The organism is Streptomyces sp. NPDC050564, assembly GCF_044457265.1.
GTDB lineage: Bacteria > Actinomycetota > Actinomycetes > Streptomycetales > Streptomycetaceae > Streptomyces.
The window spans coordinates 113,805-512,063 of record NZ_JBITGS010000002.1 but is presented as its reverse complement, the minus strand read 5'-3'; the positions used below and the strand labels follow the sequence as shown (position 1 = coordinate 512,063).

Sequence of the window (398,259 nt, the reverse complement as noted above, 5' to 3'; positions counted from 1 at the left end):
CCCCGTCTTATTTGCTCACCCCCCCGCCCGTCCTTTGTTGGGACCAACCCCCTTCTCACCCCCACCACCCCCCGGGGCGGCCCCCACCACACACCACCCCCCCCCCCCACGGCGCTGTTGAGTGAGGTCGCGCTCAGCCGCGGTCGTCGCGCTCCGCCGCTTGCTCCTCGGCCTCCTTGGCCTGGACCTCGGGGTCCAGGTCGGACCGGCCGGTGCCGTCGACCGACCTCAGGCGATCACTCGCCGGAACCTCGGTCGCGGCGGGCGGCTCGACCAGCCAGTCGGGATTGGCCTGCTTGTCCCACCACTTCCAGGCGGCGAAGGCGCCGGCCGCCAGAACTCCCGCGATGGCCAGTCCCTTGGCGATACGGCCGACCCTCGCCCGCCGTTCGTGCTTCCGAACCAGCTTCTGGATCTCCTTCGGCGAGACCTGACCGCGCAGCGCGGCCAGCGCCGCCACACCGCGCGGCGCGGCCTCCTCCCGAACGGGCTGGGCCGCGGCCACCGCCTGCTCGATCCGCGGCTTGGAATAGTCGGCGGCCTGACGAGCTGCCTTGCGCGTACGGGTGGCGGCCTCATGGGCGGCCTGGTCCACCTTCGGCGGCACATGGGTACGGGCCTGCTCAAGGCGCGGCGCGAGATGGGCGTCGTACTGCACTCGGGCCTGTTCGGCGGCCTGCGACACCTTCGGTGCGAGCCGTACACGTGCCTCTTGCGCATAGTGCGAGGCCCTGTCCTTGGCCGTGTCGGCGTAAGGCGCCACCACTTCCGCGGCGTGCAGCACGCTGTCCTTCGCCGAGCCGGTCGCGGCGCGCACGCTGTCGATGCGGGTCACGGGTTTTCCTCCTCCTCGGTGGCGTACGTCGGGGGTTCGGGTACCCCCAATGACACACAGTTCACCTTTCCACCCTTAACGGGATCATGCCCGCCCACGAGGTCCGGAGCATGTGAGGACGGGCATCCGGGTCACCCGTACTGACTACGGGTGACTCCTGAACGGGACCCGGTCGGGTGTCGATCACGTGCAATAGCGGATTAATACGGGGCAACGGGAGCTTGTCGTCGACAATGCCATGGATCGACACGATGCGCCCCCGCCCCGACGGGACTCGCCTGGTTTTGTGTAACCGCGACGCACGGATAGACGCCCAGAGGTGGTGGTCGGGCGACGCGTGGCCCGGTCCGTGCGAGGATCGGGAAGTCAAAGAAGGCAACGGAAGGCAGATCGTGGCTGAGCAGCTCTACGCCACCCTGAAGACCAACCAAGGCGACATCGAAGTCCGGCTTCTGCCGAACCACGCGCCCAAGACGGTCCGGAACTTCGTCGAACTCGCCAAGGGCGAGCGTGAGTGGATCAACCCGCAGACGGGTGTGAAGTCCGCGGACAAGCTCTACGACGGCACGGTCTTCCACCGGGTGATCAGCGGCTTCATGATTCAGGGCGGTGACCCGCTGGGCAACGGTACCGGCGGTCCCGGTTACCAGTTCGAGGACGAGTTCCACCCGGACCTCGCCTTCGACAGGCCGTACCTGCTGGCCATGGCCAACGCCGGCCCGGGCACCAACGGCTCGCAGTTCTTCATCACCGTCTCCCCGACGGCCTGGCTGACCCGCAAGCACACCATCTTCGGCGAGGTCATCAACCCGGCCAGCCAGAAGGTCGTGGACGCCATCGCCGGCACCCAGACCAACCCGCGCACCGACCGCCCCGTCAACGACGTCGTCATCGAGTCGGTCGTTGTCGAGACCCGCGAGGGCTGAGCCCCGACGGCACGCCGGGGCTCGGCACCGCCGAGTCCGAAGGCTCCCGCAGGGAACCAAACGCCCCGTTCATCCGTAAGGATGGACGGGGCGGTGCGTTGCGCACACGGACCCGGCGTCCGCGCGCGAGCCGTCGTACGGAGATTGAGGGGACCCCATGGACCAGGCGCCAGGCAGCCCGCAGGACCCGCGGGATCAGGGACCGCAGGACGCCCGGAGCCTGCCCACTTGCTACCGGCACCCGGACCGCGAGACCGGCATCCGCTGCACCCGCTGCGAGCGCCCGATCTGCCCCGAGTGCATGGTCAGCGCCTCCGTCGGCTTCCAGTGCCCCGACTGCGTGCGCAGCGGCTCCGGCACCGGCCACTCCCCGGCGGCCACTCAGCCCCGCACCCTCGCGGGCGGCACCGTCACCGCGGACCCCCGGCTCGTCACCAAGATCCTGATCGGCATCAACCTCGCCGTCTACCTGGTCCAAATGTCGGTCGGCGACGCCTTCACCGACCGCTTCGACCTGTTCGGACGCGCGTTGCTCTCCGGGCAGCTCCAGGGCGTCGCCGAGGGCCAGTGGTACCGGATGCTGACGTCGATGTTCCTGCACGGCAGCTACGTCCACATCCTGTTCAACATGCTCAGCCTGTGGTGGATCGGTGGTCCCCTGGAGGCCGCCCTCGGCCGCGCGCGCTACCTCACCCTCTACTTCGTCTCGGGCCTCGCGGGCAGCGCGCTCAGCTACCTCCTTGCCGCGCCCAACCAGCCGTCGCTCGGCGCCTCCGGCGCGATCTTCGGCCTCTTCGGCGCGACCGCCGTCCTCATGCGCCGACTGAACTACGACATGCGCCCGGTCATCGCGCTGCTGGCGATCAACCTGATCTTCACCTTCAGCCCGGGATTCAACATCGCCTGGCAAGCCCACATCGGCGGCCTCATCGGAGGCGTGCTCGTCGGCTACGCGATGGTCCACGCGCCGCGCGAGCGCCGGAACCTCACTCAGTACGGGGTGAGCGCCCTGATCCTGGTCGCCGTGGTGGTCGCGACGCTGGTCAGGACCGCTCAGCTCACCTGAGGAAACCCACAGCTCACGTGAGAGTGGGCCCGGCTCACCTGAGGAACCGTTGTTGTCCACAGATCGTGGCGGATCTTGTGCACGCTGTGCGGGAACAGCTGTGCCCCCTGTCGCTGACCCGAGTTTTCCCAGGTCGGACAGGGGGCGAACAGGTTTGCGGATCCCGGTAGGTCAGTCACACCGGTGTCAACCTCGGATGAGTTATCCACAGATCGTCGTTCTTTTTCCACCTGTGGACAACTGCTGTGGATAACTCAGTGGATATCCCTGGGCAGAGCTACTTACCGAACGCTTCCAGGACTCTTCCCGAGCCTCTCCGAGGCGCTACTTCCACTGAGTGGAGACGCCGAACCCCGCCGCGATGAAGCCGAAGCCGACCACGATGTTCCAGTTGTCGAGGGCGTCGATCGGCAGGGATCCGTCCGTCACGTAGAAGACGACGATCCAGGCGAGGCCGATCAGGAACATGGCCAGCATGACCGGTGCGACCCAGCCGCGGCTGGTCAGCTTGATGTTGGTCGCCTGCTTCGCCGGGGGCGGCGTGTAGTCGGCCTTCTTGCGGATACGTGACTTCGGCACGAGGGTCTCTCCTGTCGATGCGCTGCGTGGCCGCGCAGGGAACTGGGGCGGGCTCCGGGGCAGCGTACAAGGGGACACTGAGCGCTCCCCCGGGCGTCCGTTAGCGTAGTGCTTCCGCGGCGCCGAAGGAGATAAGGGTACGTTGAGCAATTCTGCCGACACCCCAGGGACGGGTTCCAGCCCTGCCGGTACGCGTCGTTTCCGTCCCGTACGGGTGCTTACCGCGGCCGTGTTCGCTCTCGCCGGCCTCATTTTCTTCACCAGCTTCAATACGGCCAAGGGCACCAATATCCGCACGGACACGTCCTTGCTGAAGCTCTCCGACCTGATCCAGGAGCGCAGCCACAAGAACGCGTCGCTGGACGAGTCCAACGGCACCCTGCGCGACGACGTCGACGCCCTCGCCGGGCGGGAGGACGGCAGCAGCAAGGCCGAGGACGCCAAGCTCGCCGCCCTGGAGGAGAACGCCGGCACCCAGAAGCTCAACGGCAAGGCCGTCACGGTCACGCTCAACGACGCCCCGCCGAACGCCACGGCCAAGCTGCCCGGCTACCCCGAGCCGCAGCCGGACTACCTGGTCATCCACCAGCAGGACCTGCAGGCAGTGGTGAACGCCCTGTGGCAGGGCGGTGCGAAGGGCATCAAGGTGATGGACCAGCGGCTGATCTCCACGAGCGCCGTGCGCTGTGTCGGCAACACCCTGATCCTCCAGGGCCGGGTCTACTCGCCCCCGTACAAGATCACCGCCGTGGGTGACCCGCAGAAGCTCCAGGACGCGCTCGCCGCCTCCAAAGCGATCCAGAACTACATGGTGTACGTCAACGTCTACGGGCTCGGCTGGAAAGTCGAGGAGGACGGGACGGTGACTCTTCCCGGCTACTCGGGCACAGTGGATCTCCACTACGCGAAGCCTGTGGAGTAGCTGAAGCAGTGCCGCTGGGGGGACCTTGTGTCGGTGCGAGTGGTCGTCAGGACGATCAGCGAACTGTGCATCACCGTCGGCACACTGATCGTGCTCTTCGTGGTCTACGTGCTGTTCTGGACGGGCGTGAAGGCCGACAGCGCGATGGACCACCAGATCGATGTGCTGCAGAAGCAGTGGTCGAAGGGGTCGGTCGGTCAGGAGTCGAAGGCGCCCGCAGAGGGCACAGGTGCCACCGAGAGCCCCAACGCGCCCGGCCCTTACAAGTACGGTGGGCCCTTCGCGGTGATGTACATCCCGCGGCTTGGTTTCACGTGGAACAAGCCCGTGCTGGAAGGCACCGCCACGGGCGTCCTGAAGAAGGGGCTCGGCCACTACAGGGGCACGGCCCAGCTGGGGCAGACGGGGAACTTCTCGGTGGCCGGCCATCGGCGCACGTACGGCGATCCCTTCAAGGACTTTCCGAAGCTGCGCCGGGGCGACGCGGTGGTGCTGACCGATGGGACGACCTGGTTCACGTACCGGATCGACAAAGGTCCTTACAAAACCGTGCCCTCGGACATTGAGGTGATCGACCCTGTGCCACGTAAGTCCGGGTACACGCGGCCGGGCCGCTATCTCACGCTGACCACGTGCGACCCGGAGTGGGGACACAGCCACCGGCTGATCGTCTGGGCACACCTTGATTCCACGCAGCCGGTGGAGGCAGGGAAACCCGGGGCTCTACGCCGTTAGTCTGGTGCAGTACGGCATGAGTCCGGTGGTGTGGGATGTGACTCCGGTGCCGTGGTGCGACGGAAGGGACGGCATGTACGGCTGGATCTGGCGGCATCTGCCGGGGAGTGTGTGGGTGAGGGCGTTGATCTCACTCGTACTGGTCCTCGCGGTGGTCTACGTGCTCTTCCAGTACGTCTTCCCGTGGGCCGAACCACTGCTTCCCTTCAACGACGTGACGGTGGACAACCAGTGAGCGCGCGCATCCTCGTCGTGGACAACTACGACAGCTTCGTCTTCAACCTGGTCCAGTACCTGTACCAGTTGGGCGCCGAGTGCGAGGTGCTGCGCAACGACGAGGTGTCGACGGCGCACGCCCAGGACGGCTTCGACGGGGTGCTTCTGTCACCGGGTCCGGGCGCTCCCGAACAGGCTGGGGTCTGCATCGAGATGGTCCGGCACTGCGCCGCGACCGGCGTCCCCGTCTTCGGTGTCTGCCTCGGCATGCAGTCGATGCAGGTGGCGTACGGCGGTGTGGTGGACCGGGCGCCCGAGCTGCTGCACGGCAAGACCTCGCTCGTGGAGCACCAGGGCAAGGGAGTTTTCGAGGGGCTGCCGTCGCCCTTCACGGCCACGCGCTATCACTCGCTGGCGGCCGAGCCGGAGACCGTGCCGGACGAGCTGGAGGTCACGGCCCGCACCCACGACGGCATCATCATGGGCCTCAGACATCGCGAACTCCCCGTCGAGGGCGTGCAGTTCCACCCCGAGTCGGTGCTGACCGAGCACGGACACCGGATGCTCGCCAACTGGCTGATGGAGTGCGGCGACAAGGTGGCCGTGGCGAGGTCGGCGGGGCTCGCCCCGGTGGTGGGCAGGGCCACGGCGTGACCGCGCTGCGCCCCGAGCGCGACAGCTCCCCCTACGGCGGCGAGGCCGCGTACGGGGGCGCCGACGTGTTCGAGGGCGCGGGCGCCGGTGCGTTCGAGGCGGCGGTCGAGCGGCTCGCGGACCCGCTGACGGATCCGCTGCCCGGGCAGCGGCCGACGGCTCGGCAGGAGGAGTGGTACGACCCGGAGGGGTACGCGCGCGACTGGTACGCGGGGCAGGACCCTGCCCAGCCGCAGCCGCAGCCGCTGCAGCAAACGTCGCCGTCGTACGAGGAGACGTACTCCCCGCCGTACGAGGAACCGGTGGCGATCCCCTACGAGAAACCGGTCGTCGTTCCCCACGAGGAACCCGTCGTCGCGCCCTTGCCGTTGGACGACGAGACGGTGGCGCTGCGTATCCCGGAGACGCCCCGAATAGTGGGAAGCAGCGCGGGCGTGGCGGGGAGCGGGTCCCTGCCCGCGCCAGGAGGCCGTGCGGCCCGGCGCAAGGCGGCACGGCGCCATGGGCGGCGCGGGGGCTCTCAGGAGCCCCAGGAGTCGCAGGAGCCCCAGGAGTCGGCGGAGAAGGCCGCTGAGGCGCCTCTCAGCCGTATGGAGGCCCGGCGGGCGGCCCGGGCGCGGAAGCCGAGTGCCGGCGTCATCGTGAGCCGGGTGCTCGGAGAGGTGTTCATCACCACCGGCGTGGTGATGCTGCTGTTCGTGACCTACCAGCTGTGGTGGTCGAACGTGCGGGCGCACCAACAGGCGGGCAGCGCCGCGCACCACCTCCAGCAGGACTGGGCGAACGGCAAGCGGAACCCGGGGACCTTCGCGCCCGGGCAGGGGTTCGCCATTCTGCACATCCCGAAGCTGGACGTGGTCGCGCCGATCGCGGAGGGCACGAACAAGACGAAGGTGCTCGACCGCGGGATGGTGGGCCATTACGGCGAGGGCGCGACCAAGACCGCGATGCCGGACGCCAAGACGGGCAACTTCGGGCTCGCGGGGCATCGCAACACGCACGGCGAGCCGTTCCGGTACATCAACCGGCTCAAGCCGGGCGACGAGATCGTGGTCGAGACGCAGGATGACTACTACGTCTACGAGATGACGTCGATTCTGCCGGTGACGAGTCCGAGCAACACGAGCGTGCTCGATCCGATACCCAAGGGGTCGACTTTCACCAAGCCGGGCCGCTACATCACACTGACCACCTGCACGCCGGAATTCACCAGCAAGTACCGGATGATCGTCTGGGGCAAGATGGTCGAGGACCGGCCGCGCAGCAAGGGCAAGCCGGACGCGCTCGTCAACTGAGCGCACGGCAGCACGTCGTCGGCCGAGAGCACGACGGCACGTGAGACAACCTGAGACAGACCAGACGGGGCAGATGCACAGTGGCAGCGAGGACCGACCACGACGAGCGTGCCGAATCCGCGGCCGGGGCCGGATCGGCCGCGCCCGCACCGCGACGCCGCGGCTCCGGCCGCGTCGCGATGGCGGTCAGCGTCTTCGGCGAACTCCTCATCACCGCGGGTCTGGTGCTCGGCCTGTTCGTCGCCTACTCGCTCTGGTGGACGAACGTCGTGGCGGACCGCGAGGCGCACAAGCAGGGTGACAAGGTCCGCGACAACTGGGCGCAGGACAAGGGCGGCCCGGGGGCGCTGGACACCAAGGCCGGCATCGGCTTCCTGCACGTCCCGGCGATGAAGAACGGCGAGGTCCTCGTGGAGAAGGGCACGTCGACCAATGTTCTCAACAACGGCGTCGCCGGCTACTACACCGACCCCGTCAAGGCGTCCCTGCCGATGAACGGCAAGAACGGCAACTTCACCCTCGCCGCCCACCGCGACGGCCACGGCGCCAAGTTCCACAACATCGACAAGATCGAAAAGGGCGACCCGATCGTCTTCGAGACCAGGGACAAGTGGTACGTCTACAAGGTCTACGACATTCTCCCGGAGACCTCGAAGTACAACGTCAAGGTCCTTCAGCAGGTCCCGAAGCAGTCCGGCAAGAAGAAGCCCGGCCACTACATCACGCTGACGACCTGCACGCCGGTGTTCACGTCCCGGTACCGCTATGTGGTGTGGGGCGAACTGGAGCGCGTGGACAAGGTGGACAGCGACCGGACGCCGCCGAAGGAACTCAGTTAGCGTGACGTGTTGTCACGCCTAACATGAGCTGGGCCCGAAGTCGCAACTTGCCTTTGCGACTTCGGGCCCTCTTCGTTCGTTCCCTGTGTGCCCTAGCGCAGGGCCTTGAGACGCACCCCGGCGCTCCACGCCTCCAGCTCGTCGCGGTTTACGGTGATGATCCCGCTCAGATCAGCGATCGCTTGCGCTTCGCTGCTGAAGTTGGAGGTGGCGACGAACAGGGCCACATCCACGGGGCTGATGGTCCGTGCGGCGCCGGCGAACTTCTGCATGTCGGCGCTTGGAACGGACGAGCGGCCCTCGCGGTTCTTGCACTGGACAGCCACGGTACGTCCGTCGGGCATGCACGCCGTGACGTCGATACCCCGGTCACTGCGGGCCTGCCGTACGACGACCTCTGTGCAGCCGTCGCGACGCAACAGGTCGGCGACATGACGCTCGAACGCCTGCCAGGTCATGGCTTTGATGGACGCCCTGACGGCATCCACAGGGGCTTCTCCTTCCAGGCCACTGATCCGTCGGTGATGCCAGCACAGCTTGCGCTCGACGTTCTCGATGTCGTCTCGGAGCGCGATGAGTTCGCGACGGTGTTCGCCCGAGGTCTCGATGAGGGCGTTGAACATCGGGACGACGGTTTTGCCGAGTACGTGGGCGATGCGTTCGTCGATGTGGTCGTCGAGGGAGACTCTGTCCGCGCGAGCAGAGTTGTCCACAGGCTGCGTACGCGCTAGGTACTCCATGTCGAGGAGGTACTCACGCACCTGACGTGCGACCTCGCTGTCTCGGAGCAGCATGGCGGCGTTGAGGACCGCGCGGCGCGACCAGAGAGCCAGGCTGGAGCGCCGCTGTGGATAACCTCCGGAAGAAAAACTCAAGTTGAGTTCCTGAAATTCCCGCAGGTCAGAGCCACGAAGTACGCGCAGTCCGTTGGAGGCGAGCTCTTGCCGATGGCGGCTGAGCAAGTTATTGATCACTGTCTCTGCGACTTCGAAGTACGTCGCGACCATAGCCGTGGTCACATGCATACCGTCCGGCAGCAGCGACAGCGCCTTCACTCTGTCGAGCGCTTCCGTGCGCTCCAGGGTGCTGTCCCGCAGGGTCTTCGATTCCAGGAGAGCCGCTTCGTTGATCACGTTCTGCCCCGTCTACTTGTGTCGTGGCCGTGTGGCCAGGGCGGAGCTCTGTTTCCCCACCCCAACCCTTTAACGAAGGGGCATGTGTGAAGATGTGGCCGGGCTTCGCATGAGTGGTCGATCAACTGTTGCGCGGAGCCAGAGCCTGGCGCGATGAGGACGCCGTCAGCTTCCCCGAGACGGGTGGGCTGTCTGATCGCAGGACGTCGCGACGGCCACGGCGCGAAGTTCCACAACATCGACAAGCTCGAAAAGGGCGACCCGATCGTCTTCGAGACCAGGGACAAGTGGTACGTCTACAAGGTCTACGACATTCTCCCGGAGACCTCGAAGTACAACGTCAAGGTCCTTCAGCAGGTCCCGAAGCAGTCCGGCAAGAAGAAGCCCGGCCACTACATCACGCTGACGACCTGCACGCCGGTGTTCACATCCCGGTACCGCTACGTGGTGTGGGGCGAACTGGAGCGCGTGGACAAGGTGGACAGCGACCGGACGCCGCCGAAGGAACTGCGCTGAACGACAGCCCTCCTGCGAGGAGGCAGTCATCCCTACGATGACGAAGGCCCGAAGCCGCAATTCCCCTTGCGGCTTCGGGCCCGGTGGCTAACGCGCTTTATTCGAGTTGTTCAGTCGTATCGCGCGGATCAGCTGATGACGTTGTACTTGAATCCGCTGAACTTGTCTCCGCTCTTGATGAGCGAAACCCGCACCCCGACCTTGATGTTCTCGGGAACCTTGCTCGGGAAGCACTGGTAGGTGTGGGAACCGCCACCCTGAGTGGTGTGGAGCTCGGCAAGAGTCTCGTAGGTGCTCATGCGGAAAACGTGGATCTCGACGTTGTAACCGTCCTTCTGGTTGTCGTAAACCGTCAGGCAGTCGCCGTCGTGACCGAAGGCTCCCTGGCCACCGGGATCCCAGTCGGTCGTGTAGACCCAGCCGCTGTTGGTTCCCGCGGAAGCTGTTCCCGACGCGAGGAATGCCAGAGAGCACGCGGCGCCGAGTACGGTCAGAATTCGCTTTTTGATTTTTCTACCCCCGGATCTGGTCGGGCGGAGACTTTCCCGCCCGACCCAGACATTATCAATGGGCGAGAAGTTGATCAACTTTTTTCCGAGGGCTTACTCGCGTGTGGGACACCGGGCATGCGGGACGCCGGACATGAGAAAGGCCCCGGCACTCTTCAAGAGTGCCGGGGCCTTTCTATCGGCTGCCCGAGACCAGTCCTTGGTGCGGGCCTATCCGGTGGTGCCGCCGAAGATGTTCGTACCGCCGTTGTCGTTGCCACCGTTGTTCTGACCCGTAGTGGACAGATTGATCACGGTGCCGACGGCAACCGGCTGGTTGGCGCCGGGGTCCGAGGCGATCACGAAGGCGTTGTCGTCCTGGGAGCCGTTGATATTGCCGACCGTCAGACCCAAGTCTTCCAGGGCCTTCCTGGCGTCCTTGAGGCGCTGGCCGGTCAGGTTCGGCACCGTGACCTGTTGCTGCTGCGCCGCCTTGCCGATCTGGATTTGCACCTTGGAGCCGGGGTCGGCCTTGTTGTTGGCCGCCGGGGTCGTCTGGATGACCTTGTCGACCAGGTTGGGGTCGTTGGTCTCGACCTCGGTGCATTCGCCGACGAGGTTGTTCTGCGTCATCTGCTGCGTCGCCTGGTCACAGGTCTTGCCGGTGACGTCGGGGACCGTGACTTGCTTCTTCGCCTTGGCGACGGTGAGGGTGATCGTCGACCCCTTCTGCACCTCGTCACCGAGATTCGGGTCCTGCTGCAGGACGGTGTCCGGGTCCTCCGTGGACTCCTGGTACGTCGTCTCGACGTTGAACTGGTACTTGTCGCCCTCGAGGATCTGCTTGGCCTTGTCCAGCTTCTTGCCGAGAACGCTCGGCACCGCCACCTTCGGCGCCCCCGTCGACACCACCAGATTGATCGTGTCGCCCTTCTTCACCTGCGTCCCCGGGACCGGGTCCTGGGAGCAGACGTTGCCCTTGGGTTCCTTCTCGCAGGGCTTCTTGGTGGTCGACAGCGTCAGATCGCGGTTCTCCGCCATCTTCTTGGCGTCGGTCAACGTCTGGCTGACGAAGTTGGGCGCATCGAACGAGTCGTTGCTCGTGCCCCCGCCCCCGAACGCCCACTTCCCGATCAGGATCGCGCCGACGAGGACCAGGATGCCCGCCACGACCAGCAGGATCGTGGAGGTGTTGTTCTTCTTCTGGCGGCGGCGGTCGGGGCGGTCGTCGTAGCCGTAGCCGCTGTCGTCCGGGTTCATCGGGGGGAGCATGGACGTGGCGCCCGCGTCCGTGGAGCGCAGGGCCGTGGTCGGCTGGTCGTCGGGGTAGCCGCCGTAGCCGACCGAGCCCATGGCGGCGGTGGCCGCGACGGGCTGGCCGTCGAGGCAGGCCTCGATGTCGGCGCGCATCTCGTCGGCGGACTGGTACCGGTAGTCCGGGTCCTTGACCAGGGCCTTCAGGACGATCGCGTCCATCTCGGGCGTGATCTCGGGGTCGAAGACGGAGGGCGGCTGGGCCTCCTCCCGTACATGCTGGTACGCGACCGCGACCGGGGAGTCACCGATGAAGGGGGGCCGGACCGTCAGCAGCTCGTACAGCAGGCAGCCGGTCGAGTAGAGGTCCGAGCGGGCGTCGACCTGCTCGCCCTTCGCCTGCTCCGGCGAGAGGTACTGGGCCGTGCCGATGACCGCGGCTGTCTGCGTCATCGTCATGCCGGCGTCGCCCATGGCGCGGGCGATGCCGAAGTCCATCACCTTGACCTGGCCGTTGCGCGTCAGCATGACGTTCGCCGGCTTGATGTCGCGGTGGACGATGCCGTTGCGGTGCGAGTACTCGAGCGCCTGGAGGATGCCAATGGTCATCTCCATGGCGCGTTCGGGCAGCAGCTTGCGGCCCGAGTGCAGCAGCTCTCGCAGCGTGGACCCGTCGACGTACTCCATCACGATGTACGGAATGGAGGTCCCGTCGATGTAGTCCTCACCCGTGTCGTACACGGCGACGATCGCGGGATGGTTGAGCGAGGCGGCCGACTGGGCCTCCCGGCGGAACCGGGCCTGGAACGACGGGTCGCGTGCGAGGTCCGCCCGCAGCGTCTTCACCGCCACGGTGCGGCCGAGCCGGGTGTCATGCGCGAGGTAGACCTCCGCCATGCCACCACGGCCGAGCACCTGGCCCAGCTCGTACCGGCCGCCGAGGCGACGCGGCTCTTCCATAGCTACCTACCAGCCCTCTCCGTCGGTCCCGACCGCACCTTTGTGTGGTCCGGCGGTGTGCTGTCCGGGCATACCGTACCCGGCTCCGCTTCTGTGACCTGGCCAGAACCGTCACCCGATACAGGACCGGTATCGCAACGTGCACCGATGTGAAGGGGACGTGAGCGGGGTCACTTCTTGCTGTCGATGACTGCCTTCATCACGTCCCTTGCGATGGGGGCGGCGAGGCCGCCACCGGAGATGTCGTCACGGTTGGCGCTGCCGTCCTCGACGACCACGGCCACGGCGACCGGCGAGCTGCCGTCGCTGAGCTTGGCGTACGAGATGAACCAGGCGTACGGCTTCTCGCTGTTGTCGATGCCGTGCTGGGCGGTGCCCGTCTTGCCACCGACGGTGACGCCCTGCTCGTTGATCTGGGCGTTTTGGCCGGTGCCCGACTTGACCACCGTCTCCATCATCGACTGCAGGACCTGTGCGTTCTTCTGGGAGAGCGGCTGGCTCAGCTTCTGCGGGTCGGTGTGCTCGATGACGTCCAGGTTGTGGGTGCTCAGCTCGCTGACCATGTACGGCTTCATCAGCGTGCCGTCGTTGGCGACCGCGGAGGCCACCATCGCCATCTGCAGCGGGGTCGCGGCGGTGTTGTACTGGCCGATCGAGGACAGCGCGGTCTGCGACTTGTTCATGCCGTCGGAGAAGACCGAGGCGTTGGAGCGGACGGGCGTGAACTGCTCGGAGCCGAAACCGAACTTCTTGGCCTCTTCCAGCATCTTGTCGTTGCCGAGGTCCGAGCCGACCTTGCCGAAGACGCTGTTGCAGGAGACTCGGAGCGCGACCCGCAGGGTGGCGTTCTTGCAGGGAAGGTTGCCCTCGTTGGGCAGCACGGTCGTGGTGCCGGGCATGGTCCACGGGTCCGGCGAGTCCGTCTTGGTGTCCGCGTCGGGGACCAGCCCGTTCTCCAGGGCAGCGGCGGCCGTGACGACCTTGAAGGTGGAGCCCGGCGGGTAGGTCTCGCGCAGCGCCCGGTTGAGCATCGGGTCGTCGGGGTTGTTCTTCTTCTGGAGCCTGTTCCAGGCCTTCGTGTCCGTGTCGGTGCTGTTGCCGGAGAACGTCGACGGGTCGTACGACGGAGTGGACGCCAGCGCCAGGATCGCGCCGGTCTTCGGGTCGATCGCGGCGACGGCGCCCTTCTTGTTGCCCAGCCCCTGGTAGGCGGCCTTCTGCGCCGCGTCGTTGAGGGTGGTGACGACGTTGCCGCCCTGCTTCTTCTTGCCCGTGATCATGTCGAGGGTGTTGCGGAAGAAGAGCCGGTCGTCGTTGCCGGTGAGGATGCCGTTCTCGAGGTTCTCCAGCTGGCTGGTGCCGAAGGCCTGCGACGCGTAGCCGGTCACGGGCGCCCACATCGGGCCATCCTTGTACGTCCGCTTGTACTCGAAGTCACTGCCCGAGGTCTTCGTGGACCCGGTGATCGACTTGCCGTCCACGATGATGTCGCCGAGTGGCTGGGCGTATCGCTCGATGGCGACGCGGCGGTTGTGCACGTTGCTCTGCAGGTCGTCGGCCTGCACGTATTGGAGCCAGTTGTCGCGGATGAGGAGGGCGAGGACGAGCAGCCCGCAGAAGATCGCGATCCGGCGCAGGGGCTTGTTCACGGGCGGACCACCTGGGTCATCTCGGCGTCGGGGTTGGGGGCGGGGGCAGGCGCGGGGCGGCGTGCCGTGTCGCTGATGCGGATGAGGATGCCGATTAGGGCCCAGTTGGCGATCACGGAGGAGCCGCCGTACGCGACGAACGGCATCGTCATGCCGCTCAGCGGGATGAGGCCCATGACGCCGCCCGCGACCACGAAGATCTGGATGGCGAAGGCGCTGGAGAGGCCTACGGCGAGCAGCTTGCCGAAGGGGTCGCGGGCCGCGAGCGCCGTGCGGACTCCGCGCTCCACGACCAGCCCGTAGATCAGCAGGACCGCCATGACACCGGCCAGCCCGAGTTCTTCGCCGAAGGTGGCGAAGATGAAGTCGGAGTTGGCCGCGAATCCGATCAGGTCGGAGTTGCCCTGGCCGAGGCCGGTGCCGAGGACGCCGCCTGAGCCGAAGGACATGAGCGACTGCGCGATCTGGTCGCTCTGCGCCATCACCGACTTGGAGAAGGGGTGAAGCCAGGCGTCGACACGCTGCTGGACGTGCGGCTCGAAGCTGGCGACGCCGACGGCGCCGGCCGCCGACATCAGCAGACCGAAGACGATCCAGCTGGTGCGCTCGGTGGCGACGTACAGGACGACGACGAACATGCCGAAGAAAAGCAGCGATGTACCGAGGTCGGTTTCGAAGACGAGGATGAGCAGGCTGATCGCCCACACGGTGATGATCGGTCCGAGGTCACGGCCGCGCGGCAGGTACAGGCCCATGAACCGGCGGCTGGCGAGTGCGAGTGCGTCTCTCTTCACCATGAGGTAGCCGGAGAAGAAGATCGCGATGATGATCTTCGCAAACTCACCGGGCTGGATCGTGAATCCGCCGATGCTGATCCAGATCTTGGCGCCGTTGACCGCGGGGAAGAACACCGGTGCGACCAGCAGTACAAGCGCCACGACCATGGAGATGTATGTGTAGCGCTGCAGGATCCGGTGGTCCTTGAGGAACGCGATGATCAAGGCGAAGAACGCGATGCCGAGTGCCGAGTACATCAGCTGTTTGGGGGCGTCCGGGCTGAATCCGCCGAACAGGGTCTTGGCGCGTTGCTGCAGCCGGGGCGACTGGTCCAGACGCCAGATGATCACCAGGCCGAGCCCGTTCAGCAGCGTCGCCAGCGGCAGCAGCAGCGGGTCGGCGTACGGCGCGAACTTGCGTACGACGAGGTGGCCTACTCCCGCGAGCAGGCCGAGGCCGAGGCCGTAACCCAGCAGACCCGACGGCACGGAGCCGTTCATCGCCAGGCCCACATTGGCATAGGCGAACACCGGGATGACGACGGCGAACACCAGGAGTGCCAGCTCGGTGTTGCGTCGACTCGGTGTGCCGATCGAGCCGATCGTGGACGTGTGGTGCGTCGGCGTGTTCGTGCTACTGCTCATCGTGTGACAGGGCCCCTCACGGCTGCTTACTGCTTACCGCACAGCGAGACCAGCTTCTGCTCTTCGTCGGAGAGGCTGGGGCCGGGTGTGGGAGTGGGTGCGGTCGTGGACTTGGAGGACGACGGTGCCGAGTTCGTCGGAGTCGGCGTCGGGCTGGACGTGGCCTTGGACGTCAGGGAGGTCTTTGTGGTTCCCGTGGTCCCGCCGGCCTGGCCTTCACCGGTCTTGGAGTTGTTCTCGCTCTCGGCGGCGCGGCGCTCGGCGTCCTTCTTGCACGCGGATGCCTGTACGGCGAGCTCGTCGACCTTCGACTGCGCGTCGCTCAGGCCGCCTTCGGCGATGGTCGCCTTGACCTGCTTCTGCTGGTACGGCGGCAGGTACTTGAGTTCGATCTCGGGGTGGTCCTTCTCCACCTTCGAGAGCGAGACCCAGGCCAGGTCCTGGCTGATGCCCCGGTACAGCGCGACGTGCTCGTCCTTGGTGCCGACGTAGTACTGCGTCTGCGTCCAACGGTAGCCGCCGTACAGGCCGCCGCCGATGACGGCGAGCGCGAGCGTGATGTAGAGGGATCTCTTCAGCCACTTGCGTCCGGCGCGCGGTTTGACGAAGTCCTCGTCGGAGTAGTCGCCGAAGCCACCCGTGGGCACATAGCCGGTGGTGTCGCCGCTGCCGGGCGGGCCGAACTCGCCGCCGCCACCCTGTCCGGGCACCGGACGGCCGAGGCTGGAGGCGCGGCCCGCGGGTGTCTGCATGGCGCCGTTGTCGTGCAGCTGGTGCTGGTTCTCGGCGACCGCACCGACCACGACCGGAGTGTCGGAGAGCTGCCCGGCGAGGGTGTCCCCGGAGTCGATGTCGAGGACGTCGGCCACGATGACCGTGATGTTGTCGGGGCCGCCGCCGCGCAGCGCGAGCTGGATGAGCTCCTGCACGGTCTCCTGCGGGCCCTGGTAGCTGGCGAGTGTGTCCTCCATCGTCTGATGGGAGACGACCCCGGACAGTCCGTCGGAGCAGATCAGGTACCGGTCACCGGCGCGGACCTCACGGATGGAGAGGTCGGGCTCGACGTGGTCGCCACTGCCCAGCGCGCGCATGAGCAGCGACCGCTGCGGGTGTGTGGTGGCCTCTTCCTCGGTGATGCGTCCCTCGTCGACGAGGCGCTGCACCCAGGTGTGGTCCTGCGTGATCTGCGTCAGTACGCCGTCCCGCAGCAGGTACGCACGCGAGTCGCCGACGTGTACGAGACCGAGCCGCTGGCCCGTCCACAGGAGCGCGGTGAGGGTCGTCCCCATGCCTTCGAGCTGGGGGTCCTCCTCGACCATCATCCTGAGCTGGTCGTTGGCACGCTGTACGGCGGTGCCGAGCGAGGTGAGGATGTCGGATCCGGGCACGTCGTCGTCGAGCGCGACGATCGTGGAGATCACCTCGGAGCTGGCGACCTCGCCGGCGGCCTGGCCGCCCATCCCGTCGGCGATCGCGAGCAGGCGGGGACCGGCGTAGCCCGAGTCCTCGTTGCCCTCGCGGATCATGCCTTTGTGCGATCCGGCGGCGAAGCGCAGTGACAGACTCATGCGCACCTCGCCCGTCGGCTCCGGGTACATCCGCACGGTGCCCACCCTCCGGTCGGGAGCGCGCCGGGGCCCGTCGTGTGGACCGCCGTTGCGTGCTCGCTCCGCTCGCTCATTGTCGTACTACTTCCGCAGCTCGATGACGGTCTTGCCGATGCGGATCGGCGCGCCCAGCGGTACGGGCGTGGGAGTCGTCAGCCGGCTCCGGTCGAGATACGTGCCGTTGGTGGAGCCGAGGTCTTCGACGATCCACTGGCCGTCCCGGTCCGGGTAGATCCTGGCATGCCTGCTGGACGCGTAGTCGTCGTCCAGCACGATGGTGCTGTCGTGCGCGCGGCCCAGCGTGATGGTCTGCCCCTGCAGGGCCACCGTGGTACCCGTCAGGGTGCCCTCGGAGACGACCAGCTTGGTGGGGGCGCCGCGGCGCTGTCGGCCGCCGCCGCTCGGTGCCGCCTGCTGGCGCTGCTGCGGCGGCGCAGCGGGCTGGCGCGCGGCCTGCTGCGGCCTGTTGGCGTCCCGGCGCGAGCCGCGCTGTGTGACGCGCGTTCCGAACAGGTCGCTGCGGATGACCTGCACGGCCACGATCACGAACAGCCACAGTACGGCCAGGAAACCCAGCCGCATGACCGTGAGGGTCAGCTCTGACATTGCCCCCGCTTCACCCTTCGGCTTGCCGGTAAATGATGGTGGTGCTGCCCACGACGATCCGCGAGCCGTCGCGGAGCGTAGCGCGGGTGGTGTGCTGCCCGTCCACCACGATGCCGTTGGTGGACCCGAGATCCTGGATCGTCGAGGGCGTTCCGGTCCGGATCTCACAATGCCGGCGCGAGACGCCGGGGTCGTCGATCCGCACGTCGGCTTCGGTGCTGCGGCCCAGCACCAGCGTCGGGCGGGAGATCTGATGGCGGGTGCCGTTGATCTCGATCCAGTGCCGCATACGGGCGCCCGACTGCGGGCCGGCCGGGGGGCGTGCGCCCATCGGCTGTCCCATCGCGGCCGGGCCCGGCCGGCCACCGGGCGGCGGCGCGGACGGCATGGGGGGCGCGGCCGCGGGCGGATAGCCGTAGCCACCCTGGCCGCGCGGAGCCGCCGGAGCGGGGCCCGCGGGGGCGCGCTCGGGAGCCTGCTGGTTGCTGGAGGAGGCGAGCGTACGGCTGCGTACCCGGTACAGACCGGTGTCGAGGTCGTCCGCCTTCTCCAGGTGGACCTTGATGGTGCCCATGAAGGTGTAGCGCTGCTGCTTGGCGTAGTCGCGCACCATGCCGGCGAGCTCGTCGCCGAGCTGGCCGGAGTAGGGGCTCAGGCGTTCGAAGTCCGGCGCGCTCAGCTCCACGATGAAGTCATTGGGGACGACGGTCCGGTCCCGGTTCCAGATGGTCGCGTTGTTGTCGCACTCCCGCTGGAGCGCTCCCGCGATCTCCACGGGCTGGACCTCGGACTTGAACACCTTGGCGAAGGTGCCGTTGACCAGACCTTCGAGACGCTGCTCGAACTTCTTCAGGACTCCCATGGGGCACCTCCTCCTTCGTAGCCGTCCTGGTACAGCTTGCTGTTGGCTTCGTGGTCCTGCGGGTCTTGCCGACCCCGCTGGTCCTGCGGGTCTTGCTCGTACTGCTTACTGATCGTATCCACGCGTCGGGAAATCGGCTGGTTCCCCCTGTCGGCCCGGTCGACGGGTTGTCGACGCCTTCCGAAGTCCCCTCCCGAGGTTCCCTCCGGGACACCTCTTCGAACTCCTCCCGGCAGTACTCCTGCCAAGGATCGTAGAGGCGCCCCACAACCAGTGTCCCGCACCTGACCGTGCGTCCCGTCCGGCTCCTGGGGAGATGCCCGGGACCGGTACGAGGTTGATACGTGAACCGGTTCTGGCTGAGACGTACGACGTGCGCCGACGTCGGTACGGGGGACGTGGCCTGCGTGGGAGCCCTGCCGGGCGCGGCCGCGGGGCCGCCGGAAAGGGATGTGATTCCACCCCTGGCAGCGTGCTAATCTTCTCGATGTCGGCAGGCGCTCGCACCAGTTGGTGGGAGACGGACGACACACCCAATGCGCGGGTGGCGGAATAGGCAGACGCGCTGGATTCAGGTTCCAGTGCCCGCAAGGGCGTGGGGGTTCAACTCCCCCCTCGCGCACAGCTGGAAGCCCCGCAGGTCTTCGGACCTGCGGGGCTTTTGCGTTGTCCGCGGGGCGGCGGGTGCGCCGTGTGATCATCCGGGGTGAGGACAATCACACGGCGCGGGTGGGGTGGTGCCGGACCCCCGCCGGACAGGCGAGGGGTTACGCGGCGAGGCGCTCCGCGAGCTCCTTGGCCTTGGCGGCCGCGTCGTCGAGGGCCTTGCTGCGGGAGGCCTCGAAGAGGGGGACCAGCTCGGACATCGCCGGGTTGTGCGGCGCCATCGTGAGCTCCGGGACGATGAAGTCGACGTCCAGGGCGAGCATGTCGCGCAGGAGGGCCTCCAGGTAGTTCTGCACGTACTCGTAGCCCTCGCGCGGGGTGCCCGGTGCGTAGGAGCCGCCACGGCTGGCGACCACGGTGACCGGGGTGCCCTTCACCTTCGACTCCTCCGCCATGGCGGTGCGGCCCATGAGGACCACGTTGTCCAGCCATGCCTTGAGGGTCGACGGGATCGCGAAGTTGTACATGGGCGCGCCGATCAGGATCGCGTCCGCCTGCTCCAGCTCCTCGATGAGCCGCACGCGGTCGGCGAATGCGGCCGCCTGCTCGGGGGTGTGGGTGTCCGGTGCGGCGAAACCGGCGGTGTGGGCGTCGGCGGTGATGTGCGGCACGGGGTTCGCGGCGAGGTCGCGGTAGATCACCGTGCCGTCGGGGTGCTGCTCCTCCCATGCCTTGCGAAAGGCGTCCGTCACCGCGCGGGAGGCGGAAGCGGAGCCCGGGAACACGGACGAGTCGATGTGAAGGAGGGTGGCCATGGGGTTCTCCGAACAAGCGGGTGTGAGTGGGTCGTGGAACCGGGGCCCGGGGTGGGCTTCCGTTTCGTACTCGACTAGAGATAACACAGCTACTTACTTTTTTTCATCCCCCTACGAGGACGCAGTACTCTGAACCCATGGCGGAACTGGGAAGCCACGAAGCGGGGCCTTGTCAGAAGGTCGACGACGGCATGACGCGCGTCTTCCAGCTGCTCGGAAAACGCTGGACGGGCCTGGTCGTGGCCGTTCTGCTGCAACGGCCTGTCCACTTCGCCGAGCTGCGCAGGGCGATCCCCGGCATCAGCGAACGGATGCTCTCGGACCGGCTCACCGAGCTCGGCGCGGCCGGACTGGTCGTGCGCGAGGTCGACGAAGGGCCTCCGCTGCGGGTCTCGTACCGGTTGACGGAGGCGGGAGCGGCACTGGAACCCGCGCTCAAGGAGCTCGGGTCCTGGGCGGAGAGGTACCTGCCGGAGAGCGGGCCGTGCCCGGGGGAGCTCCGGAAGCATGCCGGTGCTTCTGTGGCTGAGTAGCCCCGGTGCTCCCGTGGTTGAGCAGTCCGGCACTCTTTCTCGCTGAGTAGTCCGGATCTCTGTGGCTGCGGAGTTGTCCACAGGGTCTGACGCGTTTCGGCGACCGGCTGTACGGTCAGCACGAGTTGATGTTCGTGCACGGGGGAGGCGGTCGGAATGACCGAGCTCGGGACAGCGGTTCCGGCGCAGAACGCGCCCAGGGCTTTCGGGGTACGGGAGTTCGCGGTGCGCGGATTTGCCGCACGGCCAGTGCAGGGCTCGCCCAAAGAAGAGGGGAAGGCCCTGCGTGGGCAGGTGCCGCGCGGCGCGCACGCCGAGCTGACGGTGGACGCCGGCCGGCCGGACGCCGTGACCGCGGTCGAGGAGTCCAACCGCGGCCGGATTCCCGCGCTCACGCCGATCCGGGTCGGCAGGATGGCAGCCACCCCCTTCGCTTTCCTGCGCGGTTCGGCGGGCCTCATGGCGTACGACCTCGCGCGCACCTCCGTGACCGGCATCGGCGCCCAGATATGCGGTGACGCGCACGCGGCGAACTTCGGTCTGTACGGGGACGCGCGCGGCGGCCTCGTCATAGACCTGAACGACTTCGACGAGACGGTGCACGGCCCCTGGGAGTGGGACCTCAAGCGGCTCGCCACCTCGCTCGTGCTCGCGGGCCGGGAGGCCGGGGCGGACGAGGCCACCTGCCGGGCCGCCGCGCACGACACCGTGGGCGCGTACCGCCGCACCATGCGCCTGCTGGCCAAGCTGCCGGTGCTGGACGCGTGGAACGCGATCGCCGACGAGGAGCTCGTCTCGCACACCGACGCCCACGATCTGCTCGGCACGCTGGAGCGGGTCTCGGAGAAGGCGCGGGCCAACACCAGCGGCAGGTTCGCCGCGAAGTCGACGGAGCCGGTGGAGGGCGGCGGCCGGCGTTTCGTGGACGCGTCGCCGGTGCTGCGCCGGATACCCGACGCGGAGGCGGCCGCGGTCGCCGCTTCCCTGGAGCACTACCTGACGACGCTCTCGGAGGACCGCCTCCCGCTCCTCGCCCGGTACGCGGTGCACGACGTCGCCTTCCGTGTCGTCGGCACCGGCAGCGTGGGCACCCGCTCGTACGTCGTGTTGCTCCTGGACCACCGCGGCGAAGCCCTCGTGCTCCAGGTGAAGGAGGCCCGTGCCTCGGCGCTGCTCCCGCACCTGGCGACCGCCGGGCACCCGATACCCGACGTGTCGCACGAAGGCCGCCGTGTGGTCCTCGGCCAGAAGCGCATGCAGGTCGTCAGCGACATCCTGCTCGGCTGGACCACGGTCGAAGGCCGCCCCTTCCAGGTACGCCAGTTCCGCAACCGCAAGGGCAGCGTCGACCCCGCGGCCCTCGCCGCCGACCAGGTGGACGACTACGCCCGCATGACCGGTGCCCTCCTCGCCCGCGCCCACGCCCACAGCGCCGACCCACGCCTCATCGCCGGGTACTGCGGCAAGAACGAGGAGCTCGACGAGGCCGTCGCGTCCTTCGCCGTGACGTACGCGGACCGGACGGAGGCGGACCACGCGGAGCTGGTGGCGGCGGTGCGGGACGGGCGGGTCGCGGCTGAGCTGGGGGTTTGAGCTCGGCGCTGAAGGATCCCCTGCGGGACGCGGTCGTCGGGGCGGGATGGACATGGCGCGGAGTGGTGTCCGGCAGGTGGTGATCGGCCGGTGGGGCGCGGGCCTTGGCGTCGGTGGCGCGTAGGGGCTTGGGCTTGACGCCGGAGTGGCAGGGAGCTCTGCGCCCGCGGGGCACGCGGGCGTGGCACCCGCGGGGCATGCGGGTGTGGCACCCGCGGGGCATGCGGGTGTGGCGTCGGCGCGGCATGCGGGTGCGGCGTGGGCGGGGTACGCGGGCGTGGCGTCGGCAGAGCAGGGGCTTGGTGAAGGACTCCGCGGCCACCGCACGACTCCGCGGCCACCGCCTCCCGCCCGTGGCCTACGCTGGTCGCGTGACGACGCCGGAAGCCGAGCAGAGCCAGTCCGAGCCCACCGATGAAGGGGGACGGGAGCAGTCCGGTGCCCTGAAGGGCGGTGCGGACGAGTCCGCCCGGTCCGATGCGACGGGGTCGTCGCAGGAGGCTCCCGAGGGCGAGACGTTCCCGGAGGCGGAGGCGGCGCCGGAGGACGAGACGCCCCAGCCCGCGGACACCGAGGGTGCCGCGCGGCCCGAGGAACGGTTGGAGCGGGCCGTGCGGGCGGCCGAGCAGGCGTTGATCGAGTTCGAGATCGCCGTGGAGACCTTCCGGGTCGAGGTCGAGAACTTCTCGCGGCTGCACCACCAGAAGCTCGGACCCATGTACTCCCGGCTCGACGAGCTGGATGCCCAGATCGCCGAGGCGCGGGCCGCGCGCACCGGCGATCCGGAGGACATACGCAAGGCGCACGAGGCGCGGGCCCGGGTCATGCCCATGCCCGGCGTCGAGGAGCTGTTGCACGGCTGGATGGACTCGGAGGGCCTGTTCCCGGAGGCCGTGGCGATGCTCACCGACCAGGCCGTGCGGCCCCCGCAGCGCGTGCGCCCCAGTGAGGAGGCCCGCAAGCTCTTCCGCGAGCTGGTCCGAAAGGCCCACCCGGACCTGGCACAGGACGAGGACGAGCGCAAGCGGCGCGACGAGTTCATCGCCCGGGTGAACGCGGCGTACGGCCGGGGCGACGAGGCGCTGCTGCGGGAGCTCTCCGAGGAGTGGGCCGCGGGTCCCACTCCCGAGGAGTGGAAGCCGAGCCGCAGCGAGGAGCTCTATGCCCGCCTCGAATGGCTCGCCCAGCGCAAGGAAATGCTCACCTTCGTCGCCCACGAACTGGAGGAGAGCGCCATCGGTGCGATGCTCAAGCTGGCCCCGGACGACCCGGACCGCCTCCTGGAGGAGATCGCCGAACAGCTGTTGACCCAGGTCGACGAGCGCGAGGCGGAGCTGGCCCAGCTGATCGCCCAGGCTCCCTGAGGACTCCGACGTTCTTGAAGGGCAGCGGGCTGTCGACAGGGCACCGGGCCGCCGGCGCGGTCAGGTAGCGTCGGAGGCATGAGTTTCGGAGCTGGTGTGCCCACGGTCGAGGTCGGGAATCTCACGGACGGTGACTTCCTGCTGGATGTCCGGGAGGACGACGAGTGGGAGGCAGGTCATGCCGAGGGTGCGCTGCACATCCCCATCAGTGAGTTCGTCGCCCGCTACGGCGAGCTGACCGAGGCGGCCCCGCAGGACGGCCGGGTCCATGTGATCTGCCGCTCCGGTGGCCGTTCGGCCCAGGTCACGCAGTACCTGGTTCAGCAGGGCATCGACGCCGTGAATGTCGACGGCGGCATGCAGGTCTGGGCAGCCGTCGGCCGCCCGGTCGTGGACGACAAGGGTCAGCCGGGCTTCGTGCTGTAGGCCCCGGTGACCGGGGGTGCCGGCCACCCGCGGCGGCGAAGGTGAGCCCGCGCGGTGGCGCCTGCCCGGCGCCGCCGGCCGGGCGATCAGGCCGGCCAGTGCGGTGCCTGACAACTGTGCCGCCCGGCCGGTGCGCTGTGGCGTGGCGGGATCAGCCCGGCGGATGCGCCGTTGCCCCGCCCTCACCCCAGCGGATGTGCTGCCAGCAGATCCCCCAGCGTCTCCTCGTGCGCCGCCGCCGGGCCGAGCCAGAGTTCCAGCTGCTTGGCCCAGGCGTGGTACCGGTGCAGCGGATAGTCGGTGTCGGCGCCGAATCCCCCGTGCAGGTGCTGGGCGGTCTGGACGACTCGCCGTACCCCTTCCGAAGCCCAGACCTTGGCGACGGCCACGTCCCCGGAGGCCGGCAGCGCACCCCCGGCCCCCGTACTGATCCGCCAGGCAGCCTGCCACAGTGTGGCCTCCATGGCACGCAGGTCGATATAGCGGTCGGCGGCCTGCACGGCGACCGCCTGGAACGTGGCGACCGGGAACCCGAACTGCTCGCGCTTGCTGGTGTACTCACTGGTCATTCCGAGGACGCCCTCCCCGAGCCCGAGTGCCAGCGCACATGTCCCGGTGGCCAGCAGTTCGCGCAGCCCCTCCCACGCCCCCTCCGCGTCGATGACGTCCCGGCCGGCGATCCGCGCGGACTCAAGACGCACTTCGCCGAGCCGCTCACCGGTGGTGGAGATCTGCTCGGCGAGCACGACCCCTTCGTGGACGCGGGGGACGAGGGCGAGGACCGTCCGGTCGGCATCCGTGTGCGCGGGTACGACGATGTAGTCGGCGTTGTGCGCCCAGGCAACCGCCGTCTGCACTCCGTCCAGCACCCACACGTCACCGTCCCGGCCGTCGTGCCGCGCGGTCACGGCGAGCTCGGCCGGATCGTGGCCGGTGCGGCCATGGGCGGCGACGGTCAGCACGAGCTCGCCCCGGCCCGCCCGGGCCAGCAGTTCCGCCTTCAACTCCGCACCGCCGTACGTCTGCACGGCCGCCGTCGCCGCACAGCTCTCCAGCAGCGGCACTCGCGCCAGTACCCTCGCCGACTCGCGCAGCACCAGGCACAGTGCGACCACGTCAAGGCCCGCCCCGCCGTACTCCGCGTCGAGCAGCAGGCTCAGCAGGTCCGCGGCGGCGAGCCTTGTCCACAGCGGCCGGTCGAAGTCCTCGGCGACGGCGCCCGCGGTGAGCGCGGGGCTGGGCACCCCGTCCGGCGCGACCCCGCCGAACACCGCCTTCGCCGCCTCGACCGCCGCCTGCTGCTCCTCGGTGAAGGTGAAGTCCACGGTCCTGTCCTCCCACGCGCCGGCCAACCGACCGGAGTTCCGGATCTCCGGGCTCCTGATCTGACGGACCGTCAAGATAGAACAGGTTCTATGAGAAGGGAACGGTCGGCCGCGACTCACCGACGGTCACGCAGAGCCGCCGACTGTACAGAGCCGTCGGCAGGCACAGAGCCGTCGGCCGGAGCGAGCCGCCGACCGGCACCGATCCGGCCGGTCTCGTCCTACCGGTCGAAGTCCAACTCCACCTTCTCCGTGGCCGGATGCGACTGACAGGCCAGTACGTACCCCGCCTCCGTCTCCTCCGGCTCCAGCGCGAAGTTGCGGTCCATCCGCACCTCGCCCGAGACCAGGAAGGCGCGGCAGGTCCCGCATACCCCCCCTTTGCAGGCGTAGGGCGCGTCCGGCCGGTTGCGCAGGACCGCCTCCAGGAGCGACTCGCCGTCGTGGACGGGCCACGTCCCGCCGCGGCCGTCGAGCCGGGCGGTCACCGTGCTGTGCGCGGGGGCCGACACACGGGGAGCCGTCGCGGCCCCCTCGTCCACATGGAATATCTCCTCGTGGACGCGCGTCCGCGCCACGCCCAGTCCGCGCAGCGCACGCTCCGCCCCCTGCACCAGACCGAACGGCCCGCACAGGAACCATCCGGCGACCCGGTCCACGGGCAGCAGCGCCGGAAGCAGCCCGGTGAGCCGCTCCTGGTCGAGCCGCCCGGACGGCAGTCCCGCCTGCTGCTCCTCCCGGGAGAGCACCGTCACCAGCTGGAACCGCTCGGGAAAGCGGTCCTTGAGGTCGGCGACCTCCTCCAGGAACATCGTCGACGCCGACGTCCGGTCGCTGCGTATGAGGCAGAACCTCGCCTCGGGCTCGCGCGCCAGCAGCGTCGAGGCGATCGACAGCACCGGGGTGATCCCGCTGCCGCCCACCACGGCGGCGTACAGCCCTGCCGCGGGTTCGAGCGTGAAGCGTCCCGCCGGCGTCATCACCTCCACCTCGTCGCCGACGGCGATCTCCTTGAGCGCGTACGTCGAGAACGCCCCGCCGTCGATCAGGCGCACCCCGACCCGCAGTGTTCGCGGGCCCTCGTCTGCGGCGGCGGGCGCCGGTGAGCAGATCGAGTACGTACGGCGGACCTCCGTGCCGTCGACCGTGCGGCGCAGCGCGAGGTGCTGGCCGGGCGCGTGCCGGTAGTCCTCACGCAGGGCGGGCGGTACCGCGAAGGTGAGGGCTACCGAGTCGTCCGTGAGCCGGTCGACCGCGGCCACCGGGAGCGGGTGGAACCGGGCCATCACAACTCCTTGAAGTGGTCGAACGGTTCGCGGCAGGACAGGCAGCGGCGCAGTGCCTTGCACGCGGTGGACGAGAAGCGGCTGAGCAGCTCGGTGTCGGCGGATCCGCAGTGCGGACAGCGCACCGGCTCCAGCTCCGGCTCGGCGGTCACCGTCCGAGTGGGCCCCAGTGCGACGGTCACCGGCTCCATCGGGCGTCCGCCGCGCGGCGGTGCTATCCCGAACTCCCGCAGTTTGCGGCGGCCTTCGTCCGAGATGTCGTCCGTCGACCAGGCCGGGCTGAGCACCGTACGGACCGACACCTCCCGTACACCGTGCTCGTGCAGCACCCGCTCGATGTCCACGGACATCGCCTCGATGGCCGGACAGCCGGTGTACGTCGGGGTCAGCTCGACCTCGACCGAGTCCGCGCCCCGGACATGCACGGCGCGCAGTACACCGAGCTCCTCCAGGGTCAGCACGGGCAGCTCGGGGTCGGCAACCGAACCGGCCAGTCTGCGCAGTTCCTCCTCGAGGGCGGTGGTCGTCACCATGACGCCCCCGGATGACTGCGGTGCAGATGCTGCATCTCGGCGAGCATCCGCCCGAAGGGTTCGGTGTGCAGACCCTGGCGACCCGCGCCGGCCGTCCACGCCCCGGACTGCGGTCCCTCGGGGAGGGAGAGGGTGGCGCGGCGCAGGATGCTCCCCACGGAGTCCAGCCAGGCGACCCGCATGCCGTCCCAGTCGATGTCCACGCCCTCGATCGGCTGGAACATCTCGCCCGTGAACCGCCACAGCGCCTCGCATGCCCGTCGCATCCGCTCATGGCTGACGTCGGTGCCGTCGCCGAGCCGCAGCGTCCACTGCTCGGCATGGTCCTGGTGGTAGGCGACCTCTTTGACCGCCTTCGCGGCGAGCGGCGCGAAGTCGCCCTCCCCGGATGCCAGTTGCGCGTACAGGAGCCGCTGGTAGGTGGAGAAGTACAACTGGCGGGCGATCGTGTGGGCGAAGTCGCCGTTCGGCTGCTCGACGAGCTGGAGGTTGCGGAAGGCGCGCTCCTCGCGCAGATAGGCCAGCTCGTCCTCGTCACCGGCCATGGACAGCAGCACCCGGGCCTGGCCCAGCAGGTCCAGGGCGATGTTGGCCAGGGCGACTTCCTCTTCGAGGACGGGAGCGTGGCCGGCCCACTCCCCCAGACGGTGCGAGAGCACCAGGGCATCGTCGCCGAGGGCCAGGGCGGCTGCGGTGTTCACGGTGGTCGTCACAGGTGCTTCACCCCTTCCGGGATCTCATAGAACGTCGGGTGCCGGTAGGGCTTGTCCGCGGCCGGTTCGAAGAACGGGTCCTTCTCATCGGGCGAGGAAGCCGTGATGGCGGCGGACGGGACGACCCAGATCGAGACGCCTTCTCCGCGGCGCGTGTACAGATCGCGTGCGTTGCGCAGGGCCAGCTCGGCGTCCGGCGCGTGCAGGCTGCCGGCGTGGGTGTGCGAGAGGCCACGGCGCGAGCGCACGAAGACCTCCCACAGGGGCCAGTCGTTGGTCGTCATGCTCGCGCCTTCCCGTTCTCGCCGGCCGTGCCGCCGCTGTGTTCGTCCCCGTGCCCGGAGGCGGGCTCCGCCTGGTCGGCCTGCTTGTCCGCGTACGCCGCGGCGGCCTCCCGGACCCACGCGCCCTCGTCGTGTGCGCGCTTGCGCTGCGTGATGCGCTGTTCGTTGCAGGGGCCGTTCCCCTTGAGGACCTCCCAGAACTCCGTCCAGTCGATCGCGCCGAAGTCGTGCTGCCCCCGCTCCTCGTTCCACACCAGGTCCGGGTCCGGCAGGGTCAGGCCCAGTGATTCGGCCTGGGGGACGCAGATGTCCACGAAGCGCTGGCGCAGCTCGTCGTTCGAATGGCGCTTGATCTTCCACGCCATCGACTGCGCCGAGTGCGAGGACTCGTCGTCGGGCGGGCCGAACATCATCAGGGAGGGCCACCACCAGCGGTTCACCGCGTCCTGCGCCATCTCGTGCTGCTCGGGGGTGCCGCGGCTCAGGGCCAGCAGCAGCTCGTACCCCTGGCGCTGGTGGAAGGACTCCTCCTTGCAGATGCGGACCATCGCGCGCGCGTACGGCCCGTACGAGCAGCGGCACAGGGGGACCTGGTTGGTGATCGCGGCGCCGTCCACCAGCCAGCCGATGGCGCCGACGTCCGCCCAGGTCAGCGTCGGGTAGTTGAAGATCGACGAGTACTTCTGGCGGCCGGTGTGCAGCTTGTCCAGGAGCTCGTCGCGGCCGGTGCCGAGAGTCTCGGCCGCGCTGTACAGATACAGCCCGTGTCCGGCCTCGTCCTGGACCTTCGCCATCAGGATCGCCTTGCGGCGCAGGGAGGGCGCGCGCGTGATCCAGTTGGCTTCCGGCTGCATGCCGATGATCTCGGAGTGGGCGTGCTGCGCGATCTGCCGGACCAGGGTGGAGCGATAGGCGTCGGGCATCCAGTCGCGGGGCTCGATGCGCTCCTCGGCCGCCACCGCGGCGTCGAAGACGGCCTCGTACGCCGCGGTGCGCGCCGCTTCGGCCGCCGGTCCGTCCGCTTGTACGCGGGCCGTGTGGTGCGCTGCTGCTGTCGCCATGCGGTCCCCCTCGACCTCTCACTCCCGACCGACCGATCGTTCGGTCCGCTCGAATCCATGGTCGGCCGAGCGCCGTAAGGTGTCAACCGCTGTGGATAACCTCATGGGCACTGGTGTGGCCGCTGTGTCTCATGGGGCTGTGCCGGATGGCACGGTCTGAGTACGGTGCCGGTGCGAACGTCGCGGCGCGGTACGCGGTGACGGTACGGTGCCCGCGGCCCGGCGGCCGGCATCGGATTCGGGATCGTGAATCGGGGCGGAATGGACGCGTACGACGAGAGCGCGAGGACCGGGCCAGGGCCGGACGGTGCCACGCCGGACGCTTCCCTGCCCGACGGGTCTGTGCGGGACGGGTCTGTGCGGGACGGGTCTGCGCGTGACCAGGCCGGGCATGACAGTTCGGTGCCTGAGAGCTGCGTGACCGAGCCCCGCACATCGGAACGCCCCACATCCGAGGCCGCCACATCCCGGCCTCCCGCTTCCCCCGGGCCTCCCGCCTTCCCCGGGCCTCCTGCGCCCCCCGCGTCCCCCAGGCTCCCCGCGTTCGAGGCACCAGCGTCCGAGGCACCAGCGTCCGAGGCACCAGCGTCCGAGGCACCTGCCCGCCAACAGACGGAGCCCGTCGTCGAACCCTCCGCGCCCACCGGCATCGCCGCCCTCCCCCTTCGCTCCCAGATCGCCGCCGCCCTCGCCCTCGCGGTCGTCGCGGTCGTCGCCTGTGTGCACCTCGGCATGGTGTTCCTGCACGTCGCGCCCTCGAACACGGTCACCAAGCAGCACGGCCGGGCGATCGACGAATGGATCTATCCCGAGTTCGAGCAGAACTGGAAACTCTTCGCCCCCAACCCGCTGCAGCAGAACATCGCGATCCAGGTCCGCGCCCTGGTCCGCGCTTCGGACGGCACCAGCCGCGAGACCGGCTGGTACGACCTGTCCGCGCTCGATGGCCAGGCCATCGACGGCAATCTGCTGCCGAGCCACACCCAGCAGAACGAACTCCGCCGCGCCTGGGACTTCTACGCCAGTACGCACGACGGCCAGAACCGCCCCGCGGGCCTGCGCGGCGACCTCTCCGAACGCTATCTGCGCCGGATCGCCGTACTGCGCCTCGACCGCGAGCACGCGGGGGGCCCGGGCGCCGTCGTCGAACGCGTCCAGGTCCGCTCCCGCACCACCAATGTTCCGCCCCCCAAGTGGAGCGAGGAGAAGGTGTCCGACAAGCCCATCGTCCGCGAGCTGCCCTGGTGGTCCGTCCCCGAGAGCGACCGCAGGGACGGGCTGATGGAGGCGAGCGCCCGATGAGCCGATTCGCCCTGTCGGTCTCGCGCGGCATCACCCGAGTCACCGAGAGCGCCCTCGGCCCCTACCAGAGCGCCGTGATCCGCATCGGCTTCGCCGCCACCTGGCTGCTGTTCCTGCTGCGCGAGTACCCGCATCGTCAGGAGATGTACGGGCCCGACGGACCGTGGAACTGGGACCTCGCCCAGCAGCTCATAGCGACCAATCACTCGTTCACGGCCCTGATGTGGTCCGACAGCCAGGTCTGGTTCGAGATCGTCTACGCCCTTGCCGTCCTCTCCAGCGGCCTGCTGCTCGTGGGCTGGCGGACCCGCACGATGTCCGTGCTCTTCATGGTGGGCGTGCTCTCTCTGCAGAACCGCAGCATCTTCATGGGGGACGGCGGCGACAACGTCATCCACCTGATGGCGATCTACCTGGTGTTCACACGCTGCGGCCAGGTGTGGTCGCTGGACGCGCGGAGGGCACGGCTCGCGCGGGAGGCATGCGCGCGTGGCGAGCGGACCGGACCCGACCGCGTCGGGCCGGCCCTGTGGGCGGTGCTCGGTCTGGCGCTGGCCGGGGTGACGCTCACCGGCCGGGTCGGCCCGGACTGGCTGGTGCTCTTCTGGGTACTGTGGGCGGCGCAGGCCCTGTGGTGGGTCGTCGGCCGCCGCGCCCGCACCGCGGAGCCACGGGTCCTGCTGGACGTCTTCGCCAACCTCGTGCACAACGGGGCGCTGCTCGTGATCATGGCCGAGGCGTGTCTGATCTACGCGACCGCCGGCTGGTACAAGATCCAGGGCTCGCGCTGGCAGGACGGCACCGCCGTCTACTACCCCCTCCACCTGGACTACTTTTCGCCCTGGCCCGCGCTGTCCGACCTGATGTCCGCGCACGGCACGATCGTGATGGTGGTGACGTACGGGACGGTCGCCGCGCAGGTGGCCTTCCCCTTCACCCTGTTCAACCGACGGGTCAAGAACGTCCTCCTGGCGGCCATGATGACCGAGCATGCCGTGATCGCCGTGGTCCTCGGACTGCCGTTCTTCTCGCTCGCGATGATCGCCGCCGACGCGGTGTTCCTGCCGACGCCCTTCCTGCGGGGCCTCGGCGGATGGGCGGCACGCGCGCGTGGAGGGCTGTTCGCGGTCCGTGGCCGTACGGTGCCGGGGCCGCGCGATCAGCAGGAGCGCATCCCGGAGCATGCCGAGGACACCCACGTAGGCTTCACGGCATGAACGAGACGGACGCCCGTACGCCGGACGAGGAGATCGGCGCCGGTACGCCGGACGAGGAGATCGGCGCCGGGGCGCCGGGCGACGAGCGCGCTGCCGGTACTCCGGACGTCTCGGGCGGTGCGCATGCCGTACGCGCCTGGCGACGGCTCGCCGACGGGTCCGTCCTGCTCGACGGTTTCCACGCGCTCAAGCACGCGGTGCGCTTTCAGGCGCGTATCCCCGTGGCCGTCACGACCGACCGGCGGGCAGCGCTCGCGCTGGCCGACGAACTGGCCCCTGACGTACGCGAGGCCGTCGACGCGCTGCTGGTGGAGGTCTCGGAGGCGACGTTCGCGTCTGTCGTGGCGCGCCCGCACCCCACCGCGATGGCGGCTCTGGCCGTACGTCCGTCCAGGGCGGCCAACCTGGAGACGCTGGCCCGCACGTCCCGCAGCACGCCCGTCGTCGTCCTCGACAACCCCCGCAACCTGGGCAATGCCGGTGCCGTGATCCGGCTCGCGGCCGGCTTCGGCGCGACCGGTGTGGTCACCACGGGCACGCTCGACCCCTGGCATCCCACCGTCGTGCGCGGCGGGGCCGGCCTGCACTTCGCGACCGCCGTGGAGCGGCTGCGGGTGGACGAGCTGCCGCCGGGCCCGATGTTCGCCCTCGATCCGGAAGGTGAGGACATCCGGGGGCTGAAGCTTCCCGACGACGCCGTGCTCGCCTTCGGCTCCGAGCGCAGCGGCCTTTCCCCCGAACTCCGCGCACGAGCCGACCACTTGGTGTCGCTGCCGATGCGCCCCCAGGTCTCCAGCTACAACCTCGCGACCAGTGTGGCCATGACGCTGTTCCACTGGAGTGCGACGGGGAGCGCATCGGCGTAGCCACGGCACGGCGCCGGTGTAGGCGCCGCCCGGCACAAACGCTTACGCCTCCCGGCGCACCTCGACCACCCGGAAGCGGTTGGCGACGAAAGCCCCGTCGCACAGCGCGGCGTTGGCGGCCGGGTTGCCGCCCGAGCCGTGGAAGTCCGAGAAGGCCGCCGTCTGGTTGACGTACACCCCGCCCGTGAGGTTCAGGGAGAGCTGGGCGCACTCCTCCAGGCAGGCCTCCTGCACGGCCTGCTCGACCTCCTCGTCGGTGGTGTACGCGCCGACCGTCATCGCGCCCTTGTCCCTGATGGTGCGGCGCAGCAGCTCCACGGCGTCCGCGGCCGAGTCGACCGCGACGGCGAAGGAGACGGGTCCGAAGCACTCGCTCATGTAGGCCGATTCGTCGTCCGGCTTGGCGCCGTCGAGCTTCACGATCAGCGGCGTACGGACGACCGCGTTCGGGAACTCCGGGTTGCTGATCTCCCGTGAGGGGAGGGCGACTTCGCCGAGACCCGTGGCGGCCTCCAGGCGGGCCTTCACGTCCGGGTTCACGATGGCGCCGAGCAGCGCGTTGGCCCGGGCGTCGTCGCCGAGGAGTCCGCCGACCGAATTCGCGAGGTCGGCGACCACCTCGTCGTAGGACTTGGGGCCCTCCTCCGTGCGGATGCCGTCTCGGGGGATCAGCAGGTTCTGCGGGGTCGTGCACATCTGGCCGCTGTACAGGGACAGGGAGAAGGCCAGGTTGGACAGCATCCCCTTGTAGTCGCCGGTCGACTCCACGAGCACCGTGTTGACGCCGGCCTTCTCCGTGTAGACCTGCGCCTGGCGGGCGTTGGTCTCCAGCCAGTCGCCGAACGCCGTCGAGCCCGTGTAGTCGATGATGCGGATCTCGGGCCGTACCGCCACGGTCTTGGCGATGCCCTCTCCGGGGCGCTCGGCGGCCAGGGCCACCAGGTTCGGGTCGAAGCCCGCTTCGGCGAGCACCTCTCGCGCGACCTGGACGGTGAGCGCGAGCGGCAGCACCGCGCGCGGGTGGGGCTTCACCAGCACCGCGTTGCCCGTGGCGAGGGAGGCGAACAGGCCCGGATAGCCGTTCCACGTCGGGAAGGTGTTGCAGCCGATCACCAGCGCGATGCCGCGCGGGACGGGCGTGAACTGCTTGGTCAGCGCGAGCGGGTCGCGCTTGCCCTGGGGCTTGGTCCACTCGGCGTTGTCCGGGGTGCGGGCCTGCTCCACGTACGCGTACGCCACCGCCTCCAGACCGCGGTCCTGCGCGTGCGGGCCGCCCGCCTGGAACGCCATCATGAAGGCCTGGCCGCTGGTGTGCATGACCGCGTGCGCGAACTCGTGCGTGCGGTCGCTGATGCGCTTGATGATCTCCAGACACACCACGGCGCGGATCTCCGCGCCCGCGTCGCGCCACGCGCGCTGGCCCGCGCGCATGGCGGGCAGCAGCACGTCGAGGTCCGCGTGCGGGTACGTGACACCCAGATCGATTCCGTACGGCGACTTCTCTTCGCCCACCCAGTCGTCCGTGCCGGGCTGGCCGAGGTCGAGGCGGGTGCCCAGGAGGGCGTCGAAGGCGGCCTTGCCTTCCGCCATGCCCAGGCTGCCGCTCTCGCCGTACGCCTTGGGGTGCTCGGGGTGCGGGGACCAGTACGCGCGTGTGCGGATCGCTTCCAGCGCCTGGTCGAGAGTGGGCCGGTGCTGGGCGATCAGCTGGTGCGCGGACAGTTCGGCGGCCATGCGGGACCAACTCCTCGTCTCAAGAGCTCTTCGTTGAACTCATGACCTGGGCAGAAACAGCCGGACAGAGTTAGAGTAACCGAACGATCGGTCGGGACAAGGGGGTCCGCCGCATCTGTGGAAAACCCCGTGCGGGAGGATCGCGCACATGACAGCACTCGACCTCAGCAGCCCCGTGGCCGTCGTCGGCACCGGCACCATGGGCCAGGGCATCGCCCAGGTCGCGCTGGTAGCGGGCCACCCCGTGCGGCTGTACGACGCCGTTCCCGGGCGTGCCGACGCGGCGGCCGAAGCGATCGGCGCGCGCCTCGACCGGCTCGTCGAGAAGGACCGGCTCACCGGCGCCGACCGGGACGCCGCCCGTGCCCGGCTCCAGCCTGCCGGGAGCCTCACCGACCTCGCGGACTGCGTGCTCGTCGTCGAGGCGGTACTCGAACAACTCGACGTGAAACAGCAGCTGTTCCGCGATCTCGAGGACATCGTCGAGGACGACTGCCTGCTCGCCACCAACACCTCCTCGCTGTCCGTCACGGCCATCGGCGGCGCCCTGCGCAACCCCGGCCGTCTGGTAGGACTGCACTTCTTCAACCCCGCGCCCCTGCTGCCCCTCGTGGAGGTCGTCTCCGGGTACGCGAGCGACTTCTCGTCGGCCACGCGCGCGTACGAGACGGCCCGCGCCTGGGGGAAGACCCCGGTCGCCTGCGCCGACACCCCCGGCTTCATCGTCAACCGCATCGCGCGGCCCTTCTACGCCGAGGCCTTCGCGGTGTACGAGGCCCAGGCCGCCGACCCGGCCACGATCGACGCGATCCTGCGGGAATCCGGCGGCTTCAGGATGGGCGCCTTCGAGCTCACCGACCTGATCGGCCAGGACGTCAACGAGTCCGTCACGCACTCCGTGTGGCAGTCCTTCTTCCAGGACGTGCGCTTCACTCCCTCGCTGGCCCAGCGGCGCCTCGTCGAGTCCGGCCGGCTGGGCCGCAAGACGGGACATGGCTGGTACGACTACGCGGACGACGCCGAGCGCTCCGAACCGCACACCGCGGAGAAGGCACAGGCACCCGCGTACGTCGTCGCCGAGGGCGATCTTGGGCCGGCATCCGAGCTGCTCGCCCTGATCCGCGAGGCGGGCATCCAGGTCCGCGAGGACGAGGAGGACCACGGAACCCGCCTGGTGCTGCCCAGCGGCGGCCAACTGGTCCTCGCCGACGGCCAGACCTCGGTGGAGTTCCGCGACGTCGTCTACTTCGATCTGGCGCTCGACTACCGCAAGGCGACCCGGATCGCCCTGTCGGCCTCCCAGGACACCGCTCCCCGGACACTCTCCGAGGCCGTCGGACTCTTCCAGGCGCTCGGCAAGGACGTCAGCGTCATCGGGGACGTCCCCGGCATGATCGTCGCCCGGACGGTGGCCCGGATCGTCGATCTGGCGCACGACGCCGTCGCCAAGGGAGTGGCCACCGAGGAGGACATCGACACCGCGATGCGGCTCGGCGTCAACTATCCCCTGGGTCCCTTCGAATGGAGCCGCAGGCTTGGCAGGAGCTGGGCGTGCTCCGTCCTGGACGATCTGCATCAGCGCGACCCCTCCGGGCGCTACGCGCCGTCCCTCGCGCTCTACCGCCACGCGTACGCCTCCGAGAAGCGGGAGGGCACCTCATGACCACCGCCAAGCGCGACACCTACACCCCGGAGACCCTGCTCTCCGTCGCTGTCCGGGTCTTCAACGAGCGCGGGTACGACGGCACCTCCATGGAGCACCTCTCCAAGGCGGCCGGCATCTCCAAGTCGTCCATATATCACCACGTCGCGGGCAAGGAGGAGCTGCTGCGCCGGGCCGTCAGCAGGGCCCTCGACGGCCTCTTCGGAATCCTCGACGAGGAGCACGCGCGCGTGGGGCGCGCCGTGGAGCGCCTGAAGTACGTCGTGCGGCGCATGGTCGAGGTGCTCACCGCCGAACTTCCGTATGTGACGCTGCTGCTGCGGGTGCGCGGCAACACGGACACCGAGCGCTGGGCCCTGGAGCGGCGCCGCGAGTTCGACCACCAGGTGGCCGAGCTCCTGAAGGCCGCGGCCGCCGACGGGGACCTCCGCGGCGACGTGGAGGTCCGGCTCGCGACCCGGCTGGTATTCGGGATGATCAACTCGATCGTGGAGTGGTACCGGCCGGACGGGCGGGGCATGGGCGAGCGGGAAGTGGCCGACGCGGTGGTGCAGTTGGTCTTCGCGGGACTGCGCAGCGAGCGCTGAGACTCAGCCCTCCGGTTCCAGGTCCTCCTCCTCGAAGACCAGCAGTGTGCGCGTGCTGAGCACCTCCGGAATGGCCTGGAGGCGGGTGAGCACCAGCTCGCGGAGTGCTTTGTTGTCCGGCGTGTGTACCAGGAGCAGTACGTCGAAGTCGCCGCCCACCAGGGCGATGTGGGAGGCCCCCGGGAGCGCCCTCAGCTGCTCGCGCACCGTGCGCCAGGAGTTCTGCACGATCTTGAGGGTGATGTACGCCGAGGTTCCCTGTCCGGCGCGCTCGTGGTTGACGCGGGCCCCGAAGCCACGGATCACGCCGTCCTCGATGAGACGGTTGATCCGCGCGTAGGCGTTGGCCCGAGACACATGGACGCGTTCGGCCACGGAGCGTATCGAGGCGCGACCGTCCGCCTGGAGCATCTGCAGGATGTCTTGATCGATGGCGTCGAGCGGGCGGGCGGGCGGAAGCACGGGGCCGGCCTCCGGTGGCTCGGCCATTTGTTCAGGTGCCATGTCCCCCCGCCTCCCTACCATGGACGTACTGCGTCCATCTCAGGCTGTGCAGAACCGTTTGTCCACAGCCTGGCGGTGCCTGTAGCCAAAATGTGCCGACGACCGAACAATCGGTAGGTGAGGCGCCTCACACCCGTGATGCGCCTGAAGCCGCTCCCACGAGGAGGTGCCGTCATGACGGTCATGGAGCAGCGAGGCGCTTACCGGCCAACGCCGCCGCCCGCCTGGCAGCCCCGCACCGACCCCGCGCCGCTGTTGCCCGACGCGCTGCCGTACCGCGTCCTCGGCACCGAGGCAGCCGCGCAGGTCGACCCGGGGCTGCTGCGCCGGCTGTACGCGGAACTGGTGCGTGGCCGCCGTTACAACACGCAGGCCACGGCCCTCACCAAGCAGGGTCGCCTCGCCGTCTACCCCTCCAGCACCGGCCAGGAGGCCTGCGAGGTCGCCGCCGCGCTGGTCCTGGAAGACCGTGACTGGCTCTTCCCCAGCTACCGGGACACCCTTGCCGCCGTCGCCCGCGGCCTCGACCCCGTCCAGGCGCTCACCCTCCTGCGCGGCGACTGGCACACCGGGTACGACCCCCGCGAGCACCGCGTCGCACCCCTGTGCACCCCCCTCGCGACCCAGCTCCCGCACGCCGTGGGCCTCGCGCACGCCGCCCGCCTCAAGGGCGACGACGTGGTCGCGCTCGCCCTGGTCGGCGACGGCGGCACCAGCGAGGGCGACTTCCACGAGGCACTGAACTTCGCCGCCGTCTGGCAGGCCCCGGTCGTCTTCCTCGTCCAGAACAACGGCTTCGCCATCTCCGTTCCGCTCGCCAAGCAGACCGCCGCCCCGTCGCTGGCCCACAAGGCCGTCGGCTACGGGATGCCGGGCCGGCTGGTGGACGGCAACGACGCGGCGGCGGTGCACGAGGTGCTCGGCGAGGCCATCGCCCACGCGCGCGCGGGAGGCGGTCCGACGCTCGTCGAAGCCGTCACGTACCGCATCGACGCCCACACCAACGCCGACGACGCGACCCGCTACCGCGGCGACGCCGAGGTGGAGACCTGGCGTGCGCACGACCCGATCGCGCTCCTGGAGCACGAGTTGACCGAGCGCGGGCTGCTCGACGACGAAGGCATCCGGGCCGCGCGCGAGGACGCCGAGACGATGGCCGCGGATCTGCGCGAGCGCATGAACCAGGACCCGGTGCTGGACCCCATGGATCTGTTCGCCCATGTGTATGCCCAGCCCACCACTCAACTGCTCGAGCAGGAGACCCAGTTGAGGGCCGAGCTCGACGCCGAGGCGGACGGTCCGCATCACCACGGGCCGGAAGGAGCCGGGCGATGACCACCGTTGCCCTCAAACCGGCGACCATGGCGCAGGCCCTCGGGCGGGCTCTGCGCGACTCCATGGCCGCCGACCCGACGGTCCACGTCATGGGCGAGGATGTCGGCACCCTCGGCGGTGTCTTCCGGGTCACCGACGGGCTCGCCAAGGAGTTCGGCGAGGACCGTTGTACGGACACCCCGCTGGCCGAGGCGGGCATCCTCGGGACGGCCGTCGGCATGGCCATGTACGGCCTGAGGCCGGTCGTGGAGATGCAGTTCGACGCGTTCGCCTACCCCGCGTTCGAGCAGTTGATCAGCCATGTCGCGCGGATGCGCAACCGCACGCGGGGCGCCATGCCACTCCCCATCACGATCCGCGTTCCTTACGGCGGCGGCATCGGCGGCGTCGAGCACCACAGCGACTCCTCCGAGGCGTACTACATGGCGACTCCGGGGCTCCATGTCGTCACGCCTGCGACGGTCGCCGACGCCTACGGGCTGCTGCGTGCCGCCATCGCCTCCGACGACCCGGTCGTCTTCCTGGAGCCCAAGCGGCTGTACTGGTCGAAGGATTCGTGGAACCCGGACGAGCCGCCGGCCGTTGAACCGATAGGCCGCGCGGTGGTGCGGCGCTCCGGCCGGAGCGCCACGCTCATCACGTACGGGCCGTCCGTGCCCGTCTGCCTCGAAGCCGCCGAGGCGGCACGGGCCGAGGGCTGGGACCTCGAAGTCGTCGATCTGCGCTCGCTGGTGCCGTTCGACGACGAGACGGTGTCGGCCTCGGTGCGGCGGACCGGGCGCGCGGTCGTCGTGCACGAGTCGGGCGGGTTCGGCGGCCCGGGCGGGGAGATCGCGGCCCGCGTGACCGAGCGCTGCTTCCACCACCTGGAGGCGCCGGTGCTGCGCGTGGCCGGGTTTGACATTCCGTATCCGCCGCCGATGCTGGAGCGGCACCATCTGCCCGGCGTCGACCGGATCCTGGACGCCGTGGGGCGTCTGCAGTGGGAGGCGGACAGCTGATGGCGCAGGTGTTGGAGTTCAAGCTCCCCGACCTCGGGGAGGGGCTCACCGAGGCGGAGATCGTCCGCTGGCTGGTGGAGGTCGGAGACGTCGTCGCCATCGACCAGCCGGTCGTCGAGGTCGAGACCGCCAAGGCGATGGTCGAGGTCCCCTGCCCCTATGGCGGTGTGGTCACCGCCCGCTTCGGCGAGGAGGGCACGGAACTGCCCGTGGGCGCGCCGCTGCTGACCGTCGCCGTGGGCGCTCCGGCATCCTCCGTCGACGGTGACACGGGCGACGAGGGATCCGGCAATGTGCTGGTGGGGTACGGCACGGGGGCGCCTCCGGCGCGGCGCAGGAGGGTGCGGCCGTCCGCCGGGGCGGTTCCGGTGCGCCCGTCGGCGGGTCCGCCCGCGGGCGAGGACCGCCGCACGGCCACCGCTCCCGTGCGCCGCGAGCCGGGGCAGACAGGGCAGCGCGGCGGCGGTCACCACAACGCCGCGCGCCTGCACGCCGACGGTCCCGTCCCCGTCATCTCACCGCTCGTGCGCCGGCTTGCTCGGGAGAACGGAGTGGATCTGCGGGAGTTGGAGGGCTCCGGGCCCGACGGCCTGATCCTGCGGGCGGATGTGGAGTACGCGTTGCGTGCGGCGGCCGGTCAGGTGCGGAGGCCCGCGCCTGTGCCTGCCCCCGTGTCGGCGCCGACTCCTGCTTCCGCGGAGTTTTTGCAGACCCCGCCCGCCACGCGCGGCATGGGAGCGCCCGCCTCACCCGGGCTCACCGGGGCGTCGTCTCCAGCGCACGGCATCCGGGTGCCTCTCCGGGGCGTCCGTGGCGCCGTCGCCGACAAGCTCTCCCGCAGCCGTCGCGAGATACCCGACGCGACCTGCTGGGTGGACGCCGACGCGACGGAACTCATGCACGCGCGCGTGGCGATGAATTCCGCGGGTGGTCCGAAGATCTCCCTGCTGGCGCTGCTGGCCCGCATCTGTACCGCCGCGCTGGCGCGCTTCCCCGAGCTCAACTCGACCGTCGACATGGAGGCCCGCGAGGTCGTCCAGCTCGACCAGGTGCACCTCGGCTTCGCGGCGCAGACCGAGCGGGGGCTCGTCGTACCCGTCGTACGGGACGCGCATGCGCGCGACGCGGAGGGGCTGAGCGCGGAGTTCGCCCGGCTGACCGAGGCGGCGCGGACCGGGACGCTGACGCCCGCGGAACTCACGGGCGGCACGTTCACGTTGAACAACTACGGGGTGTTCGGCGTCGACGGCTCCACGCCGATCATCAACCACCCCGAGGCAGCCATGCTCGGCGTCGGCCGCATCGTCCCCAAGCCCTGGGTGCACGAGGGCGAGCTGGCGGTGCGGCAGGTCGTCCAGCTCTCGCTCACCTTCGACCACCGGGTGTGCGACGGTGGCACGGCGGGCGGCTTCCTGCGGTATGTGGCGGACTGTGTGGAACATCCGGCGGTGCTGCTGCGGACGCTGTAGCCCCGCCGCGGCCATCCCCGTCCACATGCTGTGCACGGGGGTGGCAATGATCCTTCGGACGCCCATACTCGGGGGATGACCGCGTACGAGCCACCGGCTACGCCCGGGCCGTCGGACAGCCCCGTGCCACGGGGCACCCCCGGCGCCGATGTCCCGTACGACGCCGTCGTGCTCGCGGGCGGAGCCGCGCGACGGCTGGGCGGCGCGGACAAGCCCGGCGTGCGCGTGGGCGGCCGGGCGCTGCTCGACCGGGTGCTGGCCGCCTGCGCCGATGCCGTCACCACGGTGGTCGTGGCCGAGCCCAGGGCGACCGCACGCCCTGTGGAGTGGGCCCGCGAGGACCCACCCGGCGGAGGACCACTGGCCGCGCTCGACGCCGGGCTTCGGCACACCGGCGCGGAGTACGTCGTCGTGCTCTCAGCCGATCTGCCGTTCCTGGACGAGAGAACGGTACGGCGCCTGCTGACCCCCCTTCTGGAGAGCCGTTCCCCGCAGCGGCCGGCGAAACCGGACGGTGTGCTGCTCACCGACCCCGACGGCCGGGATCAGCCCCTCGTGGCCGCGTACCGCGCGCAGGCCCTGCGCCGCGAGCTGGCCGCGCTCGCCGCCACCCACGGCGCCCTCACCGGGCTGCCGCTGCGGCGGCTCACCGCCGCGCTCGACCTCACCCGCATCTCCGACCCCGTCGCGTCCTTCGACTGCGACACCTGGGACGACATCGCCGCCGCCCGGGCACGTATCAGGGAGCATGGGCACGTGTTGGATGAATGGATTTCCGCAGTCAAGGACGAGCTGGGCCTCGACCTGGACGTCGACACCGGCGTCCTGCTCGACCTGGCACGCGACGCCGCGCACGGGGTGGCCCGGCCTGCCGCACCGCTGACCACGTTCCTCGTGGGGTACGCGGCCGCGCGGGCCGGCGGAGGCCCGGAAGCCGTGGCGGAGGCCGCCCGCAAGGCCGCGGCGCTGGCGCTCCGCTGGGCCGACGAGGACGCCTCGGCCGCCAAGCCGGGCACCGCAGACACCTCGGCCGCCAAGCCGGGCACCGCAGATGCCTCGGCCGCCAAGCCGGGCACCGGAAGCACCCCTCAGGCCGAGACGGACGCAGGATGACGCCCGCCCACTCGACCCGGGACAGCCAGGACGCCGACGACCTCGACGTCGAGGAGGCGCTCGCCTTGGTCAAGGAAGACGGCGCATCCGACCCCGAGGGCCGTTCGGTGCCCGCGCCCGTCCCCGGAGCCGAGCAGCCCGGACGACGGTCCGGGCACGCCCATCACAAGGCCACCCCCTGGCCCGAGGCCCGCCTCGTCGCAGAGCGGGCCGCCCGGTCCGTGCCCCGTCGCGCCCCCGTCTCCGTACCCCTCGACGCCTCCCTCGGCCTCGTCCTCGCCGCCCCCCTCACCGCGCTCACGGACCTCCCCTCCTTCGACACCTCCGCGATGGACGGTTGGGCGGTCGCGGGACCCGGGCCCTGGGAGGTCCGGGAGAACGGCGTGCTCGCCGGGCATGCGGAGCCGGAGCCGCTCACCGACGGCGAGGCGGTGCGTATCGCCACCGGGGCGAGAATCCCGTCGGACGTCACGGCCGTACTGCGCAGTGAGCACGGGCGGATCGACGACAAGGGGCGGCTGCACGCGACCCGGGATGTCGTCCACGGGCAGGACATCCGCCCGCGCGGCCAGGAGTGCCGCAGCGGCGATCAGCTGTTGCCGGTCGGTGTGCTGGTCACGCCCGCCGTGCTGGGCCTCGCCGCGGCCGCCGGGTACGACACGCTCGCAGCCGTACCCCGTCCGTGGGTCGAAGTCCTCGTGCTCGGCAACGAGTTGCTCACCGAGGGACTGCCCCAGGCGGGGCTCATCCGGGACGCGCTCGGCCCGATGCTGCCGCCGTGGCTGCGCGGGCTCGGCGCCGAGGTCGTCGCGGTGCGCAGGCTCGGCGACGACGCCAAGGCGCTGCACAAGGCCATCACCGGCTCCAACGCCGATCTGATCGTCACCACCGGCGGTACCGCGGCGGGCCCCGTCGACCATGTCCACCCGACCCTGCGCCGCATCGGCGCCGAATTCCTCGTGGACGGCGTCAAGGTGCGTCCCGGGCATCCGATGCTCCTCGCCCGCACCAAGGAGAACCAGCACCTCGTCGGTCTGCCCGGCAACCCGCTGGCCGCCGTTTCCGGCCTGCTCACGCTCGCCGAGCCCCTGCTGCGCACCCTCGCCGGACGCACGGCCCCGGAGCCGTACACGCTGCCCCTCCAGGACGCCGTGCACGGGCACCCGCACGACACCCGACTCGTTCCCGTTGCGCTGCGCGCCGACCGGGCCGTGCCGCTGCACTACAACGGTCCGGCGATGCTGCGGGGCATCGCGGCGTCCGACGCCCTCGTGGTCGTACCGCCGGGCGGCGCGCGGGCCGGTCAGGAGCTGGAACTTCTCGACCTGCCCTGGGCCACTGTCGGGATCGACGCGTGCTTCACCTGAGCGAGGACAGGCCGCGATTCACATGAATCCACATGGGGGGGCGCGGTTCACATGAATCCGAACGGGGTGCGGTTCAGATGAATCCGAACGGGGTGTGTTTCACGTGAAACTTCCGGGCCATGACGCGATCGCCCGCCAAGCGGACGAACATCTCGTGACCCATCGGGTGAGACTCCCGAGGAGAGTCGTGGAACGCCCGATCCGCCAGGTCCTCAAGCGGCTGGCGATGGCTCTGCTGGTGCTCGTCGCCACCGCGTTCATCGTCTGGGCGGACAGCGATGGCTACAACGACAACTCGGACGGCGCGGTCGACCTGCTCGACTCCTTCTACTACGCGACCGTCACCCTCTCCACCACCGGCTACGGCGACATCACCCCGGTCAGCGACGCCGCCCGGCTCACCAACATCTTCGTCATCACGCCGCTGCGTGTGCTGTTTCTGATCATCCTGGTCGGCACGACGCTCGAGGTCCTCACGGAACGCACCCGGGACGAGTGGCGGCTGAACCGCTGGAGGGCGGCCTTGAGGGATCACACCGTCGTTGTCGGCTTCGGGACCAAGGGCCGGTCGGCCATCGAGACCGTCTGCGCGACCGGGCTGAAGAAGGAGCAGGTCGTGGTCGTCGACCCCAGCTCCAAAGTGGTCGACGCCGCAACGGCCGAGGGGTATGCGGGGGTCGTCGGGGACGCGACGCGCAGCGATGTGCTGGTACGGGCGGAGGTCCGCAAGGCCCGGCAGATCATCATCGCCACGCAGCGGGACGACACCGCCGTGCTGGTCACGTTGACCGCCCGCCAGCTCAACCGTGCGGCGAAGATCGTCGCCGCCGTACGGGAGGAGGAGAACGCGCCGCTTCTCAAGCAGTCCGGCGCCGACGCCGTCATCACCAGCGCCAGTGCCGCCGGCCGACTGCTCGGACTCTCCGTGCTCAGCCCCGCCGCAGGCATGGTCATGGAGGACCTCATCCAGCAGGGCACCGGTCTCGACATCGTCGAACGGCCGGTCATAAAGTCCGAGGTCGGCAAGGGCGTACGCGAGACGGACGACCTGGTGGTCAGTGTCGTACGAGGACACCGGGTCCTCGGCTACGACGATTCGGCCGTCGGGACACTCCAGTTGACGGACCGCCTCATCACGATCGTGCGGGCGACACCGGGCACACAGGTGGCGCCCCACATGCGACCGCTTCCTCAGGACTAGGACCTGTCGGACACCATCCGCGCGCCAAGTCCCCCGACATCCCGGCCTCGGCCGAGGAGTAGCGTCCCCCTCATGTACGCGATCACGATTCCAGAACCTGGTGGGCCCGAGGCGCTGGTGTGGGACGAGGTCCCGGATCCGGTGCCCGCCGAGGGCGAAGTACTGGTCGAGGTGGTGGCCAGCGCCGTCAACCGCGCCGACCTGCTGCAGCGTCAGGGCCTCTACAGCCCGCCGCCCGGCGCGTCCCCGTACCCCGGGCTCGAATGTTCGGGACGCATTGTCGAAATCGGTCCCGGTGTGTCGGGCTGGGCGGTCGGTGACGAGGTGTGTGCGCTGCTCGCGGGCGGTGGATATGCCGAGAAGGTCGTCGTTCCGGCCGGGCAGCTGCTGCCCGTGCCGGCGGGCCTGGACGCCAAGCAGGCGGCCGCGCTGCCCGAGGTGACCTGCACCGTCTGGTCCAACGTCTTCATGGTGTCCCACCTGCGCCCGGGCGAGACCTTGCTCGTGCACGGCGGCTCCAGCGGTATCGGCACCATGGCGATCCAGCTGGCGAAGGCCGTCGGCGCGAAGGTCGCGGTCACGGCGGGCAGCAAGGAGAAGCTCGCCTTCTGCGCCGAGTTGGGCGCGGACATCCTGATCAACTACCGCGAGCAGGACTTCGTCGAGGAGATCAAGCGGGCGACGGACGGCGCCGGCGCCGATGTCATCCTCGACAACATGGGCGCCAAGTACCTGGATCCGAATGTGCGCGCCCTCGCCGTCAACGGACGGCTCGCGATCATCGGAATGCAGGGCGGAATCAAGGCCGAACTGAACATCGCCGCTCTCCTCAACAAGCGTGCCGCCATCAGTGCGACCTCGCTGCGCGCCCGCCCGCTCGGCGAGAAGGCGGCGATCGTGGCGGCCGTACGCGAGCACGTGTGGCCGCTGATCGACTCCGGCCATGTACGCCCGATCATCGACCGCGAGCTGGCGATGAGCGACGCGGCGACGGCGCACCGGGTCCTGGAGGAGAGCAGCCACATCGGCAAGGTGCTGCTCGTCGCACCCTAGCGAGCGCACTGCCTGGCGAGCGCACCCCCTGGCAAGCGCGCTCCTGGCAAGCGCGCTCCTGGCAAGCGCGCTCCTGGCGAGCGCCGCTGAAGGCGTGCGGCGCCGTACGCCTTCAGCGGCGCCGTACGCGCAGGCCGACGAAGGCCAGCCCCAGGCCCAGCCCGATCAGGATCAGTCCGCTTCCGAGGGGCAGGATCTGGAGGACCGGTTCGGGGGTGGGCGCCGGGCCGACCCCGTTCTGCTGGACGGGGATCACCGCGTTCCCGGACGGCTCGGTGGCGGCGCTCGCCTCCGGGCGGCCGGGGACTGCGGGATCGAGGCCGGCGTCCGTCGGCTCCCCGTCCCCGGTGTCGGGGTCGTCAGGGCTGTCCGGCTCCATTGGCTCCGCGCGCCCGGGCCGGGCGCGCCCCTCACCCGCGACGCTCCCCGCGCGGGAGGCGTCGGCCGAGGGGGAGGCGTCGGCCGAGGGGGAGGGATCGGCGGCGTACGACAGGGGTACGGCGCCCGTCATGAGGACGAGCAGCAGTCCTGTCACGCGCAGCGTGCGAAGCCATGGAGTCATACCGGTGACCCCCTCCTGGTGAGGAGTCCCGAGATCAACGGGACAAGCCTCACACGCTCCTTTTGCCCCGGCATCCCAGCTGCCGCCCATTGAGGGACATACACGGTGGATCACCCCGCAGTGGGGGCACCACAGAGATGTGGTCTACGGGTGCGAGAGAATGGCGGCATGGAGATGCCGAGGAACGAAAGGTCGCCGGAGAACCCTCAGATCCTGGTCGTAGGCCAGGACGGAATGGCTCTCGGTGGCACCGGAGACGAGGACTCCCGCGAGGTCCCGGTGACTGAGATGGTGGAACAGCCCGCCAAGGTGATGCGCATCGGCAGCATGATCAAGCAGCTGCTGGAGGAAGTGCGAGCCGCACCTCTCGACGAGGCGAGCCGTGTCCGGCTCAAGGAGATCCACGCGAGCTCCGTGAAGGAGCTGGAGGACGGCCTGGCCCCCGAGCTCGTCGAGGAACTGGAGCGGCTCTCCCTGCCCTTCGCCGACGAGGCGACGCCCAGCGACTCGGAACTGCGGATCGCGCAGGCCCAATTGGTGGGCTGGCTCGAGGGACTGTTCCACGGGATCCAGACGACCCTGTTCGCCCAGCAGATGGCGGCCAGGGCCCAGCTGGAGCAGATGCGCCGCGCCCTCCCGCCGGGCATGGGAGGCGCCGACGGCGACGAGGACCCCCGCGCGGGCGGCCGCTCGGGCGGACCGTACCTGTAGCCGGGGAGCGGGACCCCCTACGAAACCAGGGAGCGACACCCCTACGAAAGGGCCCGGCACGAAAGTGCCGGGCCCTTCGCTTGTCAGAGGCGCATCAGTCCGCGCCGCACGTGGATCAGGACGGGTTGCCCGTCGAGATCTTGAGCTCGATCTCGGGCATGTCCTTCGGGTCGACGTCCGTCCCGGCGGAGGGGAACTGGTCCATGACCGTGCCCTCGCCGTACGTGTTCTCGTCGACCTTCGTCTCCTTCATCTGCCAGCCCGCGGCCTGGAAGCAGGACTTGACCGACTTGATGTACTTGTAGGTGAAGTCGGGGACCTGGATCTTGTTCGGGTCGTCGTACGACTCCTGCGGCTCCGTGCACTTGGCCGTCTCGATCGTCTTCGTCGTGTCCGGCCCCTTGTGCCCCGCCACCACGGAGGGCGACTTGCTGGCGTCGCTGCCGCCCTTGTCGTCGTCGCTGCCGCCGTTCAGCGTGAGCGCCGTGATCAGGCCGCCGATCGCGACGAGCGCGACAACGATCGACCCGACGACGACGCCCTTGTTGCTCTTCTTGCTCCCCGAACCGCCCGAGACGGGGGTCGTGGGCTGAGGCGAGAGGTTGTACGGCGGCGGAGTGGACGTCCCCTGCTGCGGGGAGTACGCCGCGGTCTGCGGCGGAGTCTGGTAACCGCCCTGCTGTGGATAGCCGTACGCCGGGGAAGGGGCAGGGGACGGCGCCGGAGTCGGCGTGCCGTACGGGCCCGGCTGGTACGGCGTCTGTACCGGGCCCGGCGCCGGGGTGCCCTGCTCGACCGGCGGGAAGACGGCGGAGCCGACGCCCGCGCCGCTCGACGTCTGGGCGCCCGGCACGATGCTCGGAGCGGCGGCCTGGAACGACTGGGCCACGCGCAGGCATTCGTCGCGCATGGTCTCGGCGCTCGGGAAACGCTCGTTCGGGTTCTTCTTCAGTGCGCGGGCGACCAGCGCGTCCACGGCAGGCGGGAGCGAGCGGTTGATCGAGGAGGGCGCGACCGGCTCCTCCTGAACATGCGCGTAAGCGATGGCCAGCGGGGAGTCCGCCTCGAACGGCAGCCGCCCGGTGACCAGTTGGAACAGCATGATGCCGACCGAGTACAGGTCGGATCTGGCGTCCACGCCTCTGCCGAGGGCCTGTTCCGGGGAGAGGTACTGCGGGGTGCCGACGACCATGCCGGTCTGCGTCATCGAGGTGACACCGGACTGCATGGCGCGGGCGATGCCGAAGTCCATCACCTTGACGACGCCGCGCTTGGTCATCATCACGTTGCCCGGCTTGATGTCCCGGTGGACCAGGCCCATCTCGTGGCTGATCTCCAGCGCCGCGAGCACGTCCGCGGTGATCTTCAGGGCCTTGTCGGCGGGCATGGCGCCGTACTGCGCGATGTCCTGGTCGAGCACGGAGCCGAGCGGGCGGCCCTCGACGTACTCCATGACGATGTACGGAGTCGTCATGCCGTCGAGGTCGTCCTCGCCGGTGTCGAAGACCGAGACGATGTTCGTGTGCGTGAGCTTCGCCACCGACTGGGCTTCGCGGCGGAAGCGCTCGCGGAAGGCCTGCTCGCGGCCCAGCTCGGTGTGCAGGGTCTTGATCGCCACCTGGCGGTCGAGCACCGAGTCGTACGCGAGATGCACCGACGCCATGCCGCCCTCGCCGAGCAGATCGCGCAGCTGGTAGCGGCCGCCGGCGACCGCACGCCCCGCGTACCGGCCCTGTGCGCCGTCCTGGCTCATGTTCTGCGTCCCCCATCGGCGCGGCGGCAGCGGCTGGTTGCTCCCGCGGTCCGTGATCTGTTGTGTGGCGCGCAACTGTGCGGTGCGCGGCCGGTCTTCGGTGATCGATTGGCTTATTCCCGGCCAAGTCTGCCCCAGGGCCCTGACACGTCAAGCTCGGTGCCCGTTCCGTGACCGTCTGCGAAAGAAGCGTCGCGGAAGCGTTACAGGTGCCGTACGGCCGGTACACAGAATTTGCATGCGGGCCCCTGTGACGGGTTTGATGGCCGGTCCATCTCACGTCCATCTCGGCTCGGCGCCTTGCGTCGAGCCTGTAGCGTGGCCCGACGGAGACCGTAACAACCACCGCGCAGACCGCGGGCAGAAACGACGGCGAGGACTGATGGCACAGCAGCAGCGCGCTCAGGGCCCGTCCGACCCCGAGGCGACTGGCGGCGGTATGTCAGATGCGCCGGAGATGTGGGGTAACGGCGGGCTGGTCGGCGACGGCCGATATCGGCTGACCCGCAGACTCGGCCGGGGCGGCATGGCCGAGGTGTTCGCGGCCGAGGACGTGCGCCTCGGACGGACCGTCGCGGTCAAGCTGCTCCGTTCCGATCTGGCCGAGGACCCGGTGTCCAAGGCCCGCTTCACCCGCGAGGCACAGTCGGTCGCCGGGCTCAACCACCACGCGGTCGTCGCCGTGTACGACTCCGGCGAGGACGTGGTCGGCCACGGCGTCGTCCCGTACATCGTGATGGAGATCGTCGAGGGCCGCACGATCCGCGATCTGCTGATCAATGCCGAGGCCCCCGGGCCCGAGCAGGCGCTGATCATCGTCTCGGGTGTCCTCGAGGCGCTCGCCTACTCGCACCAGCACGGCATCGTGCACCGCGACATCAAGCCGGCGAACGTGATCATCACGGACACCGGTGCGGTCAAGGTCATGGACTTCGGCATCGCACGCGCCCTGCACGGCGCGCAGTCGACGATGACGCAGACCGGCATGGTCATGGGCACGCCGCAGTACCTCTCCCCGGAGCAGGCGCTCGGCAAGGCCGTCGACCACCGCTCCGACCTGTACGCGACCGGCTGCCTGCTCTACGAACTCCTCGCGCTGCGGCCTCCGTTCACCGGTGAAACGCCGCTGTCGGTTGTCTACCAGCACGTCCAGGACACTCCGGTACCGCCTTCCGAGGTCTCGGACGCGGCGCCGCCGGAGCTCGACGGGCTCGTCATGCGCGCGCTCGCGAAGGAGCCTGACGACCGGTTCCAGACCGCCGAGGAGATGCGCGGGCTCGTCCAGTACGGGCTGCAGATGCTGTACGACCAGGGCAGCCACACGGGCACCTGGAACACCGGCCCGGTCACCGTGCACGAGGGCCTGCACACTCCGGCGGCGGGTTTCGCGGGCACGACGGCGCTGCCGCACCCCACCGACTCGGGCACCACGCAGATTCCGCAGCCGATCCTGCCCGCCGGGTACGGCGGCGGGGACGACGGCGGTTTCGAGGGGCACGGCAACCGGGGCGGCGGCCGCGGCAAGCTGTGGATCCTCGCGGTGCTCGCGGTGATCGCGATCGCGGCGGGTGTCGCGCTCGCGCTCCACAACACGGGCGGCGGCAACGGCGGGGACACGGGCACGACGCACTCGCCGGCCACCACGCACGCCAGCACCGAAGACCGGTCCACCGAGACGCCGAGCGACGAGGCGACCGACGAGGCCACGGACACCTCCACGGACGACTCCACCAGCACCGGCGGCAGCTCGGACTACACCCCGTCGTACACGCCGTCCGCCAGCGACACCAGCCGGCCGACGGATCAGCCGACCGACGAGCCGACCAAGACGACGCCGACCACCGAGGAGCCGACGGACGACCCGACGACGCCGACGGACGACCCGACGACGGCGGATCCGACGGACGGCGGCGCCGACATCGGTGGCACGACAGCCGACGGCGGCGTGGGTCCCTGAACCGCACTGTCCCGTGGACCCGTTGAGCGAAAGCACCCTTCACGCGCGCGTGCGGCCCGAATCGGGCTCCACGCGCGCGTGGCGTTCGACCAGGCTGCCCGGAATGTGAGGATCACCTCACGAACGCCTCGCACACCGACTCGTACTCCCGGGTCCACCACACCGCCAGCGCCGAGGCCGCCGGGAACTGGGGATCGGCGCGGGTGTCCCCGCGCTCGTAGTGCCAGCGCAGTATCCAGAAGTCGTTGAGGCGCTCCCACCACACGCGGTGCACGGCGGCCGTGAGTTCGCCGGGTGTGGCCCCCGCGGCCCGCCGGTACGCGCGCGCGTAGGCCCGCACCTTCGTGAGGTCGAGTGTGCCGACGGGGCGTACGAAGAAGATCACCGCGGCACGGACCGCCTCCTCGGCGCGGGGGTGGACGCCCAGCCGGTCCCAGTCGACGATCGCGGCCGGCTCGCCGTCGCGGTACAGCAGGTTGAACGGGTGGAAGTCGCCGTGCACCCAGCCCACCGAGCCGCCCTGCGGGGGCCGTCGGTCGGCGTGCCGCTCCAGGAGGGCGCGCCGTTCCAGGAGCCGGTGCCGGGCCAGCTCGTCGAAGGCGTCGGGGGGACGGTGCCGGCGCACGGGGGCGAGCAGGCGGTCGATCAGGGCGAAGGTGTCGGCGGGGTCGGCGCCCCGGGCGGGATCGACGCTTTCCGTGGTCCCGGCGCCCTTGGTGGACTCGCCGTCGGCCGGTCTCGCCGCCGCACGCCACTGCGCCGGCATCACCCGCTCCAGACTCGCGTGTACGACGCCCAGGAGCGCCCCCAGGCGCGCGCACTGCTCCGTGGTGAGCTGGTCGCCGTGCCGGTGCCGCCCGTCGATCCACGGGTGCAGCGCGTATGCGTGGCCCCCGACGACGGCGACCGTGCGCCCGTCGGTGCCGGTCAGCGGTGGGGCGACGGGGACGCCCAGGTCCGCGAGGCGCTGGGTCGCCCGGTGCTGGCGGGCGATGGCGGCGGGGTCGGCGGTCTCGGGGTCGAAGTGGTGTTTGAGGAAGTACCGGCCGCGGGTGGTGCACAGCCGGTAGCCGCGGTTGAGCAGCCCCTGGTCGACGGGATCGCAGGTGAGCGCGGACCCGGCGGCGTACTGGCGGAGGAGGGCGCCCAGAGGGGGCGCGTGAGACACAGGGGGTGGTACAGATGAACGCGGCACGCGCCAGATGCTAGGGCACGAGTCGGGGCCCTGACCTCGACGTTGTCACAGACAGTCGTCTTCGATCAGGGGAGAGTCACAGGATGTGCTGGAACTGCCCTTCCAGGCCACCGTCCGTGGAGTGCACGGTGGCGAACTGCGGGTCGATGCCCAGATAGACCGGTTCGAAGGGCTCGCCGTCGACGAGACGCGGAGCGGGACCGAAGAGCTCCCGTTCGGCCTCGGTCGGCGCGATGGGCTCGCAATGGCCCACGACCTGCACGGACCACAGACTCTCGCCCGGTCGCGCGGAGCTCAGGTTGTCGGTGCCGTACGCGACGACGCTGCCCGCGCAGGCGTGGTGATAGCCGCAGTTGCGGGGCATCCGCAGCAGCACGCGGCCGTCGACCACGATGTGGCGGGCGAACGCGAGGAAGGGCAGTGCGCGCATGCTGGTGGCCACCCGGCCGTAATCGGTGCGGCCGATCAGCTCCACGGCGAGCTTTTCGTCGGCGGACCGATCGTCGGCGGACCGTTCGTCGGTGGGCATGCCTCCCAATCTCCGGCAGCTCGGGGCGCCGGAAAAGGGGCACCCGCCCCTCTGTGGGGGGGCCGAAAGTCCCGAATCAATCGGCGGCGTGCACGAAATGCGGGCTCAGCGGTTCTGCTTCTCCGCCTGTACCCGCGCCACATACGCCGCCGCCTGGGACCGCCGTTCCATTCCCAGCTTGGACAGCAGGCTCGACACGTAATTCTTGATCGTTTTCTCGGCGAGGTGCAGCCGTTCCCCGATCGCGCGATTGGTGAGGCCCTCGCCGATCAGGTCGAGGATCTTGCGCTCCTGCTCGGTGAGGTGCGCGAGTTTGTCGTCGCTCTTGGCGCCGCCGCCGTCGCGCAGCCGTTCCAGGACGCGGGCGGTGGCCACCGGGTCGAGCAGGGACTTTCCGGCGGCGACGTCCCGTACGGCCGAGAGCAGTTCACTGCCGCGGATGGCCTTGAGGACATAGCCCGAGGCCCCCGCCATGATCGCGTCGAAGAGGGCCTCGTCGTCGGCGAACGAGGTCAGCATCAGGCACTTGATGTCCTCGTTGCGGGACCGGATCTCGCGGCAGACCTCCACGCCGCTGCCGTCCGGGAGCCGTACGTCCAGGACGGCCACGTCCGGTCGGGTGGCGGGAATCCGCACCAGTGCGTCGGCCGCCGTGCCGGCCTCGCCGACCACCTCGACGTCGTCCTCCACCGAGAGCAGCTCATGAACTCCTCGGCGCACCACCTCATGGTCGTCGAGAAGAAATACGGTGATTTTTCCGTCTTCGCGCACAAAGTCAGTGTCACACACAGCCATCGGCCCTGCCGGAAGTGAACTCTTCCCGAGTCCGGGGTGGCCGGGATAACGTGCCGGTGTTCCGGCCTCCTGCAAGGCTGTGACCAGTGCTGTGACCAGCGACTGTTCCCGACGGACGCGAATTACTTGGAAATCCGACTAAAAAGTACTTGGAAATCCAAGCAAAAACGCAGGTCAGGAGGGGTTTCACAGAATTGTGAAGCACTGGGTAACGTGACTGTTGCAGGGCGCTCGCCGGGGCACCTGTCACGCCTGTTCCCGGCCGAGTGCACCCACCCCGTGCACGGGTACTGGAACAGGCGAGCCGCACTGGCCACCCGGCAACCCCGGGGGCCGGACCGACGGAGGAGCACACGTGACCGTGGAGAGCACTGCCGCGCGCAAGCCGCGACGCAGCGCCGGTACGAAGAGCGCCGCGAGCGCCGGTGCCAAGCGCACCAGCCCGGCCGCCAAGAAATCGCCGGAGACGACGGGCGCCGAGCCCGAGCTCGTTCAGCTGCTGACCCCGGAAGGCAAGCGGGTCAAGGACGCGACGTACGACCCGTACGTCGCCGACATCACCCCCGAAGAGCTGCGCGGCCTGTACCGGGACATGGTGCTGACCCGTCGCTTCGACGCCGAGGCCACCTCCCTGCAGCGCCAGGGCGAGTTGGGCCTGTGGGCCTCGCTGCTCGGCCAGGAGGCCGCCCAGATCGGCTCCGGCCGGGCCACCCGCGAGGACGACTACGTCTTCCCGACCTACCGCGAGCACGGCGTCGCCTGGTGCCGCGGGGTCGACCCGACCAACCTGCTCGGCATGTTCCGCGGCGTGAACAACGGCGGCTGGGACCCGAACAGCAACAACTTCCACCTCTACACGATCGTCATCGGCTCGCAGACGCTGCACGCCACCGGCTACGCCATGGGCGTCGCCAAGGACGGCGCCGACTCGGCCGTGATCGCGTACTTCGGAGACGGCGCCTCCAGCCAGGGCGACGTCGCCGAATCGTTCACCTTCTCCGCGGTCTACAACGCCCCCGTCGTGTTCTTCTGCCAGAACAACCAGTGGGCGATCTCCGAACCGACCGAGAAGCAGACCCGCGTCCCGCTCTACCAGCGCGCGCAGGGCTTCGGCTTCCCGGGCGTCCGCGTCGACGGCAATGACGTCCTCGCCTGCCTGGCCGTCACCAAGTGGGCGCTGGAGCGGGCCCGCCGCGGCGAGGGCCCCACCCTGGTGGAGGCGTACACCTACCGCATGGGCGCGCACACCACCTCCGACGACCCGACCAAGTACCGGGCCGACGAGGAGCGCGAGTCCTGGGAGGCGAAGGACCCGATCCTGCGTCTGCGTACGTACCTCGAAGCCTCGAACCACGCGGACGAGGGATTCTTCGCGGAACTCGAGGCCGAGAGCGAAGCGTTGGGCAAACGAGTACGCGAAGTCGTTCGGGCCATGCCGGACCCGGACCACTTCGCCATCTTCGAGAACGTGTACGCGGACGGGCACGCGCTCGTCGACGAGGAGCGGGCCCAGTTCGCCGCCTACCAGGCGTCGTTCGCGGATGCTGGGGAGGGCAAGTAGCGATGGCTGCAGAGAAGATGGCGCTGGCCAAGGCGATCAACGAGTCGCTGCGCACGGCCCTCGACGCCGACCCCAAAGTCCTCATCATGGGTGAGGACGTCGGCAAGCTCGGCGGTGTCTTCCGGGTCACCGACGGCCTGCAGAAGGACTTCGGCGAGGACCGGGTGATCGACACCCCGCTCGCCGAGTCGGGCATCGTCGGCACGGCGATCGGCCTCGCGCTGCGCGGCTACCGCCCGGTGGTGGAGATCCAGTTCGACGGTTTCGTCTTCCCGGCGTACGACCAGATCGTCACGCAGCTCGCGAAGATGCACGCGAGGGCGCTCGGCAAGATCAAGCTCCCCGTCGTGATCCGCATTCCCTACGGCGGTGGCATCGGCGCCGTCGAGCACCACTCCGAGTCCCCCGAGGCGCTGTTCGCCCACGTGGCGGGGCTGAAGGTGGTCTCTCCGTCGAACGCGTCCGACGCGTACTGGATGATGCAGCAGGCCATCCAGAGCGACGACCCGGTGATCTTCTTCGAGCCCAAGCGCCGCTACTGGGACAAGTCCGAGGTCAACAAGGACGCGATCCCCTCGCCCCTGCACAAGGCGCGCGTGGTGCGCGAGGGTGCCGATCTGACGCTCGCCGCGTACGGCCCGATGGTGAAGGTCTGCCTGGAGGCCGCCGCGGCCGCCCAGGAGGAGGGCAAGTCGGTCGAGGTCCTGGACCTGCGCTCGATGTCCCCCATCGACTTCGACTCCGTCCAGGCCTCGGTCGAGAAGACCCGCCGCCTGGTCGTGGTGCACGAGGCCCCGGTGTTCCTCGGTACGGGCGCGGAGATCGCCGCCCGCATCACGGAGCGGTGCTTCTACCACCTGGAGGCACCCGTCCTGCGGGTCGGCGGCTATCACGCCCCGTATCCGCCGGCGCGCCTGGAGGAGGAGTACCTTCCGGGCCTGGACCGGGTGCTCGACGCCGTCGACCGCTCGCTGGCGTACTGAGGAGAGGGTCGTGACGACGATGACTGAGAACGCGTCGGGGCTCCGCGAGTTCAAGATGCCCGACGTGGGCGAGGGACTCACCGAGGCGGAGATCCTCAAGTGGTACGTCCAGCCCGGAGACCAGGTCACGGACGGCCAGGTCGTCTGCGAGGTCGAGACCGCCAAGGCCGCCGTGGAACTGCCCATCCCCTACGACGGTGTGGTGCGCGAACTCCGCTTCCCCGAGGGGACGACGGTGGACGTGGGCCAGGTGATCATCGCGGTGGACGTGGCCGGTGGGGCCCCCGCCGAGCAGGTCCCGGCCCAGGAGACCGTCACCGAGGAGCCGGCTCCCGCCGAGGAGCCGGCTCCCGCCGAGGAGCCGAAGCCCGAGGGCCGCACGCCGGTCCTCGTCGGGTACGGCGTCGCCGAGTCCTCCACCAAGCGCCGCCCCCGCAAGGGCGTCGAGGTCCCGGCCCAGCAGCCCGAGCCGTTCCTGGCGGCCACGGCGATCCAGGGCGAGCTCAACGGCCACGGACACACCCAGCAGCGTCCCCTCGCCAAGCCCCCGGTCCGCAAGCTCGCCAAGGACCTCGGCGTCGACCTGGCGACGGTCACACCGTCGGGCGCGGACGGCATCATCACGCGCGAGGACGTGCACGCGGCGGTCGCCCCGGCACCCGCCCCGGCCCCGGTCGTGGCGGAGGTCCCGGCTCCGGTTCGGGCCCAGGCGCCCGCCCCGGCCGTCACGTACGACGCGGTGCGTGAGACCCGTATCCCGGTCAAGGGCGTCCGCAAGGCGACCGCTCAGGCCATGATCGGCTCGGCATTCACCGCGCCGCATGTCACCGAGTTCGTGACGGTCGACGTGACGCGCACGATGAAGCTCGTCGAGGAGCTGAAGCAGGACAAGGAGATGCAGGGGCTGCGGGTGAACCCGCTGCTGCTCATCGCCAAGGCCCTGCTGGTCGCGATCAAGCGCAACCCCGAGGTCAACGCATCCTGGGACGAGGCCAACCAGGAGATCGTCCAGAAGCACTATGTGAACCTGGGCATCGCCGCGGCCACGCCCCGTGGCCTGATCGTGCCGAACATCAAGGACGCCCACGCCAAGACCCTGCCCCAACTGGCCGAGTCGCTCAGCGAGTTGGTGGCCACGGCCCGTGAGGGCAAGACCTCGCCCGCCGCGATGCAGGGCGGCACGGTCACCATCACGAACGTCGGCGTCTTCGGCGTAGACACGGGCACGCCGATCCTCAACCCCGGCGAGTCCGCGATCCTCGCGATCGGCGCGATCAAGCTCCAGCCCTGGGTCCACAAGGGCAAGGTCAAGCCCCGTCAGGTCACCACGCTGGCCCTCTCCTTCGACCATCGCCTGGTCGACGGCGAGCTGGGCTCCAAGGTCCTCGGCGACGTGGCGGCGATCCTGGAGCAGCCGAAGCGGCTGATCACCTGGGCGTAAAGCCCGCAGTCCGTCACAGGGCGCCCCTTCTCGTTCGAGAAGGGGCGCCCTGTGCATGGGATCCCGAGTGTTCCGAGCGAATGGAACCAGCCAAGTTTCGAATTACCCGCTTTCCTTGATCTTTGCCTGCCTAAGATCACCACCGTCGGGTGGTTCGACCAGCCATTCGGCAGCTGGCGGGGGGAAAAGCGCTCGAGCCCGCCGACTCGGAAGTGGTTCGGCGGGCCCATTTTTTCGGACGTGGGCCCTACTCGAAAGGAAATCCCTTGACGGTTGGAAAGTCCCTGACGATGGGCAAGTCTCTCGCCACGTTCGCCCTCGTGGGCGGCGCGCTCGCCGGCGGTATCGCGTTCGCCTCTCCGGCGGCCGCGGTCAGCTCGTGCTCGGATGCGTTCGCGCACCAGTTCAACATTGTTTTCCCGGGCCAGAAGCCCGAGACGACGTACTACATAGAGAACTGTGCCGACGTGACCTCGGGGAAGATGACCGCGTCGAGCAACGTCACCTGGAATATCGTCGACGACCAGGTGATCGACAACAGCAAGAGATTCACCTCGTTCAAGATCACCACGCGGGTCGAGTCGCGTACGGACTCGGGCGGCAGCGACACGATCGTGGCCTCGAAGACGTGCGACTGGACGGCCCTGTTCAACAACGACTACTCGGGCCCCGGTGAGCCCGGTCCCGCGAGCACCTGCACCGTGCCGTCGGTGACGTACAACAAGGACCTGTACTGGTCCTCGGACTCGACGGTCGTGTACGACATCGAGGGTGACGGCAAGGGCGCGATCACCAAGGAGCTGTACGGCTCGCCGCTCATGCACGGCTGATCCCGTAGAGACGAAGAGGGCCTGCCGCGCGGCTCGCGGCAGGCCCTCTTCGTCGTGTGCGCGGGCCTCCTGGGTGAAGGTCCGTGTGCCTCGGCTACTTGGCGAAGCCGTAGGTCAGCAGCTTCTTCGCGTCCGCCGTGCGGGCGTCGATGGACGTGGAGGCGAGGACCGTGCCGATGACCGTCTTGCCGTCGCGGGTGGCGGCGAAGACGAGGCAGTACTTGGCCTCGGGACCGGAACCGGTCTTGACGCCGATCGTGCCGGTGTAGCCGGTCAGCAGTGGCTTGTTGGTGTTCTCCCAGGTGTAGTAGCGGTAGCCGCCGCTCTGGGTGGTGACCTTCTGCTTCGTGGTCACCGTCTTCACGATCGACTTGAAGGTGGTGTTCTTCATCGCGCTGCTGGCGATCTTCGTCAGGTCGCGCGGCGTCGAGTAGTTCGAGCCGTGGCCGATGCCGTCGAACGAGTCGAAGTGCGTATTCGTCAGGTGGAGGTTCTGCGCGGCGGTGTTCATCTTGCCGATGAACGACTTCACGCGCGCGGCGCGGGTCGTGCCGCTGCCGAACTTGTCGGCGAGTGCGTAGGCGGCGTCACAGCCGGACGGCAGCATCAGCCCGTACAGGAGCTGACGGACCGTCACCTTGTCGCCGACGATCAGGTGCGCCTGGGAGGCGTTGTTGGCGACGACATAGTCGCTGTACGCCTTCTGGATGGTGACCTTGGCGTCCAGGTTGAGGTTCGACTGGGCCAGCACCACCTTGGCGGTCATGATCTTGGTGGTGGAGCCGGTGGAACGGCGGGTGTCCGCGGCCTTGGTGTAGAGGGTCGTGCCCGTGCCGTTGTTCATCACGTAGCCGCCCGCGGCGGCGATCGTGGGCGTGGTCACGGCGCCCGCGGGCGCTGCGCCGAAGGCGCCGGCGGCCAGCACGGCGCCGGTCGTGAGAGTCACAGCGGCGGCCCTGCGGAAACGCGTGCCCTTAATGCCGGTAATCAAAATGAACGCTCCGAATGCCCGAAATGCCCCTGGGAGAACGACACATGGCAGTGCCGTCTCACGTACGGACCAGTGAGGCGCGGAAAGGGATGTACGGCGAAGGGGTGAGAATTTTGTGACGCGGGTTACATCGGGAGCGTCGCGTGATCCATGGGCATCTCCCGTGGTCCGCATGCTGGAATGCTCGCGGCCATGGGTACGTGTTGTATCTATGATGTGCGCATGCCCTCAGCCCCATCCGTGCCCGCGAACCAGTCGCTGAAGCAGTCCATGAAGCAACCCCCCGCCGCCGACCGTGTCTACGCGCACGTCAAGCAGGGTGTGCTGGAACGCCGTTACGAGGGTGGGACGCTGCTCACCGAGGGCGAGCTCGCCGAGGCCGTGGGGGTCTCGCGCACGCCGGTGCGCGAGGCGCTGCTCCGGCTGGAGGTCGAGGGGCTGATCAAGCTCTACCCGAAGAAGGGCGCGCTCGTCCTGCCCGTCTCCGCACAGGAGATCGCGGATGTGGTCGAGACCCGGCAGCTCGTCGAGGAGCATGCCGCGCGCAAGGCCGTGCCGGCTTCTCCCCAGCTCATCGCACGGCTGGAGGAGTTGCTGGCGCAGCAGAGGGAGCAGGCCGCCGCCGGGGATCTGGCGGGAGCCGCGATCACCGACCGCTGCTTCCACGCGGAGATCGTCCGCAGCGGCGGCAACGAGATCCTCTCCCGGCTCTACGACCAGCTCCGCGACCGGCAGTTGAGGATGGGAGTCGCCGTCATGCACGCGCACCCCGACCGGATCACCAAGACGCTCGCCGAGCACCAGCAGATCCTCGAAGCGCTGCGCTCCGGCGACGCGGAAGTGGTCGTCGGCATCATTCACCGGCACGTCTCCTGGTTCTCCAACCTGGCGCGGGGCGAGGTCCGATGAGCTCCAGCTCCGCCCTGTCGCTGCCCGGAGACCCGCCCGGCGGCCGGCGCGCGATCGCCGTCTGGGGCATCGGTGTCTCCGTCTACTTCGTCGCCGTCATCTTCCGTACGTCGCTGGGGGTGGCCGGCCTCGACGCCGCCGACCGCTTCCAGGTGGGCGCCTCCGCGCTGTCCACCTTCTCGATCCTCCAACTCCTCGTCTACGCGGGCATGCAGATACCCGTCGGCCTGCTGGTCGACCGGCTCGGCACGAAGAAGGTGCTGACCATCGGCGTCCTGCTGTTCACGACCGGGCAGTTGGGCTTCGCGTTCTCCTCCTCGTACGGCATGGCGCTGGCCTCGCGCGCGCTGCTGGGCTGCGGTGACGCGATGACGTTCATCAGCGTGCTGCGGCTCGGCACCCGCTGGTTCCCGGCCCGGCGCGGTCCGATGGTGGCGCAGCTCGCCGGTCTGGTCGGCATGGCGGGCAACCTGGTCTCGACCCTCGTCATCGCGAGGCTGCTGCACGGGGTGGGCTGGACAGCGGCGTTCGCGGGCAGCGCCCTCGCCGGCGTCGTGGTCCTCGTACTCCTGCTGTTGTTCCTGAAGGACCACCCCGACGGACACGAGCCGGAGCCGTTCCCGCACCAGGGGGCCGCATACGTCCGTCGCCAGATCGCCGCGTCCTGGCGGGAGCCCGGCACGCGGCTCGGCCTGTGGGTGCACTTCACGACGCAGTTCCCGGCGATGGTGTTCCTGCTGCTGTGGGGCCTGCCGTTCCTGGTCGAGGCGCAGGGGCTGAGCCGGGCGACGGCCGGTGAGCTGCTGACGCTCGTCGTCCTCTCCAACATGGTGGTCGGCCTGATCTACGGGCAGATCGTCGCCCGGCATCACGCGGCGCGGCTTCCGCTGGCGCTCGGCACGGTGACGGCGACGGCGATCGTCTGGGCGGCGGCGTTGGCCTATCCCGCCGAGCACGACCCGATGTGGTTGTTGATCGTGCTGTGCGTCGTGCTGGGGGCCTGCGGGCCGGCCTCGATGATCGGCTTCGACTTCGCCCGGCCCGCCAACCCACCCGAGCGTCAGGGCACCGCCTCCGGTATCACCAACATGGGCGGTTTCGTCGCCTCCATGACGACCTTGCTGGCCATCGGCGTGCTCCTCGACGCGACCGGCGACAACTACCGCGTCGCCTTCGCCGCCGTGTTCGTCCTCCAGACGGTCGGCCTGAGCCAGATCTTCCGGTTGCGGAAGCAGGCGGCTCGCAGGGAGCGGGAGCGGTTGGTCGCGAGCCGGGTGGAGACGGTGCACGTGCCTGCGTAGCGGTGCGTACGGCCCAGCGATGCGTCAGTAGGCCCAGTGGGCCGCGGTGCGTCAATGCGCAGTGCTACGTCAGGTCGTGGGGACCAGCGTGAGGTAGGCCAGGCCCAGGACGCCGCGGTAGCCCATCCACGCGCGGCGGTGGCGGTCCAGACGTTCCCGGGTCTCGGCCGCGAGGGGGTGGTCGGGGTGGCCGGCGAGCCACACCTCCGCGTCCGCCTGGTAGCCCGACTCGAACTCCTCCCACTCCTCCGGGGAGGCCGTCTCGATCCACTCGGGCCGGAAACCGGCCGCGACGGCGAGATCGACGAGTGCCGGGAGTTCGTACTGCTCGTCCGCCGAGGCGCCCGGCCACATCCCGGACAGCTCGGCGGGTGTGGGCGTGCGCTGCCAGAACCCCTCGCCGAGCAGTACGCGGCCGTCGTCGCTGACGAGGCGGCGCAGCTCGCGAAGAGCTTCGACGGTGTGCCCGGGGGGTTCGGCCTCGCTGAGGGCGTGGCCGGCACCGAGACAAAGGACGACGTCGGCGGGGCCGTGAGCCGTGCCGAGCGCGGACTCCTCGACGAACTCGACCCTGTTCGCCAGCCCTCGCTGCACCGCGTTGCGTCGGCCGCGGTCCAGGTCATCGGCGTTCAGGTCGATGCCGATGCCCTTCGCGCCGGGGGCGGCGGCCAGGAGACGGAGCATCAGCTCGGCCCAGCCACAGCCGATGTCGAGCACGGTGGTGGGGTTTATTCGGGTCAAGCGCTGCACCAGGCGCGTTGCTCGTGCCTCGGAGAGGGGGCCGTGAAAGGTGAGGCGGGTGAGGCGGGGTGGGGCCGCGGGATCGGTCATGGGGGGAAGGGTAGGTTCGCGGGGGCGGCGGCAGTAGTTCTTTTCGCCCCCCCCGCCCCTGCCCGTCCCGTATCTGGAGGGCTGCCGCGCCCCCAGACCCCCCGCTTCGGCCTTGACGGCCTCGCCCTCGAACGCCGGACGGGCCGAGAATGTCCTACTGCGTGATGGCCAGTGACCTGAGGATCGCTGCCGTCAGGTCCGGGTCACCCTCTGCCTTGATGCGGTCCGCGACGGCGTCGGCGTGGACGCGGCCGCAGGTCAGGCGGACGAAGGTTTCCCAGTCGAGGGCGAGGGAGGCGGCCGGGCCGAGAGAGGGGGCGCCGTCTATGGAGCCGCGTCCGTCGGCGTCGACGCGGACCGTGCGGAGGAACTCGACCGGCCCGTGGACGTCGAAGACGACCGCCGAGTTCGCCGGGGCGCCGGCGTCCTTGGCGACCACCTTCGGGAGCGCGGCGAGGAGTTCGTCGCGGACGATCTGCGCGCCCGGGGAGTCGAGGTTGCCCGGCCGGCCGAGGGTGGCGCGGAGGTCCTGCTCGTGCACCCAGACGTCGAACGCGCGGTTGCGCATGGCCTGTTCGAGGGTGATCTCGGTGCCGAGGGGGCCGCGCACCTTGGTGTCGGGCTGCCGGGACTCGTTCCGCAGCTGACGGTTGCGGCGGATGATCGTGTACTCCAGCTCGGAGGTCATCTCCGGCGCGGTGTGGTGGCGGCGTACGTCGACCTGCATCTCCATGTACCGCTGGTGCTCGTTCGTCACGTGGTACAGGTCGCGGGGGAGCGTGTGGATCGGCCGCGGGTCGCCGAGCATTTCGCAGTCCATCCCGATGACGTGCGAGACGAGGTCGCGGACGGACCAGCCGGGGCACGGGGTCCGCCGGTTCCACTCGCCTTCCACAAGGGGCTGCACCAGCTCTGATATCGCTTCGATCGAGTGGGTCCAGGCGTCGGCGTAGGACTGAAGGCTGGGATGCAGACTCACGGAACGGGACCCCTCGGGCGGTTGGGCGCGGGCAGTGCACAGGCAGCGGGTGTCTTGGGACGCTAAGTTACGCTGCTGTGAGGCACCCCGGCAGTGCTTTCGTGTGACGATCGTAGGCCCGTATGGACGGCTCGAATGCCAGGACGGTGGTAGTGTGCGCGCCTCTCTCCTCCAGATCGACGTAAACGAGGCGGAATCGGTCGATGCGCGTCGGCAGCGTGTGGCGGCTCTCGTACGAGAACAAGCCGGTGCCGATCTCGTGGTGCTGCCCGAGCTGTGGACGACCGGGGCGTTCGCGTACGAGGGGTTCGGGGCGGAGGCCGAGCCGCTGGAGGGGCCCACGTACGAGGTGATGGCCAAGGCGGCGAGCGACGCGGGAGTGTGGCTGCACGCGGGCTCGATTCCCGAGCGGACGGCATCGGACAGCGGCTCCGCCGCGGGCGAGGGGCCCCTGTACAACACCTCTCTCGTCTTCTCGCCCTCCGGTGAACTCGCCGCGGCCTACCGGAAGATCCATCGGTTCGGCTTCGACAAGGGCGAGGCCGTGCTGATGGGGGCGGGGGCCGAGCTGGTGACGGTGCGGCTGCCGCAGACGGTGGTCGGGGTTGCCACGTGCTACGACCTGCGGTTCCCGGAGCTCTTCCGCGGACTTGTCGACGCGGGCGCCGAGACATTTGTCATCCCCGCGGGATGGCCCGAGCGGAGGCGCTCGCACTGGACGCTGCTTGCGCAGGCGCGGGCCGTGGAGAATCAGGCGTTCGTGCTGGCCTGCGGGACTGCGGGCACGCATGCGGGAGTTCCGCAGGCGGGGCACTCGATCGTGGTCGACCCGTGGGGGGAGGTTCTCGCCGAGGCGGGGGCCGGGGAGGAGGTCCTCACCGTGGACTTCGACCCCGCGAAGGTCGCGACCACGCGGGAGCAGTTCCCTGCGCTGAAGGACCGGTTGCTGGGGCTTGCCGCTCCTCGCCGCTGATTGCTTCGGCATCCGGCGTCGGCGCCGAGCTCGGGGTGGGTTGCGCAGCCCGGCGCTGTACGGGGTGCCGCTCCAGCGGCACGACTGCCCGCAGCTGTGACGGATGGGTGGGGCGCCGTCCCTCGCCGCACGCCTGTTCGCAGCCGAGCCGGCGTCAGTCCTCCGACCGTTCCTTCTCCGCCAAGTGGATGACGCATACCGCCACCGCGATCAGCAAGGCGGGGTCGGTGTCGTCGCGTACGACGTCGACGCCGTACGTCTCGCGGATGTGGAGCCAGCGGCGGGAGATCTGGGCGAGGAGTTCGTTGTCGTAGTCGATGGCGAACTCGCGGTCGAGGATCTTGCCGCTGACGTCGAGTTCGGTGCCGTCGACGAGGGACACACGGTAGTGGTTGCGGAGCAGGGACAGGCGTTTGCGCTTGATGGTCGCCAGGGGATCGCCGTCCCGCTCGATGATCATCGTGTCGCGCAGCGCGAGCATCTTCTGGTGGATGTCGATCAGGACCCGCCCGCGGGTGTCCTTCAGCTCGAAGGTGTCCCGCAGCCGCATGGCCTTGCCGTCGACGAGGAAGACCTTGTTGCCGCGGTCGTCCTCGATCCAGTAGTCCTCACCGAAGCCGAGGAGCCGGTCGCGTACGAGGTATCTCATGCCCTCACCGGTTCCCCGGTGGGCGGTCCGAAACGCCGTCGGTAGGCCGACGGGCTGAGTCCGGTCGCCTGGCGCAGTCGCGCCCGCAGGTTCGCGGCGGTCCCCAGACCGCTGCGTTCCGCCACCACGTCCAGTCGTTCCTCGCCGCGCTCGATGAGTCGGCAGGCGAGCGCGACCCGCTCGCCGGTGAGCCACGCGAGGGGGGTCGTCCCCAGCTGGGCGCGGAAGCGCCGGTGCAGCGTCGCCGGGCTGAGCGCCGCCCGCGTCGCCAGGTCCGCGACCGTCAGCGGTTCGCCGAGCCGCTCCTGCGCCCAGGCCAGCAGGGGTGCGAGGGACTCGTCCGGTACGTCGGGCACCGGCCGCTCGACGAACTGGCGCTGACCGCCGTCGCGATGGGCGGCGAAGACCAGCCGGCGGGAGACCGCGTTGGCGATCTCCGCGCCGTGGTCGCGCCGTACGACGTGCAGCCCGAGATCCAGCGCGGACGCGCTGCCGGAGGCGGTGAGGATGTCCCCGTCGTCGACGAAGAGGACGTCCGGCTCCAGGCGTACCCGCGGAAACCGCGTCCGGAAGGACTCCGCCCACATCCAGTGGCAGGCCGCCCGCCGCCCGTCCAGCAGTCCGGCCTCCGCGATCGTGAACGCGCCGGAGCAGAAACCGATGAGCCGGGCGCCCCGCTCGTGCGCCCGGCGTGCGGCGTCCAGCACCTCGGGGGAGCGCGGGGCGTCGGTGTCGGGCCGGTTCGGCACGATCAGCGTGTCCGCGCTCTCGGCGGCGTCGAGCCCGGCGACATCGGTGAGCGTGAAGAACCCGTCCCGCATCCGGGTGCGTGGCTCGGCGGCGCACAGCCGGAAGTCGTACAGCTCCCGCCCGAGTTCGGGCCTGCGCAGCCCGAAGATCTCGATGGCGCAGCTCATCTCGAAGGGATTCGAGTTCTCGTCGACCACGAGGACGACGCGGTGGGCGGCCCCGCGGTGAGGCACGCCACGGGGCGGCGCCTGAGAGGATCCTTGCGGCATATGCGATTTCTAGCACTCGCGGCGAGGCGCGGCCACCGCCGAGGATCCCCCTATGAGCAGCGAACCCGAGCCGATCAGCGAATCCGCCCCGCGCAGCGCACCCGCCCTGCGCGGCGAACCCGTCTCCCTCTCCGCCGCCCTGGCCTCCTTCACCGACCTGTGGAGCCCCCGCATCGTCACCGCCGTCAATGACTACGACGTACGCATCGCCAAGGTCGAGGGCGACCACGTCTGGCACGTCCACGACCACACGGACGAGTTCTTCCTGGTCCTGGAGGGCGAGCTGACCATCGCGCTGCGGGACCCGGACGGCGAGCGCGCCGTCGTCCTCCCCAAGGGCTCGGTCTTCACCGTCCCGCGTGGCACCGAGCACAAGCCGTACGCCCCGGCCGGCGCCGCGATCCTGATGTTCGAACCCACGGGCACCCTCACGGTCGGCGACCGCCACGACGAGGTGCCGGACCACGTGGACGCGACGACGGGGCGCGCGCTGGCCTGAGCGCGGACGTGGTCGAGTCCCCCGCTGCCATTGCGGCGGGGGACTCGACGCGTGCTGCGGCGCGGCTGCTAGAAGCCGTCCCGACGCATGTCGTCCTCGTCCTCGACGGGGTGGTCGTCGCGGATGGCGCGCTCACGCATGTCGGAGTCACGCATGTCCGACTCGCGCCCGTGGTCGTCCCGTATGCCGGAGCCCGGCCCGCGGTGCTCCGTCCGGTCGTCGTCCCGCATCCGCTTGCCGCCGCGGTCCCGCACGGCGGCGGCGCTCGTGCCGGACTCGCGCATCTGGGAATCGGGCGTGCCGGATTCGTGCATACCGGGGTTCTTGGGCTTGCGTCCCATGGAAACTGCTCCTTCGCAGTGGCCCCCCTGCGTGACTAGAGCATCTCTCCGTCCCGGGCCGTGCGCATCCGGTGGCCGAACGGGCACACTCGGTGACCGTCGTGCCAGTGCTCCGCGGCGGGAGACGAAATACGGGAGATGCCCAGGACACCCCCGCCGACCTGCGAGGACGTATCGGCATCCTCGATGCCGGGCGAGTGCCGTAAGCAATCTGTGGCCTCCCCCTGGCTTGAGGGCGGAGGCAGGGAATGACTCATCCCGCCTGGAGAGGTCACCCGAGTCGTACGGGCGTGATCCGGCGTTCATGGGCGAATGGCAAGCTTGAACCATGAACGACTCCGTCCCGGCGCCCACCCCCGCGCCCAAGCCCCGCCGTGTCCGTGTCCGTGCCCCCGAGCTGACCGGCAAGGGCGGCTGGCTGAACACCGGAGGCAAGGAACTCACGCTCGCCGACCTGCGAGGACGCATCGTCGTCCTCGATTTCTGGACGTTCTGCTGCATCAACTGCTTGCACGTCCTGGACGAGCTGCGGGAGCTGGAGGAGAAGCACCGGGACACGGTGGTGATCATCGGAGTGCACTCGCCGAAGTTCGTGCACGAGGCCGAGCATCAGGCGGTCGTCGACGCGGTCGAGCGGTACGGGGTGGAACACCCGGTCCTCGACGACCCCGAGCTCGCGACCTGGAAGCAGTACGCCGTACGCGCCTGGCCGACGCTCGTCGTGATCGACCCCGAGGGGTACGTCGTCGCACAGCACGCCGGCGAGGGGCATGCTCACGCGATCGCCCGGCTGGTGGAGGAACTGGAGGCCGAGCACGCGACGAAGGGCACCCTACGGCGCGGCGACGGACCGTACGTGGCGCCGGAGCCCGAGCCCACGACGCTCCGGTTCCCCGGCAAGGCGCTCGCCCTGCCGAGCGGGAACCTGCTGGTCAGCGACACGACCCGGCATCAGCTGGTGGAGCTGGAGGCCGACGGCGAGACCGTCGTACGGCGTATCGGATCCGGGGTACGGGGCTTGGTGGACGGCGCGGCCGAGGCGGCCGGGTTCAGCGAGCCGCAGGGGCTGGCGCTGCTGGACGACGGGGCCGTGGTCGTCGCCGATACCGTGAACCACGCTCTGCGTCGCCTCGATCTCGCGACCGGCGAGGTCACGACGCTCGCGGGGACGGGCCGCCAGTGGTGGCAGGGCTCGCCGACGTCCGGGCCCGCGCGGTCGGTCGACCTGTCCTCGCCGTGGGACGTGGCCGTGTTCGGCGGGCGCGTGTGGATCGCCATGGCCGGTGTGCACCAGCTCTGGGCGTACGACCCGGCCGACAAGACCGTCGGGGCCGCCGCCGGTACGACCAACGAGGGGCTCGTCGACGGGCCGGGGGCCGAGGCCTGGTTCGCGCAGCCGTCGGGGCTCGCCGCCACCGCCGACCGGCTCTGGCTGGCCGACTCCGAGACGTCCGCGCTGCGCTGGGTCGACCTCGACGGTGTCGTGCACACCGCCGTCGGCACCGGACTCTTCGACTTCGGGCATCGCGACGGAGCGGCCGAACAGGCGTTGCTCCAGCACCCGTTGGGCGTCACCGCGCTCCCGGACGGCTCGGTGGCGGTGAGCGACACGTACAACCACGCGCTGCGCCGCTTCGACCCGGCGACCGGTGAAGTGACCACGCTGGCCACGGACTTGCGGGAGCCGAGCGACGCGGTGCTCGTCGGCGACGACATCGTGGTCGTCGAGTCCGCCCGCCACCGGCTGACCCGGCTGCGGCTCCCCGAGGAGGCCGTGCGGGTCGAGTCGGTCGCCCACCGCACACAGCGCGCGGCCACCGAAGTCGCCCCGGGCGGCATCCGGTTGGACGTCATCTTCCAGGCGCCGGCCGGCCAGAAGCTGGACACCCGCTACGGGCCGTCCACCCGGCTGCTGGTCTCCTCGACCCCGCCCGAGCTGCTGATCGAGGGCGAGGGCGCGGGAACCGATCTCTTCCGCGCCCTGGAGCTGAACCCGGCTGTCACCGAAGGGGTTCTGCACGTCTCCGCGATGGCGGCGTCCTGCGACGACGACCCCGCCAACGAGTACCCGGCCTGCCATGTCCACCAGCAGGACTGGGGCGTACCGGTCCGCCTCACCGAGGGCGGTGCGGACCGGCTGCCGCTCGTCCTCGCGGGCATGGACGACTGACGTACGGCCGGACTCGAGCGCTTACACGCCGTATCCGTCGTTGTAGCCGCCCCGGTGGTGTCGTTCCTCCTCGACCACCGGGGTGGCCGGCGGCACGACCACCCGCCTGCGCCGGGCGATGCTGCTGAACGTCGCCACGCCGATCAGCCCGACGATCATGAAGATGACCCCGACCAGGTCGAGGTTGACTCCCTGCATGTTCCAGTCGGTCGCGAACGTGAGGATCGCGCCCGCGGCGATCAGGATGATGCATCCGCCCAGGCCCATAAGTCTCGCCTCCCTGCCCGGTCCAGGTGTTCCGGGCGGGAGCCGAGTACCCGCGACCCCACGGGCCATGCGGAATCGCCGTGGGGGAACGACGCAGGACTATCCCTCCAAGAACGCCACCAGCGCGTTGGCCAGCAGGAACGGGTCGTCGGCGCCGCAGAGTTCGCGGGCGCTGTGCATGGAGAGGATGGCCACGCCGATGTCGACGGTCTTGATGCCGTGCCGGGCCGCGGTGATGGGGCCGATGGTGGTGCCGCAGGGCATCGCGTTGTTGGAGACGAAGGACTGGAAGGGCACTCCGGCCTTCTCGCAGGTGGCGGCGAAGATCGCGCGGCCCGAACCGTCCGTGGCGTAGCGGTTGTTGACGTTCACCTTGAGGATGGGGCCGCCGTTGGCACGCGGGTGATGCGTGGGGTCGTGCCGCTCGGCGTAGTTGGGGTGGACGGCGTGGCCGGTGTCGGAGGACAGACAGACCGTGCCCGCGAAGGCGCGCGCCCGGTCCTCGTACGATCCGCCGCGCGCGAACACCGAGCGCTCCAGCACGCTGCCGAGCAGCGGCCCGTCGGCACCGGTGTCGCTCTGCGAGCCGTTCTCCTCGTGGTCGAAGCCCGCGAGTACGGGGATGTACGGGAGCCCGGAGTCGCCCGCCGCCGCCGTGACCAGCGCCGCCGTACCCGCGTGCAGGGAGAGCAGGTTGTCCATGCGCGGGCCCGCCACCAGCTCCTTGTCACGGCCGAGGTAGGAGGGCCGCTCGATGGAGTGGGTCATCAGGTCCCAGCCGGTGACCTCGCCCGTGGCGAGCCCCAGCTCCTCCTCCAGGAAGGCGATCAGGTCGCCCTCGCGGGGGTCACCGAGGCCCCAGATGGGCTGCAGATGACGCTGCTTGTCGAGCTTGAGCCCGTCGGTGCTGACGGAACGGTCGAGGTGGACGGCGAGTTGGGGCACGCGCAGCAGGGCGCGGTCGATGTTCACCAGGCGGGTCGAGCCGTCCCGTAGCGACAGGCGTCCCGCGAGGCCGAGGTCGCGGTCCAGCCAGGAGTTCAGCAGCGGTCCGCCGTAGATCTCCACGGCCACCTGCCGCCAGCCGTGCGCGCCGCTGTCCGGCAGCGGCTTGACCCGCAGGTTCGGGGAGTCGGTGTGTGCGCCCACGATCCGGAACGGGGTGTGCGGCGCGGCGCCCTCCGGCACGTACCAGGCCACGATCGCGCCGCCGCGCAGCACGTACTTCCCGCCGCTCGTGCCCTCCCATGCGTCGGTCTCGGCGACCTGACGGAATCCGGCCTTCTCCAGCCGCTCGGCGGCGTTCGCCACCGCGTGGTACGGCGTCGGGCTCGCCGCCAGGAAGGACATGAGGTCGTCGGTATGGCCGCGATCGAAGCGGGAGGGTGCACTCATGGGTTCACCTTAACGACGCACAAAGGCCCACTCCCCAAGGATGGGAGCGGGCCCTCGTAAGGGGGATGTGGAGGGTGGGGCGACTGACTGGACGGACAGGGTCCGGTCAGTCGCCCCACCCGGTCCCGGGTGGGGTGATCGCGCCGGGCGCGCAGATCACCGTCCTGGCTACGGGCAGGTGTGCCGCGAGGGGCGGCACCCGTCCCGAAGAGAGCGGCACCCTGCCCGGCGCCGGTGAGCGCACCCATCCGACGGCAACCCCGACGCCGCGCACCGGGCAAGGTCGGCGTGCGCGCCCGCAGCTGTGCGGGTGGGTGGGCTGTCGCCCCAGCGGCACGACTGCCTGCGGCCAGGACCGGCGGGCGGTCGCCCCTCGCGGTGCGACGGCCCGCAGCCACGGCGGGTGATTTCTTAGAACGCCGCCTCGTCCAGCTCCATCAGGTCCAGCTCCACGCCCTCGGCGAGCTTGCGGGCGCCGGTGACGCCCGGCAGGACGTTCGCGGCGAAGAACTTCGCGGCCGCGATCTTGCCGGTGTAGAAGGGCTTGTCCTTGGCGGAGGCCGTCTCCAGCTTCTCGGCGGCCACGGCAGCGCCGCGCAGCAGCAGGTAGCCGACGACCACGTCGCCGGAGGCCATCAGCAGGCGAGTCGTGTTCAGGCCCACCTTGTAGATGTTCTTGACGTCCTGCTCGGTGGCCGCGAGGTCGGTGAGCATCAGGCCGACGATGGCCTCCAGCTCGACGGCCGCCTTGGCGAGCTGCTCACGGGCGGTGGAGAGATCCTCGCCGCCGGTGCCGAGCGCCAGGAACTTCTTGATGTCCTCGGCGAGGGAGTTCAGCGCCGTGCCCTGGTTGCGGACGATCTTCCGGAAGAAGAAGTCCTGGCCCTGGATCGCCGTCGTGCCCTCGTACAGGGTGTCGATCTTGGCGTCGCGGATGTACTGCTCGATCGGGTACTCCTGCAGGAAGCCGGAGCCGCCGAAGGTCTGCAGCGACTGGGCGAGCTGCTCGTAGCCCTTCTCGGAGCCGTAGCCCTTGACGATCGGCAGAAGCAGGTCGTTGAGGGCCTCGAGGGCGGCGGTGTCCTCGCCGGCGGCCTCCTTGACCTGGATCTCGTCCTGGATCGCGGCGGTGTGCAGCACCAGAGCGCGCATGCCCTCCGCGTACGCCTTCTGCGTCATCAGCGAGCGGCGCACGTCCGGGTGGTGCGTGATGGTGACCTTGGGTGCGGTCTTGTCCATGAACTGCGCCAGGTCGGGGCCCTGGACGCGCTCCTTGGCGTACTCGAGGGCGTTCAGGTAGCCCGTCGACAGCGTGGAGATCGCCTTCGTGCCGACCATCATGCGGGCGAACTCGATGATGCGGAACATCTGGCGGATGCCGTCGTGCTTGTCGCCGATCAGCCAGCCCTTGGCCGGATGGCGGTCGCCGAAGGTCATCTCGCAGGTGTTGGAGGCCTTCAGGCCCATCTTGTGCTCGACGTTCGTCGCGTAGGCGCCGTTGCGCTCGCCCAGCTCGCCGGTCTCGAAGTCGAAGAGGTACTTCGGGACGAGGAAGAGGGACAGGCCCTTGGTACCGGGGCCGGCGCCCTCGGGGCGGGCGAGGACGTAGTGGAGGATGTTCTCCTCCATGTCGTGCTCACCGGAGGTGATGAAGCGCTTCACGCCCTCGATGTGCCAGGAGCCGTCCTCCTGCTGGACCGCCTTGGTGCGGCCCGCGCCCACGTCCGAGCCGGCGTCCGGCTCGGTGAGCACCATGGTGGAGCCCCACTGCTTCTCGACGGCGATCTTCGCGATGTGCTTCTGGACCTCGTTGCCCTCCTCGTAGAGGATGCCCGCGAAGGCCGGGCCGGAGGAGTACATCCAGACCGCCGGGTTGGCGCCGAGCACGAGCTCCGCGTACGCCCAGATCAGGGAGCGGGGCGAGGTGGTGCCGCCGATCTCCTCGGGCAGGCCGAGGCGCCAGTACTCGGATTCCATGAAGGCCTTGTAGCTCTTCTTGAAGGACTCGGGTACGGGCGCCGTGTTGGTCTCCGGGTCGAAGACCGGCGGGTTGCGGTCGGCGTCCGCGAAGGACTCGGCCAGCTCGTTCTCCGAGAGGCGCGTCAGCTCCTCGAGGATGCTCTTGGCGGTGTCCGTGTCCATCTCCGCGAACGGGCCGGTGCCGTACAGCTTGTCGCGCCCGAGCACCTCGAAGAGGTTGAACTCGATGTCGCGGAGATTCGACTTGTAGTGCCCCATGGCGACGGCTCCGTTAAGGGATCGGCGAGGCACTGACTCCTCGCACCTAGTTCACGTACCAACAAGTAGCTACGATGATGCTACCCGTCAGTAATAAGAATCAACCCCTGATGGTCCATATGTGGCCCACTACTCTTTGACGCATGTACGGCTACGACCAGAGCGCAGGCGCCCAGCAGGGGTACGTCCCGCCGCAGCAGCAGATGCCGGGCGGGCAGATGCCCGGCGGCTACGGCCAGCAGCCCCCGCTGTACCCGGAGCCGTCCCCACCGTCCCTCGCGGACGGGGTCCGCGCGTTCACCACGGGGTCGATGTCCGCCGAGGACTTCCAGCAGGTCTTCGCGACGTCGAAGGTGTACTGCCCGCGCGGCGACAACCCCGGATTCCTCGCGCTGCACAACACCCAGCAGCCGGTGATTCCGATGTTCACCTCGCTCAAGGAGCTGCGCCGGTACGCCGGCAAGGAGTCCAAGTACTTCGTGATCACCGGTGCCGAGGTGATCGACCTACTGCCGACCGGCTACGGTTTCGTGCTCGACATGGAGGGCGAGCACCGGATGGTCTTCGATGCCAAGGCCGTCGAGCAGATGGTCGACTTCGCGATGCGCCGTATGTACGGATAGGTCGCAGGGGTCACAGGTCCCGCTCTCGTACGACATCCCGGACGCCCGGAGGGAATGCCCTCCGGGCGTTCGTCGTTACGGGTAGCAGAAAGTTCAATGCTCAACTAAACTCCGAGCACAAGGAGGTACCGACATGCCTGCAGTGACCGTCGAGAACCCGCTGACCCTGCCCCGTGTGGTCGCGCCGGCCGACGCGGTGGCCCGACCCGTGCTCGCCGTGACGACCGCGCCCAGCGGCTTCGAGGGCGAGGGTTTCCCGGTCCGCCGGGCGTTCGCCGGGATCAATTACCAGCACCTGGACCCGTTCATCATGATGGACCAGATGGGCGAGGTGGAGTACGCGCCCGGAGAGCCGAAGGGCACCCCCTGGCACCCCCACCGCGGTTTCGAGACCGTGACGTACATCATCGACGGCATCTTCGACCACCAGGACTCCAACGGTGGCGGCGGCACCATCACCAACGGTGACACCCAGTGGATGACCGCGGGCTCGGGCCTTCTGCACATCGAGGCGCCGCCGGAGTCGCTCGTCATGTCCGGCGGCCTCTTCCACGGCCTCCAGCTGTGGGTGAACCTCCCGGCCAAGGACAAGATGATGGCCCCGAGGTACCAGGACATCCGCGGTGGCACGGTCCAGTTGCTGAGCACCGCGGACGGCGGCGCGCTGCTGCGTGTCATCGCCGGTGAGCTCGACGGTCACCAGGGCCCCGGCATCACGCACACGCCGATCACCATGGTCCACGCGACCCTGGCGCCCGGCGCCGAGATCACGCTCCCGTGGCGCGAGGACTTCAACGGTCTCGCCTACGTCCTCGCCGGGCGCGGCAGCGTCGGTACGGACCGCCGCCCGGTCCACACCGGCCAGACCGCCGTGTTCGGCAAGGGTGGCTCGCTGACCGTGCGCGCGGACGAGAAGCAGGACTCCCACACCCCGGACCTGGAGGTCGTCCTCCTCGGCGGACAGCCCATCCGCGAGCCCATGGCCCACTACGGCCCCTTCGTGATGAACACCCGCGATGAGCTCCAGCAGGCCTTCGAGGACTTCCAGAAGGGCCGGCTCGGGACCATCCCCGCCGTGCACGGGATGTCCGAGAGCGGGCTGTAGGCCTCCGCCGGACGAGTCACGGGAAAGCCCCGTCCGTTTCACCGGACGGGGCTTTCCCGTGCGCGCGTGCTGTTCGGCATGCCCGCTCGGTGCTCGGCGGGTAGCTTGTCGGGCAGACGTGTCGGCGGGGTCATCGCATCCCGGCTCTTCTCCTCCGGGCCACCGCAACTCACCTGCTAGGAGCGCTCCATGCTCACCTCGACAGACGTTCCGGGCGGGCCCAACTGGCTCGACCTGGGGACACCGGACATCGACGCGGCCGCCGCCTTCTACGAGGGCACGTTCGGCTGGCAGTTCCAGTCCGCGGGACCCGAGGCCGGGGGGTACGGCTTCCTGCAGAAGGACGGCAAGACCCTGGCCGCGGTCGGCCCGCTGACCGAGGAGGGGGCGTCGTCCGCCTGGACGGTCTACTTCCGCACGCTGGACGCCGACGCCACCGCGAAAGCGGTGGAACAGGCCGGCGGCACGGTCCGCTTCCCGCCCACCGACGTCTTCACCGAGGGGCGGATGGCCGGCTTCACGGACCCCACGGGCGCCGAGTTCGCCGTATGGGAAGCCCGGGACATGGACGGCCTGGAGGTCGTCAATGAGCCCCGCACCCTCAGCTGGATCGAGCTCTACACCACCGATGCCGCGGCGGCGAAGGACTTCTACCGCACGGTCCTGTCGTGGGAGATGCGCGACATGCCCATGGGTCCGGACGTCGTCTACACCATCGCCGGTCCCGCGGGCGGCGGGGAGACGACCATGCACGGCGGCATCATGCAGCTCCCGGCGGAGCACATGCAGCGCGGTTCGTCCTCCGAATGGCACCCGTACTTCGAGGTCGAGAACTGCGACACCGTGGTGGCCAGGGCCCAGGAGCTGGGGGCGACGGTCATCATCCCCGCCGTCGACGCAGAGGGTGTCGGACGCCTCGCCATGCTGCTCGACCCGTTCGGAGCGCCCTTCGCCGTGATCACCAGCGCCACGGCCTGACCGTACCGCGTGGCGCCGGTCGCTGACGCTGTGTCACCCGGGCGGGCCCTCACCGGAGGACGGCGCGCCCGGCGCGTGTTCGGGTGGAAGCGTGCAGCTACTCCCCGAAGGCGCCCGGCGGCTGGCCGCGTGGTGCGTCGTGCTCCTGCTCGTCGCCGGTGTGGCGTGGGTCGGGATCCGGCTGTGCGGGGAGTTCCGTACGGCGGTGGTGCCGGTGCTGCTCGCCCTGCTCGGGACCGCGCTGCTCAGGCCGCTGTACCGGCAGTTGGTGAAGGTACGGGTCAACCGGTCGCTCGCTGCCGGGCTCACCTGTGTCGGCGTGGTCGTGGTCGTCGGTGGCGCCGTCTACATCGTCGTCGCCGCGCTCATCGACACCGGGGACCAGATCGTCGCCTCGCTCAAACAGGCGGCGAAGTCCGTCGCGGAGCACTTCGGGGCGGCGGGCACCTCCCTCGACGACCTCGCCTCAAACTCCAAGGATCTGCTGACCAAGTTCGGCGGCACGGCCGCGTCCAATGTCATCAGCGGAGTGAGCGTCGTGGGCGAGTCCATCGCCGTGGCCGTACTGGCGTTGCTGCTGGTCTTCTTCTTCCTGCGGGACTCGCACCGGGCGGCCGACGCGCTTCGATCGCTGGCGCCGCGCGGCACCTCCGACACGGTCGAGGCCATGGCCCGGCGCGCCTTCCAGGCCGTCGAGGGCTTCATGCGCGGGACGACGATCATCGCGCTCATCGACGCCCTCTGCATCACCATCGGGCTGCTGATCCTGCGCGTCCCGGGCGCGGTGGGGCTGGGTGCGCTCGTCTTCGTGACCGCGTACATCCCGTATCTCGGCGCGTTCCTCTCCGGCTCGGTGGCCGTGCTGGTCGCGCTCGCGGACCGGGGGTTCGTCATCGCGCTGTGGGCGCTCGGGGTGGTCCTCGCCGTGCAGGTCCTGGAGGGGCATGTGCTGCAGCCGATGATCCAGAGCCGGACCGTGCAGATGCATCCGGCGGTGGTGATGCTCACGATCACGGGGGGCGCGTCCGTCGCCGGAATCCTGGGCATGCTGCTCGCCGTCCCGCTGACCGCGGCCGCGTTCGGGGTCGTCTCGGAACTGCGGACGCGCTATGCCTCGCCGGACGGCTCGGCGGGCTCGTAGAACTCGAACCAGATGCTCTTCCCCTCGCCCCGTGGGTCCACGCCCCACGATTCCGCGAGAAGTTCCATGAGCACCAATCCCCGCCCCGAGGACGCCAGTTCCCCGGGATGGCGCCGGTGCGGCAGGTCGTCGCTGGCGTCGGTGACCTCGACGCGTATTCGCCGCTTGCCCGGGTCGCCCGCCACCTCGGCGATGAGCAGCGCGTCGGCGTCGGTGTGCACGAGGACGTTGGTGACCATCTCCGAGACGAGCAGGACCGCGGAGTCGCGCTGGTCCTCGCAGGCCCAGTCGTGGAGGAGTTCCCGCACCTGCTGGCGGGCCCCGGCGATCCGCTCGGGCTCGGCCTGAGCCACGGTCAGCATCGTGCGCCGCATCGGCGGCCGCACGGCCGTGACCGTGTCGCCGCAGCCGCAGCCGGGGCCCACCCGGCACAGCAGCAGTACGGCGATGTCGTCCTCGCGCCGGTCGGCCAGCGGCCCGGTGGTGTGGTGAGAGGAGGGCCCGTGCACGGCCTGGACCAGGGCTTCGGCGAGGGACTCCATGTCGCCGTCGTGGGCTTCGAGGGTCCGGCGGATGCGCCGCCAGCCGGTGTCGAGGTCGTGGCCCCCGGTCTCGATCAGGCCGTCGGTGCAGACCAGCATGGTTTCCCCGGGCTCCAGGACGAGCCGGGTCGTCGGGTAGTCGGCGTCCGGATCGATGCCGAGCGGCAGCCCGCCCGCGGTCGGCCGCATCAGCACGGTTCCGTCGGCCATGCGTATCGCTGGGTCCGGGTGCCCGGCGCGGGCGATGTCGAGCGTCCCGGTCGCCGGGTCGACCTCGACGTACAGGCAGGTCGCGAAGCGCAGGTCAGCGCCGTCGCCCCCGTCGGGCCCGCCGCCCGCGCCCTCGTTCGTACCACCGTCGCTCGACCCGTACGTCACCGAGTCAGTGACCCCGTACAGGAAACGCGAGGCCCGGGACAGCACCGCGTCCGGGCGGTGGCCCTCGGAGGCGTACGCGCGCAGGGCGATGCGGAGCTGGCCCATCAGGCCGGCCGCGCGGACGTCGTGGCCCTGGACGTCGCCGATGACCAGGGCGAAGCGGCCGGTGGGGAGCGGGATCATGTCGTACCAGTCGCCGCCGACCTGGAGGCCGCCACCGGTGGGCACATAGCGGGCGGCGACGGTCATGCCCGGGATCTCGGGGCCCAGCGTGGGCAGCATCGAGCGCTGGAGGCCGTCGGTCAGCTCCCGCTCGGTCTCGGCGGCTCCGGCGCGCGAGAGGGCCTGCGCGAGCATGCGGGCGACGGTCGTCAGAACCGAGCGCTCGTCGGGCGTGAAGCTGACGGGATACGCGAAGGCCGCCATCCACGCGCCCATGGTGCGCCCCGCGACGGTGAGCGGCAGGAAGGCCCAGGACTGCCGGCCGAAGGTCTGAGCCAGCGGCCAGGAGACGGGGTAGCGCTCTTTGTAGTCCTCGGGGGAGGAGAGATAGACGGCACGGCCGGTGCGGACGACCTCGGCGGCCGGATAGTCCGTGGTCAGGGACATGTGCGAGAACGGTTCCTCGGCCCCCGGCAGATGCCCGTGATGACCGATGATCGTCAGCCGGTCGCCCTTCGCGCCGAAGACGGCGAGCCCGTCCGGCGAGAACCCGGGCATCGACAGGCCGGCCGCGACCCGCAGCACCTCCGCCGTGGACCGCGCCTCGGCGAGCGCGCGTCCCGCGTCCAGCAGGAACGCCTCCCGAGAGCGGCGCCAGTCGCCGGTGACGGGGGTGCGCGCGGCGGCTCCCGGCGGCTGCTCGCTGACCTCCTGGAGGGTGCCGATCAGCTCGTACTCCCCGGTCTGCGGGTCGATGATCGGCTTGGAGCGGCTGCGGACGGTCCGGATCACCCGGCCGTGCTCGTCCATGATCCGCATCCGGGCCTCGGCGAGGGTGCCCTCGGCGACGGCGAGCTGCACGACTCCGTCGATCTCGTTCCAGTCGACGGGATGGAAATGGGCGCGTGTGCCCGCCTCGGTGAGTGTCGTGGGCTTCGGGGGCAGCCCGATGAGCCGGGCGGCTTCGGCATCGAAGGTGACCAGCCCCGCGGCGTTGTCCCAGCGCCACAGGCCGGTCGCGAGGGCGGCCAAGACGTCCCCCACGCCGGGCAGGGGCTCACCAGTGCGCATTGCCCCACTGTATGAAGAGGTAATCGATGCCTGCCACCGAGAGTATTGGGAGTGGCGATCTTGGGGTGGCCGGTACCCTTGGGAGGTCCGGGCTTCGGCCCCGACGTTTCACGTGAAACAGACCCGGATGAGCAGATCCGGATCATCAGCCCCCAATCCGCGAAGACTGGATGAACGACGATGCATCGGTACAGGTCCCACACCTGCGGCGAGCTCCGCGCCTCTGACGTCGAAAGCGACGTCCGGCTGAGCGGCTGGCTGCACAATCGCCGAGACCTGGGTGGCATCCTCTTCATCGATCTGCGCGATCACTACGGCATCACGCAGCTGGTCGCCCGCCCCGGCACGCCCGCCTACGAGGCCCTCGACAAGCTCTCCAAGGAATCGACGGTCCGTGTCGACGGCAAGGTCGTCTCGCGCGGCGGCGAGAACGTGAACACGGACCTGCCCACCGGCGAGATCGAGGTCGAGGTGAGCGAGGTCGAGCTGCTCGGCGCGGCCGCCCCGCTCCCGTTCACGATCAACGCGGAGGACGGGGTCAACGAGGAGCGGCGCCTGGAGTACCGCTTCCTGGACCTGCGCCGCGAGCGCATGCACCGCAACATCCTGCTGCGTACGGCCGTGATCTCGGCGATCCGTCACAAGATGACCGCGCTGGGCTTCAACGAGATGGCGACGCCGATCCTGAGCGCGACCTCCCCCGAGGGCGCCCGGGACTTCGTCGTGCCCTCCCGGCTGAACCCGGGCAAGTTCTACGCCCTCCCCCAGGCTCCGCAGCAGTTCAAGCAGCTGCTGATGATCTCCGGCTTCGACCGCTACTTCCAGATCGCGCCGTGCTTCCGCGACGAGGACGCGCGCGCGGACCGCTCGCCGGGCGAGTTCTACCAGCTCGACGTGGAGATGAGCTTCGTAGAGCAGGAAGACGTCTTCCAGCCCATCGAGACGCTCATGACGGAACTCTTCGAGGAGTTCGGGAACGGCCGTCATGTGACGTCCCCCTTCCCGCGCATCGCGTTCCGTGAGGCGATGCTGAAGTACGGCTCCGACAAGCCGGACCTGCGGGCCCAGCTGGAGCTCGTCGACATCACCGACATCTTCGAGGGCTCCGAGTTCAAGGCCTTCGCGGGCCGGCACGTACGCGCCCTGCCGGTGCCGGACGTGTCGTCGCAGCCCCGGAAGTTCTTCGACCAGCTCGGTGACTTCGCGGTCTCGCAGGGCGCGAAGGGCCTGGCCTGGGTCCGTGTCGCCGAAGACGGCTCGCTGACGGGCCCGATCGCGAAGTTCCTGACGGAGGAGAACGTCGCGGAGCTGACGAAGCGCCTGTCGCTCTCCGCCGGCCACGCGGTCTTCTTCGGAGCGGGCGAGTTCGACGAGGTCTCGAAGATCATGGGCGCGGTGCGGGTGGAAGCCGCCAAGCGCGCCGGTCACTTCGAGGAGAACGTCTTCCGGTTCTGCTGGATCGTCGACTTCCCGATGTACGAGAAGGACGAGGACGGGAAGATCGACTTCTCGCACAACCCCTTCTCGATGCCGCAGGGCGGCCTGGAGGCCCTGGAGACCCAGGACCCGCTGGACATCCTCGGCTGGCAGTACGACATCGTCTGCAACGGCGTCGAGCTGTCCTCCGGTGCGATCCGGAACCACGAGCCCGAGATCATGCTCAAGGCCTTCGAGATCGCGGGCTACGCCCGTGAGACCGTCGAGGAGCAGTTCGCCGGCATGCTCCGCGCCTTCCGCTTCGGCGCCCCGCCGCACGGCGGCATCGCCCCGGGCGTCGACCGCATCGTCATGCTGCTCGCGGACGAGCCGAACATTCGCGAGACGATCGCGTTCCCGCTCAACGGCAACGCGCAGGACCTGATGATGGGCGCGCCGACGGAGCTGGACGAGGCCCGTCTGCGGGAGCTGCACCTCTCCGTACGGAAGCCGCAGCCGAAGTAGTTCTTCGTGTGAGGGTGGCTCGGAACCGACACCGGTTCCGAGCCACTTTTGCGTGAACACGCGAAACCACAGTTCTTACCCACGTCATTGACAGGTTCCGTCCCTAGCGTCCGGCGCATGACTGAGACCCAAGGACCGGCGCACAAACGGAACATGACGCGACGCAAGGTCGTCGTCGCAGGTGGAGCGGCTGTCGCGGCCGTGGGCGTGGGCGGCGGCATCGCCGTGAACGCGTTCGCGGGCGAGACGAGCGGCGACGCCTCGTCATCGTCGTCGAGCGCCGAGACGTGTTACAAGCTCACCACGGAGACGACCGAGGGCCCGTACTACATCGACGCGGACAAGATCCGCCAGGACATCACCGAGGACCAGGAGGGCATCCCCATGACCCTCGAGCTCAAGGTGATCGACGCGGAGACCTGCAAGCCCGTCAAGAACGCGGCCGTCGACATCTGGCACTGCACGGCACTCGGCGTGTACTCCGGCTACGAGGTGATGGGCAGCGGCGGAGCGGGTGGCGGTGGCACCCAGCCGTCCGGTGCTCCCTCCGACGCCCCCTCGGGGACACCCACGGGCGAGCCCCCGTCCGGCGCACCCTCGGGCGGCACCGGCGGCGGCCACTCCGAGCCCACCGACGACGAGCGGTACCTGCGCGGCACCTGGAAGACCGACAAGCGCGGTTACGTCACCTTCAAGACGATCTTCCCGGGCTGGTACCAGGGCCGCTGTGTGCACATCCATGTGAAGGTCCACGTGGACGGCGAGTGGACGTCCGCCGGTTATGAGGGTGGCCACACCTGCCACACCGGCCAGCTCTTCTTCGACGAGAAGGCGGTCCTGGCATCGGCGGAGGTGTCGCCGTACTCCACGAACACCACCACCCGCACGACCCTCGACGAGGACACGATCTACCCGGACAACGGCCACGAAGGCGGCCTCCTGTACCTCAAGTACAACGAGAAGAACATCGCCAAGGGCGTCCACGCCCACCTGACGATGGGCGTCGCCCCGGACGAGACCCACGACAGCACGGACACCCAGCCGAGCGCGGCGGCGAGCAGTAGCTGACGTACGTCCCTTCCGCGAGAGAGGGCTCGGAGCCAATTTCCGGACTCCGGGCCCTCTTGCCCCGCTGACTGAGTTCCTTCACTTCTAGCGGGCCACGAGGGTCGAGATCCGGCCGACGGGATGGGTTCACTCTTTCTGGGAGGGAAGGAACGTTCACGCCGTCGCGGCCAGTTCGCACCAGATGTACTTGCCGGTGCCGACGATGTTCTTGGTGTCCCGTTGGGGGACCCATCCCCAGGTGTCGGCGCAGGTGCGGATCAGTGCCAGGCCGCGGCCTGTTTCGGCGTCCGGGGTGGTGCGGCGGGGCGGGTGCGGTGGTGTGGGGTCCGCGCCCCAGACGCCGATGCGCAGGGCGCCGTTTTCCGCGCGGAGTTTTATGGCTGCGGGGCCCTTCGTGTGCTGCACGGCGTTGGTGACCAGCTCGGTCGCCAGCAGTTCGGCGGCTTCCGTGAAGTGGAGCAGGCCGTGGGCCGCGAGGATCAGGCGGAGGGTGCGGCGGCAGATCATGACGGCGCGGGGGTCGTTGGGGACGTAGAGCGTGTACTCCCACGGTTGGTCGTCGGTGGGTACTCCGTTTTTGGGCATGCGGGACTCCTGGTCAGGGAGGGGGAGTTGGAGGTTGCTGTGGTGTTCGGGCGGTGGCATGCCGCCCCGCCATGGCATGGCGGGGCGGTGCGCTTCCGGTGACTCCGGGTTTCGCAGCGTGTGTGTTACGTCACTGACGGTAGGGCATTAATTTCTGCCACCGCAAGCCGCTCGCGTAATCTGACCCCCGGACGAAGGAGACCAACCAGTCCTCGCGGAGGGCCTGTTGAGAGGAAGAGGCGCGCATGCCACCGAGGAGCCAGCCGACCGCTCGCCAGGCCCGCCTCGGCACTGAGCTGCGACGACTGCGGGACGCCGCCGGCCTGACCGCCCGGGAGGTGGCCGTGTTTCTGGGATCGACCTCGGCGCAGATGAGTCAGATGGAAGCCGGGATCGCAGGAGTCAGCGAGGAGCGTCTGCGCAGGCTCGCGGCTCACTACGCTTGTGCGGACCAGGCGTTGGTCGACGCGCTGGTCACGATGGCGACGGATCGTACGCGCGGGTGGTGGAAGGAGTACGCGGACGTACTGCCGCCCGTCTTCCGAGATCTGGCGGAGCTGGAGCATCACGCCCGCTTCATGCAGGTGATTGCCACCGCGCACGTGCCCGGTCTGCTTCAGACGGAGGATTACGCCCGAGCTGTCCTCGCGTATCGGGTTCCCGAGCTCCCGGAAGGCGAGATGGAGGCCAGGCTGGCGCACCGTATGCGCCGCAAGGCGGTCCTCTCCCAAAAGGGGGCTGCGCCGTACGACGCAGTGGTGCACGAGTCGGTGCTGCGCACCCGTGTCGCGGACCGGCGAGTGGCCCGTGCTCAACTCGACGAGCTGCTGCGGGAGTCGGAACGCCCGAACGTCTCGGTGCGCGTGATTCCGTTCGACGTCGACGGATTCGCCGGAGCCAGCTCGATGATGTTGTACGTCGGTGGTCAGGTGACGGCGCTGGACACCGTCCAGCGGGACGCCCCGTATGGCTCGGCCTTCCTGGATGCCTCGGCCCAACTCCTAGCCATGCGAACACTCGTCCGTAAGGTGGAGTCGGTATCCCTTGAGCCCGCCAAGTCGCGGGACTTCATGCACCATCTGGCGAAGGAACTGTAAGTCGTGATCCAGTGGCAGAAGTCCTCGTTTTCCGGTCCAGGAGACGGCAACGAGTGCGTGGAACTCGCTCACGGTAATGGCCTGTTGCTTCTCCGTGAAAGCGACGAGCCCGCCCGAATACTCCCCCTCTCTCGAGACGGGCTCGCCGGCCTGCTCCAGCAGATCCGCGCGGACCGTACGTGAGTGACGACGAGTTCGCCCGCGTCCTCGAAACCGTCCTTCGGGACCTCCGCGCGCAGTGCTCCGTACAACCGGACGTACGCGAGCCCGAGGACGACTACCCCGGCCTCATGCTCCACGCACCCGACGGCTCGGGCCAAGGCGTGTACTGGGGGCCGGACGACCGGCCCGGTGTGCGGCTCGCCGAGGTCGCGGATCAGGTGCAGGAGTGGGCAGTCGAAGCGCTGTGGACGGAGGGCGAGTCGGCGGTGTGGCCGCGCTGCCCGGCCCATCCGGCCTCGCATCCGGCGGCCGCGACCGTCGTCGAGGGCGTGGCGGTGTGGGTCTGCCCGAAGACCGGGGTGAGCGTGAGCCGCATTGGCGAACTTCCCCCACTGGGGGACACCGTCCGCACCCCGTGACGGCCTCGTCCCGGCTCTGTGACACCAGGCGTTCCAGTGCTGCGGTGGGACGACGCCGTTGCTACGGTCCCGCTCCGGGGTGCGGCCGATGGGGCCGCTTGTGACCAGGGGGACGTCCCAGATGAATGCCAACCGCCTCAGACCCGCCGTGCTCGCGCTCACCGCCGTCGCGCTGACCGCCGTGCTCACCGGGTGCCAGAAGGACGGCTCTGCCACCGCCGCCGGCGGGGTGCCGAGCGCGGGTGCCACGGCCGCACCATCGCCCAGCACGACGGCCGGGGCGCCCGACAGAGCGTCGAGCGGGGGAGCCACGGCCACCTCGTCGTCCGGTGCGGCCGACAGCGGCACGCCGGCCGCAAAGCCCGCCGTCCAGCACACCGGATCAGCATCGACCGGCGCGCCGGCCGCCAAGTGTGTCGACGAGCCGCCGAGCCCGGACCACGTCGACCCCGACGAGATCGCCGTCTACCGCGTCGAGGAACTCGACGGCAGCACCGGGAAGCTGAACCTCGTCATCCAGCACGGGGCCTGGGGATGCCCGGGGAAGGACACGGACGGCGCGCCCTTCGTCGTCACGGGCGAGGACAGCCGCTGGGCTCTCGACCAGGCCGCGTATGTCACCGCCACCAACCCCGTCACCGACAGCAGTGAGAACCAGCGGATCGGCGTGCAGGAGCTGATCGACTGGATCGATGCGCACCCCGACTCCGGTTTGGTGTTCAGGTACGAGACCGGCGAGGACGGTGCCATCCACCGCCTGGAACAGGTCTTCACGCCGTAGCGGCGCGACCCTCAACGGGTACGCGCCCCTCTACACCATCAACTCCCGGGCCAAGGCCCAGGTGGTCGCGGAGGACAACTACTGGAAGGTGCCGACCGGCGGCAAGGTCGCGAAGCTGCTGAGCGGCGACGGCACGGGTTCGGTCGCGGGCAGCGGCAATCTCGTCAACGGCACGGCGACCGACCTCGTCGCCGCGTACAACGCCGCCAACTCCAAGAAGCTGAAGACGACGGTGAACTGGACGCCGACGCTCACCGCCGGACTCCAGAGCTCCGCGAAGGACCTCCCGACCGCGCTGGCGACCACGACCTGTGCCGGGGTTCTGACCTCGTGACCTCGTAGGAGAGCAGCCGTGATGGCCCGGGGTGGTTCATCCGTCCCGGGCCCTTTCGGATCGGCCCTGGCGACACCGTCGGGGCGAGGTCCGTGCCGCACGGTGGCGGGGTGTCGCTCAGGTGTCGTACGTGCCGTCCCACGGCTCGCCGAAGCCCAGGCGGTCCGGGTAGAGCTCGGCCCAGGGCTCGCCCTCGTCCTCTCCCGTCACCAGGCCGAACAGCACGCCGTCGACGGTGAGTTGGAAGGGACGGATCGCGATGTCCGTGTAGGAGCGGCGCGGGAGGCTGCGCAGGAGCTTCGCCAGGTGGACCCGGGCGCGGGAGAGGACCGAGTCGTCGCCGTGCGGGTTGCGCTGCTGTTCGGCCCAGGTGCCCGCGCACCAGATCTCCGAGTCGCGGTAGCGGCCTGCGGAGTCGAAGGTGTGGAGCACCACGTAGAGGCGCTTGTGCTCTTCCCAGCCGTCGTCGGGACGGAACCCTTCGGGGAAGGCGTACGTGATCGACGCCAGGAACTGACCGTCCGCGTACCGTCCGATGGTCTCGGTACGGTGCTTCGGCTCATAGGCGATCGGAATGACCTCGGGGACTGGGACTGCCATGGCGGAAACCATACGGGTGGGCGAGGACATGTCAGCGCTGGGGGCCACCCCCGAACCGGCCGTGAGGGCCCGGGAACCGTTCGTTGCCGACGTCGGCTTCGGCGTCGTGGTCCCCCGCACGACGACGAGGGCGCCCGGGACGTGAAGTCCCGGGCGCCCTACGGCATGTGAGGTCCCTAGGGAGAGGGACTTGTATCCGCCCCAGCCGGTCGCGACCGTCGTACGCGCGCAGGGGTGGGAGAGCAGTGACCAGGAGATCTACCGCGCCACGAACTGCGTGAGGGTCGCCTGGACTTCGTAGATGTCCACGCCCTTGGTGAAGGCAGGCGCGCGAAGTCCTGCTGTGCCGAGGCCGGGTCGACGGTGCTCGCGTTGCCGAACAGTGCCATGGATGAACCCCCCACTCAGTGGATTCACATGTCCACTCATGTCCCAGTAAGCCAATGGCTTCACATGATCTTCGCAATGTATACAGCGCGGGAGAGGGCATGCGCAGAGGAGCAGGGGGTTCCGCTTGGTGCCGCTGTCGCGTTCCGACGCCCTGACGCCGAGGGCCCGGGAACTGTTCGTTCCCGGGCCCTCGGTCGCGTGGCTGCTGCTACTCCGGTGCGCCGCCGAAGCGCTCCTTGTACGTCTCCAGGTCCTCGTCCGTGATCTTGGCGAAGAGGACCGGGGGGACCGTGAAGGGGGTGCCGGCCGGGACCGAGTCCAGGGACTTGGCCTCGTCGGTCGTGACCCAGGCGGCCGTGTCGTCCGTGAGGGCGAAGGCCGAGCGCATCGCGCGGGAGGACGCGGGGATGAAGGGTTCCGAGACCACCGCGTAGAGGTGGATCAGGTTCATCGCCGTGCGCAGGGTCAGCGCCGCGCCCTCGGGGTTGGTCTTGATCTCCAGCCAGGGGGCCTTCTCCTCCAGGTAGGAGTTGCCCGCCGACCACAGGGCGCGCAGTGCTGCCGCCGCCTTGCGGAACTGGAGGGCCTCCATCTGGGTCTCGTACTCGGCCAGGAGACTCGCGATCTCCTCGCCCAGCTTCGCCTCCGCCTCGCCCGCCTCCGCGCCCGCCGGGACCTCCTCGCCGAAGCGCTTCTTGGAGAAGGACAGGACGCGGTTGACGAAGTTGCCGAGGGTGTCGGCCAGGTCCTTGTTGACCGTGGCCGTGAAGTGCTCCCAGGTGAAGGACGAGTCGTCGGACTCGGGGGCGTTGGCGATCAGGAAGTAGCGCCAGTAGTCGGCGGGGAGGATGTCCAGCGCGTGGTCGGTGAAGACACCGCGCTTCTGCGACGTGGAGAACTTTCCGCCGTAGTACGTCAGCCAGTTGAAGGCCTTGACGTAGTCGACCTTCTTCCAGGGCTCACGGACACCGAGCTCCGTGGCCGGGAACATCACCGTGTGGAACGGGACGTTGTCCTTCGCCATGAACTCCGTGTAGCGGACCGTGTCGTCCGCCTCGTACCACCAGGACTTCCAGTCGCGGTTCTCCGGGTCCTGGTCCGCCCACTCCTTCGTCGCGCCGATGTACTCGATCGGGGCGTCGAACCAGACGTAGAAGACCTTGCCCTCCGCCGCCAGCTCGGGCCATGTGTCGGCCGGAACCGGGACACCCCAGTCCAGGTCACGGGTGATCGCGCGGTCGTGCAGGCCCTCCGTCAGCCACTTGCGGGCGATGGAGGAGGCGAGCTGCGGCCACTCGTGCTCGTGGCGCGCCACCCACTCCGAGACCTCGCTCTGAAGCTTCGACTGGAGCAGGAAGAGGTGCTTCGTCTCGCGGACCTCCAGGTCCGTCGAGCCGGAGATCGCCGAGCGCGGGTTGATCAGATCCGTCGGGTCGAGGACGCGCGTGCAGTTCTCGCACTGGTCGCCGCGCGCCTTGTCGTAGCCGCAGTGCGGGCAGGTGCCTTCCACATAGCGGTCCGGGAGGAAGCGGCCGTCAGCCGGCGAGTACACCTGGCGGATCGAGCGCTCCTCGATGAAGCCGTTCTCGTTCAGGCGGCGCGCGAAGTGCTGGGTGATCTCGCGGTTCTCCGGGCTGGAGCTGCGGCCGAAGTAGTCGAAGGCCAGCTCGAAGCCGTCGTACACGGCCTTCTGCGCGTCGTGCGCCTGCGCGCAGAACTCGTCGACCGGCAGGCCCTGCTCCTTGGCTGCCAGCTCGGCCGGGGTGCCGTGCTCGTCCGTCGCGCAGATGTAGAGAACGTCGTGACCGCGCTGGCGGAGGTACCGGGAGTACACGTCCGCCGGGAGCATGGACCCCACCATGTTGCCCAGGTGCTTGATCCCGTTGATGTACGGAAGGGCGCTGGTGATGAGGTGTCGAGCCATCGCGGGCTGCTCCCAAGTCGCTACGTGGGGTGACGATCGTCGGTTCAGGTCGTGTCGTCGGTCGTCTTACGAACCTTGAAATCGTAGCCGACATGGGTGGGCCGCCCGCTTCCCGTTTTAAGGGATGGGAAGGGGGCGGCCCGGTTCGTCGTGGCGGGGGCGGCTACGGGCGCCAGTTCTCCAGTACGCCGTCGTAGATCTCCGCGTCCGTCAGCTCGCGCGGGGTCGGGCCCGCGTGGAAGAAGGCCGTGTTGTCGGTCTTCAGCTTGCGGAGGTAGTCGAAGGCCTTGTTGTCGTGCTCGCCGAAGGCGACGAACGAGAAGAAGACGGTGGGGTGGTCCTTCGCCGCGTCCGTGAGGGACTGGGTGGCGGGCGTCTTCGCGTCCGGGGCACCGTCCGTCTGGAAGATCACGAGGGCCCGCTCCGCGTCGGGGTGGTGCTTCTCGTGGTGGGTGAGCACTTCCTGTACGGCGGCGTGGTAGCTGGTGCGGCCCATGCGGCCGAGCCCTGCGTGCAGGTCGTCGATCTTGTTCTCGTACTCGGTGAGGGTGAGCTCGCCGGTGCCGTCCAGCTCCGTGGAGAAGAAGACGACGTGGACGGTGGACTCCGGGTCCAGGTGGGCGGCGAGGGCGAGGGCCTGTTCGCCGAGGGCCTGGGCGGAGCCGTCCTTGTAGTACGGGCGCATGCTCGCGGAGCGGTCGAGGACGAGGTAGAGGTGGGCTCGGGAGCCGGTGAGGTCCCGCTTCTTCAGCGCGGTCCCCGCTTCCCTGTACGCCGTGACCAGGCTCGGGGCGTGGGTCTTGACGTGGGTGAGGGGGGTCGCGGGCTTGCCGGGCGCCTCGGCTTCGCCTTCGGCCTCCACCTCGGCTTCGCCTTCGGCCTCCACCTCGGCTTCGCCTTCGGCCGTGGGCTCTTCGGTGGCTACCGGCTCCGGGTCCGTGGACTCCTCGGCCGTCGGTTCGGGCTCGGCCTCGGCTTCGCCTTCGGCCGTGTCGTTCCGGCCCGCACCACCCGTGCTGCTCTCGTCGTCGGCTGCGGGTGGCCCCTGTGGGGCCTGATCGCCGTCGGCGGCCGCCGGCTCGTCCGCCTGTGCGGCAGCCGGCTCGACCACGTGCGCCGATGCGGGCTCGTCCGCCTGTGCGGGGGTCGGTTCGTCCACGTGCGCCGATGCGGGCTCGTCCGCCTGTGCGGCGACGGGAGCGGGCTCCTCGGCGACGACAGGGTCCGGCTCCGCGGCAGCCACCTCGCCCACGGGCTCCGGCTCTGCCGCCGGGACCTCTTCCGCTACGGGCTCGGGGGCGGCCTCGGCCTCGGGCTCGGCCTCGGTCCTGGACTCGACCTGGGGCGCGGGCTCCGGCTCGGCCTCGGCGACGGGTTCAGCCTCAGTCGCGGGCTCCGGCTCGGCCTCAGCGACGGCCTCAGCGACGGGCTCAGCCTCGGGCTCAGCCTCGGGCTCGGCCTCAGCCGCAGCCTCGGGCGTCACCTCCGCCACCGTGGGCTCCGCCGCCTTCGGCGTCTCCCCCAGCGTCTCCGCCTGGGGCGCCGAGGCCGGCTTCGGGACCGTTACGTTGTCGAATGCCGCCGACACCAGCTCGTCCACCACGGACGGCTCGGCCTCCGGCGTCGGCTCCGGCTCGGGTGAAGGAGACGGAATCTTCGGCTCGGCGGCGGACTCCTGTGCGGGAACCCGTTCGGCCTCCTCGGAGGAGGGAACCGGTTCGGCGGCGGGGGCCGGAACCGTCGGAGCCGAGGCCTCTCGCGAGGTCTCCGCGTCGGCGTCACGACCCTTGCGTGAGCGGCCGAACGCGTTCCGCAGGAGAGTGAGAATGCCCATGTGCGCAACCCTTCGCGTGAGTTGATGCCCGTTAATCCCTGGCCAGGACGGACACGTAAGGTTAGCGGCCGCCGCCGGTGATCTTGGGCAGGGGCGGGGGGCCGTAATGCCGCCGTGTCAATACCCCCTCGGCTCCCACAGGTTCACTCTTCGTTCATCGGAGTGCAGCGTTCCTGCACGCACGCCCCCCTAGCGTCACGCTGACACCAAGGGCTCGTATGGGGAGAGTAAAGTGCGCAGACTGCTGCCGTTGATCGGAACGCCGGGGACATCAGGAACGCATCCCGGTGGGCGCTCCGCCATGACCTGTCGGTTCCGCTGTGGTGACGCCTGCTTCCACGAGGTGCCCAACACCAGCGACAACGCGTACGTCGGTGACGTCATCGCCGGCGCGCTCAGCCGTCGTTCGATGATGCGGGCCGCGGCCGTCGTCACGGTGGCCACGGCGACGGGCGCGGCGGTCGTCGGCACGGGCGCCCCGCAGGCCCGAGCCGCGACCGAGTCGGTGTACAAGGGCGAAAAGGGGGCGCGTGGGCTTCGCTTCACGCCCGTCGCTCCAAACACCACCGACGCCGTCGTGATCCCCGACGGATATCGCCAGAACGTCGTCATCCGGTGGGGCGAGCCCATCCTCCGCGGCGCCCCCGCCTTCGACCCGGAGAACCAGACCGCCGCGGCCCAGGCGGGCCAGTTCGGTTACAACAACGACTTCCTCGCTCTCCTCCCGCTGCCCGCGGAGCACGGCCGTCAGGTCCTCGTCGCCAACCACGAGTACACCGACGAGATCCTGATGTTCCGGGGGTACGACGCCGAGAACCCCACCCGTGAGCAGGTCGAGGTCGCCTGGGCCGCGCACGGCCTGTCCGCCGTCGTCGTGCAGAACGACCACCGCACCGGCAAGCTCACCGCCGTCTCCCGCCACCCCCTCAACCGCCGCGTCACCGCCACCACCGAGTTCCGGCTCACCGGCCCGGCCGCCGGATCGGATCTGCTGAAGACCTCCGCCGACCCGACCGGCCGCAAGGTCCTCGGCACGCTGAACAACTGCTCCGGCGGTACGACCCCCTGGGGGACCACCCTCCACGGCGAGGAGAACTTCAACCAGTACTTCGCCCACAGCAGCCGTGCCACGGACAAGCGGTACGGCATCGGCACGGGCCCCACAGAGCGCAAGTGGGAGCGTTTCGACAAGCGGTTCGACGTCGCCCAGGAGCCGAACGAGGTGCACCGTTTCGGGTACGTCGTCGAGTTCGACCCGTACGACCCGACGTCCACGCCCCGAAAGCACACCGCCCTCGGCCGCTTCAAGCACGAGGCCGCGACCGTGCGTCTGACGGAGGACGGCCGGCCCGTCGTCTACACCGGTGACGACGAGCGCTTCGACTACTTCTACAAGTTCGTCGGCAGCAAGCGGATGAAGAAGGGGTCGAGCAGGGCCGTACGCGAGCACAACCTCTCCCTGCTCGACGAGGGCACGCTGTACGTCGCCAAGCTCACCGGCGACTCCCCGGCCACCGACATCGACGGCAGCGGGAAGCTGCCGGCCGACGGCGAGTTCGACGGGAGCGGGGAGTGGATCCCGCTGGCCACCGCGACCGACGACGGCGCCGTCTCGCACGTCGACGGGATGACGGCCGAGGAGGTCTTCGTCTTCACACGGCTCGCCGGTGACAAGGTCGGCGCGACCAAGATGGACCGGCCCGAGGACATCCAGCCCTCGCCGCACACCGGCAAGGTGTACGTCGTCCTCACCAACAACACCAACCGCGGCAAGACCGGGTTCGCCGCCGCCGACGAGGCCAATCCCCGCAACGCCAACAAGCACGGCCACATCCTGGAGCTCACCGAGCGCCGCAACCGCGCCGAGAGCACCACCTTCGCCTGGTCGCTGTTCCTCGTCGCGGGCGACCCGGCCGACCCGGCCACCTACTTCGCGGGCTTCCCGAAGGACAAGGTCAGCCCGATCTCCTGCCCCGACAACGTGGCCTTCGACTCGTACGGCAACCTGTGGATCTCCACCGACGGCAACCAACTCGGCTCGCACGACGGCCTGTTCGGCGTCGCGACCAAGGGTGAGCGGCGCGGTGAGCTGAAGCAGTTCCTGACCATGCCCACCGGCGCGGAGACCTGCGGCCCGCTCGTCCAGGACCGGCGGGTGCTCGTCGCCGTGCAGCACCCGGGCGAGATCGACGGCGCGTCCGTCGAGAAGCCGGCGAGTGTCTGGCCCGACGGCCCCGGGAAGATCGTCCGTCCGGCCGTGGTCGCGGTGTGGCGCACGGACGGCTGCGACGTAGGGGTCCAGCGGTAGCTGGGCATACGGGGAGGGGGGCGCTCTTCGACTGGAAGAGCGCCCCCCTCCCCGTACCGGATCACCTGGAGACCGCGGCTCGTGACGGCACCGCCGATGCGTACAGCGGACTTCGGTCCCTCGGTGCAGCGGGGCGGACGTCCTCTGCAGCGATGGGGCGAAGGTCCCGTCAGTGCGGTGAGGCGATCGACCGCGCCGCCGCGACCTCCTGGCGGAGCGGTTCGAGCACGGAGCCCGAGGGCCCGGTGAGATCCGTACGGACGGCGACGAGCACGTCGGTCTCGCGCAGCCCCTCGGACAACTCCCGCAGCTGGAGGACGACGTGGGCGACCTCGGCGGCGGACGGCTCGGGCGCGCCCTCTTTGACACGGACCCGGGCCGCGGTCGTGGCGTCCACCATCCGTTCGACGGCGACGACGAGTGGCGACCAGGCGGCGGCGCGGGGCCCGATCGGTGGCGGTTCGGTCAGGGCGCGCTGGAACTCCGCACGGATGGCGGAGAGGTCGCGGTAGAGCCGTCGTCGTGCGCGGGCGCGGGAGGCGGGATCGATGCCGGCCCCGAACGCCAGCTCCACGTAGCCGGCCGTGTCCGCGACCGCGTCCGCGAGCCGCTCGCCGACCCGGGTGTGCCAGCTCTCCGGCCACAGCAGGTACCCGGCGACGAGCGCGATCGCGCACCCCATCAGGGAGTCGACCAGGCGGGGGACGAGGAGAGCCGTGCCCTGGTGGTTGAGGATGTCGGAGAGGAGGAGGATCACCGGGGTGATGGCGGCGGTCTGGTAGCCGTAGCCGCGCGGGGTGAACGCCGGGATGAGCGGCCCGAGGACGAGCAGGACGGGCACGTCCCACCAGCCGCGCGGTACGACGGTGAGGACCGCGGCCGCGACGACGAGCCCGGCCACCGTGCCCAGCGCGCGCAGCAGCGCCCGGGAGAACACCGAACCGAAGTCGGGCTTCATCACGAAGGTGATGGTGAGCGTGACCCAGTACGAGCGCGGCACCGGGATGATCGAGACCAGCACCTGGGCGAGGCCGATGCACAGCGCGAGGCGCAGCCCGTAGCGCCAGGAGGCGCCGGACAGCAGGACGTTGCGGGCGGCGCGCACCGCGCGGACGCGGAGGGCGGCGGGCCGGCCGAGACGGTCGTCGACGGGTTGGGCGTCCGGCGACCGGGCGGTCACGACGTCGGCGGCGTGGCGCAAGGCGTGGTCGACGGCGCGCGCGGTCTCGTTGGACGGGGTGGGCAGCCGGAGTCCTATCGGTCCGGTGTAGCCGGTCTCCACGGCCTCGGCGAGATGGCGTACGGCGGCCGGGATCTCGGCGGGCAGCGGCTTGCCGTACTGGTGGGCGGCGGGGGCGGCCTCGACGACGGGCGTGACGGCGTTCAACTGCGCCAGCAGCCGGACGAAGTCGGGGCTGCGGCCGTGGCGGAAGGCGCGCCGGGCGAGGACGACGTCGTACGACTGGTTGAGGGACTGGGTGACGGTGACGCGGAGGTCGTCGTAGGCGTCGGTCCCGCTCGCGGCGAGCAGGTCCGCGACCGTGCGGTACGTGCTCGCGACGGCGGCCCGCTCCGGCACCCCCGACCGCAACGGCCAGGCGAGCAGCGCCAGAGCGAGGACGAGGAGCCCGCCGCCGGACATCAGCAGCGGTGCCAGCCACCACTCGCCCGGCAGCGGAAGTCCGGCGCCGATCGAACAGTTCAGGAGCAGCAGCAGTCCGGACACGGACGCCACGGCGCCGATCGACGAGATCATCCCGGAGACCAGCGCGACCCCGGTGACGGCGGCGACGGCGACCCAGCCGTGCCCGAACACGAGCGAGCCGATCGTGACGCCGACCGCGCCGAAGAGCTGGGGCACGGCGATGTTGAGGATCCGCAGACGGTAGGCGTCCGCGGTGTCGCCGATGACCCCGGACAGGGCGCCCATGGAGGCGAGGGCGCCGTAGGCCGGCTGTCCCGCGGCGAGTCCGATGGCGAGCGGGAGGGCCAGGGCGATCGCGGCGCGGGCGACGGCGGCCCAGTTGACGGACGCCTGCTCCGGTTGGAGGTTCCTGACCAGCCAGTCGGGAGGGGTGAGGCCGATGGGGAACTCTCGGGACATGGACCAAGTATGACGGCCGTGCCGGGCCGCCCCACGGGGTCATCGGCGCTGGTGGAGGGTGAGATCGACGACGAGCGCGCGGTGGTCGGTACCGGTGATGCGCGGGAACGTCGCCTTGTTCGCCGAGAAGTCCTCGGAGACGAGCACATGGTCGATCTGCGCGCCGAGCGTCGGGGTGGTCCTCGCGGGCCAGCTCGGGGTGCGGGGGTCTCCGGCGAGCCGGGCGCTGTCGCGCAGGCCGGTGTCGAGGACGCGGCGGAACGCGGCGTGGTCCTGGGAGGCGTTGAAGTCCCCGGCCATGATGGTCGGACCGCTGCCGTGGGCCGCGTAGTCGCGCAGCTCGCCGAGCTCGCGCCGCCAGACGCCGAGCTGGCCGGGGAGCGGGGGCATGGGGTGCGCGAGCTGCAGCCGTACGTCGTGCCCGCGCACGTCGGCGACGGCTCCGGGCATGCCCATGGTCCCGCGCACGCCGTCGGCCCCGGTGAGCGGGAACCGGCTCATGATGACGGACCCGTCGGATCCGGCCCCCTCGACGGCCTCCCGGTAGGGATAGACCCCGTCGGTCCCCCCGAAGGCGTCCCGCAACGCTCGCGAACACCCGTACTCGCACTCCTCCACGAACAGGATGTCGGGCTTCTCCCGCCGCACCACCGGAATCAGTGCGCCGGTCCCTCGCCCGAACTCGACGTTCGAGGTCATCACCCGCAGTTCGGCGAGCGGAGCCCCACCGGGTTCGCTGGTCTTCCCGTACGGCTCGATGAACCATGCGACGATCCCCAGCAACAGCACCGCCCACACCATCCCGACCCGCCACCGCGCGAGCAGCGCGAGCAGCAGCGCGAGCCCGGTGGGGGCCAGCAGCCACGGCAGAAACGCCAGCAACTGCGGCACGGGCGTGATCCCGTCACTGTCGGCCGCCCGGCAGCCGATGACCACGCTCACCCCGGCCAGCAACAACCCCGCCGCCCAGGCCCCGGCCACCCGCCCGGCCCGGCGCTCGCCGACCGGTCTCTCCGAGCCCGTCCACTCGGCCGCCGCAGTGTCCAAGTCCCGGCCTTCCGCTCGTCCGTGGGGGGTGCCCGAATCCTCCCTCAAAGACGGGGCGTTGCGGTGGAGGGTTGCCCTTTGGAGGTCACCCGGGTCGGCTCCCGGCCGCGACGGTTCGTTTGCGAAGCTGCGACGGGCTCGGATTCGAAGCTGCTGCGGGTGGGTTTCCGAGCCGCTGCGGGGTCGGTTTTCGAGCAGTGACGCGGCTCAGTTCTCGATCCGTGCCAGGAAGGCCGCCAGCACCTCGTTGAACTCCGCTGCCCGTTCCAGGTTCGGCATGTGCGCCGCCGAATCGATCACGTGGAGCGTGGAGTCGGGGAGCGCCGCGTGCATCGCCTGCGCGTCGGAGACCGGGGTGTACTCGTCGTCGGCGCCCACGACGACCAGGGCCGGGACGGTGACCTGGGTCAGCAGTTCGCGGTAGTCGGGGCGTTCGGCCCGGCCCCGCAGGGCGGCCGCCGCTCCCTCGGGGGGCGTCGAGGTCATCATGCGCTGCACATGGCCCGCGACCCGCGCGTCCGCGTACGGCGCGACCATCTTGTGCAGCACCTCGTCGGCGTACCCGCGCATTCCCTCGCGCAGGAGTCGGTCCGCCATGTCGTTCCGTGTCTTCTTGCCCTCGGGTGTCTCAGCGGCCGGGAAGGTGTCGGCGAGGACCAGTCCGCGGATCCGTTCCGGGAACTGCCGGTAGCACTCCATGGCGATCTGGCCGCCCATGGAGAGCCCGGCCAGAACGAACTCCGCCACCCCCAGCTCGTCGAGCAGCGCGGCGATGTCCTCGGCGAAGGTGGAGAGCGGAGTGAGCCCGGGGATCACGGGGGACGCGCCGTAACCGCGCAGGTCCGGGGCGATCACGCGGCGCGCCGCCGAGAACGCGGCGATCTGCGGAGCCCACATGGTGTGGTCGAAGGGGTGGCCGTGGATCAGGACGAGGGGCAGCGCCGTCGGGTCGGCGCCCCCCTGGTCCTCGTACGCGAGGAAGGGTGCCATGGCCACGACCCTAGGCACGCCCAACTCCTCGGTGCAATAAGATCTTTGCCCTCGGTGCAATCCTGTTCCGGGGCGCGGAACAGGGGGCTCACATGGTGGAGGACTACCGGCGGATCGCCGACCGGATCGCCGACGACATCGCCGCCGGGCGGCTCAAGCCCGGTGAACGGCTGCCTCCGCAGCGGGCGTTCGCACGGCGGCGCGGGATCGCCGGATCGACGGCCGGGCGGGTGTACGCCGAGCTGGTGCGGCGCGGACTGGTCGTCGGCGAGGTCGGGCGTGGCACGTTCGTCCGGGCCGCGCCGCCCGCCTCGGGCCACGCGCTCGCCGAACCGGCGACCACGTCGCCGATCAATCTGGAGCTCAACTACCCCTCCGTGCCTGACCAGTCGGAGCTTCTCGCCCCCGCCCTCGCGCCGCTGCTGCGCCCCGATGTCCTCACGGAGTCCCTGCGCACCGCTCCCGCCACCGGCACGGCCGCCGCCCGCGAGGCTGCCGCCGCCCTCCTCGCCACCCCGGGCTGGCACCCCGCCCCGTCCCGGCTGGTCTTCGCGGGCAACGCTCGCCAGGCGATCGCGGCCGCGCTCGCCTCCCTCGTCCGGCCCGGCGGCCGCGTCGGCATCGAGGCCCTGACGTATCCCCTGGTCAAGGAGATCGCGACGCGCCTGGGCATCACCCTCGTCCCGCTGCCCATGGACGAGGAGGGGCTCCGCCCGGAGGCGGTCGCGGCCGCCCACCGCTCGGCACCGCTCTCCGCCGTGTACGTCCAGCCGACCCTGCACAATCCGACGTCGGTGACGACGAGTGAGCGGCGCAGGCGCCAACTGGGCGCAGTGGTCACGGACTTGGGTCTTCCTGTCGTCGAGGACCGCATCTGGTCCTTCCTCCACGAGGGGCACCTCGACCCGCTCGGCGCGTACGCCCCCGAGCGCACGTATGTCGTCGACGGCCTCTCCAAGCGCGTCGCACCGGGCCTGACGGTGGGTTTCCTCGTCGCCCCCGAGGGGCGGGTGGAGCAGGTGGCGGCGGCCCTGCGCTCGGGTGCGTGGACCGCGAGCCGGTTCGCGCTGGAGGCGGCGGTGCGCTGGATCGCCGACGGCACGGTGGACCACCTGGTCCGCGCCAAGCGGGCGGATGCGGCGCGTCGGCAGGCGCTCGTCGCCGAACACCTCACCGGCTTCTCCGTACGGGCCGACGCTCGCGCGTATTACGCCTGGTGGGAGCTGCCGTACGCCTGGCGGGCCGACGCCTTCGCGGCAGCGGCGGCGGACCGGGGGATAGCGATCACTCCGGGTTCCGCTTTCGCCGTTGGGGGTGCTTACCGGCGCTTTCAGCGTGCCGCGCTCTCGGGGACGGGGGCTGCCCCTGGCGGCACGCCCGCCCAGAGCCACGAGGGCCTCCTGGACAGCCGTGCCCAGGACTGCGTCAGGCTCGGACTCGCGTCGACTCCTCCGCAGGAACTTGCCGGCGCGCTGCGGACGCTCGCCGGTATCGCGCGTACGCGCTCGTGAGCAGGGCGCCCAGGGCCACGGCGAGGCCCAGCGCCAGCAGCCCCCAGGAGACGAGCCGCAGCGTGTCCGTGAGCGCGTCGTACACCGCGCCCGCGGCCGTGGGCGACACGTCGGGCGGCAGATCGGCGAGGGTGAGCCGGCGCCCCAGGGCGATCCCGGCGCCGAGCAGCGCGGCGCCCAATGCGGTGCCGAGCCCGGTCGCGAACACCGCCCGGCGACGGCCCACCGCCAGAAGGATGCCCGCGAGGGCGAACACCACCGCCGCGACCGGCAGCCAGACTGCGGCGACTTCGAGCACGTGGAACCCCTTTTGGAGCTGGGCCAGATCCTCGGCTTCGAGCACGGTGATCTCGGTGTGCTCGACGGGGATCCGGTCCGCCAACGGCATGTGGTCATCGGCGAGTTGACGCTTCACCAGCTCGGTGACCGGCGCGAGGTCGACGGTCACCGCCCCGTCGCGGTCCTCGCGCAGCGCCCGCATCACGGCGTCGTGCGCGGCCATGTTCGCGGCCTGCCATGCCGTGCGGTACGCCTCGGTCTCGGTGAACGAACGCACCGCGTCCCGCACGAAGTGGTTCACCGGCCCCTGCAGCCGCGGCCGTACGTGGACTTCGCGCAGGATCCCGTCCGTCACGCCGGCCGCGATCGCGTCGCGTACATCGGCGTCCGCGGCGAGCGGCGCCATCGTGGCCTCGTACCGCACGGGGTCGCCGAGCCCGTACATCGCCCAGGTCGACAGCGCGCCGAGCGGCGCGAGCAGGCAGGCGAGCACGATCAGCACGGCCGACAGAGCGCTCCGGAGACCTTGGGACACTCCACCAGGCAAGGCGTCAGGGCCGTCTCGCGCGAGTGGTTCGGCTGCAAATGGGCGCATACGACAAGCCGAACGGGGCCCGCGGGTCACTCACCCGGGCCCGGCCGCAGTTCGGCCGTCGCGGGGCCCGACACCCCGGTCATCAAGGGCCGTGAGGCTCTCCGGTGGAGCCTTCACCCGAACGGGTGTTTCCTTGTTCTGGGAGAAGGAGGCCGATGAGGCACCACTTCGACCGTGCGGACCCTGGCCACGGTCCCGTCGGCAGGCTCCGACCGGGCAGCCGCGAGAGGGGAACCACTCGGGGTGGAACGACAACTCCAACAGGAACGACTCCGGCTGGAGCGACGACTCCGACCGGAACGACTCGTCCGGGTACGGCGACCTCTGTGACGACCCCGGCCGGAGTTCCCCCGGCTCGGGAACCTGGAGCATCAGCGTCTTCGGCTCGTTCGGCCGGGGCCTGAACGGCTCCGCCTCGGACTCCTGGGACTGGGTCCCAGGTGGCAGTAGGTGAGTGAGGGAGACGCACGAGGCCCCGGCAGCCTGCCGGGGCCTCGTGCGCCGTGTGCCGCTCAGCGCGGATCGGGGTGCCCCTCGGCGTCCTCGTGCGTGTAGTAGCGGTAGAAGGTCACCGCGAACACGCCCGCCGCGACGCCCAGTGCCATGAACGTGGACCGCAGGACGGTCTCGCCGGTCTGGCTGTACAGGAACCCGAACGTGATGCCCGCGAACGCGGTCCACAGCACCGCGTGCAGTTCGCGCTTCAGCAGCGGTGCCAACATGCGGACGCCGATGTAGAGAGCCGCGAACGCGATGGCGCACACGAAGCCGAACAGGATGTTCCAGCCGGTGATCGGGCCGCCGCTGCGGTTGATGGCCGCGGCCCAGAAGCCGTAGAGCAGCCCGCCGACGACGGGGATCGCCCACCTGGCGATGGTGTGGCTGCGCTCGTCGAAGACATCGGGTGTGCTGGGTGTCGGTATCCGAGGTGTCTTCGGGGCGGATGACGCCGGTGCCGCATGAGCCATGGGAGCACTCCTCTCTCCTCGCCCCCGGCTTCCAGGGCACACCCCGCCAGGGCGCCTGGCAAGTCGGGATGCGGCAGCTTTTCCCCCGTGTTTCGCTGAGACCCATGAAGCTCGTTCTCTTCGGCGCCACCGGCATGGTCGGGACCCGTATCGCCACGGAGGCGTCGGCGCGCGGACACCAGGTCATCGCGGTGAGCCGGTCCGGGCAGTCCCCCATCCCCGGGGTCACGGCTGCGGCGGCGGACGCCTCCGACCCGGCGAAGGTGGCCGCGCTGGCGTCGGGCGCGGACGCGGTGGCCTCGGCGTGTGTGCCGCCGAGAGACGGTTCGGAGCCGCGCGAGCCCTTCCTCACCCTCAACAAGGCGCTGGTCGAGGGCGTACGGCAGGCCGGAATTCGGCGGCTCATGATCGTCGGCGGTGCGGGCAGCCTGGAGATCGCGCCCGGCCAGGCGCTGGCCGACCAGCCCGGCTTTCCCGAGGCCTATCTCCAGGAGGCTCTCGCGCACCGCGACGTCCTCGCCTTCTTCCGCACCCTCGACGACGAGGACCTCGACTGGACCTACGTCTCGCCCGCCGCGGAGATCCGCCCCGGTGAACGTACGGGCACGTTCCGTGTCGGCGGCGACCGGATGCTCACCGACGACCATGGCAACAGCCGGATCAGCGCCGAGGACTACGCGATCGCCTTCGTCGACGAACTGGAGAAGGACGCCCACCCGCGCGCCCGGATGTCGGTCGCGTACTGATGCCGGCCGCGGCGACGCGCGTCGCGGGCTGACGAGGACGAGGTGGTACGGCGAGGTGGGCGGCCGGAGATCCGTACACGACCGACGGCCGCATGTGCGGCGGGCGGACGCCGCCCAGCGGCAGAAACCGCTGAGGGTGCGCGGCCGCAGTGTCGCGTGGCTGCCACCGCTGCTGCTGCTCGTAGCCATCGCGGTGCTCGACTGGAACACCTCGGGCGAGTTCCGGATCATCTCCTGGATCGTGCTGGTGCCCGGTATCGCGGCGGCGATCTGCGGGGTGTGGGGCACGGCGGTGCTCGCGGTGCTCTCGCTCGCTGCCTACTTCATCGTGGACGCGTCCTGGCCGCACCAGTACCAGACGGGTCTTCCCGACTTCATCCTCGTCGCCCTCGGCGGCATCCTCGCCGTCCTCGCCTGCGCCGTCCGGGTCCGCGGCGAGCAGCGCATGCTGCACATGCGGGACGTCGCCGAGACCACCCGGCGCACCGTGCTGCGCCCGCTGGCGCCGGGCTGGGGCGATCTGGACCACGGGGCGGTGTACCTCTCCGCCGACAGCGAGGCCCGCGTCGGCGGGGACTTCTACGACATCCAGCCGGGCCTGCACGGCACACGCGTCCTGCTCGGCGACGTCCAGGGCAAGGGGCTCGCGGCGGTGGAGGCGGCGGCCGCGCTGCTCGGCACGTTCCGTGAGGCGGCGTACCACGAACCCCTCCTGCACACGGTCGCCGACCGCCTGGAGATCCGGATGCTGCGGCACGTCCGCTACTCCACCGCGCTCGGCCGGAGCGACAGCGACCGCTTCGCCACCGGGATCCTGATCGGCTTTCCGAAGGCGACCCCGGACGCCCCGGACACCATCGAGGTCGTCAACTTCGGCCACGAGCCACCGCTCGTGGTCGCCCCCCACGGCGTACGGTCGCTGCCCCCCGGCGACGGACTGCCGCTCGGGCTCAGCGAGTTGACGCACGGCCCGCCGCCCGTTCTCAGCGTCGCGCTGGCCCGCGGCGAGACGCTGCTGCTGGTCACCGACGGCGTGACAGAGGCCCGTGACGTGGGCGGCGCCTTCTTCCCGCTCCGCGACACCCTCGCCGAGGCCCTGGCGCAGGACCCGCGCACCGCCGACCCGCAGCTGCTCGTGCGCTTCGTCCGCGACGGCACGCTGCGGCACAGCGGGGGCCACTTGGCGGACGACACGACGATTTTCGCCGTACGACGCCGGTAGCGCCCGGCGCAGCGGGACGTCGGCGGTCGTTCGCACTCCGGCCCGGCGAACGTTTGCACTCCTGCCGTCCCCCCTTTGCAGGCGCAGCGGTTACGGTGTGCTGCCGTACGTGATCGATGGGGGAGGGAACCTATGCCCGGAACCGTGCTGCTCCTCGCGGCCTCACCGATGGGCAAGGGGTGTCTGGTGGACGCGGCGTCCGTGCTCCCCGTGCTGGCGGCGGTGTCGCCCGCGGTGCTGTCGGGCACCGACACCGCCAACGTCGTGGAACTGGCCGACCCGCTGGAGCCGCAGGCGGTCCTCACCCGGCTGCGTGCGGCGGCGACGGCTCCCGGCCCGCTGACGGTGTTCGTGACCGGGCAGCTCCAACTGGACCGCCGCCAGCACCTGCCCCACCTGGCCCTCGCCCGGACCACCCCGGCGACGGTCCGTTACACCGCCTTCCCGTGGCACTGGATCACCGAGGAGCTCCGCCTGCGCCCACCGGGCACGACCACCCTCTTCGCCGACCTGCACGCCGACGCGGAGACCTGGGACCACCTCGTCGCCCGCCCGCTCACCGCGGGCCCGTCCGCCGCGCTGTACGGCCGGGTCGCGCCGCCCCCGCCGCGCCGCACGGTGGCGTCACCCATGTACATGCGAGCCGTCGCCACGATTCTCCGCAGCGGTTACCGTCCGCCGTTGTCGCACCTGCACCAGCAGGCGCTGACACGCGTGTGGGGCGAGGGCGCGCGTACGGACCTGGTGCTGGCGCCGGGTGCGCCCCCGATGGCGGCCCTGCTGGTGGCCTCCCCGTCGGTCGCCGCCCCGCCGGTGGCCAACCCGCCAGTGTCCGTCCCGTTGGTGGTGGGACCGCCGGTAGTGGCACCGCCGGTGGTGGCGTCGCCGCCACATCCGGCGCAGCCGCCCGCGGCCCCCGTGGACCCCGCGGACCCGCACGAGACCATCTCCGCCGCCGTCCAGGCGGGCCGGCACGGTGAGGCCGACGCGCTGGCCGGGCAGCGGGAGCAGGAGGCGCTGCGGAGGTACGGACCCGCCTCCGAGACGGTGCTGCACTGGATGGAGGTCCGGGCGGACCTGGCGATGTTCGCGGGGGACGCCGAGCGCAGTTGCCGTACCTGGCTGGCGATCGCGGGCGCTCGCCTGAACGCGGGGCAGGCCCCCGACTCCCCGGCCGTGGAGTCGGCCGTGGACCGGGCCCACCACCAGTGGGGCCGTCTCGACGACGCGGCGCGCGCCCGTGAACTGGGGCCCGCGCTGGCCGACTTGAGGCTGCGCGTGCCCGGGCGCAGGCAGGGCGCGCTGGACCACGTCCAGCAGCAGCTGCGCCGACTGCAGCCCCAGGCGCAGGCCTGAGGGTCACCCCGGCGACAGCGAGGCGAGCGCTCCCGACACCAGGGTCCGTACGCCCGGCGCGACCGTCGACAGGTCGGGGGCGAAGTGCGGGCTGTGGTTGCTGGGCACGGCCGCGAGCTTCTCCATGATGTCGCCGCCACCGGGAGCCGCGTTCCACACATCCGCCGGAGTGCTCGTCACGAACCAGTAGGAGTACGGCAGTCCACCCTCCGCGAGCCGGGGGAAGTCCTCGCTGCCCATCGCCGGACCGGGGTCGAGGATGGTCCCGGCGCCGAAGACCTCGCCGTGCACGGCGGCGATGCGGCGGTCGGTGTCGGGGTCGTTGACGGTCATCGGGAAGCTGCTGCCGACGGTGACGTCGGGCTCGCGCGGGCAACCGGCCGCCAGGCACTCGCCGGCCGCGATGCGCCGGATCGCCGCGATCATCCGCTGCCCCACGTCCTCCGACTGCGTACGGAGGTTGAGGGCGAGGTGGGCCTCGGACGGAATGATGTTGTGCCGGGTGCCCGCCTCGATCCTGCCCACGGTCAGCACCGCCGACTCGCGCGCCGCGATCTCCCGGCTGACGACCGTCTGCAGCCGGGTCACGAGGTAGGCCGCCGTCACCACGGGGTCGACGGTCGCCTCGGGCCGCGAACCGTGCCCGCCCCGCCCGTGCACGACGATGTCGATGTCGGTGGAGGCGGACATGATCAGGCCGGGCGAGTGGGCGTACAGTCCCGCCGGGCCGGGCGCCGCGTGCTGGGCGAGCAGCACGTCGGGGCGCGGGAAGCGCTCGTACAGCCCGTCCGCGAGCATCCGTGCCGCGCCTTCCCCCGTCTCCTCGGCGGGCTGCCCGACCACGACCAGCGTGCCGGACCAGGTGTCGCGCCCCGCCGCGAGCGCGTCAGCGGCGCCGGTGAGCCAGGTGACGTGCAGGTCGTGACCGCAGGCGTGCATGACTCCGGCGGTCTCGGAGGCGTACGACAGCCCGGTCTCCTCGGTGACGGGCAGCGCGTCCATGTCGGCGCGCAGGAGCACGGTGGGCCCGTCCCCGTTCCGCAGGACCCCCACGACGCCCGTACCGCCCACGCCGTCGACGGTCTCGTACCCCGCCTTCCGCAGCCGCTCCGCGAACGCGGCCGCCGTGCGGTGTTCCCGCAGCGACAGCTCGGGATGCCGGTGCAGATCCCGGTAGAAGTCCTCCAGAGCGGGGACCGCGAGGTCGGCGGTGAGGTCCAGCGCGGTGCGGGCGGCGGCAGAGGTCACGGGGTCAGGGTATGCGGGGAGAGCCGGAAGCGGCCGCCGGCGGAGGGGGGATTCTGCCGACGGCCGCCGACGGCGAGATCAAGGCGTGGCGGCTCCCGGCTGCGGGGCACCTCGGTGAACGCCACCGCGCGGGGAAGCCACTGACCCCGACCGTCGGACTCGGGCCCGGTACGAGGGGCGGATCAGCGGGTGGCCGTGGATCCGCCGATGTACTGGGCCTGCGGGGCGGGGTGCTGCTCCGCCGCCCTCGCCGGGCCCGCGTTCGCCGCCGTGACCAGCGCTGCCACGGCGATCACGGCCGCACTGAACCCTCTGAAGTAGCGCGCGTAAATACGTCGGAGCACAGCGACCTCGCAACAACAGCGGCGTATTAAGCATGCTTAACCTGTCGCTTAACGTAGGGGCTTCCGGCATCAAAGGGCAAGAGGTACAAGGAGAGTTGGATATTGTTCAGGAGTCGACTGAATGTAAGTCGACTTAATGGCATGCTTAATCCATGGCGGAGCGTGACGGCCCGGAGATCATCGGGCGCAGGGTGCAACAGCTGCGTACGGAACGTGGGTTGACGCAGAAGCAGTTGGCGGAGCCCGCGTATACGCCCGCGTACATCTCCACGCTGGAGGCGGGGCGGGTGCGGGCCTCCGAACCCGCGCTGCGGCACATCGCCGAGCGGCTCGGGGTCGCCTACGACGAGCTCGCCACCGGGCGGCCCGCCCATCTCGCCACCGACCTGCGGCTGCGGCTGACCGACGCGCAGCGCACGCTCGCCACCGGGGAGGCCGAGGTCGCGGCGGAGCAGTACACCGGGCTGCTCGCGGAGGCGGACGCGCACGGGCTGCTCGCCGAACAGGCCGCCGCGCTGCTGGGGCTCGGCGAATGCGCCCTGGAGACCGGCGACCTGGCCACGGCGCGTGAGCGCTTCGAGGAGTCCGAGCGCAGGATGGGGGACACGCCGCTGCCGCAACGCGTGCCCGCCGTGCGTGGACGCGCCGTCTCCCACTATCTCGCCGGTGAACTCCGTTACGCTTGCTACCTGTTCGAGTCCACGCTGGACGAGCTCAACCGGACGGGACTGCACGACCCGGACGCGCTGCTGCTGCTCTACACCGGGGTCATCGCGCCCTACATGGACATGGGCGCGCACGCCCGGGCCGCCCAGGCGGCCGAGTTCGCGCTGGCCCTCGCACCGCAGGTCGGCGACCCCGCGCTGGTGGCCCGGATGCACCGTTCGGTGGCCCGGACGATGATCGCCGAAGGGCGGATCGCCGAGGCCGACGTGTCCCTGGCCAAGGCCGCCGAACTCTACCGCCAGCTCCAGATCCGTACGGAACTCGCCAACTGCCACTGGATGCGGGGCTACTTGTACGTTCAGAGCGGTGAACTGGAACGTGCCGAGGCGGAGTTGCGCGAGGCGCAGGCCATGCTCTCCGCCAAGCGCGCCGCCCTCTACACCAGCCAGGTCGCCGTGGAGCTTGCGGATGTGCTGCACCGGCGCGGGAAGTCCGACGAAGCCGCCTCGTTGCTGCACGAGGTGCTCGGGGACCTCAGCCCCGAGCGCGGGGCCGTGCACTCGGCCGGGGCGCACCGCCTCCTCGGGATCATCGCGGAGGATGCCCGGGACACCGAGGCGGCCGAGGAGCACTACGTGCGCGCGATGAGCCTGCTGGAGCGGGCCGGAGCGGCCGGGGACCTGGCCGACCTGTGCCGGCTGCTCGGGGATCTGCTGCGGCGTACCGGCCGGGTCGAGGCGGCGCTCGACGCCTACCGCACCGGACTCGGACACCGCACCGCGCCCGGCACCACGACCCTCGGCCCGGCTCCGGCACAGCCTCCGCTCTAGGTCCCGTCGTCGAACTCCCGTCGTCCGCCCGGAGAGCGGGCTCCGCGGCGTCTGGCGCGTGCTCTCGGCGTGCCGGGTGGCCCGTGCAGCCCGGGCTCGTCGCGGACCTCGAAGAGGGCCACTACTTCAACGGCTCGAAGAGCTGAACCCCGGCTCACGGCCGAGGAAGGCAACGAGGCGGTCCATGGCGGGGGCGTTCTCGTCGACGGGGACGATCTCGCCGAACGGCATGTTCTCGCCCCGGTACTGCGGGGGCAGGGTGGCCTTCGCCCGGTTCAGGGTCTGGGCCGCCTCCTCCTCGGTGAAGGGGACCGCCCTGCCGGTGGCGACCGCCAGGTCCCAGCCGTGGGTCAGGTACTCCATGAGCGTCATGTCGAACACCGTCTCGGCGGGCAGCTTGCGGCTGCCGGTCACGGCGACCTCGCGGTCGAAGCCGTAGCTCTCCCAGCCGGCGACGAGACCGGCCGCCGCGGCGCGGAACTCGGCGGCGGGGTCGGCCCCGCACTTGTACTGCCCGGGATCACCGTCGTACGACCGGCCGTGGCAGCCGGACTCGAACAGCAGGAGCCAGCCGACGAGGTGGTCGACCAGGGTCTGGACGTCGTAGTCGTGGCAGGGCGTCGGGAGGCTCAGCCGGTCCGCGCCGACGCCCTCGACGAGGTCGCCGGTCTTGGCCAGGACGCCCGCGAGAAGACCGACTCTGTCCACGGGTGGATCGACGGGGGAATCGTCTCTTTCCATGGCCGAAGTGTAGGAACGCGCGCGGCCGCGGTCTTGAAGAAACCCGACACTTCGCTCTCGCCGCCTCGGTGCCCTCGCTATCTTGGTTGCGTGACTCGGCCGGCCGAACAGGACACCCGGGGCATCGTCGACCCCCGAGCCGGGTTCGAGCGCTTCACGCTGACCCGGCACGAGCCCTCGGCCGACCTGGCCTGGGCCGTGGACCGCTACTGGGTGGTCCGCTGGGAGCTGCGCGACGGGGACACCTACGAGCAGCGCGTGATCCCGCACCCCGCCACGCACCTGGTGTTCGAGGCGGGCGCCGCGACCGTCGAGGCGATTTCGCCGCATGAATTCGTACGGCGGCTGGAGGGCCGCGGCCAGGTCCTCGGCGTCAAGTTCCGGCCCGCCGGCTTCCGGCCGTTTCTGCGGGGCGCGATGGCGGACATCGCGGGGCAGCGGCTCGCGGCGTCGGCCGTGTTCGGTGCCGGGGTGGACGGTGTCGCCCGTGTGCTGGGCGGGGCGGACGACGTGAACGGATGCACGGCCGTCGTGGAGGACTTCCTCCGCTCCTTCGGTACCCGGCCGCTGTCCAGGACCGCCGCCCTGAACGCCGTGGTCGAGCTCGTCGTCGCCGACAAGTCCCTCACCCGGGTCGGTGATCTCGCCGAGCGGCTCGGCATGAACACGCGGACCCTGCAGCGGCTCTTCGCCGAGCATGTCGGGCTCAGCCCCAAGTGGGTCATCAACCGGTCCCGTATCCACGAGGTCGCGGACCTCGCCACCCGGCGGGAGTCCATCGACTGGGCGGCCCTCGCCGTCGAACTCGGCTACAGCGACCAGTCCCATCTGGTCCGCGATTTCACGGCGACGGTGGGCATGCCGCCGGGCCGGTACAGCAAGAGCTCGACCCCGGACGCCTGATGCGGCTCGGGCCAGGGGTTTTTCGCCCCCTCCGTGCTGGACGCCACCTCGGTGAAGAGGGTGAAGCAGCCGGAGAACCCGTACGAGAGGCGTTGGTTCGGGTTACGGCGTGACGACGGGGAAGGCCTTGTCCGGCTCGGAGGCGTACGAGAGCAGGCGGGCCAGGAGCTCTGTGTCGCCGTCCGTCTCGATGCCGGCGAGGCCCTGGCCCGAGAGCAGCCCGAGCAGCTCGGGCCGGGTGAGGATCAGCGTCAGACCCGCGTGCGGCTTGGGTGTGTGGTGGACCGGCATGCTGCGATGGGTGAGCGCCCCGTGGTGGAGATTGACCCGGTGGCGGCGCTGCTCGTCGATGACGACGAAGTCGAGCGTCAGGTGTTCGTTCCAGGCGCGCGGGCCGTCGATGCGGACGGCGAGCGAGTCGAGGAGCATGCTCACGGTCAGCGCGGACGTCATCTCGGAGCCGGAGGTGTCGATCTCGACGGCGGCCGGGCCCTCGCGCAGCTCCAGGGCGGCGGTGAGGTAGAAGTTGCGCCAGGTCCCGTTCTCGGAGCCGTGCCCGAGGCGGTCGTAGACGGTGGCGAGGGCTTCCTTGGCCGCCGTGTTGTCCGGATCGGCGAAGACCAGGTGGTTGAGCAGGGTCGCGGCGAAGCGGAGATCGCCGCCGTCGGCGTACGCGCGGGCCTTGTCGAGTACCTGCTCAGCGCCGCCGCCCAACTCCACGTACCGCCGGGCGAGTTCGACGGGCGGATGCTCCCAGAGGTGGGCGGGATTGCCGTCGTACCAGCCCAGGTACCGCTGGTAGACGGCCTTCACGTTATGACTCAAGGACCCGTAGTACCCCCGCGCATGCCAGGAGTTCTCCAGGGCGGGCGGCAGGCGCAGTTCCTCGGCGATCTCGGGGCCGGTGAGGCCGTTGTTGAGCAGGCGGAGGGTCTGGTCGTGCAGGTAGGCGTACAAGTCCCGCTGCTCGCCCAGGAACCGGACGACGTTCTCGCGACCCCAGGTCGGCCAGTGATGCGACCCGAAGGCGACGTCGTAGGCATCGCCGAAGATGTCCATCGTCTCGTCGAGGTACCGGGCCCAGACACGGGCGTCGCGGACGAGGGCGCCACGCAGGGTGAGCAGGTTGTGCAGGGTGTGGTTGGCGTTCTCGGCCACGCACAGGGCGCGCTGCTCGCGCAGCAGGAAGTTCATCTCGGCGGGCGCCTCGGTGCCCGGCGTCAGCTGGAAGACGAACCGCACCCCGTCGACGGCCTCCTCCTGCCCGGTACGGGTGATGTCCACGTTCGGCGCGACGAGCCCGGTGCTGCCGGTGGAGATCACGGTGCCGAGCCCGGTACCGATCTGACCGCGCGGCCCCTTGGGCAGCCGGGTCCCGTGCATGAAGTCGGCGCGCCGCAGCATCGCGTTCCCGGCGTAGACGTTCTCGCTGACCGCGTGCTCCAGGAACCCTTCGGGCGCGAGTACCGGCACCTCGCCCTCGCGCCCGTGCGGCAGCACCCCGCGCGCACCGCCGAAATGATCGACGTGCGAGTGCGTGTAGATCAGCCCGGTCACGGGCCGCTGCCCCCGGTGCTCCCGGTACAGGGAGAGAGCGGCCGAGGCGCACTCGGCGGAGATCAAGGGGTCGACGACCAGCACGCCCCGCTTGCCCTCGACGACGGTCATGTTCGAGAGATCGAGCCCCCGAACCTGATACACACCCTCGGTGACCTCGTACAACCCTTGCCGCGCACACAACCGCGCCTGCCGCCACAGACTCGGATGCGCACTGTCCGGACAGTCGTCTTCCAGGAACGAGTACGCGTCCCCGTCATAGACGACCTGCCCCTCCGCGTCCCTGACCTCACCTGGCACCAACGCCGCGATGAACCCCCGATCGGCGTTCTCGAAGTCCGTGAGATCGTCGAAGGGAAGGTCATCACGCGCCGGGGCAGTCATGCGTCCAGCCTGTGTCGCGGGCTGGGGGGTGGCTAGCGGTGTGGGCCGTTCGGGGAGTGGGTCAGAGTCGGTCCATCCGGGTGTACGGGCTGAGGACGCGGACCTGGCGGGCGCCGAAGTCGACGAGCATCGCGATGCCCTCTTCGACACCGACGATCGTGCCCAGGCCGTATTGGTCGTGGGAGACGCGGTCTCCGAGGCTGAACTCCTTGGCCACGGGGACGACCGGGGCGGCGAAGGGGCTGGTGGGCAGGTGGCGCCGGGGCGCGGAGGGTTTCGTCATCGTGTAGCCAGTATGGGCCCTATTTTTTTGCGGGGGGTAGGGCCTTATGGTCTCGATCCCGCTCCGACTCGGGCTCCCCGGCCCTCAGCCGGTCCCCCGGGCCCTCGACGTCTGTGCGGGAACGGGGACCGTTCCCCAGGCCGGCGGCGCCAGCCGGTCGCGTACGTCCGCGGTGACGCGGGCGGCGAGATGGGAGGAGCCGGCGGGAAGCTGGGCCGTGCGGGGCGGGTGTTTGCCGTGTGCGGGGTGCTGGGCGAAGAGAGCGACGGTCACGGCGAGTCGCGGGTCGTACGTGGTCTGCCACAGGGTCCGGGTCCCCGCGCCCGCCGTGTACGTGGTCAGGGGGGACGGATCCGTGGCGTGCAGGACCTTGGTGATCGTTCCCGCGCCGAACCGGTCCATCGCCGTTCGGGTGCGAGGGCGGGCCGTGAAGAGGGTGCGGCCCGCCCGGGTGATCTTCTGGACGGTGTAGGGCTGGGCATGGGTTCCCCCGGCCGCCGCCGTGGCGTACGCGGCGGCCATGTCCAGGGGCGTGGGAGCCGTGCGGCGCGGCAGGGCCGTCAGGGGAGCGCCCAGTTTCGCCGCCGTGAAGGGCTCGAGTGCCGTGCCCGCCTCCACCGCTCCGTGCAGCGCGTCGTTGAAGGGCTGCCGCGCGTAGTCCGCGCCGCCGTACAGGACACGGACCGCACCGTCGCCCGGCACCAACGCGACCACTGCCGTGTGGAGCCGGGTGCCCTTCTCGGCCGGCCTGGGCGGATCGACCGGCTCGTCACTCACCAGTTCCGCCGTCGCGTCCTGGGCCGTGAGGTCGAAGGTGGTGCGGACCGTGTAGCCGCCGCGAGCCAGCTCGTCCTGGGTGATGCCCAGCCGGTCGGCGGCCTCCGCCGCGGCCGCGTCGATCAGGTACTGGCGCTGGCCGTCCGTGTCCCCCGGCGGGTAGAAGCGGAACGCCGGGAAGCGGGCCGCGGTGCGCTGGGCGGGTGTGATGGCCCCGCTGTCGGCCATGGCGTCCAGCACCCACTCCCATCGGTCCGTCAGCTTCGTCGTCACCTTCGCGTCCGAGCCCGCCTTCTCGTAGTACGAGGGGATGTTGACGATGGCGGCCAGGGCGGCTCCCTGGCTGACCGTGAGGTCCTTCGCGTCCACGCCGAAGTAGTTGCGGGCTGCGGCCTGGATGCCCGCCGCGCCGCGGCCGAAGTACACCGTGTTCAGGTAGCCCTGCAGGATCTCGTCCTTCGACCGGGTGCGGTCCAGCTTGATCGCGATCAAGGCCTCCCGCGCCTTGCGGGACAGGGACTGCTCCGGGCTGAGCAGCGCGTTCTTCACGTACTGCTGAGTGATCGTGGAACCGCCCTGTCGGCCGCCGCCGCTCACCGTCGACCACGCCGCCCGGGCGATCGCACTCGGTGATATCCCGGTGTCCGTACGGAAGGAGCGGTTCTCCGCGGCGATCACCGCCTCCTGCACATGCCGCGGCACCTGCGAGAGCGGGATCTCCTGGCGGTCGACCGGGCCGCGCCGCCCCAGATAGTCCCCGTGGGTGTCCACGAAGACCGTGCTCTGCATCGCCGTCTCCGGGTGCGGCTCGGGGACCACCGTCAGCTTGTAGGCCACCACGGCCGCGCCGACGAGCGAGAGCAGCAGGACGAGCAGGGCGATCAGCACACGGCGCAGGCGCCTGCCACGGGTGCGGCGGGCCCGGACACGGCGGGCCCGGAGGTAGCGGCCGAGGCGGGCCCGGGCGCGGCGCCGCAAGGTCGGGCGGCCGGCGCCTTGCGTGCCGGCGCTCCTCAGGGCCCTCACGGAGCGAACTCCTGGTTCGCGATCACCCCGCCCGCCGAGTCGTACACGGTGACTCTCTTGGTGACGCCGGTCACGCCGCTCGCGGACGTCACGGAGTCCGGCACCTTCGTCCGCAGGTACCACACGCCCCAGCCGGGCTTGCCCGCGAGCGTGAGCGCGGTGCCGTTGCCCTCGCCCGCGGTGGTCTCGACCTCGACGCGTGCCGGTTCGCCCCTGCCGTGGAAGATGCCCGAGAGGAAGTAACTGCCGTCCTGCCCCGACTCCTGGAGGCTGACGCCGGGCCTGCTCATGTCGAGGTTGCCGTCGGAGACACTGCGGAACTGGGCGCCGGGCGCCCCCGGCTCCAGCCAGTGCTTGCCGTCCTCGGTCAGCCAGATCTTGATGCCGGGCGCGACCTGCACCCGCTCGCCGGGCGTCACGACCCGCACCCTGCCCGCGGGCACCGAGGGTGAGGGGCTCGGGGTGCCGGCGCTCGCGGCGGGCGGCTTCACCCACTCGCCGGGCCCGGCGGCCGTGCCGTCGCCGAGCACCACTACGGCCAGCGGCACCACCAGTACGCCGCAGGCCGCACCCAGCACGGCGGACCCGCGGCGCCGCCTGCGCCGGCGGCCGTCGCGCTCGATGGCGGCCAGCGGCACCGCGGAGGGCGTGACGTCGTACGCGGCCTCGGCGAACACCTCGCGCAGCCGATCGGCCTCGGCCGGGGGGCGCGGGGAACGGAACGGGTGGTTCATGGGCGGGCTCCGGAAACGGGGTGTCGGCCGTCGAACAAGGGGTGGGCGCGCAGGGCCTCCAGGCCGCGCCGGGCATGGGTCTTGACCGTGCCGACCGAGCAGCCGAGCAGCTGGGCTATCTCGGGCTCGCCCAGGTCCTCCCAGTAGCGCAGCACCATCACGGCACGCTGCCGCGCCGAAAGCGAGGCCAGCGCCTGGCCGAGGGCCGCCCGCTGCTCGACGGCCTCCGCGTGCCCGGGCTCGCGCTGGTGCACCCGCTCCGGCAGGAACGGCATCAGCAGATGCGCGACCCGTCTCTTGCGCACCCGGCTGAGGTTGTTGTTGACCAGCGAGCGGCGTACGTAGAAGTCGACGTCGTCGCGCGGGATGCGCCGCCAGCGTGCGTAGACCTTGGCCAGCGTGGTCTGGACGAGGTCCTCGGCCTCGTGGAAGTCGCCGGTGAGCATGTGCGCGGTGCGCACGAGGCGCGGCCAGGCCGCGGTGGCGTACGCCGCGAAGTCACCACTCTCGGCGGCGACCGGGGAGGCGTCAGCGGGAACTTGGCGCGTCTGCGCGGCGATTCGGGAGGCGTCGGTGGGGTTGTGCGGCACGGCCGGCGGTCCCTCGGGTCGGGTACGTGGGGGGTGGGGCGGTGCGGGGGAGCCGAGACATGAACAACCCGACTCCCCCGCCCGCAGGCTCAGTTCAGCTTCAGCTGGGCGTAGACCTTGCCCTGGGTGGTGCGGACGGTGACCTTCTCGAAGTAGCCGAGCCCGCCCTTGTCATCGCTCGACGGCACCTCGGCGGTGGCGTACCAGACGCCCCAGCCGGGCCTGCCCGCCAGCTCCAGCAGCTTGCCGTGCACGGCTGCGGACTTGGTCTCGACGGTGACGCGGGACGCGGTGCCCTTGCCGCCGTAGTAGAGGCCGGAGAGGAAGTAGTGGCCGGCCACGCCCTCCGACTGCATCGACACACCCGGCTGCGTCAGGTCGATGTTCCCGTCGACGACACTGCGGAACTGCGGCTCGGGATCCTCCGGCGTCGTCCAGTACTTGCCCTCCTCGGTGAGCCAGATCTCCGCGCCGCCAGGGACCTTCACGTGTTCGCCGGGGGCGACGATCCGAGCCGTGGGGGCCTTCTTGGCGGCGGCTTCGACGACCGCGGCCTTCGCCTCGGTGACCCGCTGATGTGTGCCGGACGCCGCCTTCCCCTGTGAGGCGGCGTACGACACCGCAGGCGCCCCGACCAGTGCGACGGCGACCGCGGTGGCGGCCACGTACTTCTGTATCCGTGTCATGAACGGACAACTCCTCGCGTTGCAGCGATGTGCGATGTACGAATCGGACTGGAGGGCGCCTCTCCACTCCTCCAAACTCCGGTCACCCGCGCCCCGGATGACACCGGGGCCGAAATTTCTCGCGCGGACCTCACGAGAGCGCGCTTCCTGCCCGCCACTGCTCCCAGCTCAGGTTCCAGTCGCCGTATCCATTGCCCACGGCGACCGTGTCCGTGGAGCCGACGACCGTGACGACGTCGCCCGGGATGACCTCGTCGTAGAAGCTCTTCGCCGTGCCGTCGGTGGCGAGTCCGATGCACCCGTGGGTGACGTTCTGGTGACCCGCGTAGGTGTTGGCCTTCGGGTTCTGGTGGAGGTAGGTGCCCGAAGAGGTGAGGTGCACGGCGTAGTAGTAATAGCCGGCGTACGCGTCGCCGTAGCCGACCGTCCGCGAGTTCATGAAGACCTTGGTCGCCTTGTCGGAGACGACCATCGTGCCGTTCCAGGTGTCCATGCCCGGGGCGCCGGCGGTGATCGGAACGCGGTGCGTCGAACCGGCCTTCTCAACCGTCATGGAGTGTGTACGCACATCGACTTCGGCGACGAGGGAGCGGCCCACCGTGAAATGGCGAGTGATCCCGGCACCGGCCCGGACGGTGACGGCCGTGCCCGGCTTCCAGTACGTGCGCGGCCGGAAGTCGACGCGCTGCCCGTCCAGCAGATTGCGGTCCTTGATCCAGCTCCAGGAGCCCTCGACGTCTGCGGTGACCTTCAACTGCCGTTCCACGTCGGCCCGTTCGGCGGCAGGTATCACGTGGTCGAACGTCACGGATATGGGCATGCCGACGCCCACGGTCTGCCCGTCGGCGATGTTGACGCGGGCTCCCTTCAGGGACTTGAGCGGCGTGGACGTGGGCTTCGGCGTCGGATTGACCGTGGTGGTGACGGCCGGCTTCGCGCCCGTCCCGGCGCCCGTGCCTCCGCTCCCGTCCGCCAGGGCCCGTGCGGAGCAGCCCGCCAGCGCGAACGCGCACACCGCCGCCGCGCCCCAGGCTCGCCCGAGCCGACGCCGCCTGCCTCCCCTGATCCCCCAACTGCCCGTACTCCCCGTGGCGCCCGTGGTCATCGCGCTCCCCCTGTGGTGTGTTTCGATGTGCGACGTACGGGACCTGTACGCACGGCAGGGACGGCCGGGTTGCATCGGGCCGCGGAAATTCCGGAAACTCCGGCGGGGGGCATGACCGAGGAAGAGTTCGACGCGTTCTACGCCGCCGCGTTCCCCCGGCTGACCGGCCAGCTCTACGCCTTCACCGGGGACCACGGCGAGGCACAGGACGTCGTCCAGGAGGCGTTCGTACGCGCCTGGGACCGGCGGCGGGAGTTCCTCGCCGACGGGGCGCCCGAGGCGTGGATACGGACCGTGGCGATGCGGCTCGCGGTGAGCCGCTGGCGCCGTACGCGCCGGTGGCTCGAGCTCGTACGGCGCACTCCGCCGCCCGAGCACACCCCGGGCCCCGACCCCGAGCGCACCGCCCTGGTCGCCGCGCTGCGCACGCTGCCCGAGCCGCAGCGGATGGCGCTGGTCCTGCACCATCTGTGCGACCTGAGTGTCGAGCAGGTAGCCTCCGAAACCGGTGCCCCCGTGGGCACGGTCAAGGCCCGTCTGTCCCGCGGTCGGGCGGCGCTGGCACGGGTGCTGTCCGCGGACTCGGCGGACCCGGCCGGCAAGGGGGAGAGGGAGGACGACCGTGTCCGATGAACTCACCTCGGAACTGCGGGATTTGGCGGCCGAAGGCGAGACGCTCCCGGCGCTGTCGGGTGCGGAGATCCGCGGCCGGGCGCTGCGCCGCCGACGCCGCCGCCGTACGGCGCTGGCCGTGGCCGGCGGCTTTGCCGCGGCGGGGCTGGCCCTCGCGCTGGTCCTGAACCTCGGCGGCGGCACGGATCAGCGTCCGGCCCCGGCCGCGAGCCCCACCGGCACACCCAGCCTTCCGGCGGTACCGGACGCCACGGTCGACCTGTCCCGGCGGGTGATCTCGGTGGCGGGCCGCGAACTGCCGCTCTCCTCCGGCTCCGAGTGGACGCCCACGGGGACGGGCCGGATGACGGTCACCGCCAAGGAGTCCGTCAAAGTGATGCCGGGCAGCGTGGCCGGCATCAAGGGCGACTACCACCTCAAGGTCCCCTGGGTGATCGAATTCAGCGCCTCGGACGGGACGGCGAACTACATCGCCGGCCTCACCTACGACGAGAAGGCCCCCGGCGACTACGACCGCACGACCGGCTGGATCGGCCTGCGCCAGGCCGACGCGAAGTGGCTGTACGGGCAGTTGAGCCCGGGCTCGGTGATCGATGTCGAGGGGACGGCCCCCACGGACACCCCGTCAGCAAGGTCGACTTCCACGCCACCCACCGCTCTGCCGGGTGCGGGTGCGGGATCGGGCACGTCGGGCGGCTAGGGGGCGCGGCGCCGAGGGTGAACGAAGCGCGCTGCCGGGCCTGTTGCGCCGCATCGGTTCCCGCGGCGGCGGGTCCTAGGATCACGGACCATGGAAATAACGGGTCTCTTCGTCCTCGCCGCGCTCATGATCGCGAGCTTCGCGGGGCTGGAAAGCAAGCTGGGCCGCACCGACCGCAGAATCGCGCGTGTCGAGCACAAACTCGACGTGATCCTCGACCACCTCGGCCTCCACCAGGACGACCCGCACCTTCCCCAGGTCGCCGCCCTCCTTCGCGACGGCAAGAAGATCCAGGCCATCAAGGCGTACCGCGAGGCCACGGGTGCCGATCTCAGGGAGGCCAAGGAGGCGGTCGAGCGGATGGGGTGAGCGGGTGCGCCCCAGACCCCCGGAAAGACTGCGCACTCCCCCGCGCCACTGAAAAGGGGCGCGGGGGAACTGCGCGACGAGCCCTCACCCACCCGCAGCCGAGAGGCCGGTAAGGGACGGGCAGGGGCGGAGGGGGCGAAAACTCAGCCCTGTGTGGGCGGGGGCGTCTTTCCCGCCAGGACGTCCTTCAGGCGGGTGGCGCCCGCTTGGGCGGCCTGTTGGGTGGAGGCATCGTCGGCGCCGTTGAGGCCGCCGTTGCTGAAGGACAGGGCGCTGTCGCCGACCCGTACGGCGGCGAAGTCCAGGGTCAAGCTGGAGGGATCACCGTCCAGTTCACCGTTCATGGTGATCTGCAGCCCCTGGCGGGCGTCGCCCACGTTGGGCAGCGACATCGAGATGACCTGGACGGTCTGCTTCCCGCCCTTGTTGTCGACGGCGGTGAACTGGTCGCACTTGTCCGGCAGCGTCTTCAGCCACGACAGCTTCGCGTCCACGTCGGACTGCGTGTACCCGGCGACCAGGTAGTGCATCTGCCCGTCGTTGTCGCTGTCGTCGAACCCGGTGACGGCCTGCCCTCCCTTCGGGTCGCCGAGCAGGTCCTCGGCGTACAGGCCGTCGAGCAGTTTCTGGCAGTCGACGGCGTTCTGCTTGTCCGTGACGAAGGCCTGCGTGTCGACCTTGCTCTTGAGCAGCGTGTCGTGCCAGGTCGCCGTGCCCTGCGTCTCGGTCCACTCGGACCCCAGGTCGGTGTTGGTGATCAGCGCGGCCATGGCCTGCGCCTCGGTGAGCGCGGTGGGGGAGTCTTTGGCCGCGGGGGACGCCGGGACATCCGTACGACCGGAATCACCACTGTCGCCGCTCGAACACGCGGCCGTCGACAGCAGCATGCCGGCGGTCAGGGCGGACGCGAGGAGACAGGACGGACGATTCATGGCGAAGGCCTCCCGAGGACGCGGTGTGTCCTCCCACGCCACCACCAGGCAGGGCCGCCCACCAGCGCACGGGGCCGTCCGGGTGAGCCCGGTTCCACCCCGTCGGCGGACACCCTTGGGGCGCCTTCCGCGGATCTGTCAGAGTGGAGGTGATGCACCTGACCCAGGGAACTTCAGCGAGTGCCACCGAGCGCTTCGAAGACGACGACTACCCCGCGTACACGATGGGCCGCGCCGCCGAGATGATCGGTGCCACCCCCGCGTTCCTGCGCGCCGTCGGCGAGGCGGCCCTGATCACGCCGCTGCGGTCCGGTGGCGGCCACCGCCGCTACTCCCGCAGTCAGCTGCGCGTCGCCGCCCGCGCTCGCGACCTGGTCGACCAGGGCACGCCGGTGGAGGCTGCCTGCCGCATCGTCAGCCTGGAGGACCGCCTCGACGAGGCCCTGCAGCTCAACGCGGAACTGCGCCGGAGGGCGACGCAGGACGCCTGAACCCTGACGCTCACCCGCCTGTGGCACCGTCTCCGGCCGGCCCGGATATCTGTTTCGGCCGATGCAGAAATTGGCTCGGGGCGCCGTCAGATTCTTATATTCCCCGGAGTGGGGTGAGATAGTGCGCCCCCCCTCGGGACCAGTACCGTGCTAGTGTCGATATCAGTTGCAGTTGTGGTTCCCAAAGTTTTTCCGGTGCGTTTTCCGGACGGGGCAATCATCGCGGCGACGCAGGTCCACACAGTGTGGGCCTTCGAGCTTTGCCCCGAAGGAGATATGACATGGCTACTGGCACCGTGAAGTGGTTCAACGCGGAAAAGGGCTTCGGCTTCATCGAGCAGGACGGCGGCGGCGCCGACGTCTTCGCCCACTACTCGAACATCGCCACCCAGGGCTTTCGTGAGCTCCAGGAAGGCCAGAAGGTGACCTTCGACGTCACCCAGGGCCAGAAGGGCCCCCAGGCGGAGAACATCGTCCCCGCCTAGTCCGGGACCCCCGCTGACGCCTGACTCCTGAGTCGGCCGACGCTTACAGGTGGTCGGGACCTGCACCCTGAGGTGCGGGCCCCGGCCACCTGCTTTTTGTTTCCCTCGGGCTTCTTCCCGGCTTCCTGGGGCCGTCTTCCAGGCGTCTTCCCTCAATGAATTTCCGGCGAATTTCCCGGTCCGCCTTACCCATTCTCGGCACCGCGAAACTCACCCAGCACAGGCGCCATGCGTTGCGTGATGGCCCGTTTCCCCTTCGACCTCATCAAGAGCGAGGCCGAACAGTCGATGCGGGGCGTTCCGCCCGAGCCCGTCACGGGTGCGTCGTGGTCGTGGGGCCGCCCGTCCACCCGGTCGAACAGGTCGGGGAGAGCATCACCGGGCAGGACCGCCGCGACTTCACCGAGGCCGAGGTGGCCCGCGCCCTCACCCGCCTGGGCTTCGTCTGCCGCCCGGCCTCCGCCCTGGCCCGCCCGGTCGTCGCCGGCTGGGCCGAGAGCTGGTCCGGACCCGCGTAGCCCGTAGCGCCCGTATGCCGGCCGCGGTATTACACCGCCAGGACCGCGCGGACCGTCTTGCCGCCCAAGCCGGTGTTGACGACCTCCAGGCTGTGAGCGAGGTGCTGGACCATCGCGAGGCCGCGGCCGCTCTCCGAGTCGGCGTCCAGCGGGCCGACGCGGGGCCGCCCGGGGCTGTCGTCGTGGACCTCGACGGTCACCTGTCCGTGCCCCAGCTGCAGGCGCAGCCGACAGCCGGTGCGGCCGTGCCGTATGGCGTTGGCGACGAGTTCCGAGGCGATCAGCGTGGCGTCGTCGACCTGGTCGGCGGTCGGCGCCGGCATCCGCGGCCGTGGCCGGGTGAGGAACGCCGACGTCAACCTGCGGGCCCTGCCCGCCGAGACGGCCGTACGCGGCAGTGTGTACTCCACGCGGGCGGTCGGCCTGACGGCGCGCTGGTGCGCACGCATGACGGACACCTCTCTTCCCCCTGCCAGGACAACCGGCACCCGGCGGCTCCATCCCCGCCGACCGGGGCTCGCGCGAAACGGTGCGCGGCCGGTCCTGCCTTCGGGTGATGCCCGCCCCTGGTGATCGGCAACCAGCGCCTTACGTCATAAAGCCGCGACGGAGCCCTCCGGGCAGGTGCCGGAGCCCGGATCAGAGCCCCGAGTCGAGCAGGCGGAAGTCCTGGTAGTCGAAGCCGGGAGCCACCACGCAACTGACCAGCACCTCCTGATCGGTTGCCGGGCGAGCGGACTGCCACACACCGCCGGGGACGAGGACCTGGGGGCGTTCCCCGGCCTCGATGGCCGGGCCGAGGCGGACGACCGTGGGGGTGGAGTCGGGGGTGCGGCCGTCGCCGCCGAGGAGCAGGTCAAGGGGGCCGCCTCGGTGCCACAGCCACAGTTCGTCGGAGCGCACCGTGTGCCAGGCGGATGTGTCGTGCTGGGTGAGCAGGAAATAGATCGCGGTCGCGGCGGCGCGGGGGCCGGAGTAGCCATCGGGGCGGAAGGCCCGTGGCGCCGTCCACGTCTGGACGAACCAGCCACCCTCGGGGTGCTGTTGCATGCCCAGTTCGGCGGCCAGCGGCGGGACGGCGGAAGGCGTCTCTGGAGAGGTCACCACATGGCTGTACCACGCAGATGAAGGCGGTTCAACCAACTCCCGGTGCGCGCACCGACATGTCTGAAAGGGTGTGGGGATGCCGACCCTTCACAGAAAACTGCTAGGGCTGCTTCCCCGGATGGGGGTGCGGGTTCTGGATCTCGGTTCGGGTACAGCGTTGGTCTACCGGCGTGGTGAGCGCAGACGCGTTCCGCTGGGTCGGGGTGCTGATCTGGTGCTGAGAGGCGGGACCGCGGCCTGGAAGAGCGTGTCTCTCGGGGACACCGGCGCCCGTCTGCTCCTCGACGAGAAGGCGACGGCGGCCGACGAACGCCGGTTCCAGCTGGCGGCCGCGGCCTACCTGTGCGGGCAGCACGTCGCCGCGCTCCTCGACCGGTACGAGGTGAACTGCGTCTTCGACGTGGGGGCCAATGCCGGCCAGTACGGCCGTCAGTTGCGCCGCCTCGGCTACAGCGGCCGGATCGTCTCCTTCGAACCCACGGCGGAGGCCTTCGCCAAGCTCCGGAAGGCCGCCGAGGAGGACCCCGAATGGTGGGTGTACCAGGTCGGGCTGGGCCGCGAGGACGCCACCCGGTCCATCCACGTGGGCTGGAACACCATGAACTCCCTCCTCCCGCCGAGCGATTACGGCAAGGACCGCTACAAGCGGTTCGCGAAGACGCGCACCGAGGACATCGAGATTCGCCGGCTCGACGGTGTGATGGACAAGGCGCTGGCCGGCATCACCGATCCGCGGCCCTATCTGAAGATGGACACCCAGGGGTACGACCTGGAGGTGTTCGCGGGCGCCGGGGACCGCGTCCCCGAGTTCGTCGGGATGCAGTCGGAGGTCGCGACGCTGCGGCTGTACGAGGGCAGCCCCCGGATGGGCGAGGCGATCGCCGTGTACGAGGAGAGCGGGTTCGAGATCACGGGCATGTACCCGGTGTCGCGGGAAGCGGCGACGGGCCGGGTGGTGGAGTTCGACTGCGTGATGGTGCGCGCGGCCGCCGTGCCCGCCTCCGAATGATCCGCCGGACAGGCCCTGGCGCTACGCCGGATACGCGTGCGTCTGCGTGGCCTTCACCGTCGCCCAGACCGGGGCACCCGGGTGCAGGTCCAGTTCCGCCGCGGCGACCGTCGTCAGGTCGGCGGCGAGCGGGAGTTCGCCGGTGAGATCCGCGCGGATCTGGTCGCCGTGGGTCTCCAGTCCGCCGACCCGGCACTGCCACAGATTGCGGGCGCTGGAGCCGGTGGGGCGGTCGCGGTGCAGGGTGACGGCGCCGGGCGGGAAGGCCACGAAGACCGGTCCGTCGAGGTCCTCGGTCGTGGTGATCGCCGGGCCCGAGTCGAGCCGTACGGTGTGGCCCTCGGCCTGCCCCCGGTAGAGGTTGAGGCCGACCAGCTGGGCGATGTAGTCGGTGCGCGGATGCCGGGCGATGTCCGACGGTGTGCCCTCCTGGACGACGCGGCCGTGCTCGATGACGACGAGCCGGTCGGCCAGCACCATCGCGTCCAGCGGGTCGTGCGTCACCAGTACGGCGACGGCCTCGAAGTCGGCCAGGTGGCGCCGGAGCTGGGCGCGCACATCGAGGCGCGTACGGGCATCGAGCGCGGCGAGCGGTTCGTCGAGCAGGAGCAGCCGTGGGTGGGTGGCCAGCGCGCGGGCGAGGGCGACGCGTTGCGCCTGCCCGCCGGAGAGCCGGCGCGGCTTGGCTCCGGCGTGGTCGGTCAGGCCCATGCGGTCCAGCCATTCGGCGGCCTGCGCCCGCGCCTCGGCCTTCCCCGCGCCCTGGCAGCGCGGTCCGAAGGCCACGTTGTCGAGGGCGGTCAGGTGAGGGAAGAGCAGATAGTCCTGGAAGACGACGCCGACGGGGCGGGATTCGGGGGGCGTACGGTCCAGCGCGGCGCCGTCCAGCCGCAGATGCCCGCCGTCGGACAGCGGGGTGAGTCCGGCCAGCGTGCGCAGCGCGGTGGTCTTGCCCGCGCCGTTCGGCCCGAGCAGCGCGACGACGTCGCCGGGGGCGGCGGTCAGCGTGACATCGAGGTGGAAGGCGCCGCGGTGGACGACGAGGCGGGCGTCGAGGCCCTTGTCGGGTCCCTTGCCGGCGAAGCCCCGCTCGGCGGGGGCGGTCGGGTCGGTCATGGCGCCGTCACCGTCTCGTACACGTCCGTCCGTCATGGCGCCACCACTGTCTCGTACCCGTGCGTCATGAGGCCGTCGTCATCCAGCGGTCGCGCAGTCCCGCGAGGACCGCGATCGACACGGCCAGCAGCACCAGGCTCAGCGCGATCGCGGCGGCCGGGTCGTTCTGCAGGGCCAGGTACACGGCCAGCGGCATGGTCTGCGTACGGCCGGGGAAGTTGCCCGCGAAGGTGATCGTCGCGCCGAACTCGCCGAGCGCGCGGGCCCAGGCCAGCACGGAGCCCGCCGCGATCCCGGGCGCGATCAGCGGCAGCGTGACCCGGCGGAACGCGGTGAAGCGGGAGGCGCCCAGGGTCATGGCGGCCTCCTCGTAGCGCGGATCGGCGGCCCGCAGCGTGCCCTCCACGCTGATCACGAGGAACGGCATCGCCACGAACGCCTCGGCCACGACCACCCCGGCCGTGGTGAACGGCAGCGTGATCCCGAAGGCCGAGTCCAGCCACTGCCCGACGACTCCGTTACGACCGAGGGCCAGCAGCAGGGCCACACCGCCCACCACCGGGGGCAGCACGAGCGGCAGCGTCACCAAGGCGCGTACGAAGCCGCGCCCAGGGAACTCGGTGCGCGCGAGCAGCCACGCGAGGGGCACGCCGAGCACCAGGCTCACCGCGGTCGCCGCTGTGGCGGTGAGCAGGGACAGCTGGAGCGCCTGCCAGACCTCCGTGCTGGTCAGCTGGTCCGGCAGGCTGCGCCAGGGAGCCCGTACAAGGAGGGCGAGAAGGGGGAGGAGCAGGAAGGCCAGGCCGACGAGGGCGGGCAGCAGCAGGGGGAGCGGCGCGCCGCGCCGCGTGCCCGTCCGGACGCGTCCGCGCCGCGGCCCACCGGTCAGGGTGTCGGCCGCGGCGTCGGAGGTGTCCAGCCCGGTGGTCACGGCTTGAGGAATCCGGCCGCTGTCAGGACCTTCTGGCCCTCGGCCGACTTCACCAGCTCGATGAACGCCTTTGCCGCGGCCGCGTTGTCCGCGTCCTTGAGCAGGGCGATCGGGTAGTCGTTGATGGCCTTGGCCGACTCGGGGAACTCCACGCCTTCCACCTTGTCACCCGCCGCCTTCACATCGGTCTTGTAGACGACGGCGGCGTCGGCCTCCTTCAGCTCCACCTTCGTCAGGGCGCTCTTGACGTCCTGCTCGTACGAGACCGGGGTGAGCTTGAGGCTGCTGGCGTCCAGCGCCTTCTGCGCGGCGGCGCCGCACGGCACCGTCTTGTCGCACAGGACGACCTTCAGGCCGGACTTGGTGAGGTCCTTCAGGGAGGCGACCTTGTCGGGGTTGCCGGGCAGGGTGGCGATCTCCAGCTGGTTGCGGACGAAGGTGGTCGGGGTGCCGACCGCGTCGTTCTTGTCCGTCACGATCGCCATCGTCTTGGGGCTGGCGGCGGCGAACACATCGGCCGGGGCGCCGCCCGCGATGCTCGCGGCTAGCGAGTCACTGCCACCGAAGCTGAAGGTCACCTTCGTACCGGGGTGAGCCTTCTCGAAATCCTTGCCCAGCGTCGTGAAGCTCTCCTTCAGGGAGGCGGCGGCGAAGACGGTCACCGTGCCGGAGAGCTTCGGGGTGTCCTTGGCGGACGCCGAGGAGTCGGACGAGGAGGAGCAGGCGCTCAGGGCCAGCAGCGCGGCGGCGCCCACGCCTGCCACCTGCAGGGTCCGGCGTGCGGTACGGGTCATCACGGTTCCACTCCCTTTGAAGCCTCAGTCGTGCATACGCCGATCATACTTCCGCAGATGCCACCCAAAAGTCTCCTGTCGCATCGCATGAGCTGGGTGATCGATGCATGGATGTACGCATGTGCGTTTGTACGGTCCGGTGCTGCGGGTACCGTCTTCCGGGAGGTGGTACCCAGTGACCCAGTCCCTTACGGAACCGCCCGTCCGCCCGGCGGCGGAGCTGACCCTGACCGGAGACCTGGCCCGTCCCGCCCGGCTGACCGTGCCCGACCTGCTGGCCTGGCCCCAGCACCGGGTCCGGGTCAGCTTCGAGTGCGCCACCAGCGGCGTACAGCACCACCGCTTCGAGGGACCGCTGCTGCACGACGTCCTGCACGCGGCCGGACCCGTCTTCCACCCGGCCCGCCGCAAGGACCGCCTGCGCTTCCTCATCGCGGTGAGGGGCTCGGACGGCCACCACGCCCTGCTCACCTGGGCCGAGATCGACCCCGACTTCGCGCACTCGCCGGTGCTGCTGGCGGTCGGCATCGACGACACCCCGCTCGACACCGCGGGTCCCCAGCTGGTGCTGCCGCAGGACCGCTGCGGCGCCCGGCACATCAGCGGCATCAACGCGATTCGCGTGGACGGCCGCTACACGTCATGGACGGCCGACGGCGGCTGAGGCCGCCGAACCGCCGCGTCCAGGGCCGGCCACACCCGGTCCCGGGTCAGCGGTAGCTCGGTCAACCGCAGTCCCGTCGCGCAGAGCGTTCGCGAAGGCCGGGGCGACCGGGTTGAAGGGGCTCTCGCTCATCGACTTGGTGCCGAGACCGCGTCGACCGACTCGTACAGCTCCTTCGGCGCCGGCCGGCCGCTTCCTTCAGCGCCGGCCGGCGCTCCCGTACGCCACCGCCTCCTCCACGAGCCGGCAGTCGGCACGGGGACCCGCAGATGGGCGGCGGCGACGTCGAGCGGGGACCGCGGAGGCGCTGCAGGAAAGCGGCCCCTCCCATGACAGGATCGCCCGGCGTCTGCGACGCTGACCCGCCAACGGAGGTGACGCATGCTGCTGCGTCAGCTGGAGTACCTGGTCGCACTCGCCCGGGAGCGGCACTTCGCACGGGCGGCGGCGGCCTGCTTCGTCACGCAGCCGTCGCTGTCGGCGGCGATCCGCCGGCTGGAACACGAGCTGGACGTGCCGATCGTGCGGCGGGGCAGGAAGTACGAGGGGCTCACCCCGGAGGGCGAGGTCGTGCTCGCCTGGGCGCAGCGCATCCTCGCCGAGCGCGACGCCCTGCGCCAGGAGCTGTCGGCGCTGCGCGGCGGCCTGACCGGCACCCTGCGGCTGGGCATCGTCCCCACCGCGCTGCCCGCCGCCTCCCTTCTCACCACCCCGTTCTGCGAGCGCCACCCGCGGGCCCGGGTCGCACTGGCGTCGCTGTCGTCCGCCGAGATCAGACAGGGCCTGGCCGAGTTCGAGCTGGACGCGGCGATGACGTATATCGACGACGACGAGCTGCGTCCCGCACGCCGCTTCCCGCTGTACGAGGAGCGGTATGTGCTCCTCACACCGGCGGACGGCCCGCTGGCCACGGCGCCGACGGCTCGCTGGGCGCAGGCGGCGGCGCTGCCGCTGTGTCTGCTCAGCCCCCGGATGCGCAACCGCCGGATCATCGACGCGTGCTTCGCCGCCGACGGCGCGACGGCCGCCCCGGCGATCGAGTCGGACAGCGTCGCCGGGTTGTACGCGCATCTGCCGGGCGGCCGCTGGTCCAGCGTGATATCGCACGCCTGGCTGCACATGTTCGGTGTGCCCGAGGGGATGCGGGTGGTGCCGCTGGAAGGGCCCGCGCACGGGCCCAGGGTCGGGATCGTGGTGGCCCGGGAGGAGCCTCAGTCCGTGCTGGCGGAGGCGCTGTTGAAGGTGGCGCGGGAGGCGGATGTACGGGACGCCCTCGATGCGCTGCTGAAGGAGCATCTGGGCGGGCGGAGCCGATAGCCGCCGGCTGTCCGGGCATGGCAACGTTCGTTTCGACCGGCGCGATCCACCCCGAGGATGGTGAAAGCACCTTCCGATCAACGGAGTTGAGGAGAGCCGCCTCATGGCCAAGGTGCTCTGCGTGCTGTACGACGAGCGACTGCGACTGCGACTTCGGCGACGACGCCGGCGGAGTCGTGAACCGCACGCCCTCTCACGTGCGGTCGATGTGCACGTTGGTCGACTTCACCCGGGCGGTGGCCTCCATGCCGACCTCCAGGCCCAGCTCCTCGACGGCCTCCCGGGTCAGCAGCGAGACCAGCCGGTGCGGTCCCGCCTGGATCTCCACCTGGGCCGCGACATCGCCGAGTTTGACGGCGGTGACGATGCCCGGGAACGCGTTGCGGACGGACGTGTAGGAGGCGCCCTCCTCACCACCGGCCCCGGCCAGCTCGACGGAGAACGCGGCGAGATCCCGCCCGTCGATGAGCCGCCGGCCGCCCTCGTCCCGATGGGTGGTCACCCGACCGGCGTCCGCCCACCGCCGGGCGGTGTCGGGGCTCACGCCGAGGAGCCGGGCGGCCTGGCCGATTGTGTAGGACTGCATGGGCGTCACGATAGGCCGGAAATCCGGCACAGCGTGCGCGGGCACCGGACGGACCGGACGAAAGCCCGCTGGCCCGGTGACGGTCGGCGGTAATCTTCTCCGATGAACACCAGGGGTGTGGGGGACCCGGCCGACGCGGACCGTCAGGTTCTCGACGCGGATCAGGTGAAGCATCTTGAGTTCCTGCAGGGGGTCGTCTCACGGCTCGCCAACAACTCCTTCCTGGTGAAGGGCTGGGCGCTGACCCTGACCGGTGGCCTCCTCGCCTTCGCGGCGGGCAGCACCAGCTGGCCCATCGTCGCGACGGCGCTGATCGTGCTCGTGGCCTTCTGGTTCCTGGACAGCTACTTCCTGCACCAGGAGCGGCTGTTCCGCACGCTCTACGACGAGGTCAGGCGGCCCAGGAGCACGGTCGAGCCGTTCTCCATGGACCCCCGCCCCTACGCGGACCGGGTGAGATGGCGGCGGTCCGCCTTCTCCCCGACGCTCTCACTGTTCTACGGCGGTCTCTGCGCCGCTCATCTCGCCTTCCTGGCCGTCCTGTTGCTCGGCTGACGGGCGCCCGCGCCCCGCTCTCACGGCCAGCCGCAGCTGCTCGGCCGCCGCGTCCAGCCCGGTGGGTTCCATGGGGGGTGACGGCGGCCAGAAGTTGCCCATCCGGTCACCCTCGTAACGGGCCACGACGTGTACGTGGAGGTGCATGACGCTCTGAGTCGCCGACGCGCCCGCCGAGTTCACGACGTTCAGCCCGGTGGGCCGGAAGGCGGCCCGCACCGCGTGCGCGACCCGCAGCACGCTCCGTGTCAACGCCGTGGCCGTCGCCTCGTCCAGGCCCCACAGATCCCGGATGTGCCGCCGGGGAATGACGAGCGCGTGCCCGCTGGTGACGGGCCTGAGCGGCAGGAAGGCCAGTGTGTCCTGGTCCTCGTGGATGATGCGGGCGAAGGCTGAACCCGCCGCGATCCTGCAGAAGGCGCAGTCGGAGTCCTCGGTGGCGCTGTGGTCCATCAGGCCATGGGCCACTTGGCCGCGGCGGCCCGCACCAGGCGCAGCACCGCCTCCGCCTCGGCCTCGCCCGTCTGGTCGGCCAGGGCATCCCCGACAGCCAGCAGAACAGCAGGCGTGCGGCGCCTGAGTGCGGCCGTGACCAGGGCGACCACCCTTGTCCTGAGCTGACCGCCGTCGCTCAGCAGATGTACCTGCTCGGGGTGGACCAGGGTGCGGACGGAATCCACGTACACGTCCCACCCGTCGCGGGTGCGGGCCACCTCGGAGGCCAGGATCAGCTCGATCAGTTCACGCTTCTCGCCGGGCGTCATCGGCGCGGCGCCGTCGGCACGGGGCGGCTCCTCCTCGGTGGGCGATGCCTGGGGCGCACGTGGCGCGGAGGCCGTGGGCGCCGGGGCGGCGGCGGTCAGCCCGAAGGCCGGAGGGAACCGTTCGGCGGTATCGGCGTCCAGCTCAGGCAGGGGTGCCGTGGCCGCCTGGCCCATGTAGTCGGTCAGTTCGATGACGAACTTCTCGAACTCCTGTGGGTCGCCGCGCATGAGGTCGACCAGGCAGCTGTCCGCGTACGCGGCCCCGAGCTTCGGCATGCGGTACTGCACCGCTGCGACTTCGGGGGGCAGTGCCCGGGCGACCGGTACCCAGAACAGCGGAAGGATGGCGACCGGTTCCTGCGGAGCAGCCAGGCGCAGCCGCTCCGTCATGACCGCCCACTCCCGCCCGCACCACTCGCGGTCGAAGTAGTCGTCGGAGAGGAGCGCGATCAAGAACCGGGTGCGGCCCAGCGCCTGAGAGAGCTTGCGCCGCCACTCGACACCGAGTTCCAGGTTCCCCACGTCGAGGAACCCCTCGTTGGTCGCGGACCGGCCGCGCTTTATCTCCACTTCCTGCTGGAGGCGGTCGTGGAACTGCCTGACGAGCGGGCTGTCCGCGCGTCGTACCGCGTAACTGGTGAAGAAGAACGGCGACCGTGTCATCGGTCCTCCCGGCATCTGTCATGGGGTGCTTATTGTCGCGGATCGCGGGTCCAGGCGGCTTTGGCCTTGTTGACCAAGCGCCGCACCTCGGCGACCCCGGCCTCGTCCTCACCGAGCTCCTCCAAGGCGTCCGCGAGCGCGACCATGACCGTTGAAGTCTCTTGGGACAGCGCGAAGTTGACGGCGGAGACGATACGGGTCCGGGTGTTCCCACTGTCGTTGGAGAGCGTCAGCTTCGTCGGCCTGATCGCATACCGCACGGAGTCCACCCAGGCGTCGTACGCGTCCCGGGTGCGGCCCACCGGCGAGCGCGCCAGTTCCTCGATGAGGGTTCGGCGCTCCTCCGGGCTGAGGGGCCTGCCGGACTGGTCGGCCGCACGTGCGTGAGGAAGGAGGACCATGCCGCCGGGGGGCGTGTCGGGGTCCGTCCGGGGTGCCGGCGTCAGCGCCCTGGCGCACTTCTCGAAGCCGGAGTGGAGCACCTCCTCGGCGACCTCGAGCAGCAGTCCGGGATGGCCCTTGATCAGACTCGCCAGGTGCTCGGCCTGCTTCGAGTCCAGTTGGTCCTCGGCCTGGTCCAGGAGCAGTGCCTCCGCCTGCGCCTGACTGAGGCCACCGAGTTCCAGTCGGTTCTTCCCCCATGTCTCTCCGCCGGAACGGGAGGTGACGAGCCGGTGACCCGTGCCGGGGACGAAGTGCTCGTAGATCCGATCGGGGTTCGGCACGTTGTCGTAGACGAACAGCCAGCGTTTGTCGGGTCTGGGTTCGTGATCCGGCCCGAATTCCTGCGCGCACTTCTCGCGCAGCTGCCGGTACTGGTCGTCGATCAGTCCGCACAGCCGATCGTCGTCGGTCTCACCGTTGCACTCGAACCACCACGCCACGTCGTAACGGCGGTGGTAGCGGCGGCAGTAGGCGAGGGCCATCTGGGTTTTGCCGAAGCCCTGGACCGGCGCGGCGGCGTCGTGCAGCAGGACGTGACCGTACTGCGTGAAGAGTTTCAACAGCGCCGCGATCTGGTCGTCGCGCCCCTGAAAGGGCAGGCCCAGTTCGCGGATGTTCCATATGGGGGGCGGTTCGGTGGCCGAACGGGGTGGGCGCAGGCGGGCAGACGTCACCGGGCGTCTCCTCCGCGCTGGTCCGGGACCTGTGGATCGGGTTCGCGCACCAGGTCGCACAGAAGGCGGGCCTGGCTCTCGTCCGAGCCGGTCAACTGGGTGACCCGCACGCCGCGGCGCACCAGCAGCGGACGGGGCTCGGCGTCGATCTGGACGGGAATGAGCCACTCTTTGCCCGGACCGACGAACGCGTTCTCCCAGTGGAGCGGATCGCCGGAGCCGGCCGCGAAGTAGCTGCGGGAGAAGACGACGACGACCCGCTGGGCCCCCTCGTGTGCCCGTCGCACCGTCTCCGGCAACGACTCGTCCTCGGTCCTCCACCGCACCTGGGACACCTCGGGATGACCGGCCAGTTCCAGGATCTCCTCCATCCAGTCCGCCCAGGGCTGGTCCGCCCCCACGTAGCTGATGGCCACGGATTCGAGGGGGGCGGTGGGGAGGGGGGCATGGTGGTCGAGGTCCCCCAGGCCCGGCCCGGTACGGACCGGCGTGCGGGCGGGGGTGGTCTGGCGGGCGTGGGAGGTACACCCGAACGCGGGCTGTATGTCGCGGAGTTCGGCTGCGTCGGTGATCTCGGCGAGGCCGAGGCGTCTCGCCTCGGTGATGCGTTTGGCCAGTTGCCCTATCAAGGAGTAGTACGCCTCGTCGGCCGCCGAGCCGTCCGAATGCATCAGTCCGTGCAGCCCCGAAGTGACGTACCGCCGGTATCCGTATCCGTCGTCCCACTCCGCGCCGATCGACCACTCCTCCGGGGCGGGCGCCCCGTTGGGAAGCCGCGGGACGGGCTTCCAGACGAGTGGGATCAGGCATTCGGACACGTCACGTTCGGCACGGTCTTCGTCCCGACGTAACCGACGTTGGAAGACGGCCAGTTCCAGACCGCAGTCCCGGTCCTTGAAGTACTCCGGCGAGTAGAGTGCGATCATCACCCCGACCCGGGTGATGGCGCTTTCGAGCACCGGTGGCGAACCGGGCTGTGGCCCAAGAACACCGCCCACCCATAAGCCTTCCTGGGCCCTCAGCCGGTACTCCAGGTCGGCGTGGAAGCGGCTGAGGGACGGCCACCCGTCGCTACGGGTGCAGCTGGTGTAGAAGTAGTTGACGGATCGATCCACGCGCCCCTCGCAGACTGCCGCCGGTAGTCCGGCAGGGCGAAACTCTCACTGGCATGGACATGGGCTTCGCAACGTCGTAGCTCCAGTCGGTCCGGTGGACCCCCGTTGACCGAGGATAGGCTTCCTTGACCGTGCTGGGTACAGTGGTAAGGAGCCTGACGGGCGCGCAAGTCAGGCGTACGGGCACACGTCAGGCGTACGGGGTGATATTCGCCGACGGCTCACGAGTCCCGGACTTTAGCAGGGTCTGTGACCCGTCCGATCGCTTCGGGGGCGGGGACGCGGGGGGAATGGGGGCCTGAGCGTGATGCAGAGCGACACCGGGAGCGGCACCTCCCGAACGCTGGGCGAGTTACACGTGTTGGCGGACCTGGTGTCCGTCGAACGTCTGGAGCGGATGCCGCGTTCCGCGATGGTGGAAGCCCTGCTGAGGCAGCGTGGCCGCGGGGGCGGCACATCGGGGGCGGCGTCGGCGAAGTCATCGGGGAAGACCGCAGCTCCCAGGTGGCACAGTGCGGTGTGAGTCGGCAACAGGCGTGCCCCGTGACTCACCCGCATTCTCGCAGTTCGTCGTCAAGCTCCACAGCAGGTGCAACTTCGCCTGCCCCGACTGCTATGTCTACGGGCTCCGGGACAGCGGCTGGTCGGCCCAGCCCCGGATGATGCCGCTCGCGGTCATGGAGCGGACGACGCGGCGGATCGCGGAGCATGTGCGACGCCACCGGCCCCCTGAGGCACGGGTGATGCTGCACGGTGGTGAACCGCTGCTCGCCGGACCACGCAGGATCGGCCGCTTCGCCGAGGCGCTGCACAGTGCGTGGAGGGGGCTGGACACGGAGCTCGTCCTCGTCGTGCAGACCAACGGCGCGCTGCTGGACCGGCGTTTCCTGGACCTGTTCCGGCAGTGGGGCATCCGTGTCGGGGTCAGCCTGGACGGCACCCGCGAGGCCCACGACCGCCGACGCCGCCATCACTCGGGCAAGGGCACTCATGCGGATGTCGTACGAGCCCTGGAGCTGTTGCGCGACTCCGACTACCGCTCGCTGTACGGCGGTCTGCTGTGCACGGTGGACATCGCCGAAGACCCGGTAGACACCTATGAGGCCCTGCTGGCGCACGAACCTCCCTCGCTGGATCTGCTGATGCCGCTCGGCACCTGGCAGTTCCCGCCGCCGGGTCTGCCCGCGGCGCAGGAGGTTCCGTACGCGCGCTGGTTGGCCACCGCGTTCGACCGCTGGTACGACGCGCCGGTGCGAGAGGTCCCGGTGCGGCTCTTCGATTCGCTCGTCGATCTGCATCTCGGCGGGGCCGGCACCAGCGAGGTGTGGGGGGCGCTCGGCTCGGATGTCGTGGTGGTGCAGCCGGACGGGAGCATCGAGCAGAACGACGTCCTCAAGGCGGTGCACGAGGGCGCCGCCCACACCGGCTACCACATCGATGCGCACGGTTTCGACGAGGCGAGTGCCCATCCCGGTTTCGCCGCAGAGCGAGAGGGAGTCGCCGGACTGTGCGCACAGTGCCGTAGCTGCGCAGTCGTGGACGTCTGCGGCGGAGGTCTGCGTGCGCATCGGTACCGGCCGGAGAACGGCTTCGACAACCCCTCGTGCTACTGCGCGGATCTACGCGCTTTGATCGAGCACGTACGCGACCGTGTCACCGGCACACTCCTCGCTCTTGCAAAGGACTGTCACAAGGCGGTTACAGGGGAAGGGATTCTCCCTATCATGGGGATGCCTGCCGATGTAGAACCGTTGCACTGATCAGAGGAATGATCCGGGGGACCCAGGGGCGGGAACGGGGGGCGAGGCATGGTCCCGTACTTCTTCATCAGCCATGCTGTGAGCGGCAGTGGCCGACAGGACGTTGAGCATTTTCGGGCGGATCTCCAGGCCGAGATCCGCGGCAGGCTGGGACGTGATCCCAGATTCGACGGAGCGCTTGCCGACTACCGGGGACTGGATGTCGGCGTCGGCCCGCCACCCAACACCCCTGCCATGAACTGTCGTTCTCTCATAGTCCTCTACTCGCAGGAGTACTTCCGCTCCCCACCCTGCACCTACGACCTGGCCGTGTTCGACGAACGCATGAGTTGGCGACTGCACCGCACGGGCGAGGCCTCGGTGGCTCCTGTGGGGGTGGTGTGGAACACGATCGGTTTACCGGTGCGGCTGGCCGAGGAGACCGCCCGTCAGTCGGAATCGACGGGCAGCGACTATCCGCGGCGCAGCATCAGCCAGTTGCTTCGCGACCCTGCCGCGCGGGGCGGATACATCAAGGTGCTGCGCAGTGTCGCCGACCGGGTGCTGACCGCCGCGGACCGCTCACCGCCCACGATGACGGCTCGTGATGTCGGCTACCTCACCTCATTCAGGTCTATGTCCCGTACGTCGCTCGCCTCCTGGGATATGCACCTTGCGCCCGTGCCGGTACCGTGGCACAGCAGGCGCACCGGTTCGCCACAGGACACGGCTTCGATCGGAGCCGCGCTTGAACGGCCGGACTCGCCTCCCCGCACCAGATCGTGGTTCTCATCCCCGGGGGAAGGCGAACGCCCCATCCTCCGCGGCCCGCATGGCTGAGTGAACACGTGGAGCAGCATCAATGAGCAGCGTGGAGCCGGAGCCCCCCGGCGCCGAGGCCGCCCATGAACCGGCGACCATCGTCACCTTCTACTCGTACAAGGGCGGAGTGGGCCGCACCATGGCCCTCGCCAATGTGGCCTGGATCCTCGCCGGCCAGGGCTGCAGAGTGCTTGTCGTGGACTGGGACCTGGAGTCCCCGGGCCTGCACCGCTTCCTGCGTCCGTTCCTCAACGACCCGGAACTGGCCCGCACCCCCGGGGTGGTGGACATGGTCCAGGGCTACGGGAGGGGCGTACTGGACCTGGTCGAGGCGGAAGGACTTGACGAGGCGGAGTTCGAGCGCCGGCTCCAGGAACTGCTCCAGCAGCACACCGACGTCCTGCAGCACCGTGACACCCTGCGATGGAGCCACTTCCAGCCGCCGGGGTCCATCGAATTTCTCGGGCCCGGTGTGCAGAACGAGTCGTACAGCACGGATGTGGCCCTCTTCGACTGGGCCTCGTTCTATCAGCAGCACCGGGGCAAGCAGTTCGTTCAGACGCTGCGCGAGCGGCTGCGGCAGGGGCCGTACGACTACGTGCTCATCGACAGCCGTACCGGCCACTCGGACAACGCGAGCATCTGCACGCTCTGGCTGCCCGATGTCGTCGTCGCGGGCTTCAACCTCAGCAACCAGTCGATCGAGGGCACCGCGAGCGTCGCCCGACAGGTCCACCAGCAGGCCCGCGAGACCCAGCGGGACATTCGCATCCTCCCGGTGCCGATGCGCGTCGAACATTTCGACCCGAGCAAGGGAAGGCGGCGCAGGAGTTACATCCAGGGGCGGTTCGCCGGCTTGGTCGGCCCGCTGACCAGGGGATCTCTGGAGGAGTACTGGGGGCAGGTGGAGGTACTGCACAACCCGGCCTTCGCCTACGAGGAAGTGCTCGTCCCCTTCACCCTGCTGCCCGGTTCGGCCTCGCCCCAGCTCACCGCCTACGTTCGTATCGCCGAGGAGATCAGCCGCGGACGGGTGACCGAGGCCCGGCCGGTGAAGGAGAACATCCGTCTCCAGTTCGCCGACCGCTTCGCCGAGGTCAGGACATCCGACCGGCGCACGGCCCGGATCGTCTACGCGCCGCGCGACCGTCAGTGGGCCGACTGGATTCGGTCCGTGCTGGCACGCGTCGGCATCAGCTGCGAGACGGCCGGCGACTGGCGGGTGGAAACGGGCCGGGCGAGCGCGAAGCCGACGTTCACGATCCTCGTGGTCTCTCCGGCACTCCAGTCCGAACCCGCCCTCGACGCCGTCATCGACCAGCATCTGCGCGACGGCGGCCGCCTCGGCTCGGGCGAGCGCACCGGGTCGATCGTGCCCGTACGTGTCGAGGAGGCGTTGGTCAGGCCGCCCATCGCCGACCTGCGGGGACCACGTCTGCAGGAACTGGACGAGGCGGACGCGCAGGCGTTGTTGCTGGCGCACTTCGCCCAGGGAGAGCAGCCGGCGGAGCAGCGGAACCAGCCGAGCGACCGGTCGTCCGGCGGGGCGCGCTTCCCGGGCCGGACCCCCAGGCTCTGGAACAACATCCCGCAGCGCAACGCGATCTTCCAGGGCAGGGAGGCACATATCGGGCTGTTGCGCGACGGGTTCCCGCCCGGTCGTCCGGCGATGCCCGCGGTCCTCACCGGTCCGCTGGGCGTCGGGAAGAGCCAGATCGCCTTGGAGTTCGCGTACCGCTTCGCGGCGGACTACGACGCCATCCGGTGGATCAGGGCCGACAGCGCCGAAAACGTGGCGGTCGAACTGGCCGGGTTCGGCGAGGAGTTGGGAGTGACGAAAGCCACCGCCCCCGGCGCCGTGCAGGACACGCTGCGGGCACTGGCCGGCGGTCACGCCGACTACCACAGGTTCCTGCTCGTCTACGACAACGTACGCCGGCCCTCGGACCTGGAGGGTCTGCTGCCCAGCGGTGGCAGCAGCCATGTGCTGATCACGTCGGAGACCGACGACTGGAGCGTCACGGGACGGCAGCACGAGGTCGGTGTGCCGACCGAGGACGAGGCGCGTGGGCAGCTGCGCCGTCACTTCCCCGGGCTCCGCGACAAGCAGGCCGATGACATCCTCGCCGTGTCGGGCCGTCTTCCGCAGACCGTCGAACAGGCGGCCGCCTGGCTCAAGGCCAGCGGGCTGCCGCGTCGGGAGGCGGTCGACCGCTATCGCGAGGCGATGTGCAACCAGTCCGCGGGTGCCGGGCCCAGGCGTACGGCTCCGGGCCGAGGCGCCGGTTATCCGGCGGCGGCCCATGCCACCTGGTCGGTGTCGATGGAGTCGCTTCGGGTGGCGCGCCCCGTCGCGGAGGGGTTCCTGCGGCTGCTCGCCCACATGGCGCCGAACGGCGTGTCGATCGACGGGAAGACCGACGTACTGCGCTGCCAGGCTGCACTGGAGTGGCTGAGCTCGCTGGGCAGCGACCCGCTCACGGCTACGACGGCGGGGCTGGCGTTCCGCGCGCTGTCGGAGCGCGCGCTGGCCCGCGTCGACTACGGAACCAAACGCGTGGTGGGCGACCCGATGGGTCTGACCTTCCTGAGGAGCGGGCTGTCGGACGCCGAGTTCCAGGAGTCGCGTCGGGCGGCCCAGCGGATTCTGGCCTCTCTCTCGCCGCGCGACACGGAAGTCGACGACCCGACCCATGCCCCTGTCTTCGCCGAACTCGACCAGCACGTCGACCCGTCGGGTGCTGTGCACAGCGATGACGACGGGGTGCGGCGCTGGCTGGTCAACCAGGTGCGATACCGCCGCCTGGCGCGACGCCTCGACTCGGCGCAGAGTCTCGCCGAGCGACTGCGCGACAAGTGGAACCAGCGGCACGGCCCCGTGGAGCGGACCGACGACGTACTCCTGCTTCGGCTGAACGTGGAACTGGGCAACATCCACCGTGACGCGGGCCGCTTCGTCGAGTCCGAGGAGATCAACCGCAGGGCATTGGAGCGGCTGCGCACCACGCTGGGCCTCGACCACCCGTACACCCTGCGCAGCGCGACCGGGCGGGGTGCCGAGCTGCGCGCGCTCGGCCATGTCCAGGAGGCCTTCGCCGAGGACCAGTCGACCGCCGACATCCTCACCGAGGTGTTCGGCCCCGACAACCCGTACACCCTGATGGCGACGGGCAATCTCGCGCTGTCGCTGGCCATGGTGGGTATGACGGCGGAGGCGCTGGACCTGCACCGGGAGACGTACGAGCGCTGCCGTGGGGTGCTCGGTGTGGAGCACGAGATGACATGGAGCGCGGCCACCCAACTCGGCATCCGCTACCGGGAGTCCGGGGACTACGAGACCTCGCTGCTGCTGCTGCGGCAGGCCTTCAACGAGGCGGAGAAGCGCTTCGGGGAGGCCGATCCTGCGACGCTCCGCGCGGCCCGTGGTCTCGCGGCGACTCTGCGGCGCACGGCATGCGATGACCTGGACCAGATCGGCGCGGCGCGCAAGTACGACTCGGACGCGGTGGCGGGCTGGCTGTCCTACGCAGGCCCGGGGCACCACGAGCAGCTGGCCGGGCAGTTGGCGCTCGCGGCGGATCTGCGGCTGCTGGGGGAGTGGCGAGAGGCCTGCCGACTCGCGGAGGACGCCCTGGAACGGTTCGAGAGTTGGGGGGAGGACCATCCCTTCCGACGGATCAGTCAAGTGAACCTGGCCCTCTGCCGACGCTCGGCGGGTCGGGTCGACGGCGCGCTGGAGCTCAGCGAGGCGGGCTGGCGGGGCCTGTGCGAGACGCTCGGATCGGATCATCCGCTGACCCTCATCGCGGCGCTCGACCACGCCAACGCCCTGGTGTTCTCCGGGGAGTCGACGGAGGCCTTGGAGATGGATCGTCGTACGTACGAGCGGCTGAGCGTCCGATGCGGGGCCGAGCACCCGCTGACGGGCTTCGCGGCGACGAATCTCCAGGACAGCGAGGCCCGGGTGCGGGACACCGGGGCAGCCCCGGGAGCGGAGCGCATCGAGATCGACATCGACCTGCCGTACATCTGACCGGCGCCGGACGGGCGACGGACAGTGCGGTGGTCGTGGGGCGTGGCAAGGAGGTCGGCAGTGGTGCGAAGGCCGGAGAGAGAGTTGGGCAGGCCCTGGTCGGCGGCCGTGGTCTCCGCGCGCCCGGGTGAGGGCGCGACGCTGGTCACCGCCGCCGCCGGGGCGCTGATCGACGCCGAGACCGGGCCCAAGGGACAGAACGTGATCCTCATGGACGCGGATGTGCGGACCGCAGGGCTCACCGCGCTGCTCGGTGCCTGGCACGCCGTGGGAACCGGTGATGAGTACGGGATAGGCACGGGCGCCGGTGACGGCGGTGGACTGCCCGGCTTCGCCCTGGACCGGCATGTCGCCCTGCGGGACCGCTCGGTCGAGCAACGGCTGCAGGAACTCCGCTCTCCTGATGGACGCAGCGGCGACATGTCACTGCTCGCGATGCGGGCACCGGGCAGTACGGCTCTGGCGTCGCTGCCGGATCTGCCGGAGATCACGGGCCGGGCGGTGGAGCTGCTGGCGGAACTCGCCGGTTGCCTGCTGGTGGACTGCGGACCGGGCTGGGGGCCGCTGACCCGGAGAATCTGCGAGACCGTCGAGTACGTCTTCGTGGTGGGCCGTGCGGACTCCCGTTCCCACCCGGACACCGTGCGGCTCGTCGAGCGCCTCGATGTCTCGGGCCTGCTGTCCAAGACCATCGGATACGTCGCGAACACACCCGGACAGAGTCCGCAGGCCACTCGGCAGAGTACGCAACTCGCCGGTCAGTGCGCGGAATTCACCCGGCATAGTCCGGAATTCTCTGTTGGAGGAACGCATTCAGAGGGCACACTGGCTTTGAGAACCATCATGGATCTGCCGTACGACCCCAGGGCCGCGCAGACGCTCGCACACGGAAAGCTGTCCGGCCCGCAGAGTCCCTTCGAGTCCGCGCTCTGCCAGGGCATGGAGGCACTCGAACCAGACCTGTTCCGCACCGGCTTCGACTTCGACATCACCTGAGGGGGAGTGATGGACACCGCGGACGACAGCCGCTCCGATGCCCCGGCGGGGAGCGCCTCGGTCATGACTCCCGCACACCACAGAGCCGCTCATGTCACTGCCGACAGCGACGAGTTCATCACCATGTGCGCGCAGACGCTGCGCCCCGACGGGCTGCACCATGTGGCCGCCTACCACCGCGGGGTCTACAACTACTCGGTGGACATCCTGGACGGCCTGCGGCAGGCGGGCTCGCTCCCGGCCGGCACGGACACCAGATCCAGCCGCGAGCTCTACATCCGTGTGGGCCGGCAGCTGAACTTCCTGCTGGGGCGCATGGACCGGGCGCTGCGCCCGGTGGAGAGCGGACGGCTGATCCGGACCGTACTGCGCCTTGGTGAAGCATCCGTCTTCCATTACTACGTCCGGCCGGGCGAGTATCTGACCGGTGTCTCGCTGGGGCGGGACAACGACGAGTCGGGCGACCGGGCCATGGCCGGACTCGCCACCCGGTTCGGCGAGCTGCTGCGGCAACGCGGTCTGAACTACGGCGGGTTCGAGGAGGACACGCAGAAGTCCAAGGAGGGGCCGCGGTCCGGATCCGCGACGGTTCCCGGGCCGTCCACGACCGAGGACGCGCTCCACTTCGAACGGTTCGGTATCCTCGGGCCGAATTCGGCCCGAGTGCGCGAGGCGTGCATCTCGGCGCTGTCCGCCGAGGATCTCCACTACGCGGCCTACGTCGACCCCGCCTGCGGGTTCCTCTCCGCCGACGTCCTCGAACTGACCACGCTGGCACCCTACTTCCGCAACATAAGCCGTCCGGGGCGCCGTGATCGCTACCAGGACATCGCGCGCAGACTGCCCTTCGTCGTGGCTCGGCTGGACCACTCGCTGAAAGCGGTGCTGCCGGGACGGCTGACCCGGACGGTGCTCGACGTGGACGAAGGGGCGCTTTACTATTTCGCCGCGGGGGACGGTCCTTTTCTGCTCGGCGTGACGCTGCACCAGGACCGCGTGTCCCATGCGGATCTTCGCATGAATATGCTGTGCCATTCGGTACGCCACCTCCTCAAAGAAGGTGAGGGCAACCGTAATTGACGGAGTGACTGGTCGCGTGCTCTCTCAATGAGAGGGTTTCTGCTCGCTTTACGGCACAATTACCTGTTCTCGGGTCCCGATGGACGAGAGAACTCTAAAGTCATCGGTGCAGCGGTGATCAAAGTGTCGGACGGGGGTGATTCCCATGGCATCGGGCACGGTCCTCCGGGGCTTTCTCGGCGCCACGAAACACCTCTGGATCCTGTGCGGCATCATCGGGGTCGGCTGGGCGACCGGGGCCGGTGCCGGGACCGGGGACCTCAGCGGTTCCCCGCTCTATCTCTTCTTCACCATGCTGCTCCTGGCCGTCGGGCTGTACGGCAGCACCTCGGGGATCTCGCTGCGTGAGGCGAGCGAGGATCTGAGACTCCTGCTGCTCGCCGTGACCGTCGGAGTGGTGGCCAAGGCCGCGCTGATCGCCCTGGTCCTCTGGTGGGTACTGGACGATCCCGCGTACCTGATCCTCGCCGTCGCGGTCGCACAGATCGACCCCTTGTCCGTCGCCGCTTTGCGTGACTCCTCCCGGATGACCCCGCGCGGGAAGACGGTCCTGTCCGTCTGGGCATCCTTCGACGACCCGGTCACGGTGCTGCTGACCGCCTACACCGCGCCCATCGCCCTGCGCGCCCTGCACGGCTCCCCCGGCGCGGGCGGCATGGCGGCCATGTCGGGCCGCGATCTGCTGGACTACGCCGCGCAGCTGGGGTGGAACGCCGCGCTGGTGGCCGGGGCCGCGGCCGTGTGGCTGGTGCTGCGTGGTGTGCGGCGGCGTACGGGGACCGGGGACCCGTCACTGGGGGTCCGCACGCTGCAGGCGGTGGCCGTACTCGTCCTGCTCGTGGTGGCCGCCGCGTTCACCCTCATGCTCGGCATCGCCGTCGTCGGGCTGTTCTTCCGGCCTCCGGCGCTCCAGCGGCAGATCGACCGGGTCACGCAGGGGGCCTACCTGGCAGCGGCCTTCACGCTGGGGTTGCTCCTGGTCGGGGGCATCGACGTGGCCTACGGCCTGACGCTGGGCGCGGCGGCGTACGGTGCGCAGATCGCGGTGGGTACGGTGCTGGCCCGTAGGTTGGACCGGGTGGACCGTGTCTCGTTGGCCCTGGGCCAGCAGAACGGAGTGACCGCCGTCATTCTTGCCCTGTCGCTCCAACCGATGTTTCCCGAGGCGGTCGCGATCGTCGCTCCCGCCATCGTGACCGTCAACTTCCTCCACTTCGCGGCCAACTCCCTGTGGGGGCGGTTCCAGCCGGACCTTCCCGCACCGCGTCCCACCTCCCTGAGTCGGCCCACTTCCCAGGACGTCGCTCCACCGGCAGCCATCACCGCAGACAAGTGAAGGCGCCTGGTCCTTGCCGACTGACGGGCCGGGCCTGCCTTCCGCATGGCCTGCGCCACAGTCCCCGAAAGCCGCGGCGACTATGGTGTCGCTGCGTGTAGACGCGCATCGAACACCAGGAAAGACCACCAGGACAGCCAGGAACGTCGGCGAGGGGCGCGCAGTGTCGGACGAGGGGCGGCTGGTCGCCGGGCGCTACCGGTTGATCGACCACATCGGCCGCGGTGGCATGGGCACCGTATGGCGGGCCGAGGACGAGGTGCTGAGCCGCCAGGTCGCCCTGAAACGGCTGCACGTCCAGCCGCATCTGACCGACGACGAGCTCGCCACCCTCTACGAGCGCACCCGCCGCGAGGCGCGCAGCGCCGCCCGTATCGCCCACCCCAACGTGGTCGTCGTCCATGACGTCGTGGACGACCAGGGGCTGCCCTGCATCGTCATGGAGTACGTCCCCTCGACCACCCTCGACGCGCTGCTCAAGAGCGGCGAGCTCCTCGCGCCCGCCGAGGCCGCTCGCGTCGGCCTCGGCATGATCGCCGCGCTGCGTGCCGCGCACACGGCCGGGGTGCTGCACCGCGACGTCAAGCCCGGCAACGTACTACTGGGTGCCGACGGCCGCGTCGTGCTCACCGACTTCGGCATCGCCATGACGAGCGGCACCTCGACGCTGACGAAGACCGGCGAGATCGTCGGGTCGATCGACTACATCGCCCCCGAGCGGATGAAGGGCCGGAACTCCGGTCCCGCCGCGGACCTGTGGGCACTGGGTGCGACGCTGTACCAGTCCGTCGAGGGACGGCCCCCGTTCCGCAAGGACACGGCCGTCGAGACGGCGTACGCCATCGTCGTCGACCCGCTCGCCCCCATGAAGCAGGCCGGGGCCCTCGAACCCCTCATCGAGGCCCTGCTGGCCAAGGAGCCGGCGGAGCGGCCGTCGATGGAGGAAACGGAGCGGGCGTTGCGCGTGGTGACGTCGCAGGCGCCGACGCAGCTGCAGACGCAGCCCTTGTCCCAGCCGAGGCCGCGGCCACAGCCGGCACCGACGCGTTCCCTGCCCACGCGGCCGTCGGATCCCGCGCCCGTCGACAACGATGGCAGCGGTCGCCGCAGGAACAAGGACAAGGGCGGCCGTCGCAAGCGCCGCGGGCTCCTCGTGAGCGCGGTCGCCGTGACCGCCGCGGGCGCGGCCGTCGCGGGTGGGCTGTACATAGCGCACCGGGACAGCGGTTCGCGCACGCACGGCACCGAGGCGGCGTCCACGTCCACGCCCGCGTCCACGCCCATAGCCACGCACGTCCCCAAGGGTTTCCACCTCGTCGAGGACAAGACGCTGGGCGCCTCCTATCCCGTCCCGGACGGCTGGAAGCGCACCAATCCGAGCTCCGAGCAGGTCACCTACGTCGACCCGTCCCGTCTGGTGGACCTCACCATCGGCACGGTGGACCCCGCGGGCCCCAACCCCGAGTCGCACTTCAAGAACATCGAGGCGAACACCAAGGTCAACTACTCCACGTACCGGAAGATCCGGATGGAGCGGACCACCTTCCAGGGGAAGGCCGCGGCGGTCTGGGAGTTCACCTTCAACGGGCAGGTACGGACGTTCCGCGCCATCGACCTGGGCTTCGGGCAGGAGGGCGGCAGGGAGTACGACATCTACCTCTCGGCGCCCGAGGCCCGTTGGGACAAGTACCGCCCGGTCTTCGACCAGGTGAAGGCCGGCTTCCGCGCGGACTGAAACGGGCACCGGCCGCACACCGAAGCACACCTTCGGGTGAGCGGAGGGCGGCGTGCGAGTTCAAATCAACTCTCCGGGTACGCAACCCGGAAGAGGACTGGCCCCTCCTAGAGAACAGTCGAACCAACCCGGGTGCTCGGAGAGGACTGTCTGGTGGCCCGTCAGTTGTCCCGCCGCAGGTTCATGGTCTACACGCTGGCGGCGTCCACCCTGACCGTCGCGGCGCCGCTCGGCTGCGACGGATCCTCGGCGGAGGGCGTCGAGCCCACCGCGGCGGGCGTCCGCACCCCGTCCGGCGTCCTGGTGACAGGCACCGACGAGGAGATGCTGGTCCTGGAGGTCACCGCGGCCAACAAGGTGGTCGTCCGGCTGCCGCGCGTCGAGGTCGGCCAGGGCATCACGACCGCGGTCGCCATGATGATCGCCGAGGAGCTCGACGCCCGGCTCGCCGACGTCCAGATCCCGCTCGCCGAGGCCCGGACCAAGGGGAACCAGTACACCGGCGGCTCCAACTCGGTCGGTTCGCTGTACGGCCCCGCCCGCGAGCTGGCCGCCACCGCGCGCGCCAAGCTGGTGACCGCGGCCGCGCGGCGCTGGCATCTGTCGCCGCGGCTGCTGCGTACCCGGGACACGATGGTGATCGCCCCCGACGGGCGTACGGCCACCTTCGGGTCGCTGACCGAGAGCGCCGCCAAGATCCACCGGCCCGCCGTGTCGACCAGGCCCAAGCCGGCGTCCGAGCACCGGGTGATCGGGCGGCCGACGACGCGGATCGACGCGCGGGACATCGTCACCGGCAAGGTGAAGTACGCCGGGGACCTGGCGGTGGCCGGAGCGAAGCCCACCGTGGTGGCGCGGCCGCCGACGCTCGGCGGGAAGGTGGTCTCGGTCGACGACCGGGCGGCCCGTGCCCTGCCGGGCGTCCACGCGGTCGTCAGGATCGCCGGTGGCGTGGCCGTGGTGGCGGAATCCTTCCACCACGCCTTCAAGGCCAGGGACGCCCTGCGGATCACCTGGGCCGCCGGGCCGCTCGCGGCCCTGTCCGACGCGGCCATCCGGTCCCGGCTGCGGGCCGCCGTTCCCGCGCTGGGGACGCCGCTGCTCGGAACGAGGCAGGTGACGGGCGAGTTCGAGTTCGCGTTCGTCAGCCATGCCCCGATGGAGGTGCTCACCGCGGTCGCGGACGTGCGCGCCGACCGTGCCGAGCTCTGGTTCTCCTCTCAGACGCCGATGGACGCGCGCGACAGCATCGCCTCGGCGGTAGGGCTCCCGGCGTCCAAGGTACGGGTCCATGTCACGCGGGGCGGCGGCTCGTTCGGACGGCGGCTCAACTTCGACGCGGCGATCGAGGCGGCCCTGATCTCCAAGGCGGCACACCGGCCGGTGAAACTGATGTGGAGCCGCAACGACGACATCCGGCACGGCAGGATGCGTCCGGCCAGTCACCACCGGATCCGCGCCAGCCACGCGGGCGGCAGGGTGGTGGCCTTCACCCACATGATGGCCTCGGTGAACGAGTCCTACGAGCGGGAGGGACCGGCCGCCCAGGGCGGCGTCACCGGCGCCGTTTCCGGCTCCCGGGCGGCGGACCCGCTGCCCAGCGACAGCGGCCTGTACAACTTCGGGCGCGTCTCCGGGGACTCGGGCGGGGTGGAGCTGGCGATGCCCCTCGGCGCCTGGCGCTCGGTGGACTCCGGGACGATGCGCACCGCGGAGGAGATCGTCGTCGACGAGGTCGCGGGGAGTCTGGGCGAGGACCCGGTCGTGTTCCGGCGTACGACGCTCAGGAGCAAGACGGTCAAGGCCGTGCTCGACAAGGTCGCGAGCGCCGGGGACTGGGGCCGAACCATGCCGGCCGGCCAGGCCCAGGGCGTGGCCGTCCACGAGGAGTACGGCTCCTGCGTGGCCTGTCTGGTCGAGATCGACGCCACCGACCCGAAGAAACCCCGGGTGACCAAGGTGGTGATGGCGGCCGACGTCGGAACGGCCGTCAATCCGCGCGGGCTGGAGGCCCAGCTCATGGGCACCGCCGCCGACGGCATCTCCACCGTGCTGCAAGCGGGCCTGCACATCGACCGGGGCGCCGTCCGCGAGGGCAGCTTCGCCGACTTCCACTACGCCCGCCAGCGGCACGCTCCGCTGCACTTCGAGGCGCACATCATGCCCTCCCGGCGGGACCCCGGCGGGGCGGGCGAACTCGGCGTCCCCGCGGCGGCGGGTGCCGTCGCCAACGCCTACGCCCGCGCGACGGGTACCCGCCCCCGCCGATTCCCGATCAACTTCTGAGACGGTGCCGATGCCCTCCTACTCGTTCCTGCTCAACGGGAAGCCGGTCACCGTCGAGGCGCCGGCCGACATGCCGCTGCTGTGGGTCCTGCGCGACATGCTGGACGTCACGGGGCCCAAGTACGGCTGCGGGGTCGGCGTCTGCCGCGCCTGCACCAGCCACCTCGACGGGGCGGAGGTCCAGCCCTGCGTCGTCCCGGTCGCGGACTGCGCGGGCCGCAAGGTCACCACCATCGAGGGCCTGGCCGACGGCGACACGCTGCACCCGGTCCAACAGGCCTGGCTCGACTGCGATGTCGCCCAGTGCGGCTTCTGCCAGCCCGGGCAGATCATGGCCGCGGCGGCCCTTCTCAAGAAGACGTCCAGCCCGACGGACGCCGACATCGACCGCATCGAGAACGTCTGCCGCTGCGGTACGTACTCCCGGATCCGCGAGGCGATCAAGAAGGCCTCCGCCCAGGGCTGAGCGCCCCGACGCTGCTCGACGACCACGGCGGCCGTGGGCGCGGCCGGCACGCCGGCCGCCTGGAAGGGCCGGCGCGCTCGGCGCGTTCCGGGCTGCGCTGTGGGGCTGGGCCGTGGGGCTGCGCCCCGGATCCCGCTGTGGGTCCGGGCCTCGGATCCTGCCGTGGGGTTCCCCGCATGGACCCCCGGCCGGGGCTGCGCCGACTGCACCGCTGCCTGGTGTTGATTGCCCCCCAGTCTGCGGCTGCGTCGCCACCTCCGCCCGGGGGTGCGCCCTTTGGAACCCGGGCCCCGCCGGGAGCCCGACGAGCGGCATTTCGTGCTAGATACGAGCTATGTCGCACCCGGACGCTCCGATCACGGCGGGCCCTCGCGGCCGGATGTGTCCGGGGCGCCTGCACCCGACCTCTCTTGACCGGTGCCGCCGCCGCCGGTGCCGCCGGTGCTCTGTCGCTGCCGGTGGAGGGAGCTGCTGGTATCCGGCTGCTCCCGGCCCAGGCCCGTACCCTGCCGTTCGCGACCACGGCCACTGGTGCTCCGTCGCTGCCGGTCGAGGGCGGTACGGGTACCGCGCTGCTCCCGATCGAGGGAAGTGTCGATACCGCGCTGCTCCCGATCGAGCGCGGTACCGGTACCGCGCCGCTCCCGGTAGAGGGAGCCACCGCTACCGCGCCGTTCCCCGCCGAGCGCAGCGACACCCCGTCGTTCCCGGTCGGAGGACCCGCCGGTGACCGCCCCCTCCCCCGACCGCCACTCCCCCGAGGCCTATCCCGAACGGTGCCTGCTGGCATCGATCCTCGGCGACCCCGGGCACCTTCCCGAACTGCTCGCTGCCTTCGCCGTCCGTCGGATGGGCCCGGGCGTGCCCGAATCCGTCGCCCGGCTGCGGCGGGACCATCCCGACGCGACCGCCCCGGAACTCCGCGCCCGGGTGATCGCCCGCGGCCGACGGGCCGTCGTGACGGAGGGCGCGTTCGTGGGCGGCCCGTTCCTTGTGTTCATCCCTGTCGCTTTCTGTGCCGCGCTGCTCCGGCAGGCGCGTACGGTACTGGAGTTGGCTGCCTTGGACGGCCGCGACCCCACGGCTCACGCCAGGGCCGCTGAACTCCTGGTCATTCAGGGCGTGTACGAGGACACGCGGCAGGCTCAGAACGCGCTCGCGCGGGTCCCCCGTGCCGCACCCGCCGCGCGCCGGAGGCGATGGACGGCCCTCTGGGACGTCACCCTGCGCATGGCCCGCCTGCTCGGCCTGTTGACGACGGGCGGCGGGGGACAGGGCGAGGTGCGGCGCCTGCGCCGGATCGCGGTCCAGGCCGGGCGCCTGCTGCTCCTGGGGGTGGTCTTCCTGGTGGGGCTGGTCGCCCCGCTCGTCTGGCTCCCGTACATGGCGGTGGCCTACCGGCGCGGCGACGCCCAGCTGGCCGGCCGCGCCCTGGCCCACTACTCCGCCGACATCACGCCGGCCCCGCGCCGCCGGATCACTCGCCTCGAACCGGAAGTACTGGCGGGCGCGCTCCGCGCGCTCCTCTCCGTCCTCCTGCCGCTCGTCCTGACCGTCGTGATCGTCAGGACCGGCCTGAGTATCGCCGACAGTTCCTGGCCGGTTCTCGGCATCGCGTTGGCGACGGCGTCCGCCGCGGTCGGCGGGCTCTGGTACTGGCGGCGCCGTCGCAGGCGCAAGGCCCGACAGGAGGTCCTGGCCGCCCGGGGAGGGCGCACGGGAGACCCGGAGACGTGACCATCCGTTGACCAACGGACAGAACTCGTAAGCGAGTTGCGGCAGAGCTCGTGACCAAGCACCGACTGACCGACGTTCGTCGTCGTCGCCGTATCCCTCGGACCGCGGTGGGGCGCGGAAGGCCGAGCTTCAGCGCCCATCGTGTACTCACCGACCCCCTCGGGCTGGTCCGGTCATGTGGTGGGCAGGGCCGGAACCGCCGACATCACGCCGCCGAGCAGTCCGCCGACCGCGCCGCACCGGCGACAGGAGGTCCGTCACCGTGCCCAGCGCACCCGTCAGGGCCTTGGCCGGATTGCCGACGGTCGACCGGAGCCGGCCCACCGGATCCGAGACCGGATCGGCGAGCGCGACGCCGGCTCGGTCCGTGGCCCGGGAGGCGGCGTGCACCCGGTCCTTCAGCTGCCGCCGGCCGGACGCGTTCGCCGTCTCCAGGGCGCTCGCGTACGCGAGCGCCTCGGCCGGGCCGAGGTGATCGGCGTGCCCTGGCCGCCGCACCCTGACCAGTTCCTCACATGTCTCGTCCAGGCTGTCGATCATGGCTTCATCAACCAGTCGTCCGGTCCCCGTGGGGATGGCGGCCGCAGCCCTGGTCCTGTCCGTGACGCTCGCCGGATGCGCGGGCGCCGGGGCCGCCGAATCGGCCCCTGAAGCCCTCGGCACCCGCGGCACGACACAAGCCATGCCCCGGCAGTCCTCCGCGGCCGACGAAGCGTCCCCCGCGGCCGTCCCCGCGCCGCTGCCGGGCCTGGGCCCCGCGACGCTGGCCGAGATACCCGGGAACGCGCGACAGGTCGTCCTGGTCACCGGCCGGGGCAAGGACTCCCCGAGGTCCCGGGTGGTGCTGTACCGGCGCACCGGCGCCGGCTGGCAGCCGGGAGCCACCTGGCCGGCCCACAACGCCCTCAGGGGCTGGACGGACGATCACCACGCCGGTGATCTCCGCTCGCCCATCGGTGTGTTCGGCCTCACCGACGCAGGCGGACTGCGGCCCGATCCCGGCACCGACCTGCCGTACGACCGGTCGGGGGGCTTCGCCGTCGGCGGCACCGGGTTCGAGGGCGAGCCGCTCGCGGGCTCCTTCGACTACGTCGTCGCGATCGACTACAACCACCGGCCCGGCACCTCCCCCCTCGACTGGACCCGCCCCCTCGGCGCGGGCAAGGGCGGCGGCATCTGGCTGCACGTCGACCACGGCGGCCCCACGCACGGCTGCGTGAGCCTGGCGCGGGAGCACATGAAGGAGCTGCTGCGCGCGCTCGATCCCGGCCGGCACCCGGTGATCGTCATGGGGGACGCCGAGTCCCTCGCCCGCTGACGCCCCGGTCGAGGACGTACGACAGGACCTGTCGAGGACGTACGAGAGGACCAGTCGAGGACGTACGACAGGACCTAGGGGACGGTGACCAGCACCCGGCCGCGGCCGCCGGCGTCGACGCGGTCGTGGGCGCGGGCGATCTCGTCCAGCGGGTAGCGGTCGCCGACGTCGACGGTGAGGGCGCCGACGGCGGCCGCGGCGGTGAGGTCGCGGGCGGCCTGTCGTTTCGCCTCGGCGGGGAAGTCGTCGCTGCCCAGCAGACGCAGGGTCACGTTGTGGAACAGCAGGGGCCAGAAGGGAAGTCGAGGCCGGTCGTCGCGGGTGGCATAGGCGGCGACGACCGCGTCGTTCGCGACGACCGCGGTGTCCAGGTCGGCGTTGTCGGACAGGGCCACCTCGACGACGCGGTGCACCCCGTCGGGCGCGTACGCGCGAATGGCCTCGGCCGGGTCGTCCCGGTCGAGGGCGACGGCGTGGGACACCACGGCGGGGTCGACGCGGTCCAGGTCCTCGCCGCGCCGCACGGTGGCGATCACCGTCGCGCCGCCCCAGCGGGCGAGTTGCGCGGCCAGTGAGCCGACGCCGCCGAGTACGCCGTGCACCAGCACGGTCCTGCCGTCGACCGGGCCGTCACCGAACACCGTGCGGTGCGCGGTGATCCCGGGGATGCCCAGACTCGCGCCGAGTTCGTCGCTCAGCTGGTCGGGCAGCGGCACGGCTTGCGGGGCGGGCACCACGGTGTACTGGGCCGCGGTCCCGAACGGCCGGTAGGACTGGGCTCCGTGCACCCATACCCGCTGCCCGATGCGGTGTGCGTCGATCCCCTCGCCGACGGCGTCGACGACACCGGCCGCGTCGCTGTGCGGGACCACCCGGGGGAAGGGCATCGACGAACCGAGCCAGCCGCGCCGCTTCTTCGTGTCGCCGGGGTTGACGCCCGACACGGTGACGCGGACGCGGACCTCGCCGGGGCCGGGCTCGGGATCGGGCAGCTCGCCGACCTGGAGCACGTCAGCCGCCGGGCCCTGCCGGTCGTACCAGGACGCGAGCATCTGCGGACCTCCGTGGTCTGTCGGCGCGTGTGCCCGTCGAGCGTATGCGGATCACGGCCCCCGCGCGTGGAGTCCGGGTCGGAGCGTGAGCGTGTCGACCGGCCGAAGTGAGCCGCCCGCGCGTCACCGGTCGGGCGAGGCGCGGGCGGGAGGTTCGGCGGTGACGGCTAGTTGGAGAAGTACAGGTACTTCCAGGGCCCGTACGTCGTCGTGTTCACGGTGTCGCCGGACGACTCCGACGGGCCCCGAGCCCCACGCGTGACCAGCGACTTCCTCGGGACCTGGGGGGCAGCGAGCGGGCGAGTCCCGGCCGTGGGAGAAGCGAGGAGTACCGTGAAATGAGGAAGCCCCTGCGGTTTCCCCGGCAGCCACACCGCCGCCGCACGCGAGCTGTGAGCTACCGAAATCCCCGCAGACAGGCCAGCGCGATGTCCCACTCCGACTCTCCACGCGTGACGAAGCTTTTGCCGGACGCCATCCACGAAGCCGTCAAGCCCGGGACGGCCTTTCTGCGGCTGGAGACGACTCACGACCGTCAGGGAATTCTCGATGGTGCGTGGTGGCCCCGTTCCCGCGACATCGGTGCCGAGCTTCCGGGCCTGATTGCCGCGCTGACCGAGCACCTCGGGCCGGTCACGCGCGTCGGTCTGGACTCCAGTGCCTGGGAAGAGATGCCGACGCGCTTGATCATCGACGGCCGCGTCGTGCACATCGACTCCTTCCCGGTCGGCGACGACACCGTCCTCATCACCCGGGGCGATCAGGACCACTTCTCCCTGCTCGTGGTCCCGCCGCACGCGACGCCCGAGGCGGCACGCGCCGCGATGGCCAGAGCCGTCCACGCCGACAACCTCACGCAGGCCGAACAGATCCTCATCGACACGGGTACCGATCGAGCCCGTCCGATCACCACGGAAGACTCTCAGGCGAGCCGGGAGGGTCGGAAAACGCCCTGACACCTGGGTAGTTGCAGGGATCCGAAGGCGGGACGGCACGTCGTCAGAACTCACTTCTCGGTACGACGCCACGGCCGGAACCGCCACAGTCCACTCATCGCGGTACGTGCCGCAGTGGTTCGCCGGGGATCCTTCTCCGGCGGGCGGGACCGGCCGGAAGGCAGGGTCGCGATGCGGTGGTCGTGGCTCGTGGTGAACAGCTGAATCGCGAATGCGCCCAGGGCGATCATCGCCAGGACCATGATGACGGTCGCGAAGGTCTCCATGCCTGTCACATTCCTTGAGCTGGAATCGGTCCGTGGTCGATGACGGCCCCGGCAGGGCCCCGAGAGGGCGTACGACGGGCGTCATGCCCGCCTTCGGAGTCCCAGACCATCTCCCGGGTCGAGTCCCAGTCGGCCTCGGCCGCGATCCGGAAGAACTCGGCCTCCTTGATCAGGCTGCTCGCGGTGAGACTGCGCGACGGATCCGTGGCCGTGGACATTAGCCGGGCGGCCGTGACGGCGCTGGTCTCGGGTGGGATCACCAGCAGGTCCCAGCGGTCCGCGGTGTAGGAGAACAGGAGCAGCTTGTGCGGGTCCTGCTCGGCCTTGAACCAGCCGACCTTCACCACATGGCCCTGGACGGGAACCTTGCAGGGGATGACCGGCCAGAACGTGGGGTTCACGGTGACGTGGGTGATCCGCCCCCGGTGCGGGTCCAAAACCGCGATGAGCGCGGGGAGTTCAGCCATCAGATCGCGCGAGCGGGGCCACCATGCTCCGTCGATCAAGGCAGGGGCAGTGCCGGTCGGCGCCAGCTGGAGCCGAAGGAACGGCGAAGAAGAAGAGAAGGTCCGGTCTTCGACCGCGGGTTCGTGGAACGTGGTTGCGGTCATGACGCGGACCTCGCCCCGGGCCGGTCATGACCGGCCCGGTGTTGTGACTCGCCGAGAGCGACACGGGCGTGAAGGCGGGTGTACGAAGTGGTCTCGGTATTTGCAGGATACTCCTGGCCAGGGTCCGACGAACCGTTACGGTGGCGCGAGTTCAAGGGCGTTCCGGACGCTCGGTCGCCCATTGCCCACCCTCAGCGGAGGGGACGACGGCCGGCACGCCCGGACCATCGGACGGAGGCGATGGCCACATCGGCCGCGAGGAGCACGATGCCGATGATCAGCAGATAGCGCAGGCCCTCGGCTGCCACGCCGACGATTCCCAGGAAAACGGCCACGAGGACGAGCAGAGCAGGAAGAGCACCATCGCCCGAACGCCTCCCTTGGACTCACCTGGACTGGGTGCTGTCGCTCAGCGGCGCGTGACTTGGCGTTCGCCGTTCGCGCCCGGCTGGTAGGTCATGCCGTAATGCTGGAAGACCGCTTCCTCCTGCTCGGTGGTCAGGACGCGTCCGTGCCGATCGAAGGGGATCTTTTCACCAGGCTCTTGGCGTAGGAGACCTTGAGGAAGTCAGGCCCGAGGATTGCCACGGTTGCGCCACTCACGGCTATCGGCTGCCTGGACCACGCCCGCTCCCTTGGCCAACGGCTCCGGCGTGAACACGCCGGAGCCGCCCTTCCGGGCGATTACACGTGAGAGTGAACCGACCCGGAATCAATAATACTGCGGCCTGTGCGGCTCGCGCATGCCACAGACGTTTACCTCCGGTTTCCGCATGTAGAGCATGGGCGATTTTCTTTCGGTATGAAACACGATCGGACATGCCCTCAACGCTGTCGCCGCCAAGGGAGTCGCGCTTTGAATTCCATGGCCATTCTGGCGGTCCGGTACCGGTAAGCAGCTCCATTCGGCCCATTAAGTATTACTTATGCATTTCGCGATCCATTCGTCAGCTCGGCGTAATCACCCGAATGAATCATGCTCAGATCTCTTTCCTGAGTAATATGCCAGCCGCACGGAATCGGGCGATTCTGTGCGGCCGAGAACCGCCAAAATTCGTCACCATCCCCTCACAGGAGCTGGCTCCTCGATGACGCTGAATATTCCTGCCGCGCCTCTACGGCGCACAATGTCAGTCTGGATCGCGGCGGTGATGGCCGTGGTGATCGCCGCTGCTGTCCTCGCGCTGACGCCGACACGTGCAAATGCCGTTGCCAGCCCTGTGCCTCTGGGCACGGCAGCCAGTTTCGGAGTACTGGCTGGTGCGACGGTCACCAACACCGGTCCCACGGTGGTCAACGGTCTGAACGTCGGCGTGAGCCCCGGGACGGCCATCACCGGATTCTTCCCTTCGACCCCGACCGGGCCCGGCACTGTGACCCCGCCCGGGGCTCTGCACTCTGCCGATGACATGGCTGGCCAAGCCAAGGCCGACCTGACCAACGCGTACAACCAGGCCGCCGGACAGGTTTCGCCGACTGCGGAGTACAACGACGATCCCCACGACTTCGGTGAGCAGACGCTGAAGCCGGGTCTCTACAAGGCGGACGTCTCCGCAGGAATCAACGGCACACTCACCCTGGACGCCCTGGGCGACCCCAGTGCCGTCTGGGTGTTCCAGGTCGGTTCGACGCTGACAACGGGATCCGCCAGCCGAGTAGTCCTCACCAATGGCGCCTCGCCGTGCAATGTGTACTGGCAGATCGGCAGCTCGGCCACGCTCGGTACCAACTCCACGTTCGTGGGCAACATCCTGGCCCACACCTCGATCACGGCCACCACGGGGGCGACTATCGACGGCCGGTTGCTGGCCGATGCGGGCGGTACCGGTGACGGCGCCGTGACGCTGGACACCAACACGATCTCCGTGGGGCCGTGCGGGGGCGAGACTACTGGTGGTACTACGACGGCCGGTACCACCGGTGGCACGACGGGTACCACGACGGCCGGTACCACGGGTACTACGACGGCTGGTACCACGGGCGGAACGACGGGTACCACGACTGGTGGCACCACCGGTGGAACGACGGGTACCACGACGGCCGGTACCACGGGTACTACGACGGCTGGTACCACCGGTGGAACGACGGGTACCACGACGGCCGGTACCACCGGTGGAACGACGGGTACCACGACGGCCGGTACCACGGGTACTACGACGGCTGGTACCACGGGCGGAACGACGGGTACCACGACGGCCGGTACCACGGGCGGAACGACGGGTACCACGACGGCCGGTACCACGGGCGGAACGACGGGTACTACGACGGCTGGTACCACGGGCGGAACGACGGGTACCACGACGGCCGGTACCACGGGCGGAACGACGGGTACCACGACGGCCGGTACCACGGGCGGCGTCAACGGGGGCACAACCGGTGGAAACGGCGACCACGACCATGGCGAGAAGCCGGGCAAGGGCGAGGGTCAAGGCGAGAAGCCGGGCAAGGGCGAGGGTCAAGGCGAGAAGCCGGGCAAGGGCGAGGGTCAAGGCGAGAAGCCGGGCAAGGGCGAGGGCCATGGCGAGAAGCCGGGCAAGGGCGAGGGTCAAGGCGAGAAGCCGGGCAAGGGCGAGGGCCACGGCGGCGATCGTGCTTAGCGCGACGGGCAGCGTGGCACGGAGTGATTCCCGTGAGTCCTGCGGGTTCGCGAAGTGGTAGCTGAATCACGCGGTGGGCCCCTCCGGCGGGGTGAGTGCTCGGAGGCAGCCGTCCATGTGCGTGAGTAGGACGGGCGGCGTGCGACGCGGATCGTCATCGGTTCCGTCGCGCGCCGCCGGCGAAAGCTCAGGAGAAGCAGGTGAGGGAAGTCGGGACGGAAAGGCCGGACAAGGCGGTGCGGGGTGGCGTTGTATCAGCGGATGCTGACGAATCGGACCGGCCCGACGCTGGGCCGACCGCACAGAACGGGGGCGGGAGACCTCTTGCGTTCCCAGAGCCTTCAGAGCCGCCCGTCGCCCTGAGGGCCGGAGTGCGAGTCGCCGTGGTCCTGTGTCTGGCGACGGCCCTGGTGCATGTGCTCCTGGTATTCCTGCAGGTGGCACCACCGAATCCCATCTCCTGGCAGTACAGCCGGCAGGTCAACGCCTGGGTCTTCCCGTTGTTCGAGCAGAACTGGCGGCTCTTCGCCCCGGACCCGGAGTCGGTCAACCGGCAGATTTCGGCAAGGACCATGCACTCCGCCCCGGACGGCACCGCCCAGGTCAGCGGCTGGTTCGACCTGACCGCCGTCGACACAGCCGCGGTGAAACACGACCCCTTCCCGAGCCATACAGCGCAGAACATGCTGCGCCGGGCCTGGACTTCCTACCTCGAAACGCACGGCGGCGACGACCATCCGCGCTCGCAACGCGCTCTGATGATCCAGCAATACCTGCGCAACATCGCAGCGAATCGCGTCGCCGCCCATCGCCACGGCGCATTCGAGTCCATCCAACTGCGGGTGATCACCCTGCCCATCGCCGCGCCGACCGCAGCGGGCGGCCCCCGTCCCGGCGCGGCCCCACCAGGGCCCTCCGACACCCGTTACCTGCCCTGGTGGAAGGTGGCCCCCCATGCAACAGGCTGAGCAGACCTCGGTCGCGGCACCCACGCCGTCGCGACGCCGCACCGAGCGGGCGGGGGCACGTAAGCCGCAGCGAGTGCCCGAAAGCATCGGTACGCTCCTCACCCTCCTGCTGGAGCAGCCGGTCTCCCTGTACGCCGCGGCGGTCTTGCGCATCGGATACGGACTTCTCTACCTCGCCTTCCTGCTGCGCGAGTTTCCGCACCGCGACGAGATCTGGGGTCCCGGGTCACCGTGGACGCCCGAGCTGGCGAGGCAATTGTTCGACCAGACGGGGTGGGTCAGCATCCTCACCCTGTCCGACAGCCAGGCGTACTTCGAGGCCTGTTACGTGCTGGCCGTCGTCACGTCCGCACTGTTCATGCTCGGCTGGCGGACCGGAGCAGTGTCCGTACTGTTCGCGATCGTCGTCGCGTCGTTCCACGCCAGAGCGATCTTCATGACCGACGGAGGAGACAACCTCATCCTCCTCATGGCCGTCTACCTCGTCTTCACCGCATGCGGCCGTCGCTGGTCCCTGGACGCGCGCAGAACCCGGCTCCGAGCATGCGCGGGCCCTACGTCGAGCCTGCCGGTGGACCGGGGAGCGGGCGGACTCCGGCATCAATTCCGCTCTTCCCAGCGGACCCTGACGGCCGTGCTGCACAACTGCGGAATGTTCGTCATCGCGGCCCAGGTCTGCTTCCTCTACGGGTCCGCGGGTCTGTACAAGGTGCAGGGCAGCTCCTGGGGCAACGGGACCGCCCTCCACTACGTCCTGAACCTCGGCCTGTTCCGGCCCTGGCCCGAGCTCTCCCTCATCGCGGACGAGCACGACGTACTGATCGCCATCGCCTGCTACCTGACGGTGCTGCTGCAGGTCGCCTTCCCGTTCGTCCTGTTCGGCAGGCTCAAATACCCGGTCCTGACCATGCTGTTGGGCATGCACCTGAGTATCGCGGTACTCATGGGACTGCCGCTCTTCTCCGGTGCGATGATCATCGCGGACGCCGTGTTCCTGCCGGACCGCTTCTACCGGACTCCGGGACGGCTGTGGCGGCGCGCCGGTCTGCGGACGGACGCCAGGGACGCAGGGTCTCCGGTCCACGGAGAATCCCCACTCCTGCCGTCGCAGCCCGCGGCGTCGAGCTTGCGCGCCTAGCCGCTCCCGGCAAGGGACGGCGGGCGTGACCCGCCCCCTCAGCTCCTCCGGTTGCCTGCTCGTGGATCGGCGGAGATGTTCTGACCTGAGGCGGAGTGGCGAGCACCTATATGCGCAGCAGCCGTTGTGTGATCTCGCGGTACTGCCTCAGTGCGTGCCGGAGTTCGCCCGACGGTGCTTCGGGGTCCTGGTCCTGCCGGCCGCGTGGAGGACACGCCGCCGTTCCGCGAGGGTGCTCACGACATGGGCGGTGGCTTCGTCGAATGCACCCTCGGCCTCTTCCAGCGCCTGACGCGGGCTGTCGGGAAAGATGCTGAGGGCGTGTTGGAGGCGCTGGGCGAGCGTGTCCCGTTCGGCCGACGGGAGCAGCCGCTCCGGGCCGGGGTGCGGCGTTCGGCAGGGCCGGGGAGGCGGCCCGTCGCCACGAGGCTGCCGTGACTGTCCCTGATGCGGCCCGGCCTTCACACCACACCGCCCGAGAGGACAGGGACAGGCGGAACAGTCCGGGGCGGCTGGACCGGAGCGGTCGTGGCCGGGGCGTCCCCGAGTGGAGCCGGCAGACGCCCGAACGGCAGGACCTGGAGAAGGAACTGGCAGTCGGTGATGCCGATCGTTCGAACCAACATCGTTGGTGGATAGTGCAGTTGCAGCGACCCCCGATGGCGGTGATGCGCTGTGAGGCGTGGAGGAAGGCCTTGAGGCCGCTGCAGTCGCAGAAGGTGACGGGGGTGAGGTCGACGTCGATGGTGCGGATGCCCTCGCGCAGACACCGTTCCAGTGATGCGCGCACCGGGGGCACTGTCTCCAGGTCGAACTCACCGGCCAGCGTGATCAGTGCCCGTTTCCTTCCGTCGTGACGGAAGATGTTGGGCTGTGGGAGGGGCATGACACCTCGGTTCGGAAGACCATCCGGCAGCGCACCCGGTGGGGCCGGATTCCCGGCCTCTGTCGGCCCACTCCCGGCAGCGGCGTACATTCGGCGGAGGCGGGCGCCGGCCGACTCGACAGCCTGCGCAGCAGGACTGAGGACCACCCGGTTTCCTCCAGGGACGCGCCGGGTGACGGGCGAAGGGGCCCGCTCCCCGTGGCGATCTGTGCTCAGCAACGACATGCCGCCGGGGTCTGGGACGTCTGCACACGAGCCTAGTCCTCGCCCCGTGCGCCGGACCGCCCGGAGCGGCCCATTCCCAGGATGTGGACGCTACCTGGTCCGGGGGCCATGCGGCGGGAGGAGTGGTCACCAGCCCGTCAGCAGCAGGTGATTGAGGAGCAGCGCAAGGATGGCCTGCGCGGTGAGCCAGGCGCGCGGACGGGGGAGGAACGCGCACGCCGGGAGCAGCCACATCGCGAACGGCAGCCAGATGCGCTCCGTCTCCGCCTTGCTCATGCCGGACAGGTCGGCGACGAGGAGGGCGAGCAGGGCGGCGAACACCAGGACCGACAGCCGGGGTTCGGCCGCGGGGACACGGAGCCAGCCGCGGACGTCCTTGCGTACGGGGGCCGCGCCCGCCCGGCGCAGGCCCGCCACCGTCGCCGCGCCCACGATGAGCGCCGTGCACGCGAGGTTCGCCCACACCCAGTAGCCGTACGGGCGGATGCCGCCCGCCCCTTCGTAGTAGCGGGTGACGAGCAGGCGGTAGGCCTCCCACCAGTTGAAGCCGAGCAGCGTGAACACCAGCGGCACGACGGCGAGTCCGGCGACGACGTACGGAAGGGGGTGCAGCCGTCGGCGCCCGAGCAGCAGGACGGCGCAGGCGATCACCGCGAACAGCGTGAGCCCGTACGAGAGATACGCGGTGAGGCCGAAGAGCAGCCCGGAGGCGAGGCCGGTCGCGCGGGGTCGGTGTCCGGTGACCGCGAGGGCGAGGAACGCGACGGCCCAGGCGGCGACCGCCGCGAAGTATCCGTCCGCGGAGGTGCCCATCCACACGGCGGCCGGCGCGAGGACGAGGAACGGGGCGGCACGGCGGGCGAGGGCCTCCCCGGCCAGCGTCCGTACGGTGACGAGGACCGCGGCGCCCGCCGTCGCCCCGACGGTGATGCACCAGACGCCCGCCCAGGCCCCGCCGGCCAGCCCGATCCGGTCGAGCAGAACGAAGGTGAGGGTGGCCGCGGGGGGATGCCCGGCGACGTGCGCGGGCCAGTGGTCGGGGGAGTGGATCAGAATGTGGTGGGTGAAGTCCCGCAGGGCGGCCGGGATGTCGTGGAAGCGGTTGACCGGGCTGATGACCTGCAGATACTCGTACTCGGTCGTCAGCCGTCGGGCGATCCCGCGCTGCCAGCCGTCGACCAGCGCGAGGGAGTACGTCCACGCCATGGCGGTACCCCAGGCGGCGAACAGCAGCGCGCGCCACGGCAGCCGGGCGGCGAGCAGCGGCCCGTAGGCGATGACGGCGACGGCCACCACGATCGCGGCCGGAGTGCCGGGGCCGACATGCGGTTCCCAGTGGGCGTACAGCGGCGGCCAGCTGACGTGCAGTGTGCCGTCGCGGTGCTCGATGGAGTTGCCGATCAGGACGGCCGCCGTGACGAGCAGGGCCGCGGCGAGGGCGGCGGACAGATCGAGGAGAAGACCGCGGGGAAGGCCGCGGGGGTGACGGGGGAGAGCGGCGGGTTCGCGGGGGCGGTCGCGGAGGTCGCGGGGGTCGCGGGGGTCGCGGGGAAGATCGCGGTTCACACCGGCACGCTAGGCCGGAGGCGGTCCGGTGGGGCCGCCGCAGGGGTGGACGTCAGAGTTTCGTCATGGTTTGCGGAGCCGTTCGGGGGGTGTCCCCGGCCTACGGTCGAGGCATGCCACGGTCTCCCTCGTCTCCCGCGTTCTGGCGCAGTCCGCTGCGCGGCCCCTGGTTCACCTCCGTGCTGGGCATCGTGCTGCTCGGCGGGATCACGGTGCTGTTCGTGACGGGTCTCCTGTCGTACGCCGCCTACAACCCGAACCTGTCGCCGGTCAACGACATGACCCCGGACAAGGGGCTGCTCGGCTTCTACCTCTTCTCCTGGCCGACCGATCCGTCCTGGCTGTACCGGCTCACCCAGGGCGTCCACGTCACGCTCGGCATCGTGCTGATCCCCGTACTCCTGGCGAAGCTGTGGTCGGTCGTGCCGAAGCTGTTCACGCTGCCGCCGGCCCGGTCCTTCGCGCACGCCCTGGAGCGGATCTCGCTGCTCCTGCTGGTCGGCGGCGCCCTCTTCGAGTTCACGACGGGCGTGCTCAACGTCCAGCTGGACTACATCTTCCCCGGTTCCTTCTATCCGCTGCACTTCTACGGCGCGTGGGTGTTCTTCGCCGCGTTCGTGGCGCACGCGGTGCTGCGGGTGCCGATGGCGGTGCGCAACCTGCGCCATCTGAAGGACGAGCGTCCCGCGCGTCATCCGGCGGACGAGGGCGATGAGTTGGTGGCGCCGGACCCCGTCCCGCCCACCTTCTCGCGGCGCGGTGCCCTCGGGTTCGTCGGCGGCGGCTCGCTGCTCCTGTTCGTCACGACGGCGGGCCACAGCTTCGACGGGCCGCTGCGGGAGACGGCCGTGCTCGCCCCGCACGGCGGCGCCGAACCGGGCTCCGGCCCCGCCGGGTTCCAGATCAACAAGACGGCCGCCTCGCGCGGGATCAGCGCGAGCGAGACGAGCGAGGAAGCCTGGCGGCTGGTCGTCGAGGGGTCCGGCCGGACGGTCCGGCTGAGCCGGGCCGACCTGCTGCGACTCCCGCTGCACAGCTCCGCGTTGCCCATCGCCTGCGTGGAGGGCTGGTCGACCTCCGACCAGTGGTGGCGGGGCGTGCGGCTGCGGGATCTGGCGGCGCTCGTCGGGTACGAGGTGGGCGCGGCGCCCGACGTGCTGGTGGAGTCGCTCCAGCGGCACGGGGCCTTCCGCCGGGCCGCCCTGCGCTACAACCAGGTACGCGACCCGCGCTCCCTGCTCGCCCTGTTCGTCAACGGCGAGGAGCTGACCCCCGACCACGGCTATCCCGCGCGGATCATCGTTCCCGCGGCGCCCGGTGTGCTCAACACCAAGTGGGTGGCCCGGATGACGTTCGGAGACCTGTGATGAGACGGCCCTTCACCAAGCCCGCGCTGGGCAGTCCGTTCCAGATCCTGCTGTTCGTCTGCTCGTTCGCGCTCGCCGGGTACGCGGGGGTGCGGCTGCTCGGCGACAACTGGTTCGAGGTCGCGCTGTGGTTCGTGGGCCTGGCGGTGCTGCACGACCTGGTGCTGGTGCCGCTGTACTCGGGAGCGGACCGGGCCGTCACGGGAACGCTGGACGGGGTCGGCCGCCGGGAGTGGACGGTCTACGTCCGGGTCCCGGCGGCGCTCTCCGCTCTCCTGCTACTGGTGTGGTTTCCGCTGATCAGCGGGCAGTTGGCGGACCACTACAGGTCCGCGACCGGCCTTTCGGGCGACGACTTCCTGTCCCGCTGGCTGCTGATCACGGCAGTGCTGTTCGGCGGCTCGGCGCTGCTCCTCGTGCGGAGGCTGCGGCGGTTGCGCAGGGCGACGAAGGAGCGGCCGCCGGTCGCCCACTGACCGTCCGGGCGCCAGCCCGCGCGCGTCGCGTGCCGCAGCAGGGCCGGGGTGCCGAGGCGGGCCCAGGGGAAGGCCGGGCCGACGTCACCGGCGCCGTCGTGGGCGCCGGTGACGCGGACGACGTGGACGTCGACACGTTCGTCCACGTCCACGTCCGGGACGGTCTCGGCGATCAACAGTCCGTCAGGGGTCAGGACGTGGCACATCCGGCTCAGCAGGGCGGCCGGGTCGCCGCCGATGCCGACGTTGCCGTCGATGAGGAGAGCGGTGTCCCAGCGGCCCTCGCCCGGGAGCGGCTCGAAGACGGACCGGTGCAGCGCCTGCCCGCCGAGTCGTACGGTGTGCGCGACGGCGGCCTCACTGACATCGATCCCGAGCGCGGGCCGCCCCCGCGCCGCAAGCTCGGCGACCAGCCGCCCCGGCCCGCATCCCACGTCGAGCACGGTCCCTTCGCACCGCCCCAGCACCTCCCGGTCGACCGCGTCGGCCCGCGCACACCAACGCTCGACATCGAGCGGGAGCAGCCAGCCGTCGGGACGGCGAAGGTAGAGGGGACCTCGACCGGTACGGAGCGCGTCGGAGTAAGGGTCCGCGGACCAAGGGGTGCCCACCAGCCCGTCCGGCGTTTGAGGACGAGGCCGCTCAGGCCGACACGGGGGTCTGGGGGCGGAGCCCCCAGGGACGGGAAGGGTAGGGGCGGAGGGGGCGAAAACCCGCTCGGCAGCGGCACGGGGAACGCCGGGTGCCGTACTCACCGGTGGCTCACCGCCCGCACGCGGGCCCACTCCGCGGCGAACCGCCCACCGGGCGCGACCGCGGCGACCGCCTCCGCGTCGGCGGAGGTGTCGACGTCCCGCAGCCGCGGCAGATCCCGCACCAGCAGCCCCGCGGCGACGAGCCGCTCCCGCTGCACGGCCCCCGTCGTCGGCGTGGACATCGGCACGCCCCGCAGCAGTTCGGGATCGGGCTCCGCAAGCCCCAGCGCCCAGAACCCCCCGTCCTCGGCCGGCCCGAAGTAGGCGTCGCAGTCGGCGAAGTCCACGGTGAGCAGCTCGGGCGTCACCTGCGGTGTGTCCATGCCGATGAGCAGAGCGGGTCCGTCGCAGCGGGCGAAGGCCGCGGCCAGCCGCTCGTCCAGAGTTCCCGCGCACTGCGGTACGACGTCGAATCCGGGCGGCAGCCAGGCTCCCGGCTCTCCGTCGAGCACCAGCACGCGACGCCGGGCGGGCGTCGCCGCCACCGTACGCAGGGTGTCCACGAGGGCCGCCTCGGCGAGCAGCGCGGCTTCCCGGGGTGTGAACGGCGGCGTGAGCCGGGTCTTGACCCGTCCTGGCCGCGGTTCCTTGGCGATGACGAGGAGAGTCGTCACTGGATGGTTCCTCCCTGAGAGGGGGCGGGCGTCTCGACGCGCGCCGGCGGTTCCGCGAGGACGCGGCGCATGTCCCGTACCGCCTGCCACGTGCCCCGCCAGGTGCCGGTGACCTTGGAGGTGCCGATGCGCGGCAGATACGGAACGTCGTGCTCGGTGATGTGCCAGCCGGCGTCGGCGGCCCGGACGACCATCTGCAGCGGGTAGCCGCTGCGGCGGTCGGTGAGGCCGAGGTCCAGCAGCGGCTCGCGGCGGGCGGCCCGCAGCGGGCCGAGGTCGTGCAGGCGCAGCCCGGTGCGGCGCCGGAGCATCCGCGCCAGCGCGAGATTGCCCGCCCGGGCGTGCACGGGCCACGCGCTCCGGTCCCGCGGGCGGCGCCGTCCGAGTACGAGGTCGGCCCCACCGTCGCGCACTTCGCGGACGAACGGGACGAGGAGGGCCGGGTCGAGCGAGGCGTCGCAGTCGCAGAAGCACACGATGTCCGCGGTGGCGGCGGTCAGCCCGGCATGGCAGGCGGCACCGAACCCGCGCCGCGCCTCGCGCACCACGGTCGCGCCGAGCCCGTGGGCCAGTTCGGCCGAGCCGTCCGTGGAGCCGTTGTCCACGACCAGCGCGCGCCAGCCCGGCGGGATGCGGGCGAGCACCCAGGGCAGGGCCTCGGCCTCGTTGAGACAGGGGAGGACCACGTCGACTTCCGGGTCCGATGGGGGGCAGGCGGGATGGGCAGTCACGGCCTTCACCCTACGAACGCGAAAGGTAAATATCGGACTTCGGGTCCTTACGAAACAGGGACGTCGGCCTCGTCGCGAACGCGCACGTCGGGACTCCTTACGAATCACGGACGTCCAGGTCGCAGGTCGGCACGGACCTGCGGCCGGTGGGAGGCTGGACGCATGCATCAGCCGTACGAAGCCCCAGGTGCCTCGGCCGTCCCGAGCGGGTACCGGGACGCGACGCGCGTCCTGGTCGTGGACGACGACCCGACCGTCGCCGAGATCGTCTCCGGCTATCTCGACCGCGCGGGCTACGTCGTGGACCGCGCCGCGGACGGACCCGCCGCGCTCGCCCGTGCCGCCGCGACCTGGCCGGACCTGGTGGTCCTGGACCTGATGCTGCCCGGGATGGACGGCCTGGAGGTGTGCCGGCGGATGCGCGGGCACGGGCCCGTCCCGGTCATCATGCTCACCGCCCGCGGTGACGAGGACGACCGGATCCTGGGCCTGGAGGTGGGCGCGGACGACTACGTCACCAAGCCGTTCAGCCCCAGGGAACTGGTCCTGCGCGTGGAGTCCGTCCTGCGCCGGACCCGGCCCTCCGCCTCCGCGCAGCCCCTGCACACGGCCGGTCTCACCGTCGACCCGGCGGCCCGCCGCGCCACCAAGGGCGGCGTCGAACTCGCCCTCACCATCCGGGAGTTCGACCTCCTCGCCTTCTTCCTCCGGCATCCCGGCCACGCCTTCAGCCGCGAGGACCTGATGCGCGAGGTCTGGGGCTGGGACTTCGGGGACCTGTCGACGGTCACGGTGCACGTGCGCCGGCTACGGGGGAAGGTCGAGGACGACCCGGCCAGACCCCGCCTGATCCACACGGTGTGGGGCGTCGGCTACCGCTTCGACGCCGCGCCCGGCGAGGAGGCGGTCTGACGATGTTCGATGCCCTGTCCTGCCCGGAGGCGGTCTGACGATGTTCCGTGCCCTGTCCTGTCGGGAGGCGGTCCGACCATGCGCGACATGATGCTCATCGCCCTCTTCGCCTTCCTCGGTGCCGCCGCGGCCGGGCTGCTCGGCGCGGGTGCGCTCCGGCTGATCCGGCGGCGCTCGCTGACCGCGTCGCTCGCGGTCGTCGCCACGGTGGCCGTCACCGCGATGCTCGCGGGGACACTGGCCGTGGCGTGGGCGATGTTCCTGTCCCCGCACGACCTGACCGTCGTCACCACGGTCGTCGCGATGGCGGCGGTGGTCTCGCTGGCCACCGCGCTGCTGCTGGGGCGCTGGGTGGTGGCCCGCAGCCGGGCGCTCACCCTCGCTGCCCGCTCCTTCGGCGACGGCGGCGACTTCGCGGCCCCCGACGGCCCGACCACGGCCGAACTCACCGCGCTGAGCCGTGAGTTGGAGGCCACCAGTGCGAAGCTCGCCGAGTCCCGCGACCGCGAACGTGCCCTGGAGACCTCGCGCCGTGAACTCGTCGCGTGGATCTCCCACGACCTGCGCACTCCCCTCGCGGGGCTCCGGGCCATGTCCGAGGCTCTCGAAGACGGCGTCGCCGCCGACCCCGACCGCTATCTCCGCCAGATCCGCACCGAGGTCGAGCGCCTCAACGACATGGTCGGCGACCTGTTCGAGCTCTCCCGCATACACGCCGGGACCCTTGCCCTCTCCCCCTCTCGGATCTCCGTGTACGACCTGGTGGGCGATGCCCTCGCGGGAGCGGATCCGCTGGCCCGCGAGCACGGCGTACGGCTGGTCGGCGACCGGATCGAGCCGCTCCCCGTCGAGGTCGACGGGAAGGAAATGAGCCGCGTGCTGGGCAATCTGCTCGTCAACGCGATCCGGCGTACGCCTGCCGACGGTACGGTCGCGGTGGCGGCGGAACGCTCGTCCGAGGGGGTTGTCCTGTCCGTCACCGACGGCTGCGGGGGTATCCCCGAGGAGGACCTTCCGCGCGTCTTCGACACCGGCTGGCGGGGTACGCACGCGCGCACGCCTCCCGCCGGGGCGGGCCTGGGCCTCGCTATCGTCCGCGGCATCGTGGAGGCCCACCAGGGCCAGGCCGCCGTCCACAACGTCCCCGGCGGCTGCCGCTTCGAGGTCACGCTTCCCATGGCCAGGGCCTGAGTTCTTCGCCGCGGTTCCCCGCGCCCCTTCAGGGATGCGGGGAACCGCGCGATCTTTTGGCGGGGGTCTGGGGGCGCAGCCCCAGGGACGGGACGGGTAAGGGCGGAGGGGGCGAAGCAGTCACTCCCCGCTCAGCCGCGCCACCGCGAACTCCCGCATTCCCTCCGCGAATCCGACCTCGGCCTTCCAGCCCAGCTCGGCCCGCAGCCGTGACGAGTCGGCGGTGATGTGCCGTACGTCGCCCAGCCGGTACTCCCCGGTCACGACGGGCTCGGGCCCGCCGTACGCGGCGGCCAGGGCGCGTGCCATCTCGCCGACGGTGTGCGGTTCGCCGCTGCCGGTGTTGTAGGCGGTGAGCGCACCGTCGTGAGAGCTCGCCTCCAGCGCCGCCACGTTGGCCGCCGCCACATCCCCCACGTGCACGAAGTCCCGCCGCTGCCCGCCGTCCTCGAAGACGCGCGGGGCCTCGCCCCGGGCGAGCGCGGACCGGAAGAAGGAGGCGACGCCGGCGTACGGGGTGTCGCGCGGCATCCCGGGCCCGTACACGTTGTGGTAGCGCAGCGACACGGCGCCGCCGCCCGTCGACCGGGCCCACGCCGCCGCCAGATGCTCCTGGGCCAGCTTGGTCGTCGCGTACACGTTCCGGGGGTCGACCGGGGCGTCCTCGCCCACCAGCCCCGGCGTCAGTTCCTCACCGCACCGGGGGCACCGGGGCTCGAAACGCCCCGCGTCCAGATCCTCGACCGCCCGGGGCCCCGGCCGCACCACCCCGTGCCCGGCGCACTCGTACCGCCCCTCCCCGTACACCACCATCGACCCGGCGAGCACGAGCCGCCGTACGCCCGCGTCCGCCATGGCGGCGAGCAGCACCGCCGTACCGAGGTCGTTGCGCGAGACGTACTCGACGGCGTCGCCGAATCCCGTCCCCAGCCCCACCATCGCCGCCTGATGACACACGGCGTCCACCCCCGGCAGCGCGGCCGCGACCGCCCCGGCGTCGCGCACGTCCAGGCCGTCGCGCAGGTCGAACACGACCGGCTCGTGCCCCCGCGCGGTCAGCGCCTGGACGACATGGGACCCGATGAACCCGGCACCGCCGGTGACCAGTACTCGCATGAGCCGAACGCTAGGGCCCCGGGCGCGGCGCACGGCGGAGCGCGCACGTCACGTCATGGGGCCGTAAGGATTGTCCCGTACTGTCCGCCGCTTCGAGGGAGCCCGCCACGGCAGCGTCGCCGTCCGCATCCCCGTCCGCGGATTCCCCGGGTACCGCCACCGACGACCCGTACCGCTTCGACGACTTGCGTGCCCTGTTCATCAACTGCACCCTCAGGCCGTCGCCGCAGCAGAGTCCCACCCGGGGAGCCCCCGCCCGTGCGTGACCTGGATCACAGGGGCGGAGTGCATCGTGAAGGGGCCTCCAGTGTCTTTCCCCTTGTGTAGGGAGCCGGTGCAGGGAGCCGGCGAGAACGGGGACGGTGCGGATGGAGCAGGAACGGGCCGATGGGTTCGACGGGTTCGTGGCGGCCCGTTGGTCCGCCTTGTTCCACCTCGCGCGGCTGCTCGCCGGCGGCGACCGGCACCGCGCCGAGGACCTGCTCCAGGAGGCCCTGGTCAAACTCTGGTTCGTCTGGCCCAAGATCGCCGAGGAGGCACCGGAGGCGTATGTACGCAAGGTCCTGGCCCGAGCGGCGGCACGCTCGGCCCGGCGGCGCTGGTGGGGTGAGCGCCCGGTCGAACAGCTCCCCGACCTGCCGGAGGCGGGCGACGTGTCCGCCGCCGTGGTGGAGCGCTCGCGACTGGAGGCCGCGCTGGCCCAGTTGCCGGCGCGACAGCGGGCCGCGGTGGTGCTGCGCTACTACCAGGACCTGCCCGAGAAGCAGGTCGCGGAGGCGCTGGGGTGCCCGGTGGGCACCGCTCGATCCCATGCCTCACGGGGCGTGGCACGGCTGCGTCGGATCCTGGCCGATGTCATCGAGCCGGTGGGGTGAAGGGGAGTCCATGGATCACTTCGAGCGGGAGTTGGCGCGGTTGATGCGCGACACCCAGGAACACACCCCCTTCGAGCCGAAGCACCGGACGCGTCTGCGGGCGGGCGTACGGGCCCGCCGCCGTGCCCGCGCGGCGCAGAAGGCCGTCGGCTCCGTCCTGGCGGTCGCCGGACTCGGCGTCGGTTTCTTCCTGCTGCCCCACGACCCCGCCAAGGACAGGCCCCAGGCTCCCCTTCCACGGCCCGCGACGAGCCCCTCGTACCCGAGTACGACTCCGACGCCGGACGCGTCCCCGAGCGAGAGCTCCACCTCCTCCCCCACGACCACCGCCGGGACCGGCGACTCGACCTCCGGCCCACCCACCACACCGACCGCGACCGGGAGTTCGGTCACGGTGTCCTCGGACCCGACCGCGTCCGCGACCAAGACGCCGCCGCCCTCGTCCTCGGGGACGCCGAGTGCACCGGCCACGCCGTCGAGCACGCCCTCGACCGTCGAGTCGTCGTCGGTCGCCGACTCCGCCGCCCCCGGGTAGCGGGTGCGGCGCCGCGTCCCCGACCGGCGCTCCGCGACTCGTCACCCCTGACCCCTGACATCTGCCCCCTGATCGCACCCTGCCGTGGGTGACTTCGGCATGCCCTGCGACAGCACACAGACATGGACGCATCGTGACAAATGCAGGGCTGATCGCCTTGACGGACTCTGTGGTGGACGACTTGACGGACCGACTGCCGCTCCGCACACCGGTGCCGGCGCACCACCGGGAGCCCGTCCTGGACGTGGTCGTTCCGGTGTTCAACGAGGAGACGGATCTGGAGCCGAGCGTGCGGCGGCTCCACGCGCACCTGCGCGAGACCTTCCCCTACCCGTTCCGGATCACCGTCGCCGACAACGCGAGCACCGACGAAACTCCGCGGATCGCGGCCCGGCTGGCCGCCGAGCTCCCCGAGACGCAGTGGCTGCGGCTGGCCGAGAAGGGACGGGGCCGGGCGCTGCACGCGGCGTGGTCGGATTCGCGGGCGCCGGTCCTGGCGTACCTGGACGCGGATCTGTCGACCGACCTGAACGCGCTGCTGCCGCTGGTCGCCCCGCTGATCTCCGGGCACTCCGACATCGCCATCGGCACCCGCCTGGCCCGCGGCTCCCGGGTGGTGCGCGGCCCCAAGCGAGAGGTCATCTCCCGCTGCTACAACGCCCTGTTGCGTTCCACGCTCGCCGTGGGCTTCTCCGACGCGCAGTGCGGTTTCAAGGCGGTGCGCCGCGATGTCGCCGAGCGGCTGCTGCCCCTGGTGGAGGACTCGGGGTGGTTCTTCGACACCGAGCTGCTGGTGATCGCCGAGCGGGCCGGGCTGCGAATACACGAAGTCCCGGTCGACTGGGTGGACGACCCCGACAGCCGAGTCGACCTCCTGTCCACGGCGCTGGCCGACCTGCGCGGCATCGCCCGGATCGGCCGGGCACTGGCCCGCGGCACGCTCCCGATGGCCGGGCTGCGCCGGAGCGCCGGCGGCGAGTCGCGGGGCGGCCTGGCCGGCCAGCTGTTGCGCTTCGCCGCCGTAGGAGCGGTGAGCACCGTCGGATACGTGCTGCTGTATGCGGCATTGCGCCCGGCGGCGGGGCCGCAGGCCGCCAACGCGCTGGCACTGCTGGTCTGCGCCGTCGCCAACACGGCCGCGAACCGGCGGCTCACCTTCGGGCTGCGCGGCCGTGGCGGTGCGATACGCCACCAGGCCAAGGGCCTGCTCGTCTTCGTGATCGGTCTGGCACTCACCAGCGGGTCGCTCGCCACCCTGCACCACGTGGCGCCGGGGGCCGCGCGCCCCACCGAAGTCGCCGTGCTCGTCGCCGCCAACCTGGCCGCGACACTCCTGCGCTTTCTGCTCTTCCGGGCCTGGGTCTTCCCCGCCCGCCGCACCCGTCGCCGCGGGACGGGACCGACGGCCTCATGAACCGCCCTACGCCGAACCATCCGACGCTGAACCGCCCGGTGCCGAACCACACGACGCTGAACCACCCGGCGCCGAACCGCACGACGACGATCCCCGCCGCGATGAGCCGAGTGACGATGAGTCAGGCGAAGCCGGCGGCTCGTCCGGACGCCGGCTCTCCCGAGTTCTCCGCCTCGGCCCCCACCAGGCAGGAGCGGTTGCGCCGGGCCGCGCGGCACTACGGCCCCGTCCTCGCGATGTACGGCGCCCTGAAGCTCATCGGCTTCTGCGTCTTCATGTACCTGCTGCACTCCGCCGGGGACTACCGCACCAAGCACCCGCGCTTCGGCGGCGGCGCCCACCCCTGGGACGTACTGGCCACGTGGGACGGCTGGTGGTACCAGCAGATCGCCGCGCACGGATACCATCCCGCGCTCGTCCCGGTCCCCGGCGCGAAGGGCCTGATCACCCTCGAAGGCAACTCGGCGGCGTTCTTCCCGCTCTACCCGGCGGCGATGCGCCTGGTCTCCGAGTGCACCGGCCTCGGTCCGTACGGCGCCGGCCTGCTGGTCTCCGTCGTCGCCTCCTTCGTCGCCGCGCTCGGCATCTACGCCGTCACCGCACGGTTCGGCGGCAGGCGGGCCGGGCTGGCCGCGGCCGGACTGTGGGCGGTCTGGCCCGGCTCCGGCATGGAGTGGTCGGTCTACTCGGAGTCCCTCTACGTCGCCCTCGCCGTCTGGGCCTGCCACGCCGTCATGAGCCACCGCTGGCTCACCGCGGGGGCCCTCACCTTCACCGCCGGCCTCAATCGCCCCACCGCCGTCGCGCTGATCGCCGCCCTGACGGTGGCCGCACTGGCTGCACTCCACCGCCAACGCCGACGGGACGGCATGGCCCGCCCGCTGACCGCGATACTGATCGCCCCGCTCGGCCTGGTCGGCTACCTGCTCTGGGTGGGCCACCAAATGGGCGACTACGGTGGCTACTTCAAGCTCCAGACCGGGGCCTGGGCGCACACTTTCGACTACGGCAGCCACACCCTCGACGTCCTCACCTCCGTCCCGGTGGGCCACTTCGACTACCTCTTCGCGTTCCCCTTCGAAGACCTCATCGGCGTAGCCGTCGTCCTGCTGTGCCTGCTGCTGCTCCCTCTCCTGATCCGTCTGCGTCCCCCGGCCGTCCTGGTGGTCCACACCCTGCTGACCATCGTCCTGGTCCTCGGCAGCCGGCAGATCTTCGGCAACATCTCCCGCTATCTGCTCCCCGCCTTCCCCCTCTTCATCCCGCTCGCCCTGCAGATGCGCAACCTGCGCCTGCCCACCCAGTTCACGCTGCTCGCCATCGCCGCGGTGGCCTCGGGTTCGTACGCGGGCTACGCCCTCTTCGAACTCGGCGTTCCGTAAAGGCCGGGGCATGGCTCTCGCGGTGCGGCCGGCTCACCGGGCGGTCTCGGCTGCCTTGGCCTGGACGTGGGCGACGTAGCGGACGGTGAAGATCATCGGGGCGGCGAAGCCGGCGATCTGGATGAGCGTGGCGGAGGTCGAGTGGGCGTTTCCGGCGTGAGCGACGACGGCGAGCACGAGGGCGGTCAGGGCGAAGGCCACCGTCCATACGGCGGTGATGACGACGTTGGTCCGGATGAACGGCTTGAGCTCCCAGACCTCGCGCGGGGTGGTGCGCTTGGCGATGCCCAGCGTGAACGGCTTGCCGATGGCCAGCGAGCCCCCGGCGATGACGGCGAGGGTGCCGGAGGAGAGGGCCGCTGAGTAGTCGTGCACGGCCGAGTGCGGATCGGCGAAGGCCATGACGGCCAGGGCGGCGAAGAAGACCGCCGAGCCGAGCTCGATGATCAGCGCGTCGAATCCGGTGCCGGTCCGTACCTGCTGGGCGATCACCGCCACCGCGACCACCAGGGCGGCCAGTGCGGCCCACTGCCAGCTCCCCGAGGGCAGCACGGCGAAGATGATCCACGGGAGGAAGGTGCGCAGGTAAGACATGAGGTCTCCGGTTTCGGCGTTTCACTCGTGATTCCGTTCCTGACATGTCAAAATTAGAAGGTGCAGTAGTGACATGTCAAGAGTGGAATGTAGAGTGGGGGCATGAGCCTCCGACACGCACTGCTGGGCCTCCTCTCCGATCGCCCCGCGAGCGGGTATGACCTGCTGAAACTGTTCGAGACGTCGCTGGCCAACGTCTGGCCGGCGACCCAGAGCCAGATCTACACCGAGCTCACCAAGCTGGCGGGCACCGGGCTGATCACGGTGGCGGCCGAGGGCCCGCGGGGCCGCAAGGAGTACGCCATCACCGACGAGGGACTGGCCGAGCTGCGGCACTGGCTGACCGAGACCAGGCCGCAGCGCACCACCCGCAGCGATGTTCTGCTGCGGGTGTTCTTCCTCGGGGTGCTGACGCCGGAGCAGGCGCGGGGCTACCTGGCCGAGCTGATCGAGATGTCCGACCAGGGTGATGAGAACCTGCGCGGGCTGGTGGAGTCGGTCGACTGGGACGACGACGACCTCTCGGTCTACGGCCGGATCGCCCTGGAGTACGGCCTGCGGTTCAACGCCATGCGCCGCGAGTGGGCCGAGTGGGCGGCCGGTCAGATCAAGTAGGCGCCATCCGCGGACGATTCCGGCCTGGATGACGCAGCGGACGGCCACGGGCCGCCGAATTCGTGCTCTCGGCAAGGGAAGTCGCCGGGATCCGGCGGTCCGTCAGATGCCGGCGCCGCTGTCGGACGCGATGCGCCACAGCGGCGCCGCGTACTGCTGCGGACGGCTGCTCAGCAGGAGCGTCCTGAGGTCCTCGCGTTGTTGGCCGCCGAGTCCGAGCGCCTCGGTGATCCTGCGGAACGTCATGTGGGTGATGCCCCGGGCGCGGGCCTCGGCCTCGAACCGGTCGAGGAGACGCAGCGTGCTGTCCGGGTCGAGCGGCTGTTGCGGTCGGTTCCCGAGCCGGCCCGTCCTGTTCCGCTCGTAGTCGATCTCCGAGTAACCGCAGACTTCTCGGCTGGCCTGTTCGGCCTCCTCGAGGCTCTCCGTCTCCAGGAGGGCGCGGGCGAGCTCATTGCGATTGACGGCGTCGTCCAGGTCCGCTTCGTGGACGGTGGGGCCTTCGTCGGTGAGCGGGACCGGCAGGCCGCCGTCCCTGACTTCGCAGAGGCCGCGGGCGCCCCGGGCCGTGGCCGCCAGCATGGCCGCCGCCTCGGAGGGGTGCCATTCCAGTACCGACACGACCGGTTCGACGTGCTCGGCCGTGAGTGTCAGGACCGTCGGGCCCATGCGCTCGCGCAGGTCCTCGGCCGGGAGTTCGCCGTCCAGTCCGGGACCGGCGACCAAGAGCCGTACAGATGCGTTGACTTGGCAGGACGCGGCCAGAGTGAGGGCGTCCGCGAGAGGGCTGCGGAGGGTGGCCTCGTCACCCCTGGCGAGGATGTCGCCGCCGACGTCCAGGAGGTCGATGGACTCGGGGTCCAGGATCTGGATGAGCTCTTCCAGTTGGCGCGTGATGCCCTCGGCGCCGTGCAGCGGATCGAGCAGGGCGAAGGTGTGCGGCAGCTCGGCCGCCAGGCGGGGGAGCGTCGAGCCCGCCGGAGCGATCGGCTTCGCCTCGGCGGGGACGGTCCGCACGCTGCGCGTGAGGGTCCGCAGGCCGGTGAAGCTGTCCGGCCCTCGTGGCCCAGGCACCGGATCGATCAGCTGGCGGTCCCATGCGTAGGTGAGGACGAGCGCCGGACCGCCGCGATGTGCGTAGAGGGCCGCGTAGAGCATTGAGGCGGCGACGGCGTCGCCCCCGCCTCCGGCTGCCACGATCAAGCGCGTCACCCTCGTCAGCGTACGGGCTCGCCCCCTGGCCACTCACCTTATAGTGGCCAGTGGTAATAGCCACTTGCGCAAGGGGCTGCGATGCCGCAGATCGAAGAGACCCGGCCCAAGTACCTGCAGATCGCGCACCACCTTCGCGAGCAGATTCTGCGGGGCGACCTGCGGCCCGGCGACGAGGTTCCCTCGGAACGCCGGCTGGCGGCCGACTGGAGCGTGTCACGGCCGACGGCCGCTCGGTCGCTGGCGGCCTTGAGTCATCAGGGGCTGGTCGAGAAGCGGCAGGGATCGGGTACCTACGTGCGCGCAGTCGCCGCGAACCGGCGTGCTCGGGAGTTCTACGGACGGGCCAGACAGATCGGCAGGGTCCATCCGCCGGGCGAGTACGCGGTGATCACCTCGGCCGGCTGGGTGCCGGCGCCCGACCACGTCGCCGAGGCGCTGAGCCTGGCGCCCGGAGCCAGAGCTGTTCACCGGCGCCGGGTGACGAGGAACGAGTCCGGGCCGGTCGCGATCTCCACGTCCTGGTTCGGCAGCGATGTCGGAAAGCATGCCCCCAGGCTTCGTGAGCTCGACCGGATTCAGGAAGGCACGCTCCTGTACGTCGAGAACATGACGGGACGTCAAGGGAGCTATGCAGAGGACCGGTTGTGCGCACGCCCGGCGACGGAGGGCGAGGCGGTCGACCTCGAACTCGAGCCCGGAGCCGCTGTCCTGATCGTCCATCACGTCGTCCACGATATGCGGGACCGGCCCTTGGAGTTCGCCGAGGCGACGTACCCGCCGGGTCGTTGGGCGTTCGAGCAGGGCTACCCGATCGGCTAGCGGGGCGCGCCCGCCGCGTATCGCGGCGAGCGGCGGCCGTCGCAGGGCGTCAGTAGTCGAGGTTCGGGTACCAGTCGCCGCGGCCCTGCGGGGTCAGGTCGAGAAGGTGCCAGACGGGGGCCAGGAGGTCGATGCCGCGCTGGTCGATGTCGTCGGCCATGCGTGGGTGTGTGGAGTAGAAGTGGCGGACCGTGCCATCGCCGTCGCGGGTGAACACGGAGACGGTGGAGTCCTGTTCGCCGTCCTTGTCCTCGCTGCCCAGGTCGTACTTGAACGTGCTGTCGCCGCAGCTCAGGAGCCGGAGCCGGTGCCAGCCGCGGTTGCGGGCGTGCTGCCGCAGGGCGGGCGGGTCGGCGGCCGCGGCGATGACGAAGTCGGCGTTGCGCTCGAGGTGGTGGGCGATGCCGTTGAAGCCGTCGATCCACAGGGTGCACATCGGGCAGGGGTCGGTCTGCAGTTTGCCGTACATGAGGTGGTAGACGATCAGCGGGCGGTCCGGGGCGGTGAACAGCTCGCTGAGGGTGACCTCATTGACCGGCGCGTCGCCGACGTCGAGGTCGGTGGGGCCCTCGACGAAGGCGTAGTCCTCGACGGGCGACCCCTGCGGGAGCGCCCGTCGCAGGCCCGCGACCTGCTCGCGCCGACGCATGAGCTCGATCTCGGCCAGGCGCAGCTCTTCGCGGGCGGCGAGGTAGTCCGCCGTTTCCCCGGCCAGTCTGGTGTGCCGCACCATCGCGTCCTCCTGGGGTGGCCTTCCCCCGCCTCCGCCCCGGTCCGGGGGCCCGGCTCCCGCGTCCCCGAACCGGTTCTTCAAGCCTAGGGCGGCGGCGTACGGTCCGCAGAGGCGAGCACGACGGGCCGAAGAGGCGTGGCTCGGCCCCGTCAGCCGATGCACACCACGAGCAGGCAGATCTCCGACGGCGACGTCGCCGCGGGCGTGGGGGCGGCCTGCGTTCCCGAGTCCGTGCCGGCGGCGGGAGCGGGCGCGGACGTCTGATGGGCGGCCGTACCGGTGTGGTCGGGGACCGTTGCGCCGGAGGACGGGGAGGCGATCGGCTGCTGGGGGGCCGACGTCGCCGTCGCGCCGGTCGTACGAGGAAGGGCGGTGGCGGTCGGCCGAGCGCTCGGCGGGGCGGTGCGGTGCAGGGCGGCGGTGGACTGCTCGCGCGGGAGGTTGGTCGCGGGAGACTGCGCGGGGGGAGTGGACGAGGAGCGGTGAGTGTCGGGCCGCGTCTCCGCCGGGCGGGTGTACTGCGAGGTCGGTTCCTCCTTGGCGCCCGTGCTCGGGAGCTCCGGTGCCGCGGCCGCCTGGGCCCGGTTGCCGGACTGCCCGTCCATCGCGGCAACCGTCAGACCGCCTCCGACGAGTGCGACGGCGGTCGCGACCACGGCCCGGCGCTGGTTCTTCTTCCAGCGGGCCCGCTGGCGACGCCGTGCCGCCCGCCCTTGCGGCGCGGGCGGTACGTCCTGGAGATCGCCGGACGGGCCGACCTGCGGGGGCTCCTCCGTGCCGGCCCCGATCGCCGTCCCGGCACGAAAACCTGCTGTCCCGCCACGGAGACGGTCGTCGTGCCACGCCTCGGCGGCCGCGAATTCCCACGCGGCCACCGCGTCCGTCGTCGCCTGCGGCGCCCGGGCGGGGACAGGGCGACCGTCGGCTGTGACCGGAGCGATGTCCGGAGCGTACGCACCGCACCCGGGACACACCAGGGCGCCGTTGAGATGCCGACGACACGAGGAGCAGTAGTCCATCTCGGTCTTCCTGAGTTGACGTGCCGTCGCCCGCACCGGGCCGCAGCCTGGTCACGTTCGCACGTGGGATCGAATGGCCAGCAACCTAACGAGTCTTTCGCAAGACTGTGTGCAGCCTGTGTGATGCTCCTGCACGAATCCCCTGGGGACCTCGCGTGTGTGAACGGATCGAAACGGTCGGGCGGCTGCATGGGGTGCGGCAGCCGACCTTCCGGGAACGCCGAGAAGAAGCGGCTCAGCTCGCCGGTCGCGCTGATCACCGCGCGCTGCACCCGCCGCGGTGGGGCGGAGCCGGTGACGTCGATCGTCCGACAGTGCCACGCCCGAGGTGTGGATCAACCCGGGCACCATCGTCGTCGGGCTCGTCCACCTGCTGCTCGGCACCGTCACCGAGCACGTCGCCGCCACCCGTACGAGGGGTGGCGGAGCGGGTGACGAGCACGGCCAGCACACCCGCTGGTGGTGATACCGGCCCCGGCGATCAGCAGCGGCACCCGCGGACCGCGGCTGCCCCGTTGAGGATGGTGGTGTCGAGGCTGACGAGCGGGACGCTCAGACAGCAGACGGCCAGGACCGACCTCCGTCGGCCGCCGCGGGGTCGGTGCACGGGGCGCCTTCCTTCAACGCCGGTTCGTGGCATGGGAGTCGGCGAAGTCCCACAGCGCGGCGAGGAGTTGCTCGGGGGTCTCGAGCTGCGGCATGTGGCCGGTGGCGGGGAGCAGCTCGAACCGGGCCTCGGGGATGGCCGCCGCGTACGCCCGCCCGTACTCGGCGTCGACGACCTCGTCGCTCTCACCCCACGCGACGAGGGCCGGGTGGGTGACCTTGGCCAGGCGCTCGCGGAGCGTGGGGTCCTCCATGACGTACGGCCCCGAATAGACCTGGAGGGCGGCGCGGTGTGCGGCCATCACCGCGCGGGCGGCCTCCGGGAGGGTGGCGGGGTCGACGGCGAACTTCGCGGGGTCGTGGAAGGCGAGCCGCGACAGCTCGGCCGGGGTGAGGGAGAAGGGGTCGGCGACCGGGTGGCCGGGGACCTTGATGCCGGCGGCGTTGACGAGGACGACGCTGCCGACCCGTTCGCTGTCGAGCAGGGCCAGTTCGGCGGTGATCCAGCCGCCGATGGAGTTGCCGACGACGGTCACGTCCGTGAGGCCGAGTTCGTCGAGCAGTCGTACGTAGGCCTGGGCGAGGGTGGCGACGTCGGTCAGCCAGTCGGGCCGGGCCGTGCCGCCGAAGCCGGGGTGCACCGGGGTGATGACCCTGGCCGGCCGCTGTGCCGCGAGCAGCCCGGCGAAGGGTGCGACGGTCTGCGGACCGCCGCCGCCGTGCAGCAGGAGGAAGGGGCGGCCCTGCCCCTGGTCGTCGACGGTGACGTCGAGGTCGCCGGAGGGGAGGTCGAGGGTGTGGACGGTGCTGGTCATGAAGTGTCCTCAAGGGCGTCGGGAGGCGAGGGGAGGGGGCGGTCAGGCGAAGTCGCTGGCGGGAACGGTGGCGTAACGGCTCATCACCTCGACGGTCGCCTCGGCGCTCATCTCCCGGCCGCCGGCGATCATGTCCCGCAGGTCGCGGAAGTACTGCACGTACAGGTCGGGCGTGAAGGTGTTGAGCAGCACCGCCGGCTCGTCGCCGAGGTTGGCGAAGGTGTGCGGGGCGCCGGGCGGGATCATCGCGAGCGTGCCGGCGGGGGCGGCATGGGTGGTCTCCCCGACGGTGAAGTGCACGGTGCCGGAGACGACGTAGAAGCCCTCGTCGTGCTGGGCGTGACGGTGCTGCGGCGGGCCTTGGGTGTGCGGGGCGAGGGTGATCTCACCGATCCCGATCCGGTGCCCGGTGGTGCTGCCGTCCTCGAGGATGCGCATCTGGGTCGGTCCCAGCCGGATGGTCTCGCCGCCGTCCGGGCCGACCACGGAAACCTCGTTCATTGCCGCTCCTTCGTGAGAGTTCGCTCTCATGAGATTAGGGAGGCTGCTCTCGTTGTGCAAGTGAACTCTCATAACGAGAGTCGGCAGTGGTAAAGTGCTTGTGCAGGGGGGTTGGGCGGACCGGCAGAGACTGAGGACGGGGCATACCGATGGCGACGACACCGACGGACACCGGCCGCAGCAACCAGAAGAGGCGCACGCGCACGGCGATCGTCGAGGCCGCCCGCGAACTCATCGGCACGGGCGCCGAGGTGACCATGCCCGCGATCGCCCGCGCGGCCCTGGTCTCGGAAGCCACCGCCTACCGGTACTTCCCCGACCTTCCGTCACTGATCAGCGAGGCCTTGGCGGGCGTCTGGCCCGCACCGGCCGACGCGCTGCGACCGGTCGCGGACTCCCGCGACCCCGTCGAACGCGTCGCCTTCGCCTGCGAGTTCCTGCTCCGCGGCATACTCGCCCGCCAAGGCGCGGTGCGCGCCATGATCGCCGCCACCATCACCCGCCCCGAGACGGTGACCATGCGACCCGGTATCCGCTTCGGCCTCATCGACCACGCGCTCGTCCCCCTCCAGGGCACCTTGGGGGCGACGAATCCGGACGCCTTCGCCCAGCTCAAGCGCGACCTCGCGGTGGTCGTCAGCGCGGAGGCCCTCTTCTCTCTCACCGATCTGTGCGGACTCGACCCGGACGAGGCGGTCACCAGCGCCGTACGGACCGCGACGACCCTGACCGGGGCGGCGGTCCGCGCGGCGGGTGCCCTGAACTGCGGTGATGCCTGAGGCGCGTGGGCCCGGCAAGGTCGGGCGGAGACTGCCCGATGGGCGCTGCTCCTCGGGCGGCCCGCCACCCGGGAGCCGCCGCGACGGCCCAGGTCGCTCTTCGCCCCTCGGTCACCCCCGCTGCTATATAACCGGGGCATGATCTATCACGTCGTACCGCTCGGTGAGTGGAACGCCGGCCCGGGCCGGCCGTACGCGCCCGCTTCCCTCGCGGAGGACGGTTTCGTCCACTGCTCACCCGACGAGGAGACGACGCTCACCGTCGTCAACGCGTTCTACCGCACCGCTCCCAGGCCGCTGCTGGCGCTGCTCCTCGACGAGGACCGGCTCACCGCGAAGTGCGTATGGGAGGCGGCCGTTCCCGCTCCGCCGCCCGGGGTGGCCGCGAGCACCCTGTTCCCGCACGTGTTCGGGCCCATCAACCGTGACGCCGTCGAGCGCGTCCTGGAGGTCCGCTGGGACCGGGAAGGCCGGGCGACAGGGTTGGGGGACGTCGGCTGACGGTGGCCTGGGGCCGCGGGCCGATGTGCGTGGGCCTCCGCCGTCGCCGTGCCGCCATCGGCGAAGGACCTCCTCGATCGCCGTCGGAAGCCGTAGCGGCGGTTGTCGTGGAGGGGGCACCGGACATCCCGGCCCTGGCCCCGAGGGGTACGGTGAAATCGTGACATAGGGCGCAACTCCGAAAGACCCGGAGTGTGATGCCATGCCTCGTCGCCGCACCGACTCCTCCAGCGGCACGGCGGAGCTGCTGGACACGCTTGGTGATCTCACCGGCCGGATACTGGATCGGATCAAGGTCCAGCAGGCCCGCGTGGAACTCGCTGCCGCGCTGCAGCGTCAGGTCCTCGCCGCCGACCTGCCGGTCCTGTCCGGTCTGCACGTGGCGGGACGGTACGCACCCGCGCGGGCCGGGCTGGACATCGGGGGCGACTGGTACGACGGCTTCCTCATGCCGGACGGCTCGGTGGGATTCGTGATCGGAGATGTGCAAGGCCACGATGTCGAGGCCGCTGCTCTCATGGGGCAGGTGCGCACCTGTCTGCGCGCCGTCGCCACCGCCACCACGGACCCGGCGGAGGTGCTCCGGCGCACCAACGACCTGCTCGTCGCCCTGGACTGCGGGCTGTTCGTGACCTGCTCGTTCCTGCGTTTCGACCCGGTCACGAGCGAGCTCGTCGACGCCCGCGCCGGGCATGTCCCCGCCGTCTGGGCCACGGCGGCCGGCCGCTGCGACATCGTTCTGACCGACGGCGGCCTGCCGCTGGGCATCCAGGCCGGCGAGAAATACCGGTCGACCCACCGGCTGCTCGCCGACGTGGGCGCGTTCGTGCTGCTCACCGACGGTGTGGTGGAAGGCCCCGACTACCCGATCGAGGAAGGTCTCGAGCGGGTTGCCGAACTGGTCGTCGGCGCCTGTCGCACCGACCCGGACGAGCTGGCCGCACAGGTGATCAAGGTGGCGGACCTCACCGGCCACAGCGACGACGCCGCCGTCCTCGTCCTTCGCTACGGGGGGCTCTGGGACGAGGGGCGTGGCAGAGGGCGACAGGAGCAGCCGCAGGGCGAAGAATGAGGGCATGCACGGCATGTGCGACCCCGGCGCGGCCTCGCCCGGTGTGACCGCCGACGCGGGCGGGGATGATCGACGTGGCGCGCAGTGAGCGGCTCCGGCGGTACGCCGCCGAGGGCCTGCGGATGGCCGCCGTCGTGGCCGCCTACTACGTCAGCGCCAAGATCGGGCTGCAGCAGCAACTGGTGCGAGGGCAGATCACGCCCTTCTGGCCGCCCACCGGCATCGCTCTCGTCGCCCTGATGCTGTGGGGCCTTCGCATGTGGCCGGCGATCGCTCTCGGGGCGTTCCTTGTGAACGTGGTGCTCGGGCCCTCGATCCTCCCCGTACTCGCCATCGCGGTCGGCAACACGGTCGCCCCGGTCTGCGCGTACCTCCTCCTGCGGCGTGTGGGATTCCGTATCGAACTCGACCGGCTGCAGGACGCGCTGTCGCTGGTCTTCCTCGGGGCCCTGGGCGGGATGCTGATCAGCGCCACGCTCGGCACCGGAGTCCTGGTGGCCTCCGGTGCGCTGACGGCGCAGGATTTCTGGCCGGCCTGGTCGGTGTGGTGGACGGGCGACGCGATGGGAGTCCTGGTCATCACGCCGTTCCTGCTGGCCGCGCGCAACGCCCGATGGCCACGCGGCACACCCGTCCTGCGCTGGGTCGAGGCGCTGGCCCTGCTCGGCGGCACGGCGCTGGTCACCGCCGGGGTCACCCACAGCTCGCTCGACCTTCTCTTTCTCGTCGTTCCCTTCCTGATCTGGGCGGCCTTCCGCTTCCAGCTGGCCGGCGCCGCGCCCTGCGTGCTGATCGCCTCCGTGGTCGCGATCGACGCGGGTGCCGTCGGTTCGGGCCCGTTCTCCGGTCAGGACCTGCTCGCCAAGATGGTCATCCTGCAGGCCTTCAACGGCACCGTGTCACTGACGGCCCTTCTTCTCTCGGCGATCGTCGCCGAGCGGAACCGCACCCTCCGCGAGATCGAAGAGGCTTGCGAACGCCTGACGGAAGCGCTGTCCCGGCTCGCCTCGGACGAGACGCTCGATCAGTGGGCGTCCTCCCGCCCGAAAAGACACGATCATCGCGAGTAGCACCGCCCGTGAGACGAGCGGGCCTGTCGGCAAGGGCGCGGGCGGCTGTCTCGGCTCCCACGTCCGACGACGCCCGCTCGGTACGAGAAGCGAAAGCGGGCGCGTCCGGCAGCTCGCCGGACGCGCCCGCCGGGGCGTAGGGACGACTACTTCGTGGCCGTCACCTGCAGGGGCGCGAGGTTCGGGCTCGGAGCGGACAGGGTGCTGTGGGGCAGCGACTGAGCAGCCGTGCTCTGTGGCGCCACGCCCTTGTAGTACGACGTGTAGTCGTAGTGGGTACCCACGCCGATCGCCGCACCGATCTTGGGAAGGACGGAAGCGTCGACCGATGCCGTGCCGCCGAAGACGGCCACATGGTTCACACTCGACGACATCCGCATCAGGTACCGCTTGGTGTCGTACGGCAGCGAGGTGACGTCGGTCCACAGCAGCGGACCGTAGGTGGTCATCGCCGACGACGCGGAGACGCCGCCGCGCCAACTGCCCACGGAGGCCACCGCGGCGTTCGACGGCAGCGACCACCACAGGTTGGCGAGCTGCATGGCGTTCGACTGCGGAGTGGCGCCGGCGACCCGGTAGTAGCTGTACTTGCTGGGCCAGTGCGGCATCTTGCCGGCCTTGTACGCCTTGGCCAGTGCCGACTCGGCGTCGGTCCCCACCGTGATGATCTTCGTTGTGCTCGGGCTGTACTTGTTGAGGTAGCCGTAGACGGACGCGGTCATGGTCGAGCCGTCGGTCAGCAGCACGACCGCGGACCCTGAACTGCCCATGGAGCCCGCGGCGGAACTGGCCGCGAGGGCGTTGTGGTAGTCGGATCCGGTGGCCAGGAAGACGTACTTCGGCGTGCTGGTGATCGTCTTGGCCACGGCCACCGAGGTGGAGTAGCGCGAAACGTCCGACAGCCGCTTGACCACATACCCGAGCGAGGTCACCTTGGACGCCACCGCGCTGTTGAGGACCTTGGTGCCGCCGATCAGGTAGACGGTCTTACCCTTCGGCAGCATGCGCTTGAGCTCCGTCTGCACCGAGGAGTCCAGGCCGGTGCCGGAGGTCATCAGCACCGGTCCGCGCTTCTTGCCGGCCAGCGAGGTCGCGGTGGTGGCGTACGCCGAGTCCGACTTGCTGATGAGGACGGCCGCGCCCGCGTTCGTCAGGCCGGGCGTGCTCGTGCCGACCGTGTTCCAGGTCCACTTGGACGACGCGATGTTGGTGTCGTAGGTGTCGGAGCCGTAGACCCGGGAGATCGCGTTGTCCCTGATCGGCTGCCAGGCCACGTCGCTGCCGTCGCCCTGGGGGACCTGCGTCTCCGTGCCCGTGCCCAGGTCGTGGATCCACACATGCGGGCCCTGCGGGACGTCCGGGTTGCCGGAGACGTAGATGTCGTACGCGATCCGGTTGCCCTGCGGCGACCAGGCGGGCCGGTTGTGGTCGGTGGCGTCCGTGGTGACCTGGGCCGTCCCGGTGCCGTTGGTCTTGACCGTGAACAGCTGCTTGTGTCCGTCGACCGACCGGGTGAAGGCCACCGACTGGCCGTCCGGGGAGATGCTGGGGTCCTTCGCGTTGTCGGCCACCTTGGTGAACGCCCCGGTACGGCCGTTGTAGACCCACACGGCCGGAGTGCCGGTGGTGGCGCAGCTTGTTCCGGTGCGCACGAAGGCCAGCATGCCGTTGACCGCGCCGCTGGGCTTGGAGTCGCAGCCGTCGACGTCGGTGCCGAACAGGCTCTTCGGCGCCCGGGTGCCGTCGGCCGCGGTCACCCGCAGCCGGCCTGCGGCGGTGAAGACGATGTCGCCGCCGCCGTACCAGAACGTCGGGTCGGCCGGATGCCAGCCGCTGCCGGACGGCATGGTGATGTCGACGCCGGTGTCCGCCGAGTCGGCCCATGCCGTGCGGATGTGGTCGTCGTAGGGGTTCACGAAGGCGACCTGGCTGCCGTCGGCGGACCAGGCGCCCTGGTTCCCAGTCGGGTTGAACGAGGACCATGAGGACCCGTCCGGGTTGACGAAGCCCATCTGACCGCCGACGTCGGTGTACAGCAGCTTCCCGTCGGTGGCGGGCCAGCTGCTGGTGACGGCGGTCGCCGGGCCCGAAACCCCGGCGACGAGACCGGCGGTGAGCGCGGCGACGGTGGTGAGCGCCGCGGATCTGCGACGCGTACGCGTGTTCAAGATGCCCCCACAAGTGAATGAATGGCCGCCATGCCCCTCCCCCGAGGTGAACGGACGGCGTCCGCACGGCAGCGGCGAAACATTAGTGGCAGGCACTGACAGCTGTGAAGACAGGGGTTGCTCGGCGGCGCGGCAGATGCCCTCGCGCGAGGCGCTGCCGCTGTTCGGCCGTGGTGCCCCGGTGCCTGGCGGGCCCGCTGGGGTGCTGCCAGGTCGAGCAGGAGAGGGCGTCGTGGTCGGTGGGCCCGGTGTCCGGAGCGGGCGCTCAAGCGGGACCGGGGCTTCGCAGCAGCCCTGCGTCCCGCGGGCCGGCCGAGGGCGTTCACATGACGACGGCGTCGACCGGAGCGAGGTCGGGTCAGGTCGAGCGAGCAGCTCCCGCGGCCTCGTCGGCGGGTATGCCGAAGTGCCGCAGCAGGCCGTGTACGACCAGGTCCGAGGCGCACGTCGTCACGGTCGGGCTGTGCGTGCGGCAGCGGGCCCAGGGCCGGTTGGGTGCTGACCGTCATCGCCAGGGCGAGATCGCGGTCCTCCACCTCGAACCGCCCGGCGGCCGCCGCGGTACGGATGTCGCGCAGTGCGCGTGGCACCAACCCGCGGTCGGAGCAGGCCACTTCGAGCCCATGCTTCAGCAGGATCCGGCTGCGCTGCGGGTAGCGCCGGTGCAGGCAGCCGGTCATACGGAAGCTCTGGGCGTACGCGACCGCCAGGTTGTCGACGTCGGCGGTGAGCCGGTCCATGAGCCCGCCGAACACCGTGGAACGGAGCGTGCCCGTCGTCCGTGGGTGGCGAAGCGTTGGAGTAGGCGGCCCCGGTCGTGGTTGGCTGCGGAACCACGGGGCCGTGGGGCGCTCGAGTGGTACGTTCCGCCGATCAGGTGTTACCTGGTGTGAGGGGAGAAACCGGAGGGGTGCGGACATCTCGGGGCAAAGGAGACCGAAATATGCACAGGAACCCGGTCATGCGAACCCTGGCCGCCGCCCTCCTCGCGGGCGGCGTCATCGTGGGAGCGGTCGCGAGCCCGGCCTCAGCCGCAGCCACCACGCACGGTGTCGCGTCGCTGTCACCCAACAGCCAGGCCAACGGCGGGTGCCGGTTCGGTGTGGGCTTCAACCGCGGCTTCAACCCGTACTGCGGATTCGGCTACGGCTACCCGTTCGGTACCGCCGGGTTCTTCGGCGGGTACCCCTACAGCAACACCCCCGTAGTGGTCATCGTCCGCTGACGCGCCGACGGCGTAGAAGCGGACAGAAGGAGGGCCGCCGCGTCGCTGCGCGGCGGCCCTCCTTCTTCGAAGTCGTGTGCGCAGGACGGGACTTCGGTGCCGTGCCGACGGGTGAGCGGCAGGACGAGCGCCGGCCGGATGGCCATGTCCAGGTGTCGGCGCGAGGACCACGCCGGACGAGATGGAGGACGGCTGCGCAGCTTTGCAGGTCCCCTCACGCCGAGCCGGCTCGATGGTCTCTGCGGGTGCAGAGCGAGCCTGTGACCGAGCTGCCGGAAGTCGAGTACCGAGACGTCTGGGACCGCTTCCGCGCGGAGTTCGCATTCCGTCCGAGTGTGAACCCGGCCGAGTGGCCTGCCATCAACGAGCCGGCGGACTCCGTCACTGGGAGTCTGGCGTCGCTGGACGAAGTGGGACCGCCGCTACGCCGTGCCGGTCGCAGGCTGCCTGCAACGTGACGCACTTTCCCACCCGTAATGCGTGAGACTCCTCTGGGGTGCCGCTGTCACCCCAGAGGAGTCCCTGGGTCGCGCCGGTGCGACGGCCGCTGAGGTCCGTCCTGATCCGGCTCCGTTCGCCGCTGTTGGTGTCGGCCGGTGAGGTCGGACATCAGCGGTCCTCTTGGCATGCGTGGCCCACGAAGAGACGACCGGCCTGTCGCCTGTTCCCCGTGACCGTCAGCCGACCGGCACGGTCACGGTACGGATCTCGCTGGACGGCGAGTAGTTCCCGGCCGCGTCGTAGGTACGGGCCCGGTACTCGTAGGCGCGCCCGTCGGCGGGCAGCGGGTCGCAGACGGTGGCCGTGGCGGTGGCGAAGCGCGGGTCGTATCCCTGATGCAGGACGACCGACCAGGTGTCCGTCCCCGCCTCGCGGCGCTCGATCTCGAAGCCGGTGAAGTCGCGGATCGGGGCCGGCGTGTTGTCGGTGGCGGTCGCCCGGATGCCGCTCGCGCAGGAGCTGAGGGTCAGGTCGGGGGCGTAGGCGGGGGCGATGCCGTCAGGGATCTCGAGCCAGAGCTCGTTGGTGGCGGTGGCGTCGAGCCGGTCCGGGTTGTAGGTGGTGGTGCCGCCGTCGTTGGTGACGAGGACGCGGTAGTGGCCCCATTCGCCGTCGGCGACGACGGGGTCGGTGGTCCAGGTGTTGCCCTTGGTGGTGCCGAGCGGGACCCAGACCCAGTAGCCGTCGACCTTGTCGTTGCTCAGCACCGTGTAGTGGTCGAAGTGCGGCTCGGTGTTGAGGGGCCACTTCAGGGTGACCTTGCCGGTCGCCTTGTCGTAGGTGCCGGTCAGGGAGGTGACGACGGGCAGGGGACGGACGATGGTGTCCGTGCTGCCCGACGAGGTGTTGCCCGCCTTGTCCTTGGCGCGCACCTCGTAGTAGTAGGGCGTGCGGTCGTCGGGGTTCACGAGGGGGTCGGTGTGGCTGCGGGCGGTGGTCGTGGTGACCTTCGTCCAGGTGCTGGAGCCGACGGGCCGCCGGTAGAGGGAGTAACTCGCCAGGTCCATCTCCTTGTTGGCGGACCAGGAGACGGTCGTCTTGCGGGTCGTGGTGTTGTAGGCGGTCTGCACGCCGGTGGGGGCGAGTGGCTTCGTCTGGTCGTACGTGGACGAAGTCCGGGGCGTGTACGTGTACTTGACCTTCGCGGCGCCGGTCCAGTTCACGTAGTCGACGCGGAGGGTGTGCTTGCCCGAGGGGACGGTGAGGTTGACGCTCTTGGAGCGGGCGGTGTCACCGGTGCCCTTCCACAGGTCGATCTTGCGAACGCCGTCCAGGTAGACGCGGACGCCGTCGGTGGCGGAGGCGGTGAACGTGAAGGGACCGCCGGAGCCGAAGTCGCGGGTCACCGACCAGCGGACACCGAAGTTGTTCGACGGCACGCCGGAGACCGGGCTGCCGGACCAGCTCTGGCTGATGGTGCCGTCGCAGTCGGTCCTCACCGGGGAGCCGGAGAACGAGGTGTTCTTGTAGAACGTCCGCTTGTAGACGTTGGTCGAGCAGGTGACGTCGGCGGCTGCCGCCTGCGGGGCGGCGGCCAGCAGGCTGCCGAGAACGACGGCGCACATGGCACCACCGGTCCCGGCGGCGACGAGATTCTTCTGAGGCACGGGGACCTTTCGCGCTGTGCGGGGGACGTACGGCCGGAAGACTCGTGAGGTGGGAGGAAGGTTGCACAACGCGCCCGGTGACGTGAGGGGGCCCCGAGGCGACGAAGAAGGGCGTCGGATCCGGACGCGAAGGGGCTCGGAAAGCCAGGTCGAGCGTGTCGGCGCCGTGTCGCGACGTGGGCGGGCTGCGGCCGCAAGGCGCCTGCGCCCTCCGCGTGCCCCATCTTTGGGTGCAGGGGCGCGTCAGTACATCGCAGGAATGGCTGCCCATGCAAAAGCCCCAGGTCGCTGACCTGGGGCTTCAAGAAGAGCGGGTGACGAGAATCGAACTCGCGCTCTCAGCTTGGGAAGCTGATGTTCTACCATTAAACTACACCCGCGTAAGACGCCGGTTGAGCCGGTGTCGAATACTCGCTCACTCTACCTCATGCCTGGGTCCCCGGTGCGGAAGCCGTGGGGCCCGGTCGCGTTTCGGAGGGTGGATGTGACTGCGGGGGACCGGAGTTGGGGCGTACCGTAGGGACTCGGGAGAGGGCCCGTGGGGGACCGGAGTGCCGCCTGGAGGGCCATACCTTTCATCCCGTAATGTGGCTTTCGTCGTCGGTCACGCCAGTGCCTGACGAAGGCTCTTGGGGAAGGGACTCTGAGGACTTGATGGAGCGCACCGTCGTCCGTTGTGCCGAGGGGCACGTGTTCAGCACCGCTTCGTTCCCGATGCAGCAGGCCGAGCGGCTCGGTCCCGGTCGGTTGATCCGGTGTCCGCGGTGTGCGCGGCTCCGGAACGTTGTTCCGGTGGAGCTGGAAAAGCATTAGGGGCAGAAAACAGAAGCGTTCACGCCCACGTGGGCAGGCGCGCGGACCGCCACGATTGTGGCCGGTCCGCGCGCCTTGCGTATCCTCGGGACGTGCTTCTCTCAGACAAGGACATCCGGGCCGAGATCGACGCCGGGCGGGTCCGGATCGATCCCTACGACGAATCCATGGTGCAGCCGTCGAGCATCGACGTGCGGCTCGACCGCTACTTCCGGGTGTTCGAGAATCACCGCTACCCGCATATCGACCCCTCCATCGAGCAGGCGGATCTCACGAGACTCGTCGAGCCCGAGGGCGATGAGCCGTTCATCCTGCATCCCGGGGAGTTCGTGCTCGCCTCCACCTACGAGGTCATCTCGCTGCCCGACGACCTCGCCTCGCGGCTCGAGGGGAAGAGCTCGCTCGGGAGACTCGGGCTCGTCACCCACTCCACCGCCGGGTTCATCGACCCCGGCTTCTCCGGGCACGTCACCCTCGAGCTGTCCAACCTCGCGACGCTCCCCATCAAGCTGTGGCCGGGGATGAAGATCGGGCAGCTGTGCATGTTCCGGCTCAGCTCGCCGGCCGAGTTCCCGTACGGCAGTGACCGGTACGGGTCCCGCTACCAGGGGCAGCGCGGGCCGACCGCCTCCCGGTCCTTCCTCAACTTCCACCGGACCCAGGTATGAGGGCGTGAGCATGTCCCAGGTGCGTGAGAATCTCACCTACGAGGGATTCGGAACCGCGGTTCGCGAGCTCGCCCAGACCATCGCCGACGACGGGTACGAGCCCGACATAGTGCTGTCCATCGCCCGCGGCGGTGTCTTCGTCGCCGGCGGGCTCGCCTACGCTCTCGACTGCAAGAACATCCACCTCGTGAACGTCGAGTTCTACACGGGCGTCGGCACCACCCTTCCGATGCCCGTCATGCTGGCGCCCGTTCCCAACGCCATCGACTTCTCGCAGAAGAAGGTCCTGATCACCGACGACGTCGCCGACACCGGCAAGACGCTCAAGCTCGTGCACGACTTCTGCGTCGACTCCGTCGCCGAGGTCCGCACCGCCGTGATCTACGAGAAGTCCCACTCGCTCGTGAAGTGCGAGTACGTGTGGAAGCGGACCGATGAGTGGATCAACTTCCCGTGGAGCGTCTTGCCTCCGGTACGTAAGTCGGGCGAGCCCATCACGCCCTCCCGGGAGGCGCTGTAGCCGCCGAGGCGGATTCCGGCCGTGATCCCCTCGCGGGGCTGCCTCGCGAGTAGCCCTTGAGGGCGGCGAGGCCCGGCGGAGCGAAACGCAGAGAAAGGGGGCTTCCGGCGTTGTGCCGGAAGCCCCCTTTCGTATGTGCGGGAAGTACTAGAAGGTACCCAGCTTGATGATCGACACGATCGCGATCAGCTGGATGGCTGACGCGCCGAGCGCCTTCGGCCAGGGGAGGTCGTGGGACTTGCTGACCATGAGGGTCAGCAGGGCGCCCGCGCCGACCCAGGTGACCCAGCCGAGGAGCTGGACGAAGGACGCGTTGCCGCCGAAGAACATGGCGACGAGCAGGCGTGGGGCGTCCGTGAGCGACATGATCAACATGGAGAGGCCGACCGTGGGCTGCCAGGCCCCGTCGCCGCCGAGCTGGCGGGCCAGGGTGTGGGTGACCACGCCCAGGATGAAGGTGCTGATGACGATGGCGACGGCCGTCGTCAGGACGATGGGGATCGCGTTGGAGAGGGTGGCGTTGATCGCGTCCTCGCGGGCTCCGTCGAAGCCGAAGACCGCGAGCAGGCCGTAGATGAACGTCACGATCAGGGCCGGGGCCCACATCGTGTAGTCGCGCATCTGCAGGAAGGTCTGGTTGGGGGACAGGACGATGCCCCTGAGCAGGTCCTTCCAGTGCAGGCGGGGGCCCACCGGCGGGGCCGCCGCCTGGCCCGCGCGGTAGGTCTCGCCCTGGCTGTAGGGGTCCTCGCCGATCGAGAACGCCTGGGTGTGGCCGGGGCTGTTCGCCGCGTACGGGTCCGGGCCCTGCCGCGGGTGCCCGTTGCCGAAGTACTCCGGCTCGCCCTGGCCGCCGTTGCCGGTCTGGGGCCAGCCGCCCTGCTGACCGCCGTAGGCCTGACCGCCGTACTGCTGTCCCCCGTACTGCGGCTGCGACGGCGCAGCAGGGTAGCCGTACGGCGGCTGCTGGCCTCCCTGCGGTGCCTGCTGCCCGTACGACGGTCGGTGTTGTTGCGGTCGCGCCTGCGGTGCACGGTTGTCCCGGCCGCCGCGTCCGATCCTGAATCCAGCCACGTTATCGAACGTACCTGGTCCCGCAGAGTCGCGTGCCGGGCCCGGGGAACGGGCCCGGCATTGGGGCCGACCTGTGACATCACCTAAGGGATTTCCCAGCGGTCCCCTACGGGCCCTACGGGGAGTTCACCAGACGTGCTTGCCGGAGCCCGCCCCACCGGCGCGCGGGTTCACCCGGAACCAGCCCCAGTCGTCCACGTACGCCCTGACCAGGCGTAAGTCGCGACCGGCCTCGTCGCCGAGTAAGCGGTGGAGAGGCCGAGCGTGCCCGGGCCGAAGCTCGTGGACGCGGTGGTGGAGCAGAGCGAGGTGGCAGCGCCGGGGAGGTACCGGGTGGCGCCCCCGTCGTCGTTCTCCTGGGCGGCGATCGCGGTGAGGTCGGCGCGCCCGTCGTGGTTGACGGCCGAGGCGAGGAGCTGGGAGCCGAAGGTGTCGCCTCCTGCCAGCGCGCCGGGGACGCCGGGGCTGTCCTGGGTGAGGAACACCGCGCCGGTCGTGGTGGCACCCGACGCCGACCCCCGCAGCAGGGTGATCGCGCCCGCACTCGCCTTGTAGTCGCTTTCGTCCGTTGAAGGCGTACGGGAGTTCCGGTGCTTCCAGGGGCGGGGATCCGGCATCGTCCGCCCGGGCGGACTCGTCAGTCCGCGAGCCTCCCCCAGAGGTAGGCGGGGGACGTGGTGCCGAACGAGGTCGCCGTGAGCATCACGGAACCCGTTCCCGTAGGCCCCGACGACGTGCCCGGAGGGTACGTACACCCGGCCCGCCTCGGGCGCCGAGGCGACCAGTTCCGCGCGGCCGTCGCCGTTGAAGTCCCGCAACTGGACCGAGTCGCCGAACCAGCCGCCGTCGTTGTCGGAGAGTTCGCCTTCGATGCCGGAGGTCGAGACGTCGTACCAGCGGGCGTTCGTGCCCGTGACGCCGGAGGAACCGCCGCGCAGGACGGTGATGCCCCCGGCGCGGAAGAGGTTGTCGCCGATCACTTCCCCCGCGACACCGATGGCCAGGTCGGGGTAGCCGTCGCCGTTGGTGTCAGCGGCGGACACGTCGCTGCCGAAGTAGTCGGCGAACTCCGGGGTGCCGGGGACGCCCGACGTGGACTGGCGGATGGTCTTCGCGGGAGTTCAGGAAAGTTGAGGGACATTCAGGATCCCGGGAGCGGGGGAGCCGCGGAGATGAGCGGGGCGCTCGGGACATGCGGAAGGGCACCCCGCGGCGTGCTCGGTCGACGGCCGCGAGATGCCCCTGGGGCTCGGTGTGTCAGCCTGCGAATACGTTGCCGAAGTACGCGAGTCCCGACGGCCCGCCCAGCGTGGTGCTGCCGAAGGACTTGGAGCCGGTGGCGGTGGTGCCGGACGTGGTGGACTTGAAGAGCCAGACCGCGCCGGCGCCGCCGTTCTCGCCGCGGGCACCGACCGCCAGTTCCGCGCGGCCGTCGGCGTTGGCGTCCGTGAGGAAGACCGCGTCGCCGAAGTAGTCCTCGGCCTCGGCGGTGCCGGGAACGTTCGCGGTGTCCTGCGAGTAGGACTTGGAGCCGGTGCCGGTCAGGCCGGAGGCGGAGCCGCGCAGAACCGTGACCTGGCCCGCGTGCCGCACCGAGCCGATGCTCTCGCTGTCGGAGCCGATCACGACGTCGGCGTAGCCGTCGCCGTTGGTGTCGCCCGACGAGAGGCTCCAGCCGAAGCCGTCGTTCTTCTCGCCGGTGCCGGGCACCCCGGCGGTGTCCTGGGTGATCCGGACCGGCGTACGGGTGCTCAGACCCCCCGCCGCTCCGTATGTCACGGTGATCGCGCCGCCGAGTCCGCCGTTCGGCTCGGTCGTCGACTTCTCCATGAAGTTGCCGGTCACGATGTCGCCGTAGCCGTCCTTGTCGACGTCGGCGATGGTGCCCGCGTAGCCGCCCGCGAGCTTCTTGCTGTACTTCGGGCCGGTGGCGGAGCCGAGGTAGAGGGCGCTGCGGGTGCGGTAGTCGCCGGTGCTGGTCTCCTCCTGGCCCATGACCAGGAGGTCCTGCTTGCCGTCGCCGTTGACCTCGCCCGCGACGAGCCCGTCCGGGTAGATGGTGGTCTGGTCGAGCGTGTCGACGCCGATGAGTGAAGCCGCCTTGCCCGTACGGGAGATGGGGCCCCGGAAGATGTTCAGGGCGGGCGTGGAGTTGTTGGCGGCGGCCAGGTCGGTGTGGCCGTCACCGTCGAAGTCACCGGCCGCCACCTGCCAGCCGAGCTCACTGCGGTACTGCGGCAGCGGCGAGGAGATGTCGGTGCCGGACTTCACTCCGCTCGCGCCGCCCCACAGCACCGTGAGCGTGCCGTAGGAGTCGGTGGAGCCGATTCTCTCGCTGTGCACGCCGACGACGATGTCCGTGTAACCGTCGCCGTCCATGTCGCCGGTGGTCAGACGGTCGCCGAAGTAGTCGCTGGACTCGGGGGTGCCGGGGATGCCGGTGGTGTCCTGGCTGATGATCTGCCGCTTGGTGGTGTCGAGGCCGCTCGCCGTGCCGTAGACCACGGCGACGTATCCGGCGCCGGACTTCCCGGCGACCTTGGCGATCGGCGCGGCGATCGCGAGGTCGCGGTAGCCGTCGCCGTTGAAGTCGCCGGACAGGCCGGAGGGCGCGGCGGAGGCGTTGGCCGCGGGCAGGGCGGTGAGCAGCCCGGTCGTCAGGGTCGCGGCCAGCAGGAGGGTGCGCTTGCGCATGGGGATTCCCCGTTCATGAATGCAGGAGGTCTGCGAGTGCGGAAGGTTCACGAAGGATGGAGGTCGGGCGAGCCGTCGCCGTCGAGGCCGCCGGTGGCGAGGTCGCTGCCGAGGTGGGCGTTCGACCCGTTCGCGCCGCTCTTCGGGGTGAGGTCGGTACCGCCCGAGAGGCCGGAGCCGGAGCCCCACACGATGGTGACCGTGCCGCGGTACTCCGTGGTGCCCACGTGCTCCGTGGGGTTGCCGACGACGAGGTCCGCGTAGCCGCCCTTGTTGAGGGTGGCACTCGCGAGCGTCTCGCCGAAGGCGTCGTCCTCCTCACCGGATCCAGGGGTGCCCGTGGCGGAGCCGACGGTGGTGCTCTGGGCACCGATGGCGAGGTCTCGGTGGCCGTCGCCGTTGAAGTCGTACGACTTCGCGGCCGCGGCGCGGGCGGTGCGCAAGGCGGGGGCTCCAGGGGGAGGCCGGGCCCGTGATGGGTCACGGGCCCGGCGCACTCGGAAGGGGGACGGCTCAGTCGGCGAAGAGGGCGCCGAACTGCGGCGTGCCGTCCGTCGAGACGCCCGAGGTGCTCGGCGAGACGGTGCGCGAGCCGCTCGTGGTGATCGTCGTGCCGTTGGAGGGCAGGTAGGTCACCGCGCCGTTGGCGCTGTTCTCGTACGAGCCGACGAGCAGGTCGGCCTTGCCGTCGCCGTTGACGTCGTCGAGCTTCACGTCCGCGCCGAAGAGGTCGCCCTTCTCGTCGTTGCCGGGGACACCCGCCGTGCTCTGGGCCAAGGCCTGCACGCCCGAGGAGACCTTGACGCCGCTCGCGGAGCCGTACATGACGGTGACCATGCCGGTGTTGGTGACGCCGTCGATGTCCTCGTTCGGGGCGCTGACGACGAGGTCCTGGTAGCCGTCGCCGTTGACGTCGCCCATGTCCAGGTCCCAGCCGAAGGCGTCGCCCTTCTCCGAGGTGCCGGGCACGTTGCCGGTGTTCTGGGTGATACCGGAGGTGCTGGCGGGACCCGACGCGGAGCCGTAGGTGATGTTCACCTTGCCGCCGTCGGCGGAGCTCGGGATGGTCGTGCCGTCGTCAGTCTTGCTGTCCCAGCCCGCGCCGCTGACGATGTCGCCGTAGCCGTCGCCGTTGATGTCGCCGATCGCGGTGATGATGCCGGGCTTGAGGGCCTGGGCGGACGAGGCGCTCAAGCCGTTCGCCGAACCGGGCAGGAAGTAGTTGGTGTTCCAGCCGTAGTCGGTCTGGGTCTCGAAGCCGTCGACGATCAGGTCGGTGCAGCCGTCGCCGTTCACGTCGCCGGCGGTGAGGCTCATCGGGCCGAAGGGGTCGTCGTTGGTGCCCGACTGGATCGGCGGCTTGAGCGCGGTACGGCCCTCGATTGCCTCACCGTAGGCGCTGATGCCGCCCCGGAAGATGTAGATCGTGCTGGACGAGTTGCCCACGGCCAGGTCGGCCTTGCCGTCGCCGTCGAAGTCACCGGCGGCCAGGTCCTTGCCCCAGTAGTCGTGGGAGGAGGCAGCCGGGTCGGCTATGGTCACGCCCTTGCCGGTCAGGCCGGACGCCGAGCCCCACAGGACGGCGAGGGTGCCGCCGTCGGTGTCGTCGCCGACCTTCTCCCACGGGGTGGCCACCGCGAGGTCGTCGTACCCGTCGCTGTTGAAGTCGGCGTACGCCGTCTCACCGCCGAAGCCGTCCCCGGCCTCGGCGGTGCCCGGGACGCCGGTGGTGTCCTGGCTGATCGTGGAGCGCTTGGCGGACGATACGCCGGTGGCGGTGCCGTAGAGCGCGACGATCTGGCCGGCGCCCGCGTGGCCGCTGACGTAGGCACCGTGGGCGGAGGCGACGACGTCGCCGATGCCGTCGCCGTTGAAGTCGGCCTTCGCCGTCTTGAAGGAGTCCGCGGCCGTCGCCGTCGCGGCCGAGAAGGTGAGCAGACCGCCCGTCAGCGCGGCAGCGGTGGCCGTCGCGAGGGCGAGTCGCAGGTGGTGCGGGTGACGCTTGTGCATGCGGGGGTCTCCTGCGGCATGCGGGGACGCGTGGCGCGCGTCCGTAGTCGATGAGGTGCCGTCCGCCCGCGTTTGCCCGGAGTTTTCCGGAGCTCCGCCGGGAGTTGGCGATCAGGAGACCGGCGGAGGTGAGGAAGGGTTGTACGGGAGTGCAGAAGATTTCTGAGGTCGGTGAGGCAACTGGGGCGTACGGGACGAAAGGGTTTTCCGTACGCCCCGGCCTCGGGTGATCACTGCACGCCCGGCTTCGGGTGTGGGGCGATCCCTACTTGCCCAGCACCCCGCCGTACGCCGGCGCCCCGTCGAGGCCCAGTTTCGCGGGCGTGAGTGAGACGGCGGGCAGCCGCGGGTGGTCTCCCGCGGAGGGGCGGTACCAGACGCCGCCCGAGGAAACCGTGGTGGAGCCGCTGGTGGACGCGTTCTCGCCGGGGGCGCCGATCACGAGGTCGCCGTACGCGGCTCCGTCGTAGTCGGCCGCCGCCAGCGCCGCGCCGAAGTGGTCGCCCGCCTCCGCCGTGCCCGCGACACCGGTGCTGTTCTGGCTGAAGGACGGGCCGGTGAACACGCCGTCGTAGCCCGCCTCCAGCTCCCAGAACGCCCCCGCCTCCGCGGCGGAGCCGACCGCCTCGTGGCTCGCGCCCGCGAGCAGGTCGTCGCTGCTGCCGTCGAGGTCGGCGACCACGAGCGAGGCGCCGAAGTTGTCCCCGGCCTCCGCCGTGCCGCCCACGTACGGCGAGGACTGGGTCGTGCAGGTCACCTTGCCGCCGAGCGTGGAGCCGGGGGCGCCGTACACCGTGGCGATCGCGCCGCCCAGGCGGTCCTCGCAGTACGTGCCGTCCGCCTCCGGGTCGGGCTGGACCTCGCCGATGGTCAGGTCGGCGCGGCCGTCGCGGTTGAAGTCGCCGGCGGCGAGCGCGGTGCCGGAGTCGGAGGCGTCCCAGGTGGTCCGCCAGCTGCCGGAGGCCAGGGTGCGTACGCGGGTGCCGGAACTCTCCATGCCCTTGTAGGTCACCGCGAAGTCGTCCGTGCCGTCACCGTCGAAGTCGGCGCTGGTCAGGGCGCGGGCGCCACCGAAGTCGTACCCCTCGACGAGGGAGAGGGGCGCCTGCGTGGTGAGCGGGCCCGGGCGCAGCACCGTCGCCCCGCCCTCCTCGCCCTGCACGCTCAGCACCAGGTCCCGGTCGCCGTCACCGTCGTAGTCGCCGGCCGTGACCAGCTTGCCGAGCTGCTGGTCGGCGACGCCCTTGGCCACCGTGAGCCCCGACGTGAGGCCGCGCGCCGAGCCCCACAGGACGTACGCGGCGCCCTGGTGGTCGCCGGCCGAGGAGCCGATCTGCTCGCCGGGGGCGGTTACCGCGAGGTCGGCGTAGCTGTCGCCGTTGAGGTCCGCGGCCTGGACGGCGTAGCCGAACCTGTCGCCCGACTCCGCCGTGCCCGGGATGCCCGAACTCGCCTGACTGATCTTGGAGGAGGAGCCACCGAGGCCGTCCGGCGAGCCCCACAGCACATGGACGAAACCGGCCTTGGCCCGGCCGTCGGCCGTGCCCGCCGGGACGCCGACCGCGAGGTCGGGGAAGCCGTCGCCGTTGAAGTCGCTCTTCACGGCGGGGGCCGCCGTGGCGGCGGGCGCGGCGAGGCCCGCGAGACCGAGGACGACCGCGGCGCACAGGACGGCGGCGGAGAGGGCCTTAGGGGACACGAGGGTTCTCCCATTCTCGTAGGGGGCAATGGTTCAGCGGGCGGGGGCCGGTCGGGGACGACCGGCCGGGGCGGTGGCGCAGGACTGGGTCTGCTGAGCGAGTCCGCTCAGCGCAGGACGGTGCCGAACCGGAGGCCGGCGCCGCCGAGGCCGAAGTCCGCGCCGTTGAAAGAGGTGGCGTACGACGTGGTGGGCCCGGTGGTGGTACCGCGCAGGACCCAGACGGCGCCGGCGTCGGCCGCCGTGCCGATGTCCTCGCCGGTGGCGCTGATCGCGAGGTCGGCGCGGCCGTTCCTGTTGATGTCCTTGAGGCGGACGGCGGAGCCGAAGTGGTCGCCCGTCTCCGGGGCGCCGGGCACGCCCGAGGTGGCCTGGTGCCAGGAGGTGCCGCCGCCGAGGACCCCCGAACCGCCTTTCAGCAGCACTACGTTGCCGACGGCCCCGACCGTCCCCACCGTCTCGCCGGGGGAGCCGGCCGCCACGTCCGCGTAGCCGTCGCCCGTCATGTCGCCGGCCGCGACCGAGGCGCCGAAGCCGTCACCGGCCTCGTCCTCGCCGGGGACGCCGGCACTGGACTGGTCGTACGTCCGCGAGGGCCAGCCGTCCGCGCCGAGCCCGGCCGCGTTGCCGCCCCAGACCACGATCTTTCCGCCGTCACCCGCCTCGGGATCGCCGAGCACCAGGTCGTCGTAGCCGTTCTTGTTCAGGTCGGCGTGGGCGAGCTGTGCCTCGTCGAAGGCGCCGCTCTCGGCGCTCTGGAAGAGGGGTTTGTAGGAGTGGCCGATGTCACCGGGGCCGCCGCGCAGGTAGCCGGCCCAGCCGTGGCCGCTCGCGCCTTTTTTGCCGAACAGGATGTAGTCGCTGCCCTGGGTGTTGGAGAAACGGCCGCCGACGATGCCGTCGAGGGTGACGTCGGCGGGGAGGAAGTCCACCTCGGGGCCGAACGCGGTGCCGGGGACCCCGTCCGTGTACCACCAGAAGCGGTTGGCGGAGACGACGGCCAGGTTGCCGCCGGCGTCGCCGTCGAGGTCGACGAAGGAGGCGCCCTCACCGAAGCGGACGTCCTCGGCGGTGGGTGCGTTGAGGACCATACCGCCGGTCCTGAAGCCGTTCGCCCCGCCCCACACGATCGTCATCGACCCTCCGGCCCTGTCGGTCACCCTCTCGCCGGGGGCGCCGACGATCAGGTCCGCGAAGCCGTCGCCGTTCACGTCCCCGCTGGTCACGTTCTCGCCGAACTCGTCCTCGGCCTCGGTGACCCCGGGCACGCCGGAGGTGTTCTGCGTGACGGTCACGGAGCGGGAGGGGGAGACACCGGACGAGGACCCCCAGGTCACCGTCACGGAGTTGGCCGTGGGCGTGCCGACGACCAGGTCGCGGTAGCCGTCGCCGTTGAAGTCGTCCTTCAGCGCGGACGCGGCGGACGCGGACCCGGCCAGGGGCAGCGTGAGCCCCGCCGCGGCGAGCCCGGCCACGGCAGCCGCTACGGCCAGTTTCTTTGCGCGCACGAGTTCACTCCCAAAGCCTGGGGCACGGGTTTCCTGTGTGTGACCCACGAGGCGTACGAAGAGTTGTGCACGGATGGCCGGAAGGTGAACCCCGGCTACTTCAGCCGCAGCGGTACGCCGATGTCGTCGGGCGTGAACAGCCGCACCGCCTTCGCGTCGAACCCGGTATCCGTCCCCCGCAGCACCAGATACGCGCCCTTCCTCTTCTCGTACAGCGGCGCGAAGACGACCGCGTCGGCGTGGTCGTCGCCGTCGACGTCGAGGAGCGGAGGCCGGTGGCCGAAGGCGTTCCAGTGATACGGGTTCGGGGTGCCGGGCAGCCCCTCGGTCTCCGCGTCGACCACCTGCTCGCCGTCCAGGGACTGGACCCCGTCCGGTCCGCCGGGCAGCAGCGTCACCTTGCCGTCGTGGCGCCGGAAGCCCGGGGTGTTCACCACGACGTCCGGCTTCCCGTCGCCGTCGACGTCCCCGGCGGAGGGCGACGAGCCGAAGTCGATGCGGCGCCGGTCGGCGGTGTCCATGCCGCCGATCACGGTCTCCTTCCGGCCCGTGTTCAGGCCGGACTTCGCCCCGTAGAGGATCGTCAGCGCACCGCCCGCGCCGGGCATCTCCGCGGGGGCCGCGCTGAGCTGGGTGGGCAGCAGCAGGTCGGTGAGGCCGTCGCCGTCCGCGTCGCCCGCCGCAGAGGTGCGGGGGCCGTCCTGGGTCGCCACCGCGGCCGCGATACGGCTCTCCTGGCGGGTGTCCCGGACCAGGCCCTGCTCACCGCCCTCGTAGGAGCCGACGGTGTGCAGGTCCCCGGGCGCGGACTCGTCCTCCTCGGAGTCGAAGGAGTACGTGAACACCACCTCGGCCTTGCCGTCGCCGTCGAAGTCGCCGGTGGTGGCCGTGGTGGGCGTGGCGTAGCCGTGCTGGCCCAGGTCGAGCACGGCCTGGCGCTTCGGTGTACCCGTGCGGTCGAAGGGGCCGTAGAGGAGCAGGCCTTCGCCGCCCGCCCCGGTGGCGTTGGGGTCGCCGGAGCCGCCGTGGCCGCCGTCGAGGAGGTCCACGGAGCCGTCGCCGTCGAAGTCGGCTGCGGCCAGCGGGCGGAAGCCGTCGGGCACGTCGAGCCGCCGGGCGGCGGCCAGCCCGTGCGCGCCGCCGAACAACGCGAAGGAGCCGCTCACGGTCCCGCCCGCGCCACGGCTGCCGACCAGGTCCGTGAAGCCGTCACCGTCGAGGTCGGCGCGCAGGAGCGGCGACATGAACGAGGCGTACGGGCGGCTGCCGGCCGAAGTCCGCTGCGCCGTCGCGGTGTCGAGACCCTCGCGCGAGCCGTAGACGACGACCAGTGTCGCCGCGTACTTCTTCTTGTCCTTGGACGTCGATTCCACGATGTCGGTGAAGTCGTCGAAGCCGTCGCCGTTGAAGTCGCCGGAGTCGGGGTGCGCGGCAGGTTTCCCGGCGGTGGGGCGGGAGGAGTGGCCGGTGTCCGAGGAGTCGTCCCGGGGGTCGTCCTGTGTGCTGCATCCCGTGGTCGCGAGCAGCGCCGGGAGCAGGAGGGCGCAGCCCAGGGCGGTGATCGGTCGGGGTGCGCGCATCGGTGCTCCAGGTGTGGTGGGACGTCTGGCACTGCTTCTGTTTCGGGGGCGACTCGTGAGGTTGGTGAAGGGTTGTGCCGTCACTGAGTTCGGTAGATCTTTGAGTCCGGTGGGGCGCCGGACCGAAGCCCGGCGCCCCACCGGAAAGCCGCTCCCGGAAGGTCAGCCGATGAGGCCGGTACCGAACGCGCCGTAGGTGCGGGACAGGCCGAAAGCGCCGGGGCCGAACGAGCGGGCGCCGGTGGTGGTGACGCCGCCCGACGAGCCGAGCAGCGCGGTGACGGCGCCGACGCCCTCGTCCTCGAAACTCGCACCGATGGTGAAGTCGGCCTTGCCGTCCTTGTTCACGTCGGACAGCAAGTCGTCGGAGCCGAAGTAGTCCATGGACTCGGCCGTGCCAGGGACGCCGGTGGTGGCCTGGGAGAGGGCGCGGCCCCCGGTGCGGGAGACACCCGATGCCGAACCGTTCATCAGCACCGTCGCGCCGGTGTCCTCGGCCGTGCCGATGTCCTCGAAGGGGACGCCGATGGCGAGGTCGCCATAGCCGTCGCCGTTGGTGTCGCCGATGGAGACGGAGCCGCCGAAGCCGTCGCCCTCCTCGTCGGTGCCGGGAACACCTGTGGAGTCCTGGGTGAGTTCGGCCATCGGGACGTCGCCGTTGACCGGGCCGCCTTCGGAACCGCGGATGACGACGACCTTGCCGCCGGGGCTGCCTTCGTGGCCGTCCTCCTTGGAGAAGACGTTGCCGAGGGCGATCTCGTCGTAGCCGTCGCCGTCGATGTCGCCGAGGGCGATGGAAGTGCCGCCGTTCAGCGGGCGCGGCACGGACGTCTCCAGGCCGGAGGTGGTGCCGAGGTAGGCGACGCCCTTGGTCCAGTCGCCTGAGCCGTCGGAGTTGAGGGCGGTGCGGTAGGTGAGGACGAGGTCGGCCTTCTTGTCGCCGTTGGTGTCGCCTGCCGCCATGGCGTCGATGCCATACTTCGCCTTGTCGGGCAGGCCGATCTTCTGGGTGGATCCGGTGGTGCCGGAGGTGGTGAAGCGGCCCCGGACGACGTACGCGTGCGAGGAGCTCGTGCCGACGGCCAGGTCGGCTTTGCCGTCCCCGTTGAAGTCGCCCGCCGCCAGCCCTCGGCCCCACTCGTCGTGCGACGAGGCCGCCGGGTCCTTGACCGTGGTCCCGTTCTTGAGGCCGCCCGACGAGCCCCACAGCGCGGTGACGGAACCGCCGTCGTCGTCCGTGCCGACGTCCTCGCCGGGGGCGCCGACGGCGAGGTCGGTGTAGCCGTCGCCGTTGAGGTCGGCCACGGTGAGCGCCCTGCCGAAGTAGTCCTCGGCCTCCGCGGTGCCGGGCACACCCGTGGTGTTCTGGCTGACCACGGTGCGCTTGGCGGGGTTCAGTCCGGTGGAGCTGCCGTAGACCACGGCCACGTAGCCGGCCATGCCCTTGCCGTCGACCGTCGCGTACGGGGCGGCGAACGCGACGTCGCCGTAGCCGTCGCCGTTGAAGTCCGCCTTGTACTGGCGGACGGAGTCCGCGGCCGTCGCCGTCGCGGCCGAGAAGGTGAGCAGACCGCCCGTCAGCGCGGCTGCCGTGGCCGTCGCGAGGGCGAGTCGCAGGTGGTGCGGGTGTCGCTTGTGCATGCGGGGTTCTCCTGGGCATGCGGGGATGCCTGGCGGGCATCCGCAGTCGGTGGGGTACGACCGTCCCCTGCGCCGGTGCTCGTCAACCAAGGCAGGGGCGTTCGGTGATCAGGAGACCTTCGCCGACAGGCAGGGGTTGTACGTGAGTTCGGTAAATCTTTGAGGTCTCTGCGGCGAGAGAGGCATTTTGGGGCCCTACCGCACCAGGAACTCGGAACTGGAGAACGTGACCGACGGCTCCGCCGCGACCAGCCCCTTCTCGGCCCCCGGATAGACGGCGACCGTGTCCTTGGTCTCGCCCCGGTACGTCTGCACCGCCAGGTCCGCCCGCCCGTCCCCGTCGAAGTCGCCCACCGTCAGCACGCGTGTGGTGCCCCGGGCCGGTGGCTCGACGGTCACCATGCCCTTCGCCGACAGTCCCGTCGTACGCCCCTGGAACACCCGCAACTCCGAGCCGCTGGAGACGAGTTCGCTCAGCCCGTCCCCGTCGAAGTCGGCGGCGTCGAGCATCGATCCGGGGGAGCCGAGGCTGCCGCGCGCGGCGCTGGGGAGGTCGTAGCGCAGTGACGTTCCGCCCATGGAGCCGATCGCGGCGTCCAGCGCCTTGCCCTTGCCGAAGCGGCCGAACGCCACGTCGATGCCGGCCGGCAGGACGACTCCCGTGCGGGCGGGGCCGTTCGGTCCGCCGAGGACCACGGCCGACTTGCCCGCGCCCTGCGCCGTACGGACGAGCAGGTCGTCGTATCCGTCGCGGTTCACGTCGGCGGCCGGACCCGTGGGGACCTCGCCCGGTGACGGGATCGGCGCGCCGGCCTTGCGTGGGGCGCCCTTGCGGCTGAACGGGCCGCGCAGATAGCTGAGTCGGCCCGCCGAGGCGTGCACCACCAGGTCCTCGGTGCCGTCGCCGTCGAAGTCGCCGCACACGGGCTGGTCGGCCCAGTCGTTGCCGAAACGTGCCTGCGCGGGGACGGCGAGCTTGACCGCCCTGCCGGTGAGGCCGTTCGGGGAGCCGAAGAGGATCTGGAGGGGGACCGGCGGCTGCCCCTGTCCGTCGTACGGCGGGTCGGTCGACACGACCAGATCCGTGAAGCCGTCCTTGTCGAGGTCGCAGCTCGCCTCCGCGTCGAAGACGGCGGGGAGTCGGCCCTTGGTGGGGGCGGCCTGCTTCTTCGGGCTGAGCAACTGCCGGGCGCCGGGCGTGAGTCCGCGCGCGCCGCCGTAGACGATGCCGATGCCCGCGTCGTCCGCGTGGCTCTGTTCCTTGACGAGGTCGCCCAGGACCAGGTCGCGGTGCCCGTCACCGTTGAAGTCGTCGGCGACCTTGCTCCCCTTGCCCTGGGGGACGGGGAGTTGGGCCGGGGCGTCCGCGATGTGTGCCGGGGTGCTCTTGGCCGCCCCGGCGTTCGTGCCGGGGCCGCAGGCAGCGAGAAGGCCGCCCCCGAGGGCGCATACCGCCAGGGCTGCCGCCACCCGCGTTCCCGCTCTTCGCCCGCTCACCGCGCACCTCACCCGCCCCGAAGACAACAACGCGGGTCATCATGCACGTATTTCGACCGGTGGGTTAAGGGGTGCGGCGTGCGGGATGGGTCACGCGGGGGTCTGGACCCTGGCCTGCGCCCAGCCCTGCTCGGAAGGCTCGGACGGCCGCTCGGCGACGAATGGGCCGAGGCCGACCTCGGCTCGGTTGAGCCCTTCCGCCTCGAGGTGGGCCAACGCCTTCTGCGCCGTGGAAGCCGCGCTACCGAACTCGGCGGGCAGTTCGACGCCGGACGGCACTCGGGCCCCCGGGATGGACACCGTCGGCGATGCGGGTGCCAATGGCGGCGGCGACCTGCCGCCGGACGGGTCGGGTTCGGTCGAGCCAGTGAACCAGGTGGTGGTCGCTACGACTCTGCGGGCTTCTGGGCGACGAACGAGCCGAGGCCCGGCTCGGTGTACGTCAGCCCGTCCTTGCGTAGCCCCTGGAGCACCTTCTGCGCCGTTGCCGCCGCGATCCCGAACTCGGCCGTGATTTGGATGACCGACGGTACTCGGGTGCGTGGCGGATAGGTTCCGTCTTCGATGCGTCTGCGGAGGACCTCGGCGACTTGGCGCCAGCGGGGGATGTCTGGAACGAACTGCATCACACCATCATGCGTATACCGAGGACACCAGTGCGAGTGATGGTGTACCTAGTACACCTGGATCGCTATCGGTAATGTGGAGTAACGACAGACCCCGGCGACGGATGGAGCCGTCCCGGGGCGTGGCCACCAGCTGATCGGAGCTGATGACGTGACCGACCTTATCCGCCGCCTCGTCACGTGGGTGAGCGTCCTGCTCAACCTGCGCGAGGCACATCCCGCACGCCATACCCACCCCACGCCCGTCCTCCCTACGTGGCCCCGAGTCGTGGTGCTTCCCACAAACCGCAGCCCGTACGGGCTGGACATCCCCCTCGACGGCACCGCCACCGTCGCCGTACGCCCGTATGTCACCGCCCACGAACAGCGCGAGCGGCGCCGCGAACTGGCACTGGCCACGCTGGGGCTGGACACGCCCGGCCCGTACTGGATCCACGGGCTGGAGGTCGCCTGATGGGGGCGGAACTGCCGCAGGTACCGCGCCTGCTGCCCTGGTCCGGTCCCGAGGGCAAGCCCTGCTATCTGGTCAGCGACGACCACGGCGGACCCGTGTCCCGGCTGGCCGATGCCACGGAGTCGATCCAGCTCGGCATGGGCGCGGAACTCCTCGCGCATGCCCACAGCATGCTCCCGGACAGCCCACCGGGCGAACTCCGCTTCCTCGCCGAGCGCCTGACCGAGGCCCTCCTGGTCACCCTTCGCGTCGCCGAGAGCCGCGGCCGAAGGCTGGACCACTTGAACTGACCGGGAACGGCGACGCCCCCTGCCGGTGGGGCAGGGGGCGTCGGTCGTAGCGATCGGGCCGGTTACTTCACCGGCTCCGGCTCCGGCGCGCTCTCCGTCTCCGCCTCGCCCGCCGGGTCGACCGGCGTCTTGACGGAGTCGAGGAGCAGCTGGGCCACGTCCACGACCTGGACGGACTCCTTGGCCTTGCCGTCGTTCTTCTTGCCGTTGACCGAGTCGGTCAGCATGACGAGGCAGAACGGGCAGGCGGTGGAGACGATGTCCGGGTTGAGGCTGAGGGCCTCGTCGACGCGCTCGTTGTTGATGCGCTTGCCGATGCGCTCCTCCATCCACATCCGCGCACCACCGGCGCCACAGCAGAAGCCGCGCTCCTTGTGGCGGTGCATCTCCTGCTGACGCAGGCCCGGGACGGCGGACATGATCTCGCGCGGGGGCGTGTAGATCTTGTTGTGGCGGCCCAGGTAGCACGGGTCGTGGTAGGTGATCAGACCCTCGACCGGGGTGACCGGGAGCAGCTTGCCCTCGTCGATGAGGTGCTGGAGCAGCTGGGTGTGGTGGATGACCTCGTAGTCGCCGCCGAGCTGCGGGTACTCGTTGCCGATGGTGTTGAGGCAGTGCGGGCAGGTGGCGACGATCTTCTTCGCCGACTTCGGCTTCTTGGTCGACTCGTCCTCGTCGTCCTCACCGAACGCCATGTTCAGCGCCGCCACGTTCTCCATGGCGAGTTCCTGGAACAGGGGCTCGTTGCCGAGACGGCGCGGGGAGTCACCGGTGCACTTCTCGTCGCCGCCCATGATCGCGAACTTGACGCCCGCCATGTGCAGCAGCTCGGCGAAGGCCTTCGTGGTCTTCTTGGCGCGGTCCTCCAGGGCGCCGGCGCAGCCGACCCAGTACAGGTACTCGACCTCGGACAGGTCCTCGATGTCACGTCCGACGACCGGGATCTCGAAGTCGACTTCCTTCGTCCACTCCAGGCGCTGCTTCTTGGCCAGGCCCCAGGGGTTGCCCTTCTTCTCCAGGTTCTTGAGCATCGTGCCCGCCTCGGACGGGAACGCGCTCTCGATCATCACCTGGTAGCGGCGCATGTCGACGATGTGGTCGATGTGCTCGATGTCGACCGGGCACTGCTCGACACAGGCGCCGCAGGTGGTGCAGGACCACAGGACGTCCGGGTCGATGACGCCGCCCGCGGCGAAGCCGCTGTCGGATACAGCCTCGACGGTGCCGATCAGCGGGCGCTCGGCCTCGGCGAGGGCGGCGGCGGGGACGTCCTTCAGCTGCTCCTCGGACGCCTTCTCCTCGCCCTCCATGGTCTTGCCGCCACCGGCGAGCAGGTAGGGCGCCTTGGCGTGCGCGTGGTCGCGCAGCGACATGATGAGGAGCTTGGGGGACAGCGGCTTGCCGGTGTTCCAGGCGGGGCACTGCGACTGGCAGCGGCCGCACTCGGTGCAGGTGGAGAAGTCCAGCAGGCCCTTCCAGGAGAACTGCTCGACCTGGCTGACACCGAAGACGTCGTCCTCGCCGGGGTCGGTGAAGTCGATCGGCCTGCCGCCGGAGGTCATGGGCTGGAGCGCGCCGAGCGCGGTCCCACCGGTCGCGTTCCGCTTGAACCAGATGTTCGGAAAGGCGAGGAAGCGGTGCCAGGCCACACCCATGTTGGTGTTCAGCGAGACCACGATCATCCAGATGAACGAGGTGCTGATCTTGATCATCGCGACCAGGTAGACCAGGTTCTGCAGCGTGGCGACGCTCAGGCCCTTGAAGGCGAGGACCAGCGGGTACGAGGCGAAGTACCCGGCCTCGTAGCTCTCCACGTGGTGGATCGTGCCCTCGAGGCCGCGCAGCACGTAGATGGCCAGGCCGATGGTGAGGATGACGTACTCGACGAAGTACGCCTGTCCGGCCTTGGAGCCCGTGAAGCGGGACTTGCGGCCGGCCCGGGAGGGCAGGCTCAGCAGCCGGATCGCCATCAGGACGACGATGCCGAGGACGGTCATCACGCCGATGAACTCGGTGTACATCTCAAGCGGCAGCCAGTCGCCGACGATCGGCAGCGTCCAGTCGGCCTGGAAGAGCTGGCCGAAGGCCTGTGCCAGGGTCGGCGGGAGCGTCAGGAAGCCGACCGCCACGAACCAGTGGGCGAAGCCGACGATGCCCCAGCGGTTCATCCGCGTGTGGCCGAGGAACTCCCTGACCAGGGTCACGCTGCGCTGATAGGGGTTGTCGGTCCGGGCGCCGGCGGGTACGGGCTGGCCGAGCTTGAAATACCGGACGAACTGGCCGATGGCGCGTGCGAGCAGCGCAACGCCGACCACGGTCAGGACCAGCGACACGATGATCGCGGCGAGTTGCATTGGGGGCTCCTCGGGCCTGCGAGGTATTGCTCCGAGAGTGACCTCGAAGGTGATTACTAAGCGGTAACTTATGCAGTCCGTCTGAGACTACCCACTTCTAGCGCCGCACTGTAGCCAGGAGTGCGGTGATCTGCGTCGCTGAGGGTCGCCTGAGCGGGTGTCTCCACGGGGGTCCGGCGGGGGCTCGCGGCCCGACACGTAAACCCGATCGTGTTATTCGCACAATACTGTGACATTCACGCCTAAATTAGCGACGTGTTGTACGGAATCGCCGCCGCCACGGCCGCCCTGTTGCTCACCGCCGCGCTCAGCGCGCAGCTGCGGATGTTCGCCCTACGCCTAGGGGTGGTCGAGCGGCGCCGTGTGCGGCCGGTTCCGCTGCTCGGCGGGGTGGCCGTCGTCGTCGGCACGGCGTTCGTGGCCGGGATCGGGGACTGGACGGACGTCGCCCCGTTGGGTCCGGAGGCCGAACGGGTGCTGATGGCCGGGATCGGGGTCGCCGTGCTGGGTCTGGCCGGCGATCTCTGGGCCGTGCCGTTCGCGGTGCGGGTCGTCGGCGTGGTGGGTGCCGCCGCGCTGACCGTGCCGTACGACGAACTGGGGCTGCCGGCCGGGGTGCTGGCCGTCGCCTGGATCGTCCTCGTCGTGCACGCCTTCGACTCGCTCGATCACGCCGACGGGGTGATGGGGACCGTCGGCGTCATCACCGCCTTCGCGCTCAGCGGGTGTGCCGCCGCCGAACTCATGGACGGACTCGCGGCGCTGCTGAGCATGCTGGCCGCCGCGCTCACCGGGTTCCTGATGCACGGATGGCCGCCGGCCCGGATCGTGCCGGGGCGGTGCGGTGCGCTGTTCGCCGGGTTCGTGCTGGCCTCGGCGGTCGTGCTGGTGCAGGCCGGGCGGGAGGTCGGGCCGGGGCTCGGGGGCGGGTTCGCGCTGACGGCGGTGGCCAGTGCCGATGCCGTGCTGGTGCTCGTGTCGCGGCGGTGCGCCGGGCGGCCGCCGCTGCGATCCGCGCCGGACCATCTTGTGCACCGGCTGCGGCGGGTCGGGCTGACCCGGCAGGGGGCCGTGGTCGTCATCGGGGTCGCCGCGTTCGCCGGGGTGGTGGTGGGGTTGCTCATCGACCTGGGGTGGGTGGGGGCAGGGGTCGCGTGGTGGGTGGCGGGTGCCGTCGCGCTTGTCGCGGTCGTGGGGGCTGTGCGTCCGGTTCCTCGCCCTCGCAGCCGCCCCTACCCGATTCCGTCCCCCGGGGCCCGGCGAGAGGCTACCCATGAATGCGGCGCCCCCAGGCCGCCCTATCGGCCGGAACGGCCTCGTCGGCAAGCGCCGGGCGGGCTGATGGGTGCCGGACGGGGTTGAAATCCTTCAGCCGAGGCGGCAAAGTCGCAGTTCAGACCCCTCTTGCGCGTAAGGAAGAGATAAGAGTTGAGCCCCCTCGACTCAGCTCTGTTGACCGAGAGGCGGGCGTCATGCACACTTGAGTCCGTTCCACTCAAGTCATTGCTGGAGGAATCGAAATGGCACGTGCGGTCGGCATCGACCTGGGCACGACTAACTCCGTCGTCAGCGTTCTGGAGGGCGGCGAGCCCACCGTCATCACCAACGCCGAAGGCGCCAGGACCACGCCGTCCGTCGTCGCCTTCGCCAAGAACGGTGAGGTGCTCGTCGGCGAGGTCGCCAAGCGCCAGGCGGTCACGAACGTGGACCGGACCATCCGCTCGGTGAAGCGTCACATGGGTACGGACTGGAAGATCAACCTGGACGGGAAGGACTTCAACCCCCAGCAGATCTCCGCCTTCATCCTGCAGAAGCTGAAGCGCGACGCCGAGGCCTACCTGGGTGAGAAGGTCACGGACGCGGTCATCACCGTCCCGGCGTACTTCAACGACTCCGAGCGTCAGGCGACGAAGGAGGCGGGTGAGATCGCGGGTCTGAACGTCCTGCGCATCGTCAACGAGCCCACCGCCGCCGCCCTGGCCTACGGTCTCGACAAGGACGACCAGACCATCCTCGTCTTCGACCTCGGTGGCGGCACCTTCGACGTGTCCCTGCTGGAGATCGGCGACGGCGTCGTCGAGGTGAAGGCCACCAATGGTGACAACCACCTCGGTGGTGACGACTGGGACCAGCGTGTCGTCGACTACCTGGTGAAGCAGTTCCAGAGCGGCCACGGCGTGGACCTCTCCAAGGACAAGATGGCCCTCCAGCGCCTCCGCGAGGCCGCTGAGAAGGCCAAGATCGAGCTGTCCTCGTCCACCGAGACCTCGATCAACCTGCCCTACATCACGGCGTCCGCCGAGGGCCCGCTGCACCTGGACGAGAAGCTCACGCGCGCCCAGTTCCAGCAGCTCACCGCCGACCTTCTGGAGCGCTGCAAGACGCCGTTCCACAACGTCATCAAGGACGCGGGCATCAACCTCTCCGAGATCGACCACGTCGTTCTCGTCGGTGGCTCCACCCGTATGCCCGCCGTCGCCGAGCTCGTCAAGGAGCTGACCGGTGGCAACGAGGCCAACAAGGGTGTGAACCCGGACGAGGTCGTCGCCATCGGCGCCGCCCTCCAGGCCGGTGTCCTCAAGGGTGAGGTCAAGGACGTCCTGCTCCTCGACGTGACCCCGCTGTCCCTCGGTATCGAGACCAAGGGCGGCATCATGACGAAGCTCATCGAGCGGAACACGACGATCCCGACCAAGCGGTCCGAGATCTTCACCACCGCCGAGGACAACCAGCCCTCCGTGCAGATCCAGGTCTACCAGGGCGAGCGCGAGATCGCGGCGTACAACAAGAAGCTCGGGATGTTCGAGCTGACCGGTCTGCCGCCGGCCCCGCGCGGTGTCCCGCAGATCGAGGTCGCCTTCGACATCGACGCCAACGGCATCATGCACGTGACCGCGAAGGACCTCGGCACGGGCAAGGAGCAGAAGATGACCGTCACCGGCGGCTCCTCGCTGCCGAAGGACGAGGTCGACCGGATGCGCCAGGAGGCCGAGAAGTACGCGGAGGAGGACCACGCCCGCCGCGAGGCCGCCGAGACCCGCAACCAGGGCGAGCAGCTCGTCTACCAGACGGAGAAGTTCCTCAAGGACAATGAGGACAAGGTCCCCGGCGAGGTCAAGACCGAGGTCGAGGCGTCCGTCGAGGAGCTGAAGGCCGCGCTCAAGGGCGAGGACACCGCCGAGATCCGTACGGCCACCGAGAAGGTCGCCGCCGTCTCGCAGAAGCTGGGCCAGGCGATGTACGCCGACGCCCAGGCCGCGCAGGCCGCCGGTGGCGCCGAGGGCGCGCCGGGTGCCGAGCAGGCCAAGGCCGACGACGACGTCGTCGACGCCGAGATCGTCGACGAGGACCGTAAGGACGGTGCCGCGTGACGGAGGAGACCCCGGGCTTCGAGGAGAAGCCTGACGTCCCCTCCGGCGCCACCTCTGACGACGCCGAGCCGCAGACCGCCACCCCCTCTTCGGAGGGGGCGGCGGCCCCGGACGGGGACGCAGCAGCACAGTTGGTCGGCATGACGGCCCAGCTGGACCAGGCACGCACGGCGCTCAACGAGCGCACGGCGGACCTCCAGCGGCTCCAGGCCGAGTTCCAGAACTACCGCCGACGGGTCGAGCGCGACCGGATCGCGGTCAAGGAGATCGCCATCGCGAACCTCCTGACCGAGCTCCTGCCCGTGCTCGACAACATCGTCCGGGCACGGGATCACGGTGAACTGGTCGGCGGCTTCAAGTCGGTGGCCGAGTCCCTGGAGACCGTCGCGGCGAAGATGGGTCTGCAGCAGTTCGGCAAGGAGGGCGAGCCCTTCGACCCGACGATCCACGAGGCCCTGATGCACTCGTACGCGCCCGACGTCACCGAGACGACGTGCGTGGCGATTCTGCAGCCGGGGTATCGCATCGGCGAGCGCACCATCCGCCCCGCGCGGGTGGCCGTCGCCGAGCCTCAGCCGGGGGCGCAGACCGTCAAGGCCGACGAGGCCGAGGCGGCCGACGACAAGGAGAGCGGTGGCCCGGACGAGGGCTGACGTTGAACGCATAAGAGAGGAGGGACGCTGAGGATGAGCACCAAGGACTTCATCGAGAAGGACTTCTACAAGGTCCTCGGCGTCCCCAAGGACGCCACCGAGGCCGAGATCAAGAAGGCGTACCGGAAGCTCGCCCGCGAGTTCCACCCGGACGCCAACAAGGGCAACGCGAAGGCCGAGGAGCGCTTCAAGGAGATCTCCGAGGCCAACGACGTGCTCGGCGACCCCAAGAAGCGCAAGGAGTACGACGAGGCACGCGCCCTCTTCGGCAACGGCGGCTTCCGTCCGGGTCCCGGCGCCGGGGGCGGCTCCTTCAACTTCGACCTGGGCGACCTCTTCGGAGGCGGCGCCCAGGGACAGGGCGCGGGAGGCGGCTTCGGCGGCGGCATCGGTGATGTCTTCGGGGGCCTGTTCAATCGCGGCGGCGCGACCACCGGCACCCGTACGCAGCCCCGGCGCGGCCAGGACATCGACACCGAGGTGACGCTGAGCTTCACCGAGGCGGTGGACGGCGCGACGGTTCCGCTGCGGATGACGTCGCAGGCGCCCTGCAAGGCCTGTTCGGGCACCGGCGACAAGAACGGCACGCCGCGCGTGTGCCCGACCTGTGTCGGCACCGGCCAGGTCGCGCGGGGTTCGGGCGGCGGTTTCTCGCTCACCGACCCCTGCCCGGACTGCAAGGGCCGCGGCCTGATCGCGGAGCACGCCTGCCTGGTGTGCAACGGATCGGGGCGCGCCAAGTCCTCCCGGACCATGCAGGTCCGTATCCCGGCCGGAGTCAGTGACAGCCAGCGGATCCGGCTGCGCGGCAAGGGAGCTCCCGGCGAACGGGGCGGCCCTGCGGGCGACCTGTACGTCACCGTCCATGTGGGCGCCCACCCGGTCTTCGGCCGCAAGGGCGACAACCTCACCGTCACCGTGCCCGTCACCTTCGCGGAGGCGGCGCTCGGCGGCGAGGTGCGGGTGCCGACCCTCGGCGGACCGCCGGTCACCCTGAAGCTGCCGCCCGGCACGCCCAACGGCCGCACGATGCGGGCCCGCGGCAAGGGTGCGGTCCGCAAGGACGGCTCGCGGGGCGACCTCCTGGTCACCGTCGAGGTCGCGGTCCCCACGGACATGTCGGGCAAGGCTCGTGACGCCCTGGAGGCGTATCGCGAGGCGACCGCGGGTGAGGACCCGCGGGCGGAGCTGTTCCAGGCCGCGAAGGGAGCTTGAGAGGGATGGACGGCCGTCGACGCAACCCGTACGAACTGACCGAGGAAACCCCGGTCTACGTCATCTCGGTGGCGGCCCAGCTCTCCGGCCTGCATCCGCAGACCCTGCGCCAGTACGACCGCCTCGGCCTGGTCTCCCCCGACCGCACCGCCGGGCGGGGCCGGCGCTACTCGGCTCGCGACATCGAACTGCTGCGCACCGTCCAGCAGTTGTCGCAGGACGAGGGCATCAACCTGGCCGGCATCAAGCGCATCATCGAGCTGGAGAACCAGGTCGCCGCGCTCCAGTCCCGCGTGGCGGAACTGCAATCGGCCCTCGACGGTGCGGCAGCCGCCATGCAGCAACGCGAGGCGGCCGTCCATGCCTCGTACCGCCGCGACCTGGTCCCGTACCAGGAGGTCCAGCAGACCAGCGCGCTCGTGGTGTGGCGGCCGAAGCGGCAGCAGCAGTCGGACTGACGCCCGCGCGCACGTGAAAGGGGCCCGGAGGATTTCTCCGGGCCCCTTTTGTCGTGGTCGTCAGCTTCGTCCAGGTCGCTGCCCTGGAGGCGCCGGTAGACCCGGTAGCCGGTGAGGTTGACGGTCTTCTTCACCGTCGACGACACGCTCTTCCAGAGGTCGGCCTTGCGGCTGCCGTCGAGGCGGGACGTCCGGAGGCCGTCCTGGGTCGCGACGGGAGTTGGTTGTGCGACGGTGGATGACAGAAGGTGAAGCCATGGGGATTGCTGGAAGGCAGGGGCGTACCCTCTTCCCATCGTGTTCACTTGGGGAACACGGAACGCTGTTGCCATCTCGTTAAGTGGCTAGTCCTTGACGCTGAGGTGATCGCCGCGTTGGCTTTCAGCCACCTGGGTCGCAATGCTGCAACCTCGCCCGGAAGGCACCTGATGTGAACACTCGTAACACCCGTCTGCGTCGTACCGTCATATCCCTGGCCTCGTCCGCCATGGCCGTCACCCTCGCCGGCTGCGGCGTCGTGGACGGAATCGGCGGCAGCGACACCAAGGCCAGCCCCACGAAGGGCGACGACATCGAGGTGGGCCTGCTCCTCCCGGAGAAGGAGAACACCCGTTACGAGAAGTTCGACTACCCCATCATCAAGGAGCAGGTCGAGAAGCTCACCAGCAACAAGGGCAAGGTCGTCTACGCCAACGCCGAGCAGGACGCGGCCAAGCAGAACACCCAGCTCCAGCAGATGGTGGACGACAAGGTCGACGTCATCCTCGTGGACGCGGTGGACTCCCAGGCCATCGCGAGCGGCGTGCAGAAGGCCAAGGCGGCGGGCATCCCCGTCATCGCCTACGACCGCCTGGCGCAGGGGCCGATCGACGCGTACATCTCCTTCGACAACGAGCTCGTCGGCGAGGTCCAGGGCAAGGAGCTCGTCGGGGCGCTGGGCAGCAACTCGGCCTCGAAGAAGATCATCATGATGAACGGCGCGACCACCGACCCGAACGCCGCGCAGTTCAAGTCGGGCGCCATCTCCGAACTCAAGGACAAGGTCGTCATCGCCAAGTCCTACGACACCAAGGACTGGAACCCGGTCAACGCCAAGGCCAACATGGAGAAGGCGATCGCCGCGGTCGGCCTCAACAACATCGCCGGTGTCTACTCCGCCAACGACGGTCTCGCGGGCGCAGTCATCGACGCCCTGAAGACCGCGGGCGTCAGCACGGTGCCGCCGGTCACCGGCCAGGACGCCGAGCTCGACGCGGTGCAGCGCATCCTCAAGGGCGACCAGTTCATGAGCGTCTACAAGTCGTACCCGCAGGAGGCCACCGCGGCCGCCGAGATGGCCGTGGCAAAGGTCCAGGGCCGCTCGATCGAGTTCGACGCCCTCACCCGCGACAAGGTCGACAGCCCCTCGAACAAGGACATTCCGGCCCAGCTCGTCCCCGTTGTCGCGCTCAAGAAGGACAACATCAAGGACACGGTGCTCCAGGACGGCATCTACACCGTCAAGCAGATCTGCACGGCCGGCTACAAGGCGGCGTGCAGCGCGAACGGCATCAAGTAGGACTCACTTGACCCACTCGGGGTGAGGGCTTGCGCCCTGCCCGAGTGGGCCAATCGGTGAATCCGCCGGTGGTTCAGTCCGCGGCCTCGATGGCGTACAGGAATTCGCTGTCGCTGCCCACGTACACCAGTCCGTCCGCGACGGCGGGCGAGGACCGCACGGGCCGGCCCGTGGGGAACCGCCACCGCTCCAGACCGGTGGCGGTGTCCACGGCGTAGACGTTGCCGTCGTCGCTGCCGAAGTACACGGTCGTGCCCGCCACGATCGGCGTGGACCGGATGGGTCCGTCGGCCGTGAACCGCCATCTCCAGTCTCCGGTCGCGGCGTGGACGGCGAACAGGCGGGCGTCGTCGTTGCCGACAAAGACCGTCCCGTCCGCGACCGCGGGGCTGGACTGGATGGGGCTGCCGAGGGAGCTGAGCCATATCCTGGCTCCGGTCAACGTGTCGAGGGCGTGCAGATCGCCGTGCTTGCTCCCGACGTAGAGGACCCCGTCGGCCAGGGCGGTCGGGCCGGAGACGGGGCCGGCGGGGACGCGGGCGCGCCACTTCCTCTTTCGGGAGAGGCCGTCGATGGCGTACACGTGCCTGCTGTTGTTGCCGATGATCGCCACCTGGCCGGCCAGTACCACCCACCGGTAGCGCGGCAGGCCGTCTCCACCCCGCGCCCAGGCCTCGGTGCCGTCCGCGGCGTGGAGCACCCTCAGCGTATTGAGGCTGCAGATGTACACGCAGTCGGCGGCCGTCCCCACCGTCGCGGTTGCCGGGCCGGACAGGGCCGACTCCCAGTCGATCCGTCCGCTGCGGATATCTATGGCGAACAGCTTCCGGTTCGCGGGGACGTACACGAGATTGCCGTCGACCTTCGGTGCCGACCGGACGGCGCCGACTTGGAGGAAGCGGCTCCATTTCTCGCGTCCGGTGGCGGCGTCGAGGGCGTACACAACGCCGGAGTCGCTGCCGACGTACACAACACCGTCCACGACGGTCGGCACGGACTGCACGCAGCCGCCGGTCGGGAAACTCCACCGTACGGTGCCGGGGGTCCGTGGGGGAGCGGGAGGCACGGCTTCCCCTGCGACAGGTACAGCGGGCGGGGGGACGACCGTGGCGAGGGCGGGCGTTGGCCTTGGCGTGGCGTCCTCGGCGGCAGGGGCAGGCTGGTCCCGGAGGTGGGCGGCGGCTGTGCTGGAGACGCTTCGGCTGTCGTCGTCCGCCAGGCGCCCCAGTTCCTCAGCCGTACGTCGGCGTACGGTCTCGTTGCCGACCCGGTACAGGTGGGCGAGCGACTCCACGGCGCCGAGCCGGTCCGTCGCGATGGGGCTGCGCAGCGCGTTCCGAAGATGGGCGGGCAGGGCCCAGTTGATGTTCCGGGCGATGACGATGCGGCCCTCGACGTTGTCCTGCTTCTTGGGGCGTTGCTGCGGCATCTCGTCGACGACCTTGTCATGGACGTAGGCGTACAGCTCGTCGAGGGTGATGTTGCCGTCGCCGTCGAGGTCGGCGGTGCCCTCGCGCAGGCCCTGCACGAGATGGCGGGTGAAGACCGACTGCGGGGCAGTGCCGTGTACTTGATCGCCCTCGAACGAGTACTGGGTGGCGTCGGAGGCGGTCAGAACGGTGCGGCCGCGCCCCTGGAACCGCTCCAAGGTGTGGACTTCACCGTCGGCCTTGGCGAGCCGGGCGGCGGCCGGGAAGGCACCGCTGTAGCAGCAGTCGAGGATCAGTACCTGGCGTCGTGACATACAGCCGGCCATGGCCCGGTCGATCTGTTCGGCCGGCAGTGAGGTGAACATGAGGTTGTCACGGCGAGTGTTGGCCATGGCGAGGTGCAGCCGGCCCTCGTCGTCCTTGAGGCCGTGGCCGGTGAAGTACAGCAGGGTGAGGTCGTCGTGGCGGCGGTTGTGGAAGTGTTCGCCGAGGGCCTCGCCGACGCGGTGGTGTGGTTCGTTGATGAGAATGTCGACGTCGAACCCGGCGATGTCCGGGTCACGCAGAACCTCGGCGAATGCCTCCGCGTCATGCCCCGGAGCGGTCAGTTGCCGTAGCCCTTCGTCCTGGTATGCGTACGTCGCGATCAACAGGGCGGTTCGGCGGCCCACGGCTATTCTCCCGACCGGTGGCGGCGCACGAACTGGTCGATCAGCTCCCGGCGTTCGTCGGCGGACGCCTGCTCCAGTTCGAGCGTGTCTCCGTCGATGGTCACCGAGATACGGTTCCGGGCGGACTGCCGGCCGAGCCAGTCCCGCAGCGTCTCCACGAGCGAGGTGAGCACCCCGCCCGGAGCGCTCAGGGCGAGCACGACGGCGCCGACGGTGACCGGATCGACCGCCTTGGCGCCGTCGGGTGGGCCGCCGTCGGAGAGGGGGCGCAGCGCTTCGATGTCGAGTTCGCGCAACTCGGCACGGAGCCGGGCGGCCAGTCCCTCGACCTCCTCGGGATCCGCGTCACCGTCCGGCGTCAGACCCAGCAGTACATCCATGGCGTCCCTACCTCCCCGTACGTCCCAGTGTGGTGAACCGGGATGGCTGGCGGGGAGATTTTCCCGGAAGTCGACGTAGCTCGGGGGGACCTCAGGTGGTTCCACGATGCACCGGGTGCCGAGGCGGCGCCACCGTCATCTTGTTGCAAGCGACAGGGCGGAGGTGGGGTCTTTTACCCGCAAATACGGGCGAGATGGAGCGCGCGGGCGGGGGAGCCGTGTTGCGATGCCGGACGGGGCCGCGCATAGTTGCGCTGCGGAAGGCGCCGGAACGCGGGTAGTTGCGCTGAGAAAGACGCCGGAACTCGGGGCTTACGCCAGGGTTGGAGCCAGGGGTGGGAGATGGCCGGGCACGGTACGGACAGGCATCCGCACGGCGCTGACCGACTGTGCGAGGTCGGCGACCGGGTGTACTCCCGGGCCGTGCGGCGCGGCCGCGTGCCCCGCGAGGACGCGGAAACGGTGCCCTGTCTGCTGGAGTTGGCGCTGCTGCACCCCGACCCCGACGACATGGGGTGGCTGGTGCCGACCTCGCCGCAGGAGGTCATGACACGACTGCTGCGGGGGGTGTACGAGGAGGTCAGTGCGAGCCAGGCGCGGGTGGGCGACGCGGTGTCCGCGTTCGAGTGGTACGCGGGACTCGGCGGGCGCGTCCAGGCGCCGGCCGAGGGCGTGGCGATCCGCGTCCTGGACGGACTGCCGCGGATCCGGGCCGCCATGGACAAGGCGACCGAGGAGTGCACGAGCGAGGTCCTGACCGTGCAGCCGGGCGGTATCCGTCGCGAGGACGAACTCTCCGAAGGCCTGCACCGGGCGTTGGAGATGCGCCGCCGCGGCGTGCGCATGCGCGACCTGTACACGCACGTGGCCCGGCACGGCCAGGGCCTGCTCAACTACATGGAGCTGATGGGCGACGCGGCGGAGGCCCGTACCCTCGACGAGGTCGTCGAGCGGCTGATCCTCTTCGACCGCAAGGTCGCCTTCATCCCTGCGAACCCGGACCGCACGATCGCCCTGGAACTGCGCCACCCCGCCGTCGTCGACTACCTGGTCACGGTCTTCGAGCGGCTGTGGCGCCTGGCGATCCCGCTGACGTCCCCGCTCCCGTCGACGGGCATCGAGGGCATCACGCACCGCGAACGCTCCATCGCCGCGCTCCTGGCCGAGGGCCACCAGGACGCGGTGGTCGCGGAACGGCTCGGGATCAGCGTCCGTACCTGCCGGGCGCACATCGCGCGCCTGTCGGAGACCCTGGGCGCGGCCAGCCGCACCCAGTTGGGCGTCCGCATCGCCCAGGCGGGCCTGGACGGACCTCCGCGGACCCCGGAACTCGAGACGATCACCGTTCCTGGGGTTGCTCCCGGGCCCCCTGGTGTTCCTGATCGAGGATCCTCGACTTCCCTATGAGGTAGTCGAGTTGGGCCCGGCTCCCACCGCCGAGAGTGGCGGCGAGTCCGGCGATGTGGACGCGGACGGTGCGGACGTTCATGCCGAGTGGAGGGCGACCGCCGGTGCGACGGGTTCCAGCCAGTACAGGTCCTCGACCTCCGGCTGGAGCAGGCTGAAGTCGATCAGGCAGGGGGCGCCTTCGGCGGCTTCACCCCGCACACGCCCCTCGCGCAGCGCGCGGGCGTACAACTCCAGACCTGCTTCGCACAGTTCGTCGACTCCGTGCCCGTGTCCCCCGGTGGTCACCCGTTCCGTTCCTCCGTCAGCGCTCAGTGATCCTGTTTCAGGATGCCGGACTGCGCTATGAGAAAGCCGAGTTGGGCGCGGCTCCCGCTGCCGAGGGCGGTGGCCAGTTTGGCTATGTGGGCCCGGCAGGTGCGGACGTTCATGCCGAGGCGGCGGGCTATGGCCTCGTCCACGTGGCCTTCCACCAGGAGCTTGGCGATGGAATGCTGGATCTCCGTGATGCCGTCGGGGGCGGTCTCATAGGGGGCGCCGGTGGTCAGCGGGACCGCACGGCCCCACATGAACTCGAAGACCTTGATCAGGTAGCGGACGAGGCCCGGGTGGCGAAGCTCCAGCGCGACCTGCTGGTCGTCACGGGTGGGGATGAAGGCCACGGTCTCGTCGCAGATGATGAGGCGCTCGACCAGTTCGTCGATGGTGCGGTGCTCCACCTTGCCGTTGGAGAGCTGGCTCACGTAGGCCAGCTTCTCCGGGCTGTACCGAGCCGTGTGCTGATAGAGAGTCCGGATCCGCACACCACGTTCGATCAGGGGCCTGTCGCGTTCCAGCCCCTGGATGAGATTGCGCTCGGGGCGAGGACCGCTGGGCTGGACCGTGAGCATCTCGACCTGGCACTGGGCCGTGGCCAGGTCGAGCGCTGCGTTGATCCGGCCGTTGCCCTCCAGCACAGTGATCGAGTGCGTGGTCGCCGTGGCCTGGGCACTGAGCGCCATGAACGGCTCGAAAGCATCGGCCAGTTCGATCGACAAGCGCCGGCGTTCGGTGATCTCGTGCTCTATGGGGTTGAGACGCTGGGCCAGAGCGATGGACGGTGGTACCGGACGCAACCAGTTCGCGTCGTCAGGATCGGGGTGCAGCAGGGCGAACTCCATCAGGCAGGGAGCGGATTCCACGTCCGCGCGAGCGATGCGTCCTGTGCGCAGTGCATTCGCGTAGATGCGGCCCCCTTCCTCGCACAGCTGGGTCACCGCATGGGGATGTGTCCCTCTAGTCCCATTTATTGCCAAAACTCCACCCCCCAGGGTCCTGAACGTGCAGGAACATGATGCATCGATTGTGTGGCCATGACGTGCCCGAATGAGCCATCGTCGTATCCGACGGGGGAAGAGGGGACCTTCAAGTGAGGACGAAGCCGACTATGCGTAACAAAATGCTTCGCTCGGCGCTTGTCGCCGCCTTCTCCGCCGTTATGGCCTTCGGAGCGCTGAGCGGTCTCTCCGATGCGAAGGGCGACGCCAGGGCGGACAGTGTCTGGCCGGCGGCGGCCGCGACCGTCGTGATTGCTGGTGACAGCGTCTGGCCGGTGGCTCCGGCTGGCGAAGACGACAGTGTCTGGGCCTGATATGACCACTCCTCCCGATGACCGCTCGTTCCGCCGAGAAATGGCCACCGCCTACCGCTCCGGCTGGCACTTCATCGACCTGGCCACCGCCATCCCCCACAGCGGTGACTCGCTGATGGTGACCGTGTTCGGGGAACCGGTGGTGGTCACCCGGGACGAAGAGGACGACGTGCGAGCGTACCGGTGTCTGCGACGGCCTCGGGGGGCGCCACAGCCAGTCAGGTGTGCCATCCGTTACGGAATGATCTTTGTGAACCTCGACCAGCGCGACCACCAGCTGGCCGAACCGGAAATCCCGGACGTACAGACCATTGCAGCCACCCCCCGCAGTGCCTGACGCGATTCCCCCGTCGTAGTAGATCGCGCAGGTACTTCCCCCCGCAGCGGCGTCACCGTGACCTGAACACGGTGACGCCGCTGCAGTTTTACGTGAAACCTCCAGGTATCGGCGCATACCGAGAGCGGCTGAAATCAGCCGCGCCCCATCGCCGAGGTCAGTTCGATCTCGATCACCACCCGGGACGGGTTGGGCGACGGCACCCGCCCGTACCGCTCCGCGTACCGTCGCTCCGCCTCCGCGACGCGCGCCGGCTCGACGGATACCGTCGCCCGCCCCTCCAGCGTCGCCCAGCGGCGGCCGTCCACCTGGCAGACCGAGACTCGCGCCCCGTCCGCCCCCGCCGCCAGTACGTGACCCACCTTCGCGCTGGACTTGTTGGTGATCACCCGGGCCAGGCCCGCCTCGGGGTCGTAGGTCACCCCGACCGGCACCACGTGCGGGCTCCCGTCGGGGCGGAGTGTCGAGAGCGTGCACAGGTGCCGCTCGCGCCAGAAGCTGAGGTAGGCGGCGTCGGGCTGCCGCGGGTCCACCGGATACGAAGCCATGAGGCCCGAATCTACGCCCCCGACACGCCCTTGAGTGGAATAGACTCAACTTTGTGTCCGTTGGCACACTCAGCATGAGGGATGCATGCGCGAGGGACGTATGCAGGACCGCTGACGCAAGGAGGAGAACGCGACCGTGGACGCCGAGCTGACCAACAGGAGCCGGGATGCGATCAACGCGGCCACCAACCGGGCCGTGTCCGAGGGGCACCCGGACCTGACCCCTGCGCACCTGCTGCTGGCGCTGCTCGGGGGGCAGGACAACGAGAACATCATTGATCTGCTGGCCGCCGTCGACGCCGACCAGGCCTCCGTCCGCGCCGGGGCCGAACGCGTCCTCGCGGGCCTGCCCAGCGTGACCGGGTCCACCGTCGCGCCCCCGCAGCCCAACCGCGAGCTGCTCGCCGTCATCGCCGACGCCGCAGAGCGCGCCAAGGAGCTCGGCGACGACTACCTCTCCACGGAGCACCTGCTCCTCGGTATCGCCGCGAAGGGCGGCCAGACCGGCGACGTACTCTCCCAGCAGGGTGCCAGTGCGAAAAAGCTGCTTGAGGCGTTCCAGAAGACCAGGGGAGGGCGCCGGGTGACGACCCCGGATCCCGAGGGCCAGTACAAGGCGCTCGAAAAGTTCGGTACCGACTTCACGGCCGCGGCGCGCGAGGGCAAGCTCGACCCCGTCATCGGCCGCGATCAGGAGATCCGGCGGGTGGTGCAGGTGCTGTCCCGCCGGACCAAGAACAACCCCGTCCTCATCGGTGAGCCCGGTGTCGGCAAGACGGCTGTGGTCGAGGGGCTCGCCCAGCGCATCGTGAAGGGCGACGTGCCCGAGTCCCTCAAGGACAAGCGGCTCGTCGCGCTCGACCTCGGCGCGATGGTCGCGGGCGCGAAGTACCGCGGTGAGTTCGAGGAGCGGCTCAAGACCGTCCTTGCCGAGATCAAGGACTCCGACGGGCAGATCATCACCTTCATCGACGAGTTGCACACCGTCGTGGGCGCCGGGGCCGGCGGCGACTCCGCCATGGACGCCGGGAACATGCTCAAGCCCATGCTCGCCCGTGGTGAGCTGCGGATGGTCGGTGCCACGACGCTCGACGAGTACCGCGAGCGGATCGAGAAGGACCCGGCGCTGGAGCGGCGGTTCCAGCAGGTGCTGGTCGCCGAGCCCACCGTCGAGGACACCATCGCGATCCTGCGCGGGCTCAAGGGGCGCTACGAGGCCCACCACAAGGTCCAGATCGCGGACAGCGCGCTCGTCGCGGCCGCGACGCTCTCCGACCGGTACATCACCTCCCGCTTCCTGCCCGACAAGGCCATCGACCTCGTCGACGAGGCCGCGTCCCGGCTGCGTATGGAGATCGACTCGTCTCCCGTCGAGATCGACGAACTCCAGCGCGCCGTCGACCGGCTCAAGATGGAGGAGCTGGCGATCGGCAAGGAGACCGATGCCGCCAGCAAGGAGCGCCTCGAGAAGCTGCGCCGCGACCTCGCCGACAAGGAGGAGGAGCTGCGCGGTCTCACCGCCCGCTGGGAGAAGGAGAAGCAGTCCCTCAACCGCGTCGGCGAGCTGAAGGAGAAGCTCGACGAGCTGCGCGGCCAGGCCGAACGCGCCCAGCGCGACGGCGACTTCGACACCGCCTCCAAGCTGCTGTACGGCGAGATCCCGTCCCTGGAAAGGGACTTGGAGGAGGCCTCCGAGGCGGAGGAGGAAGCCGCCAAGGACACGATGGTGAAGGAAGAGGTCGGGCCCGACGACATCGCCGACGTCGTGGGCTCCTGGACCGGCATTCCCGCCGGGCGGCTCCTGGAGGGCGAGACCCAGAAATTGCTGCGCATGGAGCAGGAGTTGGGCCGTCGGCTCATCGGCCAGACCGAGGCCGTACAGGCCGTGTCGGACGCCGTGCGCCGCACCCGCGCCGGAATCGCCGACCCGGACCGCCCGACCGGCTCCTTCCTCTTCCTCGGCCCCACCGGCGTCGGCAAGACCGAACTGGCCAAGGCACTTGCCGACTTCCTCTTCGATGACGAGCGGGCCATGGTCCGCATCGACATGAGCGAGTACGGCGAGAAGCACACCGTCGCGCGGCTGGTCGGCGCCCCGCCCGGGTACGTCGGTTACGAGGAGGGCGGCCAGCTGACGGAGGCCGTGCGCAGGCGCCCGTACAGCGTCGTCCTGCTGGACGAGGTCGAGAAGGCGCACCCGGAGGTCTTCGACATCCTGCTCCAGGTGCTGGACGACGGGCGGCTGACGGACGGTCAGGGACGGACGGTCGACTTCCGCAACACCATCCTGATCCTCACCTCGAACCTGGGCAGCCAGTTCCTTGTCGAGCCGCTCACCTCCGAGGAGGAGAAGAAGCAGCAGGTCCTTGACATCGTGCGGGCCTCTTTCAAGCCGGAGTTTCTCAACCGCCTCGACGACCTGGTGGTCTTCTCCGCCCTCGACAAGGAGGAGCTGGAGCGCATCGCGGGGCTCCAGATCGGCCGGCTCGCCAAGCGGCTCGCCGAGCGCCGGCTGACCCTGGAGGTCACCGACGCGGCCCTGGCCTGGCTCGCCGACGAGGGCAACGACCCGGCGTACGGCGCACGCCCGCTGCGCCGCCTCGTCCAGACCGCCATCGGCGACCGCCTCGCCAAGGAGATCCTCGCGGGCGAGGTCAAGGACGGCGACACGGTACGGGTGGACGCGTTCGGCGACGGGCTGATCGTGGGCCCGGCGACGGGAAAGACGCTGTAGGGCCGCGCTCACCGGGCCGGGGCGAAGGTCCGGCCCGGTGAGCCGAGGCTGCGGAAGAGCAGCGCCGAGACCCTTCGGATGATCGGTGCCGAGGCTTCGCGGAGGGGCCCCGGGCGGTGCCCGTGACCGGATCTTGCCAGCCCCCGGGCGACAGGCCCTGTCAGGGGTTGCCACTCCCCTCCCCGGATGGGGGAGGATGGCAGAATCCGTACGAAGGGAAATACACGGTGAGCATCGACCCGTCCTCGATTCCGAACTTCGGGGGCCAGCCCGAGCCGCAGCCCGGCGGCCCCGCGGGCCCCGTCGTCCCGGATCAGGACCTCGTGAAGCAGCTCCTTGACCAGATGGAGCTCAAGTACGTCGTCGACGACGAGGGTGACCTCGCGGCGCCGTGGGAGCAGTTCCGTACGTATTTCATGTTCCGTGGCGAGGGTGACCAGCAGGTCTTCTCGGTGCGTACGTTCTACGACCGGCCGCACCAGATCGACGAGAAGCCCTTGCTTCTGGAGTCCATCGACGACTGGAACCGCCGCACGCTGTGGCCCAAGGTCTACAGCCACACGCACGACGACGGCACCGTCCGCCTGATCGGCGAGGCGCAGATGCTGATCGGCACCGGCGTCAGCCTGGAACACTTCGTCTCGTCGACGGTCAGCTGGGTGCGGGCCGCCATCGAGTTCGACAAGTGGCTCGTCGAGCAGCTGGGCCTGGAGCAGGAGATCAACGAGGCGGAGAAGCCCGAAGACGACGAGGAGTAGTCCTCCGGGAACTCACAGCGGCGTGTGGGTGATCACCACCAGATACGCGCCGTATGCGAACGAGAGCCCGGCCAGGGCGCCGACCACCAGGGTCGCGTGCCAGGGCCGGGCTCTCGCCGTTCGCACCAGCGCCCGCGTCAGCGGCAGCAGCAGCGGGAAGGCCGGCAGCAGGAAGCGCGGCTTCGATTCGAAGAAGCCGGAGCCGCCGAGCGCGATCAGCAGCAGTACGCCGCTGTAGACGAGGAGCGGCAAGGGCGTGCGGTCGGCGATCAGCAGCGCGTACAGCAGGACGGCCGCGGTGACGATCAGCAGCGTCACGGGAAACACGAAGCGGTCCCCATGCAGCAGCAGGTGCTTGATGAAGCGCAGCGAGCCCACCCCGAAGTCGAAGCGCGAGCCCCACAGCCGCTGCACCTCGAAGTAGCCGCCGAGCGGATCGCCCTTGCGGTGCCCCACCCACAGCACGTAGCCGCCCCAGCCGAGCGGCGCGAGCGCGGCGCCCGTCCACAGCCTGTGGGGAACTTTTCGGCCGCGCTGCCGCCAGGCCTCCTGCGCGGCCGCCGCGAGGACCGCCGCCGCCACCGCGAACCCGTTCGGCCGGGAAAGACCCGCGAGCGCCGCGAGGGAGCCCGCCCACAGCCAGCGCTCGCTGAGCAGCGCATACAGCGACCAGGCGGCGAAGGCGGTCAGTACGGGCTCGGTGTACGCCATCGACAGCACGACCGAGTGCGGGAGCAGGCCCCAGAGCAGGACGAGAGTGGTGCCGACCGCGCGGCCGTACAGCCGGGCCCCGATCGCGTACACCCCGCAGGCGGCCGCCGCGGCCGCCAGCCAGGACACCAGCAGGCCCGCCGTGCCCGCGTTCAGCGGCGTCAGGGCGGTGGCGGTGCGCACCAGCGCCGGGTACAGCGGGAAGAACGCCAGGTCGCTGTGGACGACGGTGGGCTGGAAGTACGTCGTCCGGCCGTAGCCGTGCGCCGCGATGTGCAGGTACCAGATCGAGTCCCAGGACCGCGCGAGCAGGACGAGCGGGTGTTTGCCGGTGGCCCAGGCGGTCGCGGCGAGCACGAGGATGCCGGTGAGGCGTGCGGCGGCGAACAGCCCCAGCGCGGTCACCGTGGCGTTCGGCAGGTTGCGCGCGGCGCGGGACGACGGGTGGGCGCGGTCCCCGTGCTCCGTGAGGGCGGGGCGAGCGAGGGTACTCGGGTGGGTCACACCCGAACTGTGCTTTCCCTACGGGGAATTCGCTAGATTTGTGCCTCCGTGCGGGTACGGTTCACCTCGCCCCGGCGCGCCGTCCGCGGAGACGGCGCGCGCAGTGCTATCGAAGGCGCCTCCCGTCGAGTTGCCGACGGCGGGCCAGGCGTGAATACCGGCGCGCCGCTGTGCTGCCATGGGGCGTCCCGCACTGCTGCCGACGGCAGTGTCCCGATCGCTGCCGACGGAACTACCACGCCGCCTTGAGCCGTTTCGCCGCCTCCTGGAGCACCTCCGTCTGCTTGCAGAACGCGAACCGCACGAACGGCGCGCCCGCCTCCCGGTGGTCGTAGAAGACGGCATTCGGGATGGCGACGACACCGGCACGCTCCGGCAGGGCGCGGCAGAAGGCGAAGCCGTCGGACTCGCCGAGCGGCCGGATGTCGGTGGTGATGAAGTACGTGCCCTGCGGGCGGAAGACCTCGAACCCGGCGTCCATGAGCCCCGCCGCCAGCACGTCCCGCTTGGCCAGCATGTCGGCGCGGAACGCGTCGAAGTACGCGTCCGGCAGCGCGAGCGCCTCCGCCACGGCGTACTGGAACGGGCCCGCCGACACATACGTCAGGAACTGCTTCGCCGACCGTACAGCGCTGACCAGGGCAGGCGGCGCGGTCACCCAGCCCACCTTCCAGCCGGTGAAGGAGAAGGTCTTCCCCGAGCTCCCGATGGTGACCGTCCGCTCGCGCATCCCCGGGAACGTGGCCGGCGGCAGGTGCTCGGCGTCGTCGAAGACGAGGTGCTCGTAGACCTCGTCCGTGACCACAAGGAGGTCACGCTCCACAGCGAGCCTTGCGATCTCGGTGAGCTCCTCGCGGGTGAGCACGGTGCCGGTCGGGTTGTGCGGGGTATTGATCAGGAGCAGCCGGGTCTTGTCGGTGACGGCGTCGCGCAACTCGTCGAGGTCGAGCCGGAAGCTGCCCTCGTGCGGGCGCAGTGTGACCGGGACCCGGGTGCCCCCCGCCATCGCGATGCAGGCCGCGTACGAGTCGTAGTACGGCTCGAAGGCGATCACTTCGTCGCCGGGCTCCAGCAGGGCGAGCAGGGTGGCGGCGATGGCCTCCGTGGCGCCCGCCGTGACCAGGACCTCGGTGTCGGGGTCGTACGACAGGCCGTACCGGCGCTCCTGGTGCGCGGCGATCGCCGTGCGCAGCTCGGGGATGCCGGGACCCGGCGGGTACTGGTTGCCGCGCCCGTCCCGCAGCGCCCGCACGGCCGCTTCCCGGATCTCCTCGGGACCGTCGGTGTCGGGGAAGCCCTGGCCGAGGTTGATCGAGCCGGTGCTCATCGCGAGGGCCGACATCTCGGCGAAGATCGTCGTTCCGAACTCGGCGAGCCGGCGGTTGAGGAAGGGGCGCGCGCTGGAAGTCATGCCGGTCATCCTGCGCCCAAGCTCTGGACTTCCTCAACATAGCTTCGCGGATGAACACCTTCGGTGGTACCCAACGCGCCATCTCTGATCAGGGGGAAAGCCGTCGCCATCTGTCGTCGTCTGTCATCGTTGGCTGCCCTCGGACGGCCCAGAGACGGCCCCGGAGGGTGGACGGCAGCACGCTGGTGGCGTGCACCAGCATCCGGCAAACCCAACCGGGCCCGGCACGACCAGACACCTGCTGACTCGCACAGCCAACACGCTTTCCAACTGCGGTGGTGCGGCGCTGGGCTGCGTCCGGGAGCATTCACCTGGGTTCATGGGCGGTTGACGAACGCGACGACGACGGTCCTGGGTCTCACTTGAACGGCATTGAACGGCATTGAACGGCGATGAATGAGACGGAAACTGAGACGGCCCGAAGCATCGGGCCTTACTCGATGCTCTCGGAGCGTTCTCGAACCTGGTCGTCCAACTTGCCTTCCTCCAAGTCGCTTAGAGCGGCCGCGTACCCAGCCATGACCGCCTCGCGTACGACGTCGTGGAGGTCCACAGGGATCGTGTCGAAGATGCCGGAGCAGATGTTCGCTGCTGCGTCATACGCGGATCGGTAGTGCGGTTCACGGATGCCGGGCCTGCTGGCCACCGGCCTCGCCGCGGCCGCGACGGCCCTCCTGCTGACCGCGGCCCCCGCCGGTGCCGGCTTCTGGCTGACGGCAGCGGTCCCAGCGACGCTGGTCGCCCTGTTCTTGCTGGCAGGGGTCGCGGTGGCGCACACCTCCGCGCGCACCGGCCCGACCGGCTCGCGCTCGCGAGATGTCCCCGGCCGATCCGCCGGTGGTCCGGGCCGCCCTCTGGGAGGAAGGCGGCCCGGACACGGGGTCACTTCGAGACTGTCACCTTGAGCGGGGCCAGATCCGGGCTCGGAACGGGCTTGCCGGTGCTCGCGGTGCTCGCGGTGCTCGCGGTGCTCGCGGTGCTCGCGGTGCTCGCGGACAACGGCTGGGAGGCCGGGCTCTGCGGGATGTCACCCTTGTAGTACGGGGTGTACGCGTAGGTGCTGTCCACGCCGATGGCCCTGCCGATCAACGGGACCACCTTCGCGTCGACGGAGCCGTTGCCGCCGAACACGGCCACGTGGTTCAGGCTCGCCGACGTGCGCATCATGTACCACTTGGTGTCGTACGTCAGCGAGGTGACGTCGGTCCACAGCAGCGGGCCGAACGTGGTCATCGCCGACGACGCGGAGACGCCGCCGCGCCAACTGCCCACGGAGGCCACCGCGGCGTCCGACGGCGACGACCACCAGAACTCGGCGAGCCTCGCGGCGACCGGCGCCGGACTGCCGCCGAAGCGGTAGTAACTGTACTTGCTGGGCCAGTAGGGCAGCTTGCCGGCGTTGTACGCCTTGGCCAGCGCCGACTCGGCGTCGACCCCCACCGTGATGATCTTCGTCGTGCTCGGGCTGTACTTGTTCAGGTAGCCGTACACGGACGCGGTCATGGTCGAGCCCTCGGTCAGCAGTACGACCGCGGTGCCCGAGGTGCCCATGGCGCCGGCGGCGGAACTGGCCGCGAGGGCGTTGTGGTAGTCCGTGCCGGTCGCCAGGAACACGTACTTCGGGGCGCTGGTGATCGTCTTGGCCACGGCCACCGAGGTGGAGTAGCGCGAGACGTCGGACAGCCGCTTGGCGACGTACCCGAGCGAGGTCACCTTGGACGCCACCGAGCTGCTGAGGATGCTGGTGCCGCCGACCAGGTAGACGGTCTTGCCCTTGGGCAGCATGCGCTTCAGCTCGGTCTGGACGGAGGAGTCCAGGCCCGTGCGGGAGGTCATCAGCACCGGTCCGTGCTTCTTGCCGGCCAGCGAGGTCGCGGTGGTGGCGTACGCGGAGTCCGACTTGCTGATCAGGACGGCCGAGCTCGCGTTCATCAGGCCCGGCACGCTCTTGCCGAGGGTGTTCCACGTCCACTTGGACGACGCGATGTTGGTGTCGTAGGTGTCGGAGCCGTAGACCCGGGAGATCGCGTTCTTCCGGAGCGGCTGCCAGGCCACGTCGGTCCCGTCGGCCATGGGCACATGCGTCTCCGTGCCCGTGCCGAGGTCGTGGATCCATATCTGCGAACCGCTGGGGCCGGTGTCCGGGCTGCCGGTGAAGTAGGTGTCGTACGCGATCCGGTCGCCCTTGGGCGACCAGGCGGGACGGTTGTGGTCGGCGGGGTCCGTGGTGACCTGGGTCAGCCCGGTGCCGTCGACCTTGACCGTGAAGAGCTGTTTGTGTCCGGCGACGGTCCGGGTGAAGACCAGCGACTGCCCGTCGGGGGACATGCTCGGCTCGTCCGCGTTGGCGGCCACCTTGGTGAACGCCTTGGTGGGGCCGTTGTAGACCCAGACGGCCGGAGTGCCGGTGGTGGAGCAGCTCGTGCCGGTGCGTACGAAGGCCAGCATGCCGTTGACGGCGCCGCTGGCCTTGGAGTCACAGCCGTCGACGTCAGTGCCGAACAGTGCCTTGGGAGCGAGGGCGCTGTTGGCCACGGCCACCCGCAGTCGGCCTCCGGCGGTGAAGACGATGTCGCCTCCGCCATACCAGAACGTCGGGTCGGTCGGATGCCAGCCACTGCCCGCCGGCATGACGATGTCGTTGCCCGAGATCGACTCCTGGGCGTACGTCTTCGTGCGGAGACGGCCGTCGGCGGAGCCCACGTAGGCGATCTGGCTGCCGTCGGCGGACCAGGCGGCCTGATTCGCGGTCTCGTAGAACTGGACGCTCTTGGTCCCGTCGGGGTTGATGTAGCGCAGCGAGCCGAGTTCGTTGTACAGCAGCCTGCCGTCCGTGGCCGGCCAGCCGGCGGTGTCGGCGGTCGCCTGGCCCGGGAGCCCGGCGACGAGACCGGCCGCGAGTGCGGCGACGGTCGTGAGCGCCGCGAATCCGCGACGCGCAGAGATGTTCAATGTGCCCCCACAGGTGAATGGATGGCTGCGTTGCCCCTCCCCCGAGGCGAACGGACGGCATCGTGTTCGTCGTCCGTACGGCAGCGGCGAAACTTTAGCGCCGTGCCACGGCATCTGTGGAGGCAGGGGCACCCGGTGCCGACGCGCCCGTGGACAAGTCGCGGGAGATGATGCTGCAGGGCCCCGCGGTTCGCGGCGGGCCCTTCAGCATCATGCCCGTTATTGATAGACCCACTTGAACGACGGTGAAGGTCGCTGAACGAGACGATTGGTGCGGGCCAGATCCGGTGCAACCTTCTGATCCGTAGCTCAATATGGATCGGTCGCTCACGGTCATACCGGTCGCTCCCAAGCCTCTGTGGGGTGTTGCTGGGTTGAGACGTCTGTTGGGGTTGCTGTACTTGGATGCTGTACGCCTGACTGGACTCGAAGGGGCGGCGGCGGATCGGGTCCGGTCCCCGATCCCCCCTGCAGCGAGGGCCTTGGCGGGTGTGAGGACCGAAGCGGCATCCCTGCCTTGATCACCATTTGGTGCATCTGCGGTCCGCCGATGACTACCGCCTTGTAAGGGCGGACGTGGCCGGTAGCGACGGAGCCCAGGTCAGTCAGGTTGTAGCGACGGTCCAGGCGAACGGCGCATCTCGACTGGGGCGACCCGTCGTTGACCGCTATTGACCGCACGATGTGGCGACTGTGGCACATCCAGAACAACAGGCTCTCGGTGCACTGGATCAGTGAACGTCAGCCCAGTTCTCCAGGCTTCGGCATAACCCTTCCAGTGTCGCAGATCAACTCCGCCAGCCCAGGCCAGAGCGGGGTGGGGGCGGTCACCCGTGGGCGTCCTCTGTCAGCTTCGGTCGGCCTCGCACGGCCCAGAGACGGCCCAGAAGACTGCCCGCTCGTCGCCGACATGATCCAGATCGCGTCCGCCCAGGGCCGTCTCCGCGAGAGCGAGGTCGCCGCTAGGGGCGCTGGCACTCAGCGACCGTGTCACCGAACTGCCTCCACCAAGTTCCTGCCGTCGTCACTCGACGCAGGCGGTCGGACACCCCCTTTATTGAGACATCACAGCAAAATGCGCGAATATAGCTGAAGAGGCTGTTTTGGTATGCGCCAGGGAGCCACAGATGGACGCCTTGGACGAACTTCATCGAAGGGCTTGCCCGTCGGCTCTTCTGACGCTGGACGGTGCCGTGCGCCGCCTCAACGCTGCTATGGCTACGGCGCTGGGCAGGCCGGCGGAGCAGTGCCTGGGACGTGACTTCGTGGACCTGTGGCCTGCAAGCCAGCGGATGTCGGCCGAAAGTCTGGTGGCCCACGCCGCCAGGGCGGATGCGGTCGCGATGCGGGAGCTGCACTTTCCCGGGCAGCACGGAATTCCCGTGACCTGTTTGTTTGAGGCGCGACAAGTGAAGGATCCCGCGGGTGACAAGCGGCTGATATGGGTGCGCGTCCTGGATGCACGAAACGACCTGGCCAGCCTGCTGATCCCGTTCCGGCTGGCCACCGCGGCCGCCGGCCTCGGCCTGTGGATGTATTCACCTGAGAGGGACCAGCTGGAGTGGCTCGGTGGCCTACCCAGCCTGGTCGCGCTCGTCCCGGATCCAACTGCGCCGATGTCCAAAATAATCTCGGCGATACACCCCGACGACAGGGAGGCCTTCCAGCAGCTCCTGCGCTCGGCCTCCATCCAGCGGTCCCCCTGGGTGAGGCAGCGTTACCACACCGCGCACGACGGCTGGCACCGACTGGCCGTTCAAGTCAGTCGGCTCCAGCTGGGCTTTGACGGCCCCGAACGGATCTTCGTGGTGGTCCGCGACGACACCAGGCAGGAGAAGCGCAAGCAGAAGGCGCAGGCCGCGCTGACTGCCGAGCGACAGCGCGCCAAGGACACCGCCGACTTCTCCTCCGCTTTGATCACCGCAGCCACGGAGCAGGAACTGCAGCAGGTCGTTCTGACCCGGCTCGCCGCGACCTTCGGCGCCTTCGGCACCGTGCTCGCACTCGTCGACGACAACCGCCTGTGCATCTCCACCGATGCCAGGAGAGACATGCGCGCGGTCGAGGCCCTGCACGGCCTGCGGCTGGACCAGCCGATCCCGCTGTCTGAGGCCATCCGTACCGGCAAGCCGCAGTTCATCACCGACCGGGAGGACTTCACCCGCCGCTGGCCGCACGCCCCACTTCTGCAGTTCATCCAGCTCGGCTCCGACTACGCCGTCTCGATCACCCCCCTCAGCGAGCCCGGCGATCAGGCACTCGGGGCCTGGTCGATGCTCTACCCCCGCGGATACCTGTTGTCCCTGGATGAGCAGACCCTCGTGGGCACGCTGGCTCGCCTGGCCGGCCAGGCACTCAAGCGGATCAGGTTGCAACAGGCACACGTCGAGCTGGCCACGGCGCTGCAGCAGACCATGCTCCCCGCGCTGCCCGAGCATCTCCCGGGCCTGGAGGTCGCCGCCCGCTACCGACCCAGCCGGGACGGGCTGGACATCGGCGGAGACTGGTACGACGCCTTCATGATGCCCGACGGTGCGATCGCACTGGAGATCGGCGACGTCCAGGGGCACGACGTGGACGCCGCCGCCTTCATGGGACAGGTCCGCTTGTCCCTGCGCGCGATCGCCGCCCAGGAACCGGATCCCGGAACCGTGCTGACCCGCACCAACGAGCTACTCGTCACGACCGCCCCCGCACGATTCGCCAGCTGCACTCTGCTGCACATCGACCCGCACGATGGACAGGTCACCGGCACCAGCGCCGGCCATGTGCCGCTGCTGTGCGCACACAGAGACGGCAGCCACGAGGTCCGCGAGCTGCCGGGCGGGCCGGTCCTGGGCGTCCTGCCCGGCACCGAATACCGCGAGGAGACCTTCACCCTGGACGACGACAGCTCGCTGGTCATGGTCACCGACGGCGTGGTCGAAGGACCGGGCCTGACGCTGGAAGCCGGACTGGAACGAGCCGGAACACTAGCCGCCCAAGCCGTCCACGACGGACTGGACGCCGAAGAGACCGCCGACCGCGTCCTCGACGCCGCGGTCGCGGTGGACCATCTCGACGACGTGGCCGTTCTGGTCATCCGACGCACATGACGGCGCCCGCGTCCTCACAGCCAAGGCCGCGGAGGGGCCCTCCTGCCCCAGGCACAACCTAAAGCCCCAGTTTGGAAGATCGCGTAACCGGATGCGGTCTGACCTGGCGAGACGCTGACCTGCGTGTTCGCCGGCGCCCGCCCCTAATTCGTTGGCGCTCGCCACAGTCGAGGGTTTTTGACCTGGAGGTCTAATTGCATGTTAGGGTCGCCCGCATGACAAGACCCAAGCAGTTCGACCCGGACGTCGCCGTGGAACAGGCCATGGAGGTGTTCTGGCGGAAGGGTTATGCGTCCACCACACCCCAGGACCTGGTGGACGCCCTCGGGATCGGAAAAGGCAGCCTCTACAACACCTTCGGCAGCAAACGCGGCCTGTTCGAGCAGGCGCTCCGGCGCTATCGCGAACGGCAGACGAGCGTGCTGCTGCAGGCGCTCGAGGAACCCGGACCGGCGAAGGCGCGCCTGCGCAGGGCTCTTGAGACCCTCGTGCGGACGGATCTGGCTGACCCGGACCGCCGCGGCTGCATGGCAGTGAACACGGCGGCGGTAGTGGCGCGGACCGACGAGGTGGCGACCGATCTCGTCCGCCGCGCCTTCGAGCGCAATGAGAGCGCCTTCCGTGCCGTGATCGAGGAGGGGCAGCGCTCGGGGGAGATCTCGCCCGAACGTGACCCCGCCAGCCTGGCCGCCATGCTGCAGAACACGGTGGTGGGGCTGCGGCTCGCGGTGCGCGTCGCCGATGATGCGGACCGGCCGGCCCGCATCATCGACGCGGTGATCGACTCCCTGTGACCGTCGGCCCCCCACTTTCGGGCTCTGGCCCCTGACGTCACCCACTGACCCCTGGCGTGCCCGCACCTGGGTCCCGTCTGCCCTTGTTTTGTACCTCGAGTTCAAGAACGGTGTTTCCGTGCAACCTTTCCTCAATACCCGTGCCGCCTTCTGGACCGCGGGCGCCGTCGTCGCCCTCGCACTCTGGACCAGCGCGTGCCCCACCATGACCTATCCGCTCTACCAGGCCGACTGGCACGTCTCGACGACCACGGTGACCTGGATCTTCGCCGCGTATCCGATCGCGCTGATCCCCGTTCTGATCGTCTTCAGCGACCTGTCCGACCACATCGGGCGGCGGTCCGCCATGCTGCTCGGCCTGCTGGCCGAACTCGCCGGGGTGCTCCTCTTCGCATTCGCCGACGGCGTCCCCTGGCTCCTGGCCGGGCGGGCGTTCATGGGCCTCGGCGTCGGCCTGTCCCTGAGCCCCGCAAGCGTGGCCATGGTGGAGTTCAGCGCCCCGGGCAAGGAAGGACGCGCCGGATCGGTCGGCACGGCCGTCTCCTCGTCCGGTATCGCCCTGGCCATGCTGGTCGGCGGCGCCCTGACCCAGTACGCCCCCTTCCCGCTGCACCTGAACTTCTTCGTCCTCGCCGCCGTGATCGCGGTCGTCGTCTGCTTCGTTGCAGGCATGCCGCACCACACCGCGAACGAGACGAGCACCCGGTGGCGCATGCGCGCGATCATCATCCCCCGGGGCAACCGCGGGGTCTTCGCCGCCGGCGCGTTCGCGTTCGCGTCGTCCTTCCTCCTCGGCGCCATCGTGCTGCCGCTCGGCGCGAAGATCGCCCACCAGCTGGCGGGTTCGACCAACGCCCTGGTCACCGGCGCGCTGCTGTCGGTGTTCGCGGCGTTCATCGCGGTCAGCGCCCTGCTGGCCCGGCGCCTGAGGCCGTGGACCCTGGTGACGGTCGGCGCAGCCGGGTCGGTCGCCGCGGTGTGGCTCTTCGTCGTCACCAGCGCCACCCACTCGATGGCGGTCTTCCTCCTCGCCTCGGCGTGCGCGGGCGCGGCCTACGCCTTCGACTTCGCCGGCGGACTGACCGTCCTCAACACCTACGCGGCGCCGCACCACCGCGCGAGCATGGTGTCCGGCGGCTACCTCGCCGGCTACCTCGCCCAAGGTGTCGGAGCGCCCGTACTCGGCTGGGTCGTCACCGCGCACGGACTGCCGACGGGCCTGCTCACCGGCGCCGCGTCCTTCAGCGTCTTCTTCGGCGCGGCGCTCCTCATGGGTCTGGTCATGCTGTCGCGCACGCGGCGTCCCGGATTCCGGGTGGCTGACGGCGTCGCGGCCCGTTCAGCCCCCGCCGCGCAGCGCGCCGCGGACGGCGTCCACGAAACCGTTGACCGTAAGTGAGCATTCAGCGCTATCGGAATCGCTCCAGGCTGGCGCCCACGACCCCGGCAAAGTTGACCTTTGATGGGTTTAGCTATTTGTCCGTGGAGAGAGGTGGCAAGTTGCCAGGCGGAGCCGAACGGTACCCGTGTTGCTCAACCCACCACCTTCCCCAGCTCCCATCCCGTCTGCCGTCGGCCCACACACCGTGGAGCGGTCGTGGTTCAGGGCGTCAAGGTGGAGCGCGCCACTGTACGAACGACCTTGACGCCCTGGGCCGCGGCTGCTCGGCTTTGCCTGGGTCGATGGCGGACGGGATGGGAGCTCCCCGCGCACGCCACAACTCGGCCGGCACTCGCGAACGGCGCCCCGTCCATCTCGGAGCCTGAGCGCCCCCGCCGGAGGCATGCTTTGACCGTTGGCCGCGCTATGCGGTGCTCGACTCATGGCCACCGGCCCTATCCATACGTGGGCGCGCGTCGGCGCAGCGTGCGCGGAGCGGGCCGGAGGCAGGAGCGCAGCGCGCAGCGGAGCCGGGAAGCGCGCCCGGCGGAGCGGAGCGCAGCCGGGGCTTGATGAGGTAGAGAAATCTGTAACAGGTCAGCTCACGCCGCAGCGGTCGGCAAGCTCCCGGAGAGTCTCGGGCACGCGTCGGCCCGACAGCTGGATGAGGTCGCGGATGACTTCGCGGGCCAAGTGGTGATCGCGAAATTGCTCCGGTGCGAGGGTCTCGGCCTCCAAGAGTGCAGCGGTCGCCTCTCCAACGTGTCGGCGCTGTGCATGGGCCCGTGCCACGTCGAGCAGGAAGCGTGCTTGACGTTCGGCTGACAGCCCGCCGGCGTCGACTTCCGCCGCGATCTCCAATGCCAGTCCGGCATCTCCTAGCTCTACGGCCGTGCTCACTGAGTGGAGCTTGACGTTTGTGGGGCCGAACTCGGTGTCGAAGTCGTTCCGGTCCTCGCCCAAGCGCGTGGCGATTTCCCCTGCTCGGTTGAGGTGAGCGTGTGTCCCAGGCCGGTTGCCCTCGCGCGCGTTGATCACGGCAAGCACAAGGTTCATGGCGCCGAGAAGCGACAGTTCCTCTGGTGGGCAGGCGGGGTCTTCTGCCCGTGGGTCCAAGACTTCGACTGCCGACTTTGCGGCTTGTTCGGCCTGGTCCATGTGCTGTTGCCGCATGAACGCGTGCGCCATGCGAAAGAGCCCGGCCACCACCTCCAGAGGCTGGCCGGCCATCTCGGCCGCTTGCAAGGCGCGGTCTGCGGCTACCCATGCGGCATCGGCCTGGTCCTGCCGGGTGAAGCTAGCGGCGGCTGCCTGGTAGCTGCGTGCCCTGAGTGAGTGCAGCTCGACGCGATCGGCTGCCGGCGCGTGGCGTACCGCGACTTCGATGTCGGGGAGCAGCTTGGCGAGGTGGTCGCTCAAGGCTGCAAAGCTCGACGCGTGTACGTACTCCCAGGCTTGGTCAACGAGGTGGCGGAACTCGGCAAGCGCGGGCGCAGGGGAACTCGGTCCGCGGTCGAACAGGCTGCCCAAGGCAGGGTGGCCCGTGAGGGCGACGCGCAGGCCGTCTAGATCGTTGCTCTCCGGCGCGGGTGTGTCGTCCACGAGATCCGCCGGGGAGGGAGCAGCGTCAGGCCGAACCTCCCGTACCGAGACGCCCAGTGCATCAGCGAGGCCTTGGAGGATCGCCAGGCGTTCAACGGGCTGCACGCCGCGTTCGACTTGGGACACCCAGCTCTCAGACCGCCCCATGGCGGTGGCAAGGTCGGCTTGCGACATGCCTGCTGCCCGCCGCAGTTCCTTAACCCGCTGCCCGGTTGTGGATGGGAGGGTGCTCACTTCGCAGCCTCGTTCGGGTACTTGCCGGCGTACGGCTCAAGCCAGTCCACGTCAGTCTTTTCGACGTACCGCGTTCGCTCGCTCAGGAATCGCAGCGTGTGCGGCTGGCGCTCGTGCTCGTCAAACGCTGCCCGATCAGCGTAGATCTCGAAGAAAATCCTGCTGACCTCACGCCGACCGAGGAAAGCCCCAGCCTGCGGGTCCGTGGTGGCACGCAGTACACCCGATCCCAGGGCGACTACCTGTGCGGTGGTTGCGGTGCCGAGGACCACGCCAACGGCGACAACGACGTCAAGGCCCTGGTCGAGGACTACACCGACAATCACGGCCCCGCCCACCGAGGTGGCCGTCGATGACCCTCGCCCCCGCGGGCCTGGATGCGGCCACCTTCGGCGACGTGCTGAGGGTGGCCGGATCTGCCGACTTCGACCGCTGGCAAGAACAGATCCGCCGCACCGGAGGATGCTCCGACCCGATCCGCCTGACCGGTGGCACCAAGACCATCGACCCGACCACCAAGACCGTCTTGCGCGCGTACACGACCGAGCACGAGCCGGGCGGCATGCTCCGCATCGCCTGCGGAAACCGGCGCGCCTCCCGCTGCCCGGCCTGCGCCTGGACCTACGCCGGCGACACCTACCACCTGATCAGAGCTGGTCTGACCGGAGACCCCGACAAGGGCACCCCGCACACCGTGCGCGATCACCCCCGCGTCTTCGCCACCCTCACCGCCCCGAGCTACGGCCCCGTCCACAACCGGCCCGGAAAGCGGCCCTGCCGCTGCGGGCAGATCCACGCCGAGGACGCGCCGGAACTCGGCACCCCGCTCGACCCCGACACCTACGACTACGCGGGCGCGGTCCTGTGGAACAACCACGCCTCCGACCTGTGGCGCTACTTCACGATCTACCTCCGCCGCGAGATCGCCAAGCGGGCCGGCCTCACCCAGAAAGCCGCCCGCGAACAGTCCCGCCTGTCCTTCGGCAAGGTCGCCGAGTACCAAAAGCGCGGTGCCGTCCACTTCCACGCGGTGATCCGCTTCGACGGACCTGAGGGACCCGGCACCCCGCCTCCGCACTGGGCCAGCATCGGCCTACTTACCGACGCGATCCATGCCGCCGCCGCCCGCGTCGCGGTCGATGTGCCTCCCGCCGGGGACCAGCCGGCTCGCACCCTGCGCTGGGGCACGCAGCTCGACGTCCAGCAGATCGGCGCCTTCGGCCACGGCGAAGAGATCACGGAACTCGCCGTGGCCTCCTACGTCGCCAAGTACGCCACCAAAGCCGCCGAAACCACGGGCACCGTCGACCGCCGGATCGGCAACAAGGAAGCCCTCGTACTGCTCGACGTGCCCGACCACCCCCGCCGGCTGATCGAAGTCTGCCTCGACCTGCACGCGGTCTACCCGGACCGGAAGCTGCGGGACTGGGCCCACATGCTCGGCTTTCGCGGCCACTTCTCGACCAAGTCTCGCCGCTACTCCACCACCCTCGGCGCCCTGCGTCAGGTGAGAGCCGACTACCGCGCAGCCCAGCAACGCGCCGCACTCGGCCTGCCCGACCCCGACGACAACCCGGAGGCAACCACGCTCACCCTCGCCCACTGGACCTACGCCGGCCACGGCCACACCCCCGGCGAATCCTGGCTCGCCGCCAATATCCGCCGCGACATCCAACTCAACCGCGAAACCGCACGCGATGCCCTGGCCGACCTGCCCGACCCGGACGGCTGGGAGGTGTGCGCATGAGTCTCCCGCTGCCTGATCAGTTCCTGACCCCGGGAGATCTCGTGACGTTGCTGCGCCTGCCCAGTATCGAGACCGTCTACCAGTGGCGCCGTAAGGGCATCGGACCGCGAGGCTTCCGCGTTGGCCGCTACCTCCGCTTCGACCCCGAGGACGTACGGGCCTGGGTTGAGTCCCTGATGGGAGGGGCCGCCTGATGGCCGGACACATCCAAGACCGCTGGTACAGGACCGAGATCGGGCCGACCGGCAAGCCCGTCAAGGTCAAGACTGAGCGCTACGGCACGGGCATGCGCTACCGCGCTCGCTACGTCGGTCCCGATGGCAGCGAGAAGTCCAAGAGCTTCCCCGACGGCAAGAAGCGCATCGCTGAGAAGTGGCTCAGCGCCATCGAGACGGACATGACGCGCGGTCAGTACACCGACCCCAAGTCCATGCAGATCACGTTCCGGCAGTACGCCGAGAAGTGGTTGGACAGCAAGACACCTAGCCCGATCGCCAGGAACGAACTTGGCCGGCGCCTGCGACTGCACGTCTACCCGGTGCTTGGTTCCCGGCCGATCGGGACCTTCCGGCCGGAGCACATCAGGGAGCTTCTCGCCGTGTTGGAAGCGAAGCCCGGCGTTGGCCCTTCCTACACCCGGAACATTTTCGCGGACGTTCAGTCAGTCCTGTCTGCCGCTGTCGATGACTCGCTGCTGTCGCGCAACCCATGCGGTGCGCGGAGCGTCCGGCGGCCAAGCCTGACGCGCATCCGGTAGTTCCGTGGGTGCCAGCCCAGGTGTTCGCCGTTCGAGCGGCTCTTCTGGAGCGATACCAAGCAATGGTCGATGTCGGCGCCGGGTGCGGTTTGCGTCAGGGCGAGGTGTTCGGGCTGGCTGAGGACGCTATCGACGCCGATGGGCGCACGCTCCATGTGGTCCGGCAGATCAAGCACGTGGAAGGGCACCCGGTGTTCGCTCTCCCCAAGGGCGGCAAGAAGCGGGACGTGCCGTTGCCTGACTCCGTGGCGGGAGCCCTCCGGGCGCACATGGGTGCCTGCAAGCCCGTAGAGATCACGTTGCCGTGGGACGTGCCGGAGGGGCCGAAGGTGTCCGCCCGGCTGATCTTCACGGCTGAGCAAGGGGGCATGGTGTGGCGAAGCAACTTCAACGGCAAGGAGTGGAAGCCCGCTCTCGCGGTCGCGGGCCTCATCCCGGAAGCGGACGATGACGGCAAGTACGAGTCGGCACGCGAGCACGGCATGCATGCCCTTCGGCACTTCTACGCCTCCGCGTTGCTGGACGCTGGCGAGAACATCAAAGCTGTCAGCGAGTACATGGGGCATGCCGACCCGGCGCTGACGCTGCGGGTGTACGCCCATCTGATGCCCGACAGCCGCGAGCGTGCCCGTCGTGCCATCGACACCGTGTTGCAGCGTGCCTCCCAGGAAGATCACGGCCCACAGACGGCCCAATGAGCCTCGGACGGCCCCTGATCTGCGCTTCTGTACAGGTCAGGGGCCATCTCTCCGGGGGAACCCTCTGAACTTCCTCAACTCTGCTTTGGGTCGTCAGACGCGAGGGCATCCCCCTCTCACGCAAGAAGCGATACGGGAAGCACGGCCCACGGGGGGCCGCTTCGGGGGAACGAAAGGAGGGTGGCGCCATGGTTATCGGCATCATCCTGGCGGTCGTGTGCATCGTGTTCGTCGTGGCCTTCATGGCCACCGGCCGCAGCCGGTCGAAGGTCACGCTCTCGAAGGGGGGCGGTCGTTCGCGCCGCGGCTCGTCGTCGGACAGCGGCAGCAGCAGCTGGTGGGCCGGCGGCGTCGGCGACAGCGGCTCGTCCGGGCACCACGGGGGCCACTCGTGCGGCGGTCACTCGTCGTGCGGAGGCTCGTCCTGCGGAGGCGGGTCGTCCTGTGGCGGCGGGGGCGGATGCGGCGGAGGCAGCTGACACGGGGCAGCTGAGCTCCCAGTGAGGGAAGCGCATCCGGAGCACACGAAGTGCCCGTCGGGCAACGGCTGCCGACGGGCACTTCCGTGCGCCGGGCGCACGCTGTAGTTGAACAGTTGAGCTGTGGAGCCCTCGGGGGGATGGAAACCCTACGAACTTGGGTAAAAAGGCTGTGGCGGCGCCACAGTTCATGATTCCCTCTAAAACACCAACGCAGCCCCGAGGCCCTGTCGTCATCTTGGCGTCGGGTCGTCCTTCCTGACCAGGCTGACCGGGCCGTTCCCCCGGTGCCGACCGGGTGCGCCGGACCCCCACCTCACTTTGCGTGCTAGCGGAGCCGACCCATGCTCACGACCCTGAAAACCTCCTACACCGACACGCGCGCGGCCGATCTCGCGTGGACCCTGGGCCGCGAACCGCTGCCTGCCCTCGCCACGCTCGACCTCGAACTCGCCGGGTCGAAGCTCCAATTGAGACTCCTGGGCGCGTCCCACCAGGTGCTCCTGGAGGAGGAGCGGGGCAGTTGTTCGGAGACCGTCGCGTGCATTCCCGGCAGTAGCACGCCCCTCCCGCTCGGCGTGGCGAAGCGGGTCGGCGACTGGGAGTACGAGTTCGCGGCCCGCGTCGAAGTGCTGTCCCCCGGCTCCTTCGCGGGCCGCGCCCAGGAGTTGCTGGCCCTGGTCTCCGACCACCCCAATGGTCTGGCGGGCGTCTTCCCCGGCAGCCCCCACGCCTTCACCGCCCTGCTCGCCCAGCGCCACGAGGGTCAGGTCCACTGGCGCACGTGGCACGCGTACCCGCAGGACGGCCAGTTGGTGGCGACGAGGACGAGGGTGGGGGTTCGGGTGGCGGCGGGGGTTGATGGGGCGTGGAGCGGAGACTCGGATACGCCCTCCCCGACCCGGAGTGCCATAAAGCGCCGTGGTTCCACACGTGTGGGTGACGAAGCGTAGCGCCACTGTGACGTAGCGTTCGCTGGGTGATCGAACCGCACGCGCCCGCTCCCCCCGGCGCGCCGCCGCCCTGGGCTGTCCAGGATCAGGCGCGGCTGCCCGTCCGCCCGGGCATCGGGCGGTTCCTCGTCCTCGCCGGCGTGTTCGTCTGCGCGGCGTGCGGACTCGTGTACGAACTCGAACTCGTTGCCCTCGCCTCGTACTTGATCGGCGACTCGGTCACCCAGGCCTCCGTCGTGCTCTCCGTCATGGTCTTCGCCATGGGCATCGGCTCCCTCGCCGCGAAGCGGCTGCGCCCCCGCGCGGCGGCAGGCTTCGGCGCAGTCGAGGCGGCGCTGGCGCTCGTCGGCGGCTGCAGCGCGATGGCGCTGTACGCGGTGTTCGCGTGGACGGGCGACTGGGGTGGCGTCTGGGCGGACGGATGCCGCTATCTGCTGGTGGCCTTCTCCCTCACCATCGGCCTGCTGATCGGCGCCGAAGTCCCCCTCCTCATGGAGCTGATACAGCGCATCCGCCGCCAGGACCCGGGCGGAGCGGTGGCGGACCTGTTCGCGGCGGACTACGTGGGCGCGCTGGTGGGTGGCCTGGCTTTTCCCTTCCTCCTTCTCCCGCTGCTCGGCCAGCTGACGGGCGCGCTGCTCACCGGAACGGTGAACGCGGTGGCGGGCGGGGCCCTCGTACTCGGCCTGTTCCGGGGCGACTTGACCCGCCGGGCGCGCTGGGTCCTCCTGGTCGCCAACCTCGTCGTCCTTGGACTCCTCGCCTCGGCAGCGGTGTTGGTCGACGACTTCGAACGGGCCGCGCGGCACGCGGTGTACGGGACGGACGTGCGGGTCGCCCTCCAGACGGACGTCCAGGAGGTCGTCCTCACCGGCGGCACGCACGGCCGTCCGCTGCGCCTCTTCCTCGACGGTCGCCTCCGGGTCAGCGGCCGCGACGAGGACCGCTACCACGAGGCGCTCGTGCACCCCGCGATGAACGGCCCGCACGCGCGCGTGCTCATCCTCGGCGGCGGCGACGGGCTCGCTGCGCGCGAGGTGCTGCGCTACCCCGGGGTGCGCAGTGTCGATGTCGTCGAACTCGACGCGGGGGTGGTGCGGTTGGCGCGCAACGACCCGGCGCTGTCGGCCCTGAACGGCCACGCGTACGACGACCCGCGCGTGCACGTCATGACCGCGGACGCCTTCCACTGGCTGCGCAGCGCCCCGTCGACGTACGACGTCGTCATCTCGGACCTCCCCGACCCGGGCATCACCGCCAGTACGAAGCTGTACTCGCAGGAGTTCTACGGCCTGGCGCACCGCGTCCTCGCCCCCGACGGGCGCCTGGCGGTCCACGCGGGCCCGGTCGCCTCCCGCCGCCGCGCCTTCTGGACGGTGGACAGGACGATCCGGGCGGCCGGCCTGCGCACCGCCCCCTACCGCGTGGGCGGCCGGGACTCCGGCTTCGCGGCGGGTCCCGACCGTACGGCGGGCGGTACGTCGAAGGTCCCCCGGGACTGGGGCTTCATCCTGGCCTCGGCCTCCCGTACGGGCGTACGCCTGGGCCTCGCCCCGGACGGGCCGAGGCTGCGCACGCTGACCCGGGCGGCCCTGGCGGCGGACGCGCGGGCGGCCTACCGAACGCGCGTCACGGCCGGCCTCCCGCCCTCCACCCTGGTGCATCCGCGGTACGCCGACTGAGGTGGAGGCGGAGGAATCCCGTGATACGCGGGTGCGGTTCGGGCCGTGCTGGGTAGGCTCGGCTGACATGGAGCATGAGGTGTTCGTTCCGGTTCCGGCCGAGCGGTTGAGGGAGGCGCTGGCCGATCCCGTGCGGGTGGCCCGTGCGGTTCCAGGCCTCCAGCAGGACGCGGGGACGCCGCCCGTCTCCGGGCGCCTGAAAGTCCGCGTGGGCGGCCACACGATCACCTACCGCGGGGCGCTCCGGGTCACCGCCCAGGACGACGGCGCCTACGCCGTCGAGGGCGACGCGACCGAGGCCCGCGGCACCGGCTCCGTGAAGCTCGCCCTCGCCGTACACCTGCGCGCCACCGACGGCGGCACCACCCTCACCTTCACGGGCACAGCCTCCGGCGACGGCCGCGTGGCGGAGCTCCCGCCGGACGCGGTGTCCTCGGCGGGGGCGCGGCTGCTGAGCCGGTTCGCGGAGAACTTGGGGGCGGAGGGTGAGCGGGAGCCTCAGCCGGACGCGGCGGTGGAGCCGGAGTCCCGGGCCGAGCCGGAGCCCGAGCCCGGTGCGGTGGCTCTGCCCGAGTTTCGGGACGAGTCCGAGCCGGATGTGGTGGCTGAATCCGAGGCTTCGGCCGAGTCCGAGTCCGAGTCCGTATTCGACGTCGAGGTTCCGCCTCCGTCGCTCGATTCGCTGGAGGACGACGAGCTCGCGGAGGAGGAGTTCGTGGTGGAGGCGGGGGAGCCGGGCGAGGAGGATGCCATGGCCGAGGCGGCGCACGCGCGGCGCACGATGATCGGTCGCAGCGCGGAGGAGGTGGACCACGCTCCGCCTCGCGGCCGCTACGCCCCCGTCCCGCCGCCCGAGGCCACCGCCGCCCGCGACACCCTCCGCTGGGCCGCCCCCGCCGCGGCCCTGGCCCTCGCCTCGGCGATCGCCCTGACCCGCGCCCTCCGTAAACGCCGCTGATTCCCCCCCGTGGGGGCACCGGGAACTGCGCGACCAGCCCCCACTCACCGGCAGCCAAAAAACCACTCGAGGGCCCAGGGGCAGAGCCCGAGGCAGGGTGCAGGGGCCGCAACCCCCTGGCGGGGTCGAAGGGGCGGAGCCCCCTGTGGCGGGAATGGCCAGGGGCGGCGGGGGCGAAATCCCGCAGGCCGGCCCTGTCCCAGTAGGGTCAACTCCGTGAGTAACGAAGACATCACGCTGACCGCGGGTGACGCGGAGGTGACCGTGGCGCCGGCCAACGGCGGACGGGTCGGAAGTCTGCGAGTCGGTGGCGTCGAACTGCTGCGGCAGGGCGCGAAGTTCGGGTGCTTCCCCATGGTCCCGTGGTGCGGCCGGATCCGCGAAGGACGGTTCCTGGACGGCGCCACCGTCCAGCAGATGCCGCTCAACTCCCCACCGCACGCCATCCACGGCACCGCCCGCGACGGCGCCTGGCGCACCGCCCGCACCACGAAGAACGAGGCCGTCATCACCTACGACCTCGTCGCCCCCTGGCCGCACCCCGGCCGCGTCACCCAGGCCTTCACCCTGACCGAGGACGCCTTCACGCTCACGATGTCCGTGGAGACGTACGAATCGTCCTTCCCGGCCCAGATCGGCTGGCACCCGTGGTTCAACAGGAACCTGGGGGGAGACGGCGAGGACGCCCGCGTCGACTTCCGGCCCGGCTGGCAGGAGGAGCGCGGCGACGACCACCTGCCCACCGGGCGGCGGATCGAGCCGAAGCCCAGCCCCTGGGACGACTGCTTCGGCATGCCGGACGGCGTCGACGTGACGCTCACCTGGCCCGGGCAGCTCGAGCTGAAGGTCGCCAGCCGCGAGGAGTGGGTCGTCGTCTACGACGAGCAGGAGGCGGCCGTGTGCGTGGAGCCCCAGACGGGGCCGCCCAACGGGCTGAACACCCATCCCCGCCTGGTCACCCCCATCGAGCCCCTGGAGGCGACCACGACCTGGAGCTGGCGGCGCCTCTAAGCTGGCGGACATGAGTGACGTACGCGGCGCGCTGCTGCAGCAGATCAAGGACAAGGCCGTGGTGCACGGCAAGGTGACCCTTTCGTCGGGTCTTGAGGCGGACTACTACGTCGACCTGCGCCGCATCACCCTGGACGGGGAGGCCGCGCCGCTCGTCGGGCAGGTCCTCCTCGATCTCACGGCCGAGCTGGACTTCGACGCCGTGGGCGGCCTGACGATGGGTGCCGACCCCGTGGCCGCGGCCATGCTGCACGCAGCCGCCGCGCGCGGGAAGCGTCTCGACGCCTTCGTCGTGCGCAAGGCCGCCAAGGCGCACGGTCTGCAGCGGCGCGTGGAAGGGCCGGAGATCAAGGGCCGGCGTGTGCTCGTCGTCGAGGACACGTCCACCACCGGTGGCTCCCCGCTCACCGCTGTCGAGGCGGTCCGCGAGGCCGGCGCGGAGGTCGTCGGCGTCGCGACGATCGTCGACCGTGCCACCGGCGCCGCCGAGAAGATCGAGGCGGGCGCCGGGGTGCCTTACCTCTTCGCCTACGCGAAGGACGAGCTGGGGCTGGACTGACACGCGGACCCCTGGGACCGGTGCTCCCAGGGGTTACCGACGGGTGTCGGACGCCGTGGCCGGAGCACAGGGTCAAGTCTGGAAAGATGGGGCCGACGATGACGTCGCCCCCTAGGTCAGGGCCGTAAGCAGCAGTCCAGGCGTACAGCAGTACGCAGACCCGCACATACAAGGAGCGGACAGATGCCCATCGCAACCCCCGAGGTCTACAACGAGATGCTCGACCGGGCGAAGGCAGGCAAGTTCGCCTACCCGGCCATCAACGTGACCTCGTCCCAGACCCTGCACGCTGCGCTGCGCGGCTTCGCGGAGGCCGAGAGCGACGGCATCATCCAGATCTCCACCGGTGGTGCGGAGTTCCTGGGCGGCCAGTACAACAAGGACATGGTGACCGGCGCCGTCGCGCTCGCCGAGTTCGCCCACATCGTCGCCGCGAAGTACGACATCACCGTCGCGCTGCACACGGACCACTGCCCCAAGGACAAGCTGGACGGCTACGTACGTCCGCTGCTCGACATCTCCGCCGAGCGCGTCGCCAAGGGCGAGAACCCGCTGTTCCAGTCCCACATGTGGGACGGCTCCGCCGAGACCCTCGCCGACAACCTGGCCATCGGCCAGGAACTGCTCGCGAAGGCCGTCGCCGCGAAGATCATCCTCGAGGTCGAGATCACCCCGACCGGTGGCGAGGAGGACGGCGTCAGCCACGAGATCAACGACGAGCTGTACACGACCGTCGACGACGCGCTGCGCACCGCCGAGGCCCTGGGCCTGGGCGACAAGGGCCGCTACCTGCTCGCCGCGTCCTTCGGCAACGTGCACGGCGTCTACAAGCCGGGCAACGTCGTCCTGCGTCCCGAGCTCCTCAAGGACCTCCAGGCGGGCGTCGCCGCCAAGTACGGCAAGGCGAACCCGTTCGACTTCGTCTTCCACGGCGGCTCCGGCTCCACAGCCGAGGAGATCGCCACGGCGCTGGAGAACGGCGTCGTGAAGATGAACCTCGACACCGACACGCAGTACGCCTTCACGCGCCCCGTCGCGGACCACATGTTCCGCAACTACGACGGTGTCCTGAAGGTCGACGGCGAGGTCGGCTCCAAGAAGACCTACGACCCGCGCACCTGGGGCAAGCTCGCCGAGGCCGGCATGGCCAAGCGCGTGACCGAGGCCTGCGCCGCGCTGCGTTCCACGGGCACCAAGCTCAAGTAGCGATCACCTTCGGTTCGGGCTCGGCACCCCCGCGGTGCCGGGCCCTTCCGTATGCTCCGAGGTATGGCTGCCCCTCTGCAGGAGAGACCGGAAGAGAAACCGGCCGTACGGATCTCCACCCCCAAGGGCAAATGGATCCTGCTGACCACCGTGCTCGGCTCCAGCATGGCCATGCTGGATTCGACGGTCGTCAACGTCGCGCTGCCGACCATCGGCCGTGACCTGAACGCGAGCCTCGCGGCCCTCCAGTGGACCGTCAACGCGTACATGCTGACGCTGGCCGGGCTGATCCTGCTGGGCGGATCGCTCGGGGACCGTTTCGGGCGGCGCAAGGTGTTCGTCCTGGGTGTGGTGTGGTTCGCGGCCGCCTCGCTGCTGTGCGGTCTCGCGCCGAACGTCGGCGTGCTGATCGCCGCCCGTGCCCTGCAGGGGATCGGGGGCGCCCTGCTCACCCCCGGTTCGCTCGCGCTCATCCAGGCCTCTTTCCATCCGGACGACCGGGCCCGGGCCGTCGGCCTGTGGTCGGGCTTCGGAGGCGTCGGCGCGGCGGTCGGGCCGTTCCTGGGCGGCTGGCTGGTGGACGGCCCCGGCTGGCGCTGGGTCTTCCTGCTGAACATCCCGGTGGCACTGGTGTGTGCCCCGATCGCGCTGCGCCACGTCCCCGAGTCGTCCGACGAGCGCACGCACCACGGCTTCGACGTCCTCGGCGCCGCGCTGGGCGCACTCGCGCTCGCTCTGGTGACGTACGCCCTGATCGAGGCCCGCAGCGGCTCGGTGGTCGTCGTGGTGACGGCGGTCGCGGGCGTGGCCGCGGGGGTGGCCTTCGTGTACGTCGAGCGGCGCCGGGCCGATCCGATGATGCCGCTCGACATCTTCGCCTCGCGCCAGTTCACGGCCGTCAATCTCGTCACTCTGTGCGTCTACGCGGCCTTCGGCGGCTTCTTCTTCCTGACCGCGCTCCAGCTCCAGGTCGTGGCGGGCTACTCGGCGCTCCAGGCCGGTATGGCGCTGCTGCCGACGACCGTCCTGATGCTGCTGTTCTCGGCGCGCTCGGGGGAACTCGCGCAGCGCATCGGTCCCCGCATCCCGCTCACCGTGGGTCCGCTGCTGTGCGCGGCGGCCATGCTGCTGATGCTGCGCGTCGGCAAGGACGCCTCGTACGTCGTCGATGTGCTGCCCGCGCTGCTGGTGATGGGTCTGGGCATGGTCGTCCTGGTCGCGCCGCTGACCGCCGCCGTCCTCGCCTCCGTGGACACCTCGCGGGCGGGCCTGGCCAGCGGCATCAACAATGCGGCGGCCCGAGCGGCCGGGCTCCTCGCCGTGGCCGCGCTGCCGCTGCTCGCCGGGATGGGCCCGGAGGCGTACCGCTCGGCGGACGCCTTCAATGCGGCCTTCCGGCGGGCGATGCCGTTGTGCGCGGGTGTCCTGGTGGTCGGGGCGGCGCTGGCCTTCGCGACCGTACGCCGCCCGCCGCCCGACTGCCGGCGCCCCCAGTGCCGTATGCACGGGTGTGTGACGGCACCTCCGCTGGAGCCGGCGCGCGCCGCCGCGCCTCCGGACTCGGTATCCGCCAAGGCTTCCAGCGCTGGTCCGGCTTCGTGACGGTGCCGCTGGTGTCGATCTTGTAGGCGAAGATCATCCGGCTGGCACTCGCGGCGGCTGCCTTGGCGAGGAAGGTGTGGAGGTCGATCGGCGTGTTCACATCGGTGTCGTGGAACGGGTGGTTCACGTAGATCTTCGCCGTCGTGGTGTGTGCGCGGAACCGTTCGCTCCAGAAGGACCGTGGGCAGCCGTTACCGATCAAGGACAATGGAGCAGACTGGAACCCATGACGATTCACGAGAACCTCCTCGGGGGACCGCCCCCGACCCACCTCCCCGACGACCCGGAGCCGCGTGAGCTCCTCGCGAACGGCACGGCGCCCGCCGATGTCGCCGCCAAGTACCCCACCTCCTCGCTCGCCTGGGCGCAGCTCGCCGACGACGCGTACGAGCAGGGCAGCGTCGTCGAGTCGTACGCCTACGCCCGTACGGGCTACCACCGCGGCCTGGACGCCCTGCGCCGCAACGGCTGGAAGGGCCACGGCCCGGTGCCCTGGGAGCACGAGCCGAACCGCGGCTTCCTGCGCGCCCTGCACGCCCTCGCCCGCGCCGCGCAGACGATCGGCGAGCAGGAGGAGTACGAGCGCTGCAGCCAGTTCCTGAAGGACTCCTCGCCGACGGCTGCGCAGACGCTGGGCTAGGTCATGGGGCTGGGTCCGGGGTCCCGTTTCCGGGGGCTCTGATGCGGGTCCGCCTGGTGTGACCGGGCGGACCTTGCGGTTTCGGGGGACGATTGTGGAGGATGCGCGGTGGGGACCGGGGCCCCCGTGTCGGTAACGGCAGGGGCGGACCGCTACCCGGAGTACGCATCAGGAGACAGCGATGTCGTCCCATCCGGCTCAGCCCGCAGAGGCTCAGGAGCCCGAGACCCCGCATCTCGACTTCCAGGGCACGACCCCGTACGAGGACTACGTACAGGCGGATGTGCTCACCCACCTCCAGCACACCCTCTCCGACGACCCCGGAGAGATGGTCTTCCTGGTGACCACCCAGGTCATGGAGCTGTGGTTCACGGTCATCGTCCACGAGTGGGAGACGGCGGCGGACGCGCTCCGCTCCGACGACGTCCCGACCGCGGTGGCCGCGCTGAAGCGGTCCGTACGGGAGCTGGAGGCGCTGAACGCGTCCTGGCGGCCGCTCTCGCAGCTCACCCCCGCCCAGTTCAACTCCTACCGCTCCGCCCTCGGCGAGGGCTCCGGCTTCCAGTCGGCCATGTACCGCCGGATGGAGTTCCTGCTCGGCGAGAAGTCCGCCTCCATGCTGGTCCCGCACCGGGGTGCGCCGCGCGTGCACGCCGAGCTGGAGAAGGCGCTGCACGAGCCGAGCCTGTACGACGAGGTGCTGCGGCTGCTGGCGCGCCACGGGCACGCGATTCCCGCCTCCGTGCTGGAGCGGGATGTGTCGCTGCGGTACGAGCCCTCGGGAGAGGTCGAGGCGGTGTGGACATCCCTGTACTCGGGCCCTGGGGACGACGAACTCGCCCGCCTCGGCGAGGCGTTGACGGACGTCGCCGAGCTGGTGTGGCGCTGGCGCAACGACCATCTCGTCGCCACCCGGCGTGCGATGGGCGCGAAGGCGGGTACGGGTGGCTCCGCCGGGGTGGCCTGGCTGGAGAAGCGGGCGCAGAAGAACGTCTTCCCGGAGCTGTGGACGGCGAGGTCTCATGTCTGAGCTGATCCTCAAGGCGGAGAAGCTGGACTCGGCCGACGAACTGGCGGGACTGCGGGCGCGGTTCGTGCTGGACGACGGGGTGTACCTGGACGGGAACTCGCTCGGCGCGCTGCCGGTGGGGGTGCCCGGGCGGGTCGACGACGTCGTGCGCCGGCAGTGGGGTGAGCTGCGTATCCGCTCCTGGGAGGAGAGCGGTTGGTGGACCGCGCCCGAGCGGATCGGTGACCGGATCGCTCCGCTGGTCGGGGCGGCGGCCGGGCAGATCGTGGTCGGTGACTCCACGAGTGTGAACGTCTTCAAGGCGCTGGTGGGGGCGGTGCGGCTGGCGGGGGACGGTCGCGATGAGATCGTCGTCGACGCGACGACGTTTCCGACGGACGGGTACATCGCGGCGTCCGCGGCGCGGCTGACGGGGTGCGAGCTGCGGCCGCTCGACCCGGCGGAGGTCCCGGGGGCGGTGGGCCCTCGTACGGCGGCGGTGCTGCTGAACCACGTCGACTACCGCACGGGCAGGTTGCACGACCTCCCCTCCCTGACCGCCGCGATCCATGACGCGGGCGCGCTGGCGGTCTGGGACCTGTGCCACAGCGCGGGCGCGCTGCCGGTCGGTCTGGACGCGCACGGCGTCGACCTGGCGGTCGGCTGTACGTACAAGTACCTGAACGGCGGTCCTGGTTCACCGGCGTACTTGTACGTCCGCAGCGACTTGCAGTCCCGCTTCGACTCCCCGCTGCCCGGCTGGAACTCCCACGCGGACCCCTTCGGCATGAGCCCGTCGTACGCTCCGGCTCCGGGTGCGCTGCGCGGTCGGGTCGGCACGCCGGACATCCTGTCGATGCTGGCCCTGGAAGCGGCGCTGGAGGTGTGGGACGGCATCTCGATCGACTCCGTCCGCGCCAAGTCCCTCGCGCTCACGGACTTCTTCCTGGAGTGCGTCTCGGCGTACGTCCCCGAGGGCCGGGTGGAGTCCCTGACCCCGCCCGCCCACGCGGAACGCGGCAGCCAGGTCGCCCTGCGCTGCGCGGAAGCGGGCACCGTGATGAAGAGCCTGATCGAGCAGGGCGTGGTCGGCGACTTCCGCCATCCCGACGTCCTGCGCTTCGGCTTCACGCCGTTGTACGTGGGGTTCGGGGATGTGGAGAGGGCGGCGCGGGTGCTGGGGGAGGTGCTGGGGTAGCTCTGGGGTAGCTCTGGCGGCGTGCGCTGCTCCCCGCGTCCCGCCGGTGGGTGGTTCCGCCTGCGGCCGGCGGGTGGGGCGGGGCCGTGCCGGTACATCCGCCCCGTCGCCGGTGGCAGATCGCTTGGGCTTCACAGCTCGGCCTGTCGGCAACCACGTAAGCGACGGGGCATGTGATGTACCGGCACGGCCCCTTCCGCGCGTGGGCGGGTGCGGGTGCGTGGGGGTGCGCATCCGCAGCTGCGGGTGGGTGCGTGGGGAGTGCGGCCTCTTGCGGCCGGGGGCGTGCGTCGGCGACTGCGGGTGAGTGGGGGCGGGCGTCGCCACTGCGGGCGGCACGCCTCGACCTACTCACCTCCCCCTGCCCCGTCCCCACCCACCCCGCCCGCTCCCTTCCCCCCCCGGTCGGGGCCTGATCTTTCAGCCCGTCCGGCGTTTGAGGACGAGGCCGTTCAGGCCGAAGCGGGGGTCTGGGGGCGACAGCCCCAGGTACGGGACGGGTAGGGGCGGAGGGGGCGAAAACCCTGCTCGCCCGCACCACCGCGTGGGGTCACCCGCCGACGACGTACACCCCGGCCGCGGCAGCGGCAACCGCGGCCTCGGCGGCCCGCTCGGCGGCGGCGGAGTCGGGAGCCACCCCGGTGGTGAGCAAGGCGTAGTAGAGCGGGGCCGAAACCGCCCGCACAACCAGCGCGGCATCGGTGCCCGCGGGCAACTCCCCCCGAGCGACCCCTTGCTCCACGCACGGCGCCCACTCGGCGACCCGCACGTCGTAGAACCTCCGCAACGCCTCCGCCGTACGCACGTCGCACGCCCCCGCAGCGATGACCGCCCGAAACAGCGCCCCCTGCCGAGGATCCGCCAGCGTCCGCCGCACCAGCGCGGCATTGGCCCGCAGATCCCCGAGTACGCTCCCCGTCTCCGTACGGGGAACCGACTGCTCGGCCATATCGCTGAGCAAGTCGGCGACCAGCCCCGTCACCGACCCCCACCGCCGATACACCGTCGTCTTGCCCACCTCGGCCCGCCGAGCCACATCGGCCAGATCGAGATGTGCGAACCCGTGCTCGGCGAGCACATCCCCCGCGGCCCGCAACACGGCCGTACGGACACGGGCGGTACGCCCCCCGGGACGTACGGTGCCGGGCTCGGCGGACATGACGACCTCCTTCTGCGGGCATGCGGACGCTACCCGCCAGCGTAACGAAACAGTAGAACCGTTTAACCCTCACCGAGCGTGACAACCCCGTGTCGACGCACGTCACGCGCCTGATACCGTCCCCGCCAACGGCCGAATTCTCCCCTGGTCCGCCAAATCCGTTTCACCGCTGAGAGGTTGGAGCATGCAGGACGACGACGCCGCAGCCCAGGACGACGCCGCCGACGGAGCCGCCGCACAGCGCGCCGCCGCCGAGCGCGAGGCGGCCCTGCAGCGCGACGCCGCGCAAGAGGCGTCGGCCTTCTCGCACCCGCCCGTGGACCCCGACATCACCGCGTCGTACGGCGACCACCCGGACCAGGTGATCGACTTCTACGCCCCGCGCGAGCCGGACCCCGCGGTCCCCGCCCCCCTCGTGGTCGTCCTGCACGGCGGCGCCTGGCGTGCCCCGTACGACCGCCGGCACATCACCCCGTTCGCGGACTTCCTGGCCCGCCGCGGCTTCGCCGTGGCGAATGTCGAGTACCGCCGGGGCGCCGCGGCCCCCGAGCCGCACAGCGTCCCGATCCCGGCTCAGGGTCAGGGCGCCACGGGGCCGATCGCGGGGCGGTGGCCGGACACCTTCGACGACATCGCGGCCGCGCTGGACGCGCTGCCCGCCCTCGTACGCGAAAAGCTCCCGCAGGCCGACCCCCGGCGCACGGTGGTCACGGGTCACTCGGCGGGTGGCCACCTGGCCCTGTGGGCCGCCGCCCGCCACCTCCTGCCCGCCGACGCCCCCTGGCGCACCGACCGGCCCGCCGCCCTGCGCGGCGTCGTCGCCTTCGCTCCGATCGCGGATTTCCAGGTCGCGGAGAAGCTCGACGTGTGCGCCGGTGCGGCCCGCCAACTGCTGGGTGGAGAGGGGAAGTTCGCCGAGCGACTGCCCTACGCCGACCCGGTGCTCCTCCTGCCCACCGGCATCGCCACCACCCTCGTACAGGGCCGCACCGACATCGTCGTCCCGCAGGCGGTCGCCGAGTCGTACGCCGATGCCGCCGCCAAAGCGGGAGAGGTGGTCGGCCTGACGCTCCTGGAGGAGGTCGGTCACTTCCCCCTGATCGACCCGGCGGCGGATGCGTGCGCCGTGGTGGCCGAGGAGATCGCCCAGCTGGCTTGGTGACACCCAACTGGCCTGGTGGCAAGGGGGACTTGCTGCTCCTTCGAGTCACCCCGGTCATACCCGTAGTACCTGAGAGCTACGTCTCAGGTGAGCTCCCCAGCGGGACGCCGACGACAGGTCACGGTCCGTAACTTCCCCTCCAGAGACGCCCGATGAGCGGGCGCGCTGGAGGCGAAGGACAGGACACGATGGGATTCCGGGCGAAGCCGAGCGCGAGGGGAAGAGCGGACCGGTCCGCGGACTCGACGCCGCCCACGACGGAGCGGCTGGGGCGGGAGCACACGGGTCCGGACGGGCCGGGGTCGGAGCGGGCGGAGGCGTCGGGCGCGGGGGAGCCGACGGCTGCGGGAGTGGAAGCGGCGGGGCGAGGGTCCGGCCGAGGCGGGGGCCGATTCGTCCGGCGTCTGCGTCGTACGCTGCTCGCCGCGCTCGTCATGGCCGCCGTCGTCGTCCCCGTGTCCGCCGCCGCGCGGCCCCGGATCCCCGCCCCGGCGCCCGCGGTCCTCGCTCCGGTGACGGCGTCGACGCTGGACAAGGCGTATGCGGCCAACCGCGCCAACGCCGCGGAGGCGGCCCGCATGGCTGCGGACCACGGCGACCGCACCCGCGCCGCCGCCGACCGCGCCATGGCCACCCCGTCCCGCCGCTTCCTCTCCTTCGACGGCCGCGGCTCAGGCCGGGCCGTCGAGGTCGTCGGGGACCTCGCCCACGCCGACCGCGTGGCCGTCCTGGTCCCCGGCTCCGACACCACCCTGGAGACGTACGGCCGCTTCCGCGCCGGCGCCCTCGCCCTGCACGACCGCCTCGGCCCGCGCACAGCCGTCGTCGCCTGGCTCGGCTATGAGACTCCGGGCACCGTGAGCACCACGGTCATGACGACGGGCCGCGCGGAGGACGCGGCCCCGCGCTTGAAGGGGTTCATACGCGAACTGCGTGGCGTCGTCGGCCGGTCGGCGCACCTGTCCCTGCTGTGCCACTCGTACGGCACGGTGGTCTGCGGCCGTGCGGCGCAGGGCCTGGACGTGGAGGACATCGCCCTCCTCGGCAGCCCGGGCACCGGCGTGGACTCCGCGGCGGCGCTGCACACGTCCGCCCGCGTCTGGGCGACCCGGGGCGCCGACGACTGGGTGGCGAACGTCCCGCACGCGAGGGCCGACCTCTTCGGCACCACGATCGGCTTCGGCACCGACCCCGTGTCCCCCGCCTTCGGCGCCCATGTCTTCGCGGCGGGCGACGGCGGCCACAGCGATTACTTCACACCGGGCTCGGTGTCCCTGGACAACCTCGCCCGCATCGTCCTCGGCGACACCTCGGAGGTGACCCGTGCGTGAGTTGAGTCTGCGTGAGCCCCGCCGTCGGGAAGGTGCCCGGGCCGCCGCTTCCGGCACTCGGCCGGGTGCGCCTCGCATACGGGCGGGAGTCCGCGGCCGTATGCGTGCGGCGGTGCACGGCCTGCGGGACGGAGCCCGCCGGATCGAGGAGGTCACCCCGGCGGAGCGCGACCGCGCCGTGGACGCGCTGCGCGCCCTCGCCATCCTCGGCGTCGTCCTCGGCCACTGGCTGGTGACGGCCCTGGTCGCGGACGGCGGCGCGCTGCACACGGCGAGCCCGTTGCAGCACATGCCCTGGCTGGCCCCGATCTCCTGGGTCTTCCAGACGCTCGCCGTGTTCTTCCTGGTGGGCGGTCATGTGGCGACGAAGAGCTACGCGTCGGCGCGGGCGCGCGGGACGACGTACGGGAGGTGGCTGCGCGCCCGCCTGAGCCGTCTCTTCAAGCCGGTGGCGGCGGTGCTGACCCTATGGACGGTCGCCACGGCCTGCCTGCTCGTGTCGGGCGCGGACTTCGCGACCGTCCACACACAGGTGAAGCTGGCCCTGTCCCCGCTCTGGTTCCTCGTGGTCTTCGCGGTACTGACCGCGGTGACGCCCCTGGTGACGCATATCAACCCGCTGTGGCCGCTGGCCGTCGTTCTCCATGTGGACCTCATTCGCTTCGGTCTCGGCGGCCCGTCCTGGCTCGGCTGGGTGAACGTCGCGGCGGGCTGGCTGGTGCCGTACACCCTGGGCGCGGCCTGGACGCGCGGTGAACTGGACCGACGGCGCGCGGGCTGGGTGCTGTTGACCGGCGGCGCGGCCGCGACGGCGGCACTGGTGGCGTGGGCCGACTATCCGGCCTCGATGGTCGGCGTGCCCGGCGCGCCGGTCTCCAACCTGAACCCACCGACGCTGGCCGCGGTCTCCTTCGGCCTGGCCCAGTGCGGCCTCGCCCTGCTGCTGCGCGAGCCGCTGCGCCGGGTGATGCGGCGTCCGCTGGTCTGGGCGGGGACAGCTTTCGCCAATCTCTCCGCGATGACGATATTCCTGTGGCACCAGACCTCGATGATGGCCGTCACCGCACTCGCTCTCCTCACGGGCCGTCTCCCCGGCCTGCACACCGTCCCGGACGGGCTGGGCTGGGTGGCGGCCCGGCTGGCCTGGCTCCCCGTCTTCGCCCTGGCCCTCGCCGTCTGCTGGTCCGCCTTTCGCACCTACGAACAGGGTCCCCGCCGCCGCACCGGCCGCCCGTCCCGAGTCGTCCGTGTCCATCGCCGCTCTGGCCCGGCTGGAGCGAAGGCGACCCCTCGTGCCTAGGGTTGACCACGTGATCAGCGAGGAGCACCGGGACCCGAACAGCGAACCCCCCATGCCTCCCATGTCCCCCCGCCCTGAGGCCGATCCGCAGGACGCCACCCACAATCCCGAGCCGCGGGGCGCACCGCGCAAGTCCCCCCGTCAGGAAGCCGAGCCCAAGCCCACCCCTCAGAAGGCAGCGCGCGGGTCCGCCGCTCAGGAAGTGACGGGCAAGCGCAACCGCCAGGAGGACTCCGGCAACCCCGCACCCCCCGAGGCCCGTCCCACCACCCCTCCCGGTCTTCCCACCCCTCCCACCCGCGCACAGGGCGTCGGTGCTCTGGTGGGTGCGGTCCTGAGCGATCTCGCGTCCCCGTCGGCCGCGCCACTGCCTCCGCTGACCCGGCCGCGGTGGCTGCGCCGTCTGCCGCATGTCGTGGTGTGCTGGATCGCCCTCGGCATCGCGCTCGCCGGCGTGGACGATCTGAACAGCAACTACCACCTGGGCTTTGGACTGGGCACGGTGGCCGGGCTCGCGCAGGGCGTGGCGATGGCCCTGGCGCTGTGGCGGCCCGTTCCCGCCTGGTGGCTCTCGCTGGGCGCGACCGTCGTGGCCGCCGTGGCCGCGCGTTCGCACATGGCGGTGGGCGTCGCGCCCCCGGGCGGCCTCGACTGGCCGTGGAGCCCGCCCGCGATCATCGCGCACGCCTTCGTGCTCTTCTTCCTCGCGCTGCGGGTACCCACGCGCGTGGCCGTCGGCGCGCTGTCCCTGACGGCTCTGGCCACGTACTTCGTGCAGGGCGTGGTCGGCGGGCAGGTCTACCGCCCCACGGGACTGCTGGCGGTCGTCGTCTTCGCCGCCGTGGTCCTTCTCGGCACCGCGCTCCGAGGCCGTCGGGAGGCCCGTACGCAGTTGGTCGAGCAGGCCTCGCTGACCGAGGAGGAGCGGGCCCGCCGCACGCTCTTGGAGGAGCGCAGCCGTATCGCGCGCGAGCTGCACGACGTGGTCGCCCACCACATGTCGGTGATTTCCATCCAGGCCCAGGTCGCCCCGCACCTGGTCGAGAACCCCACCGAGGAGCTGAAGGAGAACCTGGAAGGCATCCGGCAGAACGCGCTGGAGGCGCTGACCGAGCTGCGCCGCGTCCTCGGTGTACTGCGCTCGGAGAACCTCGACGACCCGTACGGCCTCGGTGCGGGCACGGGCGCCGCCCCGGACTCCCCGCAGCCCACGCTCGATCGCCTCGACGCCCTCGTCGAGAACACCCGGGCCGCCGGGCTGGACGTGACCACGGAGATCTCCGGCGAGCAGCTTCCCCTCGCACCCGGCGTGGAGCTGTCGGCGTACCGGATCATCCAGGAGGCGCTGAGCAACGCCCTGCGGCACGCGCCCGGTTCCGCGGTCCGTGTCGAGCTCTGGCACTTCCCGCGCGGTCTTCAGGTGCGGGTCGTCAACTCCAGACCCGAGCGGCCCGGCCCGCCGTCCCCGGGCGCGGGGCACGGTCTGCTCGGCATGCGCGAGCGGGCGGCGATGCTCGGTGGCACCCTCGTGACCTCGGAGACGTCGTGCGGCGGCTTCGCGGTAGCGGCTTTTCTGCCCCGAAACGGCGTCGCTCCCGCCGACGACAACTCCACCGACGACAACTCCACAGGCCGGACAGGAGAAGAGACCCCATGACGAGCGCGAGCGGCACCATTCGCGTACTGATCGCCGACGACCAGCAGATGGTCCGGCAGGGCTTCACCGTGCTGCTCAACACCCAGCCCGACATCGAGGTGGTCGGCCAGGCGGTCGACGGTTTGGACGCGATCGCCAAGGTCGCCGAACTCGCCCCGGACGTCGTCCTGATGGACATCCGTATGCCCGAACTCGGCGGCATCGAGGCCACCCGCCGCATCACCGACGAGACGCCCCGGATCAGGGTGCTGGTGCTCACCACCTTCGACCTCGACGAGTACGTGTACGACGCCCTGCGCGCCGGCGCCTCCGGGTTTCTGCTCAAGGACGCGTCCGCCGACCAACTCGCCGAGGCGGTACGGGTGGTCGCTGCGGGCGACGCGCTGCTCGCGCCCGGCATCACCCGCCGCCTCATCGCCGAGTTCTCCCGCCTCGACTCCACACCCCGCGCCCCCCTCAAACAGCGCGTGGGCGAGCTGACCGAACGCGAGACGGAGGTCCTCGCACACATCGCCCAGGGCTTGTCGAACGCGGAGATCGCCGAACGCCTGGTCGTCGCCGAACAGACCGTGAAGACCCACGTAGGCCGCATCCTCGTAAAACTCGGCCTACGCGACCGCACCCAGGCAGCGGTCTTCGCCTACGAGTCCGGCCTGGTCCGCCCCGCAGGCTACTGACCCCGCGAGCCGAGCCCCGACCACCCGACTCCCCCGCAACCTGGTCACCGCCCCCAACCTCCACACCCCCCGACCACCGATGCCCGCCCCAACGCCCCCACCCACAGCCACGGCGCACACCTCGCCCCACCCGCCCGCGCCTGACACACCCACCGCGGTCGCGCCGCACGCCTCCACCGACCCCCACCTGCCGGGGGCGACGCACCCACCGCGGTCGCGCCGCACGCTCCCACCCCCACGCCCGCCCCCACTCGCGCTTGACGCACCCCCTCGCAGTGGCGACGCACGCCCCCACGCACCCGCGGCCGCCGACGCACGGAAGGGGCCGTGCCGGTACATCACATGCCCCGTCGCTTGCGTGGTTGCCAACAGGCAGAGCCCTGAAAGCCAAGCGATCTGCCACCGGCGACGGGGCGGATGTACCGGCACGGCCCCGCCCCACCCACCGGCGGAACGCGGGACGGCCAGGCGCCGACGGGCAGCCGCTCACAGAGGCGGGCGCCGACGAGCAGCCGCGCACAGAGGCGGGCGCCGACGGGCAGCCGCGCACAGAGGCAGGCGCCCACGGGCAGCCCCGCACAGGCAGGCGCCCACGGCGAGGCGCCCACCGTCGGCCGACCACCCCGCCGAAGGACCTCCGCCCTACCCGTAGTACCTGAGACGGACCCACAAGGACCCTCCTCGCAGGTGACGACCGCGACCCCCACCACGGCCTACCGTTTTGAACGTGACCGAGACGACCCAGACGCAGATGACGCCGCCGGGCGGGGCCAAGCCACGCAGCCCGGAGTTCCGGCTGGCCGCGGACGCCCTGCGCGGGCTGCGGCAGGACTTGTTCCACGACGCCTTCGCCTACCGCCCGCTGCCGCGCATGCGCGTGGACGGCCCGCTCACCAGACGCCTGCCCGAGGGGATACGGGAGTACGCGGCGTGGACCCCGCACGCCGCGGTCGCGGCAGCCGGACTGCTGGCGATGGCCATCGCCACGGCTGACGGCGACGGTGAGGGCCACGCCAGTGTCAGGACGCTGCTGTGCGCTCTCCTCGCGCTGATCCCGGTCCTGCTGACGCTGATCCGGCCGATCGGCGCCTTCTGGTTCTCCCTCGCCGCGACACCGGTCGTCGCCGTGTTCGGCTCCAGTTGGAGCGACTGGCCGTGGCTGCCCGGCACCTTCGCCGCCCACCTGACGGTGCTGACTGTCGTGGCGCTCAGGACGAGGCCGCGCACGGCCGCCTGGATGTGGCTGCTGACCGCGGTGTACGGGATGGGCGCCGAGACCGTCTTCGGATCGGGCCACTACTACGGGACCGACACGGTCCCGTTGCTGTTCGTCTCCGCCCTGGCTCTCCTGGTCGTCACCGTCCTGCACATACGCCGTGAGGCTGCGCAGGAGGTCACCGCCCAGCAGTCGGAGACGGCGCAGGAGCGTTCCAAGCGCACGCTCCTCGAAGAGCGCACGACGATCGCCCGCGAGCTGCACGATGTGGTCGCCCACCACATGTCGGTGGTCGCCATTCAGGCGGAGGCCGCCCCGTACCGGGTGGAGAACCCGCCGCCGGAGCTGGAGCAGGCCTTCGTCACGATCCGGGAGAACGCGGTCGCGGCGTTGACCGAGCTGCGCCGCGTGCTCGGTGTCGTGAGGGCCGAGGACTACGAGGCCCCGGACGCCCCCCAGCCCACCCTCGCCGACCTGGACGCGCTGCTCGCCAATGTGCGGGACGCGGGCCTGACCGTGGAGAAGGCGGTCACCGGCGCAGTACGCGAACTCCCGCAGGGCGTCGAGCTGTCGGCGTACCGGATAGTCCAGGAGGCCCTCAGCAACACCCTTCGGCACGCCCCGGGCGCGCCGGCCCGTGTCGAGATCGGCTACGTCCTCGGCGGGCTCGGCCTGCGCATAGTCAACGGTCCCGCGCCGGCGACGAGTCTGAAGAAGTCCGCCCACGGCGCGGGGCACGGCATCACGGGCATGCGCGAGCGGGTCACCATGCTGGACGGCGAGATGACGTCGGGCGAGACGGACGACGGGGGCTATGAGGTGACGGTGTTCCTGCCCGTACCCCCCGCCGAGGAGCCCGCATGACGGAGGGCACCAACGCCACGAGTGGTTCCAACGCCACGAGTGGCTTCAGCGGCCCCAGCGGCCCCGGCGGCGGCATCCGCGTCCTGATAGCCGACGACCAGGTGATGGTCCGAGAGGGCTTCTCCGTCCTGCTCGGCGCGATGCCGGACATCGAGGTGGTCGGCGAGGCGGTCAACGGCCGGGACGCGGTCGAGCGGGTCCGCGAGCTCGCCCCGGACGTCGTGCTGATGGACATCCGGATGCCGGAGATGAACGGGATCGAGGCGACCCGGGAGATCGTCGCCGCGGACGGCGCCGCGAAGGTGCTGGTCCTGACGACGTTCGACCTCGACGAGTACGTGTACCAGGCGTTGCGCGCGGGAGCCTCCGGCTTCCTGCTCAAGGATGCCTCGGCGCGCCAACTCGCCGATGGGGTGCGGGTGGTGGCGGCAGGGGAGGCGTTGCTGGCGCCCTCGGTCACCAAGCGGCTGATCACCGAGTTCTCCAAGCTGGCGGACGCGCCCCGGCTCTCGGCCACGGCGCAGGCGGCGTACGGGGATCTGACCGAGCGGGAGACGGAGGTGCTGATCCTCATCGCCCAGGGCCTGTCGAACGCGGAGATCGCCGAGCGTCTCGTCGTGGCCGAGTCGACGATCAAGACCCATGTGAGCCGCATCCTGGTCAAGCTGGGCCTGCGGGACCGTACGCAGGCGGCGGTGTTCGCGTACGAGGCGCGGTTGGTCACGCCCAGGTGATCAGGGGCGTGGTCGGCGGGCCGGGCGGGGGCCGCTCGTCGAGATGCCCTGTTCAGACGAGACACCCCTGTTCAGAGGGGGGTGCGCCGGGCTAGCGTCCGTCCATGGCAGCTTTGGAGACTCCGCAGGCCTTCGACCCGTGGGACCCGGCGTTCGTGGCGGACCCGTACCCGGCGTACGAGGAGCTGCGTGCGCGGGGCCGGGTGCACTACTACGAGCCCACCAACCAGTGGCTGGTGCCGCATCACGCGGATGTGTCGGCGCTGCTGCGGGACCGACGCCTGGGGAGGACGTACCAGCACCGGTTCACGCACGAGGACTTCGGGCGGACGGCGCCGCCGGCCGAGCACGAGCCGTTCCATGTGCTCAATGATCACGGGATGCTGGACCTGGAGCCCCCGGACCACACGCGTATCCGGCGGCTGGTGTCGAAGGCGTTCACACCGCGCACGGTGGAGCAGTTGAAGCCGTATGTCGACCGGCTGGCGGGTGAGCTGGTCGCCGGGCTGGTGGAGGCGGGCGGCGGTGATCTGCTGACCGACGTCGCGGAGCCGCTGCCGGTGGCGGTGATCGCCGAGATGCTGGGTATTCCGGAGTCGGACCGGGCGCCGTTGCGACCGTGGTCGGCGGACATCTGCGGGATGTACGAGCTGAACCCGTCGCAGGAGACGGCGGCGAAGGCGGTCCGGGCGTCGGTCGAGTTCACCGAGTATCTGCGGGAGCTGATCGAGGTCCGGCGCAAGGAGCCCGGGGACGACCTGGTCTCGGGGCTCATCGCGGCGTACGACGAGGGCGACCGTCTCAGCGAGCAGGAGATGATCTCCACGTGCGTGCTGCTGCTGAACGCGGGACACGAGGCGACGGTCAACTCCACGGTGAACGGCTGGTGGGCGTTGTTCCGCCACCCCGAGCAGCTGGCCGCCCTCCGCGCGGACCACTCCTTGATCCCCACGGCGGTGGAGGAGCTGATGCGTTACGACACGCCGCTTCAGCTCTTCGAGCGCTGGGTGCTCGACGAGATCGAGATCGACGGTACGACCATCCCCCGCGGTGCGGAGATCGCCATGCTCTTCGGCTCCGCCAACCATGACCCCGCGGTCTTCGACACCCCGGAAAAGCTGGACCTCGCGCGTGCGGACAACCCCCATATCTCCTTCAGCGCGGGCATCCACTACTGCATCGGCGCGCCACTGGCCCGCATCGAACTGGCCTCTTCCATGAACGCGTTGCTGACCCACGCCCCGACGCTCACGCTCTCCGAGGAGCCGACCCGAAAGCCGAACTTCGTGATCAGGGGCCTGGAGGGCTTGCGGGTGACGCTCTGACGAACACGGCGAGCGCAGGCGGATCTCGCCCCCTCCGCCCCCGGCCGATGGACGACCCGGACCTAGGAGCCGCGCCCCTTGAGGGGCGCGGGGAACTGCGCGACCTGCCCTCACCCACTCGCAGCCGAAAGCCGCTACGGGACGGGTAAGGGGGGAGGGCGAAAACCCACCCCACCTCCACCCCGCCCCTGTCCCCCTCACGTACTCAGATCCCGCCGCCGCAACGCCGCCAACCCCGCCGCAGTCAGGACCGCCGCGATCCCTGTGAGGAAGAGCACCGGCGTCCAGGTCATGTCGCCGCCGGGCAGCTTCGGGAGGTGGCCGAAGGGGGAGAGGTTCATGACGGTGCGGGGGACGTTCAGGGCGGGGCCGATCCAGCCGAGGAGGAGGGCGAGGCCTGCTGCGGCCCAGGCTCCCGGCGCCCACTGGGCGGAGAGGCCGTGCAGGAGGACGGCCAGGGCGCCCAGGGTCCAGATGGCGGGGACCTGGACGAGGCAGGCGGCGAGGATGGGCCCGAGTTCGGCGCCGTAGCCGAGGCCCAGGCCGAGCCCGCCGAGCAGCATGATGAGGACCGCGCCGCCGAAGGCGATGACGAGATGGCCGCAGGCCCAGCGCAGCCGCCCCACCGCGTTCGCCAGCACCGGCTCGGCCCGCTGCGAGGTCTCCTCGCCGTGCAGCCGCAGCACGGAGGACACCACGAACAGTGCGGCGACCATGCCCAGCATCCCCACCATCGTCGCGAGGAACGCGTCCGTGATGCCGGTCTGCCCACCCATCCGCTCGATGATCTCCCGGGTCTTGTCGTTGTTCCCGACCAGATCCGAGGCGCCCTTCGTCATCCCGCCGAACGCGGCCCCGGCGGCCAGGAACCCGAGGCTCCAGCCGAGCACGGCGCCCCGCTGCAACCGCCAGGCCAGCGCCCCGGCCGTACCGAGGCGCCCGGATGCGGGACCCGGCCGCGTCGGCAGGAAGCTCATGCCGACGTCGCGCCGCCCGGCGAGTTCGTAGGCGACCGCGCCCTGCACGGCGACCGCCGCGACGAACAGCGGCAGTACCCACCAGCGTTCGTCCGCGAAGGACCTCAACTCCTCCAGCCAGCCGACCGGGGAGATCCAGGTCAGGGGCGAGGAGCCGTCGTTCGTCGCCGAGTCGCCCGCCGCCTTCAGGACGAAGGCCGCGCCGAGCAGCCCGCCCGTCAGCCCCTTCGCGAGCCGCGCGCTCTCCGTCAGCTGGGCGACGATCGCCGCCATCGTGGCGAAGACCATCCCGACCCCGGCGACGGCGAGTCCCAGCGCCAGTGCCCCGGCGCCGCCCTGCCCCGCGAGCCCGCCCGCGATGAGCAGCGCGAGGACGCCGTTCGCGACGAGCGCCGCCAGCAGCGCGGCGGTCAGCGGCGCCCGGCGCCCGACCATCGCCGAGGAGATGAGTTCCTGGCGCCCGCTCTCCTCCTCGTCGCGGGTGTGCCGGACGACGATGAGCAGGCTCATGATTCCGGCGAACACCCCGGCGTAGCCGCCGATGCGCCAGGCGGTGAGTCCGCCGAGGGAGTCGCTGAACACCGGCCCGTAGGTGGCGCGCAGGGAGCTGTTGGTGAGCATCTGACGTGCCACGTCGGCGCGTTCGGCCGGGGTGCCGTAGATGGTCTTCAGCGAGTTCGGCATGGAGAGGACCAACAGGCCGATCACGCCGACCCAGAGCGGCATCATCAGCCGGTCGCGGCGCAGCGCGAACCTCAGGAGCGTGCCGGTTCCGGCCAGTTGACGGGACTTGCCGGCCCCTACCGCATACGTCGCGGCAGTCGTGGCGGTCATCGCGCCATCGCGTCCGTGCGGACATCCTCCTGGTAGTGCCGCAGGAAGAGCTCCTCCAGCGTCGGTGGCGTCGACGTCAGCGACCGTACGCCGGAGTCGGTCAGCGAGCGCAGTACGGCGTCCAGCTTGTCCGTGTCGACCTGGAGCTTCACCCGCTTTCCCTGTATGTCGAGGTCGTGGACGCCGGGCAGGTGCGCCAAACCGTTGGGGGTGCCCGCGAGTTCGGCGGTGACGCTCGTGCGGGTGAGGTGGCGCAGGTCGGCGAGCGAGCCGCTCTCGACGGTCCGGCCCTTGCGGATGATGCTGACCCGGTCGCAGAGCTCCTCCACCTCGCTGAGGATGTGACTCGACAACAGGATCGTGCGGCCGCGGTCCCGTTCCTCCTCGACGCAGCGCTGGAAGACCTCCTCCATCAGCGGGTCGAGGCCCGAGGTGGGCTCGTCCAGGATCAGCAGGTCGACGTCCGAGGCGAAGGCGGCGACGAGGGCGACCTTTTGGCGGTTGCCCTTCGAGTACGTGCGTCCCTTCTTGGTGGGGTCGAGTTCGAACCGCTCGATCAGGTCGGCCCGGCGCGCCTTGTCGAGTCCGCCCGCCCGTCGCCCGCCACCACCGTGCCTGACGCTCCCCCAGAGCCGAAAGCCTGGGGGGACCCCCATCGCGCGGCCCCCGTCATGCAGCCGCCCGTACAGGTCGATGATCTCGCCGCCGGAGAGGTTGCGCCACAGCGTCACGTCGCCGGGGACGTACGCGACCCGGCGGTGCAGTTCCACCGCGTCCGCCCAAGGGTCCCTGCCCAGCATCTGGGCGGCGCCGGAGTCGGCGCGCAGCAGGCCCAGCAGGACCCGGATGGTGGTGGACTTCCCGGCGCCGTTCGGACCGAGGAAGCCGTGCACCTCACCGGTCTCGACGTCCAGGTCGAGGCCGTCCAGCGCGTGCGTCTTGCCGAACGACTTGTGCAGTCCGGAGACGGTGATTGCCTTCGTCATGGTTCAGAACGTACGCGACATTCACAAATTTGTGAAGTTAAGGAAGGGTGTAAACGCCGGATACACTTGAGGATGGCGCGCGAGCAGGGGAGATGATCCAGGGATGACGGAGACGACAGCGGGGTCCGATGCGGCGGAGCGTGATCCGGAGGCGGTCTCGAAGTTCGTCGAGAGCTTCGCGGCGCAGCTCGTCGAGGCCGGGATGCAGCGGATGCCGGCGCGCGTCTTCGGGGCGCTGCTCGCCTCCGACACCGGCACGCTGACCTCCGCCGAGCTCGGCGAGCAACTGCAGATCAGCCCGGCGGCGGTGTCCGGCGCGGTGCGCTATCTCGCGCAGCAGCACATGGTCTCGCGCGAGCGGGAACCCGGGTCGCGGCGCGAGCGCTATCGCGTGCACAGCAATCAGTGGTACGAGGCGTTGACCAACCGCGAAGCGGTGCTCAAGCGCTGGGAGTACGCCCTGCGCGAGGGGGTCGAGAGTCTGGGCCGGGAGACGCCCGCCGGTCGGCGCCTCTCCGAGACACTGGCCTTCTTCGAGTTCGTCGACGGGGAGATCGCGCAGATGATGGAGCGGTGGCGGGTGTATCGGGAACAGCGCTTCGGAGAGGGCTGACCTTCGGCGAGGGCTGCGGGCCCACGCCGACATGCCGCGTCGGTGACTGCGGACCGTCTGTGGCCGGTCACGCCCAAGTGGGGGGCGCAGCGCGGCCGCCCAAGTGGCGGGGCCGCAAGTTCGGGGCCGCATGTGTCACAGCCCCGCACACCCGACGGGGCGCGGGGAACTGCGCGACAAGCCCCCACCGGCCCACCGCCGAAGGGCCGGTACGAGCCGGTGCAATCCGGTACGAGCCGGTACGATCCGGGTCGGTATGGGGCGGAGATGGCGGCAAACTCCCCGCCGTCGCCGTCGCCGTCACCCGAGCGGCAACGTCAACCCCCAGGCCGCCTCCCGCACCGTCCACGTCCGAGTCCGTACGGGCCCGCCGACCACTGAGTCCGCCCGGTACCGGAAATCGGCCCCGGAGACGGTGACCCGGCGCCCCACGGCCCGGAGAGGCGACGCCTCCGCGCCCACGGACACCGGCCGGACCTCGACCTCCGCACCGCCCGCCGGGAAGCCCGGCGTCACGCACACCGTCTCCACGGGCTGGTCGAGGTCGACGACCGTGACGCCGTCGACCTCGACGCGGAGCCGGGAGGGACCGGGCCCGGGCACGGACGCCTGCCGTGGGGGCCGGGTCACGAGGGTCCTGACGAGGGACTGGCAGGTGCGCAGCCAAGGGTGTGCCTCGGGATCGCCGTCGACGGAAGCGGGGACGGGAGCGGGGGAGGGCAGCGAAGGGATCCGCAGGGCCCCCAGCACCACCCCGTCGCTGTCGTCGACGAGCAGATCCATCCGCCGCTCGACCCCGTCGAGCACCGCCCGGGCCGCCGCCACGGCCCCCGTGGGCACCCCCAGCGACCACGCCAGCGAGAGCACGCCCCCCACCGGCACCACCGACAGCGCACAGGCGGCGAGCTCCCGCTGACGGTGCAAAAGGGACACCGCCCGCAGCAGAGCCCGGTCGTCGCCGACGACGACGGGCCTCCGCGACCCCCGACGGGCCAGTGCCCGGGCGAATTCCTCGGGCCCCTCGGGGAGGCACACTTTCGTCGCCGCACCCGCGCTGAGCACGTCTTTCGCGATCCGTACAGACTCGCCGTCCGTTCGTCGGGCGACCGGGTCGATGACCACCAGAAGCTGGTCGGAAGCCGCCACCTCGGTCATGCCTCGCTTCCTCGGGTAGCATCTTGGTGCAAGAGCCCCTTGCGCTATTGCGCCAGGGGCTTCGTCTATTCCGGGGCATCCGGTCCGACGGTCGCGGCCAAAGGAGGTCGCCGGCGTACGCAGCCGTATCGAAAACCAGCCGCGTACGTCCCCGACCTTGGACATGCCCCGCCCGGAAGGGGTGTACGCCTGTGCCCGCACTTGTGCTGCTCGGTGCTCAGTGGGGTGACGAAGGCAAGGGAAAGGCCACCGACCTGCTCGGTGGATCCGTGGACTATGTGGTGCGCTACCAGGGCGGCAACAACGCCGGCCACACGGTAGTCGTGGGCGATCAGAAGTATGCCCTCCACCTCCTCCCTTCCGGAATCCTCACGCCGGAGTGCACTCCGGTGATCGGAAATGGAGTCGTCGTCGACCCCTCGGTCCTGTTCTCCGAGCTGAACGGGCTCAACGAGCGCGGCGTCGACACCTCCAAGCTCCTGATCAGCGGAAACGCGCACATCATCACGCCGTACAACGTGACGGTGGACAAGGTCACCGAGCGCTTCCTCGGGAAGCGGAAGATCGGGACGACCGGCCGCGGCATCGGACCGACGTACGCGGACAAGATCAACCGGGTCGGCATCCGCATCCAGGACCTGTACGACGAGTCGATCCTGACGCAGAAGGTCGAAGCGGCCCTCGAGGTCAAGAACCAGCTGCTCACCAAGCTCTACAACCGGCGCGCCATCGAGGCGAGCCAGGTCGTCGAGGAGCTGCTGAGCTACGCGGACCGGCTCAAGCCGTACGTCGCGGACACCGTCCTGGTCCTCAACCAGGCCCTTGAGCAGGACAAGGTCGTGCTCTTCGAGGGCGGCCAGGGCACGCTCCTCGACATCGACCACGGCACGTACCCCTTCGTGACGTCCAGCAACCCGACCGCCGGTGGTGCCTGCACCGGTGCGGGCGTCGGCCCCACGAAGATCAGCCGGGTCATCGGCATCCTCAAGGCGTACACGACCCGTGTCGGCTCGGGCCCGTTCCCGACCGAGCTCTTCGACGAGGACGGCGAGGCGCTGCGGCGCATCGGCGGCGAGCGCGGTGTGACCACCGGCCGTGACCGGCGCTGCGGCTGGTTCGACGCGGTCATCGCCCGCTACGCGACCCGCGTGAACGGTCTGACCGACTTCTTCCTGACCAAGCTGGACGTGCTCACCGGCTGGGAGGAGATCCCGGTCTGCGTGGCGTACGAGATCGACGGCAAGCGCGTCGAGGAGCTCCCGTACTCCCAGACCGACTTCCACCACGCGAAGCCGGTCTACGAGACGCTCCCGGGCTGGTCGGAGGACATCACGAAGGCCAAGACCTTCGCGGACCTCCCCAAGAACGCCCAGGCGTACGTCAAGGCCCTTGAGGACATGTCCGGCGCGCCGATCTCCGCGATCGGTGTCGGTCCGGGCCGTGACGAGACGATCGAGATCAACTCGTTCATCTGACAAGGCTCTTGAGCAACTCGTCGGTCGAGTACGGCTCCTGATCAACTCGTAGGGCTCACCGGGCTCTTGGACGCGCCCCCGGTAAGGCTTCGGCCGACCCGGGGGCGTTGTCGTGTCATGCCCATCCTTGACCGGGACATGGGCTGTTCCTGGTTTCGGCAGGGACGAGGTGCGACCACGATCTACGCGTGTAGTCCCCGTACGGCTCGCACGGCCCGTTCACCTGCCCTCGCCGCCCCAGTCCCAGGAGTCCCGTATGCCCGTGAACCCCTTGAACCGCCGGGAGTTCGTGAAGAAGTCGGCCGTCACCGGTGCGGCCGTGGCCGTCGCGGGGACGGCCGCCGCGGCGCCCGCTCGGGCCGCCGACCGGCGCCCCGAAAAGGCGCCGCGTACCTGGTCGTTCTCCATCCTCGGCACCACCGACCTGCACAGCCATGTCTTCGACTGGGACTACTACACGGACGCCGCGTACAAGGACAGCAAGGGCAACTCGGTCGGCGTCGCCCGTGTGGCCACCCTCATCAAGCAGCAGCGGGCCGCCAAGGGCGAGCACCGTGTCCTGCTGGTCGACGCGGGCGACATCATCCAGGGCACCTCACTTGCGTACTACTACGCGCGCGTCGCCCCGATCACCGGCACCGACGGACACAAGGGGCCCAAGCACCCGATGGCGATCGCCATGAACGCCATGCGGTACGACGCCGCCGCGCTCGGCAACCACGAGTTCAACTACGGCATCGAGACGCTCCGCACGTTCGAGAAGCAGTGCCACTTCCCGCTGCTCGGCGCCAACGCGCTGGACGCGAAGACCCTCCGGCCCGCGTTCCTGCCGTACACCGTGAAGCGCATCTGCGTACCCGGCGCTCCCGACATCAAGGTCGGCATTCTCGGGCTGACGAACCCCGGAATCGCCCTGTGGGACAAGGACAACGTCTCCGGGAAGATGGCGTTCACCGGACTCGTGGAGCAGGCCAAGAAGTACGTCCCGCGCCTGCGCGCCCTCGGCTGCGACGTCGTGTTTCTGACCGACCACTCCGGGCTCGACGGCTCTTCCTCCTACGGCACCGAACTCCCGTACATCGAGAACGCGTCGAACCTCGTGGCCGAGCAGGTCCCCGGCATCGACGCGATCCTCGTGGGCCACACCCACACCGAGATCTCGTCCTACACGGTGACGAACACCGAGACCGGCAAGGACGTCGTCCTCTCCGAGCCGTACTGCTACGGCATGCGCCTGACCGTCTTCGACTTCGAGCTCGAACTCGTCCACGGCCAGTGGAAGGTGACCAGCACCAAGGCGCAGACCCTCAACAGCAACACGGTCGAGGAGGACGCGGAGATCACCGAGCTCCTCAAGGCCGACCACGACCTCGTGGTGAAGTACGTCAACACGCCGGTGGGCACGTGTACCGCGGACCTCTCCGCGGCCGAGGCCTGCTGGAAGGACGTCCCGGTCATGGACTTCATCCACCAGGTCCAGATGGCGACGGTGGCCTCCGGCCTGTCCACGGCCGATGCGGCCCTCCCGCTCATCTCGGTTGCCGCGCCCTTCAGCCGTACCGCCGACATCCCCCAGGGCGACGTCACCATCCGCGATGTCGCGGGGCTCTACATCTACGACAACACCCTGTACGGCAAAAAGCTCACGGGTGCGCAGCTCAAGGACTACCTGGAGTACGCGGCGAAGTACTACCACCAGGTGCCGAGCGGTACGAAGGTCGACACCGCGACCCTGACGAACGCCAACAACTTCTGGGACTACATGTACGACACCGCCGCCGGTGTCTCGTACGACATCGACATCGCCCAGGCCGAGGGCTCGAGGATCAAGAACCTCACCTACAACGGCGCCGCGGTCGCCGACGACCAGGTCTTCGTCGTCGCCGTCAACAACTACCGGGCCAACGGCGGCAGCGGCTATCCGCACATCGCCTCGGCCGACATCGCGTACAGCTCGACGAACGAGATCCGCCAGCTGATGATCGACTACGTGACGTCCAAGGGCACGCTGAACCCCGCCGACTTCGCCGCGGCCAACTGGAAGCTGACGCAGGACGGGACGGCGGTGTTCTAGAGACGTACCTGGCCGCCGAGTTGGCGCCACCGGCAGCAGGGCCTCGTGCCACCGGGGTGCTGACGTGACGGCGCTGACGACGGCGGTCGGTGCGGGGTGGGCCACCTGCGGCTCCGCCCCGCGCCTCCCGGTCAGCTGAAGATGATCATCGAGCCCTGGGCGAGGCTCCGGGTCGCGGCGGCGTGCAGGCCCAGCCAGACGTGACGTTCGCGGGCGAAGGGGCTGGCGTCGTAGGGGGCGGGGGCGGCCGGTTCCTCCAGCTCCGTGGGGGCCATGGGGGGCTGGGGGGCGGCCGGCGGGTTCGCCGGGTCGATGCCGATCGACGGGGCCACGAATTCGAGTTCGCGCAGGAGGGTCTGGGAGGAGCCCAGGGGGCCGCCGCCCGCGAGGAGTTCGTCGTTGGCGAGAGGGTGCGGGAAGTCGACGGGGACGTACGCACCCGCGTGGTCGTAGTGCCAGACCAGGTGCGACTGCTGGGCGTTCGACTCGAACATCTCGAGCAGCTGCTCGTAGTCGCCGCCCAGTTCGTCCACCGGCGTCACCGCGAGCCCGCACATCTGGAGGAGGTACGCACGGCGCAGGAAGTGCAACGCGTCGTAGTCGAAGCCCGCCACCGGGGCCACATCGCCGGAGAGGCCCGGCATGTACGCGTACACCGGGACCGGCGGGAGTCCGGCCTCGCCCAGCACCTTGTCGTAGAGCGCGAGTTCCTCGGCGAAGGGGTTGTCGGGGGTGTGGCACAGCACGTCGACGAGCGGGACCAACCACAGGTCACAGGCCAACAGACGGCTCCTCTTGCTCCTTGGGTGCAGGGTGGTCAGGGCAGCGTAGTGCGCGCGGCGGTCTTGGGAAGGCCCGGTGCACAACTCGTCGGGTTCGCGGGGGCCGGCCCCTCTCGAACCCCCGATGGCCCGGAGAGCTGGTCCTCAAACTCCGGACGGGCCGGAACCTGTGTCCAGGCGCTCGATCAGGGCGAGCGAGTGCGCGTTGTACGCCGAGACGATCGCCCGGGCCGCCTCCGGATCGCGGCGGGCAAGCGCGTCCACGAGCTCCGTGTGGCCGGACCACAGGTAGCCCTTCAGGTCCTCGACCCGGCGCAGGTGCTGGACCGTGCAGACCCAGGACTGGACGCGCAGACGGTGCAGGAAGTCCGTGAGGTAGGGGTTGCCGAAGAGGCCGCTGAGCTCGCGCCAGAACCGGAGGTCGTAGCCGATGAGGATGTTCAGGTCGCCGGCGGTGGCAGCGCGCTGGGCCTCCTCGCCGCGGCGGCGGACGCCGGCGAGGGCGATGGCGGCGCGGCCGGCGTTGAGCTGCTGCATGCCGCCGGTGACGAGGCTGTGGAACATGCCGTCGGTGACCAGGCTGCGGGCCTCGATCATGCCGCGGTAGTCGGCCGCCGAGTACTCGTGCACGTGGAAGCCGCGGTGCTGGTCCGCTTCCAGCAGGCCCTGGGCCGACAGGTCGACCAGGGCCTCACGGACGGGGGTCGCGGAGACGCCGTACTGCTCGGCGATCTCCTTCACCGTGAACTCCTGGCCCGGCTGGAGACGGCCTGCGAGCACCTCGTCGCGGAGCGCGTCCGCGATCTGCTGCCGCAGGGTGCTGCGGGTGACGGCCCCATTGCTGCCGCTGCCGGGCATGGTGTCTCGCTCCCCCATCGCGTGGGTACTGGTCGGTCTACTCGCGTATCACTCCGAGCACGCCACCATACGCGGTGGGGGGTGGGGGATGGGTTTCGCGCCCCTCCCGGCCCCGTAAGGGGCGTGGGGAACTGCGCGACAAGCCCCCACCCGCCCGCACCCGGATGACGATCCCAGGGGGTCTGGGGGCGCAGCCCTCAGGTACGGGACGGGTAGGGGCGGAGGGGGCGAAGACCCCTACGGCCTCATGCCGTGTGTTCGTCCGCCACTGCCAGCGCGGCGTCCAGCGCCGCCAGGCCCTCCTTGGCCTCGGCCTCCGTGACGTTGCACGGCGGCACGACATGGGTGCGGTTCATGTTGATGAAGGGCCACAGACCCTGCGCCTTCGCGGCGGCGCCGAACGCGGCCATGGGAGCGTTCGCCTCACCCGCCGCGTTGTACGGAACCAGCGGCTCCCGGGTCTCCCGGTCCTTCACCAGCTCCAGGGCCCAGAAGACCCCCGTGCCGCGCACTTCACCGACACTGGGGTGCCGCTCGGCGAGATCACGCAGCCCGGGGCCGATGACGGTCTCACCGATCCGCGCGGCCTGCCCGACGATGTCCTCCTCCTCCATCACGTTGATGGTGGCGACGGCGGCAGCACAGGCCAGCGGGTGCCCGGAGTACGTGAGCCCACCGGGATAGGGCCGACGGGCGAAGGTCTCCGCGATCGCACCGGAGATCGCGACACCACCGAGCGGCACGTACCCGGAGTTCACGCCCTTCGCGAAGGTCATCAGGTCCGGCGTCACGTCGAAGTGGTCCGCCGCGAACCACTTGCCGGTACGCCCGAACCCGGCCATGACCTCGTCCAGGACGAAGACGATCCCGTACCGGTCGCAGATCTCCCGGACGCCCGCGAGATAGCCGGCCGGTGGCGTCATGATCCCCGCCGTCCCCGGAATCGTCTCCAGGATCACCGCCGCGATCGTCCCCGGGCCCTCGAAGGCGATGGTGTCCTCAAGGTGCTGCAGCGCCCGCTCGCACTCCTGCTGCTCGGTGTCCGAGTGGAAGGGCGAGCGGTAGAGGAAGGGCGCCCAGAAGTGGACGACACCCGCCGCGCCGATGTCGTTGGGCCAGCGCCGCGGGTCACCGGTGAGGTTGATCGCGGTGGAGGTGGCTCCGTGGTACGAGCGGTACGCGGAGAGCACCTTCGGCCGCCCGGTGTGCAGCCGGGCCATCCGCGTGGCGTTCTCGACGGCCTCCGCGCCACCGTTGGTGAAGAAGATCTTGTCCAGGTCGCCCGGGGTCCGCTCGGCGATCAGCCGGGCCGCCTCCGAGCGCGCCTCGACGGCGAAGGCGGGCGCGAACGTGGACAGGGTTGCGGCCTGCTCCTGGATCGCGGCGACGACCTTCGGGTGCTGGTAACCGATGTTGGTGAAGACGAGCCCGCTGGTGAAGTCCAGATACCGCTTGCCTTCGTAGTCCCAGAAGTACGACCCCTCCGCGCCGGCGACGGCGAGCGGGTCGATGAGCTCCTGCGCGGACCAGGAGTGGAACACGTGCGCGCGGTCCGCGGCCTTCACGGCGGCGCCGACCTGGGGGTTGGGCTGAGGGGTCATGCGCCGAAGCGTAAATGTCCACGCAGTGGACGCGATATCGGCGTCCTGTCTGTGGTCGGGGGCTTTCCGCGACAGTCTGTCGGGCTTGGCCGCCAGTCCCTCCTCTTGGCAGCATCCTGTCCAATTGACAGCATGCTTACATAAGCCTGTCTGTCCGAGGAGGAACCATGGACGCCGCCACCCCTGCCGGCCGCAAGGCCGTCCACCTCGCCGTCTACGACACCTTCGCCGACTGGGAGACGGGGCACACGACCGCGTATCTCGCCCGCGCCGGGTACGAGATCCGGACGGTGGGCCCCACCCGGGAGCCGGTCACCACCATCGGCGGGGTCCGTATCCAGCCCGACCTCGCGCTCGACGACCTCCGCCCCGAGGACAGCTCCCTGCTGATCCTCACCGGCGCCGACCTCTGGACCGAGGCATCGGCTGCCACCGCGGCGGGCGGCGACGACCTCGCTCCCTTCGCCCGCAAGGCCCGCGCCTTCCTCGACGCCGACGTGCCCGTCGCCGCGATCTGCGGGGCCACGGCCGGGCTCGCCCGCGAAGGGCTGCTCGACGACCGCGACCACACCAGCGCCGTGTCCTTCTACCTCGCCGCCACCGGGTACGCGGGCGGTGAGCGGTACGTGGACGCCGACGCGGTCACCGACGGAAAGCTCGTCACGGCCGGTCCCACCGAACCCGTCGCCTTCGCCCGCGAGGTCTTCCGGCTGCTCGGCGTGTACGAGGGCGAGGTGCTGGACGCCTGGTACCGGCTGTTCCACGACTCCGACGCGGCGGCCTACGCCGTCCTCGAAAAGGCCGCGCGGTGAGCCGGGAACGTCAGGACCTGTTCAGCCGCAGCGCCCTCGCGGCCTTCCGGCTCAACGGTCAAATCCTGTCCATCGCCGAGGAGTTGGCCAAGCCTGCCGGGCTGACCGCCGCCTGGTGGCAGGTGCTCGGCGCCGTGCTCGGCGAGCCCCTGCCGGTGTCCGGGATCGCCCGCGTCATGGGCATCACCCGGCAGAGCGTGCAGCGCATCGCCGACCTCCTGGTGGACAAGGGGCTCGCGGAGTACCTGCCCAACCCCGCCCACCGCCGCGCCAAGCTGCTGTCCCCGACGGACGAGGGCCGTTCCGCGATCGCCGGGATCGGGCCCGGCCACGCGGCCTTCGCCGACCGCCTCGCCGATGCCCTCGGCGACACCGAACTCGCGGAGACCGTACGCGTGCTGGAGCGCCTGTCCGCGGTGCTCGACGATCTCACGGCTCCGGTCGCGGAGGGCGCGGCGCCGGTTACGGAAACGGCACCCGCTGTTACGGAACCGTAGACACCGCCCCATCCACCTCCCCGTACGGCCGCCGTATCCTCGGGATGTTGCACACATACGGGGGAGGGGTGGGCGCAGCCATGGAGAAGCTGGGGGCGGGGGATCCGCAGCGGATCGGGGCGTATCGGCTGCTGGCGCGCCTGGGCGCCGGCGGGATGGGGCACGTGTATCTCGCCCGGTCCGACCGGGGACGTACCGTCGCGGTCAAACTCGTACGCGAGGAACTCGCCGAACAGGAGGAGTTCCGGGCGCGCTTCCGGCAGGAGGTGCAGGCCGCGCGGCGCGTGGGCGGGTACTGGACGGCGCCCGTTCTCGACGCCGACACGGAGGCCGAGATCCCGTGGGTGGCCACCGGTTACGTCGCCGGGCCCAGTCTGCAGACCGTCGTCGGACACGACCACGGCGCGCTCCCCGAGCGCTCCGTCCGCATCCTTGCCGCCGGGCTGGCGCACGCTCTGCAGGACATCCACGCCGCGGGGCTGATCCACCGTGACCTCAAGCCGTCCAATGTGCTGGTCACCATCGACGGGCCGCGCGTCATCGACTTCGGCATCGCGCGCGCCCTGGAGACCGTGACCGACGGCGGCCTCACGCGCACCGGCGCGCTCGTCGGATCGCCCGGTTTCATGGCCCCCGAGCAGGTCCGCGGTGACCGCATCACGCCCGCCTGCGACGTCTTCTGTCTCGGCTCGGTCCTCGCCTACGCCGCCACCGGCGCCCTTCCCTTCGGGTCGACCAACAGCGGTGTGCACGCGATGATGTTCCGCATCGCGCAGGAGGAGCCCGACCTGGAGGGGCTGCCCGAGGGCCTCGCCGACCTCGTGCGCCAGTGTCTGCGCAAGGACCCCGCCGCCCGGCCCACCCTCGACCGGATTCTGGAGCGTACCGGCGCCGAGGACACCGTCTCGGACGGGCGCACCCGCGACCCGTGGCTGCCGAGTGCGCTGGTCGCCCAACTCGGGCGGCATGCAGTGCAGTTGCTGGACACCGAAAACCCTGCCGAGGCGTCGGGCCAGACCCCGGTGCCGAGCGCCCCGGCCCTGCCGCCGGCGCCCCCGGCTTCGGCCCCGGATCTCTCCAAGCCCCCGTCCGCCCCGCCCCCGTCCGCCCCGCCCCAGGCCTCCCCGGAACATGCCCCCACCCCGGCCGAGGAGGGCGCCACCCCGCCCGCGCCCGGGCAGCCCGCCCCCGTGAACCACCTCCCCACGATGATCGCGGGCGTCGGCCAGACACCTCCGCCGACCGCGCCGCCCGCCACCCCGCACCCCGCGTACGGCTACCCCCAGCAGCACCCCCAGCCCAGCGGCCCGGGCACGCCCCACCCCGCGTACGGCTATCCCCAGCAGGGCTGGGCCCAGCAGCCGGGCCCGTACTCGACACCCCCGTACGGCCCGGGCGTCGCCCCCCATCCGTACGGCCCGGGCGGCGCGACACCCCCGTACGGTCCCGGGGTCGCTCCCCAGCAGCCGGAACCCCCGCGCAGAAGCAGCCGTTCCACCGCCGCCCTGGTCGTCGTGGCCCTGGTCGTGGCGCTCGGCGCGGGCGGCAGTGTGTACGCGTTGATGAAGGGCAGCGGGAGCGACGACGACAACAAGAACGCCGGGGCGTCTCCCGCGTCCAGCGCGCCCACGACGCCCGGCCCGACCACATCGGAACCGTCCCCGACGACCGAGTCGCCCAGCGCGTCGGCATCCCAGGGAGGCACAATCCCGGAGGCGTTCCTCGGCACCTGGAACACCAGCATCGACAACGCGACCGGCCACAACACCCGCCGACTGACCATCCAGCAGGGCGAGGTGGGCGACACGGTGCTCTCGCTCATCGCGGACGGTCCGGCCGGCAGCGGCACCTACCACTGCGTCTTCCAGGCCAAGCTGACCGGGGCCCCGAGCGCCGGTGGCCCCCTGGAGATCGGCCCCTCAAAAGTCACAGAAGGGCCGGCCACCTCCTGCTCACCGGGCGCGGCCTCCGAGGTCACCCTTCTCTCCGACGGCAGCCTGCGCCGTGTGAACAAGGACTCGGGCGAGGCGCTGACGTACACGAAGGGCGGCTGATGAAGGATCAGCTTCAGTAGCCAACTGGTATGAAATGAAAGGCCGTTGACGTTCACTTCCCGTATGTCGGGCGTTTCCGGCCCGAGTCGTACCGTGACCGCACGGTGAGGCTCGGGGGAGTGGCTCAAGTGGAGTGGCTGAGCGCAGAGAACGTCGTGGCCGTGGCGACCGCTGTCGTGGGCATCGTGGCCTCCGCGGGAATGGTCTGGTACGAGCGCCGGGTGCCGCGGCGCAAGAGGATCGGGTACCGCGTCCAGATGGACAACCCGATCGGCGAGAACGTGAGCTCGGGGCGGGCGAACGTGCGGCTCGGCTGGTTCGACGAAGCGCCGGGCATGGCGGACGCCACCTTCGTCCTGCTGCGGGTCGAGAACGACGGTTCGCAGAGCATCGCCGACAACGACTACACGGGCCGTGAACTGCACGGCCTGACAGCGGTGTTCGCGGACCGCACGATCCGCGGTGTGTCGGTGACCCAGCCGCCCGGTACCGACCACCTCATGGACCACTTCACCCCGTCCGCCGGCCTCGACTACGAAGGCGGCACCCTGCGCATCCCCCGCGTCCCGCTCAACCGGGGCGAGCACTTCAAGCTGCTCGTGCTGCTGTCGGGCGGCCATGTGGGCAGCGCGGTACGGCTCATCGGCGGCATCCGGGACGGCGAGGTCAGCCCCAACCGCAGTACGACCCCCGACGATCAGCCGCCGCTGTTCAGCCGCGCGGCCCGGCTGATCACCGTGATGCTCACCGTGTGCGTCGTCACGCTGGCACTGATCGTCGTGCTGCATGACGACACCCCGCCCCCGGCCGGCTGCGAGAAGGGCACGCTGACGGTCACCGGCTCGACCGCCTTCGAACCGGTGATGCGCGAGCTGGCCAAGAAGTACGAGAAGGACTGCGTGGGCGCCACCGTCACCGTGGATCCGCACGGCAGCACCGCCGGGGTGCGCGAACTCGACGCCGCCGGTGGGAAGTCGAAGAACGGCTCGCCGGGGGTCGTCGCCCTGTCCGACGGCCCCAAGCCGAGCGGTCTGCCGCGGCTGCGCGAGAACCGGATCGCCGTCTCGGTCTTCGCGCTCGTCGTCAACGACGACATCCCGGTGAAGAACCTCTCGCTCACCGATGTACGCCGCCTCTACCGCGGCGAGATCAAGAACTGGAAGCAGCTCGGCGGCCCCGACCGACCCGTCCTCCTTGTCAGCCGGGACGCCAACTCCGGTACGCGGCAGGTCTTCCAGCGGCGGGTGCTGGGGCGTGGCGAGCTCGCCAACTCCTCACTGGACTGCGTCCACAAGGACGACCCCACGGCCCCCGTCGTACGCTGCGAACTCGACTCCACCGACCAGGTGTTGAGCACGGTCGCCAGGCTCCCCGGCGCGATCGGCTACAGCGAGCTCAACAGCGCCAACGGTCACAAGGGCCTGCAGAGGCTCAACCTCGACGGCCACACCCCGTCCGTCGAGGACCTGGAGCACGGCACCTCCGACTACCCGTACCGCGAGATCGAGTACGCCTACACCTACGGCCAGCCGCCCGCCGACTCCCTCGCCTCCAGCTTCCTCTCCTACATCAGCCGGGGCAGCGGCCAGGACGTGATCCGGACGCACGGGCATCTGCCCTGCGGGACGCCGGTGGGGCTGAAGATCTGCAACGACGGGTGACGTTCAGGGTTCGGCCGGTGCCGGTGCGCCGGCGGCACGGCCGTCCCGCGCGAAGGCGCTCTTGCCCGAGAGTTGTCGCGTACACAACCATTGTGGGGTCCGGTTCCAACGCTTCGCGTCAGCCCCCGGAGGACACATGCGCCCCAGCAGGAGAACGGTCCTGACCACCACGGCGGCGGCGGGGGCGGCAGCGCTGGGCTCACCGGCCGAGGCGAACGCCTCCGGGTCCCGACCGCTCTCCCCCGGCCTCTCGGCTTCACCCGAGCAGAGGAGACCCCCATCGGCCCAGCCGCCCACCCGTGAACTCCGCGCCCTCCTCAGGGAGATCGACCCCGACCGCATGGAGGCGACGGTCCGCAAGCTGGTCTCCTTCGGCACCCGCCACACCCTCTCGGCACAGGACAATCCGGTGCGCGGCATCGGCGCGGCGCGCGACTGGATCGCGGCCGAACTCCGCTCGTACGCCGCCGCGTCCGGTGGCCGTATGACGGTGGACCTCCAGTCGTACATCCAACAGCCGGCGACGCGGATCCCGACGGCGACCCGCATCACGAACGTGATCGCGACGCTCCGGGGATCGGTCACCCCCGAGCGCGTGTATGTGGTGTCCGGCCACTACGACTCCCGGGTCACCGACGTCATGGACGCCACCTCGGACGCCCCGGGCGCGGACGACGACGCGTCGGGGGTCGCCGTGGCGATGGAACTCGCGCGGGTGATGGCGACGCGCCGCCCGGCGTCGACGATCGTGTTCGCGGCGGTGGCGGGGGAGGAGCAGGGGCTGTACGGCGCCACGCACATGGCGGAGCAGTTCAAGTCGGCGGGCGCGGACGTCCAGGGCATGTTCACCAACGACATCGTCGGCAGCTCCACGGCGGACGACGGCACGCGGGACCCTTACACCCTCCGCCTGTTCGCGGAGGGCGTCCCGAGCTCGGAGACCCCGGAACAGGCGGCGACGCGCCGTTCGGTCGGCGGCGAGAACGACTCCCCGACCCGCCAGCTGGCCCGCTTCGTGCGCGACGTCGCGGACAACGACGCGACCGGCATGCACATCCGCGTCATCCACCGCCGCGACCGCTACCGCCGGGGCGGCGACCACATCCCCTTCCTCGAACGCGCCTACCCCGCCGCCCGTTTCACCGAACCGGCCGAGGACTTCGCCCATCAGCACCAGGACGTACGCGTCGACGAGAACGGCCAACAGCTGGGCGACCTCCCGGAGTTCTGCGACTTCTCCTTCGTCGGGCGGGTCGCGAAGGTCAACGCGGCGGCGCTGTGGACCCTGGCCCAGGCGCCGGGGACCCCGCGCGGCGCCAAGATCATCACCTCCACCCTTACGAACTCCACGCAGCTCGTCTGGACCCGGGGTGCGGAGCCCGACCTCGCGGGCTACGAGATCGTCTGGCGCGAGACCACGGCCTTCGAGTGGACCCATGTCATCTCGGCGGGCGACGTGACGACGTACGAGGTCGACCTGTCCAAGGACAACGTCTTCTTCGGCGTACGAGCGGTGAACCGGGCCGGGAACCGGAGCCCGGTGGCGTTCCCGGACCCGCAGACCTGACGTACGTCCGCGTACTCGGGTGCTCCGGGTCTTCTTCGGTGGTGCTCCAGTACTCCGGTACTCCGGTACTCCGGTACTCCGGTACTCCGGTACTCCGGTACTCCGGTACTCCGAGGGAAGCAGGGGAGGCGCAGAAACTCCTGGGCCGCCCCGCCCACACGTTCACCCGGTGGGCGAGGGCGCACGCGGGGGCATTCGGCCCGTCCGGCGTGTGAGGACGAGCGCACAGTGCGATACGGGAGCCCGGGGGCGGAGCCCCCAGGTACGGGACAGGTAGGGGCCCAGGGGGCGAAACCCTGCTTCTGCCGAGGCTCCGGCGTCGCTTCTACCGAGGCTCCGGCGGCCGCTGCCGAGGCATGTTGGGCCGGGTCCCCGGAGGCAACGGCAGCCGCCCGGGCGAGGTTCCTTCGGGCCGGGGCGAACCGGCCAGGGAGGATTGAATACCCAGCGGCGCCGGCCCCGTCCGGAACTCAACCATCCAGTCCACGGTCTCGGCCCGCACCAGCTCCGTCACATCCTCGGAGAACCGTCGCAACACCCCCAGACACCGCTCCGCGGCCTCACTCGCCGTCCCCTCCGCCGGCCCCAGAACCTCCCGCACACACTCGGACGCCCAGTCGAACTGCAACACCTGCAGCCGCCGCTGCACGGCTTGAGCCGTGGCCACATCCCTTATCCACCCCGAGGTCACCCCGAAGAACCGGTCCCCCGCGACGCACGCGACCCCGAGCAGCAACGCCAGATACCCCCACGGGGCGAGCCCGCCCACCACCCCGGTGAGGTCGAGCAACGGCAGCGCGGCCCCGGCCACGGCCCCCGCCGCGGCCCCGCCCCGCAGCACCCGTGCCCCCCACCGCTTCCACACCCGGTCCGTGAGATACCAGGCAGCCGTGTCGAGCGCTCCGCGCTCCACCCACCGGTACAGCTCGTGGAGCCGCTCCGCGGGCTCCCCCCAGTCCCCGAGCGGAAACGGCCGGCCCGTCAGGTCGCCCGGCCGCAGCTCCGCCGCCCCGCCGCTCCGCCCGTCCTGGGGCGGCCCCTCGGGCTGCATCTCCGGTTGACTCACCCGGCACTCCCTACTGACGACGGTGATGACGCTGCACTGACGACGCTGCGTGATGCATCGTGACGTGTGGTGGCAAAGCGCCGCACCCTTCCTACCTCCCAATGGGTGGCGATGGACCGGGTTTCACCGCTTTTCCGCCCGGAAGGGGGCCTTGATCAAGTATAGGAATCCAGATCGTCTCACTCGAAAGAGTGCTGGAGCGATCGCCCACTGAAGCACGTAGGCTCGTGCCAGGCGGGAAAACCCTGCCGGAAAGCCGTATGAACCAGGAGCTGATCGTGATTCCCGGTGGTGGCCAGCCCAATATGCAGCAGCTGCTCCAGCAGGCCCAGAAGATGCAACAGGACCTCGCGAACGCGCAGGAGGAGTTGGCGCGCATGGAGGTCGACGGCCAGGCGGGCGGCGGCCTGGTGAAGGCGGTCGTGACGGGCTCCGGCGAGCTCCGCGGCCTGGTGATCGACCCGAAGGCGGTCGACCCCGAGGACACGGAAACCCTCGCCGATCTGATCGTCGCGGCCGTCCAGGCGGCGAACGAGAACGCGCAGGCGCTCCAGCAGCAGAAGCTCGGCCCGCTCGCCCAGGGCCTCGGCGGCGGCAGCGGCATCCCCGGCCTGCCTTTCTAAGACCGGCGGCGGCCAACTACCGTACGCACCAGGACGACAAGACCGAGCAGGATCCACGAACCCGGGAAAGGCAGTCCGTTGTACGAAGGCGTGGTCCAGGACCTCATCGACGAACTGGGGCGGCTGCCCGGCGTCGGTCCCAAGAGCGCGCAGCGGATCGCCTTCCACATCCTGCAGGCCGAGCCGACGGACGTCCGCCGTCTCGCGCAGGCACTCATGGAGGTCAAGGCGAAGGTCCGCTTCTGCGCGACCTGCGGCAATGTCGCGCAGGAGGAGCTGTGCAACATCTGCCGCGACCCGCGCCGCGACCTGTCGGTGATCTGCGTGGTGGAGGAGCCGAAGGACGTGGTGGCGGTCGAGCGCACCCGCGAGTTCCGCGGCAAGTACCACGTACTGGGCGGGGCGATCAGCCCCATCGAGGGCGTGGGTCCGGACGACCTCCGCATAAGGGAACTCCTCGCGCGCCTGGCCGACGGCGCGGTCACGGAACTGATCCTCGCCACCGACCCGAACCTGGAAGGCGAGGCCACGGCCACGTACCTCGCCCGCATGATCAAGCCCATGGGCCTCAAGGTCACCCGCCTGGCCAGCGGCCTCCCTGTGGGCGGCGACCTGGAATACGCGGACGAGGTCACGCTCGGCCGCGCCTTCGAGGGGAGACGACTCCTAGATGTCTGACGCCACGCTGCACGCGACGAGCCAGGACCCCGACGACTTCGTGGTCCAGATCGCGGACCAGGTCGAGAGCTTCCTGGTCGCCGTCACCGAGGTGGCCAGGGGCGACGAGCCGGACTCGGCCGTGCCCTTCCTCCTCCTGGAGGTCTCCCAGCTTCTCCTGGCCGGCGGCCGTCTCGGCGCGCACGAGGACATCGTCCCCGACGAGCGCTACGAGCCCGACCTGGGCCCCGAGCCGGACGTCGACGAGCTCCGCGAGCGCCTGGCGGTGATGCTGGAACCGATCGACGTCTACTCCGAGGTCTTCGACCCGTACGAGCCGCGCAAGGCCCCCGTACCGGCCCGTATCTCCGACGACCTGGCCGACGTCATCACGGACCTCCGCCACGGCATGGCCCACTACCGCGCGGGCCGCACCACGGAAGCCCTCTGGTGGTGGCAGTTCTCCTACTTCTCCAACTGGGGCTCCACCGCCTCCGCGACCCTGCGCGCCCTGCAGTCCGTGGTGGCTCACGTGCGGCTGAACCAGCCCCTGGAGGAGCTCGACGGCCTCGACACCGACCAGGACCTCGGCGAGGAAGTCCTCGCGGAGGAGGCGGGCAAGGTCATGGCGGAGGAGATCGCGGGGCCGCTGGGCCTGCGTACGGTCAAGTAGGTCCCGCCCGCTGCCTTCATCTCCCGGTGCGCTGCGGCCATGCGGCGATGCCACCGCTGATGCCCGCGCCGAGCAGGACGAACGCGAGGGTCAGTGCGACCCAGTGGTGCGTCGCCAGGTCGAGAACCCCCTGGTTCAGGGCGCCTGCGGCCTGCGCCCGTTCCGGGCGCGCCGGGTTGTAGACGACCGTCGTCGCCACCCGGCCCTCGGCGTCCCGGGGGCCGTGCGGGACATAGAGGGAGCCGTCGATCGCCTCTTCGGGCTCGGCGACGGGCCGGCCTGCGGTATCCGTGAAGTCGAGCCACACGGAGGACGTGGCGCAGCTCGTCCCGTGCCCTCCGGTGGAGCAGGCGGTGGCGAGGGTGGCATGGGCCGACGTGTGCCGGCCGTGGTCGCGCAGCGCGGTCAACTCCGCGTCTCCGTGCAGGAGTCGGAGTATGTGGCCGGTCAGGAGCAGACCACCGATCAGCGCCACTGTCAGCGCGGTCGCGACCGGCCACCAGCGGCGCACCGGGCCCTCCATGTCCTGCACTGCGATCCTCCCCGCGACCGTCGACCTGGTCGGCACCGTAGTCGATGCCCGCGGTGACCATGCGCCGAGGATGCGCGCGCCGCCTTCACAGCACCCACAACCCCTTCCCCAGCGTCGTGACCCCGCCGGTCAACGCCAGCGACAACACCAGCATGCGGGCCCGCTTCTCGGACACGCGCTGCCCGAGCGCCCGGCCCGTCAGGGCACCCACCGTCATCCCCGTCACCGTCAACCCCCAACGCATCCCGCCAAGATGGGGCACCCCGTTCGCGGCCACCGAGAACGCGTTCACCACCACCCCGTAGAACTGCGCGTTCGGCACGAACTCCCGTACCGTCCAACCGGCGTTGACGGCATACAGGGAAACCGGCGGACCGCCGACCCCCGCCGCGGAGTTCATGAACCCGCCCGCCGCCCCCGCGGCCACCGCGCCCTTGGTCCCGCGCAGGGCGGGCACCCTCGCGCCCCGCATGACCAACGCCACGGCGACGGTCACGAGCGCGCCCATGAGTACCAGCAGCACTGGCTCCGGCAGTCGCCGGGCCAGCCACGCCCCGGCCGGGACCGTGCAGGCCGCCGCCACGCACAGCGGCACCATCGCGCGCGGCCGTACCCGGCGCCACCCGCCCGCGAGCCCCACGACACTGATCGCCCCGGCGGCGCAGTTGGCGAGGACGACCCCTTCGGCCGGACCGAGCAACAGCACCAGCGCGGGCACCGCGACGAGCGCGAAGCCCATCCCCGTGAGCCACTGCACGCAGGACCCCACCAGCACGATGACACCCAGCAGCAACTCACCTGTCATGGAAGGCCTTTGCCCCCAGGCACGCTCCCGCACTCGGACCGGACCTTCCGTGACCGACTCGTCGCGCTGCGTGAGTTGGGTGGGAGTTGGATCAGCCCTGCACGTCCGCTGCACGGCCGCTAACCGGCGCGCGGCGAGTCTGGAGTCACTCCCACCGCAGGGGAGTACCCCACCTCACTCGGTGCCGGCGCCGGGCGTGTCGTCGTCGTACCGTCCGGCCAGGTCCTCGAACGCCGCGCGCGAGGCGGCATCGCCACCGCTCAGCATCAGCGCCATGGTCCGCGCCTCGCGCTGTACGGACGCCTCCGTGTCCCCGCGCAGCTGCGCGGTCAGCGTGAACGCCACCGGCACGGTGAAGGCCGTGAGCGCGACGGCCACGAGAAGGACCTAACTGACGATCAACTGCCGGATCATGGTGTGCCGTCAGTCGCTCCGTGGGCCGGGTCGCCGTCGGCGGTCTTCACGACCTCCAGGCGGAAGCCGACCCCCCCGGACGGCCTCGATGGTGATCGCGCTCGCCAGCTTCCGTCGTAGCGCCGCCACATGCACGTCCAGCGTCTCGGTCGGCCCGAACCAATTGGTGTCCCAGACCGCTTCCATGATCTGTTCGCGCGACATCAGCGCGCCCGGTTCCTCGGTGAGGAACGCGAGCAGGTCGTACTCCTTGGGCGTGAGGGCCACCTCCTCGCCGTCAAGGCGTACGCGGGCGGCCTTGCGGTCGACGGTCAGGCGGGGCCCCTAACGGTCCGGGCCGCTGTCCGCGGGGGTACGCGGCTGTACGCGGCGCATCACCGTCCGTATCCGCGCGATGACCTTGCGTACGCCGAAGGGCTTGGACACATAGTCGTCCGCGCCGATCTCCAGGCCGACCACCCGGTCCGTCTCGTCGCTGCGCGCGCCGATCACGATGATCGGGATCTCGCCGCGCGCCCGCAGTGCCTTGCAGACGTCGAGGCCATCGGTGTCGGGCAGGCCGAGGTCGAGCAGGACGACGTCGTACGGGCCCTCGTGCGCCAGTGCCGCGCCGCCCGTGGTCACCCACTCGACCTCGAAGCCGTAGCGCAGCAGTCCGCGCCGGAGCGATTCGGCGACCGGCTCGTCGTCTTCCACCAGGAGTACGCGCACAGGCGGAACCCTGGTGCTTGAAACTTAAGTCACGGGGGCCCCATGTGACACGGGGCACTTTCGGAGTGGCGGGCTGGAGGGCGGGCAGGTGCCGTCTCGGAGCGGCCGGAAGGCCCGGCTGACCTGACGTCCCCGGAGTGATCACGTCGTGAGCGGGACATCTCACGATGCGATACTTCGAAAGGGATTTCCGGCCGCTCGTTAGACTGAGCCGACCGCAGTTGTGCGGTGCAGAGACAGACTGAGCGAGGAGCGCACGTGGGCCTTGTCGTGCAGAAGTACGGAGGCTCCTCCGTAGCCGATGCCGAGGGCATCAAGCGTGTTGCCAAGCGGATCGTGGAAGCGAAGAAGAACGGCCACCAGGTGGTCGTGGTGGTTTCCGCGATGGGCGACACGACGGACGAGCTGATCGATCTCGCCGAGCAGGTATCCCCGATGCCCAGCGGACGAGAATTCGACATGCTGCTGACCGCCGGAGAGCGGATCTCCATGGCCCTGCTGGCCATGGCGATCAAAAACCTGGGCCACAGCGCCCAGAGCTTCACCGGCAGCCAGGCGGGTGTCATCACCGACTCGGTCCACAACAAAGCGCGGATCATCGACGTCACGCCCGGCCGGATCCGCACCGCGCTGGACGAGGGCAACATCGCCATCGTCGCCGGCTTCCAGGGCGTCAGCCAGGACAAGAAGGACATCACCACCCTCGGCCGGGGCGGGTCCGACACCACGGCGGTGGCGCTGGCGGCGGCGCTGGACGCCGAGGTGTGTGAGATCTACACCGATGTGGACGGCGTGTTCACCGCCGACCCGCGGGTGGTGAAGAAGGCGAAGAAGATCGACCGGATCGCCTTCGAGGACATGCTGGAGCTCGCCGCGTCCGGCTCCAAGGTGCTGCTCCACCGCTGTGTGGAGTACGCGCGCCGCTACAACATCCCGATCCATGTGCGCTCCTCGTTCTCCGGGCTGCAGGGCACCTGGGTCAGCAACGAGCCGATTCAGCAAGGGGACAAGACGGTGGAGCAGGCCATCATTTCCGGTGTCGCGCACGACACCTCCGAGGCCAAGGTCACGGTCGTGGGTGTGCCGGACAAGCCGGGCGAGGCCGCCTCGATCTTCCGTGCGATCGCCGACGCCGAGATCAACATCGACATGGTCGTGCAGAACGTGTCCGCCGCTTCCACCGGGCTCACGGACATCTCCTTCACCCTCCCCAAGACCGAGGGCCGCAAGGCCATCGACGCCTTGGAGAAGGCGAAGGGCGTGATCGGCTTCGACTCGCTGCGCTACGACGACCAGATCGGCAAGATCTCCCTGGTCGGCGCCGGTATGAAGACCAACCCGGGCGTCACCGCCGGCTTCTTCGAGGCCCTCTCGGACGCGGGGGTGAACATCGAGCTGATCTCCACCTCCGAGATCCGTATCTCCGTGGTCACCCGCGCCGACGACGTCCCCGAGGCCGTCCGCGCGGTGCACACCGCCTTCGGCCTCGACTCCGACAGCGACGAAGCCGTCGTCTACGGAGGCACCGGACGATGACCCGTCTTCCGCACGGCCGCACCGGCCGCTGATGGCCAGTCCCGCGGGACCGACGCTCGCGGTCGTGGGAGCCACCGGAGCCGTCGGCACGGTGATGCTCCAGATCCTGTCCCAGCATGCGGACATCTGGGGCGAGATCCGTCTGATCGCCTCGCCGCGCTCGGCCGGCCGCAAGCTGGCCGTGCGCGGTGAGCAGGTCGAGGTCGTGGCCCTGTCGGAGGAGGCCTTCGACGGGGTCGATGTCGCGATGTTCGACGTACCGGACGAGGTGGCCGCCCAATGGGCGCCCATCGTCGCCGCCAAGGGCGCGGTCGTCGTCGACAATTCGGGTGCCTTCCGGATGGACCCGGACGTGCCCCTCGTCGTCCCCGAGGTCAATCCGCATGCCGCGCGTGTGCGACCGCGCGGGATCATCGCCAATCCGAACTGCACGACCCTCTCCATGATCGTCGCCCTGGGCGCGCTGCACGCCGAGTTCGGACTGCGTGAACTGGTCGTGTCCAGCTATCAGGCGGTCAGCGGCGCGGGCCGCGCGGGTGTCGACACCCTGCGCCGGCAGATGTCCCTCGTCGCCGGTACGGAACTGGGAACCAGCCCCGGTGACGTACGACGTGCCGTGGGCGACAGCACCGGGCCGTTCCCGGAGCCGGTGGCGCTGAACGTGGTGCCGTGGGCCGGGTCCCTCGCCGAGGACGGCTGGTCCTCGGAGGAGATGAAGGTACGCAACGAGTCCCGCAAGATCCTCGGGCTGCCGGGGCTGAAGGTCGCCGTGACCTGCGTACGCGTCCCCGTCGTCACCACGCACTCCCTGACCGTGCACGCCCGCTTCCAGGGTGACGTCACGGTGGCGAAGGCGCGGGAGATCCTCGCCACTGCCCCCGGGGTCGTCCTGTTCGACAACCCCGCCGCCGGTGAGTTCCCCACGCCTGCCGATGTGGTGGGCACCGACCCGACCTGGGTGGGCCGGGTGCGCCGGGCGCTCGACGATTCCACGGCTCTCGAACTGTTTGTGTGTGGGGACAACCTGCGCAAGGGTGCTGCATTGAACACCGCTCAGATCGCGGAGTTGGTGGCGGCGGAGATCATCGGGGCGTAGGTTCTGCGTTCTGGGCGTGGGCTGGGGTCCGCAGGTTCTGCGCCCCCGACGTCCAGCAGCCGGAATCTCGGTGGCCGTCGAGGGATTCGTTTGTAGGATCTGTGTGAATTCTGTGGCCGGAGTAATGGTCCGGACCACTTGAATCGAACCCACTCGGCGTTCGAAGATTTAGCTCCCCGTCTTCCGCAACCGCGCGGAGGGCGGGGAGCGTCTTTGCGGTCGCCATTCAGGGGGCGGCCGGAGCGGTATGGCATATGTGGCATAGGGGATGAGCTGGTACGCATGAGGGCATTTGGCGCATTGTCGAACGGGGTGCCTGACGCAAAAGCGATGCCTGATGCGTACAACCCTCCCGGGGGGACGCGTGTCCAACTGGCGTGGCAGAGGTACTCGAATTCACCGCGGTCCAGACGGGGGGCACAGCCCTTCGTCCACCCCGCCGACTCCGCAGCCCCGGCGCGCCCGGCGGCATGCCGGTGATCGCGCCCATGCCCGCAGCGCGGCCGGCCCGCATACCGAACCAGCGCGACGGCGCTGAGGACAGCCTGGCGGCGGGTACCACCGTCGACCATCTCACCGAGACCTATCGCGCCCATTACCGGTCGCTCCTGGGCCTCGCGGCACTCCTGCTCGACGACACCGCCTCCTGCGAGGACGTCGTCCAGGAGGCCTTCATCCGGGTGCACTCGGCGCGCAAGCGCGTCCGCGACCCGGAAAAGACGCTCGCCTACCTGCGCCAGACCGTCGTGAACCTCTCGCGTTCCGCTCTGCGCCGGCGCATCCTCGGCCTCAAGCTCCTCTCGAAGCCGATGCCCGACATGGCGAGCGCCGAGGAAGGCGCGTACGACCAGCTGGAGCGGGACGCGCTGATCAAGGCCATGAAGGGACTCCAGCGCCGTCAGCGCGAGGTCCTGGTCCTGCGCTACTTCGCGGACATGACCGAGGCCCAGGTCGCCGAGACGCTCGGGATATCGCTGGGCTCCGTGAAGGCGTACGGCTCGCGCGGCATCGCGGCGCTCCGTATCGCCATGGAGGCCCCGGCATGAGCGAGCGACGTGACACCCACGACCGACACGAGCCCTACGAGTGGCATGAGCCGATGGACCGGCCCGAGCCCCACGAAGACGAGCGCGAGCAACATGCTGGGAACGGAACTGTGAACCACGGCCCTGACGGACACCGCCCCGACGGACCGGACGACGGGCTCGGCTCGGACGAACTGGCGCTGCGCCGGCTGCTCCACCAGGCCGTCCAGGAGATCGAGCCCACCGACGGCACCCTTGAGCACCTGCGCCGCGCGGTTCCGGCCAGGCGGGCCCGCAAGCGCCAGGCCGTCGTCGGCATGGCGGCCGCCGCACTCTTCATCGGCACGGCCGTCCCCGCGTTCGTGCACGTCTCGAACTCCTCGGGGTCCAACGCCGACCCGTCCATAGCCGCCAACACCTCACAGGCCCAGGGCGGCGCGGGCGAGGGCAAGGGCACGGACGGCGGCGACGGGAAGGCCGCGGGCGGATCCGGCGGCACCTCCAAGGACAAGGGCAAGGACGGCCAGAAGGGCACGCCGGACAAGGGCAAGGACGCGGGCGGCGGGGCCACCACGGGCGGCGCCGACCCGACGGCCTCGGCCGTGACCGCGGTCGCGTGTACGGCCGAGCAGCTCGGCGGGGCCACCAGCGCCGTCGGCACCCCGGACTCCGCCGGCGCGGTCTACGGCTCCTTCTCCGTCTCGAACGTCTCCACGACCGCCTGTACGGTCTCCAGCGCGGGCACGGTGAGCGTGGCGGCGCAGGGTGCGGCGGACCCCGCAAAGATCGGTGTGGCGACGCACGTGTCGGGCGACGCGGCCACCGGGCTGCCCGATCCCTCCACGGAGGTCACCTCCATGGTGCTCCAGCCGGGCGCCTCGTACGTGGTGAAGTTCGCCTGGGTGCCCTCGGAGACCTGTCCGACCACCTCCGAGCCCTCACCGGACCCGTCCCCCACGGAGGGCGCCACCGACACCGGCGGCACCTCCGCCGAAACGGGCGGCACCACGGCGCAGCTCGCCACGGAGGACGGCGTGGCCGACGGCAGCGTCGTCGTCTCCAACACGGCGGAGACGGGCACGGCCGCATCGTCGGCGACGGTGTCCAACGCGTGCGCGGGCACGGTCTATCACACGGGGATCCTGGCGGCTTCCTGAGCGGACGCGTTCGGCCCTTTGGGCGGGGCGGCTTCCTGCCGGTGTTTCCGAGGGAAGGTCGTCGCGTCCTGGGCCTGGTGACGTCCCTTGCCCCTGGTCCCTTGCCCCTGGTCTTCGTCCTCGACGACGCGGCGACCGCTAGGCGGTGGGCGCCGCGGACGCGGGGGCGCTCGTCCCGCCCTCGGGCCGCTGCTCGGCCTCGGCCTCGTCCTCGGTCGGCCGCTCGCCCCCGGCCCGCTCCGCGGCCTCGTCCGGGGCCAGGCCCAGCTCCGCGTCCCGTGCGAACTCCACCTCGCGGCGCAGCAGCCGGAACCACATGAAGACGACGAAGCCCGCGAAGACGAACCACTCCCCGGTGTAGCCGAGGTTCTGGAACGCCTTCAGGTCCAGGCCGCTGTTCTGCGGCGCGGTGGCGGGCACCGCCTTCATCCCGCTGTCCGCCTTGCCGAGGGTGATCCACGCGTCGTACGGCTTGTACGGCACCAGGTTCACCAGCGACGCCGAGCTGATCGCGCCGGTCTGCCCCTGGGGGAGCCCGCCGGCCGCACTGACGCCGTTCGACCCCGGGCTCTCGGACGCCTGCAGCGCACCCGTCACCGTGACCTCACCGCTGGGCGCGGCCGGTGCCTTCGCCGGGTCCGCGTCACCGGGCAGCCAGCCCCGGACGACGGGCAGCGCCTTGCCGCCGTCGATCCGCAGCATCGTCAGCACATAGAACCCGCGCTTGCCATCGAGCTCGCGGTCGGGCACCAGCAGCTGCGTGTCGTACCGGCCGGTGGCGGTGGCCTGCTTGCCCGACGTGTTCTGGTCCACGGGCAGCAGCTCGGTGAGCGGACGGGCCGCCTCCGTCTTGGCCGACGTGACCTGTTCGCTCGCCGTCCGGTGGTCCTTGACCCGGTCCTCGAACCGCCCCAACTGCCACGACCCCATGAAGATGCAGAAGGGGATGGCCAACAGCACGAAGACGTTGATCCCCCACCAGCGGGGCGTCAGCAGGAAGCGGTACACGCCGTCCACGGTACGGGGCCCGTACGGGGGGTCGGGCCGCGGGGTCAGTACCGCTCGGTCAGGTGATCCCGGCCCGCCGGGGGTTCGTACGGCTCCGGCCAGAAGTCGGTGACGGAGGCTATTCGCCCTGATCCGTCCCCCGTGAAGAACGAGATGGCGTACATCTCGTCCAGACCCACGGTGAAGTGGGACCAGGTGACGACCTGATCGGGCTCGGCTGTCACGCGCTCGACCGTGAGATGCCAGTCGCCCGGATACTCACGGTTGAACTCGACGTATCGCTCGCGGCCGCGGATACGCTCCCGCGTCTGCGGCAGCGTGTACTCGACGTCCTCGGCCAGGGTGTCGGAGAACGCGGCCCAGTCCCGGGCCTCGGCGGCGGCCCAGAACCTCTCGACTGTCTTGCGCAGATCGGTCATGCGGGGAAGTCTGCACCCCGCCACTGACAATCACCCTGACCTGCGCAAATACTCCAGTCGGCGTCATCCTTCGCGGGAGTGTCCCTTGCGGGCCTTCAGCGAGTACATGAGCGGGATGCGCGGCCGGTCCGCCGGGAAGCGGTAATACCCGTCGCGTACCTCGAAGGACTCGAACCGCTGGAAGAGCGAGACGTCGTGCTCGTGCAGGAACTCGATGCGCAGGCCCGCGCCGGCGAGCGCGGAGACGACCTCGCCGAGCGGGTGCTGCCACTCCACGCTGCGGTTGTGGGCCGTGGCGGCATCGAGATCGGCGTACGTGCCCGACAGCTCGTTGATCCAGGCGTTCCGAGTGAAGTAGTCGTTGATGATCCGCGAGCCGGTCTCGTCGTCCAGGACGTCGGTGAGCGCGACGAAGGCCGTGCGGTCGGCGGACAAGCCCAGCTCACCGGCGAGATCGCGAGCCACCTCGACAGCGGGTTCGGAGAAGTCGAGGCCGACGACGCGGGAGGCTCCGTGCCGTGCCCACGACAGGGTGTCCAGGCCGATGTGGCACTGCAGATGAAGAAGGGATCTTCCCGTCACGTCCCCGACCTCCGCACGCTCGAAGTCGCGCAGGGCGTCCTTACCGGCGCGGAGGCGACGAGGTCGTAGTAGTCGCCGGCGACGTGCAGGGGAACTCGCTCATCCCAGTGGGCGCGGTTGACCTCGTGCCAGTCGGCGGGCGTCTGAGAGTACATGGCCGCGAAGTTATCCACAGGCTGAGGACCTCGCCGGCGAATTGTCGGGCGGGCCAGGCACTATGGGGCCATGACTGAGAGCAACGGGTCCATCGAGCAGCAGGCGGCCGTCGAGCAGCCGCAGGAGCAGCGGCAGGCGGCCATGCCCGACTGGGAGAAGCGCTTCCGGGCGCCGAGGGTGTCGCTGCCGGACTGGGCGGAGGACGCCCCGCACCGCTCCCTGTTCGTCTCGAACGCGACGGGGACGTACGAGCTGTACGCCTGGGACCGTGCGACGGGTGAGCAGCGCCAGGTCACACAGCGGGCGAACGGCACGACGGACGGGGTGCTCTCGCCCGACGGCGAGTGGATCTGGTGGTTCGACGACAAGGACGGCGACGAGTTCGGCATCTGGCGCCGCCAGCCCTTCACCGGCGAACCCTCGGGCGGGGACGTCGACGACCCGGCGGTCCCCGGCCTCGAACCTTCCTACCCCGCAGGACTCGCCATCGGACGTGACGGGCGCACGGCGGTCGTGGGCCGCTCGACGGACGACGACGGCTCGACGATTCATGTGGCCCGGGCCGGCGAGGCCCCCGTGGAGATCTACCGCCACCGCGAGTCGGCCGGGGTCGGCGACTTCTCGCACGACGGCTCGCTGATCGCCATCGAGCACACCGAGCACGGCGACGCGATGCACTCGGCGCTGCGGGTGCTGCGCCCGGACGGTTCGACGGTCACGGAGCTCGACGACACCAAGGGCGGCACGGTCGAGCTGGGCCTTGAGGTGCTGGGCTTCGCACCGGTCGACGGGGACACCCGGCTGCTCATCGGGCATCAGCGGCGCGGCCGCTGGGAGCCGCTGGTGTGGGACGTCGGGTCCGGCGAGGAGACGGACCTGGGCCTCGACCTGCCCGGCGACGTGGCGGCCGAGTGGTACCCCGACGGTTCCGCCCTCCTCATCGCCCACAGCTTCGAGGCCCGCAGCGACCTGTGGCGTTACGACCTCGCCTCCCGCGAGCTGACGCGGGTCCCGACGCCTCCCGGCACGGTGTCCGGGGCGACGGCCCGCCCGGACGGCGCGGTGGAGTACCTGTGGTCCTCGGCGGCCGAGCCGTCGGCGGTCCGCTCGACGACCGGCGAGATCGTCCTCGATCCCCCCGGCCTGAAGTCCCCGGGATCGGTCCCGGTGGAGGACGTCTGGGTCGAGGGCCCCGGCGGCCGCATTCACGCCCTGGTCCAGAAGCCTGCGGGCACCACGGGCCCCCTCCCCACGGTCTTCGACATCCATGGCGGCCCGACCTGGCACGACAGCGACTCGTTCGCGGCGGGCCCCGCCGCCTGGGTGGACCACGGCTACGCGGTGGTCCGGGTCAACTACCGCGGCTCCACGGGCTACGGCCGGGAGTGGACGGACGCCCTCAAGCACCGCGTCGGACTGATCGAGCTGGAGGACATCGCCGCGGTCCGCGAATGGGCGGTGACGTCCGGCCTGGCGGACCCCGACCGGCTGATCCTCACCGGCGGCTCCTGGGGCGGCTACCTCACCCTCCTCGGCCTCGGCACGCAGCCCGACGCATGGAGCCTCGGCATCGCCGCCGTCCCGGTCGCCGACTACGTCACGGCGTACCACGACGAGATGGAAGCCCTCAAGGCCATGGACCGCACGCTCCTCGGCGGCACCCCGGAGGAGGTCCCCGAACGCTTCGAGGCATCCTCCCCCCTCACCTACGTCGACGCGGTCAAGGCCCCCGTCTACATCTCCGCAGGCGTCAACGACCCCCGCTGCCCCATCCGCCAGATCGACAACTACGTCACCCGCCTCGCCGCCCGCGACGCCCTGCACGAGGTCTACCGCTACGACGCGGGCCACGGCTCCCTGGTCGTCGACGAACGCATCAAGCAGGTCCGCCTGGAACTGGATTTCGCGGAGAGGCACCTGGGCAGCCTCTAGAGGGTTTCAGCCCGTCCGGCGTTCGAGGACGAGCGCGTCAGCACTACAGCGGGCACCTGGGGGCGGCAGCCCTCAGGTACGGGACGGGTAGGGGCGGAGGGGAAGTAGGCCTTACGCTCCGGCCCGCTCCCGACGCCTTCGCCCGAGCAGCTCCGCGAGCCCCCGCCGGGTCGCGGCCAGCACCACCCGGTCCTCGGGGCGGAGCACGTAGGTGGGGGGAAGGTCCCACACCAGCCCAGGGCTGCGCGAGCCGGACGCCGAGCCGGACGACGTCGGGTCGCCCCGACGCGCACCCGGCCCCGCAGTGTCCAGCGCAAGCACCCGCCACGCCCCCGCCCGAAACGCCTCCCTCACCGTCCGCCCCTCCAACTGCGGATGCCCACCCACATCCACCGCGGCGAAGAGCAACACCCGCCGCTCCACAGGAATCGCCCCAAGGATCTGCCGCCCCATCATGGCGCCGGCAAAAGCGGGCGCCGCCAGATGGGACACACTCCGACTCCGGGTGAGCGCATCGGGATACGCGGCCCGCAGGGTCCGGTACACCGCGGTCGCGAAGTCGTCGTCGTACAGCCGCAGCACCACCCGCAAATCGGGCCGAACGGTCCGCGCGTACAACGCGGCCTCCAGGTTCATCGTGTCCGCGCTGGTCAACGCGAGCAGCGCATGGGCCCGATGAATCTTGGCGGCCTCCAGCACCCCTTCCTGAGTCACATCACCCAGCACCACCGGCACCCGAAGGCGCCGCGCCAGCGCCAGCCCCCGCGCCTCTGGATCGGCCTCGACGCACACCACGGGAATGCGCAGCTCCCGCAGCCGCGCCAGCACTCTCGTGCCGATCTTGCCGACCCCCAGCAGCACCACATGCCCGGACAGCCCACGCGGCGGACGCCGCAAGGCGGATCCACTGCGGAACGTCCCGAGCGCCTCCAGCACGGCGGCCAGCAGCACCGGCAGCAGCAGCAATCCGACGAGTCTGGAGAAGAGTTGGAGGATCTGCCGCCCGAGGGGCTGCCCGATGGCGGGGTCGTTGATGGCGAACAGATCGAGCAGCGTCAGATAGGTCGCCTGCAGCGGAGGCTCCCCGGTGACCAGCATCGACGCGACGGCGAGGCCGACCACACACCCCACGAGCCCCGCGAACGACCAGCGCAGCCGCCGCGACAGCAGCGACGCGAACGGCACGACGCTGCGCCCGGCGGACAACTCGGGACCGGAGTACGACACGTTCTCCAGTACGACGGTACCGCGCCCGGTGGCGGCGGCCACCGCCCGCTCGTCGGGCAGGAGTTGGGGCCCCTGCGCCCCACTGCTCTCGGATCCGTCGGCACCGGCGGGGTCGTTGGTCGTCGCGGACAGCAGCGCCAGCGTGCACAGCCCGGGATCGGCGACCTCACCGGGCCCCGGCGGCGGCCGCTCCACCGCGCGCAGCATCAGCCCGTCGGTCTGGACGACCTTGCTGGTGCCGGCCACGGCGGTCGCGGCCAGCGCGGGCGCGGCGGTGTCGGCGTCGGACAGCACCGTGGTGGACGCGTCGAAGGCCTCGACGCCGCTGTCGATCCCCGCGGCTGCCGCCTCTGCCGCGGCTCGCGCGGCGGCCAACGCCGAGGCCTGGTCGAGCAGCGCCTCGATGTGCTGACCCAGGCGCCGGTTGTAGAGCCGCAGGACCAGCCGGATCCGCGGGTTGAGCCGCCGGGCGGTGAGTGCGGCCCGGATGTTGGTCTCGTCGTCGTCGTACACGAGCGCCAGCGCGGCGGCCCGCTCGACGCCCGCGTCGGCGAGCATGGCCTCGGTGAGCTCTGCGGCCTCCAACAGACGCTCGGAGCCCGTGGGTTCAAGGGTTCGGGTGCCCCCGGATTCCCCGTTCCCGGAGGCCCGGTTCACCGCCGCGGACACCCGGTCGAACAGGGCTGTGGCCCGCGTCCGCCCCACCACCGGCGGCCGCACGCTGCGCTGGGCGGGCGGCACAACCAGGGTCACCTGCTCGCCGTACACCCCCCGCAGCTCGGCGGCCAGCCGGTGCGCCAGGGCGTCGTCCCCGGCCACCACCATGTGCGCGGAGGCATCGGTCGACGCACTCTGAGACGGAAGGTTCCCCGGGTTCCCCACGGAAGAGAAGACTGCCGTACTGGTGCGGGTGGTTCCACTGGGACGGGCCGGTGACACCCACAAACTCCCGGGCGTCCCGGCCCCGTAGAGGATGTTTCCGCTACGAGGCCGCGGAGGCCGTTCCGCCCCCCGAACCGCTCCTGAACCGTTCTCGCACCTCGGCCCGTACGGCCAGCCGCGCCGGATACCCGGGCCCGAGCCGCGGCCGGGTGTCCTCCGCGGTCATCGCCTCGCCGCACGAGGAGCACACCACCTCGGCATGCCCCTCGTGTCCGCACCGCTCGTGCCGGAAGACGATGGGCGCGCCCTCTTCCCCGGCGAGCCAACGGTCCCCCCAGGCGTTCATGGCCATCAGCACGCCGAAGAAGTCCCGCCCCTTGGCGGTGAGCAGGTACTCGTACCGCACCGGCTCGCTCTGGTACGGCCTCTTCTCCAGCAGCCCCTCGTCCACCAGCCGTCGCAACCGCTCCGCCAAGGTGTTCCGCGCGATCCCCAGCGACTGTTGGAACGCGTCGAAGCGCCGCACCTCGTAGAACGCCTCGCGCAGGACGAGCGGCGTCCACCAGTCCCCGAGGAGATCCATGGTGCGGGCGATGGAACAGGGCCAGTTCGCGAAGGAGGTCCGCCTCATGCTCGTCAGGGTACGTCCGGTCTCCCCACGATTCGCGTCCTGTCCGGGCGGGGTGACCATGCACCGGCGTCTGATGGTTACGCCGGCCAACGCCGGCATGGAGGGCATCTCCTTCGCGGCCACCTCCCGCTACGCCCCCTTCGAAGACGTCAGGCCGGCGTGGGGCTTCGAGCAGCTCGGGCCGGCGGCCCGAAAGCCATCGCATGGGCCGGCACGGCCACCTGCCGTGAGCCCGCCCCTCACCGCAACGGCTCATCATTGGTTGCGGCGTCTCACACAGCCGGGTGTGGTGGGGGTTATGCAGCCAGAGTCTCTCGCTTCGGACGGCGGCGCCCCAAGGCCGCCGGACCGGCCGCCGGCCGAACGGTCGCACTGGGTGGCCTTCGCCGGGATCATGCTGATGCTGAGCGGCCTGTTCGACCTCATCAATGGCTTCGTCGCCTTGCTGGACAAGGGCTATTACTCCACAACCGTCGACCACGGTAACCGGCTTCTGATCTTCAACTATGCCTTTTGGGGCTGGGTGTGGATCTTCGTAGGCATTGCGCAGGTCCTGGCCAGTCTGGGCGTCTTCTTGGGGTCGAGATTCGCGCGGATCACCGGCATCGTGCTGGCCGGCGCCTGCATGGTCGGCCAGCTGATTTTCCTGTCCACATTCCCTCTCTGGTCGCTGGCCACCATGGCGCTCTCCGTGCTCGTCATCTACGGCCTGGTCGTCGTGCCTCGCCACCTTCCGGGCGAGCGGGTCTGAACCCGCCCGGGAAAGCCAACGCCGCAAACGAGCCGACCGCCCCGGCCGCAGCGGGCTTCTCCCACGCTGACGTCGCGGTGGTTTCCACGGACGAACCGGGTCTCTGCGGGGGCGATTGCGCTTCGACCTGTAGGCGGCCGAGGACTGCCGGTTGTACGCGACGGAGGACTCCGGCCCGCCTGATCGCGTGCATGGATGCGGGGCTGAGGGACGGACCAAGACGCCCCTCAGCCAAGATCTCCTCCCTGAATTCTCCCAGCACCTGTGTGGTTCGCCGGCCGTGGAACGGACACCCGGCGAACCGATCGCGGCATTGTGGCGCGCACTGACTCGACGCTCTGTCCAAGGGAGGACTAGAGCACGATGATCACGACACCGCCGTGGTTGAAGAAGAAGCGGTGGTGGTCGAAGCGGTTGTCGAAGCGGTGGTCGAAGCGGTGGTCGAAGCGGAACCCGTGGTGGTCGAAGCCATGGTCGGAGCAGTTCCCGCCCCAGTCGCCGCGGTCGCCGCACCAGTCGTTGGTCACATGAGTGTGCACGGCAGGGGCTGCTGCTGCGGCCGTGCCTGCTGCACCGATCGCGGTGCCGCCGGCCATCAGAATGCCGACCGCGGACACCGCGGCGAGACGCCTCGCGCGTTGTGCTCGCATGATGGATGCACCTTTTCCTCCATCGACTCGCGCAGCTCTCAGCGGCACGAGATGGACAGCCGCAGCCGAAGGCGAGGAGCGGCGCGGTCGCAGGCGTCGCCTCGCACGTACGAGGAGCACGTCTTGCAACCAAGATTCCCGCGGTACGGGAACCAGCCGACCGGGGCGTATCCCCGGATTGCGGCTCTCATTTCAGTACGTTGACGGCGCCCTTTTGGATTGCCGCGTCGGCGGGAGGTCCGTGAAGGGGCTCGCGCCTCACGGGCTGCGCCACCCGGCCAAGGCGCGCTACTCGCACAACACCCGACAGATACACGACGACCTGATGGCGCACCTCACCGCAGAGTGGGAAGCGGCGCTCGATGCCCGGATGGCGATGTGTCCCACATCACCGGTTGCCGTGCTTCACGACCTCCTGCAGGAGCGTCACAGGGCGCGTCGTCAGGCGCCGTCCGGGAGAGAAGAATTGGTGGCGGGATTTGAACCCACGACCTCTTCGTCCCGAATGAGGACCGGGCGTGATCGACACCTGCCAGTTTCGCATTTCCGCAGGTCAGGGCGTTGGATTTGGCGGGTCTCGGGTGGTGTTGGGAGGGCTCGGGGAGCGGGTCGGCTCCCAAACGGCTCCCAGCGGCTGGGCTTCAGCGGCGTACAGGGTGTCGTTCGTCATCGGAGGGGGCGGCGACCGATGCGGTGGGACCAGCGGACGGCGATGAGGCCCAGCGCAGCCACAAGGACCACGATGCCGATGATCAACAAGTCCCAGTAGTTCCGGCCCCGTGGGCGCGCTCCCGGCAGGGGCGTATTTTCGGCGGAGGCAGAGCAACGGCCGGTCCGACAGCCTGCGGAGCAGGACAGAGGACCCACCCAGTTCCCTCCAGGGATGCGCAGGGTGACAGACGAAAAGTCCGCACCCCGCAGCCATCTGTGTTCAGCAACAGCATGTCGCCGGGGTCTGGGACGTCTACACAGCAGCGTAGTGCTCGCGTCGTGTACGGACCGTTCGAAGCAGCCCAACCCCAGGATATGGACGCTGCAAAAAACGCGGTGACTCACGCATATCCGAGGCACCGCACGGTATTCGCACGCGAAACGCCCAAGCCGGCCGAGTGGGGCGGTCCGTGCCTTGCCGTCCCGGTCCGGATGAGCCCCGCACTCGCCTGGGCACGATGCTGCCGACTGAGTCGGAACCCCGTGGCGAAACGAGCGTCGCGGGCTGGGCGGCGGAGAAACTCCCCGGGATCGCCGCAGCCAGGCAGCGGGTCCCTGTGGCGTCGGCCCTGTCTTCGGCGGTGCGGTTGTCGGCTCACTCCAGGAGCACGAGGTGGTCGGCGGCGCCCCCGCGCCATTCGATCAGGAAGAGGGTCGCGTCGTCGGTGGTGCGGCCGCCCCGTCGCACCACCGCTCGTACCCCCTTCGTTGTGTGTTCGATGCGGTTGACCCAGTGGATGAGTTGTTCTTCGCCGAATTGTTCTTCGCCGGCTTCGTGCTCCTCGATCAGGCCGTCGGTGAAGCACAGCACTCGGTCGCCGCGTTGGAGCATCTGCCCGCTGATCCGGGGCTCTTCACCGCCGAAACCGACGGGCAGGGTGGTCGGGCCTGCCAGTTGCCGGACGACCCGATGGTCGCGGATCAGCAGCGGTGCGGGGTGGCCCGCGTTGACCCACTGCAGGTGGCCCGTCGCGATGTTCAGACGCATCATCTGGGCGGTGACGAAGTGGTCGGGCCCGAACTGCTCGGCGATGGGCCGGTCCATGAACGCGTAGATCTCGGACAGGCCGATGTCGGCACGTCTGGCGTGCCGGTAGGCCCCGAGGGCGACGGTCGCCATCGTGGCGGCGTCCAGGCCGTGGCCCATCGCATCGACCATGGCCACGTGCAGGATGTCCTCGTTGAGGGCGTAGTCGAAGCTGTCGCCCGCGACGTCGTAAGCGGGCTCCAGGATTCCGGCCACCGCGACCTGCGGGACCGACATCGCCAGCGGCGGCAGCAGGGACCACTGGATCTCCGCGGTCACGCTCATCGGTTCACGGCGCCGGGTGCGGAAGAACTGATCGGTGTAGCTGTGCTTGGTGACCAGCATGTCGGCGACCAGGCCGGCGAGCCTGCGCAGCAGCCGCCGGTCGTTGTCATCGACGGTGTCCAGGGTGAGGGCCATCACGCCCACCTGGTCGCTGCCGTCCAGCAACGGCAGGTACATCCGGACGCCGTCGGCCCTCGGCACCTCGATAGTGGTCGCTTGCAGAAAGGCCGTGCCGGCGGGAGAGTCGTCGATCGGCTCCGGCTCGCCGACCATCAGCCGCCGACCTGACAGTGGCACCAACACCAGCTGGCCGTAGTCCTGCAGCAGGATCGAGACGTCGCGGCCACCGACCCTGGCCACCTCTTCCGCGATCAGTGGGGCGATCAGCTGCGGCGGCATCTCGTGTGCCCGGTCCAGCAGCACCCCCAGCAGCCGCTCACCGAACCCTTCCGACCGGTCCGGCATGACCTCGTCAGGTCGGCGCTCGCCTTCCGTCACAACCGCACCCCCGCACCGGCGTCGTCAAAGCATCGACGACCGTGTCCATGCTCACCTCGTGCCGCGAGTCCAGCGCCCGCACCGACACACGGGCTCCTGACACGACCGTGATCAACCCGCACAGAGTGACGCGGCCGGTCACCCCGAACAGTCCATTACGCCAAAGAACGGCATGTCACACATGATCAGAAAAGGTGGCTCTCCGTACCGCTGTGCACCACGTCTCTCCCGGAGCCGTCACACGAGCAGAAGATCGGAGCCGGTGTCCGCGAGGAGCCGCGCGGTCTGCGGGGACGGGTGGTGCAGCCGCAGGGACGCGTGGATCCCGGCGGCGTGCCGCGACGCGTCGAGGAAGACGCGCAGACCGCTGTTGTCGCAGCGGCCGACGGTAGTCAGATCCACGTCGATGGTGGTGATGCCGTCATGCAGGCACCGCTCCAGAACGGCGCGCACCTGGGGCGCGGTGGCCGGGTCGATCTCACCGGCCAGGGTGATCAGCACCCGCCTGCCCCGGTCGTGCCGGTAGACGTTCAGCAACGGAAGAGTCATGACGCCTCGGTTCGGATGCCTCGGTTCGTGGGTCCCGGCCGCTCCTCGCGCGGTCCATGGCCCGGGTGCACGCGCTCGGGCACACGCGTCGCTACGGGCCGAGCCGACGGTCCGTACGCGCGGCCGGTGAGGGGAAACCGGTTGGTCACCTGTGGTGAGTGGTACGGCTGCGTCGGCGGCGCGGCGGGAAGCGGCCACGGCCCCCGTCGCGGTGGTCTCGCCGTGCGCCGGTGGTCGGCGACTCGAACCGGTCCGGTTCCACCGGGGGCTGCGGCGTGCCGCGTCCGCGGCGGCCGGGCAGGCGGGCGCTGTACTGGTGCACGGCGATTCTGTCGGCGTGCTGGATGTTCAGCCGGTGAATCATGTACGCCGCCGCTGCGATGAGGACTACGAAGGCGGCGGCTGTCAGGAAGGCGTTCATGGCGGCCACCTCACATACCGATGATCAGGCGGCTGGCCCGGCCGGGGGGACCGGTCTGTTGCGGAACGGCCGCTGACACTGACACCGCGGAGGGGCCGCCCTCGTACTCCCATGCCTCGTCCGGGTCCAGTGGCTCATCGGTCGCGGAGACGCCGTGCCTGGCCTCGTCCGCGGCGATGAGCGCGCTCGTGGTCAGTGGGCCGTCGTAGTCGGACGCGGCAGCCATCAGCCGGGCCGCCGACTCCGCCCCGGTTTCGGGCGGGATGATCAGCAGGTCCCAGCGGCCGGTGCCGTAGGAGAGCAGCAGCAGCTTGTGCGGGTCGATTTCCGGGGTGAACCAGCCGACCTTGACGATGTGGCCGTGCACGGGAACCTTGGGCGGGATGACCGGCCAGTGCTTCGGGTTGACGGCGATGCGGGTGATGCGGCCCCACAGGGGGTCCAACACGTCGGTCAGTGCGGGCAGTTCGCTCAGCAGATCCCGGGAGCGGGGCCACCAGGCACCGTCCAGGAGTCCGCGGGAGGTGCCGTCGGTCTTGAGAGTGAGACGCGCGGCCGGGGCTGCGACGGGCTCGGGGTGCGGCGGGGGTGGAAGCAAGGTCGCCGACATGATGCGGACCCGTCTCCGGGCCGCTTCTGCGGCGGCCCGGGTTTCATGGTTCGCCGAGAACGAACCGGCGTGGAAGCCGGTGTGCGAAATGCTCTCGGTACTGTCCACACTACTCTGCGCTCCGCCGCAGCGCGGAGTGGTGGCCGCCTAGAACTGGAGCAGTCGTTGGGTGATCTCCCGGTACTGCCTCAGCGCGGCGCGGGGTTCGTCGGACTGCGTCTCGGGGTCCTGGTCCTGCCAGCCGGCGCGCAGGAGACGCCGCCGTTCCGCGAGGGCGTTCACGAGCTGCTCGATGGCTTCGTCGAAGGCGCTCTCGGCCTCATCCAGCGCCTCGCGCGGGGTGTCGGCGAAGGTGTTGAGGGCGTGCCGGAGGCGCCGGACGACCTTGTCCCGTTCGATCGGCGAGAGCAGCGGCTCCGGGCCCTGGCTGCGGCGCCCGGCCGGGCCCGGGGTGTGGCCCGCGGACTGCTGGGCGCGCGTCTGGTCGTACATCATCGGGGGCCGCTCCCGTTCCGCCTGAAGGCGTCCTTGGTCTTCTCGACGGCCTGTTTCAGGCTTCCGGAGACCCGGTCGATCCTGCCCCTGCGTTGCAGCCGCCTGTCGTGGGTGACCCGGCCGAGCTCTTCCGTGATCCTGCCCTTCATCGTCTGCGCCTTGTTCCTGATGGTCCGTGAAACAGTCATGCCGGCCTCGCTGTTGTCCGGTAGGTGAGTTCCTGCGGGGTCTGGGCGAGGCGGGAAGGCGGAATGCTTCGCCGTGTGTTCCGGGGTGGCATGGCCCTGCACCGTGCTGCCAGTCAACGTCCGGCAATGGTCCGTGTCAACGCGGTGGCCACGCGATCCGGCCTGCCTCGTCTCGGAGCGTGCGGGAGTACGGTGGAGGAAGCGAGGGCTCTTCGTATGCCGGTGTCCGAACCGGCCCCGTCCTCGCGACTCCCATCACATGGGCAGCCCGTGACCCCGGCCGCGCCATCCGCGTCCAGGCCGAGGAGCCACGTATGCCACTCAGTCCGACCACGTCCACGACGGTCACACCGTCGGACCCTGCCCCGGCGCCCCAGGGCTACGACGGGACGTCCCCCTTCCCGCCGGACGGCCCGGTGCCCGCGCGTAGCGGCGGTGAGCGTCTGTACGTTGCGGTGACGGCGGTGATCGTCGTCCTGCCGTTCGTGGCAATCGGCCTGGCCGGCTGGCTGCTGTGGGGGAGTCTCATCCATCCCGCCGACATCGTGCTCGCGCTCGTCCTCTACACCATCACGGGTCTCGGCGTCACGGTCGGCTTCCACCGCGGCCTCACCCACGGCGGTTACCGGGCCGTCCGTCCCGTGCGGATCGCGCTCGCGGTGGCCGGTTCGATGAGTTTCCAGGGCGACGTCATCGGCTGGGTCGCCACCCATCGCCGCCATCACGCCTTCACCGACCGGCCGGGGGACCCGCACTCCCCGTACCGCTACGGCACGCATCTGCGAGGCCAGTTGCGCGGTCTGCTGCACGCGCACGTCGGTTGGCTGTTCCGCAACGACCGTACGCCGCCGGAGCGTTACGCCCCCGATCTCCTGGCCGACCGCGACATCCGTGCCGTCGCCCGCGCCTTCCCGGCGCTGTGCGTCCTCACGCTCGCCCTGCCGTTCGCGGTGGGCTGGGCCATCGGCGGTACGTGGCTGTACGGCGTAACCGCCCTGTTGTGGGCGGGACTTGTGCGTATCGCACTGCTTCACCACGTCACCTGGAGCGTGAACTCCCTCTGTCACATGATCGGTGAGCGCCCGTTCCGCACCCGGCGCCACGACCGGGCCACCAATCTGTGGCCCCTCGCCCTGCTCTCGTTCGGCGAGAGCTGGCACAACCTCCACCACGCCGACCCCACCAGCGCCCGGCACGGCGTCGACCGCGGTCAGATCGACCCGTCGGCCGCCGTGATCCGTCTCCTCGAACACCTCGGCTGGGTGCACGACGTGCGCTGGCCGACGGCGGAGCGGGTCGCGGCCCGTCGCGCCTGACGTCAACCACTCAATCACTTACGGCAGTTGGCAGGAGCCTTCATGACCACCGCACTGCAGTCCCCGCTTCCCTCCCACCCCGTCCTGCGGATGCGTCTCGCATCCGGCAGCGGCATGCCCCGACCCATCGACGGAGCGTGGTGGCCCCGTTCGTACGACCTGCTCTCCGAACTCCCCCAGCTGCTTGCCGGGTTGCCGCGCGCGTGGGGTCACATCACCAGCGTCACCGTCAACGGGGCGACGTGGTCCGCGGTGCCCGGCCGGATGCTCGTTTTCAACCGGGTCGTACGCCTGCGCGGGACCGTGGCGGCATCCGCCCCGCACACGATCGTCCTGCTCGCCCCCGGCCGGGGGCGCTGGGACCTGCTGGTCGTGCCTCCGGATACGACCGAGGAGACAGCGGAACCGCTCATGGCGGCCGCGGCTGGTGGTCACGTGTGATCCGGCCCACCACGGACTGCCCGGCGAATCATCAGGCACCGACGGCCAGGGCGGCGACGACGACCGTCACACCCCCACCACCAGTCGGCCGGGTCGGCCGCTGGTGGCCTCGTACGAGGAGGAGGTCTCGCCGGCCTGTTCCGCCGTCACGAGGGCGGTCGCGGTCATCGGCGGGCCGGTGTTCGCGCTCGCGGCGGCCATCAGCCGGGCGGCCGAGGGAGCGCTGGTCTCCGGGGGTATCACCAAGAGGTCCCAGCGGCCTGCCGTATAGGACAGCAGCAGGATCTTGTGCGGATCCTGCTCCGACGTGAACCAACCGGCCTTCACCATATGGCCGTTGACGAAGATCTTGCGCGGGAGCATCGGCCAGTGGCGGGGGTTGACGGCGATATGGGTGATCCGTCCCCACAGCGGATCCAGCACGTCCGCCAGAGCGGAGAGTTCGTGTGTCAGGTCACGTGACCGAGGCCACCAGGCACCGTCCAGCTCGACGTGCCCTGGTGAAGGACTCACGGCTTTCAGGGCGAGTCGCGCGGTCGGGGCCCTGAAGGGAACGGCCCGCAGCGGGGGATGAGAAGTGGTCGCGGACATTGCGCGAACCCGTCTTTGGACCTCTGCGCGAGGGCAGCTGCCCGGTGTCGATTGCTCACCGGGAACGAAACCGGCATCGGAGCCGGTGTGCGAAGTGCTCCCGATGAATTCACGCTACTCCCCGAAGAGGCCGAACGGACCGCTCCTGGACGTCGGCTCACTTCCGTCGGCGGTCGTCCTCCGAGGAGCGGCTGGTCTCACCGCCGCCGGTTACCGTGCTCGCGGGTGTGGAAGAGGTCACCGAGTTCCCCGTCACCGTCGGCGAACGGCGACGAACCCGATGGCACCCAGTGCTTCCACCAGCAAGAACGCGCCGAAGCCGGCGAAGTGTCCGGCGAAGCCCGGCGCCATCCCGGTGATCAGGCCAACCGCGGCGATACCCATCGCGCGCTCCTTGCTCGCTGTGGCTCCGGCAAGCGATTACTCGAGCCGCCGCTCTGGTTGTTCCTCACCCTCGTCGAACAGATGTACATCGCCGACCGCGATGTTGACTTCGACAACTTCCAGACCGGTCATCCGCTCGATGGCAGCGATCACGTTCTCTCTGACGTCGCCCGCGACCTCGATGATGGAGACGCCGTACTCGACGACGATCTCCAGGTCTACAGCGGTCTGCACATCGCCGACCTCGACCTTCACTCCGCTGGTGACGGACTTCCCGCCCGCACCGGGCATCCGTTCACGCATGGCCCCCATGCCACGGGCGAACCCACCGCCCATCGAATGGACGCCCGGCACATCCCGGGCCGCCATCCCGGCGATCTTCGCCACCACACCGTCGGCGATCGTTGTACGGCCACGCGACCCCGGACCGCTTCCGTGCGGCACCCCCGCACTCTTCCCGCCGCGCTCGCCCAATGAGCCCGCGCGAGGGGTCTCGGGTCGGTTCGGCAGTCCGGTAGCCGTCATCTTCGGTCACCACTTTCCGACGCAACAGGCGGCCTGTCGTGCCCCTTCCTTTCACGCTAACGGCGAGTGCCCGACCTCGCTCAGGCAAGTGGCATGTGAGCGATGTCGGGCATTGCGCCAGGAGACGGCGCTGGTATCCCACGCAGAAGGGCAGGTCGGGGGGGCCGGTCGGACCGCCCTACCGGACGCGGGGCCCGCGCCTGTGCCCATCCGCGTTTTGAGGAGGACAAGGTTGGCGATGAGCACCATCACCCCGATGATCAGCAGGTAGAGCGTGCCCCTGGCGAGCGCCCCGATGACGCCGAGCGCAACCGCCACGACGAGCAGCAGAAGAAACAGCAGGACGCCGGCCTCCCGGTATCAGCGGCGGGCCAGCCGCTGTCCGCCGTCCACGTAGACGGTGCGTCTCTCGGCCCTTCAAGGCAACGGTGTTCCAGTTGTGTCACTCGCGGAGGCCGGCCGAGTGGATCACACCATCTCCCTGTGGCATGTGCCGGTGACGCAACGACCCCGGCGTATACACACCGGGGCCGCCCTTCCGGGTCGTTGCACGTGAGAGTGCGCCGACCCGCTCACCAGCGTATGCCCGGAGGCCATTTCGGTCATCTGGGAGGACACGGCAGTCATGTGACCGGCCGCAGCCCTGGAGGGCGGGCTGTGTCGTGTCAGTCACTGCCCTTCTCCTCGGTCTCCATGAGTTGGATCCCCTTGTGCAGCAGTGTGACCATCGCAGGTGTGTTTCCTCGCGCCCAGTCGACCTGGACCAGCCCCTCGGCCGCCAGGTACGTGCAGGCGGCGGCCAGGTCCTCCTCGGGCATGGCGAGTTCCTCACGCAGCTGCGCCCCGGTGAGGCCGAGGAGGCGATTGCCTTCCATGGCCTCGTACAGGCTCTTCATGATCGCCTCGCGGTAGTGCTGCCGCTCGTGCAGTGTTGCCATGGTCGCCTGCCTCTCGTGCCGGCACCGACGGATACCCTTACGTCTGGGGCAATACCCCCTTTCCCCCGCTGAGAGGCTATCTCCTCACATTTCGTCCGGCTGTGTGTGATCGTCCCGGGAGGACTGGCTGGTCAACAGCCAGGAGCGCACCGGTTCCGCCATGCGCGTGGTGTCCACGGTGAGGTGGAGGCGTGTTCCGTCGTCAGCGCCCGCCGGGTAGCTGCGCGCTTCGGTAGCGGCGAAACAACGGCGGAGAATCTCCGCGACATGGCGAGCCGCCTCCGGGTCCGCGGCGACAATACGAACCTCCGCGTGCCCGGCCGACGGCAGTTTCGGTGACTTCATGGTGCCCCCTGTTCATTCAGGATGGCGTGCATCAGGGGCGACGTGTCGGTGGGTGTGACGGCCGTCGCCGCATACCCACCCCCGGCTGGAAGCAGGTCTGCGTCTCAGCGGCCCCCCTCTTGATGCTCACGGAGTGTGGCGACGGCGGGACCCTTCGGCGCGGTCGCATGTGGGCTCTTACGGATCCGCCGACCGATTCCCGGTAGGGCGTCGCTGTAGCGGAACGCCCCGATGCTTTCGTCATGCTGCGCGTTGAGCCGGTGGATCAGGAACATTCCCGCGATGATCACGAAGATGATCACGGCGACGGTACCGGCTGTCGCCACATCCTCACTTCCTCAGGGCGGAACTCAAGATCCCTATCGCGGCTCCGGCCGCCGAAGCGGCTCCGCCGTCGGTCTCCCATTCCTCTTCCCAGCTCCGAGCCTCCGCCGCGTCGTGGGTCATGGCCTCGTCGGCCATCAGACCGCTGGCGGTGCGGACACCTCCCCGAACGGTTGCTGCTGCCATCAGCCGGATACACCATGACCGAATCCGACATCCCTCGCGCGCCCGGGCTCCTACCGGACGCGATCCACCGGGCCGCGAAGCCCGAGACAGTTCTTCTGCGCGCACGCGACACCCGGTGCCGCCCGTGCCGCGCTGTCTTTGCCGGGCGGCGCCGACTTCAAGGCGATCGAGGAGGTGCCGCCCGTGGGGTGGATGTCCGGTAATGGTGTCCGCTGATGCTCCGCTGGTGCCGTTAGGGTGCGCGACATGGCCCGTACTCGGCTGTACCGCGACGGCTCCCTGGTCGACGAGGACTTCCCGGTCCGCGACATCTCCCGGCATCTGGCGGATCCGTCTTCGATCGTGTGGTTGGACCTGTACCGCCCGAACCGCGCCGAGTTCACGGCGGTCGGCGAGGAACTCGGTCTCCATGAGCTGGCTCTCGAGGACGCGCTGCACGAGGGACAGCGGGCGAAACTCGACGGCTACCCGCACCCCTCACTTCCTCAGTGTCTACGCGGTCGCCGTCGACCCGGACGGCGCAGGACTGACGATGAGCGAGCTCGCGGTCATCCTCGCGCCGCAGGCCCTGATCACCGTCCGCAAGGACGCCGCGTTCGCCCTCGACGAGCTGGTTGCCCGCTGGGACCGTACCCCGGCTCTGGCAGCACACTGGGTCGCCCTTCTGCTCCACGGCCTGCTCGACTACGTCGTCGACGGGCACTTCGCCGCGGTACAGCAACTCGACGAACGTATCGAGGAACTTGACGATCTGCTCTTCGCCGAAGGCGGCCGGCAGATCCAGACCGTACAGCGCCAGTCCTACGCTCTGCGGAAATCACTGGTCCGGCTCCGTCGCGTGGTCCTGCCCATGCGGGAGGTCGTCAACGCCCTCATGCGCCCCGACCTCGGCGTCGTCGACGGCCCCCTGCTGCCGTACTACCGCGATGTGTACGACCATGTGCTGCGTGCCGGCGAGTGGACGGAGTCGCTGCACGACCTGGTGGCCTCGGTGATGGAGACCAACTTGTCGGTGCAGGCGAACCGGATGAACCTGATCATGAAGAAGGTGACGAGCTGGGCCGCGATCATCGCCGTGCCCACGGCGATCACTGGCTTCTACGGACAGAATCTTCCCTACCCCGGCTTCGGACAACAGTCGGGTTTTATCGTTTCCAGCGCCGTCATCGTCGTTGTCTCTCTGACGCTGTACTTCGCTTTCAGGCACTGGGACTGGCTCTGACCGCACACGCTCCTGCGTGCTCGCCGGCAGACGGGCCCTGGGAGCCGGTTCCTGAAGTCGACTGCCAAGACGGGGCCGAACAACAATTCAGGCCCGGCGCTGATCTCTCAGCACCGGGCCTGACCTGGTATTTCGGCTGTCGGGGTGGCGGGATTTGAACCCACGACCTCTTCGTCCCGAACGAAGCGCGCTGCCAAGCTGCGCTACACCCCGATTGTCGCTGCTTGTCGCGGCGACGTCGTTTACTTTAGCCCACTGCTGGCCGGAGACGAAATCCGGTTTTCGGGGCGTAGGACGCGACGGCGGGCCGGGTCGGGGCGCAGGTGGTCGACCGCGACGGCGAGGAGGGCGAGGGCGTAGAAGGCGAGGCCGAGGATCGCCGCGTTGCCGAGGATGCCGGCGTAGCCGTGCCGGTCGACGTCCACGAAGGGATAGAGGTAGCGCAGGGGAGTGCCGGGGGACATGATCGCGCCTCGGGCCAGCGAAAAGGCGAGGTAGGCGAGGGGGTAGACGAGCCAGGTGGCCGCGTTTCGCACGGCCAGCGGGGTCGGGCGGGTCAGGAGGAGCCAGTCGGCCAGTACCGCGATCGGCGTCACCGTGTGGAGGAGGTGGTTGGCCACCGCTTGCCAGCCGGTGAGCGGGGCGACGTCATCCGTTATCGAGAAGCCGCCGGCCTGGTTCGTCAGGATCAGGTGGTAGACCAGGCCTGTGATCGAGATGTAAAGCAGCGTGCCGCCCGTCAGCACACCGGGCAGGGGGCGACGGGCTCTCCATGCGCGCCAGGCCGATGCGGTGAAGACAAGGGCCACGAGAGCGTTGCTCTGGATCGTGAAGTGACTGAGGACGTGGGCCGGGTTGCCCAGGACCAGGTCGATGGTCACGCCCGTCGCCGCCGCGAGGGCCACGAGGAGGCGGAATACCGCCGCCAGCGGGCGGCGCGTGGGGGCCACCACCGCTGTCGCGGGGACGATGGAGGGGGGCGGCGGGGGAACACCCGGTATCGCGGGGAGGTCGGGTATGTCCTTGGGCAGGGGGGCGATCATGGCCCCACGGTAAGTGGATCGGGTGAATCGGGCGATATGGGGCGTCTGGGTGGGTTACGACGCCTCCACCGGCGCCCCTGCCTTCGCCTGAACCTCGGCTCCGACCTTCGTCCCTACCTCCGCTCCACCAAGGTCAGCAGCGACGCCTCCGGCGGGCAGGCGAACCGTACCGGCGTGTAGCGGTTCGTCCCGCAGCCCGCCGAGACGTGCATGTACGACGTCCGGCCCTCCGCCGTATGCGTGGACAGGCCCTTCACGCGGTCCGTGTCCAGGTCGCAGTTGGTGACGAAGGCGCCGTAGAAGGGGAGGCAGATCTGCCCGCCGTGGGTGTGGCCGGCCAGGATCAGGGGGTAGCCGTCGGCTGTGAAGGCGTCCAGGGTGCGCAGGTACGGAGCGTGGACCACGCCGATCGAGAAGTCGGCAGACTCCGACGGGCCGCCGGCCACGCGTGCGTAGCGGTCCCGCTTGATGTGCGGGTCGTCGAGTCCGGTCAGCTCGATCTCCGCGCCCTCGACCTTCAGCATCCCCCGCGTGTTCGTCAGGTTCAGCCAGCCCGCCGTGTCGAAGCCGTCGCGGAGGTCCTCCCACGGGTTGTGGATGGCGCCCACGACTGGTGGGTTGCCGTTCAGACCGTGCCGACCCTGCGTCTTCTCGAACAAGTAGCGGACGGGGTTGCGGGGTTTGGGGCCGTAGTAGTCGTTCGAGCCGAAGACGTACGCCCCCGGGAACTCCATCAGGGGGCCGAGCGCGTCCAGTACCTCCGGCACGCCTTCCGGGTCGGAAAGGTTGTCTCCGGTGTTGATGACGAAGTCCGGACGCAGCCCGGCCAGCGAACGCAGCCAGCGCTGCTTCTTGCGCTGGCCACTCACCATGTGGATGTCGGAGACCTGGAGGACGCGGAGCGGTCGCACCCCCGGCGGCAGGATCGGCACCGTCACTCGTCGGAGACGGAAGGAACGGGCCTCGAAACCCGCCGCGTACAACAGACCGGCGGTGCCCACCGCCGTGATTCCCAGGGGTACTCCGTATCGCGCGTGCATAAGTCCATCGTGTCAGACCCCGGTAGCCCCGCGTCCCGGCCTGTGGACGACCTCGGGCGCATGCACAGCTCGCGCCGAAATCAGCAGGCGATCGCCGCACCACACCTGCGACAATCGACGGCATGACCACGCTCAAGTCGAAGCTGCAGGAAGACCTCAACGCCGCGATCAAGGGGCGCGACGAGCTCCGCTCCTCGACGCTCCGGCTGACCCTCGCCGCCATCACCAAGGAGGAGGTCGCGGGCAAGACCAAGCGCGAACTCTCCGACGACGAGGTGCAGAAGGTGATCACCCGCGAGGCCAAGAAGCGCCGTGAGGCCGCCGATGCCTTCGCGCAGGGAGGGCGCCTCGAGTCGGCCGAGCGCGAGAAGGCGGAGGGCGAGGTTCTCGCCGCGTACCTGCCCAAGCAGCTGTCCGACGAGGAGCTCCAGCGGATCGTCGCCCAAGCCGTCGAGGAGGCGAAGGCGGCGGGCGCCGAGGGGCCGCGTGCCATGGGGCAGGTCATGAAGATCGTGAACCCGAAGGTGGCCGGCCAGGCCGAGGGCGGCCGCGTCGCCGCCGCGGTGAAGAAGCTGCTCGCCGGCTGAGGCCTTGCTGTACGAGAGGTGCTCGTACGAGAGATGAGGGGTGCCCCCTGTTCACAGGGGGCACCCCTCATTCTTTGTCCGCGCCCTCGGCGGATATTTCGAAGAATTCGCTCCGAAAGTCAGGCGGATCCGCCGGGCTCATTGAAATAGGGATCTCTGGAGCCAGGGTCAATCTTCTTGGGGTGTCGCATCGAAAATAGGTGAGAGGGATTGGCGCAAATACGACAGCCGAATGGCGCCATTTCGTCACATTGTTCCGGATTCTTGATCTTGTCAGCAGTGGGCCGGTGTGAGCATCATCCTCATGTAAATCACTTACGGGAGGATGGAAATGGAAAAGTCGCGCAGGATGAAATCGCTCGCCAAGATGGCGCTGGTTCCGGTGGCGGCGGCGGTGGTCTCTCTTGTGCCTCTCGGCGGGACCGCGTACGCGGCCGGGTGCAACGGAACCGGCTGCGAGAACAAGGGACCGGTCTCCATGGGGTGCGACAAGGATGCGCACACCGTTCTGGTGGGTGAGGTCTATTCGACCGCCGGCGGCAGAACCGATTTCGAACTGCGGTGGAGCAACTCCTGTTGGGCCGGCTGGGCACGCACCGGCGATTCGGTCTACGCGGCGACCATATCCGTCGAGAAGTGGAACCCGGACAGGACCACACTCATCAGCCGTCGAACCGTGGATGTCAAGGACGGTCAGCACGACTGGACCAACATGGTCGGCGGCAAGGGTTATATGGTCCGCGCCTGTGGCAAGGAGAAGACCTCCGGGAAACTGAGCTGCACGCCTTTCGCCGGCACCGACTCGTAGGCGTCGATTCCTTTTCTTCTTCCTCCGGTCGCGGCTGAAGGGAGAAGGAAACCGGTCTTCCGCCGGTCGCGGCTGGAGCAAGATCGGTCGCGGCCGGAGCAAGAAGGGGACCGGCTTCGATGCAGCCCTGGGAATCCGCAAAGCGCGCGTGACGGCAGCCGGCACGCGCGCTTTGCTGGTCCACGGGCCCCGGATTTCACCGACGGGCAGTACGACGGAGGTGCATGCCCGCAGGCAAGGACCCGGAGGTCACCCAGGTGCATGCCGGCAGGCAAGGACCCCGAGGTCACTCAGGTGTCCACGGCCGTCCGTACGGGTCGCTGGTGATCGGTGGAACTGCCCAGCAGTCCGAGTTCCTGGGCGCGCGCCCCCAGGGCCACCCTCCCGTTGGCCTGGAGCTGTTCCATGAGCCGGTGCACTTTGCGCTGTATCGTGCGGTGCCCCACTCCTAAGTGCCGTGCGATCGACGCGTCGTTCAGCCCCTCGTACAACAGATTCAGGATCTTCTGGTCGTTGGCGTCGATTCTCGGATTTCCGGCGTTTATTTCTGGCGTAACGGTCAAGTCGCCTCCCCCAAGTAGCAGCAGTCGATCGCTGCCTCTCGGGGTGCCAGTCTAGGAAGCGCTTGTGGATCCGGACAGTTGAATAAATCTCACCAAAGACTGTTAACGGGGCGAGCGGGGTGACGCAATTACGCCATCCCCGCTCGTTTTCCGGCCATAGGTGGTGCGGTGGCCGATAGGGCTCAGTACCAAGGGGTGCACGACTCGTCGCCCGAGGGGTCCTCCACGCAGGCCCGCATTTCGTAACCCGACGGGTTGTAGTACATCGGGGTGCGTGTGAAGTAGTAGTTGGTTCCCCCGGGTACCTTCGAGGTCCAGCCCGAGGCCCCGCCCTTCTTCTCGCCCAGGCGCCAGTAACAGGTCGAGTGGCTCTTCGTGCAGCGCTGGACGTAGACCGTCCACTTCTGCTCGTCCGAGCCGCTGATGTACCACAGCCGGCCCCAGCTGTACTGGTCCCCGTCCGTCTTGCCCCAGCGCAGCTCGTACTCGAACGAGCCGCCGAGGTCGTACGGACCGTAGGGGCTGACAGGGCCGGTCTGCCAGGTCTGGACGTTCGGGTCGTGGCCGTCGCAACCGAAGTTGTCGCAGGAGGCCGCCTGTGCCGAAGTGGGTATGGCCACGGCCAGGGTCAGGGAGCCGAGTAACGCACTGAATGTGACACCGAGCCGGGATCTGAGTTTCATGTCCCCTCCACGTGAGACGGCAACGACAAGGGCACCCTCAAGGCGGGGCCGGAGGCGAATATGTCACGGCCTCCGCCGAGAAGGTGCCCTTACTGTGGAGCTGACGTAATTACGTCAAGGCCTACGGTTCAGCCGCGCTGCCCGCCGTTTCCGTTCCCGCTGTTGGTGTTGCCCTGAATCCATCCCTCGGGAATGGAGAAGGAAGGCGTCGGGAACGTTCCGCCGTCGGTCTGGCCGACGATGGTGTTTCCGTCGGTGGTGTTCCCGTTCCCGTGTCCGTTCCCATTGCCGTTGTGGTCGCCGTTGTCCTCGTCGTTCCGGCCCTTGTCGCCGTCGGGAATGTCGACCAGGTTGAAGGACGGGGAGTCCTTGCCCGTGAGGGCGCCGGTCATCAAGTCCCGCCAGATCGGCCCGGGGACCTGACCGCCGTAGACCTTGTCGCGGTACACGCCGCCGATGTTGATCCTCACCATCTTGACCTTCTGGGTGGCGCTGCCGACCCAGACAGCGCCGGACAGGTTCGGCGTGTATCCGACGAACCAGGCGTTCCTGCGCTCGTCCGTCGTACCGGTCTTACCGGCGTTGGCGCGGTCGGTGAGACCGGCCTGCTGGCCCGTACCGGAGTCGACCACGCCGCTCAGCAGGGTGTTGACGGTGTCCGCGGTCTTCTCGGACATCGCCCGCGAGCATGTCGACTTCGGCACCTCGAGGGACTTCTGGGTGCCGTCGATCTTCTGCGCGATCGACTCGATGGCGATCGGGGTGCAGTACATGCCGCGGGAGGCGAAGGCGGCGTAGGCGGTGGCCATCGTCAGCGGGGAGATGCCCTTGGCGCCGAGGGCGATGGAAGGCACCTGGGGGAGCTTGTCGCCGTTGCCCTGGACCACGCCGAGCTTGTCGATCTGGTTCATCACCGGGCAGAGGCCGATGTCCGAGATCATCTGCACGAAGTAGGTGTTGACCGACTTGGCCATCGCCTCCTTCAGCCGGTACGGACCGACCTCGGACAGGCTCTCGTTCGGCACCTGTTCGTTGGCCTGGTTGGTCCAGGGCTTGCTGCCGCACGTCTGCACGGGGCTGGGGTAGGGCATCTTGTTCGGCGACGAGTACTCCTTCGTCGCCGGCACGCCCTGCTCCAGCGCGGCCGCGGCCACGAACGGCTTGAAGGTGGAACCGGTCGGGAAGCCGTAGTTCGAGCCGCCCATGTCGTTGTTGACCGAGAAGTTGTACTCGGTCTCGTTCTTCCCGTAGCCGTAGGGCTTCGACTGGCCCATGCCGAGGATCTTGCCGGTCCCGGGCTCGACCAGGGTGGCCGCCGCGGCGACCTTGTCCGACTTGTAGACGTGCTCCTTTATCGACTTCTGCACCGACTCCTGGGACTGCGGGTCGAGCGTCGTACGGATCGTCAGGCCGCCCTGGTTCCAGACCTTCGCCCGGGCCTCCTTGGTCTTGCCGAAGACCGGGTCGTTCAGGAAGACGTGCTCCACGTACTTGCAGAAGAAGCTGGCGCCCCTGACGGCCGTGATGCAGCCGTTCTTGGGCTGGCTCACGTGCAGGCCGAGCTTCTTCTCCTTGGCCGCGTCCGCTTCCTGCTGGGAGATGTCGTGCACCTCGGCCATGCGCTGCAGCACGGTGTTGCGGCGCTTGGTGGCCTCCGCCTCGTCGTTGACCGGGTCGTACCGGCTGGGCGACTGGACGATGCCCGCGAGCAGCGCCGACTCCTGGAGGTTCAGGTCCTTGGCGGGCTTGGAGAAGTAGCGCTGGGCGGCGGCCTCGATGCCGTAGGCCTGCTCGCCGAAGAACGTGATGTTCAGGTAGTTCTCGAGGATCTTCTTCTTGCCGAGCTTCTCCTCGAGCTGGATCGCGTACTTGAGCTCGCGGATCTTGCGGCCGAGGGTCTGCTGGGTGGCCTCGGCGACCTTTGTCGGGTCGTCGCCGGCCTCCTCGACGAAGTAGTTCTTCACCAGCTGCTGGGTGAGCGTGGAGGCGCCCTGGGCCACTCCGCCGTTCTGCGCGTTCTGGTTCACGGCGCGCAGGACGCCCTTCAGGTCGATCGCGCCGTGCTGGTAGAAGCGCGAGTCCTCGATCGCGACGATCGCCTTCTGCATGTACGGCGAGATGTCCTTGAGGTCGACCACCGTGCGGTCGCGCGAGTAGACCGTCGCGATCTGACCGCCCTGGTTGTCCAGGATCGTGGTCCGCTGACTCAGCGACGGACTCTTCAGGTTGTCGGGAATCTCGTCGAACCCCTGAACGGATCCCTTGGCCGCCAGGCCGAGCGCGCCCGCGGCGGGCAGCGCGATTCCGGCCATGACGGCGCCTGCGAGCACGCTGACACCGAGGAACTTGGCGGCCTGCTGCGTTGCCGACAGGCCACCGCCCGAGCGCTTCTTTGGCATGAGGGCAGCCTACGTTCTCATTCGCCGGACACGCGTATATGCCTTGGCCTAAGCTGCTCTCAACTGTCACAGCAGTGCGGCCACGTATCAATACGTCCGGCGACCCCGAATCGTTCCGGAGGATCCCCAACTTTTTGTCTGGGGTTCGTTGAGGGCGTGTCCGAATCAGCCTCATGCGTCACCAGGCGTCCGTTGTGACTCAACTGAACTGTCCCGGTTTGCCGGGATACTCACGCATGTCCTCAGCTCACTCCCCCGGGTGATCTGCCGCTTACGCATAGTCCGTTCGGGCCATTCAAGATTGGGCCCGAAGGGGGTGTTGCGCTGTGCCCACCTTCCGTAACGTCCTCAACTGGCGGCGGTGAATATGCCGCTGCCGCCGTGGGGGAGCCTCGATTCGGGAGAGGACGGCGCCGGTATGGGCTGGGTTACCGACTGGAGTGCGCAGGCGGCCTGCCGCACTACCGATCCGGATGAACTGTTCGTTCAAGGAGCAGCGCAGAACAGGGCGAAGGCAGTGTGCACCGGATGTCCGGTACGCACGGAGTGCCTCGCCGATGCGCTCGACAACCGCGTCGAATTCGGCGTGTGGGGTGGCATGACGGAGCGGGAGCGCCGCGCATTGCTGCGCCGCCGGCCGACCGTCACCTCGTGGCGTCGCCTGCTGGAGACCGCGCGTACGGAGTACGAGCGCGGCGCGGGCCTGCTGCCCCTCGACGAGGAAGAGGTGTACGAGCGCTACGCGGCGGTGGGCTGAGGGCGTTCCTCTCAGGCACCCGGTTCGAGGGTCGTCTCGGGCAGCTCCGGCCGATTGGCCGCGAGCCGGTCCCCGATGTCCCGCAGCCCCGCGAGATCGTGTACGTCGCCCGGCAGGGCGGCCACTTCGGCCACCGCCACCTCGGGGTGGAGCGCGGCGAAGCGGTCACGCGTGCGCTGCTCGCGGGAGAGCAGCTGCATGCGCTCGGCATGCAGCCTCAGCAGGTCTGCGGTGAGCTGTTCAACGGTCCGGTCGGAGTCCGTGGTGGCGGCCCGGTCCTCGTCCGTGGTGTCGGTCTGATGCTCGTCCGTGACGGCGGTCCTGTCCGTGGTGGCGGGGGAGCCTTCGTCGGAACCGTCAGGAGCTGGTGCTTCGGAAGCCGGAGATTCTGAACTGTCGTACGTGTCGGGAGAGTTACGAAGTCCAGCTTTCCCGTACCCCTGATCGACAATGCGGGCCTCGTCAAGATTTTCTGCAGCCACGGCATCAAGATCTTCCGCGGCGGCGAGTGCCCGCTCGGCGGACAGCTGAGCGGCGCCGCTGCCGTGCACCCGGTTGAGCACCAGACCGGCGAACGGCATGTCCTCGGCGGCCAGCCGTTCCACGAAGTACGCGGCCTCGCGCAGCGCGTCCCGCTCAGGGGCCGCCACCACCAGGAACGAGGTGCCGGGCGCCTGGAGCAGCTTGTACGTGGCGTCCGCGCGCGTACGGAATCCCCCGAACGTCGTGTCCATCGCGGCCACGAATGTCTGGACGTCCTTGAGAAGTTGGCCCCCCAGGAGCTTGCCCAGGGTGCCGGTCATCATCGACATCCCCACGTTCAGGAACTTCATCCCCGCCCGGCCGCCCAGCTTCGCCGGCGCCGTCAGCAGCCGGATCAGCCTCCCGTCCAGGAACGAGCCCAGCCGCTTCGGGGCGTCCAGGAAGTCCAGCGCCGAGCGCGAGGGCGGCGTGTCGACGACGATGAGATCCCATTCGTCCCGCGCCCGCAGCTGCCCCAGCTTCTCCATCGCCATGTACTCCTGCGTGCCGGCGAAGCCCGCCGAAAGCGACTGGTAGAAGGGGTTGTTGAGAATCGTGGCGGCCCGCTCGGGGTCCGCGTGCGCCTCGACGATCTCGTCGAAGGTGCGCTTCATGTCGAGCATCATGGCGTGCAGCTCGCCGGGCCCCTCGATGCCCTTCACGCGCCTCGGCGTGTTGTCCAGGGAGTCGATGCCCATGGACTGGGCGAGCCTGCGCGCCGGATCGATGGTGAGCACGACCACCTTGCGGCCGCGCTCGGCGGCGCGCAGCCCCAGGGCCGCCGCCGTGGTCGTCTTGCCCACGCCGCCCGAGCCGCAGCACACCACGATGCGGGTCTTGGGGTCGTCGAGAAGCGGGTCGACGTCGAGTACGCGGGCCGGGTTCAGACTCATGAGATCCCTTGCGTGCGCAGTTCCGCGGCGAGTTCGTACAGGCCCGCCAGGTCCATTCCGTCGGCGAGCAGCGGGAGTTCGTGCAGGGGCAGGTCCTGCTCGGTGAGCACCGCCCGCTGCTCGCGCTCCAGGGTGTGGCGCTCGGCGTACTCCTCGGCCTGCTGGAGCAGCGGGTCCACGAGCCGCTCGGCGAGCCCGCCGCGGCGGGCACCGCCGAGTCCGGCCGCGGAGAGCGACTTGGCGATGGCCGTACGGGGAACGGCGTTCGTGAGCTCCAGGTCGGTGTCGTCCAGGAGGGCGGGCCGCACCATGTTCACGATGATCCGCCCGACCGGCAGCTTCGCCGCCCGGAGCTCGGCGATGCCGTCCGCGGTCTCCTGGACGGGCATCTCCTCGAGGAGCGTCACCAAGTGCACCGCGGTCTCGGGGGACTTCAGGACGCGCATGACGGCCTGTGCCTGATTGTGTATGGGCCCGATCTTCGCGAGGCCGGCCACCTCGTCGTTGACGTTCAGGAAACGCGTGATGCGCCCGGTGGGCGGCGCGTCCATCACCACGTAGTCGTACGCGAACCGCCCGCTCTTGTCCTTGCGGCGTACGGCCTCGCAGGCCTTGCCGGTCAGGAGCACATCTCGTAGACCTGGCGCGACGGTGGTCGCGAAGTCGATGGCGCCGAGCTTCTTCAGGGCACGTCCGGCGCTGCCCAGCTTGTAGAACATCTGGAGGTAGTCCAGAAGGGCCAGTTCGGGGTCGATGGCGAGTGCGTACACCTCCCCGCCCCCCGGAGCGACGGCGATCTTCCGCTCCTCATAAGGCAGCGCTTCTGTCTCGAAGAGCTGCGCGATGCCCTGTCTGCCCTCGACCTCGACGAGGAGGGTGCGCTTGCCCTCGATCGCGAGGGCGAGCGCGAGGGCCGCGGCCACCGTGGTCTTGCCGGTACCGCCCTTGCCGCTGACGACCTGGAGCCTGCTCACGTATTCGAGCCTAACCAGTCCGCCGCCGTAGTACGCAGGAGGCTGTGGACAACGTGTGCGCGAGACCCCGGACGGCAACGGCTAAAGTCGGCCGCATGACCAAGTGGGAATACGCAACCGTGCCGCTGCTCGTCCATGCCACGAAGCAGATTCTGGACACCTGGGGCGAGGACGGCTGGGAGCTCGTCCAGGTCGTACCCGGGCCGAACAACCCCGAGCAGCTGGTGGCCTACCTGAAGCGGGAGAAGTCGGCATGAGCGGCGCCGTCGAGTCGAAGCTGGCGGAACTCGGGCTGAGCTTGCCGGACGTCGTGCCGCCGCTGGCCGCGTACCAGCCCGCCGTGCAGTCCGGTGTGTACGTCTACACCGCCGGCCAGCTGCCGATGGTGGACGGCAAGCTTCCGGTCACCGGCAAGGTGGGCGCCGAGGTCACCGCCGAGGAGGCCAAGGAGCTGGCCCGCACCTGCGCGCTGAACGCCCTCGCCGCGGTCAAGTCCGTCGCGGGCGACCTCGATCGCATCGCGCGTGTCGTGAAGGTCGTCGGCTTCGTCGCTTCCGCCTCGGACTTCACGGGTCAGCCCGGCGTCCTGAACGGCGCGAGCGAGCTCCTGGGCGCGGTCCTCGGCGACAAGGGCGTCCACGCCCGCAGCGCGGTCGGCGTGGCGGTCCTCCCGCTGGACGCCCCCGTGGAGATCGAGGTCCAGGTGGAGCTGACGGAGGCGTAGGACCCGGGTGGCGGGAAGGGGTCGTGCAGTTCCCGACGCCCCTTTAACGTGGCGGGGAACTGCGCAGTCCTTTGTCGGGGTCTGCGGGCGCAGCCCCCAGGTACGGGAGCGGGTAGGGGCGAAAGTCGGCCCCTACCGGCCCCCGGCACCGGACGCCGTGATCGTCGATCGCCTCTCGAACATCCGCCCGGTACGGGATAGCCTCCGCCCATGGCGAATGGGCAGTGGTACCCACCGGAGTGGCCCGAGAGGATCCGCGCGCTCGCGGAGGGCACCCTGACACCGGTGGCCCCGAAGCGGGCGGCCACTGTCATGCTGCTCAAGGACACCGACGCCACCCCCGTGGTGCACATGCTGCGCAGACGGGCCTCCATGGCCTTCGCCGGAGGCGCGTACGCGTATCCGGGCGGCGGCGTGGATCCCCGCGACGACGAGCACCAGATCCGCTGGGCGGGCCCCACGCGCGCGTGGTGGGCGAACAGACTCGGCGTGGACGAGACCTCCGCCCAGGCCGTCGTCTGCGCGGCGGTTCGCGAGACGTACGAGGAGGCGGGCGTCCTGCTCGCCGGGCCCACTCCGGACACCGTGGTCGGAGACACCACGGGCGAGGAGTGGGAGGCGGACCGTGCGGCCCTGGTCGCCCGCGATCTTTCCTTCGCCGAGTTCCTCGACCGCAGAGGACTCGTGCTCAGGTCCGACCTCCTGGGCGTCTGGACCCGGTGGATCACCCCGGAGTTCGAAACCCGCCGCTACGACACCTGGTTCTTCGTGGCCGCCCTCCCGCAGGGCCAGCGCACCCGCAACGCCTCCACGGAGGCCGACCGCACCGTGTGGATCCACCCCGCGGACGCGGCCGACGGATACGACAAGGGCGAGCTCCTGATGATGCCGCCCACCATCGCCACCCTGCGCCAGCTCGTCCCCTTCGACTGCGCCGCCGACGTCCTCGCCGCCGCGCCCGCCCGCGACCTGACCCCGGTCCTGGCCAGGGCCCGCCTGGAGAACGGCGAAGTGATCCTCGCCTGGCCCGGTCACGACGAGTTCACCAAGCACATCCCGACCGGTGGAGCCTCCGCATGACCGATGCCACCGCCCTCCCGGGCCAGCCACGCGGTGGAGTTCTCTCCGGCCCCGCCACTTCTCGCGCGGTCAACGTGCTCGCCCCCAACGCGTCCGCGATGACCCTGGACGGCACCAACACCTGGATCGTCTCCGAGCCGGACTCCGCGCTCGCCCTGGTGATCGACCCGGGGCCCCTGGACGACGTACATCTGCGCAATGTCGTGGATACGGCGGAGAAGGCGGGGAAGCGGGTCGCCCTGACGCTGCTCACGCACGGGCACCCCGATCACGCCGAGGGGGCGGCTCGGTTCGCCGAGCTGACGGGCACGAAGGTGCGGGCCCTGGACCCGGCGCTGCGGCTCGGGGACGAAGGGCTGGCCGCGGGGGACGTGGTCGCCGTCGGCGGGCTCGAGCTGCGTGTCGTGCCGACGCCCGGGCACACCACCGACTCGCTGTGCTTCCATCTCCCGGCCGACCGGGCCGTCCTGACCGGTGACACCATCCTGGGCCGCGGCACGACCGTGGTGGCCCATCCGGACGGCCGCCTGGGCGACTATCTCGACTCTCTGCGCCGGCTCCGCTCGCTGACGGTCGACGACGGCGTCCACACCGTCCTGCCCGGCCACGGGCCCGTCCTCGAGGACGCCCAGGGCGCCGTCGAGTTCTACCTCGCCCATCGCGCCCACCGCCTCGCCCAGGTCGAGACTGCGGTCGAGAACGGCTACCGGTCGGCGGACGAGGTCGTCGCGCACGTGTACGCGGACGTGGACCGTTCGCTGTGGCCCGCGGCGGAGTTGTCCGTGCGCGCGCAGATGGACTACCTGCGCGAGCACGGCCTCATCTAGGGCACTTGGACAACGGGGGCCGCCAGGCGTTTTTGAGGCCCCTGGGGAGGCACTCAGGGGCGCGGAGCTTTGATGCCGTGCACGCGCGCGTACTCCTCGGCCAGCCACGGCCCGAGGTCGGCGACGTACGAGCGCAGGACGGCGAGGTCCCCCGTCGGCTCGTATCCGAGGACGGCCGCCTCACGTAGCTGCGCGGCCCGCTCCGGGTAGTACGCGCCGAACGCCTCGGCCATCTCCTTCAGGTCGCTGGTCCAGCCGTTCCAGCGCGGCATGACGAGCGTGAAGCCGGTGCGGACGAGATGGCGTGATATGAAGCGGACCAGCGGGCGTCTGGCCTCGTCCGTGTCGGCGGCATCGGCGATCCGCTCCCGCCACCGCGGCAGGAGCAGGGCGAGGTCGCCGTTGGTCTCCCGGGCGAGGCGGGAGTCGGGGCGATGGCGCGGCAGGAACTCGGCCAGATCCTCGCCCAGGAGAGGCGTACAGAGGCAGGCGACGAACCACCCGAGGTCGTACGTCTCCAGGTCGCTCAGCAGCCGCTCACGGCTGAACAGCAGGGTCCCGGCACCGTCGATCTGCCAGAACTCCTTGTCGAGCGCCTCGTCGAGCGCTCGCGCGTCCACGCGGTCCGCCTCGGTGGGCTCCTCGCGCAGCGCCAGCAGCAGGTCCAGGTCGCTGCGCCCCTCGCGCGCGGTGCCACGCGGAATCGACCCGTAGAGGTACGCGCTCGTCATCCGCGCCCCGAAGGTGTCCGACAAGCGATCGCGGGCCGCGGCGACAACGGGCCGGAACGCGTGCGGAATCCGCCCGAGGGATCCCTCGGGCTCGATGTACCCCTGGGCGTCGAGCCCCCTGTGCCGCCCATCTCCAGCCATGCGGCCACTGTGCCCTGTCGGGGATGGCGGGGCAGGTCATTTTCGGCTGAGCGCCCGGGGCCGGAGATTTCTTGGCCCCTCCGGCGTTCGAGGACGAGGCGGAGGTCTGAGGCACAGCCCCCAGGTGCGGGACGGGCAGGGCGGAGGGGGCGAAAACCATCCCCGGCAACCACAACGGGGCCCCGCCTCCCAAGAAGGCGGAACCCCGTCGACGTACAGCCGAAACTCAGCGCGAGCGCTTGGCCAGCCGCTCCACGTCCAGCAGAATCACGGCCCGTGCCTCCAGGCGGAGCCAGCCGCGCCCCGCGAAGTCCGCGAGCGCCTTGTTGACCGTCTCGCGGGATGCGCCGACCAGCTGGGCCAGCTCCTCCTGCGTGAGGTCGTGCACGACGTGGATGCCCTCTTCGGACTGCACGCCGAAGCGGCGCGAGAGGTCCAGGAGCGCGCGGGCCACGCGGCCGGGCACGTCCGAGAACACCAGGTCGGACATCTGGTCGTTCGTCTTGCGCAGACGCCGGGCGACGGCGCGCAGCAGCGCGGCGGCCACCTCTGGCCGTGCGTTCAGCCACGGCTGGAGGTCGCCGTGGCCGAGGCCCAGCAGCTTGACCTCGGTCAGCGCGGTGGCGGTCGCCGTGCGCGGGCCCGGGTCGAACAGCGACAGCTCGCCGATCAGCTCACCGGGGCCGAGGACGGCGAGCATGTTCTCGCGGCCGTCGGGGGAGGTGCGGTGGAGCTTCACCTTGCCCTCGGTGACCACGTAGAGGCGGTCCCCGGGGTCACCCTCGTGAAAGAGAGCGTCACCGCGTGCGAGGGTCACCTCACTCATGGAGGCGCGGAGCTCCGCGGCCTGCTCGTCATCGAGCGCCGCGAAGAGCGGGGCGCGCCGCAGAACGTCGTCCACGAGTTCTCTCCTTGTCGACCTGCTCAGGGGATCTTGCTCCCCCGTGTACCAGGGGACCGTGTTCCCCATCTTGCCGGACGGTCCAAACAGTGTGATCAGTCACAAGTCTGCCGCACTGGCGTCCCGCGCAGTGCGGCAGGGGGCCAATTGGGCGCCGATCTCCTGGGTCCGGGGCGGATGTCGGTGCCGGGCTTTAGGCTGGCCGGGTGTCCAAATCGCCGGTGAGAGCACAGGCCAAGGGGGCTGGGCGGGTGGTTGTACGTCGCGATTCCGCTGTGGGCGAACAAGCGCCCGACGGAACCAAGAAACTGACAAAAGCGACAAAGTCGACGGCTACGGCTACGAAGGCGGCGGCCGCCAAAAAGGGGACGGCGACGAAAGTGACGGCTGCCAAGAAGACGTCGGCCACGAAAGCGACAGCCACCGCGAAGTCGACAGCCGTCAAGAAGGCCACGGCTGCCAAGAAGGCCACGGCCGCGAAGAAGACCACGCCGGCCGGTGCGACCGTCGCCGAAGCCGCCGCAGGCAAGACGTCGACCTCCGCCAAGAAGGCCCCGGCCAAGAAGGCCCCGGCCAAGAAGTCGCCCCCGGCCAAGAAGCCCCCGCAAAAGGCGCCCCCGCCGGACACCGCCCTCGTCCGCCGAGCCCGCCGCATCAACCGTGAGCTCGCCGAGGTGTACCCGTACGCCCACCCGGAGCTGGACTTCGAGAACCCCTTCCAGCTGATCATCGCCACGGTCCTGTCCGCCCAGACCACCGATCTGCGGGTGAACCAGACGACTCCGGCGCTCTTCGCCAAGTACCCGACCCCCGAGGACCTGGCCGAGGCCAACCCGGAGGAGGTCGAGGAGATCCTCCGCCCGACCGGGTTCTTCCGGGCCAAGACCAAGTCGGTGATAGGGCTCTCCAAGGCGTTGCGGGACGACTTCGGGGGCGAGGTCCCCGGCCGCCTCGAAGACCTCGTCAAGCTCCCCGGTGTAGGCCGCAAGACCGCCTTCGTCGTCCTCGGGAACGCCTTCGGGCGGCCCGGAATCACCGTGGACACCCATTTCCAGCGGCTCGTCCGCCGCTGGAAATGGACCGACGAGACCGACCCGGACAAGATCGAGGCGGCCGTCGGCGCGCTCTTCCCGAAGAGCGAGTGGACGATGCTCTCCCACCACGTGATCTTCCACGGCCGCCGCATCTGCCACGCCCGCAAGCCCGCCTGCGGCGCCTGCCCCATCGCCCCGCTCTGCCCGGCCTACGGGGAGGGCGAGACCGACCCCGAGAAGGCGAAGAAGCTCCTGAAGTACGAGAAGGGCGGCTTCCCGGGCCAGCGCCTCAAGCCCCCACAGGCGTACCTGGACGCCGGCGGCATCCCCGCACCCCCACTGGGCGCCGGATGACGGAACGAACACGGCACCGGCAGGCGTTGGGAACAGCAGAACGGGGGTGGCGATGACGCACACGAGCAACACACAGGGTGGGCCGGTGGCACTCAGCAAGGACGGCCTGCCCGACTGGCTGGCCCCGGTGGTGCACGCCGCCGAGACGGTCGAGCCGCTCCAGCTGAGCCGCTTCCTGCCCCCGGAGAACGGCGCAGGGCGCCAGTCCGCCGTCCTCATCCTGTTCGGCGAGGGCGACCGCGGCCCCGAACTGCTGCTCATGGAGCGCGCCGGCTCCCTGCGGTCGCACGCCGGGCAGCCCTCGTTCCCCGGCGGCGCCCTCGACCCCGAGGACGGCGATCCGAAGGCCGACGGGCCGCTGCGGGCCGCGCTGCGCGAGGCCGAGGAGGAGACCGGGCTCGATCCGAGCGGCGTCCAGCTCTTCGGCGTGCTGCCCAAGCTGTACATCCCGGTGAGCAGCTTCGTGGTCACCCCCGTCCTGGGCTGGTGGCACCGCCCGACCCCGGTCGGTGTCGTCGATCCCGCAGAGACGGCCCGGGTCTTCACGGTCCCCGTGGCGGATCTCACGGACCCCGCCAACCGCGCCACCACCGTGCACCCCAGCGGCCACCGAGGTCCGGCATTTCTGGTCGAATCGGCCTTGGTCTGGGGCTTCACGGCCGGAGTGATCGACAAGATCCTGCATTACGCGGGCTGGGAGCGTCCCTGGGACCGTGACAAGCAGGTCCCGCTGGACTGGCGCGCATGACAAGGTGACCTTCGTGCTGTGTCTGCCTGGGGGACAACCCCCAGACCCCCGGCCGGGCGATCGCGACCGGAAAGTGATGAGGCGAGGCTTGAAGCGGTGAACGTGCTGGACATCCTGTTGCTGGTCGCCGCCGTGTGGTTCGCGATCGTGGGCTACCGCCAGGGCTTCGTCGTCGGCATCCTGTCGGTGATCGGCTTCCTGGGCGGTGGCCTCGTCGCCGTGTACCTGCTCCCGGTCATCTGGGGCTGGGCGACCGACGACACCAAGGTGAGTACGACCGCCGCCGTCGTCGCGGTGGTTGTCGTGATCGTCTGCGCCTCCGTGGGCCAGGCCCTCACCACCCACCTCGGCAACAAACTGCGCCGGTACATCACCTGGTCCCCGGCCCGCGCCCTGGACGCGACGGGCGGCGCCCTGGTCAACGTCGTGGCGATGCTGCTCGTCGCCTGGCTGATCGGCTCGGCCCTCGCCGGTACGACGCTGCCGACGCTCGGCAAGGAGGTCCGCAACTCCAAGGTGCTGCTCGGCGTGTCCCGCGCGCTGCCCTCGCAGGCCAACACCTGGTTCGCGGACTTCTCCTCGGTCCTCGCGCAGAACGGCTTCCCGCAGGTCTTCAGCCCGTTCGCCAACGAGCCCATCACCGAGGTCAAGCCCCCCGACCCGGCGCTCGCCCACAGCCCCGTCGCCACTCGCGCCCAGAAGTCCATCGTCAAGGTCATGGGCACCGCACAGAGCTGCGGCAAGGTCCTCGAAGGCACCGGCTTCGTCTTCGGCAACCGCCGCGTGATGACCAACGCGCACGTGGTCGGCGGAGTCGACGAGCCCACCGTCCAGATAGGCGGCGTGGGCAGGAAGTACGACGCCAAGGTGGTCCTGTACGACTGGGAGCGCGACATCGCGGTACTCGACGTGCCGAACCTGAACGCGCCCGCGCTCAAGTTCTCGGCCCAGGACGCCACCAGCGGCAGCAGCGCGATCGTCGCCGGGTTCCCGCAGAACGGGTCGTACAACGTCCAACCCGCGCGCGTGCGCGGCCGCATCACGGCCAACGGACCGGACATCTACCACCGCAAGACGGTGCGCCGCGATGTCTACTCGCTCTACGCGACCGTCCGCCAGGGCAACTCCGGCGGCCCGCTGCTCACACCCGAAGGCAAGGTGTACGGCGTGGTCTTCGCGAAGTCGCTCGACAGCGCCAACACCGGGTACGCGCTCACCGCGGACGAGGTCCAGGAGGACGTCACCAAGGGGCGTACAGCCAACCAGCAGGTGGACAGCGACAGCTGCGCGCTGTAGCTCCGGCGGGTGAAAGGCGCCGCCGCGGGCTCAGCCGCGTGGGTGGCGCAGCCGTACCGAGACCCAGCGGGCCCGGCGGCGCAGAATGTGCGGAATCCCCACTCGGGGGTCCGTGCCCGCCAACTGCGGGGTGCCCCTCTGATGGGAGCTCAGGCCCGTGGCCGAGCGGCGGTTTCGTGCTGCGTCACTGTAGTCGTGCGTCCAGCCCATACCCCGACGTGTGCCCCTGCCCCAAGGTCGATAACCGCGCCCCGGCCCCCCAATTGGCCTATGCGCCAGGCAATTGGCTGTTCGTAGGACAGGCGTTCTCGTTCGGATACCGGGCGGGACACACGGCGCGTCCGGACGGTCACCGAAGGGTCATGGATGACACGCCGATGAGGTGACCATCGGACACCGGTCGGGTTCGGAATGCTTCAGCCAGTTGTCGAGATCCGAGGAGAAGGCCACCGGATCCTCCTCGTGCGGGCTGTGCTCTCCCGGGGGATGACCCCGGACCCCCAGCCGGGTGCGGCGGGGGCGTGCTTCAGCGGTCGGGTTCGGGATCCTTCAGCCAGTTGACGAGCTCGGAGGAGAAGGCCACCGGATCCTCCTCATGCGGAAAGTGCCCGAGACCGTCGAACAGCCGCCAGCGGTACGGTGCTTCGACGTACTCTCCGGATCCGGCCGCGCTTCGCGTCCGCATCACCGGGTCGAGTGATCCGTGCAGATGCAGCGTCGGCACCCGAACCGGCCGCTTCATGCGCCGGTTGAACTGGATGCCGTCCGGGCGGGCGATGGACCGCACCATCCACCGGTACGGCTCGATCGAGCAATGCGCCGTCGACGGGATGCACATGGCGCGGCGGTACGTCTCCACGGCCTCGTCGTCCGGCAGCCGCGGCCCCGACCAGTCCCGTACCAGACGGCCCACCAGGGCGCCATCGTCCGCGACGAGTTGACGCTCCGGGATCCAGGGACGCTGGAACCCCCAGATGTAGGAGCCCGCGGCGGTCTGCTTGACGTCGGAGAGCATGGCGGAACGCCAACGCCGGGGATGCGGCATGGACGACACCGCGAGCCGGCGTACGAGCTTGGGCCGCATCACGGCCGCCGTCCACGCCAGGTATCCGCCCAGGTCGTGCCCGACCAGCGCGGCGTCGGGCTCGCCTAGGGACCGGACCACCCCGGTGATGTCGAGCGCGAGGTTGGCAGGGTCGTAACCGCGCGGAGTGCGGTCGCTGCCGCCGACGCCGCGCAGGTCCATGGCCACGGCCCGGAACCCCGCGTCCGCGAGCGCGACCAGCTGATGCCGCCACGCCCACCAGAACTGCGGAAAGCCGTGGAGCAGCAGGACGAGCGGCCCGTCGCCCATCTCGGCGATGTGGAAGCGCGCGCCGTTGGCGGCGACGTCCCTGTGCGTCCAGGGGCCGTCGAGCCGTACAGCTGAGGCAGGTTGCGCCGAAGGTGTGGCGGGGTCCGTCATGAGGACGAGCGTGCCACAACCTCGATGGTGCCCTCGACCCGCTCCGGGCGGGGATGCGGCTTGGCGTTCTGCAGAACACCCGCCGTCTCCTTCATCGAGGCGGCGACCTTCTGCGGGCCCTGTCCCTTCTTGGCCTTCTTCGCGAAGACCACGCCGATCAGCGCGAGGATGCCGGCGACCAGCACATTCGCCGCGAACGAGAGCACGAAGCAGATCGCGAGGTTCCAGTGGCTCCAGGTCCGGATGCCGTACGCCAGGGCGAAGTTCAGCATCGGCAGGGAGAAGAGCAGCACCGCGCCGGCCGCCGTGAACGCTCCGCCGCCGACCGCACCGCGCTTGACGTCCTGCTTGAGCTGCGCCTTCGCCAGCGCGATCTCGTCGTGCACCAGCGCGGACATCTCGGTCGTCGCCGAGGCGAACAGCTGGCCGATGCTGCGTTCGGCGCCGACCGGGCTGCCGTCGGGTGCGCTCATCGCGATCTCCCTCTTCTGCATATGTGGGTGCGGTCCGGTTTCCGCGTCCGCTTTTTTCGCTTCGCTTCGGTTTGTTCTGTTTCGGTACGGTCCGGCATCTGCGGCAGTTTTCCCGTTTGCGCGGTCTGGCGTCTGCTTCTGTTTGTGCCGTCTGGTCAGATCATGCCGGACTGTCGTCCCCCTCGCTTGCCCCGCCCGCCACTTCGGCAAGCCTCCGGTGTTCGGCGGCCTTCCGTTCGTAGATCTCGGCCATGCGCAGGTGGTACGCCGGGTTGTCCTGCTCGTAGATGTCGGGGATGCCGTCGAGGTCCTCGTCGCGCTCCTCCGCCTCGTAGAGCGCGCGGTACTTGGCGTTGCGCACCTTCAGCAGCGTCGTGGCGAGTACGGCCGCGATCAGCGAGCCGATCAGGACGGCGGCCTTGACCTCGTCGGTCAGTACCGCGTTGTCTTCGAAGGCGAGCTCGCCGATGAGCAGAGAGACGGTGAAGCCGATCCCCGAGAGGCTCGCGACGGCGAAGACGTCCGGCCAGGCCAGATCCTCGCTGAGCGAGGCCCTCGTGAACCGTGCGGTCAGCCAGGTCCCGCCGAAGATACCCACCGCCTTGCCGACGACGAGTCCGATGACGACACCGAGGGTCTCGGGCCGGGTGAACACATCCCCCAGCGCGCCACCGGAGACCGTGACCCCAGCGCTGAACAGCGCGAACAGCGGCACGGCGAGCCCGGCGGACAGCGGCCGCACCAGATGCTCGATGTGCTCACCGGGGGAGTGCTCCTCGCCCTCGTGCCGGTGGCAGCGCAGCATCAGGCCCATCGCGACACCGGCGATGGTCGCGTGGATGCCGCTGTTGTACATCAGCCCCCAGATGACGAGGGCGAGCGGGACGTAGACGTACCACCCGCGTACGCCCTTCCGCAGGAGCAGCCAGAAGACGGCGAGTCCGACGACGGCCCCACCGAGAGCCGCGAAGTCGATGGTGCTGGTGAAGAACACCGCGATGATCAGAATCGCGAACAAATCGTCGACGACGGCGAGGGTCAGGAGGAAGGCGCGCAGGGCGGACGGCAGCGACGTCCCGATCACGGCCAGCACGGCGAGCGCGAAGGCGATGTCGGTGGCGGTGGGCACGGCCCACCCGTCGAGCGCGCCTCCGCCGGTGATGTTGGTGAGGGTGTAGACGAGCGCCGGCACGGCCATACCGCAGACCGCGGCGGCCACGGGAAGCAACGCGGCCTTCGGATCCTTGAGGTCTCCGGCCACCAGCTCGCGCTTGAGCTCGATCCCCGCGACGAAGAAGAACACGGCGAGCAGCCCGTCGGCCGCCCAGTGCTGCACGGACAGATCGAGCCCGAGGGCAGCGGGCCCGAAGTGGAAGTGGCTGACGCTCTCGTAACTGTCCCGCAGCGGAGTGTTCGCCCAGATCAGCGCGGCGATCGCAGCCACCAGCAGAAGTACGCCGCCCACGGTCTCGGTACGGAGCGCGTCCGCGACGAAGTTCCGCTCGGGCAGGGACAGCCGTCCGAGCAGCTTGGGGGTGGTGGTGCGGGGCGCGGCCACGAGGGAGACCTCCGGTCGGGTAGGCAGGACTGAGCACTTGCCGACCAGACTTCCCGGCACACCTTGGTTCTTCTCGTCACGCTGTTGACGCGTTCTTTAGCTTACCTAAGATGTGGCCGGGCTTTTGCGACGATCTTCACATTAGGTGCAAAAAGCGGCCCCGGGTGTGGTGCCGTGGCAGGCCAGGGCCTGATCTTTCAGCCCGCCCGGTGTCTGAGGACGAGGCCCTTTGATGCCGAAGCGGGGGCGCAGCACGGATCGTGGTGCGCAGCCCCAGGTGCGGGGCGGGTAGGGGCAGCGGGGCCGACATCACCGGCCTCTGCGCGGCGCCCGCGGCAAGGTGATCCTCGAGGCGAGCGTGTCAGGGCCGCGGCGAAGGCGGCCCGGCAGAGAGGGGCACGCGGGGCGGCGTAGGGCCTTTGGCGGCTCGACCGGGGGGAGGGGACGCGGGCTCGCGACAGCGTGCAAGGGGGACGCAGCCCCCCCGTCGGGGTGCAGGGGCGGAGCCCTGCCTTCGTCGGGGTGTGGGGTCGGAGCCCTGCACCCCGGCGGAGTGTGGAGGCGGAGTCCCGCTCTCTCCGGGGTGTGGGGGGGGGGGGGGGGGGCCCCCCCCCCCCCCCCCCCCGGGGGGGGGGGGGCGCGCCCCCCCCCCGCCCTCAGTCCTCGCTCGGCGCCGCCGGCAGCTTCGCCTGGATCAGATCCATCACCGTGGAGTCCGTCAGCGTGGTGACGTCACCGAGCTCCCGGTTCTCGGCGACATCCCGCAACAGCCGCCGCATGATCTTCCCGGACCGCGTCTTCGGCAACTCCGCCACCGGCAGCACCCGCTTCGGCTTGGCGATCGGCCCGAGCGTGGTGCCCACGTGATTGCGCAGCTCCGCCACCAGTCCTTCATCCTCGGCGGAGGCCGACCCGCGCAGGATCACGAACGCCACGATCGCCTGCCCGGTCGTCTCGTCGGCCGCGCCGACGACCGCCGCCTCGGCGACCGAAGGATGCGAGACGAGCGCCGACTCGACCTCGGTCGTCGAAATGTTGTGCCCGGAGACCAGCATCACGTCATCCACGCGCCCGAGGAGCCAGATGTCCCCGTCCTCGTCCTTCTTGGCGCCGTCCCCGGCGAAGTACTTCCCCTCGAACCGCGACCAGTACGTGTCGATGAACCGCTGGTCGTCCCCCCAAATGGTCCGCAGCATCGAGGGCCACGGCTCGGTGAGCACCAGATACCCGCCACCGCCATTCGGCACTTCCCGAGCCTCGTCGTCGACGACCGTCGCCGCGATACCCGGCAGCGGCCGCTGCGCCGACCCCGGCTTCGTCTCGGTGACCCCCGGCAGCGGCGAGATCATCATCGCTCCGGTCTCGGTCTGCCACCAGGTGTCCACGATCGGCGTACGGTCACCGCCGATGTGCTTCCGGTACCAGACCCACGCCTCGGGGTTGATCGGCTCACCGACCGACCCGAGCAGCCGCAGCGACGACAGATCGAACTTCGCGGGGATGTCGTCGCCCCACTTCATGAACGTACGGATCGCCGTGGGCGCCGTGTACAGGATCGTCACCCCGTACTTCTGCACGATCTCCCAGAACCGCCCCTGGTGCGGCGTGTCCGGCGTGCCCTCGTACATCACCTGCGTCGCACCGTTCGAAAGCGGTCCGTACGTGATGTACGAGTGCCCGGTGACCCAGCCGATGTCGGCCGTGCACCAGTACACGTCGGTCTCCGGCTTGAGGTCGAAGACGGCGTGGTGGGTGTACGACGCCTGCGTGAGGTAGCCGCCCGAGGTGTGCAGGATGCCCTTCGGCTTCCCCGTCGTCCCGGACGTGTAGAGGATGAACAGCGGCTGCTCGGCGTCGAACGCCTCCGGCGTGTGCTCGGCGGACTGCCGCTCGACGATCTCGTGCCACCACACGTCGCGGCCCTCGGTCCAGGCCACCTCCTGCCCCGTACGTCGTACGACGAGGACGTGCTCGACCTGATCCACCCGGTCGATCGCGTCGTCGACGGCCGGCTTGAGTGCGGACGGCTTGCCGCGCCGGTAACCGCCGTCGGAGGTGATGACCAGCTTGGCGTCGGCGTCCTGGATGCGTGTGGCGATCGCGTCCGCGGAGAACCCGCCGAAGACGACCGAGTGCGCGGCGCCGATACGGGCACAGGCCAGCATCGCGACGACGGCCTCGGGAATCATCGGCAGATAGACCGCGACCCGGTCGCCCTTCCCAACCCCCAGCTCGGTCAGGGCGTTGGCGGCTTTCGACACCTCGTCCTTGAGCTCGGCGTAGGTGATGGCCCGGCCGTCGCCCGGCTCGCCCTCGAAGTGGATGGCGACCCGGTCACCGTTCCCGGCCTCGACGTGGCGGTCCACGCAGTTGTACGCGACGTTCAGCTTCCCGTCGGCGAACCACTTCGCGAACGGCGGGTTCGACCAGTCCAGCGTCTCGGTCGGCTCGGTGGCCCAGGTCAGCCGGCGGGCCTGCTCGGCCCAGAAGCCGAGCCTGTCAGCCTTGGCCTGCTCATACGCCTCCGCGGTGACGTTGGCGTTCGCGGCCAGGTCGGCGGGCGGCGCGAACCTGCGCTCTTCCTTCAGCAGGTTGGCCAGGCTTTCGTTGCTCACGACATCTCCCTTTCCCAGGGTGTCCGTTGTGTCCCAGGCCACAGCTCATCAGACCGGGGGGCCCGGTGACAAGGGCCGACCCGAAATTGGTTTAGACCTATTGATGTGCGGTGGCACCCCTCAGGGGCACGTACCGTCCGGCCGTCGGGTTCACTCGGCGCCCTGCGACCCCCATGCGAGTCTCAACCCCAGCCGGGAAGGGACGAAAAGACGGAAACCCCGTCATCCGCAGAACGGCCATCCGCTCGTGCGCGGGTGACCGATCCATGGTGCGCGACCCCGCCGACCGGGGCCGCGCACCACGCCCGGGTCACGCGGGACGGCGCAGATCCTCCGCCGCTCCCACGTGATCGAACAGCTCGCCCCCGGCGCCGTCGGTCAGCAGATACGCCTGAGCCTCTCCGACGTGGAAGTACATTCCGTGCAGTTCGAGCACGCCCTCCCGCAGGGCCCGCGCCACGGACTCATGCGCCCGCAGATGCTCCAACTGCTGCACCACGTTGGTCAGACAGAGCTGTTCCACCGAGTCGGCCGGCGCCCGCCCGGCAAGCCGCGCCCACGGCCGGTCCTTGGCGGCCATGCGCTCCAGGCTAGGCACCCCGTGCCGCAGCCACCGCTTGAGCGGCGTGAGCGCCCCACCGGGTTCCGAGGTCATCAAGGCCTGCATCGCCCCGCACCCGGAGTGTCCGCACACCGTGATGGACCGCACCTTCAGCACGTCCACCGCGTACTCGATCGCCGCGGCCACCGAGTCGTCCCCGCTCTCCTCCCCGGGCAACGGCACGAGGTTGCCCACATTCCGTACGACGAAGAGGTCACCTGGACCACTGGAGGTGATCATCGACGTGACGAGCCGTGAGTCGGCACAGGTCAGGAACAGCTGGGACGGCCGCTGCCCCTCCCTCGCCAGTCGCGCGAGCTCACCCCGCACCAGGGGCGCCGTATTGCGCTGGAACGCGCTGATGCCACGCGCCAGTTGGTGCCCGCTCTGCCCATCGGACCCGCCCGGATGGCCGCCGGGAGGTGCGGGCTGGGTGCCTGGGGAGGTCTCGCATTGGTGGTTGCGCCAGGGCGTCCAGGGTCGGCAGCGGCAGTGGGCGGAACTCGCGGGCTCGGCGATCCGGGTTCCGGCCCGCCCGGTGAGCTCGACCGCGCCGCCTCCCGCGAAGTGCGCGCTCTGCCAGTCCTGCAGTGACTCGTACGCCGCGTGGTCCATGAACGATCCGTCCAACTCCAAGACGGCGTCGGCCCCGTGGGGTACCAGATGCAGAGCACGGCTGAGTCGTGGCACCGCGAGGAACGTCAACTGCCCTCGTACGCGTACGTAATGGACTCCCTCCTTCTCCTCGTGCGTGATATGGGTGCGGGCGAGGCGGTGCATGGCGACGCCGACGGCCACGGAGACCCCCAGCGCCACGCCCTCGAGAACTCCGAGGAACACGACACCGAGTGTGGTGACGGCATACACCAGCACCTCGCGGTGGCGGGTGACCGTGCGGATGTGGTGCAAGGACACCATCTGGATGCCGACGGCCATCACCAGGGCGGCGAGCGATGCGAGGGGGATCAGCTCCAGGATCGGGACCATCAGCAGCGCGGCAACTACTACGAAAACGCCGTGCAACATCGTGGAGTTCCGGCTCACGGCACCGGCCTGCACATTCGCGGAACTTCGGACGGCGACCCCGGCGACCGGCAGTCCGCCGAGCGCCCCGGAGACGATGTTGGCGGCGCCCTGCCCGAGCAGTTCCCGGTCGAGATCGGAGCGGCTCACCCGGGAGTGCAGCTCGGGCCTCCCGGCCACCATCTTGTCCACCGCGACGGCGCCGAGCAGCGACTGCACGCTGCACACCAGCGTCACGGTGAGGACGGCGGCGGCGACACCGAGCACTGGACCTTCGGGCACCCCCGCCAGCGCATGGCTGCTCCAGGACGGCAGGTCGACCTTGGGCAGGGTCAGCCCGGTGAGCGAGGCGGTGGCGGTGGCTCCGGCGACGGCGATGAGCGCGGCCGGGGCTTTGCGCAGCATGTGCCCGACCCGCCCGGGAATCCGCGGCCAGGCGAGCAGGAGCGCCAGCGTCAGCACGCTCATCGTCACCGCGCCGGGGTGGACGTGCACCAACTGGTTCGGCAGTGCACGCAGGTTGTCGAGGACGGAACTCTGCGGGGTGCCGCCCAGCACGATGTGCAGCTGGGCGACGGCGATGGTCACGCCGATGCCGGCGAGCATGCCGTGCACGATCGCGGGGCTGACGGCGAGTGCCGTACGGGCCACGCGCAGGCAGCCCAGGCCCAGTTGGGCGATTCCGGCGAGGACGGTGATGGCGCAGGTCGCACGCCATCCGTAGTGGTGGATGAGCTCGGCGGTGACGACGGTGAGCCCGGCGGCGGGCCCGCTCACCTGGAGCGAGGAGCCGCCGAGCCGTCCGGCGACGAGTCCGCCCACGGCGGCGGCCACCAGGCCGGCCTGGAGCGGCGCGCCGGTGGCCAGGGCAATACCGAGCGACAGGGGCAGGGCGATCAGAAAGACCGCCATCGAGGCCGACAGATCGGCACCCGCGATACGGATTCGGCGGGGCGGCGTCGGCGGGGGGCTGTGGGGCTGATGGATGCGCTTGGGCCGAGTCGAGTCGGCGGCGCGGGTGGGGACGCAGGCGGGCATGGTTCCCGTCTCCTCCGGGGCAGCGCGGTCGCGGAACAGGTGGTCCCCCGTCCAGGACGGCGGGGGGCGGATCGCGGCCGTGGGTCACGGCGTGCAGCGGCGGGATTTTCAACAATCAGTAAACGGATCGTAATGCAGAGTAAAGGTATCGCGCGAAATTTCGGTTCAAATAGGGCAGTAATTCACTCTCCAGGGTGAATCTGGCAGTTTGTCGGCTTGTCATATTTATTCCTCCTTCGGTCCCGTGCGACGTTGGCCGCGCTGTCGGCAAACCACCGCATATCGGCACAGAACGCCCTAATCGGCGTTGCCCCGACCGTAGGAAGAAGGAGGGCGGAATATGGCCGCCACCCAGAGGATCGCCGCGGGCGCAGCGCTCGCTGCGGCCTGCGCCACGGCGCTCGCCGGTTGCTCGAGCGATACGACCGGTTCCAAGGAAGGCGCGCACGGCGCGAAGGAGGCGGCGGGGGCCCCCGCGCCCAAGAGCGCGGTCCGCCTGATCGGCGACGGCTCCACCGCGTACACCGGTGCGCAGCCGCATCTGCCCAGGCCCGTGCGGCTGAAGCCCGGTCAGAAGCCCCCGCAGTTCGTGGTCTTCTCGTGGGACGGCGCCGGCGAGGACAGCCAGAAGCTCTTCTCGCACTTCCGGAAGATCGCCAAGGCCAACAACGCGACGATGACGTACTTCCTGAGCGGCCTGTACCTGCTGCCGGAGGACAAGCGCGACCTGTACAGACCCCCGCAGCACTCACCCGGCAGTTCCGAGATCGGCTTCAACGACGAGCAGGGCATCAAGGACACCGTGAAGCAGCTGCGCGGCGCGTGGCTGGAGGGCAACGAGATCGGCACGCACTTCAACGGCCACTTCTGCGGCAGCGGAGGCGGGGTCGGTGAGTGGTCGGTCGCGGAGTGGAAGAGCGAGATCGCCCAGGCGAAGTCGTTCGTGAAGTCCTGGAAGACCAACACGGGCGTGAAGAAGGCGTCTCCGCTGCCCTTCGACTACGACAAGGAGCTCATCGGCGCCCGCACGCCGTGCCTGGAAGGCCAGAAGAACTTCATGAAGGCGGCACGCCAGCTGGGCTTCCGCTACGACACCAGTGGTGTCAACAACCAGGTCTGGCCCAAGAAGAAGCAGGGGTTGTGGGACCTGTCGATGCAGCTCGTACCCTTCCCCGGGCACGCCTACGAGCAGCTCACCATGGATTACAACTTCATGATCAACCAGTCGGGCACCCGGACCCAGGGTGACCCCGACAAACAGGAGTACTGGGGCGACCAGATGCGTGACGGCCTGCTCAAGGGCTTCGACCGCGCCTACGACGGCAACCGCGCGCCGCTGATCATCGGCAACCACTTCGAGTCCTGGAACGGCGGCAATTACATGCGTGCCGTCGACGAGGTCGTCGAGAGTGTCTGCACCAAGCCCGAGGTGCGCTGCGTCTCCTTCCGGCAACTGGCCGACTGGCTCGACGCCCAGGACCCGGCCACTCTCGACAGGCTGCGTGGCCTCAAGGTCGGCGAGGCCCCGAAGCAGGGCTGGGCGTCCTTCCTCTCAGGCCGCCCCGCGCCTGCCCCGAAGGGCGTCCCCGGGGCACCGGCGGTCAAGCCGTAGCGGCAGCTCCAGGCCCCCGGCTCGAGCCGCAGCGGTCCCCCGCGGGCGGGCGGCTCAAGCCGTGGCCACCAGGCCCTCACCGAGTACGAAACCGGGGTCGACCTGCGCGGCCAGGTCCGCCCCGGTCTTCGCGTTGCCCCAGCTGCTCGCGTTCTTCAAGTGGAAGTGCACCATCTGGCGCGTGTAACGCTCCCAGTCGCGCAGTTCGTACGTGGCGTCCGCTGCGGTCTGCAAGGTGCGCAGGGAGCGGCGGTTGGCGTCTTCCAGAAACTCGAACCGGGGCGGGCGGCCCTTCTCCATGGCGCGCACCCAGTCCGAGTGCCCGACGGTGACCAGGAGGTCGTCGCCGACTTCGGTGCGGAGGAAATCGATGTCGTCCCGGCCCTGCACCTTGTTGCCGACGACCTTCAGGATGACGCCGAAGTCGCGGGCGTACTCCTTGTACTGGCGATAGACGGAGACCCCCTTCCGCGTCGGCTCGGCGACGAGGAACGTGATGTCGAAGCGGGTGAACAAGCCGGACGCGAAGGAGTCGGAGCCCGCCGTCATGTCGACGACGACGTACTCGCTCCGGCCGTCGACGAGATGGTTCAGGCAGAGCTCCACTGCACCGGTCTTGGAGTGGTAGCACGCCACTCCCAAATCGGCCTCGGTGAACGGGCCGGTGACCATCAAACGGACGGCGCCACCGTCGAGTTCCACGGAACGCGCGCAGGCGTCGTACACCGGATTGTTCTCACGCACCTGCAGCAGCCGCGATCCCTCGCCGGGCGGAGTCGTCTTGATCATCGTCTCGACGGACGCGATGCGCGGGTTGGAGCCGCGCAGATAGTCCTTGATCAGGGGCAGCCGCTCACCCATCGCGGGCAGTCCGGCGGCATCCGTCTCGTCGAGGCCGAGCGCGACGCCCAGGTGCTGGTTGATGTCGGCGTCCACCGCGACGACCGGCGATCCGGTGGACGCGAGGTGGCGGACGAAGAGCGAGGACAGGGTGGTCTTGCCGCTGCCGCCCTTCCCCACGAAAGCAATTTTCATGTTCACAAAGAGTAGTGGAATGATTGCTCTGAGTTCCTGCTGTACGTGAAGAAGACCACTCCTTCGTGGGGCAGGCCGCCGGGGTGCGTAATGTCGTACTCATGAGTACGTCAGGCGCGACCGCCGATCCGCTCGCGGCCCTGGGTTCGCTTCCCGGAGTGGCCGAATCCGTGGAGTCCGTCCGCAAGGCCGTGGACCGGGTCTACGGCCACCGGATCATGCGACGCCGCGGTAACGAGATCACGTCCGAGGCGGCACTGCGCGGCGCGCGCGGTTCCGCGGCGCTGTCCGGTGCCGACTGGGCCCTCGAAGAGGTGCGCCGCCGCACCGACTTCAGTGCGGACGACGAGGCCCGGACGGTCGGCGCGGCCCTCAGGCTGACCGCCGAGGCGGGCCAACTCCTGTCCATCTGGCGGCAGTCGCCCCTTCGGGTGCTGGCCCGGCTGCATCTGGTGGCGGCCGCGGACAAGGGTGACGAGGTCGGTCGGCCGCGGCAGAACGGCGAACCGGCCGACGAGCCCCTCGTCGAGCTGCCGCTGCCGGACGCGCATGAGGTGGCCGGGCGCCTCGAAGGCCTCTCGCAGCTGATCATCACGGGCGGTTCGGCCCCCGCACTGGTGACCGCGGCCGTCGTTCACGGCGAACTGCTCGCCCTGCGCCCCTTCACCTCCCACAACGGCCTCGTCGCGCGCGCGGCCGAACGCATCGTCCTGGTCGGCAGCGGGCTCGACCCGAAGTCGATCTGCCCGGCGGAGGTCGGTCATGCCGAACTCGGCCGTGCGGCCTACGCGGCGGCCCTGGACGGTTACGCGTCCGGTACCCCGGAGGGCATGGCGGCCTGGATCGCCCACTGCGGCAAGGCGGTTGAGCTGGGCGTGAGGGAGTCGACGGCTGTCTGTGAGGCGCTTCAGCGCGGGGCGGCGTGAGGAACTCGAAAATCGCCCCGAAAATCGCCCTCCATAAGAAAATCGCCCTCCACTAGGAGGGCGAAAACTCCCTCTGGGAAGGCGAAGAACTCCCTGGACAGGGTTGCGGCGGTACGAGTTCTCGTACCGCCGCTGGCATGCTCACCGGGTTACCAAGCGTCCTCGATATGTTGCCCATCAGGTCGGGAACTGTGGCCCGTGGCCTGGTGCGGCTGGCCCGTAATCGACGGGTCGACGTCGCGTGGGTGCTCGGCGTTCATGCTCGGTCCGTGGGGCCTTGGTTGCGTTTAAAGGTGATCCTCTCGGATGTCCTTGGTCTCGCGGGCCGTTAACCCCTTTGTACTCCAGGTCCCGAGGAAGCGGAAGCCCTGACTGCACTTCTTTACTTTTAGGTTCAAACGGGTGTGAACCGGACCTGAATGTGCTGTCGGCACAAGGATGACGTGATCACATGGCGGTCGCGCGTCGCCGACTGGCGTACCAGACGAGCCCTGCCGTGGCCGCTGCCGCGCCTATGGCGGCCGCCGCGACGAGTGCCGGACGGGGCGGTACGGACAGTGAGGGCAGTCGCTGCTTCAGCCGGACCGGGCGGTGGAAGTCCAGAATCGGCCATGAGCGGGCGAGTGCCTCGCGGCGCAGCGCGCGGTCCGGATTCACCGCGTGCGGGTGGCCGACGGACTCCAGCATCGGCAGGTCCGTCGCCGAGTCGCTGTAGGCGTAGCAGCCCGTGAGGTCGTACCCCTCGGACGCGGCCAGCTCCTTGATCGCCTCGGCCTTCGTCGGCCCGTAGGCGTAGTACTCCACCTCGCCGGTGAAGCAGCCGTCCTCGCCCACGATCATGCGGGTCGCCACCACCCGGTCCGCGCCGAGCAGTTCACCGATCGGCTCGACCACTTCCGTTCCGGACGTGGACACGATCACGACGTCGCGCCCGGCGGTGTGGTGCTCCTCGATGAGGGATGCGGCCTCGTCGTAGATGATCGGGTCGATCAGGTCGTGCAGTGTCTCGGCGACGATCTCCTTGACCTGCTGGACGTTCCAGCCGCGGCACATCGCGGACAGGTACTTGCGCATCCGCTCCATCTGGTCGTGGTCGGCGCCGCCCGCCAGGAACACGAACTGGGCATATGCGGTACGCAACGCGGCCCTGCGGTTGATCAGCCCGCCTTGGTAGAACGACTTGCTGAACGTGAGCGTGCTCGACTTCGCAATGACCGTCTTGTCCAGGTCAAAGAAGGCTGCTGTGCGAGGCAAGGAGTGGTTTTCCACGAGCCCGAGCATAGGCGCCCACCATTCGGCGTAAGGTGAGGCGCGTGGGTTTGCCTGAGAGGGCTCTCGGGTACACCATGGAAGTCACGGATCGTTCGCGACCGTGCTAACCCGGTCCGACTCCTCCCCCCCCGAGTCGGCCGTGGGGACGACCCCCGCTCTCCCCCCCGGCGGGGGTCGTCGCATGTCCGGATGGGTTTTTCCCCTCTCTTTCGCGGCCTCGGGGCCCTGTTGTCACTGCTCTGGCCGTCCTCTTCGCGCACCCGAGGCCCGTCACTGTGTGTAGCCGTTGGGCTGCTCTAAGGAAGTCGTACACGAGTCACCGGTATGGGTGAAGGCGATATTCACAACCACTGAGTTGTCCACAGTTATCGACCAAGATCCACACGATTTCCGGGATCGCTGCACCGTGATTCCAGCGCGCTCCGGCGGCGGCAAGTTCCTCGCGGCGAGTTCATGGCCGGTTCCGTTTGTCGGGCGCGTTTGGCCGGTTCGTATCGGCCGTTCATATGGAGGCCGGTTGCCGGTTCTTCACACGAGCGGGAATCGCGGGTCCGCAGAGGACCCTGCGAGGCCCGCGCAAGAAGCAGCGAAGGGGGCTGGAGATCGTGGCGGGAGCCATCACACATGACCGGCCGGGCGCCGCCGAGGGGCGGCAGGGCGGACCGTTGATCGTCACGGAGGACGCCGAACTGCTGGACGACCTGCTGCGCCTGTGCGCGGCGGCGGGCGCCAGGCCGGAGGTCCACCACGGGGTGCCGGAGCGCAGGGGCAGCTGGGAGGCGGCACCTCTCGTACTGGTCGGCGACGATGCCGCCCGGCGCGTGCGCGGGGCCGCGCGCAGAAGGGGAGTGGTGCTCGTTGGGCGGGATCAGGACGATTCCGGCGTCTGGCGGCGTGCCGTCGAGATCGGTGCCGACCATGTCCTGGTGCTGCCCGATGGCGAGCAATGGCTGGTCGACCGCATCGCCGACGTGGCCGAAGGAGTCGGAAGGCCGGCCCTCACCGTCGGGGTCCTCGGCGGCCGAGGCGGCGCCGGAGCCTCCACGCTGGCCTGCGCGCTCGCCGTCACCTCCGCGCGCGAGGGGCGTCGCACCCTGCTCGTGGACGCGGATCCGCTGGGCGGCGGACTCGACGTACTCCTGGGCGGAGAGGCGGCCGAAGGTCTGCGCTGGCCGGCGTTCGCCGCCTCCCGCGGCCGGGTCGGTGGCGGCGCCCTTGAGGAGTCCCTGCCCGAGCTGCACGCGCTGCGGGTCCTGAGCTGGGATCGCGGTGACACCGTCACCATTCCCGCGCAAGCCGTACGAGCGGTGCTGGCCGCCGCCAGACGGCGCGGCGGCGCGGTGGTCGTCGACCTGCCCCGCCGTATCGACGAAGGCGTTGCCGAGGCCCTCGCCCAGCTCGACCTGGGACTCCTGGTGGTCCCCGCCGACCTGCGCTCGATCGCGGCGGCGGGCCGGGTGGCGTCCGCGGTCGGCATGGTCCTGCGCGATCTGCGGGTCGCGGTGCGCGGCCCCTACGCGCCGGGCCTGGACGACCGAGAGGTGGCGCGGCTGCTCGGACTTCCCCTGGTGGGCGAAGTGCCCGCCGAACCCTCGCCGTTGGACGGTGGCCCGCCACCCGGAGGAGCGGCGCGGGGGCCGCTCGCCCGGTTCTGCGCCGCCTTCTGGGAGCGGGTTCCGGTGGAAGGCGGGGGCGTATGAGCTGGGATGCCGCCACGGGGATGGACTACGGCGCGGGATGGGACGGACGTACGGTCCCGCGGGACGGGCATGCGGGCCCGCTGGAGGGGTGTACGGGCCTGCTCGACGGCGTACGGCAGTGGCTGGCCGAGAGCGGCTCCGAGCCGACGCCCGCGCGCGTGGCACAGGCGCTGCGCGAGCAGGGGCGCGTGCTCGGGGACGCCGAAGTCCTCGGCGCGGCCGAGCGGTTGCGCTCGGAACTGGTCGGAAGCGGCCCGTTGGAACCCCTGCTCGCCGACCCGTCGGTGACCGATGTGCTGGTGTCCGCGCCGGACCGGGTGTGGGTCGACCGGGGCGCTGGCCTGGAGCTGACAGCCGTCTCCTTCCCGGACGCGGCGGCGGTACGACGCCTCGCGCAGCGCCTCGCGGCCGTGGCCGGACGGCGGCTCGACGACGCACGTCCGTGGGTGGACGCGCGGCTTCCGGACGGCACACGTCTGCATGCGGTGCTGCCGCCGGTCGCCGTCGGCTCCACCTGCCTGTCCCTGAGGGTCGTACGGCCGCGTGCGTTCACGCTCGACGAGTTGGTGGCGGCGCGGACCGTGCCGCCCGGCGGAGACCGGGTGCTGAGAGCGCTGATGGATGCCCGGCTGTCCTTCCTGATCAGCGGAGGCACGGGCTCCGGCAAGACGACGCTGCTGAGTGCGTTGCTGGGGCTGGTCGGTGCCGGGGAGCGGATCGTGCTCGCCGAGGACTCGGCGGAGCTGCGACCGGACCACCCCCATGTGGTGCGCCTGGAGGGGCGGCCGGCCAACCAGGAGGGTGTCGGGCTCGTCGCGCTCCAGGACTTGGTCCGTCAGGCCCTGCGTATGCGACCGGACCGGCTGGTTGTCGGCGAGGTGCGCGGGCCGGAGGTGGTCTCCCTGCTGGCCGCGCTGAACACCGGCCATGAGGGCGGCTGCGGCACGGTGCATGCGAACGCGGCGGCGCAGGTGCCGGCGCGCCTGGAGGCACTGGGCACCGCGGCCGGGCTCGACCGGGCCGCCCTGCACAGCCAGTTGGCGGCGGCGTTGTCCGTGGTCCTGCATCTCGTACGCGACCGGGCCGGGCGGCGGAGGATCGCCGAGGTGCATGTGCTGGAGCGTGCCCCGTCCGGGCTGGTGGTGACGGTGCCGGCGCTGCGGTGGGGCGCGGAGGCCTTCACGTACGAGCGGGGATGGGAGCGGCTGCGGGGTCTGCTCCGGGACGGGAGTGAGGGGAGCGGGCTGTCGTGACGGAGGCCGGTGACGCGAGTGAGGGGAGTGGCCGTTGTGACGGGAGTTGGTGAGACCTCGGTGGCGGCCATGGTGTGCGCCGGGGCGGCGACCTGGTTGCTGGGCGGCTGGGATTCCGGGGCGCGCAGGGCCCGATTGCTGAGCGCGGGTGGCGGGGTGGCGGCGACCGGTCCGCCGTCGTGGGAGAGGGCGCTCGCCGGATGGCGGCGGGTGCGCGGGCCGCTGCGGGCTGAAGGGTGGTCGGTGATCGCCGCGTCGGTGGTCGCGCTACTGGGCGCGTCCGTGCTGCCGCTGCTTCTCGGGGCGGCGGGAGTGCCGCCGCTCCGGCGGGTACGGCGGGTCGCGGAGGCGCGGCGCGAGCGAGAGCGCCGGGGTGATGCGGTGATCGCCCTGTGCGGGGCCCTGGCCGGGGAGGTGCGGGCCGGGCGGCAGCCGGGCGAGGCGCTGCTCAGGGCCGCGCGCGATTCGGGCGGGCTGGGCGAGGCGCAGGCGGTGGTGCTGGCAGCGGCGAAGTTCGGCGGGGATGTGCCGGGCGCGCTCACCGATGCGGCGCGGCAGCCGGGGGCCGACGGGCTGGTGGGACTCGCCGCGTGCTGGCGCGTGGCGGTGGACCAGGGCGCGGGCCTGGCGGCGGGTCTCGACCGCCTGGAGGGGGCGCTGCGCGCGGAGCGGGACCAACGAGCGGACCTGCGCGCCCAGTTGGCGGGGTCGCGGTCGACCGCGGTGATGCTCGCGGGGCTGCCGGTCCTGGGACTCCTGCTGGGCACCGCGCTGGGCGCAGATCCGCTGCACGTGCTGCTGCACACCGGACCCGGACTGGGCTGTCTGCTGATCGGCGGGGTGCTGGAAGGCGCGGGGCTGTGGTGGGCGCTGCGGATCGTGAGGGGAGCGGAGGCGGCATGAGCGCGGAGGTTGTCCACAGGCTGGGGGCGATTGTGTGCGGGGTGCTGGCGCTCGGGTGGCTGATGCAGTGGCTCGGGGTGGCGCGGCGTGAGCGGCGGGCGCGCAAAAGGCTGGCGGAGTTGCTGGCGTCGGGGATGGCGCGTGCAGAGTGGCCGCGCTTCGAGGTCCGGGACGTGGCGCGGCGCCGGCTGCCGTTGGCGGGTGCGGTGTGCGCGGGCTGGGTGCTGGTCGGCGGTCTTGCCGGGGTTCTGGTGGGACTTGCGGCCGGGTTCGGGGTCTGGCGATGGCTCCGACGGCGGCGACTTGTGCCTGTGGAGGAGCACGACGCGGCGCTTGCCGCCCGGCAACTTCCGCTCGCTGCGGACCTGGTGGCGGCCTGCATCGCGGCCGGAGCAGGCCCTGTCGTGGCGGCCCAGGCCGTGGGTGAGGCCCTGGGCGGGCCTGTCGGGGAGCGGCTGGCACGGGGCGCGGCCGAGGTGCGGCTCGGCGGTGAACCCGCCGAGGCGTGGGGGAGGTTGGCCTCGATACCGGGTGCCCGGGCATTGGCGCGGCTGCTGGAGCGGGCGGGTGAGTCGGGGGTACCGGCGGCCGTGTCGGTCGGGCGGCTCGCCGCGGAGGCCCGCGCCGAGTGGGGGCGTACCGCGACGGCGCGGGCTCGCCGGGCGGCCGTCATGGTCACCGCGCCCGTGGGGCTGTGCTTTCTGCCCGCCTTCATCGCGATCGGCGTACTGCCCGTGGTGATCGGACTGGCCGACGGGCTGTTGGGAGGAGGTGGTGGGTGACCGGCGAAGGCGACGGCATGCGGTGAACGGCAAATGATCAACGGGGTTGAACCTTACGGGGGTTGAAATGCGCAGGACGGTACGAGGACTCGTTCGGGGACGTGCGTGGGCGCAGGCACGGATGCGCGCACTGGTGGCGCGGAGGGACGCGGGAATGGTCACCTCCGAGTACGCGGTGGGAATCATCGCGGCGGTGGCCTTCGCGGCCGTGCTCTACAAGGTGGTGACGAGCGGGCAGGTCAGTGAGGAACTGCAGGGCATCGTGGGGCGGGCGCTCAATGTCCAGATGTGAGCGCGTGGCCCGGGGTCCGGTGGCCCCTTCCGGGGGCGCATGGTGGACGCCTGGTCCTGCCGCTTCGGCCGGGCGTGAACGGCGGGCGCGCGGCCCGGCCGCTGTGTCGGGGCGCGAAAGGGCCGCCAGTGGCCCGGCCTCGTGTCGGGACCGTGGATTCGTGACCGCCGAGGCCGCCGTGGTGCTGCCCTCGCTGGTGCTCGTCGGAATGGCGCTGGTCTGGGCCCTGCTCGCCGCGTCCGCGCAGATCCAGTGCGTGGACGCGGCGAGAGCCGGAGCCCGCGCGGCGGCGCGCCAGGACCCGCCCGACATGGTCCTCGCGACGACCCGCCGCGCGGCACCGCGCGGTGCGAAGGTGACCGTGAGCCGGGAGAACGACCTGGTCCGGGTGACGGTCACCGCGAGTGCGCCGGGTCCCGACGCGCTGTCCGTGGAGCTGAGCGACGAGGCCGTTGCCCTGGCGGAGGAGACGGTGGGGGTGGTTGGCGGATGAGGGAAGGTGGTTGGGCCACGCGGACCCCTCACGCCACGCGTGCCCAGTCCTCTGTCAGAGGATCGGCGACTTCCTCGGACAGAGGGTCGGCAACGGTCTGGACCGTCGGGGCGATCGCCGCGCTGTGTGTTGTGTTCGGGGCGGTCCTGGCGATGGGGCAGGTCGTCGTGGTCCGGCACCGTGCGGCGGGGGCGGCCGACTTGGCGGCACTCGCCGCGGCGGACCACTGGATGGACGGTGGCACGGCGGCCTGCGCCCGGGCGGAACGGGTGGCACGGGCGCAGCGCGCGCGACTGGTCCGGTGCGCGGTCGAGGGCGAGCTCTCGGACGTGACGGCGGCGTCGGGCAGAGGGCCGTTCGCCGCGGAGGTCAGATCGAGGGCGGGCCCCGCTGGACCGGTCGAGCCCGGCCCGGCGGGACCTACGGGGCCGGTCTCCCCAGGCCCGGCGGGACCTACGGGGCCGGTCTCCCCAGGCCCGGCGGGACCTACGGGGCCGGTCTCCCCAGGCCCGGCCGCCGGCCCGCCCCGGCCGGACCCGGAGCCGACGGCAGCGCTCAATCGCCAGGCGCTCCATCGTCCCGCACTCAGCCCTCCGCCGCCCGCAGCAACTCCGTGAGCAGCCGTACGGCGCCCCGCTTGTGCAAGGGATCGTTCCCGTTGCCGCATTTGGGCGACTGGATGCAGGAGGGGCAGCCGGCGTCGCACTCGCAGGAGGCGATCGCCTGGCGGGTGGCGGTGAGCCAGGCGCGGGCGGTGTGGAAGGCGCGCTCCGCGAAGCCCGCGCCGCCGGGGTGACCGTCGTACACGAAGACGGTGGGCAGCAGGGTGTCCGGATGCAGCGGGACGGACACGCCGCCGATGTCCCAGCGGTCGCAGGTGGCGAAGAGCGGCAGCATGCCGATCGACGCGTGCTCGGCGGCGTGCAGGGCGCCGCCGAGGATCTCCGGGCTGATCCGGGCCGCGTCGAGCTGGTCCTCCGTGACCGTCCACCAGACGGCGCGCGTGCGCAGCGTACGAGGAGGGAGGTCGAGTTTCGTCTCGCCCAGCACTTCGCCGGTGATGACACGTCGACGCAGGAAGGAGACGACTTGGTTGGTGACTTCGACGGAGCCGTAGCACAGTCGGCCGTCGCCCCAGGGGACTTCGACGTCGGTCTCCAGGACGGAGATGGACGTAGTGTCGCGGGCGACCGTCGAATACGGCGGGTTGGCCTCCTCGACGAGTGCGACGGAGTCCTCCAGGTCCAGCTTCTGCACCAGATACGTACGGCCCTGGTGCAGATGGACCGCGCCCTCGTGGACCGTCGTGTGCGCGGCTCCGGCGTCGACCGTGCCGAGTAGCCGACCGGTCCCGGCCTCGACGACCTGCACCGGGCTGCCGCCCTCCCCGCGGATGTCGGTCAGATCGGCGGCCCGCTCCCGGCGCGTCCAGTGCCAGGCCTTCGTCCGGCGGCGCAGCAGCTTCGCGGCCTCCAGCTGTGGCAGCAGATCGGCGGTGGCCGGCCCGAAGAGCTCCAGGTCGTCGTCCGTGAGCGGTATTTCGGCGGCGGCGGCGCACAGGTGTGGGGCGAGGACGTACGGGTTGTCGGGGTCGAGGACGGTGGATTCCACGGGCTGGTCGAACAGTGCCTCGGGGTGGTGGACGAGGAAGGTGTCCAGTGGGTCGTCGCGGGCGACCAGGATCGCCAGCGCGCCCTGCCCCGAGCGTCCCGCCCGGCCCGCCTGCTGCCACAGGGACGCGCGGGTGCCCGGGTAGCCGGCGATGACGACGGCGTCCAGGCCGGAGACGTCGACGCCGAGTTCCAGGGCGGTGGTGGCGGCGAGGCCGAGGAGTTCGCCGGAGTGCAGGGCACGTTCGAGGGCGCGGCGTTCCTCGGGGAGGTAGCCGCCGCGGTAGGCCGCGACGCGCCGGGCCAGCGAGCGGTCGACCTCGGCGAGGCGCTCCTGGGCGATCACCGAGATCAGCTCGGCGCCGCGCCGGGACCGTACGAAGGCGATCGAGCGCATGCCCTGGACGGTGAGGTCGGTCAGCAGATCGGCCGTCTCGGCGGTGGCGGTACGCCGAACGGGTGCGCCTTTTTCGCCGTGCAGCTCGGTGAGCGGAGGCTCCCAGAGAGCGAACACCAGTTCCCCTCGTGGGGAGGCGTCGTCCGCGACCTCGACGACGGGGAGGCCGGTCAGCCGGCGCGCGGCCACCGACGGCTCGGCGGCGGTCGCGGAGGCCAGCAGGAAGACGGGAGAGGCGCCGTAGCGGGCGCACAGGCGGCGCAGGCGGCGCAGCACCTGGGCGACGTGGGAGCCGAAGACCCCGCGGTAGGTGTGGCACTCGTCGATGACGACGTAGCGCAGCGAGCGAAGGAAGGAGGACCAGCGGGGGTGGGAGGGCAATATCCCGCGGTGCAGCATGTCGGGGTTGGTCAGGACGTAGTTGGCGTACTGGCGCACCCATTCGCGTTCCTCGAAGGGCGTGTCGCCGTCGTACACGGCTGGGCGTACGGCATTGCCCAAAGGTTGTGAAAGTTCCTTCACGGAGCGGCGCTGGTCGGCCGCGAGGGCCTTCGTCGGGGCCAGGTACAGCGCGGTGGCGCCACGGCCGTTCGGGGCCTCGGAGCCGTCCAGCAGGGCCGTCAGGACCGGGGCGAGGTACGCCAGGGACTTGCCGGACGCCGTGCCCGTGGCGACGATCACCGACTCGCCGTCCAGGGCGTGCTCGGCGGCCCGTGCCTGGTGGGCCCAGGGGTGCTCGATGCCCGCGGCCTGCACCGCTGCGATGACCTCCGAGCGGATCCGGTCGGGCCAGACGGCATGGCGGCCCTCGCGCGGGGGCAAGTGCTCCGTATGAGTGATGCGCGAAGTCCGGCTCGGTCCCGAGGCGAGCCGGTCCAGGATTGTGCCCGGCGAGGGGCGGGAAGCGGTGTCCGACGAGGGTCGATCGGATCGGTGATTCTTGGCCATCGGCATCGAGTGTGTCACTGGCGTGACGGACAATGGGGCCAAGGCGTCGTGCACGCCTGCCGGTAAGTGATTGAATGCCATCGCGGCTGGCGAACCGTCCCGGGGGCTCTGCCGAGGTGTCCCATGGGGCGACCGCTCGATAGCAAGGTGCTGGAGGATCCGTGGACCTGTCCCTGTCGACTCGCAATGTGCCCGGCCCTAACGGCGACCGTACGGTCGTCGAGGTCGGTGGCGAAATCGATGTATATACCGCGCCAAAGCTGCGCGAGCAGCTGGTCGAGCTGGTGAACGACGGCAGTTTCCACCTTGTCGTCGACATGGAGGGCGTGGACTTCCTCGACTCCACCGGGCTCGGCGTGCTGGTGGGCGGCCTGAAGCGCGTAAGGGCCCATGAGGGCTCACTGCGACTGGTCTGCAACCAGGAGCGCATTCTCAAGATCTTCCGTATTACCGGTCTCACCAAGGTGTTCCCGATTCACACCTCGGTGGAGGAGGCGGTCAACGCCACCGACTGACCGCCGGTCTTCCCGGGCCGTGTGCCCGGGCTCGCCAGAAGTGGGGGACTGGGCCACAGCCCCGTCCTCCCGACAGCACGCCCGAAGTCTGAGGGGGATGCATGGCCACCGTTGAACTCCGCTTCAGCGCGCTGCCCGAGCACGTCAGGACCGCCCGGCTTGTGGCGGCAGCGGTGGCGCGCAGGGCCGGAGTGGACGAGGCCGTACTCGACGAGGTCAGGCTCGCTGTCGGCGAGGCCTGCACTCGTGCCGTCGGACTTCACCAGAGCGGCGGCATCTCGGCGCCGGTGCGGGTGTGCTTGATCGAGGACGAGAAGCAGTTCTCCATCGAGGTCGGCGACGAGGCGCCGCATGCGGTTACTGGTGGGACGGTGCCCGGCGCCGCCCCCGGTGACTCGGACGCCGACGCCGAGGAGGACGAGATGGGCCTCGCGGTCATCAGCGGCCTCGTCGACGACGTGGAAGTCACCGCCGGGGAGAACGGCGGACTGATCAGGATGAGCTGGCCAACCACGCCGCCGGCCACGCTCGCTTCCTGACCCCCCGACCGCGGCTGGATCGCATCCCGGTCGCAGCCCCGGCCGCGACCTCGTGGCAAACCTGAAGGGCCCTGCTCAGCAGGGCCCTTTTGCGTGCCCTGCCCGGGCGCCCGCCTTTTCGTGAATTCATTCACGATCAATCACGCTATTATTTGATCAAGCGTCAACGCTTCTAGGGCATTACCTCTTTCGGGTTCCGTGGACACGCGTCGATCATTTGCTGAAGAGCATGTGAAGGCTAATTCCGTTTACCGCGCACTGTTTTGATCAGGTTCCGGTACCTACAATCCGTCCACATCTTGAGCTCAGCACAGGCGTCAAGGAGGACGAATGGCGGGGCTTTCTACCCCTCATCAGTTTGACCAACCCACAACCTTCGCAGCCGCAGTACTGACCGACGGCAACCGTCTCATCGTGATGGCCATCGGCGCCGTCGCGCTGGCGGCGCTCGTGGTCGCCGGGGTCCTGGTGCGCCAGGTGCTCGCGGCGGGCGAGGGCACCGACAGCATGAAGAAGATCGCGACGGCGATCCAGGAGGGCGCGAATGCCTACCTGGGACGGCAGATGCGCACGCTCGGCGTATTCGCCGTCGTGGTGTTCTTCCTGCTCATGCTGCTGCCCGCGGACGACTGGAATCAGCGCGCAGGCCGATCGATCTTCTTCTTGATCGGCGCGGCGTTCTCGGCGACCACCGGCTATATCGGTATGTGGCTCGCCGTACGCAGCAATGTCCGCGTGGCCGCCGCGGCACGGGAAGCGACCCCGGCGGAGGGTGAGCCCGAAAAGGATCTCACCGCCGTCTCGCACAAAGCCATGAAGATCGCTTTCCGCACGGGCGGCGTCGTCGGCATGTTCACGGTGGGGCTCGGTCTGCTGGGCGCCTCCTGTGTGGTGCTGGTGTACGCGGCCAACGCGCCGAAGGTCCTGGAGGGCTTCGGTCTCGGCGCGGCGCTGATCGCCATGTTCATGCGTGTCGGCGGCGGCATCTTCACCAAGGCCGCCGACGTCGGCGCCGACCTGGTCGGCAAGGTCGAGCAGGGCATTCCGGAGGACGATCCGCGTAATGCCGCGACCATCGCCGACAACGTGGGCGACAACGTCGGCGACTGCGCGGGCATGGCGGCCGACCTCTTCGAGTCGTACGCCGTCACGCTGGTCGCCGCGCTCATCCTGGGCAAGGCGGCGTTCGGCGACTCCGGTCTCGCGTTCCCGCTGATCGTGCCCGCGATCGGCGTACTCACCGCGATGGTGGGCATCTTCGCGGTGGCGCCCCGGCGCTCCGACCGCAGTGGCATGTCCGCGATCAACCGCGGCTTCTTCATCTCCGCGGTGATCTCACTGGCACTGGTGGCCACGGCCGTCTACGTCTACCTCCCGGCGAAGTACGCCGATCTGGACGGCGTCACGGACGCGGCGATCAAGGCCAAGGACGGCGACCCGCGGGTCCTCGCGGTCGTCGCGGTGGCGATCGGAATCGTGCTGGCCGCGCTGATCCAGCAGCTGACCGGCTACTTCACCGAGACCACCCGCCGTCCCGTACGGGACATCGGCAAGACCTCGCTCACCGGCGCCGCCACCGTCGTCCTCGCCGGTATCTCCGTGGGTCTCGAATCGGCCGTCTACACCGCCCTGTTGATCGGCCTCGGCGTGTACGGGGCGTTCCTGCTCGGCGGTACGTCGATCATGCTGGCGCTCTTCGCGGTGGCGCTGGCCGGTACCGGTCTGCTCACCACGGTCGGCGTCATCGTCGCCATGGACACCTTTGGCCCGGTCTCCGACAACGCGCAGGGCATCGCCGAGATGTCCGGCGACGTCACGGGCGCGGGCGCCCAGGTGCTCACCGACCTGGACGCCGTGGGCAACACCACCAAGGCCATCACCAAGGGCATCGCCATCGCCACGGCCGTCCTCGCGGCCTCCGCGCTGTTCGGCTCGTACAGGGACGCGATCACCACGGCCGCGAGTGAGGTGGGCGAGAAGGTCTCGGGCGCGGGTGCTCCGATGAACCTGATGATGGACATCTCGCAGCCCAACAACCTGGTGGGTCTCATCGCGGGCGCCGCGGTCGTCTTCCTCTTCTCGGGGCTCGCGATCAACGCGGTCTCGCGGTCCGCCGGGGCCGTGGTCTATGAGGTGCGGCGGCAGTTCCGCGAGCACCCCGGGATCATGGACTACACCGAGAAGCCCGAGTACGGGCGCGTCGTCGACATCTGCACCAAGGACGCGCTGCGCGAACTCGCCACGCCCGGCTTGCTCGCCGTCCTCACCCCGATCGCGATCGGGTTCACGCTCGGGGTCGGCGCGCTCGGCTCGTTCCTCGCGGGCGCGATCGGCACCGGCACGCTGATGGCGGTCTTCCTCGCCAACTCCGGTGGTGCGTGGGACAACGCGAAGAAGCTCGTCGAGGACGGTCACCACGGCGGCAAGGGCAGCGAGGCCCACGCCGCTACGGTGATCGGCGACACGGTCGGCGACCCCTTCAAGGACACCGCGGGCCCCGCGATCAACCCGCTGCTCAAGGTGATGAACCTGGTGTCGCTGTTGATCGCGCCGGCGGTCGTCAAGTTCTCGTACGGCGACGACAAGAGCGTCGGTGTACGGGTACTCATCGCCGTTCTCGCGATCCTCGTGATCGTGGGCGCGGTGTACATCTCCAAGCGGCGCGGGATCGCTGTGGGTGACGAAGGCAACGCCGAGCGGGTGTCGAAGCCGGCCGATCCCGCGGTGGTTTCGTAGGCAACCGGACCGTTTCTGGCCTCGCACCTGGTCAGGGTTCCGCGCACTGGGCGGGCGGACGGCGCGTACTCACGCGCCTCCGCCCGCCTTGTGTGTGTTCACACCTTCTCCGTGAGCCTTCTCTCGCTTGGTGCAAATGGCTACAAAAGCTGGTCAGGCGGACATTCGGCACGCGAATGTCGCCCGCTTGGCGTGTATGTTCCGGGGCCGAGAGCCATGGAAGGGACCAATCCGGTGAACAAGAAGCTCGCGGCCGCACTGTCCGGCGGTGCGGTACTGGTACTGGCGCTGTCGGGATGCAGTAGCAGCAACGACAACAACGACAAGCTGAACTCCTGGGCCAAGCAGGTCTGCGTCGCGGTGCAGCCGCAGATCAAGAAGATCGCGACCGCCAACGTCGCGATCCAGAAGGAGGCCTCGGACGACAGCGCGCCGGAGGACGTCCAGAAGGCCGACACCAAGGGCTTCCAGGACATCTCGGACGCCTACAAGGTGATGGCGGCCGCCATCGAGAAGGCCGGCCCGCCGGACGTCGACGACGGCAAGAAGAAGCAGGAGGACGCGGTCAAGGAGCTCAATGACCTCTCCGCCTCCTACGCCGACCTGGGGAAGCAGTCGCAGGCCCTGAACACGAAGGACCAGGCGAAGTTCGCCGATGGACTCAGCGGGGTTGCCGAGCAGCTCGGCAAGCTGAGCCAGAGCGGGACCGACGCCCTGAAGAAGCTCGAAGAGGGCGACGTCGGCAAGGCGATGGCCACGCAGGCGAGCTGCAAGGCCGCGTCCGCCTCGCCTTCGGCGACCAAGGGCTGATCCCTGGGAGAGCGGTCGTTCGGTCAATCGAAGGAGGGCCCGGTACGCGTGCGTGCCGGGCCCTCGGCATGGGGTGGGGCGTGCCGGTCCTCGGCGTGAGGTGCGCCTGTGCCGGTCCTCGGCGCGGGCTGCGGGTCCATCGGCCCTCGGCATGGGGTGCGCGCGTGTCCGGGCCTCCGAGTGGGCTGCGTGCCCCCGGCACGGGCTGTCCGCCGCGGGCCGCTCGGCCCCGGTGGAGAGGCGGCGGGCGGCGGCCCGCCGGCGTAGGCACGCGGCTGTCCACAGGCGTCGGCGTGGGCTGTCCACAGGTGTACGTCCCTTTCGTCGGGAGCGGACACAATGGGAGGCGTGAGTCATACCAGCCTGTCACCGTTGCCCTCGTCCGATCGCGTCGACGTCGCCGCTCGGCTGCGGGATGCCCTGCTCAGCGCCTCCTTCACCGCCGACGGACTGCTCGACCTGCTCGGCGCCCCCGCGTACGCGGCGCTGGCACGCAGTGAGACCGTGCCCGCCCTCCGGGCGACCCGCGGGGACACGCCGCTGGAGGCGCTCGTACGGCTCTTCCTGCTGCAGCAGCCGGTGCCGCGGGCGCGCGTGGCGGACGTGCTGCCGGTCGAGGACTGTCTGGACAGCGGCTGGCTGGCCCGAGTGGGTGGGGACGAGGTCGCCGCGACCGTGGACATCCGGCCGTACGGCGGGTCCGACGGCGACGACTGGTTCATCGTGTCCGACCTCGGGTGCGCCGTCGGCGGCGCGGGCGGTATCGGCAACCGGGAGGAAGGCGTCGTCCTCGGAGTGGGTGGGGCCTCCACGACCCTTGCCGGCATCACCGTCCGTACGCCCGTCGCCGCCGCGCTCGACCTCGGCACCGGCTCCGGGATCCAGGCCCTGCACGCCGCGCAGCACGTCACGCGCGTGACCGCGACCGATCTCAACCCCCGTGCGCTGCACATCACCGCGCTCACCCTTGCGATTTCCGGCGCCCCGGCCGCCGACCTGCGCGAGGGCTCCCTCTTCGAGCCGATCGCCGACGACGAGACGTACGACCTGATCGTCTCGAACCCGCCCTTCGTGATCTCGCCCGGCGCCCGGCTGACCTACCGCGACGGCGGGATGGGCGGGGACGATCTGTGCCGCACGCTCGTTCAACAGGCGGGCGACCGCCTGAACGAAGGGGGGTACGCGCAGTTCCTGGCCAACTGGCAGCACGTGGAGGGCGAGGACTGGCAGGACCGGCTGCGCTCCTGGGTGCCGCGCGGCTGCGACGCGTGGATCGTGCAGCGCGAGGTCCAGGACGTCACGCAGTACGCGGAGTTGTGGCTGCGGGACGCGGGCGACCATCGCGACGACCCGGCCGAGTACCAGGCGCGGTACGACGCGTGGCTGGACGAGTTCGAGGCGCGCAAGGTGAGGGCCGTGGGCTTCGGGTGGATCACGTTGCGCAGGGCGACGGCCGCCGTGCCCTCGATCACGGTGGAGGAGTGGCCGCACCCCGTGGAGCAGCCGCTCGGCGAGACCGTGCGCGCGCACTTCGATCGCGTCGACTATCTGCGGGCGCACGACGACGCGGCTCTGCTCGCCGGGCACTTCAAGCTCGTCGAAGAGGTCGTCCAGGAGCAGGTGGGGCTGCCCGGCGCCGAAGACCCGGAACACGTGGTGCTGCGTCAGCACCGTGGGATGCGCCGGGCCACCAAGGTGGACACGGTCGGCGCGGGCTTCGCGGGCGTGTGCGACGGCACGCTCAGCGCGGGCCGGATTCTCGACGCCATCGCCCAATTGGTCGGCGAGGACCCGGTGTTGCTGCGCGACCGGACACCCGCGCAGATTCGGCTGCTGGTGGAGCAGGGGTTCCTCGAACCCGCGGTGTGAAGAGGGGCGCGGACGTGTCGGCTGCGTAGCTCCTGAGGCGTACCCGCACCGCTGAGTCGCATGTGCCCGTTCTGGCGGGATTGGATGCGATTGTCCCGCAAAAGGGCTCCTGTCAGTGGTGCGTGCGAAGCTACCTTCAAGAGACAAGCTCCACGCGCCCTCGGGGGAGGTGCGCTGTCTCGGGGGAGGCGTGATGGCGGGGGAGACGCCGGATCAGGGCGAGGGCAGGGTCATCAGTGGCCGGTATCGGCTGCTGCGGACGCTCGGCGCGGGCGGCATGGGGCGCGTATGGCTCGCGTACGACGAGGAGTTGGCCTGCGAGGTCTCCATGAAGGAGGTCGCGCTGCCGGACGTGCCGATGGACGCGAGCGAGCCCGTGCAGCGCATCGCGCGGGCGCGCAGCGAGGCCCGGCACGCGGCGCGGTTGCGCGGGCATCCCCATGTGGCCACCGTGCACGACGTGGTGGTGCACGAGGGGTTGCCGTGGATCGTCATGGAGTACGTGCCGGACGCGATCGATCTCCAGGCGGTGGTACGGCAGTCGGGGCCGTTGTCGCCCGCCGGGACCGCCCGGATCGGGCTCGCCGTCCTCGACGCGCTCACGGCGGGACACCGGATCGGCATCCTCCACAGGGATGTGAAACCGGCCAACATCCTTCTGGCGCCGGATGCTTCGGGCGACCCCTACGCGCGCGTGCTGCTCACCGACTACGGGATCGCGCTCCAGCCGGAGTCCCGCGAGCCACGGCTCACCGCCACCGCCGGCATTCTCGGCACGCCCGGCTATCTCGCCCCCGAGCGCGCCCGCGGCGAGCCGCCGACCCCCGCCGCCGACCTCTTCTCCCTGGGCGCCACGCTGTACGCGGCCGTCGAAGGCCGTGGCCCCTTCGACCGCCGCGGCGACTACGCGACGCTGACGGCCCTGCTCGGCGAGGAGCCCACGCCGCCGACCCGGGCCGGTGAACTGTCGCCCGTGCTCCATGGGTTGCTCGTCAAGGACCCGGTGCGGAGGTCGTCGCCGGAGGCGGTCGCGCGAGGGCTGGAGCGCGTGGTGCGGGGAGCGGCGGGCGCGGGGTTCGGGCCCCCGCCCGGGTGGGGAGCGACGCCCCTGCCGGAGCCTGCGCCCAGCGGATTCGGGCCGCCGCCCGGCCGATTCGGGGCCGCGCCCGGCAGCCCGTCCGCGAGCGTCCCCTCGGACGAGGCCGCGGGGGCACCTCCGGGGTATGTGGAGGGCGCGCCTCCCGGGTATGTCGCGGGCTCGCCCCTGGGGCAGTCGGGGGCTTCGGCGCAGGGGCCCTACGGCGGCCAGTACGCGGACCCGGCCGGGGGATCGACGCCGGGTACCCCATCGACGCCGCACAGCCCGCAGACGCCGGGCGCGCCCCCCACGCCGAACACCCCGCAGACGCCGGGTGGTCCGGCCGGGGCGGGCACGGGCGACACCCCCGGAGCCGGCGGTCCCGTCACACCGGGTGGCCCGGCCGCATCGGCCTCCGGCGCCCCGTCGCCGTACGCCCCTTGGAGTTCGGCGGCCCCGCAGGGTGCGTACGACTTGCGCAACAACCCCTACGCGTACAGCCCGGACTCGCCGTACGCGGGGACCGGCGCACCCCTGCCCCACGAGGGCAGCTCGCCTGGGCCGCCCTTGCCGGGGCCCTATGCGGGCGGTCCGCCCGGACCGCCTCCGCCGCAGGCGGGGCGCAAGAAGCCTGTCGCCGCCGTCATCGCCCTCGTCGTGGCCGTCGTTCTCGTGATCGCAGGCGGCGCCTGGGCAGCCGTCTCACTGACCGGCGGCGACGGCGGCAAGAAAGACAGCGGGGCGACGAAGGTCCCGTCGACTTCGGCGAGCACGTCGGCGCCGGAGCCGACGGGGCCGGTCCACCCGTACGGCGAACAGGCGGGGCTCACCGACCCGTTGCAGGCGGGCGACTGTGTGAAGGCGGTCTGGTCGGGCACGCCGTTCAAGTCGGTGCCGAACCTGGGCGTCGTGGACTGTGCCGACGACTGGCCGGACGGCCAGGTCGTGGCGGTCGACACGGCGAGCGACTACGCCGACGCCCGCACCCAGGGCACGACACGGTGCGCGGCGCAGGCCGAGCCGGTGGCCACGGCCCTGCCCGACGCCGGTGCCTATGCCCTCGTCCCGACGAAGGCGGGGTTCACGGCGGCCGACGGGGCTACGGCATGTCTCGTACTCGGACGGCATGCCCCCATCGGGGGCGAAGTGGCACGGTTCCGCGACAAGAACATGGACCTGTACGCCGCGCAAATGGCCATCGGGGACTGCTGGACGTACGTCGACAAGGGTGGCGACTCGTTCGATTCCCTGCTGACCGACTGTGCCAAGCCGCACACCGACCAGGTCGTCGGCTTCGCCGCGGCGCCCAAGGACATGGACTACAAGAAGGGGATCGACAACGGAGGAAAGCTCTGCAGCAACAAGTTCGAGTCGAGTTGGGCGCCCGGATCGGAGCTGAAGACCTACGGCTGGCTGGGCGACAAGGAGGACTGGAACGACGGATTCACCACAGTCGTGTGCACGGTGGGCCACACCGACAACACGAAGACGACCGGGAAGATACCCACGCCCGGCACGGTCTGAGCGCCCCATGGGATTCTGGTTGCCCGGCGTTCACCGCAGGTTCGCACGTCCGCTTCCGGGGCGTGCCAGCCTCCCGAGCCTGAGGACTCGGGGCGGAAGGACACACCATGGAAAGCGGACCGGCGATCTTCGCGGGGACGGTGTTCGCCCTGTTCGGCGGCGGACTGCTGGCCTGGACCGTGGCCCGGCTGCGGCAGGGCGAGCCCGTCGCCCACGGTGTGAACCGCGTCGCATCGGCGACGCTCACGAGCGTCGCCGGAACCGGTGCGCTGGCACTCGGGATGTGGTGTTTCACGCGCGCGTGAGGACCGGGGCTCCGGTAACTGGGAGGTCACGCTCCGGATAGGGCTGAAAGGGCTGGTGGACACTCCGGGCGGCAGGAATGGCGGTAGTCGGGTTACCGTTCGAGTGGCCGTTGCGGGCTTTTCCCGTTTGACACGGGGGCGGGATGTACCGTCACACTCCGCAGCGTCAGCACGACCCGACCCCCGGGAGCAAGGCCCGGGGAGGACCCCCCGCGTCGACCGGAGAGAAGAGCGAAGTTGTCCCCGACCAGCGACACCGCACACGGCGGCCGCCGACTCGTCATCGTCGAGTCGCCTGCCAAGGCGAAGACGATCAAGGGCTATCTCGGCCCCGGCTATGTCGTCGAAGCGAGCGTCGGGCACATCCGCGACCTCCCGAACGGCGCCGCGGAGGTGCCGGAGAAGTACACCGGCGAGGTGCGCCGCCTCGGCGTGGACGTCGAGCACGACTTCCAGCCGATCTACGTGGTCAACGCTGACAAGAGGGCCCAGGTCAAGAAGCTCAAGGACCTGCTGAAGGACTCCGACGAACTCTTCCTCGCCACCGATGAGGACCGCGAGGGCGAAGCCATCGCGTGGCACCTCCTGGAGGTCCTGAAGCCCAAGGTCCCGGTCAAGCGAATGGTCTTCCACGAGATCACCAAGGAGGCCATCCGCGAGGCCGTCGCCAACCCGCGCGACCTCAACCAGCGCATGGTCGACGCCCAGGAGACCCGCCGCATCCTCGACCGCCTCTACGGCTACGAGGTCTCGCCGGTCCTGTGGAAGAAGGTCATGCCGCGCCTGTCGGCGGGCCGTGTCCAGTCCGTCGCGACCCGCCTCGTCGTCGAGCGGGAGCGCGAGCGCATCGCCTTCCGCTCCGCCGAGTACTGGGACCTGACCGGCACCTTCGGCACCGGCCGCGCCGGTGACTCGAGCGACCCGTCGTCCCTGGTCGCACGCCTGACGACGGTCGACGGCAAGCGCGTCGCCCAGGGCCGCGACTTCGACTCGCTGGGGCAGCTCAAGAGCGCGAACACGCTCCACCTGGACGAGGCGAACGCCCGCGCGCTCGCCGCCGCCCTGGAGAACACGAACTTCTCGGTCCGCTCGGTCGAGTCCAAGCCCTACCGCCGCTCGCCGTACGCGCCGTTCCGTACGACGACGCTCCAGCAGGAGGCCTCGCGCAAGCTCGGCTTCGGCGCGAAGGCGACCATGCAGGTGGCGCAGAAGCTGTACGAGAACGGCTTCATCACCTACATGCGTACGGACTCCACGACCCTCTCGGACACGGCGATCTCCGCCGCCCGCGCCCAGGTCACGCAGCTGTACGGTGCCGACTACCTGCCGGCGCAGCCGCGGACCTACGCCGGAAAGGTCAAGAACGCGCAGGAGGCGCACGAGGCGATCCGACCCTCGGGTGATCGTTTCCGCACCCCGGCCGAGACAGGTCTGACCGGTGACCAGTTCAAGCTGTACGAGCTGATCTGGAAGCGGACCGTCGCCTCCCAGATGAAGGACGCGGTCGGAAACTCCGTCACCGTGAAGATCGCGGGCACCGCTTCCGACGGTCGCGACGCCGAGTTCAGCGCGTCCGGCAAGACCATCACGTTCCACGGCTTCCTGAAGGCGTACGTCGAGGGCGCGGACGACCCGAACGCCGAGCTCGACGACCGCGAGCGCCGCCTTCCGCAGGTCAGCCAGGGTGACCCGCTGTCCGCCGAGGAGATCACGGTCGACGGGCACGCGACCAAGCCGCCGGCCCGCTACACCGAGGCCAGCCTGGTCAAGGAGCTCGAAGAGCGCGAGATCGGCCGCCCGTCGACGTACGCGTCGATCATCGGGACCATCCTCGACCGCGGATACGTGTTCAAGAAGGGCACGGCACTCGTGCCGTCCTTCCTGTCGTTCGCCGTGGTCAACCTCCTGGAGAAGCACTTCGGGCGGCTCGTCGACTACGACTTCACCGCCAAGATGGAGGACGACCTCGACCGCATCGCGCGCGGCGAGGCGCAGGCCGTGCCGTGGCTGAAGCGGTTCTACTTCGGCGAGGGCGAGGCGACCGGTGCCGCCGAGGCCGGCAACGGCGACGGCGACCACCTCGGCGGCCTCAAGGAGCTCGTCACCGACCTGGGTGCCATCGATGCCCGTGAGGTGTCGTCCTTCCCGGTCGGCAACGACATCGTTCTGCGCGTCGGGCGCTACGGCCCCTACATCGAGCGCGGCGAGAAGGACTCCGAGAACCACCAGCGCGCCGATGTGCCCGAGGACCTGGCCCCCGACGAGCTGACGGTCGACCTCGCGGAGGAGCTGCTCGCCAAGCCGAGCGGTGACTTCGAGCTGGGTGCCGACCCGGAGAGCGGCCACCAGATCATCGCCAGGGACGGCCGCTACGGCCCGTACGTCACCGAGGTGCTCCCCGAGGGCACCCCGAAGACGGGCAAGAACGCGGTCAAGCCGCGTACGGCCTCGCTGTTCAAGTCGATGTCGCTCGACACGGTGACGCTCGAGGACGCCCTCAAGCTGATGTCCCTGCCGCGCGTCGTCGGCAAGGACGCCGAGGGCGTGGAGATCACCGCGCAGAACGGGCGCTACGGGCCGTACCTGAAGAAGGGCACGGACTCGCGCTCGCTGCAGTCCGAGGACCAGCTCTTCACCATCACGCTCGAAGAGGCGCTGGAGATCTACTCTCAGCCCAAGCAGCGTGGCCGTGCGGCCGCCAAGCCGCCGCTGAAGGAGCTGGGCGAGGACCCGGTCAGCGGGAAGCCCGTCGTCGTCAAGGACGGCCGTTTCGGGCCGTATGTGACCGACGGCGAGACCAACGCGACCCTGCGGTCCGGCGACAGCGTCGAGGACATCACCCCGGAGCGCGGCTACGAGCTGCTCGCCGAGAAGCGCGCCAAGGGCCCGGCCAAGAAGACCGCGAAGAAGACGGCCGCCAAGAAGGCCCCTGCCAAGAAGGCCCCTGCCAAGAAGGCCCCTGCCAAGAAAACGGCGGCAAAGAAGACGACGACTTCGAAGACGGCTGCCAAGAAGGCACCCGCCAAGAAGGCCGCCGCAAAGAAGACGGCGGCCTCGGAGGGCTGAGGCTTTCGTACGGAGGCCGGTGGCTTCGGAGGGCTGAGGCTTCCGTACGAAGACGGCGGCTCCGGAGGACTGAGGCTTCTTTGCGGAGGCGGCAGCTGCGCAGTGCTGAGGCTTCTTTGCGGGGGCGGCAGCGGCGGAGTGCTGAAGCTTCTTTACGGAGGTGCCGGTCTCGGAGAGCTGAGGCTGCAGGGATGACGGCGGCCTCCCGAGCGTCGTGATCCGTGTGCCCGCCAAGGCTCGGTCCCCGTGCCTTGAGGTCGTCGGATTCCGTGTGCCCGACGTGCCCGGCACGTGTACGCCCCTACACCTTCCGGTGCGGGGGCGTCCGTATGTTCGGCCACCCCTTCGGGGAGTCAGTGGGTCCGGATAGGCTTGCAGGATGACGCGAGCCGAGCAGCCAACGGCCCACAACCCGGCCCCCGACGACGCCCTGGTCGCAGATTCCCGCGAGCGCGCCGTGCGCGCGCTGCTGCGCCAGCCGCAATTGAAGCGGCTGTGGAGCGCACAGCTCGTAGGAGGTGTCGCCGATGCCCTGGCCCTGCTCGTGCTGGTCGTCCTGGCCCTCCAGGCGGCGATCCTCGAGGGGTCCTTCGGCGGTGGCTACCGCGGAGTGGCCTTCGCCGTGGCGGCCGTCTTCGGGGCACGCGTGCTCGCGACGCTGCTCTTCGGAGCCGTACTCCTTGGGCCGCTCACCTCTCTGACCTCACCGGAGGGGCCCCTCGACCGGCGCTGGACCATGGTCGGGGCCGACGCTCTGCGCGCCGCGCTCCTCATCGTCGCGCCCCTGTGGATCGACTGGACCCCGGACGACGCGCTCGCCGTCGTGCTGGTGACCGCGTTCGTGACCGGTGTCGCCGAGCGGTTCTGGACGGTGTGCCGGGAGAGCGCCGCGCCCGCGCTGCTGCCCGCGCCGCCGATGGAGGGTGCCACGGTGCGCCCGCTGCCGGACCACATGGACGCGCTGCGGCGCCTGTCGCTGCGTACGGCGTTCATGGCGGTGCCGCTGGCGGCCGCCGCGCTCGTCGTGGCATCGCTCGTCAACAACCTGCTGGGCGCCGGGATCGACTGGTTCGACCAGCACCAGGTGGCGCTCGCCTCGTACGTGGCGGCCGGACTGTTCGCCGCCTCGCTCTCGGTGCTCACGTTCCTCGAACTGCCCGACGCACGCACCCCGCGCGCGCGGTCGCCGCTCGAGGGCCTGCGCCGCCCCAAGACGGGCACCGGCGTCGACAAGGGCCGCACCGGCGCGATTCCGCTGCTGGTCCTGGCCTGCGCGGCGGTCGCCGGGGCCATCTCGGCCGCCGTCGCCGTCTCCGTGCTGCACGCCAAGGACCTGGGCGGCGGACCGGTGACGTACGGGCTGCTGGTGCTGGCCCTGACCGGGGGTGTCGTCATCGGCATCCGTACGGCCCCTTCGGTGCTGCCGTCGCTGTCGCGGCGCAGGCTGCTCTCACTGGCGATCGCCTTCACCGGAGTCGCGCTGCTGGCCGCCGGGCTGGTCCCGGACGTCACCACCGTGCTGCTGATCGTCGCCTTCGCGGGCATCGGCGCCGGCGTCGCCGCGAACACCGGGCACGCGCTCCTCGACCAGGAGGCCGAGGAGTACCGGCGGGCTCGGACGACCGAACACCTGCACGCGGTCGTACGGGTCCTCGTGGCGCTCGGCGCGATCCTGGCGCCCCTGGTGGCCGCCGCGATCGGTCCGCACCGCCTGGAGAACGGCAAGTTCGTGTTCGCGCACGGGGGGGCCGCCTTCACGCTCATGCTGGTGGGCGCGCTGCTGCTGCCGGTCGCGGCGCTGGTGCTCGCCAAGGTCGACGACCGCTCCGGAGTGCCGCTGCGGCACGACCTGCTGGACGCGCTGCGCGGCGGCGACGACCCGGCGCAGGTGCCCGCCACGAACGGCTTCTTCATCGCCCTGGAGGGCGGCGACGGGGCCGGCAAGTCCACCCAGGCGACGGCGCTCGCCGAGTGGATCCGCGCCAAGGGCCACGAGGTCGTGGTGACCCGGGAGCCGGGCGCCACGCCGGTCGGCAAGCGGCTGCGGTCGATCCTGCTGGACGTGTCCTCGGCGGGGCTTTCGCACCGCGCGGAGGCGCTGCTGTACGCGGCCGACCGCGCGGAGCACGTCGACACGGTGGTGCGGCCCGCGCTGGAGCGCGGTGCCGTCGTCATCTCCGACCGCTACATCGACTCGTCGGTGGCCTACCAGGGCGCGGGCCGTGACCTGTCTCCGACGGAGATCGCCCGCATCAACCGCTGGGCGACGAATGGGCTCGTACCGCATCTGACGGTTCTGCTGGACGTGTCGCCGGAGGCGGCCCGCGAGCGGTTCACGGAGGCGCCGGACCGGCTGGAGTCGGAGCCCGTCGAGTTCCACACGCGCGTGCGGTCCGGTTTCCTGACGCTCGCGGCCGCAGACCCGGGCCGGTACCTGGTGGTCGACGCGGCGCAGGAGCCCGAGGCGGTCACCACGGTCGTCCGGCACCGCCTCGACGTGATGCTGCCCCTCTCCGAGGCCGAGGTGAAGGCCCAGGAGGAGGCGCGCAAGGCGGCCGAGGAGGAAGCCCGGCGCAAGGCGGAGGAAGAGGCCGCGCGCAAGGCCGAGGAGGAGCGGCTGGAGCGCGAGCGTCAGGAGCAGCTCGCCAAGCTCCGTGCCGAGGAGGAGGAGCGCAAGCAGCGCGAGCTGGAGGAGGCCCAGCGGCGCGAGGCCGAGCGTCAGGCGGAGGAGGCCCGGCAGCGTGCCGAGGAGGCGCGCCGCCGTGCCGAGGAGGAGCGGGTCAGGCGTCTCGCCGAGGAGCAGGCGAGGGCCGCCGAGGAGGAGCGTCGGCGCAAGCAGGTCGAGGAGGAGGCGCGGCTGCGGGCCGAGGCCGAGGCGCGCCGCCTGGAGAAGCAGCGCAAGGCCGAGGAGGCCCTGCTGCGGGCCGAGCAGGCCCGGCGGGCGGCGGCGGAGGCCGCGGCCGCGTCGGCGGCTGCGACGGCCTCCGCCGAGGCAGCGGCGTCGACGGCCGTGGCGCCCGTGACCGGGGCTCCGGCCGGTGCTCCTGCTGCGGCTCCCGCGCCGGACAACGAGACGACGGTGCCCACGCCCGTGGTGACGCCGACGAACGCGTCGGGTGGGCCGGTGGACGAGACGGCGGTGCTGCGGCCGGTGCGGGCGGACCAGAGCCCTGCCGCATTCCGGTCCGGCGCGGGTGAGGGCTATGCCGGTGCTCGGTCGCACACCCGTGAGGACACCGCCGGCTCTCGGTCCGGCGCCCGCCCCGACGGGGAGGAGACGGCGAAGCTGCCGAAGCCGCCTGTCCCCGAGGGCGCGGCGGACGAGACGGCCGTTCTCCCGCCCGTGGCTCAGGGCGCGGCCGATGATGAGACGGCGGTGCTTCCTCCGGTACGGGACGGGCGTGCGGGTGCCTCTCCGGGTGCTTCCACGGCCGGTGCTGCCTCCGGTGATCCGGCGGACCGGGTGCCGCCCGGCTTCTTCCGCGACGAGCGGCCGGCACCGCGGCCGGGCGGTTCGGGCGACCGTACGCGCGAGCTGCCCCAGGTCGACGACGAGGGCGCCCCGCGCCGCCGTCCTCGATCCGACTGGGCCGAGGAGACTCCGCTGGACGACCTCCCGACCCTGGCCGACGAACTCCTGGGTCCGCGCGAGGACGACGACTGGGACGAGGGGCGGGGCGGCCGCCGCCGCTGAGTCCGGAAGGTCGGCGCTGCGGGAGGACCGGTGAGGGGCGGGCCCCGCTCACCCCGGCCGGGGCCGAATGTCAGTGGCGACCCGCACAATGGACGCGGCAAGGCAAAGTGCGACGAAAGGGCGGTGCCCCATGCCCGTGTGGGACGACCTGGTGGGCCAGGAGAAGGTGAGCGAGCAGCTCGCCGCCGCCGCCCGGGACGCCGACGCCCTCGTCACGGCGGTCGCCGCGGACACCCCGCTCCCCGAGGCGTCCAAGATGACGCACGCCTGGCTGTTCACGGGCCCGCCCGGTTCGGGCCGCTCCACCGCGGCGCGGGCGTTCGCGGCGGCGCTCCAGTGCGTGAGCCCCGACCGGGCGCTCGGCGGAGTCCCCGGCTGCGGGTTCTGCGACGGCTGTCATACGAGCCTGGTGGGCACTCATGCCGATGTGCAGATCGTCCGCACCGACCTCCTCTCCATCGGCGTGAAGGAGACCCGCGACCTGGTCCGCCGCGCCCAGATGTCCCCGGCGAACGGCCGCTGGCAGGTCATCGTCCTGGAGGACGCGGACCGTCTCACCGAGGGCGCGGGCAATGTCCTCCTGAAGGCCGTCGAGGAGCCCGCCCCTCGCACGGTCTGGCTCCTGTGCGCCCCGTCGATCGAGGACGTCCTGCCCACCATCCGCTCCCGCTGCCGCCTGCTCACCCTTCGCACCCCGCCGGTGGACGCGGTCGCCGACATCCTCGTACGCCGCGACGGCATCGAGCCCGACGTCGCGGCGGCCGCCGCGCGCGCGACGCAGGGCCACATCGGGCGGGCCCGCCGCCTCGCCACGGACCCGAACGCCCGCGCGCGCAGGGCCGCCGTCCTCAAGCTCCCGCTCCGGGTCGACGACATCGGCGGCTGCCTCAAGGCGGCCCAGGAGCTGATCGACACGGCCGCCGAGGACGCCAAGCAGCTTGCCGAGGAAGTCGACGTGAAGGAGACCGAGGACCTGAAGGCGGCCCTCGGCGCGGCCCAGGGTGGCCGTATGCCGCGCGGCACCGCGGGCGTCATGAAGGAGCTGGAGGACCGGCAGAAGCGGCGAAGAACGCGTACGCAGCGCGACAGCCTGGACCTGGCCCTGATCGACCTCACCGGGTTCTACCGCGACGTCCTCGCCCTTCAGCTCGGTTCCCGTGTGGCCATCGCCAACGCGGAGGCCGAGGACACCCTGGAGCGCCTGGCCCGCGGCAGCTCGCCGGAGGCGACCCTGCGTCGCATCGACGCGATCGCCGCGTGCCGCGAGGCCCTCGACCGCAACGTGGCTCCGCTGCTCGCGGTGGAGGCGATGACGATGGCGCTGCGGGCGGGCTGAACGCATCCGGAGCCCTGCGGAGTACCCGCAGTGCTCGGAACGTTCGGGCCTCACCGGCACGACGGCGCGTACGGACGGGCGCGCGACCTCGTACGTCAAGTCGTGCACGTGCGCCACTGGGCGCACGATGGGATGCATGACGGGACGCACGACGAGTTGACCCAAGTCACTCGTACGAGGCGCATCCGCGACTGAAGGTGATCAATTGATCGCGCAAGGTTACGCTCGCGGGATGTACATCAGGCGCACCCAACGGCCGAACCGGCCCCTCCGTACGAGTGGCGTGCTGCTGGCCGTCGCGGCGCTGCTCATGTCGGCCTGCTCCTCCGGGAGTTCGACGACGGCGACAGCGACATCGACGGCGACGGCGAACGCGGTGTTGGCCGCGCTGCCGAGTTCCACGCCGTCGACACTGGCGCCGTACTACGGGCAGAAGCTGAACTGGCGCACCTGCGGGGTCCCCGGCTTCGAGTGCGCCACGATGAAGGCGCCGCTGGACTACGCGAATCCGGCCTCGGGCGACATCAGGCTGGCGGTCGCCCGCAAGAAGGCCACGGGGCCGGGTAAACGCCTTGGCTCACTGCTGGTCAACCCGGGGGGACCGGGCGGCTCGGCGGTCGGCTATCTGCAGCAGTACGCCGGGATCGGCTACCCGGCAGAGGTCCGCGCCCGCTACGACATGGTCGCGGTCGACCCGCGCGGCGTGGCCCGCAGCGAGCCGGTCGAATGCCTCACCGGCCGCCAGATGGACACGTTCACGCAGACGGACACGACGCCGGACGACAAGAAGGAGACGGGGCAACTCGTCGACGCGTACAAGAAGTTCGCCGAGGGCTGCGGTCAGCGCTCGCCCGATGTGCTCCGGCATGTCTCCACGGTGGAGGCGGCCCGTGACATGGACATCCTGCGCGCCGTGCTGGGCGACCAGAAGCTGACGTATGTCGGGGCGTCGTACGGGACGCTCCTCGGGGCGACGTATGCGGGCCTCTTCCCGGGCCGGGTGGGCCGACTGGTCCTGGACGGCGCGATGGACCCGCAGCTCACCGCGCGCAAACTCAATGAGGACCAAACGGCGGGCTTCGAGACGGCCTTCCGGTCGTTCGCGAAGGACTGCGTGCGCCATAGCGACTGCCCGCTGGGCGGCGCGGGCACGAGCCCGGAGCAGGTGGGCAAGAACCTGAAGGCGTTCTTCCAGCAGTTGGACAAGGCGCCCATCCCGGCCGGCGACGCGCACGGCCGCAAGCTCGGCGAGGCGCTCGCGACGACGGGTGTGATCGCGGCGATGTACGACGAGGCGGCCTGGCCGCAGTTGCGCGAGGCGCTCACCTCGGCGATGAAGGAGAAGGACGGCGCCGGGCTGCTCGCCCTGTCCGACAGCTACTACGAGCGCGACGCCGACGGCAAGTACGCGAACCTGATGTTCGCCAACGCGGCGGTGAACTGCCTCGACCTCCCGGCCGCCTTCGCCACCCCCGACCAGGTGGAGAAGGCCCTCCCCGCCTTCGAGAAGGCGTCCCCCGTCTTCGGGGAAGGCCTGGCCTGGGCCTCCCTGAACTGCGCGTACTGGCCGGTGAAGCCGACCGGCGAGCCGCACCGCATCCAGGCGAAGGGTGCCGCCCCGATCCTCGTGGTCGGCACCACCCGCGACCCGGCGACCCCGTACCCCTGGGCCCAGTCCCTCGCCTCCCAGCTCTCCTCCGGCACCCTCCTCACCTACGTCGGCGACGGCCACACCGCATACGGCCGCGGCAGCACCTGCATCGACTCCACGATCGACCGCTACCTCCTCCAGGGCACCCCGCCCGCCAAGGGAAAGCGCTGCTCATAGCCCGTCCGTACACCCCGGCACCGGAGGCCCCGGGGCGTGTACGGAGCACCCCCGGAAACTGTGTAGACTTACCGACGTTGCTGATCGCACCATAGTGCGGACAGCGCGCCGCCTTAGCTCAGATGGCCAGAGCAACGCACTCGTAATGCGTAGGTCTCGGGTTCGAATCCCGAAGGCGGCTCTGTGTGCGGAGAGCCCAGGTCACGTCAGTGGCCTGGGCTCTTTCGTGCAGTCGATGCGGCCCCTCAGTGGGCGTCCCGTTCGTGGGCGGAGAGCGGGATGGTCTCCTTGCGGAAGAACGTCGGGCGGATCGCCCGGTACGTCAGCATCAGCACGGCGCCGAGCAGCAGTGCGCCGATGCCGGTGACGAAGACGCCGCCGAGTTGCCAGTGGGGTGGGAAGGGCAGGGTCCATGAGGTGCTGCCGTAGTCCGTGGCGGAGTACACCACGCAGGCGTTGACGAAGAAGTAGAGGAGGAGGACGCCGCCGAGGGCGGGCATGAGGCCCTTCGTCCACAGGTCGCGCGGGCTGTGGGTGAGGACCCTGCGGTGGTACCAGACGCAGGTGAACCCCGTGAGCCCGTAGTAGAAGGCGATCAAGAGGCCGACGGAGCCGATGGAGTCGGCCAGCACGTTCTCGCTCACCCGGGTCAGCATCACGTAGAAGGTGATGGAGGCCAGGCCCATGCCCACCGTGGACCAGGTCGGGGTGAGGAAGCGGGGGTGGATGCGGGCGAAGCGGTCCGGGATGGCCTTGAAGGCGGCCATGGAAAGCGTGGTTCGGGCCGTCGGGAGGATGGTGGTCTGGGTGGAGGCCGCGGCCGAGGTGAGAACCATCAGGATCAGGAGCTTGGTGGCGAACTCGCCCCATCCCGAGGTGCTGAAGACCTCGGCGCCCAGGCTGGAGAGGACGTCTGAGGAGTTGTCGGGGTTCGCGAGGCCGATGCCGCGGTCTCCTGCACCGGCGAAGGCCTGAGCCGATGTCGTGACCATGAGGTAGACCAGGAGCAGGATGACGGTGGACATCACCGCCGCGCGGCCGGGCGTGCGATCGCGGTCGACCGTTTCCTCGTTGACCGATACGGCGGTGTCCCAGCCCCAGTAGATGAACACCCCGGCCAGCACGCTCTTGGTCAGGTCGTCGAGTGAACCGATCCGGGCAGGGTTGAACCACGACCCGGAGAGCTCCGACGAGACGCTCGGCGCCGTTCCCCCGTAGACCTTCACCAGCGCGGTGATCGCCAGCAGGAAGAGCGCCACGATCTCGATGGTGAGCAGCACCTTCTGCAGATTCGCCGAGATCTCGATGCCGATGTAGCAGATCAGCGTCATCACGGCGATCCATGCCACGCCGACCACGGTCACCCAGAGGGTGTTCTGTGCCAGCCCGTCCGCGCCCACGAGCTGGAAGCCGTACGCCCCGGCGATCTGGGCCAGGTTGGCCATCACGATGATGTCGGCGGCGACGATTCCCCACCCGCCCAGCCAGCCGGTACGGGGGCCGAACGCCCGGGAGGCCCAGGTGAAGGTGGTGCCGCAGTCGGGGTCCGCCCGGTTGAGCTCCTTGTAGCCGTAGGCGATCAGGAACATCGGGACGAAGGCGAGGACGATCACGATCGGTGACTGGTAGCCCACGATGCCCACGATGACGCCGAGGGTCGCCGCGAGGCTGTAGGCGGGGGCCGTGGACGCCAGACCGATCACGGTGCTGGAGAAGAGCCCCAGCGCGCCGTCCTTGAGCCCCTTGTCCGTTGCCCCCGGGCCCGGCGAAGGGTGCGCCGCGGGCGGGACAGTGGGCAGGCTCATGGCGTCCTCCGGTCCAAGAACACGGAGCTGCTGCTCCAAGAATGACCCGCTCGTCAGTAACCGGCTAGTTGCCGGCGTCGCACAGGATGGGGACCGCGACGATCACCCGACAGGGTGGGGTGCGGCGACGGACGCGCATCCCCTGCGCCGGACGCGCGAGGGCATCGGTGGTTCGGGCGCCCGTCGCTTGTGGCCGGCTGTCCTGCGCGACCCGGGGGCAACCCCGTCGAGACCTCAGGCGAGTGCCGCCGTGACGTCAACGGCCTTCAGGTGATGGGGGCTGAGGACCCGTGAAGCGGGGGCGGAGGCCGCCGTGAGTTCCTTGGCCGCCGTGGTGGGGGTCGCGGCCGCGAGGAGGGACGGAGCATCGGTGAGGGGGGTGGTCATGTCGTCGTGGTGGGTGGGGATGAGGAGGGGCGGGTCGCCGATGGCGGCGAGCAGGCGCTCTACATAGCGGTGGAGTGCCGAGTGGGAGGTCATCGCGATCGCCGCGATGTCCGGGCGGATGCCGGACAGTTCACGTTCGGCGAAGTTGCTCGCGCCCATGAGCAGGATGCTCGGGCCGCCGTCCACGGTCAGCTGGTAGGCGAGTGTGTCGCCCTCGACCAGATCGCCCAGCACGGTGGGGCGCCGGGGCGGAGCGGTCTTGCGGCCGGGGGCGAAATAGCCGTGGTCGGGCTGCTGGCTGTGCAGGCTGCGGAAGACCTCCACGGTGTATCCGTCGAACTGGAGGTACTCGCCGCCCTTGACCTGAATCACATCGTCCAGACGGGGCCGAGGCGTTCCCATGGCCGTGAGCAGATTGCGTACCGTCTCGTCGCACAGCGCGCGGATGCGGTGCTTTTCCCAGGCGGGGCGCCCCAGGAGTTGCGGTACGTCCGCGACGTGGTCGAAATGGCCATGGCTGACCAGGATCAGTTCGGGCGGTCCGGTGAGGTGCCCTGCCGCGACCCGCTCCACGGCCGCCCGGTCGAGGCGCAGGGGGAGCTTCGGGTCGATGGCGCCCTTCGCGTCCCGGTAGGGCATGCGGCTCAGATACGGGTCGAAGAGGATGCTGCGGCCACCGTCGATGACGATCTCCCAGCCGGAGACGCCCAGCCAGCGCATCCGCACGGGGGTGGAGTACGGCGCGCCCCGCCCGGTCGTCGGCGCCGCTCCGACCAGCCCGGCCGCGGACGCCGCCGCACCCGATGCCGCCAGGACTCCCTTGAGGACCGTACGTCGCCCGGCCATGTTCTGCCACGCTCCCTGAGACGACCTTGAGTGCGAGGAACGCTACGGCAGGTGAGGGCGAATGGGGTGGTTTTCGGTCATTGGTGCCGGAGGGGTCGTCGTGGACCGGCGTGGTCACGGGCGCCGGCGTGGTCACGGGCGCCGGCGTGGTCATGGGGGCCGCCGTGGTGACGTGGGCCGTCCGTCACCACGGCCGTCAGGGTCACGGGGCTGCCGCGGTCACCAAGAAGCCGAGCCGACGAGGACCTCCCCGTCGACTCGGCACCGCGATCCCTTGTCGGGTGCGCGGCACTGACGCGTCCCTTGTCGGGTGCGCGGCACTGACGCGTCCCCTGCTGGGCGCGCTGTACTGACGCGTCCCCTGCTGGACACGCGGCACTCACGCGTCCCCTGTCGGGTGCGCCGTGCTGACTGGTCCCCTGTCCGGCGCGCGGTACTGACGCGTCCGGCGTCGGGCACGCCCCGTACCTGTGCGTCCTGGTCGTACGCCTCGTACCTACGGGTTCTGCGGCGTACGCCCCGTACCTATCTACGTGTCCTGCGTCGTACGGCCCGTACCTACGCGTCCGGTGTCGTGCACGCCGTCTCAGCGCCGTCCGAGACGCATGCCCTGACGTACTCGCCCGAGGTGGCGGAGAGGATCCCGCCGTCGGCGACCTTTCGGTACGTGCCGCCCGGGGTCCTGTCCTCCAGCCACGCAGTGGCGGTGCCGGACGTCTGCGCCCAGGCGTAGACGTCGCTCACCGACCACGTCGGGCGGCCCCCGTACAGCGAGATCTGTGCGCCCGACTTCAGCTTGGCGGTCTTCCACACCGAGGCGCCGGCGCCGGACCGCCAGGCCGGCACGGAGGCGGCGGTGACACCCGTGCAGGGCTGCGCGGCGCAGGGAGCCGGCGGGCCTTCCACGTCCGTCTGGTCCATGTTGTCGCCCTGGTGTGTCGCGAACGCCCAGGTCCTGCCGTCGTCGACCAGTCCGGCGATCTGCGTGTTCCCGGGCGCGAGCGGGTTCAGCGCGTACATCTTCGTGGTGCCCGAAGCGGTCAGCGAGGCACCGGCGACGGGTACGGGGCGCTGGGCGCGGAAGTCCGGGCCCTTGTTCTCGTGGGTCATCAGCTGGGCGCTGACCCCCGCGCGCGGCGGGAGTTCGGCCTTGCCCCAGTAGTAGTCGTGGGCCGGGTCCCAGGCAGGCCGGCCCTCGTAGATCGTCAGGCGGCCGCCCTGGTAGATGTTCGCGTCTTCCACCACCGTCGGTTCGCCGTTCGGTGTCCACTCGGTCACCGTCGCCGGATCGACGCCCGCGCAGGGCAGCGTGTCGCACGGCGCCTTCGGGGGTTCGGTGGTGTCGCCGTCCTGCGTGCACTTGGTGTCGGTGCCGTAGCTGTCCGGTACGGCGCCGCATGTGTGCTCCCTCTGTGTCGTCCCGCGAGCCTTGGCCCCTGGACGGGCCGGAGCACCCGGGGGAGTAGTGCGCCGGCCCGCGGTCGACGTGTTGCGCCGGCCACGGGCCATGAAACCCGGACAACCTCTTGATCAACTCTCGTACGAGTCCTCACGGCGCGGCGTGTACACGGGGTCCCACCACGCGTCTGTGAGGTCCCGGCGCGCGTCCGTGAGGTCCCACCACGCGTCCGTGAGGTCCCACCACGCGTCCGTGAGGTCCCACCACGCGTCCGTGAGGTCACGGCGCAGGTCCGTGAGGCCTCGCCACGTGTCCGCAGGGTCCCGTCACGCGTCGGCGAAGCCCCTCGGGGATGGAATGTGCCCCCGCGTGGCGACCGGCCCCCGGCTCACCTCGCCCGGTCGCCCGATCCGGCTCACCCCACCCGGTCGCCCGAGAGCGGAATCCCCGTGGCCCTCAGCAGCGATTCGTCCTGCTGCAGGATGGCCTGCATCAGTTCCCTCAGCCGTGCCCCGGGGTTGATGCCGATCTGCTCGCGCAGAATCTCCTTGGCCCGGTGGAAGACGCGGATCGCGTCGGCCTGCCGGCCCTCGCCGTAGTAGGCCTTCATCAGCCCCACGTACAGGTCCTCGCGCAGCGGGTCGTGGTCGACGAGCTCCGACAGCTGCGAGATCGCCTCGCCGTAGTGCCCGAGACCGACGTCGATCAGCGCGCGTAGCTCGGCCGCCGCAGTGCGCTCCCGGTCCAGAGCTTCTCCCTTCATGCGCAGCCGGGTCGAGGTGACGTCGGTGAGGGCCGAGCCGCGCCACATGGAGAGCGCGTCGTCGAGGCGCTCGGAGGCGATCTGGTGCTGGCCGCGGGCGTGCAGTTCGCGTACCTGCCGTACGGCGTCGCGGAAGACGAACACGTCGATGCGCTGGGCCGGGACCCGCAGTTCGTAGCCGAGGGCGTGCGAGCCGAGCGCGTCGCGGGTGAGCCCGGCCTCGGCCAGGGCCGTGCGGATCATCCAGGCCGAGGTCTGCAGCTGTCCGGAGACGGTCAGCGGCGGCTCGCCGTCCCACGAGTCCTCGATGATCGCTTCCTTGGTGGTGACCTGTCCGGGCTTCAGCGCCAAGGAAGCGAGGAACCGTCGCTGCCGCTGACCCCGGATGGGTATCGGTAAGCCGTTTCTCACCAGGGTCACAGGGCCGAGGAGCTGGATCGTCAGGTCGTTCCTGCTGTTCATGACGGTTCCCCCTTGTATGTGTGAATCAAGCCGTCGCCCAACAGGGGCTGAGGTGTTGCCGGAAACGGAGGGGAACCGTCACCCGTGCGGCCGGTCCGCCGTCCCCGGTGACGCTTCGTGCATCGTGCGGCTGCTGTCCCCCGTACCGTCGGCTCGAGCTGGCTCCGTGACCGCGGGTCACGGATGGGTCGATCTCGTGGTGGCTGCTCCGGCTGGTGTGACCGTCGTGGTTGTCCCCGACCAGGTGCCTGCGTCAAGTCGCGGACACCCTGGGTCAGTCGAGGTTCTTGAGGAACTTCGCGGCGATGGGGCCCGCGTCGGATCCGCCCGACCCGCCGTCCTCCAGAAGGACCGACCAGGCGATGTCGCTGTCGCCCTGGTAGCCGATCATCCAGGCGTGCGTGTGCGGCGGTGTGTCGTTGCCGAACTCGGCGGTGCCCGTCTTGGCGTGCGGCTCGCCGGGCAGGTCCTTCAGGGCCCAGCCGGCGCCGTAGGTGACGGTGGCGCGCATCATCTCGCGCAGGTTGCCGACCACGCCCGCGTCGAGCCGGGCGGGGGCCTCGTACTTCTTCTTCACGGCGTCGGGCACCAGGACGGGCTGCTTGAACCGGCCCTCCTTGACGGTGGCCGCGATCGAGGCCATGACCAGGGGCGACGCCTGCAGCCGGGCCTGTCCGATGGTGGATGCCGCCTTGTCGTTGTCGCTGTTGGTCACCGGGATGCTTCCGTCGTACGTCGTGGTGCCCACGTCCCAGGAGCCGCCGATGCCGAAGGCCTCGGCGGTCTCGTGCAGGGCGGTGTTCGACAGCTTTCCGCGCGCGCCTACGAAGAACGTGTTGCAGGACTTGGCGAAGGCGTCCCTGAAGGTCGAGCCCGACGGGAGCACGAACTGGTTCTGGTTCTCGAAGCGCTGGCCGTTGACGTAGGCGAACTTGGGGCAGTTCGCCCGGTCGGTGGGGCGCATCCCCTGCTTCAGCAGAGCGGCGGAGGTGACGACCTTGAAGGTGGAGCCGGGCGGGTAACGGCCCTCCAGGGCGCGGTTCATGCCGGAGGGCATGTTGGCCGCGGCCAGGATGTCGCCGTTGCTCGGGTCGATGGCGACGATCGCCGCGTTCTTCTTCACTCCGTCGAGCGCTTCGGCGGCGGCTTCCTGCACCTTGGGGTCGATGGTGGTCTTCACCGGCTTGCCCGCGCTGCTTCCCGAGCCGGTGAGCTGTTTGACGACGCGGCCGCTCTCGCGTTCCACGATCACGACCGACTGCGCCTTGCCCCCGCCGCCGGTGAGCTGTTTGTCGTAGCGGGCCTGGAGGCCGGAGATTCCTTTGCCGGTCTTGGGGTCCACGGCACCCACGAGAGAAGCGGACTGGAGTTCGTCGCCATTCTTGTCGAGGACGGCGGCCCGTTCTCGTGACTTCAGTGCGAGGGTCTGTCCCGGAACCATCTGCGGGTGAATCAGCGGTGTATGGAATTCAACGGTCCATCGACCGCTCTTCTTGATGAGCTTCGCCTTCGAGTCCCACTTGTAGTCGCCCGCCCCGGAAAGGGCCATCTTCACGCTGAACGGAATCTCTACTTCCCCTTCCGCTTCTCGCTTCCCGGTGCCGGCGGTGATCTCCGTCTTCGACGGAGCCAGGTTCGTCATGACGGATTTGATCAACGACTCGGCGTTGTCCGGTGTGTCCGTCAGCCCGGCGGCCTGCTGGGCATCGCCCGCCTCCCACGCGTCCAGGAACTTGTCCAGCTGTCCCGTGGCCGCGGCGACCTGTGGGTCGTCCCCGTCGTCTCCGGCCAGCGCGTTGTAGGCCCAGCAGCCGATTCCCGCCGTCGCCGCAAGTGCCACAAACGTTGATACGACCGCGCGACGACGGGACCGACGCCTGTCGTACCGCGGGTAGTCAACATAGCCATCGGAACGATTCATGTGGCGCAGATTAATCGCCTGTCTCTCTTCGGTCTCTCCCCGAACACACGGTTCAAGACAAGGTAAAGAAGAAAGAAATGGTTGGCGGAGGGTGACGGTCGGCACCCTCTTCCGCTTGCCGCCGGAGCCGCCCCGGCCGAATACATGCAGGCGGTCTGGCCGAGAACGGTCGACAACTGCCTCTGACTGGTCTAGACCTCCGAAGGAAAGGGTGTCGGCATGACGCGTGTCACGGCGAACAGTGGCCTGAACTAATCCGGTTCTTTACGTCTCGATAAGCGAAATCGGACGCGGGGTGTCTGTATTGGTCAAGGCTGAAACGGAGCCCTCCGCTCCACTGATCTCCTGTTTCTCTCCGCGCGCTCCCCGATATCCGAGGGAGAGGGAGTGAAGAGGGTGCCTGGTCAGGGTTGGCGCGAACTGTCCACCGCTGACCGAGTCTGGAGACCATCCATGTCCCGTGTATCGACCGGCCCCAGCAACAAGCCGACCGCCGCGCACGCCCTCCTGGCGCGACTGCGTGACCACGGCGTGGAGAAGGTGTTCGGGGTAGTCGGCCGCGAGGCCGCGTCGATCCTCTTCGACGAGGTCGAGGGAGTCGACTTCGTCCTCACCCGGCACGAATTCACCGCCGGTGTCGCCGCCGACGTCCTCGCGCGCATCACCGGCCGCCCACAGGCCTGCTGGGCCACCCTGGGTCCCGGCTTGACCAACCTCTCCACGGGCATCGCCACGTCCGTCCTGGACCGTTCCCCGGTCATCGCCCTGGCCGCCCAGTCCGAGTCGCACGACATCTTCCCCAACGACACCCACCAGTGCCTGGACTCCGTGTCGATCATCGCGCCGATGTCCAAGTACGCGGTGGAGCTGGAGCGTCCGCACGAGATCACCGACCTGGTGGACTCCGCCGTGACCGCGGCCATGACCGAGCCCGTCGGCCCCTCGTTCATCTCCCTGCCGGTCGACCTGCTCGGCTCCAGCGAGGGTATCGACGCCTCGGTGGAACACCCGGCGGCGAACACCCCGGCCAAGCCGATCGGAGCGGTCGCGGACGGCTGGCAGAAGGCCGCCGACGAGGCCGCCGAGCTCCTGAGGGGCGCGAAGCACCCGGTGCTGGTCGTCGGCGCCGCCGCGATCCGCTCCGGCGCGGTGCCCGCCATCCGTGCCCTCGCCGAGCGCCTCGACATCCCGGTCATCACGACGTACATCGCCAAGGGCGTCCTGCCGCACGGCCACGAGCTCAACTACGGCGCCGTCACCGGCTACATGGACGGCATCCTCGACTTCCCGGCCCTGAACACGCTGTTCGCGCCCGTCGACCTCATCCTCACCGTCGGCTACGACTACGCGGAGGACCTGCGGCCCTCCATGTGGCAGAAGGGCGTCGAGAAGAAGACCGTCCGCGTCTCGCCCACCGCGAACCCGATCCCGCGCGTCTACCGGCCCACCGTCGACGTCGTCACCGACGTCCTCGCGTTCGTCGAGCACCTCGACACGGCGACCGCCTCGCTCGCGGCCAAGGAGCGGCACGACATCGCCCCGCTGCGCGCCCGCGTAGCGGAGTTCCTCGCGGACCCGGAGGTCTACGAGGACGGCATGCGCGTCCACCAGGTGATGGACTCCATGAACACCGTCATGGCGGAGGTCGCCGGCCCGGGCGAGGGCACGATCGTGTCCGACATCGGCTTCTTCCGGCACTACGGCGTCCTGTTCGCCCGCGCGGACCAGCCCTTCGGCTTCCTCACCTCGGCCGGCTGCTCCAGCTTCGGCTACGGCATCCCCGCCGCCATGGGCGCCCAGCTCGCGCGCCCGGGCCAGCCCACCTTCCTGATCGCCGGCGACGGCGGCTTCCACTCCAACAGCGCGGACCTGGAGACCATCGCCCGCCTCAACCTGCCGATCGTGACGGTGGTCGTGAACAACGACACCAACGGTCTCATCGAGCTCTACCAGAACATCGGCCACCACCGCAGCCACGACCCCGCGGTGAAGTTCAACGGCGTCGACTTCGTCGCCCTCGCCGAGGCCAACGGCGTGGAAGCCACCAAGGCGACCGACCGCCAGGAGCTGCTCGCCGCGCTGCGCAAGGGCGCCGAGCTGGGCCGCCCCTTCCTGATCGAGGTTCCCATCAACTACGACTTCCAGCCCGGTGGGTTCGGGGCGCTGAGCATCTGATCATGGCCTCCCAGGACCTTCCTGCGGCCTTCGGTCTCCTGGCCTCCGCTCGTCCGAGCGGGGGCCGGATCCCCCGAGCCGCCTTCGCCACCCGGGGCACCCATACCGGCGTCGACCTGCGCCTGCGCTCGCAGACGCTCGGCGCGACCCTGGTGCACACCCCCGGGCTCCCACCCGACTCCGCCCAGGCACACGACGCGGACACCGCCGTACTGCTCGCCGGTGAGATCTACAACCGCGACGACCTGTACTCCGTACTGGGCCCCAAGACCGAGCGGTCCGGCGACGCACAGCTGGTCCTGGACCTGCTGCGCCGCTATGGCCTGCACGCCTTCCGTCTCGTCAACGGGCGGTTCGCGGCCGTGGTCGGCACCGGCAGGCAGGTCCTGCTGGCCACCGACCACGCCGGATCGATCCCGCTGTACGTGTGCGCGAGCCCCGGCGAGGTCACCGCGGCGACCGAGGCCAAGACCCTGGCCGGGCACGACGGTCCACGGGGCTTCCCGTTCGCGGACGCCCGCCGGGTGCGCGGTCTGCCGGGCGTCTACCAGGTGCCCGCGGGTGCCGTGATGGACATCGGCCTCGACGCCGGCACGGCCGAGACCCACCGCACCTGGGCCCCGCCGCTCGCCCGCCGGATCATGGACGAGGACGACGCCGTGGCCGCCGTACGCACGGCCCTCGCCCGGGCCGTGGGCGCGCGCATCAGCCCGGGCGGTACGCCGTTGGTGGTGCTCTCCGGAGGCATCGACTCCTCCGGGGTCGCCGCCCTCGCACACCGGGCGGCGGGCTCGATCGACTCGCTGTCGATGGGCACCGACGTGTCCGACGAGTTCGCCCAGGCCAAGACGGTCGCCGACCACCTCGGCACCCGGCACCGGGAGATCACCGTCCCCACCGCCGACCTGCTGGGCCAACTCCCGTACACGGTATGGGCCGCGGAGTCCGAGGACCCCGACATCATCGAGTACCTGCTGCCGCTCGTCGCCCTCTACCGCGCGCTCGACGGGCCGCCGCGCCGGGTCCTGACCGGCTACGGCGCCGACATTCCGCTCGCGGGCATGCACCGCGAGGACCGGCTGCCGAACCTGGACACGGCCGTGGCGTACGACATGGCGACCTACGACGGCCTCAACGAGATGTCGCCGGTGCTGTCCGCTGTGTCCGGCCACTGGTCCACCCACCCCTACTGGGACCGCGACGTGCTCGACCTGCTCGTCCCGCTGGAGGCGGGCCTCAAGCGCCGCTACGGACGCGACAAGTGGGTGCTGCGCGCCGCCATGGCCGAGCTGCTGCCCGAAGTGACTGTCAAGCGGCCCAAGTTGGGCGTCCACGAGGGATCGGGCACCACCTCCTCGTTCTCGTTGCTGCTCCTGGAGGAGGGCGTCCCGGAGCGATCCGTCGACGTGGCCAAGCAGCAGGTGGTGCGGGAGCTGTTCGACCGCACCGTGGTGGCCGGCGAGGACCCCGGCGAGGTGAGCACCGCCGAGGCGGTGCGGTCGGTGGCCGACCGGCTGGAACGGGGGGCGGCATGAGGCCCCGCCTCTGTCCGGCGGCGGCTCCAGGTCCGTACGGCTGCCGTGTGCCCTTGGGCCGGTACGACCGTCCGTACGCCCGCCTCGCGAACCTGTCCCTGACCGCCGTCGAGACCCCGGAGGGGGACTGAGCCGTGGAACGCATCGACTCGCACGTCTCGCCCCGCTACGCCCAGATCCCCACCTTCATGCGCCTGCCGCTCGACCAGGAGCCACGCGGCTACGACGTCGTGGTCATCGGTGCTCCCTACGACGGCGGCACGAGCTACCGGCCGGGCGCGCGGTTCGGGCCGCGCGCCATCCGCAACGAGTCCGGACTCATCCACGGTGTCGGCATCGACCGCGGCCCGGGCACCTTCGACCTCATCAACTGCGTCGACGGCGGCGACATCGATCTGACTCCGTTCGACATGAACATCGCGATCGAGACCGCTCAGCGACATCTGGCGGAGCTGCTCAAGAGCAACGCCGCCTTCATGATGCTCGGGGGCGACCACTCGCTGACCGTGGCGGCCCTGCGCGCCGTCGCCGAGCAGCACGGCCCGGTCGCCGTCGTGCACCTGGACGCCCACTCCGACACCAACCCCGCCTTCTACGGCGGGCAATACCACCACGGCACGCCCTTCCGGCACGGGATCGACGAGAAGCTCGTCGATCCGGCCGCGATGGTGCAGATCGGCATCCGTGGCCACAACCCGAAGCCTGACTCGCTCGACTACGCCCGCGGACACGGCGTACGCGTCGTCACTGCCGACGAGTTCGGCGAGCTGGGCGTCTCCGGGACCGCGGGCCTCATCCGGGAGCTGGTGGGCCGGCGGCCCGTGTACGTGTCGGTCGACATCGACGTGTGCGACCCGGCGTTCGCGCCCGGGACAGGCACCCCCGCGCCGGGCGGGCTCAGTTCGCGGGAGGTTCTCGGGCTGCTGCGCTGCGTCGGCGACCTCAAGCCGGTCGGCTTCGACGTGATGGAGGTGTCGCCCCTGTACGACCACGCCGGGATCACCTCCGTGCTGGCGACCGAGATCGGTGCGGAACTGCTCTACCAGTACGCCCGCGCCCATCGCATACAGATGTAGATGAAAAGGAGATAACGCACCCATGGCTTCTCCGATCATTGACTGCAGCCCGCACCGGGAGCAGTTGCGCGCCCTCGCGGCCGAGCTCCCCGAGGTGCCGCGCGCGGACCTGTACGGCTTCCTGGACAAGGCGAAGGAGCTGTCCGCGAAGCTGCCGCGCGAACTGGCCGCGGCGCTGGACAAGTTCAACGCAGAAGGCACCGAGGACGGCTACCTGCTGCTGCGCGGGCTGCCGTTGGAGGCGGACGACGAGCTGCCCACCACGCCCACCTCCACCCCGGCGCCGCGGGACCGCGGCCGGCTGGTCATGGAGGCGATGCTCGCCGTGACCGGCCGCCGGCTCGGACTGCACACCGGCTACGCGGAGTTGCGCTCCGGCACGGTCTATCACGACGTGTATCCGTCGCCGGGCGCGCACTACCTGTCCTCGGAGACCTCCGAGACCCTCCTCGAGTTCCACACCGAGATGGCCTACCACGTCCTCCAGCCGAACTACGTGATGCTCGCCTGCTCCCGCGCCGACCACGAGCGCAGGGCCGAGACCCTCGTCGGTTCGGTGCGCAAGGCGCTGCCGCTCCTCGACGAGGAGACGAAGGCGCGGCTGTTCGGCCGCAAGCTGCCCTGCTGCGTGGACGTCGCCTTCCGTGGCGGCGTCGACGACCCGGGAGCCATCGCCCAGGTCAAGCCGCTGTACGGGGACGAGAACGACCCCTATCTCGGCTACGACCGCGAGCTCCTCGCCCCCGAGGAGCCGGCCGACAAGGAGGCGGTCGCCGCGCTGTCCCAGGCCCTGGACGACGTCACGGAGGCCGTGAAGCTGACCCCGGGTGATCTGCTCATCATCGACAACTTCCGCACCACCCATGCCCGTACGCCGTTCAGTCCGCGCTGGGACGGCAAGGACCGGTGGCTGCACCGGGTGTACATCCGGACGGACCGGAACGGGCAGTTGTCGGGTGGCGAGCGGGCGGGGGACGTCGTCTCGTTCACGCCGCGCCGGTAGTCACGGCGCCGGCCGGCCGGTCGACCGCAGCCCCCTCTCCGTTCCGGGAGGGGGCCGCGGTTCGTTCGGTTCGTTCGGTTCGTTCGGCTCGGGTGGCTCGGGTGACTGGGTGGCTCGTTCGGGTCGTTCGCGTCGCCGTACCCGCGATGCATGAATATGCTGCTTCATTGGAAGTAATGCAGACAGGAGACGATGACCATGCCCGACTCCGAAGAGAAGAAGACGCCGCGGGGGTTCGTCGTGCACACCGCGCCGGTCGGTCTCGCCGACGACGGCCGGGACGACTTCACCGTGCTGGCCTCGACGGCTCCGGCCCAGGTCAGTGGGGTGTTCACCCGCTCCCGGTTCGCCGGGCCGAGCGTCCTGCTGAGCCGGGAGGCGGTCGCCGACGGCCGGGCGCGGGGCGTGGTGGTGCTGGCCCGCAACGCGAATGTCGCGACCGGGCGGGAGGGCGAGGCCAACGCGCGCGAGGTGCGCGAGTCCGTGGCGCGCACCCTAGGCGTGCCCGAGGGGGAACTTCTCATCGCCTCCACCGGGGTGATCGGCCGTCAGTACCCCATGCCGCAGATTCGCGAACACCTCAAGTCGCTGTCCCTGCCGTTTCCGGAGGGCGGCTTCGACCGTGCCGCTCGCGCCATCATGACGACCGACACACGGCCGAAGGAGGTCCGGCTGCGGTGCGGGGACGCGACGCTCGTCGGGATCGCCAAGGGCGTCGGGATGATCGAGCCGGACATGGCGACGCTGCTGACGTTCTTCGCCACCGACGCCCGGCTCGACCCGGCCGAGCAGGACCGGATCTTCCGGCGGGTGATGGACCGCACCTTCAACGCGGTGAGCATCGACACGGACACCTCCACCAGTGACACGGCGGTGCTGTTCGCCAACGGACTGGCCGGGGACGTCGATCCCGTCGCCTTCGAGGAGGTTCTGTACGAGGCCGCGCTGGCCCTCGTCAAGGACATCGCGAGCGACGGGGAAGGGGCGAGCAAGCTCATCGAGGTCCAGGTCACCGGGGCGCGCGACGTCGCCCAGGCCAAGCGGGTGGGCAAGACCGTCGTCAACTCACCGTTGGTGAAGACCGCGGTGCACGGCAGCGACCCCAACTGGGGGCGGGTGGCCATGGCGATCGGGAAGTGCTCCGAGGACACCGACATCGACCAGGACGCGGTGCGCATCCGCTTCGGGGACGTGGAGGTGTATCCGCCCCGTGCCTCCGACGCCCGGGACGAGGACGCGGTGCGGGCCGCCGTCGCCGAGCATCTCCGGGGGGACGAGGTGATCATCGGGATCGACCTCGGCGTCGCCGACGGCGCCTTCACCGTGTACGGGTGCGATCTCACCGAGGGGTATGTGCGGTTGAACTCGGAGTACACGACCTGAGGGGTGGGGCGGGTGCGGGTGGATGGTTTTCGCCCCCTCCGCCCCTGCCCGTCCCGACCGGCCTTTCGGCTGCGGGTGCGTGGGGGCTTGTCGCGCAGTTCCCCGCGCCCCTTTCAGGGGCGCGGCTATACCGAGCCGCCATCGGCTATGCGCACCCCCGCCCGAGCCCCCTTCTCTGCGTCCCGCCCCCCACAAGATGTGCAGGAAGGCATCCGCGAGGAGGGCTGCAGGAATATGGAGAGCACTCGGTCGACGAGTACGGGCAATACCGGCGGAGACGGATTCGACGCGGGGGCGCGTGGCGTGGTGAAGCCGACCGATGCCCTCGGGGGCACGCTTCGGCTGGTGCGCACGGACGACTTCGACTCGCTGGACCCCGGGAACACGTACTACGCCTACACCTGGAACTTCCTGAGGCTCATCGGCCGGACGCTGGTCACCTTCGACACGGCGCCGGGCAAGGCGGGCCAGCGGCTGGTGCCGGACCTCGCGGAGTCGCTGGGGGAGTCGTCCGAGGGTGGCCGGGTGTGGACGTACCAGCTGCGGGCGGGGCTCCGGTACGAAGACGGCAGTCCGGTGACGGCCGGTGACGTCAAGTACGCCATCGCCAGGAGCAATTACGGGACCGACGTGCTGGGCGCGGGGCCGACCTACTTCCGGCATCTGCTGGGGACCGGATACGGCGGGCCCTGGCGGGAGCCCGATGCCGACGGGCCGGTCACACTGGAGACCCCCGACGACCGCACCCTCGTGTTCCGGCTCGAGGAGCCGTTCGCGGGGATGGACCTGCTGGCGACCATGCCCAGCACCACCCCTGTGCCGCGTCGCCTCGACACCGGCGCCGAGTACCGGCTGCGCCCGGTCGCGACCGGCCCGTACCGCGTCGTCTCGTACACCCGCGGCGAACTGGCCGTGCTGGAACGCAATCCGCACTGGGACCCGGCGACGGACCCGGTCCGCAAGCAGCGCGCCGAGCGCATCGAGGTGCACCTCGGCAAGGACCCGCACGAGGTGGACCGCATGCTGCTGGCCGGCGAGGCGCACATCGACCTCGCGGGGTTCGGGGTGCAGCCCTCGACGCAGGAGCGGATTCTGGCCGATCCGGATCTGCGGGCCAACGCCGACAATCCACTGTCCGGGTTCACCTGGATCTACTGCCTGTCGAGCCGGATCGCGCCGTTCGACAACGTCCACTGCCGTCGCGCCGTGCAGTTCGCCACGGACAAGGCGGCCATGCAGGCGGCGTACGGCGGTTCGGTGGGTGGGGACATCGCGACCACCATCCTGCCGCCGACCATCGACGGGTACCAGGACTTCGACCGCTATCCGGTGGGGCCCGAGGGCACCGGTGACCTGGAGGCCGCCCGCGCCGAACTCGCCGCCGCCGGAATGCCGGACGGGTTCCGTACGAAGATCGCCGCCCGCAAGGACCGGCTCAAGGAGTACCGGGCCGCCGAGGCGCTGGCCGCCGGGCTCGCGCGGGTGGGAATCGAGGCCGAGGTCCTCGACTTCCCCTCCGGTGACTACTTCGACATCTACGGTGGCTGCCCGGCCTATCTGCGCGAGCACGGGATCGGGATCATCATGTTCGGCTGGGGGGCCGACTTCCCGGACGGGTACGGGTTCCTGCAGCAGATCGTCGACGGGCGGGCGATCAAGGAGCGCGGCAACCAGAACATGGGTGAGCTGGACGATCCGGAGATCAACCAGCTGCTCGACCGCGGCGCCACCTCCGACGATCCCGCCGAGCGGGCGGAGATCTGGCACCGCATCGACCGGCTGACCATGGAGCACGCGGTGATCGTGCCGTATCTGTACCCGCGCTCGCTGCTCTACCGGCACCCGGACGCCCGCAACGTCTACGTCACCGGGTCGTTCGGCATGTACGACTACGTGGCGCTCGGGGCGAGTTGAGCCCGGGGAGTATCGGTCTGTCGGTGCGTCGCCGACAGGCCGATGCTCCGGCAGGCCACAGCCGTGTCATGGAACTCGGCCTCGAAGCGGGCCAGTTGGTGCAGGAAGCGACGGGTGGGACTGGTCAGGTCCGTGCCGCGGGCACTGCGCAACAACAGCCTGGCGCCCAGGCCGAGTTCGAGGCGGTGGATGCGACGGGTCAGCGCGGACTGGCTGATGGACAGCACGGCGGCCGCCCGGTTGATGCTGCCGTGCTTCGCCACCGCCCTCAGTACGTGCAGGTCCTCGACGTCGAACTTCCTGGTCGCGGTGGGCACGAGCGGTGCGTCGGGCGCGTCGCTCTCCCGCACGGGACGGGTGTTGCGGGCGGTCTGTTCCCGGTGCCAGCGCGTCCACCACGGGTCGCGCAGCAGGTCACGGTGGTGCTCGGCGAACCTCCGCAGATAGCGGTCGGCGAGCAGCGCGGCGAGCTGCTCGGCCAGGGCGCGGGGCACGACCGTCGGGTCGACGAGCAGGCTGGTGGAGCGGTGCGGCCGCTCCACCACGGACCGGTGGACCACGGAGGGCGCGAGCACGGCCGGATGCGTGGGGGAGCCGAGCCCGATGGCGTCGCCGCGGCGCAGCATGCCACGGGCCACCGAGGCACCGGTGACATGCAGGGCGGCGGGGGCGGGGAGACCGGCGGCCTGGAAGATCCGGGCCACCAGGACCTCGGAGTCCGGGCCGACCTCGGACACCCAGTTCTCGTCGCGCAGATCGGCGAGCGAGACCGCGTTCCGGCCGGCCAGCGGGTGGTCGAACGGCAGCGTGACCCACAGCGGATCGTCGAGGACGCCGTACGTGCGCACGGCCCGCTCGACCGAGTTGCGCGGCGCGTCGAGACTCCAGGTGTGCGCGGCGTCGACGTGATAGCCGGCCAGCGCGCGCATGACCTGGTGGGGCGTGTCATGGCGGACCGACAGAAGGATGTCCAGCGTGGCCGCGGCGTCCTCGACCACGTCCTCCAGGAGCGGTTCGGCGGAGGCGATGGCCAGCACGGCGGGCGCGTCGACGGCCTCCGAGCCGCGCCCGAAGATGTTTGTCTGGACGGCGAGATCGACCTGGCGGAAGAAGCGGCGCCCGGCCACCAGCAGGCGCGAGCCCGCTGAGGTCAGCCGCGCGGTGTGGCGGCTGCGCAGGGTCAGGGGGAGGCCGACGGTCTTATCGAGACGGTCGAGCTGGCGCTCCACGGCACCGTGCCGCGACCCGGTGCGCCGGGCCACTTCCGCGAGGTCTCCGCACTGTCCCACCGCGTCCAGCAGGGACAGGTCGGGGCGGGTGAAGGGGAAGGGAAGGGGAAGAGTTTCCGGCCGGTCGGGAACAGACGTTATCGCAGGCTTTATCGCAGGCGTAATTGCAGGCGTTATTTCTGACCCGTAAGACAATGTCGGTTTCCTTTTTGGTCAAGGACTGTGCCGTTTGATTGTCCGCAGTGGCTCAATGAATTCGCTGCGGCGATCTTAGGCGCGTCCTCTCTTCGGGCTCTCCTCGCGCCGGGGTGAGGAGAGCGTCCGAAGACGGTCCGGATAGATCCGGACCGGACCGCAGGGTCAGGCCTGGTCGGTCGGGCGGATGAAGATCTCGTTGACCGTCATGTGGGAGGGCGCCGTCACGGCGTAGCGCACCGCCTCGGCGATGTCGGCGGCCTGCAACTGCCGGATCTTGCCGACCCGTTCCTCGATGGCCGCCTTCGTCGGCGCGTGCGTGATGTGCTCGCGCAGTTCGGTCTCGACGGTGCCCGGCTCGATGACCACCACGCGCACACCGCGCTCGGTGACCTCCTGGCGCAGTCCCTCGCTGAACCCGTTCACCGCGAACTTGCTGGCGTTGTAGCCGGCGGCGCCGCGGCCCGCCACACGCGCGGCGATCGAGGAGATCTGCACGACCGCGCCCTGGCTCTTGAGCAGGTGCGGCAGTGCCGCATGGGTCATGTACATCAGGCCCAGGACGTTGGTGTCGATCATGCGGGTCCAGTCCGTGGTGTCGGCGCCCTCGACGGGGCCCAGCAGCATCACCCCGGCGTTGTTCACCAGGATGTCGAGCCGCCCCAGGGTCTCCACGGTCGAGCGCACCGCGTCGCGTACCGCCTGCTCGTCGGTGACGTCCAGTTCGACCACGTGGACGGTGGCGCCGGTGGCCTCCAGCTCATCCCTCAGGGCGTGCAGCCGGTCGACCCGGCGGGCCGCGACGGCCACGGCGGCGCCCTCGGCGGCCAGCACCCGCGCCGTGGCCGCGCCGATCCCCGAACTCGCACCCGTGATGAGCGCGACTTTCCCCTGCAGTGCTGAAGCCGTCTGCGGTGCTGAAGTCATCATTCCCCCGGTGGGTGACGGATAGGGTGCGCGAATGTCCTGAGAATGGTGTGCGGCGGCGCTGGAAAGGGCCGGATCCCGTGACGCTATCAGCCACGACATTGTGCGGTGAATGGCTGGCGGCGCCTCAAGTTATGACTGTTTCCGGCCGGTTATGCATGCCCTGGCCGCAGGCCGGGACGTCTCCTCGCGGGCACGGCAGATTGGGTCCACGACAGCACGTCGGCGCGACCCCTGTGCAGCGACCTGCGCAGCGATAGGCGGTGGATGATGCAGAACGATGCAGCGGTCCGGGAAGAGCGGGCGGCGGCACCGTCGTACCCGATGCCACGCGTCTCTCCCGTGGACCCGCCGCCGCCGCTCGCCGCGCTCCGGGCCGGCCGCGCCGCGAGCCGGGTGACGCTGTGGGACGGCAGCGAGGTGTGGCTGGTGACCTCGCACGCCGGTGTCCGGGCCGTGCTCGGCGACCGCCGGTTCACCGCGGTCACCAGTGCCCCCGGCTTCCCGATGCTGACCCGTACCTCGCAACTCGTGCGCGCGGCGCCCCACACGGCCTCGTTCATCCGCATGGACGACCCGGACCATTCCCGGCTGCGCTCGATGCTCACGCGCGACTTCCTCGCGCGCAAGGCGGAGGAAATGCGGCCGGTGCTGCGGGAGTTGCTGGAGGACATGCTGGGCGGCCTGGTGGCGGCCGGTGAGAAGCCCGTCGATCTCGTCGCCGGTCTGACGATTCCGGTGCCCTCCCGGGTCATCGCCCTGCTGTTCGGAGTGGGCGAGGACCGCCGGGACTTCATCGAGGACCGCAGCGCGATTCTCATCGACCGTGGCTACACCCCCGATCAAGTGGCCACAGCGCGGGACGAGTTGGACGGCTTTCTGCGTGAGCTCGTCGAGTCGCGGGTCGCCGATCCCGGCACCGATCTGGTGAGCCGTCTGGTGACCGACCAGGTGCGGCCCGGCCGGCTGAGCGTCGAGGAGCTGGTCCCGATGTGCCGGCTGCTGCTGGTGGCGGGACACGGTACGACCACCAGCCAGGCGAGCCTCAGTCTGCTCAGTCTGGCCACCGACCCCGGTCTCGCCGACGCCCTGACCAAGGACGAGGGTCTGCTGCCCAAGGCGGTCGAGGAGCTGCTGCGGTTCCACTCCATCGTGCAGAACGGACTGGCCCGCGCCGCGATCGAGGACGTACAGCTGGACGATGTGACGATCAGGGCCGGTGAGGGTGTCGTCCTCTCGCTCTCGGCGGGCAATCGCGACGAGCGGGTCTTCCCGTCGCCCGACACCCTCGACCCGCACCGCGACGCCCGCCGGCATCTGGCCTTCGGTCACGGCATCCACCAGTGCCTGGGGCAGTGGCTCGCCAAGGTCGAGATCGAGGAGATGCTGGCCGCCGTACTGCGCTGGATGCCCGGTGTGCGGCTGGCGGTGCCGTTCGAGGAACTGGACTTCCGCCACGAGGTCTCCAGTTACGGTCTCGGCGCGCTCCCGGTGACCTGGTGAGCGAGGTGAGCGGCGTGAGCGGTACGAACGACGTGAGCGGTACCACCGACGTGAGCGATGTGAGTGGCATGGGCGGCGCGAGCGGCGCGGCCGGGGCGAGTCGCCTGACGATCACCGTCGACGCCGACGCGTGCTGCGCCATGGGCCGGTGCGCGGGGACCGAGCCGCAACTCTTCGAGCAGGACCCCGACACCGGCACCGTGGTTCTGCTCGACCCCACCCCCGCACCCGCATGGCACGCATCGGCCCGGCTCTGCGCCGAGTTGTGCCCGTGCGGAGCCATCACGGTCACCGAGGACTGAGAGCCCGCGCCCCAGCGGCGCCCTTCGCCGCTCAGCGGCCGACAAGGAGCGATCATGATCCAAGCCCCTGGTTCCGTCCCGTCCGGCGCCACGGCCGCCGAGGCGGCGCTCGCCGCCGACGACTCCCCGATGGGTGACGCGGCCCGGTGGGCGGTAGGGCTGCTGACGGCGCCCGACCTCGCCGCGGACGAGTCGACAGCCGTGCGTTTCGTGCCGACCTTCCCCGCCCGGCACACGCGGGGCTTCTCCGCGACTCTGGAGGAATGGCGGACGAAGGGGCCGTTCACGGTCCGGGAGTACCAGCCCGTCGCCCACAAGGGCTGGGTCGTCCTGTCCGGGCCCACCGGCCTGCGCCACACGCTGTCACTGACCCTCGACTCCACCGGGCTGATCCGCATCCTCGCCCTCCAGCCCGAGACGGTGATCCCCGAGACAGGCACCTGGGAGGAGCTGGAGGACGCGCTGCGCATACCCGGCGTCGACCACTCCGTCCTCGCCGCGCGCCTCACGCCCGACCGGACCGTCGTCCTGCACGAGTCGGCCGCCGCCCGGTCGATGCCCACCGGCTCCGCGTACAAGCTCTATGTGATGCGCGCCCTCGTCCACGCGATCGAGAGCGGCGGAGCGAGCTGGGACGACGAGGTCACCGTACGGCCCGAACTGCGCAGCCTGCCCACGGGCGACATGCAGGATCTGCCGGACGGAACCCGCGTCACGGTGCGCGAGACGGCGTACAAGATGATCGCGATGAGCGACAACACCGGCGCCGATCTGATCGCGGACCGGTTGGGCCGGGATGCCGTCGAGCGTGCCGTGACCGCCTCTCGCCACCACGATCCCTCCCTCCTGCGTCCCTTCCTGACCAGCCACGAGGTATTCGAACTCGGCTGGGGCGCCTCGGAGTTGCGTGCCGCGTGGCTGGAGCGGGACGAGGCCGGACGCCGTGAGCTGCTGCGCGAGATCGCCCGGCCGATGACGGTGCGCGGCTCCGACCTGGGCGAGACGGTGCACCGGCTGGGCCTCGACTGGCACATGACCGCCTACGACGTGCTCCACGTCCTCGAAGGGCTCCGGCACGACAGCGAGCGGGATGCCACCGGCACCGTCGAGCACATCCTCACCGCCTACCCCGGCATCCCCGTCGACCACGCCAAGTGGCCCCGGGTCTACTTCAAGGCCGGTTCCTGCCCCGGCGTGATGATGTTCTGCTGGCTGCTCCAGGACCGGGCCGGCACCGTGCACGTCCTGGTGCTGCGCCAGGCGGCCGACGAGCAGAAGCCCATCGGCGACGGCCTGTTCCTGCGCGGGCTCGGTGCCCAGGTCATCAACTCCGGTCTGCTGGAGGCCGACCCGGAGCACGGGGAGGGAGCGAGGTACGGCGAAGGGGCCGGGTACGGCGAAGGGGCCGGGTACGGCGAAGGGGCCGGGTACGGCGAAGGGGCCGGGTACGGCGAAGGAGCGGGGTACGGCGAAGGGGCCGGGCACGGCGAAGCAGCCGACGGGAAAGCCGCCCGGTGAGCGTCAAGGACCGACTCCTCGCCGTTCTCGTCGCCGTGCTGTGGGGGCTGAACTTCCTCGCCGTACGGATCGGACTCGACCACTACCCGCCCTTCTTCCTCTCCGCACTGCGCTTCCTCGTCCTCGCCGTGCCGGTGATTCTCTTCGTGCCCCGGCCGAAGGCGCCGGTGCGCTGGCTGCTGGTCTACGGACTGGGCTTCGGGGTCCTGCAGTTCGGGCTGCTCTTCCTCGCCATCGACCAAGGCATGCCGTCCGGGCAGGCCTCGGTCGTGGTGCAGGCGTCGGCCCCGTTCACCATGCTGCTCGGCGCGCTGCTGCTGGGCGAGCGGGTCTCCCCGCGCCAGCTGGGCGGGATCGGCCTCGCCGTGCTCGGCATGGCGGTGATCGCGGTGGAACGGGCCCGCAGCGCCGCGCTGCTCCCGCTGCTGCTGACCCTGCTCGCGGCGCTCGGCTGGGCGCTCGGCAACATCGCGAGCCGGCAGGCCCGCCCCGACCATCCGCTGCGTTTCGCCCTGTGGATGTCGGTCGTGCCGCCGCTGCCGCTGCTGGCCCTGTCCGCCGTGATGGAGGGCCCGGCCACCGGCTGGCGCGCGCTCGGCGGCTCCTTCGACGGCGACGGCTGGCCCGGCCTGGTGGCCCTGGTGTACACCGCGCTCGCGGGCTCGGTGGTCGGATCGGGCATCTGGACCACCCTGCTGAAGCGCTACGAGGCGGGAGTCGTGGCCCCGTTCTCCATGCTGGTCCCGGTGGTGGGGGTCGCGGCCGCGTGGGCGGTGCTGGGGGAGCAGCTCACGGGGTGGTCACTGACGGGCGGCTCGGCGGTGGTCCTGGGGGTGCTGCTGGGAACGGGCTGGACTCCCCGGCCCCGTAAGGGGCGCGGGGCTGTGACGACTGCGGCTCCGCCGCGTGGGCGCGACCAGTCACGACGAACCCGCAGCCGCCGGACCGAGAATCAGGCCCCCGAGCCGACCGCCCCGGTCCAGAACACCCAGCGGTCATAAGGCACATACCCCAGCGAAGCGTTGACCGCGATCATCGCGTCGTTGTCCTCGGCGTTGGCCGTCTCCACGAGCCGGACCTCCGGCTCGTGCCGCAGCACGTACTCCAGGTTCGCCAGCTTGAGCAGCCGTCCCAGGCGATGCCCCCGATGCGCCCGGTGCACCACGGTCATCCCCTGCAGCGCGTACTCGGGATTCCCCGTGGTCTTCGAGACGCTGGTGTATCCGGCCAGTCGGCCACTCGCGTCGTGGACGACACCGGTGTGATACGCCCGCCGCCCACGGCCGACCCGCATGGTCTCGAACTCCCGGGCGTAGCTGGTCTCGACCTCCTGGTCCTCGTCGAAGTTCTCGTCGCCCAGCGACTGTTCGAGCACCGACACCCGTACCGCGTACGCGTCGGGCGTGATGGTCCCCCAGGTGACCAGGGAGTACCCCGCCGGCACGGCGGGGACGCCGTCGGCCAACGGGTCGTGGGCGTCCAGGTCGAGCCACTGGTGCACCCCGGCCGGAACGGGCGAGCGCTCCGCCCCCACCGCCGCCGCGAAGGCGGCCGGTCCCGGGTCGCGCGCCGGACCGCCGGGCAGCGCCTCCACCACCGTCGCGGCCAGCGCGGAACGTCCGTGCCCCGCGGCGATGTCGACGGCCCGGCCGTAGAGCGCGCCCCCGATGCCCCGGCGGCGCAGCGTCGGGTGGACGAGGAGCTGGTCCACCCGTGCCACGTCCGCGCCGTCGGGCAGCGCGAGCCGCAGCGCGCCGACGACCCGGCCGTCATGGCGTACGACCCAGTCCTCCAGCTTGGTGGCGGGCGGCGGGAAGCGCAGCGAGCCCGTCATGTCGGCGGTGCAGGGAGGCGCGGCCTCAGGGACGTCGCCGGCCGAGTCGGCGAGCAACCGCAGCCACTGGCCGACCGTGGTCTCGTCGTCGGCGGCCAGCGGGCTGAAGCGCAGGTCGTGCGTGATGTCGTTCAAGGGGTGTTCTCCCAATCGCTGCGGTCGGGCGCGAGACCCATCGCCTGGACGTCGTACAGCCCGAAGGCCGGATGGACGTACACATTGGTGACCCACGGGTTGCGGAAGTGCAGGGTCTTGTCGTGGACCAGGGGAAGGATCACGGCGTGTTCCATCACGAGGCGTTCGACGGCCCCCCACTGGCGGGCCCGTTCGGTGGGGTCGGTGGTGTGCAGGCTCTGGTCGATGAGCTCGTTGACGCGCGGGTCGTCGAGCTCGGAGATGTTCCAGTTGCCGCCGTTGCGCTTGATCTGGCGGCCGTCCACGAGGGGAGCGAGGAAGCCGTACTCGGTCGGGAAGTCGGCGCCCCAGTCGGTGACGACGAGCCCGAGCGCGTGCCGGCGGATGGTTTCCGGGTGCCCGGCGCCCAGGCTGAAGTAGCTCGCTACGTCCAGCTCCTTCACGGTGAGCCGGACGCCGACCCGGGCGAGTGACTCGGCGACCGCGTCGGCGACCAGCCGGAACTTGCCCCGCTGGGTCCCGATCACCGCGTCGAAGCCGTCCGGCAGTCCCGCCGCCGCCAGCTCGGCGCGCGCCGCGTCGAGGTCGCCCCGCAGGTCGGGCCCGGTCGGATACCGGTCAAGGTGCTGGTGCGCGGGCAGCCGTGGCGGGAACAGCGCCGTGGTGAGGTCCCCGCCGGTGACCGGGCCGCCGCGCGCCTGCTGGAGCAGGATCTTGTCGGCCGCGTAGTGCACGGCCCGGCGCGCGTGCACGTTGTCGAACGGGGGGACGTGCGGCTGGATCGACACGAAGTGCAGGAAGCTCGTCCGCGGATTGTCCGTGTGCGACCGCAGGACGCCGTCCGCCGTGACGTGGCCCTGCGCCGCGTGCTGGAGACCCCGGCCTTCGAGGTTGATGTCGAACTCCCCGGCGATCAGCCGCTCGTCGAGCTCGTCGACGTCCACCCCGATGGTGAGCTCCACCCGGTCGGGCAGGGCCGGCCGGACCGGGTCGGTGGCGCGATCCCAGTACGGGTTGCGCTCGAAGTGCATGAACTTGCCCGGCCGGTGGACGGCGACCCGGTACGGGCCGCTGGAGCGCGGGTTCTCCCCGTAGTCGGCCCCGGTGTCCGCGCGCCGCGGCACCGGCGCCGCGCAGGGCTGTGCCATCAGATGGTCGAAGTCCGAGAAGGGACGCCGCAGTCGGAAGACGATCGTGCGCTCGTCGGGGGTGAGGACGGACCGCAGCGGGTCGGTGGTCCGGTACGGACCCGGGTACGGCCGCGCGGGGTCGTCGAGCAGCGGTACGAGGTAGGTGGGGCCGCCGGGCAGCACGTCCTGCGCGAACACCCGCTGTACGGCGTGGCGTATGTCGTCCGAGGTGATCGGGGTGCCGTCGTCGTAGCGCAGGTTCTCGCGCAGCCGGTACGTCCAGGTGCGGCCGCCGTCGCTCACCCGTCCGGGGCTCTCGGCCAGGTCCGGGACGGGGACGAGTCCGGCGGGGCCCGGCTCGGTGGGGTAGGCCATGAGGGTGCGGTTGAGCATCCGCTGCAGCAGCCACACCCACACGTAGTAGGTGCGGGCCGGGTCGAGGGAGTCCACGTCGGCCGAGGAGACCAGGCGCAGGGTGCCGCCGCGCCGGTCCGAGGGGTTCACCATCGCGCCGACGGCGGCGTCCCAGCCGGCACCCGCCACTTCGGTGGGTCGCGTACTCATCGTGTCGTCTCCCCGATTCGCAGCAGGAAGGAGTGCTCCTCGCTCGCCAGGCAGCCGCGCGCGAGCTTCGCCTCGACGCTGCCGATCCCGGCGTGCAGGACGGATACGCCCTCGCGTGCGGCGGCTTCGAGGACGCGGTAGTACAGGACGTCGTAGTAGAGCGGCAGCTTGCCCTGGGCGTCGTAGTCGAATCCGGCGCGGTGGCCGAACCACTGCTCCTCGCCGCGGGCCCGGGAGCGCAGCACCATGCCGAAGCCGATGATGCTGCCGTCCTTGCGCGCCACCGAGACCATGGCGTCGTCGCCCATGACTTCGGAGATCCAGTTCAGCAGCCCGGCCGAGTGCTCCGGGCTGGCCGGATTGCCGTACTTCCGCAGCAGGTTGCAGTCGAGCTCGCCCAGGCGCGGGGCCAGTGCCTTGGTCAGCGGTTCGAGGTGGACCTCCACCTTGGCCTCGGCCAGCGCCCGGCGCTCCAGACGCACCCGGCGGCGCCGATGCTTGCTCATCTCTTCGAGGAACTGGTCCCAGCCGCCGGGCGGAATGGGCAGCCAGGCGTAGTGCGCGGAGAGGTGGGAACGGTAGCCGCGCCCGCGCAGCAGCTCGACCAGGCCGGTGTCGCGGACGTCGACATGGGGGAAGCAGACGGACGCAGCCCCGCGCTCCGCGGCGAGCTGCTCGGCCCGCTCCACCAGTGCCTCGACGTCCGAGGGCAGCGCGGCGGGTCCGGCCAGCGCCCGGGTACGTCCCAGGTGCCGGCCGCCGCACACCAGGGACGGCAGCAGGGCCGCCGGATCGCCCTGGGCCACCTCCTCGAGGACGGCGGCGGCCTCCGGCGTGCCGCCGTCCTCCAGCGCCCGGGAGAGCATCGCGTCCGGCCGGGCGAGCAGCCACGGCACGGAGTCGTCGGCCCACGCGGCGACGAGGCCCGCGACCGGCCTGTCGTCCCGGTGCTGGACGAGGAAGTCCATCGTGGTCCCGGAGTTGCGCTCCTGGACCGCCAGCCAGCGGGAGGTCTGGAAGAAGTCCTCCGCGCCGAGCAGGTCGTCCCAGCCGGCGGCGGGCAGCGCGGCGGCGTCCGCCACCGGCCGCACATCGCCCCGGCTGCCCGCATACGGACCGGTGCCCCTCACAGCTTCTGCGCCCCGTCCGCCTCGTCCGCCTTGTTCGGCTCGTCCTCCTCGACGACGAAGTCGAGGTACGCGGCCGCCTTGTCGGCGAGGGCCTGTGCTTCGAGGCGGTCGGGGCCGTTGCAGTAGGTGAAGCCGACGCAGGAGGAGTTGTCCATGCGCTGCAACAGGTGGTCGCCCTTCTCCACGTGCAGCAGCACCTGCACGCCCGGCACCGCGGAGGCGGCTTCCACGCCGTCCACGCGCTGGAGGACGCCGCGCCGCTGCGGGTAGATCATGCGCACGGCGGCGCCGCCCGTGTGGACGACCGGCTCGATCGGCGGGACCTCGCCGATCGCGAGCAGCCAGGCGTCCAGGATGGGGCTGCGCCCTGTGACGTCCGTGACGAGCATGGTCATGCAGCTCGACGGCGTACGCGGGTTGGCCTCGATGATGCGCCAGCCGGACTCGGTTCGCCGCACCTCGGTGTGGCAGGGCCCGCGGTCGTAGCCGATCGCCTCCAGGGTCCTGCGCACCACGGAGTAGAGCTGGTCGCGCTCGTCGTCGGAGAGCGGCACGGGGAAGGTGTGCCCGCACTCGATGTAGGCCGGGTCGCCGAACAGGTCCTTCGAGGTGACGCCGAAGACGTGCGTGTGGCCGTCCACCGTCATCGTCTCGACGCTGACTTCGACACCCTCGACGTACGTCTCCAGGAGCACGTCGCCCGAACGCGGCTGGCCGCGCAGGCTGTGCCGTATCCCGGACAGCTCCTGCCACGCCTCGACGAGCTGGTCCATGTCGTCGACGCGGCGGACTCCGTAACTGATCGCCTCCGCGGGCGGTTTGGCGATCATCGGGAAGCCGAGCCGCCGCGCCGCCTCGTCGAGCTGTTCGCGGCTGCCGACGAGCATGTGGGGGATGTTGAACGGTACGTCGCCGAGCGCGACGCGCAGCCGGTCCTTGACGTTGGCGGTCTCCACGGCCGCGGGATCGGGACCCGGCAGACCGAGGCGCCGGGCCGCCTGCGCGGCGAGCACCGTGTGGTAGTCGGAGAACGACGTCAGTCCGTCCACCAGGGGAGTGCCGTGGTCGTCGGTCACCACGGACAGCACCGCTTCGAGGTCGGTGGTGTCGACGTCGATCACACGGTCGACGGCCGCGGCGAGCGGGTGGGAGTCCCAGTCGTGGCCGTGGGTGTACCAGGCCCGGTCACCGGTGAGCAGCCACACCTCGAGACCGTGCTCGCGGGCCTGGTGCAGGCCCAGGACGAACGGGTGATTCTGCATGTGCTCGACGATCGCGATGCGCCTGCCGGCGAACTTCGCGTAGTCGGCCAGGGGTGTTGTCATGGGACCGCCTCCATGGTCCGCCGCCGATCACGTCGGTGGCGTTGCAGTCGACTGGCGTTGCGGACCAGTTCAACGCGTCGGCCCCGGCGAAGCCATGAAACGGGTGGTCACACGCATAGGCGGTCGGCGAGGCGCATAGGAACGCCGCCGGCCGCCTACCGGCTCGGTGGCTGGACCGCGGCCAGCAGTCCGCCGATGACCGCGAACAGCGCCAGGAACCCCACGGTGGCGCCCGTACCGACGGCGTTCTCGACCACATGGCCCCCGATGAGGATCCACGCCAACGCGCCGAGCAGCACCAGCAGGTGGGTGCCCCGCTCGCGCAGGACGCGCATTCCCGCCCACAGCAGAACGGGCATCGACGCCACTCCGGCGATCCCGGCGAGGAGCGACTCCAACGACCCGGCGAACATCGCGTCCGGATCGGCATCGCCGACGCCCTGCGCCCACTCCCGCAGGGACGACCAGATCCAGTAGCAGACGACGGCGGACACCGCCGACACGGCGGCGCCCTTCACCCAGCGGACGGCCCTGCGGTTCGTCATGCCCTCAGCCTTCCATGGCACGGCGACGGGGGCCTGAGTACGAGTACCCAGGCCCCCGCCCCTCTGCGGATCCCGCCTACAGCGAGTGCTGCAGGCTGTCGGCGTACAGCCGTGCACCCGCGATCTTCGGGTGGAAGGACTTCATGGACGGCGCCACATTGCCCGGCAGCCAGTTCCAGTCCCGGTTGTCCGCCTGCGAGTGGCCGGACAGGACGATGCCGTGCACGTCCTCCGGGTCACCGCAGATCGCCTTGCCGGCGAACTCGTCACGCGGGTCGGAGAAGACCGCGTTCGCGCTGTGCTGGCTGTTGGCGTCGTTGACCGCGCCCTGCATCTCGGTGGCCAGCGTGTCGGCCATGCCGTTCAGCCACGGTGCCTCCTCGGTGCCGATGCCGATGACGCACTGCCCGTTGCCCTCCAGGAGCTTCGGGTAGCCCATGAGGACGATCTTGGCGTTGGGCGCCTTCTGGTGGAGCGAGTAGAGCATGCTCGCCAGCCGTGGCCTGATCTGCTCGTGCAGCCACTTCGGTGCCCATTCCTCCAGGGACCCGGTCGACTGTCCGTCGATCTTCTTGCCGGTGTCCGGGTCGACGGCGTCGATGGAGTTGTCGTTGCACACGGTCAGGGCCGTGATGCACTCCTGGATGATGTCGGCGAACCGGGCGTCGTTGCCGCCGATGGACAGGGTGACCAGCGTGGTGTTCTGGTCGAGGTAGCCCTGCTGGATCTGTGGCAGCTCACTGCTCTGGCCCTCGTGAAGGATGTTGTAGTGGCGGGCGCCGGAGCAGGCGATGAAGTGGTAGTCCATGTCGGAGTCGCGGTCGTCGGCCATCGCCCCGATCGACTTCGAGTAGCCGGGCAGCGTGGCCTGACGCGACCAGGCGTACTTCGAGCGGTGGCACTTGTCCTCGGTGTCGGGCTGCTGCTTGTCGTAGTAGTCGGACTCCGGGTAGTAGTCCGCGCCGCCGTTCTCCGAGGCGCCCTCACCCGAGGAGTACGAGTCGCCCATCGCGACGATCTGGTTCTTGGGCTTGGCGCTCATCGGCTGGAAGCCGACCGAGTCCCAGGCGACGTCCTCGGTGCCCTTGCCGTCCTCCGTCACGTTCGACAGGGACACCGTGGGCGTTCCGGTGAAGTTGAAGACGCCGATCGGCACCCACTTGTTCTCCATCACCCGCTGCGGCAGCGCGCGGTTGGGGCTGAGGGAGTTGGTGCCGCCCACCTTGTACATGGCCTGACGGGTGTGCGCGCCGTGGTCGGGCAGGTGCACCCAGACCCGCATCCAGCCGCGGTCGGATTTGTTCAGCGTCCAGGTGCCGGTGGTCTGCAGCCTGCTCGCGTCGCTCGTCCCGCTCTTGTTGGTGTGCGAGAACCAGAAGTGGTTGCCGTACGCGGCGCCGATCTGGTGCAGGTCGATCCGGGCCGAGGGGCTCCCGAAGTCGAGGTTGAACGAACCCGCGGACGACACCGTGCCGCACGATCTCGTATCGGATCCGGCCGGGACGATGCCGTTGGCGAGGTCCTCGACGATGTACGTACCGGACGGCAGGTTGGCCGAGCACTCCGGCGGATACGAGTTGGCGTCCGGCTGCTCGGGATAGGTGTCGTCGAAGCGGTGGATCGGGTTGCCGCACTGGGCGCTGGACGTGCAGTTCTTCCAGGTCGCGGCCTTGGTGAACCAGCACTTCAGGTACAGCGGGTCCGAGGTGTTGGGG

General features: G+C 70.3%; 355 protein-coding genes, 4 tRNA genes and 10 pseudogenes (1 of these 369 cut by a window edge). 196 read left to right on the top strand and 173 right to left on the bottom strand.

What is annotated here, in order from left to right; genetic code table 11:
* Nucleotides 1–133: 133 nt before the first annotated feature.
* On the bottom strand, nucleotides 134–835 hold the full coding sequence (locus ACIBK0_RS05885) for a DUF5324 family protein (RefSeq protein ID WP_399076021.1): 702 nt from the start codon (nucleotides 833–835) through the stop codon (nucleotides 134–136).
* A gap of 392 nt (nucleotides 836–1,227) precedes the next feature.
* Between ACIBK0_RS05885 and ACIBK0_RS05880 the strand changes: the two genes are divergently transcribed.
* A complete protein-coding gene (locus ACIBK0_RS05880) occupies nucleotides 1,228–1,761 on the top strand; it encodes a peptidylprolyl isomerase (RefSeq protein WP_399076019.1) in 534 nt (177 codons plus the stop codon).
* Between the two features lie 157 nt (nucleotides 1,762–1,918).
* On the top strand, nucleotides 1,919–2,827 hold the full coding sequence (locus ACIBK0_RS05875; protein WP_399076017.1) for a rhomboid family intramembrane serine protease: 909 nt from the start codon (nucleotides 1,919–1,921) through the stop codon (nucleotides 2,825–2,827).
* A 324-nt stretch (nucleotides 2,828–3,151) separates the two neighbouring features.
* Here the strand turns inward: ACIBK0_RS05875 and crgA are convergent, their stop codons facing one another.
* Complete coding sequence (gene crgA / locus ACIBK0_RS05870) at nucleotides 3,152–3,406, bottom strand: cell division protein CrgA (RefSeq protein WP_189187114.1); 255 nt, start codon at nucleotides 3,404–3,406, stop codon at nucleotides 3,152–3,154.
* A 142-nt stretch (nucleotides 3,407–3,548) separates the two neighbouring features.
* Between crgA and ACIBK0_RS05865 the strand changes: the two genes are divergently transcribed.
* From ACIBK0_RS05865 to ACIBK0_RS05840, 6 genes are all read left to right on the top strand, one after another.
* Nucleotides 3,549–4,328 carry a DUF881 domain-containing protein gene (locus ACIBK0_RS05865; protein ID WP_399076014.1) on the top strand — a complete coding sequence of 260 codons (780 nt, stop codon included), beginning with the start codon at nucleotides 3,549–3,551 and terminating at the stop codon, nucleotides 4,326–4,328.
* A gap of 33 nt (nucleotides 4,329–4,361) precedes the next feature.
* Nucleotides 4,362–5,063: a class E sortase gene (locus ACIBK0_RS05860; RefSeq protein ID WP_399076012.1), complete on the top strand. Its 702-nt coding sequence runs from the start codon at nucleotides 4,362–4,364 to the stop codon at nucleotides 5,061–5,063.
* 16 nt (nucleotides 5,064–5,079) lie between these two features.
* Complete coding sequence (locus ACIBK0_RS05855) at nucleotides 5,080–5,298, top strand: hypothetical protein (protein ID WP_399076010.1); 219 nt, start codon at nucleotides 5,080–5,082, stop codon at nucleotides 5,296–5,298.
* Entirely contained in the window at nucleotides 5,295–5,933 is a 639-nt protein-coding gene (locus ACIBK0_RS05850) for an aminodeoxychorismate/anthranilate synthase component II (RefSeq protein WP_399076008.1), read from the top strand. The genes ACIBK0_RS05855 and ACIBK0_RS05850 overlap by 4 nt, the downstream gene beginning before the upstream one ends.
* The gene (locus tag ACIBK0_RS05845; RefSeq protein WP_399076006.1) at nucleotides 5,930–7,228 is read left to right on the top strand and encodes a class E sortase; all 1,299 of its coding nucleotides are present in this window, start codon (nucleotides 5,930–5,932) and stop codon (nucleotides 7,226–7,228) included. Before ACIBK0_RS05850 ends, ACIBK0_RS05845 begins: the two co-directional genes overlap by 4 nt.
* 80 nt (nucleotides 7,229–7,308) lie before the next feature.
* A complete protein-coding gene (locus ACIBK0_RS05840; RefSeq protein ID WP_399076004.1) occupies nucleotides 7,309–8,067 on the top strand; it encodes a class E sortase in 759 nt (252 codons plus the stop codon).
* 92 nt (nucleotides 8,068–8,159) lie between these two features.
* Here the strand turns inward: ACIBK0_RS05840 and ACIBK0_RS05835 are convergent, their stop codons facing one another.
* On the bottom strand, nucleotides 8,160–9,200 hold the full coding sequence (locus ACIBK0_RS05835; RefSeq protein WP_399076002.1) for a restriction endonuclease: 1,041 nt from the start codon (nucleotides 9,198–9,200) through the stop codon (nucleotides 8,160–8,162).
* 153 nt (nucleotides 9,201–9,353) lie between these two features.
* Between ACIBK0_RS05835 and ACIBK0_RS05830 the strand changes: the two genes are divergently transcribed.
* Complete coding sequence (locus tag ACIBK0_RS05830; RefSeq protein WP_399076000.1) at nucleotides 9,354–9,716, top strand: sortase domain-bontaining protein; 363 nt, start codon at nucleotides 9,354–9,356, stop codon at nucleotides 9,714–9,716.
* A gap of 128 nt (nucleotides 9,717–9,844) precedes the next feature.
* On the opposite strand, the gene ACIBK0_RS05825 is transcribed toward ACIBK0_RS05830, so the two are convergent.
* From ACIBK0_RS05825 to ACIBK0_RS05795, 7 genes are all read right to left on the bottom strand, one after another.
* Nucleotides 9,845–10,303 carry a hypothetical protein gene (locus tag ACIBK0_RS05825; RefSeq protein ID WP_399075998.1) on the bottom strand — a complete coding sequence of 153 codons (459 nt, stop codon included), beginning with the start codon at nucleotides 10,301–10,303 and terminating at the stop codon, nucleotides 9,845–9,847.
* 132 nt (nucleotides 10,304–10,435) lie between these two features.
* The gene (pknB, locus tag ACIBK0_RS05820; protein ID WP_399075996.1) at nucleotides 10,436–12,418 is read right to left on the bottom strand and encodes a Stk1 family PASTA domain-containing Ser/Thr kinase; all 1,983 of its coding nucleotides are present in this window, start codon (nucleotides 12,416–12,418) and stop codon (nucleotides 10,436–10,438) included.
* A gap of 170 nt (nucleotides 12,419–12,588) precedes the next feature.
* Nucleotides 12,589–14,067: a peptidoglycan D,D-transpeptidase FtsI family protein gene (locus tag ACIBK0_RS05815; RefSeq protein WP_399075994.1), complete on the bottom strand. Its 1,479-nt coding sequence runs from the start codon at nucleotides 14,065–14,067 to the stop codon at nucleotides 12,589–12,591.
* Nucleotides 14,064–15,488 carry an FtsW/RodA/SpoVE family cell cycle protein gene (locus tag ACIBK0_RS05810; RefSeq protein ID WP_399075992.1) on the bottom strand — a complete coding sequence of 475 codons (1,425 nt, stop codon included), beginning with the start codon at nucleotides 15,486–15,488 and terminating at the stop codon, nucleotides 14,064–14,066. The genes ACIBK0_RS05815 and ACIBK0_RS05810 overlap by 4 nt, the downstream gene beginning before the upstream one ends.
* Before the next feature lie 26 nt (nucleotides 15,489–15,514).
* Nucleotides 15,515–17,086, bottom strand: coding sequence for a Stp1/IreP family PP2C-type Ser/Thr phosphatase (locus ACIBK0_RS05805; protein WP_399076066.1), 1,572 nt, complete (start codon nucleotides 17,084–17,086; stop codon nucleotides 15,515–15,517).
* A gap of 90 nt (nucleotides 17,087–17,176) precedes the next feature.
* A complete protein-coding gene (locus ACIBK0_RS05800; protein WP_399075990.1) occupies nucleotides 17,177–17,701 on the bottom strand; it encodes an FHA domain-containing protein in 525 nt (174 codons plus the stop codon).
* Between the two features lie 10 nt (nucleotides 17,702–17,711).
* On the bottom strand, nucleotides 17,712–18,563 hold the full coding sequence (locus tag ACIBK0_RS05795; protein WP_399075988.1) for an FhaA domain-containing protein: 852 nt from the start codon (nucleotides 18,561–18,563) through the stop codon (nucleotides 17,712–17,714).
* A 538-nt stretch (nucleotides 18,564–19,101) separates the two neighbouring features.
* Here ACIBK0_RS05795 and ACIBK0_RS05790 point away from each other — a divergent pair.
* Nucleotides 19,102–19,185: transfer RNA gene (locus ACIBK0_RS05790), tRNA-Leu, on the top strand.
* Nucleotides 19,186–19,330: 145 nt separating this feature from the next.
* Here ACIBK0_RS05790 and ACIBK0_RS05785 read toward each other — a convergent pair.
* A complete protein-coding gene (locus ACIBK0_RS05785) occupies nucleotides 19,331–19,984 on the bottom strand; it encodes an FMN-dependent NADH-azoreductase (RefSeq protein ID WP_399075986.1) in 654 nt (217 codons plus the stop codon).
* 137 nt (nucleotides 19,985–20,121) lie between these two features.
* Between ACIBK0_RS05785 and ACIBK0_RS05780 the strand changes: the two genes are divergently transcribed.
* From ACIBK0_RS05780 to ACIBK0_RS05765, 4 genes are all read left to right on the top strand, one after another.
* Nucleotides 20,122–20,517 (top strand): winged helix-turn-helix transcriptional regulator, encoded by a 396-nt coding sequence (locus ACIBK0_RS05780; protein WP_399075984.1) that lies wholly within the window; start codon nucleotides 20,122–20,124, stop codon nucleotides 20,515–20,517.
* A 156-nt stretch (nucleotides 20,518–20,673) separates the two neighbouring features.
* Nucleotides 20,674–22,110 (top strand): DUF2252 domain-containing protein, encoded by a 1,437-nt coding sequence (locus tag ACIBK0_RS05775; protein WP_399075982.1) that lies wholly within the window; start codon nucleotides 20,674–20,676, stop codon nucleotides 22,108–22,110.
* A gap of 371 nt (nucleotides 22,111–22,481) precedes the next feature.
* On the top strand, nucleotides 22,482–23,474 hold the full coding sequence (locus ACIBK0_RS05770; protein WP_399075980.1) for a hypothetical protein: 993 nt from the start codon (nucleotides 22,482–22,484) through the stop codon (nucleotides 23,472–23,474).
* 96 nt (nucleotides 23,475–23,570) lie between these two features.
* The gene (locus tag ACIBK0_RS05765; protein ID WP_399076064.1) at nucleotides 23,571–23,900 is read left to right on the top strand and encodes a rhodanese-like domain-containing protein; all 330 of its coding nucleotides are present in this window, start codon (nucleotides 23,571–23,573) and stop codon (nucleotides 23,898–23,900) included.
* A gap of 182 nt (nucleotides 23,901–24,082) precedes the next feature.
* Here ACIBK0_RS05765 and ACIBK0_RS05760 read toward each other — a convergent pair whose 3' ends face one another.
* From ACIBK0_RS05760 to paaA, 6 genes are all read right to left on the bottom strand, one after another.
* Nucleotides 24,083–25,225, bottom strand: a complete 1,143-nt coding sequence (locus tag ACIBK0_RS05760; RefSeq protein ID WP_399075978.1) for an acyl-CoA dehydrogenase family protein — start codon at nucleotides 25,223–25,225, stop codon at nucleotides 24,083–24,085.
* Between the two features lie 221 nt (nucleotides 25,226–25,446).
* The gene (gene paaE, locus ACIBK0_RS05755) at nucleotides 25,447–26,511 is read right to left on the bottom strand and encodes a 1,2-phenylacetyl-CoA epoxidase subunit PaaE (RefSeq protein ID WP_399075976.1); all 1,065 of its coding nucleotides are present in this window, start codon (nucleotides 26,509–26,511) and stop codon (nucleotides 25,447–25,449) included.
* A complete protein-coding gene (gene paaD / locus ACIBK0_RS05750; protein WP_399075974.1) occupies nucleotides 26,511–27,044 on the bottom strand; it encodes a 1,2-phenylacetyl-CoA epoxidase subunit PaaD in 534 nt (177 codons plus the stop codon). Before paaD ends, paaE begins: the two co-directional genes overlap by 1 nt.
* Nucleotides 27,038–27,757, bottom strand: a complete 720-nt coding sequence (paaC, locus tag ACIBK0_RS05745; protein ID WP_399075972.1) for a 1,2-phenylacetyl-CoA epoxidase subunit PaaC — start codon at nucleotides 27,755–27,757, stop codon at nucleotides 27,038–27,040. The genes paaD and paaC overlap by 7 nt, the downstream gene beginning before the upstream one ends.
* Nucleotides 27,754–28,041 (bottom strand): 1,2-phenylacetyl-CoA epoxidase subunit PaaB, encoded by a 288-nt coding sequence (paaB, locus tag ACIBK0_RS05740; RefSeq protein ID WP_095935482.1) that lies wholly within the window; start codon nucleotides 28,039–28,041, stop codon nucleotides 27,754–27,756. The genes paaC and paaB overlap by 4 nt, the downstream gene beginning before the upstream one ends.
* Nucleotides 28,038–29,102 (bottom strand): 1,2-phenylacetyl-CoA epoxidase subunit PaaA, encoded by a 1,065-nt coding sequence (gene paaA / locus ACIBK0_RS05735; RefSeq protein WP_399075970.1) that lies wholly within the window; start codon nucleotides 29,100–29,102, stop codon nucleotides 28,038–28,040. Before paaA ends, paaB begins: the two co-directional genes overlap by 4 nt.
* A gap of 261 nt (nucleotides 29,103–29,363) precedes the next feature.
* On the opposite strand from paaA, the gene ACIBK0_RS05730 reads away from it, so the two are divergent.
* The 3 genes from ACIBK0_RS05730 to ACIBK0_RS05720 are packed head-to-tail and all read left to right on the top strand — an operon-like array spanning nucleotide 29,364 to nucleotide 32,487.
* On the top strand, nucleotides 29,364–30,404 hold the full coding sequence (locus ACIBK0_RS05730) for a DUF5819 family protein (RefSeq protein WP_399075968.1): 1,041 nt from the start codon (nucleotides 29,364–29,366) through the stop codon (nucleotides 30,402–30,404).
* Nucleotides 30,401–31,621 carry an HTTM domain-containing protein gene (locus ACIBK0_RS05725; protein WP_399075966.1) on the top strand — a complete coding sequence of 407 codons (1,221 nt, stop codon included), beginning with the start codon at nucleotides 30,401–30,403 and terminating at the stop codon, nucleotides 31,619–31,621. Before ACIBK0_RS05730 ends, ACIBK0_RS05725 begins: the two co-directional genes overlap by 4 nt.
* The gene (locus ACIBK0_RS05720; RefSeq protein ID WP_399075964.1) at nucleotides 31,618–32,487 is read left to right on the top strand and encodes a TrmH family RNA methyltransferase; all 870 of its coding nucleotides are present in this window, start codon (nucleotides 31,618–31,620) and stop codon (nucleotides 32,485–32,487) included. The genes ACIBK0_RS05725 and ACIBK0_RS05720 overlap by 4 nt, the downstream gene beginning before the upstream one ends.
* A 42-nt stretch (nucleotides 32,488–32,529) precedes the next feature.
* On the opposite strand, the gene paaN is transcribed toward ACIBK0_RS05720, so the two are convergent.
* Nucleotides 32,530–34,221 (bottom strand): phenylacetic acid degradation protein PaaN, encoded by a 1,692-nt coding sequence (paaN, locus tag ACIBK0_RS05715; protein WP_399075962.1) that lies wholly within the window; start codon nucleotides 34,219–34,221, stop codon nucleotides 32,530–32,532.
* Between the two features lie 148 nt (nucleotides 34,222–34,369).
* Between paaN and ACIBK0_RS05710 the strand changes: the two genes are divergently transcribed.
* Together ACIBK0_RS05710 and ACIBK0_RS05705 are read left to right on the top strand one after the other, a co-directional pair.
* A complete protein-coding gene (locus tag ACIBK0_RS05710) occupies nucleotides 34,370–35,884 on the top strand; it encodes a 3-hydroxyacyl-CoA dehydrogenase (RefSeq protein ID WP_399075959.1) in 1,515 nt (504 codons plus the stop codon).
* On the top strand, nucleotides 35,881–36,471 hold the full coding sequence (locus ACIBK0_RS05705; RefSeq protein ID WP_399075957.1) for a TetR/AcrR family transcriptional regulator: 591 nt from the start codon (nucleotides 35,881–35,883) through the stop codon (nucleotides 36,469–36,471). The genes ACIBK0_RS05710 and ACIBK0_RS05705 overlap by 4 nt, the downstream gene beginning before the upstream one ends.
* 3 nt (nucleotides 36,472–36,474) lie before the next feature.
* Here the strand turns inward: ACIBK0_RS05705 and ACIBK0_RS05700 are convergent, their stop codons facing one another.
* Nucleotides 36,475–36,960, bottom strand: coding sequence for an Lrp/AsnC family transcriptional regulator (locus ACIBK0_RS05700; protein WP_399076061.1), 486 nt, complete (start codon nucleotides 36,958–36,960; stop codon nucleotides 36,475–36,477).
* Nucleotides 36,961–37,149: 189 nt separating this feature from the next.
* Here ACIBK0_RS05700 and pdhA (ACIBK0_RS05695) point away from each other — a divergent pair, with 189 nt between their 5' ends.
* From pdhA (ACIBK0_RS05695) to ACIBK0_RS05665, 7 genes are all read left to right on the top strand, one after another.
* Nucleotides 37,150–38,310, top strand: a complete 1,161-nt coding sequence (gene pdhA, locus ACIBK0_RS05695) for a pyruvate dehydrogenase (acetyl-transferring) E1 component subunit alpha (RefSeq protein ID WP_399075955.1) — start codon at nucleotides 37,150–37,152, stop codon at nucleotides 38,308–38,310.
* Nucleotides 38,307–39,311 (top strand): alpha-ketoacid dehydrogenase subunit beta, encoded by a 1,005-nt coding sequence (locus ACIBK0_RS05690; protein WP_399075953.1) that lies wholly within the window; start codon nucleotides 38,307–38,309, stop codon nucleotides 39,309–39,311. Before pdhA (ACIBK0_RS05695) ends, ACIBK0_RS05690 begins: the two co-directional genes overlap by 4 nt.
* On the top strand, nucleotides 39,311–40,780 hold the full coding sequence (locus ACIBK0_RS05685) for a dihydrolipoamide acetyltransferase family protein (RefSeq protein ID WP_399075951.1): 1,470 nt from the start codon (nucleotides 39,311–39,313) through the stop codon (nucleotides 40,778–40,780). The genes ACIBK0_RS05690 and ACIBK0_RS05685 overlap by 1 nt, the downstream gene beginning before the upstream one ends.
* A gap of 75 nt (nucleotides 40,781–40,855) precedes the next feature.
* Nucleotides 40,856–41,893, top strand: a complete 1,038-nt coding sequence (locus ACIBK0_RS05680; protein WP_399075949.1) for an NTP transferase domain-containing protein — start codon at nucleotides 40,856–40,858, stop codon at nucleotides 41,891–41,893.
* On the top strand, nucleotides 41,890–43,260 hold the full coding sequence (locus tag ACIBK0_RS05675) for a molybdopterin molybdotransferase MoeA (RefSeq protein ID WP_399075947.1): 1,371 nt from the start codon (nucleotides 41,890–41,892) through the stop codon (nucleotides 43,258–43,260). The genes ACIBK0_RS05680 and ACIBK0_RS05675 overlap by 4 nt, the downstream gene beginning before the upstream one ends.
* Before the next feature lie 103 nt (nucleotides 43,261–43,363).
* Complete coding sequence (locus ACIBK0_RS05670) at nucleotides 43,364–44,461, top strand: potassium channel family protein (RefSeq protein ID WP_399075945.1); 1,098 nt, start codon at nucleotides 43,364–43,366, stop codon at nucleotides 44,459–44,461.
* A 72-nt stretch (nucleotides 44,462–44,533) separates the two neighbouring features.
* Entirely contained in the window at nucleotides 44,534–45,514 is a 981-nt protein-coding gene (locus ACIBK0_RS05665; RefSeq protein ID WP_399075943.1) for an NAD(P)H-quinone oxidoreductase, read from the top strand.
* 112 nt (nucleotides 45,515–45,626) lie between these two features.
* Here ACIBK0_RS05665 and ACIBK0_RS05660 read toward each other — a convergent pair whose 3' ends face one another.
* Nucleotides 45,627–46,076 (bottom strand): hypothetical protein, encoded by a 450-nt coding sequence (locus ACIBK0_RS05660; protein WP_399075941.1) that lies wholly within the window; start codon nucleotides 46,074–46,076, stop codon nucleotides 45,627–45,629.
* 168 nt (nucleotides 46,077–46,244) lie between these two features.
* On the opposite strand from ACIBK0_RS05660, the gene ACIBK0_RS05655 reads away from it, so the two are divergent.
* On the top strand, nucleotides 46,245–46,787 hold the full coding sequence (locus tag ACIBK0_RS05655; protein WP_399075939.1) for a bacterial proteasome activator family protein: 543 nt from the start codon (nucleotides 46,245–46,247) through the stop codon (nucleotides 46,785–46,787).
* Between the two features lie 115 nt (nucleotides 46,788–46,902).
* On the opposite strand, the gene ACIBK0_RS05650 is transcribed toward ACIBK0_RS05655, so the two are convergent.
* Nucleotides 46,903–48,540, bottom strand: coding sequence for a protein kinase (locus ACIBK0_RS05650; RefSeq protein WP_399075937.1), 1,638 nt, complete (start codon nucleotides 48,538–48,540; stop codon nucleotides 46,903–46,905).
* Nucleotides 48,541–48,922: 382 nt separating this feature from the next.
* Here ACIBK0_RS05650 and ACIBK0_RS05645 point away from each other — a divergent pair, with 382 nt between their 5' ends.
* On the top strand, nucleotides 48,923–50,497 hold the full coding sequence (locus ACIBK0_RS05645; RefSeq protein ID WP_399075935.1) for a protein kinase: 1,575 nt from the start codon (nucleotides 48,923–48,925) through the stop codon (nucleotides 50,495–50,497).
* 112 nt (nucleotides 50,498–50,609) lie between these two features.
* Here ACIBK0_RS05645 and ACIBK0_RS05640 read toward each other — a convergent pair whose 3' ends face one another.
* The 3 genes from ACIBK0_RS05640 to ACIBK0_RS05630 form a co-directional block, all read right to left on the bottom strand.
* Entirely contained in the window at nucleotides 50,610–51,665 is a 1,056-nt protein-coding gene (locus ACIBK0_RS05640; RefSeq protein WP_399075933.1) for a phosphotransferase, read from the bottom strand.
* 103 nt (nucleotides 51,666–51,768) lie between these two features.
* Nucleotides 51,769–52,221, bottom strand: a complete 453-nt coding sequence (locus tag ACIBK0_RS05635) for a pyridoxamine 5'-phosphate oxidase family protein (protein ID WP_399075930.1) — start codon at nucleotides 52,219–52,221, stop codon at nucleotides 51,769–51,771.
* 105 nt (nucleotides 52,222–52,326) lie between these two features.
* On the bottom strand, nucleotides 52,327–52,992 hold the full coding sequence (locus ACIBK0_RS05630) for a response regulator (RefSeq protein ID WP_399075928.1): 666 nt from the start codon (nucleotides 52,990–52,992) through the stop codon (nucleotides 52,327–52,329).
* A 379-nt stretch (nucleotides 52,993–53,371) separates the two neighbouring features.
* Between ACIBK0_RS05630 and pdhA (ACIBK0_RS05625) the strand changes: the two genes are divergently transcribed.
* The 4 genes from pdhA (ACIBK0_RS05625) to ACIBK0_RS05610 all read left to right on the top strand — a co-directional run bounded on the left by pdhA (ACIBK0_RS05625) (nucleotide 53,372) and on the right by ACIBK0_RS05610 (nucleotide 57,831).
* Entirely contained in the window at nucleotides 53,372–54,577 is a 1,206-nt protein-coding gene (pdhA, locus tag ACIBK0_RS05625) for a pyruvate dehydrogenase (acetyl-transferring) E1 component subunit alpha (protein WP_399075926.1), read from the top strand.
* 2 nt (nucleotides 54,578–54,579) lie between these two features.
* The gene (locus ACIBK0_RS05620; RefSeq protein ID WP_399075924.1) at nucleotides 54,580–55,560 is read left to right on the top strand and encodes an alpha-ketoacid dehydrogenase subunit beta; all 981 of its coding nucleotides are present in this window, start codon (nucleotides 54,580–54,582) and stop codon (nucleotides 55,558–55,560) included.
* Between the two features lie 10 nt (nucleotides 55,561–55,570).
* The gene (locus ACIBK0_RS05615; protein WP_399075922.1) at nucleotides 55,571–57,001 is read left to right on the top strand and encodes a dihydrolipoamide acetyltransferase family protein; all 1,431 of its coding nucleotides are present in this window, start codon (nucleotides 55,571–55,573) and stop codon (nucleotides 56,999–57,001) included.
* Nucleotides 57,002–57,267: 266 nt separating this feature from the next.
* Nucleotides 57,268–57,831 (top strand): hypothetical protein, encoded by a 564-nt coding sequence (locus ACIBK0_RS05610; protein WP_399075920.1) that lies wholly within the window; start codon nucleotides 57,268–57,270, stop codon nucleotides 57,829–57,831.
* 94 nt (nucleotides 57,832–57,925) lie between these two features.
* On the opposite strand, the gene ACIBK0_RS05605 is transcribed toward ACIBK0_RS05610, so the two are convergent.
* Nucleotides 57,926–58,822, bottom strand: a complete 897-nt coding sequence (locus ACIBK0_RS05605; RefSeq protein ID WP_399075918.1) for a D-alanyl-D-alanine carboxypeptidase family protein — start codon at nucleotides 58,820–58,822, stop codon at nucleotides 57,926–57,928.
* A gap of 222 nt (nucleotides 58,823–59,044) precedes the next feature.
* Here ACIBK0_RS05605 and ACIBK0_RS05600 point away from each other — a divergent pair, with 222 nt between their 5' ends.
* Together ACIBK0_RS05600 and ACIBK0_RS05595 are read left to right on the top strand one after the other, a co-directional pair.
* Nucleotides 59,045–59,731: a GntR family transcriptional regulator gene (locus ACIBK0_RS05600; RefSeq protein WP_399075916.1), complete on the top strand. Its 687-nt coding sequence runs from the start codon at nucleotides 59,045–59,047 to the stop codon at nucleotides 59,729–59,731.
* A complete protein-coding gene (locus ACIBK0_RS05595) occupies nucleotides 59,728–61,032 on the top strand; it encodes a nitrate/nitrite transporter (protein ID WP_399075914.1) in 1,305 nt (434 codons plus the stop codon). Before ACIBK0_RS05600 ends, ACIBK0_RS05595 begins: the two co-directional genes overlap by 4 nt.
* A 69-nt stretch (nucleotides 61,033–61,101) precedes the next feature.
* On the opposite strand, the gene ACIBK0_RS05590 is transcribed toward ACIBK0_RS05595, so the two are convergent.
* Together ACIBK0_RS05590 and ACIBK0_RS05585 are read right to left on the bottom strand one after the other, a co-directional pair.
* The gene (locus tag ACIBK0_RS05590; protein ID WP_399075912.1) at nucleotides 61,102–61,863 is read right to left on the bottom strand and encodes an SAM-dependent methyltransferase; all 762 of its coding nucleotides are present in this window, start codon (nucleotides 61,861–61,863) and stop codon (nucleotides 61,102–61,104) included.
* A gap of 154 nt (nucleotides 61,864–62,017) precedes the next feature.
* Nucleotides 62,018–62,842 (bottom strand): maleylpyruvate isomerase family mycothiol-dependent enzyme, encoded by an 825-nt coding sequence (locus ACIBK0_RS05585; RefSeq protein ID WP_399075910.1) that lies wholly within the window; start codon nucleotides 62,840–62,842, stop codon nucleotides 62,018–62,020.
* Nucleotides 62,843–62,996: 154 nt separating this feature from the next.
* Here ACIBK0_RS05585 and ACIBK0_RS05580 point away from each other — a divergent pair, with 154 nt between their 5' ends.
* Nucleotides 62,997–63,815 (top strand): carbon-nitrogen family hydrolase, encoded by an 819-nt coding sequence (locus ACIBK0_RS05580; protein WP_399075908.1) that lies wholly within the window; start codon nucleotides 62,997–62,999, stop codon nucleotides 63,813–63,815.
* A 154-nt stretch (nucleotides 63,816–63,969) separates the two neighbouring features.
* Here the strand turns inward: ACIBK0_RS05580 and ACIBK0_RS05575 are convergent, their stop codons facing one another.
* Nucleotides 63,970–64,464 carry an LURP-one-related/scramblase family protein gene (locus tag ACIBK0_RS05575; RefSeq protein ID WP_399075907.1) on the bottom strand — a complete coding sequence of 165 codons (495 nt, stop codon included), beginning with the start codon at nucleotides 64,462–64,464 and terminating at the stop codon, nucleotides 63,970–63,972.
* Nucleotides 64,461–65,483 carry a GlxA family transcriptional regulator gene (locus ACIBK0_RS05570; RefSeq protein ID WP_399075905.1) on the bottom strand — a complete coding sequence of 341 codons (1,023 nt, stop codon included), beginning with the start codon at nucleotides 65,481–65,483 and terminating at the stop codon, nucleotides 64,461–64,463. The genes ACIBK0_RS05575 and ACIBK0_RS05570 overlap by 4 nt, the downstream gene beginning before the upstream one ends.
* A gap of 106 nt (nucleotides 65,484–65,589) precedes the next feature.
* Here ACIBK0_RS05570 and ACIBK0_RS05565 point away from each other — a divergent pair, with 106 nt between their 5' ends.
* Nucleotides 65,590–65,982 (top strand): cupin domain-containing protein, encoded by a 393-nt coding sequence (locus ACIBK0_RS05565; protein WP_399076059.1) that lies wholly within the window; start codon nucleotides 65,590–65,592, stop codon nucleotides 65,980–65,982.
* A gap of 68 nt (nucleotides 65,983–66,050) precedes the next feature.
* Here the strand turns inward: ACIBK0_RS05565 and ACIBK0_RS05560 are convergent, their stop codons facing one another.
* On the bottom strand, nucleotides 66,051–66,323 hold the full coding sequence (locus ACIBK0_RS05560) for a hypothetical protein (RefSeq protein ID WP_399075903.1): 273 nt from the start codon (nucleotides 66,321–66,323) through the stop codon (nucleotides 66,051–66,053).
* Nucleotides 66,324–66,651: 328 nt separating this feature from the next.
* Between ACIBK0_RS05560 and ACIBK0_RS05555 the strand changes: the two genes are divergently transcribed.
* Nucleotides 66,652–68,493, top strand: coding sequence for a thioredoxin-like domain-containing protein (locus ACIBK0_RS05555; RefSeq protein ID WP_399075901.1), 1,842 nt, complete (start codon nucleotides 66,652–66,654; stop codon nucleotides 68,491–68,493).
* 21 nt (nucleotides 68,494–68,514) lie between these two features.
* On the opposite strand, the gene ACIBK0_RS05550 is transcribed toward ACIBK0_RS05555, so the two are convergent.
* The 3 genes from ACIBK0_RS05550 to ACIBK0_RS05540 form a co-directional block, all read right to left on the bottom strand.
* Nucleotides 68,515–68,760 (bottom strand): DUF6458 family protein, encoded by a 246-nt coding sequence (locus ACIBK0_RS05550; RefSeq protein ID WP_399075899.1) that lies wholly within the window; start codon nucleotides 68,758–68,760, stop codon nucleotides 68,515–68,517.
* Nucleotides 68,761–68,859: 99 nt separating this feature from the next.
* Nucleotides 68,860–70,155, bottom strand: coding sequence for a M18 family aminopeptidase (locus ACIBK0_RS05545; RefSeq protein ID WP_399075897.1), 1,296 nt, complete (start codon nucleotides 70,153–70,155; stop codon nucleotides 68,860–68,862).
* Nucleotides 70,156–70,566: 411 nt separating this feature from the next.
* On the bottom strand, nucleotides 70,567–72,393 hold the full coding sequence (locus ACIBK0_RS05540; RefSeq protein ID WP_399075895.1) for an acyl-CoA dehydrogenase: 1,827 nt from the start codon (nucleotides 72,391–72,393) through the stop codon (nucleotides 70,567–70,569).
* A gap of 143 nt (nucleotides 72,394–72,536) precedes the next feature.
* On the opposite strand from ACIBK0_RS05540, the gene ACIBK0_RS05535 reads away from it, so the two are divergent.
* The 4 genes from ACIBK0_RS05535 (at nucleotide 72,537) to ACIBK0_RS05520 (ending at nucleotide 76,240) form a co-directional block, all read left to right on the top strand.
* A complete protein-coding gene (locus ACIBK0_RS05535) occupies nucleotides 72,537–73,016 on the top strand; it encodes an SseB family protein (protein ID WP_399075893.1) in 480 nt (159 codons plus the stop codon).
* A gap of 133 nt (nucleotides 73,017–73,149) precedes the next feature.
* On the top strand, nucleotides 73,150–74,121 hold the full coding sequence (locus ACIBK0_RS05530) for a pirin family protein (protein WP_399075891.1): 972 nt from the start codon (nucleotides 73,150–73,152) through the stop codon (nucleotides 74,119–74,121).
* Nucleotides 74,122–74,310: 189 nt separating this feature from the next.
* On the top strand, nucleotides 74,311–75,099 hold the full coding sequence (locus tag ACIBK0_RS05525) for a VOC family protein (protein ID WP_399075889.1): 789 nt from the start codon (nucleotides 74,311–74,313) through the stop codon (nucleotides 75,097–75,099).
* 91 nt (nucleotides 75,100–75,190) lie between these two features.
* Nucleotides 75,191–76,240, top strand: a complete 1,050-nt coding sequence (locus ACIBK0_RS05520; RefSeq protein ID WP_399075887.1) for an AI-2E family transporter — start codon at nucleotides 75,191–75,193, stop codon at nucleotides 76,238–76,240.
* Here ACIBK0_RS05520 and ACIBK0_RS05515 read toward each other — a convergent pair.
* Nucleotides 76,207–78,393, bottom strand: a complete 2,187-nt coding sequence (locus tag ACIBK0_RS05515; protein WP_399075885.1) for a SpoIIE family protein phosphatase — start codon at nucleotides 78,391–78,393, stop codon at nucleotides 76,207–76,209. The two genes, ACIBK0_RS05520 and ACIBK0_RS05515, sit on opposite strands and share 34 nt — an antisense overlap.
* A 180-nt stretch (nucleotides 78,394–78,573) precedes the next feature.
* On the opposite strand from ACIBK0_RS05515, the gene aspS reads away from it, so the two are divergent.
* Nucleotides 78,574–80,334 carry an aspartate--tRNA ligase gene (aspS, locus tag ACIBK0_RS05510; protein ID WP_399075883.1) on the top strand — a complete coding sequence of 587 codons (1,761 nt, stop codon included), beginning with the start codon at nucleotides 78,574–78,576 and terminating at the stop codon, nucleotides 80,332–80,334.
* Nucleotides 80,335–80,451: 117 nt separating this feature from the next.
* Nucleotides 80,452–81,402: an intradiol ring-cleavage dioxygenase gene (locus tag ACIBK0_RS05505; RefSeq protein ID WP_399075881.1), complete on the top strand. Its 951-nt coding sequence runs from the start codon at nucleotides 80,452–80,454 to the stop codon at nucleotides 81,400–81,402.
* 153 nt (nucleotides 81,403–81,555) lie between these two features.
* Here the strand turns inward: ACIBK0_RS05505 and ACIBK0_RS05500 are convergent, their stop codons facing one another.
* Nucleotides 81,556–81,987, bottom strand: coding sequence for an ATP-binding protein (locus ACIBK0_RS05500; protein ID WP_399075879.1), 432 nt, complete (start codon nucleotides 81,985–81,987; stop codon nucleotides 81,556–81,558).
* A 245-nt stretch (nucleotides 81,988–82,232) separates the two neighbouring features.
* On the opposite strand from ACIBK0_RS05500, the gene ACIBK0_RS05495 reads away from it, so the two are divergent.
* The 5 genes and pseudogenes from ACIBK0_RS05495 to ACIBK0_RS05475 all read left to right on the top strand — a co-directional run.
* Nucleotides 82,233–83,084: a helix-turn-helix domain-containing protein gene (locus ACIBK0_RS05495; RefSeq protein WP_399075877.1), complete on the top strand. Its 852-nt coding sequence runs from the start codon at nucleotides 82,233–82,235 to the stop codon at nucleotides 83,082–83,084.
* A gap of 3 nt (nucleotides 83,085–83,087) precedes the next feature.
* Nucleotides 83,088–83,267: a DUF397 domain-containing protein gene (locus ACIBK0_RS05490; RefSeq protein ID WP_399075875.1), complete on the top strand. Its 180-nt coding sequence runs from the start codon at nucleotides 83,088–83,090 to the stop codon at nucleotides 83,265–83,267.
* Nucleotides 83,264–83,665 (top strand): hypothetical protein, encoded by a 402-nt coding sequence (locus ACIBK0_RS05485; RefSeq protein WP_399075873.1) that lies wholly within the window; start codon nucleotides 83,264–83,266, stop codon nucleotides 83,663–83,665. The genes ACIBK0_RS05490 and ACIBK0_RS05485 overlap by 4 nt, the downstream gene beginning before the upstream one ends.
* 121 nt (nucleotides 83,666–83,786) lie before the next feature.
* Nucleotides 83,787–84,446 (top strand): hypothetical protein, encoded by a 660-nt coding sequence (locus ACIBK0_RS05480; protein WP_399075871.1) that lies wholly within the window; start codon nucleotides 83,787–83,789, stop codon nucleotides 84,444–84,446.
* Nucleotides 84,447–84,453: 7 nt separating this feature from the next.
* Nucleotides 84,454–84,780, top strand: a pseudogene (locus tag ACIBK0_RS05475) (pectate lyase); the annotation flags it as partial.
* Between the two features lie 117 nt (nucleotides 84,781–84,897).
* Here ACIBK0_RS05475 and ACIBK0_RS05470 read toward each other — a convergent pair.
* From ACIBK0_RS05470 to ACIBK0_RS05460, 3 genes are all read right to left on the bottom strand, one after another.
* Complete coding sequence (locus tag ACIBK0_RS05470) at nucleotides 84,898–85,380, bottom strand: hypothetical protein (RefSeq protein WP_399075869.1); 483 nt, start codon at nucleotides 85,378–85,380, stop codon at nucleotides 84,898–84,900.
* A 598-nt stretch (nucleotides 85,381–85,978) separates the two neighbouring features.
* On the bottom strand, nucleotides 85,979–87,694 hold the full coding sequence (metG, locus tag ACIBK0_RS05465) for a methionine--tRNA ligase (RefSeq protein ID WP_399075867.1): 1,716 nt from the start codon (nucleotides 87,692–87,694) through the stop codon (nucleotides 85,979–85,981).
* Nucleotides 87,695–87,857: 163 nt separating this feature from the next.
* Entirely contained in the window at nucleotides 87,858–89,528 is a 1,671-nt protein-coding gene (locus ACIBK0_RS05460; protein WP_399075865.1) for a VWA domain-containing protein, read from the bottom strand.
* A gap of 232 nt (nucleotides 89,529–89,760) precedes the next feature.
* Here ACIBK0_RS05460 and ACIBK0_RS05455 point away from each other — a divergent pair, with 232 nt between their 5' ends.
* Complete coding sequence (locus ACIBK0_RS05455; protein ID WP_399075863.1) at nucleotides 89,761–91,836, top strand: PhoX family protein; 2,076 nt, start codon at nucleotides 89,761–89,763, stop codon at nucleotides 91,834–91,836.
* A 169-nt stretch (nucleotides 91,837–92,005) separates the two neighbouring features.
* Here ACIBK0_RS05455 and ACIBK0_RS05450 read toward each other — a convergent pair whose 3' ends face one another.
* The 3 genes from ACIBK0_RS05450 to ACIBK0_RS05440 all read right to left on the bottom strand — a co-directional run bounded on the left by ACIBK0_RS05450 (nucleotide 92,006) and on the right by ACIBK0_RS05440 (nucleotide 95,977).
* Nucleotides 92,006–93,940 (bottom strand): FUSC family protein, encoded by a 1,935-nt coding sequence (locus ACIBK0_RS05450; protein WP_399075861.1) that lies wholly within the window; start codon nucleotides 93,938–93,940, stop codon nucleotides 92,006–92,008.
* 39 nt (nucleotides 93,941–93,979) lie between these two features.
* Complete coding sequence (locus tag ACIBK0_RS05445) at nucleotides 93,980–94,987, bottom strand: endonuclease/exonuclease/phosphatase family protein (RefSeq protein WP_399075858.1); 1,008 nt, start codon at nucleotides 94,985–94,987, stop codon at nucleotides 93,980–93,982.
* A gap of 207 nt (nucleotides 94,988–95,194) precedes the next feature.
* Nucleotides 95,195–95,977, bottom strand: coding sequence for an alpha/beta fold hydrolase (locus ACIBK0_RS05440; RefSeq protein WP_399076057.1), 783 nt, complete (start codon nucleotides 95,975–95,977; stop codon nucleotides 95,195–95,197).
* A 95-nt stretch (nucleotides 95,978–96,072) separates the two neighbouring features.
* Here ACIBK0_RS05440 and ACIBK0_RS05435 point away from each other — a divergent pair, with 95 nt between their 5' ends.
* Nucleotides 96,073–97,488, top strand: coding sequence for a PLP-dependent aminotransferase family protein (locus ACIBK0_RS05435; RefSeq protein ID WP_399076055.1), 1,416 nt, complete (start codon nucleotides 96,073–96,075; stop codon nucleotides 97,486–97,488).
* Here the strand turns inward: ACIBK0_RS05435 and ACIBK0_RS05430 are convergent.
* Both ACIBK0_RS05430 and ACIBK0_RS05425 read right to left on the bottom strand, forming a co-directional pair.
* Complete coding sequence (locus ACIBK0_RS05430; protein WP_399075856.1) at nucleotides 97,403–98,302, bottom strand: hypothetical protein; 900 nt, start codon at nucleotides 98,300–98,302, stop codon at nucleotides 97,403–97,405. The two genes, ACIBK0_RS05435 and ACIBK0_RS05430, sit on opposite strands and share 86 nt — an antisense overlap.
* A gap of 572 nt (nucleotides 98,303–98,874) precedes the next feature.
* Entirely contained in the window at nucleotides 98,875–99,330 is a 456-nt protein-coding gene (locus ACIBK0_RS05425) for a hypothetical protein (RefSeq protein WP_399075854.1), read from the bottom strand.
* A 104-nt stretch (nucleotides 99,331–99,434) separates the two neighbouring features.
* Here ACIBK0_RS05425 and ACIBK0_RS05420 point away from each other — a divergent pair, with 104 nt between their 5' ends.
* The 3 genes from ACIBK0_RS05420 to ACIBK0_RS05410 all read left to right on the top strand — a co-directional run bounded on the left by ACIBK0_RS05420 (nucleotide 99,435) and on the right by ACIBK0_RS05410 (nucleotide 102,654).
* A complete protein-coding gene (locus ACIBK0_RS05420) occupies nucleotides 99,435–100,076 on the top strand; it encodes an NAD(P)-dependent oxidoreductase (protein WP_399075852.1) in 642 nt (213 codons plus the stop codon).
* Between the two features lie 55 nt (nucleotides 100,077–100,131).
* Entirely contained in the window at nucleotides 100,132–101,298 is a 1,167-nt protein-coding gene (locus ACIBK0_RS05415) for a PP2C family protein-serine/threonine phosphatase (RefSeq protein WP_399075850.1), read from the top strand.
* Nucleotides 101,299–101,430: 132 nt separating this feature from the next.
* The gene (locus tag ACIBK0_RS05410) at nucleotides 101,431–102,654 is read left to right on the top strand and encodes a hypothetical protein (protein ID WP_399075848.1); all 1,224 of its coding nucleotides are present in this window, start codon (nucleotides 101,431–101,433) and stop codon (nucleotides 102,652–102,654) included.
* A 3-nt stretch (nucleotides 102,655–102,657) separates the two neighbouring features.
* On the opposite strand, the gene ACIBK0_RS05405 is transcribed toward ACIBK0_RS05410, so the two are convergent.
* Nucleotides 102,658–103,902, bottom strand: coding sequence for an amidohydrolase (locus tag ACIBK0_RS05405; protein ID WP_399075846.1), 1,245 nt, complete (start codon nucleotides 103,900–103,902; stop codon nucleotides 102,658–102,660).
* A gap of 496 nt (nucleotides 103,903–104,398) precedes the next feature.
* On the opposite strand from ACIBK0_RS05405, the gene ACIBK0_RS05400 reads away from it, so the two are divergent.
* Nucleotides 104,399–105,742 carry a helix-turn-helix domain-containing protein gene (locus tag ACIBK0_RS05400; protein ID WP_399075844.1) on the top strand — a complete coding sequence of 448 codons (1,344 nt, stop codon included), beginning with the start codon at nucleotides 104,399–104,401 and terminating at the stop codon, nucleotides 105,740–105,742.
* Nucleotides 105,743–105,868: 126 nt separating this feature from the next.
* Here ACIBK0_RS05400 and ACIBK0_RS05395 read toward each other — a convergent pair whose 3' ends face one another.
* Nucleotides 105,869–106,483, bottom strand: a complete 615-nt coding sequence (locus ACIBK0_RS05395) for a TIGR03086 family metal-binding protein (RefSeq protein ID WP_399075842.1) — start codon at nucleotides 106,481–106,483, stop codon at nucleotides 105,869–105,871.
* A 90-nt stretch (nucleotides 106,484–106,573) separates the two neighbouring features.
* Here ACIBK0_RS05395 and ACIBK0_RS05390 point away from each other — a divergent pair, with 90 nt between their 5' ends.
* A complete protein-coding gene (locus tag ACIBK0_RS05390) occupies nucleotides 106,574–107,386 on the top strand; it encodes a DUF6597 domain-containing transcriptional factor (protein WP_399075840.1) in 813 nt (270 codons plus the stop codon).
* A 102-nt stretch (nucleotides 107,387–107,488) separates the two neighbouring features.
* Here ACIBK0_RS05390 and ACIBK0_RS05385 read toward each other — a convergent pair whose 3' ends face one another.
* The 7 genes from ACIBK0_RS05385 to ACIBK0_RS05355 all read right to left on the bottom strand — a co-directional run bounded on the left by ACIBK0_RS05385 (nucleotide 107,489) and on the right by ACIBK0_RS05355 (nucleotide 114,528).
* A complete protein-coding gene (locus tag ACIBK0_RS05385) occupies nucleotides 107,489–109,327 on the bottom strand; it encodes an alkyl/aryl-sulfatase (protein ID WP_399075838.1) in 1,839 nt (612 codons plus the stop codon).
* 61 nt (nucleotides 109,328–109,388) lie between these two features.
* Nucleotides 109,389–109,610 carry a hypothetical protein gene (locus tag ACIBK0_RS05380; RefSeq protein WP_081218430.1) on the bottom strand — a complete coding sequence of 74 codons (222 nt, stop codon included), beginning with the start codon at nucleotides 109,608–109,610 and terminating at the stop codon, nucleotides 109,389–109,391.
* Between the two features lie 84 nt (nucleotides 109,611–109,694).
* Nucleotides 109,695–111,413: a transglycosylase domain-containing protein gene (locus ACIBK0_RS05375; protein ID WP_399075836.1), complete on the bottom strand. Its 1,719-nt coding sequence runs from the start codon at nucleotides 111,411–111,413 to the stop codon at nucleotides 109,695–109,697.
* Entirely contained in the window at nucleotides 111,410–112,147 is a 738-nt protein-coding gene (locus ACIBK0_RS05370) for a hypothetical protein (RefSeq protein WP_399075834.1), read from the bottom strand. Before ACIBK0_RS05370 ends, ACIBK0_RS05375 begins: the two co-directional genes overlap by 4 nt.
* Nucleotides 112,144–112,707: a SigE family RNA polymerase sigma factor gene (locus ACIBK0_RS05365; protein WP_399076053.1), complete on the bottom strand. Its 564-nt coding sequence runs from the start codon at nucleotides 112,705–112,707 to the stop codon at nucleotides 112,144–112,146. Before ACIBK0_RS05365 ends, ACIBK0_RS05370 begins: the two co-directional genes overlap by 4 nt.
* A gap of 119 nt (nucleotides 112,708–112,826) precedes the next feature.
* The gene (locus tag ACIBK0_RS05360; protein WP_399075832.1) at nucleotides 112,827–113,423 is read right to left on the bottom strand and encodes a hypothetical protein; all 597 of its coding nucleotides are present in this window, start codon (nucleotides 113,421–113,423) and stop codon (nucleotides 112,827–112,829) included.
* Between the two features lie 130 nt (nucleotides 113,424–113,553).
* Nucleotides 113,554–114,528, bottom strand: coding sequence for a L,D-transpeptidase (locus ACIBK0_RS05355; RefSeq protein WP_399075830.1), 975 nt, complete (start codon nucleotides 114,526–114,528; stop codon nucleotides 113,554–113,556).
* 111 nt (nucleotides 114,529–114,639) lie between these two features.
* Between ACIBK0_RS05355 and ACIBK0_RS05350 the strand changes: the two genes are divergently transcribed.
* From ACIBK0_RS05350 to ACIBK0_RS05340, 3 genes are all read left to right on the top strand, one after another.
* Nucleotides 114,640–115,161 carry a SigE family RNA polymerase sigma factor gene (locus ACIBK0_RS05350; protein WP_399075828.1) on the top strand — a complete coding sequence of 174 codons (522 nt, stop codon included), beginning with the start codon at nucleotides 114,640–114,642 and terminating at the stop codon, nucleotides 115,159–115,161.
* A complete protein-coding gene (locus tag ACIBK0_RS05345; RefSeq protein WP_399075826.1) occupies nucleotides 115,151–115,861 on the top strand; it encodes a L,D-transpeptidase in 711 nt (236 codons plus the stop codon). The genes ACIBK0_RS05350 and ACIBK0_RS05345 overlap by 11 nt, the downstream gene beginning before the upstream one ends.
* 90 nt (nucleotides 115,862–115,951) lie before the next feature.
* Nucleotides 115,952–116,230 carry a ribosomal protein L7/L12 gene (locus ACIBK0_RS05340; protein WP_399075824.1) on the top strand — a complete coding sequence of 93 codons (279 nt, stop codon included), beginning with the start codon at nucleotides 115,952–115,954 and terminating at the stop codon, nucleotides 116,228–116,230.
* Between the two features lie 143 nt (nucleotides 116,231–116,373).
* Here the strand turns inward: ACIBK0_RS05340 and ACIBK0_RS05335 are convergent, their stop codons facing one another.
* On the bottom strand, nucleotides 116,374–117,162 hold the full coding sequence (locus ACIBK0_RS05335) for a hypothetical protein (RefSeq protein ID WP_399075822.1): 789 nt from the start codon (nucleotides 117,160–117,162) through the stop codon (nucleotides 116,374–116,376).
* A 152-nt stretch (nucleotides 117,163–117,314) separates the two neighbouring features.
* Between ACIBK0_RS05335 and ACIBK0_RS05330 the strand changes: the two genes are divergently transcribed.
* The 3 genes and pseudogenes from ACIBK0_RS05330 to ACIBK0_RS05320 all read left to right on the top strand — a co-directional run bounded on the left by ACIBK0_RS05330 (nucleotide 117,315) and on the right by ACIBK0_RS05320 (nucleotide 118,656).
* Nucleotides 117,315–117,653, top strand: coding sequence for a MerR family transcriptional regulator (locus ACIBK0_RS05330; protein WP_399075820.1), 339 nt, complete (start codon nucleotides 117,315–117,317; stop codon nucleotides 117,651–117,653).
* A 281-nt stretch (nucleotides 117,654–117,934) separates the two neighbouring features.
* Nucleotides 117,935–118,138: a cold-shock protein gene (locus ACIBK0_RS05325; protein WP_010986199.1), complete on the top strand. Its 204-nt coding sequence runs from the start codon at nucleotides 117,935–117,937 to the stop codon at nucleotides 118,136–118,138.
* A 228-nt stretch (nucleotides 118,139–118,366) separates the two neighbouring features.
* Nucleotides 118,367–118,656, top strand: a pseudogene (locus ACIBK0_RS05320) (SCO5918 family protein).
* Nucleotides 118,657–118,685: 29 nt separating this feature from the next.
* Here ACIBK0_RS05320 and ACIBK0_RS05315 read toward each other — a convergent pair.
* Both ACIBK0_RS05315 and ACIBK0_RS05310 read right to left on the bottom strand, forming a co-directional pair.
* Entirely contained in the window at nucleotides 118,686–119,105 is a 420-nt protein-coding gene (locus tag ACIBK0_RS05315) for an ATP-binding protein (RefSeq protein WP_399075818.1), read from the bottom strand.
* Nucleotides 119,106–119,295: 190 nt separating this feature from the next.
* Nucleotides 119,296–119,760: a cupin domain-containing protein gene (locus ACIBK0_RS05310; protein WP_399075816.1), complete on the bottom strand. Its 465-nt coding sequence runs from the start codon at nucleotides 119,758–119,760 to the stop codon at nucleotides 119,296–119,298.
* 250 nt (nucleotides 119,761–120,010) lie between these two features.
* Here ACIBK0_RS05310 and ACIBK0_RS05305 point away from each other — a divergent pair, with 250 nt between their 5' ends.
* Complete coding sequence (locus tag ACIBK0_RS05305) at nucleotides 120,011–120,772, top strand: FkbM family methyltransferase (protein WP_399075814.1); 762 nt, start codon at nucleotides 120,011–120,013, stop codon at nucleotides 120,770–120,772.
* Nucleotides 120,773–120,793: 21 nt separating this feature from the next.
* Here the strand turns inward: ACIBK0_RS05305 and ACIBK0_RS05300 are convergent, their stop codons facing one another.
* The 3 genes from ACIBK0_RS05300 to modA form a co-directional block, all read right to left on the bottom strand.
* On the bottom strand, nucleotides 120,794–121,888 hold the full coding sequence (locus ACIBK0_RS05300; RefSeq protein WP_399076051.1) for an ABC transporter ATP-binding protein: 1,095 nt from the start codon (nucleotides 121,886–121,888) through the stop codon (nucleotides 120,794–120,796).
* 64 nt (nucleotides 121,889–121,952) lie between these two features.
* Nucleotides 121,953–122,819 carry an ABC transporter permease gene (locus ACIBK0_RS05295; RefSeq protein ID WP_399075812.1) on the bottom strand — a complete coding sequence of 289 codons (867 nt, stop codon included), beginning with the start codon at nucleotides 122,817–122,819 and terminating at the stop codon, nucleotides 121,953–121,955.
* Nucleotides 122,816–123,613, bottom strand: a complete 798-nt coding sequence (modA, locus tag ACIBK0_RS05290) for a molybdate ABC transporter substrate-binding protein (protein ID WP_399075810.1) — start codon at nucleotides 123,611–123,613, stop codon at nucleotides 122,816–122,818. Before modA ends, ACIBK0_RS05295 begins: the two co-directional genes overlap by 4 nt.
* A gap of 175 nt (nucleotides 123,614–123,788) precedes the next feature.
* Here modA and ACIBK0_RS05285 point away from each other — a divergent pair, with 175 nt between their 5' ends.
* Both ACIBK0_RS05285 and ACIBK0_RS05280 read left to right on the top strand, forming a co-directional pair.
* A complete protein-coding gene (locus ACIBK0_RS05285) occupies nucleotides 123,789–124,277 on the top strand; it encodes a molybdopterin-dependent oxidoreductase (RefSeq protein WP_399075807.1) in 489 nt (162 codons plus the stop codon).
* A 381-nt stretch (nucleotides 124,278–124,658) separates the two neighbouring features.
* Nucleotides 124,659–125,594 (top strand): LysR substrate-binding domain-containing protein, encoded by a 936-nt coding sequence (locus tag ACIBK0_RS05280; RefSeq protein WP_399075805.1) that lies wholly within the window; start codon nucleotides 124,659–124,661, stop codon nucleotides 125,592–125,594.
* Nucleotides 125,595–125,787: 193 nt separating this feature from the next.
* On the opposite strand, the gene ACIBK0_RS05275 is transcribed toward ACIBK0_RS05280, so the two are convergent.
* The gene (locus ACIBK0_RS05275; protein WP_399075803.1) at nucleotides 125,788–126,180 is read right to left on the bottom strand and encodes a molybdopterin-binding protein; all 393 of its coding nucleotides are present in this window, start codon (nucleotides 126,178–126,180) and stop codon (nucleotides 125,788–125,790) included.
* Between the two features lie 102 nt (nucleotides 126,181–126,282).
* Here ACIBK0_RS05275 and ACIBK0_RS05270 point away from each other — a divergent pair, with 102 nt between their 5' ends.
* Entirely contained in the window at nucleotides 126,283–126,735 is a 453-nt protein-coding gene (locus ACIBK0_RS05270) for a hypothetical protein (RefSeq protein ID WP_399075801.1), read from the top strand.
* Here ACIBK0_RS05270 and ACIBK0_RS05265 read toward each other — a convergent pair.
* From ACIBK0_RS05265 to ACIBK0_RS05250, 4 genes are read right to left on the bottom strand one after another with little or no spacing between them, the layout of a single operon-like run.
* Nucleotides 126,670–127,188 (bottom strand): HIT family protein, encoded by a 519-nt coding sequence (locus tag ACIBK0_RS05265; protein ID WP_399075799.1) that lies wholly within the window; start codon nucleotides 127,186–127,188, stop codon nucleotides 126,670–126,672. The two genes, ACIBK0_RS05270 and ACIBK0_RS05265, sit on opposite strands and share 66 nt — an antisense overlap.
* A complete protein-coding gene (locus ACIBK0_RS05260; RefSeq protein ID WP_399075797.1) occupies nucleotides 127,188–128,162 on the bottom strand; it encodes a TIR domain-containing protein in 975 nt (324 codons plus the stop codon). Before ACIBK0_RS05260 ends, ACIBK0_RS05265 begins: the two co-directional genes overlap by 1 nt.
* A 29-nt stretch (nucleotides 128,163–128,191) precedes the next feature.
* Nucleotides 128,192–129,280: a hypothetical protein gene (locus tag ACIBK0_RS05255; RefSeq protein WP_399075795.1), complete on the bottom strand. Its 1,089-nt coding sequence runs from the start codon at nucleotides 129,278–129,280 to the stop codon at nucleotides 128,192–128,194.
* Nucleotides 129,277–130,395, bottom strand: coding sequence for a toll/interleukin-1 receptor domain-containing protein (locus ACIBK0_RS05250; protein WP_399075793.1), 1,119 nt, complete (start codon nucleotides 130,393–130,395; stop codon nucleotides 129,277–129,279). Before ACIBK0_RS05250 ends, ACIBK0_RS05255 begins: the two co-directional genes overlap by 4 nt.
* A gap of 536 nt (nucleotides 130,396–130,931) precedes the next feature.
* On the opposite strand from ACIBK0_RS05250, the gene ACIBK0_RS05245 reads away from it, so the two are divergent.
* The 10 genes from ACIBK0_RS05245 (at nucleotide 130,932) to ACIBK0_RS05200 (ending at nucleotide 146,625) form a co-directional block, all read left to right on the top strand.
* Nucleotides 130,932–132,155, top strand: coding sequence for an FxsB family cyclophane-forming radical SAM/SPASM peptide maturase (locus ACIBK0_RS05245; RefSeq protein WP_399075791.1), 1,224 nt, complete (start codon nucleotides 130,932–130,934; stop codon nucleotides 132,153–132,155).
* 48 nt (nucleotides 132,156–132,203) lie between these two features.
* Nucleotides 132,204–132,974, top strand: coding sequence for a hypothetical protein (locus tag ACIBK0_RS05240; RefSeq protein ID WP_399075789.1), 771 nt, complete (start codon nucleotides 132,204–132,206; stop codon nucleotides 132,972–132,974).
* 22 nt (nucleotides 132,975–132,996) lie between these two features.
* A complete protein-coding gene (gene fxsT / locus ACIBK0_RS05235) occupies nucleotides 132,997–136,989 on the top strand; it encodes an FxSxx-COOH system tetratricopeptide repeat protein (protein WP_399075787.1) in 3,993 nt (1,330 codons plus the stop codon).
* A 60-nt stretch (nucleotides 136,990–137,049) separates the two neighbouring features.
* Nucleotides 137,050–137,985, top strand: a complete 936-nt coding sequence (locus tag ACIBK0_RS05230) for a hypothetical protein (protein WP_399075785.1) — start codon at nucleotides 137,050–137,052, stop codon at nucleotides 137,983–137,985.
* A gap of 9 nt (nucleotides 137,986–137,994) precedes the next feature.
* Nucleotides 137,995–139,065, top strand: coding sequence for a hypothetical protein (locus ACIBK0_RS05225; RefSeq protein WP_399075783.1), 1,071 nt, complete (start codon nucleotides 137,995–137,997; stop codon nucleotides 139,063–139,065).
* Between the two features lie 145 nt (nucleotides 139,066–139,210).
* Nucleotides 139,211–140,401 carry a hypothetical protein gene (locus ACIBK0_RS05220; RefSeq protein WP_399075781.1) on the top strand — a complete coding sequence of 397 codons (1,191 nt, stop codon included), beginning with the start codon at nucleotides 139,211–139,213 and terminating at the stop codon, nucleotides 140,399–140,401.
* A gap of 163 nt (nucleotides 140,402–140,564) precedes the next feature.
* Entirely contained in the window at nucleotides 140,565–142,136 is a 1,572-nt protein-coding gene (locus ACIBK0_RS05215) for a serine/threonine-protein kinase (protein WP_399075779.1), read from the top strand.
* Nucleotides 142,137–142,319: 183 nt separating this feature from the next.
* Nucleotides 142,320–144,422 carry a molybdopterin cofactor-binding domain-containing protein gene (locus tag ACIBK0_RS05210; RefSeq protein WP_399076049.1) on the top strand — a complete coding sequence of 701 codons (2,103 nt, stop codon included), beginning with the start codon at nucleotides 142,320–142,322 and terminating at the stop codon, nucleotides 144,420–144,422.
* 10 nt (nucleotides 144,423–144,432) lie between these two features.
* Entirely contained in the window at nucleotides 144,433–144,888 is a 456-nt protein-coding gene (locus ACIBK0_RS05205; protein ID WP_399075777.1) for a (2Fe-2S)-binding protein, read from the top strand.
* 726 nt (nucleotides 144,889–145,614) lie between these two features.
* Complete coding sequence (locus ACIBK0_RS05200; RefSeq protein WP_399075775.1) at nucleotides 145,615–146,625, top strand: hypothetical protein; 1,011 nt, start codon at nucleotides 145,615–145,617, stop codon at nucleotides 146,623–146,625.
* A gap of 147 nt (nucleotides 146,626–146,772) precedes the next feature.
* Here the strand turns inward: ACIBK0_RS05200 and ACIBK0_RS05195 are convergent, their stop codons facing one another.
* Nucleotides 146,773–147,165 carry a hypothetical protein gene (locus ACIBK0_RS05195; RefSeq protein WP_399075773.1) on the bottom strand — a complete coding sequence of 131 codons (393 nt, stop codon included), beginning with the start codon at nucleotides 147,163–147,165 and terminating at the stop codon, nucleotides 146,773–146,775.
* Between ACIBK0_RS05195 and ACIBK0_RS05190 the strand changes: the two genes are divergently transcribed.
* Nucleotides 147,164–147,943, top strand: a complete 780-nt coding sequence (locus ACIBK0_RS05190; RefSeq protein ID WP_399075771.1) for a L,D-transpeptidase family protein — start codon at nucleotides 147,164–147,166, stop codon at nucleotides 147,941–147,943. The genes ACIBK0_RS05195 and ACIBK0_RS05190 overlap by 2 nt on opposite strands.
* A 74-nt stretch (nucleotides 147,944–148,017) precedes the next feature.
* Here the strand turns inward: ACIBK0_RS05190 and ACIBK0_RS05185 are convergent, their stop codons facing one another.
* On the bottom strand, nucleotides 148,018–148,995 hold the full coding sequence (locus ACIBK0_RS05185; RefSeq protein ID WP_399075769.1) for an NADPH:quinone reductase: 978 nt from the start codon (nucleotides 148,993–148,995) through the stop codon (nucleotides 148,018–148,020).
* A 428-nt stretch (nucleotides 148,996–149,423) separates the two neighbouring features.
* On the opposite strand from ACIBK0_RS05185, the gene ACIBK0_RS05180 reads away from it, so the two are divergent.
* Entirely contained in the window at nucleotides 149,424–149,951 is a 528-nt protein-coding gene (locus ACIBK0_RS05180; RefSeq protein WP_399075767.1) for a DUF5994 family protein, read from the top strand.
* A 50-nt stretch (nucleotides 149,952–150,001) separates the two neighbouring features.
* On the opposite strand, the gene ACIBK0_RS05175 is transcribed toward ACIBK0_RS05180, so the two are convergent.
* The 4 genes and pseudogenes from ACIBK0_RS05175 to ACIBK0_RS05160 all read right to left on the bottom strand — a co-directional run.
* Entirely contained in the window at nucleotides 150,002–150,217 is a 216-nt protein-coding gene (locus ACIBK0_RS05175) for a hypothetical protein (protein WP_399075764.1), read from the bottom strand.
* Between the two features lie 5 nt (nucleotides 150,218–150,222).
* A complete protein-coding gene (locus ACIBK0_RS05170) occupies nucleotides 150,223–150,828 on the bottom strand; it encodes a DUF5994 family protein (protein ID WP_399075762.1) in 606 nt (201 codons plus the stop codon).
* 191 nt (nucleotides 150,829–151,019) lie between these two features.
* Entirely contained in the window at nucleotides 151,020–151,163 is a 144-nt protein-coding gene (locus ACIBK0_RS05165) for a hypothetical protein (protein WP_399075760.1), read from the bottom strand.
* 74 nt (nucleotides 151,164–151,237) lie between these two features.
* Nucleotides 151,238–151,413 (bottom strand): annotated as a pseudogene (locus ACIBK0_RS05160) (PRC-barrel domain containing protein); the annotation flags it as partial.
* Between the two features lie 566 nt (nucleotides 151,414–151,979).
* On the opposite strand from ACIBK0_RS05160, the gene ACIBK0_RS05155 reads away from it, so the two are divergent.
* The 3 genes from ACIBK0_RS05155 (at nucleotide 151,980) to ACIBK0_RS05145 (ending at nucleotide 155,531) form a co-directional block, all read left to right on the top strand.
* Nucleotides 151,980–153,425 carry an ice-binding family protein gene (locus ACIBK0_RS05155; RefSeq protein WP_399076047.1) on the top strand — a complete coding sequence of 482 codons (1,446 nt, stop codon included), beginning with the start codon at nucleotides 151,980–151,982 and terminating at the stop codon, nucleotides 153,423–153,425.
* Between the two features lie 371 nt (nucleotides 153,426–153,796).
* On the top strand, nucleotides 153,797–154,393 hold the full coding sequence (locus tag ACIBK0_RS05150) for a DUF5819 family protein (RefSeq protein ID WP_399075758.1): 597 nt from the start codon (nucleotides 153,797–153,799) through the stop codon (nucleotides 154,391–154,393).
* Nucleotides 154,380–155,531 (top strand): HTTM domain-containing protein, encoded by a 1,152-nt coding sequence (locus tag ACIBK0_RS05145; RefSeq protein ID WP_399075756.1) that lies wholly within the window; start codon nucleotides 154,380–154,382, stop codon nucleotides 155,529–155,531. Before ACIBK0_RS05150 ends, ACIBK0_RS05145 begins: the two co-directional genes overlap by 14 nt.
* Nucleotides 155,532–155,637: 106 nt before the next feature.
* Here the strand turns inward: ACIBK0_RS05145 and ACIBK0_RS05140 are convergent, their stop codons facing one another.
* A complete protein-coding gene (locus ACIBK0_RS05140; RefSeq protein WP_399075754.1) occupies nucleotides 155,638–156,417 on the bottom strand; it encodes an STAS domain-containing protein in 780 nt (259 codons plus the stop codon).
* 351 nt (nucleotides 156,418–156,768) lie between these two features.
* Nucleotides 156,769–158,208 (bottom strand): hypothetical protein, encoded by a 1,440-nt coding sequence (locus tag ACIBK0_RS05135; protein ID WP_399075752.1) that lies wholly within the window; start codon nucleotides 158,206–158,208, stop codon nucleotides 156,769–156,771.
* Nucleotides 158,209–158,321: 113 nt separating this feature from the next.
* On the opposite strand from ACIBK0_RS05135, the gene ACIBK0_RS05130 reads away from it, so the two are divergent.
* Nucleotides 158,322–159,575 carry a molybdopterin-dependent oxidoreductase gene (locus ACIBK0_RS05130; RefSeq protein ID WP_399075750.1) on the top strand — a complete coding sequence of 418 codons (1,254 nt, stop codon included), beginning with the start codon at nucleotides 158,322–158,324 and terminating at the stop codon, nucleotides 159,573–159,575.
* 322 nt (nucleotides 159,576–159,897) lie between these two features.
* Here the strand turns inward: ACIBK0_RS05130 and ACIBK0_RS05125 are convergent, their stop codons facing one another.
* The 3 genes from ACIBK0_RS05125 to ACIBK0_RS05115 form a co-directional block, all read right to left on the bottom strand.
* Nucleotides 159,898–160,662 carry a class I SAM-dependent methyltransferase gene (locus tag ACIBK0_RS05125; protein WP_399075748.1) on the bottom strand — a complete coding sequence of 255 codons (765 nt, stop codon included), beginning with the start codon at nucleotides 160,660–160,662 and terminating at the stop codon, nucleotides 159,898–159,900.
* Nucleotides 160,663–160,802: 140 nt separating this feature from the next.
* Nucleotides 160,803–161,420: a DUF2064 domain-containing protein gene (locus ACIBK0_RS05120; protein WP_399075746.1), complete on the bottom strand. Its 618-nt coding sequence runs from the start codon at nucleotides 161,418–161,420 to the stop codon at nucleotides 160,803–160,805.
* On the bottom strand, nucleotides 161,417–162,160 hold the full coding sequence (locus ACIBK0_RS05115; protein ID WP_399075743.1) for a glycosyltransferase family 2 protein: 744 nt from the start codon (nucleotides 162,158–162,160) through the stop codon (nucleotides 161,417–161,419). Before ACIBK0_RS05115 ends, ACIBK0_RS05120 begins: the two co-directional genes overlap by 4 nt.
* Nucleotides 162,161–162,313: 153 nt before the next feature.
* Between ACIBK0_RS05115 and ACIBK0_RS05110 the strand changes: the two genes are divergently transcribed.
* Together ACIBK0_RS05110 and ACIBK0_RS05105 are read left to right on the top strand one after the other, a co-directional pair.
* Nucleotides 162,314–163,063 (top strand): response regulator transcription factor, encoded by a 750-nt coding sequence (locus ACIBK0_RS05110; protein WP_399075741.1) that lies wholly within the window; start codon nucleotides 162,314–162,316, stop codon nucleotides 163,061–163,063.
* 78 nt (nucleotides 163,064–163,141) lie between these two features.
* Nucleotides 163,142–164,254 carry a sensor histidine kinase gene (locus ACIBK0_RS05105; protein ID WP_399075739.1) on the top strand — a complete coding sequence of 371 codons (1,113 nt, stop codon included), beginning with the start codon at nucleotides 163,142–163,144 and terminating at the stop codon, nucleotides 164,252–164,254.
* A 120-nt stretch (nucleotides 164,255–164,374) separates the two neighbouring features.
* Here ACIBK0_RS05105 and ACIBK0_RS05100 read toward each other — a convergent pair whose 3' ends face one another.
* Nucleotides 164,375–165,370, bottom strand: a complete 996-nt coding sequence (locus tag ACIBK0_RS05100) for an NAD-dependent epimerase/dehydratase family protein (RefSeq protein ID WP_399075736.1) — start codon at nucleotides 165,368–165,370, stop codon at nucleotides 164,375–164,377.
* 368 nt (nucleotides 165,371–165,738) lie between these two features.
* Here ACIBK0_RS05100 and ACIBK0_RS05095 point away from each other — a divergent pair, with 368 nt between their 5' ends.
* The 4 genes from ACIBK0_RS05095 to ACIBK0_RS05080 all read left to right on the top strand — a co-directional run bounded on the left by ACIBK0_RS05095 (nucleotide 165,739) and on the right by ACIBK0_RS05080 (nucleotide 169,576).
* Nucleotides 165,739–166,245, top strand: a complete 507-nt coding sequence (locus ACIBK0_RS05095; protein WP_399075734.1) for a SigE family RNA polymerase sigma factor — start codon at nucleotides 165,739–165,741, stop codon at nucleotides 166,243–166,245.
* A gap of 10 nt (nucleotides 166,246–166,255) precedes the next feature.
* Entirely contained in the window at nucleotides 166,256–166,780 is a 525-nt protein-coding gene (locus ACIBK0_RS05090; RefSeq protein ID WP_399075732.1) for a hypothetical protein, read from the top strand.
* Between the two features lie 133 nt (nucleotides 166,781–166,913).
* Nucleotides 166,914–168,194, top strand: a complete 1,281-nt coding sequence (locus ACIBK0_RS05085) for a glycosyltransferase (RefSeq protein ID WP_399075729.1) — start codon at nucleotides 166,914–166,916, stop codon at nucleotides 168,192–168,194.
* 236 nt (nucleotides 168,195–168,430) lie between these two features.
* Nucleotides 168,431–169,576 carry a hypothetical protein gene (locus tag ACIBK0_RS05080; RefSeq protein WP_399076045.1) on the top strand — a complete coding sequence of 382 codons (1,146 nt, stop codon included), beginning with the start codon at nucleotides 168,431–168,433 and terminating at the stop codon, nucleotides 169,574–169,576.
* Between the two features lie 33 nt (nucleotides 169,577–169,609).
* Here ACIBK0_RS05080 and ACIBK0_RS05075 read toward each other — a convergent pair whose 3' ends face one another.
* Nucleotides 169,610–170,170 (bottom strand): hypothetical protein, encoded by a 561-nt coding sequence (locus tag ACIBK0_RS05075; protein WP_399075726.1) that lies wholly within the window; start codon nucleotides 170,168–170,170, stop codon nucleotides 169,610–169,612.
* Between the two features lie 102 nt (nucleotides 170,171–170,272).
* Here ACIBK0_RS05075 and ACIBK0_RS05070 point away from each other — a divergent pair, with 102 nt between their 5' ends.
* Nucleotides 170,273–170,785 carry a PadR family transcriptional regulator gene (locus ACIBK0_RS05070; RefSeq protein ID WP_399075724.1) on the top strand — a complete coding sequence of 171 codons (513 nt, stop codon included), beginning with the start codon at nucleotides 170,273–170,275 and terminating at the stop codon, nucleotides 170,783–170,785.
* 102 nt (nucleotides 170,786–170,887) lie between these two features.
* Here ACIBK0_RS05070 and ACIBK0_RS05065 read toward each other — a convergent pair whose 3' ends face one another.
* The gene (locus ACIBK0_RS05065) at nucleotides 170,888–171,997 is read right to left on the bottom strand and encodes a DUF1152 domain-containing protein (protein WP_399075721.1); all 1,110 of its coding nucleotides are present in this window, start codon (nucleotides 171,995–171,997) and stop codon (nucleotides 170,888–170,890) included.
* Nucleotides 171,998–172,078: 81 nt separating this feature from the next.
* On the opposite strand from ACIBK0_RS05065, the gene ACIBK0_RS05060 reads away from it, so the two are divergent.
* Entirely contained in the window at nucleotides 172,079–172,819 is a 741-nt protein-coding gene (locus tag ACIBK0_RS05060; protein WP_399075719.1) for a GntR family transcriptional regulator, read from the top strand.
* Nucleotides 172,820–172,868: 49 nt separating this feature from the next.
* Here the strand turns inward: ACIBK0_RS05060 and ACIBK0_RS05055 are convergent, their stop codons facing one another.
* Together ACIBK0_RS05055 and ACIBK0_RS05050 are read right to left on the bottom strand one after the other, a co-directional pair.
* Nucleotides 172,869–173,552 (bottom strand): DUF899 family protein, encoded by a 684-nt coding sequence (locus ACIBK0_RS05055; RefSeq protein ID WP_399075717.1) that lies wholly within the window; start codon nucleotides 173,550–173,552, stop codon nucleotides 172,869–172,871.
* Nucleotides 173,553–173,701: 149 nt separating this feature from the next.
* Entirely contained in the window at nucleotides 173,702–174,571 is an 870-nt protein-coding gene (locus ACIBK0_RS05050; RefSeq protein WP_399075715.1) for a hypothetical protein, read from the bottom strand.
* 328 nt (nucleotides 174,572–174,899) lie between these two features.
* On the opposite strand from ACIBK0_RS05050, the gene ACIBK0_RS05045 reads away from it, so the two are divergent.
* Complete coding sequence (locus ACIBK0_RS05045) at nucleotides 174,900–175,037, top strand: hypothetical protein (protein ID WP_399075712.1); 138 nt, start codon at nucleotides 174,900–174,902, stop codon at nucleotides 175,035–175,037.
* A gap of 15 nt (nucleotides 175,038–175,052) precedes the next feature.
* Here ACIBK0_RS05045 and ACIBK0_RS05040 read toward each other — a convergent pair whose 3' ends face one another.
* The 3 genes from ACIBK0_RS05040 to ACIBK0_RS05030 are packed head-to-tail and all read right to left on the bottom strand — an operon-like array spanning nucleotide 175,053 to nucleotide 176,493.
* Complete coding sequence (locus ACIBK0_RS05040) at nucleotides 175,053–175,178, bottom strand: hypothetical protein (RefSeq protein ID WP_399075710.1); 126 nt, start codon at nucleotides 175,176–175,178, stop codon at nucleotides 175,053–175,055.
* Between the two features lie 13 nt (nucleotides 175,179–175,191).
* On the bottom strand, nucleotides 175,192–175,992 hold the full coding sequence (locus tag ACIBK0_RS05035) for an alpha/beta fold hydrolase (RefSeq protein ID WP_399075708.1): 801 nt from the start codon (nucleotides 175,990–175,992) through the stop codon (nucleotides 175,192–175,194).
* Nucleotides 175,993–176,034: 42 nt separating this feature from the next.
* Entirely contained in the window at nucleotides 176,035–176,493 is a 459-nt protein-coding gene (locus tag ACIBK0_RS05030; protein WP_399075706.1) for a cupin domain-containing protein, read from the bottom strand.
* A gap of 149 nt (nucleotides 176,494–176,642) precedes the next feature.
* Between ACIBK0_RS05030 and ACIBK0_RS05025 the strand changes: the two genes are divergently transcribed.
* The 4 genes from ACIBK0_RS05025 (at nucleotide 176,643) to ACIBK0_RS05010 (ending at nucleotide 179,915) form a co-directional block, all read left to right on the top strand.
* On the top strand, nucleotides 176,643–177,272 hold the full coding sequence (locus ACIBK0_RS05025) for a TetR/AcrR family transcriptional regulator (protein ID WP_399075704.1): 630 nt from the start codon (nucleotides 176,643–176,645) through the stop codon (nucleotides 177,270–177,272).
* Nucleotides 177,273–177,410: 138 nt separating this feature from the next.
* On the top strand, nucleotides 177,411–177,773 hold the full coding sequence (locus tag ACIBK0_RS05020; RefSeq protein WP_399075702.1) for a DUF952 domain-containing protein: 363 nt from the start codon (nucleotides 177,411–177,413) through the stop codon (nucleotides 177,771–177,773).
* Nucleotides 177,774–177,975: 202 nt separating this feature from the next.
* Nucleotides 177,976–178,845, top strand: a complete 870-nt coding sequence (locus tag ACIBK0_RS05015) for a PP2C family protein-serine/threonine phosphatase (protein WP_399075700.1) — start codon at nucleotides 177,976–177,978, stop codon at nucleotides 178,843–178,845.
* A gap of 65 nt (nucleotides 178,846–178,910) precedes the next feature.
* A complete protein-coding gene (locus ACIBK0_RS05010) occupies nucleotides 178,911–179,915 on the top strand; it encodes an MASE1 domain-containing protein (RefSeq protein WP_399075697.1) in 1,005 nt (334 codons plus the stop codon).
* 146 nt (nucleotides 179,916–180,061) lie between these two features.
* Here ACIBK0_RS05010 and ACIBK0_RS05005 read toward each other — a convergent pair whose 3' ends face one another.
* On the bottom strand, nucleotides 180,062–182,083 hold the full coding sequence (locus ACIBK0_RS05005) for a cell wall-binding repeat-containing protein (RefSeq protein WP_399075694.1): 2,022 nt from the start codon (nucleotides 182,081–182,083) through the stop codon (nucleotides 180,062–180,064).
* Between the two features lie 560 nt (nucleotides 182,084–182,643).
* Nucleotides 182,644–182,763 (bottom strand): annotated as a pseudogene (locus ACIBK0_RS05000) (TetR/AcrR family transcriptional regulator); the annotation flags it as partial.
* Nucleotides 182,764–183,026: 263 nt separating this feature from the next.
* Here ACIBK0_RS05000 and ACIBK0_RS04995 point away from each other — a divergent pair.
* Nucleotides 183,027–183,308: a hypothetical protein gene (locus tag ACIBK0_RS04995; RefSeq protein ID WP_399075691.1), complete on the top strand. Its 282-nt coding sequence runs from the start codon at nucleotides 183,027–183,029 to the stop codon at nucleotides 183,306–183,308.
* 74 nt (nucleotides 183,309–183,382) lie between these two features.
* On the top strand, nucleotides 183,383–183,766 hold the full coding sequence (locus ACIBK0_RS04990; protein ID WP_399075689.1) for a DUF2716 domain-containing protein: 384 nt from the start codon (nucleotides 183,383–183,385) through the stop codon (nucleotides 183,764–183,766).
* Nucleotides 183,767–183,985: 219 nt separating this feature from the next.
* On the opposite strand, the gene ACIBK0_RS04985 is transcribed toward ACIBK0_RS04990, so the two are convergent.
* On the bottom strand, nucleotides 183,986–185,416 hold the full coding sequence (locus ACIBK0_RS04985) for a PA14 domain-containing protein (protein WP_399075686.1): 1,431 nt from the start codon (nucleotides 185,414–185,416) through the stop codon (nucleotides 183,986–183,988).
* Between the two features lie 309 nt (nucleotides 185,417–185,725).
* Nucleotides 185,726–185,796 (bottom strand) — tRNA-Gly (locus ACIBK0_RS04980).
* A gap of 525 nt (nucleotides 185,797–186,321) precedes the next feature.
* Between ACIBK0_RS04980 and dcd the strand changes: the two genes are divergently transcribed.
* Both dcd and ACIBK0_RS04970 read left to right on the top strand, forming a co-directional pair.
* Nucleotides 186,322–186,897 (top strand): dCTP deaminase, encoded by a 576-nt coding sequence (dcd, locus tag ACIBK0_RS04975; RefSeq protein ID WP_363161146.1) that lies wholly within the window; start codon nucleotides 186,322–186,324, stop codon nucleotides 186,895–186,897.
* 10 nt (nucleotides 186,898–186,907) lie between these two features.
* The gene (locus ACIBK0_RS04970; protein WP_399075682.1) at nucleotides 186,908–187,417 is read left to right on the top strand and encodes a phosphoribosyltransferase; all 510 of its coding nucleotides are present in this window, start codon (nucleotides 186,908–186,910) and stop codon (nucleotides 187,415–187,417) included.
* Nucleotides 187,418–187,564: 147 nt separating this feature from the next.
* Here the strand turns inward: ACIBK0_RS04970 and ACIBK0_RS04965 are convergent, their stop codons facing one another.
* The 12 genes from ACIBK0_RS04965 to ACIBK0_RS04910 form a co-directional block, all read right to left on the bottom strand.
* On the bottom strand, nucleotides 187,565–188,491 hold the full coding sequence (locus ACIBK0_RS04965) for a Yip1 family protein (protein WP_399075680.1): 927 nt from the start codon (nucleotides 188,489–188,491) through the stop codon (nucleotides 187,565–187,567).
* A gap of 170 nt (nucleotides 188,492–188,661) precedes the next feature.
* The gene (locus tag ACIBK0_RS04960) at nucleotides 188,662–189,534 is read right to left on the bottom strand and encodes an FG-GAP repeat protein (protein WP_399075678.1); all 873 of its coding nucleotides are present in this window, start codon (nucleotides 189,532–189,534) and stop codon (nucleotides 188,662–188,664) included.
* Between the two features lie 214 nt (nucleotides 189,535–189,748).
* Nucleotides 189,749–191,185 carry an FG-GAP-like repeat-containing protein gene (locus ACIBK0_RS04955; RefSeq protein WP_399075676.1) on the bottom strand — a complete coding sequence of 479 codons (1,437 nt, stop codon included), beginning with the start codon at nucleotides 191,183–191,185 and terminating at the stop codon, nucleotides 189,749–189,751.
* Nucleotides 191,186–191,232: 47 nt separating this feature from the next.
* Nucleotides 191,233–191,628, bottom strand: a complete 396-nt coding sequence (locus ACIBK0_RS04950; RefSeq protein WP_399075674.1) for a hypothetical protein — start codon at nucleotides 191,626–191,628, stop codon at nucleotides 191,233–191,235.
* A 70-nt stretch (nucleotides 191,629–191,698) separates the two neighbouring features.
* A complete protein-coding gene (locus tag ACIBK0_RS04945) occupies nucleotides 191,699–193,195 on the bottom strand; it encodes an FG-GAP and VCBS repeat-containing protein (protein WP_399075672.1) in 1,497 nt (498 codons plus the stop codon).
* Nucleotides 193,196–193,460: 265 nt separating this feature from the next.
* Nucleotides 193,461–194,894 (bottom strand): FG-GAP and VCBS repeat-containing protein, encoded by a 1,434-nt coding sequence (locus ACIBK0_RS04940; protein ID WP_399075670.1) that lies wholly within the window; start codon nucleotides 194,892–194,894, stop codon nucleotides 193,461–193,463.
* Between the two features lie 107 nt (nucleotides 194,895–195,001).
* Entirely contained in the window at nucleotides 195,002–196,402 is a 1,401-nt protein-coding gene (locus ACIBK0_RS04935; RefSeq protein ID WP_399075668.1) for an FG-GAP repeat protein, read from the bottom strand.
* Nucleotides 196,403–196,497: 95 nt separating this feature from the next.
* Nucleotides 196,498–197,982, bottom strand: coding sequence for an FG-GAP and VCBS repeat-containing protein (locus ACIBK0_RS04930; RefSeq protein WP_399075666.1), 1,485 nt, complete (start codon nucleotides 197,980–197,982; stop codon nucleotides 196,498–196,500).
* Nucleotides 197,983–198,144: 162 nt separating this feature from the next.
* Complete coding sequence (locus tag ACIBK0_RS04925; protein WP_399075664.1) at nucleotides 198,145–199,623, bottom strand: FG-GAP and VCBS repeat-containing protein; 1,479 nt, start codon at nucleotides 199,621–199,623, stop codon at nucleotides 198,145–198,147.
* Nucleotides 199,624–199,818: 195 nt separating this feature from the next.
* Nucleotides 199,819–201,093: an FG-GAP repeat domain-containing protein gene (locus ACIBK0_RS04920; protein ID WP_399075662.1), complete on the bottom strand. Its 1,275-nt coding sequence runs from the start codon at nucleotides 201,091–201,093 to the stop codon at nucleotides 199,819–199,821.
* A 117-nt stretch (nucleotides 201,094–201,210) separates the two neighbouring features.
* Entirely contained in the window at nucleotides 201,211–201,420 is a 210-nt protein-coding gene (locus ACIBK0_RS04915; RefSeq protein ID WP_399075660.1) for a GntR family transcriptional regulator, read from the bottom strand.
* An 86-nt stretch (nucleotides 201,421–201,506) separates the two neighbouring features.
* Nucleotides 201,507–201,746 (bottom strand): GntR family transcriptional regulator, encoded by a 240-nt coding sequence (locus tag ACIBK0_RS04910; RefSeq protein WP_399075658.1) that lies wholly within the window; start codon nucleotides 201,744–201,746, stop codon nucleotides 201,507–201,509.
* Between the two features lie 151 nt (nucleotides 201,747–201,897).
* On the opposite strand from ACIBK0_RS04910, the gene ACIBK0_RS04905 reads away from it, so the two are divergent.
* Both ACIBK0_RS04905 and ACIBK0_RS04900 read left to right on the top strand, forming a co-directional pair.
* A complete protein-coding gene (locus ACIBK0_RS04905) occupies nucleotides 201,898–202,200 on the top strand; it encodes a hypothetical protein (RefSeq protein ID WP_399075656.1) in 303 nt (100 codons plus the stop codon).
* Nucleotides 202,200–202,490 (top strand): hypothetical protein, encoded by a 291-nt coding sequence (locus ACIBK0_RS04900; protein ID WP_399075654.1) that lies wholly within the window; start codon nucleotides 202,200–202,202, stop codon nucleotides 202,488–202,490. The genes ACIBK0_RS04905 and ACIBK0_RS04900 overlap by 1 nt, the downstream gene beginning before the upstream one ends.
* Before the next feature lie 62 nt (nucleotides 202,491–202,552).
* On the opposite strand, the gene ACIBK0_RS04895 is transcribed toward ACIBK0_RS04900, so the two are convergent.
* Nucleotides 202,553–204,844: a (Fe-S)-binding protein gene (locus tag ACIBK0_RS04895; protein WP_399075652.1), complete on the bottom strand. Its 2,292-nt coding sequence runs from the start codon at nucleotides 204,842–204,844 to the stop codon at nucleotides 202,553–202,555.
* A 255-nt stretch (nucleotides 204,845–205,099) separates the two neighbouring features.
* Between ACIBK0_RS04895 and ACIBK0_RS04890 the strand changes: the two genes are divergently transcribed.
* The 6 genes from ACIBK0_RS04890 to ACIBK0_RS04865 all read left to right on the top strand — a co-directional run bounded on the left by ACIBK0_RS04890 (nucleotide 205,100) and on the right by ACIBK0_RS04865 (nucleotide 212,099).
* Nucleotides 205,100–206,206, top strand: a complete 1,107-nt coding sequence (locus ACIBK0_RS04890) for an MraY family glycosyltransferase (RefSeq protein WP_399075649.1) — start codon at nucleotides 205,100–205,102, stop codon at nucleotides 206,204–206,206.
* Nucleotides 206,207–206,364: 158 nt separating this feature from the next.
* Complete coding sequence (dnaK, locus tag ACIBK0_RS04885; protein WP_399075647.1) at nucleotides 206,365–208,215, top strand: molecular chaperone DnaK; 1,851 nt, start codon at nucleotides 206,365–206,367, stop codon at nucleotides 208,213–208,215.
* A complete protein-coding gene (gene grpE / locus ACIBK0_RS04880; RefSeq protein WP_399075644.1) occupies nucleotides 208,212–208,868 on the top strand; it encodes a nucleotide exchange factor GrpE in 657 nt (218 codons plus the stop codon). Before dnaK ends, grpE begins: the two co-directional genes overlap by 4 nt.
* Nucleotides 208,869–208,901: 33 nt before the next feature.
* Nucleotides 208,902–210,083, top strand: coding sequence for a molecular chaperone DnaJ (gene dnaJ / locus ACIBK0_RS04875; RefSeq protein WP_399075641.1), 1,182 nt, complete (start codon nucleotides 208,902–208,904; stop codon nucleotides 210,081–210,083).
* A 5-nt stretch (nucleotides 210,084–210,088) separates the two neighbouring features.
* A complete protein-coding gene (locus tag ACIBK0_RS04870; RefSeq protein WP_399075639.1) occupies nucleotides 210,089–210,541 on the top strand; it encodes a heat shock protein transcriptional repressor HspR in 453 nt (150 codons plus the stop codon).
* Nucleotides 210,542–210,971: 430 nt separating this feature from the next.
* Complete coding sequence (locus ACIBK0_RS04865) at nucleotides 210,972–212,099, top strand: sugar ABC transporter substrate-binding protein (RefSeq protein ID WP_399075636.1); 1,128 nt, start codon at nucleotides 210,972–210,974, stop codon at nucleotides 212,097–212,099.
* 73 nt (nucleotides 212,100–212,172) lie between these two features.
* On the opposite strand, the gene ACIBK0_RS04860 is transcribed toward ACIBK0_RS04865, so the two are convergent.
* Complete coding sequence (locus tag ACIBK0_RS04860) at nucleotides 212,173–214,200, bottom strand: PQQ-binding-like beta-propeller repeat protein (protein ID WP_399075634.1); 2,028 nt, start codon at nucleotides 214,198–214,200, stop codon at nucleotides 212,173–212,175.
* A 2-nt stretch (nucleotides 214,201–214,202) separates the two neighbouring features.
* The gene (locus ACIBK0_RS04855) at nucleotides 214,203–214,580 is read right to left on the bottom strand and encodes a hypothetical protein (RefSeq protein WP_399075632.1); all 378 of its coding nucleotides are present in this window, start codon (nucleotides 214,578–214,580) and stop codon (nucleotides 214,203–214,205) included.
* A gap of 342 nt (nucleotides 214,581–214,922) precedes the next feature.
* On the opposite strand from ACIBK0_RS04855, the gene ACIBK0_RS04850 reads away from it, so the two are divergent.
* Entirely contained in the window at nucleotides 214,923–215,987 is a 1,065-nt protein-coding gene (locus tag ACIBK0_RS04850; protein ID WP_399075630.1) for a LuxR C-terminal-related transcriptional regulator, read from the top strand.
* A gap of 78 nt (nucleotides 215,988–216,065) precedes the next feature.
* Here ACIBK0_RS04850 and ACIBK0_RS04845 read toward each other — a convergent pair whose 3' ends face one another.
* Nucleotides 216,066–216,275: a hypothetical protein gene (locus ACIBK0_RS04845; RefSeq protein ID WP_399075628.1), complete on the bottom strand. Its 210-nt coding sequence runs from the start codon at nucleotides 216,273–216,275 to the stop codon at nucleotides 216,066–216,068.
* Nucleotides 216,276–216,298: 23 nt separating this feature from the next.
* Nucleotides 216,299–217,243 (bottom strand): helix-turn-helix transcriptional regulator, encoded by a 945-nt coding sequence (locus tag ACIBK0_RS04840; RefSeq protein ID WP_399075626.1) that lies wholly within the window; start codon nucleotides 217,241–217,243, stop codon nucleotides 216,299–216,301.
* A gap of 375 nt (nucleotides 217,244–217,618) precedes the next feature.
* Between ACIBK0_RS04840 and ACIBK0_RS04835 the strand changes: the two genes are divergently transcribed.
* Nucleotides 217,619–217,954 (top strand): hypothetical protein, encoded by a 336-nt coding sequence (locus ACIBK0_RS04835; protein WP_399075624.1) that lies wholly within the window; start codon nucleotides 217,619–217,621, stop codon nucleotides 217,952–217,954.
* A 134-nt stretch (nucleotides 217,955–218,088) separates the two neighbouring features.
* Here ACIBK0_RS04835 and ACIBK0_RS04830 read toward each other — a convergent pair whose 3' ends face one another.
* The gene (locus ACIBK0_RS04830; protein ID WP_399075622.1) at nucleotides 218,089–218,502 is read right to left on the bottom strand and encodes a pyridoxamine 5'-phosphate oxidase family protein; all 414 of its coding nucleotides are present in this window, start codon (nucleotides 218,500–218,502) and stop codon (nucleotides 218,089–218,091) included.
* A 136-nt stretch (nucleotides 218,503–218,638) separates the two neighbouring features.
* Between ACIBK0_RS04830 and clpB the strand changes: the two genes are divergently transcribed.
* Both clpB and ACIBK0_RS04820 read left to right on the top strand, forming a co-directional pair.
* Nucleotides 218,639–221,236 (top strand): ATP-dependent chaperone ClpB, encoded by a 2,598-nt coding sequence (gene clpB, locus ACIBK0_RS04825; RefSeq protein ID WP_399075620.1) that lies wholly within the window; start codon nucleotides 218,639–218,641, stop codon nucleotides 221,234–221,236.
* Between the two features lie 227 nt (nucleotides 221,237–221,463).
* Nucleotides 221,464–221,994 carry a YbjN domain-containing protein gene (locus tag ACIBK0_RS04820; protein WP_399075618.1) on the top strand — a complete coding sequence of 177 codons (531 nt, stop codon included), beginning with the start codon at nucleotides 221,464–221,466 and terminating at the stop codon, nucleotides 221,992–221,994.
* A gap of 12 nt (nucleotides 221,995–222,006) precedes the next feature.
* On the opposite strand, the gene ACIBK0_RS04815 is transcribed toward ACIBK0_RS04820, so the two are convergent.
* The 4 genes from ACIBK0_RS04815 to ACIBK0_RS04800 form a co-directional block, all read right to left on the bottom strand.
* On the bottom strand, nucleotides 222,007–223,209 hold the full coding sequence (locus ACIBK0_RS04815; protein WP_399075616.1) for a hypothetical protein: 1,203 nt from the start codon (nucleotides 223,207–223,209) through the stop codon (nucleotides 222,007–222,009).
* 232 nt (nucleotides 223,210–223,441) lie between these two features.
* Nucleotides 223,442–224,629: a pyridoxal phosphate-dependent aminotransferase gene (locus ACIBK0_RS04810; RefSeq protein ID WP_399075614.1), complete on the bottom strand. Its 1,188-nt coding sequence runs from the start codon at nucleotides 224,627–224,629 to the stop codon at nucleotides 223,442–223,444.
* Between the two features lie 424 nt (nucleotides 224,630–225,053).
* Nucleotides 225,054–225,266: a hypothetical protein gene (locus ACIBK0_RS04805; RefSeq protein WP_399075612.1), complete on the bottom strand. Its 213-nt coding sequence runs from the start codon at nucleotides 225,264–225,266 to the stop codon at nucleotides 225,054–225,056.
* Nucleotides 225,267–225,502: 236 nt separating this feature from the next.
* The gene (locus tag ACIBK0_RS04800; RefSeq protein WP_399075610.1) at nucleotides 225,503–227,572 is read right to left on the bottom strand and encodes a cell wall-binding repeat-containing protein; all 2,070 of its coding nucleotides are present in this window, start codon (nucleotides 227,570–227,572) and stop codon (nucleotides 225,503–225,505) included.
* Between the two features lie 1,127 nt (nucleotides 227,573–228,699).
* Here ACIBK0_RS04800 and ACIBK0_RS04795 point away from each other — a divergent pair.
* The 3 genes from ACIBK0_RS04795 (at nucleotide 228,700) to ACIBK0_RS04785 (ending at nucleotide 232,860) form a co-directional block, all read left to right on the top strand.
* Entirely contained in the window at nucleotides 228,700–230,667 is a 1,968-nt protein-coding gene (locus tag ACIBK0_RS04795) for a SpoIIE family protein phosphatase (RefSeq protein WP_399075608.1), read from the top strand.
* A gap of 215 nt (nucleotides 230,668–230,882) precedes the next feature.
* A complete protein-coding gene (locus tag ACIBK0_RS04790) occupies nucleotides 230,883–231,461 on the top strand; it encodes a TetR/AcrR family transcriptional regulator (protein WP_399075606.1) in 579 nt (192 codons plus the stop codon).
* A gap of 118 nt (nucleotides 231,462–231,579) precedes the next feature.
* On the top strand, nucleotides 231,580–232,860 hold the full coding sequence (locus ACIBK0_RS04785) for an MFS transporter (RefSeq protein WP_399075604.1): 1,281 nt from the start codon (nucleotides 231,580–231,582) through the stop codon (nucleotides 232,858–232,860).
* A 579-nt stretch (nucleotides 232,861–233,439) separates the two neighbouring features.
* Here the strand turns inward: ACIBK0_RS04785 and ACIBK0_RS04780 are convergent.
* Both ACIBK0_RS04780 and ACIBK0_RS04775 read right to left on the bottom strand, forming a co-directional pair.
* Nucleotides 233,440–234,678 carry a helix-turn-helix domain-containing protein gene (locus ACIBK0_RS04780; protein WP_399075602.1) on the bottom strand — a complete coding sequence of 413 codons (1,239 nt, stop codon included), beginning with the start codon at nucleotides 234,676–234,678 and terminating at the stop codon, nucleotides 233,440–233,442.
* Nucleotides 234,675–235,004 carry an antibiotic biosynthesis monooxygenase gene (locus ACIBK0_RS04775; RefSeq protein ID WP_399075600.1) on the bottom strand — a complete coding sequence of 110 codons (330 nt, stop codon included), beginning with the start codon at nucleotides 235,002–235,004 and terminating at the stop codon, nucleotides 234,675–234,677. Before ACIBK0_RS04775 ends, ACIBK0_RS04780 begins: the two co-directional genes overlap by 4 nt.
* Nucleotides 235,005–235,030: 26 nt before the next feature.
* Here ACIBK0_RS04775 and repSA point away from each other — a divergent pair, with 26 nt between their 5' ends.
* The 14 genes and pseudogenes from repSA (at nucleotide 235,031) to kynU (ending at nucleotide 249,177) form a co-directional block, all read left to right on the top strand.
* Nucleotides 235,031–236,425, top strand: coding sequence for a replication initiator protein RepSA (gene repSA, locus ACIBK0_RS04770; protein WP_399075598.1), 1,395 nt, complete (start codon nucleotides 235,031–235,033; stop codon nucleotides 236,423–236,425).
* Nucleotides 236,422–236,619: a helix-turn-helix transcriptional regulator gene (locus tag ACIBK0_RS04765; protein ID WP_399075596.1), complete on the top strand. Its 198-nt coding sequence runs from the start codon at nucleotides 236,422–236,424 to the stop codon at nucleotides 236,617–236,619. The genes repSA and ACIBK0_RS04765 overlap by 4 nt, the downstream gene beginning before the upstream one ends.
* Nucleotides 236,619–237,880: pseudogene (locus tag ACIBK0_RS04760) on the top strand (tyrosine-type recombinase/integrase). The gene ACIBK0_RS04765 and the pseudogene ACIBK0_RS04760 overlap by 1 nt, the downstream one beginning before the upstream one ends.
* Before the next feature lie 188 nt (nucleotides 237,881–238,068).
* Nucleotides 238,069–238,359 (top strand): hypothetical protein, encoded by a 291-nt coding sequence (locus tag ACIBK0_RS04755; RefSeq protein ID WP_399075594.1) that lies wholly within the window; start codon nucleotides 238,069–238,071, stop codon nucleotides 238,357–238,359.
* A 344-nt stretch (nucleotides 238,360–238,703) separates the two neighbouring features.
* On the top strand, nucleotides 238,704–239,312 hold the full coding sequence (locus ACIBK0_RS04750) for a DUF2617 family protein (RefSeq protein WP_399075592.1): 609 nt from the start codon (nucleotides 238,704–238,706) through the stop codon (nucleotides 239,310–239,312).
* Nucleotides 239,313–239,338: 26 nt separating this feature from the next.
* The gene (locus ACIBK0_RS04745) at nucleotides 239,339–240,994 is read left to right on the top strand and encodes a polyamine aminopropyltransferase (RefSeq protein WP_399075590.1); all 1,656 of its coding nucleotides are present in this window, start codon (nucleotides 239,339–239,341) and stop codon (nucleotides 240,992–240,994) included.
* A gap of 67 nt (nucleotides 240,995–241,061) precedes the next feature.
* Nucleotides 241,062–241,952 carry an SRPBCC domain-containing protein gene (locus ACIBK0_RS04740; protein ID WP_399075588.1) on the top strand — a complete coding sequence of 297 codons (891 nt, stop codon included), beginning with the start codon at nucleotides 241,062–241,064 and terminating at the stop codon, nucleotides 241,950–241,952.
* Nucleotides 241,953–242,168: 216 nt separating this feature from the next.
* Entirely contained in the window at nucleotides 242,169–242,963 is a 795-nt protein-coding gene (locus tag ACIBK0_RS04735) for an aldose 1-epimerase (RefSeq protein WP_399075586.1), read from the top strand.
* A 10-nt stretch (nucleotides 242,964–242,973) separates the two neighbouring features.
* On the top strand, nucleotides 242,974–243,522 hold the full coding sequence (gene pyrE, locus ACIBK0_RS04730; protein ID WP_399075583.1) for an orotate phosphoribosyltransferase: 549 nt from the start codon (nucleotides 242,974–242,976) through the stop codon (nucleotides 243,520–243,522).
* 183 nt (nucleotides 243,523–243,705) lie between these two features.
* A complete protein-coding gene (gene fbaA / locus ACIBK0_RS04725) occupies nucleotides 243,706–244,728 on the top strand; it encodes a class II fructose-bisphosphate aldolase (RefSeq protein WP_369248010.1) in 1,023 nt (340 codons plus the stop codon).
* A 63-nt stretch (nucleotides 244,729–244,791) separates the two neighbouring features.
* The gene (locus ACIBK0_RS04720) at nucleotides 244,792–246,330 is read left to right on the top strand and encodes an MFS transporter (RefSeq protein ID WP_399075581.1); all 1,539 of its coding nucleotides are present in this window, start codon (nucleotides 244,792–244,794) and stop codon (nucleotides 246,328–246,330) included.
* A 226-nt stretch (nucleotides 246,331–246,556) separates the two neighbouring features.
* A complete protein-coding gene (locus ACIBK0_RS04715) occupies nucleotides 246,557–246,970 on the top strand; it encodes a DUF3151 domain-containing protein (RefSeq protein WP_399075579.1) in 414 nt (137 codons plus the stop codon).
* A 181-nt stretch (nucleotides 246,971–247,151) separates the two neighbouring features.
* The gene (locus ACIBK0_RS04710) at nucleotides 247,152–248,000 is read left to right on the top strand and encodes a tryptophan 2,3-dioxygenase family protein (RefSeq protein ID WP_399075577.1); all 849 of its coding nucleotides are present in this window, start codon (nucleotides 247,152–247,154) and stop codon (nucleotides 247,998–248,000) included.
* A complete protein-coding gene (gene kynU / locus ACIBK0_RS04705) occupies nucleotides 247,993–249,177 on the top strand; it encodes a kynureninase (protein ID WP_399075575.1) in 1,185 nt (394 codons plus the stop codon). The genes ACIBK0_RS04710 and kynU overlap by 8 nt, the downstream gene beginning before the upstream one ends.
* A gap of 550 nt (nucleotides 249,178–249,727) precedes the next feature.
* On the opposite strand, the gene ACIBK0_RS04700 is transcribed toward kynU, so the two are convergent.
* Complete coding sequence (locus ACIBK0_RS04700) at nucleotides 249,728–250,336, bottom strand: TetR/AcrR family transcriptional regulator (protein ID WP_399075573.1); 609 nt, start codon at nucleotides 250,334–250,336, stop codon at nucleotides 249,728–249,730.
* Nucleotides 250,337–250,520: 184 nt separating this feature from the next.
* On the opposite strand from ACIBK0_RS04700, the gene ACIBK0_RS04695 reads away from it, so the two are divergent.
* The 8 genes from ACIBK0_RS04695 to ACIBK0_RS04660 all read left to right on the top strand — a co-directional run bounded on the left by ACIBK0_RS04695 (nucleotide 250,521) and on the right by ACIBK0_RS04660 (nucleotide 260,602).
* Nucleotides 250,521–251,498: an alpha/beta hydrolase gene (locus ACIBK0_RS04695; protein ID WP_399075571.1), complete on the top strand. Its 978-nt coding sequence runs from the start codon at nucleotides 250,521–250,523 to the stop codon at nucleotides 251,496–251,498.
* 188 nt (nucleotides 251,499–251,686) lie between these two features.
* Nucleotides 251,687–252,829 (top strand): alpha/beta hydrolase, encoded by a 1,143-nt coding sequence (locus ACIBK0_RS04690; RefSeq protein WP_399075569.1) that lies wholly within the window; start codon nucleotides 251,687–251,689, stop codon nucleotides 252,827–252,829.
* A gap of 100 nt (nucleotides 252,830–252,929) precedes the next feature.
* The gene (locus ACIBK0_RS04685) at nucleotides 252,930–254,129 is read left to right on the top strand and encodes an acyltransferase (protein ID WP_399075567.1); all 1,200 of its coding nucleotides are present in this window, start codon (nucleotides 252,930–252,932) and stop codon (nucleotides 254,127–254,129) included.
* 61 nt (nucleotides 254,130–254,190) lie between these two features.
* A complete protein-coding gene (locus ACIBK0_RS04680; protein WP_399075565.1) occupies nucleotides 254,191–255,786 on the top strand; it encodes a sensor histidine kinase in 1,596 nt (531 codons plus the stop codon).
* Nucleotides 255,783–256,463: a response regulator gene (locus tag ACIBK0_RS04675; RefSeq protein WP_399075563.1), complete on the top strand. Its 681-nt coding sequence runs from the start codon at nucleotides 255,783–255,785 to the stop codon at nucleotides 256,461–256,463. The genes ACIBK0_RS04680 and ACIBK0_RS04675 overlap by 4 nt, the downstream gene beginning before the upstream one ends.
* A 727-nt stretch (nucleotides 256,464–257,190) precedes the next feature.
* Entirely contained in the window at nucleotides 257,191–258,543 is a 1,353-nt protein-coding gene (locus tag ACIBK0_RS04670; RefSeq protein WP_399075561.1) for a sensor histidine kinase, read from the top strand.
* Complete coding sequence (locus ACIBK0_RS04665; RefSeq protein WP_399075559.1) at nucleotides 258,540–259,277, top strand: response regulator; 738 nt, start codon at nucleotides 258,540–258,542, stop codon at nucleotides 259,275–259,277. The genes ACIBK0_RS04670 and ACIBK0_RS04665 overlap by 4 nt, the downstream gene beginning before the upstream one ends.
* 104 nt (nucleotides 259,278–259,381) lie before the next feature.
* The gene (locus ACIBK0_RS04660; protein ID WP_399075556.1) at nucleotides 259,382–260,602 is read left to right on the top strand and encodes a cytochrome P450; all 1,221 of its coding nucleotides are present in this window, start codon (nucleotides 259,382–259,384) and stop codon (nucleotides 260,600–260,602) included.
* A 197-nt stretch (nucleotides 260,603–260,799) separates the two neighbouring features.
* Here the strand turns inward: ACIBK0_RS04660 and ACIBK0_RS04655 are convergent, their stop codons facing one another.
* Nucleotides 260,800–262,413, bottom strand: coding sequence for an ABC transporter permease (locus tag ACIBK0_RS04655; protein ID WP_399075554.1), 1,614 nt, complete (start codon nucleotides 262,411–262,413; stop codon nucleotides 260,800–260,802).
* Entirely contained in the window at nucleotides 262,410–263,399 is a 990-nt protein-coding gene (locus tag ACIBK0_RS04650; protein ID WP_399075552.1) for an ATP-binding cassette domain-containing protein, read from the bottom strand. Before ACIBK0_RS04650 ends, ACIBK0_RS04655 begins: the two co-directional genes overlap by 4 nt.
* A gap of 103 nt (nucleotides 263,400–263,502) precedes the next feature.
* Here ACIBK0_RS04650 and ACIBK0_RS04645 point away from each other — a divergent pair, with 103 nt between their 5' ends.
* Nucleotides 263,503–264,012 carry a GbsR/MarR family transcriptional regulator gene (locus ACIBK0_RS04645; protein ID WP_399075549.1) on the top strand — a complete coding sequence of 170 codons (510 nt, stop codon included), beginning with the start codon at nucleotides 263,503–263,505 and terminating at the stop codon, nucleotides 264,010–264,012.
* A gap of 300 nt (nucleotides 264,013–264,312) precedes the next feature.
* Here the strand turns inward: ACIBK0_RS04645 and ACIBK0_RS04640 are convergent, their stop codons facing one another.
* Entirely contained in the window at nucleotides 264,313–265,167 is an 855-nt protein-coding gene (locus tag ACIBK0_RS04640) for a diacylglycerol kinase family protein (RefSeq protein WP_399075547.1), read from the bottom strand.
* A 191-nt stretch (nucleotides 265,168–265,358) separates the two neighbouring features.
* On the opposite strand from ACIBK0_RS04640, the gene ACIBK0_RS04635 reads away from it, so the two are divergent.
* On the top strand, nucleotides 265,359–266,642 hold the full coding sequence (locus ACIBK0_RS04635; RefSeq protein WP_399075544.1) for an adenylosuccinate synthase: 1,284 nt from the start codon (nucleotides 265,359–265,361) through the stop codon (nucleotides 266,640–266,642).
* Nucleotides 266,643–266,898: 256 nt separating this feature from the next.
* The gene (locus ACIBK0_RS04630) at nucleotides 266,899–268,716 is read left to right on the top strand and encodes a bifunctional metallophosphatase/5'-nucleotidase (protein ID WP_399075542.1); all 1,818 of its coding nucleotides are present in this window, start codon (nucleotides 266,899–266,901) and stop codon (nucleotides 268,714–268,716) included.
* Nucleotides 268,717–268,847: 131 nt separating this feature from the next.
* On the opposite strand, the gene ACIBK0_RS04625 is transcribed toward ACIBK0_RS04630, so the two are convergent.
* The 3 genes from ACIBK0_RS04625 to ACIBK0_RS04615 all read right to left on the bottom strand — a co-directional run bounded on the left by ACIBK0_RS04625 (nucleotide 268,848) and on the right by ACIBK0_RS04615 (nucleotide 271,957).
* Nucleotides 268,848–269,498: a hypothetical protein gene (locus tag ACIBK0_RS04625; RefSeq protein WP_399075540.1), complete on the bottom strand. Its 651-nt coding sequence runs from the start codon at nucleotides 269,496–269,498 to the stop codon at nucleotides 268,848–268,850.
* Between the two features lie 144 nt (nucleotides 269,499–269,642).
* Complete coding sequence (locus ACIBK0_RS04620; protein ID WP_399076044.1) at nucleotides 269,643–270,356, bottom strand: GntR family transcriptional regulator; 714 nt, start codon at nucleotides 270,354–270,356, stop codon at nucleotides 269,643–269,645.
* Between the two features lie 245 nt (nucleotides 270,357–270,601).
* Nucleotides 270,602–271,957, bottom strand: a complete 1,356-nt coding sequence (locus tag ACIBK0_RS04615) for an aspartate aminotransferase family protein (protein ID WP_399075537.1) — start codon at nucleotides 271,955–271,957, stop codon at nucleotides 270,602–270,604.
* Between the two features lie 167 nt (nucleotides 271,958–272,124).
* Here ACIBK0_RS04615 and ACIBK0_RS04610 point away from each other — a divergent pair, with 167 nt between their 5' ends.
* From ACIBK0_RS04610 to ACIBK0_RS04590, 5 genes are all read left to right on the top strand, one after another.
* Nucleotides 272,125–272,769 carry a type 1 glutamine amidotransferase family protein gene (locus ACIBK0_RS04610; RefSeq protein WP_399075535.1) on the top strand — a complete coding sequence of 215 codons (645 nt, stop codon included), beginning with the start codon at nucleotides 272,125–272,127 and terminating at the stop codon, nucleotides 272,767–272,769.
* The gene (locus tag ACIBK0_RS04605; protein ID WP_399075533.1) at nucleotides 272,766–273,266 is read left to right on the top strand and encodes a MarR family winged helix-turn-helix transcriptional regulator; all 501 of its coding nucleotides are present in this window, start codon (nucleotides 272,766–272,768) and stop codon (nucleotides 273,264–273,266) included. Before ACIBK0_RS04610 ends, ACIBK0_RS04605 begins: the two co-directional genes overlap by 4 nt.
* Nucleotides 273,267–273,346: 80 nt before the next feature.
* The gene (locus ACIBK0_RS04600) at nucleotides 273,347–275,320 is read left to right on the top strand and encodes a protein kinase (protein WP_399075531.1); all 1,974 of its coding nucleotides are present in this window, start codon (nucleotides 273,347–273,349) and stop codon (nucleotides 275,318–275,320) included.
* Between the two features lie 128 nt (nucleotides 275,321–275,448).
* Nucleotides 275,449–276,981, top strand: coding sequence for a substrate-binding domain-containing protein (locus ACIBK0_RS04595; RefSeq protein ID WP_399075529.1), 1,533 nt, complete (start codon nucleotides 275,449–275,451; stop codon nucleotides 276,979–276,981).
* Nucleotides 276,982–277,117: 136 nt separating this feature from the next.
* Nucleotides 277,118–278,548 carry a M20/M25/M40 family metallo-hydrolase gene (locus tag ACIBK0_RS04590; RefSeq protein ID WP_399075527.1) on the top strand — a complete coding sequence of 477 codons (1,431 nt, stop codon included), beginning with the start codon at nucleotides 277,118–277,120 and terminating at the stop codon, nucleotides 278,546–278,548.
* Nucleotides 278,549–278,873: 325 nt separating this feature from the next.
* Here ACIBK0_RS04590 and ACIBK0_RS04585 read toward each other — a convergent pair whose 3' ends face one another.
* A complete protein-coding gene (locus ACIBK0_RS04585; RefSeq protein WP_399075525.1) occupies nucleotides 278,874–279,614 on the bottom strand; it encodes an SLATT domain-containing protein in 741 nt (246 codons plus the stop codon).
* Nucleotides 279,615–279,892: 278 nt separating this feature from the next.
* Between ACIBK0_RS04585 and ACIBK0_RS04580 the strand changes: the two genes are divergently transcribed.
* The 3 genes from ACIBK0_RS04580 (at nucleotide 279,893) to ACIBK0_RS04570 (ending at nucleotide 281,567) form a co-directional block, all read left to right on the top strand.
* On the top strand, nucleotides 279,893–280,237 hold the full coding sequence (locus ACIBK0_RS04580) for a YbaB/EbfC family nucleoid-associated protein (RefSeq protein WP_399076042.1): 345 nt from the start codon (nucleotides 279,893–279,895) through the stop codon (nucleotides 280,235–280,237).
* Between the two features lie 78 nt (nucleotides 280,238–280,315).
* Complete coding sequence (recR, locus tag ACIBK0_RS04575) at nucleotides 280,316–280,915, top strand: recombination mediator RecR (protein WP_399075523.1); 600 nt, start codon at nucleotides 280,316–280,318, stop codon at nucleotides 280,913–280,915.
* Nucleotides 280,908–281,567, top strand: coding sequence for a DUF5063 domain-containing protein (locus ACIBK0_RS04570; protein WP_399075521.1), 660 nt, complete (start codon nucleotides 280,908–280,910; stop codon nucleotides 281,565–281,567). The genes recR and ACIBK0_RS04570 overlap by 8 nt, the downstream gene beginning before the upstream one ends.
* A gap of 16 nt (nucleotides 281,568–281,583) precedes the next feature.
* Here ACIBK0_RS04570 and ACIBK0_RS04565 read toward each other — a convergent pair whose 3' ends face one another.
* The 4 genes and pseudogenes from ACIBK0_RS04565 to ACIBK0_RS04550 all read right to left on the bottom strand — a co-directional run bounded on the left by ACIBK0_RS04565 (nucleotide 281,584) and on the right by ACIBK0_RS04550 (nucleotide 284,029).
* Nucleotides 281,584–282,099, bottom strand: a complete 516-nt coding sequence (locus tag ACIBK0_RS04565; protein WP_399075519.1) for a hypothetical protein — start codon at nucleotides 282,097–282,099, stop codon at nucleotides 281,584–281,586.
* An 85-nt stretch (nucleotides 282,100–282,184) separates the two neighbouring features.
* Complete coding sequence (locus ACIBK0_RS04560) at nucleotides 282,185–282,904, bottom strand: sulfite exporter TauE/SafE family protein (RefSeq protein WP_399075517.1); 720 nt, start codon at nucleotides 282,902–282,904, stop codon at nucleotides 282,185–282,187.
* Between the two features lie 189 nt (nucleotides 282,905–283,093).
* Nucleotides 283,094–283,282: pseudogene (locus ACIBK0_RS04555) on the bottom strand (two-component sensor histidine kinase); the annotation flags it as partial.
* Between the two features lie 32 nt (nucleotides 283,283–283,314).
* Nucleotides 283,315–284,029 (bottom strand): annotated as a pseudogene (locus ACIBK0_RS04550) (response regulator transcription factor).
* 258 nt (nucleotides 284,030–284,287) lie between these two features.
* Here ACIBK0_RS04550 and ACIBK0_RS04545 point away from each other — a divergent pair.
* The 4 genes from ACIBK0_RS04545 to ACIBK0_RS04530 all read left to right on the top strand — a co-directional run bounded on the left by ACIBK0_RS04545 (nucleotide 284,288) and on the right by ACIBK0_RS04530 (nucleotide 288,843).
* Nucleotides 284,288–285,565, top strand: coding sequence for an aspartate kinase (locus tag ACIBK0_RS04545; RefSeq protein ID WP_399075515.1), 1,278 nt, complete (start codon nucleotides 284,288–284,290; stop codon nucleotides 285,563–285,565).
* Between the two features lie 31 nt (nucleotides 285,566–285,596).
* On the top strand, nucleotides 285,597–286,661 hold the full coding sequence (locus ACIBK0_RS04540; protein WP_399075512.1) for an aspartate-semialdehyde dehydrogenase: 1,065 nt from the start codon (nucleotides 285,597–285,599) through the stop codon (nucleotides 286,659–286,661).
* 470 nt (nucleotides 286,662–287,131) lie between these two features.
* Nucleotides 287,132–287,707 (top strand): SigE family RNA polymerase sigma factor, encoded by a 576-nt coding sequence (locus ACIBK0_RS04535; protein ID WP_189188804.1) that lies wholly within the window; start codon nucleotides 287,132–287,134, stop codon nucleotides 287,705–287,707.
* Nucleotides 287,704–288,843, top strand: a complete 1,140-nt coding sequence (locus ACIBK0_RS04530) for a hypothetical protein (protein WP_399075510.1) — start codon at nucleotides 287,704–287,706, stop codon at nucleotides 288,841–288,843. The genes ACIBK0_RS04535 and ACIBK0_RS04530 overlap by 4 nt, the downstream gene beginning before the upstream one ends.
* Before the next feature lie 138 nt (nucleotides 288,844–288,981).
* Here ACIBK0_RS04530 and ACIBK0_RS04525 read toward each other — a convergent pair whose 3' ends face one another.
* The 3 genes and pseudogenes from ACIBK0_RS04525 to ACIBK0_RS04515 form a co-directional block, all read right to left on the bottom strand.
* Nucleotides 288,982–289,851, bottom strand: a complete 870-nt coding sequence (locus ACIBK0_RS04525; RefSeq protein ID WP_399075508.1) for an SURF1 family protein — start codon at nucleotides 289,849–289,851, stop codon at nucleotides 288,982–288,984.
* Between the two features lie 44 nt (nucleotides 289,852–289,895).
* Entirely contained in the window at nucleotides 289,896–290,270 is a 375-nt protein-coding gene (locus ACIBK0_RS04520) for a nuclear transport factor 2 family protein (protein ID WP_399075506.1), read from the bottom strand.
* A 63-nt stretch (nucleotides 290,271–290,333) separates the two neighbouring features.
* Nucleotides 290,334–291,007 (bottom strand): annotated as a pseudogene (locus ACIBK0_RS04515) (SAM-dependent methyltransferase).
* A gap of 70 nt (nucleotides 291,008–291,077) precedes the next feature.
* Between ACIBK0_RS04515 and ACIBK0_RS04510 the strand changes: the two are divergent.
* Nucleotides 291,078–292,940 (top strand): S9 family peptidase, encoded by a 1,863-nt coding sequence (locus tag ACIBK0_RS04510; protein WP_399075503.1) that lies wholly within the window; start codon nucleotides 291,078–291,080, stop codon nucleotides 292,938–292,940.
* A gap of 111 nt (nucleotides 292,941–293,051) precedes the next feature.
* Here ACIBK0_RS04510 and ACIBK0_RS04505 read toward each other — a convergent pair whose 3' ends face one another.
* Nucleotides 293,052–294,992 carry an NAD-binding protein gene (locus ACIBK0_RS04505; protein WP_399075501.1) on the bottom strand — a complete coding sequence of 647 codons (1,941 nt, stop codon included), beginning with the start codon at nucleotides 294,990–294,992 and terminating at the stop codon, nucleotides 293,052–293,054.
* 157 nt (nucleotides 294,993–295,149) lie between these two features.
* Nucleotides 295,150–295,680 carry a winged helix-turn-helix transcriptional regulator gene (locus ACIBK0_RS04500; RefSeq protein ID WP_399075499.1) on the bottom strand — a complete coding sequence of 177 codons (531 nt, stop codon included), beginning with the start codon at nucleotides 295,678–295,680 and terminating at the stop codon, nucleotides 295,150–295,152.
* Here ACIBK0_RS04500 and ACIBK0_RS04495 point away from each other — a divergent pair.
* Nucleotides 295,679–296,431: a hypothetical protein gene (locus ACIBK0_RS04495; RefSeq protein ID WP_399075497.1), complete on the top strand. Its 753-nt coding sequence runs from the start codon at nucleotides 295,679–295,681 to the stop codon at nucleotides 296,429–296,431. The genes ACIBK0_RS04500 and ACIBK0_RS04495 overlap by 2 nt on opposite strands.
* Before the next feature lie 353 nt (nucleotides 296,432–296,784).
* On the opposite strand, the gene ACIBK0_RS04490 is transcribed toward ACIBK0_RS04495, so the two are convergent.
* The 7 genes from ACIBK0_RS04490 to ACIBK0_RS04460 form a co-directional block, all read right to left on the bottom strand.
* Nucleotides 296,785–297,081, bottom strand: coding sequence for a hypothetical protein (locus ACIBK0_RS04490; RefSeq protein WP_399075495.1), 297 nt, complete (start codon nucleotides 297,079–297,081; stop codon nucleotides 296,785–296,787).
* Between the two features lie 1,306 nt (nucleotides 297,082–298,387).
* Nucleotides 298,388–299,602, bottom strand: coding sequence for a PP2C family protein-serine/threonine phosphatase (locus ACIBK0_RS04485; RefSeq protein WP_399075493.1), 1,215 nt, complete (start codon nucleotides 299,600–299,602; stop codon nucleotides 298,388–298,390).
* A gap of 237 nt (nucleotides 299,603–299,839) precedes the next feature.
* Entirely contained in the window at nucleotides 299,840–300,151 is a 312-nt protein-coding gene (locus ACIBK0_RS04480) for an STAS domain-containing protein (RefSeq protein ID WP_399075491.1), read from the bottom strand.
* A gap of 145 nt (nucleotides 300,152–300,296) precedes the next feature.
* Complete coding sequence (locus tag ACIBK0_RS04475; RefSeq protein WP_399075489.1) at nucleotides 300,297–300,572, bottom strand: hypothetical protein; 276 nt, start codon at nucleotides 300,570–300,572, stop codon at nucleotides 300,297–300,299.
* Nucleotides 300,573–300,582: 10 nt separating this feature from the next.
* Nucleotides 300,583–301,290, bottom strand: coding sequence for a DUF5994 family protein (locus ACIBK0_RS04470; RefSeq protein ID WP_399075487.1), 708 nt, complete (start codon nucleotides 301,288–301,290; stop codon nucleotides 300,583–300,585).
* Between the two features lie 39 nt (nucleotides 301,291–301,329).
* On the bottom strand, nucleotides 301,330–301,677 hold the full coding sequence (locus tag ACIBK0_RS04465) for a hypothetical protein (protein WP_399075485.1): 348 nt from the start codon (nucleotides 301,675–301,677) through the stop codon (nucleotides 301,330–301,332).
* Complete coding sequence (locus ACIBK0_RS04460; RefSeq protein WP_390972152.1) at nucleotides 301,674–301,865, bottom strand: CsbD family protein; 192 nt, start codon at nucleotides 301,863–301,865, stop codon at nucleotides 301,674–301,676. The genes ACIBK0_RS04465 and ACIBK0_RS04460 overlap by 4 nt, the downstream gene beginning before the upstream one ends.
* Before the next feature lie 314 nt (nucleotides 301,866–302,179).
* On the opposite strand from ACIBK0_RS04460, the gene ACIBK0_RS04455 reads away from it, so the two are divergent.
* Nucleotides 302,180–303,181, top strand: a complete 1,002-nt coding sequence (locus ACIBK0_RS04455) for an acyl-CoA desaturase (RefSeq protein ID WP_399075483.1) — start codon at nucleotides 302,180–302,182, stop codon at nucleotides 303,179–303,181.
* A 42-nt stretch (nucleotides 303,182–303,223) separates the two neighbouring features.
* Entirely contained in the window at nucleotides 303,224–303,622 is a 399-nt protein-coding gene (locus ACIBK0_RS04450) for a DUF5994 family protein (RefSeq protein ID WP_399075481.1), read from the top strand.
* A gap of 66 nt (nucleotides 303,623–303,688) precedes the next feature.
* Here the strand turns inward: ACIBK0_RS04450 and ACIBK0_RS04445 are convergent, their stop codons facing one another.
* The 7 genes and pseudogenes from ACIBK0_RS04445 to ACIBK0_RS04415 form a co-directional block, all read right to left on the bottom strand.
* Nucleotides 303,689–304,213: a DUF5994 family protein gene (locus ACIBK0_RS04445; protein WP_399075479.1), complete on the bottom strand. Its 525-nt coding sequence runs from the start codon at nucleotides 304,211–304,213 to the stop codon at nucleotides 303,689–303,691.
* Between the two features lie 197 nt (nucleotides 304,214–304,410).
* Nucleotides 304,411–304,597, bottom strand: a pseudogene (locus tag ACIBK0_RS04440) (hypothetical protein).
* A 36-nt stretch (nucleotides 304,598–304,633) separates the two neighbouring features.
* Nucleotides 304,634–305,122, bottom strand: a complete 489-nt coding sequence (locus ACIBK0_RS04435) for an Asp23/Gls24 family envelope stress response protein (RefSeq protein ID WP_399075477.1) — start codon at nucleotides 305,120–305,122, stop codon at nucleotides 304,634–304,636.
* Between the two features lie 665 nt (nucleotides 305,123–305,787).
* Nucleotides 305,788–306,060 carry a hypothetical protein gene (locus ACIBK0_RS04430; RefSeq protein ID WP_399075475.1) on the bottom strand — a complete coding sequence of 91 codons (273 nt, stop codon included), beginning with the start codon at nucleotides 306,058–306,060 and terminating at the stop codon, nucleotides 305,788–305,790.
* A gap of 84 nt (nucleotides 306,061–306,144) precedes the next feature.
* Entirely contained in the window at nucleotides 306,145–306,405 is a 261-nt protein-coding gene (locus ACIBK0_RS04425; RefSeq protein ID WP_399075472.1) for a hypothetical protein, read from the bottom strand.
* Nucleotides 306,406–306,509: 104 nt separating this feature from the next.
* On the bottom strand, nucleotides 306,510–306,707 hold the full coding sequence (locus ACIBK0_RS04420; RefSeq protein WP_399075470.1) for a hypothetical protein: 198 nt from the start codon (nucleotides 306,705–306,707) through the stop codon (nucleotides 306,510–306,512).
* A 28-nt stretch (nucleotides 306,708–306,735) separates the two neighbouring features.
* Nucleotides 306,736–306,915, bottom strand: coding sequence for a hypothetical protein (locus ACIBK0_RS04415; protein ID WP_399075468.1), 180 nt, complete (start codon nucleotides 306,913–306,915; stop codon nucleotides 306,736–306,738).
* Between the two features lie 409 nt (nucleotides 306,916–307,324).
* On the opposite strand from ACIBK0_RS04415, the gene ACIBK0_RS04410 reads away from it, so the two are divergent.
* Nucleotides 307,325–308,137: a magnesium transporter CorA family protein gene (locus ACIBK0_RS04410; protein WP_399075466.1), complete on the top strand. Its 813-nt coding sequence runs from the start codon at nucleotides 307,325–307,327 to the stop codon at nucleotides 308,135–308,137.
* 139 nt (nucleotides 308,138–308,276) lie between these two features.
* Here the strand turns inward: ACIBK0_RS04410 and ACIBK0_RS04405 are convergent.
* The 3 genes from ACIBK0_RS04405 to ACIBK0_RS04395 form a co-directional block, all read right to left on the bottom strand.
* Nucleotides 308,277–308,350, bottom strand: a tRNA-Pro gene (locus tag ACIBK0_RS04405).
* A gap of 29 nt (nucleotides 308,351–308,379) precedes the next feature.
* Nucleotides 308,380–309,180: a Pr6Pr family membrane protein gene (locus tag ACIBK0_RS04400; RefSeq protein WP_399075463.1), complete on the bottom strand. Its 801-nt coding sequence runs from the start codon at nucleotides 309,178–309,180 to the stop codon at nucleotides 308,380–308,382.
* A gap of 113 nt (nucleotides 309,181–309,293) precedes the next feature.
* A complete protein-coding gene (locus tag ACIBK0_RS04395; protein ID WP_399075461.1) occupies nucleotides 309,294–310,220 on the bottom strand; it encodes a metallophosphoesterase in 927 nt (308 codons plus the stop codon).
* Between the two features lie 122 nt (nucleotides 310,221–310,342).
* Here ACIBK0_RS04395 and ACIBK0_RS04390 point away from each other — a divergent pair, with 122 nt between their 5' ends.
* Together ACIBK0_RS04390 and ACIBK0_RS04385 are read left to right on the top strand one after the other, a co-directional pair.
* The gene (locus ACIBK0_RS04390) at nucleotides 310,343–310,807 is read left to right on the top strand and encodes a GatB/YqeY domain-containing protein (RefSeq protein ID WP_399075459.1); all 465 of its coding nucleotides are present in this window, start codon (nucleotides 310,343–310,345) and stop codon (nucleotides 310,805–310,807) included.
* 349 nt (nucleotides 310,808–311,156) lie between these two features.
* The gene (locus ACIBK0_RS04385) at nucleotides 311,157–311,615 is read left to right on the top strand and encodes a DUF2690 domain-containing protein (protein WP_399075457.1); all 459 of its coding nucleotides are present in this window, start codon (nucleotides 311,157–311,159) and stop codon (nucleotides 311,613–311,615) included.
* A gap of 290 nt (nucleotides 311,616–311,905) precedes the next feature.
* Here the strand turns inward: ACIBK0_RS04385 and ACIBK0_RS04380 are convergent, their stop codons facing one another.
* From ACIBK0_RS04380 to ACIBK0_RS04370, 3 genes are all read right to left on the bottom strand, one after another.
* On the bottom strand, nucleotides 311,906–312,178 hold the full coding sequence (locus ACIBK0_RS04380) for a LuxR C-terminal-related transcriptional regulator (RefSeq protein ID WP_399075455.1): 273 nt from the start codon (nucleotides 312,176–312,178) through the stop codon (nucleotides 311,906–311,908).
* 182 nt (nucleotides 312,179–312,360) lie between these two features.
* Nucleotides 312,361–312,861, bottom strand: a complete 501-nt coding sequence (locus ACIBK0_RS04375) for a hypothetical protein (protein WP_369248089.1) — start codon at nucleotides 312,859–312,861, stop codon at nucleotides 312,361–312,363.
* Nucleotides 312,862–312,989: 128 nt separating this feature from the next.
* Nucleotides 312,990–315,260 (bottom strand): transglycosylase domain-containing protein, encoded by a 2,271-nt coding sequence (locus ACIBK0_RS04370; protein ID WP_399075453.1) that lies wholly within the window; start codon nucleotides 315,258–315,260, stop codon nucleotides 312,990–312,992.
* Nucleotides 315,261–315,678: 418 nt separating this feature from the next.
* Between ACIBK0_RS04370 and wblA the strand changes: the two genes are divergently transcribed.
* Entirely contained in the window at nucleotides 315,679–316,017 is a 339-nt protein-coding gene (gene wblA / locus ACIBK0_RS04365) for a transcriptional regulator WblA (protein WP_028799159.1), read from the top strand.
* A gap of 11 nt (nucleotides 316,018–316,028) precedes the next feature.
* On the opposite strand, the gene ACIBK0_RS04360 is transcribed toward wblA, so the two are convergent.
* Together ACIBK0_RS04360 and ACIBK0_RS04355 are read right to left on the bottom strand one after the other, a co-directional pair.
* Entirely contained in the window at nucleotides 316,029–317,432 is a 1,404-nt protein-coding gene (locus tag ACIBK0_RS04360; RefSeq protein WP_399075450.1) for an ArsA family ATPase, read from the bottom strand.
* Complete coding sequence (locus ACIBK0_RS04355) at nucleotides 317,429–318,406, bottom strand: ArsA family ATPase (protein ID WP_399075448.1); 978 nt, start codon at nucleotides 318,404–318,406, stop codon at nucleotides 317,429–317,431. The genes ACIBK0_RS04360 and ACIBK0_RS04355 overlap by 4 nt, the downstream gene beginning before the upstream one ends.
* Nucleotides 318,407–318,501: 95 nt before the next feature.
* On the opposite strand from ACIBK0_RS04355, the gene ACIBK0_RS04350 reads away from it, so the two are divergent.
* From ACIBK0_RS04350 to ACIBK0_RS04335, 4 genes are all read left to right on the top strand, one after another.
* Nucleotides 318,502–318,663, top strand: a complete 162-nt coding sequence (locus ACIBK0_RS04350) for a DUF4177 domain-containing protein (protein WP_075033571.1) — start codon at nucleotides 318,502–318,504, stop codon at nucleotides 318,661–318,663.
* Complete coding sequence (locus tag ACIBK0_RS04345; RefSeq protein WP_399075446.1) at nucleotides 318,660–319,130, top strand: RidA family protein; 471 nt, start codon at nucleotides 318,660–318,662, stop codon at nucleotides 319,128–319,130. The genes ACIBK0_RS04350 and ACIBK0_RS04345 overlap by 4 nt, the downstream gene beginning before the upstream one ends.
* A 210-nt stretch (nucleotides 319,131–319,340) precedes the next feature.
* Entirely contained in the window at nucleotides 319,341–320,210 is an 870-nt protein-coding gene (locus tag ACIBK0_RS04340; RefSeq protein WP_399075443.1) for an NUDIX hydrolase, read from the top strand.
* On the top strand, nucleotides 320,207–321,037 hold the full coding sequence (locus tag ACIBK0_RS04335) for an MBL fold metallo-hydrolase (protein ID WP_399075441.1): 831 nt from the start codon (nucleotides 320,207–320,209) through the stop codon (nucleotides 321,035–321,037). The genes ACIBK0_RS04340 and ACIBK0_RS04335 overlap by 4 nt, the downstream gene beginning before the upstream one ends.
* Before the next feature lie 53 nt (nucleotides 321,038–321,090).
* Here the strand turns inward: ACIBK0_RS04335 and ACIBK0_RS04330 are convergent, their stop codons facing one another.
* Both ACIBK0_RS04330 and ACIBK0_RS04325 read right to left on the bottom strand, forming a co-directional pair.
* Entirely contained in the window at nucleotides 321,091–321,909 is an 819-nt protein-coding gene (locus ACIBK0_RS04330) for a nucleotidyltransferase domain-containing protein (protein ID WP_399075439.1), read from the bottom strand.
* A gap of 226 nt (nucleotides 321,910–322,135) precedes the next feature.
* Complete coding sequence (locus ACIBK0_RS04325) at nucleotides 322,136–322,810, bottom strand: Crp/Fnr family transcriptional regulator (RefSeq protein WP_006382668.1); 675 nt, start codon at nucleotides 322,808–322,810, stop codon at nucleotides 322,136–322,138.
* A gap of 380 nt (nucleotides 322,811–323,190) precedes the next feature.
* Between ACIBK0_RS04325 and nth the strand changes: the two genes are divergently transcribed.
* The 3 genes from nth (at nucleotide 323,191) to ACIBK0_RS04310 (ending at nucleotide 326,242) form a co-directional block, all read left to right on the top strand.
* Nucleotides 323,191–324,198 (top strand): endonuclease III, encoded by a 1,008-nt coding sequence (gene nth, locus ACIBK0_RS04320; RefSeq protein WP_399075436.1) that lies wholly within the window; start codon nucleotides 323,191–323,193, stop codon nucleotides 324,196–324,198.
* Between the two features lie 52 nt (nucleotides 324,199–324,250).
* Nucleotides 324,251–324,946, top strand: coding sequence for an NUDIX hydrolase (locus tag ACIBK0_RS04315; RefSeq protein ID WP_399075434.1), 696 nt, complete (start codon nucleotides 324,251–324,253; stop codon nucleotides 324,944–324,946).
* 96 nt (nucleotides 324,947–325,042) lie between these two features.
* Nucleotides 325,043–326,242 (top strand): MarP family serine protease, encoded by a 1,200-nt coding sequence (locus tag ACIBK0_RS04310; protein ID WP_399075432.1) that lies wholly within the window; start codon nucleotides 325,043–325,045, stop codon nucleotides 326,240–326,242.
* A gap of 30 nt (nucleotides 326,243–326,272) precedes the next feature.
* On the opposite strand, the gene ACIBK0_RS04305 is transcribed toward ACIBK0_RS04310, so the two are convergent.
* The 6 genes from ACIBK0_RS04305 to ACIBK0_RS04280 form a co-directional block, all read right to left on the bottom strand.
* Nucleotides 326,273–326,452: a hypothetical protein gene (locus ACIBK0_RS04305; protein ID WP_399075430.1), complete on the bottom strand. Its 180-nt coding sequence runs from the start codon at nucleotides 326,450–326,452 to the stop codon at nucleotides 326,273–326,275.
* Between the two features lie 316 nt (nucleotides 326,453–326,768).
* The gene (locus tag ACIBK0_RS04300) at nucleotides 326,769–327,707 is read right to left on the bottom strand and encodes an alpha/beta fold hydrolase (protein WP_369248101.1); all 939 of its coding nucleotides are present in this window, start codon (nucleotides 327,705–327,707) and stop codon (nucleotides 326,769–326,771) included.
* Nucleotides 327,704–328,180, bottom strand: a complete 477-nt coding sequence (locus ACIBK0_RS04295) for a phage holin family protein (RefSeq protein WP_399075427.1) — start codon at nucleotides 328,178–328,180, stop codon at nucleotides 327,704–327,706. Before ACIBK0_RS04295 ends, ACIBK0_RS04300 begins: the two co-directional genes overlap by 4 nt.
* 160 nt (nucleotides 328,181–328,340) lie before the next feature.
* The gene (gene nhaA, locus ACIBK0_RS04290) at nucleotides 328,341–329,738 is read right to left on the bottom strand and encodes a Na+/H+ antiporter NhaA (RefSeq protein WP_399075425.1); all 1,398 of its coding nucleotides are present in this window, start codon (nucleotides 329,736–329,738) and stop codon (nucleotides 328,341–328,343) included.
* Nucleotides 329,739–330,394: 656 nt separating this feature from the next.
* Nucleotides 330,395–332,395, bottom strand: a complete 2,001-nt coding sequence (gene acs, locus ACIBK0_RS04285) for an acetate--CoA ligase (protein WP_399075423.1) — start codon at nucleotides 332,393–332,395, stop codon at nucleotides 330,395–330,397.
* Nucleotides 332,396–332,663: 268 nt separating this feature from the next.
* Nucleotides 332,664–335,015, bottom strand: a complete 2,352-nt coding sequence (locus ACIBK0_RS04280) for a SulP family inorganic anion transporter (RefSeq protein ID WP_399075421.1) — start codon at nucleotides 335,013–335,015, stop codon at nucleotides 332,664–332,666.
* Between the two features lie 340 nt (nucleotides 335,016–335,355).
* Between ACIBK0_RS04280 and ACIBK0_RS04275 the strand changes: the two genes are divergently transcribed.
* Entirely contained in the window at nucleotides 335,356–336,627 is a 1,272-nt protein-coding gene (locus ACIBK0_RS04275) for a hypothetical protein (RefSeq protein WP_399075419.1), read from the top strand.
* Between the two features lie 54 nt (nucleotides 336,628–336,681).
* Here ACIBK0_RS04275 and ACIBK0_RS04270 read toward each other — a convergent pair whose 3' ends face one another.
* Nucleotides 336,682–337,662: an ATP-binding protein gene (locus tag ACIBK0_RS04270; RefSeq protein ID WP_399075417.1), complete on the bottom strand. Its 981-nt coding sequence runs from the start codon at nucleotides 337,660–337,662 to the stop codon at nucleotides 336,682–336,684.
* A gap of 101 nt (nucleotides 337,663–337,763) precedes the next feature.
* On the opposite strand from ACIBK0_RS04270, the gene ACIBK0_RS04265 reads away from it, so the two are divergent.
* Nucleotides 337,764–338,588: an oxidoreductase gene (locus ACIBK0_RS04265; RefSeq protein ID WP_399075415.1), complete on the top strand. Its 825-nt coding sequence runs from the start codon at nucleotides 337,764–337,766 to the stop codon at nucleotides 338,586–338,588.
* 447 nt (nucleotides 338,589–339,035) lie between these two features.
* On the opposite strand, the gene ACIBK0_RS04260 is transcribed toward ACIBK0_RS04265, so the two are convergent.
* Nucleotides 339,036–339,869 (bottom strand): HAD family hydrolase, encoded by an 834-nt coding sequence (locus ACIBK0_RS04260; RefSeq protein WP_399075412.1) that lies wholly within the window; start codon nucleotides 339,867–339,869, stop codon nucleotides 339,036–339,038.
* 596 nt (nucleotides 339,870–340,465) lie between these two features.
* Here ACIBK0_RS04260 and ssd point away from each other — a divergent pair.
* The 7 genes and pseudogenes from ssd to ACIBK0_RS04225 form a co-directional block, all read left to right on the top strand.
* The gene (ssd, locus tag ACIBK0_RS04255; protein WP_399075410.1) at nucleotides 340,466–341,560 is read left to right on the top strand and encodes a septum site-determining protein Ssd; all 1,095 of its coding nucleotides are present in this window, start codon (nucleotides 340,466–340,468) and stop codon (nucleotides 341,558–341,560) included.
* Entirely contained in the window at nucleotides 341,557–342,813 is a 1,257-nt protein-coding gene (locus tag ACIBK0_RS04250) for a TadA family conjugal transfer-associated ATPase (protein ID WP_399075408.1), read from the top strand. Before ssd ends, ACIBK0_RS04250 begins: the two co-directional genes overlap by 4 nt.
* Before the next feature lie 69 nt (nucleotides 342,814–342,882).
* The gene (locus ACIBK0_RS04245) at nucleotides 342,883–343,716 is read left to right on the top strand and encodes a type II secretion system F family protein (RefSeq protein WP_399076039.1); all 834 of its coding nucleotides are present in this window, start codon (nucleotides 342,883–342,885) and stop codon (nucleotides 343,714–343,716) included.
* Entirely contained in the window at nucleotides 343,713–344,498 is a 786-nt protein-coding gene (locus ACIBK0_RS04240) for a type II secretion system F family protein (protein WP_399075406.1), read from the top strand. The genes ACIBK0_RS04245 and ACIBK0_RS04240 overlap by 4 nt, the downstream gene beginning before the upstream one ends.
* A gap of 67 nt (nucleotides 344,499–344,565) precedes the next feature.
* Nucleotides 344,566–344,790, top strand: coding sequence for a DUF4244 domain-containing protein (locus tag ACIBK0_RS04235; protein WP_399075404.1), 225 nt, complete (start codon nucleotides 344,566–344,568; stop codon nucleotides 344,788–344,790).
* 103 nt (nucleotides 344,791–344,893) lie between these two features.
* Nucleotides 344,894–345,283, top strand: a complete 390-nt coding sequence (locus ACIBK0_RS04230; protein ID WP_399075402.1) for a TadE family type IV pilus minor pilin — start codon at nucleotides 344,894–344,896, stop codon at nucleotides 345,281–345,283.
* Between the two features lie 71 nt (nucleotides 345,284–345,354).
* Nucleotides 345,355–345,705, top strand: a pseudogene (locus ACIBK0_RS04225) (Rv3654c family TadE-like protein); the annotation flags it as partial.
* Between the two features lie 163 nt (nucleotides 345,706–345,868).
* On the opposite strand, the gene ACIBK0_RS04220 reads toward ACIBK0_RS04225, so the two are convergent.
* Complete coding sequence (locus ACIBK0_RS04220) at nucleotides 345,869–348,319, bottom strand: DEAD/DEAH box helicase (RefSeq protein ID WP_399075400.1); 2,451 nt, start codon at nucleotides 348,317–348,319, stop codon at nucleotides 345,869–345,871.
* Between the two features lie 80 nt (nucleotides 348,320–348,399).
* Between ACIBK0_RS04220 and bldG the strand changes: the two genes are divergently transcribed.
* The 12 genes from bldG to ACIBK0_RS04160 all read left to right on the top strand — a co-directional run bounded on the left by bldG (nucleotide 348,400) and on the right by ACIBK0_RS04160 (nucleotide 367,719).
* On the top strand, nucleotides 348,400–348,753 hold the full coding sequence (gene bldG / locus ACIBK0_RS04215) for an anti-sigma factor antagonist BldG (RefSeq protein WP_099504946.1): 354 nt from the start codon (nucleotides 348,400–348,402) through the stop codon (nucleotides 348,751–348,753).
* A 101-nt stretch (nucleotides 348,754–348,854) separates the two neighbouring features.
* A complete protein-coding gene (locus ACIBK0_RS04210; protein WP_399075398.1) occupies nucleotides 348,855–349,292 on the top strand; it encodes an ATP-binding protein in 438 nt (145 codons plus the stop codon).
* A 330-nt stretch (nucleotides 349,293–349,622) separates the two neighbouring features.
* On the top strand, nucleotides 349,623–352,028 hold the full coding sequence (locus ACIBK0_RS04205) for a sodium-translocating pyrophosphatase (protein ID WP_399075396.1): 2,406 nt from the start codon (nucleotides 349,623–349,625) through the stop codon (nucleotides 352,026–352,028).
* Between the two features lie 216 nt (nucleotides 352,029–352,244).
* Nucleotides 352,245–352,838, top strand: coding sequence for a small secreted protein (locus tag ACIBK0_RS04200; RefSeq protein ID WP_399075394.1), 594 nt, complete (start codon nucleotides 352,245–352,247; stop codon nucleotides 352,836–352,838).
* Between the two features lie 339 nt (nucleotides 352,839–353,177).
* Nucleotides 353,178–354,707 carry a methyltransferase gene (locus ACIBK0_RS04195; protein WP_399075392.1) on the top strand — a complete coding sequence of 510 codons (1,530 nt, stop codon included), beginning with the start codon at nucleotides 353,178–353,180 and terminating at the stop codon, nucleotides 354,705–354,707.
* A 193-nt stretch (nucleotides 354,708–354,900) separates the two neighbouring features.
* Complete coding sequence (locus tag ACIBK0_RS04190; RefSeq protein WP_399075390.1) at nucleotides 354,901–357,309, top strand: protein kinase; 2,409 nt, start codon at nucleotides 354,901–354,903, stop codon at nucleotides 357,307–357,309.
* A 107-nt stretch (nucleotides 357,310–357,416) separates the two neighbouring features.
* Nucleotides 357,417–357,614 (top strand): hypothetical protein, encoded by a 198-nt coding sequence (locus ACIBK0_RS04185; protein ID WP_399075388.1) that lies wholly within the window; start codon nucleotides 357,417–357,419, stop codon nucleotides 357,612–357,614.
* Between the two features lie 237 nt (nucleotides 357,615–357,851).
* Nucleotides 357,852–360,680, top strand: coding sequence for a type I DNA topoisomerase (gene topA / locus ACIBK0_RS04180; RefSeq protein WP_399075386.1), 2,829 nt, complete (start codon nucleotides 357,852–357,854; stop codon nucleotides 360,678–360,680).
* A 379-nt stretch (nucleotides 360,681–361,059) separates the two neighbouring features.
* Nucleotides 361,060–364,374 carry a dTMP kinase gene (tmk, locus tag ACIBK0_RS04175; RefSeq protein WP_399075384.1) on the top strand — a complete coding sequence of 1,105 codons (3,315 nt, stop codon included), beginning with the start codon at nucleotides 361,060–361,062 and terminating at the stop codon, nucleotides 364,372–364,374.
* A gap of 130 nt (nucleotides 364,375–364,504) precedes the next feature.
* Nucleotides 364,505–365,710 carry a DNA polymerase III subunit delta' gene (locus ACIBK0_RS04170; protein WP_399075382.1) on the top strand — a complete coding sequence of 402 codons (1,206 nt, stop codon included), beginning with the start codon at nucleotides 364,505–364,507 and terminating at the stop codon, nucleotides 365,708–365,710.
* Between the two features lie 232 nt (nucleotides 365,711–365,942).
* A complete protein-coding gene (locus ACIBK0_RS04165; protein WP_399075380.1) occupies nucleotides 365,943–367,538 on the top strand; it encodes an alpha/beta hydrolase in 1,596 nt (531 codons plus the stop codon).
* A gap of 107 nt (nucleotides 367,539–367,645) precedes the next feature.
* Nucleotides 367,646–367,719, top strand: a tRNA-Thr gene (locus tag ACIBK0_RS04160).
* A gap of 64 nt (nucleotides 367,720–367,783) precedes the next feature.
* Here the strand turns inward: ACIBK0_RS04160 and ACIBK0_RS04155 are convergent.
* The 5 genes from ACIBK0_RS04155 to ACIBK0_RS04135 all read right to left on the bottom strand — a co-directional run bounded on the left by ACIBK0_RS04155 (nucleotide 367,784) and on the right by ACIBK0_RS04135 (nucleotide 375,121).
* The gene (locus ACIBK0_RS04155; protein ID WP_399075378.1) at nucleotides 367,784–369,343 is read right to left on the bottom strand and encodes an APC family permease; all 1,560 of its coding nucleotides are present in this window, start codon (nucleotides 369,341–369,343) and stop codon (nucleotides 367,784–367,786) included.
* A 234-nt stretch (nucleotides 369,344–369,577) separates the two neighbouring features.
* Nucleotides 369,578–370,576 carry an MBL fold metallo-hydrolase gene (locus tag ACIBK0_RS04150; protein WP_399075376.1) on the bottom strand — a complete coding sequence of 333 codons (999 nt, stop codon included), beginning with the start codon at nucleotides 370,574–370,576 and terminating at the stop codon, nucleotides 369,578–369,580.
* Between the two features lie 558 nt (nucleotides 370,577–371,134).
* The gene (locus tag ACIBK0_RS04145) at nucleotides 371,135–372,085 is read right to left on the bottom strand and encodes a hypothetical protein (protein ID WP_399075374.1); all 951 of its coding nucleotides are present in this window, start codon (nucleotides 372,083–372,085) and stop codon (nucleotides 371,135–371,137) included.
* 305 nt (nucleotides 372,086–372,390) lie between these two features.
* Nucleotides 372,391–373,200 (bottom strand): BTAD domain-containing putative transcriptional regulator, encoded by an 810-nt coding sequence (locus tag ACIBK0_RS04140; RefSeq protein WP_399075372.1) that lies wholly within the window; start codon nucleotides 373,198–373,200, stop codon nucleotides 372,391–372,393.
* A gap of 274 nt (nucleotides 373,201–373,474) precedes the next feature.
* A complete protein-coding gene (locus ACIBK0_RS04135; RefSeq protein WP_399075370.1) occupies nucleotides 373,475–375,121 on the bottom strand; it encodes a penicillin-binding transpeptidase domain-containing protein in 1,647 nt (548 codons plus the stop codon).
* 453 nt (nucleotides 375,122–375,574) lie between these two features.
* On the opposite strand from ACIBK0_RS04135, the gene ACIBK0_RS04130 reads away from it, so the two are divergent.
* From ACIBK0_RS04130 to ACIBK0_RS04105, 6 genes are all read left to right on the top strand, one after another.
* The gene (locus tag ACIBK0_RS04130) at nucleotides 375,575–377,296 is read left to right on the top strand and encodes a thiamine pyrophosphate-binding protein (protein ID WP_399075368.1); all 1,722 of its coding nucleotides are present in this window, start codon (nucleotides 375,575–375,577) and stop codon (nucleotides 377,294–377,296) included.
* Nucleotides 377,297–377,298: 2 nt separating this feature from the next.
* Nucleotides 377,299–378,831 (top strand): asparagine synthase-related protein, encoded by a 1,533-nt coding sequence (locus tag ACIBK0_RS04125; protein WP_399075366.1) that lies wholly within the window; start codon nucleotides 377,299–377,301, stop codon nucleotides 378,829–378,831.
* A 134-nt stretch (nucleotides 378,832–378,965) separates the two neighbouring features.
* Nucleotides 378,966–379,907, top strand: coding sequence for an agmatinase (gene speB, locus ACIBK0_RS04120; RefSeq protein WP_399075364.1), 942 nt, complete (start codon nucleotides 378,966–378,968; stop codon nucleotides 379,905–379,907).
* 22 nt (nucleotides 379,908–379,929) lie between these two features.
* Nucleotides 379,930–380,910, top strand: a complete 981-nt coding sequence (cs1, locus tag ACIBK0_RS04115; RefSeq protein WP_399075362.1) for a clavaminate synthase Cs1 — start codon at nucleotides 379,930–379,932, stop codon at nucleotides 380,908–380,910.
* Between the two features lie 198 nt (nucleotides 380,911–381,108).
* Nucleotides 381,109–382,293, top strand: a complete 1,185-nt coding sequence (gene argJ, locus ACIBK0_RS04110; protein ID WP_399075360.1) for a bifunctional glutamate N-acetyltransferase/amino-acid acetyltransferase ArgJ — start codon at nucleotides 381,109–381,111, stop codon at nucleotides 382,291–382,293.
* Nucleotides 382,294–382,527: 234 nt separating this feature from the next.
* On the top strand, nucleotides 382,528–384,207 hold the full coding sequence (locus ACIBK0_RS04105; protein WP_399075358.1) for an ABC transporter substrate-binding protein: 1,680 nt from the start codon (nucleotides 382,528–382,530) through the stop codon (nucleotides 384,205–384,207).
* Here the strand turns inward: ACIBK0_RS04105 and ACIBK0_RS04100 are convergent.
* Both ACIBK0_RS04100 and ACIBK0_RS04095 read right to left on the bottom strand, forming a co-directional pair.
* Nucleotides 384,183–385,496 carry a LysR family transcriptional regulator gene (locus ACIBK0_RS04100; protein ID WP_399075356.1) on the bottom strand — a complete coding sequence of 438 codons (1,314 nt, stop codon included), beginning with the start codon at nucleotides 385,494–385,496 and terminating at the stop codon, nucleotides 384,183–384,185. The two genes, ACIBK0_RS04105 and ACIBK0_RS04100, sit on opposite strands and share 25 nt — an antisense overlap.
* 300 nt (nucleotides 385,497–385,796) lie before the next feature.
* Nucleotides 385,797–386,561: an SDR family NAD(P)-dependent oxidoreductase gene (locus ACIBK0_RS04095; RefSeq protein WP_399075353.1), complete on the bottom strand. Its 765-nt coding sequence runs from the start codon at nucleotides 386,559–386,561 to the stop codon at nucleotides 385,797–385,799.
* A gap of 264 nt (nucleotides 386,562–386,825) precedes the next feature.
* Between ACIBK0_RS04095 and ACIBK0_RS04090 the strand changes: the two genes are divergently transcribed.
* From ACIBK0_RS04090 to ACIBK0_RS04075, 4 genes are read left to right on the top strand one after another with little or no spacing between them, the layout of a single operon-like run.
* On the top strand, nucleotides 386,826–388,061 hold the full coding sequence (locus ACIBK0_RS04090) for a cytochrome P450 (protein WP_399075351.1): 1,236 nt from the start codon (nucleotides 386,826–386,828) through the stop codon (nucleotides 388,059–388,061).
* A 14-nt stretch (nucleotides 388,062–388,075) separates the two neighbouring features.
* Nucleotides 388,076–388,363: a ferredoxin gene (locus tag ACIBK0_RS04085; protein WP_399075348.1), complete on the top strand. Its 288-nt coding sequence runs from the start codon at nucleotides 388,076–388,078 to the stop codon at nucleotides 388,361–388,363.
* Between the two features lie 54 nt (nucleotides 388,364–388,417).
* A complete protein-coding gene (locus ACIBK0_RS04080; RefSeq protein ID WP_399075346.1) occupies nucleotides 388,418–389,881 on the top strand; it encodes a serine hydrolase in 1,464 nt (487 codons plus the stop codon).
* A complete protein-coding gene (locus ACIBK0_RS04075; RefSeq protein ID WP_399075344.1) occupies nucleotides 389,878–390,882 on the top strand; it encodes an EamA family transporter in 1,005 nt (334 codons plus the stop codon). Before ACIBK0_RS04080 ends, ACIBK0_RS04075 begins: the two co-directional genes overlap by 4 nt.
* On the opposite strand, the gene ACIBK0_RS04070 is transcribed toward ACIBK0_RS04075, so the two are convergent.
* The 6 genes from ACIBK0_RS04070 to ACIBK0_RS04045 form a co-directional block, all read right to left on the bottom strand.
* Complete coding sequence (locus ACIBK0_RS04070; protein ID WP_399075342.1) at nucleotides 390,834–391,850, bottom strand: GNAT family N-acetyltransferase; 1,017 nt, start codon at nucleotides 391,848–391,850, stop codon at nucleotides 390,834–390,836. The genes ACIBK0_RS04075 and ACIBK0_RS04070 overlap by 49 nt on opposite strands.
* Nucleotides 391,847–393,544 carry an ABC transporter substrate-binding protein gene (locus tag ACIBK0_RS04065; RefSeq protein ID WP_399075340.1) on the bottom strand — a complete coding sequence of 566 codons (1,698 nt, stop codon included), beginning with the start codon at nucleotides 393,542–393,544 and terminating at the stop codon, nucleotides 391,847–391,849. The genes ACIBK0_RS04070 and ACIBK0_RS04065 overlap by 4 nt, the downstream gene beginning before the upstream one ends.
* Entirely contained in the window at nucleotides 393,541–394,626 is a 1,086-nt protein-coding gene (locus ACIBK0_RS04060) for a GNAT family N-acetyltransferase (protein WP_399075338.1), read from the bottom strand. The genes ACIBK0_RS04065 and ACIBK0_RS04060 overlap by 4 nt, the downstream gene beginning before the upstream one ends.
* 44 nt (nucleotides 394,627–394,670) lie before the next feature.
* On the bottom strand, nucleotides 394,671–395,999 hold the full coding sequence (locus ACIBK0_RS04055) for an ATP-grasp domain-containing protein (protein WP_399075336.1): 1,329 nt from the start codon (nucleotides 395,997–395,999) through the stop codon (nucleotides 394,671–394,673).
* Between the two features lie 155 nt (nucleotides 396,000–396,154).
* Nucleotides 396,155–396,544, bottom strand: a complete 390-nt coding sequence (locus ACIBK0_RS04050; protein ID WP_399075334.1) for a hypothetical protein — start codon at nucleotides 396,542–396,544, stop codon at nucleotides 396,155–396,157.
* Between the two features lie 76 nt (nucleotides 396,545–396,620).
* On the bottom strand, nucleotides 396,621–398,259 hold the 3' end of the coding sequence (locus ACIBK0_RS04045; protein ID WP_399075332.1) for an SGNH/GDSL hydrolase family protein. It continues 2,366 nt past the right edge of the window; the window shows 1,639 of its 4,005 coding nt (coding positions 2,367–4,005); the start codon falls outside the window, past its right edge; the stop codon is at nucleotides 396,621–396,623.

Coding starts and splice junctions, on each gene's coding strand:
- ACIBK0_RS05725 (WP_399075966.1), top strand. CDS start 30,401: ATGAGCCGATTCGCCCTGTCGGTCTCGCGCGGCATCACCCGAGTCACC.
- ACIBK0_RS04535 (WP_189188804.1), top strand. CDS start 287,132: ATGCCGGTGATCGCGCCCATGCCCGCAGCGCGGCCGGCCCGCATACCG.
- ACIBK0_RS04260 (WP_399075412.1), bottom strand. CDS start 339,869: ATGCTCGGGCTCGTGGAAAACCACTCCTTGCCTCGCACAGCAGCCTTC.
- ACIBK0_RS04830 (WP_399075622.1), bottom strand. CDS start 218,502: ATGGCTTCGTATCCGGTGGACCCGCGGCAGCCCGACGCCGCCTACCTC.
- ACIBK0_RS04130 (WP_399075368.1), top strand. CDS start 375,575: ATGTCCCGTGTATCGACCGGCCCCAGCAACAAGCCGACCGCCGCGCAC.
- ACIBK0_RS04615 (WP_399075537.1), bottom strand. CDS start 271,957: ATGACCCCTCAGCCCAACCCCCAGGTCGGCGCCGCCGTGAAGGCCGCG.
- ACIBK0_RS04375 (WP_369248089.1), bottom strand. CDS start 312,861: ATGAAACTCAGATCCCGGCTCGGTGTCACATTCAGTGCGTTACTCGGC.
- ACIBK0_RS04665 (WP_399075559.1), top strand. CDS start 258,540: ATGACGGAGGGCACCAACGCCACGAGTGGTTCCAACGCCACGAGTGGC.
- ACIBK0_RS04055 (WP_399075336.1), bottom strand. CDS start 395,999: ATGACAACACCCCTGGCCGACTACGCGAAGTTCGCCGGCAGGCGCATC.
- ACIBK0_RS04500 (WP_399075499.1), bottom strand. CDS start 295,680: ATGAGGCGGACCTCCTTCGCGAACTGGCCCTGTTCCATCGCCCGCACC.
- ACIBK0_RS05620 (WP_399075924.1), top strand. CDS start 54,580: ATGGCTGCAGAGAAGATGGCGCTGGCCAAGGCGATCAACGAGTCGCTG.
- argJ (WP_399075360.1), top strand. CDS start 381,109: ATGCCCGACTCCGAAGAGAAGAAGACGCCGCGGGGGTTCGTCGTGCAC.
- ACIBK0_RS04335 (WP_399075441.1), top strand. CDS start 320,207: ATGACCGATGCCACCGCCCTCCCGGGCCAGCCACGCGGTGGAGTTCTC.
- ACIBK0_RS05705 (WP_399075957.1), top strand. CDS start 35,881: ATGACCACCGCCAAGCGCGACACCTACACCCCGGAGACCCTGCTCTCC.
- ACIBK0_RS05175 (WP_399075764.1), bottom strand. CDS start 150,217: ATGGAGACCTTCGCGACCGTCATCATGGTCCTGGCGATGATCGCCCTG.
- ACIBK0_RS05500 (WP_399075879.1), bottom strand. CDS start 81,987: ATGCCCAAAAACGGAGTACCCACCGACGACCAACCGTGGGAGTACACG.
- ACIBK0_RS05675 (WP_399075947.1), top strand. CDS start 41,890: ATGACGCCCGCCCACTCGACCCGGGACAGCCAGGACGCCGACGACCTC.
- ACIBK0_RS05030 (WP_399075706.1), bottom strand. CDS start 176,493: ATGAACGAGGTTTCCGTGGTCGGCCCGGACGGCGGCGAGACCATCCGG.
- ACIBK0_RS04510 (WP_399075503.1), top strand. CDS start 291,078: ATGACTGAGAGCAACGGGTCCATCGAGCAGCAGGCGGCCGTCGAGCAG.
- ACIBK0_RS05700 (WP_399076061.1), bottom strand. CDS start 36,960: ATGGCCGAGCCACCGGAGGCCGGCCCCGTGCTTCCGCCCGCCCGCCCG.
- ACIBK0_RS05280 (WP_399075805.1), top strand. CDS start 124,659: ATGCTGCTGCGTCAGCTGGAGTACCTGGTCGCACTCGCCCGGGAGCGG.
- aspS (WP_399075883.1), top strand. CDS start 78,574: ATGCATCGGTACAGGTCCCACACCTGCGGCGAGCTCCGCGCCTCTGAC.
- ACIBK0_RS04435 (WP_399075477.1), bottom strand. CDS start 305,122: ATGACGGCTACCGGACTGCCGAACCGACCCGAGACCCCTCGCGCGGGC.
- ACIBK0_RS04250 (WP_399075408.1), top strand. CDS start 341,557: ATGAGCTGGGATGCCGCCACGGGGATGGACTACGGCGCGGGATGGGAC.
- ACIBK0_RS05410 (WP_399075848.1), top strand. CDS start 101,431: ATGCCCGGAACCGTGCTGCTCCTCGCGGCCTCACCGATGGGCAAGGGG.
- ACIBK0_RS04645 (WP_399075549.1), top strand. CDS start 263,503: ATGACGGAGACGACAGCGGGGTCCGATGCGGCGGAGCGTGATCCGGAG.
- ACIBK0_RS05795 (WP_399075988.1), bottom strand. CDS start 18,563: ATGGGAGTCCTGAAGAAGTTCGAGCAGCGTCTCGAAGGTCTGGTCAAC.
- ACIBK0_RS04640 (WP_399075547.1), bottom strand. CDS start 265,167: ATGACCGAGGTGGCGGCTTCCGACCAGCTTCTGGTGGTCATCGACCCG.
- ACIBK0_RS04620 (WP_399076044.1), bottom strand. CDS start 270,356: ATGCCCGGCAGCGGCAGCAATGGGGCCGTCACCCGCAGCACCCTGCGG.
- ACIBK0_RS05185 (WP_399075769.1), bottom strand. CDS start 148,995: ATGCTCGCGTCCTGGTACGACCGGCAGGGCCCGGCGGCTGACGTGCTC.
- paaN (WP_399075962.1), bottom strand. CDS start 34,221: ATGGCCGCCGAACTGTCCGCGCACCAGCTGATCGCCCAGCACCGGCCC.
- ACIBK0_RS05470 (WP_399075869.1), bottom strand. CDS start 85,380: ATGGCAGTCCCAGTCCCCGAGGTCATTCCGATCGCCTATGAGCCGAAG.
- ACIBK0_RS05210 (WP_399076049.1), top strand. CDS start 142,320: ATGGTCTACACGCTGGCGGCGTCCACCCTGACCGTCGCGGCGCCGCTC.
- ACIBK0_RS04430 (WP_399075475.1), bottom strand. CDS start 306,060: ATGGCAACACTGCACGAGCGGCAGCACTACCGCGAGGCGATCATGAAG.
- ACIBK0_RS04895 (WP_399075652.1), bottom strand. CDS start 204,844: ATGCAACTCGCCGCGATCATCGTGTCGCTGGTCCTGACCGTGGTCGGC.
- ACIBK0_RS05495 (WP_399075877.1), top strand. CDS start 82,233: ATGCCACCGAGGAGCCAGCCGACCGCTCGCCAGGCCCGCCTCGGCACT.
- ACIBK0_RS04305 (WP_399075430.1), bottom strand. CDS start 326,452: ATGGGCTGGACGCACGACTACAGTGACGCAGCACGAAACCGCCGCTCG.
- ACIBK0_RS04710 (WP_399075577.1), top strand. CDS start 247,152: ATGTCGTCCCATCCGGCTCAGCCCGCAGAGGCTCAGGAGCCCGAGACC.
- ACIBK0_RS04995 (WP_399075691.1), top strand. CDS start 183,027: ATGCACAGGAACCCGGTCATGCGAACCCTGGCCGCCGCCCTCCTCGCG.
- ACIBK0_RS04400 (WP_399075463.1), bottom strand. CDS start 309,180: ATGATCGCCCCCCTGCCCAAGGACATACCCGACCTCCCCGCGATACCG.
- ACIBK0_RS05080 (WP_399076045.1), top strand. CDS start 168,431: ATGTACGGCGCCCTGAAGCTCATCGGCTTCTGCGTCTTCATGTACCTG.
- ACIBK0_RS05550 (WP_399075899.1), bottom strand. CDS start 68,760: ATGGGCCTGGGCGGATGCATCATCCTGATCGCCGCGGGCGCGATCCTC.
- ACIBK0_RS04450 (WP_399075481.1), top strand. CDS start 303,224: ATGACCACCGCACTGCAGTCCCCGCTTCCCTCCCACCCCGTCCTGCGG.
- ACIBK0_RS05110 (WP_399075741.1), top strand. CDS start 162,314: ATGCATCAGCCGTACGAAGCCCCAGGTGCCTCGGCCGTCCCGAGCGGG.
- ACIBK0_RS04425 (WP_399075472.1), bottom strand. CDS start 306,405: ATGAAGTCACCGAAACTGCCGTCGGCCGGGCACGCGGAGGTTCGTATT.
- ACIBK0_RS05810 (WP_399075992.1), bottom strand. CDS start 15,488: ATGAGCAGTAGCACGAACACGCCGACGCACCACACGTCCACGATCGGC.
- ACIBK0_RS04415 (WP_399075468.1), bottom strand. CDS start 306,915: ATGGCAGCAGCAACCGTTCGGGGAGGTGTCCGCACCGCCAGCGGTCTG.
- ACIBK0_RS04065 (WP_399075340.1), bottom strand. CDS start 393,544: ATGAGTACGCGACCCACCGAAGTGGCGGGTGCCGGCTGGGACGCCGCC.
- ACIBK0_RS04610 (WP_399075535.1), top strand. CDS start 272,125: ATGGACGCCGCCACCCCTGCCGGCCGCAAGGCCGTCCACCTCGCCGTC.
- ACIBK0_RS05025 (WP_399075704.1), top strand. CDS start 176,643: ATGGCGACGACACCGACGGACACCGGCCGCAGCAACCAGAAGAGGCGC.
- ACIBK0_RS05145 (WP_399075756.1), top strand. CDS start 154,380: ATGCAACAGGCTGAGCAGACCTCGGTCGCGGCACCCACGCCGTCGCGA.
- ACIBK0_RS04795 (WP_399075608.1), top strand. CDS start 228,700: ATGGACGCCTTGGACGAACTTCATCGAAGGGCTTGCCCGTCGGCTCTT.
- ACIBK0_RS05875 (WP_399076017.1), top strand. CDS start 1,919: ATGGACCAGGCGCCAGGCAGCCCGCAGGACCCGCGGGATCAGGGACCG.
- ACIBK0_RS04740 (WP_399075588.1), top strand. CDS start 241,062: ATGGAGCATGAGGTGTTCGTTCCGGTTCCGGCCGAGCGGTTGAGGGAG.
- ACIBK0_RS05180 (WP_399075767.1), top strand. CDS start 149,424: ATGTCCCACTCCGACTCTCCACGCGTGACGAAGCTTTTGCCGGACGCC.
- ACIBK0_RS05525 (WP_399075889.1), top strand. CDS start 74,311: ATGCTCACCTCGACAGACGTTCCGGGCGGGCCCAACTGGCTCGACCTG.
- ACIBK0_RS04205 (WP_399075396.1), top strand. CDS start 349,623: ATGGCGGGGCTTTCTACCCCTCATCAGTTTGACCAACCCACAACCTTC.
- ACIBK0_RS05515 (WP_399075885.1), bottom strand. CDS start 78,393: ATGCGCACTGGTGAGCCCCTGCCCGGCGTGGGGGACGTCTTGGCCGCC.
- ACIBK0_RS05540 (WP_399075895.1), bottom strand. CDS start 72,393: ATGGGGCACTACAAGTCGAATCTCCGCGACATCGAGTTCAACCTCTTC.
- ACIBK0_RS04240 (WP_399075406.1), top strand. CDS start 343,713: ATGAGCGCGGAGGTTGTCCACAGGCTGGGGGCGATTGTGTGCGGGGTG.
- ACIBK0_RS05480 (WP_399075871.1), top strand. CDS start 83,787: ATGAATGCCAACCGCCTCAGACCCGCCGTGCTCGCGCTCACCGCCGTC.
- ACIBK0_RS04810 (WP_399075614.1), bottom strand. CDS start 224,629: ATGACCGGCATGACTTCCAGCGCGCGCCCCTTCCTCAACCGCCGGCTC.
- ACIBK0_RS04855 (WP_399075632.1), bottom strand. CDS start 214,580: ATGGATGTACTGCTGGGTCTGACGCCGGACGGTGACGCGGATCCCGAG.
- modA (WP_399075810.1), bottom strand. CDS start 123,613: ATGACCCGTACCGCACGCCGGACCCTGCAGGTGGCAGGCGTGGGCGCC.
- ACIBK0_RS04970 (WP_399075682.1), top strand. CDS start 186,908: ATGTCCCAGGTGCGTGAGAATCTCACCTACGAGGGATTCGGAACCGCG.
- ACIBK0_RS04460 (WP_390972152.1), bottom strand. CDS start 301,865: ATGACTGTTTCACGGACCATCAGGAACAAGGCGCAGACGATGAAGGGC.
- ACIBK0_RS04495 (WP_399075497.1), top strand. CDS start 295,679: ATGCTCGTCAGGGTACGTCCGGTCTCCCCACGATTCGCGTCCTGTCCG.
- ACIBK0_RS04385 (WP_399075457.1), top strand. CDS start 311,157: ATGAAATCGCTCGCCAAGATGGCGCTGGTTCCGGTGGCGGCGGCGGTG.
- ACIBK0_RS05590 (WP_399075912.1), bottom strand. CDS start 61,863: ATGACCGATCCCGCGGCCCCACCCCGCCTCACCCGCCTCACCTTTCAC.
- ACIBK0_RS05070 (WP_399075724.1), top strand. CDS start 170,273: ATGAGCCTCCGACACGCACTGCTGGGCCTCCTCTCCGATCGCCCCGCG.
- ACIBK0_RS04720 (WP_399075581.1), top strand. CDS start 244,792: ATGGCTGCCCCTCTGCAGGAGAGACCGGAAGAGAAACCGGCCGTACGG.
- ACIBK0_RS04220 (WP_399075400.1), bottom strand. CDS start 348,319: ATGGCATTCAATCACTTACCGGCAGGCGTGCACGACGCCTTGGCCCCA.
- ACIBK0_RS05400 (WP_399075844.1), top strand. CDS start 104,399: ATGGCGGAGCGTGACGGCCCGGAGATCATCGGGCGCAGGGTGCAACAG.
- ACIBK0_RS04370 (WP_399075453.1), bottom strand. CDS start 315,260: ATGCCAAAGAAGCGCTCGGGCGGTGGCCTGTCGGCAACGCAGCAGGCC.
- ACIBK0_RS04190 (WP_399075390.1), top strand. CDS start 354,901: ATGGCGGGGGAGACGCCGGATCAGGGCGAGGGCAGGGTCATCAGTGGC.
- ACIBK0_RS05720 (WP_399075964.1), top strand. CDS start 31,618: ATGAACGAGACGGACGCCCGTACGCCGGACGAGGAGATCGGCGCCGGT.
- ACIBK0_RS05260 (WP_399075797.1), bottom strand. CDS start 128,162: ATGACACGGTCGCCGTTCTTCTTCACCAGTTACGCGGTACGACGCGCG.
- ACIBK0_RS04200 (WP_399075394.1), top strand. CDS start 352,245: ATGGAAGGGACCAATCCGGTGAACAAGAAGCTCGCGGCCGCACTGTCC.
- ACIBK0_RS04530 (WP_399075510.1), top strand. CDS start 287,704: ATGAGCGAGCGACGTGACACCCACGACCGACACGAGCCCTACGAGTGG.
- ACIBK0_RS04630 (WP_399075542.1), top strand. CDS start 266,899: ATGCCCGTGAACCCCTTGAACCGCCGGGAGTTCGTGAAGAAGTCGGCC.
- ACIBK0_RS04465 (WP_399075485.1), bottom strand. CDS start 301,677: ATGATGTACGACCAGACGCGCGCCCAGCAGTCCGCGGGCCACACCCCG.
- ACIBK0_RS05195 (WP_399075773.1), bottom strand. CDS start 147,165: ATGATCGACAGCCTGGACGAGACATGTGAGGAACTGGTCAGGGTGCGG.
- ACIBK0_RS04490 (WP_399075495.1), bottom strand. CDS start 297,081: ATGCGAGCACAACGCGCGAGGCGTCTCGCCGCGGTGTCCGCGGTCGGC.
- ACIBK0_RS04105 (WP_399075358.1), top strand. CDS start 382,528: ATGGAGAGCACTCGGTCGACGAGTACGGGCAATACCGGCGGAGACGGA.
- ACIBK0_RS04685 (WP_399075567.1), top strand. CDS start 252,930: ATGCGTGCGGCGGTGCACGGCCTGCGGGACGGAGCCCGCCGGATCGAG.
- ACIBK0_RS04280 (WP_399075421.1), bottom strand. CDS start 335,015: ATGCCCGCCTGCGTCCCCACCCGCGCCGCCGACTCGACTCGGCCCAAG.
- ACIBK0_RS05855 (WP_399076010.1), top strand. CDS start 5,080: ATGAGTCCGGTGGTGTGGGATGTGACTCCGGTGCCGTGGTGCGACGGA.
- ACIBK0_RS04270 (WP_399075417.1), bottom strand. CDS start 337,662: ATGAAAATTGCTTTCGTGGGGAAGGGCGGCAGCGGCAAGACCACCCTG.
- ACIBK0_RS04475 (WP_399075489.1), bottom strand. CDS start 300,572: ATGAACGCCTTCCTGACAGCCGCCGCCTTCGTAGTCCTCATCGCAGCG.
- ACIBK0_RS05425 (WP_399075854.1), bottom strand. CDS start 99,330: ATGGCTCATGCGGCACCGGCGTCATCCGCCCCGAAGACACCTCGGATA.
- ACIBK0_RS05130 (WP_399075750.1), top strand. CDS start 158,322: ATGCCACGGTCTCCCTCGTCTCCCGCGTTCTGGCGCAGTCCGCTGCGC.
- ACIBK0_RS05460 (WP_399075865.1), bottom strand. CDS start 89,528: ATGGGCATTCTCACTCTCCTGCGGAACGCGTTCGGCCGCTCACGCAAG.
- ACIBK0_RS05660 (WP_399075941.1), bottom strand. CDS start 46,076: ATGACTCCATGGCTTCGCACGCTGCGCGTGACAGGACTGCTGCTCGTC.
- ACIBK0_RS04390 (WP_399075459.1), top strand. CDS start 310,343: ATGACCACGCTCAAGTCGAAGCTGCAGGAAGACCTCAACGCCGCGATC.
- ACIBK0_RS05775 (WP_399075982.1), top strand. CDS start 20,674: ATGACCGAGCTCGGGACAGCGGTTCCGGCGCAGAACGCGCCCAGGGCT.
- ACIBK0_RS05505 (WP_399075881.1), top strand. CDS start 80,452: ATGACTGAGACCCAAGGACCGGCGCACAAACGGAACATGACGCGACGC.
- ACIBK0_RS04150 (WP_399075376.1), bottom strand. CDS start 370,576: ATGGCCGGGCGACGTACGGTCCTCAAGGGAGTCCTGGCGGCATCGGGT.
- ACIBK0_RS04125 (WP_399075366.1), top strand. CDS start 377,299: ATGGCCTCCCAGGACCTTCCTGCGGCCTTCGGTCTCCTGGCCTCCGCT.
- tmk (WP_399075384.1), top strand. CDS start 361,060: ATGACGCGAGCCGAGCAGCCAACGGCCCACAACCCGGCCCCCGACGAC.
- ACIBK0_RS05095 (WP_399075734.1), top strand. CDS start 165,739: ATGGAGCAGGAACGGGCCGATGGGTTCGACGGGTTCGTGGCGGCCCGT.
- ACIBK0_RS04695 (WP_399075571.1), top strand. CDS start 250,521: ATGCAGGACGACGACGCCGCAGCCCAGGACGACGCCGCCGACGGAGCC.
- ACIBK0_RS05730 (WP_399075968.1), top strand. CDS start 29,364: ATGGACGCGTACGACGAGAGCGCGAGGACCGGGCCAGGGCCGGACGGT.
- ACIBK0_RS05420 (WP_399075852.1), top strand. CDS start 99,435: ATGAAGCTCGTTCTCTTCGGCGCCACCGGCATGGTCGGGACCCGTATC.
- ACIBK0_RS04140 (WP_399075372.1), bottom strand. CDS start 373,200: ATGAACAGCAGGAACGACCTGACGATCCAGCTCCTCGGCCCTGTGACC.
- ACIBK0_RS05680 (WP_399075949.1), top strand. CDS start 40,856: ATGACCGCGTACGAGCCACCGGCTACGCCCGGGCCGTCGGACAGCCCC.
- ACIBK0_RS05440 (WP_399076057.1), bottom strand. CDS start 95,977: ATGGCACCCTTCCTCGCGTACGAGGACCAGGGGGGCGCCGACCCGACG.
- fbaA (WP_369248010.1), top strand. CDS start 243,706: ATGCCCATCGCAACCCCCGAGGTCTACAACGAGATGCTCGACCGGGCG.
- ACIBK0_RS04790 (WP_399075606.1), top strand. CDS start 230,883: ATGACAAGACCCAAGCAGTTCGACCCGGACGTCGCCGTGGAACAGGCC.
- ACIBK0_RS05325 (WP_010986199.1), top strand. CDS start 117,935: ATGGCTACTGGCACCGTGAAGTGGTTCAACGCGGAAAAGGGCTTCGGC.
- ACIBK0_RS04095 (WP_399075353.1), bottom strand. CDS start 386,561: ATGATGACTTCAGCACCGCAGACGGCTTCAGCACTGCAGGGGAAAGTC.
- ACIBK0_RS05805 (WP_399076066.1), bottom strand. CDS start 17,086: ATGTACCCGGAGCCGACGGGCGAGGTGCGCATGAGTCTGTCACTGCGC.
- ACIBK0_RS05650 (WP_399075937.1), bottom strand. CDS start 48,540: ATGAGCCAGGACGGCGCACAGGGCCGGTACGCGGGGCGTGCGGTCGCC.
- paaA (WP_399075970.1), bottom strand. CDS start 29,102: ATGGCGACAGCAGCAGCGCACCACACGGCCCGCGTACAAGCGGACGGA.
- ACIBK0_RS04145 (WP_399075374.1), bottom strand. CDS start 372,085: ATGGCCCGTGGCCGGCGCAACACGTCGACCGCGGGCCGGCGCACTACT.
- ACIBK0_RS05015 (WP_399075700.1), top strand. CDS start 177,976: ATGCCTCGTCGCCGCACCGACTCCTCCAGCGGCACGGCGGAGCTGCTG.
- ACIBK0_RS04690 (WP_399075569.1), top strand. CDS start 251,687: ATGGGATTCCGGGCGAAGCCGAGCGCGAGGGGAAGAGCGGACCGGTCC.
- ACIBK0_RS04235 (WP_399075404.1), top strand. CDS start 344,566: ATGCGCAGGACGGTACGAGGACTCGTTCGGGGACGTGCGTGGGCGCAG.
- ACIBK0_RS05530 (WP_399075891.1), top strand. CDS start 73,150: ATGCCTGCAGTGACCGTCGAGAACCCGCTGACCCTGCCCCGTGTGGTC.
- ACIBK0_RS04570 (WP_399075521.1), top strand. CDS start 280,908: ATGTCTGACGCCACGCTGCACGCGACGAGCCAGGACCCCGACGACTTC.
- ACIBK0_RS04165 (WP_399075380.1), top strand. CDS start 365,943: ATGTACATCAGGCGCACCCAACGGCCGAACCGGCCCCTCCGTACGAGT.
- ACIBK0_RS05090 (WP_399075732.1), top strand. CDS start 166,256: ATGGATCACTTCGAGCGGGAGTTGGCGCGGTTGATGCGCGACACCCAG.
- paaB (WP_095935482.1), bottom strand. CDS start 28,041: ATGACGACCAACGACTGGCCCCTGTGGGAGGTCTTCGTGCGCTCGCGC.
- ACIBK0_RS05155 (WP_399076047.1), top strand. CDS start 151,980: ATGGCCGTGGTGATCGCCGCTGCTGTCCTCGCGCTGACGCCGACACGT.
- ACIBK0_RS04870 (WP_399075639.1), top strand. CDS start 210,089: ATGGACGGCCGTCGACGCAACCCGTACGAACTGACCGAGGAAACCCCG.
- ACIBK0_RS04185 (WP_399075388.1), top strand. CDS start 357,417: ATGGAAAGCGGACCGGCGATCTTCGCGGGGACGGTGTTCGCCCTGTTC.
- ACIBK0_RS05190 (WP_399075771.1), top strand. CDS start 147,164: ATGGCTTCATCAACCAGTCGTCCGGTCCCCGTGGGGATGGCGGCCGCA.
- ACIBK0_RS05555 (WP_399075901.1), top strand. CDS start 66,652: ATGAACGACTCCGTCCCGGCGCCCACCCCCGCGCCCAAGCCCCGCCGT.
- ACIBK0_RS05010 (WP_399075697.1), top strand. CDS start 178,911: ATGATCGACGTGGCGCGCAGTGAGCGGCTCCGGCGGTACGCCGCCGAG.
- ACIBK0_RS04080 (WP_399075346.1), top strand. CDS start 388,418: ATGATCCAAGCCCCTGGTTCCGTCCCGTCCGGCGCCACGGCCGCCGAG.
- ACIBK0_RS05270 (WP_399075801.1), top strand. CDS start 126,283: ATGAACACCAGGGGTGTGGGGGACCCGGCCGACGCGGACCGTCAGGTT.
- ACIBK0_RS05710 (WP_399075959.1), top strand. CDS start 34,370: ATGACAGCACTCGACCTCAGCAGCCCCGTGGCCGTCGTCGGCACCGGC.
- ACIBK0_RS05570 (WP_399075905.1), bottom strand. CDS start 65,483: ATGCCGCAAGGATCCTCTCAGGCGCCGCCCCGTGGCGTGCCTCACCGC.
- ACIBK0_RS05335 (WP_399075822.1), bottom strand. CDS start 117,162: ATGAATCGTCCGTCCTGTCTCCTCGCGTCCGCCCTGACCGCCGGCATG.
- pknB (WP_399075996.1), bottom strand. CDS start 12,418: ATGGAAGAGCCGCGTCGCCTCGGCGGCCGGTACGAGCTGGGCCAGGTG.
- ACIBK0_RS05300 (WP_399076051.1), bottom strand. CDS start 121,888: ATGACCGACCCGACCGCCCCCGCCGAGCGGGGCTTCGCCGGCAAGGGA.
- ACIBK0_RS05535 (WP_399075893.1), top strand. CDS start 72,537: ATGTACGGCTACGACCAGAGCGCAGGCGCCCAGCAGGGGTACGTCCCG.
- ACIBK0_RS04560 (WP_399075517.1), bottom strand. CDS start 282,904: ATGACAGGTGAGTTGCTGCTGGGTGTCATCGTGCTGGTGGGGTCCTGC.
- ACIBK0_RS04265 (WP_399075415.1), top strand. CDS start 337,764: ATGAGTACGTCAGGCGCGACCGCCGATCCGCTCGCGGCCCTGGGTTCG.
- ACIBK0_RS04135 (WP_399075370.1), bottom strand. CDS start 375,121: ATGAATCGTTCCGATGGCTATGTTGACTACCCGCGGTACGACAGGCGT.
- ACIBK0_RS05645 (WP_399075935.1), top strand. CDS start 48,923: ATGGCACAGCAGCAGCGCGCTCAGGGCCCGTCCGACCCCGAGGCGACT.
- ACIBK0_RS05350 (WP_399075828.1), top strand. CDS start 114,640: ATGACCGAGGAAGAGTTCGACGCGTTCTACGCCGCCGCGTTCCCCCGG.
- ACIBK0_RS04315 (WP_399075434.1), top strand. CDS start 324,251: ATGACGCACACGAGCAACACACAGGGTGGGCCGGTGGCACTCAGCAAG.
- ACIBK0_RS04245 (WP_399076039.1), top strand. CDS start 342,883: ATGGTGTGCGCCGGGGCGGCGACCTGGTTGCTGGGCGGCTGGGATTCC.
- ACIBK0_RS05100 (WP_399075736.1), bottom strand. CDS start 165,370: ATGCGAGTACTGGTCACCGGCGGTGCCGGGTTCATCGGGTCCCATGTC.
- ACIBK0_RS05450 (WP_399075861.1), bottom strand. CDS start 93,940: ATGTCCCGAGAGTTCCCCATCGGCCTCACCCCTCCCGACTGGCTGGTC.
- ACIBK0_RS05780 (WP_399075984.1), top strand. CDS start 20,122: ATGGCGGAACTGGGAAGCCACGAAGCGGGGCCTTGTCAGAAGGTCGAC.
- ACIBK0_RS05035 (WP_399075708.1), bottom strand. CDS start 175,992: ATGACCAGCACCGTCCACACCCTCGACCTCCCCTCCGGCGACCTCGAC.
- ACIBK0_RS05140 (WP_399075754.1), bottom strand. CDS start 156,417: ATGCCCCTCCCACAGCCCAACATCTTCCGTCACGACGGAAGGAAACGG.
- ACIBK0_RS04505 (WP_399075501.1), bottom strand. CDS start 294,992: ATGGTGGTGGCCGGGGACGACGCCCTGGCGCACCGGCTGGCCGCCGAG.
- ACIBK0_RS05220 (WP_399075781.1), top strand. CDS start 139,211: ATGGCATCGGGCACGGTCCTCCGGGGCTTTCTCGGCGCCACGAAACAC.
- ACIBK0_RS04300 (WP_369248101.1), bottom strand. CDS start 327,707: ATGACGGACCCCGCCACACCTTCGGCGCAACCTGCCTCAGCTGTACGG.
- ACIBK0_RS04765 (WP_399075596.1), top strand. CDS start 236,422: ATGAGTCTCCCGCTGCCTGATCAGTTCCTGACCCCGGGAGATCTCGTG.
- ACIBK0_RS04955 (WP_399075676.1), bottom strand. CDS start 191,185: ATGCGCAAGCGCACCCTCCTGCTGGCCGCGACCCTGACGACCGGGCTG.
- ACIBK0_RS04655 (WP_399075554.1), bottom strand. CDS start 262,413: ATGACCGCCACGACTGCCGCGACGTATGCGGTAGGGGCCGGCAAGTCC.
- ACIBK0_RS05655 (WP_399075939.1), top strand. CDS start 46,245: ATGGAGATGCCGAGGAACGAAAGGTCGCCGGAGAACCCTCAGATCCTG.
- ACIBK0_RS05205 (WP_399075777.1), top strand. CDS start 144,433: ATGCCCTCCTACTCGTTCCTGCTCAACGGGAAGCCGGTCACCGTCGAG.
- ACIBK0_RS04170 (WP_399075382.1), top strand. CDS start 364,505: ATGCCCGTGTGGGACGACCTGGTGGGCCAGGAGAAGGTGAGCGAGCAG.
- ACIBK0_RS05225 (WP_399075783.1), top strand. CDS start 137,995: ATGGACACCGCGGACGACAGCCGCTCCGATGCCCCGGCGGGGAGCGCC.
- ACIBK0_RS04930 (WP_399075666.1), bottom strand. CDS start 197,982: ATGCGCGCACCCCGACCGATCACCGCCCTGGGCTGCGCCCTCCTGCTC.
- ACIBK0_RS04750 (WP_399075592.1), top strand. CDS start 238,704: ATGCTCACGACCCTGAAAACCTCCTACACCGACACGCGCGCGGCCGAT.
- wblA (WP_028799159.1), top strand. CDS start 315,679: ATGGGCTGGGTTACCGACTGGAGTGCGCAGGCGGCCTGCCGCACTACC.
- ACIBK0_RS05075 (WP_399075726.1), bottom strand. CDS start 170,170: ATGTCTTACCTGCGCACCTTCCTCCCGTGGATCATCTTCGCCGTGCTG.
- metG (WP_399075867.1), bottom strand. CDS start 87,694: ATGGCTCGACACCTCATCACCAGCGCCCTTCCGTACATCAACGGGATC.
- ACIBK0_RS04660 (WP_399075556.1), top strand. CDS start 259,382: ATGGCAGCTTTGGAGACTCCGCAGGCCTTCGACCCGTGGGACCCGGCG.
- ACIBK0_RS04295 (WP_399075427.1), bottom strand. CDS start 328,180: ATGAGCGCACCCGACGGCAGCCCGGTCGGCGCCGAACGCAGCATCGGC.
- ACIBK0_RS05385 (WP_399075838.1), bottom strand. CDS start 109,327: ATGACTGCCCCGGCGCGTGATGACCTTCCCTTCGACGATCTCACGGAC.
- ACIBK0_RS04395 (WP_399075461.1), bottom strand. CDS start 310,220: ATGCACGCGCGATACGGAGTACCCCTGGGAATCACGGCGGTGGGCACC.
- ACIBK0_RS04650 (WP_399075552.1), bottom strand. CDS start 263,399: ATGACGAAGGCAATCACCGTCTCCGGACTGCACAAGTCGTTCGGCAAG.
- ACIBK0_RS04850 (WP_399075630.1), top strand. CDS start 214,923: ATGGCCGGGCACGGTACGGACAGGCATCCGCACGGCGCTGACCGACTG.
- ACIBK0_RS04910 (WP_399075658.1), bottom strand. CDS start 201,746: ATGCAGTTCGTTCCAGACATCCCCCGCTGGCGCCAAGTCGCCGAGGTC.
- ACIBK0_RS04835 (WP_399075624.1), top strand. CDS start 217,619: ATGACCACTCCTCCCGATGACCGCTCGTTCCGCCGAGAAATGGCCACC.
- ACIBK0_RS05060 (WP_399075719.1), top strand. CDS start 172,079: ATGCCGCAGATCGAAGAGACCCGGCCCAAGTACCTGCAGATCGCGCAC.
- ACIBK0_RS05055 (WP_399075717.1), bottom strand. CDS start 173,552: ATGGTGCGGCACACCAGACTGGCCGGGGAAACGGCGGACTACCTCGCC.
- ACIBK0_RS04340 (WP_399075443.1), top strand. CDS start 319,341: ATGGCGAATGGGCAGTGGTACCCACCGGAGTGGCCCGAGAGGATCCGC.
- ACIBK0_RS04600 (WP_399075531.1), top strand. CDS start 273,347: ATGGAGAAGCTGGGGGCGGGGGATCCGCAGCGGATCGGGGCGTATCGG.
- ACIBK0_RS04755 (WP_399075594.1), top strand. CDS start 238,069: ATGGTTATCGGCATCATCCTGGCGGTCGTGTGCATCGTGTTCGTCGTG.
- ACIBK0_RS04195 (WP_399075392.1), top strand. CDS start 353,178: ATGGGAGGCGTGAGTCATACCAGCCTGTCACCGTTGCCCTCGTCCGAT.
- ACIBK0_RS05395 (WP_399075842.1), bottom strand. CDS start 106,483: ATGGAAAGAGACGATTCCCCCGTCGATCCACCCGTGGACAGAGTCGGT.
- pyrE (WP_399075583.1), top strand. CDS start 242,974: ATGAGTGACGTACGCGGCGCGCTGCTGCAGCAGATCAAGGACAAGGCC.
- ACIBK0_RS05240 (WP_399075789.1), top strand. CDS start 132,204: ATGGTCCCGTACTTCTTCATCAGCCATGCTGTGAGCGGCAGTGGCCGA.
- ACIBK0_RS04050 (WP_399075334.1), bottom strand. CDS start 396,544: ATGACGAACCGCAGGGCCGTCCGCTGGGTGAAGGGCGCCGCCGTGTCG.
- ACIBK0_RS04330 (WP_399075439.1), bottom strand. CDS start 321,909: ATGGCTGGAGATGGGCGGCACAGGGGGCTCGACGCCCAGGGGTACATC.
- ACIBK0_RS04090 (WP_399075351.1), top strand. CDS start 386,826: ATGATGCAGAACGATGCAGCGGTCCGGGAAGAGCGGGCGGCGGCACCG.
- ACIBK0_RS04360 (WP_399075450.1), bottom strand. CDS start 317,432: ATGAGTCTGAACCCGGCCCGCGTACTCGACGTCGACCCGCTTCTCGAC.
- ACIBK0_RS04590 (WP_399075527.1), top strand. CDS start 277,118: ATGCGCCCCAGCAGGAGAACGGTCCTGACCACCACGGCGGCGGCGGGG.
- ACIBK0_RS05690 (WP_399075953.1), top strand. CDS start 38,307: ATGACCACCGTTGCCCTCAAACCGGCGACCATGGCGCAGGCCCTCGGG.
- ACIBK0_RS05355 (WP_399075830.1), bottom strand. CDS start 114,528: ATGACCACGGGCGCCACGGGGAGTACGGGCAGTTGGGGGATCAGGGGA.
- ACIBK0_RS05050 (WP_399075715.1), bottom strand. CDS start 174,571: ATGGACTACTGCTCCTCGTGTCGTCGGCATCTCAACGGCGCCCTGGTG.
- ACIBK0_RS05560 (WP_399075903.1), bottom strand. CDS start 66,323: ATGGGACGCAAGCCCAAGAACCCCGGTATGCACGAATCCGGCACGCCC.
- ACIBK0_RS04900 (WP_399075654.1), top strand. CDS start 202,200: ATGGGGGCGGAACTGCCGCAGGTACCGCGCCTGCTGCCCTGGTCCGGT.
- ACIBK0_RS04700 (WP_399075573.1), bottom strand. CDS start 250,336: ATGTCCGCCGAGCCCGGCACCGTACGTCCCGGGGGGCGTACCGCCCGT.
- kynU (WP_399075575.1), top strand. CDS start 247,993: ATGTCTGAGCTGATCCTCAAGGCGGAGAAGCTGGACTCGGCCGACGAA.
- pdhA (WP_399075955.1), top strand. CDS start 37,150: ATGACGGTCATGGAGCAGCGAGGCGCTTACCGGCCAACGCCGCCGCCC.
- ACIBK0_RS05830 (WP_399076000.1), top strand. CDS start 9,354: ATGAGGACGCCGTCAGCTTCCCCGAGACGGGTGGGCTGTCTGATCGCA.
- ACIBK0_RS05800 (WP_399075990.1), bottom strand. CDS start 17,701: ATGTCAGAGCTGACCCTCACGGTCATGCGGCTGGGTTTCCTGGCCGTA.
- ACIBK0_RS05170 (WP_399075762.1), bottom strand. CDS start 150,828: ATGACCGCAACCACGTTCCACGAACCCGCGGTCGAAGACCGGACCTTC.
- ACIBK0_RS05635 (WP_399075930.1), bottom strand. CDS start 52,221: ATGCCCACCGACGAACGGTCCGCCGACGATCGGTCCGCCGACGAAAAG.
- ACIBK0_RS04445 (WP_399075479.1), bottom strand. CDS start 304,213: ATGTCCGCGACCACTTCTCATCCCCCGCTGCGGGCCGTTCCCTTCAGG.
- dnaK (WP_399075647.1), top strand. CDS start 206,365: ATGGCACGTGCGGTCGGCATCGACCTGGGCACGACTAACTCCGTCGTC.
- ACIBK0_RS04675 (WP_399075563.1), top strand. CDS start 255,783: ATGACGAGCGCGAGCGGCACCATTCGCGTACTGATCGCCGACGACCAG.
- ACIBK0_RS04275 (WP_399075419.1), top strand. CDS start 335,356: ATGGCCGCCACCCAGAGGATCGCCGCGGGCGCAGCGCTCGCTGCGGCC.
- ACIBK0_RS04210 (WP_399075398.1), top strand. CDS start 348,855: ATGGCCACCGTTGAACTCCGCTTCAGCGCGCTGCCCGAGCACGTCAGG.
- ACIBK0_RS05105 (WP_399075739.1), top strand. CDS start 163,142: ATGCGCGACATGATGCTCATCGCCCTCTTCGCCTTCCTCGGTGCCGCC.
- ACIBK0_RS05275 (WP_399075803.1), bottom strand. CDS start 126,180: ATGCAGTCCTACACAATCGGCCAGGCCGCCCGGCTCCTCGGCGTGAGC.
- ACIBK0_RS05545 (WP_399075897.1), bottom strand. CDS start 70,155: ATGAGTGCACCCTCCCGCTTCGATCGCGGCCATACCGACGACCTCATG.
- ACIBK0_RS05665 (WP_399075943.1), top strand. CDS start 44,534: ATGTACGCGATCACGATTCCAGAACCTGGTGGGCCCGAGGCGCTGGTG.
- ACIBK0_RS04925 (WP_399075664.1), bottom strand. CDS start 199,623: ATGCACAAGCGACACCCGCACCACCTGCGACTCGCCCTCGCGACGGCC.
- ACIBK0_RS05380 (WP_081218430.1), bottom strand. CDS start 109,610: ATGACGAAACCCTCCGCGCCCCGGCGCCACCTGCCCACCAGCCCCTTC.
- dnaJ (WP_399075641.1), top strand. CDS start 208,902: ATGAGCACCAAGGACTTCATCGAGAAGGACTTCTACAAGGTCCTCGGC.
- ACIBK0_RS05595 (WP_399075914.1), top strand. CDS start 59,728: ATGAGCTCCAGCTCCGCCCTGTCGCTGCCCGGAGACCCGCCCGGCGGC.
- ACIBK0_RS04345 (WP_399075446.1), top strand. CDS start 318,660: ATGAGCGGCGCCGTCGAGTCGAAGCTGGCGGAACTCGGGCTGAGCTTG.
- ACIBK0_RS04715 (WP_399075579.1), top strand. CDS start 246,557: ATGACGATTCACGAGAACCTCCTCGGGGGACCGCCCCCGACCCACCTC.
- ACIBK0_RS05340 (WP_399075824.1), top strand. CDS start 115,952: ATGGAAATAACGGGTCTCTTCGTCCTCGCCGCGCTCATGATCGCGAGC.
- ACIBK0_RS05600 (WP_399075916.1), top strand. CDS start 59,045: ATGCCCTCAGCCCCATCCGTGCCCGCGAACCAGTCGCTGAAGCAGTCC.
- paaE (WP_399075976.1), bottom strand. CDS start 26,511: ATGGCCCGGTTCCACCCGCTCCCGGTGGCCGCGGTCGACCGGCTCACG.
- ACIBK0_RS05575 (WP_399075907.1), bottom strand. CDS start 64,464: ATGAGATACCTCGTACGCGACCGGCTCCTCGGCTTCGGTGAGGACTAC.
- fxsT (WP_399075787.1), top strand. CDS start 132,997: ATGAGCAGCGTGGAGCCGGAGCCCCCCGGCGCCGAGGCCGCCCATGAA.
- ACIBK0_RS04455 (WP_399075483.1), top strand. CDS start 302,180: ATGCCACTCAGTCCGACCACGTCCACGACGGTCACACCGTCGGACCCT.
- ACIBK0_RS04520 (WP_399075506.1), bottom strand. CDS start 290,270: ATGACCGATCTGCGCAAGACAGTCGAGAGGTTCTGGGCCGCCGCCGAG.
- paaD (WP_399075974.1), bottom strand. CDS start 27,044: ATGGTGACGACCACCGCCCTCGAGGAGGAACTGCGCAGACTGGCCGGT.
- ACIBK0_RS04945 (WP_399075672.1), bottom strand. CDS start 193,195: ATGCACAAGCGTCACCCGCACCACCTGCGACTCGCCCTCGCGACGGCC.
- ACIBK0_RS04410 (WP_399075466.1), top strand. CDS start 307,325: ATGAGCTGGCTCTCGAGGACGCGCTGCACGAGGGACAGCGGGCGAAAC.
- ACIBK0_RS05785 (WP_399075986.1), bottom strand. CDS start 19,984: ATGGCCACCCTCCTTCACATCGACTCGTCCGTGTTCCCGGGCTCCGCT.
- ACIBK0_RS05360 (WP_399075832.1), bottom strand. CDS start 113,423: ATGACACGGATACAGAAGTACGTGGCCGCCACCGCGGTCGCCGTCGCA.
- ACIBK0_RS05685 (WP_399075951.1), top strand. CDS start 39,311: ATGGCGCAGGTGTTGGAGTTCAAGCTCCCCGACCTCGGGGAGGGGCTC.
- cs1 (WP_399075362.1), top strand. CDS start 379,930: ATGGCTTCTCCGATCATTGACTGCAGCCCGCACCGGGAGCAGTTGCGC.
- ACIBK0_RS04680 (WP_399075565.1), top strand. CDS start 254,191: ATGTCCCCCCGCCCTGAGGCCGATCCGCAGGACGCCACCCACAATCCC.
- ACIBK0_RS04155 (WP_399075378.1), bottom strand. CDS start 369,343: ATGAGCCTGCCCACTGTCCCGCCCGCGGCGCACCCTTCGCCGGGCCCG.
- ACIBK0_RS05315 (WP_399075818.1), bottom strand. CDS start 119,105: ATGCGTGCGCACCAGCGCGCCGTCAGGCCGACCGCCCGCGTGGAGTAC.
- ACIBK0_RS04350 (WP_075033571.1), top strand. CDS start 318,502: ATGACCAAGTGGGAATACGCAACCGTGCCGCTGCTCGTCCATGCCACG.
- ACIBK0_RS05020 (WP_399075702.1), top strand. CDS start 177,411: ATGATCTATCACGTCGTACCGCTCGGTGAGTGGAACGCCGGCCCGGGC.
- ACIBK0_RS05265 (WP_399075799.1), bottom strand. CDS start 127,188: ATGGACCACAGCGCCACCGAGGACTCCGACTGCGCCTTCTGCAGGATC.
- ACIBK0_RS04480 (WP_399075491.1), bottom strand. CDS start 300,151: ATGACTCTTCCGTTGCTGAACGTCTACCGGCACGACCGGGGCAGGCGG.
- ACIBK0_RS05330 (WP_399075820.1), top strand. CDS start 117,315: ATGCACCTGACCCAGGGAACTTCAGCGAGTGCCACCGAGCGCTTCGAA.
- ACIBK0_RS05370 (WP_399075834.1), bottom strand. CDS start 112,147: ATGAACCACCCGTTCCGTTCCCCGCGCCCCCCGGCCGAGGCCGATCGG.
- repSA (WP_399075598.1), top strand. CDS start 235,031: ATGACCCTCGCCCCCGCGGGCCTGGATGCGGCCACCTTCGGCGACGTG.
- ACIBK0_RS04540 (WP_399075512.1), top strand. CDS start 285,597: ATGGCCAGTCCCGCGGGACCGACGCTCGCGGTCGTGGGAGCCACCGGA.